Annotated in this window: 405 protein-coding genes, 9 tRNA genes, 1 other RNA gene, 5 pseudogenes and 3 riboswitches (2 of these 423 cut by a window edge); of the genes and pseudogenes, 236 read left to right on the forward strand and 184 right to left on the reverse strand. The window is 65.5% G+C overall.

The genetic code is table 11. The features are described 5' to 3' along the window. The 24 genes from F8O08_RS06385 to F8O08_RS06500 all read left to right on the forward strand — a co-directional run. Positions 1–220: the 3' portion of a DUF3040 domain-containing protein gene (locus F8O08_RS06385; RefSeq protein WP_158038117.1), read on the forward strand. 212 nt of this gene lie to the left of the window's left edge; 220 of the gene's 432 nt are visible here — the last part of the coding sequence; its start codon lies beyond the left edge, outside the window; its stop codon occupies positions 218–220. Positions 221–544: 324 nt separating this feature from the next. Next, the gene (gene mraZ / locus F8O08_RS06390; protein ID WP_158038116.1) at positions 545–976 is read left to right on the forward strand and encodes a division/cell wall cluster transcriptional repressor MraZ; all 432 of its coding nucleotides are present in this window, start codon (positions 545–547) and stop codon (positions 974–976) included. Then, positions 966–1955 (forward strand): 16S rRNA (cytosine(1402)-N(4))-methyltransferase RsmH, encoded by a 990-nt coding sequence (rsmH, locus tag F8O08_RS06395; RefSeq protein WP_225733592.1) that lies wholly within the window; start codon positions 966–968, stop codon positions 1953–1955. Before mraZ ends, rsmH begins: the two co-directional genes overlap by 11 nt. Then, positions 1952–2551, forward strand: a complete 600-nt coding sequence (locus F8O08_RS06400) for a hypothetical protein (RefSeq protein WP_158042876.1) — start codon at positions 1952–1954, stop codon at positions 2549–2551. Before rsmH ends, F8O08_RS06400 begins: the two co-directional genes overlap by 4 nt. Before the next feature lie 48 nt (positions 2552–2599). Next, positions 2600–4360 carry a peptidoglycan D,D-transpeptidase FtsI family protein gene (locus F8O08_RS06405; RefSeq protein ID WP_158042877.1) on the forward strand — a complete coding sequence of 587 codons (1761 nt, stop codon included), beginning with the start codon at positions 2600–2602 and terminating at the stop codon, positions 4358–4360. A gap of 18 nt (positions 4361–4378) precedes the next feature. Continuing rightward, on the forward strand, positions 4379–6058 hold the full coding sequence (locus F8O08_RS06410) for a Mur ligase family protein (RefSeq protein WP_158042878.1): 1680 nt from the start codon (positions 4379–4381) through the stop codon (positions 6056–6058). Then, positions 6055–7464, forward strand: coding sequence for a UDP-N-acetylmuramoyl-tripeptide--D-alanyl-D-alanine ligase (locus F8O08_RS06415; protein WP_158038112.1), 1410 nt, complete (start codon positions 6055–6057; stop codon positions 7462–7464). Before F8O08_RS06410 ends, F8O08_RS06415 begins: the two co-directional genes overlap by 4 nt. Continuing rightward, positions 7461–8555 (forward strand): phospho-N-acetylmuramoyl-pentapeptide-transferase, encoded by a 1095-nt coding sequence (mraY, locus tag F8O08_RS06420; protein ID WP_158038111.1) that lies wholly within the window; start codon positions 7461–7463, stop codon positions 8553–8555. The genes F8O08_RS06415 and mraY overlap by 4 nt, the downstream gene beginning before the upstream one ends. Then, positions 8552–10048: a UDP-N-acetylmuramoyl-L-alanine--D-glutamate ligase gene (murD, locus tag F8O08_RS06425; RefSeq protein ID WP_158042879.1), complete on the forward strand. Its 1497-nt coding sequence runs from the start codon at positions 8552–8554 to the stop codon at positions 10046–10048. Before mraY ends, murD begins: the two co-directional genes overlap by 4 nt. Next, the gene (gene ftsW / locus F8O08_RS06430; RefSeq protein WP_158042880.1) at positions 10048–11199 is read left to right on the forward strand and encodes a putative lipid II flippase FtsW; all 1152 of its coding nucleotides are present in this window, start codon (positions 10048–10050) and stop codon (positions 11197–11199) included. The genes murD and ftsW overlap by 1 nt, the downstream gene beginning before the upstream one ends. Continuing rightward, positions 11196–12293 (forward strand): UDP-N-acetylglucosamine--N-acetylmuramyl-(pentapeptide) pyrophosphoryl-undecaprenol N-acetylglucosamine transferase, encoded by a 1098-nt coding sequence (locus F8O08_RS06435; RefSeq protein WP_158042881.1) that lies wholly within the window; start codon positions 11196–11198, stop codon positions 12291–12293. Before ftsW ends, F8O08_RS06435 begins: the two co-directional genes overlap by 4 nt. A 10-nt stretch (positions 12294–12303) precedes the next feature. Then, entirely contained in the window at positions 12304–13716 is a 1413-nt protein-coding gene (murC, locus tag F8O08_RS06440; RefSeq protein ID WP_158042882.1) for a UDP-N-acetylmuramate--L-alanine ligase, read from the forward strand. Then, positions 13706–14764, forward strand: coding sequence for an FtsQ-type POTRA domain-containing protein (locus F8O08_RS06445; RefSeq protein WP_158042883.1), 1059 nt, complete (start codon positions 13706–13708; stop codon positions 14762–14764). Before murC ends, F8O08_RS06445 begins: the two co-directional genes overlap by 11 nt. 166 nt (positions 14765–14930) lie before the next feature. Beyond that, positions 14931–16145 carry a cell division protein FtsZ gene (gene ftsZ, locus F8O08_RS06450; RefSeq protein ID WP_158042884.1) on the forward strand — a complete coding sequence of 405 codons (1215 nt, stop codon included), beginning with the start codon at positions 14931–14933 and terminating at the stop codon, positions 16143–16145. Beyond that, positions 16142–16912 carry a YggS family pyridoxal phosphate-dependent enzyme gene (locus F8O08_RS06455; protein ID WP_225733593.1) on the forward strand — a complete coding sequence of 257 codons (771 nt, stop codon included), beginning with the start codon at positions 16142–16144 and terminating at the stop codon, positions 16910–16912. Before ftsZ ends, F8O08_RS06455 begins: the two co-directional genes overlap by 4 nt. Before the next feature lie 29 nt (positions 16913–16941). Next, a complete protein-coding gene (locus F8O08_RS06460) occupies positions 16942–17424 on the forward strand; it encodes a cell division protein SepF (RefSeq protein ID WP_158031611.1) in 483 nt (160 codons plus the stop codon). A 19-nt stretch (positions 17425–17443) separates the two neighbouring features. Next, complete coding sequence (locus F8O08_RS06465) at positions 17444–17731, forward strand: YggT family protein (RefSeq protein ID WP_158038104.1); 288 nt, start codon at positions 17444–17446, stop codon at positions 17729–17731. Positions 17732–17795: 64 nt separating this feature from the next. Then, on the forward strand, positions 17796–18464 hold the full coding sequence (locus F8O08_RS11050; RefSeq protein WP_158038103.1) for a DivIVA domain-containing protein: 669 nt from the start codon (positions 17796–17798) through the stop codon (positions 18462–18464). Positions 18465–18472: 8 nt separating this feature from the next. Then, entirely contained in the window at positions 18473–19048 is a 576-nt protein-coding gene (gene lspA / locus F8O08_RS06475) for a signal peptidase II (RefSeq protein ID WP_158042885.1), read from the forward strand. Next, positions 19038–19964, forward strand: coding sequence for an RluA family pseudouridine synthase (locus F8O08_RS06480; RefSeq protein ID WP_158042886.1), 927 nt, complete (start codon positions 19038–19040; stop codon positions 19962–19964). The genes lspA and F8O08_RS06480 overlap by 11 nt, the downstream gene beginning before the upstream one ends. Before the next feature lie 46 nt (positions 19965–20010). Continuing rightward, positions 20011–23538: a DNA polymerase III subunit alpha gene (gene dnaE, locus F8O08_RS06485; protein WP_225733429.1), complete on the forward strand. Its 3528-nt coding sequence runs from the start codon at positions 20011–20013 to the stop codon at positions 23536–23538. A 157-nt stretch (positions 23539–23695) separates the two neighbouring features. Continuing rightward, on the forward strand, positions 23696–25006 hold the full coding sequence (gene hisD, locus F8O08_RS06490; RefSeq protein ID WP_158043019.1) for a histidinol dehydrogenase: 1311 nt from the start codon (positions 23696–23698) through the stop codon (positions 25004–25006). Positions 25007–25013: 7 nt separating this feature from the next. Beyond that, positions 25014–25526, forward strand: coding sequence for a transcriptional regulator NrdR (gene nrdR, locus F8O08_RS06495; RefSeq protein WP_158038100.1), 513 nt, complete (start codon positions 25014–25016; stop codon positions 25524–25526). Continuing rightward, complete coding sequence (locus F8O08_RS06500; protein WP_158038234.1) at positions 25526–26599, forward strand: quinone-dependent dihydroorotate dehydrogenase; 1074 nt, start codon at positions 25526–25528, stop codon at positions 26597–26599. Before nrdR ends, F8O08_RS06500 begins: the two co-directional genes overlap by 1 nt. A gap of 1 nt (position 26600) precedes the next feature. Here F8O08_RS06500 and F8O08_RS06505 read toward each other — a convergent pair whose 3' ends face one another. After that, entirely contained in the window at positions 26601–27185 is a 585-nt protein-coding gene (locus F8O08_RS06505; protein ID WP_158038099.1) for a DUF3043 domain-containing protein, read from the reverse strand. 262 nt (positions 27186–27447) lie between these two features. Between F8O08_RS06505 and F8O08_RS06510 the strand changes: the two genes are divergently transcribed. The 4 genes from F8O08_RS06510 (at position 27448) to F8O08_RS06525 (ending at position 31150) form a co-directional block, all read left to right on the forward strand. Next, entirely contained in the window at positions 27448–27798 is a 351-nt protein-coding gene (locus tag F8O08_RS06510; protein ID WP_318655640.1) for an iron-sulfur cluster assembly accessory protein, read from the forward strand. 241 nt (positions 27799–28039) lie between these two features. Further along, positions 28040–28957 carry a cytochrome c oxidase subunit II gene (coxB, locus tag F8O08_RS06515; RefSeq protein WP_158031604.1) on the forward strand — a complete coding sequence of 306 codons (918 nt, stop codon included), beginning with the start codon at positions 28040–28042 and terminating at the stop codon, positions 28955–28957. 13 nt (positions 28958–28970) lie between these two features. Then, a complete protein-coding gene (ctaD, locus tag F8O08_RS06520; RefSeq protein ID WP_158031603.1) occupies positions 28971–30701 on the forward strand; it encodes a cytochrome c oxidase subunit I in 1731 nt (576 codons plus the stop codon). A gap of 2 nt (positions 30702–30703) precedes the next feature. Beyond that, positions 30704–31150 (forward strand): cytochrome c oxidase subunit 4, encoded by a 447-nt coding sequence (locus tag F8O08_RS06525; protein WP_158031602.1) that lies wholly within the window; start codon positions 30704–30706, stop codon positions 31148–31150. A gap of 79 nt (positions 31151–31229) precedes the next feature. Here the strand turns inward: F8O08_RS06525 and F8O08_RS06530 are convergent, their stop codons facing one another. Both F8O08_RS06530 and F8O08_RS06535 read right to left on the reverse strand, forming a co-directional pair. Continuing rightward, positions 31230–31631 (reverse strand): hypothetical protein, encoded by a 402-nt coding sequence (locus F8O08_RS06530; RefSeq protein ID WP_158038098.1) that lies wholly within the window; start codon positions 31629–31631, stop codon positions 31230–31232. Positions 31632–31922: 291 nt separating this feature from the next. Continuing rightward, positions 31923–31996 (reverse strand) — tRNA-Val (locus F8O08_RS06535). A 150-nt stretch (positions 31997–32146) separates the two neighbouring features. Here F8O08_RS06535 and thrS point away from each other — a divergent pair. From thrS to F8O08_RS06580, 9 genes are all read left to right on the forward strand, one after another. Next, positions 32147–34249: a threonine--tRNA ligase gene (gene thrS, locus F8O08_RS06540; protein WP_158038097.1), complete on the forward strand. Its 2103-nt coding sequence runs from the start codon at positions 32147–32149 to the stop codon at positions 34247–34249. Positions 34250–34393: 144 nt separating this feature from the next. Beyond that, positions 34394–35155: a YebC/PmpR family DNA-binding transcriptional regulator gene (locus tag F8O08_RS06545; protein WP_158031599.1), complete on the forward strand. Its 762-nt coding sequence runs from the start codon at positions 34394–34396 to the stop codon at positions 35153–35155. 1 nt (position 35156) lies between these two features. Then, positions 35157–35777: a crossover junction endodeoxyribonuclease RuvC gene (gene ruvC / locus F8O08_RS06550; protein WP_158038096.1), complete on the forward strand. Its 621-nt coding sequence runs from the start codon at positions 35157–35159 to the stop codon at positions 35775–35777. Further along, the gene (gene ruvA / locus F8O08_RS06555; RefSeq protein WP_158031597.1) at positions 35774–36361 is read left to right on the forward strand and encodes a Holliday junction branch migration protein RuvA; all 588 of its coding nucleotides are present in this window, start codon (positions 35774–35776) and stop codon (positions 36359–36361) included. The genes ruvC and ruvA overlap by 4 nt, the downstream gene beginning before the upstream one ends. Next, on the forward strand, positions 36358–37470 hold the full coding sequence (gene ruvB / locus F8O08_RS06560) for a Holliday junction branch migration DNA helicase RuvB (RefSeq protein WP_158038095.1): 1113 nt from the start codon (positions 36358–36360) through the stop codon (positions 37468–37470). Before ruvA ends, ruvB begins: the two co-directional genes overlap by 4 nt. 78 nt (positions 37471–37548) lie before the next feature. After that, the gene (gene yajC, locus F8O08_RS06565; RefSeq protein ID WP_192496880.1) at positions 37549–37995 is read left to right on the forward strand and encodes a preprotein translocase subunit YajC; all 447 of its coding nucleotides are present in this window, start codon (positions 37549–37551) and stop codon (positions 37993–37995) included. 161 nt (positions 37996–38156) lie between these two features. Then, positions 38157–40079 (forward strand): protein translocase subunit SecD, encoded by a 1923-nt coding sequence (gene secD, locus F8O08_RS06570; RefSeq protein WP_158042887.1) that lies wholly within the window; start codon positions 38157–38159, stop codon positions 40077–40079. After that, positions 40079–41146, forward strand: coding sequence for a protein translocase subunit SecF (secF, locus tag F8O08_RS06575; RefSeq protein ID WP_158038092.1), 1068 nt, complete (start codon positions 40079–40081; stop codon positions 41144–41146). Before secD ends, secF begins: the two co-directional genes overlap by 1 nt. A gap of 44 nt (positions 41147–41190) precedes the next feature. After that, on the forward strand, positions 41191–43461 hold the full coding sequence (locus F8O08_RS06580) for a RelA/SpoT family protein (protein WP_158031592.1): 2271 nt from the start codon (positions 41191–41193) through the stop codon (positions 43459–43461). Here the strand turns inward: F8O08_RS06580 and F8O08_RS06585 are convergent. Then, positions 43451–44065, reverse strand: a complete 615-nt coding sequence (locus F8O08_RS06585; RefSeq protein WP_158038091.1) for a hypothetical protein — start codon at positions 44063–44065, stop codon at positions 43451–43453. The genes F8O08_RS06580 and F8O08_RS06585 overlap by 11 nt on opposite strands. Before the next feature lie 123 nt (positions 44066–44188). Next, entirely contained in the window at positions 44189–45424 is a 1236-nt protein-coding gene (locus tag F8O08_RS06590) for a DUF349 domain-containing protein (protein WP_158038090.1), read from the reverse strand. A 126-nt stretch (positions 45425–45550) separates the two neighbouring features. Here F8O08_RS06590 and F8O08_RS06595 point away from each other — a divergent pair, with 126 nt between their 5' ends. The 50 genes and pseudogenes from F8O08_RS06595 (at position 45551) to pyk (ending at position 99924) form a co-directional block, all read left to right on the forward strand. Then, a complete protein-coding gene (locus F8O08_RS06595; RefSeq protein ID WP_158038089.1) occupies positions 45551–47080 on the forward strand; it encodes a replication-associated recombination protein A in 1530 nt (509 codons plus the stop codon). 160 nt (positions 47081–47240) lie between these two features. Further along, positions 47241–47870 (forward strand): 30S ribosomal protein S4, encoded by a 630-nt coding sequence (gene rpsD / locus F8O08_RS06600; protein ID WP_158031588.1) that lies wholly within the window; start codon positions 47241–47243, stop codon positions 47868–47870. A 45-nt stretch (positions 47871–47915) separates the two neighbouring features. Beyond that, on the forward strand, positions 47916–48293 hold the full coding sequence (locus tag F8O08_RS06605; protein ID WP_158031587.1) for a DUF948 domain-containing protein: 378 nt from the start codon (positions 47916–47918) through the stop codon (positions 48291–48293). 6 nt (positions 48294–48299) lie between these two features. Next, positions 48300–48509, forward strand: a complete 210-nt coding sequence (locus F8O08_RS06610; protein ID WP_158031586.1) for a hypothetical protein — start codon at positions 48300–48302, stop codon at positions 48507–48509. A gap of 114 nt (positions 48510–48623) precedes the next feature. Continuing rightward, positions 48624–51287 carry an alanine--tRNA ligase gene (gene alaS, locus F8O08_RS06615; RefSeq protein ID WP_158038088.1) on the forward strand — a complete coding sequence of 888 codons (2664 nt, stop codon included), beginning with the start codon at positions 48624–48626 and terminating at the stop codon, positions 51285–51287. After that, positions 51284–51763, forward strand: coding sequence for a Holliday junction resolvase RuvX (gene ruvX, locus F8O08_RS06620; RefSeq protein ID WP_158038087.1), 480 nt, complete (start codon positions 51284–51286; stop codon positions 51761–51763). Before alaS ends, ruvX begins: the two co-directional genes overlap by 4 nt. Beyond that, a complete protein-coding gene (mltG, locus tag F8O08_RS06625) occupies positions 51760–52845 on the forward strand; it encodes an endolytic transglycosylase MltG (protein WP_158038086.1) in 1086 nt (361 codons plus the stop codon). The genes ruvX and mltG overlap by 4 nt, the downstream gene beginning before the upstream one ends. After that, positions 52845–53753, forward strand: coding sequence for a shikimate dehydrogenase (locus tag F8O08_RS06630; RefSeq protein ID WP_192496879.1), 909 nt, complete (start codon positions 52845–52847; stop codon positions 53751–53753). Before mltG ends, F8O08_RS06630 begins: the two co-directional genes overlap by 1 nt. 59 nt (positions 53754–53812) lie before the next feature. After that, positions 53813–55033 carry a chorismate synthase gene (gene aroC / locus F8O08_RS06635; protein WP_158038084.1) on the forward strand — a complete coding sequence of 407 codons (1221 nt, stop codon included), beginning with the start codon at positions 53813–53815 and terminating at the stop codon, positions 55031–55033. Beyond that, a pseudogene (locus tag F8O08_RS10990) lies at positions 55027–55545 on the forward strand (shikimate kinase); the annotation flags it as partial. The gene aroC and the pseudogene F8O08_RS10990, both read left to right, overlap by 7 nt. Positions 55546–55575: 30 nt before the next feature. Beyond that, positions 55576–56688 (forward strand): 3-dehydroquinate synthase, encoded by a 1113-nt coding sequence (gene aroB, locus F8O08_RS06640; protein WP_225733444.1) that lies wholly within the window; start codon positions 55576–55578, stop codon positions 56686–56688. Beyond that, positions 56685–57161 (forward strand): type II 3-dehydroquinate dehydratase, encoded by a 477-nt coding sequence (locus tag F8O08_RS06645; protein WP_158042888.1) that lies wholly within the window; start codon positions 56685–56687, stop codon positions 57159–57161. The genes aroB and F8O08_RS06645 overlap by 4 nt, the downstream gene beginning before the upstream one ends. 159 nt (positions 57162–57320) lie before the next feature. Beyond that, positions 57321–57884, forward strand: a complete 564-nt coding sequence (gene efp, locus F8O08_RS06650; RefSeq protein WP_158031577.1) for an elongation factor P — start codon at positions 57321–57323, stop codon at positions 57882–57884. 5 nt (positions 57885–57889) lie between these two features. Continuing rightward, positions 57890–58399, forward strand: coding sequence for a transcription antitermination factor NusB (gene nusB / locus F8O08_RS06655; RefSeq protein ID WP_225733428.1), 510 nt, complete (start codon positions 57890–57892; stop codon positions 58397–58399). Then, on the forward strand, positions 58396–59595 hold the full coding sequence (gene rlmN / locus F8O08_RS06660) for a 23S rRNA (adenine(2503)-C(2))-methyltransferase RlmN (RefSeq protein WP_158038080.1): 1200 nt from the start codon (positions 58396–58398) through the stop codon (positions 59593–59595). The genes nusB and rlmN overlap by 4 nt, the downstream gene beginning before the upstream one ends. Positions 59596–59690: 95 nt before the next feature. Then, entirely contained in the window at positions 59691–60137 is a 447-nt protein-coding gene (locus F8O08_RS06665) for a hypothetical protein (protein ID WP_158042889.1), read from the forward strand. Positions 60138–60263: 126 nt separating this feature from the next. Beyond that, positions 60264–61157, forward strand: a complete 894-nt coding sequence (locus tag F8O08_RS06670) for a PhzF family phenazine biosynthesis protein (RefSeq protein WP_192497726.1) — start codon at positions 60264–60266, stop codon at positions 61155–61157. A 60-nt stretch (positions 61158–61217) separates the two neighbouring features. Beyond that, on the forward strand, positions 61218–61736 hold the full coding sequence (gene pyrR, locus F8O08_RS06675) for a bifunctional pyr operon transcriptional regulator/uracil phosphoribosyltransferase PyrR (protein ID WP_158038232.1): 519 nt from the start codon (positions 61218–61220) through the stop codon (positions 61734–61736). Next, complete coding sequence (locus F8O08_RS06680) at positions 61733–62710, forward strand: aspartate carbamoyltransferase catalytic subunit (RefSeq protein WP_158038078.1); 978 nt, start codon at positions 61733–61735, stop codon at positions 62708–62710. The genes pyrR and F8O08_RS06680 overlap by 4 nt, the downstream gene beginning before the upstream one ends. Next, on the forward strand, positions 62707–64056 hold the full coding sequence (locus tag F8O08_RS06685) for a dihydroorotase (RefSeq protein ID WP_158042890.1): 1350 nt from the start codon (positions 62707–62709) through the stop codon (positions 64054–64056). The genes F8O08_RS06680 and F8O08_RS06685 overlap by 4 nt, the downstream gene beginning before the upstream one ends. Further along, positions 64047–64589, forward strand: a complete 543-nt coding sequence (locus F8O08_RS06690) for a transporter (protein WP_158031572.1) — start codon at positions 64047–64049, stop codon at positions 64587–64589. The genes F8O08_RS06685 and F8O08_RS06690 overlap by 10 nt, the downstream gene beginning before the upstream one ends. Positions 64590–64708: 119 nt before the next feature. Continuing rightward, on the forward strand, positions 64709–65881 hold the full coding sequence (gene carA / locus F8O08_RS06695) for a glutamine-hydrolyzing carbamoyl-phosphate synthase small subunit (protein WP_158042891.1): 1173 nt from the start codon (positions 64709–64711) through the stop codon (positions 65879–65881). Then, the gene (gene carB, locus F8O08_RS06700) at positions 65881–69183 is read left to right on the forward strand and encodes a carbamoyl-phosphate synthase large subunit (RefSeq protein ID WP_158042892.1); all 3303 of its coding nucleotides are present in this window, start codon (positions 65881–65883) and stop codon (positions 69181–69183) included. The genes carA and carB overlap by 1 nt, the downstream gene beginning before the upstream one ends. Further along, positions 69180–70052, forward strand: a complete 873-nt coding sequence (pyrF, locus tag F8O08_RS06705) for an orotidine-5'-phosphate decarboxylase (RefSeq protein ID WP_225733595.1) — start codon at positions 69180–69182, stop codon at positions 70050–70052. The genes carB and pyrF overlap by 4 nt, the downstream gene beginning before the upstream one ends. A 32-nt stretch (positions 70053–70084) precedes the next feature. Continuing rightward, a pseudogene (gmk, locus tag F8O08_RS06710) lies at positions 70085–70648 on the forward strand (guanylate kinase); the annotation flags it as partial. Positions 70649–70650: 2 nt separating this feature from the next. Further along, positions 70651–70902 (forward strand): annotated as a pseudogene (gene rpoZ, locus F8O08_RS06715) (DNA-directed RNA polymerase subunit omega); the annotation flags it as partial. Positions 70903–71036: 134 nt separating this feature from the next. Beyond that, complete coding sequence (gene coaBC, locus F8O08_RS06720) at positions 71037–72221, forward strand: bifunctional phosphopantothenoylcysteine decarboxylase/phosphopantothenate--cysteine ligase CoaBC (RefSeq protein ID WP_158038073.1); 1185 nt, start codon at positions 71037–71039, stop codon at positions 72219–72221. Between the two features lie 55 nt (positions 72222–72276). Further along, positions 72277–72399 carry a hypothetical protein gene (locus tag F8O08_RS11055; RefSeq protein WP_263970017.1) on the forward strand — a complete coding sequence of 41 codons (123 nt, stop codon included), beginning with the start codon at positions 72277–72279 and terminating at the stop codon, positions 72397–72399. A gap of 29 nt (positions 72400–72428) precedes the next feature. Next, positions 72429–73631: a methionine adenosyltransferase gene (metK, locus tag F8O08_RS06725; protein ID WP_158031566.1), complete on the forward strand. Its 1203-nt coding sequence runs from the start codon at positions 72429–72431 to the stop codon at positions 73629–73631. Between the two features lie 86 nt (positions 73632–73717). After that, entirely contained in the window at positions 73718–75628 is a 1911-nt protein-coding gene (locus F8O08_RS06730; RefSeq protein WP_158042893.1) for a hypothetical protein, read from the forward strand. Between the two features lie 136 nt (positions 75629–75764). Then, positions 75765–76910 (forward strand): hypothetical protein, encoded by a 1146-nt coding sequence (locus tag F8O08_RS06735; protein ID WP_158038071.1) that lies wholly within the window; start codon positions 75765–75767, stop codon positions 76908–76910. Positions 76911–77012: 102 nt separating this feature from the next. After that, positions 77013–77969, forward strand: coding sequence for a methionyl-tRNA formyltransferase (gene fmt, locus F8O08_RS06740; protein WP_158042894.1), 957 nt, complete (start codon positions 77013–77015; stop codon positions 77967–77969). Further along, positions 77966–79480: a transcription antitermination factor NusB gene (locus F8O08_RS06745; protein WP_158042895.1), complete on the forward strand. Its 1515-nt coding sequence runs from the start codon at positions 77966–77968 to the stop codon at positions 79478–79480. The genes fmt and F8O08_RS06745 overlap by 4 nt, the downstream gene beginning before the upstream one ends. Continuing rightward, positions 79480–80475 carry an EamA family transporter RarD gene (gene rarD / locus F8O08_RS06750; RefSeq protein WP_318655642.1) on the forward strand — a complete coding sequence of 332 codons (996 nt, stop codon included), beginning with the start codon at positions 79480–79482 and terminating at the stop codon, positions 80473–80475. Before F8O08_RS06745 ends, rarD begins: the two co-directional genes overlap by 1 nt. Positions 80476–80683: 208 nt before the next feature. Beyond that, the gene (locus tag F8O08_RS06755) at positions 80684–82066 is read left to right on the forward strand and encodes a sugar porter family MFS transporter (protein ID WP_412973618.1); all 1383 of its coding nucleotides are present in this window, start codon (positions 80684–80686) and stop codon (positions 82064–82066) included. 144 nt (positions 82067–82210) lie between these two features. Next, positions 82211–82897: a ribulose-phosphate 3-epimerase gene (gene rpe, locus F8O08_RS06760; RefSeq protein WP_158042896.1), complete on the forward strand. Its 687-nt coding sequence runs from the start codon at positions 82211–82213 to the stop codon at positions 82895–82897. A gap of 98 nt (positions 82898–82995) precedes the next feature. Then, complete coding sequence (locus tag F8O08_RS06765; RefSeq protein ID WP_158031560.1) at positions 82996–83259, forward strand: phosphoribosyl-ATP diphosphatase; 264 nt, start codon at positions 82996–82998, stop codon at positions 83257–83259. 152 nt (positions 83260–83411) lie between these two features. Beyond that, positions 83412–84269 carry an ATP phosphoribosyltransferase gene (gene hisG / locus F8O08_RS06770; RefSeq protein WP_158038067.1) on the forward strand — a complete coding sequence of 286 codons (858 nt, stop codon included), beginning with the start codon at positions 83412–83414 and terminating at the stop codon, positions 84267–84269. Next, complete coding sequence (gene hisF / locus F8O08_RS06775; protein ID WP_158038066.1) at positions 84270–85121, forward strand: imidazole glycerol phosphate synthase subunit HisF; 852 nt, start codon at positions 84270–84272, stop codon at positions 85119–85121. It abuts the gene before it with no gap. Then, complete coding sequence (gene hisI, locus F8O08_RS06780; RefSeq protein WP_158038065.1) at positions 85118–85465, forward strand: phosphoribosyl-AMP cyclohydrolase; 348 nt, start codon at positions 85118–85120, stop codon at positions 85463–85465. Before hisF ends, hisI begins: the two co-directional genes overlap by 4 nt. Further along, entirely contained in the window at positions 85465–87030 is a 1566-nt protein-coding gene (locus F8O08_RS06785; RefSeq protein ID WP_318655643.1) for a chorismate-binding protein, read from the forward strand. The genes hisI and F8O08_RS06785 overlap by 1 nt, the downstream gene beginning before the upstream one ends. After that, on the forward strand, positions 87027–87770 hold the full coding sequence (locus F8O08_RS06790; protein ID WP_158042897.1) for a Trp biosynthesis-associated membrane protein: 744 nt from the start codon (positions 87027–87029) through the stop codon (positions 87768–87770). Before F8O08_RS06785 ends, F8O08_RS06790 begins: the two co-directional genes overlap by 4 nt. Before the next feature lie 5 nt (positions 87771–87775). Further along, positions 87776–88006: a DUF6704 family protein gene (locus F8O08_RS06795; protein WP_412973462.1), complete on the forward strand. Its 231-nt coding sequence runs from the start codon at positions 87776–87778 to the stop codon at positions 88004–88006. Positions 88007–88015: 9 nt separating this feature from the next. Then, on the forward strand, positions 88016–88786 hold the full coding sequence (gene trpC / locus F8O08_RS06800) for an indole-3-glycerol phosphate synthase TrpC (protein WP_412973619.1): 771 nt from the start codon (positions 88016–88018) through the stop codon (positions 88784–88786). Between the two features lie 170 nt (positions 88787–88956). Beyond that, the gene (gene trpB, locus F8O08_RS06805) at positions 88957–90231 is read left to right on the forward strand and encodes a tryptophan synthase subunit beta (protein ID WP_158031552.1); all 1275 of its coding nucleotides are present in this window, start codon (positions 88957–88959) and stop codon (positions 90229–90231) included. Then, a complete protein-coding gene (gene trpA, locus F8O08_RS06810) occupies positions 90228–91031 on the forward strand; it encodes a tryptophan synthase subunit alpha (protein WP_158042899.1) in 804 nt (267 codons plus the stop codon). Before trpB ends, trpA begins: the two co-directional genes overlap by 4 nt. Positions 91032–91067: 36 nt before the next feature. Continuing rightward, positions 91068–92018 (forward strand): prolipoprotein diacylglyceryl transferase, encoded by a 951-nt coding sequence (gene lgt / locus F8O08_RS06815; RefSeq protein WP_158042900.1) that lies wholly within the window; start codon positions 91068–91070, stop codon positions 92016–92018. 199 nt (positions 92019–92217) lie between these two features. Next, positions 92218–96834, forward strand: coding sequence for a glutamate synthase large subunit (gene gltB / locus F8O08_RS06820; RefSeq protein WP_158042901.1), 4617 nt, complete (start codon positions 92218–92220; stop codon positions 96832–96834). After that, complete coding sequence (locus F8O08_RS06825) at positions 96827–98302, forward strand: glutamate synthase subunit beta (RefSeq protein ID WP_158042902.1); 1476 nt, start codon at positions 96827–96829, stop codon at positions 98300–98302. Before gltB ends, F8O08_RS06825 begins: the two co-directional genes overlap by 8 nt. Positions 98303–98421: 119 nt before the next feature. Then, positions 98422–99924 carry a pyruvate kinase gene (pyk, locus tag F8O08_RS06830; protein ID WP_158042903.1) on the forward strand — a complete coding sequence of 501 codons (1503 nt, stop codon included), beginning with the start codon at positions 98422–98424 and terminating at the stop codon, positions 99922–99924. 20 nt (positions 99925–99944) lie between these two features. On the opposite strand, the gene mnhG is transcribed toward pyk, so the two are convergent. The 6 genes from mnhG to F8O08_RS06860 are packed head-to-tail and all read right to left on the reverse strand — an operon-like array spanning position 99945 to position 106393. After that, the gene (mnhG, locus tag F8O08_RS06835) at positions 99945–100325 is read right to left on the reverse strand and encodes a monovalent cation/H(+) antiporter subunit G (protein ID WP_158042904.1); all 381 of its coding nucleotides are present in this window, start codon (positions 100323–100325) and stop codon (positions 99945–99947) included. Then, positions 100315–100620 carry a monovalent cation/H+ antiporter complex subunit F gene (locus tag F8O08_RS06840; protein WP_158031545.1) on the reverse strand — a complete coding sequence of 102 codons (306 nt, stop codon included), beginning with the start codon at positions 100618–100620 and terminating at the stop codon, positions 100315–100317. The genes mnhG and F8O08_RS06840 overlap by 11 nt, the downstream gene beginning before the upstream one ends. Before the next feature lie 4 nt (positions 100621–100624). After that, a complete protein-coding gene (locus F8O08_RS06845) occupies positions 100625–101278 on the reverse strand; it encodes a Na+/H+ antiporter subunit E (RefSeq protein WP_158042905.1) in 654 nt (217 codons plus the stop codon). Then, positions 101275–102852 (reverse strand): Na+/H+ antiporter subunit D, encoded by a 1578-nt coding sequence (locus tag F8O08_RS06850; protein WP_158042906.1) that lies wholly within the window; start codon positions 102850–102852, stop codon positions 101275–101277. The genes F8O08_RS06845 and F8O08_RS06850 overlap by 4 nt, the downstream gene beginning before the upstream one ends. Continuing rightward, positions 102849–103376 carry an NADH-quinone oxidoreductase subunit K gene (locus tag F8O08_RS06855; RefSeq protein ID WP_158042907.1) on the reverse strand — a complete coding sequence of 176 codons (528 nt, stop codon included), beginning with the start codon at positions 103374–103376 and terminating at the stop codon, positions 102849–102851. Before F8O08_RS06855 ends, F8O08_RS06850 begins: the two co-directional genes overlap by 4 nt. Continuing rightward, positions 103373–106393, reverse strand: coding sequence for a Na+/H+ antiporter subunit A (locus F8O08_RS06860; RefSeq protein ID WP_225733597.1), 3021 nt, complete (start codon positions 106391–106393; stop codon positions 103373–103375). The genes F8O08_RS06855 and F8O08_RS06860 overlap by 4 nt, the downstream gene beginning before the upstream one ends. A 190-nt stretch (positions 106394–106583) precedes the next feature. Here F8O08_RS06860 and F8O08_RS06865 point away from each other — a divergent pair, with 190 nt between their 5' ends. From F8O08_RS06865 to F8O08_RS06875, 3 genes are all read left to right on the forward strand, one after another. Beyond that, on the forward strand, positions 106584–108026 hold the full coding sequence (locus tag F8O08_RS06865; RefSeq protein WP_158031541.1) for an FAD-binding oxidoreductase: 1443 nt from the start codon (positions 106584–106586) through the stop codon (positions 108024–108026). A gap of 49 nt (positions 108027–108075) precedes the next feature. Continuing rightward, positions 108076–108915 carry a cation transporting ATPase C-terminal domain-containing protein gene (locus tag F8O08_RS11085; RefSeq protein WP_158042908.1) on the forward strand — a complete coding sequence of 280 codons (840 nt, stop codon included), beginning with the start codon at positions 108076–108078 and terminating at the stop codon, positions 108913–108915. Between the two features lie 157 nt (positions 108916–109072). Then, on the forward strand, positions 109073–110356 hold the full coding sequence (locus F8O08_RS06875) for an SLC13 family permease (RefSeq protein ID WP_158038050.1): 1284 nt from the start codon (positions 109073–109075) through the stop codon (positions 110354–110356). A 12-nt stretch (positions 110357–110368) separates the two neighbouring features. On the opposite strand, the gene F8O08_RS10835 is transcribed toward F8O08_RS06875, so the two are convergent. Beyond that, positions 110369–112060 (reverse strand): alpha/beta-hydrolase family protein, encoded by a 1692-nt coding sequence (locus tag F8O08_RS10835; protein ID WP_192497727.1) that lies wholly within the window; start codon positions 112058–112060, stop codon positions 110369–110371. A gap of 59 nt (positions 112061–112119) precedes the next feature. Continuing rightward, a tRNA-Leu gene (locus tag F8O08_RS06885) sits at positions 112120–112202 on the reverse strand. Positions 112203–112305: 103 nt separating this feature from the next. Here F8O08_RS06885 and F8O08_RS06890 point away from each other — a divergent pair. Continuing rightward, positions 112306–112974: an ANTAR domain-containing response regulator gene (locus tag F8O08_RS06890; RefSeq protein WP_158038226.1), complete on the forward strand. Its 669-nt coding sequence runs from the start codon at positions 112306–112308 to the stop codon at positions 112972–112974. 165 nt (positions 112975–113139) lie between these two features. Here F8O08_RS06890 and F8O08_RS06895 read toward each other — a convergent pair whose 3' ends face one another. Beyond that, positions 113140–113571, reverse strand: coding sequence for a PaaI family thioesterase (locus tag F8O08_RS06895; RefSeq protein ID WP_158038048.1), 432 nt, complete (start codon positions 113569–113571; stop codon positions 113140–113142). 145 nt (positions 113572–113716) lie between these two features. On the opposite strand from F8O08_RS06895, the gene polA reads away from it, so the two are divergent. The 16 genes from polA (at position 113717) to F8O08_RS06975 (ending at position 135448) form a co-directional block, all read left to right on the forward strand. Continuing rightward, complete coding sequence (polA, locus tag F8O08_RS06900) at positions 113717–116566, forward strand: DNA polymerase I (RefSeq protein WP_192497741.1); 2850 nt, start codon at positions 113717–113719, stop codon at positions 116564–116566. Continuing rightward, positions 116566–117573, forward strand: coding sequence for a thiamine-phosphate kinase (locus tag F8O08_RS06905; protein ID WP_158042910.1), 1008 nt, complete (start codon positions 116566–116568; stop codon positions 117571–117573). The genes polA and F8O08_RS06905 overlap by 1 nt, the downstream gene beginning before the upstream one ends. A 194-nt stretch (positions 117574–117767) precedes the next feature. Beyond that, positions 117768–119225, forward strand: a complete 1458-nt coding sequence (gene rpsA, locus F8O08_RS06910; protein ID WP_158031534.1) for a 30S ribosomal protein S1 — start codon at positions 117768–117770, stop codon at positions 119223–119225. Positions 119226–119508: 283 nt separating this feature from the next. Beyond that, on the forward strand, positions 119509–120108 hold the full coding sequence (gene coaE, locus F8O08_RS06915) for a dephospho-CoA kinase (RefSeq protein WP_158042911.1): 600 nt from the start codon (positions 119509–119511) through the stop codon (positions 120106–120108). A gap of 55 nt (positions 120109–120163) precedes the next feature. Continuing rightward, a complete protein-coding gene (locus F8O08_RS06920) occupies positions 120164–120454 on the forward strand; it encodes a GNAT family N-acetyltransferase (RefSeq protein ID WP_158031532.1) in 291 nt (96 codons plus the stop codon). 57 nt (positions 120455–120511) lie between these two features. Further along, a complete protein-coding gene (uvrB, locus tag F8O08_RS06925; protein WP_158042912.1) occupies positions 120512–122650 on the forward strand; it encodes an excinuclease ABC subunit UvrB in 2139 nt (712 codons plus the stop codon). A 117-nt stretch (positions 122651–122767) separates the two neighbouring features. Next, positions 122768–125833, forward strand: coding sequence for an excinuclease ABC subunit UvrA (gene uvrA, locus F8O08_RS06930; protein ID WP_158042913.1), 3066 nt, complete (start codon positions 122768–122770; stop codon positions 125831–125833). Between the two features lie 2 nt (positions 125834–125835). Next, positions 125836–127776, forward strand: a complete 1941-nt coding sequence (gene uvrC / locus F8O08_RS06935) for an excinuclease ABC subunit UvrC (RefSeq protein WP_158031530.1) — start codon at positions 125836–125838, stop codon at positions 127774–127776. Beyond that, positions 127754–128689: an RNase adapter RapZ gene (gene rapZ, locus F8O08_RS06940; protein WP_225733598.1), complete on the forward strand. Its 936-nt coding sequence runs from the start codon at positions 127754–127756 to the stop codon at positions 128687–128689. The genes uvrC and rapZ overlap by 23 nt, the downstream gene beginning before the upstream one ends. A gap of 6 nt (positions 128690–128695) precedes the next feature. Beyond that, positions 128696–129658, forward strand: a complete 963-nt coding sequence (gene whiA, locus F8O08_RS06945) for a DNA-binding protein WhiA (RefSeq protein WP_158042915.1) — start codon at positions 128696–128698, stop codon at positions 129656–129658. A gap of 179 nt (positions 129659–129837) precedes the next feature. Further along, a complete protein-coding gene (locus tag F8O08_RS06950; protein WP_158038040.1) occupies positions 129838–130458 on the forward strand; it encodes a superoxide dismutase in 621 nt (206 codons plus the stop codon). Positions 130459–130706: 248 nt separating this feature from the next. Next, positions 130707–131717, forward strand: coding sequence for a type I glyceraldehyde-3-phosphate dehydrogenase (gene gap, locus F8O08_RS06955; RefSeq protein WP_158038039.1), 1011 nt, complete (start codon positions 130707–130709; stop codon positions 131715–131717). An 8-nt stretch (positions 131718–131725) separates the two neighbouring features. Then, positions 131726–132946 (forward strand): phosphoglycerate kinase, encoded by a 1221-nt coding sequence (locus tag F8O08_RS06960; protein ID WP_158042916.1) that lies wholly within the window; start codon positions 131726–131728, stop codon positions 132944–132946. Continuing rightward, positions 132943–133839 (forward strand): triose-phosphate isomerase, encoded by an 897-nt coding sequence (gene tpiA / locus F8O08_RS06965; protein ID WP_158042917.1) that lies wholly within the window; start codon positions 132943–132945, stop codon positions 133837–133839. Before F8O08_RS06960 ends, tpiA begins: the two co-directional genes overlap by 4 nt. A 108-nt stretch (positions 133840–133947) precedes the next feature. Beyond that, on the forward strand, positions 133948–134196 hold the full coding sequence (secG, locus tag F8O08_RS06970; protein WP_158031523.1) for a preprotein translocase subunit SecG: 249 nt from the start codon (positions 133948–133950) through the stop codon (positions 134194–134196). A gap of 19 nt (positions 134197–134215) precedes the next feature. Then, entirely contained in the window at positions 134216–135448 is a 1233-nt protein-coding gene (locus F8O08_RS06975; protein WP_158038036.1) for a multidrug effflux MFS transporter, read from the forward strand. Between the two features lie 35 nt (positions 135449–135483). Here F8O08_RS06975 and pgl read toward each other — a convergent pair whose 3' ends face one another. The 6 genes from pgl to tkt are packed head-to-tail and all read right to left on the reverse strand — an operon-like array spanning position 135484 to position 143894. Beyond that, the gene (gene pgl, locus F8O08_RS06980; RefSeq protein ID WP_192497728.1) at positions 135484–136311 is read right to left on the reverse strand and encodes a 6-phosphogluconolactonase; all 828 of its coding nucleotides are present in this window, start codon (positions 136309–136311) and stop codon (positions 135484–135486) included. Continuing rightward, on the reverse strand, positions 136301–137242 hold the full coding sequence (locus F8O08_RS06985) for a glucose-6-phosphate dehydrogenase assembly protein OpcA (RefSeq protein ID WP_192496875.1): 942 nt from the start codon (positions 137240–137242) through the stop codon (positions 136301–136303). The genes pgl and F8O08_RS06985 overlap by 11 nt, the downstream gene beginning before the upstream one ends. Next, the gene (gene zwf / locus F8O08_RS06990) at positions 137239–138774 is read right to left on the reverse strand and encodes a glucose-6-phosphate dehydrogenase (protein ID WP_158038033.1); all 1536 of its coding nucleotides are present in this window, start codon (positions 138772–138774) and stop codon (positions 137239–137241) included. Before zwf ends, F8O08_RS06985 begins: the two co-directional genes overlap by 4 nt. Before the next feature lie 35 nt (positions 138775–138809). Then, on the reverse strand, positions 138810–140609 hold the full coding sequence (locus F8O08_RS06995) for a glucose-6-phosphate isomerase (protein ID WP_158042919.1): 1800 nt from the start codon (positions 140607–140609) through the stop codon (positions 138810–138812). Continuing rightward, the gene (gene tal / locus F8O08_RS07000) at positions 140606–141748 is read right to left on the reverse strand and encodes a transaldolase (RefSeq protein WP_158042920.1); all 1143 of its coding nucleotides are present in this window, start codon (positions 141746–141748) and stop codon (positions 140606–140608) included. Before tal ends, F8O08_RS06995 begins: the two co-directional genes overlap by 4 nt. Position 141749: 1 nt before the next feature. Next, positions 141750–143894 carry a transketolase gene (tkt, locus tag F8O08_RS07005; RefSeq protein ID WP_158042921.1) on the reverse strand — a complete coding sequence of 715 codons (2145 nt, stop codon included), beginning with the start codon at positions 143892–143894 and terminating at the stop codon, positions 141750–141752. Between the two features lie 268 nt (positions 143895–144162). Here tkt and F8O08_RS07010 point away from each other — a divergent pair, with 268 nt between their 5' ends. Beyond that, the gene (locus F8O08_RS07010) at positions 144163–145200 is read left to right on the forward strand and encodes a heme o synthase (protein ID WP_158038029.1); all 1038 of its coding nucleotides are present in this window, start codon (positions 144163–144165) and stop codon (positions 145198–145200) included. Positions 145201–145217: 17 nt separating this feature from the next. Further along, positions 145218–145568, forward strand: coding sequence for an MGMT family protein (locus tag F8O08_RS07015; RefSeq protein WP_158042922.1), 351 nt, complete (start codon positions 145218–145220; stop codon positions 145566–145568). A gap of 67 nt (positions 145569–145635) precedes the next feature. Here F8O08_RS07015 and F8O08_RS07020 read toward each other — a convergent pair whose 3' ends face one another. Beyond that, positions 145636–146661, reverse strand: coding sequence for a COX15/CtaA family protein (locus tag F8O08_RS07020; RefSeq protein ID WP_192497729.1), 1026 nt, complete (start codon positions 146659–146661; stop codon positions 145636–145638). A gap of 162 nt (positions 146662–146823) precedes the next feature. Here F8O08_RS07020 and sufB point away from each other — a divergent pair, with 162 nt between their 5' ends. The 6 genes from sufB (at position 146824) to F8O08_RS07050 (ending at position 152796) form a co-directional block, all read left to right on the forward strand. After that, entirely contained in the window at positions 146824–148242 is a 1419-nt protein-coding gene (gene sufB, locus F8O08_RS07025) for a Fe-S cluster assembly protein SufB (RefSeq protein ID WP_158042924.1), read from the forward strand. A 15-nt stretch (positions 148243–148257) separates the two neighbouring features. Then, the gene (gene sufD, locus F8O08_RS07030; RefSeq protein ID WP_225733599.1) at positions 148258–149415 is read left to right on the forward strand and encodes a Fe-S cluster assembly protein SufD; all 1158 of its coding nucleotides are present in this window, start codon (positions 148258–148260) and stop codon (positions 149413–149415) included. Positions 149416–149417: 2 nt separating this feature from the next. Further along, positions 149418–149765: a non-heme iron oxygenase ferredoxin subunit gene (locus F8O08_RS07035; RefSeq protein ID WP_158042926.1), complete on the forward strand. Its 348-nt coding sequence runs from the start codon at positions 149418–149420 to the stop codon at positions 149763–149765. Between the two features lie 41 nt (positions 149766–149806). After that, positions 149807–150574 (forward strand): Fe-S cluster assembly ATPase SufC, encoded by a 768-nt coding sequence (sufC, locus tag F8O08_RS07040; RefSeq protein WP_158031509.1) that lies wholly within the window; start codon positions 149807–149809, stop codon positions 150572–150574. After that, entirely contained in the window at positions 150574–150897 is a 324-nt protein-coding gene (locus tag F8O08_RS07045) for a metal-sulfur cluster assembly factor (RefSeq protein WP_158038025.1), read from the forward strand. Before sufC ends, F8O08_RS07045 begins: the two co-directional genes overlap by 1 nt. Before the next feature lie 303 nt (positions 150898–151200). Continuing rightward, on the forward strand, positions 151201–152796 hold the full coding sequence (locus F8O08_RS07050) for an ABC-F family ATP-binding cassette domain-containing protein (RefSeq protein WP_158042927.1): 1596 nt from the start codon (positions 151201–151203) through the stop codon (positions 152794–152796). Positions 152797–152860: 64 nt separating this feature from the next. Here the strand turns inward: F8O08_RS07050 and F8O08_RS07055 are convergent, their stop codons facing one another. Both F8O08_RS07055 and F8O08_RS07060 read right to left on the reverse strand, forming a co-directional pair. Continuing rightward, a complete protein-coding gene (locus F8O08_RS07055; RefSeq protein WP_158038023.1) occupies positions 152861–153790 on the reverse strand; it encodes an SURF1 family protein in 930 nt (309 codons plus the stop codon). After that, positions 153787–154269, reverse strand: a complete 483-nt coding sequence (locus F8O08_RS07060) for a DUF3099 domain-containing protein (RefSeq protein ID WP_158038022.1) — start codon at positions 154267–154269, stop codon at positions 153787–153789. The genes F8O08_RS07055 and F8O08_RS07060 overlap by 4 nt, the downstream gene beginning before the upstream one ends. Before the next feature lie 198 nt (positions 154270–154467). On the opposite strand from F8O08_RS07060, the gene fabG reads away from it, so the two are divergent. Next, positions 154468–155184 carry a 3-oxoacyl-ACP reductase FabG gene (gene fabG, locus F8O08_RS07065; RefSeq protein ID WP_158031504.1) on the forward strand — a complete coding sequence of 239 codons (717 nt, stop codon included), beginning with the start codon at positions 154468–154470 and terminating at the stop codon, positions 155182–155184. Between the two features lie 37 nt (positions 155185–155221). Here the strand turns inward: fabG and serB are convergent, their stop codons facing one another. Beyond that, entirely contained in the window at positions 155222–155866 is a 645-nt protein-coding gene (gene serB, locus F8O08_RS07070; RefSeq protein WP_225733600.1) for a phosphoserine phosphatase SerB, read from the reverse strand. 102 nt (positions 155867–155968) lie between these two features. On the opposite strand from serB, the gene F8O08_RS07075 reads away from it, so the two are divergent. Next, a complete protein-coding gene (locus F8O08_RS07075) occupies positions 155969–156757 on the forward strand; it encodes an ABC transporter ATP-binding protein (protein WP_158031503.1) in 789 nt (262 codons plus the stop codon). A 63-nt stretch (positions 156758–156820) separates the two neighbouring features. Next, the gene (locus F8O08_RS07080) at positions 156821–157078 is read left to right on the forward strand and encodes a type B 50S ribosomal protein L31 (protein WP_158031502.1); all 258 of its coding nucleotides are present in this window, start codon (positions 156821–156823) and stop codon (positions 157076–157078) included. Positions 157079–157201: 123 nt separating this feature from the next. Here F8O08_RS07080 and F8O08_RS07085 read toward each other — a convergent pair whose 3' ends face one another. Next, on the reverse strand, positions 157202–157909 hold the full coding sequence (locus F8O08_RS07085) for an exonuclease domain-containing protein (RefSeq protein ID WP_158042928.1): 708 nt from the start codon (positions 157907–157909) through the stop codon (positions 157202–157204). Between the two features lie 67 nt (positions 157910–157976). Here F8O08_RS07085 and F8O08_RS07090 point away from each other — a divergent pair, with 67 nt between their 5' ends. Next, positions 157977–158864, forward strand: coding sequence for an alpha/beta fold hydrolase (locus F8O08_RS07090; RefSeq protein WP_158042929.1), 888 nt, complete (start codon positions 157977–157979; stop codon positions 158862–158864). Between the two features lie 10 nt (positions 158865–158874). On the opposite strand, the gene F8O08_RS07095 is transcribed toward F8O08_RS07090, so the two are convergent. Then, positions 158875–160527, reverse strand: a complete 1653-nt coding sequence (locus F8O08_RS07095) for a helix-turn-helix domain-containing protein (RefSeq protein WP_158042930.1) — start codon at positions 160525–160527, stop codon at positions 158875–158877. Positions 160528–160693: 166 nt separating this feature from the next. Here F8O08_RS07095 and F8O08_RS07100 point away from each other — a divergent pair, with 166 nt between their 5' ends. Next, entirely contained in the window at positions 160694–161824 is a 1131-nt protein-coding gene (locus tag F8O08_RS07100; protein ID WP_158042931.1) for an alcohol dehydrogenase catalytic domain-containing protein, read from the forward strand. 84 nt (positions 161825–161908) lie between these two features. Here F8O08_RS07100 and F8O08_RS07105 read toward each other — a convergent pair whose 3' ends face one another. Further along, the gene (locus tag F8O08_RS07105) at positions 161909–162508 is read right to left on the reverse strand and encodes a histidine phosphatase family protein (RefSeq protein WP_158042932.1); all 600 of its coding nucleotides are present in this window, start codon (positions 162506–162508) and stop codon (positions 161909–161911) included. A gap of 154 nt (positions 162509–162662) precedes the next feature. Between F8O08_RS07105 and F8O08_RS07110 the strand changes: the two genes are divergently transcribed. The 7 genes from F8O08_RS07110 to F8O08_RS07140 all read left to right on the forward strand — a co-directional run bounded on the left by F8O08_RS07110 (position 162663) and on the right by F8O08_RS07140 (position 169926). After that, positions 162663–164198 carry an acetyl-CoA hydrolase/transferase family protein gene (locus F8O08_RS07110; RefSeq protein ID WP_225733601.1) on the forward strand — a complete coding sequence of 512 codons (1536 nt, stop codon included), beginning with the start codon at positions 162663–162665 and terminating at the stop codon, positions 164196–164198. A 111-nt stretch (positions 164199–164309) separates the two neighbouring features. Then, complete coding sequence (locus F8O08_RS07115) at positions 164310–164966, forward strand: hypothetical protein (protein ID WP_158042934.1); 657 nt, start codon at positions 164310–164312, stop codon at positions 164964–164966. 108 nt (positions 164967–165074) lie between these two features. Beyond that, positions 165075–165698, forward strand: coding sequence for a copper resistance CopC family protein (locus F8O08_RS07120; RefSeq protein WP_192497730.1), 624 nt, complete (start codon positions 165075–165077; stop codon positions 165696–165698). Positions 165699–165802: 104 nt separating this feature from the next. Further along, positions 165803–166537 carry a copper chaperone PCu(A)C gene (locus F8O08_RS07125; protein ID WP_158038013.1) on the forward strand — a complete coding sequence of 245 codons (735 nt, stop codon included), beginning with the start codon at positions 165803–165805 and terminating at the stop codon, positions 166535–166537. After that, complete coding sequence (locus F8O08_RS07130) at positions 166530–167825, forward strand: Dyp-type peroxidase (protein ID WP_158038012.1); 1296 nt, start codon at positions 166530–166532, stop codon at positions 167823–167825. Before F8O08_RS07125 ends, F8O08_RS07130 begins: the two co-directional genes overlap by 8 nt. A gap of 54 nt (positions 167826–167879) precedes the next feature. Beyond that, positions 167880–168647, forward strand: a complete 768-nt coding sequence (locus F8O08_RS07135; protein ID WP_158042936.1) for a sulfite exporter TauE/SafE family protein — start codon at positions 167880–167882, stop codon at positions 168645–168647. Beyond that, complete coding sequence (locus F8O08_RS07140) at positions 168640–169926, forward strand: CynX/NimT family MFS transporter (protein WP_158042937.1); 1287 nt, start codon at positions 168640–168642, stop codon at positions 169924–169926. The genes F8O08_RS07135 and F8O08_RS07140 overlap by 8 nt, the downstream gene beginning before the upstream one ends. A gap of 135 nt (positions 169927–170061) precedes the next feature. Here the strand turns inward: F8O08_RS07140 and F8O08_RS07145 are convergent. Continuing rightward, positions 170062–170149, reverse strand: a tRNA-Leu gene (locus F8O08_RS07145). A gap of 209 nt (positions 170150–170358) precedes the next feature. Between F8O08_RS07145 and F8O08_RS07150 the strand changes: the two genes are divergently transcribed. The 13 genes from F8O08_RS07150 to lnt all read left to right on the forward strand — a co-directional run bounded on the left by F8O08_RS07150 (position 170359) and on the right by lnt (position 184594). After that, the gene (locus F8O08_RS07150) at positions 170359–171738 is read left to right on the forward strand and encodes a M20/M25/M40 family metallo-hydrolase (protein ID WP_158042938.1); all 1380 of its coding nucleotides are present in this window, start codon (positions 170359–170361) and stop codon (positions 171736–171738) included. A gap of 150 nt (positions 171739–171888) precedes the next feature. Then, positions 171889–172719, forward strand: a complete 831-nt coding sequence (locus F8O08_RS07155; RefSeq protein ID WP_158038008.1) for an undecaprenyl-diphosphate phosphatase — start codon at positions 171889–171891, stop codon at positions 172717–172719. 18 nt (positions 172720–172737) lie between these two features. Then, positions 172738–174021: a cysteine--1-D-myo-inosityl 2-amino-2-deoxy-alpha-D-glucopyranoside ligase gene (mshC, locus tag F8O08_RS07160; protein WP_158042939.1), complete on the forward strand. Its 1284-nt coding sequence runs from the start codon at positions 172738–172740 to the stop codon at positions 174019–174021. After that, complete coding sequence (locus F8O08_RS07165) at positions 174018–174692, forward strand: HAD family hydrolase (protein WP_158038006.1); 675 nt, start codon at positions 174018–174020, stop codon at positions 174690–174692. Before mshC ends, F8O08_RS07165 begins: the two co-directional genes overlap by 4 nt. Before the next feature lie 86 nt (positions 174693–174778). Continuing rightward, on the forward strand, positions 174779–175744 hold the full coding sequence (locus F8O08_RS07170; RefSeq protein ID WP_225732912.1) for a tRNA (adenine-N1)-methyltransferase: 966 nt from the start codon (positions 174779–174781) through the stop codon (positions 175742–175744). 42 nt (positions 175745–175786) lie between these two features. Beyond that, entirely contained in the window at positions 175787–176728 is a 942-nt protein-coding gene (locus tag F8O08_RS07175) for a hypothetical protein (RefSeq protein WP_158042941.1), read from the forward strand. Between the two features lie 4 nt (positions 176729–176732). Next, on the forward strand, positions 176733–177860 hold the full coding sequence (locus tag F8O08_RS07180) for a helix-turn-helix transcriptional regulator (RefSeq protein ID WP_158042942.1): 1128 nt from the start codon (positions 176733–176735) through the stop codon (positions 177858–177860). Beyond that, positions 177857–178867 (forward strand): helix-turn-helix transcriptional regulator, encoded by a 1011-nt coding sequence (locus F8O08_RS07185; protein WP_158042943.1) that lies wholly within the window; start codon positions 177857–177859, stop codon positions 178865–178867. Before F8O08_RS07180 ends, F8O08_RS07185 begins: the two co-directional genes overlap by 4 nt. A 10-nt stretch (positions 178868–178877) precedes the next feature. Beyond that, positions 178878–179198, forward strand: a complete 321-nt coding sequence (locus F8O08_RS07190; protein WP_158038001.1) for a hypothetical protein — start codon at positions 178878–178880, stop codon at positions 179196–179198. Between the two features lie 87 nt (positions 179199–179285). After that, entirely contained in the window at positions 179286–179600 is a 315-nt protein-coding gene (gene tatA / locus F8O08_RS07195; protein ID WP_158038000.1) for a Sec-independent protein translocase subunit TatA, read from the forward strand. A gap of 13 nt (positions 179601–179613) precedes the next feature. Beyond that, positions 179614–180474 carry a twin-arginine translocase subunit TatC gene (gene tatC / locus F8O08_RS07200; protein ID WP_225733420.1) on the forward strand — a complete coding sequence of 287 codons (861 nt, stop codon included), beginning with the start codon at positions 179614–179616 and terminating at the stop codon, positions 180472–180474. 44 nt (positions 180475–180518) lie between these two features. After that, positions 180519–182951, forward strand: coding sequence for a DEAD/DEAH box helicase (locus tag F8O08_RS07205; protein ID WP_225733602.1), 2433 nt, complete (start codon positions 180519–180521; stop codon positions 182949–182951). After that, entirely contained in the window at positions 182951–184594 is a 1644-nt protein-coding gene (gene lnt, locus F8O08_RS07210) for an apolipoprotein N-acyltransferase (RefSeq protein ID WP_158042944.1), read from the forward strand. The genes F8O08_RS07205 and lnt overlap by 1 nt, the downstream gene beginning before the upstream one ends. On the opposite strand, the gene F8O08_RS07215 is transcribed toward lnt, so the two are convergent. Continuing rightward, complete coding sequence (locus F8O08_RS07215; RefSeq protein WP_225732802.1) at positions 184569–184841, reverse strand: RNA polymerase-binding protein RbpA; 273 nt, start codon at positions 184839–184841, stop codon at positions 184569–184571. The two genes, lnt and F8O08_RS07215, sit on opposite strands and share 26 nt — an antisense overlap. A 189-nt stretch (positions 184842–185030) precedes the next feature. Between F8O08_RS07215 and F8O08_RS07220 the strand changes: the two genes are divergently transcribed. Both F8O08_RS07220 and F8O08_RS07225 read left to right on the forward strand, forming a co-directional pair. Next, positions 185031–185816, forward strand: coding sequence for an SDR family oxidoreductase (locus tag F8O08_RS07220; protein ID WP_158037998.1), 786 nt, complete (start codon positions 185031–185033; stop codon positions 185814–185816). Positions 185817–186050: 234 nt separating this feature from the next. Beyond that, complete coding sequence (locus F8O08_RS07225) at positions 186051–186335, forward strand: hypothetical protein (protein WP_158037997.1); 285 nt, start codon at positions 186051–186053, stop codon at positions 186333–186335. Here the strand turns inward: F8O08_RS07225 and trpD are convergent. Then, on the reverse strand, positions 186320–187396 hold the full coding sequence (trpD, locus tag F8O08_RS07230) for an anthranilate phosphoribosyltransferase (protein ID WP_158037996.1): 1077 nt from the start codon (positions 187394–187396) through the stop codon (positions 186320–186322). The two genes, F8O08_RS07225 and trpD, sit on opposite strands and share 16 nt — an antisense overlap. A 157-nt stretch (positions 187397–187553) precedes the next feature. Between trpD and F8O08_RS07235 the strand changes: the two genes are divergently transcribed. The 5 genes from F8O08_RS07235 to F8O08_RS07255 all read left to right on the forward strand — a co-directional run bounded on the left by F8O08_RS07235 (position 187554) and on the right by F8O08_RS07255 (position 193359). After that, positions 187554–188192 carry a heme-copper oxidase subunit III gene (locus tag F8O08_RS07235; protein ID WP_158031474.1) on the forward strand — a complete coding sequence of 213 codons (639 nt, stop codon included), beginning with the start codon at positions 187554–187556 and terminating at the stop codon, positions 188190–188192. Between the two features lie 17 nt (positions 188193–188209). After that, complete coding sequence (locus F8O08_RS07240) at positions 188210–189043, forward strand: cytochrome c (protein WP_158031473.1); 834 nt, start codon at positions 188210–188212, stop codon at positions 189041–189043. A gap of 14 nt (positions 189044–189057) precedes the next feature. Beyond that, complete coding sequence (locus tag F8O08_RS07245; RefSeq protein WP_158031472.1) at positions 189058–190119, forward strand: ubiquinol-cytochrome c reductase iron-sulfur subunit; 1062 nt, start codon at positions 189058–189060, stop codon at positions 190117–190119. Continuing rightward, complete coding sequence (locus tag F8O08_RS07250; protein ID WP_225732803.1) at positions 190116–191714, forward strand: cytochrome b; 1599 nt, start codon at positions 190116–190118, stop codon at positions 191712–191714. Before F8O08_RS07245 ends, F8O08_RS07250 begins: the two co-directional genes overlap by 4 nt. A 235-nt stretch (positions 191715–191949) precedes the next feature. After that, the gene (locus F8O08_RS07255) at positions 191950–193359 is read left to right on the forward strand and encodes an MFS transporter (RefSeq protein ID WP_158042945.1); all 1410 of its coding nucleotides are present in this window, start codon (positions 191950–191952) and stop codon (positions 193357–193359) included. Between the two features lie 378 nt (positions 193360–193737). Here the strand turns inward: F8O08_RS07255 and F8O08_RS07260 are convergent, their stop codons facing one another. From F8O08_RS07260 to zapE, 6 genes are all read right to left on the reverse strand, one after another. Then, positions 193738–194124 (reverse strand): nuclear transport factor 2 family protein, encoded by a 387-nt coding sequence (locus tag F8O08_RS07260; protein ID WP_158042946.1) that lies wholly within the window; start codon positions 194122–194124, stop codon positions 193738–193740. 301 nt (positions 194125–194425) lie between these two features. Next, positions 194426–194502, reverse strand: a tRNA-Val gene (locus F8O08_RS07265). A 56-nt stretch (positions 194503–194558) separates the two neighbouring features. Next, a tRNA-Cys gene (locus F8O08_RS07270) sits at positions 194559–194632 on the reverse strand. 99 nt (positions 194633–194731) lie between these two features. After that, positions 194732–194804, reverse strand: a tRNA-Gly gene (locus F8O08_RS07275). Positions 194805–195193: 389 nt separating this feature from the next. Next, the gene (locus tag F8O08_RS07280; protein ID WP_158031468.1) at positions 195194–196411 is read right to left on the reverse strand and encodes an ammonium transporter; all 1218 of its coding nucleotides are present in this window, start codon (positions 196409–196411) and stop codon (positions 195194–195196) included. Positions 196412–196579: 168 nt separating this feature from the next. Beyond that, the gene (gene zapE / locus F8O08_RS07285; protein ID WP_158037993.1) at positions 196580–197620 is read right to left on the reverse strand and encodes a cell division protein ZapE; all 1041 of its coding nucleotides are present in this window, start codon (positions 197618–197620) and stop codon (positions 196580–196582) included. 294 nt (positions 197621–197914) lie between these two features. Between zapE and F8O08_RS07290 the strand changes: the two genes are divergently transcribed. Both F8O08_RS07290 and F8O08_RS07295 read left to right on the forward strand, forming a co-directional pair. Continuing rightward, positions 197915–198826 (forward strand): sulfurtransferase, encoded by a 912-nt coding sequence (locus tag F8O08_RS07290; protein WP_158037992.1) that lies wholly within the window; start codon positions 197915–197917, stop codon positions 198824–198826. A gap of 89 nt (positions 198827–198915) precedes the next feature. Beyond that, entirely contained in the window at positions 198916–199413 is a 498-nt protein-coding gene (locus F8O08_RS07295) for a SufE family protein (RefSeq protein ID WP_158042947.1), read from the forward strand. 6 nt (positions 199414–199419) lie between these two features. Here F8O08_RS07295 and F8O08_RS07300 read toward each other — a convergent pair whose 3' ends face one another. Continuing rightward, positions 199420–200790 carry an alpha/beta hydrolase family protein gene (locus F8O08_RS07300; RefSeq protein ID WP_158037990.1) on the reverse strand — a complete coding sequence of 457 codons (1371 nt, stop codon included), beginning with the start codon at positions 200788–200790 and terminating at the stop codon, positions 199420–199422. Between the two features lie 63 nt (positions 200791–200853). On the opposite strand from F8O08_RS07300, the gene F8O08_RS07305 reads away from it, so the two are divergent. Together F8O08_RS07305 and F8O08_RS07310 are read left to right on the forward strand one after the other, a co-directional pair. Continuing rightward, on the forward strand, positions 200854–201453 hold the full coding sequence (locus F8O08_RS07305) for a DUF3000 family protein (protein ID WP_158037989.1): 600 nt from the start codon (positions 200854–200856) through the stop codon (positions 201451–201453). A gap of 20 nt (positions 201454–201473) precedes the next feature. Continuing rightward, positions 201474–202694 carry an HRDC domain-containing protein gene (locus F8O08_RS07310; protein ID WP_225733603.1) on the forward strand — a complete coding sequence of 407 codons (1221 nt, stop codon included), beginning with the start codon at positions 201474–201476 and terminating at the stop codon, positions 202692–202694. A gap of 23 nt (positions 202695–202717) precedes the next feature. On the opposite strand, the gene dxs is transcribed toward F8O08_RS07310, so the two are convergent. From dxs to dut (F8O08_RS07335), 5 genes are all read right to left on the reverse strand, one after another. Then, a complete protein-coding gene (gene dxs, locus F8O08_RS07315) occupies positions 202718–204760 on the reverse strand; it encodes a 1-deoxy-D-xylulose-5-phosphate synthase (RefSeq protein WP_158037988.1) in 2043 nt (680 codons plus the stop codon). A gap of 162 nt (positions 204761–204922) precedes the next feature. Beyond that, complete coding sequence (gene acnA, locus F8O08_RS07320) at positions 204923–207607, reverse strand: aconitate hydratase AcnA (RefSeq protein WP_158042948.1); 2685 nt, start codon at positions 207605–207607, stop codon at positions 204923–204925. 77 nt (positions 207608–207684) lie between these two features. After that, the gene (locus F8O08_RS07325; RefSeq protein WP_158042949.1) at positions 207685–208386 is read right to left on the reverse strand and encodes a DUF3159 domain-containing protein; all 702 of its coding nucleotides are present in this window, start codon (positions 208384–208386) and stop codon (positions 207685–207687) included. Next, positions 208379–209104, reverse strand: a complete 726-nt coding sequence (locus F8O08_RS07330) for a DUF3710 domain-containing protein (protein WP_158037985.1) — start codon at positions 209102–209104, stop codon at positions 208379–208381. The genes F8O08_RS07325 and F8O08_RS07330 overlap by 8 nt, the downstream gene beginning before the upstream one ends. 46 nt (positions 209105–209150) lie before the next feature. Further along, a complete protein-coding gene (gene dut / locus F8O08_RS07335; RefSeq protein WP_158037984.1) occupies positions 209151–209579 on the reverse strand; it encodes a dUTP diphosphatase in 429 nt (142 codons plus the stop codon). A gap of 58 nt (positions 209580–209637) precedes the next feature. On the opposite strand from dut (F8O08_RS07335), the gene F8O08_RS07340 reads away from it, so the two are divergent. Then, on the forward strand, positions 209638–210111 hold the full coding sequence (locus tag F8O08_RS07340) for a DUF3093 domain-containing protein (protein ID WP_158037983.1): 474 nt from the start codon (positions 209638–209640) through the stop codon (positions 210109–210111). Here the strand turns inward: F8O08_RS07340 and F8O08_RS07345 are convergent. Next, positions 210066–210356, reverse strand: coding sequence for a DUF4193 family protein (locus F8O08_RS07345; protein ID WP_158031456.1), 291 nt, complete (start codon positions 210354–210356; stop codon positions 210066–210068). The genes F8O08_RS07340 and F8O08_RS07345 overlap by 46 nt on opposite strands. A gap of 145 nt (positions 210357–210501) precedes the next feature. Here F8O08_RS07345 and sepH point away from each other — a divergent pair, with 145 nt between their 5' ends. After that, complete coding sequence (gene sepH, locus F8O08_RS07350; RefSeq protein WP_158037982.1) at positions 210502–211743, forward strand: septation protein SepH; 1242 nt, start codon at positions 210502–210504, stop codon at positions 211741–211743. Positions 211744–211772: 29 nt separating this feature from the next. Here the strand turns inward: sepH and F8O08_RS07355 are convergent, their stop codons facing one another. Then, entirely contained in the window at positions 211773–212921 is a 1149-nt protein-coding gene (locus tag F8O08_RS07355; protein ID WP_192497731.1) for an alkaline phosphatase family protein, read from the reverse strand. Between the two features lie 68 nt (positions 212922–212989). On the opposite strand from F8O08_RS07355, the gene F8O08_RS07360 reads away from it, so the two are divergent. After that, a complete protein-coding gene (locus tag F8O08_RS07360) occupies positions 212990–215497 on the forward strand; it encodes a DNA topoisomerase (ATP-hydrolyzing) subunit A (RefSeq protein ID WP_158042951.1) in 2508 nt (835 codons plus the stop codon). Between the two features lie 11 nt (positions 215498–215508). Here the strand turns inward: F8O08_RS07360 and F8O08_RS07365 are convergent, their stop codons facing one another. Next, positions 215509–217599 carry a DNA gyrase/topoisomerase IV subunit B gene (locus F8O08_RS07365; RefSeq protein WP_158037979.1) on the reverse strand — a complete coding sequence of 697 codons (2091 nt, stop codon included), beginning with the start codon at positions 217597–217599 and terminating at the stop codon, positions 215509–215511. A gap of 4 nt (positions 217600–217603) precedes the next feature. Then, positions 217604–219106: an RNA polymerase sigma factor gene (locus tag F8O08_RS07370; protein ID WP_158037978.1), complete on the reverse strand. Its 1503-nt coding sequence runs from the start codon at positions 219104–219106 to the stop codon at positions 217604–217606. A 220-nt stretch (positions 219107–219326) separates the two neighbouring features. On the opposite strand from F8O08_RS07370, the gene F8O08_RS07375 reads away from it, so the two are divergent. Next, entirely contained in the window at positions 219327–220196 is an 870-nt protein-coding gene (locus F8O08_RS07375; protein WP_192496871.1) for an SDR family NAD(P)-dependent oxidoreductase, read from the forward strand. Between the two features lie 51 nt (positions 220197–220247). Here F8O08_RS07375 and F8O08_RS07380 read toward each other — a convergent pair whose 3' ends face one another. Next, positions 220248–221195, reverse strand: coding sequence for a proteasome assembly chaperone family protein (locus F8O08_RS07380; protein ID WP_158037976.1), 948 nt, complete (start codon positions 221193–221195; stop codon positions 220248–220250). 227 nt (positions 221196–221422) lie between these two features. Here F8O08_RS07380 and lpdA point away from each other — a divergent pair, with 227 nt between their 5' ends. Then, complete coding sequence (gene lpdA / locus F8O08_RS07385) at positions 221423–222796, forward strand: dihydrolipoyl dehydrogenase (RefSeq protein ID WP_158031448.1); 1374 nt, start codon at positions 221423–221425, stop codon at positions 222794–222796. A 35-nt stretch (positions 222797–222831) separates the two neighbouring features. Continuing rightward, positions 222832–224622 (forward strand): 2-oxoglutarate dehydrogenase, E2 component, dihydrolipoamide succinyltransferase, encoded by a 1791-nt coding sequence (gene sucB / locus F8O08_RS07390; RefSeq protein WP_158042952.1) that lies wholly within the window; start codon positions 222832–222834, stop codon positions 224620–224622. 41 nt (positions 224623–224663) lie between these two features. Here the strand turns inward: sucB and F8O08_RS07395 are convergent, their stop codons facing one another. Then, complete coding sequence (locus tag F8O08_RS07395; protein WP_158042953.1) at positions 224664–225659, reverse strand: hypothetical protein; 996 nt, start codon at positions 225657–225659, stop codon at positions 224664–224666. A gap of 251 nt (positions 225660–225910) precedes the next feature. Between F8O08_RS07395 and F8O08_RS07400 the strand changes: the two genes are divergently transcribed. Further along, positions 225911–226618 (forward strand): DUF4191 domain-containing protein, encoded by a 708-nt coding sequence (locus tag F8O08_RS07400; protein ID WP_158037972.1) that lies wholly within the window; start codon positions 225911–225913, stop codon positions 226616–226618. On the opposite strand, the gene F8O08_RS07405 is transcribed toward F8O08_RS07400, so the two are convergent. Beyond that, entirely contained in the window at positions 226609–227028 is a 420-nt protein-coding gene (locus F8O08_RS07405) for an RDD family protein (protein ID WP_158042954.1), read from the reverse strand. The two genes, F8O08_RS07400 and F8O08_RS07405, sit on opposite strands and share 10 nt — an antisense overlap. A 142-nt stretch (positions 227029–227170) precedes the next feature. On the opposite strand from F8O08_RS07405, the gene glnA (F8O08_RS07410) reads away from it, so the two are divergent. Beyond that, on the forward strand, positions 227171–228595 hold the full coding sequence (gene glnA, locus F8O08_RS07410; protein WP_158031443.1) for a type I glutamate--ammonia ligase: 1425 nt from the start codon (positions 227171–227173) through the stop codon (positions 228593–228595). Between the two features lie 118 nt (positions 228596–228713). Here glnA (F8O08_RS07410) and F8O08_RS07415 read toward each other — a convergent pair whose 3' ends face one another. The 3 genes from F8O08_RS07415 to F8O08_RS07425 form a co-directional block, all read right to left on the reverse strand. After that, positions 228714–231683: a bifunctional [glutamine synthetase] adenylyltransferase/[glutamine synthetase]-adenylyl-L-tyrosine phosphorylase gene (locus F8O08_RS07415; protein WP_158042955.1), complete on the reverse strand. Its 2970-nt coding sequence runs from the start codon at positions 231681–231683 to the stop codon at positions 228714–228716. Positions 231684–231699: 16 nt separating this feature from the next. Continuing rightward, positions 231700–233037, reverse strand: a complete 1338-nt coding sequence (glnA, locus tag F8O08_RS07420; protein ID WP_158037969.1) for a type I glutamate--ammonia ligase — start codon at positions 233035–233037, stop codon at positions 231700–231702. A gap of 137 nt (positions 233038–233174) precedes the next feature. Next, the gene (locus F8O08_RS07425) at positions 233175–233360 is read right to left on the reverse strand and encodes an SPOR domain-containing protein (RefSeq protein ID WP_158037968.1); all 186 of its coding nucleotides are present in this window, start codon (positions 233358–233360) and stop codon (positions 233175–233177) included. Positions 233361–233413: 53 nt separating this feature from the next. On the opposite strand from F8O08_RS07425, the gene map reads away from it, so the two are divergent. Together map and F8O08_RS07435 are read left to right on the forward strand one after the other, a co-directional pair. Further along, complete coding sequence (gene map, locus F8O08_RS07430; protein WP_158042956.1) at positions 233414–234295, forward strand: type I methionyl aminopeptidase; 882 nt, start codon at positions 233414–233416, stop codon at positions 234293–234295. Between the two features lie 2 nt (positions 234296–234297). Continuing rightward, positions 234298–235119 (forward strand): ROK family protein, encoded by an 822-nt coding sequence (locus F8O08_RS07435; RefSeq protein WP_158042957.1) that lies wholly within the window; start codon positions 234298–234300, stop codon positions 235117–235119. Positions 235120–235175: 56 nt separating this feature from the next. Here F8O08_RS07435 and rnpB read toward each other — a convergent pair. From rnpB to F8O08_RS07460, 5 genes are all read right to left on the reverse strand, one after another. Continuing rightward, an RNA gene (gene rnpB, locus F8O08_RS07440) (RNase P RNA component class A) lies at positions 235176–235559 on the reverse strand. A 59-nt stretch (positions 235560–235618) separates the two neighbouring features. Continuing rightward, positions 235619–236431 (reverse strand): Nif3-like dinuclear metal center hexameric protein, encoded by an 813-nt coding sequence (locus F8O08_RS07445; protein ID WP_158042958.1) that lies wholly within the window; start codon positions 236429–236431, stop codon positions 235619–235621. Between the two features lie 46 nt (positions 236432–236477). Beyond that, positions 236478–237422, reverse strand: a complete 945-nt coding sequence (locus F8O08_RS07450) for a hypothetical protein (protein ID WP_158042959.1) — start codon at positions 237420–237422, stop codon at positions 236478–236480. A 53-nt stretch (positions 237423–237475) separates the two neighbouring features. Continuing rightward, positions 237476–238387, reverse strand: a complete 912-nt coding sequence (locus F8O08_RS07455) for an FKBP-type peptidyl-prolyl cis-trans isomerase (protein ID WP_158037963.1) — start codon at positions 238385–238387, stop codon at positions 237476–237478. A gap of 123 nt (positions 238388–238510) precedes the next feature. After that, on the reverse strand, positions 238511–239047 hold the full coding sequence (locus tag F8O08_RS07460; protein ID WP_158037962.1) for an ECF transporter S component: 537 nt from the start codon (positions 239045–239047) through the stop codon (positions 238511–238513). Positions 239048–239254: 207 nt separating this feature from the next. Here F8O08_RS07460 and F8O08_RS07465 point away from each other — a divergent pair, with 207 nt between their 5' ends. The 7 genes from F8O08_RS07465 to F8O08_RS07495 all read left to right on the forward strand — a co-directional run bounded on the left by F8O08_RS07465 (position 239255) and on the right by F8O08_RS07495 (position 247901). Continuing rightward, complete coding sequence (locus F8O08_RS07465; RefSeq protein ID WP_192497732.1) at positions 239255–240937, forward strand: glycosyltransferase; 1683 nt, start codon at positions 239255–239257, stop codon at positions 240935–240937. Between the two features lie 40 nt (positions 240938–240977). Continuing rightward, positions 240978–241721, forward strand: coding sequence for a ParA family protein (locus tag F8O08_RS07470; protein ID WP_158042960.1), 744 nt, complete (start codon positions 240978–240980; stop codon positions 241719–241721). A gap of 155 nt (positions 241722–241876) precedes the next feature. Further along, positions 241877–242656, forward strand: a complete 780-nt coding sequence (locus F8O08_RS07475) for an ABC transporter substrate-binding protein (protein ID WP_192496869.1) — start codon at positions 241877–241879, stop codon at positions 242654–242656. Positions 242657–242760: 104 nt separating this feature from the next. Then, the gene (locus tag F8O08_RS07480) at positions 242761–243564 is read left to right on the forward strand and encodes an amino acid ABC transporter permease (protein ID WP_158037959.1); all 804 of its coding nucleotides are present in this window, start codon (positions 242761–242763) and stop codon (positions 243562–243564) included. Continuing rightward, positions 243561–244319, forward strand: coding sequence for an amino acid ABC transporter ATP-binding protein (locus F8O08_RS07485; protein ID WP_158037958.1), 759 nt, complete (start codon positions 243561–243563; stop codon positions 244317–244319). The genes F8O08_RS07480 and F8O08_RS07485 overlap by 4 nt, the downstream gene beginning before the upstream one ends. Then, positions 244316–244771 (forward strand): acyl-CoA thioesterase, encoded by a 456-nt coding sequence (locus tag F8O08_RS07490; RefSeq protein WP_158037957.1) that lies wholly within the window; start codon positions 244316–244318, stop codon positions 244769–244771. The genes F8O08_RS07485 and F8O08_RS07490 overlap by 4 nt, the downstream gene beginning before the upstream one ends. 334 nt (positions 244772–245105) lie before the next feature. Next, positions 245106–247901: a helix-turn-helix transcriptional regulator gene (locus F8O08_RS07495; RefSeq protein ID WP_158037956.1), complete on the forward strand. Its 2796-nt coding sequence runs from the start codon at positions 245106–245108 to the stop codon at positions 247899–247901. On the opposite strand, the gene F8O08_RS07500 is transcribed toward F8O08_RS07495, so the two are convergent. Continuing rightward, positions 247852–249180, reverse strand: coding sequence for a glycosyltransferase (locus tag F8O08_RS07500; protein WP_158042961.1), 1329 nt, complete (start codon positions 249178–249180; stop codon positions 247852–247854). The genes F8O08_RS07495 and F8O08_RS07500 overlap by 50 nt on opposite strands. Positions 249181–249625: 445 nt before the next feature. Between F8O08_RS07500 and F8O08_RS07505 the strand changes: the two genes are divergently transcribed. From F8O08_RS07505 to F8O08_RS07525, 5 genes are all read left to right on the forward strand, one after another. Next, complete coding sequence (locus F8O08_RS07505) at positions 249626–251002, forward strand: nucleotide sugar dehydrogenase (protein ID WP_225733416.1); 1377 nt, start codon at positions 249626–249628, stop codon at positions 251000–251002. A 102-nt stretch (positions 251003–251104) separates the two neighbouring features. Further along, positions 251105–252166, forward strand: coding sequence for an SDR family NAD(P)-dependent oxidoreductase (locus tag F8O08_RS07510; protein WP_158037954.1), 1062 nt, complete (start codon positions 251105–251107; stop codon positions 252164–252166). Next, positions 252163–253695 (forward strand): polysaccharide deacetylase family protein, encoded by a 1533-nt coding sequence (locus tag F8O08_RS07515; protein WP_158037953.1) that lies wholly within the window; start codon positions 252163–252165, stop codon positions 253693–253695. The genes F8O08_RS07510 and F8O08_RS07515 overlap by 4 nt, the downstream gene beginning before the upstream one ends. A gap of 43 nt (positions 253696–253738) precedes the next feature. Beyond that, positions 253739–254344, forward strand: a complete 606-nt coding sequence (locus F8O08_RS07520; RefSeq protein WP_225733604.1) for a PH domain-containing protein — start codon at positions 253739–253741, stop codon at positions 254342–254344. Continuing rightward, positions 254341–256080 carry a PH domain-containing protein gene (locus tag F8O08_RS07525; RefSeq protein ID WP_158042962.1) on the forward strand — a complete coding sequence of 580 codons (1740 nt, stop codon included), beginning with the start codon at positions 254341–254343 and terminating at the stop codon, positions 256078–256080. The genes F8O08_RS07520 and F8O08_RS07525 overlap by 4 nt, the downstream gene beginning before the upstream one ends. A 103-nt stretch (positions 256081–256183) precedes the next feature. Here the strand turns inward: F8O08_RS07525 and F8O08_RS07530 are convergent, their stop codons facing one another. Beyond that, the gene (locus tag F8O08_RS07530; protein WP_192496868.1) at positions 256184–256552 is read right to left on the reverse strand and encodes a nuclear transport factor 2 family protein; all 369 of its coding nucleotides are present in this window, start codon (positions 256550–256552) and stop codon (positions 256184–256186) included. 248 nt (positions 256553–256800) lie between these two features. Further along, positions 256801–257139: a winged helix-turn-helix transcriptional regulator gene (locus tag F8O08_RS07535; RefSeq protein ID WP_158037950.1), complete on the reverse strand. Its 339-nt coding sequence runs from the start codon at positions 257137–257139 to the stop codon at positions 256801–256803. 70 nt (positions 257140–257209) lie between these two features. On the opposite strand from F8O08_RS07535, the gene F8O08_RS07540 reads away from it, so the two are divergent. Then, a complete protein-coding gene (locus F8O08_RS07540; RefSeq protein WP_158042963.1) occupies positions 257210–258232 on the forward strand; it encodes a zinc-binding alcohol dehydrogenase family protein in 1023 nt (340 codons plus the stop codon). Positions 258233–258267: 35 nt separating this feature from the next. Here the strand turns inward: F8O08_RS07540 and F8O08_RS07545 are convergent, their stop codons facing one another. Next, positions 258268–258771, reverse strand: a complete 504-nt coding sequence (locus F8O08_RS07545) for a ClbS/DfsB family four-helix bundle protein (protein ID WP_158042964.1) — start codon at positions 258769–258771, stop codon at positions 258268–258270. Positions 258772–259208: 437 nt separating this feature from the next. On the opposite strand from F8O08_RS07545, the gene F8O08_RS07550 reads away from it, so the two are divergent. Together F8O08_RS07550 and F8O08_RS07555 are read left to right on the forward strand one after the other, a co-directional pair. Next, the gene (locus tag F8O08_RS07550) at positions 259209–259559 is read left to right on the forward strand and encodes a type II toxin-antitoxin system RelE/ParE family toxin (protein WP_158037947.1); all 351 of its coding nucleotides are present in this window, start codon (positions 259209–259211) and stop codon (positions 259557–259559) included. A gap of 1 nt (position 259560) precedes the next feature. Next, the gene (locus F8O08_RS07555; RefSeq protein WP_158037946.1) at positions 259561–259890 is read left to right on the forward strand and encodes a helix-turn-helix domain-containing protein; all 330 of its coding nucleotides are present in this window, start codon (positions 259561–259563) and stop codon (positions 259888–259890) included. Positions 259891–259897: 7 nt separating this feature from the next. Here the strand turns inward: F8O08_RS07555 and F8O08_RS07560 are convergent, their stop codons facing one another. After that, the gene (locus F8O08_RS07560) at positions 259898–261013 is read right to left on the reverse strand and encodes a hypothetical protein (RefSeq protein WP_158037945.1); all 1116 of its coding nucleotides are present in this window, start codon (positions 261011–261013) and stop codon (positions 259898–259900) included. A gap of 734 nt (positions 261014–261747) precedes the next feature. Here F8O08_RS07560 and F8O08_RS07565 point away from each other — a divergent pair. After that, positions 261748–262023, forward strand: coding sequence for a recombinase family protein (locus F8O08_RS07565; protein WP_192497733.1), 276 nt, complete (start codon positions 261748–261750; stop codon positions 262021–262023). Next, positions 262024–262518, forward strand: a complete 495-nt coding sequence (locus F8O08_RS07570; protein ID WP_158042965.1) for a recombinase zinc beta ribbon domain-containing protein — start codon at positions 262024–262026, stop codon at positions 262516–262518. A gap of 301 nt (positions 262519–262819) precedes the next feature. On the opposite strand, the gene F8O08_RS07575 is transcribed toward F8O08_RS07570, so the two are convergent. The 4 genes from F8O08_RS07575 to F8O08_RS07590 form a co-directional block, all read right to left on the reverse strand. Then, positions 262820–262893 (reverse strand) — tRNA-Val (locus F8O08_RS07575). Between the two features lie 175 nt (positions 262894–263068). Beyond that, positions 263069–263542: a redoxin domain-containing protein gene (locus F8O08_RS07580; protein ID WP_225733414.1), complete on the reverse strand. Its 474-nt coding sequence runs from the start codon at positions 263540–263542 to the stop codon at positions 263069–263071. Positions 263543–263552: 10 nt separating this feature from the next. Continuing rightward, the gene (locus F8O08_RS07585; protein ID WP_158042966.1) at positions 263553–264092 is read right to left on the reverse strand and encodes an ECF transporter S component; all 540 of its coding nucleotides are present in this window, start codon (positions 264090–264092) and stop codon (positions 263553–263555) included. Beyond that, positions 264092–264940: a siderophore-interacting protein gene (locus tag F8O08_RS07590; protein ID WP_225733605.1), complete on the reverse strand. Its 849-nt coding sequence runs from the start codon at positions 264938–264940 to the stop codon at positions 264092–264094. The genes F8O08_RS07585 and F8O08_RS07590 overlap by 1 nt, the downstream gene beginning before the upstream one ends. Before the next feature lie 142 nt (positions 264941–265082). Between F8O08_RS07590 and F8O08_RS07595 the strand changes: the two genes are divergently transcribed. The 9 genes from F8O08_RS07595 to F8O08_RS07635 all read left to right on the forward strand — a co-directional run bounded on the left by F8O08_RS07595 (position 265083) and on the right by F8O08_RS07635 (position 276303). Beyond that, positions 265083–266690, forward strand: coding sequence for an APC family permease (locus F8O08_RS07595; RefSeq protein ID WP_225733412.1), 1608 nt, complete (start codon positions 265083–265085; stop codon positions 266688–266690). A gap of 345 nt (positions 266691–267035) precedes the next feature. After that, a complete protein-coding gene (aceE, locus tag F8O08_RS07600) occupies positions 267036–269762 on the forward strand; it encodes a pyruvate dehydrogenase (acetyl-transferring), homodimeric type (RefSeq protein WP_158037940.1) in 2727 nt (908 codons plus the stop codon). After that, positions 269755–271017, forward strand: a complete 1263-nt coding sequence (locus F8O08_RS07605) for a PucR family transcriptional regulator (RefSeq protein ID WP_158037939.1) — start codon at positions 269755–269757, stop codon at positions 271015–271017. Before aceE ends, F8O08_RS07605 begins: the two co-directional genes overlap by 8 nt. A 96-nt stretch (positions 271018–271113) precedes the next feature. Then, positions 271114–272052: an ACP S-malonyltransferase gene (locus F8O08_RS07610; RefSeq protein ID WP_158038215.1), complete on the forward strand. Its 939-nt coding sequence runs from the start codon at positions 271114–271116 to the stop codon at positions 272050–272052. Between the two features lie 50 nt (positions 272053–272102). Beyond that, entirely contained in the window at positions 272103–273140 is a 1038-nt protein-coding gene (locus tag F8O08_RS07615) for a beta-ketoacyl-ACP synthase III (RefSeq protein WP_158037938.1), read from the forward strand. 68 nt (positions 273141–273208) lie between these two features. Further along, entirely contained in the window at positions 273209–273457 is a 249-nt protein-coding gene (locus F8O08_RS07620; protein ID WP_158031408.1) for an acyl carrier protein, read from the forward strand. A gap of 189 nt (positions 273458–273646) precedes the next feature. Next, positions 273647–274888, forward strand: a complete 1242-nt coding sequence (locus tag F8O08_RS07625; protein ID WP_158042968.1) for a beta-ketoacyl-[acyl-carrier-protein] synthase family protein — start codon at positions 273647–273649, stop codon at positions 274886–274888. 121 nt (positions 274889–275009) lie between these two features. After that, positions 275010–275558, forward strand: a complete 549-nt coding sequence (locus tag F8O08_RS07630; protein ID WP_158037936.1) for a PadR family transcriptional regulator — start codon at positions 275010–275012, stop codon at positions 275556–275558. Between the two features lie 37 nt (positions 275559–275595). Beyond that, positions 275596–276303: a glutamine amidotransferase gene (locus F8O08_RS07635; RefSeq protein WP_225733411.1), complete on the forward strand. Its 708-nt coding sequence runs from the start codon at positions 275596–275598 to the stop codon at positions 276301–276303. Positions 276304–276381: 78 nt separating this feature from the next. Here the strand turns inward: F8O08_RS07635 and F8O08_RS10840 are convergent, their stop codons facing one another. Beyond that, positions 276382–277116, reverse strand: coding sequence for a hypothetical protein (locus tag F8O08_RS10840; protein ID WP_192497734.1), 735 nt, complete (start codon positions 277114–277116; stop codon positions 276382–276384). Positions 277117–278047: 931 nt separating this feature from the next. On the opposite strand from F8O08_RS10840, the gene F8O08_RS07645 reads away from it, so the two are divergent. Next, positions 278048–280291, forward strand: coding sequence for a collagen binding domain-containing protein (locus F8O08_RS07645; RefSeq protein ID WP_192497735.1), 2244 nt, complete (start codon positions 278048–278050; stop codon positions 280289–280291). A 1262-nt stretch (positions 280292–281553) separates the two neighbouring features. Here the strand turns inward: F8O08_RS07645 and F8O08_RS07650 are convergent. Continuing rightward, on the reverse strand, positions 281554–281883 hold the full coding sequence (locus F8O08_RS07650) for an aldo/keto reductase (RefSeq protein ID WP_158037933.1): 330 nt from the start codon (positions 281881–281883) through the stop codon (positions 281554–281556). Between the two features lie 118 nt (positions 281884–282001). Between F8O08_RS07650 and F8O08_RS07655 the strand changes: the two genes are divergently transcribed. Next, entirely contained in the window at positions 282002–282691 is a 690-nt protein-coding gene (locus tag F8O08_RS07655; RefSeq protein ID WP_158037932.1) for a hypothetical protein, read from the forward strand. Positions 282692–283091: 400 nt separating this feature from the next. Here the strand turns inward: F8O08_RS07655 and F8O08_RS07660 are convergent. The 3 genes and pseudogenes from F8O08_RS07660 to F8O08_RS07670 all read right to left on the reverse strand — a co-directional run. Next, positions 283092–284048: pseudogene (locus tag F8O08_RS07660) on the reverse strand (transposase); the annotation flags it as partial. 397 nt (positions 284049–284445) lie between these two features. Next, entirely contained in the window at positions 284446–285297 is an 852-nt protein-coding gene (locus F8O08_RS07665; protein ID WP_158042971.1) for an alpha/beta fold hydrolase, read from the reverse strand. Between the two features lie 428 nt (positions 285298–285725). Then, a complete protein-coding gene (locus F8O08_RS07670) occupies positions 285726–285905 on the reverse strand; it encodes a hypothetical protein (RefSeq protein ID WP_158042972.1) in 180 nt (59 codons plus the stop codon). A gap of 819 nt (positions 285906–286724) precedes the next feature. Here F8O08_RS07670 and F8O08_RS07675 point away from each other — a divergent pair. Next, positions 286725–287303, forward strand: a complete 579-nt coding sequence (locus F8O08_RS07675) for a sugar O-acetyltransferase (RefSeq protein WP_158037929.1) — start codon at positions 286725–286727, stop codon at positions 287301–287303. Beyond that, the gene (locus F8O08_RS07680; RefSeq protein ID WP_158037928.1) at positions 287300–287875 is read left to right on the forward strand and encodes a TetR/AcrR family transcriptional regulator; all 576 of its coding nucleotides are present in this window, start codon (positions 287300–287302) and stop codon (positions 287873–287875) included. The genes F8O08_RS07675 and F8O08_RS07680 overlap by 4 nt, the downstream gene beginning before the upstream one ends. A gap of 370 nt (positions 287876–288245) precedes the next feature. On the opposite strand, the gene F8O08_RS07685 is transcribed toward F8O08_RS07680, so the two are convergent. Then, a complete protein-coding gene (locus tag F8O08_RS07685; protein WP_225733606.1) occupies positions 288246–290477 on the reverse strand; it encodes an ATP-binding cassette domain-containing protein in 2232 nt (743 codons plus the stop codon). 198 nt (positions 290478–290675) lie between these two features. On the opposite strand from F8O08_RS07685, the gene F8O08_RS07690 reads away from it, so the two are divergent. Next, positions 290676–291611, forward strand: coding sequence for a helix-turn-helix transcriptional regulator (locus tag F8O08_RS07690; protein WP_158042973.1), 936 nt, complete (start codon positions 290676–290678; stop codon positions 291609–291611). 53 nt (positions 291612–291664) lie between these two features. Here F8O08_RS07690 and F8O08_RS07695 read toward each other — a convergent pair whose 3' ends face one another. Together F8O08_RS07695 and dut (F8O08_RS07700) are read right to left on the reverse strand one after the other, a co-directional pair. After that, on the reverse strand, positions 291665–292093 hold the full coding sequence (locus F8O08_RS07695) for a hypothetical protein (protein ID WP_158042974.1): 429 nt from the start codon (positions 292091–292093) through the stop codon (positions 291665–291667). Positions 292094–292144: 51 nt separating this feature from the next. After that, positions 292145–292567, reverse strand: coding sequence for a dUTP diphosphatase (dut, locus tag F8O08_RS07700; protein WP_158042975.1), 423 nt, complete (start codon positions 292565–292567; stop codon positions 292145–292147). A 108-nt stretch (positions 292568–292675) separates the two neighbouring features. Here dut (F8O08_RS07700) and F8O08_RS10845 point away from each other — a divergent pair, with 108 nt between their 5' ends. Further along, positions 292676–292849, forward strand: a complete 174-nt coding sequence (locus tag F8O08_RS10845; protein WP_192497736.1) for a hypothetical protein — start codon at positions 292676–292678, stop codon at positions 292847–292849. Between the two features lie 9 nt (positions 292850–292858). Here F8O08_RS10845 and F8O08_RS07705 read toward each other — a convergent pair whose 3' ends face one another. The 11 genes from F8O08_RS07705 to F8O08_RS07755 form a co-directional block, all read right to left on the reverse strand. Then, positions 292859–293122 carry a hypothetical protein gene (locus F8O08_RS07705; RefSeq protein WP_158042976.1) on the reverse strand — a complete coding sequence of 88 codons (264 nt, stop codon included), beginning with the start codon at positions 293120–293122 and terminating at the stop codon, positions 292859–292861. A gap of 180 nt (positions 293123–293302) precedes the next feature. Continuing rightward, entirely contained in the window at positions 293303–294226 is a 924-nt protein-coding gene (locus tag F8O08_RS07710; protein ID WP_158042977.1) for an NAD-dependent epimerase/dehydratase family protein, read from the reverse strand. A 44-nt stretch (positions 294227–294270) separates the two neighbouring features. Next, positions 294271–294957: a type 1 glutamine amidotransferase domain-containing protein gene (locus F8O08_RS07715; RefSeq protein WP_158042978.1), complete on the reverse strand. Its 687-nt coding sequence runs from the start codon at positions 294955–294957 to the stop codon at positions 294271–294273. After that, a complete protein-coding gene (locus tag F8O08_RS07720; protein ID WP_225733607.1) occupies positions 294954–295556 on the reverse strand; it encodes a TetR/AcrR family transcriptional regulator in 603 nt (200 codons plus the stop codon). The genes F8O08_RS07715 and F8O08_RS07720 overlap by 4 nt, the downstream gene beginning before the upstream one ends. 258 nt (positions 295557–295814) lie before the next feature. Next, positions 295815–296048: a hypothetical protein gene (locus F8O08_RS07725; protein ID WP_158042980.1), complete on the reverse strand. Its 234-nt coding sequence runs from the start codon at positions 296046–296048 to the stop codon at positions 295815–295817. A gap of 42 nt (positions 296049–296090) precedes the next feature. After that, positions 296091–296483: a hypothetical protein gene (locus F8O08_RS07730; protein ID WP_192497737.1), complete on the reverse strand. Its 393-nt coding sequence runs from the start codon at positions 296481–296483 to the stop codon at positions 296091–296093. 114 nt (positions 296484–296597) lie between these two features. After that, positions 296598–297140 (reverse strand): hypothetical protein, encoded by a 543-nt coding sequence (locus tag F8O08_RS07735; RefSeq protein ID WP_158042982.1) that lies wholly within the window; start codon positions 297138–297140, stop codon positions 296598–296600. A gap of 4 nt (positions 297141–297144) precedes the next feature. Then, positions 297145–297357 carry a helix-turn-helix transcriptional regulator gene (locus F8O08_RS10850; RefSeq protein ID WP_192497738.1) on the reverse strand — a complete coding sequence of 71 codons (213 nt, stop codon included), beginning with the start codon at positions 297355–297357 and terminating at the stop codon, positions 297145–297147. 167 nt (positions 297358–297524) lie between these two features. Further along, positions 297525–297598 (reverse strand) — tRNA-Ile (locus F8O08_RS07745). A 110-nt stretch (positions 297599–297708) separates the two neighbouring features. Continuing rightward, positions 297709–299034: a Y-family DNA polymerase gene (locus F8O08_RS07750; protein ID WP_158042983.1), complete on the reverse strand. Its 1326-nt coding sequence runs from the start codon at positions 299032–299034 to the stop codon at positions 297709–297711. Then, entirely contained in the window at positions 299016–299387 is a 372-nt protein-coding gene (locus F8O08_RS07755) for a LexA family protein (RefSeq protein ID WP_158037917.1), read from the reverse strand. Before F8O08_RS07755 ends, F8O08_RS07750 begins: the two co-directional genes overlap by 19 nt. Before the next feature lie 147 nt (positions 299388–299534). Here F8O08_RS07755 and F8O08_RS07760 point away from each other — a divergent pair, with 147 nt between their 5' ends. After that, positions 299535–300191 carry a hypothetical protein gene (locus F8O08_RS07760; RefSeq protein ID WP_158042984.1) on the forward strand — a complete coding sequence of 219 codons (657 nt, stop codon included), beginning with the start codon at positions 299535–299537 and terminating at the stop codon, positions 300189–300191. On the opposite strand, the gene F8O08_RS07765 is transcribed toward F8O08_RS07760, so the two are convergent. Both F8O08_RS07765 and F8O08_RS07770 read right to left on the reverse strand, forming a co-directional pair. After that, positions 300181–300906, reverse strand: a complete 726-nt coding sequence (locus F8O08_RS07765; protein WP_158042985.1) for an SGNH/GDSL hydrolase family protein — start codon at positions 300904–300906, stop codon at positions 300181–300183. The two genes, F8O08_RS07760 and F8O08_RS07765, sit on opposite strands and share 11 nt — an antisense overlap. A gap of 171 nt (positions 300907–301077) precedes the next feature. Then, on the reverse strand, positions 301078–302001 hold the full coding sequence (locus F8O08_RS07770) for a DMT family transporter (RefSeq protein WP_158042986.1): 924 nt from the start codon (positions 301999–302001) through the stop codon (positions 301078–301080). Between the two features lie 111 nt (positions 302002–302112). On the opposite strand from F8O08_RS07770, the gene def reads away from it, so the two are divergent. Next, positions 302113–302679 carry a peptide deformylase gene (gene def / locus F8O08_RS07775; RefSeq protein WP_158037913.1) on the forward strand — a complete coding sequence of 189 codons (567 nt, stop codon included), beginning with the start codon at positions 302113–302115 and terminating at the stop codon, positions 302677–302679. Positions 302680–302821: 142 nt separating this feature from the next. Here the strand turns inward: def and F8O08_RS07780 are convergent. Next, positions 302822–302905, reverse strand: a pseudogene (locus F8O08_RS07780). Positions 302906–303062: 157 nt separating this feature from the next. Between F8O08_RS07780 and F8O08_RS07785 the strand changes: the two are divergent. Next, positions 303063–303308, forward strand: a complete 246-nt coding sequence (locus F8O08_RS07785; RefSeq protein WP_158037912.1) for a hypothetical protein — start codon at positions 303063–303065, stop codon at positions 303306–303308. A 158-nt stretch (positions 303309–303466) separates the two neighbouring features. Next, positions 303467–303539, forward strand: a tRNA-Asn gene (locus F8O08_RS07790). Positions 303540–303823: 284 nt separating this feature from the next. On the opposite strand, the gene F8O08_RS07795 is transcribed toward F8O08_RS07790, so the two are convergent. From F8O08_RS07795 to F8O08_RS07815, 5 genes are all read right to left on the reverse strand, one after another. After that, a complete protein-coding gene (locus F8O08_RS07795; protein ID WP_158037766.1) occupies positions 303824–304705 on the reverse strand; it encodes a PoNe immunity protein domain-containing protein in 882 nt (293 codons plus the stop codon). A gap of 60 nt (positions 304706–304765) precedes the next feature. After that, complete coding sequence (locus F8O08_RS07800) at positions 304766–304999, reverse strand: hypothetical protein (protein ID WP_158037765.1); 234 nt, start codon at positions 304997–304999, stop codon at positions 304766–304768. A gap of 163 nt (positions 305000–305162) precedes the next feature. Then, positions 305163–305660, reverse strand: coding sequence for a hypothetical protein (locus F8O08_RS07805; protein WP_158042987.1), 498 nt, complete (start codon positions 305658–305660; stop codon positions 305163–305165). 326 nt (positions 305661–305986) lie between these two features. Next, the gene (locus F8O08_RS07810; RefSeq protein WP_192497739.1) at positions 305987–306571 is read right to left on the reverse strand and encodes a T6SS immunity protein Tdi1 domain-containing protein; all 585 of its coding nucleotides are present in this window, start codon (positions 306569–306571) and stop codon (positions 305987–305989) included. Between the two features lie 61 nt (positions 306572–306632). Next, a complete protein-coding gene (locus F8O08_RS07815; protein ID WP_158042989.1) occupies positions 306633–307184 on the reverse strand; it encodes an RNA 2'-phosphotransferase in 552 nt (183 codons plus the stop codon). Positions 307185–308058: 874 nt separating this feature from the next. Between F8O08_RS07815 and F8O08_RS07820 the strand changes: the two genes are divergently transcribed. Further along, positions 308059–308613, forward strand: a complete 555-nt coding sequence (locus tag F8O08_RS07820) for a hypothetical protein (RefSeq protein WP_158042990.1) — start codon at positions 308059–308061, stop codon at positions 308611–308613. A 74-nt stretch (positions 308614–308687) separates the two neighbouring features. Here the strand turns inward: F8O08_RS07820 and F8O08_RS07825 are convergent, their stop codons facing one another. The 10 genes from F8O08_RS07825 to nrdI form a co-directional block, all read right to left on the reverse strand. Beyond that, positions 308688–309590, reverse strand: coding sequence for a hypothetical protein (locus F8O08_RS07825; protein WP_158037760.1), 903 nt, complete (start codon positions 309588–309590; stop codon positions 308688–308690). A gap of 5 nt (positions 309591–309595) precedes the next feature. Then, complete coding sequence (locus F8O08_RS07830; protein WP_158037759.1) at positions 309596–310540, reverse strand: PoNe immunity protein domain-containing protein; 945 nt, start codon at positions 310538–310540, stop codon at positions 309596–309598. Positions 310541–311126: 586 nt separating this feature from the next. Then, positions 311127–311723, reverse strand: coding sequence for a suppressor of fused domain protein (locus F8O08_RS07835; RefSeq protein ID WP_158037758.1), 597 nt, complete (start codon positions 311721–311723; stop codon positions 311127–311129). A gap of 508 nt (positions 311724–312231) precedes the next feature. Next, complete coding sequence (locus F8O08_RS07840; protein WP_158037757.1) at positions 312232–312558, reverse strand: hypothetical protein; 327 nt, start codon at positions 312556–312558, stop codon at positions 312232–312234. Positions 312559–312580: 22 nt separating this feature from the next. Beyond that, positions 312581–312850 carry a hypothetical protein gene (locus F8O08_RS07845; protein ID WP_158042991.1) on the reverse strand — a complete coding sequence of 90 codons (270 nt, stop codon included), beginning with the start codon at positions 312848–312850 and terminating at the stop codon, positions 312581–312583. 251 nt (positions 312851–313101) lie between these two features. Continuing rightward, entirely contained in the window at positions 313102–313356 is a 255-nt protein-coding gene (locus F8O08_RS07850; protein ID WP_158037755.1) for a hypothetical protein, read from the reverse strand. A 227-nt stretch (positions 313357–313583) separates the two neighbouring features. Further along, positions 313584–313913, reverse strand: a complete 330-nt coding sequence (locus F8O08_RS07855) for a hypothetical protein (RefSeq protein ID WP_158037754.1) — start codon at positions 313911–313913, stop codon at positions 313584–313586. Between the two features lie 191 nt (positions 313914–314104). Beyond that, positions 314105–314365: a hypothetical protein gene (locus F8O08_RS07860; protein ID WP_158037753.1), complete on the reverse strand. Its 261-nt coding sequence runs from the start codon at positions 314363–314365 to the stop codon at positions 314105–314107. A gap of 227 nt (positions 314366–314592) precedes the next feature. Continuing rightward, positions 314593–315768, reverse strand: a complete 1176-nt coding sequence (locus F8O08_RS07865; protein WP_158042649.1) for a hypothetical protein — start codon at positions 315766–315768, stop codon at positions 314593–314595. Between the two features lie 321 nt (positions 315769–316089). Then, a complete protein-coding gene (gene nrdI, locus F8O08_RS07870; RefSeq protein WP_158037751.1) occupies positions 316090–316533 on the reverse strand; it encodes a class Ib ribonucleoside-diphosphate reductase assembly flavoprotein NrdI in 444 nt (147 codons plus the stop codon). Positions 316534–316613: 80 nt separating this feature from the next. Here nrdI and F8O08_RS07875 point away from each other — a divergent pair, with 80 nt between their 5' ends. Beyond that, the gene (locus F8O08_RS07875) at positions 316614–317216 is read left to right on the forward strand and encodes a GNAT family N-acetyltransferase (protein WP_158042648.1); all 603 of its coding nucleotides are present in this window, start codon (positions 316614–316616) and stop codon (positions 317214–317216) included. 28 nt (positions 317217–317244) lie between these two features. Here F8O08_RS07875 and F8O08_RS07880 read toward each other — a convergent pair whose 3' ends face one another. The 34 genes from F8O08_RS07880 to F8O08_RS08045 all read right to left on the reverse strand — a co-directional run bounded on the left by F8O08_RS07880 (position 317245) and on the right by F8O08_RS08045 (position 360663). Beyond that, the gene (locus F8O08_RS07880) at positions 317245–317865 is read right to left on the reverse strand and encodes a TetR/AcrR family transcriptional regulator (RefSeq protein WP_158037749.1); all 621 of its coding nucleotides are present in this window, start codon (positions 317863–317865) and stop codon (positions 317245–317247) included. 152 nt (positions 317866–318017) lie between these two features. Beyond that, entirely contained in the window at positions 318018–318476 is a 459-nt protein-coding gene (locus tag F8O08_RS07885; RefSeq protein ID WP_158042647.1) for a GNAT family N-acetyltransferase, read from the reverse strand. 66 nt (positions 318477–318542) lie between these two features. Next, positions 318543–319838 (reverse strand): alpha-hydroxy acid oxidase, encoded by a 1296-nt coding sequence (locus F8O08_RS07890; RefSeq protein WP_158042646.1) that lies wholly within the window; start codon positions 319836–319838, stop codon positions 318543–318545. Between the two features lie 28 nt (positions 319839–319866). Continuing rightward, positions 319867–320796, reverse strand: a complete 930-nt coding sequence (locus F8O08_RS07895; protein WP_158042645.1) for an NAD(P)-dependent oxidoreductase — start codon at positions 320794–320796, stop codon at positions 319867–319869. Between the two features lie 43 nt (positions 320797–320839). Continuing rightward, positions 320840–322786 carry a DNA primase gene (dnaG, locus tag F8O08_RS07900; protein ID WP_158037745.1) on the reverse strand — a complete coding sequence of 649 codons (1947 nt, stop codon included), beginning with the start codon at positions 322784–322786 and terminating at the stop codon, positions 320840–320842. 83 nt (positions 322787–322869) lie between these two features. Beyond that, positions 322870–324195: a deoxyguanosinetriphosphate triphosphohydrolase gene (locus F8O08_RS07905; RefSeq protein ID WP_158042644.1), complete on the reverse strand. Its 1326-nt coding sequence runs from the start codon at positions 324193–324195 to the stop codon at positions 322870–322872. A 4-nt stretch (positions 324196–324199) separates the two neighbouring features. After that, positions 324200–325468 (reverse strand): tRNA dihydrouridine synthase DusB, encoded by a 1269-nt coding sequence (gene dusB, locus F8O08_RS07910; protein WP_158042643.1) that lies wholly within the window; start codon positions 325466–325468, stop codon positions 324200–324202. 3 nt (positions 325469–325471) lie between these two features. Further along, positions 325472–326656 (reverse strand): CPBP family intramembrane glutamic endopeptidase, encoded by a 1185-nt coding sequence (locus F8O08_RS07915; protein WP_158042642.1) that lies wholly within the window; start codon positions 326654–326656, stop codon positions 325472–325474. After that, entirely contained in the window at positions 326653–328038 is a 1386-nt protein-coding gene (locus F8O08_RS07920; RefSeq protein WP_158031238.1) for a glycine--tRNA ligase, read from the reverse strand. Before F8O08_RS07920 ends, F8O08_RS07915 begins: the two co-directional genes overlap by 4 nt. 105 nt (positions 328039–328143) lie before the next feature. Beyond that, positions 328144–328989, reverse strand: coding sequence for an isoprenyl transferase (locus F8O08_RS07925; RefSeq protein WP_158042641.1), 846 nt, complete (start codon positions 328987–328989; stop codon positions 328144–328146). Between the two features lie 12 nt (positions 328990–329001). After that, positions 329002–329742 (reverse strand): DNA repair protein RecO, encoded by a 741-nt coding sequence (recO, locus tag F8O08_RS07930; RefSeq protein WP_158042640.1) that lies wholly within the window; start codon positions 329740–329742, stop codon positions 329002–329004. A 6-nt stretch (positions 329743–329748) separates the two neighbouring features. Continuing rightward, positions 329749–331527 (reverse strand): 2-isopropylmalate synthase, encoded by a 1779-nt coding sequence (gene leuA, locus F8O08_RS07935; protein WP_158042639.1) that lies wholly within the window; start codon positions 331525–331527, stop codon positions 329749–329751. A gap of 146 nt (positions 331528–331673) precedes the next feature. Continuing rightward, a complete protein-coding gene (gene era / locus F8O08_RS07940; RefSeq protein WP_158042638.1) occupies positions 331674–332660 on the reverse strand; it encodes a GTPase Era in 987 nt (328 codons plus the stop codon). After that, positions 332657–334006 (reverse strand): hemolysin family protein, encoded by a 1350-nt coding sequence (locus F8O08_RS07945; protein WP_158042637.1) that lies wholly within the window; start codon positions 334004–334006, stop codon positions 332657–332659. Before F8O08_RS07945 ends, era begins: the two co-directional genes overlap by 4 nt. Then, the gene (ybeY, locus tag F8O08_RS07950; RefSeq protein WP_158037736.1) at positions 334003–334470 is read right to left on the reverse strand and encodes an rRNA maturation RNase YbeY; all 468 of its coding nucleotides are present in this window, start codon (positions 334468–334470) and stop codon (positions 334003–334005) included. The genes F8O08_RS07945 and ybeY overlap by 4 nt, the downstream gene beginning before the upstream one ends. Then, a complete protein-coding gene (locus tag F8O08_RS07955; RefSeq protein WP_158042636.1) occupies positions 334467–335603 on the reverse strand; it encodes a PhoH family protein in 1137 nt (378 codons plus the stop codon). Before F8O08_RS07955 ends, ybeY begins: the two co-directional genes overlap by 4 nt. After that, positions 335548–335898 (reverse strand): HIT domain-containing protein, encoded by a 351-nt coding sequence (locus F8O08_RS07960; protein ID WP_158042635.1) that lies wholly within the window; start codon positions 335896–335898, stop codon positions 335548–335550. The genes F8O08_RS07955 and F8O08_RS07960 overlap by 56 nt, the downstream gene beginning before the upstream one ends. A 28-nt stretch (positions 335899–335926) precedes the next feature. Beyond that, positions 335927–337147 (reverse strand): McrC family protein, encoded by a 1221-nt coding sequence (locus tag F8O08_RS07965; RefSeq protein ID WP_192497710.1) that lies wholly within the window; start codon positions 337145–337147, stop codon positions 335927–335929. Positions 337148–337149: 2 nt separating this feature from the next. After that, positions 337150–338877 carry an McrB family protein gene (locus tag F8O08_RS07970; RefSeq protein ID WP_158042633.1) on the reverse strand — a complete coding sequence of 576 codons (1728 nt, stop codon included), beginning with the start codon at positions 338875–338877 and terminating at the stop codon, positions 337150–337152. A 61-nt stretch (positions 338878–338938) separates the two neighbouring features. Further along, positions 338939–339808, reverse strand: a complete 870-nt coding sequence (locus F8O08_RS07975) for a 16S rRNA (uracil(1498)-N(3))-methyltransferase (protein WP_158042632.1) — start codon at positions 339806–339808, stop codon at positions 338939–338941. After that, complete coding sequence (gene dnaJ / locus F8O08_RS07980) at positions 339808–340908, reverse strand: molecular chaperone DnaJ (protein ID WP_158031228.1); 1101 nt, start codon at positions 340906–340908, stop codon at positions 339808–339810. The genes F8O08_RS07975 and dnaJ overlap by 1 nt, the downstream gene beginning before the upstream one ends. Before the next feature lie 64 nt (positions 340909–340972). Further along, a complete protein-coding gene (hrcA, locus tag F8O08_RS07985) occupies positions 340973–342007 on the reverse strand; it encodes a heat-inducible transcriptional repressor HrcA (RefSeq protein WP_158042631.1) in 1035 nt (344 codons plus the stop codon). A 92-nt stretch (positions 342008–342099) separates the two neighbouring features. After that, positions 342100–343254, reverse strand: a complete 1155-nt coding sequence (hemW, locus tag F8O08_RS07990) for a radical SAM family heme chaperone HemW (protein ID WP_158042630.1) — start codon at positions 343252–343254, stop codon at positions 342100–342102. After that, positions 343251–345119, reverse strand: coding sequence for a translation elongation factor 4 (gene lepA / locus F8O08_RS07995; protein ID WP_158042629.1), 1869 nt, complete (start codon positions 345117–345119; stop codon positions 343251–343253). The genes hemW and lepA overlap by 4 nt, the downstream gene beginning before the upstream one ends. A 78-nt stretch (positions 345120–345197) precedes the next feature. Next, positions 345198–345458 carry a 30S ribosomal protein S20 gene (rpsT, locus tag F8O08_RS08000; protein WP_158031224.1) on the reverse strand — a complete coding sequence of 87 codons (261 nt, stop codon included), beginning with the start codon at positions 345456–345458 and terminating at the stop codon, positions 345198–345200. Between the two features lie 110 nt (positions 345459–345568). Next, positions 345569–346579: a DNA polymerase III subunit delta gene (gene holA / locus F8O08_RS08005; protein ID WP_225732811.1), complete on the reverse strand. Its 1011-nt coding sequence runs from the start codon at positions 346577–346579 to the stop codon at positions 345569–345571. A 57-nt stretch (positions 346580–346636) separates the two neighbouring features. Beyond that, positions 346637–348886 (reverse strand): ComEC/Rec2 family competence protein, encoded by a 2250-nt coding sequence (locus F8O08_RS08010; RefSeq protein WP_192497709.1) that lies wholly within the window; start codon positions 348884–348886, stop codon positions 346637–346639. Between the two features lie 5 nt (positions 348887–348891). Beyond that, complete coding sequence (locus tag F8O08_RS08015; protein ID WP_158042627.1) at positions 348892–349578, reverse strand: helix-hairpin-helix domain-containing protein; 687 nt, start codon at positions 349576–349578, stop codon at positions 348892–348894. A gap of 164 nt (positions 349579–349742) precedes the next feature. After that, positions 349743–352274: a leucine--tRNA ligase gene (gene leuS / locus F8O08_RS08020; protein ID WP_158042626.1), complete on the reverse strand. Its 2532-nt coding sequence runs from the start codon at positions 352272–352274 to the stop codon at positions 349743–349745. A gap of 51 nt (positions 352275–352325) precedes the next feature. Continuing rightward, complete coding sequence (cydC, locus tag F8O08_RS08025) at positions 352326–354110, reverse strand: thiol reductant ABC exporter subunit CydC (RefSeq protein WP_158042625.1); 1785 nt, start codon at positions 354108–354110, stop codon at positions 352326–352328. After that, a complete protein-coding gene (gene cydD, locus F8O08_RS08030; protein WP_158042624.1) occupies positions 354107–355870 on the reverse strand; it encodes a thiol reductant ABC exporter subunit CydD in 1764 nt (587 codons plus the stop codon). Before cydD ends, cydC begins: the two co-directional genes overlap by 4 nt. 143 nt (positions 355871–356013) lie before the next feature. Further along, the gene (gene cydB, locus F8O08_RS08035) at positions 356014–357048 is read right to left on the reverse strand and encodes a cytochrome d ubiquinol oxidase subunit II (RefSeq protein ID WP_158031217.1); all 1035 of its coding nucleotides are present in this window, start codon (positions 357046–357048) and stop codon (positions 356014–356016) included. 18 nt (positions 357049–357066) lie between these two features. Then, positions 357067–358551 (reverse strand): cytochrome ubiquinol oxidase subunit I, encoded by a 1485-nt coding sequence (locus F8O08_RS08040; protein WP_192496664.1) that lies wholly within the window; start codon positions 358549–358551, stop codon positions 357067–357069. Positions 358552–358767: 216 nt separating this feature from the next. Beyond that, a complete protein-coding gene (locus F8O08_RS08045; protein WP_158042623.1) occupies positions 358768–360663 on the reverse strand; it encodes a DEAD/DEAH box helicase in 1896 nt (631 codons plus the stop codon). Positions 360664–360740: 77 nt separating this feature from the next. Here F8O08_RS08045 and F8O08_RS08050 point away from each other — a divergent pair, with 77 nt between their 5' ends. Beyond that, entirely contained in the window at positions 360741–361466 is a 726-nt protein-coding gene (locus tag F8O08_RS08050) for a GntR family transcriptional regulator (protein ID WP_158037721.1), read from the forward strand. Here the strand turns inward: F8O08_RS08050 and F8O08_RS08055 are convergent. The 5 genes from F8O08_RS08055 to F8O08_RS08075 all read right to left on the reverse strand — a co-directional run bounded on the left by F8O08_RS08055 (position 361399) and on the right by F8O08_RS08075 (position 367908). After that, positions 361399–362511 (reverse strand): acetate/propionate family kinase, encoded by a 1113-nt coding sequence (locus tag F8O08_RS08055; protein ID WP_158031214.1) that lies wholly within the window; start codon positions 362509–362511, stop codon positions 361399–361401. The genes F8O08_RS08050 and F8O08_RS08055 overlap by 68 nt on opposite strands. Continuing rightward, the gene (pta, locus tag F8O08_RS08060) at positions 362508–364598 is read right to left on the reverse strand and encodes a phosphate acetyltransferase (RefSeq protein WP_158042622.1); all 2091 of its coding nucleotides are present in this window, start codon (positions 364596–364598) and stop codon (positions 362508–362510) included. The genes F8O08_RS08055 and pta overlap by 4 nt, the downstream gene beginning before the upstream one ends. A gap of 238 nt (positions 364599–364836) precedes the next feature. Further along, a complete protein-coding gene (locus tag F8O08_RS08065) occupies positions 364837–365388 on the reverse strand; it encodes a YceI family protein (protein ID WP_192496663.1) in 552 nt (183 codons plus the stop codon). Between the two features lie 106 nt (positions 365389–365494). Next, positions 365495–366226, reverse strand: coding sequence for a polyprenol monophosphomannose synthase (locus F8O08_RS08070; RefSeq protein ID WP_158042621.1), 732 nt, complete (start codon positions 366224–366226; stop codon positions 365495–365497). Then, the gene (locus F8O08_RS08075) at positions 366223–367908 is read right to left on the reverse strand and encodes an AMP-binding protein (RefSeq protein WP_225733560.1); all 1686 of its coding nucleotides are present in this window, start codon (positions 367906–367908) and stop codon (positions 366223–366225) included. Before F8O08_RS08075 ends, F8O08_RS08070 begins: the two co-directional genes overlap by 4 nt. A gap of 79 nt (positions 367909–367987) precedes the next feature. Here F8O08_RS08075 and F8O08_RS08080 point away from each other — a divergent pair, with 79 nt between their 5' ends. Beyond that, positions 367988–368659 carry a metal-dependent transcriptional regulator gene (locus tag F8O08_RS08080; RefSeq protein ID WP_158031211.1) on the forward strand — a complete coding sequence of 224 codons (672 nt, stop codon included), beginning with the start codon at positions 367988–367990 and terminating at the stop codon, positions 368657–368659. 18 nt (positions 368660–368677) lie between these two features. Here F8O08_RS08080 and F8O08_RS08085 read toward each other — a convergent pair whose 3' ends face one another. The 5 genes from F8O08_RS08085 to F8O08_RS08105 form a co-directional block, all read right to left on the reverse strand. Continuing rightward, positions 368678–370420 (reverse strand): amino acid ABC transporter ATP-binding/permease protein, encoded by a 1743-nt coding sequence (locus tag F8O08_RS08085; protein WP_158042620.1) that lies wholly within the window; start codon positions 370418–370420, stop codon positions 368678–368680. Next, entirely contained in the window at positions 370417–372141 is a 1725-nt protein-coding gene (locus F8O08_RS08090; RefSeq protein ID WP_158042619.1) for an ATP-binding cassette domain-containing protein, read from the reverse strand. Before F8O08_RS08090 ends, F8O08_RS08085 begins: the two co-directional genes overlap by 4 nt. Then, positions 372141–372890 carry a TIGR00645 family protein gene (locus F8O08_RS08095; RefSeq protein WP_158042618.1) on the reverse strand — a complete coding sequence of 250 codons (750 nt, stop codon included), beginning with the start codon at positions 372888–372890 and terminating at the stop codon, positions 372141–372143. The genes F8O08_RS08090 and F8O08_RS08095 overlap by 1 nt, the downstream gene beginning before the upstream one ends. 83 nt (positions 372891–372973) lie before the next feature. Next, entirely contained in the window at positions 372974–374095 is a 1122-nt protein-coding gene (locus F8O08_RS08100; protein ID WP_158042617.1) for an alpha/beta hydrolase, read from the reverse strand. Beyond that, positions 374095–374868 carry a LiaF transmembrane domain-containing protein gene (locus F8O08_RS08105; protein WP_158042616.1) on the reverse strand — a complete coding sequence of 258 codons (774 nt, stop codon included), beginning with the start codon at positions 374866–374868 and terminating at the stop codon, positions 374095–374097. The genes F8O08_RS08100 and F8O08_RS08105 overlap by 1 nt, the downstream gene beginning before the upstream one ends. 130 nt (positions 374869–374998) lie before the next feature. On the opposite strand from F8O08_RS08105, the gene ilvD reads away from it, so the two are divergent. Together ilvD and gdhA are read left to right on the forward strand one after the other, a co-directional pair. Further along, positions 374999–376855: a dihydroxy-acid dehydratase gene (gene ilvD, locus F8O08_RS08110; RefSeq protein WP_158037712.1), complete on the forward strand. Its 1857-nt coding sequence runs from the start codon at positions 374999–375001 to the stop codon at positions 376853–376855. A gap of 163 nt (positions 376856–377018) precedes the next feature. Continuing rightward, positions 377019–378380, forward strand: coding sequence for an NADP-specific glutamate dehydrogenase (gene gdhA, locus F8O08_RS08115; RefSeq protein ID WP_158031204.1), 1362 nt, complete (start codon positions 377019–377021; stop codon positions 378378–378380). A 108-nt stretch (positions 378381–378488) separates the two neighbouring features. Here the strand turns inward: gdhA and F8O08_RS08120 are convergent, their stop codons facing one another. From F8O08_RS08120 to F8O08_RS08145, 6 genes are all read right to left on the reverse strand, one after another. Further along, positions 378489–379547: an ABC transporter substrate-binding protein gene (locus F8O08_RS08120; RefSeq protein WP_158042615.1), complete on the reverse strand. Its 1059-nt coding sequence runs from the start codon at positions 379545–379547 to the stop codon at positions 378489–378491. Positions 379548–379748: 201 nt separating this feature from the next. Then, complete coding sequence (locus tag F8O08_RS08125; RefSeq protein WP_158042614.1) at positions 379749–380525, reverse strand: ABC transporter permease; 777 nt, start codon at positions 380523–380525, stop codon at positions 379749–379751. Next, positions 380522–381316: an ABC transporter ATP-binding protein gene (locus F8O08_RS08130; RefSeq protein WP_158042613.1), complete on the reverse strand. Its 795-nt coding sequence runs from the start codon at positions 381314–381316 to the stop codon at positions 380522–380524. The genes F8O08_RS08125 and F8O08_RS08130 overlap by 4 nt, the downstream gene beginning before the upstream one ends. Next, positions 381309–381405, reverse strand: a riboswitch (TPP riboswitch). (Overlaps the previous gene by 8 nt.) 66 nt (positions 381406–381471) lie before the next feature. Next, positions 381472–382104 carry a LutC/YkgG family protein gene (locus F8O08_RS08135; RefSeq protein ID WP_158042612.1) on the reverse strand — a complete coding sequence of 211 codons (633 nt, stop codon included), beginning with the start codon at positions 382102–382104 and terminating at the stop codon, positions 381472–381474. After that, positions 382101–383765 carry a LutB/LldF family L-lactate oxidation iron-sulfur protein gene (locus tag F8O08_RS08140; RefSeq protein ID WP_158042611.1) on the reverse strand — a complete coding sequence of 555 codons (1665 nt, stop codon included), beginning with the start codon at positions 383763–383765 and terminating at the stop codon, positions 382101–382103. The genes F8O08_RS08135 and F8O08_RS08140 overlap by 4 nt, the downstream gene beginning before the upstream one ends. Beyond that, positions 383762–384544 carry a (Fe-S)-binding protein gene (locus tag F8O08_RS08145; protein ID WP_158031198.1) on the reverse strand — a complete coding sequence of 261 codons (783 nt, stop codon included), beginning with the start codon at positions 384542–384544 and terminating at the stop codon, positions 383762–383764. Before F8O08_RS08145 ends, F8O08_RS08140 begins: the two co-directional genes overlap by 4 nt. A 184-nt stretch (positions 384545–384728) precedes the next feature. Between F8O08_RS08145 and F8O08_RS08150 the strand changes: the two genes are divergently transcribed. Together F8O08_RS08150 and F8O08_RS08155 are read left to right on the forward strand one after the other, a co-directional pair. Next, entirely contained in the window at positions 384729–385403 is a 675-nt protein-coding gene (locus tag F8O08_RS08150; protein ID WP_225733608.1) for a FadR/GntR family transcriptional regulator, read from the forward strand. Between the two features lie 122 nt (positions 385404–385525). After that, positions 385526–387232: an L-lactate permease gene (locus tag F8O08_RS08155; protein WP_158037706.1), complete on the forward strand. Its 1707-nt coding sequence runs from the start codon at positions 385526–385528 to the stop codon at positions 387230–387232. Between the two features lie 241 nt (positions 387233–387473). Here F8O08_RS08155 and F8O08_RS08160 read toward each other — a convergent pair whose 3' ends face one another. Further along, on the reverse strand, positions 387474–387884 hold the full coding sequence (locus F8O08_RS08160; protein WP_158042610.1) for a hypothetical protein: 411 nt from the start codon (positions 387882–387884) through the stop codon (positions 387474–387476). Positions 387885–388018: 134 nt separating this feature from the next. On the opposite strand from F8O08_RS08160, the gene F8O08_RS08165 reads away from it, so the two are divergent. After that, on the forward strand, positions 388019–389578 hold the full coding sequence (locus F8O08_RS08165) for a helix-turn-helix domain-containing protein (RefSeq protein WP_158037704.1): 1560 nt from the start codon (positions 388019–388021) through the stop codon (positions 389576–389578). A 46-nt stretch (positions 389579–389624) separates the two neighbouring features. Here F8O08_RS08165 and F8O08_RS08170 read toward each other — a convergent pair whose 3' ends face one another. Then, on the reverse strand, positions 389625–390413 hold the full coding sequence (locus F8O08_RS08170) for a sulfite exporter TauE/SafE family protein (protein WP_158042609.1): 789 nt from the start codon (positions 390411–390413) through the stop codon (positions 389625–389627). A gap of 154 nt (positions 390414–390567) precedes the next feature. Here F8O08_RS08170 and F8O08_RS08175 point away from each other — a divergent pair, with 154 nt between their 5' ends. Together F8O08_RS08175 and F8O08_RS08180 are read left to right on the forward strand one after the other, a co-directional pair. Continuing rightward, complete coding sequence (locus tag F8O08_RS08175; RefSeq protein WP_225733559.1) at positions 390568–391287, forward strand: DedA family protein; 720 nt, start codon at positions 390568–390570, stop codon at positions 391285–391287. Continuing rightward, on the forward strand, positions 391280–392077 hold the full coding sequence (locus F8O08_RS08180) for an SGNH/GDSL hydrolase family protein (RefSeq protein WP_158042608.1): 798 nt from the start codon (positions 391280–391282) through the stop codon (positions 392075–392077). Before F8O08_RS08175 ends, F8O08_RS08180 begins: the two co-directional genes overlap by 8 nt. 35 nt (positions 392078–392112) lie before the next feature. Here F8O08_RS08180 and F8O08_RS08185 read toward each other — a convergent pair whose 3' ends face one another. Beyond that, on the reverse strand, positions 392113–392772 hold the full coding sequence (locus F8O08_RS08185) for a M48 family metallopeptidase (protein ID WP_158042607.1): 660 nt from the start codon (positions 392770–392772) through the stop codon (positions 392113–392115). Positions 392773–392934: 162 nt separating this feature from the next. On the opposite strand from F8O08_RS08185, the gene F8O08_RS08190 reads away from it, so the two are divergent. From F8O08_RS08190 to thiD, 3 genes are all read left to right on the forward strand, one after another. Then, a complete protein-coding gene (locus tag F8O08_RS08190) occupies positions 392935–394194 on the forward strand; it encodes an MFS transporter (protein WP_158042606.1) in 1260 nt (419 codons plus the stop codon). A gap of 107 nt (positions 394195–394301) precedes the next feature. After that, positions 394302–395015 carry a DsbA family protein gene (locus tag F8O08_RS08195; protein ID WP_192497708.1) on the forward strand — a complete coding sequence of 238 codons (714 nt, stop codon included), beginning with the start codon at positions 394302–394304 and terminating at the stop codon, positions 395013–395015. Between the two features lie 35 nt (positions 395016–395050). Continuing rightward, a riboswitch (TPP riboswitch) is annotated at positions 395051–395146 on the forward strand. Next, positions 395137–396000, forward strand: coding sequence for a bifunctional hydroxymethylpyrimidine kinase/phosphomethylpyrimidine kinase (gene thiD / locus F8O08_RS08200; protein ID WP_225733558.1), 864 nt, complete (start codon positions 395137–395139; stop codon positions 395998–396000). (Overlaps the previous riboswitch by 10 nt.) A gap of 33 nt (positions 396001–396033) precedes the next feature. On the opposite strand, the gene moeB is transcribed toward thiD, so the two are convergent. The 4 genes from moeB to F8O08_RS08220 all read right to left on the reverse strand — a co-directional run bounded on the left by moeB (position 396034) and on the right by F8O08_RS08220 (position 399518). After that, entirely contained in the window at positions 396034–397224 is a 1191-nt protein-coding gene (gene moeB, locus F8O08_RS08205; RefSeq protein ID WP_158037699.1) for a molybdopterin-synthase adenylyltransferase MoeB, read from the reverse strand. Beyond that, positions 397221–398006, reverse strand: coding sequence for a thiazole synthase (locus F8O08_RS08210; RefSeq protein ID WP_158031187.1), 786 nt, complete (start codon positions 398004–398006; stop codon positions 397221–397223). Before F8O08_RS08210 ends, moeB begins: the two co-directional genes overlap by 4 nt. Before the next feature lies 1 nt (position 398007). Continuing rightward, a complete protein-coding gene (thiS, locus tag F8O08_RS08215) occupies positions 398008–398244 on the reverse strand; it encodes a sulfur carrier protein ThiS (protein ID WP_158037698.1) in 237 nt (78 codons plus the stop codon). Next, a complete protein-coding gene (locus F8O08_RS08220; protein WP_158042604.1) occupies positions 398241–399518 on the reverse strand; it encodes an FAD-dependent oxidoreductase in 1278 nt (425 codons plus the stop codon). Before F8O08_RS08220 ends, thiS begins: the two co-directional genes overlap by 4 nt. Then, a riboswitch (TPP riboswitch) is annotated at positions 399511–399644 on the reverse strand. It overlaps the preceding gene by 8 nt. Positions 399645–399756: 112 nt before the next feature. Between F8O08_RS08220 and thiE the strand changes: the two genes are divergently transcribed. From thiE to F8O08_RS08245, 5 genes are all read left to right on the forward strand, one after another. Then, positions 399757–400395: a thiamine phosphate synthase gene (thiE, locus tag F8O08_RS08225; RefSeq protein ID WP_158038201.1), complete on the forward strand. Its 639-nt coding sequence runs from the start codon at positions 399757–399759 to the stop codon at positions 400393–400395. Positions 400396–400455: 60 nt separating this feature from the next. Continuing rightward, a complete protein-coding gene (locus F8O08_RS08230) occupies positions 400456–401355 on the forward strand; it encodes a fructose bisphosphate aldolase (RefSeq protein WP_158031827.1) in 900 nt (299 codons plus the stop codon). A gap of 24 nt (positions 401356–401379) precedes the next feature. Then, positions 401380–401895 carry a Cys-tRNA(Pro) deacylase gene (gene ybaK / locus F8O08_RS08235; RefSeq protein WP_158042603.1) on the forward strand — a complete coding sequence of 172 codons (516 nt, stop codon included), beginning with the start codon at positions 401380–401382 and terminating at the stop codon, positions 401893–401895. Between the two features lie 376 nt (positions 401896–402271). After that, positions 402272–403075 carry an alpha/beta fold hydrolase gene (locus F8O08_RS08240; protein ID WP_192496837.1) on the forward strand — a complete coding sequence of 268 codons (804 nt, stop codon included), beginning with the start codon at positions 402272–402274 and terminating at the stop codon, positions 403073–403075. Positions 403076–403100: 25 nt separating this feature from the next. Beyond that, complete coding sequence (locus tag F8O08_RS08245) at positions 403101–404942, forward strand: sigma-54-dependent Fis family transcriptional regulator (protein WP_158037694.1); 1842 nt, start codon at positions 403101–403103, stop codon at positions 404940–404942. Here F8O08_RS08245 and F8O08_RS08250 read toward each other — a convergent pair whose 3' ends face one another. The 6 genes from F8O08_RS08250 to F8O08_RS08275 form a co-directional block, all read right to left on the reverse strand. Continuing rightward, complete coding sequence (locus F8O08_RS08250) at positions 404943–405488, reverse strand: DUF779 domain-containing protein (protein ID WP_158042602.1); 546 nt, start codon at positions 405486–405488, stop codon at positions 404943–404945. A 239-nt stretch (positions 405489–405727) separates the two neighbouring features. Continuing rightward, positions 405728–407251, reverse strand: coding sequence for an aldehyde dehydrogenase family protein (locus tag F8O08_RS08255; RefSeq protein WP_158042601.1), 1524 nt, complete (start codon positions 407249–407251; stop codon positions 405728–405730). Positions 407252–407593: 342 nt separating this feature from the next. Next, positions 407594–409819: an NADP-dependent isocitrate dehydrogenase gene (locus tag F8O08_RS08260; protein WP_158042600.1), complete on the reverse strand. Its 2226-nt coding sequence runs from the start codon at positions 409817–409819 to the stop codon at positions 407594–407596. Positions 409820–409939: 120 nt separating this feature from the next. After that, the gene (upp, locus tag F8O08_RS08265; protein WP_158037691.1) at positions 409940–410575 is read right to left on the reverse strand and encodes a uracil phosphoribosyltransferase; all 636 of its coding nucleotides are present in this window, start codon (positions 410573–410575) and stop codon (positions 409940–409942) included. 69 nt (positions 410576–410644) lie between these two features. Then, on the reverse strand, positions 410645–411964 hold the full coding sequence (locus F8O08_RS08270) for a uracil-xanthine permease family protein (protein WP_158042599.1): 1320 nt from the start codon (positions 411962–411964) through the stop codon (positions 410645–410647). Positions 411965–412102: 138 nt separating this feature from the next. Then, the gene (locus tag F8O08_RS08275) at positions 412103–413179 is read right to left on the reverse strand and encodes an AI-2E family transporter (protein ID WP_158042598.1); all 1077 of its coding nucleotides are present in this window, start codon (positions 413177–413179) and stop codon (positions 412103–412105) included. A gap of 240 nt (positions 413180–413419) precedes the next feature. Between F8O08_RS08275 and F8O08_RS08280 the strand changes: the two genes are divergently transcribed. Next, the gene (locus F8O08_RS08280) at positions 413420–414187 is read left to right on the forward strand and encodes a TetR/AcrR family transcriptional regulator (RefSeq protein WP_158037688.1); all 768 of its coding nucleotides are present in this window, start codon (positions 413420–413422) and stop codon (positions 414185–414187) included. 113 nt (positions 414188–414300) lie between these two features. On the opposite strand, the gene F8O08_RS10855 is transcribed toward F8O08_RS08280, so the two are convergent. From F8O08_RS10855 to F8O08_RS08310, 6 genes are all read right to left on the reverse strand, one after another. After that, positions 414301–416169 carry a DUF2207 domain-containing protein gene (locus F8O08_RS10855; protein ID WP_192497707.1) on the reverse strand — a complete coding sequence of 623 codons (1869 nt, stop codon included), beginning with the start codon at positions 416167–416169 and terminating at the stop codon, positions 414301–414303. Positions 416170–416317: 148 nt separating this feature from the next. Further along, the gene (locus tag F8O08_RS08290) at positions 416318–417004 is read right to left on the reverse strand and encodes a LysE family transporter (protein ID WP_158042597.1); all 687 of its coding nucleotides are present in this window, start codon (positions 417002–417004) and stop codon (positions 416318–416320) included. Continuing rightward, complete coding sequence (locus tag F8O08_RS08295; RefSeq protein WP_158042596.1) at positions 417001–418026, reverse strand: magnesium transporter CorA family protein; 1026 nt, start codon at positions 418024–418026, stop codon at positions 417001–417003. Before F8O08_RS08295 ends, F8O08_RS08290 begins: the two co-directional genes overlap by 4 nt. A 26-nt stretch (positions 418027–418052) precedes the next feature. Continuing rightward, positions 418053–419417, reverse strand: a complete 1365-nt coding sequence (locus tag F8O08_RS08300; RefSeq protein ID WP_263970011.1) for a sugar porter family MFS transporter — start codon at positions 419415–419417, stop codon at positions 418053–418055. A 95-nt stretch (positions 419418–419512) separates the two neighbouring features. Beyond that, a complete protein-coding gene (locus F8O08_RS08305; protein ID WP_158042594.1) occupies positions 419513–420469 on the reverse strand; it encodes an exopolyphosphatase in 957 nt (318 codons plus the stop codon). Beyond that, on the reverse strand, positions 420466–421674 hold the full coding sequence (locus tag F8O08_RS08310) for a glycosyltransferase (RefSeq protein WP_158042593.1): 1209 nt from the start codon (positions 421672–421674) through the stop codon (positions 420466–420468). Before F8O08_RS08310 ends, F8O08_RS08305 begins: the two co-directional genes overlap by 4 nt. A 172-nt stretch (positions 421675–421846) precedes the next feature. On the opposite strand from F8O08_RS08310, the gene F8O08_RS08315 reads away from it, so the two are divergent. The 6 genes from F8O08_RS08315 to F8O08_RS08340 all read left to right on the forward strand — a co-directional run bounded on the left by F8O08_RS08315 (position 421847) and on the right by F8O08_RS08340 (position 430937). Further along, positions 421847–424654, forward strand: coding sequence for an ATP-dependent Clp protease ATP-binding subunit (locus tag F8O08_RS08315; protein ID WP_225733557.1), 2808 nt, complete (start codon positions 421847–421849; stop codon positions 424652–424654). Between the two features lie 10 nt (positions 424655–424664). After that, positions 424665–425519: an aldo/keto reductase gene (locus F8O08_RS08320; RefSeq protein WP_158037682.1), complete on the forward strand. Its 855-nt coding sequence runs from the start codon at positions 424665–424667 to the stop codon at positions 425517–425519. An 89-nt stretch (positions 425520–425608) separates the two neighbouring features. Beyond that, positions 425609–426328 (forward strand): DUF6226 family protein, encoded by a 720-nt coding sequence (locus F8O08_RS08325; protein ID WP_158042592.1) that lies wholly within the window; start codon positions 425609–425611, stop codon positions 426326–426328. A gap of 43 nt (positions 426329–426371) precedes the next feature. Then, positions 426372–426713, forward strand: a complete 342-nt coding sequence (locus tag F8O08_RS08330; RefSeq protein ID WP_158037680.1) for a DUF6504 family protein — start codon at positions 426372–426374, stop codon at positions 426711–426713. A 5-nt stretch (positions 426714–426718) separates the two neighbouring features. Next, positions 426719–430081 carry a DNA polymerase III subunit alpha gene (dnaE, locus tag F8O08_RS08335; protein ID WP_158042591.1) on the forward strand — a complete coding sequence of 1121 codons (3363 nt, stop codon included), beginning with the start codon at positions 426719–426721 and terminating at the stop codon, positions 430079–430081. Positions 430082–430091: 10 nt separating this feature from the next. Then, positions 430092–430937, forward strand: coding sequence for a GTP pyrophosphokinase family protein (locus F8O08_RS08340; protein WP_158042590.1), 846 nt, complete (start codon positions 430092–430094; stop codon positions 430935–430937). Between the two features lie 81 nt (positions 430938–431018). Here F8O08_RS08340 and F8O08_RS08345 read toward each other — a convergent pair whose 3' ends face one another. The 7 genes from F8O08_RS08345 to F8O08_RS08375 all read right to left on the reverse strand — a co-directional run bounded on the left by F8O08_RS08345 (position 431019) and on the right by F8O08_RS08375 (position 441472). After that, a complete protein-coding gene (locus tag F8O08_RS08345) occupies positions 431019–431807 on the reverse strand; it encodes an isocitrate lyase/PEP mutase family protein (protein WP_158037677.1) in 789 nt (262 codons plus the stop codon). A gap of 176 nt (positions 431808–431983) precedes the next feature. After that, complete coding sequence (locus tag F8O08_RS08350; protein WP_225733556.1) at positions 431984–432766, reverse strand: CE1759 family FMN reductase; 783 nt, start codon at positions 432764–432766, stop codon at positions 431984–431986. Positions 432767–432790: 24 nt separating this feature from the next. Then, positions 432791–433333, reverse strand: coding sequence for a MarR family winged helix-turn-helix transcriptional regulator (locus F8O08_RS08355; protein ID WP_225733392.1), 543 nt, complete (start codon positions 433331–433333; stop codon positions 432791–432793). After that, positions 433320–434489: an LLM class flavin-dependent oxidoreductase gene (locus tag F8O08_RS08360; RefSeq protein WP_158037676.1), complete on the reverse strand. Its 1170-nt coding sequence runs from the start codon at positions 434487–434489 to the stop codon at positions 433320–433322. The genes F8O08_RS08355 and F8O08_RS08360 overlap by 14 nt, the downstream gene beginning before the upstream one ends. A gap of 217 nt (positions 434490–434706) precedes the next feature. Next, entirely contained in the window at positions 434707–435864 is a 1158-nt protein-coding gene (locus F8O08_RS08365; RefSeq protein ID WP_158042589.1) for a polysaccharide deacetylase family protein, read from the reverse strand. A 104-nt stretch (positions 435865–435968) separates the two neighbouring features. After that, entirely contained in the window at positions 435969–436760 is a 792-nt protein-coding gene (locus F8O08_RS08370) for a DNA-formamidopyrimidine glycosylase family protein (RefSeq protein WP_158037675.1), read from the reverse strand. Further along, the gene (locus F8O08_RS08375) at positions 436760–441472 is read right to left on the reverse strand and encodes an ATP-dependent helicase (RefSeq protein WP_158042588.1); all 4713 of its coding nucleotides are present in this window, start codon (positions 441470–441472) and stop codon (positions 436760–436762) included. The genes F8O08_RS08370 and F8O08_RS08375 overlap by 1 nt, the downstream gene beginning before the upstream one ends. A gap of 131 nt (positions 441473–441603) precedes the next feature. On the opposite strand from F8O08_RS08375, the gene F8O08_RS08380 reads away from it, so the two are divergent. From F8O08_RS08380 to F8O08_RS08425, 10 genes are all read left to right on the forward strand, one after another. Next, positions 441604–443079, forward strand: a complete 1476-nt coding sequence (locus tag F8O08_RS08380; RefSeq protein ID WP_158042587.1) for a basic amino acid/polyamine antiporter — start codon at positions 441604–441606, stop codon at positions 443077–443079. A 67-nt stretch (positions 443080–443146) separates the two neighbouring features. After that, positions 443147–444436, forward strand: a complete 1290-nt coding sequence (locus tag F8O08_RS08385; RefSeq protein WP_158042586.1) for an arginine deiminase — start codon at positions 443147–443149, stop codon at positions 444434–444436. 114 nt (positions 444437–444550) lie between these two features. After that, positions 444551–445144: a TetR/AcrR family transcriptional regulator gene (locus F8O08_RS08390; protein ID WP_192497706.1), complete on the forward strand. Its 594-nt coding sequence runs from the start codon at positions 444551–444553 to the stop codon at positions 445142–445144. Beyond that, positions 445141–446049: a HEAT repeat domain-containing protein gene (locus F8O08_RS08395; protein WP_158037670.1), complete on the forward strand. Its 909-nt coding sequence runs from the start codon at positions 445141–445143 to the stop codon at positions 446047–446049. The genes F8O08_RS08390 and F8O08_RS08395 overlap by 4 nt, the downstream gene beginning before the upstream one ends. 54 nt (positions 446050–446103) lie before the next feature. After that, positions 446104–446979 (forward strand): hypothetical protein, encoded by an 876-nt coding sequence (locus F8O08_RS08400; RefSeq protein WP_158042584.1) that lies wholly within the window; start codon positions 446104–446106, stop codon positions 446977–446979. A 143-nt stretch (positions 446980–447122) separates the two neighbouring features. Then, complete coding sequence (locus F8O08_RS08405) at positions 447123–447890, forward strand: endonuclease/exonuclease/phosphatase family protein (RefSeq protein ID WP_158031145.1); 768 nt, start codon at positions 447123–447125, stop codon at positions 447888–447890. Positions 447891–448132: 242 nt separating this feature from the next. After that, a complete protein-coding gene (locus tag F8O08_RS08410; protein ID WP_158037668.1) occupies positions 448133–449752 on the forward strand; it encodes an L-lactate permease in 1620 nt (539 codons plus the stop codon). 134 nt (positions 449753–449886) lie between these two features. Beyond that, on the forward strand, positions 449887–451353 hold the full coding sequence (gene cls, locus F8O08_RS08415) for a cardiolipin synthase (RefSeq protein ID WP_158042583.1): 1467 nt from the start codon (positions 449887–449889) through the stop codon (positions 451351–451353). Positions 451354–451517: 164 nt separating this feature from the next. Then, positions 451518–452219, forward strand: a complete 702-nt coding sequence (locus F8O08_RS08420) for a PadR family transcriptional regulator (RefSeq protein WP_158042582.1) — start codon at positions 451518–451520, stop codon at positions 452217–452219. Between the two features lie 11 nt (positions 452220–452230). Beyond that, positions 452231–452863, forward strand: coding sequence for a YitT family protein (locus F8O08_RS08425; protein WP_158037665.1), 633 nt, complete (start codon positions 452231–452233; stop codon positions 452861–452863). Between the two features lie 51 nt (positions 452864–452914). Here F8O08_RS08425 and F8O08_RS08430 read toward each other — a convergent pair whose 3' ends face one another. Next, positions 452915–453745 (reverse strand): TetR/AcrR family transcriptional regulator, encoded by an 831-nt coding sequence (locus F8O08_RS08430; RefSeq protein WP_158042581.1) that lies wholly within the window; start codon positions 453743–453745, stop codon positions 452915–452917. A 136-nt stretch (positions 453746–453881) separates the two neighbouring features. Here F8O08_RS08430 and F8O08_RS08435 point away from each other — a divergent pair, with 136 nt between their 5' ends. Then, positions 453882–454865, forward strand: a complete 984-nt coding sequence (locus F8O08_RS08435; protein ID WP_158037663.1) for an NAD-dependent epimerase/dehydratase family protein — start codon at positions 453882–453884, stop codon at positions 454863–454865. A 122-nt stretch (positions 454866–454987) separates the two neighbouring features. On the opposite strand, the gene F8O08_RS08440 is transcribed toward F8O08_RS08435, so the two are convergent. Further along, entirely contained in the window at positions 454988–456643 is a 1656-nt protein-coding gene (locus F8O08_RS08440) for a TIGR04028 family ABC transporter substrate-binding protein (RefSeq protein WP_158042580.1), read from the reverse strand. A 249-nt stretch (positions 456644–456892) separates the two neighbouring features. On the opposite strand from F8O08_RS08440, the gene F8O08_RS08445 reads away from it, so the two are divergent. Both F8O08_RS08445 and F8O08_RS08450 read left to right on the forward strand, forming a co-directional pair. Next, complete coding sequence (locus tag F8O08_RS08445; protein WP_158031139.1) at positions 456893–457186, forward strand: PLDc N-terminal domain-containing protein; 294 nt, start codon at positions 456893–456895, stop codon at positions 457184–457186. After that, entirely contained in the window at positions 457183–458295 is a 1113-nt protein-coding gene (locus F8O08_RS08450; protein ID WP_158042579.1) for a YcjF family protein, read from the forward strand. Before F8O08_RS08445 ends, F8O08_RS08450 begins: the two co-directional genes overlap by 4 nt. 72 nt (positions 458296–458367) lie before the next feature. Here F8O08_RS08450 and F8O08_RS08455 read toward each other — a convergent pair whose 3' ends face one another. The 3 genes in view from F8O08_RS08455 to F8O08_RS08465 are tightly spaced (at most 35 nt apart) and all read right to left on the reverse strand, a layout consistent with a single transcriptional unit that may run on beyond the window. Then, positions 458368–460101 carry a TCP-1/cpn60 chaperonin family protein gene (locus tag F8O08_RS08455; RefSeq protein ID WP_158042578.1) on the reverse strand — a complete coding sequence of 578 codons (1734 nt, stop codon included), beginning with the start codon at positions 460099–460101 and terminating at the stop codon, positions 458368–458370. Between the two features lie 35 nt (positions 460102–460136). After that, complete coding sequence (locus F8O08_RS08460; RefSeq protein ID WP_158042577.1) at positions 460137–460565, reverse strand: zinc ribbon domain-containing protein; 429 nt, start codon at positions 460563–460565, stop codon at positions 460137–460139. Continuing rightward, a protein-coding gene (locus F8O08_RS08465; RefSeq protein ID WP_158037657.1) for an N-acyl homoserine lactonase family protein crosses the window boundary here: on the reverse strand, positions 460565–461373 show its 3' portion. The gene runs 10 nt beyond the window's last position; 809 of the gene's 819 nt are visible here — the last part of the coding sequence; its start codon lies beyond the right edge, outside the window — the gene reads right to left on this strand; the stop codon is at positions 460565–460567. Before F8O08_RS08465 ends, F8O08_RS08460 begins: the two co-directional genes overlap by 1 nt.

Consider the following 461373-nt stretch of genomic DNA (forward strand, 5'->3'; position numbering starts at 1 on the left):
GGCGGTGTCGGCCAAGCTCATCGTCGTGGGTGTGGTCGGCTTCGTGCTCATCGTCGCCAGCATTATCTGGGCGATGCGCCCCACCCCGGTTGCGGCTGGAGCCGCATCTGCCGGCTCCGACCGTCACGATGGCCCCAACGGCTCTGGCCAGACGAAGTCTGCGAAGGGCGCCTCGATGGGGCAGCGCATGGAAGATCGCTGGAACCGCCGATTCCAGTGATCGACCACATGACCTTCTGACCGCAGCTCCGGTCATTCACAAAGCCCGTCCCGCAAGGGGCGGGCTTTTCGCATTCCTGGGTGGCTGAACGCACCCACTCTCCTCCACATCTGAGACCGCACGCACCGCGCGACGGCTCACTGCCGCGGCATTCCAAGCGTCGGCAGGTGCCGCTCGTCAGGGAGATGACCGGATACAGCGGCTCCAAACGTGTCGAAACGTTGAGAATGCGGTGTGTTCTGTGGGCTAGGTGGACTGTGGTGGAGGGAAGTGGGGTAAAGTGGTGAGCATTGCAGACCAACCAGCCCGAGGAAGGAGTGCGGCATGTTTCTCGGCACGCATTCTCCCCGGCTGGATGACAAAGGACGGCTCGTCCTGCCTGCGAAGTTTCGTGACGAGCTGGCCGACGGCGTCGTTCTGACGCGTGGGCAGGAGCACTGCGTGTACGTGTTCAGTGCAGGGGAGTTCGAGAACATCCACCAGTCGATTCGCCAAGCGCCGATGACGTCGAAGCAGGCCCGAGACTTTCTGCGACTCTTCCTCTCTGGTGCGAGCGATCAGGTGCCCGACAAGCAGGGCCGCATCAGCGTGCCGACCGACCTGCGGCGCTACGCCGGTCTCACCAGAGACCTCACTGTGATCGGCACCGGCAACCGAGCCGAGATCTGGGATTCATCCGCGTGGCAGCAGTACCTGAACGCCAACGAAGAGCCGTTCTCCGAGACCGCAGAAGAGGTGATCCCCGGTGTCTTCTGACGAGCCCTACCCCCATCTGCGCGCCGATGCCGATCCCAGCGCGCTGCACGTCTCAGTCATGAGAGACCGCTGTGTCGACCTGCTGGCCCCTGCGCTCAGCGCACCCGGCAGCATCTACGTCGATGCCACCACGGGCATGGGCGGGCACACCGAGGCCGTGCTCGACCGGTGCGAGAATGCGCAGGCGATCTGCATCGACCGTGACGAGAACGCCATCGCCCTGGCCTGCAGACGTCTGCAGCGCTTCGGCGACCGTGTGCGCTTCGTGCACACCTCCTACGACCACATCGACCAGGCGCTGGATCAGTGCGGCGTCGAAGGAGCACAGGCGGTGCTCTTCGACCTCGGCGTCTCGTCGCTGCAGCTCGACGATCTCGAACGCGGCTTCTCGTACCGTGCCGATGCGCCGCTCGACATGCGCATGGACCTGTCGCAGACGCTGACCGCCGCAGACGTCGTGAACACCTATGACGTGAGCCGTCTCTGGACGATCATGCGGCGCTACGGCGAAGAGAAGCACGCCCGGCGCATCGCCGAGCGCATCGGCGAGATGCGGGCACAGCATCCGCTCAGCACGACCGCAGACCTGGTCGAAGCAGTGCGCACCGCGACCCAGGCGACCGACCACCGCGGGCACCCGGCGAAGCGGGTGTTCCAGGCGATCCGCATCGAGGTCAACCAAGAGCTGCGCGGGCTGGAAGACGCCCTGCCGAAGGCACTCGATCGAATCTCGGTCGACGGACGCGTCGTCGTGATGAGTTTTCAGTCGCTCGAGGATCGCATCGTCAAGCGCATCATGCGCGACGCGACCACCTCGAGCACGCCGAGCGGGCTGCCTGTCGAACTCGAGGAGCACGCCCCGCGGTTCGTCTCGCTCACCCGAGGAGCCGAACAGGCGGCAGACCAAGAGCAGCAGCAGAATCCCAGAGCGCGTTCGGTACGTCTCCGAGCGGTGCAGAGAGTTCGGAGGGGCCGATGACCATGACGCAGATGTCGTCTCGCGTGCGCACGCGGATCGTCCACGGTGGCATCCTGGTGGCCGTCATCGCGGTGGCGCTCGTGGCCCAGCTGATGCTCAGCATCGCCCTGGCCGACGGCGGATATCAGATCAACCAGCTGCAGCAGGATCAGAACCAGGTCAAGCGCGAAAGTCAAAGCCTCAGCGAGCAGATCTCGGCGCTGCAGTCACCGCAGCACCTGGCCGACCGAGCCAAAGAGCTGGGCATGGAGCCTTCGGCGCAGGTGACCTTCCTCCGTCTTGCCGACGGGCAGACCATCGGGTCGGCCGACAGCAAGGGTGCGCAGATCGCGGCGCAGAAGGGGCTCGTGAACAACCGTATGCTCGCGACGCTCGACGCGGCCGATGCCACGGCGAAGCCGGCGGCGGGCGACGAGGCCAAGACTCCGCAGCGAGTCGATCAGCAGGAGCTCCAGGCCGGGGCGACTGCGGATGCGAACAGCTCGGATTCCTCGTCGGGCTCTGCCGACGGCACTGCGGCCCCGAGCGACGACAGCCAGCCGGGCGATGCCGGTCAAGGAGCAGGCTCCAAACTGCCCCAGGTGACGCTGCGATGAGGGCTCTGCGTTCGCAGTCCGTCCCCGCCGTCGACAGGGGATGCTGAAATGGCTCCGGTTCTGGGCAATCGTCGGCGTCGTCTGATTGCGGTTCTGACCGCGGTCGTCGCAGTCGCGCTCGTCTTCGTCGTTCGACTGGTGTTCATCCAGATCGTCGACGCCCCCGGCCTCAACGCGCAGGCGGAGGGCAACCGGTCGGTGCCTCTCACCCTGCAGGCGGTGCGCGGAACGATCACCGACCGCTCTGGCAACGTGCTCGCGCAGAGCGTGCAGCGATATCGTGTGGCGGCCGATCAGACGCTGGCCGGAGACTCGATCGTCCAGGTCGACGGCAAGGGTCAGAAGTGGACCCTCCAGCAGATCATCGATCGGCTGGCGCAGATCACGAAGAAGGATCCAGCCCGGATCAAGTCGGCGTTGGAGGGAAACAGCCAGTACTCGGTCGTGGCGCAGGACTTGAACGCCGATCAGTACCAGGAGCTTCGCGCCCTCGACATCAAATGGCTCGCAATCGAAGCAGTGCCACACCGGACGTATCCCTCGGGAGCAGTGGCCGGCAACCTGCTGGGCTTCATTAGCGCCGAGCAGCAGCCGCAGGCAGGCGTCGAAGTGCTGGCTGACAGCTGCCTCGCCGGCACCGACGGAAAAGAGAGCTACGAACGCGGCGCCGACGGCATCCGCATCCCGGGCACGACGGTCACCGAGCAGCAGGTGACCGACGGAGGCACGGTCGAACTGACCATCGATCGCGATCTGCAGTGGTACGTGCAGCAGAAGATCACCGAGCGCCAGAGCGAACTCGGCGCACAGTGGATCTCGGCGACGGTGCTCGACGCGAAGACGGGAGACATCCTCGTCGCCGCAGAGACTCCCAGCATCGACCCCAATGACGTCGGAGCGTCGAAAGAGCAGGATCGCGGTTCGCGCATCTTCCAGAGCACCTACGAACCTGGGTCGCCGATCAAGACGATCACGATGGCCGCCGCCATGGAGCACAGCGACGTGGGTCCCGAGAGCCAGTTCCAGGCACCCGGGTCGATCGCGGTTCCCGGCACTCCGCACACCATTAAAGATGCGTGGGATCACGACACCCTCAATCTGACTAGCACGGGCATCCTGATGAAGTCGTCGAACACCGGCATCATGCAGGTCGGTGACAAGATCGATGACGCCACACGCTATGACTACCTCAAGCGATTCGGCATCGGCGAGAAGTCTGCTGTGAACTTTCCCGCAGAGTCGAGCGGGACGCTGGCGCCGGTCGACAAATGGGACAAAATCTCGCATTACACGACCATGTTCGGTCAGGGCATCGCGGCGACGCCGATTCAGGTCGCCAGTGCATATCAGGCGGTGGCGAACAACGGCGTGCGCATCTCGCCTCGGCTGATCAAGAGCTGCACCAGTGCGGACGGCACGACGACGGAGAACCCGTCGGCTCAGCCCGAGCAGGTCATCCAGCCCGAGACCGCCCGCAAACTGCGAGGAATGCTCGAACCGCTCTTCACCCAATACGTGGGCAAGTCTGCGCAGATCGCAGGCTACAGCCTGGCTGGTAAGACTGGTACGTCACAGATCGCCGGAACGAACGGCGGATATCTGCCCAACCAGTATGTGAACTCGCTGGCCGCCATGGCGCCAGCCGGAGATCCCCGCTTCGTCGTCGGCATCACGATCTACAACCCGGCCACCGACAAGACCTCGGACAACACCATGTCGCTGTTTCACGATGTCATGGCGCAGACGCTGATCACGAACAACGTGCCGCCAGCCACCGGAGAGCTGCCCGACTACGCACCGACGTGGTGAGAGTGGGAGAATGTACTGATGTCTTCGCGAACCGCACCTCATATTCGTCCCCAACACTCGGCTGATCTGACGCTGGCCGCCGTCGCCGACCTGCTCGGCGCGTCGGTCGTCACGTCGGCGGGCGAGCCCGCGGCCGACGCCGCAGCCGCACGTGTGATCAGCGGCGTGACGCTCACCAGCAGCGACGTGCGGCCTGGCGATCTGTACGTCGGCATGCCCGGACAGCACACCCATGGCGCCAAGTACGCAGAGGAGGCCCGGCGTCTCGGAGCGGTGGCCGTGCTGACCGACGAAGCCGGGCGGGCCTACGTCGCCGCCAGCACGGCGGAGGATCTGCCGCTGCTGATCGTGCCGGACCCGCGCCTGGTGCTCGGCAAGGTCGCCGAGCACATCTACGCGAACGACACGCATCGTCTGCCCACACTGGGCGTCACCGGCACGAACGGAAAGACGTCGACCACGTACTTCATGGAGGCCCTGCTCGGACACGCGGGGGTACGCACCGGACTGAGCACGACCGTCGAGCGGCATGTTGGCGAACACGTGCTGGGCAGCGCCCTGACCACGCCGGAGGCCAGCGAGCTGCACGGCCTGCTCGCCAGCATGCGTGAGCTCGGCGCCAAAGCCCTGCTGGTCGAGGTGTCGGCTCAGGCAGTCACCAGACACCGCATCGACGGGGTGCACTTCGCGGTGGTCGGCTTCACCAACCTGAGTCCAGAGCACCTGGACGAGTACGGCGACATGGAGCACTACTACGCCGCGAAACGCGCACTGTTCACCGCAGATCGGGCAGATCGTGCCGTGATCTCGCTAGAGAGCGAGTGGGGCAGGCGTCTGGCACGAGAGACCGAACTTCCGGTGACCACTGTCGGCACCGGCGACGAGTGCGACTGGCAGCTCGTCGAGCAGAGCGATCGAGCGGACGGATCGACCGGCACGCTGGTCGGACCGAACGGTCAGCGCTGGCCGATCGTGCTGTCAGTGCCCGGCGTGCACATGGACGTCAACGCGGTGCTCGCGGTCGTGATGCTCGTGGAGTCGGGCATCATCGATGCGCAGCAGATCGAGTCCGGGCTCGATGCCCACGTGCTGGCAGACGTGTATCTGCCCGGGCGTCTGGAGCGGGTATCCGGTGAGAGCGGGCCGACGTTCTTCGTCGACTACGCCCACACCGAGGATGCGCTGGAGCGGACGCTGGTGGCCGTGCGCAAGCAGACCAAGGGTCGCATCGTGCTCATTCTGGGCGCGGACGGCGGCCGCGATCCGTACAAGCGTCCAGCGATGGGGCGGGTCGCCAGCGAACTCAGCGACGTGCTCGTGGTCAACGACATCAACCCCAGATTCGAAGATCCCGATGCGATCAGGTCGGTGCTCGTCGAGGCCGCCCGTGCCGCCGATCATCCGGCTGAGGTCTATGACGTCGGCGACCCGTCGGCGGCCATCCGCACGGCGATCCGCATCGCTCATGACGACGACACGATCATCGTGTGCGGTCCGGGCGACGAAGACTACCACGAGGTACGCGGCGTCAAGCTTCCGTATTCCTCACGTGGAGCGGCCCGCGAGGCACTGCGGGAGGCCGGTTTCGAGCCCAACCACTCCCGGCGCGGAGGGCAGGATCCCGCCGACGGCGTGCACGCCGACGACCTGGCGGCCGCGGAGCGACACGACGCCGAGAGCGCGAAGGAGCAGGCATGATCACGACAGACGTTGACTGGATCGCCGAGGCCGTCGGCGGCACGCTGACCGGTTCTGCTGGGGCCGGTCTGGTGACCGGTGCCGTGCGCACTGACTCCCGCGAGGTGTCGACAGGAGACCTCTTCGTGGCTCGTCGGGGCGAGAGCGGCGACGGACACGACTATGTCGTCACGGCTCAGCGTCAAGGGGCGGCAGCCGCGATCGTGGAGCATCCAGTGCCCGACGCCACGCTGGCCCAGATCGTGGTCGCCGACGCCACGCGGGCGCTCGGACTGCTCGCAGAGGCCGTTCTGCTTCAGGCTCGCTCCGTCGGCCGTCTCGAGCACGTCATCGGCATCACGGGCTCGGCCGGAAAGACCACGACAAAGCGCATCCTCGCTCATCTGCTCTCGCAGGCGGGCGAGACGGTGTTTCCGCAGGGGTCGTTCAATAACGAGGTCGGTGCGCCGCTGACCATGCTGCAGACGACGCTGCAGACGCGTTTCGTGGTCGTCGAGATGGGTGCGAGCCATATCGGCGATCTGCGCTATCTCTCAGGCATCGCGCATCCAGACCTCGGCATCGAGCTGCAGGTCGGTCTGGCTCATGTGGGCGAATTCGGCTCGGTCGACAACATCCGCATCGCGAAGCAGGAGCTTGTCGAATCACTGCCCGAGACCGGCGTCGCGGTGCTCAACGCCGATGACGCGAACGTCTGTCGCATGGCCGAGCACACCAGTGCTCAGGTCGTCTGGTTCGGAGCGCGCAGCGACGCCGCTGTGCGCATCGGTGCCGTCGAACCAGAGGGGGAGCGTCTTCGCGTCGAGCTGACGTTCGACGGTGAGACGGTCGACCCCAGCGTCGCACTGCTCGGCGAGCACAACGCTTGGAACATCGCTGCGGCGACTGCGGCGGCGTTGCATATGGGGCTCAGCCGCGAGCAGATCGTCACCGGTCTCGAAAGCCTTTCTTCAGGCGAACGCTGGCGCATGCAGGCGCTGCACCGCGCCGACGGCGTCACCGTGATCAACGACGGCTACAACGCCAGCCCCGGCTCAATGGCAGCCGCCCTGCGCACGCTCGCAGGCATCCGGCGCACCGGGCATCGAACCATTGCCGTTCTCGGTGCCATGGGCGAGTTGGGCGAGGCCAGCGGCACCGAGCACGATAAGATCGGCCAAGACGTCGTCCGGCTGAACATAGATCAGCTCGTCGTCGTCGGTAATGATGCCCGCCGTATCTTCCTCGCCGCCGAGCAGGAGGGATCCTGGGGCGGCGAAGCGGTCTACTGCGAGAACGCGGATGAAGCGCACGACTGGCTGGCGCCACGACTGCGAGAAGGAGATGTCGTCCTGGTGAAGTCGTCGAACGCCGCGGGGCTCAGATTCCTGGGCGACCGCCTGTATGAGGATGCCGCCAGAGCATGATCAGCGTACTCATCGCGTCCGCCGTGTCGCTGATCATCTCGATCTTCGGCATGCCGCTGTTCATCAGGCTGGCTCACCGCCTGGAATGGGGGCAGTTCATCCGCGAGGACGGCCCGCGCACCCACCTCACCAAACGGGGCACGCCCACGATGGGCGGAATCGTCATCCTCATCGCAGTGCTCGGCGGGTACTTCGTCTCGGCACTGGTCACCGGCTCCGGAGTGACGGCCACCGGGATGCTCGTACTCGGGCTCACCGTCGGCATGGGGCTCGTCGGCTTCGCCGACGACTACATCAAGGTGCGCAATCACCGTTCGCTGGGGCTGACCCCAGCGGCCAAACTGATCGCCCAATTGGTGATCACCGGCCTGTTCGCCTGGGGAGTGCTGCAGTTTCCCGATCAGAGCGGGCTGACCCCGGCATCGACGTACGTGTCTGTGCTGCGTGACACCCCGATCAACCTGTTCGCCTGGGGAGTGATTCCGGGCGCCGTCATCTTCTTCATCTGGGTCTACGGCATCGTGGCCGGCTTCTCGAACGCGGTCAATCTGACCGACGGGCTCGACGGGCTCGCCGCAGGCATCGGCATCCTCGCGTTCGGGGCCTACGGGGCGCTGGCCTTCTGGCAGTTCAACCAGGACTGCGAACGTGCCTCGGGCGTCTCGTTCGGGCAGTGCTATGAGGTGCGCGACCCGCTCGACGTGCTGATCATCGTCACGTCGATCGTGGCGGCGCTGATCGGCTTTCTGTGGTGGAACACGTCGCCGGCGCAGATTTTCATGGGCGACACCGGGTCACTCGCACTCGGCGGTGCCTTCGCCGCGGTGGCGATGGTCACCCGCACCGAGGTGCTCTCTGTGCTGATCGGCGGGATGTTCGTCGTGGCACTGCTCTCGTCGCTCATCCAAATGGGCTTCTTCAAGATCAGCGGCGGCAAGCGGGTGTTCCTGATGGCTCCGCTGCACCATCACTTCGAGCTCAAAGGCTGGGCGCAGGTGACCGTCGTCGTGCGCTTCTGGGTGCTCGCCGGCCTCTGCGCGGTCGCCGGGCTCGCGATCTTCTATGTGCAGTGGGTGAGTACGACACGATGACTGACAAAACCGACTTCTTCGACAGCACGCACGACGACCAGACCTTCGCAGGTCGGCGCGTCGCCGTGCTCGGCATGAGCGTCACCGGGTTCTCGGTGGCAGACACCTTGGTCGAACTCGGCGCGAACGTGCTCGCCATGGGGCGCAGCGCCTCTGCCGAGCACATTGACCTGCTCGGCGTGCTGGGGGCCCAATGGCAGCCCATCGCCCATGACGGCGATGAGGTGCCGGTGCTGCAGGAGTTCGCTGCAGAGGCGATCGTGGTCTCTCCCGGGTTCTCGCCGCATCATCCTGCCGTTCGGTGGGCGTGTGAGCAGCAGATCCCGCTGCTGACCGACATCGACCTGGCCTGGCACCTGCAGCGTCAGCGCGGCCATGACACGAAGTGGCTCTGCGTCACGGGCACCAACGGCAAGACGACGACCGTCGAGATGGCCACCGACATGCTCGTCGCAGGAGGCCTGCGCGCTGCCGCATGCGGCAACATCGGTGTGCCCATTCTCGATCTCGTGCGCGAACCGGTGGCCTATGACGCGATCGTGGTCGAGCTCTCAAGCTTTCAGCTGCACTACATCAACCACATCAGCCCATGGGCGAGCGTCTGCCTGAACATCGACTCCGACCACATCGACTGGCACGGCAGCGTCGAAGCGTATGCGGCGGCCAAGGCCCGCATCTACGAGAACGTGCAGACGGCGTGTGTGTATCCGATCGGCGACGAGCAGGTCACTGGCATCGTCGAGCAGGCGGATGTCGTGGCCGGCGCACGAGCGATCGGTGTGGGCCCGGTGGCACCTTCGATCGGCCAGATCGGCATCGTCGACGACGTGATCGCAGACCGCGCGTTCATTGCGAACCGTGAGACGCATGCGCAGGAGATCACCACGGTGTCACGCCTGCAGGCGCATGGTCTCGGGCTGCGCCATCTCGTGCTCGACGCGCTGGCCGCAATCGCGCTGGTTCGTTCGGTGGGGGTCGATGCGGCCGCGATCGGACGGGCGCTCGACGAGTTTCACACCGACGGACACCGCATCACGCCGGTCGCCGAGATCGACGGTGTGGTCTGGATCGACGACTCGAAGGCGACGAATCCGCATGCCGCACGTGTGGCGATCGAATCGTTCGACTCGGTCGTCTGGATCGTCGGCGGCATGCTCAAGGGCATCGACCTTGCGCCGCTCATCGAGCGAGAGCATGGTCGGCTGCGGGGCGCCGTCATCGTCGGCGCCGATCGGTCGACGGTGCGTGACCTGTTCGCCCGCCTCGCACCTGAGGTCGAGACGCACGAGATCGACGTCGTGGCCCACCCCGGTGATGTCGAAGCCGGCGCCGAGCTGATGCGCCAGGCCGTGGCTGCCGCGGCGCAGATGGCGCACCCTGACGACGTCGTGCTGCTGGCGCCGGCATCCGCATCGTGGGATCAGTTCGTCAGCTACGCCCAGCGCGGTGATCTCTTCGCCGCCGCAGTGCAGGGGCTTCGGGAAAGCGCGTGATGAGCGCGAACAACACGCGCATTCGACTGCTCGGCGGCCAACGCCACATCACGAAGTCGTTCGGCCAGCTGCTCGGCGTGATCACACTGCTGCTGCTGCTCGGTCTGACCATGGTGCTTTCCGCCTCATCGATCGACTCGTACTCGGCTTCGAACTCCTTCTTCAGCCTGTTCATGAAGCAGGGGCTGATCGCCCTGCTCGCCTTTCCTGCGATGCTGCTCGTCTCACGCATCCCGATGGAGGTGCTGAGACGCTGGTCGAAGGCGTTTCTCATCGCGACCATGCTGGTGCAGCTGCTCGTGGTGAGCACCTCGCTCGGATCGGCCGGCGGCGGCAACCGAAACTGGCTGAACGTCGGCGGATTCTCCGTGCAGCCCAGCGAGTTCATGAAGCTGGCGCTGGTGATCTGGCTCGGACGAGTGCTCAGCGAGCGGCGCGACGAGCTGACGAGTCTCAAAGTCTTCGTCAAACATGTGCTGGTGTGGGTCGTCGCGGCGATCGGACTCGTCATGGCCGGTCGCGATCTCGGTACGGCCATGGTGATGCTGATCATCGTGTTCGGCTGCTTCTTCGTGGGCCGAGTGCCGCTGCGATTCCTGGGGGCCCTCGCCGTGGCCGGCGGTGTCATCGCCGGGATTTTCGCGATCGGCAGCGCCAACCGTCTGAGTCGCATCGCCAGCTGGGCCGGGTCGTCGGGCTGCACGGACTACAGCGGCACCTGCTGGCAGACCACGCACGGCACCTGGGCGCTGGCGGCGGGCGGAATCTTCGGGGTGGGGCTGGGCAACTCCAAGTCGAAGTGGGCGTGGCTGCCCGAGGCTGAGAACGACTTCATCTTCGCGATCATCGGCGAAGAACTCGGACTGGTCGGGCTGATCGCGCTGATCGGCCTCTATGTGCTGCTGGCGGTCTTGATGGTGCGACTGATCGTGCGCCTCGCCGATCGGCCGTTCGAGCAGATCGTGGTCGCCGGAGCCCTCACCTGGACTGTCGGTCAGGCCTTCATCAACATCGCGGTCGTGCTCGGCCTGCTGCCCGTGCTCGGTGTGCCGTTGCCTCTGGTGTCCTATGGTGGATCATCGCTGGTGGCCAATCTGCTCATGCTCGGGGTGGTGCTCGGCATCGCCAATACCGAAAGGACTCCTTCATGACGACCTATCTGCTTGCTGGCGGCGGCACCGCCGGACACGTCAACCCGCTGCTCGCGACAGCCGATGCCCTGCGTGAGAGCGATCCCAATGCTCGCATTCTGGTGCTCGGCACCGCCGAGGGGCTCGAAGCAGAACTGGTGCCGGCCCGCGGATACGAGCTGATCCCCATCGCCAAGCTGCCCTTTCCGCGTCGGCCGAACGCGCAGGCTCTGGCGTTTCCCAAGCGTCTCGGCTCGCTGGTGCGGCAGGTGCGCTCGATCATCGTGAGTCGGGGCGTCGACGCCGTGATCGGTTTTGGCGGCTATGCCTCTGCGCCGGCCTATCTTGCTGCCAGACGCGAAGGCGTCTCCTATCTCGTGCACGAGGCGAACGCCCGGCCCGGCCTGGCCAATCGTCTGGGTGCGAAGCGAGCGGCGCACGTCGCCGTCGCCTTTCCCGACACTCCTCTGGCCGGCGCAGAGGTGATCGGCATGCCGCTGCGCCCTGAGATCGCCGAGATCGCTCATGCACGTGCTGCCGGCAGCGATGCACAGCTCGTCGCCGCCGCGCGAACCAGCCTCGGCCTCGACGAACGTCCCGTGCTCCTGGTGACCGGCGGCTCGCTCGGAGCGAAGCACATCAACGAGGTGCTCGCCTCTGCGGCGCAGCAGATCGCCGATGCCGGCTGGCAGGTGGTGCACGTGGCCGGAGCACGCAACGACGTGGCCGCTCCCGATGTCGACGGCTATCACTTCATGGAGTACTGCCACCACATGCAGGACGCCCTCGCGGTTGCGTCGCTGGCGGTCTCCAGATCGGGAGCCTCGACGGTCTGCGAGCTCACAGCCCTCGCGATTCCCGCAGTGTACGTGCCGTATCCGCATGGCAACGGCGAGCAGGAGCTGAACGCACGCCCGGCCATCGCCGCCGGCGCCGCGATGCTGGCGCGCGACGAAGAACTCGACGCGACGTGGGTGACGCAGGTGCTGCTGCCGCTGCTGGCCGATCGCGACCGACTCGACGCCATGCACGACGCTGCGGTCGGCATCGGCATCGTGGACGCCGCGCAGCGACTCGCCGACATGGCACGACAAGTGGCCGAGCAGAAGCACTGAGGAGGACGAAATGAACGACACGAACACATCAGTCGACTCGTCGAACACACTGCCTGACGAACTGGGGCACATCCATTTCATCGGCATCGGCGGTGCCGGTATGAGCGGCATCGCGCACATGATGGCTGCGAAGGGTCTGCAGGTCACCGGCTCTGATCAGGCGGACAGCGCCAATGTGCAGGCCCTGCGCGAACTGGGCGTCACCGTCGCCATCGGACACTCCGCCGACCATGTGCACGACGTCGACACCGTCGTGATCTCGTCGGCGGTGCACGAGAGCAACCCTGAGCTGGCGGCGGCCAGAGCAGCAGGCCTGCGCGTCATCCACCGGTCACAGGCATTGGAGTGGCTGACTCGCGGCCACCGGGTCATCGCGGTCGCCGGAGCGCACGGCAAGAGCACGAGCACCGGAATGCTGATCACCGCCCTGCGCGAACTTGGCGCCGACCCGAGCTTCGTCAACGGCGCGATCATCAAAGAGCTCGGCACCAATGCGGGCTGGGGCGAATCAGACCTGTTCGTGCTGGAGGCCGACGAGTCGGACGGCTCGTTCCTGCGATACGAGACGGCCGGCGTGCTGGTGACGAACATCGACACCGAGCATCTTGACCACTACGGCACCGCGCAGGGCATCGAAGACGCCTTCGTGCGCTTCATCACCAGCGCCGCGGAGTTCTCGGTGGTCAACGGCAGCGACCGTCTCACCAAAGCGATTCTGCCTCGACTCGACAGCGCCGAACATCTGATCACATTCGGCGAGGCCGGCGACGGCAACGACTTGGAGCTGACCGAGGTGACGCCACAGGGGTGGGAGACCGACGTTGCTGTGACTGCGCAGCCGGAGGGAAGCATCCGCTTTCGCAGCGACCTGCTCGGCCACCACAATGCACTGAACGCGCTCGGCGTCGCTGCGGTGCTGCGTGAGCTCGGGTATCCGCTGGCCGATGCGCTGCGCGCGGCAGGCCATTACCAGGGAACCGCTCGCCGGTTCGATCGTCAGGCCGTGGTCGGCGGGGTGACCGTCGTCGACGACTACGCGCATCATCCCACCGAGGTCGCCGCGGTGCTCACGGCCGCACATGAGCTGGCCGGTGACGGGCACGTGTTGGTGATCTTCGAACCGCACCTCTACAGCCGCACGCGCGATCACGCCGACGAGTTCGCGCAGGTCTTCGCGCGCTGGGCCGATTTCGTCGACGTGCTGACGCTGCGCGGAGCTCGGGAGGATCCGATCCCGGGCATCGACTCGGCCTGGCTGGTCAGCAGGTTCCCGCGCCCCGATCTCGGACATTACAGCCCGACGTGGGATGACGCCGTCGAACAGATCGTGCGTCGTGCGCGGCCGGGCGATATCGTGCTGACTCTCGGCGTGGGGCTCTACCCGATTCTGCCGCGACTGCTGGAGCGTCTGCGTGAGCGGTGACGATCGCATTCGGCGACCGTACCTGCGAACCCAGGGCGATGACGAACCCGGTGAACGGGGACGCACCGGGCGCGCAGGCGGTCGAAAGAGCAGCGGGCGAGGAACATCCCGGCCTCGCGAGGTCGGAACACCACGCGTCGATGCGGAGTCGACCGACTGGCGGTCGGGGCTGAGCGCTCGCTGGCAGGAGGCCAGAACGGCTCGCGCCGCCAGAGCTCAGCTGCGAGCGACGGTTCGTCGACGGCGCGCTCGTGAGCGCGAGGATCTGCGCGCTGCCGGTCGTCTCGATCGTTCCGGCGATCTCGCCGGCGGTCAGCAGCGTGCGGGGCAGGGGAGAGCAGCGACTGCGGCGACTCGGGCGAGCATCGGCTCGCTCTTCCACGACCTGCACCTCGGGCGGTTCCTCATCATCGGACTGGCCGTGGTCATCGCCGTCACCATCGGCCTCGTGTTCTCGCCGTGGCTGTCGGTGCAGCATATCGAGGTGCGTGGAACGCAGCGTGCATCGGCAGCCGAGCTGAGCGACGCGCTGAGCGACCAAGTGGGGCGACCGATCATCGGACTCTCCGGGGCGCAGATCGAGCGCGAGCTGCAGCAGTTCAGTGCTGTCGAGTCGTACAGTATCCGTGCCGAGCTGCCGGGCACCCTGATTGTGACTGTGACCGAACGGGCCCCCATCGGCGTCTTCAAGAAGGGCGATTCCTACCTGTTGGTGGATGCGGCAGGTGTGGTGGTGCAGAGCGCAGATCAGCCTGAGGAGGGGTACCCCACACTGCAGGTCGCCTCGACGGATCCGCAGTCGCCGGCGTTCTCGTCAGTCGCAGCTGTGCTGCGCAGCCTGGACGGTGACCTGCTGGCTCAGGTGGCCACTGCGCAGGCGAGCACACAGGATGACGTGCAGCTCACACTGCGCAGCGGGACGACCGTCGTCTGGGGAGACGGCAGCGAGACGGAGCTCAAGGCGCGCGTGCTTCGTGCGCTCGTGGGGGACCGGCCGGATGCCAAGCACATCGACGTCTCCTCGCCCTCGCTCCCGGTGGCCTCATGACGAGCGCGTCCGCCATGCTCGGATTTCGCATCCAAGTCGCGACACACCGCATGAGCCGTCGTGTTTCGGCGTTCAGACGTGGATACTTTCTCAGAGATCAAACGTATACGCAGTATAACTTTAACGCTCCAGTTGAAGTTGAAGGTTGACGGAAGGCCGGTCCAATATGTCGAACCAGAACTACCTCGCCGTGATCAAAGTGGTCGGCATCGGCGGCGGCGGCGTCAATGCAGTGAACCGCATGATCGAGCGCGGGCTCAAAGGCGTCGAGTTCATCGCCATCAACACGGATGCGCAGGCACTGCTGCTGAGTGACGCAGACGTCAAGCTCGACGTCGGTCGCGAGTCGACCCGTGGGCTCGGCGCTGGCGCTGACCCTGAGGTCGGGCGACGTGCGGCCGAAGAGCACGCCGACGAGATTGAAGAGACGCTGCGCGGCGCCGACATGGTCTTCGTGACTGCCGGCGAGGGCGGTGGCACGGGCACCGGAGGCGCTCCCGTCGTCGCCAAGATCGCGAAGTCGATCGGGGCTCTGACGATCGGTGTGGTCACCAAGCCGTTCTCGTTCGAGGGCAAGCGGCGTATGTCTCAGGCAGAGTCGGGTGTTCAGGCGCTGCGTGCCGAGGTCGACACGCTGATCACCGTGCCGAACGACCGGCTGCTCGAGATCAGTGATCGCGGCATCACCATGCTCGAGGCGTTCTCGATCGCCGATCAGGTGCTGCTCGCCGGTGTTCAGGGCATCAGCGATCTGATCACGACACCGGGGCTGATCAACCTCGACTTCGCCGACGTGCAGTCAGTGATGCAGGGAGCCGGCACGGCTCTGATGGGCATCGGTTCCGCGCGCGGAGCCGACCGGGCGATCAAAGCGGCGGAACTCGCCATCTCGTCGCCGCTGCTGGAGTCGACGATCGATGGCGCGCACGGTGTGCTCATCTCGGTGCAGGGCGGGTCGGACCTCGGCATCTTCGAGATCAACGACGCCGTGCAGCTGGTGCAGGAGGTCGTGCACGCCGAGGCGAACATCATCTTCGGCACCGTGCTTGACGACGCACTGGGCGACGAGGTGCGCGTCACCGTGATCGCAGCCGGCTTCGACGAAGAGGACGAACTGCGAAATCTGCGTCGTGGTCGCGACGAGCGCGGACATGCGGCACCCGCGGCAGCCGAGAGGTCGACGGCCGCGCCGACGACCGACGAGCCGGACGAGGCCGCCGTGTCGAACGCCGCAGACGCCGACACGACAGCAGCCGGCAGTGATGCCGGCGGCGCTGAGCAGTCGGTCGACACCAGTGTCGCCGACCCCTATGCGGCGCGTTCGTATCCGTTCGAGCGGCTCGACGATCAGGAGCTCGATGTTCCTGACTTCCTGAAGTGAGTTCGGAGTTCGAGTCGGTGCCCGCCCCAAGCGAGCCGATCGACCTTGGGTCGTCGCCGCAGCCGGAGCCTCGGCTTGCCGGGGGCGAGGCAGGTGTCACGGAGCGTCTGCGCGCGTTCGAGAGTGATCTGCAAGCAGAGCTGAGCCTGTGCGGCCGTCGCCGTGACGAGGTGCAGGTGATCGTCGTCACGAAGTACCACACACCGGAGCTCGCCGCTGTGCTGAGCGCCGCCGGGCAGAGAGACTTCGGTGAGAACACTCTGCAGGGGCTGCACGCCAAACTCGAGGCAGATCCTGCGCTGGCGTCGGCTCGATGGCACTTCATCGGGCAGCTGCAGCGCAAGAAAGCCGGTCAGGTCGCTCGACTGGCGTCGGCGATCCATTCCATCGATCGTCCAGAGCTCGTCGATCGCATCGACCGGATCGAGCTGGATCATGCTGTCGACGCGTTCGTCCAAGTCTCGCTCGACGGTCAGCCCGATCGAGGGGGAGTGTCGTCTGACGAGCTCGATCATCTGGTCGAACGTGTGCTTTCTTCGCCGCACCTGCGTCTTGAGGGCCTGATGGCTGTGGCGCCGCTCGGGGAGGATGCCGATCAGGCGTTCGAACGACTGCAGGAGCTCTCGACGCGCATTCAGCGCATCGCTCCCGAGGCGCAGAGTATCTCGGCAGGGATGAGCGGGGACTGGCAGGCGGCCATCCGCCATGGTGCGACACACCTGCGAATCGGCACGGCAATCACTGGAAAACCGGTCTCCGGCCGCTAACCTGTGACAGAGACATTGGAGGATGCCCCATGGGAAACCCACTGCGCAAGACACTTGAGTACCTCGGACTCGTCGACGACGACCAGTACGTCGATGAGACTCCGGCAGCGCCCGCAACTGAGCGTCCGGCGGCAGCTGCCGCTCAGACGACGACAACGCATGCCCAGCAGCGCAGCAACGTCACGCCGCTGCGACGCACGCCAGCACAGACCCAGGCAGGTGAATTGAACGAGATTCTGACCGTCCATCCGAAGAAGTACGCTGACGTGCAGATGATCGCCGAGGGCTTCCGCGGTGGCGTCCCCGTGATCATCAACCTCAGCCAGATGACCGAGCCGGACGCCCGTCGTCTGATCGATTTCGCGTCAGGTCTCGCGCAGGGGCTCTTGGGCAAGATCGAACGGGTGACGCCGAAGGTGTTCCTTCTCTCGCCGCAGAACGTACTCGTGAGCGGCGGGCAGCAGCGCGACGACGAAGATCCCAGCCAGGTCGGGTTCTTCACCGAGCAGTAGTCTCTGACGGCGACTCGGCGTGAGCATCCTCTTCGGCATTCTCGGCTGGCTCTGCCAGACCTACTCATCGATTCTCTTCCTGAGGTTTCTGGTCGAGCTGGTTCTGGGGCTTCGCCGATCTGCGCGACTGCCGCATCTCGTCACGGTTCTCGCCGAGCTGCTCTTCACGATCACCGACCCGCCGGTGCGGCTGGCACGACGACTCCTTCCTCCGCTGCGAGTCGGTCAGGTCAGCCTCGACTTTGGCATCTTCCTCTCCATTTTTGTCTTCAGCACCCTAGGTGCGGTTTTCAATGGTCTAAGATGAATCTGATGGGGTTTGGCTCAAGCTCAAGTCGAGAGCGAAACTACACACGAATTAGGAGTAAGTAATGGCCTTAACGCCCGATGACGTTCTGAACAAGCGGTTCCAGACGACGAAGTTCCGCGATGGCTATGAGCAGGACGAAGTCGATGACTTCCTTGATGAGGTCGTCGTCGAGTTCCGTCGCCTGAGCGAAGAGAACGAGTCGCTCAAGGCCAAGGCTCAGGAGGCCGACGAGCTGAAATCGAAGCTGGCTCGCGCCGAGGCAGAGATCAAGATGCTGCGTCAGAGCCGTGGCACCGAGGCCGCGCCGGCAGCAGTCGCCGCAACCGCGCCCGCTGCTGCTGCACCCACGACGAACAACGCGTCAAACGATGCCGAGCCGCGTAACGAGTCGGACGAGGCCACCTCGCTCCTGCAGCTTGCCCGCACTCTGCACGATCAGCACGTTCGCGAAGGCGAAGAGACCAAAGAGAAGACCATCTCCGAGGCTCGCGTCGAGGCTCGCCGCATCCTCACCGAGGTGCAGGATCGCAAGACCAAAGAACTCAACGACCTCACTCAGCGCAAGACGACTCTTGAAGCCGACATCAAAGATCTCGAGACGTTCGAGCGTCAGTACCGTTCGTCGCTCAAGTCGTTCATCAGCGGCCAGCTCAAAGACCTCGAGTCGTCAGGTTCGCTCGCTGAGAGCACCACGAAGTCGGTGCACGGCAGCAGCAACGGCCGAAAGTAGCGTGACGCGTGGCTGATTCCTCAGCCTCGCACGAGATCGAGCGGCGGGCCTCGGCCCGCCGCTCGATTCTGTCTGTGCTGGGCATCGCGTCTGTGGCGGTGGTCATCGACCAGCTCGTCAAGATCTGGGCGATCGCGTCTCTGACATTGGGGCAGCCGGTCTCGCTGGTCGGCGACCTCGTTCAGCTTCGTCTGGTGTTCAATCCGGGTGCGGCATTCTCGATGGGCGAAGAGATGACGTGGGTCTTCACCGTGCTCGCCGTCGTCGTGTCCGGTGTGCTCGTCTGGTTTTCGCGGTCACTGCGCTCGACCCCCTTGATCGTGCTTTTCGGCGTCTTCCTGGGCGGTGTCGTCGGCAACCTGATCGACCGTCTGTTCCGTCCGCCCGCATTCGCGCGGGGGCACGTGGTCGACTTTCTGCAGCTCAAGGGCTTCGCGATCGTGAATCTCGCCGACATCATGCTCACCTGTGCGGTGATCGGGCTGGTGCTGATCATGCTCTTCCGCCCTCGCCAGTTCGAAGAGGTATCGGCAGCGGCCAAGGGCGAGTCGTCAGCGGCACGAGCAGACGAACATGCCCAGTAAACTCGTCTCCATTCCACCTGAGCTGATCGGTCAGCGCGCCGACACCGGCCTGGCAGAGCTGACCGGACTGTCCCGAGCTCGTATTCAGTCGCTGATGACTTCAGGCGATGTCACCCAGGGCGGCGAGCCGCTGCACAAGGCCGATCGACTCGAAGATCATGGTCTCGTCACGGTCTACTGGGAGGAGGAAGACCGTCTCGCGGTGCGTCCACTCGACGTTCCGGAGCTCGAGATCGTCTACCTCGACGATGACATCGTCATCGTGAACAAGCCAGTGGGCGTTGTCGCGCACCCGGCGACCAGCTGGACCGGCCCGACGGTGCTCGGTGTTCTCGCCGCACGTGGGATCTCGGTGGCACAGGGCGGCCCTCCCGAACGGCATGGCATCGTGCAGCGACTGGACGTCGGCACGAGCGGCCTCATGATGGTGGCGCGAAGTGAGCCGGCCTACAGTGCGCTGAAGCAGGCCTTTCGCGAGCACACGGTGCACAAGACGTATCAGGCGGTCGTGCACGGGCATCCAGACCCCAGCAGCGGAACCATCGACGCGCCGATCGGCCGTCTGCCGCGCGCCGACTGGAAGTTCGGCGTGGTCGCCGGAGGGCGCCCTTCGGTGACCCACTACCGAACGCTCGAGGCCTTCGCTCGCGGCTCGCTGCTCGAGATCCACCTCGAGACCGGACGCACCCACCAGATTCGTGTCCACATGTCTGCACGGCATCATCCGCTGATGGGTGACCCGCTCTATGGTGGCGATCCTGTGCTGGCCGAGCAGCTCGGTCTCACTCGACAGTGGCTGCACGCGGTGCGTCTTGAGTTCGCTCACCCAGTGACCGCAGCGTCGATGGTCGTCGACAGCGAACCGCCGACAGATCTGCGGCACGCACTCTCGCTGCTGCGCGACCCACAGGCGTAGACTAAGTCGAGTTCCCCTGAGTCACGTCTGCGAAAGGCGATCGTTCTTGGCTGCATCATCGAGCACCGCTTCCGACAGCTTCGTGCACCTGCATGTGCACAGCGAATACTCCATGCTGGACGGTGCCGCGAAGATCAAACCGCTCATCGCCGAGGCGGCTCGGCTTGAGATGCCGGCGTTGGCCATCACTGACCATGGCAACATGTTCGGCACCTATGAGTTCTACTATGCGTGTCAGGACGCCGGGATCAAACCGATCATCGGCCTCGAGGCCTACCTGACGCCGGGCACCAAACGCCAGGACCGCTCACGCGTGCGGTGGGGCAGCGGCGGCGAAGACGACGTCTCGGGTGGCGGGTCGTACACGCACGCGACCATGCTCGCTGAGACGACCGAGGGCATGCACAACCTCTTCCGGCTGGCATCGCTGTCGTCGATCGAGGGGTTCTACTTCAAACCTCGTATGGATCTCGAACTGCTGCAGCAGTATGCCAAAGGCATCATCGCGACGACGGGCTGCGCCAGCGGCGAGATCCAGACTCGCCTGCGCCTGGGCCAGTACAAAGAGGCTCGCGAGGCTGCGGCACGGTACCGCGACATCTTCGGGCCCGACAACTACTACTGCGAGATCATGGATCACGGCATCGACATCGAGCGCCGTGTGATGAGCGATCTGATCGATCTCGCCAAGGATCTGCAGATTCCGCTGGTGGCCAGCAACGACCTCCACTACACGCATGCAGAGGATGCCCATGCGCACGCCGCGCTGCTGTGCGTGCAGTCCGCCTCAACTCTTGACGATCCCAAGAGGTTCCGCTTCGGCAGCGACGAGTTCTACCTGAAGACTCCGAAGCAGATGCGGGAGCTGTTCCGGGACTATCCAGGCGCCTGCGACAACACGCTGCGCATCGCCGAACGCTGCGAGGTGGAGTTCGTCAAACGCGACCTCACTCCGAAGTTCGACGTGCCGGAGGGCGAGACGGAGCTCACCTGGTTCAAGTCCGAGGTCGAGACGGGGCTGCACTCCAGATACGGTGAGACCGTTCCCGATCCGGTTCGCGAGCGGGCGAACTACGAGATGGGCATCATCGAGCAGATGGGCTTCCCAGGCTACTTCCTCGTGGTCGCCGACTTCATCCAGTGGGCCAAGGGCAACGGCGTGCGCGTCGGCCCCGGGCGAGGGTCAGCAGCAGGATCGATGGTCGCCTATGCCATGCACATCACCGAGGTCGATCCGCTCGAACACGGCCTCATGTTCGAGCGATTCCTGAATCCCGAGCGTGTGTCGATGCCCGACGTCGACGTCGACTTCGACGACCGTCGCCGCACCGACGTGATCAAATACGTCACCGAGAAGTACGGCTATGACCGGGTCTGTCAGATTGTCACCTACGGGTCGATCAAGGCGAAGCAGGCGCTGAAAGACTCATCTCGCATCCTCGGGCTGCCGTTCTCGGCCGGCGAGAAGCTCACGAAGGCGTTTCCGCCCGCCGTCATGGGCAAAGAGATGACTCTCGAAGAGATGTACGACCCGGATGCCAAGCGCTATCAGGAGGGCGCCGAGTTCCGCGAGGTCGTCGAGGGCGACGAAGTCTCGCAGAAGATCCTGGAGACGGCGCGGGGCATCGAAGGTCTGAAGCGCCAGTGGGGCGTGCACGCAGCGGGCGTGATCATGAGCCAGGAGGCTCTGATCGACAACATCCCGATCATGAAGCGCGAAGAAGACGGCGCGATCATCACGCAGTATCCGTACCCGGCGTGCGAGAACCTGGGTCTGCTCAAGATGGACTTTCTCGGTCTGCGCAACCTGACCGTGATGGGCGATGCCGTCGATTCGATCAAACAGAACCGTGGCGAGACGCTCAACCTGCAAGAGGTCTCTCTCGACGACAAACCGACGTACGACCTGCTCTCCCGGGGCGATACCCTCGGTGTGTTCCAGCTCGACGGCGGGCCGATGCGCACCCTGCTCAAGCAGATGAAGCCAGACAGCTTCGCCGACATCTCGGCTGTGATCGCGCTCTACCGCCCAGGCCCCATGGGCATGAACTCGCACACGAACTACGCGCTGCGCAAGAACGGCCTGCAGCCGATCCAGCCGATTCACCCAGAGCTCGAAGAGCCGCTGAGAGACATCTTGGGCGAGACCTACGGCCTGATCGTCTACCAGGAGCAGGTCATGGGCGTCGCCCAGAAGGTGGCCGGCTTCACCCTCGGTCAGGCCGACATGCTCCGTCGCGCCATGGGCAAGAAGAAGAAGTCCGAGCTCGACAAGCAGTACGCCAACTTTCATCAGGGCATGGTCGATCGCGGCTACTCAGAAGAGGCCGTCAAAGCGCTCTGGGATACGCTGCTTCCCTTCGCCGGCTATGCGTTCAACAAGGCGCACTCGGTCGGCTACGGGGTCGTCTCCTACTGGACAGCCTTCCTGAAGGCCAACTACCCGGCCGAGTACATGTCGGCTCTGCTCACCAGCGTCGGTGACTCCAAAGACAAACTCGCGATGTACCTGAACGAGTGCCGCCATATGGGCATCTCGGTGCTGCCGCCCGACGTCAACTCTTCGTTCCTCGGGTTCTCGGCCGTCGGAACAGACATTCGATTCGGTCTGGGGGCGGTGCGCAACGTCGGCGCCAACGTCGTCGACGCGATCGTGAAGACCCGTGAGACAGAAGACCCGTTCACGAGCTTTCACGACTTTCTGCGCAAAGTGCCGCTCACCGTCTGCAACAAGCGCACCATCGAATCGCTGATCAAAGCAGGTGCCTTCGACTCGCTCGGCAGCACCCGCCGCGCGCTCATCGAGATTCACGAGCAGGCAGTCGACGAAGCGGCCAAACTCAAACGCAACGAAGCGCACGGCCAAGTCGACCTGTTCGCCGGGATGTTCGACCTCGACGAACAGCCGGGGGCCGAGGTGCCTGACCGCCCCGAGTGGGACAAACACATCAAGCTCTCGTTCGAGCGCGAGATGCTCGGACTCTACGTGTCTGACCATCCCCTGCACGGGCTGGAGCGCGAGCTCTCTCGGCACGCAGATGCGAACATCGTCGACATCACCGGTGGCGAACGGTTCCACGACGGAGACAAAGTCGCCATCGCCGGGCTCATCACGAGCGTGCAGAAGCGCATTGCGCGCAACAGCGGCAATGAGTACGCCATCATCGAGGTCGAAGACTTCACCGGCGAGATGTCAGCGCTGTTCATGGGCAAGACCTTCCAGGAGTTCTCTCCGGCGCTGGTAGCCGACTCCATCGTGGTCGTGCGCGGTCGCATCAACGAGCGGGATGACGGCGCGACGCTGCATGCCTATTCTGTTTTCACCCCCGAGATCAAGGGCGCCGGGGGAGCCGGACTACCGTTAATGCTGAGCATTCCAGAGCTGACGGCGACACCAGAGATCGTCGAAGATCTGTCGTCTATTCTGGTGCGCCACAGCGGAGACACCGAGGTGCTGCTGAAGCTGATGACTGCGGGTGCCGAGCGCGTCTTCGAGATTCCCTATCGAGTCAGCGTCACTGCGGCACTGTACAGCGAGCTCAAAGCACTGCTCGGCGCCAGCTGCATCGATTGAGGCCAAGTCCACGGCGCATCCGTCGAGGCAGCGTCCATACTGAGGGCAGCGCCGATACTGGGGACAGCGTCGACACTAGGGCCGCGTCGACACTGGGGTGCAGAGCCGACACGGAAGACAGTGTCGACACGGGGCGCAGAGTAGACTGTGGTGCGTGATGCACACTATCGATTTTCGCGAGCAGAACGTCCACTCCCTCTCTCTCAGAGACCGGCTTCCCCGCCCGCACCATGACGTGGCCGCCGCCGAGCAGGCTGCGCAGCAGCTCATCGCCGACGTGCGAGAGAACGGTCGCGCGGCGCTGATCGATCAGGCTCAGCGGTTCGATCACGTGCAGATCGACGAGTTCCGGGTCAGCCAGGCCGAGATCGACGCCGCGGTTCGCGAACTCGATCCGAGCATCCGCCACTCGCTCGAGATCGCCATCGAACGCGTGCGCAAGGCGACAGCTGCTCAGCTGCGCGAGCCGGTCGTCACAACCTTTCCCGGCGGGTCGCGAATCACCCAGCGCTGGGCACCGGTGCAGGCCGCGGGGCTCTACGTGCCCGGTGGCAAGGCGGTGTACCCGTCGAGCGTGATCATGAACGTCGTGCCGGCACAGGTCGCAGGCGTACCGCGGCTGGCGCTCGTCTCTCCGGCGCAGCAGGCCTTCGGCGGCGCCGTGCACCCCCTGACCCTTGCGACGGCCGGTCTGCTCGGGCTCGACGAGATCTATGCCCTCGGCGGAGCCGGAGCGATCGCTGCGCTGGCCTACGGGGTGCCTGAGATCGGGCTCGACGCCGTCGATGTGATCAGCGGGCCCGGCAACGCCTTCGTCGCCGCCGCGAAGCTGGCCGTCTCTCGCGACGTGGCCATCGACTCCGTGGCCGGTCCGACTGAGATTCTCGTCATCGCCGACGAACACGCTGACGCCGATCTGGTCGCGGCAGACCTGCTGAGTCAGGCCGAGCACGACGAGGATGCCTCCTCGGTCTTGGTGACCGACTCCGAGACGTTCGCCGATCAGGTTCGTGCGCGACTGAGCGTTCGTCTGGATCACACACCCAACCGGGAACGTGCCTCAGTCGCACTGAACGGGGAGCAGTCGGCCGTGGTCCTGGTCGACGACCTCGATGCCGCGCTCGCGGTGAGCGACGCCTACGCTCCCGAGCACCTTGAGATCATCACTGAGAGCGCCGAAGAGCTGGCCGATCGGGTGCGCAACGCCGGCGCGATCTTCGTCGGTCCCTACTCTCCGGTTCCGCTGGGAGATTACATGGCAGGGTCAAACCACGTGCTGCCGACGAGTGGGCGCGCGCGATTCAGCCCGGCGCTGGGCGCCTACACCTTCCTGCGTCCGCAGCAGATCATCGAGTACACGCGCGAGGGGCTCGCAGAGATCGCCGAGCCCATCGAACGGTTCGCAGAGGCCGAGAAGCTGAACGCACACGCCGAAAGCATCGCCGCACGATTCGAGAGCAAGGCCTGAGTCACCGATGCACTGTCCTTTCTGCCGCCACCCAGACTCCCGGGTCGTCGACTCTCGTACGTCCGACGACGGAACGTCCATTCGCCGCCGTCGCCAGTGCCCGGCCTGTGGTCGTCGGTTCAGCACGATCGAGACGGCATCGCTGTCGGTGGTCAAGAGCGGGGGAGTGCTCGAGCCTTTTCGACGTGACAAGATCATCGCCGGTGTGCGCAAGGCCTGCCAGGGCCGGCCGGTCAGTGACAGCGACCTCGCACTGCTCGCCCAGCGTGTCGAAGAGACCATTCGGCAGAGCGGCGCCAGCGAGGTCAAGTCGCATGACGTCGGACTCGCCATTCTCGAGCCGCTGCTCGAACTCGACGAGGTGGCGTATCTGCGCTTTGCGAGCGTCTACCGCAGTTTTTCGTCGATTGACGACTTCGAAGAGGCCGTGAAACGACTCCGCGGCCGAGCAGCCGCACACGACGCTGCGAATGACCAGGCTGCTGCCACCGCGAAGAGTGCCGAGAAGGGCGACGCATGATCTACCGGCTGCTGTTCGACAACGTGCTCACCCGCATGAACCCCGAGAAGGCGCACGTGCTCACCGTCGCGCTGCTGCGCGTGGCCCATGCCACTGGCGTCGGTGCCGTCGCGAGAGCCTGCACGCGTCCGGATCAACTGCTCGAAGTCGAAGCATTCGGCCAGCGTTTTGCCACACCGTTCGGCATCGCTGCGGGCCTGGACAAGAACGCGGTCATGTTCGAGGCGCTCGGCGACCTCGGCTTCGGCCACGTCGAGGTCGGTACCATCACGGCAGATCCGCAGCCGGGCAACCCTCGGCCCCGACTGTTTCGGCTGCCCGCCGACCGTGCGCTCATCAATCGCATGGGCTTCAACAACAAAGGCGCGGCCGCTGCCGCGGAACGCCTTCGTGCCCGCGATCGGCGATCAGCGCTGCGGGTGGGCGTCAACATCGGCAAGAACAAAGTCGTCCCGCTCGACGAGGCCCCCGAGAGCTACCAGCGGGCAGCCAGAGCGCTGGCGCCGCTCGCCGACTACCTGGCCGTCAACGTGAGCAGCCCGAACACGCCGGGGCTTCGCTCGCTGCAGCATGTGGAGACGCTGCAGCCACTGCTCAGCGGCATTCGCGAGGTCGCAGGCAGAACGCCGGTGCTGGTGAAGATCGCTCCGGACATGAGCGATGACGAACTCGTCGCGATCTTGGCGATGACGACCGAGCTCGGACTCGCTGGGATCATCGTGACCAACACCACAGTGTCGCGGGAAGGGCTTACCACCGACCCCGCGACCGTGGAGCGCATGGGCGCCGGAGGTCTCTCGGGACGGCCACTGCACGATCGCTCCCGTGAAGTGCTGCGTCTGCTCGCCGCACACAACGAAGCCCGCCTGCCCATCGTCTCTGTGGGCGGCATCCGCGACGCCGCTGATGTGTGGGAGCGCCTCGAACTCGGGGCGACACTCGTGCAGGGCTATTCAGAGTTCATCTATGCCGGCCCGGGGTGGGCCCGACAGATCAACCGGCAGCTGAAGAAGCGGCTGCAGCGCAGCCGCTTCTCATCGTTCGCCGAGCTGACCGCAGCCGCGTACCGCTGAGTCAGAGGCGGCGGTTCGGGTCGAACTCGCCGCGCTTGACCGCGGGCTTCGGCAGACGCATGCCGCGCATCTGGATCGCGCGCATCGCAGCGTAGACGCCGAGACCCTTCTCGACCTCGTCTTTGCCGAAACGGTCGGCGGCGATCTTCCGTGCTTTGCGTCCGATCACAAACGAGTCGATGAGCAGCGCGGCGACGAAGACCCACAGACCGACGGTGTAGATCGTGACGATCATCGGCTCGCGGATGAAGGTCAGCACGATGACGATGATCATCACGGGAAGCATGAACTCTCCCAGTGACCAGCGGGCGTCCACGTAGTCGCGAATCAGACGCTTCTGCGGCCCTTTCTCTTTGGCCGGCAGAAACCGGTCGTCGCCCGCGGCCATACCGAGCCGTGCCTTCTCTCTTTCGGAACGGGCACGAGCCTTCGCCTCTTTGCGATCATTTGGAATGAGCGGCCGCTGGTTTCGGGCCTCAGCCTCACGGCGTTTCGGGGTGGGGCGCCCTTTGCCCTGATGCAACGTCTCGTCAGTCGACTCATTCTGATCGTTGTCCTGTGCGGAATCGTGGTGCCTGCTGCTCACGCGTGCTGCTCCTGGAAGTCGAGGTGTGCCAGATCGACGCGGAGCGCCGACCTTCGGGCGCCGTCTCCGACGCACTGCTCCATTCTATGCGGTGCCACAGCGACGCCAACCGGCATGGCGATGGCCCGAGCCGACCCTGCCTGGCGAAACTCCGCAGTGCCGGGAACACACCAGTGCGCGACGACGTTGGAAACGACGTAGGATGCTTGCAGAGATCGCCGGGCGTCGATGACGCGCGGTGCAGCTGAAGAAGGAGACCATCGTGGCAACCGACACCATTGAGAAGCACAACGTCGCGCTCACCGATTCCGCGGCGGAGAAAGTGCACGCTCTGCTCACACAGGAGGGCCGCGAAGACCTTCGCCTGCGTGTTGCCGTTCAGCCCGGGGGCTGCTCAGGCCTGATCTACCAGCTCTACTTCGATGAGCGGCTGCTCGACGACGATCTGCTCGCCGAGTTCGCTGAAGGAGTCGAAGTCGTCGTCGACAAGATGAGCGCACCGTATCTCGACGGTGCGACCATCGACTTCGAAGACTCCATTCAGAAGCAGGGCTTCACGATCGACAACCCCAATGCGCAGGGGTCATGCGCGTGCGGCGACTCGTTCCACTGATTCTTCGGCTTCGTCAGACGGCGGTCACCACCCGAGTGTGAGTCTCGGGCGGTGACCGCCGTCTGCGTGTCGCGGCGTCCAGGCCCACGGGCTCAGGGCTCATGCTGTGAATTTCACAGCCGATGCACGGAGAATTCAGTCTTTCGGTGTGCATATGGTCAGTGAGACGGTTCGGAGTGGGTAATATGGATAGTGCGTCGATGTATGTCGATGCTGCGTTCAGAAGCTACCGATAGGAACAATGGTGCGTTCGAGAGTGAAGAGAGCCGTCGCTGCGAGCGGCGTCTTGGGCATCGCGGCCCTGGCGTTGAGCGGGTGTTCAGATGATGCGAAGCGAGGGTTTCTCCCCGCGTCAGACACCACTGACCACACTCAGCAGATCACTGATCTGTGGGTTCATTCATGGGTCGTGCTCTTGGGCGTGGGCTTGGTCGTCTGGGGCCTGGTCGTGTGGTGCGTCGTCGTCTACCGGCGTCGTAAGGGTGACACCGGCGTTCCCTCGCAGACTCGCTACAACCTGCCGATCGAGGTTCTGTACACCGCCGTGCCGTTCGTGCTGATCATCGGGTTCTTCATTGCGACCGTCCATGTGCAGTCGGCAACCGAGGCCAAGGCGACGCCTGCCTACGACGGAGCCGACGTTCAGGTGCAGGTCGTCGGCAAACAGTGGAGCTGGGACATCAACTACCTCACCACTGCTGGCGACCCTGACGTTCACGAAGACGCCGGCATTCAGGCCGACTACGTCAGCGGCCCGACGTTCGACGAGTCGAAGCTGCCGACGCTGTACCTCCCGGTGAACAAAGAGGTCAAGATCAAGCTCGACGCTCGCGACGTCGCCCACTCGTTCTGGGTGCCGCAGTTCCTGTACAAGAAAGATCTGCTTCCGGGCGTGCACAACAACTACTGGACGTTCACTCCTGAAAAAGAAGGAACGTTCCCGGTCAAGTGCGCCGAGCTCTGCGGCGAGTACCACTCGATGATGCTCATGAACGTGAAGGTCGTCTCTGACAGCGAGTACCAGACGCACATCGCGGAGCTCCGCGAGCGTGGCAACACCGGCGCACTCGGGCATGAGCTCGACCGCCGCCAAGATCTGAAATACAACTCCGATGATGCCGAGCACACGCACAGCGCTGCTGCCGTGACAGAGAATTGAGGGGAAGAGAACTATGACTTCCGCAACAGCAGTCGCGGGCTACTCGCCCAAGCTGGGTAAGAAAGGCCATTCGATCGTCAGATTCCTGACGACGACCGACCACAAGACGCTCGGCTACCTGTACATCGTCCAGTCGTTCGTCTGGTTCCTGTTCGCCGGCGTGCTGGCCCTGCTCATCCGAGCGCAGCTCTTCGAGCCGGGCCTTCAGGTGATCCCGACGAAAGAGCAGTACAACCAGCTCTTCACCATGCACGGCATCATCATGCTGCTGATGTTCGCGACACCGCTCTTCGCCGGTTTCGCAAACGTTCTGGTGCCACTGCAGATCGGTGCACCGGATGTCGCGTTCCCGCGTCTGAACGCGCTGGGCTACTGGACGTACACCGTGGGTTCGCTCATCGCGGTCGCCGGGTTCCTCACGCCTCAGGGTGCAGCCTCGTTCGGATGGACCGCCTACGTTCCACTGTCGACGTCGACGTACTCACCCGGTATGGGCGGCGATCTCTGGGTCATCGGCCTCGCCATGTCCGGCTTCGGAACGATCATGGGTGCGGTGAACTTCATCGCGACGATCGTCTCGCTGCGTGCGCCGGGTATGACGATGTGGCGTATGCCGATCTTCACCTGGAACACGCTGGTCACCAGCATCTTGGTGATCATGGCGTTCCCGCCCTTCGCAGCTGCGCTCTTCGCTCTGTTCGCCGACCGCAAGTTCGGCACGCACATCTTCGATCCAGAGACCGGTGGAGCCATGCTCTTCCAGCATGTGTTCTGGTTCTTCGGTCACCCTGAGGTCTACGTCATCGCGCTGCCGTTCTTCGGCATCGTCTCAGAGATCATTCCGGTCTTCAGCCGCAAGCCGATCTTCGGCTACCGCACACTGGTTCTCGCGACGATCTCGATCGCGGCCCTTTCCGCGACCGTCTGGGCGCATCACATGTACGTCACCGGCCAGGTGCTGCTGCCGTTCTTCTCACTGATGACGATGGCCATCGCCATTCCGACCGGCGTGAAGTTCTTCGACTGGATAGGCACGATGTGGCGAGGGTCTCTTACCTTCGAGACCCCGATGCTCTGGTCGATCGGCTTTCTGATCACCTTCTGCTTCGGTGGACTCACCGGTGTGATCCTGGCCAGCCCTGCTCTCGACTTCCAGGTGTCTGACACCTACTTCGTCGTGGCGCACTTCCACTACACGCTGTTCGGAACCGTCGTGTTCGCCATGTTCGCAGGTCTGTACTTCTGGTGGCCGAAGTTCACGGGCAAGATGCTCAACGAGACCTTGGGCAAGGTGCACTTCTGGCTGCTGTTCATCGGCTTCCATACGACGTTCCTCGTGCAGCACTGGCTCGGCGCGATGGGCATGCCTCGTCGCTACTACACCTACCTGCCGCAGGACGGCTTCACAGTGCTGAACCAGGTGTCGACCATCGGTGCCGCCATTCTGGCGATCTCGTTCCTGCCGTTCTTCTGGAACGTCTACATGACCACTCGCTACGGCAAGCGCGTCAACGTCGACGATCCTTGGGGCTTCGGCGGCTCGCTCGAATGGGCCACCAGCTGCCCGCCGCCGCGGCACAACTTCACGGCGATCCCGCGCATCCGCTCGGAGCGTCCGGCGTTCGACCTGCACCATCCCGAACTCGCACTCGCCACGGCCAAGCAGACCGAGCAGGCAGACCGACATGAGGCTCTCGCCGACGTGCCGGCCGTCCGTGCGGCGAGCGACAAGAAAGAGAACTGAGAATGAAGACTGCAGCACATATCTTCTTCGGCATCGGCCTGTTCTTCCTGGTCGGTCTGGTCGCATACTTCGTGTGCAGCCTCGCGTTCGTCAACGACGGCGTCGGACTGTTCAATCCTGCCGTTCCGATCGAGCCCGCGGGTGCGACCGTACTGGCCCTGGGCATCGGCATGGCCTGGTTTCCCGCCTTCTACTTCTACAAGGCGTCGAAGAACGCAGGCGGAACCCTTCCTGAGGATGATCTCGAGGCGAAGATCGAAGACGCCGACCCCGACTACGGCTGGTACAGCCCGTGGAGCTGGTGGCCTTTCGCGCTCTCGCTGGCAGCCGGAGTGATCTTCCTGGGCCTGGCCGTCGGAACGTGGATGACGATCATCGGCGGTGCGCTGCTGGTCGTGACCGTCATCGGCTTCTCATTTGAGAACCACCGCAATCGGCTGGCACACTGATCGTCGACTGACCTGCTGAACAGAACAGCGGCCCCGCATCTTACTGATGCGGGGCCGCTGTTTTCGTCTCTCTCAGCGATCAGACTGATGCTGACTCGAAGAACTTCAGAAAGTCGTCCCAAGAGACGCGCTGCAGCGGGATTCGCCAATCGGGGAGACCAACGTTGGTGGCTGCAGCCGCGGAATAGATGAAGCGGGGACGTGGACGGTTTGTCTCGTGAGCCTCCGGAGCCTTCACCGTGACCCCGCTCTTCGCCTCCGCGTCGCCCTCAGGGTCATCCACGAGCACACCGGTCGAGCCCGGGCGATCAGTGCGGTGCACAACCCAGGTGTTGTCGGCGACTCGGGTGAATCGCACCGGCACCTTGTTGCGTATGAACAGCTCGATGCTGCCGAACTCACGAGGCAGCTGCTCTGGGCGCTCAAGTGGAAAATACCGCTGGCCGTCGATGACGACTGGGCTGACGCGTTTGGTGATCATGCTGATGCCTCCTTGCATCTCGGCCGGTCGACGCCCCGTTGCGTCTGACAGCCCCTGGCGCATCACCAGGTGATTCGCATTCTAGGAGGCTTCCGCTGCGAACTGAGCATCCAGCTGGGAGCGAATACGATTGGCCACCGAGCCAGGGGAGCGGACGCATGCTGTGACCCTCGTGTCTGGCCGTGCGCCTCAGCGGCTCTTCGACACCGCCACTCACCTGCGCGCTGAGCAATGAGACGAGAAAAGCCCCGGACACCACGCGATCCGCGTGGCTCCGGGGCTTTCTGCCTGTGGGCGATACTGGACTCGAACCAGCGACCTCTTCCGTGTGAAGGAAGCGCGCTAACCAACTGCGCCAATCGCCCAAACGACTGCTGCCTTTCAGGCAACTCGACAAGTATAGCGTACTTTTCCAAGGCTGCGCACACCCTGCGGTAGGATAGTCAGGTCAACAGCAATCACCCACGCGCGGACCGCTTCGTATCGGTCGGCGCGGCCATGCTCAAGGAGCTCCGGTGTCGTCACCCATCACCATCACTGTCAACGGCGAGCACAGAGAGGTGGCAGCTGGAACGACCGGCACCGACCTCTTCGCCGACCACCGCGACGTCGTCGCCCAGCGAGTCGACGGAGAGCTTCGCGATCTTGCCGGTACCGTCGCCGAAGGCGAGACCGTCGAGCCGGTGACGATCGACAGCGAGGACGGGCTCAACATCCTGCGTCACTCGACGACGCACGTGCTGGCGCAGGCTGTTCAGCAGGTTCGCCCCGATGCGAAGCTGGGAATCGGCCCGTTCATCACCGATGGCTTCTACTATGACTTCGACGTCGAGGAGCCCTTCACTCCCGAAGATCTCAAACAGATCAAGAAGGTGATGCAGCGCATCGTCAAGCAGGGGCAGCGCTTCGTGCGTCGTCCCATCTCAGAGGCCGACGCCCGCGTCGAAGAGGCGAACGAGCCGTACAAACTCGAGCTGATCGGTCTCAAGGGCAACGCCGGTGACGACGAAGAGTCGGTCGAGGTCGGCGGCAGCGGCCTGACGATGTACGACAACGTCGACCCGAAGAGCGGTGAGACGATCTGGTGCGACCTGTGCCGCGGACCGCACCTGCCGAACACCCGTCTGATCGGCAACGGCTTCGACCTGCTGCGCACCGCAGCGGCCTACTGGCGCGGCGATCAGGCGAACGCGCAGCTGCAGCGCATCTACGGCACGGCCTGGCCGACCAAAGAGGAGCTCAAGGCCTACGAGCACCGCCTCGCTGAGGCGGCGAAGCGCGACCACCGCAAGCTCGGCGTCGAGCTCGATCTGTTCAGCTTTCCCGACGAGATCGGCTCCGGCCTTCCGGTCTTCCACCCGAAGGGCGGCATCATCCGCAAGGTGATGGAAGACTACTCGCGTCAGCGTCACGAAGAGGCCGGGTATCAGTTCGTCTACACCCCGCACATCACGAAATCACACCTGTACGAGGTGAGCGGTCACCTCGACTGGTACAGCGACGGCATGTTCCCACCCCTGCACGTCGACGAAGAGCTCGATGCAGAGGGAAACGTCAGGCGTCAGGGGCAGGACTACTACCTGAAGCCCATGAACTGCCCGATGCACAACCTCATCTACTCGAGCAAGGCGCACAGCTACCGTGACCTGCCACTGCGACTCTTCGAGTTCGGCACCGTCTACCGGTACGAGAAGAGCGGCGTCATCCACGGTCTGACTCGTGCCCGCGGGTTCACCCAGGACGACGCGCACATCTACACCACGCGCGAGCAGATGAAAGACGAGCTCACCAGCGTGCTGCAGTTCGTGCTCGACCTGCTGAAAGACTACGGTCTCGACGACTTCTACCTGGAGCTCTCGACGAAGGATCCGAAGAAGTACGTCGGAGACGATGCGGTCTGGGAAGAGGCGACCCGCACACTCCGAGAGGTCGCCGAGGCGAGCGGTCTCGAACTTGTGCCCGATCCAGAGGGCGCCGCATTCTACGGTCCCAAGATCTCGGTGCAGGCGCGCGACGCCATCGGCCGAACCTGGCAGATGAGCACGCTGCAGCTCGACTTCAACCTGCCTGAGCGGTTCGGCCTCGAGTACACCGCACCCGATGGCACGCTGCAGCGCCCAGTGATGATTCACCGCGCGCTCTTCGGATCGATCGAGCGCTTCTTCGGCGTGCTCACCGAGCACTACGCCGGCGCGTTCCCGCTGTGGCTCGCCCCCGAGCAGGTCGTCGGCATTCCGGTGGCCGACGAGTACGCACCGTATCTCGAGGATGTCGCCGCGCAGCTGCGTGCCGTCGGGCTGCGTGCCAGCGTCGACACGTCGGATGACCGCATGCCCAAGAAGATCCGTACGCACTCGAAGCAGAAGGTTCCGGTCATGCTCATCGCAGGCGAGGACGACCGTTCTTCGGGCACGGTGAGCTTCCGCTTCCGTGACGGCTCGCAGTGCAACGGTGTGCCCGTCGCCGAGGCGATCACCTGGCTGCGCGGGCTCGCCGACGCCAGGGTGCAGGTCAGCAGCGCGGTGGATGCCACGTCCGCTTCCGGCGTCGAGGCGCCGGCCGTCGCACTGGCCGAAGTGGCAGCACAGCAGGCGAAGGCCGCTGCTGCGGCCGAGTAGCGATTCGCGTCGGGCCGACACCGCACGCTGCTGCGGCGCACGGCATCCGTCAACGGTCACCGGTCGAGTCGGCTCAGCGGGCCACCGGAGACCGAACCGTCATCACGAGTAAGATTCATCGAGAGACTACGAACAAGGAGTCACATGTCAGGCCACTCCAAATGGGCGACCACGAAGCACAAGAAGGCCGCGATCGACGCGAAGCGCGCCAAGGCCTTCGCGAAGTACATCAAGGGCATCGAGGTGGCCGCACGCCTGGGCGGCGGCGACCCTGAGGGCAACCCGACCCTCTTCGACGCCATTCAGAAGGCGAAGAAGAACTCGGTTCCGGCCGACAACATCACCCGCGCCGTCAAGCGTGGTTCGGGCGAGGTCGACGGCGGTGCGAAGTACGAGACCATCATGTACGAGGCGTATGCTCCGGGCGGCGTCGCGCTGCTGGTCGAGTGCCTCACCGACAACAAGAACCGCGCAGCGGCCGACGTGCGCACCGCGCTGACCCGCAACGGCGGCACGCTGGCCGATCCGGGATCGGTTGCGTACAACTTCAGCCGCAAGGGTGTCGTCACCGTAGCCAAGGCTGACGGGGTCACCGAGGACTCCATCCTCGAGGCGGTGCTCGACGCAGGAGCCGAAGAGGTGATCGACAACGGCGACAGCTTCCGCGTGATCAGCGAGCCCAACGACCTGGTGGCCGTTCGACAGGCCCTGGTCGGTGCGAACATCGACTACGACTCTGCAGAGAACGAGTTCGTCGCCGGTCTGCAGATCGATGTCGACATCGACACGGCGCGCAAGCTGTTCCGCATCATCGATTCGCTCGAAGACAGCGACGACGTGCAGAACGTGTTCGGCAACTTCGACGTGAGCGACGAGATCGTCGAGACGCTGGCCGAAGAAGACTGACATGTCGGTCATCCTGGGCATCGACCCCGGCCTGACCCGCTGTGGGTTCGGAGTCGTGGAGTCGCACCCGGGACGCCGCGTCGCTCTGGTCGACGTGGGTGTGATCCGTTCCGACCCAGCCGCCGACATCGCGGTTCGCGTGCATCGGATCTCACATGAGGTCGAACGGCTGATGCGGCGGCATCGGCCTCGAGCCGTGTCGGTCGAACGCGTCTTCGCTCAGCAGAACCTGCCGTCGGTGATGGGCGTCGCGCACATCATCGGCGCAGTGATGCATCTCGCAGGCGAAGCCGACATACCGCTGGTGCTGCACACTCCCAGTGAGGTGAAAGCTGCGGTCACCGGCAGCGGACGAGCTGACAAGTCGCAGGTGCAGCACATGGTCGCGAGGCTGCTGGGCATCGACCACGTCGACGGACCGCCCGATGCCGCCGATGCCCTGGCCGTGGCGATCTGTGAATCGTTCAAGCCGACTGCGAGCGACACGAAGGCCGTCGCGCCGGCAGGCGAGACTGCGGCGCAGCGGCAGTGGCGGCTGGGTCGCGAACGCGGCCAGCTGAATTCCAAACGCACAGCAGGCGATGCGGCGAAGACGGGGCAGTGGAAGATGAGGCGAGGATGATCGGATCTCTGAGGGGCACCGTCGTCAGCGCCGGCGCCGACCAGCTGCTGATCGACGTCAACGGCGTGGGATACCTGGTGTCGGTGACGGCAGAACAGGCTCGGAGCCTGCGCGAGGGCAGTGAGGTGAGCGTGCTCACCGTCATGATCGTGCGCGAGGACGCCGTGACGCTGTTCGGTTTTCGCACTCCCGAGGAGAAAGGCCTCTTCGACGTTCTGCGCACCGTGAGCGGTGTGGGGCCGAAGCTGGCTCTCGCCGTGCTGAGCGGTCTCTCTCCGCAGCGAATCGCTCAGGCGGTGGCCGACGAAGATGCGAAGACGTTCCAGACCATTTCAGGCATCGGCGCGAAGACCGCGAAGCTGATCACTGTGCAGCTTGCCGGCCGCATCGCACCACCGGCGCCTGCGCAGCAGACGTCCACGGCATCCGCCGCCGTCTCGGTCAACGTGGTCGCCGCTCTGGTCGGACTCGGCTGGGCCGAGCGTGACGCGCAGGAGGCCGTCGCGCGAGCCGTCGAAGTGGGGGCCAAAGGCGATGACGCACTGCTGCGAGCTGCGCTCGCCCTGCTCGGGGGTGCCCGATGAGTTCGAGGCGCCGTCCAGGATCGTCGGCGGGCGACGAGACCCCGCACGGCGAAGCGCCTGCGCCTCTTGAGAGCGTCGTCTCGCCGACGCCGCTCGACGACCGGGACTCGGCCAATGACGTCGCCTTCCGGCCGCAGCATCTCGATGAGTTCGTCGGTCAGCGCCGAGTGCGCGAGCAGCTCGATCTGGTGCTGCAGGCCGCCAGAGTGCGAGAGCGGGCAGCCGACCACATTCTGCTGGCGGGACCTCCCGGCCTCGGCAAGACGACTCTGGCGATGATCGTCGCGCATGACCTCGGGCGGCCGCTGCGCCTGACGAGTGGTCCGACGATCACCCATGCCGGCGATCTCGCCGCCATCCTCAGCTCGCTCACCGAGGGCGAAGTTCTCTTCATCGACGAGATCCATCGCATCGCGAAGCCGGCGGCAGAGATGCTCTACCTCGCGATGGAGGACTTCCGCGTCGACGTCATGGTGGGCAAAGGGCCGGGTGCGACGTCTATTCCGCTCGAATTGGCGCCGTTCACGCTGGTCGGTGCGACGACGCGCGCGGGTGCTCTGCCCGCGCCGCTGCGCGACCGGTTCGGGTTCACTGCGAACATGGAGTTCTATCCGCCTCATGAACTCGCACAGCTGCTGCATCGAACCGCGGGTCTGCTCGAGATCGAACTGAGCGAAGACGCCATCATCGAGATCGCCTCTCGGTCACGGGGGACGCCTCGCATCGCGAACCGGCTGCTGCGCCGTGTTCGCGACTACCTCATCGTGCACCCCGACGAGGATCCTCTGCAGGCGGTCTCGTCGACGCTGTCGCTCTACGAAGTGGACGAGCTCGGCCTCGATCGGCTCGACCGAGACGTGCTCGGCGTGCTGATTCGACAGTTCGCCGGGGGACCGGTCGGGCTCGGCCCGTTGGCTATGAGTGTCGGCGAGGAGACCGACACCTTGGAGTCAGTCGTCGAACCGTATCTGGTGCGCAGCGGTCTCGTCCTGCGCACCCCACGGGGCCGTGTCGCATCGCGAGACGCCTGGCTGCATCTGGGCCTCATTCCGCCGAAGGCGAAACTCTCTTCCGCAGAGAACGCACAGCCCACGCTCTTGGACGATTAGGGTAGCCTAGTTTCTTGGATCGGGACGTCTGTGCGTGCCCGATGACCGCAACCGACGATGAGAGTGGAGTTATATTCCATGGATCCAATGCTTCTGATTCTGCTGGCGGTGTTCGTCGTGCTGATCTTCGTGACGTTCCGCAACAACAAGAAACGACAGCGGGAGGCGCAGCAGACCCAGGACAAAGCCGTCGTCGGCGCCCAGGTCATGACCAGCTTCGGGCTGTTCGGAACGATCCGCGACATCGACGAGGCGAACAACACCGTGACCCTCGAGTCGACGCCGGGAACCTTCGTGCGCGTGCACCGTCAGACGATCACCAAGATCGAGACGTCTCCCGTCGACGATTCCCCGGCCGCCGCCGTGACGAGCGACTCGACCCCGGCTGCTGAGCCGCTCACCGACGAGGACGGTTCGCCGAAGTACGGCCTGCGCAGCGATGAGGACTCAAATCCCGAGTGGACAAATCCGAATCCGAGCGCCGATGCGTCGTCGCAGAATGACGACAAGCCCAAGAACAACTAGATGACATGTGAATGAGCCGATGTCCGCGTGCATCGGCTCATTCGCATGAGTGGTCCGATCTCGTCGAGACGAGACGGCCACGCAGCCGGGGGGAACGACCGCTCGGTTCGGTGCGCTGACCGGCAGGTCATGTGCTCTTGACGACGAGGAAGAACGACACAGTGGCAGCAAGCGGTCCGGTGCGACAGGCACGCAAGTCTCTGATCTGGCTCGGGGTGGTGATCGTCGCACTCGCGGCGACCCTGGGCGGCGGCATCCTTTGGGGCGGAGCCTCGGCGACGCCGAAGCTGGCGCTCGATCTGCAGGGCGGCACGGAGATCGTGCTCGCCGCAGAGACCGAGGACGGCAGCGACCCAAGCGCCGACCAGATGAAACAGGCGCAGAGCATCATGCGCCAGCGTGTCGACGCGGGTGGTGTCTCCGAAGCCGAGATCACGACGCAGGGCGGCCGCAACATCGTCATCAGTCTTCCCGGAGACCCCACCGACGAGCAGCTGCAGCGCATCCGCTCGTCTGCGAAGCTGGAGTTTCGTCGAGTCTGGCGCTCCGCTGCCGCCACCTCGACGACGCCGACGACGCCGGGTGTCACTGAGAAGCTGCCCACGCTCGACGGCGAGGACCCCACCGAGAACGCCGCTCGCACGAAGGCGTCGAACGACATCATCTCGCAGTTCGACGCCTACAGCTGCGTGGTTCCTGCAGACGGGTCGACTCCAGACGCCGGAGACGACGCCGCATCGCAGCAGCAGTACAAGATGGCCGACCCCGTGCCGAACCGTGCCTCGGTCGAAGCCGACGGCACCAGCGTCAACAGCGCCGACCTGCCGAAGATCGCCTGCAGCGCGAACGGCGAGAAGCTGCTGCTGGCTCCCGTCGACCGTCAGGATGACAAGGCCGACGGAGCACTGCTCGACGGCGAACAGCTGAGCGACGCCAAGGCGGGCCAGCAGGCCGGTCAGAACGGCACCGTCACCAACAACTGGGTCGTGAACATCGAATTCAACGATGTCGGCACCGAGATGTTCCACAAGGTCACGAGCGACCTCACCAGCCAGACCGAGCCGGCCAACCGCTTCGCTGTCGTGCTCGACGGACAGGTCATCGTGGCACCCACCTCGAATGCGATCATCACCGACGGCCGCGCGCAGATCAGCGGGCAGTTCACCCAGGAGAGCTCGCAGACGCTTGCGGATCAGCTCAAGTACGGTGCACTGCCGATCAGCTTCGATGTGCAGAGCCAGAACAAGATCACTCCGACACTCGGATCTCAGCAGCTGGTCTACGGCCTCATCGCCGGTGCGATCGGTCTGCTGGCCGTCGTCGTGTACTCGCTCTTCCAGTATCGTGCCCTCGGCCTGGTCACCATCGTGTCACTGGTGCTCGCTTCGGGCATCACCTATCTGCTCGTCACGCTGATGTCGTGGACAGAAGGGTACCGGCTGTCGCTGGCCGGCATCGCCGGCCTGATCGTGGCGATCGGCATCACGGCTGACTCGTTCATCGTGTACTTCGAACGAATACGCGACGAGCTCAGAGACGGGTCGACGCTCATCCCCGCCGTCGAGGTGGGCTGGAAGCGTGCGCTGCGCACGATTCTGGCCTCGGACATGGTGAACTTCCTCGCGGCCGTCGTGCTCTATGTGCTCGCCGTGGGCGGTGTGCAGGGCTTCGCCTTCACCTTGGGGCTCACCACCATCGTCGACCTCGTGGTGGTCATGCTCTTCACCCACCCGATGATGCAGCTGCTTGCGACCACACGGTTCTTCGGCGAAGGTCATCACTTCTCGGGACTGAACCCGCAGATGCTCGGCAACGCCTATCGCGGACGCCTGAACCTGGACTTCGCCGCTCGGGCGGCAGAATCCGCCGAACCAGGCAGTCGCAAAGCGAAGAAGTCGCGCCGGGCTGCCGGCGAGGCCGAACGCCGCCTGACCATCGCCGAGCGCAAGGCGCGCGCTGCAGGCTTCGAACCGCATCCGCATGACGCCGTCGACGCAGCCGAGGCCGCCTCGACGAACGACGCACAGAAAGACGCTGCCCAGACAGACTCGGCAGCCGATGAGAAGAAGGGGGAGCAGCGCTGATGGCCGCCTTCTCGCAGTTGGGCTTCGACCTGCACTCAGGCAAGCGTTCAGTCAATTTCATCGGTCGCTGGAAGGTGTGGTACCTGATCGCAGCCGTGCTCATCCTGCTCTCGGTGATCCTTCCGATCGCCCGGGGCGGGTTCAACCTCGGCATCGAGTTCCGCGGAGGCAGTGAGTTCCGCGTGACGCACGTTGTTGATCCGCAGGAGCAGCCGGCGCGTGACGCCGTCGAATCGGTGCTGCAGAACAGCGAGGTCGAGCCGCGCATCGCCGTGATCGGCGATGACACCATTCGTGTGCAGACGTACCAGGTCAGCGAAGACGAGTCGAAGCAGATCTCGTCGGCTCTGGCCCAGACCTATCAGGTGCCCGGGGACGACGTGGCCGTGTCCTACATCAATCCGAGCTGGGGTGCGGATGTCGGAGCGCAGGCGCTGCGCGGTCTGATCATCTTCCTCGTTCTGGCCTCGGTGCTGATGGCGATCTACTTCCGAACCTGGAAGATGTCGCTCGCGGCGATGCTGAGCCTCTTCCATGACCTCGTGGTCACCGCTGGCATCTACGGTGCGGTCGGCATCGAGGTCACCCCCTCGGCGATGATCGGCTTTCTGACGATTCTCGGCTACTCGCTGTACGACACCGTCGTGGTCTTCGACAAGATTCGTGAGAACACGCGCGGCTTCGAAGAGCAGAAGACGCGAACATTCGGAGAACTGGTCAACCTCGCCGTCAACCAGACGCTGATTCGTTCGATCAACACCACGGTCGTGGCGCTGCTGCCGGTGGCATCCATCCTGTTCATCGGCGGGCTGCTCGGCGCGGGCACCCTGCGTGACATCTCGACGGCGCTCTTCATCGGCATCCTGGTCGGGGCGTACTCGACGATCTTCCTGGCTGCGCCCACGTATGCACTGCTGCGCAGCAGAGAGTCGAAGATCGTCACGCATGACGGAGTGGTCGCCGAGCATCGTGCCGAACTCGAGGCTGCGGGATCGACACAGGGCGAGGCCACAGAGTCGATGGCGGGCGATGCGACGTCTGCGGGCGAACCGAGTAATCTGAAGTAGTCATCAGGAGCACTACCGCGCACGACCGAGCAGGGGGCGACACCATGCCTGAGCCACAGCAGCAGTCAACACCGTCAGCCCCACGGCGTCTCGGTCTGCCGCGTCTCTTCCAGCGCCCGGCGACAGGTCTTGACGCACAGGTCTCGCAACTGGTGCAGACGGTTCGGCACCATCACCCGAAAGAAGACCTCGCACTGATCAGGCGGGCGTATCTGACGGCCTATGCCGCCCATGACGGGCAGCTGCGTCAGAGCGGCGAACCGTACATCACCCACCCGATCGCGGTGGCACAGATTCTGGCCGATCTGGGCGTATCAGCCCAAGTCGTGGCGGCTGCGCTGCTGCATGACACCGTCGAAGACACCGACTATACGCTCGACCAGCTCACCGCCGACTACGGGGCCGAGATCGCCATGCTGGTCGACGGTGTCACGAAGCTCGACAAAGTGAAGTACGGGGTGAACGCCCAGGCTGAGACCGTTCGCAAGATGGTCGTCGCGATGGCTCGCGACGTGCGAGTGATCGTGATCAAGCTGGCCGACCGGCTGCACAACGCACGGACGTGGGGCTTCGTGCCGCCGGAGAAAGCGGCGCGCAAGGCCAAAGAGACGCTTGAGATCTATGCGCCGCTCGCTCATCGTTTGGGCCTGAGCGCCCTGCAGCACGAGCTCGAAGACCGTTCGTTCAAAGCGCTGTACCCGAAGGTCTACGACGAGATCGTGCGTCTGGTCAAAGAGCGCACGCCGGCGCGCGAGTCGTACGTCAAGCGCGTGATCTCGATGGTGGACGACGATCTTCGTCGGCAGCGGATCAAGGCCGAGGTCGTCGGACGGTCGAAAGACTACTATTCCGTCTACCAGAAGATGGTGGTTCGCGGCCGTGAGTTCGACGAGATCTACGACCTCGTGGGCATTCGCATCCTGGTGAACTCGATCCGAGACTGCTACGCCGCTCTCGGTGCCATTCACGCCCGATGGAGCCCGATTCCCGGGCGCTTCAAAGACTACATCGCGATCCCGAAGTTCAACCTGTACCAGTCGCTGCACACGTCGGTGATCGGTCCGGACGGACGCCCCGTCGAGATTCAGATTCGCACCTACGAGATGCATCAGCGCGCCGAGTACGGTGTCGCTGCGCACTGGCTCTATAAGGCCAGCGGGGCGAAGCCGGTGATGAACCAGACCGCCGAGCAGGGCATCAACCAGGAGCTGGTCTGGCTGCAGCATCTTTCCGACTGGCAGTCCGAGACCAAAGACCCGGGGGAGTTCCTGGACTCGCTGCGGTTCGAGATCGGCGCCAAAGAGGTCTACGTCTTCACCCCGCAGGGGAAGGTCGTCGGTCTGCCCGGCGGTGCCACGCCGATCGACTTCGCGTACGCGGTGCACACCGAGGTCGGTCACCGCGCGATGGGAGCGAAGGTGAACGGGCGTCTGGTGCCGCTTGACACCAGACTGGCCAGCGGCGAAGTCGTCGAGATCCTGACTTCTCGTTCTGCGGACGCCGGGCCGAGCAAAGACTGGCTCTCGTTCGTGACGAGCCCGAGAGCCCGTGCGAAGATTCGCCAGTGGTTCAGCAAGGAGCGCCGCGACGAGTCGATCGAGGCCGGCAAAGAGGCCCTGCAGCGGGCGCTGCGCAAGAATCGGGTGCCGCTGCGCGTCATCGGCGATCAGCAGGCGTTCACACGGGTGGCGTCAGGTCTGGGGTACCCCAACATCGGGGCGCTGTACGCGGCGCTCGGCGAGGGACACGTCTCGACTCAATCGGTCATCGAGCGCATCGAACTCGACGAATTCGATGAGACGACCAGCGAACTGCCGATCATGGCGCATCCGCATCCGACGACGCATCAGCGCGCGGCCACCAGCGACTCCGGGGTCTTGGTGCGCGGCCAGTCGGGCGTCATGGTCAAGCTGGCGAAATGCTGCACTCCGGTGCCCGGCGACGACATCGTGGGCTTCATCACCCGCGGCGCAGGCGTCTCAGTGCACCGAGCCGACTGCCGCAACGTGGCCGATCTGAACGAGAACCAGCATGATCGAATGGTCGAGGTCTCTTGGGCGCCGACGCATAAGAGCGTGTTCCTGGTGAACATCCAAGTCGAGGCCCTCGACCGCTCCGGCCTGCTCTCCGATGTCACTCGGGTGCTCTCAGAACATCACGTGAACATCCTCTCAGCCTCCGTCAAGACCTCTGACGACCGTCTGGCGCTCTCTCGGTTCGTCTTCGAGATGGGCGACACCGTGCATCTCGATCGCATCCTGAACGCCGTGCGACGCATCGACGCCGTCTACGACGTCTACCGCGTCAACGGCTGAGCGCGAGCGCCTGCTGCAGCGCGCGTCGCGCCTGCGCGGAGTGCTGCGTCTGATCGCCGGCGGGCAGCAAGGGCAGCGCCCGTTCGACCGCGCGGCGGTGCTGCGCTGCGAGGTCGGCCAGCAGCACACAGTCATCAGGATGCTCGAGCGTCATGGCGAGGTCTCTCGCGGTGCGCGTCGGGCCGGTGACACGAGCGCGGTCGAGAGCGTCGACGTGCGAGTGCTGCAGCCGCATATGGCGAATTCTGCAGATCACTCCGGCGCCGAGGGCGTCGCGACGGATGTCCCAGCGTCGACCGGGAGCCGTCATCGCCTCATAGAACGGGCGGCGACGTGACCCTGTCCAGACCCAGGCAGCGGTTCGTCCGGCCCAGACGAGTGGCTCGGGCAGCTTCGGCAGGGAGGCGGCCCGTGCTCGGGGAGTGCTGGCTGCAAACCACGGGAGGTGAACGCCGCCGAGATCATTCAGCAGGCCGTCAAGAGTGAGCCGGCGGCGCTCTTCTGGTGAGAAGAACGCCGCCAGAGCGGAGCATTCGGGGCTCAGTGCGTGAGCGGATGATCGGGTGCCCTGAGCTCGCAGGCCGTTCGCCTCTGTCTGGTCCATGAGGCCAGTCGATCACGAGTGTTGGCGAAGCACACGGGTCAACGCAACGCTGTGTACAGAAAGACCCGGCGGATGCTCCTGTGCACAAGGAGCATCCGCCGGGCCTGTGAGACCAATGGCAGATCAGGCGATGCCGGTGGCCTTCAGCCAGCTGCGCTGCGTCTCAAGCGCCTTGGTGATCTCGGCTGTCTTCTCTGCGTCACCTGCCGCCTCAGCAGCAGCGAGATCTGCCTCAAGATCGGTGATGCTCTGCTGCAGCTGCGCGGCGAGACCGGTGGCACGATCGCTCTTCTCACTGTTGCGTTTGGACCAGTGTGCGTCTTCGGCCTCTTTGACCGCCGTCTCGACAGCGTGCAGCCGAGCCTCGACGGAGCGCATGCTGGCACGGGGAACCCGACCGATCTCATCCCATTCGTCTTGCAGACGACGCAGCGCGGAGCGAGCAGCCTTCCAGTCAGTGACCGGGAGCAGCGCCTCAGCCCGCGTCAGCACTTCCTCTTTCTTCTGCAGGTTCTCTGCGTACTCGGCGTCGGTGACGGCGTCGTGCTCCTGCTTCTTCGCGAAGATGACGTCTCCGGCTGCTTTGAACTGCTCCCAGAGGCGGTCGTCGACCTTGGCGCCGGCGCGCCCGGCGGCCTTCCAACGATCGAGCAGGGCGCGGTAGTCATTGACACGGGGCTCGGCCTGCTCGGCCAGCTTCTGGGCCTCTTCGACCAACTGCTGCTTCGTCTGCTTGGCCGTGCGATGCTGCTCGTCGAGGCTGGCGAAGAACGCACGTCGACCGTCTTCGAGCTTGCGGCGAGACTGCTTGAACCGCGCCCACAGGGCGTCGGCCTGCTGTTTGGGCAGGCGGGCCGTGGTGCGCTGGTGCTCTTTCCACTCGCCGAAGATCTGCTCGACCTGCGCGTGAACGTCCTTCCAACGAATGTTGGCGACTGGGGTGGCGGCCAGCTGCTCGATCTTCTCGACGATGGCCTCTCGCTGTGCCGCGGCTTCGGCGAGAGCCTGCGCCGACTGCTCCTGCTGCTTGCTCTCCAGCGCGTCGACCTGCGTGCGCAGCGCGTCGACCCTGGTGCGCAGTGCGTCGAGGTCGCCGACGACCGTCGGCTCTTTCAGCGCTTCGTCGAGTGCCGTGACGCTCTTGCGCACGTCTCGGGCCTTCGCCCCGGTGCGTGCCCGCTGCTCGGCCAGAGTGACCTGGCCGACGAGGTCTTGGAACTTGCGGCTGTAGAAGGCCAGCGCCTCCTCGGCGGTGGCTCCGGTGACCTGCCCGACCCAGCGTTCGCCGTCACCTGTGATCAGGTAGACGTTTCCCTCGCCGTCGGCGCGGCCGAACTGCTGCTGGTGTGTCTCGCTCACGACTCTCCTCAAATCCCGCTTCGATGCTGCACCAGTCTAGCCGGTGACAAACGGCTGCTGTGCACGTGACGCGCTGGCGAAGCCGGTCTGAGAGGCCGTGTCGGCGGCTGGCGCTACGCTGTCGGCATGACGTCTCTGCAAGGTGCCCGAGCCAGCCGACCATTGGCGGCGCGCATGCGACCGCGAACGCTTGACGACGTTGTCGGCCAGAGCGAGCTGCGTCGACCGGGCACACCGCTGTGGCGTCTGTGCCACCCGACCGAGGGCGAGCGCACCCCGGCATCGGTCATTCTCTTCGGCCCTCCGGGAACGGGCAAGACGACGCTGGCGCATGTGATCGCCACCGAGGGACAGCGCCGCTTCATCGAACTCTCGGCCATCAGCGCCGGAGTCAAAGACGTGCGACGCGTGATGGAGCAGGCGCAGGCAGACCGTGACCTCTATGGCACGCAGACGGTGCTGTTCCTCGATGAGATCCATCGATTCACCAAGGCGCAGCAGGACAGCCTGCTGCCCGGCGTCGAAGACGGCATCGTCACGCTGGTGGCGGCGACCACTGAGAACCCCTCGTTCTCTGTGATCTCGCCGCTGCTCAGCCGATCGCTGCTGCTGCGTCTGACGTCGCTCTCCGACGACGACCTGCTCTCTCTCATCGATCGCGCCATCGTCGACGAACGCGGTCTGCACGGGGCGGTCGCGATCGACGACGAGGCCCGAACGGCCATCGTGGAACTCGCCTCGGGCGACGCCCGGCGTGCGCTGACCCTGCTCGAGGCGGCCGCCGGCCAGGCAGACGCCGACATGGCGTCCGCTGAGAAGGCCGACGACGCAGACTCATCCGAACAGGCTCGGCTGCCCCGCATCACCGCGGCTGTGGTCGCGATCGTGGCAGACCGAGCCCTGGTGCGATACGACCAGAACGGCGATCAGCACTACGACGTGGTCAGCGCGTTCATCAAATCGATCCGCGGGTCAGACGTCGACGCGGCGGTGCACTATCTGGCTCGCATGATCGAGGGCGGCGAAGACTCCCGGTTCATCGCACGACGTCTCATGATCTCGGCTGCCGAAGACATCGGCACGGCCGATCCGCAGGCGCTGAGCATCGCTGTGGCTGCCGCGCAGACGGTCGCGATGGTTGGCATGCCTGAGGGTCGCATTCCTTTGGCCGAAGCCACCGTCTATCTGGCCTCGGCCCCCAAATCGAACGCGGCGTACCTGGCCATCGATCGCGCGATCGCCGACATCCGAGCCGGCGATGCAGGCGATGTGCCGTCGCATCTGCGCGATGCGCACTATAAAGGGGCGCGTGCACTGGGTCACGGCGTCGGTTATCAGTACCCCCACGACGAGCCCACGGGGGTGAGTGCCCAGCAGTATCTGCCCGACACGTTACAGGGACGCCGCTACTATGTGCCGACCGGCCACGGGTTCGACGCCACGATCGGCCGCCGGCTCGATCAGGTGCGTCGGCTGCTCGCCGGGCTGCCGATGCAGCGAGCTGCGCAGACGCCCAAGGCAAAGACCGCTGGGGCCGCCACTGCGAAGACCGCTGAGGCCTCCTCTGGCAAGCCCCCTGAAGTGCCCTCCGGGAAGGCGACCGAGTCGTCGCCTGAGGTGACGGCGGATGCCGACGATGGCCTCGAGAAGAAGTGACGGTGCGGCGGGCTCCGTAGACAGACGAGCGTGGTAGTGTTATTCGGCCTGAACTCTGCACGGCGAGCGGCTGCGCCAGTGGAGTGAATGGTGGCGCTCTGTAGCCGAGCGTTGCCCCGGCTCACTGATTGATTGTATTTAGCGTCATCGAGAGGAAACAATGGCGACGAAGTCGCGTACACATAGCAAAACCCGTCTGTCCCGCGCGCTGGGCGTGGCACTGACCCCCAAGGCTGCCCGACTGATGGAGAACCGTCCGTTCCCCCCGGGTCAGCACGGCCGCACGAAGCGCCGCACCGATTCCGACTACGCGGTGCGTCTGCGCGAGAAGCAGCGTCTGCGCGCCCAGTACGGCATCCGCGAGGCTCAGCTGCGCCGCGTGTTCAGCGAAGCCCGCAAGCAGGAGGGTCTGACCGGTGAGAACCTGGTCGAGCTGCTCGAGCAGCGTCTCGACGCGCTCGTTCTGCGCGCCGGCTTCGCGCGCAGCATCCAGCAGGCTCGCCAGCTGGTCGTGCACCGTCACATCATGGTCGACGGCGAACGCGTCGACCGCCCGTCGTTCCGCGTGAAGCCGGGTCAGCTCATTCACGTGCACGAGAAGAGCGAGAAGCTCGACGTCTTCCAGGTCGCCGCAGAAGGCGCCCACGCAGAGGTGCTGCCGGCCGTGCCGGAGTATCTCGACGTCACGCTCGACAAGCTCGAGGCCACGCTGACGCGTCGCCCGAAGCGTGCCGAAGTGCCCGTCACCTGTGAAGTCCAGCTGGTCGTCGAGTACTACGCTGCGCGCTGATCACTGACCCAACCGACGTTGTCGGTGGGAGAGAGGAGAACGGTCATGACTGGAGGAGACATTGCAGCGCTGATCGCTGCGATCGCCTTCGTCGTTCTGGTGGCGGTGCTGATCGTGCCGCTCTGGAAGCTCGGCCATCTGCTCGATGAGGCACGCGAGAGCGTGCGCGATCTCACCGACAACGTCGCCCCCCTGATCGAAGAGAGCACGGCGACCGTGGCCGAGGCCAATCGGCAGCTGGTCAAGGTCGACGGCATCACGACTAACCTGACGAAGGTCGCCGACAACGTCAGCGGCGTGGTCGCGACGGTCACTTCGGTCGTCAACTCGCCGTTAGGGCGCGTCGCTGGCATTGCGGCGTCGTTCGGCAAAAGCCGTCGCACGACGGCGAAGCAGGCCAAGACCACCGCGAAGCGAAAGTAGGCGAATATGGGCAAGGCATTCTGGTTCATCGTCGGTATCGGCACGGGATTCCTCGTGGCACACAAGGTGTCTCAGACCGAGAAGGGTCAGGCATTCTTCGCCGAGGTCAACGACTTCACCGACACCGTGGCACGCAGTTTTCAGGAGCGCACCGCCGAGGTTCGAGAGGCGATCGACGATCTGCAGGACGAACTGCGCGACGCCGCGCAGCACTGATCTGCGCTGAGCCCAACACATCTCACGGTGAACGATTCACCGGACGGGTGCCATCGTGCGGAGAGATCCGCACCTGGCACCCGTTTCCCCACTACGAAACGTCTGTGAAGGCATATGTACACTGCGGATATCCGACAGCGCTGGCTCGACTACTTCGCCAGCAAAGATCACACCATCGTTCCCTCGGCATCGTTGATCTCGGATGATCCGTCCCTGCTCTTCACCGTTGCCGGGATGGTGCCGTTCATCCCGTATCTGACGGGCGCTGTTCCCGCCCCGTACCCACGGGCGGCCGACTGCCAGAAGTGCATCCGCACCAATGACATCGAAGAGGTGGGCAAGACGGCCCGCCACGGCACGTTCTTTCAGATGCTCGGCAACTGGTCGTTCGGCGACTACTTCAAAGAGGGCGCGATCACCTATGCCTGGGATCTGCTGACCTCGTCCGAATCGGACGGCGGCTACGGGTTCGACGAGAAAGACCTCTGGGTCACCGTCTACGAAGACGACGACGAGGCCCACGAGCTGTGGCGCCGCATCGCCGGCCTGCCCGAGCATCGCATCCAGCGTCTCGGCCGCGAGGACAACTACTGGTCGACCGGTCAGCCGGGCCCCGCCGGTCCCTGCTCTGAGATCTACTACGATCGCGGCCCGAAATACGGCCGTGACGGCGGGCCTGCCGTGGACGACTCGAGATTCCTCGAGATCTGGAACCTCGTGTTCATGCAGTACGAGATCAACAACGTGCGCTCGAAGACCGAGTTCGACATCGTCGGCGAGCTGCCGCACAAGAACATTGACACCGGCATGGGGCTCGAGCGCGTCGCCTTCGTCAAACAGGGCGTCGAGAACATGTACGAGATCGACCAGGTGCGCCCCGTGCTCGACCGGGCCTCCGAGCTCGCAGGTATCAGCTACGGCGGCACCGAGAGCCACGACGACGACGTACGGCTGCGCATCGTCGCCGACCACGTGCGCAGTGCGATGATGCTGATCAACGACGGCGTCAGCCCCTCGAACGACGGCCGCGGCTACGTGCTGCGCCGTCTGATCCGTCGTGCCGTGCGTGCCATGCGCCTGATGGGCGTCGACCGCCCGGTCATGCCCGACCTGCTGCCGGTGTCAAAAGACGCCATGAAGGCTTCGTACCCCGAGCTCGAAACCGGGTTCGAGCGCATCTCGAACATCACCTACAACGAAGAGGACTCCTTCCTGCGCACGCTGGGCGCCGGTACGACGATCCTCGATCTCGCGATCGAGCACACCAAAGAGGCGAAGAGCTCGTCGCTGTCGGGTGACACGGCGTTCGCTCTGCATGACACGTACGGGTTTCCGATCGACCTCACCGTCGAGATCGCACAGGAGGCCGGACTCGACGTCGACCGTGAGGAGTTCGCCAAGCTCATGACCGAGCAGCGCGAACGCGCTAAGGCCGACGCCAAGTCGAAGAAGACCGGCAACGTCGATCTCGCGGTCTACCGGGATCTGCGCGCGCTGGGCGCGACCAAATTCCTCGGCTACGACGCGCTGTCGACCGAGGCACGTGTGCTGGGCCTCATTCGCGACGGGCAGTCGGTTCCGACTGCCGCCGAGGGCGAGTCGGTCGACGTCATCCTGGACGAGACGCCGATCTATGCCGAGGGCGGCGGCCAGACCGCAGACCACGGCACGCTCGTCGGCGCCAACTTCACCGGACGCATCGTCGACGCACAGGCTCCGGTCAAGGGGCTCACCGTGCACTCGGTGCAGGTCTCGAAGGGCACGTTGGCGGTCGACGACCGCGTGCAGGTGCACGCCGATGCGCTGCACCGCCTTGAGGCCAGTCAGGCACACTCGGCCACGCACCTCGTGCACGCCGCTCTGCGTCAGACGCTTGGCCGCACAGCGGTGCAGTCGGGCTCGCTCAACCGCCCCGGCTACATGCGTCTCGACTTCGCCTGGAACAATCGGCTGAGCCCTGAGACGGTCAGCGAGATTAACGAGATCTGCAACCAGGCCGTGCGCAACGATCTGCCGGTCAGCGCTACGATCATGGATCTCGAATCGGCAAAGGCGACCGGCGCGATGGCCCTGTTCGGCGAGAAGTACGGCCGCGAGGTTCGCGTCGTCGAGATCGGCGGGCCGTGGTCACGCGAGCTCTGCGCAGGCACGCACGTCGCGCACAGCTCGCAGATCGGCGTCGTCAACCTGATCAGCGAGACGTCGGTGGGCTCGGGTGCGCGTCGCCTCGAGGCACTGGTGGGCATGGACGCCGTGCAGCACGGCATCACCCAGCAGCAGCTCATCGCCTCGCTCGCCGCTCAGCTCAAGACGAAGCCCGACCAGCTCGAACAGCGAGTCTCGGCTCTGGTCGAAGAGCTGCACGCCGCACAGAAGCAGGTCAAAGATCTCACGAAGGCCAAGCTCGGCGCACAGGTTCCCGATCTCGTGGGACGTGCCGAAGACCTCGCCGGCGTGCGAGCGGTCGTCGCCCGCGTCGAGGTGTCAGATGCGGATGCCCTGAGAGAGCTGGGCATGCAGGTGCGGTCGGCTCTGGGCGCGGACGCAGCCGTGGTCGCGCTCGTTGCAGTCGTCGGTCAGCGACCGACGGTCGTCGTCGCCACGAATCAGGCGGCTCGTGACCTCGGCGTCAAGGCCGGTGCTCTGGTCAAGGCTGCGGCGACGCGTCTGGGCGGCGGAGGCGGCGGCAAACCTGACTTCGCCCAGGGAGGCGGCACCGACACCAGCGGAGTCGAGGCCGCGCTCCAAGCGGTGCGTGTGCAGGTGCGCGACCGGTGACAGCAGCGGGTGAGCGTCGCGGCGTGCTGCTCGGCATCGATGTCGGCAAGGCCCGCATCGGAGTGGCCGCCTGCGACGCCGAGCACCTCTTGGCCTACCCGGTCGAGACGGTGCAGCGCACTGCCGACGGCTCATGGGCGCAACGCATCGCTGAGATCGCCGTGGAGTACGGCGCCGTAGGCCTGGTCTGCGGCCTGCCGATCAATCTGCGCGGCGGCGACACACAGTCGACGGACGACGCCCGTGACGTCTGTCAGCAGCTGGTTCAGAGAACCGGCATCGCCGCCCATCTGGTCGATGAACGGCTGACCACCAACGTCGCGGCCCGCCAGCTGCGGCCGAGTGGTCGCAAACGCGGGAAGCAGCGATCGGTGATCGATCAGGCAGCCGCAGTTGCCATCCTGCAGCAGGCTCTGGAGATTGAGCAGCACACCGGGCGACTGCCCGGCGACGCTGTCGAAAGGAACGATGCATGAGCAGACACGCAGGCAGACGCCGCACACGACGCAAACGCACGATCACCTGGATCGTCGTAACGGTGCTGATCGCCGTCTTCATCGCCGCGCTGCTCTTCGCCGGCCGGTCGCTCATGCGTGAGATGGGCATCGGCGAGGTCGTCGACTACCCGGGGCCGGGCACAGACGACGTGACCTTCGTGATCCGTGACGGCGAGTCGGGCACCGACATCGCCGAGAACCTGGTCGACGTCGGCGTGATCAAGACGTACAAGGGCTTCTTGGACGAGTACCACAAACGGTCGCCCGAACCGGTCTTCCAGCCCGGAGCGTACAAGCTGCAGAAAGAGTCGGCCTCTGCCACAGTCATCGACGTGCTGAGCGATCCGTCGAACCGCGTCGACCTCAAGGTCGTCATTCCCGAAGGCTACCGGCAGTCGCAGATTCTGGCCCGCATCTCAGAGGTGGTCGATCTGCCGCTCGAGAAGCTGCAGGCCGCCGCGCGCGACGTGAACGCCTATGACGTTCCGCAGCAGGCGAAGGATCACAAGTCTCTGGAGGGCTTCCTGTTCCCCGCGACATACACGATCGACCCAGAGGCCGAGCCGAAAGACATCATCAAGCAGATGGTCGATCGCGCCAACAAGGCGCTCGACAACGCCGGGGTGCAGGGCGACGCGGCACGCTATGACGTGATGACGAAGGCGTCGGTCGTGCAGGCCGAATCGGGCAGCGTCGCCGACATGGGCAAAGTCGCGCGTGTGATCGACAACCGCCTCGCCCAGGACATGCCGCTGCAGATGGACTCGACTGTGACCTACGGATCGGGGCGCACCGACATCGTCGAGCCTGACAAGCAGGAACGCGACGATGCGAGCAACAAGTACAACACCTACGCCAACAAAGGCCTGCCGGTCGGACCGATCGGCAACCCGGGCGACGACGCCATTCAGGCGTCGATCAACCCGACCCCCGGCGACTGGCTGTACTTCGTGACGGTGAACCTCGACACCGGCGAGACGGTCTTCTCGACGACGCTGCAGGAGCATCAGGCGTCGGTCGACCGGTACAACGCCTGGAAGCAGCAGAAAGGCATTCAGTAGTGGCTGCCGATGCCTCCGCTGCGACCGTGCGGTCGCAGCGGCGCCTGGCCGTGCTGGGCAGCCCGATTGAGCACTCGTTGTCTCCGCTGCTGCACAATGCCGCCTACACCACCCTCGGGCTGCCCTGGCAGTACGACCGCGCAGAGGTCGGCAGCGGCGAGCTGCTGCCCTTTCTGCAGGGGCTGGGCGACGACTGGCTCGGGCTCAGCCTGACGATGCCGCTGAAGCGCGAGGTCATCGCCTATCTCGACGAGGTGACTCCGCTGGTCAACGAGCTGCAGGTGGCCAACACGCTGCGCTTCGCCTCAGGCAGGAGCTCCGGCACCCGTGTGCTGCAAGGGGCGAACACCGACGTGTGGGGCATCGAGCAGGCCCTGCGCGAAGCCGGAATCGAACGACTCGAGAGCGCCGAGGTGATCGGCTCGGGTGCGACCGCACTGAGCTCGCTGCGGGCGCTCGCAGATCTCGGCGCCCGCAGCGTCCGCCTGCACGCACGCACGCCGGAGCACGCCGGCGAGCTGGTCGATCGCGCGGCCGATTGGGGCGTCACGGTGGATGTCGTGACGCTGACCGGTGGTGAGCTCGCGCTGACGGCACCGGCGGTCGTGTCGACGCTGCCCGCCCATGCCGCAGATGCGATTGAACCTCGACTCGGATCGACGGGCGACGTGCTGCTGGACGTCGCCTACGACCCATGGCCCTCGACGCTGGCGACCCGCTGGCAGGCCATCGGCGGCACCGCTGTCTCGGGCATCGAGATGCTGCTCTGGCAGGCGGTCGCACAGGTGCGCTTCTTCGTCTTCGGCGACGACACGCGCGAGCTGCCCGACGAACCGACGATCGTGCGTGCGATGCGAGCGGTGCTGCCGCCGAACGGGATGCCGCCAGGAGATCTGCCGCGGCCCTGACGCCGCGGCTTCGGCACCGAAACGAGTTTGACCCTCGACCCTATGGAAAGATGGAGCACATGTTGCGTTGGCTGACTGCAGGCGAGTCCCATGGCCCAGAACTGATCGCGCTCATCGAGGGCCTTCCGTCGGGCGTTCCGATCACGAGAGAGCAGATCTCTGCCGATCTGGCCCGCCGAAGACTGGGCTACGGCCGCGGTGCCCGGATGAAGTTCGAACAGGACGCCATCACGCTCTCGGCCGGCATTCTGCATGGGAGCACCATCGGCTCGCCGATCGCGCTGCGCATCGGCAACACCGAGTGGCCGAAGTGGCAGGAGGTCATGACCCCCGACCCGGTCGACCCCCAGACGCTCACCGGCGGTCGAGCCGCGCCGCTCACCCGACCTCGGCCCGGCCACGCAGACCTGGTCGGCATGCAGAAATACGGCTTCGACGAGGCCCGACCGATCCTCGAACGCGCCAGTGCACGTGAGACTGCGGCACGCGTGGCGCTCGGCGCCGTCGCCCGAGCATTCCTCGGCGAGCTCGGCATCCGGCTGGTCAGCCACACCACGGCCATCGGCGGCGTCGCAGCACCCGACGACGAGCCGCACCCGACGCCGGACGACGTCGAGCGCCTCGACGCCGATCCCGTACGCTGCTTCGATCCCGAGACCTCGAAGCGCATTGTCGAGCGCATCGACCAGGCCCATAAAGACGGCGACACACTCGGCGGCGTGGTCGAGGTCGTCGCCTACGGTCTGCCGGTCGGCCTCGGCTCGCACATTCAATGGGACCGCCGACTCGACGGCCGTCTCGCCCAGGCGCTGATGGGCATTCAGGCCATCAAGGGGGTCGAATGCGGTCAGGGGTTCGGTCTCGCAGCGGTGCCCGGTTCGCAGGCGCACGACGAGATCGGGGCCGTCGAGACACCCGCCGGGCAGCGCATCACTCGCGCATCGAATCGCGCCGGCGGTCTCGAGGGCGGCATGTCGACCGGGCTGCCACTCTGGGTGCGCGCCGCCATGAAGCCGATCGCGACCGTGCCGCACGCGCTGCGCACCGTCGACGTCAGCACCGGCGAAGCAGCTCGCGCCCACCACCAGCGCTCAGACGTCTGTGCGGTGCCGGCGGCCGGCGTCGTCGCCGAGGCGATGGTCGCCCTCGTGCTCGCCGAGGCCGTGCTCGAGAAGTTCGGCGGAGATTCGATCGCCGAGACGCGACGCAATCTGCAGAGCTTCCAGGCCGGCGTTCCAGACGCGCTGCGCACCAGCCATGAGGTGAACTCCGCATGGTGACGGTGCTGATCGGCCCGCCCGGAGTCGGCAAGTCGAGCATCGGTCGAGCCGTGGCGGCGCGCCTCGGAGCTCCCTTCGTCGACAGCGATGTGCTCATCTCGCAGCAGTACGGGCCGATCCCCGAGATCTTCCTGCACGACGGCGAGGCCGAGTTCCGCCGCAAAGAGGAGCGTATGGTCGCACAGGCGCTCGCCGACGACGACCCGGACGCCATCGTCGCCCTCGGCGGCGGGGCTCCGCTCTCAGCGAGCACCCAGTGGCTGCTCGCCGAGCACTTCGTCGTCTTTCTCGACGTCGACGCCGCACACGTCGGTGATCGCATCGACGGCAGCCTGCCCTCGCAGGCCGACGCCGGAGCCGGTGCAGGCGACCAGCAGACGGCCCGACCGCTGTTGGCCGGCGGTATCGACGCATGGCAGCGGCTCTACGATCAGAGACTCGACACCTACGCACGTCTGGCGGACCACACCGTCGACACGCGCGATCTCGATCGAGAGTCGGTAGCCGACGAAGTCGAACGGGCGATCGCACAGAGGAGACAAATGCAGCAGGCAGACGAGACCGTGACGCAGGGAAGCGGGCTCGAACCCCGCACCGTGCACGTGGGCGGGCAGCACCCGTATGACGTCTTCATCGGCGAGAACGTGCTCGACCGGCTTGCCGAAACCATCGACGACCGGGTCACGCGAGTGCTGATCGTGCACCAGCCGACCGGGCAGGCGCTCGCTGAACGGCTGCGCGGCCAGCTCGAGGGTCGGGTGCAGGCGATGACCGCCGAGGTGCCCGACGCCGAAGAGGGCAAGCGCATCGAAGTGATCGGTTTTCTCTGGCAGGTGCTCGGCAAGGCCGACTTCACCCGAACCGATCTGATCATCGGTGTGGGCGGGGGAGCGGTCACCGACATCGCCGGATTCGCTGCGGCGACGTGGCTGCGCGGAATCAAAGTCATTCAGGTGCCCACCTCGGTGCTCGGCATGGCCGACGCCGCCGTCGGCGGCAAGACCGGGATCAACACCAACGAGGGCAAGAACCTTGCCGGTGCGTTCCACACGCCGGCGGCGGTGTTCGCCGACACGACGACGCTCGAGACGCTGCCGCGCAACGAGCTGCTCACCGGCTACGCCGAGGTCGCGAAGTGCGGGTTCATCGGTCAGAACTCGATTCTCGACCTGATCGAGCAGCATGGCGACCAGGCGGTCGACCCCGCGTCGCCGGTGTTCCTCGACGCACTCACCCAGGCCGTTTCACTCAAGGCCGACGTCGTCGAGGGCGATCTGCGCGAGGCCGGGCGCCGCGAGATCCTCAACTACGGGCATACGCTCGGGCACGCGATCGAGTATGCCGAACGCTACCAGTGGAGGCACGGAGCAGCAGTGTCGGTGGGCATGGTCTTCGCCGCGCATCTCTCGCACCTCACCGGCCATCTCAGCGACGCAGACCTCGACCGGCACTACAGCGTGCTGCAGTCGCTGGGGCTGCCGACGACCTACCGTCATGGTGCCTGGGAACAGCTGCTCACCGTGATGCACCGTGACAAGAAGGCCCGCGGCGACGTGCTGCGCTTCATCATTCTCGACGGCATCGGCCGCCCGATCGTGCTCACCGGGCCCGAACCCGATCTGCTCTTCACTGCTTACCAGGAGATCGCCGAATGACGGCCGCGGCCGAGCAGACGACCGGGGCGCCGACCGTGCTGGTGCTCAACGGACCGAACCTGGGTCGGCTGGGAGCCCGCACGCCAGAGGTCTACGGCACAGCCTCCCTCGACGACCTGACCCGCGAGCTTGGCGCCGAGGGCGCGCGACTCGGGCTGCGGGTCGACGTTCGGCAGAGCGACGACGAGGCGGAGCTGATCGGCTGGCTCTTCGAGGCCATCGAGCAGCGCAGCCCGGTCGTGCTGAATCCGGCTGCGTTCACGCACTACTCGTACGCGCTCGCGGATGCTGCGGTGCAGGTTCCCGAGGCTGGCCTGCCGCTGGTCGAGGTGCACATTTCGAACCCAGCCGGGCGGGAACGGTTCCGGCAGCGCAGCGTGATCTCAGCGGTGGCGACGGGGACGATCGCCGGTTTCGGCTTCGACTCGTATGTGCTCGCGCTCGAGGCGATCGCACGGCTGCAGGGTCGCTGACCCTCGACGTGGATCGCATCACCGGTAGGTGAGGGAGTAGACTGGCAGAGTGTGTCTGCTCCCCGGATGAGCGACACCGGCGCGACGGATGTCGACGCAGCGCGAGTGAGTGCAGCATCCCCGTCACGTGACCGAAGACGACTGAACGAACGGAAGACTGTGGCAACCACCAACGACCTGAAGAATGGACTCGTGCTGAAGATCGACGGCCAGCTCTGGACCGTCATCGAGTTTCAGCATGTGAAGCCGGGCAAGGGCGGGGCGTTCGTGCGCACCAAGCTGAAGAACGTGCTCACCGGCAAGGTGGTCGACCGTACCTTCAACGCGGGCACCAAGGTCGAGACTGCGACCGTCGACAAGCGCGACATGCAGTTCTCGTACAAAGACGGTGAAGACTTCGTGTTCATGGACAACTCGGACTATGAGCTCATCACCCTGCCGGCCAACGTCGTCGGCGACGCCGAACACTTTCTGCTCGAGAACCAGGAGGCCACCGTGGCCTTCCACGAGGGCTCGCCGCTCTACGTCGAGCTGCCGGCATCGGTGACCCTCGAGGTCACCTACACCGAGCCCGGACTGCAGGGCGACCGTTCGAGCGCCGGCACGAAGGCCGCCACGCTCGAGACCGGCTACGAGATCCAGGTGCCGTTGTTCCTCGAGACCGGCACCAAGGTGAAGGTCGACACCCGCACCAGCGAGTACCTCGGCCGCGTGACCGACTGATGGCCGTGACCGACCAGACCGAAGACAGCACGCGTCGCCCGTTCAGCGGGCGCACGCTGGCTCGTCAGCGCGCCGTCGATGTGCTGTACGCCGCCGATCTGCGCGGGCAGTCCGTCGCAGAGGCGATCGAGGCCTGGCTGAGCAACGCGCGAGACAACCTCGCGAACAGCCGCCCGCAGAGCGAGTCTGCAGGGCTGCGACAGCTCGAGGCAGAGCGCGAACTCGACCACCTCGACACGTACACCTACGCTCGGCAGATCGCCGCCGGTGTGGGCGACCACCAGTCGAGCATCGACGAACTCATCGAGAGCTACGCCAAGGACTGGACGCTGGCCCGCCTGCCCAAGGTCGACCTGGCCATTCTGCGAGTCGGTGTGTGGGAGGTGCTCTACAACGACGAGGTTCCTGCTGCAGTCGCGATCTCGGAGGCGTCGAAGCTCGCTTCAGAGCTCAGCACCGACAGCTCGCCGCGTTTCGTCAGCGGTGTGCTGCACGCGATTGCCGAGGCGGAGTGACCGAGCAGCAGCCTGCAGCGCGCGCACACAGACAGGTGCGCCCGCGCACCGAAGGCTGGACTCAGCAGGTGGCGGCCGACGGCCGTCCAGTGCTGCAGTTCGCCGCGAAGCCACGGGTGAAGAAGCCGCCGAAGCACCTCGCCGACCTCACCCTGGCCGAGCGCAAAGAGTGGCTCAAAGAACTCGGCGTGCCGACCTTTCGAGCGAAGCAGCTCTCGAAGCACTGGTTCGTGCATCACACAGCCGACCCGGCGAAGATGAGCGATCTGCCCAAAGAGGGCCGTGACGAGCTGGTGGCCACGGTGCTGCCGCAGCTCCTCACAGAGGAGCGTCGCCTGGTCACCGACCGCGGCGACACGATCAAATTTCTTTGGAAGCTGTTCGACGGCGCGCTCGTCGAGTCGGTGCTGATGCGGTATCCCGGGCGCATCACACTCTGCGTCTCGAGCGAGGCAGGCTGCGGCATGAACTGCCCGTTCTGCGCCACGGGCCAGGCCGGACTCACTCGCAACCTCTCGACTGCCGAGATCGTGGCCCAGATCGTCGCGGCGAACGCGGTCATCGCAAGCGGTGCGCTCAAAGGCGGCACGCGTGACGACGAGCGTGTGAGCAATGTGGTGTTCATGGGCATGGGAGAGCCGCTCGCCAACTACAAGCGGGTGATGGGTGCCGTGCACCGCATGGTCGACCCCGAGCCCGAGGGCATGAACATGGCCGCGCGTCAGATCACGGTGTCGTCGGTCGGACTCGCCCCGGCCATCCGCAAGCTCGCCGACGAGGGTGTTCCGGTGACCTTCGCGCTGTCGCTGCATGCACCTGACGACGAGCTGCGTGACGAGCTGATTCCCGTCAACAGCCGGTGGAAGGTGGATGAGGCGCTCGACGCCGCGTACCACTACTACGAGGTGACCGGTCGACGAGTCTCGATCGAGTACGCACTCATCAAAGACATGAACGATCACGGCTGGCGCGCCGATCTGCTCGCAGAGAAGCTCAACGAGCGTGGGAAGGGCTGGGCACACGTGAATCCCATCCCGCTGAACCCCACGCCGGGCTCGGTCTGGACGGCATCGACGCCCGCCGCCACCCGCGAGTTCATCCGGCGTCTCGAAGCAGCCGGTGTCGCCGCCTCGCTGCGCGACACTCGTGGCAAAGAGATCGACGGCGCCTGCGGGCAGCTCGCCGCCACGGAGTGAGAGCCGTCAGAGCACGCGAGCTGGTGCCTCGTCGACATGTGAGCCATAAGATGAACCGGTCATATCCATTTTCGTCAGACCTTTTGGGGGACAGTATGAGGAAAGCATTCGCCACAATCGCACTTATCGGAGCTCTCGCGCTCGCCGGCTGCTCGGCGCAGGACGGCAGCACCGAGACCAACGATCCTGCCAGTGCGTCAGCGCAGCAGAGTTCGAACAGCCCTGCTGTTGATTCGCCGACAGACGTCGTCAAGAGGCTCATCAAGGCGATGTCCGTCGGAGACTGCAACGAAGTCAAGGCGACGATGGAGTCTGACGGCATAGATCTGGGGCAATGCGAAGACGGGAAAGGCGCAGACATCGATCTTGGCAGTGTCGTCTATACCGGTGAGCAGATTGACGGTGACACAGCGACGGTGAATGTGACGTATCAGAACCGGCCTGCTGCAGTCGTTCTGAAGAAGCAGGATGACGGCAGATGGATCGTCGATTGGAAGGCCACCACCCAGGCCGGGCAGTCGACTCCGTCAGCTGGGAACTGACAGCGCTGCGATTGCTGTCGATCGGGGCCGGTCGTCGCGCGTCGAGAGCGCGCCGCTTCAACGGCACGGTGGTGAGCAGTCGAACAGAGAAGGCCGGCGTGCTGTCTGGCATGACACAATGACCGCATGATCGAATCAGTCGATGTGCTCCGTCTCGCCGCTTTCGCCGACGCACCGGGCGGCGGCAATCCCGCCGGCGTTGTGCTGGACGCCTCGAAGCTCCACGAGGATGCGATGCTCGCGATCGCCCGTGAGGTCGGGTTCTCGGAGACCGCGTTCGTGACTCACCCGGCGACCGAGCAGGCCCCGGGCGAGATCGGCATCCGGTATTTCTCACCTGAGGCCGAGGTGCCGTTCTGCGGGCATGCCACGATCGCGACGGCTGTGGCGCTTGCCGAGCGCGAGCCGGCCGGCGGTCGTCACCGCTTCGTCTTCGAGACCGCGGTCGGTTCGCTCACGGTCGACACCGTGCGCAGTGATTCCGGCACGGTCGCCTCGTTCACGAGCGTCGAGCCCGTCGTGAGGCCGATTGAGGCCCAGGTGCTGCTGCAGCTGCTGCAGCTGCTCGGTCTGCAGCCCGACGATCTCGACCGACAGCTGCCGCCGCGGGTGGCCTATGCGGGCAACGACCATCCGATGCTGACCATCGCCGACGCCGCGGTGTTCGACGAGTTCTCCTTCGACCCTCAGGCCGTGCGGGCACTGATGGACGAACAGGGGTGGCCGGGCACCGTGACCGTGATGCATCGGCAGACGGCCAACCGGTTCGAGGCGCGCAATCTGTTTCCGGTCGGTCAGATCGTCGAAGATCCGGCGACGGGCTCGGCGGCAGCTGCGTTCGGCGGCTACCTGCGCGCGCTGGGCCAGGCCCCGGTGCCCGGCCACGTGACCGTGCTGCAGGGCAGACACGTCGGCCGTCCCAGCCGACTCGCCGTGCGCATCCCGCGGTCGGGCGGCATCACCGTTTCGGGCACCGCGCTGCCGATCGCAGAGCCTGATGCCAGTGCTACACTCGGTTGAACATCCTTTAACGACCGTCCTGTGAGGCGGGAAAGGAAGAACCCCGTGGCAACAACTGTGATGCAGGCGGGCGACATCGATCGCGCCCTGACACGCATCGCCTTCGAGATCCTCGAAGGCAACAAAGGCCCAGACGATCTGGTGCTGCTCGGCATTCCCAGCAGGGGAGTGCCCCTGGCTCAGCGTCTCGCGGCCAAGATCGCGAAGACCGAGTCGCTTCCCGATCCCGGCGCGCTCGTCGGGTCGATCGACATCACCATGTATCGCGATGATCTTCGCGCCAAGCCGCTGAAGCATCCCCAGCCCACGCAGGTGCCGCTGAGCGGCATCGACGGCAAGACCGTGGTGCTCGTCGACGACGTGCTCTACTCCGGTCGCAGCGTGCGCGCGGCGCTGGATGCGCTGGGCGAGTTGGGGCGGCCAGAGGTCGTCCGCCTCGCGGTGCTGGTCGATCGCGGGCATCGTCAGCTGCCCATTCGGGCGGACTTCGTCGGCAAGAACCTGCCGACCTCGCGCAGCGAACAGGTGCAGGTGCACCTCGAGCCGCTCGACGCCACCGACGAGGTGGTGATCTCGTGAAGCATCTGCTCAGCACACGCGACCTCGACCAGCCGACCGCCGTCGGCCTGCTCGACATCGCCGAAGACATGGATGCGGTCAACCGCCGCGAGATCAAGAAGCTGCCGACGCTGCGCGGTCGCACCGTGGTCAACCTCTTCTACGAGAACTCGACTCGCACGCGCATCTCGTTCGAGGCGGCCGCGAAACGGCTGTCGGCCGACGTGATCAACTTCACCGCGAAGGGCTCGAGCGTCACGAAGGGCGAGTCTCTCAAAGACACCGCCCAGACGCTCACGGCCATCGGCGCCGACGGCGTGGTCATCAGACACAGCGCCGACGGGGCGGCTCACCGTCTCGCGCAGACAGACTGGATCGACGCCAGCGTCGTGAACGCGGGCGACGGCACGCACGAACACCCCACTCAGGCGCTGCTCGACGCCTTCACGATCCGCAAACGCCTGCACGGCGACGCCTCACGCGGCCTCGCTCTCGACGGCGTGCGCGTGCTTATCGTGGGAGACATCGACCACTCGCGAGTCGCGCGCAGCGATCTGTGGCTGCTCACGACGCTGGGAGCGGAGGTCGCCTTCGCCGGCCCGCCCACGCTGATTCCCTTCGGCATCGACGGCTGGCCGGTGCGTGTGTACGACGACTTCGACGAGGCGATCGCCGCCGGGTTCGACGTCGTCATCATGCTGCGCATCCAGCTGGAGCGCATGCACGACGCATTCTTCCCGACCAGTGAGGAATACACCCGGCTCTGGGGTCTCGGCGAGCAGCGCCTGCGCCGTCTCGGCGAGCAGGCGCTGGTCATGCATCCCGGCCCGATGAACCGCGGTCTCGAGATCAGCTCGTTCGCCGCGGACTCGGTGCAGGCCACCGTGCGCGAGCAGGTCGCCAACGGCGTCTCGGTGCGCATGGCCGTGCTCTACTCGCTGCTCGGAACGGGCATGGGAGCCGGCCTCGGCGAAACGAACGGAGGTCTCGCATGAGCCGCGACATCGTCATCACCAACGCACGGCTGCTCGGTCGCGATGCCGTCGACATCCGCGTCTCCGGCCAGCAGATCGTGTCGGTCGAGCCGACGGGCGCGACCACGGCATCCGCCGCCGATCGCGAGAGCGGTCGTGACGCCGATCTCGTCATCGACGGCTCGGGACTCATCGCACTGCCCGGTCTTGTCGATCTCGGCGCGCACCTGCGCCAGCCCGGCCTCGAACAGGTCGAGACCGTGACCTCGGCGTCGCAGGCAGCCGCACTCGGCGGTTTCACCGCCGTGCACGCTCTGCCCGACACCGACCCTGTCGCAGATACGGCCGGCAACGTCGAACTGGTGCACCGGCTCGGGCTGGACGCCGGCTACGTCGACGTGCGTCCGATCGGCGCCGTCACCGTCGGCATGCGGGGCGATCGTCTCGCCGAGATCGGTGCGATGGCGCACTCCACCGCACAGGTACGGGTCTTCAGCGACAGCGAGACCGGCATCACCGACCCGCTGCTGCTGCGTCGCGCACTCGAATATGTGAAGCCCTTCGACGGCGTCATCGCGCAGCATGCACAGGATCCGCTGCTGACCAAAGACGCCGAGATGAACGAGGGCGAGCTCTCAAGCCGTCTCGGGCTGCACGGCTGGCCCGCCGTCGCCGAAGCCTCGGTCATCGCCCGTGACGTGCTGCTCGCCGACCACGTCGGGGCGCGACTGCACGTGCGCCACGTCTCAGCGAAGGGCAGCGTCGACGTGCTGCGCTGGGCGAAGCAGCGGGGCATCGACGTGACCGCCGACGTCACCCCGCATCACCTCGCACTGACCGAAGAGCTCATCGCCGGCTACGATCCCCGCTACAAGGTCAACCCGCCGCTGCGCGCTCAGGCCGATGTCGAGGCACTGCGCGAGGGTCTGGCCGACGGAACCATCGACGCGATCGCGACCGATCACGCTCCGCAGCCGCCCGAGGCGAAAGAGTGCGAATGGGCTCACGCCGAACCGGGGATGCTGGGGCTGCAGACCGCCCTGCACGTCGCCCAGGCGGTGCTGGTCGACACCGGCGTGCTGAGCTGGGGCGATCTCGCCCGTGTCCTGAGCAGCGCCCCTGCCGCCATCGCCGGAGACGCCGAACAGGGGCAGCAGCTCACCGCCGATGCGATCGCCAACCTCGTGCTGGTCGATCCGCTGGGCAGCACGACGCTGCAGCGCGACGACATCGCGAGCCTGTCATGGAACTCGCCCTGGCTGGGGGAGCAGCTGCCCGGCCGAATCGTGGCCACGATCAGTCGTGGCGTGCCGACTGTGCTCGACGGCGCGCTGTGCACACCCGAGGCGGTGCACACGTGGATCTAGACCCCAAAGTCCTTCCCACCGTCGTGACCGTGCTCGTCGTGATCGCGGCATTCGTCGGCATGTGGCTCGGCTGGAGACGACGCACCCGCCAGCAGGAGGCTGAGCTGCCCGGGCTCGAGCCGGCGCCGTCGACCGAGCAGCTCGGCGAGCCGATGGCCGCCGGCAGCGGGCTCTACGTCGCGACGACCGAGGCCGACGACCCGTTGAATCGCATCACCGCAGGCGACTTGGGGTTCCGCGCACGCGCAACCGTGCACGTCTATGCGCAGGGAGTCGTCGTCGAGCGCGACGGGTCTCAGCCGCTGTTCATCGCACAGCCGAGCCTCGACGGTGCCGGACTCGAAAGCTATGCGGTCGACAAGGGCGTGGAGAAGGGCGGCCTCACCGGCATCGACTGGCGGTGGGGCGACCGCGAGGTCACCTCGTTCTTCCGCATGCGACGACCCCAGGACGGCCCTGCCATCGTCACGGCCGTCCGGACCATCGCCCCACCGCAGTCTGCGGCACGGAGGGCTCGCGATCTCATGTTCTGATCAGACGCAGACCGAGACCGCAGCTCTCCGGCACATCCCCCGCAGCCTGCACCAGCATCCATCAGACCGACGACGTCACGAACGTCACAGAGACCATTCAGAGCAAGGAGCACTCACCAGTGTTTGAACCAGCAATTCTCGTGCTCGAAGACGGCACCCGCTACACCGGGCGCGCCTACGGAGCACAGGGCACCACCTTTGGAGAGGCCGTCTTCGCCACCGGCATGACCGGCTACCAAGAGACCCTCACCGACCCGTCGTACGCAGGGCAGATCGTCATTCAGACGGCGCCCCAGATCGGCAACACCGGCGTGAACGACGAAGACAACGAGTCGCGTCGCATCTGGGTCGCCGGCTATGCCGTCCGCGAGCCCAGTCGCATCGTGTCGAACTGGCGCGCCACCTCGAGCCTGGACGACGAGCTGGAGCGCCAGGGGATCATCGGCATCTCGCACATCGACACCCGTGCGCTGACCCGTCACCTGCGAGACAAAGGCGCGATGCGCGCCGGCATCTTCTCGGGAGACGCCGCCGCGCTGTCGCCGGACGAGCAGCTGAAGCAGGTTCTCGCCTCGCCGCACATGGCCGGGCAGAACCTGTCGGCCCAGGTGACCACGCCTGAGGCCTATGTCGAGCCGGCGGTCGGCCAGTCGCACGGCAACATCGCGATCATCGACCTCGGTGTCAAACGTGCGACGGTGCGCAAGCTCGCCGCACAGGGCTTCGACGTGCATGTGCTGCCCTACACGGCGACCTTCGAAGACATCCAGCGGCTCGAGCCGGTCGGCGTCTTCTTCTCGAACGGACCAGGCGACCCCGCGGCCAGTGACGACGTCATCGGGACGCTGCGAGAGGTGCTGGGCCATCGCATCCCCTTCTTCGGCATCTGCTTCGGCAACCAGCTGCTCGGCCGCGCGCTCGGTCTCGGCACGTACAAGCTGCCGTTCGGCCACCGCGGCATCAACCAGCCGGTGCTCGACAAGGCCACAGGTCGCGTCGAGATCACCGCGCAGAACCACGGCTTCGCGGTGCAGGCCGACACCGAGGGCGTCATCGACTCGCCCGAGGGCTTCGGCCGCGTCGAGGTCAGCCACATCGGCCTGAACGATCAGGTCGTCGAAGGGCTGCGCTGCCTCGACATCCCCGCGTTCTCGGTGCAGTACCACCCCGAGGCCACCGCCGGCCCGCACGATGCGAGCTACCTCTTCGATCGCTTCCGCGAGCTGGTGCTCAGCGGGCAGGGCGCAGCCACAGACGTTCAGGCTTCGGGCCTGGAAGGAGACGACAAGTAATGCCACGCAGAACAGACATCAACAGTGTGCTCGTCATCGGTTCGGGCCCGATCGTCATCGGCCAGGCCTGTGAGTTCGACTACTCCGGCACCCAGGCTTGCCGTGTGCTGCGCTCCGAGGGCATCCGCGTCATCCTGGTGAACTCGAACCCGGCCACGATCATGACCGATCCCGACTTCGCCGACGCGACCTATATCGAGCCGATCACCACCGAGGTGCTCGAGACCGTCATCGCGAAAGAGAAGCCCGACGCGATTCTGCCCACGCTGGGCGGCCAGACAGCGCTCAACGCGGCCATCCAGCTCGACAAGGCCGGCATCCTCGAGAAGTACGACGTCGAGCTGATCGGCGCCAAGGTCGATGCCATCGAACGCGGCGAGAACCGCGAGATCTTCAAAGAGCTCGTGGTCGAGTGCGGCGCCGACGTGGCTCGTTCTCACATCTGCCACACGCTCGAAGACTGCCTCGAGGCGGTCGAAGACCTGCACTACCCGGTCGTCGTGCGCCCCTCGTTCACCATGGGCGGGCTCGGCTCGGGCTTCGCCTACGACGAAGACGACCTGCGTCGCATCGCCGGGGCCGGGCTCGACTACTCGCCGACGGCCGAGGTGCTGCTCGAAGAGTCGATTCTGGGCTGGAAGGAGTACGAGCTCGAGCTGATGCGCGACAACGCCGACAACACGGTGGTCGTCTGCTCGATCGAGAACTTCGACCCCGTCGGCGTGCACACCGGAGACTCGATCACGGTCGCCCCGTCGCTGACGCTCACCGACGTCGAGTACCAGAAGATGCGCGACATCGGCATCGACATCATCCGCGCCGTGGGCGTGGACACCGGAGGCTGCAACATCCAGTTCGCGATCAACCCCGAGACCGGGCGCATCATCGTCATCGAGATGAACCCCCGCGTGTCGCGCTCGTCGGCGCTGGCCTCGAAGGCGACCGGCTTCCCGATCGCCAAGATCGCCGCAAAACTGGCCATCGGCTACCGCCTCGACGAGATTCCCAACGACATCACGCAGGTGACGCCGGCGAGCTTCGAGCCGACGCTCGACTACGTCGTCGTCAAGGTACCGCGCTTCGCGTTCGAGAAGTTCCCCGCCGCCGATGACACGCTCACCACGACGATGAAATCGGTCGGCGAGGCCATGGCCATCGGCCGCACCTTCACACAGGCGCTGCAGAAGGCGCTGCGCTCGGTCGAGAAGAAGGGATCGACCTTCCACTGGGGCGAACTGCCGACCCACGCCGAGGGCAGGCCCAGCACTGCCGAAGAGCTGCTGCGTATCGCCAAGCGCCCGACCGACGGCCGCATCGTCACTCTGCAGCAGGCGATGCGCGCCGGCGCGTCGATCGAACAGGCGCACGAGGCGACCGGCATCGACCCCTGGTACCTCGACCAGATCCAGCACATCAACGAGACCGCAGACTGGATCGCCGAGGCGGTCGAGCTCGACGCGCACGTGCTGCGCATCGCCAAGGAAGAGGGCTTCAGCGACGTGCAGATCGCGCAGCTGCGCGGTCTGACCGAGCAGCAGGTGCGCGACGCCCGGCATGGCTTCGGGCTGCGCCCCGTGTACAAGACGGTCGACACCTGCGCCGGTGAGTTCCCCGCGCGCACGCCGTACCACTACTCGACCTACGAGCAGGAGACCGAAGTCGCCAAGTCGGGCAAGAAGCGCATCGTGATTCTCGGCTCGGGCCCGAACCGCATCGGTCAGGGCGTCGAGTTCGACTTCTCATGCGTGCACGCCTCGTTCGCACTCCACGACGCGGGCTACGAGACCATCATGGTCAACTGCAACCCAGAGACCGTGTCGACCGACTATGACACCTCTGATCGTCTGTACTTCGAGCCGCTCACACTCGAAGACGTGCTCGAGGTCATCCACGCCGAAAGCGAGGCCGGCGAACTCGTCGGTGTGATCGTGCAGCTCGGCGGGCAGACCCCGCTGGGGCTGGCCAAGGGGCTGAAGGCCGCAGGCGTGCCGATTCTCGGCACCACTCCCGAGGCCATCGACCTGGCAGAGGAGCGCGGCCTGTTCGCCGAGATCCTCGAACAGGCGAACCTGCTGGCGCCGCGCAACGGCATCGCGACGAACGTCGACGAAGCTCTCTCGGTGGCCGAGCACATCGGCTTTCCCGTGCTCGTGCGCCCGTCGTTCGTGCTCGGCGGCCGCGGCATGGAGATCGTCTACGACCGAGAGTCGATCATCGACTACTTCGAGCGCATCGGAGATCAGGCGCTGGTCAGCGCCGAGAACCCGCTGCTCGTCGACCGCTTCTTGGACGACGCGGTCGAACTCGACGTCGATGCGCTGTACGACGGCGAGGAGCTCTTCATCGGCGGCATCATGGAGCACATCGAGGAGGCCGGCATCCACTCCGGCGACTCGAGCTGCTCGCTGCCCGCGGTCAGCCTCGGCGAGTCGCACCTGCGCGCCGTGCGTCAGGCGACCCTGGGCATCGCCAAGGGCATCGGCGTCGACGGGCTGCTGAACGTGCAGTATGCGATCGCGGCAGGCGTGCTCTACGTCATCGAGGCGAACCCCCGTGCCAGCCGCACGGTGCCGTTCGTGTCGAAGGCATTGGGGCTGCCCCTGGCGAAGGCCGCCAGCCTCATCATGGCCGGACAGTCGATCGCCGACCTGCGCGAGCAGGGGGTGCTGCCCGAGCAGGACAGCACCTTCGTGCCCGCCTCGTCGCCGATCTCGGTGAAAGAGGCCGTGCTGCCCTTCAACCGCTTCACCACGCCTGAGGGCAAGGTCGTCGACTCGCTGCTCGGCCCCGAGATGCGTTCGACGGGCGAGGTCATGGGCATCGACTGGAACTTCCCGGTCGCCTTCGCCAAGGCCGAGACCGCGAGCAACGGCCCGCTGCCACGCCGCGGCACCGTGTTCGTCTCGGTCGCCGATGACGACAAGCGCAACGTCGTTCTGCCGGTGCTGCGTCTGCAGACCATGGGATACGACATCGTCGCGACCGCTGGCACTCTGCAGGTGCTGCGCCGCAACGGCATCGAGGCGTCGCTCGTGCACAAGCTGAACGACGCGCAGGAGGACATCGTCGACCTGATCACCGCGGGCAGGATCGCGTTGGTGATCAACACGCCTGAGGGGCGCACAGGACGCACCGACGGGTACGAGATTCGTGCCGCGGCGACCGCACACGGCGTGCCGGTGTTCACCACGATCGCCGCGCTCAATGCGCTGGTGACCTCGCTCGAGGTCGTCGACGGGCCGTTCGAGGTGCACTCGCTGCAGGAGTTCGACCAGCTGCGCACCGAGGCCGCAGCACAGTGACCGAGTCAGACCTGCCGGTCGCCGGTCGGCGCCCGTTCGGCGCACGGCTCGCCGAGACCATCACGCGTCTCGGCGGGCTGTGCGTGGGCATCGACCCGCACCCCGCGCTCATCGAGCAGTGGGGATTCGTCGACAACGCGGCCTCGCTCGAACGCTTCGGCCTGACTGTCGTGGAGGCCGCCGCCGGCCGTGTCGGCATCGTCAAGCCGCAGGTCGCGCTCTTCGAACGCTTCGGGTCGAGCGGCATCGCTGCGCTGGAACGTGTGATCGCCGCGGCCCGGGCGGCCGGGCTGCTGGTGATCGCAGACGCCAAGCGCGGCGACATCGGCTCGACCAATGAGGGCTATGCGGCAGCGTGGCTCGCTGCCGAGGCGCCGCTGGCGAGCGATGCGCTCACCATCTCGCCGTACTTAGGTGTGGACGCTCTGACGCCGCTGGTCGATTTGGCCCGCGCCGAGGGCGCAGGGCTGTTCGTTCTCGCGGCGACGAGCAATCCCGAGGCCGAGGCGCTGCAGTCGGCGACGGTGATCGCAGAAGAGCGCACGGTCGCCGAGTCGGTGGCGGATGCCGTGGCCGGCTGGAACGCGACCGACGTCACCGCCGCTGCTGAGCTCGGCTCGTTCGGCATCGTCTTCGGCGCGACGCACGCTCCGGTGTCACGCGGGCTCGACATCCGTGAGACTCCGACGACGCTGCCGCTGCTCGTGCCCGGGTTCGGGGCGCAGGGCGCGCAGCTCGGCCAGCTCGACACGCTGTTTCCCGGCGCTCGCCATCGCGTCGTCGCAAACGTCTCGCGGTCGGTGCTGCGCGGCGGTTCCGAGGGGCTGGCCGACCGCATCGCCGAGGCTGTGGGAGAATTGCAGGCATGACCACCGCTGCAGAATCCGAGATCACGCCTGCGCGACTGACGGTGCTCGCCGGCCCCACCGCCGTCGGCAAGGGCACCGTCGCCGCCTACATTCGCGAGCACTGCCCGCAGGTGTGCCTGTCGGTGTCGGCGACCACGCGCAGGCCGCGACCGGGAGAGATCGACGGAGTGCACTACTATTTCGTCGACGACGCCGAGTTCGATCGCATGATCGCGCAGCATGAGCTGCTCGAATACGCGACGGTGCACAACTCCTACCGCTACGGCACGCCAGAGGCCCCCGTGCGCAGAGCGCTCGCCGAAGGCCGACCCGTGCTGCTTGAGATCGACCTGCAGGGTGCACGTCAGGTGCGTCGCAACGCGCCAGACGCCCGCCTCGTCTTTCTCTCGCCTCCGTCGTGGGACGAACTGGTGCGACGCCTCGTCGGGCGCGGCACCGAGACCGCCGAAGAGCAGCGGCGCAGACTTGAGACCGCAAAGGTCGAACTCGACGCACGAAGCGAGTTCGATGACGAAGTTGTGAACGACTCCGTGGCACGCGCCGCGAACGAAGTCGTACACTTGATGGGAATTCATCCCCAGAAGGAGACCCGCTGAATATGGCAAACACGTACGAAGGCATCATCAACCCGCCCATCGACGAGCTGCTGAAGCGCGTCGACTCGAAGTTCGGGCTGGTGATCTTCGCCTCGAAGCGGGCGCGCCAGATCAACGACTACTACTCAGATCTGCATGACGGCAGCCTGTTCAACAACGTCGGCCCGCTGGTCGACGCGAACGTCGAAGACGAGTCGCTGTCGATCGCTCTGCGCGAGATCGCCGAAGACAAGCTCGAGCTCACCAAGATCGACCCGGCCGAAGAGGCTGCGGCCAAGCAGGCCGCCCTCGACGCAGCGGCCGCAGACGCGGTCGCCGGCGAGGCGCTCGACAGCACCGCTGACTCCGCTGATTCGGCTGCCGCCGACACCACCGCGAACTAACCACCGTGCGCATCCTCTTCGGCGTGGCCGGCGGCATCGCCGCGTACAAGGCCGTGCAGGCTGTTCGTCTGCTGGTGAAGGCCGGCCATGACGTGCACGTCGTGCCGACTGCGAACGCGCTGCGCTTCGTGGGCCTGCCGACGTGGGAGGCGATCTCGCGCAACCCGGTCTCGACCGAGCTGTTCGACGAGGTGTCGCGGGTGCGTCACGTCTCGATCGGCGAGCAGGCCGATCTCGTCGTGGTCGCCCCGGCGACGGCCGACCTCATCGCACGCGCCGTGCAGGGCCAGGCGGACGACCTGCTCACCTCGTCGCTGCTGGTCGCCGAGGCGCCGGTCATCTTCGTTCCGGCCATGCACTCGCAGATGTGGCGGCACCCGGCGACACAGGCCAACATCCAGTCTCTGCGCGACCGGGGAGTGAGTATTCTCGGGCCAGACGTCGGTCAGCTCACGGGCGACGATCAGGGCATCGGCCGCATGGTCGAGCCCGAGATCATCGCCGAGGCCGTCGAACGCAGTCTGCGCCCCAAAGACCTGGTCGGCCGAACGATCGTGATCAGCGCCGGCGGCACCCGAGAGCGCGTCGATCCGGTGCGGTTTCTGGGCAACGACTCGTCGGGCAAGCAGGGCGTGGCCATCGCCGAAGAGGCTCTCGCCCGCGGGGCCGAGGTCATCATCGTGGCTGGGCACCTCGACGTGCACACCCCGCGTGGGGCCGAGGTCATCAAGGCGCGCTACACCGAGTCGATGCGGCAGGCGATCGAGTCGCTCGCCGATGAGGCCGACTGCATCATCATGGCCGCCGCCATCGCCGACTACCGACCTGCCGACCCGGCCAGCGCGAAGCTGAAGAAAGCGCAGGAGGGCAGCGAGCTGAACCTGCGGCTGATCGCCAACCCCGACATCCTCAGTGAGATCTCGCACCGCTCGGGGCGCAGCAACCTGATCGTCGGCTTCGCCGCCGAGACTGCGTCGGGCGAGAGGCTGCTCGAGCTGGGCCGGGCCAAGATCGAGCGCAAGGGCTGCGATCTGCTGGTGGTCAACGAGGTCGGCGAGGGCAAGACCTTCGGCTTTGACGACACTGACGTGACCATTCTCGACGCCAAGGGGCAGATCGTCGCCGAGGTGAACGGCCCCAAGCGCGAGGTCGCCGAGGTGCTGATGAATCAGGTCGCCCTGTCGATCTGACGCGCAGCGACACACACTGGCGTTCTGCGACCGGGTGTCGCACACTGGTTGCGGTGTGCTCGATCCCGGCGACGGGATCGCCTGGCGCGGCAGCCTCGACGCTGCAGCGATGATGAGCAATCTGACGGCGACGATCGGCCGCGTCTCCGCGCGCACGAGCGAGCACACGAGAACCTGAGCAAGACGAACGAATGTAGAGGACGACGCATGAGTGAGAGTGAACTGCGACTGATCAGCAGTGAGTCGGTCACAGAGGGACACCCCGACAAGGTCTGCGACCAGGTCTCAGACGCGATTCTCGACGCCCTGCTCGAAGTCGACGATCAGTCGCTGACGGCCGTCGAGACGGTGGCGACCCGCGGGCTCGTGCACGTCGTCGGCGAGATCAAGACCGAGGGGTACGTCGAGATTCCGCAGATCGTTCGCGACGTCATCACCGGCATCGGCTACACCTCGAGCGACGTCGGCTTCGACGGTCGCAGCTGCGGCGTCTCGCTGTCGATCGGACAGCAGTCACAGGAGATTCGCGACGGCGTGCTCACCTCGTACGAGGTGCGTGAGCTCGGCTCGACCGACCCGTTCGACCGCCAGGGCGCCGGCGACCAGGGCATCATGTTCGGCTATGCGACCGACGAGACCCCCGAGTTCATGCCGGCGCCGATCGCCATGGCGCACAAGCTCACCCGTCGGCTGGCCGAGCTGCGGCACAGCGGCGAGCTGCCCTGGCTGCGCCCGGACGGCAAGGCCCAGGTCACGCTCGGTTATGAAGGCGCCGTACCGCGCACGGTGGATGCCGTGGTCGTCTCGACGCAGCATGATCCCGATCGCACGACCGCTGAGATCCACGAGGCCGTGCGTCGTCACGTGATCGACCCGGTGCTCGCAGACAGCGGGCTGGACGCCGCGGGCATGACCGCGTACATCAACCCGTCCGGCAGCTTCGTCGAGGGCGGCCCGGGTTCTGACGCCGGGCTCACCGGCCGCAAGATCATCGTCGACACGTATGGGGGAGCGGCTCACCACGGCGGGGGCGCCTTCAGCGGCAAAGACCCGTCGAAGGTCGATCGCTCCGCCGCGTACGCCCTGCGCCACGCTGCGAAGAACGCGGTCGCGGCGGGGCTGGCGAAGCGCCTCGAGATTCAGGTGGCCTACGCGATCGGCAAGGCGCGTCCGGTGGGACTCTACGCCGACTCGTTCGGCACGGGCACGCTCGGCAGCGATCGGCGCATCGCCGATGCGCTGCTTGAGGTGTTCGACCTGCGCCCTGAGGCGATTCTCGAGAACCTCGAACTGCGTCAGCCCGTCTACCAGCGCACGGCCGCCTACGGGCACTTCGGTCGTGACGAGCCCGGGTTCACTTGGGAGCGTCTCGACAAGGTCGATCAGCTGCGCGAGGCCGCCGGTCTCTGAACAGAAGCACTCCTGCCTGCAGAGCACCACGTGCTCGCCTCGGATGACGGCGGGGTCGTGTCTGCAGGGTCGGGTAGTGTGACAGCATGACCTCAGACGCGACGCCCCGCATCGCGCACGTCTGCATCGACTCACCGCTTCCGCATCTCGATCGCGACTTCGAGTACGCCGTTCCCGACGATCTCGTCGATCGCATTCGCGTCGGCAGCCGGGTCAAAGTGCCGTTCGGCCATCGTCGGCAGCTTGACGGATGGGTGACGTCGCTCACTGCCAGCGCCTCCTTTGAGGGGCAGCTGCAGCCGATTCGCAAAGTGGTCGGCAGCGTTCCGCCGCTCGACCCCGCGATTTGGTCGCTCACCCGTGCGGTGGCCGACCGGCAGGCGGGCACCGCAGCCGATGTGCTGCGACTCGCACTGCCGGCACGTCATGCCAGAGCCGAACGCACGTGGATGACGAAGCATCCCGAGGCCGCCGCACGCATCACCGGTGAGCCTCTGCCGGGCTCAGACGTCGACTCCGACGACGAGACCGAGCACGGCGCAGTCGGCGAACGCGTGGTCGAAGACGCACCCGGCACCGCACCGTCGACAGCCGATCCTGTGGCCTCGTGGGAGCATCCCCGAGTGCATCAGCAGCCGCATGTGGGCTGCGACCTCATCTCGAACAACCGCGTGGTCTCTGCCTGGGTCACCGATGTGGTCGGCCTGGTTCGCGAAGCGCTCGCGCGGGGAGAGTCGACGATCGTCGCGGTTCCCGACCAGCGCGACGTCGTTCAGGCGCACGGCGCGCTCGTCGAGCGGTTCCCCGACGAGACCGTCGCGAGGCTCGACGGAGCCGTCGATGACGACACCCGGTATCGGTCGTTTCTCGACGTGCTCGGCGGGGTCGCACGCATCGTCGTCGCCACGCGCGCCGCAGCCTACGCGCCGGCCCAGCACCTCGGGCAGCTGATCGTCGTCGACGACGGCGACCCCTCGTATCTCGAGCCGCACGCCCCGTACGCGCATCTGCGCGACGTGGCCCTGATCCGACAGCAGCAGAGCGGGTGCCGTCTGGTGTTCCTCTCTTCGTCGCGGTCGGTCGCGGTGCAGCGTCTCGTCGATATCGGCTATGTCGAACCGGGCGTGCCGGTGGTGCATCCGCGGGTGATTCCCGCTGCCGCGATCTGGGGAGACGACCCCATGCTGCAGCTCGCGCGCATTCCGCAGATCGCCTATACGATCGCGCGCCGGGCCCTGGCCAGCGGGCCGGTGCTCGTGCAGGTGGCCCGTGCCGGCTACCAGCGCGAAGTCACCACAGACGAAGGCACACGGCAGCTGGCCGGCGCCGGGCGCACGGCCGACGAACTTGGCCGGGCGTTCAGCGAGGTGCCGGTGATCGTGGCCACCGCCGAGCAGCCTCGCGAGCAGGTGAGCGCGAGCCCGGCGCTCGTCGTGGCCACCGCAGGCAGCGAACCGCGGTGCCCGAACGGGTACGGAGCCGTGCTGCTGCTCGACGCGCTCTCCATCGTCTCGCGTGAGGGGCTGACGGCCAGCGAAGACGCCATGCGGCACTGGTTCGCCGCGGCTGCACTGGCACGATCCGACGCCACGGTCGTGCTCACCGGCGTGCAGGGCAGACTCGCCGATGCCCTTGTGCAGTGGGATGCTGCGCAGTTCGCCCACGACGAGCTGGCTCAGCGCGTCGCGCTGGGGTTTCCGCCGGCCGTGCGCTTCTTCTCGATCTCGACGGCCCAGGGGGGTACACAGGAGGCGCTCGACGACGCGCAGCTGCCCGAGAGCGTCGAAGTCGTTCAGACCCAGCTGCTGCCCAGCGAGCCGGGCGAGGGCGAGCCCACGCTCGAAGAGGTGACGCTGCTGCGGGTGCCGTACTCAGTCGGTGCCGCCACGGCACGGGCGCTGAAGGCGGCAGTGGTGCGCGCCACCACCGGCCCGGTGCGCAGACAGCGTCGCCTGCGCGTGCACGCCGACGACGTGCGCATGCTGCAGACGAGCTGATCAGACCGTCACGGTGGCCGGCGGACGCCAGACCGGTACCATTGGGTGTGCACACACGATGCGCGGCCAGCGCAAACCTGTGACCGGCCGTCGTCGTCCAACATCGCTGCTTCGCGCAGCGTGAAAGGTTGCGATCATGGCCATTCGGTACACCCTTCCCACCACTGAGATTCTGCAGGAGCTCGCCGGTGAGCGCCCGGCGTCAGTGACGGTCTACGTCGACGCTCAGCCGACGGTGACGGAGCGCGAACGTGCGCAGACCGCCGTGAAGAGCCTGTTCGACGAAGCCGTATCGCAGCTGAAAGTGGCCGGTGAGCCGCAGAGCGTCATCGACGCGATTCAGACGCGTCGTGACGAGGTGCTCGCTGAGAACGACGTCTGGGCAGATCTCGCACGGTCGCTCGCCATCTTCGTCTCACCCGACTTCAGCGACGTCTTCGTGCTGCCCAGCCGCATCGACGACGCGGTCTTCGTGAGCAATCGGTTCGCCGTCGGCCCGCTGCTGCGTGCGGTCAGCCAGCTGCAGGAGGCCCATGCTCTGACCCTCTCGGCCAAGGGCTGGTCACTCTGGCATGCGACTCCTGAGAGCCGAGCCGAGAAGGTCGTGCCCGAGGGCGACTGGCCGGCCGATGCCGAAGAGGCGAACGGCAGTCCAGACCTCGACGGGGGCAAAGACCGGGCGAGCCGTCCGAGCAAGATCGAGAACGATCGCTCGCTCTACTATGCGGCGTATGCACGCGAGGTTGCTCGTGCCACCGCTGCCGAGCTCCAGCGTGCAGACCCGAAAGGCCGGGTGCCGCTGGTGGTCTTCGCCGTGAGCCCGCTGGCCGAGATGTTTCCGCAGCACTTCGCGGCGAGCGACAGCACCGCTCGCGACGTCACCGTGATCGAGCAGGCGGCAGACCATCTGCAGGCCGCCGCCGTCGACGAGCGCATCCGCCATTTTCTCTCTCGCTACAACGTCGAGACCGTCGATGCGGCGCTGCGCAGCCTCGGTGAGAGCGACGGGTCACGCGTCGAGCGCGACCTCGCCGCCGTGGGTCGCGCCGCAGCACAGGGCGCGATCGATACGCTCTACTACGACATCACCAGCCACGTGCACGGCAACTACGACGGTGAGACCGGCACGCTGGCTCTGGACGAGGGCTCAGACGACGTGCTCGGCGAGATCGCGCTGACCGTGCTGCGTCTCGGCGGCAAGGTCGTGGCCGTGCGCGGAGCCGTCCTCGACCAGGACTACTGGACGGGGCCGGTCGTCGCGCTGCGTCGCTTCCCGGCCTGACCGACGAGCACCGACCGCGGCACGGGCGTCTGCGGTCAGCTCGCCGACGCGCATCCGCTGCGCGCATGACCCGATGCGCACCGCGCCACGTACACTGGTGCGGTGCGCATCATCTTTGCCGGAACCCCTGAGATCGCAGCCACCGTGCTGCGCCGAATCATCGACTCACCCCACGAGATCGCCGCCGTGGTCACCCGCCCGGACGCCCCGCTGGGGCGCCGCCGCCGTCTGACGCCGAGCCCTGTGGCCGCGCTGGCAGAGGCCGAGGGCCTGCCCGTCGTCCGTGCCACCCGCATCACCGCCGAGGCGCTCGACGAGATCCGTGAGACCGCCGGCCCAGTCGACCTCGGGGTCGTCGTCGCCTACGGCGCGATTCTGCCCGACGACCTGCTCGACCTGCCGGCGCACGGCTGGATCAACCTGCACGTCTCACTGCTGCCGCGCTGGCGCGGCGCCGCCCCCGTGCAGCGGGCGATCGCAGCGGGGGATGCCCCGCTCGGCTTCTCGGTCATCGGCGTGACGAGCGAACTCGACGCCGGCGACGTCTACGAGCAGCAGACGGTAGCGGGTCTCGACGACGCGACAGCCGGAGAGGTGCTGCGGCGCATGGGCGTCGAGGGCGCAGAGAGCGTCGTGGCAGTGGCGGATGGCCTGGCCGCCGGCACCGCACATCCTGTCGCGCAGAAAGGCGAAGTGACCGTGGCCGCCAAGCTCGATCGGCAATTCGGCCGCCTGAGCTGGATGCAGCCTGTCGCTCAGGTGTTCAACCGCTGGCGCGCAGCGACGCCCGAACCGGGGGCGTGGACGACCCTCGACGGCGACACCTGCAAGGTCCTGCGTCTAGGGCGACCTGATCCGGCGGCCCAGACGCCGTCGCTTCAGCCGGCCGGCAGCGTCGTGCTGTGGCAGCGCCGCGTGCTCGTGGCGGCAGCCGACGGCTGGCTCGAACTGCTCGAGGTGCAGCCCGCAGGCAGACGCGGCATGGCAGCCCGTGACTGGGCCAACGGTCTGCGCCAGCAGGGCGCCGCGGCCGACCAGCCTCTGGCGGTGTTCGCATGAGCCGGAACGATCGCCGATCAGACCGGTCTCAGAGCCGCCGACACGATTCCGGCCGCAATGAGCGTGGCGGCGACCGCCCGCAGCAGCGTCGAGCCGACCCGCGTCGGCTCGCGCTCGGCGTGCTCGAAGAGGTCGATGCCAACGACGCCTATGCGAACCTGCTGCTGCCGGCCCGCCTGGCAGACAGCGGCCTCGAACCGCGAGACCGCGGCTTCGTCACCGAACTCGTCTACGGCACCCTGCGCTGGCGAGCCCTCTACGACGAGCTGATCAGCCGCGCCGCACGTCGCGACGCGAGTGAACTCGACCGACGCGTGCGCGACATCCTGCGTCTCGGCGCCCATCAGGCGCTGCACATGCGGGTGCCCGGGCATGCCGCGGTCAATGAGACGGTGTCACTGGCGAAGCGCACACGCGAGGCGAAGGCTGCGGGCCTGATCAACGCCGTCATGCGTCGGCTCACCGAGCGCAGCCTCGACGAGTGGGTGAGCGTGCTGCAGGCCGAACTGCCCGCCGACCGGTACCTGAGCGTGCGCTGGTCGCATCCCGAGTGGATCGTGCGCGCCCTGCGCAAGTCGCTCGCCGCCGACGGACGCGACGGAGACCTCGAAGCGCTGCTGGCCGCCGACAACGCCGCACCGGCCGTCAACCTCGTCGCACTGCCGGGCGTCGCCGACCGCGCTGACATTCCGGGCACCACGGCGAGCCCGTTGTCGCCGTTCGGCGCGGTGCTCGAACACGGCGATCCGCTCGAGCTGTGTCGACGCGGCGTGCGAGTGCAGGACGTCGGCTCTCAGCTGGCGGCCCTCGCGCTCGCGGCCGCACCCGACGGCGGCGACCGACCCGGTGCATCCGCCGACGACGAGGGCGAGCGCTGGCTCGACCTGTGCGCCGGCCCCGGCGGCAAGACCGCGCTGCTCGCCGCGCTCGCCGCCCGGCACGAGCCGAAGGCTGCGCTGCGCGCCAACGAGCCGGTGCCGCACCGCGCCGATCTGGTGCGGCGGGCGCTGGAGGAGTCCGGGTTCGGTGCCGTCACCGTCGACCAGCACGACGGAGCCACCGAGCTCGGACGGGTGTCGGGACAGTGGCATCGGCTGCTGATCGACGCGCCGTGCACCGGGTTGGGGGCGCTGCGTCGCCGGCCGGAGTCTCGCTGGCGCAAGCAGCCGACGGATCTGCGCGACCTGACCGCCCTGCAGCAGCGGCTGCTCGACGCAGCCGTCGCCTCGGCGCGCCCCGGTGCGCTGATCGCCTATGTGACCTGCTCGCCGCACCTGGCTGAGACGCGCCGACAGATCGACGCGCTGCTGGCGCGGCAGCCGGGAACGCTGGATGTGCTCGACACGGCGGGCATACTCGTCGAGGCTGACGCCGGGCTCGGCCCCGGAGCAGCGTCCGGTCTCGGAGCGAGTGACAGACCTCTGGTCGGCTCAGGTGCTCCAGGGCTGCAGCTCTGGCCGCATGTGCACGCGAGCGACGGCATGTTCGTCTCGGTGCTGAGGAGGCGCTGATGGCTCCGCACAGTTCGCCCGAGATGGCGACCGGGCCCATTGCGCTGCCGGAGGGTGCCGCGAGACCGTCGCAGCTCTCACGACAGCCGCGTCGCAGCGGCCTGATGCTTGGTATCGGCACCTATCTGATCTGGGGAGCGCTGCCGCTCTACTTCATGCTGATGGCGCCGACCGGACCGTTCGAGCTCGTGGCCGCGCGAGTGGTCTTCTCCGCGGTGTTCTGCGTGCTGCTGGTGACTGTGACACGGCAGTGGCGGCATCTGGTCGCACTGTTCCGAGAACCGCGGGTGCTGCTGACGCTCACCGCCGCAGCACTGCTGATCTATGCGAACTGGCAGCTCTACGTGATCGCCGTAACCAGCGAACACGTGCTCGAGGCGTCGCTCGGCTACTTCATCAACCCGATCGTGACGGTTCTGCTCGCAGTGTTTGTGCAGCACGATCGGCTCAGCCGTGTGCAATGGGCGGCGGTCTGCCTGAGTACGGTCGCCGTGGTCGTGCTCGTGGTGGCCTACGGGCAGCTGCCTTGGATCGGTCTCGGCCTCGCATTCAGCTTCGGCTTCTACGGGCTGATCAAGTCGAAGGTCGGCGAGCGCGTCGATGCCATCAGCGGTCTCACCATCGAGACCACGCTGCTCTTGCCCATCGCTGTGGTGGTGCTGCTGGTGGTGGAGTTCGCCGGAGCCGGTCTGACCTTCGGGCGCACCGGCCTCGGCCACGCGCTGCTGCTGGCATCGGCGGGTGTGGTCACTGCGGTGCCGCTGATCACGTTCGCGGCAGCATCGAGAAGACTGCCGCTCAGTTGGATCGGCTTTCTGCAGTATCTGGCCCCGACGATGCAGTTCGTCATCGGCGTCGTCGTGTTGCATGAGCCGATGCCGACGAGCCGCCTGGTCGGCTTCGCACTGATCTGGACGTCGATCGTGCTGCTGATCGTCGATGGGATCGTGCAGAGCCGTCGGCATCGCATTGCTAGACTCAGTGCCCGTGCCTGACAGTCCAGTGAGCCCGCGGCCCGAGAACCAGCGCAAGAATCAGCCGACTTCCGAGCGGCGCGATGCCGCAGCATCCGCCGGCGCGATGTCGCAGCACGGTGTGGCCGGCGCTTGCTCGACTCCAGGTGCACGCACTCTTGGCTCACCCGTCCCAGACCTCGAGCCGCGCTTTCGACGACGCGCCGTCGTGCTTGCGTCGGCCGCAGCGATGGGCGGTTTTCTCTTTGGGTTCGACTCGTCGGTCATCAACGGGGCAGTCGACTCGGTCAACCATCACTTCACGCTCGGCGATGCGCTGACTGGCTTCGTGGTCGCCGTCGCGCTGCTCGGCTCAGCTGCAGGGGCGATGTTCGCGGGCGCGCTTGCCGATCGCTGGGGGCGCCTGTGGGTGATGCGCATCGGCGCGATCATGTTCTTCGTCAGCTCGATCGGCGCCGCGTTCACGGTGAGCGTGCCCGACCTGATTCTGTGGCGCGTGATGAGCGGCGTCGGTGTGGGCATCGCGTCGGTGGTGGCGCCAGCGTACATCGCCGAGATCGCGCCGCAGCGCATTCGCGGCAGTCTGGGGTCACTGCAGCAGCTCGCGGTGACGCTCGGCATCTTCGCGGCGCTGCTTTCCGATTCGCTTTTGGCACATGGTGCCGGCGGTGCGTCGCAGGCGCTCTGGTTCGGCATGCCCGCCTGGCGGTGGATGCTGTTGGTCGGCGTGATTCCGGCCGCCGTCTACGGAGTGCTTGCGGTGCTGCTGCCCGAGTCTCCGCGCTTTCTGGTGGCCGTGGGGCGTGAGCAGGCGGCGCGAGCAGTGCTGGCGAAACTCACTCCGAGCCGTGCGCTGGACGGCACGATCGGCGAGCTCGAAGCTGCCATCGCGACCGATCGCAGCCAGTCGAAGGCGTCGCTGCGCGGATCCAGGCTCGGGCTGCAGCCGATCGTGTGGATCGGCATCGTGCTCTCGGTTCTGCAGCAGTTCGTCGGCATCAACGTGATCTTCTACTACTCGACCACGCTGTGGAAGGCGGTCGGGTTCACCGAGAGCAACTCGCTCACGATCAGCGTGATCACATCGGTGACGAACGTGCTGGTCACGATCATCGCGATCGTGCTGGTGGACCGGGTGGGCAGGCGACCGATCCTGCTGAGCGGGTCGGTGCTGATGGCCGTGTCGCTGGGCGCCATGGCGGTCAGTTTCTCGTTCGCGGTCGATGTGAACGGGGCACCGAGCCTGCCAGCGCCCTGGGGCATCATCGCTCTGGTCGCAGCCAATCTCTTCGTCATTGGGTTCGGAGCCTCGTGGGGGCCGCTGGTGTGGGTGCTGCTGGGCGAGATCTTCCCGAGCCGCATTCGCGGCCGGGCACTCGGTCTTGCTGCCGCGGCGCAGTGGGTGGCGAACTTCTTGGTGACGGTGTCGTTTCCCTCGATGGGCGCGTGGTCGCTGCCCATCACCTACGGGATTTACGCGCTGGTCGCCCTGTTCTCGTTCTTCTTTGTGCTGCGGCGCATTCCTGAGACAAAGGGTGCTGCGCTCGAGCAGACGGAGGCGATCTTCGCACGAGGTGTCATAGCGCAGCCGGGCAAATCAGCACAGATGTGACAGATCTGCGTCAGAACGACCGCGGTTGTCACTTTGGTGCGATTTCGGCGGGGTGCTGTCACACCTGCGCTGCTGGGGCGCCGTCTGCCAGTGGGGTTCGTCGATGCATTCGGGCGCTTCGGGCGACGGCCTAGACTTGACCGCATGACCGCAGCCACTCGTCACGTGCAGATCAGCCCGAGCATCCTCAATGCAGACCTCGGCGATCTGAAGGGCACACTTCAGCAGATCGCCACGGCAGACACCGCGCACATCGACGTGATGGACAACCACTTCGTGCCGAACCTCACCTTCGGCGCACCGGTGGTGAAGTACATCCAGCAGTACTCGCCGATTCCGCTCGACGTGCATCTGATGATCGATGACCCCGACCGGTGGGCACCGGCCTATGCCGAACTCGGCGCGCACGCGGTGACCTTTCATCTCGAAGCCGCGACCTCGCCGCTGAGCGTGGCGCGCACTTTGCGGTCGCTCGGCGCGCAGGCCGGCATCGCGCTGAAGCCGGCCACGCCGGTCGAGACTGTCATCGACCTGCTCGAATACTTCGACCGAGTGCTCGTGATGACCGTCGAACCGGGATTCGGCGGGCAGTCGTACATCGAGGCGGGCACGACGAGAAAGCTGCAGATGCTTCGCGAACGCGCCGATCGGCAGGGACTCGACGATCTGGTGCTGCAGGTCGACGGGGGAGTCAACGCGCATACGGGCGCCATCGCGGTGTCTGCCGGTGCGGATTCGCTGGTTGCGGGTTCGAGCGTCTTCGCCGCGGCGGATGCGCGGGTCGCGATCGCCGAGCTGCGCGCCGCGGCCGAGCTGGCACGCCAAGGCTGACCGCGCGGCCGGTGCTGTTCGCAGCCGGTGAGCGCAGTCCGCGCCGCTCGTGTGCCGGGATGCGCGCCCGACGGATTCACGCGGTAGGCTTGAGCACGATGAAGACGTTTGAAGAGCTGTTCAGCGAACTGACCGAAAAGGCCGCCACCCGTCCTGAGGGGTCGAAGACCGTCGTCGAACTCGACGCGGGCGTGCATGCCATTGGCAAGAAGATCGTCGAAGAGGCCGCCGAAGTGTGGCTCGCCGCCGAGCACGAGACCGATCAGGCGCTCGCAATGGAGGCCAGCCAGCTGATCTACCATCTGCAGGTCATGCTCATCAAGAAGGGCATCAGCCTCGAAGACGTCTACCGCGAACTCTGAGTCAGACGCTCCGATACGAGTCGGGCGGCACCCGGTCGCACCTTCGTCCGGTGTGATCTGATGGCGCCCAGACCTCACTCCCCGATAACCTGATCAGAGGCCTCGGTTCGCCCCGTCTGAGCCTGAGCCTCGTCTCTCGAGAAAGACAGAAAGTGCTGCGTGTAGCGATTCCGAATAAGGGCGTGCTGAGTCAGGCAGCCCTCGACATGCTGAGACAGGCCGGGTATGCGACCCGCCGCGACACCAAAGACCTCTATGTGCTCGACGAGCACAATGGCGTCGAGTTCTTCTACCTGCGTCCCCGTGACATCGCCACCTACGTGGGTGCCGGTGCGCTCGACGTGGGCATCACAGGTCGTGACTTCCTGCTCGACTCCGAGACCGAGGCCACCGAGGTCGACAACCTGCAGTTCGGGCGCTCGAAGTTCCGTCTGGCCGGCCCCGAGGGCAAGTACAGCACCCTCGAAGACATCGATGGTCTTCGGGTCGCCACAAGCTACCCGAAGCTGCTGGCCGACTTCCTCGCCCAGCACGACATCACAGTGAAGCTTGTGCACCTCGACGGAGCCGTCGAGAACGCCATTCGTCTCGGGGTGGCTGATGTCGTCGCAGACGTGGTCGAGACGGGCACGACCCTGCGCTACGCCGGGCTGCACATCTTCGGGCCGATCATTCTGGCGTCGTCTGCGGTGCTCATCGGAGCACCTCAGTCGCTGACGGACGGCCGTCTGGTAGACGAAGCCCGTGTGCTCAGCGAGCGTCTGCAGGGTGTCCGCGTCGCGCGCGAGTACGTGCTGCTCGACTACGACGTGCCGAAGACCGAGCTCGACGCAGCCATCCGGCTCACCCCGGGGCTCGAGTCGCCGACGGTCTCGCCGCTGGCGCGCGCCGACTGGGTGGCGGTGCGGGCGATGGCTCCGCGCGAGCACATCAACGACGCCGTCGACGAGCTCTACAAGACCGGTGCCCGCGCCATTCTGGTCAGCACCCTGAACACGGCGAGAATCTAGATGACGCTCGCGATCCGGGTCATTCCCTGCCTCGACGTCGCAGACGGCAGAGTCGTCAAAGGCGTCAACTTCAGGAATCTGCGCGACGAGGGCGATCCGGTCGAACTGGCGGCGCGCTACTACCGCGAGGGCGCCGACGAAGTGACCTTCCTCGACGTCACTGCCACGGTCGAGAACCGGGCGACGATGTATGACGTGGTGCAGCGCACCGCCGAGCAGGTGTTCATTCCGCTCACCGTCGGCGGGGGCGTGCGCGGCGTCGACCAGGTCGCTCGGCTGCTGGCGTCGGGCGCCGACAAGATCGGCATCAACTCGGCGGCGATCGCCCGTCCCGAGGTGCTCACCGAGATCGCCGACCGATTCGGCGCGCAGGTGACCGTGCTCTCACTCGACATCAAGCGCAGTCCGCGCACCGCATCCGGCTTCGTGGTCACCACGCACGGCGGCCGCACCGAGACCGACGTCGACGCACTCGAGTGGGCTCAGCGGGCCGTCGACTTGGGGGCCGGTGAGCTGCTGGTCAATTCCATCGACGCTGATGGCACTCAGAACGGCTTCGACCTCGACCTGATCGCTCGGCTGCGGGGCCTGGTCGCTGCACCGATCATCGCCTCCGGGGGTGCCGGTACCGTCGCGCACTTCGTGGAGGCCGCCCGAGCCGGTGCCGATGCCGTTCTCGCCGCGAGCGTCTTCCACCGGCAGCAGGTCGCCATCCCCGACGTCAAACAGGCTCTGGCCGACGCAGGCTTCGAAGTGCGGGCCGTGCCCGACGCTCATGACGGGCTGGGCACCACCGATTTCTCCGTCACCGAGGCGACGCAGGCCGCAGCAGCGTCTCAGAATCAGGAATGACCATGACCACGCTCGACGACATCCGCTACAACGACCAAGGACTCGTGCCCGTCGTCGTGCAGCAGTATGACTCCGGCGAGGTGCTCATGATGGCGTGGATGAACGCCGAGACCGTGCGACTCACCATGGTCGAGGGTCGCACCGTCTTCTGGTCGCGGTCGCGACAGCAGATCTGGCGCAAGGGCGAGACCAGCGGCCACACCCAGCGTCTCGTCTCCCTCGACGCCGACTGCGACGGCGACACCCTGCTCGCACGCGTCGATCAGATCGGCGCGGCCTGCCACACCGGCACGCGAACCTGCTTCACGGGGCGCCGCCTGTGGAGCGAGATCGAGGAGTCATGATGACCACCGCATTCGGATCGGCCGCGACCACCCGTGAGCGGTTCCGCGAACTCGCCCAGAGCCATGCGATCGTCCCCGTGGTGCGTCGCGTCCTGGGCGACTCCGAGACCCCGATGGGCGTCTACCGCAAGATCGCCGACTCGCGCCCGGGCACGTTCCTGCTGGAGTCGGCCGACAGCGCCGGCGAGTGGGGCCGGTTCTCGTTCGTCGGCGCGTCCTCCTACGGCACGCTGACGACGGATGCCGCCGGACGCCCGCGTTGGAATGACGAGTCACTGAGCGCCGAGCGTGCATTCGGCGGCGACACGCCGGAGCGTGCGTTCGACGCGATTCAGACCATCGTGCGCCGCTGGCGCACCGCACCGGTACCCGGAGTCCCGCCGCTGACCAGTGGCCTGGTCGGATTCGTCGCCTGGGATGCCATCCGCGAACTCGAGCACATCGAGCGACGCAACCCGCCCGAGACGAACGCCCCGGTGGTGAGCCTGTCGTTCGTGCGCGATCTGGTCGCGATCGACCATCGATACGGCACGATCTGGCTGGTGCACAACGCGCTGGTAGACGCTGACAGCGATCTTGACGCGCTGTGGCAGGAGTCGCAGGATGCCCTGGGGTCGCTGGTCGCAGAGCTCGCCGAGCCCACGCCGGCCACAATCGACGACGTGGACTTCGACGTCGAGCCGCAGGCCGCCCACCGCACCGAGAGAGGCGACTTCCTCGCCGCTGTGGAACAGTCCAAGCAGCACATCGTCGCAGGCGACATCTTTCAGGTGGTCATCAGCCAGCGCTTCGACCTCGAGACGCAGGCCGACCCGCTCGACGTCTATCGGGTGCTGCGCACGCTGAACCCCAGTCCGTACATGTATCTGCAGACGCACCGCGGCACTGACGGAGAGCTGCTGCATGTGGTCGGCTCGTCGCCCGAGGCGCTCGTGAAGGTGACCGACGGGGCCGTCGTCTCGCATCCGATCGCCGGCTCGCGGCCACGCGGCACGACCCCGGAGCGCGACGCTCACCTGGCCGACGAACTGCTGGCCGATGAGAAAGAGCGCTCGGAACATCTCATGCTCGTCGACCTTGCCCGTAACGATCTGCTCAAAGTCTGCGAGCCGCACAGCGTGCGGGTCAGCGAGTTCATGATCATCGAGCGGTTCAGCCACATCATGCACATCAGCTCGTCGGTCGAGGGCGTCACCCGCGCAGGCGTCGACGCCGTTGACGTGCTGGCGGCCACCTTTCCGGCCGGCACGCTCAGTGGTGCTCCCAAACCGAGGGCGCTTGAGATCATCGAAGACCTCGAGCCCGTCGGGCGTGGCGTCTACGGGGGAGTGGTCGGATACTTCGACTTCGCCGGCAACGCCGATCTGGCCATCGCCATCCGCACCGCTGTGCTGAGCGGCGGCCGAGCCACGGTGCAGGCCGGCGCCGGCATCGTCGCTGACTCGGTGCCGGAGAGCGAGTATCAGGAGTCGCGCAACAAGGCGGCCGCTCCGCTTCGGGCCGTGGCCATCGCATCCACCGTGCGACCCGCCGCCGATCGACGCGAGCGAACGGGTCGGGCATGAGCGAGCATCCCACAGCGGGCACGGCGAAGCAGCCGACCCGATCACGGGGAAGCGGTCGGGGTGGAGTCGTCGTCATCGGGCTGGCTCTGGCCGGGGTGCTGACCCTGTCCGCATCACAGCCATGGCTGGACTGGTCAGTGGGGTCGGCCCACGGAGCCGTGCACGTCACCGGGCAGCAGGCCGTCGGAGCGGTGCAGGCCTACGGCCTCACAGCCCTGGCCGTGACGGCTGTGATGGGGCTCAGCGGCGTCGTGCTCACGCGGGTGCTCGCGGTGATCGAGGGCGTGCTCGGAGCGGTCACGATCTGGTCGGTGCAGACCGTGTGGAGGGATCCGCTGGCCGTCAGCCTGAACCAGCTGGCCGAGGCGACCGGCGTCTCCGGCCCTCGCACACTGGCGACTTTGGTGGGCGAGCCGACGCCGACCGGCTGGGTCTGGGTGGCGCTGGCCGCAGCAGCGCTGATCGTGGTGCATGCGGTGTGGGTCTTCGTCGTCGCCGGACGCTGGAAGCGCACCGTGCGTCGTTTTCAGAAGCCGACCGCAGCGTCGGTCTCAGGCCCGAGCCCGGTGGATGCGGCCGAGTCGGCCCAGACCTGGGACGCCTTCTCCGTGGGAATCGACCCGACCGAGAACGACGTCGATCTCGACGACGGGGCCGACGACCGAGCGCGCAGGCGCAACGGCAGCCCGGACGATCCGGGTACACTTGAACAGAATCCGAGACCTCGAGGAGAGCAATGAGCGAGATCAGCGAAGAAATCATCAATCCCGGCCATGGCAACTCGCCGGCCGCATGGACGGCGGTGATCATCGTGCTGGCGGCTTTCATCATCGGCACCATCGCGTTCGTGGCCGGTCATCCGGTGGGCGTGCTCGTTGCTGCGATCGTCGCTGCCGTGGGTGTGATCGTCGGCGTCGTGCTCTCGAAGGCAGGGTTCGGTGCGCACAGCCCGAGGTATGCGCACAAGTCGCACTGACCGATGACCATTCTCGACAGCCTGTATGAGGCTGCGCTGGGCGATGCCGCAGTGCGCGAGGCGCAGACGCCGCTCGCAGAGGTGCAGTCGCTGGCTGCGGCGCAGCCGCCCGCACGAGACGGCTATGCAGCGCTGACCAGAAGCGATCACATCCACGTGATCGCCGAGGTGAAGCGTGCCAGCCCCTCGCGCGGCGATCTCGCCGACATCCCCGATCCGGCGCTGCTCGCCGAGACCTACGCCGCCAACGGGGCCTCGGTCATCTCTGTGCTCACCGAGCGCACACGCTTCAAAGGGTCGCTCGATGACCTGCGCGCGGTGCGTCAGCGCGTTCGCGTGCCGGTGCTGCGCAAAGACTTCATCGCCACCGAGTATCAGATCGTCGAGGCGCGTGCCGCCGGAGCAGACCTGGTGCTGCTCATCGTGGCCGGTCTCTCAGAGAGCCAGCTGCGCACTCTGCGCGAGCTGGCCGAGTCATTGGGCATGCACGCACTGGTCGAGACGCACAATGACGACGAGGTGCGGGCAGCCGTGGCCAGCGGTGCACGCATCATCGGAGTCAACGCACGTGACCTCAAAGACTTCGCCGAGGATCCGTCGCGGTTCTCCGCCCTCGCCGCACAGATTCCCGACGACGTCGTGAAGGTCGCCGAATCTGCGGTGCGCACCGCAGAAGACGTGCGCGACTATCGCGCCGCCGGCGCAGACGCCGTGCTGGTGGGCCAGGCCTTGGTCACGGGAGACCCGGCAGAGCTGCTGCCGCAGTTCACCGCGGTCTGAAGCCGATTCGACCGATTCGGCCGCACATCCCGACCAGGTCGCAGGCAGGCGATCGATCAGCCTCCGCCGGCACCTCGCTCGTGCGGCCGGCCCAGCCGAACAAATTCTTGTGGCACTCCTGCACACAGAGGACAATCTGTGTGGGTGAACGAACAGTGTGGAAGGAACGCATGACGAAGCTCAGCGAGACGACAGGGCCGTACTTCGGCGCCTTTGGCGGCAGGTTCGTGCCCGAGCCGCTCATCACCGCACTCGACGAGCTCGATCGCACCTGGCATGAGGCCCAGGCCGACCCCGAGTTCCAGGCCGAGATCGAACGGCTCGCCCGTGACTACACCGGTCGGCCGTCGCTGCTCACCTTCGCTCCGCGGCTCAGCGAGCTCGCCGGGGGCGCGAAGATCTGGCTCAAACGCGAAGACCTCAACCACACCGGCGCGCACAAGATCAACAACGTGCTCGGGCAGGCGCTGCTCGCCAAGCGCATGGGCAAGACACGGCTGATCGCCGAGACCGGGGCCGGCCAGCATGGTGTCGCCACGGCGACCGCTGCGGCGGTGTTCGGCTTCGAATGCCAGATCTACATGGGCGAGGTCGACATCGAGCGCCAGGCGCTCAACGTCGCTCGCATGGAGCTGCTGGGAGCCGAGGTGGTGCCTGCACGCACCGGTTCGCGCACGCTGAAAGACGCCATCAACGAGGGGCTGCGCGACTGGGTCGCCAACCTCGACACGACGCACTATCTGATGGGAACCGTCGCCGGCCCCCATCCCTTTCCCGAGATCGTGCGCGATCTGCAGAAGGTCATCGGCGACGAGGCACGCGAGCAGCTGTCAGAGAAGATCGGTCGGCTGCCCGACGAAGTCATCGCCTGCGTCGGCGGCGGCTCGAATGCCATGGGCATCTTCAACGCGTTCCTCGACGACCCCGAGGTGGCACTGCTCGGCATCGAAGCCGGCGGCGAAGGCATCGACACACCTCACCATGCGGCGACGATCGAGCGCGGCCGCTCCGGCACCCTGCACGGTGCCAAGAGCTATCTGCTGCAGGACGACGACGGCCAGACCATCGAGAGCCATTCGATCTCTGCCGGCCTCGACTACCCGGGCGTCGGCCCGGAGCACTCATGGCTCTCTGACATCGGACGTGCCCGCTACGAGGCCGTCACCGACGACGAGGCCATGAGCGCCTTCCGCGACCTGTCGCGCACCGAGGGCATCATTCCGGCGATCGAATCCGCACACGCCGTCGCCGGTGCGATCCGTGAGGGCCGCCGGCTCGGACCCGACGCCGTGCTCTTGGTCTCGCTCTCCGGCCGCGGTGACAAAGACATGGAGACCGCGGCACGCTATTTCGGGTACATCACCGACCCCGAGCAGATGGCCGGACCCGGCGAGCAGAGGCCCGCCGACACGAATCAGTCCGCGACCAAGGAGGAACGCCGATGAGCGTCGAACCGCTGCTGCGCACCCGTGCCGAATCCGGTGACGACGGTGCTCATGGCTCCCTGATCGGATACCTGCCGGTCGGCTTTCCCGATTTCGACGCGAGTGTGGACGCCGTGGTCGCGATGGCCGAGCACGGCGTCGACGTGATCGAGCTGGGCGTGCCGTACTCGGATCCCGTCATGGACGGCCCGGTCATCCAGGCGGCGACCGGTGCGGCGCTTGAGCGCGGCTTCCGCGTCTCGGACGTCTTTCGTGCGATCGAGGCGATCCGCCGTCGTGTCGACGTGCCCGTGCTGGTCATGTCGTACTGGAATCTCGTTCTGCAGCACGGCGTCGAAGAGTACGCCCGCGACCTGCAGCAGGCGGGCGGCGCCGGGCTCATCACTCCCGACCTGGTGCCCGACGAGGGCGCCGACTGGATCACCGCGGCTGAAGCGCACGATCTCGACCACGTCTTTCTCGCTGCTCCGACGTCGTCGGACGAACGACTGCGGCTGATCTCCGACACCTCGCGCGGCTTCGTCTACGTGGTGTCGACCATGGGCGTCACCGGCACCCGCACCGAGGTCGACGAGCGCGCCGGCAAGCTCACCGCCCGACTGCGTGCGTTCACCGATCGCCCCCTTGCGGTCGGCCTCGGCATCTCGCGCCCCGATCAGGTGGCCGACGTGCTCGGCTACGCCGACGGCGCCATCGTGGGGTCGGCGTTCGTGCGGGCTCTGCGAGACGGGGGAGCCTCCGCCGTCGCGACGCTCGCCGAGCAGCTCGCTGCCGGCAAGACATCCCGAGCGACCGCTTAGACCGCCGCTCGAGCAGAAGAGACTAGGATACGAGTCGTGAATCTCGCCAGCTTTCCCACCCCCGGCACCGGAGCGTTCTCCATCGGGTCGCTCACCATCCACTACTACGGTGTGATCATCGCCATCGGCATCGTGCTCGCCTGCTGGGTCACGGGTGTGCGCCTGAAACACCGTGGGGCCGACGGCTGGGCCGTGCTCGACGTGGCGCTGTGGGCGGTGCCGTTCGGCATCATCGGCGGGCGCCTCTACCACGTCTTCACGCATCCGGCCGACTACTTCACCGGCACCGGCGACCCGCTGCGTTTTCTCTACATCTGGGAGGGCGGTCTGGCGATCTTCGGCGCTCTGCTGCTCGGCGTGGTGGGAGCCGTCATCGGCACGCATCTCGCCGGCCTGCGGCTGACCACGCTGCTCGATGCGGCGGCCCCCGGCATCCTGCTCGCGCAGGCACTCGGCCGGTGGGGCAACTACTTCAACAACGAGCTCTTCGGAACCCCGACGAACCTGCCGTGGGGCATTCAGATCCCGGCGAGCAACAGCGCCTTCCCGGTGGGTCTGCCCGAAGGCACGCTTTTCCACCCGGCCTTTCTCTACGAATCGCTGTGGAACCTCATCGGCGTGCTCGTGCTGCTCTGGGCCGGGCGCCGCTTCGCGCTGCAGTGGGGCCGGCTCTTCGGCCTCTACCTGGTCTGGTACGGCATCGGCCGATTCTTCGTCGAGGGCATGCGACTCGACCCGATCGCCGTCTTCCTCGGCGCACGTCTGAACCAGTGGGGCGCCGTCGTGGTCGTCGTCATCGGCCTGGTCATCATGTTCGTGCAGGCGCGCCGGCACCCCGGTGCCGAGCCGAGCCCGTACCGGCCGGAGCATCTGGCCCGGCTCGAGGCGCTCGAACAGGTCGCCGTCTCGTCTGCTGCCGTCGATGCCGATTCGGCGGATGCCGAGGTCGCCTCCGCAGCAGAGTCGAAAGCCAGCGAGCGCAGCTGACATCGGCGCAGGTTCTGTAACGTGCCTGTAACACAATGTGAGATCCCGGTAACAATAGCCGGATAAAGTTGGACTTCCTCGCTGGATCAGCATGCGATGTCATGGCGCCGTAACACGGCCGTCATGAACACGAGCTCTCGTGACCATGAGCGCATACGAGCAGACGCTTCTGAGCCGGCGCGCATGAAGGAGTCCTACAATGCAGAGTCACTCCGCATCCACTGCAGAGCATCGCCATTCGGGCACAGCGCCCGACTCCGAGTTCACCCGGTTCAGTCACATCCCCGGCGATGCCGGTCTCTACCGACGTGAAGCAGAGAAAGACGCCTGCGGGCTGGCCATGGTGGCCACCCTGCGTGGAACACCCGGCCATGACATCGTCGATCACGCGCTCAACGCACTGCGCAACCTCGAACACCGCGGTGCCGTCGGATCTGACGCCGGCACGGGTGACGGCGCCGGCATCCTGCTGCAGATTCCGCATCGCTTCTTCAGCGAGGTCGTCGATTTCGCCCTGCCAGACAAAGGCGAGTACGCAGCCGGCATGATCTATCTGCCGCTTGATCAGGTGCAGCGCGAGCGCGCGAAGCGCACCATCGATCTCATCGCCCGCGAAGAGGGGCTGACCGTGCTCGGATGGCGCGAAGTGCCCACCGACGACAGCGCCGTTGGCACCCAGGCGCGGGAGACGATGCCGGCTTTCGAGCAGATCTTCGTGGCTCGGCTGGGAGTCGACGGGCCGACCGCTCGCGGCATCGAACTCGACCGCATCGTCTACCGACTTCGGCGCCGTGCCAGCAAGACCACAGACGTCTTCATCCCGTCGCTGTCGAGCCGCACCATCGTCTATAAAGGCATGGTCACGACGCTGCAGCTCGAGCCCTTCTTTCCCGATCTCTCTGACGAACGCTTCGAGACCGAACTGGCCCTCGTGCACTCCCGGTACTCGACCAATACCTTCCCGTCGTGGCCCCTCGCGCAGCCGTTCCGCATGATCGCGCACAACGGCGAGATCAACACGGTGAAGGGCAACCGCAACTCCATGAGGGCCCGTCAGGCGGACATCTCCAGCCCGCTGCTCGGCGACCTCAGCGGTCTCACTCCGCTGGTCTCCGACGGCGGCAGCGACTCCGCGTCGTTCGACGAGACGCTCGAGCTGCTGCACCTCGGCGGTCGTTCGCTGCCGCACGCGGTGCTGATGATGGTGCCCGAGGCGTGGGAGCACAACGAGCACATGGACCCGGAGCTCAAGGCGTTCTATGCCTACCATGCCACCCTGATCGAGCCCTGGGACGGGCCGGCCGCCATCTCGTTCACCGACGGCACGCTCGTCGGCGCGACGCTTGACCGCAACGGCCTGCGCCCGGGACGCTACGTGATCACCCGCGACGGGCTCGTCGTGGTCGGCAGCGAGACCGGCGTCATCGACGTCGCACCAGAGAACGTGATGCGCCGCGGGCGGCTGCAGCCCGGTCGTATGTTCCTGGTCGACACCAAGGCCGGTCGCATCGTTCCCGACAGAGAGGTCAAGCAGACGCTCGCCGAGCAGAAGCCGTGGAAGAAATGGCTCGACGATGTGCAGGTCTCTCTGAAGGATCTGCCGGAGCGCGAGCACATCCTGCACACCCGTGCCTCGGTGTCCCGTCGTCAGCGAACCTTCGGCTACACCGAAGAAGACCTGACCATGCTGATCGGCCCCATGGCCAAGGCCGGCGCCGAACCGCTCGGCGCGATGGGCACCGACACGCCGATCGCCGCACTCAGCGAGAAGCCGCGCCTGCTCTTCGACTACTTCACCCAGACCTTCGCCCAGGTCACAAACCCGCCGCTTGACTCGATTCGTGAGCAGCTGGTGACAGCGCTCTCGGCGGGCATCGGCCCAGAGCAGAACCTGCTCAGCCTCGAACCGGCGTCGGCTCGTCAGGTGCGGATCGACTTTCCGGTCATCACCAATGACCAGCTCGCGAAGATCCAGCACGTCGGTCGCCGCAGCGGCTTCACCGGCACCGTCACGCTGCGCTCGACCTACCCGGTGCACGACGGCGTCACCGGTCTGCGCCGTCGCCTCGACGAGATGTGCGACGAAGCGCTTGCCGCCGTGCAGCGCGGCGTGGAGTTCATCGTGATCAGCGACCGCGACTCGACAGCCGAACAGGCTCCGATTCCCTCGCTGCTGGCCATCGGCGCCATCAACCACCACCTGGTGCGACAGGAGTGTCGACGCCGAGTCGGTCTGATCGCCGAAGCCGGCGATGTGCGCGAGGTTCACCACGTCGCGACTCTGCTCGGCTACGGCGCGAGTGCGGTCAACCCGTATCTGGCCATGGAGAGTGCAGAGGATCTTGTGCGCTCCGGGCTGGTGCAGGGCGTCTCGGCCGACACCGCGGTGCGCAACCTGATCAAGGCGCTCGGCAAGGGCGTGCTCAAGATCATGTCGAAGATGGGCATCTCGACGGTGGCCTCCTACGTCGGCGCACAGACATTCGAAGCGGTCGGCATCTCGCAAGAGGTCATCGACGAGTTCTTCACCGGCACCGTCTCGAAGCTCGGCGGCATCGGCCTGCTCGAGATCGAGCACGACAACGCCCGACGCCATGCACTGGCGTACCCGCTCGAACCTGCGGCCACCGTGCATCAGCAGCTGCCGGTCGGCGGAGAGTACAAGTGGCGCCGGGACGGCTCCGCTCACCTCTTCAACCCCGACACGATCTTCCGTCTGCAGCACTGCACGAAGACGCGCCGCTACGACATCTTCAAGGAGTACACCGATCTCGTCGACGACCAGTCGCGCGAGCTCAAGACCATTCGCGGGCTCTTCCGTCTGCGCACCGAGCCCGGACAGAGCATCCCCATCGACGAGGTCGAACCGGCCAGCGAGCTGTTCAAGCGGTTCTCGACCGGCGCGATGAGCTACGGCTCGATCTCGCAGGAGGCCCACCAGACCCTCGCGATCGCGATGAATCGCATCGGCGGCAAGTCCAACACCGGTGAGGGCGGCGAAGACCTCGAAAGGCTGCTCGATCCCGAACGGCGCAGCTCCATCAAGCAGGTGGCCTCGGGGCGCTTCGGGGTGACCAGCATGTACCTGGCGCACGCCGACGACCTGCAGATCAAGCTCGCCCAAGGAGCCAAGCCCGGTGAGGGCGGCCAGCTGCCGGGGGCGAAGATGTACCCGTGGATCGCGCGCACGCGGCACTCGACGGCAGGCGTCGGACTGATCTCGCCGCCCCCGCATCACGACATCTATTCGATCGAAGATCTCAAACAGCTCATCTTCGATCTGAAGCGGGCCAACCCGAAGGCGCGCATCCATGTGAAGCTGGTGAGCGAGAACGGCATCGGCGCAGTGGCCGCAGGCGTCGCTAAGGCCAAGGCCGACGTGGTGCTGGTCTCAGGCCATGACGGCGGCACCGGCGCCAGCCCGCTGAACTCGCTGAAGCATGCGGGCACTCCGTGGGAGATCGGCCTGGCCGAGACACAGCAGACGCTGCAGCTCAACGGGCTGCGCGACCGCGTCGTCGTGCAGGCCGACGGCCAGCTCAAGACCGGACGCGACGTGATCATCGCCGCACTGCTCGGGGCCGAGGAGTTCGGGTTCGCCACGACGGCACTGGTCGTCGAGGGCTGCATCATGATGCGCGTCTGCCACAAAGACACCTGCCCGGTCGGCGTCGCGACGCAGAACCCTGAGCTGCGTTCGCGGTTCACCGGCAAGGCCGAGCACGTGGTGACCTTCTTCGAGTTCATCGCCCAGCAGGTGCGCGAGTACATGGCCGAGCTCGGTGTGCGCACCATGGAAGAGCTGATCGGTCGCACAGATCTGCTCGACGTGGCCCCGGCCGCTACAGAGCTCAAGGCACAGGGGCTCGATCTCGACCCGATTCTGCACGGACCGGAACTGCCCGCCGACGCACCGAGACGACATCTCGTCAACCAGGATCACGAGCTCGAGCAGCACTTCGACAATCAGCTCATCGCACTCTCTCAGGCCGCGATCGAGACCGGCGAACCAGTGCACATCGACCTGGGCATCCGCAACACGGAGCGTGCGGTCGGCACCATGCTCGGCTACCACGTGACGATGGCACACGGGGCCGAGGGGCTGCCCGACGGCACGATCGACGTGACCCTGCACGGCTCGGCCGGGCAGTCACTGGGCGCCTTTCTGCCGCACGGCGTCACGCTGCGTCTCGAAGGCGACAGTAACGACTATGTCGGCAAGGGGCTCAGCGGCGGACAGCTCGTGCTGTACCCGCCTGCCGGCACCCGCTTCGTCGCCGAGCACAACGTCATCGCTGGCAACGTGATCGGCTACGGGGCGACCAGCGGCACGATGCTGCTGCGGGGGCTCGTCGGCGAACGCTTTCTGGTGCGCAACTCGGGAGCGACCGCCGTGGTCGAGGGCGTGGGCGATCACGCGCTCGAGTACATGACGGGCGGCGTGGCCGTCATTCTCGGCCGCACAGGCCGGAACATCGGCGCCGGCATGTCGGGCGGCATCGCCCTGGTGCATGATCTCGAGCGTGATCGCATCAACGTCGAGGCGCTGGCGGGCAACGAGCTGCAGCTGCTCGAGCTGGACGCCGACGACATCGCACTGCTGCACGACCTGCTCGAACGTCACCGCATCGAGACCGGGTCGACGGTCGCCGAGCGCATGCTCGCTGACTTCGACGAGACGGTCACGCACTTCACCAAACTGCTGCCGACCAACTACGCTCGTGTGCTGCGAGCCCGGTCGGACGCCGAGGCGCAGGGGCTTGACCCCGACGGCGCCGAGGTCTGGAACACGATCTTGGAGGTCACACGTGGCTGACCCACATGGTTTTCTCACCGTTCGCAATCGCGCCCTGCCCAAGCGGCGTCCGGTCGACGTGCGCATCATGGACTGGAAAGAGGTCTACGAGCGCCAGGATCCGCTGCAGCTGCAGGAGCAGTCGTCGCGCTGCATGGACTGCGGCGTGCCCTTCTGTCACAGCGGCTGCCCCCTCGGCAACCTGATCCCGGAATGGAACGATCTCGTCTGGCGCCAGCATCCGCAGGATGCCATCGAACGGCTGCACGCGACTAACAACTTTCCCGAGTTCACCGGACGCCTCTGCCCGGCGCCCTGCGAGTCGGCCTGCGTGCTCGGCATCAACCAGCCGGCGGTCACGATCAAGCAGATCGAGGTCTCGATCATCGACCAGGCCTACGATCGCGGCTGGGTCGAGCCGCATCAGCCGGAGCGTCTGAGCGGCAAGAGCGTGGCCGTCGTCGGCTCAGGCCCGGCAGGACTCGCCGCGGCGCAGCAGCTCACTCGTGCCGGGCACACTGTGGTCGTCTATGAACGCGACGACCGCATCGGGGGGCTCCTGCGTTATGGCATTCCCGACTTCAAGCTCGAGAAGAAGGTGCTCGACGCCCGACTGAACCAGATGATGGCTGAGGGCACCCGCTTCCGCAGCGGCGTGAACGTCGGCACCGACATCTCGTGGCAGCAGCTGCGCGAGCGCTTTGACGCGGTCGTCGTGACCACGGGCGCGACCACGCCGCGAGACCTGCCGATGCCGGGGCGGGAGCTCCACGGCATCCACTTCGCGATGGACTATCTCACCCAGGCGAACCGAGTCGTGGCCGGCGACGAGGTCGCCGACCAGATCAACGCGCGTGGCAAGCACGTCATCGTCATCGGCGGCGGCGACACCGGTTCAGACTGCATCGGCACCGCGATCCGGCAGGGGGCGGCATCGGTGACCAACCTCGCCATCGGCCGCCAGCCGGGCATCACCAGGTCGAATCACGAGCCCTGGCCCACCATGCCGAAGCTCTTCGAGGTCTCGACCTCGCACGAAGAGGCCGACGGACACGGCGGCGAGCGGAGGTTCCTGGCCTGCACCGAGGCGTTCGTCGGCGACGATGACGGACACGTACGTGCGCTGCGCATCGCCGAGACGGAGTACCGCGCCGACGGTTCGCGAGGCCCGAAAGACGGCACCGAGAGCGATCTGCCGGCTGACTTGGTCTTCATCGCGATGGGCTTCACCGGTCCCGAGGTCAACGGCGCAGACGAGCAGATCGGCCTGTCGACGACGGGCAGGGGCGCGCTGGAGCGCGAGAACGACTACTCGACCGACGTCGACGGCGTGTTCGTCGCGGGCGACGCCGGACGCGGACAGTCGCTCATCGTCTGGGCGATCGCAGAGGGCCGGGCCGCCGCCGCGCAGGTCGACCAGTACCTCGAGGGCGAGACGGTGCTTCCGCGGCCGGTCGCGGCCAACGACCGAGCGATGAGCGTGCGGTGAGTGTGCGGTGAACGTCCGGTGACCCGACATCGGCGGTGACCCGCGACGTTCGTCTCACGTTCAACGCAGCGGCCTAGAATTGACTCGGCAGAACGAACTGTCGAACCGATTGGAGTGGCATGCGACGCAGAGCGAAGATCATCGCGACACTGGGGCCGTCGACGGACGACGCCGAGGTCATCGAGAGCATGATCCGTGCGGGCATGGACGTCGCCCGCATCAACATGAGCCACGGCGACCACGAGCAGCACCGGCGCTACATCGCGACGGTGCGCGAAGTCGCCGCTCGACTGCACAAACCGGTCGGCGTGCTGGTCGATCTGCAGGGGCCGAAGATCAGGCTGGCGCAGTTCGCTGCGGGGCCGCAGATCCTCGCCGTCGGCGACACGTTCACGATCACCACGCGCGATGTGCCGGGTGACGCCGACATCGTGGGCACCACCTTCGCCGATCTGCCCAAAAACGTGAGCGTCGGCGACCAGCTGCTGATCGACGACGGGAACATCTCGCTGCGCGCCACTGCTGTGGACGCCACAGACGTCACCTGCGAGGTGGTCGTGGGCGGCCGTGTCTCAGACCACAAGGGCATCAATCTGCCCGGTGTGGCGGTGGATGTTCCCGCACTGAGCGATCGCGACGAAGAGAACCTGCACTGGGCACTGGACCTCGGCGTCGACCTGATCGCACTCTCGTTCGTGCGCAGCCCCGACGATGTCACCGCGGTGCGCGAGGTGATGGCCGCCCATGGCGTGCGGCTGCCGGTGATCGCCAAGATCGAGAAGCCCCAGGCCGTCGAGGTGCTCGACGCGATCACCGAGGCCTTCGACATGGTGATGGTGGCTCGCGGCGATTTGGGGGTCGAACTGCCCCTCGAACAGGTGCCGGTCGTGCAGAAGCGTGCCATCGAGCTCGCGCGCCAGTGTGCCCGCCCCGTGATCGTCGCCACACAGATGCTCGAATCGATGATCACCAGCGCACGCCCGACCCGCGCCGAGGCGTCAGACTGCGCGAACGCGGTGCTGGACGGTGCCGACGCACTCATGCTCAGCGGCGAGACCTCAGTGGGCGCCCACCCGGTCGAGACGGTGCAGACGATGTCGAACATCATCGAGTCGATCGAGCAGCACGGCCTGCATCGCATTCCGCCGCTCGGCACTCAGCCGCACACGCTGGCCGGCGCCATCACCCGCGCGGCCGTCGAGGTGGCGCACCATGTCGATGCGAAGTATCTGTGCGTCTTCACCGCCAGCGGCAACACGGCACGTCGGGTCTCGCGCCTGCGCGACGAGCTGCCGCTGCTGGTCTTCACCTATGACGATTCGACTCGGCGTGCGATGACGCCGATCTGGGGCGTGGAGTCGGTGCTCGTGCCGTTTCTGCAGACCACGGACGAGATCGTGCTGAGCGTCGACACCTACCTGATCGACTCGGGGCGGGCGAAACCGGGCGAGCGCGTCATCGTCGCCGCCGGGAGCCCGCCCGGCATCCCCGGGTCGACCAACGACCTGCGGGTGCTCACCGTCGGCGAGGCGGTCGGACAGGCCGCGCCGGGGTACCGGCAGACCACGGCACAGATGATGCAGAGCGCAGTCGCCGAGAGTCGCGAGACGATCATCCGCTGATCATCGCCCTGCGGCACCGTTCAGCGCACGTTCGGGGAGCCGCTGTGCTCCTCGTCGGCCTCGGCGATGTGCTCGGCGAGCTCGTCGACCACGAGCAGATCGTCTCGCAGATCGTCGCTGCGATAGTGAGCGCGCCCGACCATATGGGCTGCGATGGGGGCGGTGAGCATCTGCAGAGTGATGAGCACGATCGCGGTGCCGATCACCAGGGGAGTGGGGTTCAGCACGGCGATCGCCGCGGTGACGCAGATGAGCCCGAGAATCTGCGGCTTGGTGGCCGCATGCATGCGCGAGAGCAGATCGGGAAAGCGCAGCAGGCCGACTGCGGCCGAGAGCGAGAGCAGCGCGCCCAGGCCGAGCAGAACCCCGGCGATCGTGAAGCGAATCGTGTCACCGTCCATCTGCGGCCTCCTCCGGTGCTTCGTCGCGCAGCGGATCTTTCGCCGTGACCAGAAAGCGTGACACGGCGAATGACCCGATCACCCCGAACATCGCGAGCACGATCAGAATCGGCATGGTGTGCGTGTGTCCGGTCACGGCCATCTCGGTGCCCAGAGCGCACATCAGCGTCACCAGCAGCACGTCTGAGGCGACGATGCGGTCGAGAACGCTCGGTCCGCGCACGATGCGCAGAATGCACAGTGCAGCAGTCGCCCCGTAGACGACCACCAGCAGGATCGTGAGCCAGGTGGGCATGATGTCAGCGCTCCTCTCGTGACGTCGGCGTCGACAGATCGACGGGTGATGTGTGAGCCGGCGTCGAGTCGGAGCCGCTCTCGTGATGCGGGCCCCTTCGCGCATCCGCACGCCGACGGGCGGCCAGACCCCGCACCGCCTGTCGCTCGGCGGAACTGCCCAACGCCATGATGATGCGAGCCTCCTGATCGAGCGCCTGACAGCGGGCGCGTTCGATGTCGGCCGCAGTCCGCACGCCGAAGGCATGCACGTACAGCACTCCGTTGTTGCGGTCGATCTCGACGACCAGTGAGCCCGGCACCAGCGAGATCGCCTCGGCCGTCAGGGTGATGATGAGGTCGTCGGTGGTGTGCAGATCGAATTTGACCACGGCACCGGTGGGCCGCCACCAGGGCCAAAGCGCCTGCGCGGCGACGATCATCGAGGCGCGGATGATGTCGAGGGTCAGTCGCACGAAGGCGTAGGCCGCCGAGATCGGATGCAGACGCCCGGTGATCTCGAGCGGCGGCAGATAGAACATCGCGACCAGCATCCAACTGATCACCAGCCCGCCGATCACGGTGAACGCGTCGAGCTTGCCCCAAAGCAGGCACCAGACCACCGTGAGCACGATGACGGTGAGCAGCTCCTGCCAGCCGGCCCTGAGCCTCTGTCTCATGCTGCACCTCCGCTCAGCGGGCCGAGCAGGGCGGCGATCATCCAGAGCGGGTCTGCCACGGTGGTCGCGGCCCGGTCGGCGAAGCCCAGCAGAGGCCCGGCGAAGACCGTGAGCGCGAGGGTGAGCACGACCATGCCTGCGGTTGCTGAGATCATCAGCTTTGACACGTCACGCTGCGCGACTCTGCGGGGCGGGGCCAACGGGTTCTCCTGCAGCGATCGGAGCATGCGGCTATGCCGGCGGTCGGGGTCGATCGCGGGTCGCCAGAAACCGAGGTTCCAGACCCGGGCCAGAGGGTACAGCGTCAGCAGCGAAGTGAGGATCATCGCTCCGATGACCACCCACGTCAGCCAGTTGGCCGTCTGAACGCCGGCCAGGATCAGGGCGAGCTTGCCGATGAACCCGCTGAACGGCGGGATGCCGCCGAGGTTGAGCGCGGGCACCAGGAACAGCGCCGAGATCAGCGGCGAGGCGTTGAGCACTCCGCTGAGCCGCGTCAGCGACGTGGTGCCGCCGACTCGTTCGACCAGGCCGACCGCCAGGAAGAGGGTGGTCTGCACGGTGATGTGATGCACCATGTAGTAGATCGTGGCTGCGATGCCCGCCTGCGTGCCCAGGGCGATGCCGAAGAGCATGTAGCCGATGTGGCTGACCAGGGTGAACGAGAGCAGTCGCCTGATGTCGGCCTGAGCGATCGCGCCCATGATGCCGATCAGCAGCGTGAAGAAGGCGAGGGTCATCAGCGGAGCGCTCACGTCGTGATGGGCGAAGAGCAGCGTCTCGGTACGGATGATCGCGTAGACGCCGACTTTCGTGAGCAGGCCGGCGAACACTGCCGTCACAGGCGCCGGTGCGGTCGGGTATGAGTCGGGCAGCCAGAACGACAGCGGGAAGACCGCCGCTTTGATGCAGAAGCCGAGCAGGAGCGACAGATGCACGATGGTCTGCGTCTCGGCAGGCAGCTCGGGAATGCGCTGGGCGAGCTGCGCCATGTTCACGGTGCCGGTCGCGCCATAGAGCAGCGCGATCGCGACGAGAAAGAACACCGACGAGACCAGCGAGACGACGATGTAGATGACTCCCGAACGGATGCGCGGGCCGGTTCCGCCGAGGGTGATCAGCACATAGCTGGCCGCGAGCATGATCTCGAAGCCGACGAACATGTTGAACAGGTCGCCGGCCAGAAAGGCGTTGAAGAGACCGGCTGCGAGCACCAAGTAGGTCGGCTGGAAGATCGTCACGGGCGTCTCGGCGTCTCCGTCGGTGATGCCCTGACCGATGGCGTAGACCAAGACGCCGAGCAGCATGGTCGTGGCGACGACGACGAGCAGAGCGCTGAGCCGGTCGGCCACCAGCGAGATGCCCCACGGCGCCTGCCAGCCGCCCAACACGATGCTCACGACGTTGTCATGGTCGGCGGCCACCAGAGTGGCGACGCCGATGCCGAGCACGACGAGCAGGGTGCCGAGGGTGACCACGATCTGCGTCTTGGGGCGCCGCCCGAGCAGCAGCGAGGTCGCCGCAGCCGCGAGCGGCAGCGCGACGATGATCGGCAGCAGCTGTGCGATGTTCATCGATGGCCTCTCTGTCGATCGTGGCGGTTTGGTGCGGATGCGGTGCTCGAGTCGTCTGCGTCGGAGACATCGTCGCCGCTGTCGTTCGCGTCGCTGGCGTCGATGGCCTGGTGCAGAGCGGCGTCATCGCCCGCGGCCTGTCGCACGAGCATGGCGGTCTCGTCATCGGCATGCAGGTCTGAGCCGGGCACTGCCGTGTGCTCCTCGGTGTGCTCCTGGCGAGACAGCCGCCAGTTTCGGTAGATCAGGGCCAGCAGCAGCGCGGTGATGCCGAAGGTGATCACGATGGCGGTGAGCGTGAGGGCCTGCGGCAGGGGATCGGCCATCTGATCGCTGGTGACGCCGTCTTCGACGATCGGTGCCTCTCCGGGCGGGCCTGCGACGATGATGAGAAGCAGGTTCGTCGCGTTGCCGATGAGCAGAAAGCCGATCAGGATTCGACTGAGGCTGCGCTCGAGCATCGCATAGACGCCGCAGGCGTACATGACGGCCATCAAGACGATCAGAGTGAGGGAGACGCTCATCGCACGCCCTCCGCCCAGTCGTCGACGATCGATTCGTCTGAGACGGACTGCTCGTCGATGCCAGCGCCGAGTGAGCGCAGTACGTCGAACACCAGCCCGAGCACGACGAGATAGACGCCGATGTCGAAGAGTGTGGGGGTGCCGAGCTTCACCTCACCGATGATCGGCAGCGTCGCCTGCCACCACAGCGAGGTGAGGAACGGCTCGCCGAAGAGCATGGAGAGGGCTCCCGTGCCGACCGCTGTGGCGAGCCCGGTGCCGAGCAGGACTCCTGGTGGCACCGGAAGGGCCTCCCCGAGCTCGTAGCGGCCGGCGGCCAGATAGCGCAGCACCAGGGCGAGACCGGCGACGAGTCCGCCGGCGAAGCCGCCGCCGGGCTGGTTGTGCCCGGCGATCAGCAGCATCACCGAGATCAGCATGAGCGGCAGGAAGAGCAGCCGGACGACGACCTCGACCATCAGCGACCGATGATCGGGGGCCAAGGTTCGGCCGGCCATCAGCCAGCTTCGGCGGGTGCTGTCGTCGTCGACCTCGTCGTGCGCGTCAATGGTGCGCTGCAGCGCCGTCTGACTGACGGGACGGCCGGTGTTCGGGTCGACCACGGGCAGGGCCCCGGTGACCGGTTCGACGACGGGTGCCAGACGCTGCAGGCGACGGCGTCGCTGGCCCTGGGCGCTGATCGAAGGGACTCTGCCGGTGCGGTGGGTGACGAAGACCAGACTGGCCACACCCGTGGCGACGGCGACCAGCACCGAGATCTCGCCCATGGTGTCCCAGCCACGCAGATCGACGAGAAGCACGTTGACCACGTTGCGACCGTACCCTTCGAGATATGCCAGATCGGGCATCTGCGCTGAGATCGGCGTCTGGCTGCGCGCACCCACGACGGCGAGTGCGACGCCGCCCATGACCGCCCCGACGGCGACGGCGATGACGGCCTTGGGCCAGACCCGCTTGATTCCCTCGGCTCGTTCGAAATGCCGCGGAAGGCGACGCGCGACCAGCACGAAGATCACGAGGGTCACGGTCTCGACCAGCAGCTGCGTGAGCGCGAGGTCGGGGGCGCCCTGCAGCGTGAAGAGCGCGACCATGCCGTAGCCGGTGGCTCCGACCAAGAGCATGGCCAGCAGACGGCGCCGGGCACGGACGGCGGCGAGGGCCGCGACGGCCATCAGGGCGGCTATGCCGAGCTGTGCGACGGAGTGGAACGGCACCATCTCGCCGGGCCAGAGCTGCACGCGCAGCAGGGCCAGTCCGAGCGCCGCGACGAAGGCGACGAAGACGGTGCCCAGATAGCCGGGCAGACCGCCGCGCTGTGCGAACAGCGTCACCCGAGCCGAGATCCAGTCGGTTGCGGCGAGTGTCGCCGAATACCACCGGGAGAGTTCGATCCAGTCCGGCACCCTGGCCTGGAGCTTCGCCACGGGTCGTCTCAGCACGAAGAGCAGCGCTCCGAGTGCGATGACGATCGCACTGATGCCCAGGGCCGGGGTGAAGCCGTGCCAGAGCGCGAGATGCAGCGGATGCTCACCGGCGGGCAGCGCCGCGGCGGTCGCCGTCGCGAGATGGTCGAGGCCGGTCGGCCAGACCGCCAGCAGCAGCGAGAGCCCCAAGAGGATGACCGGGCCGATGAGCCCCACATTGCCGTGCGCCTGTGGCTGGCTGCAGTCGACGAGCACGTGCACGGTGCTGGTGTCGACGTTGGACGATCCGGTCTTGCGCGGGCGGCTGCTGAGGGCTCCGAAGGCGAACCGAGCGGAGTACGCGACGGTGAGCACGGAACCGAGTGCGGCGACTGCCGTCACCCAGACCGACCAGCCGTGCTGCCAGTCGAGCATGGCCGTCAGAGCGCTCTCTTTGGCCAGGAACCCCAGCATCGGCGGCAGCCCTGCCATCGATGCCGCGCTCAGCGCGGTGACGACCGCGAGCAGCGGATGGCCGCGCCCGAGACCTCGCAGCGCGCGCAGATCCCGGGTGCCGAAGTTGTGATCGATCACTCCGACGATCATGAACAGGCTGGCCTTGAACAGCGAGTGGGCGACGAGCAGAGCCAGAGCCGCGACCGCAGCGTCGTGGGTGCCGATCGCGGCGACGGTGATGAGCAGGCCGAGCTGGCTGACGGTGCCGTAGGCGAGCAGCAGCTTCAAGTCATACTGACGCAAGGCTCGCCAGCCGCCGATCAGCAGTGTGACGAGGCCGAGCGGAACCAGCACTTCGTGCCACCCCGGCACTTGGGCGTAGCCGGGCGCGAAGCGCAGCACCAGATAGATGCCCGCCTTGACCATCGCCGCCGAGTGCAGGTAGGCGCTCACCGGCGTGGGGCCGGCCATGGCTGAGGGCAGCCAGAAATGGAAGGGGACGATCGCCGACTTGCTCAGTGCGCCGATCACGATCATGAGCACCGCCCAGGGCGTGCCGGCGCTCATCACGGGGTCTGCGATGATCTGAGTCAGAGAGGTCGTGCCGTTGTCGACCACCAGAATGGCCACGCCCACCAACATGATCAGCCCGCCGAAGGTCGTCACCAGCAGCGCCTGGAGCGCAGCGCCTCGCGACTCACGTCGGTCAGAGGTGTGCCCGATCAACAGATAGGAGAGCACGCTCGTGACCTCCCAGAACACGAACATCACGACGATGTCGTCGCTGGTAACCAGACCGAGCATGACTGCGGCGAAGCTGGTCAGCAGCGTGGCGAACCGGCTGAGAGAGGGCTCGGAGTCGGTGAAGTAGGCGCTGCAGTAGAACAGCACCAGCGCGCCGACGCCGGTGACGACCAGCGACATCGCCCAGCTCAGGGCGTCCAGCTGGAACGAGAGGCTCACCCCGAGCTGGGGAATCCACGGCAGATCGAACGCCGGAACCGCTCCGGAGAGCACCTTCGGCGCTTCGGCGAGCAGTGCGACGAAGGCGACGGCGACGACAGCGCCGATCGGCACGAACCCGCGTGATCCCCAACGTCGCACAGATGGCCAGGCTATGAGCATGGCGACCAGTACTGCGACGAAGGCTACGGGCACGGACTCACCTCACGAGATCGGGGGCATTCAGGGTCTCAAACGTATGCGTCGGGAAGAATATTCCCAATACTACCCGTTCGTTTGAGGCCCAGCAGCGTGGCCGCCGGGCTCGGGCGCCTCTGACGCTCGATCGGCCCCCAGCGGTTCGTGGGCAGGTCGTGGAGCCGACGAGGGTAAGCTTGACTCCATCATGAACACTGCAGCCGATGCACCCACAGACCCACTCGCAACATCCTCCAGCGTCCTGCTCAGCGACGCGCAGCGCAGCGCAGTCGCTCGCCTGACCGAGGCTCTCGGCGCCGATCACGTCGTCACCGGCCGCGCCGAGCTGCTCGACCACGGCCACGACACCGGCGTCGACGACTCCCCGGCGCTGGCCCTCGCGCTGGTGCTGCCGACCAGCACCGAAGAGGTCGCCGCTGTCATGGCGATTGCCAACGATCTGGTGATTCCCGTGGTGCCGCAGGGCACCCGTACCGGGGTCGTCGGCGGTGCCGATGCGGTTCCCGGTGCGATTCTGCTGGACCTCACCCTGATGAACCGCATTCTGCGCATCGACGTCGACGACCAGCTGGTCACCGTGCAGCCAGGCGTGATCACCGGCGATCTGGCGGCTGCCGTGCGTGAGCAGGGGCTCTTCTACCCGGTCGATCCGGGATCGGTGCACATCAGCTCGATCGGCGGCAACATCGTGACCAACGCAGGCGGCATGCGCTGCGTGAAGTACGGCGTCACCGGCGACTCAGTGCGCAGCCTGACGGTGGTGCTGGCCGACGGCACCGTCGTGCGCACCGGGCACGACTCGGTGAAGGGCGTCGCCGGGCTCGATCTCACGAGTCTGATCGTCGGCTCCGAGGGCACCCTCGGCATTGTCACGCAGGCCACCCTGGCGCTGCGTCCGCTGCCCGGTGAGGCCGCCGGCGCTGCAGCGCTCTTTCCCACGCTGGAGGACGCGCTCGCCGCAGCCGCCGAGACGGCGTCCAACGCCCGCCGGCCAAGCGCACTCGAGATGCTCGACCAGCGCACCATTCAGGCGATCAACCATTTCAACCCGAACGCGAAGCTGCCCGACGACGTCGCCGCCATGCTGATCGTCGAATCCGACGAGATCGGGCGCGCCACCGAAGACGTCGCCGAATATCAGCGCATCTTCGAGAGCCATCATGCGGTGCGCATCGACCTGGCTCGGAACGCGGCCGAAGTCGATGCGCTACTTGAGATCCGCCGTCAGCTGCATCCTGCTCTCTACGCGGAGTTCGGCACGCTGCTCACCGAAGACATCGCGGTGCCGCGAGGTCGGCTGCTGAAGCTGCTGCGCGTGATCGAGCAGGCCGCAGCCGAGACCGGTGCGCCGGTGGCGACCGGCGGGCACGTGGGCGACGGCAACCTGCACCCGATCGTCGGCTATGTCGCAGGCGACGCCGACAGCCTGGCACGAGCACACCGCGCCTATGAGCAGATCCTCACTCGCACCATCGAGCTCGGCGGCACCATCACCGGCGAGCACGGGGTTGGCACGCTCAAGCGCAGCGCGCTCGGCACCGAGTTCTCGTCCGAGCTCCTGGCTCTGCAGATTCGTGTGAAGGCGGCGTTCGACCCGCGCGGAATACTGAACCCCGGCAAGAAGCTCTGAGCCGCCCAGCGAGCACTCAGCCTGCAGTCGCGAGGTACTGGAGGCACTGATGTTCGCGGTCGCGCTCGCGATCGGGTTGACTCCGCAGATGCTGCCGGCCATCACCTCGGTCAGCCTGGCGACGGGGGCACGCAAGATGGCCCGCCGCAAGGTGATCGTGAAGCGGCTCGACGCCATCGAAGATCTCGGCTCGGTCTCGGTTCTCTGCACAGACAAGACGGGCACCGTGACGATCGGGTCGGCCGGCCTCGACCTCGCGGCCGATCCGTCGGGGCGCTCTGACGAGGCGGTCGGCCGGTTGGCCGTGCTCAACGCCGGGCTGCAGACCGGCTTCGCGAATCCGCTCGATCAGGCGGTGCTCGCCCAGGCCACCGTGCCCCCGAGCGCGCGAGCCGTGGGGGAGCTTCCGTATGACTTCTCACGCAAGCGGCTGAGCGTGCTGGTCGACGGCCTCGACGACGAGCTGGTCAGGCGCCCCGGTCAGTGGAACATCGCGGCGATCCGCAACTTCATGCTGGTCTTCGGGCTGCTGTCGGCTGCCTTTGACATCATCACCTTCGTCGTGCTGATGCAGGTGTTCCACACCGACGACGTGACGTTCCGCAGCGCCTGGTTCCTCGAATCGACGATCACCGAACTCATCGTGCTCTTCTCCATGCGTTCGGCCCGGCCGCTCTTCCGCACTCGTCCGGGCCGTGGGCTGGTCGTGCTGAGCGTGATCGTGGGCGTGTTCACACTGTGGGTGCCCTATTCGCCACTGGCCGGCGTGCTCGGGCTGGATGCGGTCTCGGGGATGCTGATGGCCGCCGTGATCGTGATCTCGCTGGCGTACCTCGCCTGCAACGAACTGATGAAGCGGCGGTTCATCGAGGCTCTGCATCGCGGATGACCGACATCGGCCGTCAGCACGGTATCATCGTCTCGGCCCGATGACCGATACCACCGGTCGCCGGGCCCTGGCCACGAGCCGCCGCAGACCGACCTCCGCACAGTGACGCTGGCGATACCGCCTGTCACTCGTGCGACACCCCGAAAGCCACTCGTCCATGAGCCCTGAAGTCGTCTCAATCCTGCTGCTCGCCGTCATGTTCGTGCTCGCCACGTGGCGAGGCGTCAACATGGGCGTGCTCGGATTCGTCGCCGCGTTCGCCCTCGGATCGACCATGCTCGGCATGGACGTCAAAGAGATCTGGGCAGGGTTCCCCGTCGATCTGTTCGTGTCGCTGTTGGGACTGACCTTCCTGTTCGGCTTCGCGCAGAACAACGGAGCGATCGAAGTGCTCGTCGGCGGCTGTATGAGGCTGATCGGCAGACGTCACCACCTGGCCCCGTGGATCTTCTTCGCGCTCACGGCCGTGCTGATCGCATGCGGCGCGCTGTTCGCCGTCGCGATCATCACTCCGCTGGCGCTGAGCTTCGCCCGGCGAAACCGCATGAATCAGCTGATGATGGGCCTGTTGGTCGTCCACGGCGCCTTGGCCGGAGCCTTCTCTCCGATCAGCGTCTACGGGGTGTTCATCAACGGCTACCTCGAGAAGCAGGGTCTGCCGACCGCTCCGCTCTCGCTCTTCGCCATTCCGTTCGTGCTCAACGTGCTCTTCGCACTGGTCACCTGGTTCGTGCTGCGCGGACGAGACGACCCCGAGATGGCGGAGCATGCGACTCGCGCATCCGCTGCGGGCAGCACTGCTGCCGCAGGTGGGGCAGTCACCCGCTCCGGGAGCCTCAACCGGTCTCAGCTGCTCACTCTGACAGGTCTGGCGATCATGGTCGTCCTGGTTCTGATCTTCAACCTGAACATCGGCGTGGTCTGCCTCGGCGTCGGGATCGTGCTGGCCTGCATCAGCCCGTCCGAGGGCACGCAGGCGCTGAAACGCGTCTCATGGTCGGTGCTCGTGCTGATCACCGGGGTGCTGACCTACATCGCCGTGCTCGAGTCGGCCGGCACCGTGGAGTGGGTGTCTGGAGGGATCCAGGCGATCGCGATACCGCTGATCGCGGCGCTGCTGCTCTTCTACCTCGCAGGGTTCGTCTCGGCCCTGGCCTCGTCGCTCGGCATCATCGGCGTCGTGATCGCGCTGGCCGTTCCGTTCCTGCAGCAGAGCGAGGTGAGCATCGCCGGATTCGTCGCGGCGCTGGCCTTCTCGGCCACCATCGTCGACATCAGCCCGTTCTCCACCAACGGAGCGATGCTGCTGGCCAACGTGGATGAGAGAATCCGTGACTGGTACTACCGACGCATGCTGATCTACGCAGGCCTGATGTGTCTCATCGGACCGGCGGTCGGGTGGCTCGTCGCCGCGGTGCCGACGTGGGCGGGCATGCGCTGAGACCCGGACGACTCACCTGATGGTGTCCATGAGTCGGTCGGTGCGCGCGTCGTCCCACTGCACGCCGGAGAGACGCTGCCAGGCCGGAACGGCGCTCGATCCGTAGTTGTGGCCGTAGAGCGCCGGAGCCCAACCCGAGATGAGCATGTCGAGCGTCATCTGCAGATAGGTGACCCCGGGCATCCACGTGAAATACGGGGTGAGCTGCCCCTTCGCCTTCTCGGCGGCCACCCAGTCGGGCTCACGCCAGATCAGACTGCTCTGCCATTTCACCACCGGGTCTGAGACGTTCTGCATGTACATCAGGCGCGGCCGCCCCGCACAGCTCGCGTCGATGTCTTCGCGACGCTCGACGAACAGCACCGGCTGGCCCTCGGTCTCGACGCAGGGCGATCCGTTGCGCATGGCGGTCATACGCTGGTGCGTCTCGCTGATGCCGGGCGTGCCGGCGAAGACGATGCCGTCAGTGCCCGACACGAGATCGCTCAGGTCGGGAAAGGCGTTCTGCGTACCGTACGCACCGAGGCTCTGCGCGTAGACGAAGAGCTTGGGGCGATGACCGGTCTGCGCCTCGTGCCGGTCGACCGCCTCTCGAACGCCGGTGATCAGCGAGCGTGCGGTCTGCTCCACGCGGTCGCGGTCGAAGACGAACGACAGCGCGCTGGGCAGAAAGGAGTACTGCATCGATACGGTCGCCACGTCGCCGTTGTAGAGATATTCGAGCGGTCTGGTCGACTGAGTGTCGACCCAGCCGGTGCCGGTGGTGACCACGATCTGCAGGGCCTGACGGTCGAAGGCGTCGGTGCGTTCGAGCTCTTTGACCGCGATGCGAGCCTGTTCCGAGATGTTGTTCGAGAACTCTTTGCCGACGTAGACGCGAATGGGGTCGACCGTCGGCTGTCCCGGGTTGAACGACTGGATCTCGTCGGTGCTCGGGCCGCTCTGCACGAAGGTCTTGCCCGGCCAGCCCAGAGAGTTCCACGAGACGAGGGATGCGTCGCTGCCGGATCGCAGCGGATCGGTCGGCTGTTCGAGCCCGGCGTCACGGTCGTTCTTCGTGGTGTAGAAGCTGTCCATGACGCCGAGGAGTGTGGGGCGCACGCTGGTGTCGAACACTAAGGCCAGCGCCACGACGACCACGACGAAGGCCACCGTGCGGCCGAAGAACGGAGGCATGCGACGTATGCCGCTGCGGTGCATCAGGAAGCGCCAGAACGTGCTGATCGCGCGTCGTCCGATTCGGACGATCAGCAGGATGCCCCAGGCGACGGCGATGGTCATGAGTATGATCAGCACGGTCTGACCGATGATCTGCACGAGGCTGAGCTGGGGGCGCGTGAAGCCGCTGAGCGGATACACGCTGTCCTGCCACCAGACATAGATCGACAGCCAGTAGACGTTCACGACCACCACGATCGTGAGGCATGCCAGCGAGACGCGCTGCCCGAGGGCCTTGGACGGGCGCCAGCTGATCAGTGCGCGCACAATATGGCCCAGGAGTGTGCCGAGACCGTAGCCGATCACGACGAGGATGCCGCTGATCAGCCCCTGCCAGTACCAGCTGCGGGGCATGAGCGATGGTGTGAGCGACGCCCAGAAGAGGTTCAGCCCGATGACCAGACCGACGAGGTCGAAGTTGCTGCTGAGCACTCGAAAGATCCGCTGCGCGACTCGAGTGAGCGTCTGGCGCGGGGTGGTGGTCACCTCACGAGTGTAGACGTGGCGCGTCATCGCCGAAAACCGGTGCCGGGCAGACGAAACAGTGCCCAAGGTGGGAGTCGAACCCACACGCCCTCTCGGGCAGAGCATTTTGAGTGCCCCGCGTCTGCCATTCCGCCACTTGGGCCAGCATCATCGAAGACCGACCGGTGGTCGGCCGACGACACACGGCCGACGTCATCATACCGTAAGCTAGGCGTGTGAGTGATGAAACCGCAGCCCCCAAACCGATGCGACGCGTGGTCGTCGCCGAAGACGAGTCGCTCATCCGCATGGATATCGTCGACACCCTGCAAGACGCCGGGTTCGACGTCGTCGGCGAGGCCGGCGACGGCGCGAAGGGCCTTGAGCTCGCTCGTGAGCTGAAGCCCGATCTCGTCGTCTTCGACGTCAAGATGCCCGAGATGGACGGCATCACCGCCGCTCAGCACATCACCGACGAGGGCATCGCCCCTGTCGTGCTGCTGACCGCGTTCAGCCAGAAAGAACTCGTCGAGCGGGCCTCCGAGGCGGGGGCGATGGCCTATGTGGTCAAGCCCTTCACCCCGGCAGAGCTGATTCCGGCGATCGAGATCGCTCTCTCGCGCCACGCGCAGTTCAAGGCCCTCGAAGACGAAGTCGCCGACATCGTCGAGCGTTTTGAGACCCGCAAACTGCTCGACCGCGCAAAGGGCCTGCTCAACCAGCGCATGGGCATGACCGAGCCCGAGGCCTTTCGCTGGATTCAGAAGGCCAGCATGGATCGTCGCGCCACGATGCGCGAGGTCGCGCAAGCCGTCATCCAGCAGCTCGACCCAGACCATGGCAAAGAGCATGGCAAAGGCGACCACCATGGCAAGGGCGATCACCACGCTTCGAAAAGCGAGCATCCCAAGCCGCACCACGACGACGCCGAATAGCCGCTGACGGTCGCAGACCGACACGCAGACGCCGTCTCAGACAGAGATCAGACAAGAGAGATCAGACAGAGACTCGATCAGACGCCACACCGACATACACCGGTGTGGCGTCTGTCATCTGCGTCTGTCATCTGCGCCGGGCAGCCGCGCCGTCCGGGTCCCCGGTCACGCGTTGCGCAGAAAGTTCGTGATGCGCACCGTCGAGATCAGACGATCCTGCTCGTCGGTGATCGTGATCTCGTGTGTGGTCAGCGTTCCGCCGAGGTGCAGCGCCCGGCAGGTGCCGGTCACCGTGCCGGTGCGCACCGAGCGGGTGTGCGTCGCGTTGATCTCGATGCCCACCGCCACCTTGTCGCGATCGATCGCGTGCACGTTCGCAGCGAACGACCCCAGGGTCTCGCCGAGGGTCACGTACGCTCCGCCGTTGACGACGCCATAGGGCTGGCGGTTGCCCTCGGCGGGCATCGTGGCCACCGCCTCGTCGGCTGAGAGGCTCACCAACGCGATGCCCAGTTTCTCGGCGAGCTCGCCGAGCGTGCCCCGCTGCTCCAGCAGGCGCCGGGCCGCATCCGTTCGGGCCGCATCTATGATCGACATGTGCACTCCTTCGGGTCTGTGACGTGCGGAATCGCTCGTGCAGCAGACGATACCCGACGCGGCAGCCCGCATGAGACGAGCAGGGCCGCTCCACGATTCGCCGGGTAAGGTGGTGGGCGTGACTGACACCTCCCGAGACACCCTGATGGTCATCGACGGGCACTCGCTCGCCTTCCGCGCCTTCTACGCTCTGCCGCCCGAGAGCTTCCAGCTTGAGTCGGGCCTGCACACCAACGCCATCCACGGCTTTCTTGGGATGCTGCTGAACCTCCTCGACAAAGAACGTCCGACTCGCATCGCGGTCGCCTTCGACCTCTCGCGTCACTCGTTCCGCACCGAGGAGTACCCCGAGTACAAGGGCACGCGCGGCGAGACGCCAGAGGAGTTCAAAGGTCAGGTCGAGCACCTGCAGCAGGTGCTCGAAGCGATGAACATCACGGTCATCACCAAAGAGAACTTCGAGGCCGATGACATCCTCGCCACACTGAGCCTCGTCGCCGAGCAGGCCGGCGAGCACGTGCTGGTCGTCAGCGGCGACCGCGACACCTTTCAGCTCGTCGACGAGAACGTGACGCTGCTCTACCCGGTCAAAGGCGTCAGCCAGCTGTCCCGCTTCACCCCTGATGCCGTGCACGAGAAGTACGGCGTGCCGCCCGAGCACTACCCAGACATCGCCGCCCTGGTCGGCGAGACCAGCGACAACCTGCCGGGCGTGCCCGGCGTGGGGCCAAAGACCGCGGCCAAATGGATCAACAAGTACGGCGACGTCTACGACATCATCGCCAGCGCAGACGCCATCAAGGGCAAGGTGGGCGAGAGCCTGCGGGCACACATCGACGACGTCGAGCGCAACCGTCGGCTGAACCGGCTGCGCCGCGATCTCGAGCTGCCCGTCACCCTCGATGACCTCAAAGTGCGTGGCGTCGATCACGAGCGCGTCGAACAGGTCTTCACCGAACTCGAGCTGCGCACCATGAAGGCGCGTGTGCAGGGGCTCGACGGGCAGCTGCACAAGGTCAAGCAGCGTGCGGTGCCGGTCAGCGGCATCGACGCCGGACCGAACGGAGCCGGTGCGAACGCGAGTGCGCCAGCTCAGGCGACCACGGCATCCTCGTTCGGGCAGACGCACAACGGCGGTCTGCCGGTGCCGGTCATCACGGCCGAACCCCCAGTAGCGACCAAGGCCGCCTCGGTGACGGCGCTGCTCGCCTGGGCTGCGTCACTCGGGGCGGATGCCACGGTCGGTCTGGCATTCGAGATCGCCGACGGCGGCCCCATCGCCATGGCGCTCGCCACGGCAGACGAGTCGCGCGTCGCCGCGCTTCCCGGCGGCTCTGACACGACGACCCGCGAATCTCTGCATCAGTGGCTGGCAGGCGAGCACCCCAAAGCGGTGCACGGCCTCAAGCAGATGCTGCACGAGCTCGACCGTGCAGGCATCACCGCGCCGCGTGACGCGGCGGAGCGCAGTGTGGGGGAGGCCGTAGGTGGGATCGTGCTCGACTCCGAGCTGGCCTGGTACCTCTTCGATTCGACGCGCAGCGACTACTCGCTGCGCGCGAGCGAAGACCTCTTCTTCACTTCGCAGTTCGAGCATGAGGTCGCCGATGACGCGCTCTTCGACGTTGCGGGCGAGGCAGGCGAGGAGGCTTCGTCGACCGCGGACGGCTCAGCAGCGCCGTCGGGGGCAGACCGCGACACCGCGCTCGCCGCATGGCAGACCCTCGTGCTCGGGCGCGAGCTCGTGCGCTCGCTCGACACCACCCGCGGCGGTCAGGTGCTGCGCGACATCGAGCTGCCGCTCTCACCCGTGTTGGCGAAGATGGAGGCGACCGGCATCGCAGTCGACGTCGACGGGCTCGAACAGCTCGGCGACAGCTTCGCCGACAAGGCCCGCGACATCGCCTCAGAGGCCTACAAAGTCATCGGGCACGAGACGAACCTGGCCAGCCCGAAGCAGCTGCAGCAGGTGCTCTTCGACGAGCTGGGCATGCCCAAGACACGAAAGACGAAGACCGGCTACTCGACCAACCAGGCGGCGCTCACCGCGCTCTACGAGCAGACGCAGCACCCGTTCCTCGAGCTGCTCGCCGCACACCGCGACGCGACCAAGCTCGCCCAGATGGTGGTCAGTCTGCGTCGCACCGTCGCAGATGACGGTCGCATCCACACGACGTATCAGCAGACCGGCACCGCGACCGGCCGCCTGAGCTCGACCGACCCCAATCTGCAGAACATCCCGGTGCGCACCGAAGAGGGGCGGCGCATTCGCGATCAGTTCGTCTCGGCTCCCGAGTACGAGACGCTGATCAGCGCCGACTACTCGCAGATCGAGATGCGCATCATGGCGCACGTCTCGCGCGACGAAGGCCTGATCGAGGCGTTCAACTCGGGTGAGGATCTGCACCGCTACGTGGGTTCGAAGGTCTTCGGCGTGACTCCCGACGAAGTGACTCCCGAGATGCGTTCGAAGGTCAAGGCGATGAGCTATGGGCTCGTCTACGGGCTCAGCGCCTTCGGGCTGGCCAACCAGCTGCGCATCACGCGCGATGAGGCCAAAGATCTGATGTCAGGCTACTTCCGGCGGTTCGGCGGCGTGCGCGACTATCTGCGCAACGTGGTCGAGCAGGCTCGCGTCGATGGCTACACCGAGACGATCTACGGGCGACGTCGCCCCTTCGGCGACCTGCACTCGCGTGACCGCCGGGTGCGCGACAACGCCGAGCGCGCCGCTCTCAACGCGCCGATTCAGGGCAGCGCCGCCGACATCATCAAGCTCGCCATGCTGGCCGTCGACCGGCGTCTCGCGACGCAGGGGCTGCGCTCGCGGCTGCTGCTGCAGGTGCATGACGAACTCATCCTCGAAGTGGCTGACGGCGAGCTGGAGGCCGTTCGCAATCTCGTCACCGACGCGATGGGAAACGCGGCCAGTCTCGATGTGCCGCTCGACGTGCACATCGGCACCGGCACCAGCTGGAACAAGGCCGCGCACTGATGAAGGTCTCACTCGCCACTCGTGTCGGCGATCTCGCCGAAGAGCAGATCGTCGCGATTCTGCGTCAGGCGTACCCGGCGGGGGAGCACCCGACCGAGGTCGAGAACGACGACGCCGCGGTCATCACGGTGACCCCCGGGCTGCGCCTGGTCACTTCGAGCGACATGCTGATCGAGCACGAAGACTTCGTCTTGCCCGAGTTCAGCGCGTACGACGTCGGCTGGAAGACCGCAGCGGTCAATCTCTCGGACATCGGGGCGATGGGCGCACAGCCGACCGGGCTGGTGATGGCTCTGGGTCTCGGACACGATGCGACCGTGGCCGACCTCATCGGGTATGCGCGAGGTGTGCGCGACGCCGTGAACGAACTCGCTCCACAGGTGTCGATCTGGGGCGGCGATCTCTCACACGCCCGCCTGTTCACCTCGCAGGCGACCAGCTACGGCGAGGTGGCTGAGCCCGTGACCCGCGGCGGCGCGCTGCTCGGCGACGTCGTCGCCTATGCCGGTCTGCTCGGGTTCGCGGCCGCCGGTCTGCGCATCCTGATGGGCGAGCGCACAGACGATCCTGACCTGCGCGGCCTCGAGCGCACCGGCGCGATTCAGCATGCGGTGGATGCCCAGCTGCGTCCGCACCCTCCGGTCTCGCTGGGTGCACGTGCGGCTGCGTACGGCGCGCACTCTCTCATCGACGTGTCAGACGGGCTCGCGCGCGACGCCGCCAGAATCGCCGCTGCGTCAGACGTCACCCTCGACTTCGTCTCGGGCGCGCTGGCCGGGCGCTGCGCCGATCTCGGCTGGACGCGGCACACTCTCGGCGTCGACCCGTGGGAGCTCGTCATGGCAGGAGGGGAGGACTTCGGCCTGCTCGGCACGTTCGCGGCGGACGCCGCGCTGCCCGAAGGCTTCGAGGCGGTGGGCACCGTGATCGAACGCGGCGAACACGGCGTGCTGCTCAGTGGTCGACCCACGGAGTACTTGGGCTTCGACCACTTTCGGCACAGCTGAGGTCAGCCTGGAGAACTGCGGCGTGTCGCGGGTGATGTGTTTGCCAGGTGCTTATCAGACCCGGTAGTGTTGCACAATGGATCATGCTCAAGCCGAGTGCGGTCCACACCAACATCCATCGTCGGGAGCAGTAGAGTGCGGCCAATGCCGAGCTCGCCCGACCTGAGCAGCACACGCACTGGAGTACCCACTCAATGTCAACTGAAATCGACCAGAAGGCCCCCGAGCAGATCGCCGTCAACGACATCGGCTCATCAGAGGACTTCCTGGCAGCGGTCGAAAAGACGCTGAAATTCTTCAATGACGGCGACCTCATCACAGGTACCGTCGTCAAGATCGACCGCGACGAGGTACTCCTCGATGTCGGCTACAAGACCGAGGGTGTCATTCCCTCACGCGAGCTCTCGATCAAGCATGACGTCGATCCCGACGAGGTCGTCAAGGTCGGCGACGAGGTCGAGGCCCTGGTTCTTCAGAAAGAAGACAAAGAAGGCCGCCTCATCCTGTCGAAGAAGCGTGCGCAGTACGAGCGCGCCTGGGGCGACGTCGAGAAGATCAAGGAAGCCGACGGTGTCGTCAAGGGCACGGTCATCGAGGTCGTCAAGGGCGGCCTGATCGTCGACATCGGCCTGCGTGGCTTCCTGCCCGCATCGCTGATCGAGCTGCGCCGAGTGCGCGACCTGACGCCGTACCTGGGCCAGGAGCTCGAGGCCAAGATCCTCGAGCTCGACAAGAACCGCAACAATGTGGTGCTGTCGCGTCGTGCTCTGCTCGAAGAGACCCAGTCGGCCACCCGCACCTCGTTCCTCAACGAGCTGCGCCCGGGCCAGATTCGCAAGGGCGTCGTCTCGTCGATCGTCAACTTCGGCGCATTCGTCGACCTCGGCGGCGTCGACGGCCTCGTGCACGTCTCGGAGCTCAGCTGGAAGCACATCGAGCACGCGTCAGACGTGGTCAAGGTCGGCCAGGAGGTCACCGTCGAGGTGCTCTCCGTCGAGCGCGACCGCGAGCGCGTCTCGCTGTCTCTCAAGGCGACGCAGGAAGATCCGTGGCAGGTCTTCGCCCGCACCCATGCCATCGGCCAGCTGGCCCCCGGCAAGGTCACCAAGCTCGTTCCGTTCGGCGCGTTTGTGCGTGTCGCCGACGGCATCGAGGGCCTGGTGCACATCTCGGAGCTCTCGAACCGCCACATCGACCTCGCCGAGCAGGTCGTGCAGGTCGGCCAGGAGGTCTTCGTGCGCATCATCGACATCGACCTCGACCGTCGTCGCATCTCGCTGTCGCTCAAGCAGGCCAACGAGGGCATCGATCCCGAGTCGACCGACTTCGATCCCGCGCTGTACGGCATGGTGACCGAGTACGACGAGCAGGGCAACTACAAGTACCCCGAAGGCTTCGACCCCGAGACCAACGAGTGGAAGCCCGGCTTCGAAGAGGCCCGCGAGAAGTGGGAGCAGGAGTACGCCAAGGCTCAGGCTCTGTGGGAGGCCCACAAGAAGCAGGTCGCCGAGCAGAACGCCAAGGAGTCCGAGGCTGGCTTCGGTGCAAGCGAGTCGACTTCGGCGACTTCGTACAGCTCGAACGAGCACGAGGGCACGCTGGCTGACGACGCGTCGCTCGCCGCGCTCAAGGAGCAGCTCGAGCAGCACTGAGTTCGTCGGAGCGTCTGAGACGCGGCGGCTTGTGCCGTTGCGCTGAGATGTTCCGAGAGTTCTGACAGACCGCCCCGCATACCGTTCTTCGGTGTGCGGGGCGGTCTTCTGCGTGCTGGCGTCCCTCTGCGGCGACCGTCGCTCCGGTGTGCGAGTGCGGGCGCGTGAACTGGGGCGAGGGGCGTCCTGCGACGGTGTGCATGCGGCGGCAGGGATGGGATGCGCACCTGGTCGAGCCCGCGGTCGAGCCCGCGGCTGGGGTCGCGGGCGATACAGTGGACACATGCCAACTGTCATCGCACTCACTGGTGGAATCGCTGCAGGCAAGTCGACTGTGGCAGGCATCTTCGCCCGACAAGGCGCCCGTGTGATCGACGCCGACAAGGTGTCGCGCGAGGTCGTCGAACCCGGACAGCCCGCTCTGCACGAGATTCACGAGACGTTCGGCGACGAGGTGATGAACTCCGACGGCACCCTGAACCGCAGGGCATTGGCCGAACAGGTCTTCAATGACCCCGCGAAGCTCGCGCAGCTGAACGCCATCGTGCACCCACGGGTGCGCGACCGCGTAGCCGAGCGAATCGCCGGAGCTCCGGACGAGTCGATCGTGATCTACGACGTGCCTCTGCTCGTCGAAGCCGACCTGCCCCAGCCATTCGACGCCGTGGTGACCGTCAGCGCTCCGGAACAGACTCGGATCGATCGTCTGATCGCCGAACGTGCGTACACCGTCGTCGAGGCGTCTCAGCGGGTCGCCGCACAGGTCAGCGAAGAAGAGCGTGAGGCGATCGCCGACTTCGTGGTCGACGCCTCCGGAACGATCGCCGATACCGAGCGCAACGCTCTGCAGATCTGGCACCAGATGGCAGCGGCATACCTCTGATCGGTCGGCGGCATCGTCGCTGACAAAGCCGAAGGGCTCCGCTACCATTGAGGCCATGAGCACCACATTCACACAAGACATCGAGGCCGAGCGTTTCGTTCTGCGCGATGAAGACGGTGCACTGCTCAGCGCAGTCGACTATTCCATCAACCGACAGTCCGTCATCGCGCTGACCCATGTCTTCACGCCGCCGGCGCTGCGCGGTCATGGCTACGCGGGCCAGGCAGTCGAACAGGCCGTCACTCTGATCAGCCAGCAGGGCGGGCTGCGCATCCGACCCACCTGCTGGTATGCGGCGCGGTGGTTCGAGCGACATCCCGAGTGGAATTCGATTCTCGCCGACTGAGGTCGTCCATTCGAACATAGGTTCGATATCAGGCGACTCTGCGACTAGACTGTAACCGTGCAGCCGACCCGTGAAGTACGACCGTTCGAGGTCGTCAGCCCCTATCAGCCCTCCGGCGATCAGCCTCAGGCGATCGATCAGCTCGAGCATCGTCTTCGCGATGGCGAGCGCGATGTCGTGCTGCTCGGTGCGACCGGTACGGGCAAGTCGGCGACGACTGCATGGCTCATCGAACGAGTGCAGCGTCCCACACTCGTGCTCGCGCACAATAAGACGCTGGCCGCTCAGCTCGCCAACGAATTTCGCGAGCTGCTGCCGAACAACGCAGTGGAGTACTTCGTGTCGTACTACGACTACTACCAGCCTGAGGCCTACGTTCCTCAGACCGATACCTTCATCGAGAAAGACTCGTCGGTCAACGCCGAGGTCGAACGTCTGCGTCACTCGGCCACGCGCTCACTGCTGAGCAGGCGTGACGTGGTCGTGGTCTCGACGGTGTCGTGCATCTACGGTCTGGCCACCCCTGACGAATACCTGCAGGCGATGCTGTCGCTGCACGTGGGCGACCGCATCGACCGCGACGAGCTGATTCATCGATTTCTCGATATGCAGTACAAGCGCAATGACGTCGAGTTCGTGCGCGGCAACTTCCGCGTGCGCGGTGACACCATCGAGATCATCCCGGTCTATGACGAGCAGGCGATGCGCATCGAGCTCTTCGGCGACGAGATCGAGTCGCTCTCGTCGCTGCATCCGCTGACCGGTGAGATCCTGAAGAGCGAAGACACAGTCGCGATCTTCCCCGCATCGCACTATGTCGCCAGCGACCAGACGATGCGTCGCGCCATCGGCGAGATTCAGGACGATCTCGATGTGCGGCTGCACGAATTCGAGAAGCAGAACAAGCTGCTCGAGGCCCAGCGTCTGAAGATGCGCACCAGCTACGACCTCGAGATGCTCGAGCAGATCGGGTTCTGCAGCGGCATCGAGAACTACTCCCGCTATATCGACGGTCGTGCCCCTGGAGAGCCTCCGCACTGCCTGCTCGACTACTTTCCCGACGACTTTCTGACCGTCATCGACGAGTCTCACGTCACCGTGCCGCAGATCGGGGGCATGTACGAAGGCGATGCCTCGCGCAAGCGCACGCTCGTCGAGCACGGCTTCCGCCTGCCCAGCGCCATGGACAACCGACCGCTGCGGTGGAGCGAGTTCGAAGACCGCGTCGGGCAGACCGTCTACCTCTCGGCCACCCCAGGGCAGTACGAGCTGTCGCACGCCGACGGCGTCGTCGAGCAGATCATCCGCCCCACCGGCCTGCTCGATCCGCTCGTCGTGGTCAAACCCTCCAAGGGACAGATCGACGACCTGCTCGAACAGATCAGGCAGCGCGTCGACCGCAGCGAACGCGTGCTCGTCACCACGCTGACCAAGAAGATGTCCGAAGACCTCACCGAGTTCCTCGCAGACAACGGCGTGCGCGTCGAGTACCTGCACTCCGACGTCGACACGCTGCGCCGCGTCGAGCTGCTCACCGAACTGCGCCGAGGCACCTTCGACGTGCTCGTCGGCATCAACCTGCTGCGCGAGGGACTCGACCTTCCCGAGGTCAGCCTCGTAGCGATCCTCGATGCCGACAAAGAGGGGTTCTTGCGTTCGACCACCTCACTGGTGCAGACGATCGGTCGAGCCGCACGAAACGTCAGCGGCGAGGTGCACATGTATGCCGACACCGTCACCGACTCGATGCGTCGAGCCATCGATGAGACGAATCGGCGGCGCGAGATCCAGAAGCAGTACAACGACGACCACGGCATCGACCCGCAGCCGCTGCGAAAGAAGATCGCCGACATCACCGACCAGATCATCCGCGAAGACCAAGACACCCAAGAACTCATGTCGGGTCACGGTCGCAAAGGCCGAGGCGCGGCGGCAAAACACGGCCGCGGCCATCAGAAGACCGCCGACGCCGTCGGGGTCGAGACCACGATCGGCTCCACCGGAGACGCAGGCCCGGCCCCCCGATTCGAAGACGCCCACGGCGTCGAAGAGCTCTCGAAGCTGGCGGCCGAGCTCAACGAGCAGATGCTTCAGGCAGCCAAAGAGCTGCAGTTCGAACTGGCGGCACGCCTGCGCGATGAGCTCAAAGACGTGAAGAGCGAACTGCGCAGTGTGCAGAAAGCCGATCTCCGATGAGCGTGACACGCTCCGGCATCCGCACCCAGCGCAGCACGGCATGAGTGCGCGCACGACGCCAGAACCATACGACTCCGACATCCCCCCAGCACCGACGACCTCACGAAGAAGATCATCATGACGCACCAGGCCAGCAGCACCGCGCAGAACGGCGCAGCCCCCACAACGAGCGAGACGACGGCGCAGGCTCGCCTCTCGAAGCAGGCAGAGGCAGACCAGTCGGAATCGGCTGAGACTCGCAGCGCACATCCCGGTCGCATACAGAAACGAGCCAACGACCGTATCGAGGTGCGCGGCGCGCGGGTGCACAACCTGCGCAACATCGATGTGAACTTTCCCCGCGACTCACTGGTGCTCTTCACCGGGCTCAGCGGCTCGGGCAAGTCGTCACTCGCCTTCGACACCATCTTCGCCGAGGGGCAGCGTCGCTACGTTGAGAGCCTCTCTGCCTATGCGCGGCAGTTTCTCGGGCAGGTCGACCGCCCCGACGTCGACTTCATTGAGGGCCTGAGTCCTGCGGTCTCGATCGACCAGAAGTCGACGAACCGCAACCCGCGGTCGACCGTCGGCACCATCACCGAGATCTACGACTATCTGAGACTGTTGTTCAGCCGTGCGGGCACTCCGCATTGCCCGGTGTGCGACGCGGTGATCCAGCGTCAGACGGTGCAGCAGATCGTCGACGAACTGCTCAAACTGCCAGAGGGCACGCGCTTCCAAGTGCTCGCCCCGGTGGTGCGTCAGCGCAAGGGCGAGTTCGTCGACCTGCTGGCCAACCTGCAGGCCCAGGGCTTCGCACGTGCCGTCGTCGACGGAGACACTGTGCAGCTCTCAGAGGCGCCCAAGCTGAAGAAGACCTTCAAACACGACATCTCGGTGGTCGTCGACCGTCTCGTGGCGCGGCCGGGAATCGACACGCGACTCACCGATTCGGTCGAGACGGCGCTGAAAGCGGCGGATGGGCTGGTGATCGCCGACTTCGTCGATCGCTCCGATGACGACGAGACAGGGGAGCGTCAGCGGGTCTTCAGCGAAGACCTCTCGTGCCCCAACGGCCACACCATCACGGTCACCGACTTCGAACCGCGGACCTTCTCGTTCAACGCACCCTTCGGCGCCTGCCCCGAGTGCTCCGGCCTCGGCACCGCGATGAGCGTCGACGAAGAACTGGTCATCGGCGACCCCGAGGCGTCGATTCACGACGGAGCCATTCTGCCGTGGAGCACGCAGAGCAAAGGGCTCTCGCACTTCTTCGAGCACGTGCTCGAAGGCCTGGCCGATGAGAACGGCTTCTCGCTCGACACGCCGTGGCACAAGCTCAGCGCGAAGGCCCGGGCGCTGGTGCTCAACGGCAAAGACTTCAACGTGAAGGTGCGCTACCGCAACCGCTTCGGACGCGAGATCAAGTACACCAGCGGGTTCGAAGGAGTGCTGCCCTACGTGCACCGTCACTGGCTCGAAGCTGAGAGCGACGCGCAGCGTGATCGCTACGAGCCGTACCTGCGCGAGGTGCCCTGCTCAGTGTGCCACGGAGCCCGCCTGAAGCCAGAGGTGCTCTCGGTCAAAGTCGACGGCCTCAGCATTTGGGACGTCGTCAAGATGCCGCTCGACCAGACCGCCGAGTTCTTCAGTCACCTGCGTCTCGGCCAGCGTGAGACGGCAATCGCCGAGCCGGTGCTGCGCGAGGTGCGCGCCCGACTCGACTTTCTGCTCGAAGTCGGCCTCGACTACCTCTCGCTCTCGCGCACTGCTGGAACGCTCTCCGGCGGTGAGGCCCAGCGCATCCGCCTGGCGACGCAGATCGGATCAGGTCTGACCGGAGTGCTGTACGTGCTCGACGAGCCCTCGATCGGTCTGCACCAGCGTGACAACCGCCGTCTGATCGCGACCCTGCGCAAGCTTCGAGATCTCGGCAACACGCTGCTCGTGGTCGAGCACGACGAAGAGACCATTCAGGCAGCCGACTGGATCGTCGACATCGGCCCGGGTGCGGGCGTCAACGGCGGCCGAGTGATTCACTCGGGCAGTTACGAGGCCCTGCTGCAGAATCGCGACTCGATCACTGGCGACTATCTGGCGGGGCGGCGCAGCATCCCGCTGCCCGAGAAACGGCACCGCACCTCGAAGCAGCGACAGATCTCGGTGGTGGGTGCTCGTGAGAACAATCTGCGCGACGTCGACGTGAGCTTCCCGATCGGAGTGATGACCGTGGTGACCGGGGTCAGCGGTTCAGGCAAGTCCACGCTGGTCAATGACATCCTCTATCGCGTGCTCGCTCAGAAGCTCAACCATGCGCGCAACGTGGCCGGGAAACACACTCGCATCACCGGTATCTCACAGCTCGACAAAGTGGTGCACGTCGATCAGAGCCCGATCGGCCGCACGCCGAGGTCGAACCCGGCGACCTACACGGGAGTGTTCGATCAGATTCGCAAGCTCTTCGCGCAGACGCCCGAGGCTCAGGCACGCGGGTACCTTCCAGGTCGCTTCTCGTTCAACGTCAAGGGAGGCCGCTGCGAGGCCTGCAACGGCGACGGCACGCTCAAGATCGAGATGAACTTTCTGCCAGACGTCTATGTCGACTGCGAGGTCTGCCACGGCGCTCGGTACAACCGCGACACGCTCGCCGTGCGCTACAAGGGCAAGAACATCGCCGAGGTGCTCGATATGTCCATCGCTCAGGCCGCTGAGTTCTTCGAGCCGATCAACAGCATCCACCGTTACATGAAGACGCTGGTCGACGTCGGGCTCGGCTACGTGACCTTGGGGCAGAGCGCCACGACGCTCTCGGGCGGAGAGGCCCAGCGTGTGAAGCTCGCCACCGAACTGCAGCGTCGTTCGAACGGGCGAAGCGTCTATGTGCTCGACGAGCCCACGACGGGTCTGCACTTCGAAGATGTGCGCAAGCTGCTCATCGTGCTGCGCGAACTCGTCGACAAGGGCAATACGGTGATCGTCATCGAGCACAACCTCGACGTGATCAAGAGCGCCGACTGGATCATCGACATGGGGCCTGAGGGCGGCTCTGGCGGTGGCACGGTCGTGGCCGAGGGCACCCCGGAAGAGGTCGCCCGGGTGCCTGAGAGCCACACTGGAGCATTCCTGGCCGAGATCTTCGACCGAAGTGCCTCGAAGTCCCAGGCTGAGGGTGCAGCGACGCGCTCGGCGGGGAAGGCCCGCTGACCGTGGCCGAAGATCTCTCGTGGCGACCGCGCACGGGTGACATCCCGTCGAAGCCGGGAGTGTACCGGTGGCTCGACGCCAACGGCCGCGTGATCTACGTCGGCAAGGCAAAGAACCTGCGTGCACGGCTCAGCAGCTACTTCGCTCCGCTGCACACGCTGCACGAGCGCACTCGACGCATGGTCACGACCGCCCGTGAGCTGCGGTGGACGATCGTGGGCAGCGAGTTCGAGGCGCTGCAGCTCGAGTACACCTGGATCAAAGAGTTCGATCCGCCGTTCAACGTGCAGTTCAAAGACGACAAGTCGTACCCGTACCTCGCGCTCACGATGTCCGAAGAGATCCCTCGCGTCACGATCACACGGGGCCGGCACAAAAAGGGCGATCGATACTTCGGGCCGTATGTCAAGGTCTACGACCTGCGCTCGACCATCGACTCGCTGCTCAAAGTGTTCCCGATGCGCAGCTGCAAGGCCTCCACGCTGAAGCGCGCACAGCGCACCGGCAAGCCCTGTCTGCTCGGCGACATCGGCAAATGCTCGGCCCCCTGCGTCGGTCGGGTCTCGATCGACGAGCACAGAGAGACCGCTCGGCACGTGATCCGCTTCATGGCAGGTCAGGATCAGGCCTATATTCGTGACCTGCGGCAGCGCATGCAGCGCGCCAGCGACGACCTCGAGTTCGAGCAGGCGGCGCGGCTGCGTGATCAGCTGCAGGCTCTGGACTCCGTGCTCGCCTCGACGGCGGTCGTGCTCTCCGACCACGAGAACGCCGACGTGCTCGGCATCAGCGACGACGATCTGCACGCAGCAGTGCACGTGTTCATGGTTCGCGGCGGACGCATTCGCGGGGTGCGCACCTGGCTCATCGACAAAGAGCTCGAGATGCCTGACTCCGAGTTCCTGGCTCAGGCGCTGCAGCACGTCTATCTCGATGATGCGGATCGTCCCCTGACCGTGCCCGTGCAGATTCTGCTGCCTGCGATGCCGGCGGATGCCGAGGCCGTCACCGAGCTGCTCGAGCGTCGTCGGGGCGGTCCGGTCCATCTTCGCGTGCCGCAGCGCGGTGAGAAGCTCTCGCTGCAGCAGACGGTTACCACGAACGCCGCTGAGGCGCTGAGGCAGTACAAGATGAAGCGTGCCAGCGACTATGTGGCGCGCAGCAGCGCTCTGACCGAGATCGCGCGGGCGCTGGGCATGAGCGAAGCGCCGCTGCGCATGGAGTGCTACGACATCTCACATCTCGGCGGCACCGATGTCGTGGCCTCGATGGTGGTCTTCGAGGACGGCCTGCCGAAGAAGCGGGACTACCGCAAGTTCTCGATCGTGGGCACCAACGACGACACCGCCTCGATCCATCAGGTCATCTCGCGTCGTCTCGCACATCTGCGCGAGCAGCAGAGTCCGGCGGGATCACCCTCGGATGCTCCCCGAGACCCTCGGCAGAACTCGTTCCAGTACTTTCCGAGTCTCATCATCGTCGACGGCGGTGCACCTCAGGTGGCGGCCGCGAAGCGTGCACTCGAAGAGCACGGGTTCGCCGACCGCATCGCGTTGGCCGGCATCGCCAAACGCCTCGAGGAGCTCTGGGTGCCGGACGACGACTACCCGGTGATCCTCCCGCGCAACAGCGAGGCGATGTTCATGGTGCAGCGCATCCGTGACGAGGCCCATCGATTCGCGATCACCTACCAGCGCAACTCCCGCACCAAGGCCTATGAGACCGACCTCGCCGCAGTGCCGGGCATCGGCGACCGTCGCGCACGCGACCTGCTGCGTCACTTCGGCTCTCCGGCCCGTGTCGCCGAGGCCGGCGTCGAAGAGCTCTGCGCCGTGCCCGGCATCGGCGCGACGACGGCCCAGAGACTCGCTGAATGGCAGCACCGCAATCGGGCTAAGGTTGATGATCATGAAGGCGAGCGTGAGCGAGACAGTGCAGAGTGACCCCGCGCAGACGGACTCTGCGACGTCCGCAGGCGCGCGGCCGAACGCAGAGCGCAGCGAGTTTCTGATCCTGACCGGGCTCTCGGGCGCCGGACGCTCGACCGTTGCGAACGCGCTCGAAGACATGGGCTGGTACGTGATCGACAACCTGCCGCCCAAGATGCTGGTTCCGCTCGCGCACTTCGTCGAAGACGGCGAGCACGACATCCGTCGCCTGGCTGTCGTCATCGACGTGCGCGGGGGCACGGTGTTCAGCGATCTCGACGCGCAGCTCGATGCGCTCAACGGCCTCGCCGTGCCCATGCGGGTGGTCTATCTCGAGGCGAGCGACGCCGAACTCGTTCGGCGATTCGAGAAGGTGCGGCGTCCGCACCCGCTGCAGAGCGGTGGCACGCTGGTCGAGCGCATCCGGGCTGAGCGCCAGCTGCTTGCCGGACTGCGCGGTCGTGCCGACACCATCATCGACACCACCGGTCTCAACGTGCATCAGCTGACCAACCGTGCCTTTGACCTCTTCGGCGGCGACCAGGCCGACACCGTCACTGTGACGATCACCAGTTTCGGCTTCAAGTACGGCATTCCGCTCGACGCCGACATGGTGGCAGACATGCGCTTTCTGCCGAATCCGTTCTGGGTCGAAGAGCTTCGAGCGCACACCGGTGCTGACGACGATGTGAGAGAATATGTGCTCGGCCAGCCAGGAGCACAGGAGTTCCTGAGTGACTACGAGCGTGTGCTGGGCACAGTGATAGACGGATACCTGCGTGAGAACAAGCGTCACGCGATGTTCGCCTTCGGGTGCACGGGGGGCAAACATCGCTCGGTGGCCACGGCGAACGAGATGGCGCGCAGACTGCGCAAGCATCCAGATCTCATCGTCGAAGTCACACACAGAGACCTTGGAAAGGAATGACCTGCGGTGCCACTGACAGCCCAAGTCAAACAGGAGCTCATGAGGCACCGATACCCGACCGGTCGACTGCGCGCAGCTGAGCTCGCCAGTCTGCTGCGTTTCGCGGGCGGTCTGCATCACATCTCCGGTCATATCGTCATCGAGGTCGTGCTCGACTCTCCCGAACTCACTGAACGGGTGCGGCGCGGCCTGGCCGAACTGTACGGTGCCCCGGCACAGCTCGTCGAGAGCGTGGGAGCACCTGGCGAGTACGTGCTGCGCATCCCGCGCGGGGGAGAGATTCTGGCCCGCCAGACCGGCATGACCGACACCCGCAATCGTCCCGTGCGCGGCCTGCCGAGCGCGTTGGTCAACGGTTCGCCCGAGATCTCCTGCGCCGTCTGGCGGGGAGCGTTTCTGGCGGCCGGCTCGCTGAGCGATCCCGGGCGCAGCTCGGCGCTCGAAGTGGTGTGCCCGGTCGCTGAGGCGGCAATGGCCCTCGTGGGCACGGCCCGTCGCGTCGGCGTCGTCACGAAGGCACGCGAGATCCGCGGGTCGCACCGAGTGGTGGTGCGTGAGCCCGAGGCGATCGCGACGATGCTGCGGCTGCTCGGTGCGACGCACACCCTCGAAGAGTGGGAAGAGGTGCGGCACCGTCGTGAAGTGCGAGCCAACGTCAACCGACTGGTGAACTTCGACGACGCGAACCTGCGGCGCTCGGCTCAGGCAGCCGTCGCAGCCAGCGCGCGCGTCGAGCGGGCGCTCGAGATCCTCGGCGATGAGATCCCCGATCATCTGCGTCAGGCGGGCGATCTTCGCCTGCAGCACCGACAGGCGAGTCTCGACGAACTGGGTCGCCTCGCCGATCCCGTGCTGACGAAGGATGCCGTCGCCGGTCGCATCCGTCGTCTGCTGGCCATGGCCGATCGCCGTGCGAAGGAGCTGGGACTGCCGGGCACCGAGGCCAACGTGCCCGACAGCGTGCGCTGATCGACCGTCGGGCAGGTACGCACGGCGTCTTCGGTCAATTGACCGAACAAGCATTTCGCGGTCAGTGAACGTCGTATGACATTGCGCATCTCTTGCGTCGTTCGCCGCCACAGCTGAGTACACTCGCACACAGGGCGGTCGGTTTCGACCGTCACATCTGTGAACTGTGAGGAGTTGTCATGTCTGTCTACACCCTTCCCGATCTTCCCTACGATTACTCGGCGCTGGAGCCGTCGATCAGCGGAAAGATCATGGAGCTGCATCACGACAAGCACCATGCGAACTACGTCAAGGGCGCCAACACCGCACTCGAGAAGCTCGAGGCCGCTCGCGAGGGTGGCGGCTACGGCGACATCAACCAGCTTGAGAAGGATCTCGCCTTCAACCTGGCCGGCCACGTCAACCACACCATCTTCTGGACCAACCTCGGCCCCGACACGCAGCGTCCCGAGGGTGAGCTCGACGCCGCGATCACCGAATTCTTCGGCTCGTTCGAGAACTTCCAGGCGCAGTTCGCTGCCGCAGCACTGGGCATCCAGGGTTCGGGCTGGGCTGCCCTGTCATGGGACAGCCTCGGCCAGCGCCTCATCATCGAGCAGCTGCACGATCACCAGTCGAACCACGCTGCGGCGACCGTGCCGGTGTTCCTGGTCGACATGTGGGAGCACGCCTTCTACCTCGACTACCTGAACGTGAAGGCCGACTACGTCAAGGCGATCTGGAACATCGCGAACTGGCAGAACGTCGCCGAGCGCTTCACAGCCGCCAAGAACGGCACTCAGGGCATCATCACCCTCTGACCGTCCCGGGCCGAAGAGGCGGACGATCGCCTCAGCGCACAGACCGAGAGACACTCCCGGTCGACCGAGCACCCCACGCATCCGACGGATGCCGTGGGGTGCTTTGCGTTTGGGGGATGGATCTCGCTGCGGCGGTCGGCCTCTTCGAGCGCCCGAGCGGCGGAGTCTGACGGAGTTCAGTAGAATGGCTGTGGCGGGACATCTCCCGTCGAATACGTGACGCATCGAAGCATCGAAGGAGAACGCTCGTGACAGTTCGGGTTGGGATCAACGGATTCGGTCGCATCGGCAGGACTGTCCTGCGTGCGGCTCTCGACCAGCAGGACACCAATTTCGAGATCGTCGCCGCGAACGACCTTCGCGACCTGGAGACCCAGGCTCACCTGCTCAAGTACGACTCCGTGCACGGCATCTGGGACCACGACGTCGAGACGGCACCGGGCAAGCTCATCGTCGACGGCCGCGAGATCACAGCACTCAGCTCACGCGATCCTCGCGAGCTCGGCTGGGGTGATCAGGGCGTCGACATCGTGATCGAGGGCACCGGCAAGTTCAACGACGCCGACAACGCCCGTGCTCATATCGAGGCGGGGGCCAAGAAGGTCATCATCACGGCTCCGGCCAAGCACGAAGACGCCACGTTCGTGATGGGCGTCAACGACGATCTCTACGACCCCGAGCGTCACGACGTCATCTCGAACGCCTCCTGCACCACCAACTGCCTGGCTCCGCTGGTCAAGCCGTTCCTCGACAACTTCGGCATCGAACGCGGTTTCATGACCACGGTGCACGCCTACACCGGCGACCAGCGCCTCGTCGACTCCAAGCACAAAGACCTGCGTCGCGCACGTGCCGCCGCAGTCAACGTCGTGCCGACCACGTCGGGTGCGGCCAAGGCCATCGGCCTCGTCATTCCCGAGCTCAAGGGAAGGCTCGACGGGTACGCGGTGCGCGTGCCCGTGCCCGACGGGTCGCTGACCGACGTCACCATCGAGGCGTCGCGCCAGGCGTCGGTCGACGACATCCTCGCGGTGTACCGTGAGGCAGCCGAGCAGCAGCTCAAGGGCTATCTGCAGTACAGCGAGGCCCCCATCGTCTCGAGCGACATCGTCGGCAACCAGTACTCGACCGTCTTCGACGCCCCGCTGGTGCGCGTCATCGGCACCACGGTCAAGCTCGTCGGCTGGTACGACAACGAGTTCGGCTACTCCAGCCGCGTGGTCGACCTGACCAAGCTCGTCGCCTCGAAGCTGGGCTGAGCCTGCACATGTCTCTCAAGACGATTGAATCGCTCGGCTCCCTCGCCGGACGCCGCGTCATCGTGCGCAGCGACCTCAATGTTCCGCTGAAAGACGGTGTCATCACCGATGACGGCCGCATCCGTGCATCGCTGCCGACGTATCGTCGGCTGCTCGAAGCCGGTGCCAGCTTGATCATCGTGGCCCACTTGGGCCGCCCCAAAGGACAGGTCGTTCCCGAGCTCTCACTCGAGCCGGTGGCCGTGCGCCTGGGTGAACTGCTGGGCACGGAGGTAGCGTTCGCGACCGACACCGTGGGCGACTCCGCCCGTCAGCAGGTCGGCGAGCTCGGAGAGGGCGGCGTCGTACTGCTCGAGAATCTGCGCTTCAACGCCGCTGAGACGTCGAAGGACGCAGAGGAGCGCCGTGCGTTCGCCGCACAGCTCGCCGCATTCGGCGACGCCTTCGTGTCAGACGGTTTCGGCGTCGTGCATCGCAAACAGGCCAGCGTGTACGAGCTGGCCACCCTGCTGCCGCACGCCGCGGGGCTGCTGATCGAGACCGAGCTGCAGGCCCTCGGCCGTCTGCTCGGCTCGCCGGAGCATCCCTACACTGTCGTGCTCGGCGGAGCGAAGGTCTCAGACAAGCTCGCCGTCATCGACAATCTGCTGCCCAAAGTCGATCACCTGCTCATCGGCGGAGGAATGGTGTACACCTTCTTGGCCGCACGCGGCGAGAAGATCGGCAAGAGCCTGGTCGAGGCAGATCAGATCGACACCGTGCGCGGCTATCTCGACGAGGCCGAGCGCCTCGGCGTGCACCTGCAGCTTCCGGTCGACATCATCGTGGCCGACCGCTTCGCAGAAGACGCCGCCCACCGCGTGACCGCAGTCGATGCGATCGAAGCGAGCGATCTCGGTGCCGATGTCATGGGCCTCGATGTGGGCCCCCAGACCGCAGAACAGTTCGCCGAGGTCATCCGGCAGTCGAAGACCGTGTTCTGGAACGGCCCGATGGGCGTGTTCGAGTTCGCGGCGTTCGCCGGCGGCACCCGTGCCGTCGCACGTGCGCTGACTGAGACCGCGGGGTACAGCGTCGTCGGAGGCGGTGACTCGGCTGCGGCCGCGCGGTCCTTCGGCTACACCGAGAGTGACTTCGGCCACATCTCGACCGGCGGCGGCGCCGGCCTCGAACTGCTCGAAGGCAAGGCTCTGCCCGGCCTCGACGTGCTGGGGTGGTCGGCCGAATGAGTCTGCGCAACAGCAAACGAACCGAGGACCGTTCCGCAGGAGCGCACCCGGTCGGGGAGCGCACTCCGCTGATCGCGGGCAACTGGAAGATGAACATCGACCATCTGCACGCCATCGCGCTGGTGCAGAAGGTCGCCTGGACGCTGCGTGACGCCGATCACGACTTCGACGACGTCGAAGTGGCCGTCTTCCCGCCGTTCACCGACCTGCGGTCGGTGCAGTCGCTGGTCGCGGCTGACAAACTGCCGATCACCTTCGGCGCGCAGGATGTCTCCGAACACGACCACGGGGCATTCACCGGAGACATCTCGGGTGCCTTCCTGAACCGCCTCGACGCCAAGTACGCGATCGTCGGGCACTCTGAGCGACGGTTGTACCACCACGAAGACGACGCTCAGGTCGGACGCAAGGCTCTGGCGGCAATCCGCCACGGGCTGGTTCCGCTGATCTGCGTCGGCGAGACGGCAGCCGACCTTGAGGCGAAGGGACCGGCGGCGGTTCCCGTCCAGCAGCTTCAGGGGGCAGTGGCCGAGTTCGCAGCTGAACTGGCCAAGCGTGCGGATGCCGGGGAGACGGCCGAGATCGTCATCGCCTACGAGCCGGTGTGGGCCATCGGCAGCGGGAAGGCCGCGACTGCGCAGCAGGCCCAAGAAGTCATCGGGCGTCTGCGCGGAGCCCTCGGAGAGGCGCTGTGCGCGCCGCTGGGGGCCGAGCGTGCCGACGCCGTCGCAGCAGCCACGCGCATCCTCTACGGCGGCTCGGTCGCTGTCGACAACGTCGCAGGCTTCCTCGCTCAGCCCGACATCGACGGTGCTCTGGTGGGCGGCGCGAGCCTTGATGCCGCCAGCTTTGCGGGCATTGCTCAGTTTCGTCGTCACGTGCGCACCGCCTGACGTCTGACGACCCGCCGCCGTGCGGAAGATGCCGTCGGGTGACATCCCCGGTATACTGGCGGATGTTGCCCGGCTCCGCGCTCGGCATCCTGACGACGAAAGGCCATCGTGACTGCTCTCATCATCGTGCTCAATGTGCTGCTGACAGTGACCAGCATCCTGCTGACACTGCTCATCCTGCTGCACAAGGGGCGTGGCGGCGGCCTGAGCGACATGTTCGGCGGCGGCACCACCAGCAGCCTCAGTGCGTCGGGCGTGGCCCAGCGCAACCTGAATCGCATCACCGTCGTGGTCTCAGTGCTCTGGTTCGTCTCGATCGTCGGCATCGGCCTGATGATCCGTTTCGGCCAGATCTGACCGCACACTCAGCTCAACAGTGACGCACACCACGGCCCCGAAGTACGGGCCGGCGCTGATCGGCGCCCTTGGTCTGCTCAGCATGGTCGCACCTCTGGCGACCGATATGTACCTGCCGGGGTTCCCCCTGGTCTCAGGCGACCTGCAGACCTCACAGGCGTCGGTGCAGCTCACTCTCTCGCTCTTCATGCTCGGCATGGGCGGCGGGCAGCTGTTTTGGGGGCCGGCCAGTGACATGCTCGGTCGGCGTCGGCCGCTGCTCGTGGCCGGAGCGCTCTTCGTCGTCTCCAGCCTGTTCGCCACGATGTCACCGAGCATCGTGTGGCTCTGCATCTGGCGCTTCATTCAGGGGTTCAGCGGGTGTGCCGGCGTCGTCATCGGTCGCGCCATCGCTCGTGACGTCAGTCACGGCGTGCAGCTGGCGAGGCTCTTCGGCTTCATCGGCATCGTCAACGGTCTCGCGCCTGTGCTCGCCCCGGTCGCCGGTGGCCTGCTCATTCCTCACATCGGCTGGCGAGGCGTGCTCTGGGTGCTCACCTGCGTGGCCGTGCTGATGCTGCTCGCGAGTGTCTTCGTGCTGGGGGAGTCTCTGCCGCCCACCGGACGGGTGCGTGGAGGGCTGCGAGAGGTCGGCAGCATGCTCGGCTCTGTCATGCGCGACCGGTCGTTCATCGGGTTCACCCTCATGCAGGTCTTCGGCTTCGGCGTGCTCTTCACCTGGATCTCGAGCTCGTCCGTCGTGCTTCAGCTCGTCTACGGCCTCGACGAACGCCAGTTCTCTCTCTGCATGGCGATCTTCGCGGTCGGCACGTTGGCCGCCGGCGTGCTCAATACGCGTCTCGTGCGCCGTCTGGGTATGTGGCGTCTGCTGGTGACCGCCGTCGTCTTCCAGGCGTGCTGCGCCGTGGTCCTGTTCGTCGTCGTGTCGGCGACGGATGCCGGCACAGGATCGAGCGCACCGGCTCTCTGGGCGCTGCTCGTGCTGGTCAGCCTCGCAGGGGCGCCGTTCCCCGTCATCATCGCCAACAGCACGGCGCTGGGACTGGGCCGCCAGCGGCGTGGCGCAGGCATCGCATCCGCGCTCATGGGTGCATCGCAGTATGCACTGGCAGCTGCGGTCACCCCGATGGTCACGATCACTGGGAGCATTTCGCTTCACACTGTCGTGGCGGTCATGCTCGCCTGCGCGCTGGTGGCTGCCTTCGCAGCGTTGCTCTGCACGAAGGAGTCCCGCACCCTGCACTTCGGCTGACCGAGCCACGTCGCGTCAGCCGGAGTGCGGCCGCATCAGCTCTGCGGAGTGCTGATGAGCAGAGTCGAACGACGCCCCCGGGCCAATTCTGCAGGCACAGGCTCGCCTGCGAGGATCTCTCGAACGGCCGCACGCTTCTCGTCGCCGCAGGCGATGAGCACGACATGGCTGGCAGCGCGGATCGTGCTGAGCGTCAGCGACACCCGAGTCGGGGGAGGCTTCGGACTGCTGCGCACGGCGATGGTGCTGGCGGGGCTGTCGCTCGAACCCGCGACAGCGCTCTGATGGTGGGGAAAGATCGAGGCAACGTGCCCGTCGGGGCCGACGCCCAGCAGCACGAGGTCGAGCGCCGGCAGTGCTGACTCCGGATCGCGCTGCGACACATTGGTGGCGAGATCGACGGCATAGGCCGAGGCGGCGGCCTCGACGGAGATCCCATCGTCTGCAGCGGCGATGCGGTGCAGCTCGGCTTCGGCGAAGGCTGCTCGGCGGTGCTGCGCGTCGAGCGCCACCACGTCGTTGCGATCGGCCGAGCCCCGGTCGACCCACCGTTCGTCTCCGTACCAGAGGTGCACCATCGACCAGTCGATCTCGGCGTGCTCGGCGAGTGCCTGAGTCACCGCCGAGCCCGATCCGCCGCCGGTCAGCGCCAGGTTGAACGCACGAGCCGACACCGCTTGTTCACCGGACAGCCTCGGTGAGTCGGCGAAGGGGTTCTCGGTGCGGCGGCTCGCGGCGAACGCGCTCAGACGCTGCAGCACCGTTTCGACGGCCGCGGAAACGCCCGCCTGGACGTTCGGCACCTGCAGGTGGGTGAGCGGCGGTCGCGTGACGCCGGCTGCTGACTCGGGCTCAGGCATCATCATCGTCGCCCTGTGCCTCGAGAATCAGCGGTAGTCCTGAGCGCAGCACTTCGCCGAAGACGCGGTCCTGGTCGAGTCGGCGCAGCTCCTCAGAGAGACACTCCGCTTCGGTGCGCTGGGTGAGGGGCAGCTGCTGCTCGGGGAGCCCCGGGAGCGTGAGCCGGCTCATGCCTGCGGCCGGATCGCCGCAGAGAACGATGTCTCCGTCGGGGCGGGTGAGTCGCACCTCGGACACCGGCAGTGACGACGTCGAGTCGTGCATGGCGACGGGAACGCCGAGACGCAGCGCCAGCCAGGCGGAGAGCAGCAGGAACTCCGGCGAGTTCGGGCTGCCGGTGAGCGCAGCGGCTGTCACGGTCAGATGCGGCGGCTGGTCGAGGGTCGCCGCGAGCTGGGCGCGCAGCACGCTGATCTGCGACCAGGCCAAGTCGGTGTCGCCCGGTCGATAGGCGCGGGCGGCGTCGAGCAGTGAACCGACCGGATCTCCGCAGCGGCCGACGTCTGAGACTCGCCGAGCCGCGAGTTCTGCGAGCGACCCGAGCGGGGCATCCACATCGCCGTTGGCCAGCCAGAGCACGACCGGGGCGTCGGGCAGCAGCAGACCGATCACGATCGTGTCAAGGGCCGAGGCGACCGCACCGAGGGCGCGCATCACGATCACCTCGCTGGCGCCAGTGTCGTTGCCGAGGCGCAGCTGTGCGTCGAGCCGGTCGGCGTCGGCCTCGGGCTGCGGGATCAGCACGAGCACCCGCATCGGATGCTCCTGAGACGCCGCGACCGCAGTGGCGATCGCGCGTGCCTCGTCGTCGGCTCGTGCGATCACGACCAGTGTGAGCACGCGGCCCAGGGCGCTGAAGCCGGTGGCCTCGCGCTCTCGACTCAGCCGCTTCGAGATCGACGGCGTGTCTGTGTCAGTGAGATCGATGATCATGGGCGACGCCACTCTCTGTTGTCGAGGGCCAGCATGCGATCGGCACTGGAGGGCCCCCATGTGCCGGCTCGGTAGCCCTCTGGGCGGCCGTTTGCGGCCCAGAACTGCTCGATCGGGTCGAGCACCTGCCAGCCGAGTTCGACCTCGCGGTGTCGCGGGAACAGGGGCGGGTCGCCGAGCAGCACGTCGAGGATCAGCCGTTCGTAGGCTTCGGGGCTGGCCTCGGCGAACGAGTGGCCGTAGGTGAAGTCCATGCTCACGTCGCGCACCGTCATATTGGTGTCGGGCACCTTCGAGCCGAAGCGCAGGGTGATGCCCTCATCGGGCTGCACGCGGATGACCAGGGCGTTCGGGCCGAGCGCGGCGGTCTGATGCGTGCCGAAGAGCTGCTGCGGAATCTGCTTGAAGACGAGGGCGATCTCGGTCACACGGCGGCCGAGTCGTTTGCCTGCTCGCAGGTAGAAGGGCACACCGGCCCAGCGGCGTGTGTGCACGTCGACGCGGAAGGCGGCGTAGGTCTCGGTGACGGAGTCGGGCGCGATGCCCTCCTCATCCAGATAACCGCGCACCTGTCGGCCGCCCTGCCACCCGCCCAAGTACTGCCCGCGTGCGGTGTGCACCGCAAGATCGTCGGGCAGACCGAGCGCGCCCAGCACCTTGATCTTCTCTCTTCTCAGGGCAGACGGGGTGAGCGACGTGGGCTCTTCCATCGCCGTCAGAGCCAGCAGCTGCAGCAGGTGGTTCTGGATGACGTCGCGCGCTGCGCCGATGCCGTCGTAATAGCCCGCACGGCCGCCGATGCCGATGTCCTCGGCCATGGTGATCTGCACGTGATCGACGTAGTTGGCGTTCCAGAGCGGCTCGAAGATCGAGTTGGCGAATCGGAACGCCAGAATGTTCTGCACGGTCTCTTTGCCGAGGTAATGGTCGATGCGAAAGATGTCGTCTGGTGCGAACACCCGCTCGACGACTGCGTTCAGCGCCTGAGCACTGCGCAGGTCGTGCCCGAAGGGCTTCTCGATGACGACACGACGCCAGGTCTGGTCGTCGTGGTTGGCCAGCCCCTGACCAGCCAGGTGGTCGCAGACGGCCGAGAAGTGGCGCGGCGGGATCGACAGATAGAACGCCGCGTTGCCCCGAGTGCCGCGCGTGCGCGCCAGCTCCGAGAGCGTGTCGTCGAGGGCGATGTAGGCGTCCGGGTCGTCGAAGGCACCGGTCACGAACCGCAGGCCGGCAGCCAGCTGATCCCACACCTTCTGACGAAACGGCGTGCGAGCACCGTTCCTGACCGCTGTCAACACGAATTCGGCGAACTGCTGATCGCTCCACTCGCGACGCCCGAAGCCGACCAGACTGAACGCCGGCGAGAGCAGGCCGCGGTTGGCGAGGTCGTAGATCGCCGGCAGCAGTTTGCGCTGGGCGAGGTCGCCGGTGACGCCGAAGATCACCAGTGCAGCCGGCCCCGCGATGCGCAGCAGCCGCCGATCGTTGCTGCTGCGCAACGGGTTCAGCTGCAGATCAGCGGGCTGCATCGCCAGCTGCTCGAACGGTCCCCGAGAACCGGCGGTCATCGTGACTGCGAGTTCGTGTCGCGCCCCGAGAGACCGGCGCCGGAGGAGTCACGGGCGTCCGTCACCTGCGATGCGACCCGCACTGCGACGTCCAGCGCACGGGCCAGCCCGGCGTCGTCGGACGCCTCGATGCGCAGCACCGGCAGACCGTGTGCTGCGAGCACCTGGGCGTCGCCGGTCGCCTGTGCCCGGATGAGCTGGGCGAAGCCGAACGGTCGCTCGGGAATGGGGAGCGGATCGTCGCTCACACGGGTGAGCTGCAGGAAGACGCCCTGAGCGGGGCCGCCCTTGTGGTACTGCCCGGTCGAGTGCAGAAAGCGCGGCCCCCAGCCGAAGGTCACGGGGCGGCGCAGCGCGGAGGCCAGACGCCCGCGACGCTCGCCGAGGTCGTCCAGCCCCTCACGGTCGGCATAGACCTGCACGGCCACGTAACCGAGCGCCGGGTCGACCTGGCCGAGCAGTCGTCGCAGCGCCCCTTCGAGCGTGCTGGCGGATGCGATGGCCGAGGCCGCCTCGTCGGTGCCCGGAACGAAGAGGGCGAGCGTGTCGTCGACCAGCAGCGGAGCGCCACCTTCGACCGGGTGCTCGAGGAGGTCGCGAGCTGCGGCCTTCGCACTCTCGACGTCGGGCTGGTCGAAGGGATTGATGCCGAGCAGCAGGCCGAGCGCAGCCGTGGCGATCTCCCAGGTCATGAACTGTGCGCCCAGCGAGCCGGCCACCCAGACTGCATGGTCGGCAGGGGCATCCGGCAGGGCGTCCACCACGGCGACAGGCACGACGTCGGCCGGGCGGTTCGGCCCGGGGGTTCCGGTGAGCTCGGCCAGTCGCGCAGCGGCCGTCGAGTCACGCCGGTCATCGGCGGCGACCTCGAATTCTCCGGTATCCACGGCGATCGGCAGCACCCCGCGACCGAGCTTGCCCGTCGACTCGGCGACCAACTGCTCGATCCATGCCGGCAGGTCGGTGAGTCGGCCGGCATCCTCGCAGGCCACCGCGAACTTGTCGACATGCTCAGGATCGGCGGCGAGAGCGGCCGCGAGCTGCAGAGCCGGATTCGACTCGGCATCGGCGAGCAGCGCGGGGAGCTCCGCATGCGCGTCGGCGAGCAGACCTGCGATGTCGGCTCCGGCGAGGCCCGACGGCACGAGGCCGAACGCGGTCAGCGCCGAATATCGACCGCCGACGTTCGGGTCAGCGTTGAAGACGTGGTGCCCGGCCTCGCGGGCCAGCGCGTCGAGCGGCGAACCGGGGTCGGTCACGATGACGATGCGCTCGGCCGGGTCGATGCCGGCAGCTGTGAACGCCGCGGCGAAGGCGCGACGCTGCGAGTCGGTCTCGAGCGTCGACCCCGACTTTGACGAGACGACCAGTGCGGTGCGTTCGATGTCGTGATCGAGCACGCGACGCAGCTGCTGTGGATCGGTCGTGTCGAGAATGTTCAGGGCGACGTCAGCGGCGATGGTGATCACCTCGGGAGCCAGCGACGAACCGCCCATGCCAGCGAGAACGATTCGGTCGACGCCCTGCGCGTGCAGATGGTCACGCAGCGCGACGATCTCGTCGACCAGGGGCGCGCTGACGGCGTCAGCGTGCACCCAGCCAAGCCGCTTGGCGGCCTCCGGCTGAGCGTCGGCACCCCAGATCGTGGCGTCGCCTGCGGCGAGACGAGAGGCGAAGCGCTCGTCGATGAGGCGTCGCAGGGCGGGCTGTGCCCGGTCGGCGAGTGCCTCGGGTATGACGACGCGCAGCGGATGCTGGGTCGGCGTTGCGGCTGGTGTGCTGGGTTCGGTGGTCATCGGCGCTCCTTGACAGCGGTATCGACGGTTTCGAGCAGATGCGTCCAGGCATCGGTGAACTTTGTGACCCCTTCGGCTTCGAGCACCGTGGTCACGTCGTGCAGATCGATGCCGACGGCGGCGAGGCGATCGAGCTGCTCGACCGCGGCTTCGACTTGGTCGGGAATGCGCTCGGGGCCGATGACTCCATGATCGAAGGTGGCTTCGAGGGTCTTCTCGGGCATCGTGTTCACGGTGTGCTCTGCGACCAGCCCGGTCACGTACGTGGTGTCAGGCAGCTCGGGGTCTTTCACGCCGGTGGAGGCCCAGAGCGGACGCTGCGGCTTGCCGCCGCGCTGAGCGAGTGTGCGCCAGCGTTCGGTGTCGAGCGTGTCGGTGAACGCCTGATAGGCGGCCCGCGCGTTGGCGAGAGCGGCGGTGTTGTGCAGGCCTTCGTCGTGGCTGACGCCCAACGCGTCGAGGCGCTTGTTCACCTCGACGTCGACGCGAGAGACGAAGAACGAGGCGACCGAGTGGATGCTCGAGATGTCGATGCCGTCGGCGTGTGCGCGCTCCAGGCCGGTCAGGTAGGCATTGATGACCTCGCGGTACCGGTCGACCCCGAAGATCAGCGTGACGTTGACGCTGATGCCCGCTGCCGTCGCATCGGCGATTGCGGGCAGACCCTCTTCGGTGCCGGGAATCTTGACCATCAGGTTCGGGCGGGCGATCTCCCGCCAGAGGTCTCGTGCCTGCGTCAGCGTCGCTTCGGTGTCGTGCGCGAGAAACGGGTCGACCTCGATCGAGACCCGGCCGTCGACTCCGTTCGACTGCTCGTAGATCGGGCGCAGCAGCTCGGCCGCTTCGGCGACGTCCACCGTGGTCAGCTGCCGTACCGCCTCGGCTGCGGATGCTCCGTCGGCAGCCAGCTGATCGAGCTGATGGGCGTAGGCGGCCCCGTCGGCCAGTGCGGCGTCGAAGATGCTGGGGTTGGTCGTGACGCCGACGACGTCACGGGTGTCGATCAGCCGCTGCAGATCGCCGGTGCGGATGCGCGATCGGCTGAGGTCGTCGAGCCAGACGCTCACGCCAGCTGCAGAGAGGTCGCCGAGCGCCGAGAGCGGTGCGTCGGCTGATGATGCGTCGGAGGATGCGGTCATGTCAGTTCTCCTGATTCTGCTCGTCGCCGACAGCGACTGAGATCTGCAGGCCGGCGTGTGCGGCGTTGAGCGAGCTGTGGGCGGCCTCGACGACCGCCGAGGCAGTGATGCCGAACTGTGTGAACAGCGTCTTGGCGTCGGCCGAGGCGCCGTAGTGCTCGAGGCTCACGCTGCGACCGAAGTCACCGACGATGCCGCGCCATGTGAGTGCCGTGCCGGCCTCCACCGACACGCGTGCACGCACGCTGCCGGGCAGCACGCTCTCGCGGTAGTCGTCGTCCTGGTTCTCGAACCATTCGAGGCTGGGGGCCGACACCACTCGCGTCGAGATGCCCTCGTCTTCGAGCGTCAGTCGAGCCTCAAGAGCCAGCTGCACCTCGCTGCCGGTGGCGATGAGGATCACCTCGGGGCTGCCGCTGCGCGCCTCGGCGAGCACATAGGCGCCGCGCAGCGTGCCGCGAGCAGGGGCCAGCCGATCGCCGACGGGGCTCTCGGCGCGTTCGAGCGTGGGCACGCCCTGGCGGGTGAGCACGATGCCTGCCGGGCCGCTGCGCTGGCCGAGCATGCCGAGCCAGGCATAGGCGGTCTCGTTGGCGTCGGCGGGACGCACGACGGTGAACCCCGGGATGGCACGCAGCGACGCGAGCTGTTCGACCGGCTGATGGGTCGGGCCGTCTTCGCCGAGGCCGATGGAGTCATGCGTCCAGACGAAGATCGAGGGCACGCCCATCAGCGCGGCCAGCCGGAGTGCGGGGCGCTGATAGTCGCTGAAAATGAGGAAGGTGCCGCCGAACGGCCGAGTCGGGCCGTGCAGCACGATGCCGTTGAGAATGGAGGCCATGGCGTGCTCGCGGATGCCGAAGTGCAGCACTCGTCCACCGGGAGACGTGTGCCAGGCGTCGGTGCCTCGGTCGACGGGGCCGAAGGAGTCTGCGCCGGTGATCGTGGTGTTGTTCGAGCCCGCGAGGTCGGCCGAACCGCCCCACAGCTCGGGGAGCAGGGGAGCCAATGCGTTGATGACCTTGCCGCTGGCGGCGCGGGTGGCCAGCGACGTGCCTGCCTCGAACTCCGGCAGCGCCTGCTGCAGCTCGCTGGGCAGACGCCCCTGCTGCAGCCGCTGCAGCAGAGCGGCGCGTTCGGGCTCGCGCTGCTGCCAGGCCTGGAAGTCGGCGTTCCAACGGTGATGCAGCTCGGCGCCGCGCTCGCGAACCTCTCGAACGTGAGCGAGCACGTCGTCGTCGACGACGAAATGCTGCTCGGGATCGAAGCCCAAGTGCTCTTTCAGCGCACGCAGTTCGTCGGTGCCGAGCTTCGAACCGTGGATGCCGCCCGTGTTCTGCTTGTTGGGGCTGGGCCAGCCGATGATGGTGCGCAGCGCGATGATCGACGGACGCTTCGTCTCGGCTCTGGCGCTGGTCAGCGCGTCGAAGAGCGCAGGCATGTCCTCGCGGTACTCGCCCGTAGCGGTCCAGTCCACACGCTGGGTGTGCCAGCCGTACGAGGCGTAGCGAGCGAGGACGTCTTCGCTGAAGGCGATGTTCGTGTCGTCTTCGATCGAGATGTGATTGTCGTCATAGATGACCACGAGGTTGCCGAGCTCCTGGCTGCCGGCGAGCGAGCTGGCCTCGCTGGTCACGCCCTCCTGCAGATCGCCGTCCGAGGCGATCACCCAGATCGTATGGTCGAAGGGACTCTGACCAGCCGGAGCCTCAGGGTCGAACAGCGTACGTTCGTAGCGCTGCGCGTAGGCGAAGCCGACGGCGCTGGCGAGCCCCTGGCCCAAGGGGCCGGTGGTGATCTCGACGCCCGGCGTGTGACCGTACTCGGGGTGACCGGGAGTCAGCGACCCCGGTGCGCGCAGCTGTTCGAGATCTTTCAGCTCGAGGCCGTAGCCGGAGTAGAAGAGCTGCGTGTAGAGCGTGAGGGAGGTGTGCCCGGGCGACAGAACGAACCGGTCACGGCCGATCCAGTTCGGATCTGACGGATCGTGCCGCAGAAACTGCTGATAGAGCAGGTAGGCGACCGGGGCGAGGCTCATCGCCGTGCCCGGATGCCCTGATCCGATTTTCTCGACGGCGTCGGCGGCGAGCACGCGCGCGGTGTCGACTGCCTTTCGGTCCGTGTCATTCCACTGCAAAGTCGCCACTCGGGGTCTCCTCGGTATCTCGGGATACAGATGTGCTGACACCGGCGCGGGCACAGGCCCGGCCGTGCACGCACGACAGCAACAAGTATAGAGAAGCCCTCGCCGACGAGCCGAGAGGCCTGCACGCCCCGCGCGGCGAGCCCCGCAACGCGCGCGGAGTGAGCATGGCGCTTGTCAGGCGCCTGCTTTAGACTGTAGAGAACCTGTGCGTCTGCGCCTGCCCAGCGGGTCCTGAGTGCACGTTCCCACGAGTGCCGAATGAGGGTGTATGTCCGAGGTAGAGTCCAAGCCCGCAGCCGTGGTCGAAGACGAGACCGGTGCAGACGTCGTGGCGAGAGCGTCTGACGCGCCCCAGACAGGGCATCCTGCCGCCGACCACAGCCTGAAGGCCGCGCTCGCCGCCGGAGGCACGCGGCGTGACTGGTTCGCAGGTCGATTCCGTGCCTATCTCGCACTGAGCAAGCCGCGCATCATCGAGCTGCTGCTGGTCACGACCGTGCCCACGATGATTCTCGCTGCCCACGGCATCCCGAACATCTGGCTTGTGCTGAACACCCTGATCGGCGGCACGCTGAGCGCTGCGAGTGCGAACGCCTTCAACTGCTACCTCGATCGTGACATCGATCGGCTGATGAAGCGCACGCAGCATCGTCCGCTCGTCACCGGAGAACTCACCGACCGCCAGGCGCTCGCTTTCTCATGGATCGCCGGTCTGGTCTCGATCGGCTGGCTCTGGGCCACCACGAACTGGTTCGCCGCATTTCTGTCGGCCTTCGCCATCTTCTTCTACGTGGTCGTCTATACGATGCTGCTGAAGCGCCGCACCTCGCAGAACATCGTCTGGGGCGGGATCGCTGGCTGCATGCCGGTCTTCATCGGCTGGGCCGCGGTCACTGAGTCGCTCAGCTGGGAATCGCTGATTCTGTTCGGGCTGATCTTTCTGTGGACGCCGCCGCACTACTGGCCGTTGGCGGTCAAGTACCGAGACGACTATTCGACCGCAGACGTGCCCATGCTGCCCGTCGTCCGCGGTCGCAGCGTCGTCGGCCTGCAGATCGTCCTCTACACGTGGGCTCTGGTGGCCTGCTCGCTGCTGCTCGTCCCGATCGGCGGCATGGGCTGGATCTACACGGTGACCGCGGTGCTGAGCGGCGGCTGGTTCATGTGGCAGACGCACGCGCTGTACTCCGAGAGCCTGCGCGGCGACGGCAGCCGGTCGATGACCGTGTTCCACGGTTCGATCGCCTATCTGAGTCTGCTCTTTCTCGCCGTCGCGGTCGATCCGCTGCTGTACCTGCCGCTCTGAGGCGGGTGAGTTCACCGATGTCGGGCCTGACTCGTGCCCCCGAGACGCTGCCGTTCTCTGAACAGGTCGTCGCCTTGGTGTCGACGATCCCGACAGGTCGGGCCCTCTCATACGGTGACGTCGCTGCGCTGCTCGGATCTCGCGCCTCCCGGGCCGTCGGCCGGGTCATGCGCGACAGCGGAGCCGACCTGCCGTGGTGGCGTGTCGTCTCGTCGACGGGCTCCCTTCCTGCGGAACTCGAAGAACGGGCTCGGCTGCACTACAAGCGGGAGCGGACGCCGATGCGTGCGAACGGCACGGTCGACCTTGTCGCAGCCCGGTGGCGCCCTGAGACGGCAGCCGTGGCGGCTCCAGTGGCAGAAAGGTGAGACTGAGCTGCACCGACCCCGGCCTCGATCTGACATGGGTCTGGCGGGACGTCAGCTCGAGGATGCGCTAGGCGATGGCTCCCGCGGGCCTGCCTGCGGCATCCCCGTCGAGCTCCGCGGTCGGTCGTTTCAGCGCCAGTACGGTCGCGACGGCGGCGGCCGTGAGCACGGCGGCCAGCACCATGTGCACGAGAACCAGACTGCCCGGCAGGTGCAGTCTGGCCTGCGTGACGCCGACCACGATCTGGACGATCTGCACGCAGACCAGAGCGACCACCCATTTGCGGAATCCGACGTACTCGCGCAGCGAGAGCACGACGACCACGAGCGTCAGGGCGAAGAGCACGTAGCCTGACCAGGCATGCACGTGGTAGACGAACTCGGCGTCGAACCCGGTGCGCACGACCTCAGACGGATCGCCCGAGTGCGGCCCTGAGCCCGTGGCGAAGACGCCGACGACCACCGTCATCGCGAGCACCAGGGTCATGACGTGCGTGAGAATCAGGGTCGGCAGGCGCACTGCCCGAGCGCGGGGGCCGCCCGGAGCATGCGCGCGAACAGCGAAGACCGCCATGAACGCGACGAGCACGATCGACAGAAGGTAGTGGAAGCCGACGAGGTTCCAGGTGAGATGGAACAGCACCACCATGCCGCCGACCACTGCCTGCACGATGATGCCGGACGCCTGCACCCAGGCCAAGGTGATCAGATCGCGACGGCGTCTCGCGCCGCGGTAGACCGCGATGAGTCCCCACAGAGCGATGATCAGCATCACACCTGACAGCGTGCGGTTGCCGAATTCGATGAGGCCGTGGATGCCCTGCTCGGGCGTGGTGGTGAACGCGTCAGGGGTGCACTTCGGCCAGGTGTCGCAGCCGAGACCTGAGCCGGTCAGGCGCACGAGGCCGCCGGTCGCGATGATCACGACGTTCGCGATCAGCGCGGCTATGGCTGCGGCGCGAACACCCACGCCGGGAACTCGGAGAAGAGGGTCGACGGAAGAGCGTGATTCGGGGGAGTGGCGCTTCTCAGCGGAGGAATCGGCTGTCTGACCAGCGTCTGCGACTCCGTCTGTGCGGTCGTGGGCATGCATGTTTTCCATTATCTCGCACCTCGTCGGTGCGGAGGAATGCGACACCCGAGATATCCGTTGCAGTAAGAGAACCACAGACTAGAGTGGAGACTGCTCGCTGTGAGGAGTGAGCGTGCCCGGCGGCAACAACCGCTGAACGAGGGCGAGAGAGGAAACACTACCGTGAGCGAGATTCTCGAGAAGAACCCCGAGCTCGAAGGCCTGGGTCAGTACGAATTCGGCTGGGCCGACCCCGATGCCGCCGGCGAACATGCCCAGCGCGGCCTGAGCGAGAAAGTCGTTCGCCACATCTCCAAGCTCAAGAACGAGCCTGAGTGGATGCTGAAGCGCAGGCTCAAGGGTCTGCAGATGTTCGATCGCAAACCCATGCCGATGTGGGGTGCAGATCTGAGCGGCGTCGACTTCGACAACATCAAGTACTTCGTGCGCTCGACCGAGAAGCAGGCCGAGTCATGGGAAGAGCTGCCCGAAGACATCCGCAAGACGTACGAGAAGCTCGGCATCCCCGAGGCCGAGCGGCAGCGGCTGGTCGCCGGTGTGGCCGCACAGTACGAGTCCGAGGTCGTGTACCACCAGATTCGCCAGGATCTCGAAGAGCAGGGCGTGATCTTCTTGGACACCGACACTGCGCTGCGTGAGCACCCCGAGCTGTTCGAAGAGTACTTCGGCACGGTCATCCCGGCTGGCGACAACAAGTTCGCTGCGCTCAACACCGCCGTCTGGTCAGGTGGCTCGTTCGTGTACGTGCCGAAGGGTGTGCATGTGGAGATTCCGCTGCAGGCATACTTCCGCATCAACACCGAGAACATGGGGCAGTTCGAACGCACCCTGATCATTGCCGACGAAGGCAGCTACGTGCACTACATCGAAGGCTGCACCGCGCCGATCTACAAGACGGACTCGCTGCACTCCGCAGTGGTCGAGATCATCGTGAAGAAGAACGCACGCGTGCGTTACACGACGATTCAGAACTGGTCGAACAACGTGTACAACCTCGTCACCAAGCGTGCCATCGCCGAAGAGGGTGCGACGATGGAGTGGATCGACGGCAACATCGGCTCGAAGGTCACGATGAAGTACCCCAGCATCTATCTGGTCGGCGAGCACGCTCGCGGTGAGACGCTCTCCGTCGCCTTCGCCGGCGAGGGACAGCACCAGGACCCGGGCGCCAAGATGATTCATCTCGCGCCGTACACTCAGTCGTCGATCGTCTCGAAGTCGATCGCCCGTGGCGGCGGTCGTGCGGGCTACCGTGGCGAGGTGCGCTTCGGTGAGAACGCTCACCACTCGGCGAACACGGTGCGCTGCGACGCGCTGTTGGTCGACAACATCTCTCGGTCCGACACCTACCCGGCTGTCGACATCCGCGTGGACGACGTCACCATGGGGCACGAGGCGACGGTCTCCAAAGTGAGCGAAGAGCAGCTCTTCTACCTGATGAGTCGAGGCATGCCAGAAGACGAAGCGATGGCCATGATCATCCGCGGATTCATCGAACCGATCGCGCGCGAGCTGCCGATGGAGTACGCCCTCGAGCTCAACAAGCTCATCGAAGTGCAAATGGAAGGATCAGTGGGCTAGGAAGTGACTGACACAGTGACACAGCAAGGACTGAAAGAGCACAGCCACGGGTACGACGTGCCGGTGCAGACTCGCTCCCAGCGCTTCGCCTCGACCGATGTCTCGAAGTTCAGCAAGCCGAGCAATCGAGAGCTGGTGTGGAAGAACACGCCGCTCGATCGCATTGCCGCGCTGTTCGGCGAACTCGACGGCAGCACGTACGATTACACGTTCACGGCGCCTGAGGGCGTCACCGCTGCGTGGGTGGCTCGCACAGACAAAGTCGTCGGATCGTCGCAGACGCTGCCCGAAGACTACGTCTCGGCAGCGGCCTGGAGCGGCTTCGCCCAGGCGCTGAGCATCACGATTCCGGCCGACGCAGAGCTCGCCGACCCGGTGTTCGTCACGCGAGGTCAGCTGGGCGACGTTCCTCGCGCGGCTCACACGGTGATCACCGCCAAGCCGCACAGCAAGGCGATCGTCGTGCTTGAGAACCAGGGCGATGCGAACCTGGCCGAGAACGTCGAAATCGTGGTCGAGGCTGAGGCCGATCTCACGGTCATCACGCTGCAGGAGTGGAACGACACGGCAGTGCACGATGCCGAGCACTTCATCACGATCGGCCGCTCGGCTCATCTGCGACACGTCGTGGTCAACCTCGGCGGAGGCGTCGTGCGGGTGAACCCGTCGGCTCGCTTCGACGGGCCGGGCGCCAACGTCGAGCTCGACGGCATCTACTTCGCCGACGCGCATCAGCACTTGGAGCAGCAGGTCTACGTCGACCACAATGAGTCGAACTGCGTGTCACGGGTGACGTACAAGGGTGCTCTGCAGGGCGACGGGGCACGCACCGTCTGGATCGGCGACGTGCTGATCCGGGCTGACGCCGAAGACACCGACACCTATGAGCTCAACCGCAACCTGCTGCTGACCGATGGGGCGCGCGCCGATTCGGTGCCGAACCTCGAGATCGAGACCGGTGAGATCATCGGCGCCGGTCACGCCTCGGCCACTGGCCGATTCGACGAAGAGCAGCTGTTCTACTTCGAGTCGCGCGGCATCACCGAGGACGAGGCGAAGCGGATGGTCGTGCGCGGGTTCCTGATCGAGGTCATCCAGCGCATCGGCTACGCCCCGTTGGAGGAACGTCTGGAGCGGGCGGTCGAGGCAGAGCTGCTGCATACGGAGGTGTGAGCATGTCTGACACCGAGACCAACCATCTCGTCAGAGTCTGCTCGCTTGACGAGCTCGACCCTGAGGCTCCGCTGCGCGTCACCATCGGTGACGAGCCGATCGCTCTGGTCAAGACCACTGAGGGCGAAGTGCATGCGATCGGCGACCGCTGCTCGCACGGAGACATCTCGCTCTCAGAGGGCTTCGTCGAAGGCTGCACACTGGAATGCTGGGCTCACGGGTCGAAGTTCGATCTGACGACCGGCAAGCCGCTCACACTGCCGGCCTACGAGCCGGTTCCCGTCTACGCGGTCGAAATCAGAGACGGCGACATCTACATAGATCCGAAGGGCACGCTCGCCCAAGGCTGAGCTCGCGTTCGGAACAACTGAACCTCACAGAAAGAAACACCATGTCATCACTGGAAATCCGAGATCTCCACGTCAGCGTCGAGACCGACCAAGGCGAGAAGCCGATTCTCAACGGCATCAGCCTCACCATTAACACGGGCGAGGTGCACGCCATCATGGGCCCCAACGGCTCGGGCAAGTCGACGCTGGCCTACTCGCTCGCCGGTCACCCCGGCTACATCGTCAAGAGCGGTTCGGTGAAGCTCGATGGCGAAGAGATGCTCGACAAGAGCGCTGACGAGCGCGCCCGCGCCGGGCTCTTCCTCGCCATGCAGTATCCGGTCGAGATCCCCGGTGTCACGGTGAGCAACTTCCTGCGCACCGCCAAGACCGCCATCGACGGCGAGGCACCGAAACTGCGCGACTGGGTCAAGCAGGTCAAGGGCTCGATGAAAGAGCTGCGCATGAGCGACGACTTCCTCGAGCGCAACGTGAACGAGAACTTCTCAGGCGGCGAGAAGAAGCGTCATGAGATTCTGCAGATGGAGCTGCTCAAGCCCAAGTTCGCCGTGCTCGACGAGACGGACTCCGGCCTCGACGTCGACGCCCTGCGCATCGTCTCGGAGGGCGTCAACCGCGTGCACGAGAACAACGACACCGGTCTGATCCTGATCACGCACTACACCCGCATCCTGCGCTACATCAAGCCGCAGTTCGTGCACGTGATCGTCAAGGGCAGGGTGGCCGAAGAAGGCGGCCCCGAGCTCGCCACCCGTCTCGAGGACGAAGGCTACGATCGCTTCCTCGATCCCAACGAGGCCCTGGTCTGATGGCTGAGCCCTCGCCAGAGAAGTACGACGAGATAGAAGACGCGCTGCGCGAAGTCGTCGACCCCGAACTCGACGTCAACATCGTCGACCTCGGTCTCGTCTACGACCTCTCTTTCGACGAGGACGGCGAACTGGTGATCAGCATGACGCTCACCTCGGCCGGCTGCCCGCTGACCGACGTGCTCGAGGAGCAGATCACCGCCTCGCTGAAAGACGTCGTGCCGTCCTTCCGCATCAACTGGGTGTGGATGCCGCCGTGGGGCCCAGAACGCATCACACCAGAGGGACGCGACATGATGCGGGCGCTCGGTTTCACGATCTGACGACCGCAGCATCCCCTCGAACGAGCGCGACCGGCGTGGAGCATTTCACGTCGGCCGCGCTCTTCGCATCTCTTGGGGCCGCAGAGCGCCCACACCCGCTCTGCGGCACAGCTGAGACAGACAGCCCCTCATGCGCTTCTGACGCGGAGCCAGGCAGGTACCGTATACTGGCTGATCGGGTCGGCGCAGACACGCCGTGCGCCCAAGCCGTGCAGACGTCACCTGCCGGCCGCCGCACAGAACCGCGAACGAATCACTGCGCATCAGACGCCGCGCAGAATCACAGCAGAAGAAGGACCGCGAGTGCTCGCCGTTAAAGATCTCGAGATCAGAGTGGGTGCCCGCACCCTGATGAGCGGAGTGAACTTCCGCGTCGACAAGGGCGACAAAGTAGGGCTGGTCGGGCGCAACGGCGCTGGCAAGACCACGCTCACCAAAGTGCTGGCCGGGGAGCTGCTGCCGGCTCACGGCGAAGTCGAGCGCAGAGGTGTCTTCGGCTACTTGGCGCAGGATCCCAAAGCCGGGCACCCCGATCAGAAGGCGCTCGATCACATTCTCGACGCCCGTGAGCTCGGGCATCTCTCTGCCCAGCTCAAACAGGCGCAGGACGACATGGGGTCGCCCGACCCGGAGGTCGCCGAGAAGGCGATGACCCGATTCGGCCGACTGACCGACCGCTTCGAGGCGCTCGACGGCTACTCGGCCGAGGCCGACGCCTCCGTGATCGCGAACAATCTGGGCCTCGACGATCGTCTGCTCGCCCAGCCTTTGGGCACGCTCTCGGGCGGCCAGCGACGCCGCGTCGATCTCGCACGCATTCTCTTCGCCAACGCCGACACCATGGTGCTCGACGAACCGACCAACCATCTCGACCACGACTCGGTGATGTGGCTGCGCGGATTCCTGCAGAAGTATCAGGGGGCGCTCATCGTGATCAGTCACGATGTGCGACTGATCGAAGAGACGGTCAACCGGGTCTTCTATCTCGATGCGATCCGCCTGACGATCGACATCTACAACATGGGCTGGAAGCTCTACCAGAGGCAGCGCATCGCCGACGAAGAGCGACGCAAGCGCGAACGGGCCAATGCCGAGAAGAAGGCCACCCAGCTGCAGCAGCAGGCGGCACGCTTCGGGGCGAAGGCCACCAAAGCAGCGGCGGCGCATCAGATGCAGCGACGCGCCGAGAAACTGGTCGAAGGGCTCGAAGGCCCGCGCCAGGCCGATCGGGTGGCGAACATCCGCTTTCCGAAGCCCGCCGCCTGCGGCAAGACTCCGCTCATGGCCAAGGGCATCTCGAAGAGCTACGGGTCGCTTGAGATCTTCACCTCGGTCGACCTTGCGATCGACCGAGGATCGCGCGTGGTCATTCTGGGCTTCAACGGTGCGGGCAAGACGACGCTGCTGCGCATCCTCGCCGGGGTCGACAAGCCGGACTCCGGTGTGGTCGAGCTCGGCCACGGAGCCAAGCTCGGCTACTATGCGCAGGAGCATGAGACGCTGAACGGTGACAGAACGCTGCTGCAGAACATGCTCGACGGCGCCGATCTCAGTGAACGCGAGGCGCGCAGCGTGCTCGGCTCGTTCCTATTCACCGGTGACGACGTGCTGAAACCTGCCGGTGTGCTCTCCGGCGGCGAGAAGACGCGACTCGCACTGGCCCGACTGGTGGTCTCGAGCGCCAACGTGCTGCTGCTCGACGAGCCGACCAACAACCTCGATCCGGCCAGTCGAGAGCAGATCCTCGATGCGCTCTCGCACTACGAGGGCGCCGTCATCATGGTCAGCCACGACGAAGGCGCGGTGCTCGCGCTCGACCCAGAGCGCGTGGTCATCATGCCTGAGGCGACTGAAGACATCTGGACCGCCGAGTACGCCGATCTGATCTCGCTGGCCTGAAACCGCGGTTCGCGGCGGCATCCGGTCCCTGCTGTCGCGTTGGGCGGCCCGACAGCGACAGGGATCACTCGCCCGGAGTGCCCCTGTGTCGTGCTGCGGCATCGATCAGCGCGTCTTCGTAGTCGGTGTCGTCGTCGTGTCGACGGCTGCCCTGACGGCGGCGCTGCTGCGCGACGACCTCGTCGTTGCCGGTCTCTTCGATTCGGCGCAGCGTCTGCCTGATCGAGTAGCCGAATCCGACGAAGGCGAGTACGGCGAAGGCGATCCACTGCAGGGCATACGAGAGGTGGCTGCCCTCGCTGAGACTGGGCTGCGGAATGATCTGCGGTCGATCGGCCGTGGCAGGCGACTCAGACTCCATCTGTCCGTAGGCCGCCGTGTAGGCGGGGGAGAGGTCGAATCGGTCGACGACCTGCTGAAGCGCGAAGCTGGCGATCTGCCCGTCGGGAGCCGAGCGGTCGACCTCAGGCTGTGCCGGACGCAGCCGGGCGACCACCTCGACCTCACCCGACGGCGGCGCGGGCACGTCGGCGGGGGCGTCACCGTCAGACCCCGTGGGGAGCCATCCTCGATTCACAAAGAAGACGCGGCCGGCTGTGGTCGTCGTCGAGTCAGCAGACGCCGGGTCATCGTCGAGTCGCAACGGAACAAGCACCTCGAACCCGGGCTGCCCGTTCAGGGGCCGATTGCGCACCAGCAGCTGCTCGTCGGTCAGATACGTGCCGTGCAGCAGCACCTTTCGGTATTCGTCGGCATCGTCGAAGCCGTCGAGACCGGGAACCAGATCGGGCAGCTCTGCAGCCGGCGCCGACCAGTTGTTGGTGACTTTGGCGATCTCGGCAACAGCCTGATCTCGGCGATCGAACTGCCAGCGGGACAGCATCACGCAGATGACGGCGAAGACGATGACGCCGGCGAGATAGCCGATCCATTCCCACGGGCGCAGCTTGCCCAGCGCCGCCAGCAGAGGTGGCCGCGTCTTCGCCGCTCTCATGCGTGATGCAGGGTCAGCTGATCATGCTGACTCGCTGATGAGATGACGCCTGACGGCACCGAACGGAGTGCCCGTGAGTCTGAGCGAACGGAATCGGAGTGCGACCGTGAGCCGTCCTGGCTGGTGTCGAACGCCGTGTCGCCGCCGGCGAACGTGGGCTCGTCGACGGTGATCGTCTCGGCGCGATCGGCGGCTGCACTGTGCGCGTGCGCATCCTGACTGATGGCCTGCTGCACGATCGACTGAAAGCCGTCGTCATTGACGCGCTTGGGCAGATTCGCGATGACCACCGCGTAGTAGGGCAGAAACGCTGCACCGAACGCAGGGATGAGCTTCCACCAGCCCGGTACGACGAAGAGTGCGAGCAGGCAGACGATGCGGATGCCCATGGCGATCGAGTAGTGCACCATGCGTCGCACGCGGTCGTCTCTGGGAGAGTTCGGGGCGTGGGTGACGACGGCGACCTGGCGGTTCGGCATGTCGATCACCTCCTGCGGGCTTGACGAACGCATCGGGTCAGAGATGCTCCCGTTGCGCTGCACCGACCTGAGAAGCCGGTGACGCGAGCGTACACACGCCCGTGACTATAGTCTAAGACGGATGCAGCGGGCATGGGCCGATCAGTCTCGGCCATGTCGCATCCCTCTCGCCGAATCGATCATCACAAGGAGCCCCTCATGTCTGCAGCCGAAGCACGCGTCGTTCTGATCACCGGAGGCAATCGCGGCATCGGCCGAGCGGTCGCCGAGGAGTTCGTGCGCCGCGGGTATCCCGTCGCCGTCACCGCTCGGCACGGTTCCGGGCCAGAGGGCACACTGACAGTGCATGCGGACGTCACCGATCAGGCGTCGTTGAACACGGCGGTGTCCGAGGTCGAGCAGCAGCTTGGTCCGGTGGCGATTCTGGTCGCCAACGCGGGCATCACGCACGACACGCTGCTGCTGCGGATGAGCGAGGACGACTTCTCATCGGTGATCGACACCAACCTCACCGGGGTGTTCCGCTCGATCAAGAGCGTGGTCAAGGGGCAGATCAAGGCGCGCTGGGGGCGCATCATCCTGCTGTCGAGCGTCGTCGGCCTCTACGGCTCAGCCGGCCAGGTGAACTACGCCGCGGCCAAGAGCGGCCTCATCGGCATCGCACGCTCGGTGACGCGCGAGCTGGGGGCACGCGGCATCACGGCGAACGTGGTCGCCCCGGGCTTCATCGAGACCGACATGACGGCAGAGCTCAATGAGAAGCAGCGGGCCGAGTACCTGAAAGCGATTCCTGCGGGGCGTTTCGGTTCGGTCGACGACGTGGCGCGCACGATTGCCTGGCTGGCCTCAGACGACGCCGGCTACATCAGCGGGGCGGTCATCCCGGTCGACGGCGGCCTCGGGATGGGGCACTGACGCCCCGAGGCTCCGGCCTTCTGCGGCAGCGGCGGGGTCAGTCGCCGATCGGCAGGTACGGCACGGCTGAGTCCAGCCCGGCGGGCGGCAGGATGACATGGTCGGCCTGCGCCGCCACCACCGGCTTCGGGCGATAGCCGATCGAGGTGCCGGCCGTGCTCATCATGACCAGATCGTTGGCTCCGTCGCCGATCGCCACAGTACGTGCCAGCGGAACCTGGAGCTCCGCGGCCCACTGTGTCAGCAGATCGGCCTTGCGCTGACCGTCGACGATCTCACCGCTGACCCGCCCGGTCAGTCGCCCGTCGACGATCTCGAGCACATTGGCCGCCCAGAGGTCGAGGCCGAGACGGTCGGCCAGCGGCTCGAGAATCTGGCTGAAGCCTCCGGAGACCGCCCCGATGCGGCCGTCGTGCGCATGCACTGCCGAAATGAGCTGCTCGGCGCCGGGGCTGACCCGCACGCGGCCGACCACATCCATGACCACAGACTCGGGCAGACCGCCCAGAGTGGCGACACGCTCGGTCAGGCTCTCACGAAAGTCGATCTCACCGCGCATGGCCCGTTCGGTCACGGCCGCGACGTCGGCACGGACGCCGGCGGCATCGGCGAGCAGCTCGATCACCTCGTCCTGGATGAGCGTGGAGTCGACATCGGTCACGACGAGCATTGAGACGGTCACCGGCCCAGTCTACCGGCAGGACGTCACCCCAGGCTCGTCGGGTGACGTCAACACACGGTGCGGCGTTCCAAGAAGTCGAAGGCATGTTCTAGGCTGGAGCCCATGACTACAGTGCTCGATCTTCAGCATGTCAGCGTGCGGCGCTCTGGCCGCGCCCTGCTCGACGACGTCTCGTGGCGCGTCGAAGGCGACGAGCGCTGGGTGGTGCTCGGCCCGAACGGCGCAGGCAAGACCACGCTGCTGAACGTGGCGAGCGCTCAGCTGCACCCCAGCAAGGGGGAGGTGCGCGTGCTGGGCGAGCAGCTCGGGCGTGTCGACGTCTTCGACCTCAGACCCCGCATCGGCGTCGCATCGTCGACGACTGGAGCGCGCATTCCGGCGAATGAATCGGTGCTCGACGCCGTGCTCACGGCCGTCTATGGCGTGACCGGGCGCTGGAACGAGAAGTACGACGAACTCGATCTCGACCGTGCGCATTCAATGCTGCGCGACTGGCAGCTCGAGCCGCTCAGCCACCGTCGCTTCGGCTCGCTGAGCGACGGCGAGCGCAAGCGTGTGCAGATCGCTCGAGCGGTGATGAGCGACCCTGAGGTGCTGCTGCTCGACGAGCCCACGGCCAATCTCGATCTCGGCGCACGCGAAGAGCTGCTGCAGCTGCTCGGGGAGTACGCCGTTGCCCCCGGCGCACCCGCCCTGGTGTCGGTGACACATCACGTGGAGGAGATTCCGCGCAACTTCACGCACGCTCTGCTGCTGAAAGACGGCAAGGTCATGCGGCAGGGGCCCATCAACCAGGTCGTCATCAGCGAGAGGCTCAGCGAGCTGTACGGGCTGCCGCTGACTGTGACCGAGAACGAGGGACGCTACGCAGCGCGCGCGAATCTGGTATAGTGTCAGCTTGGCTTATGCGCATCGCGTGCAGAATCGTCTGAGTACGAACAAAAGGATCACTCAATGAAAAAAGGCATTCACCCCGACTACGCTCCGGTCGTGTTCCGCGACCTGGCGAGCGGCGACACCTTCCTCACCCGCTCGACGGTGAAGTCGGACAAGACCATCGAGTGGACCGACGGCAAGACCTACCCGGTCTATGACGTCGAGATCTCGTCGGTGTCGCACCCGTTCTACACGGGCAAGCAGCGCATCATGGACTCGGCCGGTCGCGTCGAGAAGTTCAACTCGCGGTACAAGGGCTTCGGCAAGCTTTCCTGAGCCACTCGCACGCGATAGCAGAAAGAGGGACGCCAGAGATGGCGTCCCTCTTTCTGTGTCTTCTGGGCTGTGGGGTGTGTTCCCACACCGCCCGCCCGGTGTGCCCACAGGCATCAGCCTCCGTCAGCGGACGGGCCAGCTGCCACTCGTCCAGAAGTCGGTCATTCCGCGTGTGTTGCGCATGTAGTCGATGAAGCTGTCGGCCTGCTCTTGAGCCCAGCCGATCTGGGCGGTGTGCAGCTGCTGGGCGCTCACATCGAGCCGCTGCGGGTATGCCTGGGCGATGGCCTGCGCAAGACGGCCGGCGGCGAGCGCATCGGCGGAGGCATGATGCGCATCATCGAGCCGCACTCCGTAGTGCTCGGTCGTGACGGTGAGTGTGCGCTTGCCACGGCGATACGTGTCGACGGCTTTGTCGATGACCAGCGGATCGATGATGGGGCTCGGATTGACGAGCGGGGCGACGCCATAGCGCAGCGCCTCGCTCTGCACGATCGAGAAGTCGTACGGGGCGTTGTACGCCACCACAGGCACCCCTCGCTCGAGTGCCGTACGGAGAGCGGCCACGATCTCGGCCACGGCTTCGGGAGCCTGCTGGCCCTCGGCCCGAGCCTGTTCGGTGCTGATGCCGTGCACCTTCTGCGCCTGCCAGGGGATCTCCACTCCTGGATCAATCAGCCATGAGCGTTCTGCGGTGACGGCTCCAGATGCGTCGAGCCTGCCGATATAGGCGCTCACGATGCGCGCGGTGTCGGTGTTCACCCCTGTCGTTTCGGTGTCGAAGACAAAGAGGTCGCGTGCCCACTCAGGCAGTTTCGGGGTGTTTTCCATGTGCTGAAGTCTAGCGGCGACCTGTGACACGAGCGGAACGCCCACAGGTGCGACGTAGACTGAGCGGATGGCTGAGCGCAAGCAAACGGTGATCGACGGCACGACCACGACATACTGGGTCTACGGCGAGACGCCATCCGACCAGTCGGGTGACGAATCGTGCGCGAACAGCGCGGGCACGCCCACAATCGTGCTTGTGCACGGATTCCGCGGCACCCATGAGGGCCTCGATCTGATCGCCAAGGGCCTTGCGCCCGATCTGCGGGTCATCTCGCCGGATCTGCCCGGCTTCGGGCAGTCAGAGAGCCTCGCCGCAGGCAACACCATCGATGCGTATGCGACCTGGCTGAGACGTTTCACCGCTGCGATCGGGCTGTCCGAAGCGCCGGTGCTGGGTCACTCGTTCGGGTCGATCGTGGTGTGCGCGGCCGTCGCCGCCGGTCTGCGGCCGAGCCGAGTCGTGCTGATCAACCCCATCAGCCAGCCGGCCCTGCAGGGGCCGCAGCGTCTCGGCAGCCTCGCCGCGCTCGGCTACTACCGGCTCACCGCGCTGCTTCCTGAGGGCGCCGCGCGTCGGGTGCTCTCGATGCGACTCGTCGTGCGGGTCATGAGCGAGATCATGGCGAAGACGCATGACCCTCGGCTGCGAGCATGGATCCATGCTCAGCACCAGGCCTACTTCTCGGTGTTCGACTCTCCATCGGGTCTGCTCGAGGCCTTCCACACCTCGATCACGCATGACACGGGGGAGTATGCCGACGCGCTCACCATGCCCGTGCTCGTCATCGCCGGTGACCGCGACGACATCGTGCCGCTCACGTCGCAGCGCGCGTTCGTCGAAGCTCTCCCGAACGCTCGTCTTGAGGTCGTCGAGGGAGTCGGTCATCTTGTGCACTATGAGGCTTGGCGCCAGGCTGACAGCTGGGTGCGACCGTTCGTGTGCGCACCGGCGTGAGTCTGATCGGTCAGTGATCGAGCGTCACCTGGGCATCGCGGATGCGCAGGGCCAGATGCACGCCGAGCCTGCGAGGCGAGGCGTCCCAGCCTGCACCGAGGATCGTGCCGATGCGCTCGAGCCGCTGGCGAACGGTGTTGCGGTGCACGGTGAGAAGTTCACCGGTGAGCGCTGTGTTGCCCTCGGACTCCAGATAGACGTACGCCGTGTTCGTGAGATCGGTGTGGTGTGCGTGGTCGTAGGCGATCAAGCCGTCGATCGGCGCCGTCAGCGACTGCGGCGTCTGCCCGCGTCGAGCCAGACCGAGAACGACGCCCAGCAGCCCCAGCTGCTCGCCGTGCACGACGCCGTCGCGCTGCAGAGTGTCCAGTGAATGCAGCGCCAGCTCGGCTCGTTCATGCCCGCTGCCGATGAGCCTCGGGTCGTCGAAGGGGCCCTCCACGCCGGCTCTCAGCGTCCACCCGCGTGCTGCGAAGAGGGCGCGGATGCGCTGCTCCCACTGCGTGTCGACCGTCACCATGCAGACATGGCCCGAGTGCGACGACATCAGCACGCATCGCATTCGCAGGCCGCTCAGCAGCTGCAGCAGACGGCGACGGTCTTGGTCGGGCACTTCGATCGCGACGCACAGCAGCGGTTCCCCAGAACGGATGCCCCAGTGCTTCAGACGGCGTTCGATGCGCTCACGGGAGTGCTCGCGACCGTCGATGATGTCTTCGACGACCTCGGACTGACGACGGAGGTCGGCATCCTCTTCGGCCCGTTCGAAGAGCACCGCGAGGGCCAGGTGCACGGCGACCCGTTCGAGCAGAGTGCGTTCTGTCTCACTGAGCAGTCGATCTGCGACGACTCGTCCCAGCGTCTCACCTGCGGCGACGACAGAGACGTACGACTGCGCGTCAGCCTCGGGCGCACGGCCAGAAGTGGCGGCGACCATCGAGCCGTCAGCGTCGTAGAAGGCGAGATCGACGGCCAGAGCCGACCGGCCGATCATCAGCAGGTGCTCGGCGTCCGGCGTGCCCATGACCGTTTCCATGAGCCGCCGATCCAGATCGAGCACGTGAGTGGTCAGGGCGAGCTCGTCGGCGTCGCGGCGCTGTCGGCTGGAGAGCTGCTCGACCAGCCTGGTCAGCGATTCGAAACGCATGGAGTTGTCGATCGCGATCGCGGCGTAGCGTCCGAGTGAGTCCACCGCCGCGATCTCAGCGGCTGAGAAGAGACGACTGTGCCGTTCGGCCACGAGCAGAGCGCCGATGACGCGTCCGGTGACGGTGAGGGGTACGCCCATGACGGCCTGGACGCCCTCGCCCTGCACGATCTCGTCAATCTCGGCGAGATGCTCGATGTCTGGGTCTTCGGCGTAGTTCGAGGACTGGACCGGGGCGAGACCCGTGGCGACCTGCCCGAGCACGCCGGTGCCCAACGGCTGTCGGATCGTTCGATAGGCCTGCGTGATCACCCCCTCGGCATGACGGATGTACGTCTCACCGTGTTCGAAATCGGTGAGACTGATATAGGCCATATCGGTCGAGAGAAGCACCCGTGTGCGATGCACGATCGCCTGCAGGACCGCCTCCAGATCGCGCAGCTCGGTGAGATCTGCCGCGGTGTCGAGCAGCACCTGCTGCAACTGTTCTCTGCCCTGCGCGAGGTTGTGCGTCACGCATATGATTGTCCCTCAAATATGGTCTGCGTGCCATCGCTGCAGTTCTGCGATCTTCGTATTGTCAGTAGTGATCTGCTTCCACAGCGGGGCAGACCGACGCCAAGACAACGGAGTCCCGTGAACTGCCAGCGCGCAGTGTCACGGCGAGCAGAGGAGCACCATCATGCAGATCACCGGAGCCGTGCTGGAAGAGATCGGACGCAGCCGTCCGTACGCCGAATCGAAGCCCATCACGGTCAGCACACTCGAACTCACCGACCCGGGGCCCACCGAGGTGCTCGTGCGCATCGAGGCCGCAGGCATCTGCCACTCAGACCTTTCCGTCGTCGACGGCAATCGCCCCCGCCCGGTGCCGATGCTGCTCGGACACGAGGCGGCCGGAATCGTCGAGGCCTTCGGCAACGAGGTGACCGACCTGCGCATCGGCGACCGAGTGACGCTCACCTTTCTGCCTCGTTGCGGCGAGTGCGAGGGATGCGCCACTGACGGGCGTCTGCCCTGCGTGCCTGGCACTGCGGCGAACGAAGCCGGCGTGCTGCTGCACGGCACACATCATCTGACCCGAGACGGCGAAGAGGTCAAGCACCACCTCGGAGTCTCCGGGTTTGCCACGCGAGCCGTCGTCGACCGCGCTTCGGTCGTGCCGGTCGGCAACGACGTGCCTCCCGAGATCGCCGCAGTGCTGGGCTGCGCCGTGCTGACCGGCGGAGGAGCCATGCTCAACGCCGTGCAGCCTGATGACGGTGACAGCGTCATGGTCGTCGGACTCGGCGGCGTCGGCATGTCGGCGCTCATCTCGGCGCTCGCGGTCGGCAAGGGCGACGTGCTCGCCGTCGACGCACTGCCCGACAAGCTCGAGCGCGCTCTGGAGCTCGGCGCGACGGCGGTCTACACGCCGGCCGAGGTCGCCGAGCAGGGGATTAAGGCCGACCACGTCATCGAGTGCGCCGGACACCCCAAGGCATTCGAGACGGCGTTCTGGGCGACCAAGCCGGGCGGACGCACCGTGACGGTCGGCCTGCCGCATCCTGACGCGCGCTCAGAGGTCTCGCCGACGGTGATAACCGGTCAGGCCCGTACGATCATCGGCAGCTACTTGGGCTCCGCAGTGCCCTCACGCGACATCCCGAAGTTCGCGGACTGGTGGCGCAGCGGCAAGCTGCCCGTCGAGAAGCTGATCTCTCGAATCATCACGCTCGACCAGATCAACGAAGCGATGGACGAACTCGCCGACGGCCGCGCCGTACGTCAAGTCATCCTCTTCGACGGTGCGGGCGAGGCTGCTGCTGCATGAGCAGCTGAGCAGTCGTGATGAGAACGGCCTCTGCGGATTCATACGATCTGCAGGGGCCGTTCGCCTCTTCTCGGGTGTGGAGGTTCAGGGAACCGGTCGGTACTCCGTGCGTCCAGGGCGGGCGTCATAGCGGCTCAGCGACCAGTGACCGGTCGGTGAGACGCTGAACTCGTTCGCACTTCCGTTGTGGATGTACTCCTGTGGGCGGGGGCGCCGAGAATCCGTCACGAAGCGCATCAGCGACCCGATCACACCGCCATGCGAGACGATCAGCAGCTGCTCGCCGGGGTGCTGGTGAGCGAGCGTCGTGAGCGCTGGCTGTGCGCGAGCGACGACGTCCGCACGGCTCTCGAGCCCGGGCACCTCGCTCTCGTCGCCGAATCGGGCGATGCGCTCCTCAAGGGTGAGCCCCTCGATCTCGCCGAACCTGCGCTCATGCACCGCTGGGATGCGCAGCGGTGCGGGCAGACGAAGCTCGGCCGCGATGATCTCGGCGGTCTCGAAGGCTCGGCACAGCGGACTGGAGTAGACCCCGGACCAATAATGGCGCCGGAGTTCCTGTGCCGCGGCGAGCGCCTGAGCACGGCCGGTGTCGTTGAGTGGAATGTCGGTGCCTCCCTGGATGCGGTGCTCCGCGTTCCAGTCGGTCTCTCCGTGCCTGACCAGACACAGGGTCGTATCCATGAGCACCTTCCTCGCCTCCCGCCGCACACGCGTCCGTCGCTCGACTCTGGACGAACGATCCTGAATGAGCCGAAATCAGTGTATCCGCAGACTCTGTATACGATTCATCGGCGGCGGTCGGGGACCCTCATGCCAGTGGGCTAGCATGAGAAGCGTGGCTACCAATGACGTTAAGAACACAGACCGTATCCGTAGCGAGATCTTCCGCAGCAAGATCGTTACGGCCGACGACGCTGCGGCCCTGATTCACGACGGCGCTGCCGTCGGATTCAGCGGCTTCGTGGGTGCCGGGTATCCGAAGGCGGTTCCCGAGGCTCTCGCAAAGCGGGCGCATGCACTGCATGCGAACGAGCAGAATTTCAGCATCAAGGTGTACACGGGGGCATCGACCGACCATGCGCTCGACGGCATCCTCGCCGAAGAGGAGGCCATCTCGTTTCGCACTCCCTTCTCGACCGACGGCGCTCTGCGCAAGCAGATCAACTCGGGCGAGGTCGGCTACATCGACACGCATCTCTCACATCTGGCACAGCAGGTCGAAGAGGGGTTCTTCGACCACTTGGACTTCGCGGTCATCGAGATCTCGGGCATCGACGAGAACGGCGACCTGATTCCCTCGACTTCGCTCGGCAACAACAAGACCTACATCGAGCAGGCCGACAAGGTGATCCTCGAGGTCAACGAGTGGCAGCCTGAGCAGCTCGACGGCGTGCACGACGTCTACTACTCGATCGGCACCCCGCCGAATCGTCAGCCGATTCCGCTCAACACGGCGCACGACCGCATCGGCATCGGTCGTCTTCGGGTCGACCCTGACAAAGTCGTCGCGGTCATCGAGACCGAGGGCGGCGACCGCAACACCAAGTTCACTCCGCTGGACGAATGCTCGAAGGCCATCGGCGACAACGTGGTCGAGTTCTTCAAACAGGAGGAGGCCGCCGGACGTCTGCCCGAGGGGCGGCTGCTGCCGCTGCAGTCGGGCATCGGCAACGTCGCCAACGCTGTGCTCGCGGGGCTGGAGCGTGCTGGGTACCAGGGGCTGGAGTGCTACTCCGAGGTGATCCAGGACGGCATGCTCGACCTCATCAAGTCAGGCACCGTCGAGCTCGCCTCTGCGACGGCGCTCTCACTGAGCCCCGATGCGGTGGACGAGTTCCGTGACAACATCGACTTCTACAACAAGCACATTCTGCTGCGGCCTCAAGAGATCTCGAACAACCCCGAGCTCATTCGTCGCATCGGCGTCGTCGCGATGAACGGCATGCTCGAAGCCGACATCTACGGCAACGTCAATTCGACTCACATCATGGGCACCAAGATGATGAACGGCATCGGCGGCTCGGGAGACTTCGCTCGCAACGGCTACATCTCGATCTTCCTGAGCCCCTCGACGGCGAAGAACGGCAATATCTCGGCGATCGTTCCGTTCGCGTCGCACATCGACCACACCGAGCACGACACCATGGTGGTCGTCACGGAGTTCGGCTTCGCCGATCTGCGCGGTAAGACGCCTCGTCAGCGCGCGGAGGCCATGATCGCGATCGCGCACCCCGACTACCGCGACCAGCTGCGCGACTACTTCGACCGTGCCAACGCACAGCCGAACGCGGGCCAGACGCCGCACATCCTGCCCGAGGCGCTCAGCTGGCACCAGCGCTTCCTCGACACCGGATCGATGAAGCAGGACTGATCCGCACAGCAGCACCTTGGACGACAGGGGCGTGCGCCGGGTACGGCTCACGCCCCTGTCTCCGTCTGCGCCGCTCACATCATCCGTGAGAACCGATAGACTGAGCCCATCATGCACAGGCAGAGGCAGTCGAGCGCGCACAGAGTGCCGCGCGCCTACCTCAGTGCCGTGTTCTCGGTCTCTGTGGGGTGGCTTGCCCACACAGCGGTCGAACATCATGCCCCGTCTGCGTTCGCCCTGGTCATTGCCGTCGTGCTCACTGCGCCCGTGCTGATGCTCGCTCTGCGGTGCGTGGGCCAATGGGGTTCCGCAGTGCTGGCAGTCGCTCTCGGACAGGGCATCCTTCACGTGTTGCTCAGCCTCGATCAGAGCGCCTCGAGTCTCTCAGGGGGAGGGCTGCCGCCGGCTGTCGCCGTGGCTGGCGCCCACCATCACGGTGCCGGTTCGGCGGTGATGACGTCGATGTCGGACACGCCACTCTCGCATTCGATCGCATCCTTGCCAGCTCATGCGATGGGTCCCACCATGCTGGTCGCCCACGGTCTTGCCATTGTTCTCTGTCTGCTCTGGCTCGGCATGCTGCCCAGCACGGAACGCCTCGTGACTCGGCTGCTCAGCGGCGTCGTCGCCTGGCTGACGCTCGCCCTGCAGCCTGCGGGTGCGACAGCGCGCCTGCTGCAGGCGTCGTTCGCCGACGCTGCGCACACCCTGCGCCGTCGCTGCTTCGGCAGTGTCCGCACGCTGCGCGGACCACCCGTCTTTCTCTGAATCCAGCACATCATCGTGCCGCACGCTGACGCCGTCTCGCGCGTCAGCCCGCTCCTTCCTGGTGAGATGCGGCATCGGTTCTCAGAACTCAGACGAAAGACCCACTCAATGCACAATCAATTCATCGCGCCTGCGCGCACGCGAACCACGCTCACCGCGGCGATCGCGCTGCTCGTCGGTCTGCTGCTCACACTGCAGCCGTGGGCGACAGGCCGCGCACACGCCCATGACGTTCTCGTGTCGTCTGACCCGGCAGCCGGAGCGGCGCTGACGACCGCACCGACTCAGGTCGCACTGACTTTCAACAACGATGTGCTCACCGGCGTCGCGAACCAGATTCAGGTGCACGGACCGGACGGCGCCTCGGTCGCCGGCGACGGCTTGGCGGCAGTCGAGGGAAGGGTCGTGACCGTGCCGGTGACGATCACGGCCAACGGCACCTACTCCGTGGCCTGGCATGTGGTCTCGAGTGACGGGCATCCCGTCGAAGGAACGTTCACATTCGACCTCGCGTCGCCAGACGCCCCAGCGGCCGACGAGACACCCGACGCGAGCGCGAGCAGCACATCCGCCGCACCGAGCGCATCAGCCGACGCGCAGACCGACGACCAGAGCGACAACGTCGATCACAGCGGCGCGATCGTCGCCTGGGTGATCACCGGCGTCGTCGTCGTGATCGGCGTGGCAGCGATCGTGCTGGGCGTTCGGCGCAGCCGCCGCACCAAGAGGTGACGGTGTGGGGTCGAGCGACTCTCGACTCCACCTCCCTCAGAAACAGACACAGCGGAACGGGCGAACTGCGGTTCGCGCATTCCGCGAACCCGAAAGAACTCATCATGAACAACAACGACAACCTACAGTCGTCGGCACAGACCCGACGCATCACAGCAGATCAGCGTGCGATCGAGACGGCCGAGACCCTGCATCGCGGCGGCCCCGCCAGGCGGTGGGGCGTGGCCGCGAGCGGCCTCGCGCTGGCCGTCGGCATGCTCTCCGGCTGCGCGGCCTCGTCGAGCTCGGACAGCTCGAACGCCTCCGACAGCGCCTCCGACAGCGCCTCGAACTCGGCGGCCGCACAGCAGTGCGAGACCGCGGGCGAGGTGCAGATCTGCGATCCCTGGGTGAAAGCGGTCGACGCTGACGGCGACGCGCATCCGATGACGGCCGCATTCGCCTCTCTGCACTCGACGACGGGGCAGAGCCTGCATCTGGTCTCTGCCGAGTCAGATGCCTCTGGCATGACCCAGCTGCACGAGACCGTCGCTGACGGAGGCTCGACCACGATGCGCGAGAAACAGGGCGGCTTCATGATTCCGACCGACGGTGCGCTCGATCTGCAGCCCGGCGGCAACCACATCATGCTCATGTCGCTGCAGAAGTCTCTGCAGCCTGGTGACAGCGTCTCGATCACTCTGCACTTCGAAGACGGGACTTCAGCACAGTTCGCGGCACCGGTGCGTCAGTACACCGGCGCCAAGGAGAGCTACACCGATGACCCGAACATGAAGATGGACGACGACGGGCCGACTGCCACGAACGGCGACGGCATGTCGGAGCACCACCATGGCTGACCACGACCCCGTGGAGAGCGAGCCGTCGAGGTCTGACGGCTCGTCGGCTTCGGCGACTCACTCCTCCGGCGGCGCCGGTCGATTCACCCGGCGCGGTCTGCTGACCGGCGCCGGAGCGACTGCGGCAGGCCTGGTCGTGGGCGCCGGGGGCGGCTGGGCGGTTCGCGAGCGTATCGCGCCGGCCGGGCCGCCCTCGGCGGATGCCGTGGTCACCGGGGACGAGACGGTGGCCTTCTACGGTCGCCGACAGGCGGCCGTAGAGGCCCCGGCCCCGGCGCACATCGGCTACCTCGGTTTCACACTGCGCCCGGAGACCGGCGTCGAGCAGCTGCGGCGTGCACTGCGCATCATCAGCGACGACGCCTCTCGTCTGACTCGGGGCGTGCCGTCGCTGGCGATGAGCGACCCCGATCTGGCGACGCCTGCCGCGCGGCTCACGGTGACGATCGGCTTCGGAGCGCGCGTGTTCGAACTGGCAGGCCGTACCCCGCCACCCGGGGTGGGCGGCCTGCCCGCCTTCTCGATCGACCGTCTGCGGCCGGAGTTCAGCGGCGGAGACCTTCTGCTGATGATCGGCAGCGACGATCCGATCACCCTCTCGCACACCGAACGGGTCATGATCAAGAACATGCGCTTCTTCGCCACGGTGGCCTGGCGCCAGCAGGGCTTTCAACGAGCCCGGCACAGCGAGCCGCAGACGGCCACGCCGCGCAACCTCTTCGGGCAGAAAGACGGCACGGTGAACCCCCGTCCCGACACCGACGCGTTCGAGCAGCAGGTGTGGGGCGCATCGGGAGGATTCGCCCCGTGGACAGAGAACGGCACCACGCTCGTTCTTCGTCGGATTCGGATGAATCTGGAGACTTGGGACGAGGTCGACCCCGTCGGCCGAGAGAACAGCGTCGGACGCCGTCTCGGCTCGGGCGCCCCGCTGACCGGCACCGATGAGTTCGACGAGCCGGACTTCGACGCCAAGAACTCCGTCGGCTTTCCGGTCATCGACCTTGCCGCACACATGCGTCGCGCCCGTCAGGCCGACGGCCGGGTGCGCATCCTGCGTCGCGGCTACAGCTACGACGACGGTGTGGATGCCGAGGGCGTCGCCGACGTCGGGCTGCTGTTCGGTGCCTGGCAGGCCGACATCATGCAGCAGTTCGTTCCGGTGCAGCAGTCGCTCGCCGACATGGATCTGCTCAACCAGTGGACCGTGCCGATCGGCTCCGCCACGTTCGCGATTCCTCCGGGCTGCGACGTGGGCGGCTACGTCGGCGAGACAGTGCTCGACTGAGCGCGACCCATGCGTCGTGATCCGAGATGCCTCCGGCTGGTCTAGGCTGGTTCGGTGAAGATTACGCGATCACTGATGGTCAAGGGCGCTGTGCTCGGAGCGTTCGCCGGGGTGCTCTCCGGGCTCTTCGGCGTCGGCGGCGGCATCATCATGGTGCCGGTGCTGGTCATGCTCGGGCTGAGCCAACGTCTGGCCAGTGGCACATCGCTGGCTGCGACCGTTCCCATCGCCATCGTCGGGGTGATCACCTATGCCTCGCATGGCACGATCGATCTCGTTCCCGGTCTCGCCATCGGCTTCGGGTCGTTCTTCGGGGCGTTTCTCGGCACCTGGCTGCTGCAGCGCGTCAAACCGAAGGTGCTGCAGCTCTTCTTCGCGTTGGCGATGATCGCGACGGCGGTTCGGCTCTTCGTCGATCTGCCGGTCGAGGGCACCGGGTTCGCGCCGCAGCCGCTGACGGTGGCTCTGCTGGTCTGCTTCGGCCTGCTCGTGGGTGCGTTGGCGGGGCTGCTCGGAATCGGGGGCGGCCTGATCATCGTTCCCGTTCTCGTGCTGACGCTCGGCCTCGACCCGAATCTGGCGAAGAGCTCCTCACTCATCGCGATGCTCCCCAGCGGGGTGAGCGGCACGTACGGCAACCTGCGCAACCACAACGTCAGTCTGCGACTGGCCGCCGCTGTCGGACTTCCGGGGTCGCTGACCACCATCTTCGGCGGATGGCTCGTACACGTGATCGACACGCGCCTGGCTATGGCGCTCTTCGCCGTGTTGCTGGTGCTGAGCGCTCTGCAGATGGTGAGAAAGGCCCTGAAGCGTGGTTGACGCTCCACCTGCGCAGCAGCAGCGACGCCTGCTTGCAGCCTGCGCGATCGTGCTCACTGCGCTCAATCTGCGGGGCGCGGCGACGATTCTGTCGCCGATCGTCGACTTGGTGAACCAAGACGTCGAACTCGACACGGTCATGCAGGGAGTGATCGGTGCACTTCCGCAGCTGCTCTTCGCCGGCGCCGGTCTGATCACTCCGCTGCTCGTCCGACGTATGTCGCTTCCGGCGCTCGCCGGCGCCGCCATGGTCGTGACGGCCGGGGGCCAGGTGCTGCGCGCGTCGACGAACAGCGACCTCGCCTTCTGCCTGAGCACCGGACTCATCTTCTTGGCGATCGGGGTCGGCAACATCGTGGCACCGCCGACCATCAAACTGTTCTTTCCACGTCATGTGGGCACGATGACTTCGGCCTACAGCATCACGCTCGGGCTCAGCACCGCTGTGCCGCCCATCTACATCGTCGTACTGTCCCATGCGGTCGGCTGGCGGATCGGACTCGCCTCATGGGCCGTGCCCGCCTTCCTCGCCGCTCTGCTGTGGGGCGTCGTGATCCTGACCAGCCGTCGCAGCCGGCGCGCGTCCGAGCCAGGCGAGGCTCCCGCCCCCGCTGCGATGCGAGAGACCGCCGCCGGCGGCACGAACGTCGACAACCGCAGCGCGGTCAGCGCCGCAGACGCGCCTGATGAGAGTCTGGCGGTGTGGCGAACCTGGCAGGGCTGGGGCATCGCGGTCATGATGGCAGCCCAGTCGACGGTCGTCTATGCCATGTTCGCGTGGCTGCCTGCGCTGCTGCGCGACGCCGGCGTCGACGCGGCCTCGGCAGCATTCGGACTGTCGCTGTTCACCGCTCTCGGCATTCTGCTCGGGGTGGTCATACCTCCGATGACCTCCCGCCAGGCGACGCTTCGCCCGTTGCTGGCGGTGTCGACGGTCTGCTTCGCCGTCGGTCTGATCGGGCTCATGGTGTCACCGGGCCACTTGTCAATGCTCTGGGTGGCGGCGCTCGGTCTCGGCCCACTGACGTTCTGCATGATCCTGGTGCTGATCCCGCTGCGGGCGCGTACGCAGATGCATGCCTCGCAGCTGTCCGCGTTCGTCCAGGGCGTCGGGTATCTCATCGCCGCCGCAGGGCCGTTCCTGTTCGGTCTGCTGCATGATCTCTCGGGAGGATGGACGCTGCCGTTGGCCTATCTGCTGGCCTGCGTCGCGATCTCACTGCCGTTCGCAGTCATCGGCACTCGACCCGGCTACGTCGGCGATTCAGCACGTCGCTGACATCGGGCCGGCCGCCGTGCCCAGACCGTCGGGCCGGCCCGGCGAGTCACGCCCAGACTCAAGGAATAATGCCCAGACCCCAGGCAGAATGCGAAAAGCCCCTCGGAACCGATGATTCCGAGGGGCTTCGTTCTGTGCCCGAGAGGGGACTTGAACCCCTACCCACGATAATTTGTGGACTAGCACCTCAAGCTAGCGCGTCTACCTATTCCGCCACCCGGGCTGGTGCTGTGCCCCGCAGGGCACCAGATGACAGTAGCACGTTTGCCCCGAAGTGAGAAAACCGACGGGGTGCGTCGCGGCGCATCGGCCTGAGACCGGGCATCCGAGGTGACCGCGACCCGTGCATCCCGGGCATGTCTCAAGCCGGTCAGATGACGCTCGTGGTCGACCAGGAGCAGTCACCGGCGTGCGACAGGATACGATTTCGTCATGGTCACTCATGACGACGCTGCAGGCGTTCCCTCAGATTCACACGTCGGCGCTGCGCGTCATGGCGACAATCACGCCGATCTGCCGGATGTGGTGCGCATCGTCCGTGACCTGGTGCGCTTCGACACGACGAACTACGGCGGCGGCAATGCCAGAGGAGAGGGACCGGCGGCGGCCTACATCGCAGAATTCCTTCGCTCGCAGGGGCTCGAACCCGTGATCGTCGGTCCCGAGGCGACGCCGGATGCTCCGGCGCGTCCCAGCGTCGTCGCCCGCTGGCCAGGGCAGGACAGCACGCTGCCTCCGCTGGTGCTGCACGGACACACCGATGTGGTGCCGGCCGACGCGAGCGACTGGAGCGTGGATCCGTTCGCCGGAGTCATTCGCGACGGCTGCCTGTGGGGGCGGGGCAGCGTCGACATGAAGAACATGCTCGGTCTGATCCTGGCGAACGTGCAGCACTTCACCGAGCAGGGCAGACGACCGCGACGCGACGTCATCCTGGCGTTCTTCGCCGACGAGGAAGCCGGTGGTTCGGCCGGTGCCGCCTGGCTGGTGCTCCAGCATCCAGAGCTTTTCGCCGAGGCCCGAGTGGCTCTGAGCGAGGTCGGCGGTTATACGATCACCGTCGGTGGCCGACGGGCGTATCTTCTGCAGACAGGAGAGAAGGGGCATACCTGGCTGAGGCTGCGAGCACGCGGCACGGCGGGTCACGCCTCGGCGGTGAACAACGACAATCCGGTCACCGCGATCGCGCGAGCGGTCTCTGCGATCGGGGCGATCGAATGGCCGATCGAGCTCACCGAGACGACGCGAGCGCTGGTCGAGGGCATCCGCGATCTGGCCGGACTGCCCGCCTCGACACCGCCCGAAGACGTGGTCGCCGCCGCAGGCTTCGCGAAGCCGTTTTTGAGCGCCACGCTGCGCAACACCACGACCCCCACTGTCATCAACGCCGGGTACATGCAGAACGTCATTCCGGCGTCGGCCGAGGCACTCGTGGATGTGCGCCCACTGCCCGGACAGGAGGAACCGGTGCTCGCGCGGGTTCGTGAGGCTGTCGGCCCCGACGTCGCCATCGAGATCATCGAACAGGGCATCGGATACGAATCGCCGTTCGACGGCGACTTCGTTCAGGCGATCCAGCAGTCGATCGCCCAGCACGATCCCGAGGCGGTCGTGCTTCCATATCTGCTGAACGCCGGCACCGACAACGTGAGTCTCACTCGGTTGGGCATCACCGGATACGGGTTCGTGCCGACCCGAGTGCCAGACGACTTCGACTTTCCGGGTTCGTATCACGCGGTCGACGAGCGCATTCCGCTCTCGGCGCTGCTGTTCGGCGAGCAGGTGCTCGGCGATCTGCTCGAACGGTACTGACCGAACCCGTGACGCCCGGTTCGGCGGATGCCGCCGTCGGTGGTCTAGTCTGGTGTGCGGCACCCGTGCGAAGTCGACGGGCCTGCCGTGGCGCGCTCTTCGCGTCCGTGCCTGACATCACCAAGTGCTGATCACCGGAAAGGTGTGCTGTTGTCCATCCTCGACGCCCTCATCCTCGGACTGGTGCAGGGGCTCACTGAGTTCCTGCCCATCTCATCGAGCGCGCATCTGCGCATCGTCGGCGAGTTCCTGCCGGGAGCAGAAGACCCTGGGGCGGCGTTCACAGCCATCATCCAGCTGGGCACCGAAGCAGCCGTGATCGTCTACTTCTGGAAGGACTTCGTCCGAATCGTCAGAGCCTGGTTTGCAGCGCTGTTCGGCCGCATTCCTCGCAACGATCCTGATGCGCGCATGGGGTGGGTCATCATCATCGGCACCATTCCGATCGGAGTCTTGGGGCTGCTCTTCAAAGACCAGATCGAGACCACGCTGCGCAGTCTCTGGATCGTGGCCATCATGCTCATCGTCTTCGGCATCGTTCTCGGTGTGGTCGACCGCTGGGCGCCGAAGCGTAAGAACCTCGGCGACTTGACCCTGCGAGACGGTCTGTTCATGGGGCTGGGTCAGGCGCTCGCGCTGATCCCCGGCGTCTCTCGGTCAGGTGGTACGACCACCGTCGGCCGCGGGCTCTCCTACGATCGCCCGACAGCGGCGAAGTACTCCTTCTATCTCGCCGTACCAGCCGTGGTGATCTCTGGATTCTTCCAGCTGATCGAGTCGGTTCGCGGAGAGACCCATGATGTTCCTGAGTTCCTCCCGACCCTGGTGGCGACCATCGTGTCGTTCGTCGTGGGCTGGTTCGTCATCGACCGTCTGATGAAATACCTGCAGCGCGGTTCGTTCGCGCCGTTCGTGATCTACCGAGTGGTGCTCGGCATCACGCTGATCATTCTGCTGAGCACCGGCGTCATCGCCGCCTGAGAACGTTAGGCTCGTACTGTGAAGAGTTGGTCGACACCTGCACCGCCCCATCTGCCCCCTGCGGCCGCCCCACGCCCGGTGCGCATCTACGACCACGCGAGCGACGCGCTGCAGCCGGCGTCCGAAGACGGCCGCACCGCACGTCTGTACGTCTGCGGCATCACCCCGTACGATGCCACGCACATCGGCCATGCCACCACCTATCTCGCCTACGATCTGCTGAACCGGGCCCTGGTCGACAGCGGAGTCGCAGTGCAGTATGCGCAGAACGTCACCGACGTCGACGACCCGCTGCTGGAGCGCGCGGAGCAGACCGGCGCCGACTGGGAGGCCCTGGCTGCCCAACAGATCGAGCTCTACCGCACCGACATGGCCTGGCTGTCGGCGCTCTCGCCTGCGCATCTCGTGGGCGTCACCGAAGTCATCGATGAGATCGGTCAGGCGGTTCTCGAACTGATCGAACGCGGCTTCGCCTATCGCGTCGAGAGCCCAGACGCCGAAGAGGACATCTACTTCGACGTGCGCGCCGCAGACGCGGCGCTGGCCGCGTGGACGCTCGGCGAAGAGTCGCGCTACTCGCTCGAACAGATGGTGCGCTTCTTCGCGGAGCGCGGGGGAGACCCCAAGCGCCCCGGCAAACGTGATCGTCTCGACCCACTGCTGTGGAGAGCCGAACGACAGGGCGAGCCCTCCTGGCAGGTGATCGGGCTGCCGGTCGGTCGTCCCGGCTGGCACATCGAGTGCTCGGTCATCGCCGAACGCTGTCTCGGGCCGAACTTCGACGTGCAGGGCGGCGGGTCAGACCTGATCTTCCCACACCATGAGATGTCGTCAGGCCACGCCACGGCGATCAACGAGCTGCCCTTGGCCCGCATCTACAGCCATGTGGGCATGGTCGCATACCGAGGCCGCAAGATGAGCAAGTCGCTGGGCAATCTCGTGTTCGTACACCGTCTGCGCGACGCCGGCATCGAACCGGATGCCGTCCGGGCTGCCGTCTTCGCACATCACTACCGTTCCGACTGGGAGTGGCACGACGCCGACGTGGCCAAGGCACAGGAGCGTCTGGCTGAGTGGCGCAGCGCCTATCAGGTGGCCATGCAGGGCAGCGACCACCGTCGTGAGGCCGACAACCCGGTGCTGGCGAATCTTCGCCAGGCCCTGGCCAACGACCTCGACGCGCCGCGCGCACTCAGCGTGCTCGACGCCTGGGCCGACAGCCCTGAGGCGCCGGAGCTCATCGCGGACGCCGCGCAGGCGCTGCTTGGCATCGATCTGACCAGAAAGGCCGCTGTCGCATGAGTGCCGGTGAACTCGAAGCCGTCTGCTGGGATATGGACGGCACGCTGATCGACTCCGAGCGTTACTGGATAGAGTCTGAGGTCGACCTGGTCGGCGAACACGGCGGCGTCTGGACCGAGCAGGATGCCAAGGCCAGCGTGGGAGCGGCGCTCGACGTCATGGCCCGACTCGTGATCGCTGCGGGGGTCGATCTGCCGGTCGAAGAGGTCATCCGCACAGTGAGCGCTGGCGTGGCTGACCGCTATGCCTCGCTGGGCATTCCCTGGCGGCCGGGCGTGCTCGACCTGCTGCAGGAGCTGCGTGACGCAGGCGTCCCGCAGTCGATCGTCACGATGTCGCATGCAGACACAGCGACCACGATTGCCGAGGCGGCCCCCGCAGGCGTGTTCCAGCACGTGATCACCGGCGATCAGGTCGCACGCGGCAAGCCTCACCCCGATCCGTACCTCACCGCGCTCGAGCACTTGGGCACGAGTGCCGCCGGGACGATCGCCTTCGAAGACTCCCAGACGGGCGTGAGCAGCGCATCCGCTGCAGGTCTGCTGACCATCGCGGTGCCCTGCGTGCTTCCGCTGCCCGAATCGAGCGACTATCTGCTGTGGGAGACACTGCAGGGAGTCGACGTCGCACTGCTGCGTCAGACGGTCGCAGAGCAGATGCACAACGCATGAACGAGACAGACGAGATGACTGACCACACCCCAGCCGCACCGCAGCACGAGGCCACCGCCCATGACTCGTCGAGCGCAGGAGGCGAGATGCAGCACGGCGCCCTTCGCGTCGGCGACAAAGTGCAGCTGACCGGCCCAAAGGCCCGGATGCACACGCTGATTCTGCAGCGCGGCGCCGAGTTTCACACCAACAAGGGCGCGATTCGTCATGACGACCTCATCGGTGCTCCCGACGGCAGCGTGATCGAGTCGACACAGGGCGTGCGCTACCTGGCGCTGCGCCCGCTGCTGCGTGACGAGGTGCTGTCGATGCCACGCGGCGCCGCGATCATCTATCCGAAAGACGCCGTGCAGATTCTGGCGCTGGCCGACGTGCACCCCGGGGCGCGGGTGGTCGAGGCGGGTGTCGGGTCAGGTGCGCTGAGCATGTGGCTGCTGCGCAGCCTGGGCGATTCCGGCAGACTGTTCTCGTTCGAGCGACGTGAGGAGTTCGCCGAGATCGCGGATGCGAACGTCAGCGGACACTTCGGCCGTCACCCCGAGAACTGGACGGTGACGGTCGGCGATCTGCAGCAGGAGCTGCCTGCGGTGGTCGCCGACGGCTCGGCCGATGCCGTCATCCTCGACATGCTCGCGCCGTGGGAGACGATCGACGCGGCGGCGGCGGCTCTGCGACCCGGCGGTGTGCTCGTGGTCTACGTCGCGACTGTCACGCAGCTGTCGCGCGTGTCCGAGACGATTCGCGATCGCGGCTGCTTCACAGTGCCGCAGGCTACTGAGACGATGGAACGCGAGTGGCACGTCGAGGGACTCGCCGTGCGCCCCGAGCACCGGATGATCGGTCACACCGGCTTTCTCACGTCGGCTCGCAGGCTGGCCGATGGGGTCGACCTCCCTGAGATCTCTCGCCGACCGGCCAAAGACGCCTTCGACCCGGACGACCTGGCCGTCTGGACGCCAGGCTCGGTCGGTGCGCGGAACACGTCTGAGAAGAAGCTGCGCAAGTCGGTGCGCACGGCGCAGCGTCAGCGCGAGCAGCGGGCAGCCGAGTAGGCTGTCACACGGATTGGAGAACACATGCGTTCACAGAAGGCCATGAGATCGACCATCGGCGCCGGTGTGGGTGTGCTCGCACTGGTCGGTGCGCTGCTTGCGGGGTGCTCGTCGCAGCCCGATCGTGCAGTCGCATCCGGCGACGCGTCGGATGCGGTGGTCGCCTCGGACTTCGACCTCTCGCGGTCGAGCATCGATCCGAAGCCGGATCTGCAGGTCGACGGAACACAGCTGAGCATCGGCAGCGCCGGCGACGGCCGCTTCGTCGACGTCGATCAGGACGCAGTGCTGCTGGGCGTGAGCATGTTCAATCTGAAGACCGGCAAGGCGCTCGGCCAGGCCGCGGATCTCCCCGCTGTGTCGGTGTCATTCCTGCGCGGTCTGAACTCTCCTGTCTACGGGGCGATCGCAGATGCGCTCAAAGGTCAGCGCGTGGGTGACGTCTTCACCCTGGTGGTGCCCAACGTCGACGGAGCAGATCCCAGTTCGACGGACGGCAGCGGTGCCGGCGACGTCGTCGTGATCGGCACCGTGCGAGACAGCTTCCAGGCTCGGGCCCACGGCGCGGAACAGGCGCCAGTCAACGGATTCCCGCAGGTGGTGCGCGACACGACAGGCCGACCCGGGCTGGTGCTGGGCGACGAATACTCTTCCGCCGGAGCCCCCGAGTCGGCTGTGCTGGTCAAAGGCGATTCGAACGAGACCGCTCAGGCAGGCGACACCGTGCAGCTGCAGATGACGATGTTCGACACCTCGGCGAAGACCCGCAGCGCCAAGGTGCTGCAGTCGACGTGGGATGACGGACAGCTCACTCAGCTGAAGCTGGACGATTCGGACGACGCGTTCTTAGGGCTGATGGAGCGTACCCTCACGTCGGTGCCGATCGGTTCGCAGGTGATCGTGCACGTGCCGACCAGCTATCAGTCGCAGGTCGGCGATCTGCTGGTGATCGACGTGCTGGCACGCACTCCGGCTGCTGAGTGAGACCATGGCCGATCGGGTGACCGCACAGGAGCGGATGCTCAATCTCGTGCTGGCCCTCCAGCACACGCGCTTCGGCCTGACGAAGCGACAGATCCTGAGCGAGGTGTCGGGCTACAGCGACGACTTGGCGGCCGGAGTCTCGATGTCGGCGCTCGAACGACGGTTCGAACGAGACAAAGCCGCGCTGCGTGCCCTCGGCATCGACGTCGTCGCCGCCGACGATGTCTGGACGCCCGGTGACAACCAGCTCACTCGGTATCACATCGACGAGCAGGCGTATGCGCTGCCAGATGACCTCGAGCTCAGCGGCGCCGATCTCGGTCTGCTCACCGCTGCGGCTCTGCTGCTCTCGCGGCTTGACGCACCGGAAGGCCGAAGGGTCGCAGAACGAGCCAGGGCCCTTGGCGCGCCGCACGACGACGCAGTTGACCGAGATGGTGCGCCCGACGCTGCGCAGGAGCGTTCGCCTGAGCTGGTGGTCGGCGGACTGCTCGATCTCATGGTCTACGAACCGAACCTGCGGCCGCTCCAGTCTGCTGTGCTCGAAGGCCGCATCGTGCGCTTCGACTACCACACGCAGGATCATCAGTGCACCACCCGCCGCACGCTGCTGCCATTGGCGGTCGTGCTGGTCGACGGCCGCTGGCATGTGCACGGCGTCGACCTCGACCGTCTGCCGACGCGTGCGGAGCGACTTGACGACCCCCAGCTGCGGCGCACCTTTCTGCTGCAGCGCATCCGCGGAGTCGTCCGATCCGTCGAGGAGCGCGAGCTGCAGAGCGGCCGGGTGCGCGACGCGCAGACGATCGCCGCCGAGCGCAGCCGCGAGGAGTGGGCAGGGTCGGTCGTCGCCGATCTCGAGCGACTGCGCCAGGAACAGAGCGCCCGGCTGCAGGTGCGACCAGGCAGCGAGGCTGCGGTGCGCCTCGGCGATCGACTGCATGCCGTCAGCGGTGCGGCGACGTCGGAGACGACGTTCGACGTGCTGACGACGGACTACGACCTGCTCGCCGACGAGATCACCGGGTACGGCGACGAAGTGACAGTGATCTCACCTGAGAGTCTGCGCACCCGTGTCGAGGCCAAGCTGCGCCGTCTGCTGGCCGACCACACCGGAGAGGGCGAGCGATGAGCGACCAGTCGAACGCAGCCATGCAGCGCCTCGGATTCGCCTTGGTGCTGGTGCCGTGGGTGGTGGCCAACCCCGGAGCGACCGTCGAATCGATCGCCGAATGGTTCGGCGTACCCGCCGAGCAGGTACGAGACACCGTGCGCATGCTGCCCCTTGTGGGTGTGCCCGGTGACTCAGCCGCCTATGACCCCGGCAACCTCTTCGACATCGACTATGACGACTTCGAGCTCAACGACCGGGTGACGATCACGAACTCCGTGGGTCTGAACCATGTGCAGCGCTTCTCGACAGCCGAGCTCGCAGGGCTCTCTGCGGCGCTGAACTATCTGGCCGCACTGCTGCCCGACGAGCGACGCGCTGCGGCCACCCGACTCGCCGCTCGACTGGGCGGCGGTACGGTCACGGCTCGCAGCGAGGGACGCTTCGCCGAGACGATTGCGCTGCTGCGGGCCTGCGGCGCCGACCGGGGCGCGGTGGAGTTCGACTACACCTCGGCCTCCGGGCACCGATCGCACCGCACGGTCACTGTCGAACGCGTGCGCATGACCCAGGGCATCTGGTACCTCTCGGGAGTCGACGGCGTCGACGGCGCGGGCCTGCCGCGCCGACGCACCTTCCGGCTCGATCGCATGGCGGCGGTCGCCCGCAGCGAACGATCGCCGATCGCAGCCGAACACGACCAGGCGACCCCGGCATCCGTCGCCACCGTGAGCGGAGACGACGAGGCCGAGCCCATCACCGTCACCCTCGAGGTGCAGGCCGAGGCCGCCGGCGTGCTCATGGCGTTCGGAGAGCGTCTGACCGACGATGTGAGCTGGCCGGTGCGCCGCCTGGTGCGAGTCGCCTCGGTGCCTGCACTCGTCAGACACGTGAGTTCGCTGCCCGGGCGCGTTCGCATCCTCGCTCCGGCATCGGTGCGCGAGGCTGTGGCCGACCACGCTCGTCGCGCGCTGGCGGTCTCTGCGGATGCCGAGAATGCATCCTCTGACGAGTCACCTGCCGAGTAGGATCGTGATCATGTTCTTCTGGATCTCTCTGGGCGTGGTCGTGCTGGCGCTTTTGGCGCTGGCCGTCGTGGTCTGCGTCTGCGTACCGCGGTATCGTCGGTCGGCACGTCAGCTGATGGCCTCCGTCGACGAGATTCCGAAGTCGCTGGGCCCGCTGACCGCTCAGATCGGCCTCCTTCAGCAGCGGCTGCGCCCTGGCACCAGCATCAGCCTTGACGACGAGAGCCTCGCTCTGACGTCGAGTGAGATCGAAGAGGCACAGCGACGTCGAGTCATGGCTGCGCGTGCGGCTCGGGCGAAGTACCGTCGTGTGCGACGTACTCGATCCTGACACTCGCACAGCCAACGGCATGCGCTCGTTGACACCATACGCACCGCTATACTGATCACGATTCCCCACACTCTTGGAGCGACCGCAATGAAACCTTGGCAGATCATCATCATCGTCCTCGTCATCCTGCTGCTCTTCGGCGCGCCGAAGCTGCCCGCTCTGGCGAAGAGCCTGGGGCAGTCAATGCGCATCTTCCGCAAAGAGGTGAAGGGGCTCGAAGCAGACAAGGCCGCCGATCAGGAATGGACTCGGCCGAACCAACAGGGTGAGCAGTCGTCGCCAATGACGTCAGGTCAGGCACCGGCGCAGACCCCCGTGCAGCAGCCAGCCCCCGTGCAGCAGCAGCCGGTTCAGCCGGCGCCCACACAGCCTGCTGAGGGCGACGCGCAGAAGAACTCCTAAAACCGGCACGGCGGTGTCTCAGACGAAGAAGAGCCGCGACGGCACGATGTCGATCGCGCAGCACTTGGTGGAGCTGCAGAAGCGCATCATCATCTGCGCGATCGCGATCGTGGCCGCCGCGATCGGTGCGTGGTTCATCGCGCCATTCGTGCTCGATGCACTGCGAGAGCCTCTGCTGACGGTCATGCAGAAGACCGGTCGACAGACCCAGATCAACTACTCGGATGTATCGAGTCCGCTCAATGTGCGCATGCACATCACGATGGTGCTCGGCATCATCATCGCGGCTCCGATCTGGCTGTATGAGCTCTGGCGGTTTCTCGCACCGGGCATGCTGCGCAAAGAGAAGCTCACCGCCGTCGGGTTCGTCGGCACAGCCATCCCGCTGTTTCTCGGCGGCTGCCTGTTCGGCTGGTGGGCTTTTCCGAATTTGGTGTCGTTCATGTCGAGCTTCGCGTCGGCAGACGACGTGCAGCTGATCAGCGCAGACACCTACCTGCGATTCGTGATGAACCTGATGCTCTTCATGGGGCTCGGATTCGTGCTGCCGCTGCTGCTCGTGCTGCTGAACTTCGTCGGCGTGATGAGCGCGAAGACCATCATCAAGGGCTGGCGCGTGGCCATCGTGGTGGCACTGATCTTCGCGGCGTTCATCACCCCGCCGACCGACATCCTCAGCATGTTCCTGCTCTCCAGTCCCATGCTCGGGCTCTACCTGATCGCCTGCCTCATCTCCTGGCTGCACGACCGACGCGCGGCGAAACGGGCACAGGAGCTGTTCGAAGACGACGCACTGCCCGACCCGGACATCCTCGGCACCGCAGACCTGTCCGAGACCTCCGGTGCATCCGATGCGGGCGGGACGACGAAGTGACCCGGAGCGCACGCTCCGGACGCAATGACGACGATTGAGAAGCGATGACGACTGAGAACGCGATGCCGAGCGACGACTCTGCTGAGACCGTGAAGACGGAGCAGACGGAGCACACCCCACTGCCCGACGAAGTGGTGGCCTTTCAGCGCACGGTCGGATTCGCGCTCGACGACTTTCAGGTGCAGGCCGCGCGCAGCATCGTGTATGGTCGGGGAGTGCTCGTCGCCGCACCGACCGGCGCAGGCAAGACGATCGTCGCCGACTTCGCCGTCTACCTGACGATGGAGTCGGCGGCCGATGAGAAGATCTTCTACACGACCCCGATCAAGGCGCTGAGCAATCAGAAGTTCCACGAGCTGCAGGAGCGCTACGGCGAGTCGAACGTCGGTCTGCTGACCGGTGACAACAACATCAACGCGACCGCGCCGATCGTGGTCATGACCACCGAGGTGCTGCGCAACATGATCTACGAGCGCAGCGATCTGCTGGGCTCGCTCTCTTTCGTGGTGATGGACGAAGTGCACTATCTCGCCGACCGCATGCGCGGGCCGGTCTGGGAAGAGGTCATCATCCAGCTGCCCGAGCACGTTCGACTCATCTCGCTGAGTGCGACGGTCTCGAACGCCGAGGAGTTCGGAGCGTGGCTGCAGGAGGTGCGCGGACACACCGACGTCATCGTCTCGGAGTTTCGTCCAGTGCCGCTCAGCCAGCATGTGCTGGTGCGCGGTGATCTCGACGACCTCTTCGAACCCGGCCGTCCCGGCCAGCTCAACCGGCACCTGCACCGGCTCTCTGGTCTTGACGGGCCGCGATCGAACCGGGAACGACGGCGCGGAGGTCATCACCGACAGCAGCGCGTCGACCGGGCAGCGCTGGTGAAGACGCTCGAGCGTGCCGACCTGCTGCCGATGATCGGCTTCATCTTCAGCCGCGTCGGCTGCGATGCCGCGGTGCGCCAGTGCATGCTGGCCGGCATCTCGCTGACGACCAAGCAGGAGCGCGACCAGATCAAACGGATCATCGACCGCCACTGCCGTGACATCCCGTACCAGGATCGCGAAGTGCTCGGTTTCAAACACTGGAAGGGCGCCCTGCTGCGCGGTGTCGGCGCGCACCACGCCGGGCTGCTGCCCGCATTCAAAGAGACCGTCGAAGAGCTCTATCAGCGTCGACTCGTTCGGGCGGTCTTCGCGACCGAGACGCTGGCGCTCGGCATCAACATGCCGGCGCGTACGGTGGTCATCGAGAGCCTTGAGAAGTACAACGGCGTCGCTCGTGTGCCGATCACAGCGGGGGAGTACACCCAGCTGACCGGGCGTGCGGGCCGTCGTGGCATCGACGACCAGGGGCATTCGGTCGTGGTGTGGCAGCCCGGTGTCGACCTCGAACGGGTCGCTTCGCTGGCCAGCCGCCGCACCTACCCGCTGAAGTCGGCGTTCCGCCCCACCTACAACATGGCGGTGAACCTGATCGGGCAGTTCGGCCTCAGCGCGACGAGAGAGATCCTGGAGTCGTCGTTCGCCCAGTTCCAGGCCGACCGGTCGGTCGTCGGCCTGGCTCGAAAGCTCAAAGAGCAGCGCACCTCGCTCGACGGCTACGCCGAGGCGGCCGGGCTGGACGATCCGCTGCTGCGCGACTTCTTCGACCTGCGTCACGAACTCTCAGAGACCGACCGCAGCATCCAGCACATCTCGAAGAAAGAGCGCCGCAGCGGCAGTCGACGCGAAGACCTCATCGCTCACGCTCGTGACCTGAAGGCCCAGCTGCGGCAGCATCCTGCCGCTCGCATCGACGATGTCGAGGATCGGGCCCGGTGGGCCGAGCGCTGGTGGCGTCTGCAGCGTCAGACAGAAGACCTCCAACGCGAGATCGAGCACAGAGTGAGCAATATCGCGCTGACCTTCGAACGCGTCGTGCGGGTGCTGGTGCACTTCGGCTATCTCTCTGCCGATGCAGATCTGGCCGAGGTCGCGGTCACCGATCAGGCCGGGCTCCTCGACAAGATCTATGGAGAACGCGATCTGGTCGTCGCCGAGTGTCTGCGCCGAGAGGTGTGGAAGGGGCTCGAACCGGATCAGCTCGCCGCGATCGTCACGGCTTTGGTCTACGAGCCGCGGCGTGACCGCGGCGACGAAGAGGTGTGGCTGCCTCGAGGCGCCCTGCAGAAGGCCTATGCCGACACGCTGTCAGTCTGGCATGAGATCGACGACCAAGAGCAGCGCCGCGATCTGCCGCGGTTCCCCGAGCCGAACGCTCTGGTGTGCACGGCGGTGCTGCGATGGAGCCGGGGCGCCACGCTCGATCACGTGCTCGAAGAGGCAGAGCTGCCCGCAGGCGACTTCGTCCGTCTCATGAAGATGGTCATCGACCTGCTCGACCAGATCGGCGCCGCGCAGCCAGACGGTGTCGGGGCTGTGGCTCGCAGCGCCAAGGATCTGCTGCTGCGCGGCATCGTCGAGTACTCGAGCGTCGGGTGATGCGGCACCAGCACCGCGCAGATGCGATCGTTCGGGCAGTCGTCGCCCTTGCTGCGGGTCTGCTTTACCAGTACGCGTTCGCCCCGTATCTGATCTGGCCGCTGACGCTGCCTGCGATGGCGCTGGTCGCCTGGGCTGTGCTCGGTCGCGGATTCTGGTTCGGGGCACTGTGCGGGGCATTGTTCGGCGCAGGGTTCTGGTCGGGCCACATCATGTGGCTGACCGAATACCTGGGGGCGGTGCCCTGGATCGCTCTGAGCGGCGCTATGACGTTCTTCTGCGCATTCGGCTGTGCGGTCGGAGCATACCTGACCCGGCGTCGACTGGTGCGGCAGACGCATCCGGCGCTGATCGCTCTGATCTGGGCGGTCGTCTGGACGGCGCGCGAAGCGGTGTTCTCGCGGATGCCGTATGGCGGGTTCGCATGGGGAGAGGCGGCGCACAGCCAGTCGAACGCGCCGACGATCGGACTCTCGTCGTGGATCGGTCTGGCCGGCCTGAGCCTCGCGCTGGTCTTCGTCTCGACGCTGCCCGTGACGTGGATGCTCTCGCGTCGGCCGGTGCGTCGGCCGCTGGTCGTCGGCATGGCTCTGCTGGTGCTGGGGATGCTGGTGCCGGCTTGGGGAGCGATCGTGCCGTCGCAGGGATCAGTGCGCATAGCAGCCGTTCAGGGCAACGCGAATGCCGGTCTCTTCTCGAACGCGCAGCCTGGTGAGATACTGGCGAACCATCTCGCAGCCGCCAGAGAGATCATGCACGACGACTTTGATGTGATGGTCTGGCCTGAGAACGCGGTCGACCTCGACGTGCTGCGCAGTCGCCAGGCCCACGCCGAGATCGAGGCCTTCGTCAATGAGATGGGCCGCCCGCTCGTGTTTGGCAGCGTGACGAAGCGCGGCGACGACTTCTTCAACAGTGTCGTGCTCTGGCTGCCGAAGGGCATGTCGGCGCCGACGGGCCTGACGGATGGGGGAGTCGACACGGCTGCCGACTCGGTGGTGCCCGGTGTCGACCCGACCACGACGTCAGGCGGGCCGGTGCAGATCTACGACAAGAAGCATCCGGTGCCGTTCGCGGAGTACATGCCCGATCGCTGGCTGTTCCATCCGATCGCCCCAGATCTCGTTGACCTGGTGCCACGCGGATACACGTTCGGGCAGCGCACCGGCAACTTCCAGATCCCGACGGGTGACGACGCGATCAACGCTGGGGTGCTGATCTGCTTCGAGACAGGCGACACCGACCTGATTCACGCGGCCGTCGCTGGGGGAGCGCAGCTGCTTCTGGCACCGACGAACAACGCGGATTTCGGCCGCACCCCGGAGTCGGCGCAGCAGATGGCGATCGCGAGAGCCAACGCCGTCGCATCCGCGCGCTCGCTGGTGAACATCTCGACCGTCTCGTCGAGTGCGGTGATCGCGCCGGACGGACGATTCCTGGATCGGCTGCCCGACTTCGAAGCGGGCGCCATGGTGCAGAACGTTCCGCTGCAGCGCTCACTGGCGCCGAGCTTCTTCGCCGGGCCGGTGATCACATGGGGGAGTGTCGCCGCCACCGTGCTGCTGTTGGCCGGCGAGATGGTGACGCGCCGCCGAGACCGGCGGCTGCGTCAGGAGGTCACTGCTCGTTCGGGTCTGATTTGATGCGAGAGAGCTCAAGCGCTCGCTTGCGGCGATCGTGCAGGTAGTCGAGACGCTCGTCGAGAATCTCTTTGAGCTCCGTCTCGCTGCGGCGCTCCAGGAGCATGTCCCATGGGGTGCGCTGTGAGGCGGGCTCGCCCTTCTTCTTGCCCGTGGTCTTGGTCTTGGCCTTCGACTTGGACGCGGTCTTCGTCGTCGACTTCGAAGCGGTCTTCGCCGTGGTCTTCGAAGAAGTTGCTTTGGTTGCCATTCGATGCCTTCGTCTCGTCTGCCGGCAGAAGATACGCCGACCGTTCATTGTAGCCGCTCAGCACAACGGCTGTGGGCCGAGATTTGTTCCCGACGGCGGGGCAGCGGTCGTCGCAGCGTTCTGGACTGATACAGTTTTGCCTGCTGTGAGCACGTCGCGCGACGTGCCATTCGATCGAAAGGTGAGCACGTGAGCGATCAGACGACGGAACAGACGACGGGCGATCAGCAGAAGCCACTTGCAGGCAAAGTTGCGCTGATCACCGGTTCGTCGCGCGGCATCGGTGCGGCGACGGCCGAACTTCTCGGAGCGCTGGGTGCGACCGTGGTGATCAACTACCGATCGAAGGTTCGTCGAGCCGAGCAGGTGGCCGACAAGGTGCGTGCCGCCGGCGGAGACGCTCTGGTCGTCCAGGGCGATCTCACGGACGAGGCATCGGTGACGGCGCTGTTCGACCGCGTCGGCGAGGCCTTCGGCCGCATCGACGTGCTGATTCTCAATGCCTCGGGAGGCATGGAGAAGAACATGGCCGACGACTACGCGCTGCAGCTCAACCGTGACGCGCAGGTGCGTGCGCTGACGCTGGCCGAGCCGCTGCTGAAAGAGGGCTCGCGCGTCGTCTTCATCACCAGCCATCAGGCGCACTTCATCCGCACCACGCCGACGCTGCCGGAGTACCGTCCGGTCGCCGAGTCGAAGCGCGCCGGTGAGGATGCACTGCGTGAGCGCATCCCGGAGCTCGCGAAACGCGGTGTCGGCTTCGTGGTGGTCTCAGGCGACATGATCGTCGGCACGATCACCGCAACGCTGCTGAACCGCATCAACCCGGGTGTGCTTGACGAGCGCACCGAGCAGGTCGGCAAGCTGTACACCGTCGAGGAGTTCGCCGAGCAGATTCGCGACGCCGTGCTCGAGCCGATCCCGGTGGACAATACGAAGTACGTCGGAGACATCTCGTTCTTCACCGGCAAGTGAGTGTGAGCCTCGACGCTCGTCTCGGGCGTCGAGAGACGTGATGGTGACCCCTCTCCGGTAATCCGATAATGTATGTTATGTCATATATCGTGGATTCTCGGAGAGGGGTTCTCCTCTTCCGAGCCGGCGAATGACACTGTCGTGCTTTCTGCACAGCGCAGCCAACACATTGATGTCATGCACTGGCTTCATGTCGGCGGTGAAGATTCTTCGGTCGCATGCCAGTCTGGCCAGATGAGACAGACCAGAGTGACGACTCCGAACCGCCGAGCGATTCCGCCCCCGCGCATCAAAACGAATGACGACCGGCCGCTTGAGCCAGATCAGGCGCGCATCGCTCCTGAGCTCAGCTCAGCTGCACGCCGCCAGATGCGCGACGGGCCGCCGCCGCGCATCCGTGTCGGGATCGGGCCGACTGCCGCCGGGCGCGTCGAACCGCAGCTGCCAGACGATCTGACGACGATCGGCGATCCGCCGACGGTAGATGACTACTTCGCGCCCGATCAGTTCTTCGACTGAGCTTCGTGTGCTGGCAGTGCCTCGATCCAGTGATCCAGAACCCGTGCTGCCGCACCCGATTCGATCGACTCGGTCGCGACTTCGAGCTTTGCCGAGAAGCGTTCGAGCATCGACGTCTTCGCCGTCGCAGGGTGAAAGAGCAGATCTGCGGCGACCAGACCGGCTGCTGCGTTGAGCAGCACGATGTCGCGCACCGAACCGGTCTCGCCGGCGAGCAGAGCCCGGCCGATCTCGGCATTCTCTTCGGCGTCTCCCCCGACCAAGTCTTCGAGCACGGCTGGCCTGATGCCGAGCTGTGCCGGGTCGAGCGCGAATTCTGTGATTCCGCCTTGTTCGTCGACCTGGCAGATGCGACTCGGGCCCGTCGTGGTCAGCTCGTCAAGGCCGTCCTCGCCGCGAAACACGAGACCGACGTCACCACGAGAGCTCAGCAGTGCGGCGACGAGATCGACCCGACCGCGATCGGCGACGCCAAGAGCATTGATTCGCGGGCGCGCCGGGTTGCACAGTGGGCCGAGAAAGTTGAACACCGTGGGTACGCCGAGGGCTTTGCGAACAGGACCGGCGTGCCGGAAGCCCTGATGGTATCTCTGCGCGAAGGCGAAGCCGATGCCCGCCTGCGCGAAGGCCGATGCGGTCTCCTCTGGGGTCGCGCTGATGTTTACCCCCAAGGCCTCGAAGAAGTCGGAGGATCCGGAGCGAGAGCTGACCGCACGGTTGCCGTGTTTGATCACCGGAACGCCGGCTCCGGCGATCACGAGGGCGGCCATCGACGAGATGTTGACTGTTCCCGAGCGGTCTCCCCCGGTGCCGACGATGTCGAGCGCGTCTCGCGAGATGTCCAGCGGAACCGCGTGCGTCAGGATCGAGGAGACGAAGGCAGAGACCTCTTCGAGAGACTCCCCCTTCTGCTTCAGCGCGATGAGGAAGCCTCCGATCGCAGCGGGGTCTGCCGTCCCGGTCATGATCTGGTCCATGGCCCACCTGGCCTGCACCGTTTCGAGGTCGAGGTCGTCGATGAGTCTGGTGAGCAGGATCGGCCATGAGATTTGGGATGACATGACTCAAGATTGTACTCCGCAAGACCATTGGCCCGACCGACACTGTGCTGGATTCCGGTGGGAACACACCGGACGCACTGCGACTCTAGATGAGGGAATTCTCTCGAACCGCTCCGTTTGGTCAAGACATGGGTGATTCATAGGTCATAATAGAAACGTGTCCAGTACAGCATTAACGAATAAGTCTGCGCAGGCGAGTGTCAACAGGCCGAGCGCCACAGCCGTAGGTACCATCGTCTGGCTTGCCAGCGAGGTCATGTTCTTTGCGGCCATCTTCGCCGTCTACTTCACCTTGTGGACGACCTCGACGGGTCAATGGCAAGACGGCATCGCCGTTCTGAACATTCCCTTCGCTGCGGTCAACACCGTGATCCTGGTGCTTTCGTCAGTCACGTGTCAGTTCGGCGTCTTCGCGGCAGAGCGTCTGCAGCCGCGCAAGACCGGCAAGGGCATCAAGAACTGGGGCGTCGCCGAGTGGTTCTTCCTGAGCTTCGCTCTGGGTGCCATCTTCGTGACCGGTCAGGTGTTCGAGTACGCGACGCTGTACCACGAGGGTGTGGCCATGTCGACCGACACCTTCTGGTCTGCGTTCTTCGTCGGCACCGGGTTCCACGCGCTGCACGTCATCGGTGGCCTGATCGCGTTCCTCGTGATCATCGGCCGCACGTACGCGTCGCGCAAGTTCGGCCACCGTGAGGCGCAGAGCGCCATCGTGGTGTCGTACTACTGGCACTTTGTCGATGTCGTCTGGCTGATTCTGTTCACGGCCGTCTACATCCTTCCGCTCATCGGTTGAGACTGGAGTTAGCAGGAATGAAGATTCGCAAGAACCATAAGTCCAAGGTGAGCCGCCGCTCCAAGCGTCGCGGACCGCTCGCCACCATCGGTCTGCTCGCCATCGGTCTCGCTGTGACCGGTGGAGGCTACGCTGCTGTGGCACAGGCCAGCTCGTCGTCGACCGACATCGAGAAGGTGGCCAACACCCAGGAGCAGGTCGACGAGGGCCAGAAGCTCTTCCAGGCAAACTGCGCCACGTGCCACGGACTCAATCTTCAGGGTTCGGACGCCGGCCCGTCGCTGGTCGGCGTCGGGGCCGCATCGGTCGACTTCCAGGTCGGCACCGGCCGTATGCCGATGCAGATGCAGGGCCCGCAGGCGCAGGTCAAAGCTCCGCAGTTCACCGACGAACAGATCAAGGCTCTCGCGGCCTACGTGGCATCGGTCGGCTCCGGCCCGGCCATCCCGAGTGACATCGCGAAGCAGGTCGACACGACTGACTCCGAGAAGGTCGCATCGGGTGCCGAGCTCTTCCGCATTAACTGCGCGATGTGCCATAACGTCGCCGGCGCCGGCGGTGCGCTGACCGAGGGCAAGTACGCACCCTCGCTGATGGGGGTCTCTGAGACGCACATCTACGAAGCCATGATCACCGGCCCGCAGAACATGCCGGTGTTCAACGACACCAACCTCTCGCCTGAAGAGAAGGCCGGGATCATCTCGTACCTGAAGTACGTCGAGAAGAATCAGTCTCCCGGTGGCGTCGATCTCGGATCGCTCGGTCCGGTGTCTGAGGGGCTGTTCATCTGGATCTTCGGCATCGGTGCGATTGTCGCATTCACCATCTGGCTTGGTGCACGGGCTGACTGAGCGGAGAGAACACTATGGCAAAGAACAAGGAAGAGACTCCTGTGTCAGAACACGAGCCACAGAGCACGACGGTAGTGCTCGAACATGGGTTCGAGAACCCGGGCATCGAGCCCCACTCACCAGAGCGCGTCACTGACCGCGACCCGAAGGCCGCCAAGCGCGCCGAGCGTCAGGTCACCGCGTGGTTCATCGCCTCGGCGGTGGCGAGCGTCATCGCGATCATCGTCTACATCGCCGTGCCGATCAAGGCCGACGACATGTCGACGGTCCATCCGAACAACCTGTGGCTCGGTCTGTCGATCGGCTTCGCGTTCCTGGCGATCGGCATCGGTGCCGTGCACTTCGCGAAGCAGCTCATGCCGGCGCACGAGATGGAAGAGGAGCGGCACACGCTTCGCTCCTCGGACGAGACTCGTGCTGAAGCCATCGAGATTCTGCAGACGGCAGACAAAGAGAGCGGAATCAGCCGTCGTACGGTGCTTCGTCGCTCACTGATCGGTGCGGCGGTCGTCGCTCCCCTGCCGGGCATCGTCATGCTGCGTGACCTCGCTCCGGTCAGCCAGGGGTTGGTCAATCCGGCTGAGAAACTGCGCCACACCATCTGGGGCGATCAGGACAGCCTGAAGCTCGTTCGGGATCCGAACGGTCGCCCGATCAAGGCCTCAGATGTTCAGCTCGGCTCGGCCTTCCACGTGATCCCCGAGAACCTGCTCGAAATCGAGAATCATTCGCAGCGCATCATCGAAAAGGCCAAGGCGGCCGTGCTGCTCGTCCGTCTGCCCGAGAACGAGATCAAGTCGGGCGCCGAAGACGGATATCACGGCATCCTCGCATACTCAAAGATCTGCACGCACGTGGGATGCCCTGTCGCTCTGGTTGAGCAGCACACGCATCATCTGCTCTGCCCGTGCCACCAGTCGACGTTCGACATCGCAGACGGCGCCAAGGTCGTCTTCGGCCCGGCGAACCGTCCGCTGCCCCAGCTGCCTATCACGGTTGACAGCGAAGGCTATCTGGTGTCGAAGGGTGACTTCCGCGCACCAGTCGGACCGAGCTTCTGGGAGATTGAAAAGTGACCACGACAGTGACGACAAAACCCACGACCAAGGCGGGTCGTGCCGCTGACTATCTCGACGAACGCCTCGGCGTCGCAGGGGTCGTCAAAGAGTTCGGGCGCAAGATCTTTCCCGACCACTGGTCGTTCATGCTCGGCGAGGTGGCGCTGTACAGCTTCGTCGCACTGCTGATCTCCGGAACCTTTCTGACTCTGTTCTTCCAGGCGTCAATGGTCGAGACCACGTACGACGGCTCCTACATCCCGCTCAAGGGCATCCACATGTCGGCGGCTTATGCCTCGACTCTGGATCTCTCGTTCGACATCCGCGGCGGGCTGCTCATGCGTCAGCTGCACCACTGGTCGGCACTGATGTTCGTCGCGGCAGCGACACTGCACATGGCTCGCATCTTCTTCACGGGTGCGTTCCGCAAGCCGCGTGAACTGAACTGGATCGTCGGTGTGCTGCTCTGGGTGCTCGGCATGGGAGCCGGGTTCACGGGCTACTCACTTCCTGACGATCTGCTTTCGGGCAACGGTCTGCGCATCATCGACGGTCTGATGAAGGGGCTCCCCCTCATCGGCACCTGGCTCTCGTTCCTGTTCTTCGGCAACGAGTTCCCCGGCACCGACCTGATCAACCGTCTGTACATGCTGCACATCATGTTGATCCCTGCACTGATCATCCTGTTGATCGCCGTGCATCTGCTGATGGTGGTTCTGCACAAGCACACGCACTACCCGAACCCCGGTGCCCGTGAGACGAACGTCGTCGGCTACCCGGTGCTCCCCGTGTACGCAGCCAAGGCCGGCGGCTTCTTCTTCATCGTCTACGGTCTGCTCACGGTGATTGCTGCTACGTTCACGATCAACCCGATCTGGAACTACGGGCCGTACGACCCGTCGCCGGTCTCGGCAGGTACGCAGCCCGACTGGTACATCGGCTGGGCAGACGGCGCGCTGCGACTGATCCCGCCGCACTGGGAATCGGTGATCTTCGGCTTCACGTTCTCGTGGAACATCATGGCTCCTGTGGTGCTGCTCGGCGGCTTCATCGCCGTGCTGGTGGCCTACCCCTTCGTCGAGAAGTGGATCACCGGAGACGACCGCAACCACAACGTTCTGGATCGCCCGCGCAACGCGCCGACCCGCACGGCGATCGGCGCTGCAGGCATCGCCTTCTACGCCACCATGTGGGCGGCGGCTTCGTCTGACGTGATGAGCGTGTTCTTCCACTGGAATGTGTTCCTGGTCACTCACGTGCTGCAGGCATCGCTGATCCTTGGGCCGATCATCGCCTTCATCATCACTCGCCGCGTTGCCTTCGCACTGCAGCGAAAGGACCGCGATCTGGTTCTGCACGGTGTCGAGACCGGTCATGTCATCCGGTATCCTCACGGGGAGTTCCAGGAGCTGCACCGTCCGCTCGACGAGTACGAGCGCTGGCGTCTCGTCTCGTTCGAAGAGAACGTTCCGGTGCCGGTTCGCCCTCGCTCCGACGGCAAGATCTACAACAAGGATCGTCGTCGTTCATGGTTCAGCCGCTTCTTCTTCGAGAGCCGGGTCAAGCCGGTCACTCCAGAAGAGCTTGCTGCGGCACAGCACGAGCACCACTGATGCTCTGCACTCGTGTTCGGCGCACCTTCCCGGTCTGCTGAACAGTCGAAAAGGGCCTCGCCATTGTGGCGAGGCCCTTTTCGCGTCTCCATGGGCGTAGGTGGTACGGGCGGGCAGTATCCGTCCCTCTGCGCCGTCAGCCGCCGACTCCCCCGCCAGAGGTCTGCAGACGAGCACACCGAGTCTCTTCCCACAACTGACCATACCTGTTCAGACCTGTGCAATACTGTCTTCTATGACAGACACAACCAACCGTGACGTGCCGCCGTCGGCGGCCTCCGCAGCAGCTTCGACGCTGACCCAGCGTCTGGACAGACTCGCCTTCACTCGGGCTCATGCCCACTTGGTCACCTCTTCGGGGATCGGCTGGGCGCTCGATGCACTCGACGTGGCGCTCATCTCGTACGTGATCGTGGTGTTGAAGAGCGAATGGAGCCTCTCTTCGACCGAGCAGAGCTGGATCGTCTCGCTCGGGTTCATCGGCATGGCACTGGGAGCGATGCTGGGTGGCAGGCTCGCCGATCGTTTCGGGCGGCGCACGGTGTTCGCGCTGACTCTGCTGATCTTCGGCCTTGGCGCAGCGCTGAGCGCGTTCGCACCGGTGCTCGCGTTCTTCCTCGTCATGCGCTTCATAGTGGGGCTGGGGCTCGGCGCTGAGCTGCCTGTCGCCAGCACATACGTGAGCGAGTTCGCACCCCCGAGCATCCGCGGTCGCATCATCGTCGTGCTTGAGGCCTTCTGGGCCATCGGCTGGCTGCTTGCAGCGCTGCTCGGCTACCTGCTGGTGCCACACGGCGATTGGGGCTGGCGCATCGCCATGCTGATCGGGGCGGTGCCGGCGCTCTACGCGGCGTTCGTCCGGTTCGGGCTGCCGGAGTCGATCCGCTTTCTCGAGGCGCGCGGCCGCCATGATGAGGCCGAGCAGATCGTGCGCCGCTTCGAGAAGTCGCCAGTGATCTTCCGGGTGCAGGCCGCGGGTGCGGCGGCCACACGCCCCTCGACCTTCGCTGAAGGCGCAGACTCAGCCGAGAGCAGAACTGCGACCAGTGGCTTCGGCGGGCTCTGGCGGCCTGGGCAGGTTCGCAACACCGTCGCGCTGAGTCTGGTCTGGTTCCTGGTGAACTTCTCCTACTACGGGGCCTTCATCTGGATTCCCTCGATTCTCGCAGCACAGGGACACGATCTGGTGAAGAGCTTCGGGTACACCTTGATCATCACGTTGGCGCAGCTGCCCGGTTATGCGGTCGCCGCATGGCTGATCGAGCATTGGGGGCGTCGCTGGACGCTGGCGTCGTTCCTGATCGGCTCAGCCGTCTCGGCAGTGTTCTTCGGCACAGCCGGGTCGGTGACGGCGATTCTGGTCAGCGGATGTCTGCTGAGCTTCTTCAATCTGGGCGCATGGGGCGCGCTCTACGCCATCTCCCCCGAAGTCTTCCCGACCGCGCTGCGTGGCACCGGCACGGGGTGGTCGGCGGGATTCGGTCGTGTGGCGTCCATCATCGCTCCGCTGTTAGTGCCCGTCGTGCTCGCTGCGGCCTGGGGCGGCACTGGAGTGCTCTTCAGCATCTTCGGTGTGGCCTTCGTGCTGGCGGCGCTGTCGGCCCTGCTGCTCGACGAGCATATGGGCCAGGTGCTCACCGACTGACGCTTCGCAGGGAGCTCATACGCCGGCCGGAACGTGCTGGGCCCAATGCACCGATGGCGTCCTGAGCTATCACCGTTGAGGCATGTCAGCGGGGTCATCTAATCTATAGACGTGGTCGACAGCAGCGATGCAAGTGCTCACACGAGGGGTTCCTGCCGTGGAGGGGGCGGCGGGAGCCCCTCATCTGCGCCTGTGACGCCTTGTGGGCAAGCACTCAGCGTCAGAGTCATTCGTGCGGTTGATCGAGCCGAACCAGCACTGCCGGTGGTTACACGTGCGGGGTGATCGCATATGCCATGAGGCGTACGCTTCAGGCGCAGGCTGAGCACAATGGATCCTCAGGTCACAAGCCGGCTCTGCGTCCAGCACACGATCTCGTCAACGTGCACTGCCGATATTTCGATCCTGTTCAGCTCCTTCCACCATGAGAGTCACTTCCTCGAGCGAGAGGAACTTCCCGTCAGAGTCCAGCTGTGCGAACACGTATACCTCTTGTTCGACTGTGGTCCGGTCTCGTTTTGTCACCACGACGCGGTGTCTCTCTGCATAGTGGCTACCATCGGTGAGTTCATCCAGCACTTTGACCTCGGCGGCACTGGTGATGGCGCGAAGGTGTGCGATGTGCTCAGCGAACTGTTCACGCGTGCTCCAGTCGCCGTTGGTGCGCTGGCGGTAGTCGGCATTGAAGTGACGGTCCAACAGCTCCTCGAGAGCTGTTTGGTGGTCGTTGAGGAGGTCGGACAGCGCGAGCGCAAGTGTGGTCATTCGGGTTCTCGATTCACAATAGGCAATGGGGGTTACAGCCTCAGTGATAGCACACACTGCGATCCTGACCACGCGCACCCCTTGAAGACGTGTCTCGTGTCTCAGAGCTGCTTCGTGCGGTCGTTCGGCCGCACTGCCTCCCCCGCCGAGAGTCCTCACCAGCCGACAGTCCTCCCCCGCCAGACAGCCCTGTACCACCAGACAGCCCTGTACCACCAGACAGCCCGACCGGCGCAATGCCAGGTCAAATGAAAAAAGGCCCGGAACCCCGCGTCCTCCGCGTGATTCCGGGCCTATCCCGTGGTGGGCGATAGCAGACTTGAACTGCTGACCTCTTCCGTGTCAGGGAAGCGCGCTACCAGACTGCGCCAATCGCCCGTACTCGAACCGTCGAGTGCGTATGCCGACTTGCGTCGACTCCGGCCGAAGCCGGTTGGAGGTGGAGACGGGAGTCGAACCCGCGTATACGGCTTTGCAGGCCGCTGCCTCGCCACTCGGCCACTCCACCATGCCAGACCGCACAGGTTCTCAATGAAGCAGTACCTGTGAAGCGGCCCCTGTGAAGCGGAGCCTGTGGCAGGTCTTTCACAAGTGAAAGAACCCTCCGAGCGGATGACGAGATTCGAACTCGCGACCCCCACCATGGCAAGGTGGTGCTCTACCAACTGAGCCACATCCGCATATTGATCAGCTTGAAGCTTCTCAACGTTGTCCCCGTGTTCCGGCGACTTGAATAATGTACCGTAACTCTGCCCGAATGCAAAATCGAGGTGAATCGAACCTGGCAACGCGGGCGTGTCGCACGTCTGCTGCCTGACTCTCAGCCTCCACCCAGGTCGCACCAGGGCCAAGAACGGCGCTTCAGGCATCAGGCAGGCGACTGCGGACCAGGTGCCCTCAAGTCAGATTCCTGTCGATCACTGCAGCCCGTGCCACGGCACACAGGGTCGTTGCTGGGGCGCATACGTGAAGAGGGTACGGAGCCTGTGACGGCTGCCGCACCCTCTTCACGTATGAAGCGCTGCTTCGGTCATTCGGGCCGCTCAGGTGCGGCCTTCAGTACGGAACCTCAGTTCTGCAGAGCGTATCCCGACTCGCCATGCACGCGCAGGTCGATGCCGGCCACTTCGTCTTCGTTCTTGACGCGGAAGCCGATGGTCTTGTCGATGACCTTGCCGATGATGAAGGCGACGATGAACGAGTAGATCGCCACTGGCACCGAACCGACGATCTGAGCGCCGAGCTGTCCCCAGCCGTAGCCGTAGAAGAGTCCCGAGTCGTTGGCGAAGAAGCCCAGGTACACACAGCCGATGAGTCCGCCGACGAGGTGCACGCCGACCACGTCGAGCGAGTCGTCGTAGCCGAGCACCCATTTCGCGTTGACGGCGAGTGCGCAGACGCCGCCGACGATGAGGCCCAACAGGATGGCCGCACCAGGAGTGAGCTGATCGCACGCCGGGGTGATGCCGACCAGACCCGCCACGGCACCCGTGCCGGCACCGACCGCGGTCGCCTTGCCCGTCTTCAGCTTCTCGACGACGAGCCAGGCCAGAATCGCAGCTGCAGGCGTCACCATGGTGTTCAGGTAGATGAGACCGGCGGTCGCGTCATCTGTCGCTGCGCCTCCGTTGAAGCCGAACCAGCCGAACCACAGCACTGATGCACCGATCAGAACCAGCGGCACGTTGTGCGGCTTCGCGATGCCCTTGTCGAAGCCGATGCGGCGGCCGAGAACGATGGCGAGGGCCAGAGCCGCGGCACCGGAGTTGATGTGCACGACCGTGCCGCCGGCGAAGTCGAGCACGCCGTCGACGCCGAACCACTCAGGCACCACGGTGCCGATCCAGCCGCCGCCCCAGACCCAGGCCGCGACCGGAAAGTACGAGAGAGTCGCCCAGAGTGCGGCGAAGATCATCCACGAGCCGAATTTCGCGCGATCGGCGATGGCTCCTGAGATCAGTGCCACGGTGATGATGGCGAAGGTCGATCCGTAGACGGTCGAGACGAGATCCTCGCCGCTGACTCCGCTGAGCCCGAAGGCCGAGAACGGGTTGCCGGCGAACGACCACGGGCTGGCGTCTTCGGCGATGCTTGTCATGTTCGCCCCGTAGAGCACCCAGAGCAGCCCGATGAGTCCCATGGACCCGAAGCTGAGCATGAGCATGCTGACGACGGACTTCGCCCGTACAAGGCCGCCATAGAAGAAGGCGACGCCGGGCGTCATGAACAACACCAGCGCGGTCGACACCAGCAACCATATGGTGCCGGTCGTGACTGTCTCTGTCATGGTGAAACCTCTCTCGAACTGATCATGGGATCGCGACCGCGCATCATAATGCGACGACTTTCACGAACTGAGTTCAGTCTCGGGTGCAGAGATTTCGCATGATATGCGCAAGGGTTACGGCGCTGTTACGCGTCGGAGGCCGCTGTTACGGCAGTGTTTCGAGAAGAGTCAGGCCTTGGCCACGTCGTAGGTCTCGTGAGCGAGTGTGGTGAGCGCGTCGAGTCGCGAGACGCAGCGCAGGTACTTCTTGCGGTATCCGCCGTCGATCATCTCCTGGCTGAAGACCTCGGTCAGCGGCAGGCCTGCTGCCACGATCGGCTTCTGTGCGTCGTACAGACGGTCGATCAGCGCCACGAGACGCAGCGCGTCGTCCTGTCTCGTGAGGCGTCCGACTCCCGACCAGACGAATGCGTCGGCAGAGCGCGCAAGGGCGAAGTACTGCACTGGATGCAGCGTCGAGATGTGATCGATGACGTCGGCGAAGGCATCCTGCGACACGCGCAGGTCGTCGGACTGATGCTGGGCGACGAGCTGATCGATCTGTGCGGGTTCCCACGGGATGGCCTCGCTGTTCACGTCGCGCCGTCGGTAGTCCTGACCGTCGATGCGCAGCGCCTGGAAGATCGAGGCGAGCGACTGTATCTCGCGCATGAAGTCTGAGGCGGCGAATCTGCCCTCGCCGAGGGCGTTCGGCGGCGTGTTCGATGTGGCCACGATCGAGGTGCCGGTCGCCGCGAGCTCTTTCAGCAGCCGGGTCATGATCATCGTGTCGCCGGGGTCGTCGAGTTCGAACTCGTCGATGCACAGCAGAGAGTAGCCGCGTAGCTTGGCGACGGCGTTCTCGAATCCGAGTGCGCCGACCAGCGACGTGTACTCCAAGAAGGTGCCATAGGCCTTGGGCTGGGGAGCGGTGTTCCACAGTGCTGCCAGCAGGTGGGACTTGCCGACGCCGAAGCCGCCGTCGAGATAGATGCCGCTGGCCTGCTTCGCCGCCTTCTTGCTCCTGCCGAAGAGGCTGCGGCGCTTCACCGCACCCCAACGATCGGAGAACGCGCGAAGGGCCTCGACGGCCTCCAGCTGCGACGGATAGTCGGCACTGGGCTGGTAGCTCTCGAACGACGCGGTCTGGAAGAGCGGTGGCGGCACGAGGTTCGCGACGAGCTCGTCGGGATCGAGATTCGGGTGCACATCGACGATATGCGAGATCATGCGTTCCTCTCTGGCGGCGGCAGTGCACGCGTGTGTGGCGGTGGCCGAATCGCGGCGACCCGGGTCAATTCCGAGTGAGCGTCGTGATGCGGATGCGCGTGCATGAGATCCAGCGCGGCACCCTGTTCACTGTAGCGGGTTCGTGGGGCGGCTCGTGCAGACATGAGCGACGACGGTGTGCACTTGCCGCCACATGACCTGCTGTTGCGGAACGCTGCCGCAGGCGAGTCGGGTGCAGTATCGTGATCGACATCACCGAGACTCGAACGAGTCGAGGCAACGAAGGAGAACATCATGACTGTCGCCGTCGACTCGTCAGATCCGAAGACCGCAGGCTACGCGCATCCTGAGCGCCTGGTCACCACCGAGTGGCTCGCCGAACATCTGGGCGAACCGGGACTCGTCGTCGTCGAGAGCGACGAAGACGTGCTGCTCTACGAGACCGGGCACATCCCCGGTGCGGTCAAGATCGACTGGCACACCGATCTCAACGACCCGGTCGTGCGCGACTACGTCGACGGCGAGGGCTTCGCGAAGCTGCTCAGCGAGAAGGGCATCGACCGCGATGACACGGTCGTGATCTACGGTGACAAGAACAACTGGTGGGCGGCCTATGCACTCTGGGTGTTCACGCTCTTCGGCCACGAAGATGTGCGTCTGCTCAACGGCAGCCGCTCGAAATGGATCGCCGAGGGACGCGATCTGACTCGCGAGGTTCGCCCGCGCACCCCGACCGCCTATCCGGTGGTCCCACGGGAAGATGCGCCAATCCGTGCGTATCGTGACGACGTGCTTGCCGCGATCGGCGTCGAGCACCTGATCGACGTGCGCTCGACACCCGAATACCTCGGTGAGCGCACCACAGCTCCGGACTACCCCGAAGAAGGGGCGCTTCGGGCCGGCCACATTCCCACCGCGCAGAGCGTGCCCTGGGCGAAGGCCGTCGACGATGACGGCACCTTCAAGACTGCCGACGAGCTGCGTGCAATCTACGAGACGGGTGGCGCCGGTCTGCACGAGGGCGATGACGTGATCGTGTACTGCCGCATCGGCGAACGGTCGAGCCACACCTGGTTCGTGCTGAAGTATCTGCTCGGCTTCGAGAACGTGCGCAACTACGACGGCTCGTGGACTGAATGGGGCTCAGCGGTGCGCGTGCCGGTGGTGACCGGAGCAGAACCCGGCACCGCTCCCGTCAGCCGCTGAACCGTCTGCAGAGCAGAGAGTCGGTCATGGGCTGCGGCAGATCCTCCGGCCCGGGGCACGACGCCCGCCGCAGCGTAGACTCGTCGTCCATGAGCACCTCCGACTCCCCCTCGTCACACCTGTTTGACGCACCCCATGAGCGCGATGCGCAGCATCTGCCGCCCCGGCTCATCGAGACGGCCGAGGATTTCAACGCCCTCGGTGAGCGAGACCGGCTGCAGCTGCTGCTGGAGTTTGCCGACGAGCTGCCCGAGCTGCCCGAACGCTACCGCGACGATCCTGATCTGCTTGAGCCCGTGCCCGAGTGCCAGTCTCCCGTCTTTCTGAAGGTCGACGTCGACGGAGACACGGTGCACCCACACGTCACGGCTCCACGCGAGGCACCGACCACCCGCGGATTCGCCTCGATTCTGGTCCAGGGCCTCGACGGTGAGAGCGTGCAGCAGGTACTCGACGTACCCAGCGACTACCCGTTCGAACTCGGTCTCGCTCGAGCGGTGTCACCGCTGCGTCTGCGCGGCATGACCGGAATCCTTGAGCGCATCAAGGCCCAGGTTCGGCGCCGGATCGCTGAGCGAGACGCCTGACGACGCTCAGCGGCGCCGGGCACGCGGCGTGCCAGCCGCGGTCGGGGCCAGACGCTCGGTCAGCCAGTCCGTCACGCTGGTCTCCCACAGTTCGCGATCGTGGTTCCACAGTTTGCAGTGTCGAGCCGTCTTGAACGGCACGAAGGTCACCAGATCTGGGCGTGCTGCGGCCAGCTCCCGTGACGGGCCGCTCGGCACGAACCCGTCGTCGTCGCTGTGCATGAGCAGCACCGGTTTGCGCAGCTCTCCCGCCCGTGCGACCCAGTTCAGCGCGTCGAGGTCGATGGGGCTCTGCAGCCCTGTCGCAGGCGTGGCCCAGCGTCGGCCCAAAAGGGTCAGTGCGAACTCGCGCACCGGGGCCGGCACGCTGGACGCATCCGCCTGATATGCCAGGGCGTCGCCCCAGTCGACGACCGGTGAGTCGAGGAGCACTCCCCCGATGCGTCGGGCGTGCCGCGTTCTGGCCAGAGTCTGGAGCACGATGGCTCCTCCCATCGACCAGCCGAAGAGAAAGACCTTCTTCGCACCGTGCGAGAGCGCATAGTCGATCGCCGCCTCGACGTCCTCCCACTCAGTCTCGCCGAGGGCATAGCGGTTGTCTGCGCTGGGCGTCGCCTCGCCGTCGTTGCGATAGCTCACGACCAGCGACGTCAGGCCGAGCTGCTGCACCGCGCCGAGACCGCGGACGACCTCTGGTCGAGCCGAGGCACGCCCGTGCACGTGGATGACCCATGTCTGTGATCGGTCGGCACCGGATTCGGCGGTCTCCGTCGGCGGTTCGCTCGCTTCGGCCGGATGTGCCGATGCAGCCTCGTCGACGTCGTCAGGCCGGTCGACGGCGTAGACCGGGCGGCCGCTGGGCTCATGCGAGACCAGCCAGGCGGGGTTCGGGCCGAGTGGGCCGTCGATGAGCACGTTCTGGGCATCGAAACCGGCCGACTCCGGCGTCAGCCAGACCCACCCGTTGACACGTCCGCGACGCACGCGACCGTCGAGCACACCGAAGTCGACGCGCAGCACGCGCCGCGTGATGCTGTCCCACGTCTGATCGACGATCTCGCCGATGACGGCATGCCCGCGACCTTCGTCGAACCAGAAGCTGTACTCGCCCGGCACGCCGGCCAGCCTGGAGTCCCGAGTCGACTTGAGGGTGATCAAGAGACCGTCCGCATCCGACCAGACCGCTTGGACGCTGACGTCTTCGGTGCGACGCCTCGGCGGCATCACCACTTCGCGGGCGACATGCGCGCTCGCGGCGGCTCCGGCAGCCATCACGGCTGCCGCCGCACCGGTCACACCGGCCACCACACCCAGCAGCGAGAGCCCCCTGCCGGAGCGCTGCGGGGCCTCTGAACGGTTGTCTCTGTGCTCGGGCATGTGATCCTCTCCAGCGCGGCGAGTCTGACGCCAGTCTGCCTTCGGTCATTTTAGTCTGCTTGCGTGACCGAAGTGCGCAGAGACGATGAGATGAGCCCGGAGTTCGCAAACCTCCTGCGCGAGCTCTCGGCTGTGCGCCACCGCTCTGACATCGTGCTCGAACGCATCGACGCTCCGTCGCACATCGCACCCGAGGCCGTCGCCTTCGCCGTCGAGGTCGACGCCAAGTCGACCTTCGTGCACTCGCGCGCCAGCGCACGCTTCGTGCTGCTGCACAACCCAGAGCCGCCAGAGGGCTGGGGGTCGACACTGCGCGTGATCTCCTATCTCAAGGCGCCGCTCGAGGCCGATCTCGGCCTCGATCCGTTCGTTGCGGGCGTGGTCTGGTCCTGGCTCGAAGACGGACTCCATCAGCAGCAGGCGCGCTATCACAGCATCTCGGGCACGGTTACCAAGACGATCAACTCCGGTTTCGGCGCGCTGAGCACCGAGACCGACGGAACAGAGATCGAACTGCGGGCCTCATGGTCGGCTGAGGTCGATCAGCCGGTGACTCCCCACCTGCTCGCCTGGATCGATCTGATCAGCGAAGCGGCGAGCCTGCCTCCGGTGCCGGGCGAGATCTCGGTGCTTCTTCCCACTCTCACTGACACGCACTCGTAGGCGAAAGGCTTTTCCACACTGTGAACGTCGAAGACCATCCCTCACATCTCGTCGTGCAGCCGGCAGACGGCATTCCACCGGTTGTGGCGACGCCCAGAGGGCTTGAGCAGGCGATGCGCCGACTCGAGGGAGCTGACGGTCCGCTTGCACTCGACACCGAACGCGCGAGCGGCTTCCGCTATCACGACAACGCCTATCTGGTGCAGATGCGTCGCGGCGACGAGCCCGCGGTGCTGCTCGACCCGGTCGCCTTCGACGGCGAGGCCATGGCCGAGCTGCAGAGCGTCATCGGGCGACAGGAGTGGGTGCTGCACGCGGCGACCCAAGACCTGCCTTCGCTGCATGAGCTCGGGCTCTCTCCCGCCGCGCTCTTCGACACCGAGCTGGGTGCGAGACTGCTGAATCTGCCGCATGTCGGACTCGGCGGTCTGCTCGACGACCTCTTCGGCATCCATCTGAAGAAGGAGCACTCGGCAGCCGACTGGTCACGACGCCCACTGCCTGAGGAATGGCTCGCCTACGCCGCTCTCGACGTCGAGTATCTCGTCGAGCTGAGAGACGAGGTCGAACGTCTTCTGACCGATCAGGGCAAGCTCGAGATCGCTCAGCAGGAATTCGCCGCCGAGATGGACTTCGAACCGCGGCAGAAGCCGGGCGAGCCCTGGCGTCGCACCAGCGGGATCACAGCTGCGCGCACGCCGCGGCAGCTGCGCATCGTGCGCGAGCTCTGGAACGAACGCGATGCGCTGGCTCGGCAGCGCGATCTCTCGCCGCACCGGCTCATCCCCGATCGCGCCATCATGGCCGCGGCGACCAACGCAGTGCGCAACGAGCATGAGCTGCTGGCTCTGCGCGAGTTCAACGGGCGCGGCGCCCATTCCGAGCTGAGACACTGGTGGGCGGCCGTGCAGCGCGCGCGAGCCAGCCAAGAGCCCATCAGCGTGCGCGTGCCGCATGAGGGCGTGCCCCATCATCGCTCCTGGGGTCGGCAGCACCCGGAGGCCGATCAGCGTCTGCGCACAGCCAGGTCGGCCCTGATCGAGATCGCCCAGGCTCACGATCTGCCGGTCGAGAACCTGCTGCAGCCCCGAGTGCTTCGTGAACTCGCTTGGGAGACCTCGGAGCCGATCGACGCTGCCGAAGTCGCCGCACGGCTTGCAGAACTCGGTGCCCGGCCCTGGCAGACCGAGCTCACCGCGGCACCGATCGCAGAGGCTTTCCGCGAGGCCGCCTCAGCGTAGCCGCGACATCGCCTCAGTCGGGCTCAGAGCCCGTCGGAGGCCGCACGGTGATCGGTGACGTCGAAGTCGGTGGCATCTGGAAAGCCGTCATGGCGGGCTCCGCGAGCGTTGGGCACACGCGTGCCGAGCACCATCTGGATGACCTGCTCGGTGATAGCCGCCGCGTCGAGCCCCGAGTCGTGCAGCAGCTGGTCGCGGGTCGCGTGCGGGAAGAACTCATCAGGCAGGCCGAACTCAGTGAGTCCCGTGTCGATGCCGGCATCACGCATGTCCTGACGGATGCGGGTGCCGATGCCTCCGGTGCGCAGGCCGTCTTCGATGGTGACGACCAGTCGGTGTCTGGCCGCCCGCGTGAGCACCGTGTGCGGCACCGGCACGACCCACCGAGGATCGATCACGGTCGTGCCGATGCCCTGTTCGTGCAGCCGACGCGCGACGTCGAGGGCGACGGGTGCCATCGCGCCGATCGAGACGATGAGCACATCGCGGCTCGTCGATCGAAAGAGCACGTCGACGCCGTCTGTCGAGCGGCTGAGAGCGGGCAGCGGTTCGTTCACAGTGCCCTTCGGGTATCGCAGCACAGTCGGAGCGTCTGAGACGTCGAGGGCCTCTCCGAGCTCTTCGCGCAGCGTCGCGGCGTCGCGAGGCGCGGCGATGCGGATGCCGGGCACCAGCTGCAGCGTCGAGAGATCCCACTGCCCGTTGTGGCTGGCGCCGTCGGGGCCGGTCACGCCTGCCCGGTCGAGGACGAAGGTGACGCCGGCGCGGTGCAGTGCGACGTCCATGAGCACCTGATCGAAGGCGCGATTGAGGAAGGTCGCGTAGAGCGCGACGACCGGGTGCGCGCCGCCGAACGCCAGGCCGGCGGCTGAGGCCACCGCGTGCTCTTCGGCGATGCCCACGTCGATGACCCGATCGGGGAAGGCCTGCGACATCGCGTCGAGACCGACCGGCAGCCGCATCGCTGCGGTGATGCCCACGACCTCGGGACGTCGGCGCGCCTGCTCGAGCATCTCGTCCGAGAAGACGGCCGTCCAGGTGATCGACTTCACCGTCGAGATCGGCTGACCGGTGTCGGGGTCGATGCGACCGACCGCATGGAACTGGTCGGCCTTGTCAGCGCGTGCAGGCTCGTAGCCGTGCCCCTTCTGTGTGACCGCATGCACGATCACCGGGTGGCCGAAGCGCTTCGCCTGACGCAGGGCGACCTCCATCGCCTCGATGTCGTGACCGTCGACCGGGCCGATGTACTTGATGTCCAGGTTCGAGAAGAGGGCGTAGTCCTCGCCGCTCTGCGCCCGCAACAGGCCGTAGAGACCGCCGCGCACGCTGTTGAAGAGAAAACGGCCGGGGCGTCCGAGGCGATAGAAGAACCGACGGCTGGCCTTGTAGGCGCGGTCGTAGCCGCCATGTGTGCGCAGCTCGTTCATGTAGCGAGCCATGCCGCCGATCGTCGGAGCATACGAACGTCCGTTGTCGTTGACCACGATCACCAGATGGCGGTCGTTCTGATCTGAGATGTTGTTGATGGCCTCCCAGACCATGCCGCCGGTCAGAGCGCCGTCGCCGATCACTGCCACCACGGTGCGATCCGTCTCGCCGCGCAGCGTGAGCGCGCGTGAGATGCCGTCTGCCCATGACAGCGATGACGAAGCGTGCGAGCTCTCCACGATGTCGTGCGGGCTCTCGGAACGCTGCGGGTAGCCCGCGAGACCGCCCCGTTGGCGAAGATGGGCGAAGTCGTGGCGACCGGTGAGGAGTTTGTGCACATACGACTGATGCCCGGTGTCGAAGACGATGGGATCATGCGGCGAGTCGAAGACCCGGTGCAGCGCGATGGTGATCTCGACGACGCCGAGGTTCGGCCCGAGATGGCCTCCGGTGCGTGCGACGGAAGTGATCAGAAACGCACGGATCTCGTCGGCGAGATCGCGCAGCTGTGCGGCCGACAGCCGGTCGAGGTCGCTCGGCCCGTGGATGCCGGCGAGCAGACCGGCGGAGGCGTCCGGCCCCGCCTCGTGAGCCGGGGTCGAGGATGATCGTTCGATGTCGCTGTGCTCTGCCATGCCGATGGTGACCTCTCAGTGCTTTGACTCATGCTACGTGCTGCGACTGTGCGAAAGGGCTCGCGCCACTCGGTTGGAGTGGCGCGAGCCCTTTCGTCGGAATCTCCGCAGCCCTCTGTGTCACCTCGACGGTGACGTTCAGGGCCTCAGTGGCAGTTCAGGCTACGCAGCGAGCTGACGCAGCACGTACTGCAGGATGCCTCCGTTGCGGTAGTAGTTCGCCTCACCGGGGGTGTCGATGCGAACGACGGCCTCGAATGTCACCGGTTCTTTGCCCGCAGCAGAGAACTCGCTGGGAGCCGCTGTCACCGTGACCGTCGCCGGCGTCTCACCGTCGTTGAGGCGTTCGATGCCCGAGAAAGAGAAGATCTCAGTGCCGTCGATGCCGAGTGACTCGTACGACTCCCCTGCCGGGAACTGCAGCGGGATGACGCCCATGCCGATCAGGTTCGAACGGTGGATGCGTTCGAAACTCTCAGCGATGACCGCCTTGACACCCAGCAGGCGCGTGCCCTTCGCAGCCCAGTCACGGCTGGAGCCCGTGCCGTACTCCTTGCCTGCAAGCACGACCAGCGGGGTCTGGGCCTTCTGATAGTTCTCTGCGGCATCGTAGATGAACGACTGCGGGCCGCCCTCCTGTGTGAAGTCGCGAGTGTACCCACCCTCGACTCCGTCGAGCAGCAGGTTCTTGAGACGGATGTTCGCGAACGTGCCGCGGATCATCACCTCGTGGTTGCCTCGACGCGAGCCCAGCGAGTTGAAGCTGCGGCGGTCGACGCCCTTGCTCAGCAGGTACTTGCCGGCCGGGGTGTCTGCCTTGATCGAACCTGCGGGCGAGATGTGGTCGGTGGTGACCGAGTCACCGAGCTTCGCGAGCACACGAGCACCCGTGATGTCCGCCACCGGCTCCGGGTCTTTCGACATGCCGTCGAAGTACGGAGGGTTGCGCACATAGGTCGAGTCGTCGTCCCACTCGAAGAGCTTTCCTTCGGGAGTGGGCAGACCGCGCCACTTCTCGTCGCCCTCGAAGACCGAAGCGTACTTCGATGTGAACATGTCGCGGTCGATCGACGAATCGATCGTCTGCTGCACCTCTTCGGCCGTCGGCCAGATGTCTTTGAGGTACACATCGTTGCCGTCGGTGTCCTGGCCGAGCGGCTGTGTCTCGAAGTCGAAGTCCATCGTGCCGGCCAGTGCGTAGGCGATCACCAGCGGCGGGCTGGCGAGGTAGTTCATCTTGACGTCGGGGCTGATGCGGCCCTCGAAGTTGCGGTTGCCTGAGAGCACGGCGGTCACAGCCAGATCGTTCTCGTTGATCGCCTCGCTGATCGGTTCGGGCAGCGGGCCGGTGTTGCCGATGCAGACCGTGCAGCCATATCCGGTGGTGTAGAAGCCGACGCCCTCGAGGTACGGGGTGAGACCCGACTTGTCATAGTAGTCGGTGACGACCTTCGAGCCGGGGGCCAGAGAGGTCTTGACCCAGGGCTTCTGCTTGAGGCCCTTCTCCACCGCCTTCTTGGCGACCAGGCCTGCGGCGATCATGACCGAGGGGTTCGACGTGTTCGTGCACGAAGTGATGGCGGCGACCGCGACGGCGCCGTTCTTCAGATCGAAGTTCTGACCCGCGTACTCGACCGGAGCCTCGCTCGTCTCGCCAGCGTAGGTCGGCAGCGTCTTCTCGAACGACTGCTTCGACTCGCTCAGCTTGATGCGGTCCTGAGGGCGCTTCGGGCCGGCGATCGAGGGCACGACGGTCGACAGGTCGAGCTCCATGTACTCCGAGAAGTGCGGCTCGTGCTTCGGATCATGCCAGAGGCCCTGCTCTTTGGCGTAGGCCTCGACGAGGGCGACGCGCTCATCGCTGCGACCGGTCAGGCGCAGATAGTCGAGCGTCACGTCGTCGATCGGGAAGATCGCCGCAGTCGAGCCGAACTCGGGGCTCATGTTGCCGATGGTGGCGCGGTTCGCGAGCGGCACACTGGCCACTCCCTCGCCGTAGAATTCGACGAACTTGCCGACCACACCGTGTTCGCGGAGCATCTCAGTGATGGTGAGCACGACGTCGGTCGCCGTCACGCCGGCGGGGATCTCGCCGCTCAGCTTGAAGCCGACCACGCGCGGAATGAGCATGGAGACCGGCTGCCCCAGCATGGCTGCCTCGGCTTCGATGCCGCCGACGCCCCAGCCCAGCACGCCGATGCCGTTCACCATGGTGGTGTGCGAGTCGGTGCCGACGCAGGTGTCAGGGTAGGCCTGAACAGTGCCGTCTTCGAGATGCTTGTCGAAGACCACGCGGGCGAGGTACTCGATGTTCACCTGGTGGATGATGCCGGTGCCCGGCGGAACCACCTTGAAGTTGTCGAATGCCTGCTGCCCCCAGCGCAGGAACTGATAGCGTTCGCCGTTGCGCTCGTACTCGATCTCGACGTTGCGCTGTACGGCGTCTGACTGACCGAAGACGTCGACGATGACGGAGTGGTCGATCACGAGCTCTGCGGGAGCAAGCGGGTTGATCTTGGTCGGATCGCCGCCCAGGTTCTTCATGGCCTCACGCATCGTCGTCAGATCGACGATGCAGGGAACACCGGTGAAGTCCTGCATGACCACGCGAGCCGGGGTGAACTGGATCTCGGTGTCAGGCTGAGCATTGGGATCCCAGCTGCCGAGCGCCTTGATGTGTTCGGCAGTGATGTTGGCACCGTCTTCGGTGCGCAGCAGGTTTTCGAGCAACACCTTCAGGCTGTACGGCAGCACCTCATGGCCGGGGACTTTGTCCAACCGGTAAATCTCGTAGTCCTGGCCGCCGACGGTCAGTGTGTCGCGAGCACCGAAACTGTTTACGGACATGCTGCCCCTCTCATCATTGAAATTCTTCTTTAGAATGATCCGATTCACAGTGCGAATTCCAGTAAGGATGCCCTCACTTATTGTCGATGATCACTGTTGTGCGTCGGAATTCGTGTTGACAGGCGCCCATCGCCATCCGCGATCTCGTCGAGGGCGACGATGACCGGCCGCAGCAGCAGCCAGGTCAGCAGTGCTCCGACCGCGAGCAGTGGCAGCCCCATGGCGAGCTTCACGACGCCCAGCGCAACGATGTCGTCGTCGGCGCGCGACTGCAGATAGAGCGGCAGCTGAACGGCAAGACGCAGCACGGCGATGGCGGCCCAGACGCCGGTCGCCAGCGCGCCCGCTCGCAGCAGGAGCCGATTCTCGTGCGCCAGCGAAACATCCCCGCGCAGCGCACCGACGGCGAGACCGACCAGCGGCCGGCGCACCAACAGCGAGACGAGCAGGGCCAACGCGCTGACCGCATTGATGATCAGCCCGGGAAGATAGTTCTCTGAGGCGCGGCCGGTGACCAGAGCGAACACCGCCCCCAGCGCCACGCCGAAGAGACCGGAGAGCGCCGACTGCAGCGACTCGTGGCGGGCCAGGCGCCAGATCACGAAGACCGCCACCAGCACGAGGCTGGCGCCGACCGCCCAGGCCAGCTGTCGGGTGATCGTCTGAATCAGGATGAAGACGACGCCGGGCAGCACCGACTCGGCCAGGCCACGCACGCCGCCGAGCGACGCCCAAACGGTCTTCGCGTCGAGTGTGTCCTGATCGAGCAGCTCACGCATTCGCAGGCACGGAGTCTGCGGCGTTCTGCTGCGGCAGACTCAGCGGCAGCAGCTCGCGCGGTGCACGAGGTTCGGAGCCGCGGCGCACCACGATGGAGCGGAAGAGCGCGTTCACGCGTTCGGCGGTCTCTTCGTTGTCGAGACCTGTGCCGGAGACGACGCCGCGCAGGAACCAGCGCGGACCGTCGACGCCGAGAAAACGCACGACCTGAGTGCCCTCCGGCGTCTGCACCGCGGCGTGCACCTCGAGGCCGAGCTCTCCCTGGAACTCACGGTGGGCGGCCTTCTGCGCACCGAGCTGCTGGGTGATCTGCTCGCGCACTTCGTGCCACAGACCTTCGCTGCGCGGCGCGGCGAACGCCTGCACCTGCAGCTGGGTGCCCTCGTCTTCGAATGTGACGGCCACCGGTCGCTTGGAGGGCTCTTCCACCTCGACGCGGATGGTGAGTCCTGGTCTGGGCGGCAGCAGAATCGATCCGAAGTCGATCAGCGGCTGAGACGCGGTGAACTCGCCGAAGTCGAACGGACCCTGCTCGTCACGACCTTCGAGCAGCTCTTTCGGTTCGGCGAGCTCGTCAGCGTCTGACACGTCTGACGACTCGTCGGCCACATCCGCGCTCTGGTCTTCATCAGACTCACGCACGGCATCCTCTGTGTCGACTGCGTCTGCGTTCTGCTGGTCGTCGTGCCGATCGGCACGTGACTTTCTTCCGAACACGTTCGGATCCTTTCAGTTCAAATGGCCTACGAGGTGAAACGGGTGCTCAGACCCCGGTCGAGCCGAAACCCTGTGAGGCTCTCGCGCTGCCGGGCAGACGCTCGACCTCGACGAACTCCACACGCTCGAAACGCTGCACGACGAGCTGAGCGATGCGATCACCCGGTCTGACGTCGAAGTCCTGGTCTGACGTGTTGAGCAGAATGACTTTGATCTCGCCACGATAGCCCGCATCGATGGTGCCTGGTGCGTTGAGCACTGTGATTCCGCTGTGCAGGGCGAGGCCGCTGCGGGGATGCACCAGCCCGACGCAGCCCTCGGGCAGGGCGATCGACAGGCCGGTGCCGATGACTGCCCTCTGTCTGGCCGGCACGGTCGCCGATTCGTTGGCGCAGAGGTCTGCTCCTGCGTCTCCGGGACGTGCGTAAACGGGCGCGGCTGCTCCGGCGAAGAGCACCTGGACGTTAGAATTCACGGTGTCCAGCCTACATGCCCGTGTGCGTGTGGGTCAGCGTATGAAGAACCGGTGACTGATGATTTATCGAGAACGTCTGCGACCTCATGGTGGGGCCTATATCGCGCTGCTGCTGATAATCCCCGCCTTCGCGACGGTCTTCTACAAGGTGAGCCCCGTGACCGGGTTCATCGTCGGCCCGGTGCTCTTCGTGCTCTTCGCCGCCATCAGCTGGCTGGCCTCTCCCCTGATCACGCTGGCCTCCGACCGCCTGACGGTCGGTCGCGCGAGCATCCCGGTCGCGGCTCTGGGCGATCCCGTGGTCTACCGCAGAGGCGACGCAGCCCTCGAACAGATTCGCGGGCAGCTCGACATGCGCGCGTTCGTAGCCTTCAGAGGCGGGGTGGACCTCATCCGGATTCCAGTGATCGACCCCGAGGATCCGACACCGTACTGGCTGATCGGATCACGGCATGCGGATGAGCTGGCCGCCGAGATCCGACTGGCTCAGGCCGCGCAGTCCTTGCAGACCGGCCCGAGCGAGCTCTCGTGATCGAACTGCGTGCGGTGCTTCACCAGAAAGCACTCCACACACGTGAACTCGTTCTCCTGAGGAGGCAGCACGACGACGTCGAGCTCGGCGTCTGACAGATCGGGTCCGTCGGCCAGCGCGTACTCGCTGGTGTCGTTCTCGTCATCGGCAGTCGTCTTCGGCTTCGACGGGATGCTCTGCTTCAGCGCGTCGAGCGAGTCGGATTCGTCCTCTTGGCGCCGAGGCGCGTCGTAGTCTGTGGCCATGTCTGTGTCCGTTCTGCTTGCTGTGGCGCAGATAGCATGCATCATTGTCTGACGTTTCGCAAACCGTGCGATTCGATTTGGCTCCGGCACGACGCCGCAGAAAACACGGCAAGCCTGCAGACCTCCGGCCTGCGCAGGTGGCAAGATGTCAGGGACAGTGATGAGAGACCGCGAGGAGGCCATGGTGCGCGAGCTGAAATTCGTCGGAACCGAGGACGATCGGCTGCTGCTGGTCGATCCCCAGGGCGAGCAGTTCGCCGTGCCGGTGACGCCCGAGCTGAGACAGGCGATTCGGGTGCGACGCGCCCTTCCCTCTGCGGCGCCACGCAGCGCGCTGCCGGCGCCTCGAGATGTGCAGCAGCTGCTGCGCTCCGGGCTCACCAGTGAGCAGGTCGCCGATCACTTCGGCGTCGAGGCGGAGTACATCGCCAAGTTCGAGGCTCCTGTGATCGCCGAGCTGGAACACATGGTCGACATGGCTCAAGAGGTTCCGCTGCACTTCAACGAAGAGGGCGCAGAGACGTCGACCTTCGGCCACATCATCGCCCACCGACTGGTCAACCGCGGTGCAGAGCACACCATGTGGTCGAGCTGGCGCGAAGACGACGGCCGATGGACCGTTCAGGTCGCGTACACCGCTGACGACGCCGATCGAGCCGCACGCTGGTTCTTCGATCCTCGCCGTCGCCAGCTGACCCCGGCGAACGAAGAGGCCGACCAGCTCTCAAGCGCACAGGATCTCGAGCCGGTGAAACCGGTGCGGCTGCGCCTGGTCGATGCGGCGACGACTGTCGACACCTTTCCGCTCGAGAGCGCCGATGAGGAGGACGCCGCCGCTGCGGCGCCTGCATCGGCTCAGATCCCTGACCCGACCACGGCACGAGCTGACGGAGCTCGACTGTGGGAGAACGCCATACGCAACCGCCACGGTCAGCATGAAGATCGCTCCGAGGCAGACGACTCAGCGTCTGCGCATGACTCCACGAGCGACGCGCAGGCTCGACTCGGCCGAGAGGGACGCAGTGATCGACTTGGTCGGTCGGAGCGTGTGGCACCGACGGATCACGTCGGGCGTAATGCTGCTGACGGACTTCGCGGCGAACGCCCGAAAGTGCACAGTGAGACCGAAGACCTGCTGCAGGCGCTGCGGCGTCGCCACGACGCCGACAAGAAGCCCGAGGCCGAAGAGACGGCTGGGCTGCGTCCGTCGTCGCAGACGCGTCTGCACGTCGTTCCAGAGCAGTTGCCCGAGCCCTCCGCGTCGTCCGACGATCAGGCTGATCACACCGCTGCCGCTCCCGACGCAGGCGCCCCGCGCAAGGGCCGGCCGAGTCTGCCGAGCTGGGACGAGATCGTGTTCGGCACCAAGCCGCACGACGAGAAGTAGTCTCGGGCGCCGCAGACGCGTCGCTTCGCTCACCAGCGGATCAGAGGCACCTCGCGCTCCCACCTGCTGAAGCCGCCGTGCTGGCCGACCATGCGCCGTGACGCCTCATCGGCCGGCAGCCCACGATAGATCGCCGCGTGGTCTCCCAGCGCGATCGCTGCGACGTCTCCGAGTCGGTGCCGAGCCGTCGCATCCACCGACGGGCCGAGCAGCCCGCTGTCGCACAGTTCGGCACGCGTGCACGTGACGAACTCTCCGGTGCCGGCCACGTCGTCCAGATGGCGCTGCAGGTCGAGCGCTGCGGCGGGATGGTCCGCTTCGTCCGTCAGCACCAGCTGCACGCAGCGCGGCTCCCCTGCCGTCGCCAGAATGGATTCGGATCCCGACCATTCGGTGAGCAGCACGTGGTCGGCCCCGTCGATGTCGAGCATTCCGTGGTCGCCGGTGAGCACGGTGCTCCAGCCGCGGCGCTCGAGACGGGCGTCTGCCATCACCGCGTCGATCTGCTCGAGCATCTCTGACCAACGAGGTGACCCCCAGCCCCTGCGGTGGCCGATCTTGTCGAACTCTGGTACGTAGACCTGGACGAGCGACCGCTTCGCATGTCGGCGAATGTCGGCGAGGGCAGCGAACCGGTCTTCGAGATCGTCGGCCGCGACGTAACGCGCGCCACGCAGGGTCGCTGCGCTGAAGCCGCTGTGCTCATAGTCGGCTGGGCCGATGGCGAAGGCCTCGACGTCGACGCCGCTTGCCTGCTCGAACAGAGTCGAGTGCGGCTGCCAGCTCTCGGGAGGCATCTCAGGGCCCCAGCCGTTCAGCTGATTGCGCACGGTCCTGGCGTCGCGATCGTAGACGCTGTAGCCGACGATGCCGTGCTGCGCCGGGGCGAGGCCGGTCGCCAACGAGGTGAGCGACGCAGCTGTCGTGGTGGGCAGCCGGGCGCTGAGCGGGCGATGGGGATGCTGACGGTCGGCCTGCAGCAGGTGGCGCGCGTACCCGGAGCGGGCGTGAAGGTTGTGGCTGCCCAACCCGTCGACGAGCACGACGGCGAAGTGATCACAGGCGGGCAGGTCGAGCGTCGAGCGGGTGTGCCGACCCGAGACGGCCTCGAGGCCTTCTCGCGCCACGTCTTCGATGAACGCGGTGTTGTCGGTGGGTGCGGGTAGAATCCGATTCACCGGTACAGTCTCGCACAGCAGGCGCACGACCCCAGGCCGGTGCAGACCGAGCAGGCAGACTGGAGACCATGAGCAGCACCGCGACCGATCAGCCGAAGCAGCGCATCGAAGACATCGACGTCACGACCGAGATGCAGCGCAGCTACGTCGAGTACGCGATGTCGGTGATTCACTCGCGTGCACTGCCAGATGCTCGCGACGGGTTGAAGCCCGTGCAACGACGCATCCTCTACATGATGCGCGAGATGGGGCTCTCCCCCGACAAAGGCCATGTGAAGTCGGCTCGTGTGGTCGGTGAGGTGATGGGCAAGCTGCATCCTCACGGCGACTCTGCGATCTACGACGCGCTCGTGCGACTCTCGCGTGACTTCGCGATGGAGGTGCCGCTGGTCGACGGCCACGGCAACTTCGGCTCGTTGGACGACGGCCCTGCGGCGTCACGCTACACCGAGGCGCGCCTGACGGCCGCCGCGATGCTGATGACCGACAGTCTCGACGAGAACGTCGTCGACTTCGTACCCAACTACGACAACCAGCTGCAGCAGCCGAGTGTGCTCCCTGCGCCCTTCCCGAACCTGCTGATCAACGGCACGAGCGGCATCGCAGTCGGCATGGCGACGAATATGGCACCGCACAACCCCCGTGAGGCGATCGCGGCGGCTGTGCACCTGCTTCGGCATCCGCATGCCACCGTCGACGACCTCATGCGTCTGCTGCCCGGCCCCGATCTGCCCAGCGGCGGCAGCATCGTCGGCCTCGACGGCGTGCACGACGCATACGAACGCGGCCGCGGCATCTTCACCATGCGCGCCAAGGCGTCGATCGAGCGGGTGAGTGCGCGTCGGCAGGGCATCGTCATCACCGAGCTGCCGTACATGGTCGGCCCCGAGTCGGTCATTCAGAAGATCAAAGACGGTGTGACGGCGAAGAAGCTGCAGGGCATCTCGAACGTGCACGATCTCACCGATCGCAACAACGGCCTGCGTCTGATCATCGACGTCAAGACCGGGTTCTCTCCCGAGGCCGTGCTCTCGTCGCTCTACCGGCACACGCCGCTTGAGACGAACTTCGGCATCAACAACGTCGTGCTGATCGACGGTCGACCACGCACCGTCGGGCTCGTCGAGCTGCTCGGCGTCTACAACGCGCACCGCATCGAGGTCGTGCGACGGCGCAGCCAGCATCGTCTCGACCGGGCGCAGGAACGTCTGCATCTCGTCGAAGGCCTGCTGATCGCGATCGTCGACATCGACGAGGTCATCGCGCTGATCCGCTCCAGTGACGACACTGAGACGGCCCGATCCCGACTGATGAGCGTCTTCGACCTCAGCCAGCCTCAGGCCGATTACATTCTCGAACTGCGGCTGCGCCGCCTGACGAAGTTCAGCCAGATCGAGCTCGAGGCCGAGCGAGACGACCTGCTGCGACGCATCGAGAAGCTCAGCGAGCTGCTGGGCAGCGAACGTCGTCTGCGCGACCAAGTGGCTCGGGAACTCGACGAGGTCGCCAAGGTGCTCACCCAGCCGCGCCGCACCGTGCTGCTGACCGAAGACGCCCGCACAGTGGCTGCCGACGTGCCTCTTGAGATTCCTGACGAGCCCTGTGCGGTGCTGCTGGGCGCGAATGGCAAGCTGGTGCGCCAAGCGCTCGCAGACGAGCAAGGCGACGACGCTGCTGCCGAGACTCAGACGACGGCTGAGCCCGAGATCGTGGCCGAGCCCGCACTCCAGGTCGGAGACCAGCTCGACGGCGGCAGCCGGCGCAGATCAGACGGCCTGGCGGCACGACTTGAGACCACCACACGATCCGAGCTCGGCGTCGTCACCGACCGAGGCCGCATGCTTCGAGCGTCGGTGCTGGGCATCCCCGCCGGTGCTCCTGGCCTCGTGCAGTTCTCCGGCGGTGTGCGCCCAGAGACGCTCGTGACCCTCGAGAAGGGCGAACGCGTCGTGACGGTGGTGTCTCTCGACGATCCGCGCCCGCTGGCCGTCGGCACCGCCTCCGGTGTGGTCAAGCGTGTGCAACGAGACGTGCCTGACAAACCCGACTGGGAGGTCATCGCACTCAAGAAGGGCGACCGCATCGTCGGTGCGGCACCGGCCGCTGACGATGACGAACTCGTCTTCGTCTCGCGTCAGGCTCAGGTGCTGCACTTCGTCGCGAGCAGCGTGCGCCCTCAGGGGCGCAGTGCACAGGGAATGGCCGGCATGCGACTGGGCGCCGACGATGAGATTCTGTGGTTCGGCGTCGTTCCGAAGGCGGTGATCACTGCCGGGCAGGCCACTGTGCTGACCATCGCCAACGATTCGACCGCATTCGCCGACATCGTGCCCGGGTCGGCCAAGATCTCGCCGTTCAGCGAGTTCCCGGCCAAAGGGCGTGGTACCGGCGGGGTGCGGGCACAGCGGATGCTCAAAGGCGAAGACCAGCTCGCACGTGCCTGGGTGGGGGCCGGCGTTCCTCTGGCCTCAGGTGCGAAAGGTGCCGCCGTCGAGCTGCCCCTCACTCTCGTTCGCAGAGATGCGTCGGGCGAAGTGCTGACCGCTCCGGTGCTCACCGTCGGCGGGCACTGCTGACCGGTGCCGACTCAGGCGTCGATGCTCGCGCGATCGATCTCGCCGCTGGCATCCATGATGAATTCGCGGCGAGGATTCACCTCTGAGCCCATCAGCACGTTGAAGACGCCCTCGGCGGCATGCAGGTCGCTCAGCTTGACGCGCCGCAGCAGGCGATGCTGTGGGTCCATCGTCGTCTCGGCGAGCTGATCGGCGTCCATCTCGCCCAGGCCTTTGTACCGCTGAATGGGCTCTTTGTAGGTGCGACCCTGCTTGCGCAGCATCGCGATCTTCTCGTGCAGCTCGTCTTCGGAATATGTGTAGATCGTCTCGGCCGGTCGCTTACCCCTGCGCGGCACCACGAGGCGATGCAGAGGCGGCACCGCGGCGAAGACGCGTCCCGCTTCGACCATCGGGCGCATGTAGCGGAAGAAGAGCGTGAGCAGCAGGGTGCGGATGTGTGCGCCGTCCACGTCGGCGTCGCTCATCATGATGATGCGTTCGTAGCGAGCCTGCTGCGGGTCGAAGGTGCGTCCGGAACCTGCGCCGACCACCTGGATGATGTTGGCGCACTCGGCGTTGTTCAGCATCTCGGCGACGCTGGCCTTCTGCACGTTCAGGATCTTGCCTCTGATCGGCAGCAGTGCCTGGAACTCGCTGTTGCGTGCCATCTTCGCAGTGCCCAGCGCCGAGTCGCCCTCGACGATGAAGAGCTCGGTCTGATTCGACTCGTTCGATCGGCAGTCGACCAGCTTGGCCGGCAGACTCGACGACTCCAACGCGTTCTTGCGGCGCAGCGTCTCTTTGTGGGTGCGCGCCGAGACGCGCGACTTCATCTCTGCGACGACCTTTTCGAGCAGCAGGTAGGACTGCGCCTTGTCATCACGCTTCTTCGAGGTGAACCGCTCGGTCAGCCCCTTCGAGACGATGCGGCTGACGATCTGGCGTACGGCAGGAGTGCCCAGCACCTCTTTGGTCTGACCCTCGAACTGAGGCTCCGGAACCCGCACGGTCACCACTGCGGTCAGCCCCGCGAGTACGTCGTCTTTCTCGACCTTGTCAGTGCCCGCTTTGAGACGGCGCGAGTTCGTGGCGACCTGTGCGCGCAGCGTCTTCAGCAGCGCCTGCTCGAAGCCGGTCTGGTGGGTGCCCCCCTTGGGCGTCGCGATGATGTTCACGAACGACTTGACCGTCGTGTCGTAGCCGGTTCCCCACCGCAGAGCCACATCGACGTGACAGGTGCGCTCGACTTCGGTGTCGATCATCTCTCCGCCGTCGCCGAGCACAGGAACCGTTTCGGTGAAGTCGCCGTCGCCCTCGATGCGCCAGGTGTCGGTCACCGCCGTGTCGGCACCGAGGTAGTCGACGAACTCGCTGATGCCGCCGTCGAAGCGGAAGCGCTCCTCGGCGACCTCCTCACTGCGTTCGTCGTTCAGCGCCAGTTCGAGTCCGGGCACCAGAAACGCCGTCTGCCGGGCCCGATCCTCGAGGTCTGCGAGACTGAATCGCGACCCCTTCGTGAAGATCTGCGGGTCTGCCCAATACCGAATTCGCGTGCCGGTGACGGCCTTGCGCACCTTGCCGACGACACGCAGCCGATCAGCCGATGCGGCATCCGCCAACGGCGTGAACGGCGACTTCGGGCCGATGCCCTGAGCATCGTCGAAGAAGCCGGGCGTGCCCCGATGAAACGAGAGCTGCCAGGTCTTGCCGTCGCGATCGACCTGCACATCGAGACGTTCGCTCAGCGCGTTGACCACCGAGGCTCCCACGCCATGCAGCCCCCCGGAGCTGGCGTATGACCCACCGCCGAACTTGCCGCCGGCATGCAGCTTCGTGAGCACGACCTCGACGCCGCTGAGCCCGGTCTTGGGCTCGATGTCGACTGGGATGCCGCGACCGTGGTCGCGAACCTCGATGCTCTCGTCGTCGTGGACGACGATCTCGATCGACTCGCCGAACCCGCCGAGCGCCTCGTCGACCGAATTGTCGATGATCTCCCAGAGGCAGTGCATGAGCCCGCGTGAATCGGTCGAGCCGATGTACATGCCGGGCCGCTTGCGCACGGCCTCGAGACCTTCGAGAACTGAGAGCTGACTGGCCGAGTAGTCTGCCGCCGCCACCGCTTTACTCCAAGTAGTCGCGCAGGGCCTGCGAACGCGACGGGTGGCGCAGCTTGGCCATGGTCTTCGACTCGATCTGGCGAATGCGCTCGCGGGTGACGCCGAAGGTGTCGCCGATCTGGTCGAGAGTCTTGGGCATCCCGTCGCCCAGGCCGAAGCGCATGCGGATGACGCCCGCCTCGCGCTCGCTCAGCGAGTCGAGCAGGCTCTCGAGCTGCTGTTGCAGCATTGTGAAGCCCACGGCGTCAGCCGGCACGACGGCGTCGGTGTCTTCGATCAGGTCGCCAAACTCAGAGTCGCCGTCTTCGCCCAGGGGGGTGTGCAGCGAGATGGGCTCACGGCCGTACTTCTGTACCTCGACCACCTTCTCAGGCGTCATGTCGAGCTCTTCGGCGAGCTCTTCGGGCGTGGGCTCGCGGCCGAGATCCTGCAGCATCTGGCGCTGCACGCGGGCGAGCTTGTTGATGACCTCGACCATGTGCACGGGAATGCGGATCGTTCGTGCCTGGTCGGCCATGGCGCGAGTGATGGCCTGACGAATCCACCAAGTGGCGTAGGTCGAGAACTTGAAGCCCTTGGTGAAGTCGAACTTCTCGACGGCGCGGATCAGGCCGAGGTTGCCCTCCTGGATGAGATCGAGGAACTGCATGCCGCGCCCGGTGTAGCGTTTTGCGAGGCTGACGACCAGGCGCAGGTTGGCGCCCAACAGGTGGTTCTTCGCCTTGGTGCCATCGCGTGACACCCATTTGAGCTCGCGGCGTTCTGCCGGGGTGTAGTGCTTCTTGAGCTCGCCGGCCTCGTCGCGGCGCAGAAGCTCCTGTGCGTAGAGGCCAGCCTCAATGCGCTTGGCCAGTTGAACCTCTTGCACGGCGTTGAGCAGCGCGACTTTGCCGATCTGCTTGAGGTAGTCCTTGACCGGGTCGACGGTCGCGCCGGTGATCGCGGTCGAGATCGAGGGGACTTCTTCCTCTTCTTTCATCGAGAGCACGTAGCCCCCGCTCGGCAGGTTCGAGGGCTTCGACTTGGCTGGGGCTGCCTCGTGATCGGCTGCGACGCCGCCGGCCGCAGGCTTCGCGTCGACGCTCGTCTGCCCGGCCGTCGTCACAGCGTCGGCGGATGCTGCGGTCGCCTTGGCCGCATCGGCCTTGGCCCTGCTTGGGGCCTTCTTCTTGGCCGCCGTCTGTCGTGCGGAGGTCTTTGCTGCGGGCTCTGTCGCGGCAGCCTTTGCGGTGGTCTTCTTCGCCGTCGTCTTCGCGGTGCCGGTCTTGGCGGCCGACGCTCGGCTGGCCTCGGCCTTCGTGCTGCGGGACTTGCTGCTGCCGGTCTTGGCTGTCGCAGCCTTCGTCGTGGAGGCCTTCGCCCGTGTCGTCTTCTTCGCTGTGGAGCGTTTCGCTCCGGTGGCCGCAGACGCTGAAGCAGTGCTCGTCTTTCTGGCAGCGGCCTTCTTGGCCGTCGTCTGTTTCTCGTCGGCCGCTGGGGCCGTGGACGCACTCTTCTTCTCAGCCACTGGCTTCGAACCTTCCTGATCAACGCGCACTCGAACAACCCATTATCACACGGGTTGGCCAGCAGGCATGTATCCCCGCCGATTGTGTACAACATTGCGCCCAGTGCCGCTATTCCCGACTGAAGGTCGGGCCGCTCGAAGAGAATCGTGATGCTTTCGTGATTCGAAACCGGGGTGCGATCGGGGCGTCGCGTCGCAGGTCGTGGGTACAATCGACGACGTGACCTCGAAGACCGCCCAGCCTGCCACAGCACTCATCACCGGTGCTGACGCAGGCGTGGGGCGCAGCGCTGCAGCGGCACTCGCCGAAGCAGGCCTCGCGGTGACCCTCGCGGGCCGGTCGAAGACACGACTAGACCGCGTCGCCGACGAGATCCGCGAGCAGAAGCCCAACGCCCAAATCGATGTGCTCGAGTTCGATCTGGCCTCGATCAGCGAGATCAAAGAGGCGGCCGCAGAGTATCTGGTCAGCCACGACCCCTGGAGCGCACTGCTGAATCTCGCCGAGGTCTCCGGAATTGGCCGGCGCGTGCTGACCGAAGACGGCTTCGAATGGAACTTCGGCGTGAACTTCCTCGGCCATTTCGCTCTGACCGGTCTGCTGCTGCCCGGAGCGGCTCAGCAGGCCAAGGTCGTCTCACTCACGTCGGCACGCTACCGTTCGACCAGCATCCGCTTCCATGATCTGCGCTTCGACAACGGCTACAAGGGTTCGCGAGCCTTCGCGCAGAGCAAGCGAGCACAACTGCTCTTCGCCCGTGAGCTTGATCGTCGATGCCGCAGCACTCGCGCGCGACAGTATCCGCATGGGGTTCGGTCGGTGGCGCTGCAGCGTGAGCCGTTGCTCGCGAACCGACTGACGCATCCGCTGCGCCGCTTCGGTCCATCGCTCGACCAGATCGCCGGCGAGGCGGCTGCCCAGCTGGTCATCGACGATCATGGCAATGGCGGCGAGCTGTTCGCACCTGCAGTCGCTGCCGATCACTCAGGCTATCCAGTCCGGGTGACGGGGCTGCAGCTGCCCGAAGAGCAGACCGAGGCCAAGCGTCTGTGGCGAATCTCTGACCAGCTCACCCGCGTGACGTGGTAGTCGTGGGTCGCACTGCGACTCGATCAGCGTTGATAGGTGCGACCGGTGATATCAGACGATCGGCGGCAGGCCGTTGTCAGAGCCATCGCCGTCGCTCGAGCGTTTGCCGCTGTCCTGGTGCCTGGCGAGAAAGCTCTCGAACTCGGCGCCGATCTCGTCGGCGCTGGGCACATCGGTCTGATCGAGGGTCGGCGCCCGTGAGGCGAGATACTCGTCGTGACGCTCTTCGAGGTTCTGCACCATGGTCTGCAATTCGTCGCTCTCGCTCACCTGCTCGTCGAGCTTCGTGAGAAACTCCTTCGCCTGGTCGCGCAGCTCGTCCGTGGGCAGTGCGAGCCCCGTGGCCACGGCGACGCGCTCGGTTGCCGCCACCGCTGCAGGCGGGCACTCGGTCTCGGCGAGGTAGTGCGGTGTGAGCATGACGAAGCCGGTCACCTCGTAGCCGGCTTCGCTCAGACGGCTTTCGAGCATGTGCAGCACGCTGGCGGGCATCGTCGTGGTGGGCTGCCAGACGCCGAACTGATCGATCATGTCTCGCCGAGTGCCCGAAACAGCGGTGCCGATCGGCCTCGTGTGCGGAACAGGCATGGGAATCGAATGCACCCAGGTGACCTCTGAGACCTCGAGGTCGTCGAGCAGTGCGACCAAGTCGTCGAGGAAGGCCAGCCAGCGGAAGTCGGGTTCGAAGCCTCGCAGCAGATAGAAAGGCGCACCCGTCTGGTCGTGCACGAGCTCCAGCGTGAGCGACGGCACGGTGATCTCGGTGATGTGGTCGACCACCAGCTGGGCGACCGGTCGTCGCGACCGGTAGTCGAGCAGATCGTCGGGATCGAATTCCACGATCGTCTCAGGCTGCAGACGAGACATCAGGTTCTCGGTGAACACTTCGACGACCGAGCCGGCATCGGCATACCCCTTCAACGCGGCGACGAGCGGGATGCCGCGGGGCAGATCCTGCAACTGGGCGCGCAGCGTATAGAGGGGATGACGGAAAGACATGTGGCGATTCTACCGGTTGACGGGTGCCGATCGGCCGGTCAGGTGTTCGCCCGCAGCGCACGAAAATCATACGGCCGGATGCGGCGGGAGTCAGTTCTCGACTCGGTATCGAATACGACCGGCCGTGCGGCTGCGTCATGCACTGACAGTCACGGCGCTCGTAGTAGGCTCGATGCAGGAAGCGGAGTGCCTCCCCCCTCAACACTGCGGAACGCAAGGAGCGAAACTTGTCTGAGCATGAATTTGACCTCGTGGTTCTCGGCGGCGGCAGTGGCGGTTACGCCGCTGCGCTGCGGGCACGCGAACTGGGCAGCACCGTTGCTCTCATCGAGAAAGACAAGCTCGGCGGCACCTGTCTGCATCGTGGCTGCGTGCCGACGAAGGCACTGCTGCACACGGCCGAGATCGCCGACGAAGTGCGCACCGCTGGCAAGTACGGCATCGAGGCCGCACTGCAGGGCGTCGACATCCAAGGCGTCAACTCGTTTCGCGCGGGCATCATCTCGTCCAAGTTCAAGGGTCTGCAGGGGCTGGTCAAGGCTCGAGGCGTCGAAGTCGTCGCCGGCGAGGGTCGGCTGACCGATGCGCACACGGTCACAGTCGGCTCTGAGACCTATCGAGGCAAGAATGTCGTGCTGGCCACGGGGTCGTACTCGAAGTCGCTTCCAGGTCTCGAGATCGGCGGGCGAATCATCACGTCGGAACAGGCTCTGGAGCTCACCGAGATCCCCAAGCGCGTCATCGTGCTCGGTGGCGGTGTGATCGGCGTGGAGTTCGCAAGCGTGTGGAACTCTTGGGGCGCCGACGTCACGATCGTCGAAGGCTTCGACCACCTGGTGCCCAACGAAGAGCTGTCGATCAGCAAGTACCTGGAGCGCGTCTACAAGCAGCGTGGCATCAAGCAGCACCTCGGCGTGCGCTTCAAACAGGCCGCCCAGACGACCACTGGCGTCACAGTCACCCTCGAAGACGGCACCTCACTCGACGCTGACTATCTGCTCGTCGCCGTCGGACGCGGCCCCGTCACGCAGAACATGGGCTTCGAAGAGGTAGGGGTCACTCTCGATCGTGGCTTCGTGCCCGTCGACGAGACGCTGCAGACCAGCGTTCCCGGCGTCTACGCCGTCGGGGATATCGTTCCGGGCCTGCAGCTTGCCCACCGCGCATACCAGCAGGGCATCTTCGTCGCCGAGCAGATCGCGGGCCTCGACCCAGTTCCGGTCGCAGACGTCAACGTGCCGAAGGTCACCTACTGCGAGCCTCAGGTCTTCTCTGTCGGTCTGACTGAGGCGAAGGCCAAGGCGGAGTTCGGCGACGACCAGGTCAGCGCCTACGAATACAACCTCGCAGGCAATGCGAAGAGCTCGATTCTCGGCACAGGCGGCTTCGTGAAGCTCGTGCGCCGCGTCGACGGGCCGATCGTGGGCGTGCACGGCATCGGCGGCCGGCTCGGCGAACTGGTCGGCGAGGCGCAGCTCATCGTCAACTGGGAGGCCTACCCTGAAGACGTCGCCCAGCTCATCCATGCGCACCCCACGCAGACTGAGACCATCGGCGAAGCCGCCCTGTACCTGGCCGGCAAACCACTCCACGCCATCTAGACTGATCGACCAGAACCAACAAGGAGACACCACATATGAGTGAGCAGATCGTACTTCCGGCTCTGGGCGAGTCGGTCACCGAGGGCACCGTCACGCGCTGGCTGAAGCAGGTCGGCGACCACGTCGAGGTGGACGAACCGCTATTGGAGGTCTCGACAGACAAGGTCGACACCGAAGTACCCTCCCCCATCTCAGGCACCCTGCAGCAGATTCTCGTGCAAGAGGACGAGACCGTCGAGGTCGGCGCCGTGCTTGCAGTCGTCGGTGACGGGGCAGCGGCTGAGGCTCCTGCGCAGACAGAAGCCGCACCTGCCCAGTCGCAGCCTGAGTCCGCTCCCGAAGAAGCGCCCGCTCCTGCCGAAACAGAGGCCGCTGCCGCACCCGCAAAAACAGAGGCCGCTGCCGCGCCAGCTGCAGGTGCTTCTGCCACAGGCGAGCAGATCGTGCTTCCGGCTCTGGGCGAGTCGGTCACCGAGGGTACCGTCACCCGCTGGCTGAAGCAGGTCGGCGACCACGTCGACGAGGACGAACCGCTACTGGAGGTCTCGACAGACAAGGTCGACACCGAAGTACCCTCCCCCATCTCAGGCACCCTGCAGCAGATTCTCGTGCAAGAGGACGAGACCGTCGAGGTCGGCGCCGTGCTTGCAGTCGTCGGTGACGGAGCCGCTCCGGCCGCCGAGCCTGCTGCGGCCGAAGCAGCACAGGCTCCGGAAGAAGCACCGGCGCCCGAGGCGGCACCTGCGCCGCAGCCCGAGCCAGCCACCCCGTCCGCCGCGCCTCAGCCGAAATCGGAGCCTGCAGCCACGACCGAGCCCGAGCCTGCCTCGCCGGCTCCGGCCGCAGAGCAGAGTTCGGCAGAGCGTCGCAGCGGTCAGGTCGCCGCGCTCAGCGGGCACGCCTACGTGACCCCTATCGTGCGCAAGCTCGCATCGCGTCTCGGCATCGATCTCGACCAGGTCACCGGAACCGGCGTCGGCGGGCGCATCCGCAAGGAGGACGTGCTCAACGCGCAGGCGGCCCAGGCCACTCAGCCCTCACCCGGCTCGACGGCTGCGGCCTCGTCTGCTCCTGAGCCGAAGCGCGGCTATGAGCTTCCGAAGCCTTCAGACCTTCGCGGTCAGCGCGTCCCGCTGTCACGTCTGCGTCAGGTGCTCGCCCGCAACCTGGTGCATTCGATGCAGACCGCAGCACAGCTCACCTCGGTGGTCGAGGTCGACCTGACTGCTGTCGCCTCGTTCCGGCAGCAGCACAAGGCTGAGTTCCAGCAGAAGACCGGACAGAAGCTGTCGTACCTCCCGTTCTTCGCATACGCCGTGGCTCAGGCGCTGCCAGCGCATCCCGCTGTCAACGCGTCGATCGACGGTGACGAAGTGGTCTACCACGATCGCGAGAACATCGCGTTCGCCGTCGACACCGAGAAGGGGCTCTACGCGCCAGTCGTGCACGAGGCAGGCAAACAGAGCCTCGCTGACTTGGCGAAGAGCATCGCAGAGGTCGCCGAGCGCTCACGCGTCGGCTCGCTGAAGCCGGATGACGTGGTCGGCGGAACGTTCACCATCACGAACACCGGCTCACGCGGTTCGCTTCTCGACACCCCGATCTTCTCGCTGCCGCAGTCGGCGATCCTCGGGACCGGCGCCGTCACCAAGCAGCCGCGCGTGCTGACCGTCGACGGTCAAGACGTCATCGCGATTCGTTCAGTGGCGTACCTGAGCCTCTCATACGATCACCGCATCATCGACGGGGCAGACGCCGCTCGGTTCCTCGGTGAGGTCAAAGCAATCGTCGAACAGGCTGACTTCTCGTCAGCGCTCGGCATCTGACTCTGACCGGAAACCAGACCCCGATCGAAGCGCCCTGACTGTCAGGGGGCGAAGAGCGCAAAGAGCATGGCCACGGCTACCACAGTCGTGGCCATTGCTTTTGGCGTCAGGAGTCGCAGGAGGAGCGGCTGGGCGGAGAGATCCTCGCTGACCGCCCGCGCGCGCCGTTCGCACCAGTCCACGCCCAGCTGCAGCTGCGCATCACAACGGCCGAGCAGCGTCTGGACCCGGCCCAGCAGCGTGGCGAGACCGACCAGCCGACCGGCCGCCCCGCGACGACGCGCACGGTCTTTCTGCGTCTGTTTCGCTGACTTCGGCACTGGCCCGGTCGCCCTCTTCGCAGTCCGCACCGTCTTCGCACGCTGGAGCCTGCGCCTTCTTCCGGGCTTCGAGCGATGAGACTGTCGAACGCGAAGCTCGGCAGTCTCCACGGTGCGACCCACCGGCAGCAGTCGAGCCTGAGAGAGGCATCGGCTGCGCAGAAAAGCCTCGCGCAGCGGGACGCCGAGTTCGATCATGTCGAAGAGTTGCTGCAGCTCGCCATCCGCCTCATGAGTGTCGGGCCGCTCGGAACAGCTCGCGGCAAGATGCGTCAGGAGCGATCTGACCAGGGCGAGATCAGACGAATCGAACTGCCGGAAGCCTGCAGGTCTCAGCGCGTCGCGAGCGTCCAGCCGAATGCGCCCGACCGAGTCGATTGCGAGATCGTCGGCGTCGAGTGATGCGCACCTCCAGCCGTTCTGAGCCAGATAGTGCAGGGCGCTGAGCACTGCGAGAGCGATGTGGAACAGATGTGCGGACTGCAGCGGCCGTCTCGTCAGGACTTCGCTCAGCGTCCCAACGCTCGACGAGAGCAGAAGCAGGACTCCTTCGGTGCGATCGGGGCTCATCCCTGCGTGCCGGTCTCTCGCCGCAGGTGCACCATGTGTGCTCACCGCCTCAGCGCCGCGCAGATGAGGATGTCGCAGAAACCCATAGACCTGATGCTGCGCCGAACCGGGGGCGACCATGATCTCCGGGGAGTGCGCCCCGTTCATCCTGACCTGCCCACGACAGAGAAGACAGACGTGAAGTGACTCCAGACAGACGACGAGCGGTGGGCAGAGACTGTGACGAATGGCATGCCCCCACTTCACACCGATCGCAGTTCCCACGGCACCTTCCGCGTGGGCATGTGCATCCAGATGACGACGTTGTCGGGCTGTGCAGAGACCGGATTCGCGGTATTGCGTGATGGCAATCTGCGGAGTGCCCACGGCATCCCCCGATTCTCGGTATTCTAGAAAGCATGTCCAAGACCAAGTCCTCCACGAAATCACCAGGGCGCCTGAAGCAGCTCTGGCAGGTGCTCACCATGACGGTGAAAGCCGACAAAAGCACGATCGGCTGGCTGCTGCTGGCGTTCCTCGGCCCACTGGCCGTGGGCATCGTCATCGCCGTGCTGATCAGCCGGGACAACGTCTTCGGACTGATCGCCTGGATTCTGCTGGGCCTGCTCACCGGCATCCTGGTCGCGCTGATTGTGCTCGGGCGTCGGGCTGAAGCAGTCGCTTACACTCAGATCGAGGGCAAGCCCGGTGCGGTCGGCGCCGTGCTGCGCTCCACTCTGAAGCGCTCCTGGCAGGGCTCCGAGCTGCCTGTCGCGGTGAACCCGCGCACGCAGGACGCCGTCTACCGTGCGATCGGTCGCCCGGGCATCGTGCTCATCGGCGAGGGAGACGCCACTCGCGTGCAGCGTCTGCTGAACGACGAGCAGGTCAAGATTCGTCGAGTCGTCCCGAACATCGAAGTCAACCGCATCGTCGTCGGAGACGGCTCGGACGGCACTGTTCGACTGCGCCAGATCAATCGTCGACTCGCGAAGTTCAAGCCCCGGCTCACCCGTGCCGAGGTGGCAGCCGTCGCGAACCGACTCACCTCGCTCGAACACGGATACGGTGTTCCGAAGGGCATGGATCCGAACAAGGTGCGCCCGAGCCACAAAGGTCAGCGCTGAGCAGTTCTGCCAGCTAAGACGACGGCCGTTCCGGCTGCACGATCGTGCGCCGGGCGGCCGTCTTTGCCCCATACCAGCCCTGGCACGAAGAGGGCGAGCAGCACGGTGCGAATGAGCACCTGGAGGACTCCAGGGCGACCGGCGTTGGCGACGTTGACCACGCGCATGCCGAAGACGAGATGCCCGAACCCCATGCCCAAGGTCGACACGAGGGTCAGCTGCATGACGACCCAGACTGCCATTGTGACCATTCCGTTGCCATGAGCGAAGGCCCAAGAGATCAGGGTGGCGATTCCCCAGTCGAGCCCGAGGCCGAGCAGTCGTCTTGGCAGACCGGCCAACGCGTCGATGGGCACCGCCGATGAGGGATCGATCGATTCTGACGACGAATTCGGGGAGTTGTTCTGCATCCCACGATTCTAGCCAACCGAGCGCGCCTCGTAACATGCGCGAAATATTCGGGATACCGTTGAGTAATCAGCGTTTCATACGCTGAAGCTCATCACTCCGGAGAACACCCGGGGTTTCCTTAAAGCACATGGAGTCGCAGGTATGTTCAAAGATTCTTCAGAAGCTCTCAAGTACATCAGAGACGAAGGCGTCAAGTTCATCGACGTACGTTTCACTGATCTGCCCGGAGTGCAGCAGCATTTCAATCTGCCTGCCGAGTTCGTCGACGAAGACTACTTCGTCGACGGCCAGCTCTTCGACGGCAGCTCGATCCGTGGCTTCGCGAGCATCGACGAATCCGACATGCAGCTGATCCCCGATGTCACCACGGCGTACCTGGATCCCTTCCGCAAAGAGAAGACGCTGATCTTCAACCATGACATCTTCAACCCGCGCAACGGCGAGATCTATTCGAAGGATCCCCGCCAGACGGCGAAGAAGGCCGAGGAATACCTCGCTTCGACCGGCATCGCCGACACCGCGATCTTCGCCAGCGAGGCCGAGTTCTTCATCTTCGACTCAGTGCGCTACGAGATCTCGTCGGGGCGCAGCTTCTACGAAGTCGACTCCAACGAGGCTGCGTGGAACAGCGGCCGCGAAGAAGAGGGCGGCAACCTCGGCAACAAGACCCCGTACAAGGGCGGCTACTTCCCCGTCACTCCCGTCGACAAACTGGTCGATGTTCGCGACGAGATCGTGACCGAACTGATCGCCGCCGGCCTGCAGGTCGAGCGCAGCCATCACGAGGTGGGCACCGCCGGCCAGTGTGAGATCAACTACCGCTTCAGCACGCTCACCAACGCAGCCGACGACCTGCTCAAGTTCAAGTACATCGTCAAGAACGTGGCTCACCGCAACGGCAAGACGGCGACCTTCATGCCAAAGCCGCTCTTCAACGACAACGGCTCGGGCATGCACACCCACCAGTCGCTGTGGAACGCCGGCAAACCGCTGTTCTACGACGAGACCGGGTACGCCGGACTCTCCGATGTCGCACGCTGGTACATCGGCGGCATCCTGAAGCACGCTCCGGCGCTGCTGGCATTCACGAACCCCACGGTGAACTCGTACCACCGCCTGGTTCCGGGCTTCGAGGCTCCGGTCAACCTGGTGTACAGTGCAGGCAACCGTTCGGCGGCCGTGCGCATCCCGATCACCGGCACCAACCCGAAGGCCAAGCGCCTCGAGTTCCGTGCGCCTGATGCCTCGGGCAACCCGTACTTCGCCTTCGCCGCTCAGCTCATGGCCGGCCTCGACGGCATCAAGAACAAGATCGAGCCGCACGAGCCGGTCGACAAAGATCTCTACGAGCTGCCTCCCGAGGAGGCCAAGGGCATCCCGCAGGTGCCCGGATCGCTCGACCGGGTGCTCGACGCACTCGAAGCCGACAGCGACTTCCTGCGTGCTGGCGACGTGTTCACCGATGAGGTGCTGAGCTCCTGGATCGAGATGAAGCGCGAGACCGAGCTCAAGCCGCTCGCTCAGCGCCCGCACCCCTACGAGTTCGAGCTGTACTACGGCTGCTGATCGCTGAACTCGCAGACGGCAACGCCGCTGCCTGATCGTGTCGCCCGACCGGGCGCCGATCAGGCAGCGGCGTTCCGCATTTCTCGGCGGCGTCTTCGTGCCTCGCGACCTGCAGTGGTCACTCGCCGTAGAACAGCCGTTCGAACACGCGTCGGGAGCGCCGGGTCGCACGCAGATAGTCGTTGTCGAGGCGAGCGCTCTGCCCACTCGCGTAGCCGAGCACGCGTGCGGTGGGCTCCAGGGCGCTGCCCGGTTCGGCGAGCACATCGCTGGCCGTGCCCGTCGCGAGGATGTTGGCGTCACGTACCCGGGAGGCGAGCAGCCACGCGTGGCGGAGGGTCTCGGCATCGCTTTGAGAGATCGCCTCGGCGGTCTCGAGCGCCGAGAGCGCGGCGAGTGTGTGTGTCGTGCGCACGGTCGTGTCGTGTGCGGCAAGGCGCAGCTGATACAGCTGCACGATCCACTCCACGTCGGTGAGAGAACCTCGGCCCAGCTTCACATGACGTGACGAGTCGACGCCTCGCGGCAGCCGTTCTGATTCCATGCGCGCCTTGAGTCGTTTGATCTGGCGCTCGTCATCGCGAGTGAGCGGTCTCTCCCACCGTACGGCGTTGATCGAGGCGAAGCTTCGGTCGAGCAGTTCGGGGTCGCCGGCGACCGGGGCCGCCCGCAGCAGCGCGTGACGCTCCCACGGCTCTGCCCAGCGCTCATAGTAGGCTGTGAGCCCTTCTGGTGTGCGGGCGATGGCGCCCTTGCGGCCCTCTGGCCGAAGATCCAGGTCGAGTTCGACCGGCATGCGAAAATCCTGCACGGCCTTGCCGAGCGCCTGCGCCGCAGCACGGATGTTCGGGCGCTCCTGCACGGCCTCATACACATACATGACGTCGAGATCGGAAGAGAACCCGATCTCGGCCCCGCCGAAGCGTCCGAGACCGATGACCGCCAGACGCACGCCGAACCGCTCTTCGGCATCGAGCCACTCAAGCAGTGCCGTCAGCAGTGCCCGGTAGATGTCGGAGAGCGCCGGTGAGATGGTCTCGGCCGGCACCTCGTGAACGACGCTCCAGATAGCCAGCCGCAGCACTTCGCGGCGACGCACCTGCTGCAGCAGCGCGACCACTCGGTCGTCGGCCTTCGGATGCCGAGCCACGATCGCGAGCATCTCGTGTCGCATCACTTCGAAGGTGCGCGGCTGCACTCCGTCGTCGTCGTCGAACCACTTGGCAGCCTCGGGCTGACTGGCGAGCGCGTCGCCGATGAAGCGCGAACGAGACAGAGCCACGGCGAACCGGCGGGCGGCCACCGGAGAGTCCCGCAGCATCCGCAGATACCAATAGGCCTCTCCGATCGACTCGCTGACACGGGTGAAGGCCAACAGCCCGAAATCCGGATCAGTGCCCTCGGCGAACAGCTCGAGCATGAGCGGCAGCAGATGGCGCTGGATCTCGGCGCGCCGACTCACGCCTGTCGTGAGCGCGGTGATGCGATCGAGAGCGCCTGCGGGATCGCGGTAGCCGATCGCGCTGAGACGCTCGCGAGCATGCTGCTCGGTGAGCTGGAAGTCGGCACCGGGGATGCGGGCGACCGCCGCGAGAAGCGGGCTGTAGAAGATTCGGGTGTGCAGATCGCGCACCGAGCGCTTCACCTCGGTCCACACGGTCAGCAGTTCGTCGGCATCTGCGGCGAGCCTGCTGGAGCGGGCCAGAATGCGGAGCTCTTCGGGATCGGTCGGCATGAGATGCGTACGCCGCATGCGTCGCACCTGCAGGCGATGCTCGAACACCCGAAGGGTGCGGTAGTCCTGTGCGAAGTCCTCGGCCTCGCGTCGTCCGATGTAGCCATTGTCGGCGAGCTGGCGCAGCGCCTCCAGGGTGCCGCGAGCCCGCACCCGCTCGTCGTGCTGTCCGTGCACCAGCTGCAGCAGCTGTACGGTGAACTCGACGTCGCGCAGCCCGCCTGGGCCGAGCTTGATCTGTCGGGCCACCTGCTCGGACGGGATGTGGTCGCTCACCCGTTCGCGCATCGCCTGCACCGACTCGACGAAATTCTCCTGCCGTGCCGATCGCCACACCATCGGGCGAATCGAGTCGATGTACTCGCGACCGAGCTCGACGTCGCCCGCCATGGCGCGTGCCTTGAGCAGCGCCTGGAACTCCCAGCCCTTCGCCCACCGTTCGTAGTAGGCCAGATGCGACGCCACGGTGCGCACGAGCGCGCCGTCTTTGCCCTCGGGACGAAGATTCGCATCGACCTCCCACAAGCCGGGTTCGACGCCGCCCGCCGAGATGATTCGCATCATCGACTGCACGATGCGCGTGGCGGTCACCAAGGCTCGGGTCGGGTCGGCGTCGTCGACCGGCTCGGCGACGTAGATGACGTCGACGTCGCTGAGATAGTTCAGCTCGCGTGCGCCGGTCTTGCCCATCGCGATCACCGCGATGCGCACGTGGTCGACGCGGTCTCCCAGCTGCGAACGGCACTCCTCACGGGCGAGCTGCAGGGCGGCATCCATCGCAGCGTCGGCGAGATCGGCCAACGCGACGCTCACTCGTGCGACGACGTCGCGGGGGTCGGGTGTGGCGAAATCCCAGTGCGCCAGCTGCGCGATGTGTCGTCGGTACCGGGTGCGCAGGGCGAGTGCGGCAGCCGAGACGCTGTGTGCAGCGGATGCCCCTGTCGCACATGCCGCTGTCGCCGTCTCGCATCGAGCGGCGGCGACGGCTTCGGCAAGGCTCTCCCGGTACTCGTCACGGGTCAGCGGCGACTCGTCATGGGTGAGGAACCAGCGCAGCTCGGCCGGGTCACGCAGCAGAAACTCGCTGAGCCCGAGAGACCCACCGATCAGACGCAGCAGTCGGGTGAACGCCGCTTCGTCGACGTCGAGCACCGCCGGGTGACGCTCGGCGATGCCGATGAACTCGGTGAGGGCCGTATCTGGGTCTGCGGCCGTCGAGAACGCCGTCAGGCGTCGGCGGACGACGTCTGACAGCGCCGTCTGCTGTTCACGCAGCAGGTCGAACGCCCTGCTCGGCTCGGCGAACCCGACGCGGGCGAGTTCGAGTCGTGTCAGCGTCGGGGCGTGACTCATCAGCGACCGCCCGAGATCAGAGCCGGTTCAGATTGTGCGACAGCTCGTAGTCGGTGACCTGTGCACGGTAGTCGCGCCACTCCTTGCGCTTGTTGAGCAGCACGTAGTTGAACACCTGCTCCCCCAGCGTCTCGGCGACGAGCTCGCTCTCTTCCATGAGTTGCAGCGCCTGCTCGAGGCTGCCGGGCAGATCCTTGATGCCCAGGGCACGTCGTTCGGTGCCGGTGAGCTCCCACACGTTGTCTTCGGCCTCGGCGGGCAGCTCATAGTCTTCTTCGATGCCTTTGAGACCGGCGGCGAGCAGCAGTGAGTACGCCAGGTACGGGTTGGCCGCCGAATCGATCGCACGGTACTCGATGCGGGTGCTCTGACCTTTGCCGGGCTTGTACAGCGGAACGCGCAGCAGTGCCGACCGGTTGTTGTGGCCCCAGGCGATGGAGCTCGGCGCTTCGTCTTCGCCCCAGAGCCGCTTGTACGAGTTGACGAACTGGTTCGTGACCGCGGTGATCTCGGCCGCGTGCCTGAGAATGCCGGCCATGAACTGGTGGGCGGTGTGCGAGAGCTCGTACTGCCCGCTGGGGTCGTAGAAGGCGTTGTTGTCGCTCTCGAAGAGCGAGAAGTGCGTGTGCATGCCAGATCCGGGCTGATTCGGGAAGGGCTTGGGCATGAACGTGGCATGCACTCCCTGCTCGATGCCGACCTCTTTGACCACGGTGCGGAAGGTCTGGATGTTATCGGCCATGGTGAGCGCATCGGCGTAGCGCAGGTCGATCTCGTTCTGGCCCGGACCGACCTCGTGATGCGAGTACTCGACCGAGATGCCGAGTTCTTCCAGCACGCTGACTGCCTGGCGTCGGAAGTCGTTCGCGGTGCCGCCGGGCTCGTTGTCGAAGTATCCGGCGTGGTCGGCAGGTCGCAGCGGCCAGTTGTCGACCGAATCGCGTTCGAGCAGGTAGAACTCGATCTCAGGGTGCACGTAGAACGAGAACCCCTTCTCTGCCGCATGTGCGAGGGTGCGACGCAGCACATTGCGAGAGTCGGAGGCGGCGGGCTGCCCGTCTGGCGTCGTGATGTCGCAGAACATACGCGCCGTGGGATCGATCTGGCCGCGCCACGGCAGCAGCTGGAACGTGGTCGGATCTGGGAACGCCAGCATGTCGGACTCCGAGACGCGCGAGAAGCCCTGAATGGCCGACCCGTCGAATCCGATGCCCTCTTCGAAAGCTCCCTCGATCTCGGCAGGCGAGACCGCGACCGATTTGAGCGAGCCCACGACATCGGTGAACCAGAGGCGGACGAAACGGACTCCGCGATCTTCGATGGTGCGGAGCACGAAGTCGATCTGCTTGTTCATGGGGACCCTTTCACACGATGACACCGGGTGCGCGCAGCGGCGGCAGTGACACGACAACTCTAGGCCATCGAGCCGCATGAGATCGGCCGCGACGCGACAAGCGAACAGGGCGGCGGCATCCGCCGTCGGATGCCGGGTCAGTCCTGGTCGTCGGCTGCGTCCTCGTCGTTCCACTGCTTGGCGCGTGCCGCCACGATCTCAAGGGCGCGTGCGGCTTCGTCCCGCGTGGCGAACGGTCCGATGCGGTCGGTGCCCAGCGACTGCGGGCCCTCTTCGACCTCGCCGGTGCGCGTGTTGTACCAGAAATTCTTCTCTTCGCTCATGCGTTCCTCCGTGATTTCTGCGGTGCTGTCACTGCTCAGCGTACAATCGCCTCATGCCTAAAGATGCACAAGGCCATATGATCCCTGGTCTCCATACTCCTCGTCTCACCGTACCGGCCGACATCGAACGCCCGTTCTACGTCGACGTCAAAGACTTCGACGAGACCGGCTTCGGCGACACGTACGACGACGAAGAGATCGAGCGCATCCGCGAGTCGAGCCGAATCGCCGCTGGCGCCCTGGACGCGATCGCCGCAGAGATTCGTCCGGGAATCACCACCGATCACATCGACCGGGTCGGTCACGAGTACATGGTGTCGCACGGGGCCTACCCCTCGACGCTCGGCTACAGCGGGTTTCAGAAGAGCCTGTGCACCTCGGTCAACGAGGTGATCTGCCATGGCATCCCCGACGACACCGTGCTCGAAGAGGGCGACATCGTGAACGTCGATGTGACCGCTTTCAAAAACGGCATGCACGGCGACACGAACCGCACATTCCTCGTCGGCGAGGTGAGCCAGGAGGCCCGCGACCTGGTCGACCGCACGCTGGAGGCCACGCTCCGCGGCATCCGGGCGGCGAAGCCCGGTAGGCAGGTCTCTGTGATCGGCCGCACCATCGAGAAGTACGCCAAGCGCTTCGGCTACAGCAGCGTCCGCGAGTACACCGGCCACGGTGTGGGGCGCCAGTTTCACTCGGGACTGATCATCCCCCACTACGACGATCCAGAGCGCTTCACCGATGTGATCGAAGAGAACATGGTCTTCACCGTCGAGCCCATGCTCACCATCGGCAGCCCACGCTGGACGACGTGGAAGGACGGCTGGACGGTCGTCACCGCCGACAAGTCGCTCACTGCGCAGTTCGAGCACACCATCGTCATCCATGCCGATGGCGCCGAGATTCTGACCGGCTCGCTGGTCGAGAACAGCTGATCGTGGCGCAGGCGATCGGAATCGACGTCGGCGGCACCGGCATCAAGGCTGCCATCGTCGACACGACCACAGGAGAACTGCTCAGCGACCGGCTGACCGTCGAGACGCCGGAGCAGGCCACGCCGGAGCAGGTGGTGAGCGCTGCCCAGCAGCTGGTCGCCGCTCTGCTGGAGCAGCCGGCGGTGCTCGGCACATTCGGTCTCGAGGGAATCGCCGCTCGTGATGCGGCGGCTGGCGGATGGAACATCGAGATGCCCATCGGCGTCGCGCTGCCCTCGGTCGTCGTCGACGGCATCACGCTGTCAGCGGCCAACGTCTCGACGCAGTGGATCGGTCACGCCGCAGCGGCCCACTTCAGCCGCGCCTTCGGCGTGCCGGTCGCGATCGTCAACGACGCTGACGCCGCCGGATGGGCTGAGGCCCACAGCGGCGCCGCCCGCGGCCAGCGTGGTCTCACGATCGTGACCACGCTCGGCACGGGCATCGGGTCGGCACTGATCCAAGACGGTCTGCTGATTCCGAACACCGAGCTGGGGCACCTCGAGATCGACGGAGAACCCGACTACGAACGGGTGGCGTCGCCGGTGGCCCGCGAGCGTGACGGAATCAGCTTCGCCGAATGGGGCGCACGACTCAGTCGGTACTACCAGGCGTTGGAACGGCTGTTCTCGCCGAGGCTGTTCGTCATCGGTGGCGGCATCTCGAGTGCGCCGGAGCTCTTTCTGCCACATCTCGACGTGCAGACCCCGGTGCGCATCGCCCGTCACAACCAGAACGCAGGCATCATCGGAGCCGCGGAGTTCGCCGTGGTCGCCATCGGCTGACCGCACAGCTGTCGCTGACACGGCCGCCGCGGCCTGTGCCGCTCAGAATCGAGGTGTGGACGGGATGCTCGATACGCCGGGTTCTGTCGCCGGTCGCAACACGCAAGGTGCTGTGACCGGGTGCGATCATCTCTCTCGGCGTGCCATTGCTGACACGCTCCAGCAACCTACCCGGAGGTACAGGCGGGCAGCCCACCTCCATGCTTGGTCTTGCTCCCGATGAGGTTTACCCAGCTGGGCATGTCACCATGCCCACTGGTGGTCTCTTACACCACCGTTTCACCCTTACCAGCCGCGACCGAGGTCGCCGCTGGCGGTCTGCTCTCTGCTGCACTTGCTCTCGGGTTGCCCCGGGTGGGCGTTACCCACCATCGTGCCCTGTGGAGCCCGGACGTTCCTCGGACCAGATCTCTCTGGCACGCGATCGCATGAGCATCCCGTCCAGCGCAAGAGTCTACTCCCCTGACGCCCCGAACCGTGCATCCTCATCGAAACCGGGTCACTGCGCGATCGCGAAGTCCCAGGGGTCGGTGCGCAGGTCGCTGACGGTGAAGCGCACCTGCGGCAGGTGCTCCGCAAGCTGTCTGGCTGCGACCGGCAGCCAGACCCATTCGCTGGCCCAGTGTGAGAGATTCACGACAGCAGGCAGCCCCTCGGCACGCGCGTCGAGGGTCACGTGGTGACGCAGATCGGCAGTCACATAGACATCGGTGGCCTGCACCTGCGGCAGCTGCAGCAGCGAGTCGCCTGCCCCGCTGCACAGCGACACGGTGCTGACCTCGCGTTCGAAGTCACCCGAGACTCGCACCTGCGAGGCCGTCGACGGCAGCACACGCGCGATGTCAGAGGCGAACTCTCCCAACGTGGTGCCCGCCGGCAGCCGTCCCAGACGGCCCAGCCCGGCATCCGCATTCGCGTCGTCGGCTGGCACGAGCGGACGCTGATCACGCAGGCCGATGAGATCGGCGAGCACCGCGTTCACGCCGCCAGGCGCGCTGTCGGCGTTCGTGTGTGCGCTGAAGAGGGCGACGCCGTCGCGAGCGGCCGCGAAGAGCAGGCCGCCTGTGGCGGATGCGGCATCAAGTGTGCGCACCGGGCGAAAGAGCGCGGGGTGATGTGTGAGGAGCATCTGCGCGCCAGACCGTCGGGCCTCGGCCAGCGTCTCAGCGGTGGCGTCGAGCGCGAGGTGCACGTGCGTCACCGTCGCTGCTCGATCGCCCACTGCGAGTCCGGGGTTGTCCCATTCCTCGGCCAGCGAGGGCGGCCAGAGCCTCTCGGCGACATCGACGATCTGCTGCAGCGATGTGGTCATTGGTGTCTCCTGACGGCGCGAGTCGGGTGTTCGAAGGATGGACGGGCTAACTGGTGGCGAGGGAGGTGCCGTCGATCGTGACGACGAAGACCAGCGTCTCATGTCTGAGCGCCTCGGGCAGCTGATCGGGGATGCCCTCAGTCGGCGGCACGACCGCCAGAAGGGTCGTGCCGACCGGTTGGTCTGTCAGCGCCTCATGAAGCCCTTTCGGCAGAGCCGAGAGCGCACGTGAGGAGGCACCGGAGGCGAAGTCGTCACCGACGACGTCTCCGAGACCCCAAGTGGTGGTGTATGCGCGAAAGACCAGCTGGTCGTTGTCGGCGACCGGCGCCCCGGTGCCCGGTGTGAGCACCTTGACCTGCGTCGTCTGGGGCGGACGGCCGCTGCCTGGGGACACCTCCACGGGGCGGCCCGACCGAAACCTCGCCTGAGGAAAATCGTCGTCGGCGAGACTCTGCTGCGTCGGGCGATCCTCGGTCGGCGGAGCGTCGACATCGAGCACGGCGACAAGCCCGCGGTCGGCGTCGAGGCCGGTGGCGGCGAGGCGCTCGTCGCCGTAGAAGCTGCGGGCCTTTCCCGTCACCACGATGCGACTGCCGCTGTGCAGCCCGACGACTGACTCAGCCACTCCCGGTTCGGCATCTCTGACGGTCGTCGTGAATGCACGGGGCCAGGAGCCGACGGCGCTGATGGCTGTGCCGTCACCGGCGTCGGTGATCTTCGCCTTCACCGAGATGGTGGTGTCATCAGTGATCTTGGGCCCGTCACCGGCGCTCACCACGGAGCGCTGCAGGGCGTCGACGGCCAGCGGAGCGTCGAAGTGCACCTCGGGCTCCGAGCCGAAGTCTGCGGCGACCTGCACCGACTGGGATGCCGAGCCTTCGGAGACGGCGCTCGAGCAGCCTGAGACGATCAGCGCCGTGCAGAGCATGAGGCACAGAGCCGCGATGAAACGGATGTCGATGCCACGATTCGGCGTGGTCGTCGTCATCGGCTGCGCCGCTGCTCCCGTGGCGATCGGCTGCGAAGACCTCTGTGTGCGAGTCACTGTGCAGTGGCGGGAGCCGTCGACTCGATCTTGACGACGAAGATCAGCGTCTCGTGCTGCAGAGCGTTACCCGCGGCATTTCCGTATGCTTCTGCAGGAGGCACCACGGCCAGAACGGTTGATCCGACCTGCTGCCCGACGAGTGCCTTCTGAAAGCCCTTGACCACGCCGCTCACGTTGAACTGCGCCGGGTCTGAGCCGAAGTTGCCGTCGAAGTGCTCGCCGTCGCGCCACTTCACGCCCTCGTAATGGACCGTCACCGCATCGTTCGCTGAGACCGTTGCGCCTGACCCCGGGGTCAGCACCTTGATCTTCGTCTCTGACGGCGGGTCGCCCTGTGCGGCGGCCACGGTGGGAACGCCCTTGTCGTCGAACGTCACCGCCGGAAAGTCGGCGTCACCGAAGTCGTCACGAGTCGGCTGGTCATCGGTGACGGTCTTCTGGACCAGGTCGAAGACGGCAACCAACGGCTGAGCCGGATCCATGCTGCTGCCGTTGAGCGCGTCGCTGCCGAAGAGCTTCGCCGCACTGGCAGTGATCACCACGCGGGAGTTCAGCGGGACGTCATCGAGCGCGGCACCGAGTGCGGGATCGTACTGTGAGAAATCAAGCGACATGGTCTGCTGCCAGCTGGAATCGTCCGTGTACTGTTTGCCGTCAGTGCCGTTGTAGAGCGCAAAGCGCACGGACACGAAGTCATCTTTGGAGATCTTGTCTCCGTCACCGGTGATCACGACGTTCTTCTGCACGTCGTCGGCCTTCAACGGAGTATCGAACGTGACCTCAGGCACTGAGCCGAAGTCGCCGCTGACCGTGACGGCATGTGCCACGCTGTCGTTCTGGACGGAGCAGCCCGCGAGCCCGATCATGAGAGCGACCGCAGCGGCGGTGGCGAACAGCTTCTTCACAGAGTGATCCTTTCCCGCAGCCGGATTCGGCCGCACTCCAACAGTATGACAGGGCTCTGCTGTGCAGAGTCGGGGTGGGCGTCGACGACTCGCGCGGCGGCACGCGCCTGTACACCGTCGGTCTCAGGCCCGACCGACGCCTGCTCGATGCAGGGCCTTCGCGACCACCCATCCCAACAGGGTGAACAGCAGCACCGAGACGATTGTCAGGGACGCCTGTGCGACATCGAGCCAGAACGACCCGGTCTTGCCCTGGAACACCAGTGCGAAGAGCAGTCCCAGCAGCGCTCCGGAGACAAGCGATCCGATGACGGCTCCGGTGCGCGTGCGTCGTCTGTACCCGGTCACCGCCCACGGCAGCTCCTGCAGTACCCCGATCATGACGAGGTAGGCGAAGACGGCCCACCCCAGAGACTGAATTGGCGAGATTGCGGTGAGCAGGCCGGCCAGCACGATCGTGATGAGCCCGACCAGCGGCAGCCGGTATGTGCCCTGCGCGATCGCTCCGGGCAGAAAGTACATGCCGATCAGAGCGCCGTATGCCCACGGGGCAATCGTGATGATGATGATGTGGAGCCCGCCTGTCACCATGAACAGCAGCCCGGTGACGACGCCGATGGCCGCGCAGCTGAGCAGGATTCTGGTGTTGAGGCGTGGCATAGGGGTGATTCTAGTCTGTGCAGCGCCGATTTGACCGGGGGAATCCTGTCTGGGGCGCGGAGCCGATCATGTGCAGCTCGACAATGTGGCCAGAGTCGCGGACGCGATCGATGCGGTTTCGTTACCAAACCGCGTTGAGTGGCGTCAAGAGTCACACCAGTATGGTTAGTGCCTCACTATCGAGGCGCGTCGAGAGGATGACACGTCATGGACAACGAGCTTCCAGCCGGAGAGCGCACCCGCGGGTACCGCTTTCTCGAGATGCTTCCTGCACTGTTGAGCTATGGCACCCTGCTCGGTTTGGTAGTCATCTCATTCTTCAATCCTGTCGTCGCGGCGTGCGGCCTGCTCGTCATCGTGCTCATGATGCTGTTCAAAGCCGTGCGTTCGGGCACCGAGATGATGATCGGCAACGCCCGCATGGAATCGGCCGAAGACGTCGACTGGGCGCAGCGCCTCGCGCTGCTCGAGCAGCCTGAGGCTGCAGTCGTCGACGAGCCACGCGGTGCCTTCCAGCTGCGTCGTCACCAGCGCAACCTCGCTGCGGTGGCTGCCAATCCCGGGCACTTCCCCAAACCCTCGCAGCTTCGCAACGCCGTCATCGTGGCGGCCTACAACGAACCGTATGAGGTCATCGCACCGACATTCCAGGCACTGGCCGACACCACATATGACAAAGACCGTCTCATCGTGCTCTTCGCCTACGAAGAGCGTGGCGGCCAGGGAATGGAGCTCACCGCGAAGCGCGTGCAGCGCGAATTCGGTAATCGATTCGGTCACTTTGAACTGGTTCGCCACCCCGCCGAGCTGCTGCCGGGTGAGATGGCGGGCAAAGGCGCGAACATCACGTTCGCGGGTCGCCGCCTGCAGCAGATCGTCGATGAGAGCGAGTTCGAGTACTCCGACGTCGTCGTGACCACTCTGGACTGCGACAACGTGCCGTTCCCGTCGTACTTCGACTACGTGAGCTACGAGTACATCGTGCACCCCGAACGCAAGCGCATGTCGTTCCAGCCGATCTCACTGTTCTTGGGCAACATCTGGGATGCACCGGCGCCGAGCCGCGTCATCGCCAACGGCAACACGTTCTGGAACCTGATCAGCTCGATGCGTCCGCTCTCTCTGCGCAACTTCGCCTCCCACTCACAGCCCCTCGACGCCCTCGTTGAGATGGACTTCTGGAGCACGCGCACGATTGTCGAAGACGGCCACCAGTACTGGCGCAGCTATTTTCACTTCAACGGCAACTACAAGGTCATCAGCATCCACGTGCCGATCTACCAGGATGCCGTGCTGACTGAGACGTATGGCCGCACCATCAAGGCGCAGTTCAAGCAGCTGAAGCGTTGGTCCTACGGTGCCTCCGACGTTCCCTACGTCGGCGTGCGCGTCTTCGGGCGCACCGCCGGCACTCCGCTGCTCAAAGACATGGTGCGGTTTCTCCAGCTGCTCGACAGCCATGTCAGCCTCGCCTGCATCGCTCCCCTGATCGCGTTCGGTGCGTGGATTCCCTTCGTCATGAGCATGCGCGCCGAATTCATGGACACCTTGGTGCTCAAACTCCCGTTCATCGTCGGAACCGTGCAGCAGGTCGCCCTGCTGGGCATCCTGCTGATGATGTGGCTGGGGTTCAACATGCTGCCGAAGCGGCCCGCACGGTACGGCCGCATGCGTTCGTTCGGGATGATTCTGCAGTGGGTGCTCATGCCGGTGACCGGCATCGTCTTCAACTCGCTGTCGGCGCTGACGTCGCAGACTCAGCTGCTCCTGGGGCACTACCGCGAGTCGTTCGATGTGACTGAGAAGGCGACCCACGCATCCATGGCGACGCATGCCGCGCCGCAGACGCAGTCGATCGACATCTCGAAGATCACTGCTCGCGCCGCCTGACAGAGCTCCCCGTTCACTTCACGACACTAAGATGTGCCGCATGAAGACGATTGCGGTGTACAGCACCAAAGGCGGCGTGGGCAAGACGACCACTGCGGTCAACCTCGCATGGCTCGCCAGCCAGCAGGGACGCGTGCTGCTCTGGGATCTCGACCCCCAGGGCGCCACGACGTATCTGCTCTCGGTCAGACCGAAGGTGAAAGGCGGCGTCGACCGGCTCATCCGCGGAGACGGAGACGTCGCCAAGAGCATCCGGCAGACCGACTATCCACAGTTGGACGTACTGCCCGCAGACGAATCGTATCGCGACCTCGACCTGCATCTGGAAGACGTGAAGAAGTCGACCAGCAGGGTGCATCGAGTGCTCAAACGCCTGAGCGAGAGCTACGACACCGTCATTCTCGATTCTCCGCCAGGGGCCTCGCTGGTCGCCCGTAACGTGATCGATGCGGCGGATGCGATCGTTGTTCCCCTGGTTCCTGCGGCGCTGTCGTTGCGTGCGTTCGATCAGGTCGCCGACCTGGTGCAGATGCAGGACGCACGGACGCCGATCCTCGGATTCTTCTCGATGGCCGATCGCCGGCGCAAAGCACAGGCCACCGCCATCGAAGAGCTCCCCGGTCTCGACTCTCGCATCGTGCCGGTGGTGGTGCCGTCGACGTCGATCGTCGAACAGATGGGGGTGCGCCGTGCACCGGTCGCGACGTTCGCGCCGCACTCCCCCGCAGCAACGGCCTACAGCGACCTCTGGGCGGCGGTCGAAGGCATCGTTTCTCAGCACTGAACCCGTGGCACTCCGCGGATGATACGTGATCGAAACATCCTGTTGGTTACGATAAGGAGTCAGTTTTGCGGAGTCTGCGCGTACTCGTGCACGACTCTGCCCGTCACTCTGCGCGCACGAAGGTGTGCGCAGCCGAAGAGATGAGGCACAAGCCCATGAGAACACGTTCGAAGTTCGTCGCCGCAGTCGCACTGGCCGCAGTCGGCGGTCTTGCCCTGAGCGGATGCACCAGCACTGCAGGCGACTCCAAACTCATCGACAGCGCGTCGCTCACTGCCTGCTCCGAGGCGCAGTACCCGCCTTTCGAGCGCCCGGAGGGCGACAAGATCGTCGGCATCGACGCCGACATCTCGTCGGAGATCGCGAAAGACCTCGGCGTCGACCTCAAACAGGTGAACACCGCCTTCGAAGGTCTGCAGTCCGGACAGGATCTCGACAACAAGAAGTGCGACATCGCGATCAGCGCCATCACGATCAACGACGAGCGCAAGACCAAGATGGACTTCTCTGAGCCCTACTTCCACGACGACCTCGCCGTCGTCGTGCCGAAGGGGAGCTCGGTGACCTCGGCAGATCAGGCGCTCGACGGCACGCACACCATTGCCGTGCAGGATGCCACAACGGGTCAGGAGTATGTGACCGGCAAGGGTCTGCAGCCGCAGGGGTTCGAAGACGCCACGCTGGCGGCGACACAGGTCAGCAACGGGTCGATCGATGTGCTCATCGATCAGGTGGCGCCGGCCAGCGAGCACTTGAAGAACTTCGACAACCTGCAGATGGTCGCCACCATTCCGACCGGTGAGTCGTACGGCATCGCCGTGCGCAAAGACAACAGCCAGCTGCTCGACTCGGTGAACAAGACGCTCAAGCGCATTCAGGATGACGGAACGCTGCAGTCGATCTTCGACAAGTATGGCGTGAAGGCGACGGCCTGATCTGTGCCCGACGGGTGTGTGACACGATGGTGTGTCGCACACCCCTCTCGGCCACGTAACGATATCAGCGTGATCAGACGCTGAAAGAGAGCGACAGGCAAGGTATGTCTCCAGCAAAACGAGCGCGCATCTCGCGCGGCATTCAGTACGCTGTGCTGGTGGTGGTCGTCGTCGTGCTGGCGGTCGTCACCGACTGGCCGAAGTTTCTCAGCACCTTCTTCAACCCCGCGGTGGCTGCCGCGCAGTTTCCCCAAGTCATCAGCGTCGCGCTGCTGAACACCCTGGTCTACACGCTCATCTCGTTCTGGTTCGGCGTGCTGGGCGGCGCGGTGCTCGCCCTCATGAGGATGTCATCGGTCGCGCCGTATCGCTGGTTCGCATCGGTCTACATCGAACTGTTCCGCGGTCTGCCGGCTCTGCTCGTCTTCATCGCCTTCGGCTACGGTATTCCGAGTGCATTCTCGATCAATCTGAACATCTATGTGACCGTCATGCTCTCTCTGGGCATGGTTTCGGCGGCGTATATCGCCGAGACGTTCCGAGCCGGCCTGCAGGCCGTTCCTCCCGGCCAGCTCGAGGCGGCCAGGTCGCTGGGCATGTCGCAGTCTCGTGCGATGATCTCGATCGTGTTTCCGCAGGCCTTCCGCATGGTGCTGCCCCCGCTGACAAATGAGCTGATCCTGCTCACGAAAGACACTTCGCTCGTCTATCTGCTCGGCCTCTCACTGGGCCAGTACGAGCTCAGCAAGTTCGGCCGACAGGCGCTGACGGCCCCGGACGCCGGACTGACTCCGCTGGTCATCGCCGGTGCGTGCTATCTCATCATCACGCTCCCGCTCAGCTGGCTGGCCCGCAGATTCGAGCTGCAGACGACGAGAAAGAGCTTCAAGACGAAGGCGGCGAAATGAGCGCGATCAGCATTCACGGCATCACGAAGTCGTTCGGCGACAACCAGGTGCTCAAAGGCATTGATCTGACGGTCGAGCCGGGACAGGTCGTCTGTCTGATCGGCCCCTCGGGGTCGGGCAAGTCGACCGTGCTGCGCTGCGTCAACATGCTCGAGACACCAGACGAGGGCGTGATCGAGGTCGACGGAGACACGATCACCGACCCTGACGTCGACATCGATCGAGTGCGTCAGGGAATCGGTCTGGTGTTTCAGCAGTTCAATCTGTTTCCTCACCTCACGGTATTGAGGAACTGCATGATCTCTCAGATGAAGGTGCTCGGTCGGTCGAAGGCCGAGGCGGAGCGTATCGCTCTCGAAAACCTCGAGAAAGTCGGCCTGGCCGATCGAGGCGACGCCCTGCCTGCACAGCTCTCCGGTGGTCAGCAGCAGCGCGTGGCCATCGCCCGCGCACTGAGCATGAACCCGAAGCTGATGCTCTTCGACGAGCCGACCAGCGCGCTCGACCCGGAACTCGTCGGCGACGTGCTCGCCGTCATGAGAGAGCTCGCAGGCGCCGGTATGACCATGCTCGTCGTGACCCATGAGATGGCCTTCGCGCGTGACGTCGCAGACGTCGTCGCGTTCATGGACGACGGTGTGATCGTGGAGCACGGACCTGCCGAGCAGGTCATCACCGCACCACAGCACCCTCGCACACGCCAGTTCCTCGAACGCGTGCTGCATCCGACTGAGGTGAGTCTCGACCAGTCATGAGTCGTCGCCTGCGCCTGAGCGTGCCGCTGCGTTGGAGCGATGCCGATGCCTATGGTCACATCAACAACGTCGCCGTGCTCGCTCTGGTCGAGCAGGCGCGCGTGCTGTTCTTCGCTCAGGCGGAGTGCGACGACGAGACGCTGCCCCGTCTCGACGGTGAGAATCTCGGCCGCAGCCCCATCTTTCTGACCGGTCAGCGCATCGAGTACCGGCTGCCGCTTCGCCTTGAGCTCGAGCCAGTGCACATCGATATGTGGGTGAGCCACATCGGCGCAGCCGACTGCGAGCTGAGCTATCAGGTCAGGCAGCGACCAGGCTCCCCTGTCGCGGCCGTCGGGCTGAACGGGCTGGTGTTCATGAACCCGGAGACCGGTCGCCCTCGGCGTCTCACCGGGGGCGAGCGACAGGTGCTCGCGAGTCTGCTCGGAGAGCAGGTTCGGCTGCGCCGCTGACATACCGCGCAGGCGGTGCGTGCGGGTCGGGTCCGCACGGACAGTGGTGAGTTCGCCTTTCGCACCAGGGAGGTCGTTCGGCCATCGTATGCGCGAATGGACATACCAGCGGTCATCACGCAAGATAGTCATCAAGGGGCTGTATCCAGACGTACCGTGACTCCTGCACAGACGCAGAGCCGCGGTGTACGTCCCGACAGCGACTGGGGGCAGCGTGAGAACGCCGAACACAAGCTTCACGCCATGCGACGTTGATGCCGTCCTGGCATCGCTGCAGGCGACGTCGATACCGCGCTCTGCATCTGGCGCGAACGCCGTCGGCGCGCATGGGGTTGTGCTCGACGCAGACGGAGACACTGCACGAGGGCAGCTCATTCTCTCGCTGGTGCTTGACGCCCTGCCTGACGATCAGCGTCTGGTACACGTTCGTTCGATCGATGCTGCGGAGTCTGCAGCACGCGTCGCTGCGCGCATCGTGGCGGCGTCCGATAGCCCCGAGTCCGCGGCCGGGGCCGGCCTGACCACTGCCGAGCTCGGCCGGAGCATGGCCGACGCGCTGCGGCTGGCAGCCGACGGGCGCACCACCATTCTGGCCGTCGACGATCTCAGGCCGCTGAATGCCGATGTGCTGAATCTGCTCGCTGAGGCGGCTCGCGCCTGCGACGGCTCGGTTCGTCTGCTGGCCGTCTCGACGAACGGGGACGTTCCGCCTGCGTTGGCAGGGGTGCAGCGGCTGCGACTGGAACCGCTGACGTCACGGGAGCAGATGCTCCTCGCACGCAGACACGGCGTACGAGCGGATCCGGCTGTCGTGCAGATCGTCGGGCATCTCAGCGACGGCAATGCCGACTCCATGCTTCGACTCTTCGAGCACGTCAACGGTGCACAGCTGCAGGGCACCAGGTCGCTGGCGAAGATCGAGCGCTTCTTCGCTGAGAGCCCCGAAGGGCCGCCGCCCTGTGAGAGCTCATCGGACAGCGCGCTCTCCTCGGCCGATTCCGCGACCGGCATAGCGCCTTGCGACGTCGTTCGCCTGCTGAGCTGCTCGCGCTATCTGCCGATCGCCCTGATCAGCGACCTGCAGCCCGGAGGATGGCCTGCGGTGCAGGAGCTGATCTCGAAGCGGGTGGTCTCGACCACCGGCGACGTCGCCTCACTCGTGAGTCAGCGGCTTCGCGCTGCGACGTACTGGGGCATGAACGCCGATGCGCGGCAGCAGATGCTGCAGCGTCTGGTAGCGGCGACGTCTGACGGACCGGAGCTGCTGCATCTCTGGTTTCTGCTGTGCGGCTCGGAAGAGGCCGCTGACTCAATCTCTGTGTCACACCGCCTGATCGCCAGCCTCCCCGGCGCCCTGGCCGCGGTCGTCGACGGGCCTGCCGCCGAGGTGCAGCTCGTCCAGGTGCTCGAGGTCATGGAGCACGTCGCCGATCTCGTGCACACTGACGAGTCGCTGGTAGACGACTGGCTCAAGGCACTGCGGCTGCTGGGCACACGAGGCTTCGGCGCCCTCGCGCGGCGATATCTGCGCATGGCGCCGACGACGCTGGCCGATCCGCAGACTTCGGTCGCGAGAGCCCATCTCGATCTCAAGCTCGAACTGCTGGAAGACGGGCGCATCGACCTCTCGAACGTCTATGCGACGGTGCATCTCTACGGCGAACTCGCGCCAGCGGCGACACTGAGCATGCTCGCCGAGCTGGCTGCGCGGTCACTGCTGCTCTGCCACGTTCGCGACGCGCGGCAGCTGCTGCAGCTTTCCGATCAGCTCCCGCAGACCGACACAGTCGCAGCGCGTATTCTGCAGCGCGCTCGGTCGCTCATTGCGCAGCTGACGCTGCAGGATGCGACGGCACCGGGCGAGCAGCCAGCGACGTCTGCACCCCAGACGAACCGGGTCGAGAGGCAGAAGCCCACACAGCCTCCTGCGGATCATGCCAGGCCACGCCTCAGTCGACGGCGCACGCTCAGCGTCCTGGAGCTGCTGCTGCAGGCTCAGGGGCATCGCCTGGCGGAACGCTGGCAGCAGGCGCGCGACACCTGCGCTCTGGCTCTCGAGACCGCCGACGGCCTGCGCCTGCACGTCGAATCGACGCTCTACCTGCTGGTCGAGATCGAAGTCGCGGCCGGGTGTCTCTCGGCCATGCGCTCGACCTTCCAGCGACTCGAGAGACACGCGACCTCCCGACTGCGCAGTCTGCAGCACACATGGGCCGCAGCGTGGGCAGCGTTGTCCCTGGGAGACTCGGCTCGTGCCAGACGTCTGCTGAACGAGACGATCGAACCGGCCCCAGAGCCCGGCAGCTCGGTGCAGCTCGCGCGAATTCAGGCGCTGCTGGGCAAGCTGCTGCTCGCCCACGATCCTCGCAGGGCCCTGCGGCTGCTGCAGAGCGCACGTGCTTCGACGGCTGAGATCGCGCTGCCGAGCGTGATGCGCCTGCATGGCGACGTGATCGAAGCAGCCCTGCAATGCGGCAGAACCGCGGCCGCACAGGATGCCCTGTCAGAACTCGTCATCGCAGAGGCACACTCGCCTCAGCGATGGACCTCGCTGACGATCGACCACGCCGTCGCAGATCTCGAGACGCTGGGCATCGACGTCAGCGGCATCTGCCTGGTCGCCCCCACCGTGGCAGAGCAGTGGCAGATCGCCTTAGCCCCGCGGCACAAGGCCGCCGGACAGCTCGAGTACGCGACGACAGCCGTGGGCTATGCACGTTGGCTCTTCATGATCGGTGACGTGAATACCGGTCGCCAGGCGATCGAATACGCAGTCACCGCGTTCGAACAGGCTGGGCTCGTCACCGGCGAGAAATCGGTGGAACGGGACATACTCGCCAGCACCCGGCTGATCCGCGAGGCCGAACCCGAAACCGAGGGGTTCCTGATCAGACAGCGCGAGACGTCGTCTGTCGGACTCTCGAGGCTGGATGACGAACAACGCCGGGTCGTGGAGTACGTGCGAGCCGGGCTGCGCACGAAGGACATCGCCCAGCGCCTGTTTCTGTCGGTGCGCAGCGTCGAGCTTCGGCTCACGGCCGTCTACCGCACGCTGGGCGTGCGTTCGCGTCGCGAGCTGCTCACGCTTCTGGGCGAACTGCCGTCGGGACACGACGGCTCTCCTGTGTGATGGCAGCGGCAGCGATCTCGGGCCGACGATCCGGACTGACCCAGCTGCCGCTTGAGCGCCGGCGCCCGAGCGCGCGGAGCAGCGACCGCAGACAGCGGCTCGCGTCGTAGATGCGCATGAACGGATAGAACGGTGCGAACAGCAGCATGCCCCAGCGTCGCCCGAGCACACTGCTCACCAGCGTGATCAGAAGGTCGGGAAGCCAGAGCCCGGCAAGCAGCAGCAGCGGCGGCAACTGACCGATGACCGCGGCACCCCAGCCGTTTGCGTCGAGGCCGAGCCAGACCGCTGCTGCGCACGTGACCGAGACCACGAACACGGGCAGCCAGAGCAGCATGATCAGCGAGCTGAGCACCAGCTCGAGTGCGTGCAGCAGCACGGTCGCCCAGAACAGACTGGGCCGAGGCCGGTGCCGCAGCAGCGTCTGCCAGAACCCGAGAGTCCACCGGCTGAGCTGTCTCGTGTAGTCGACCAGCGTGTCAGGATCCTGTGTGTAGGCGATCGCGGCATGCGGATGGAAGGCCACCCGGCCGAGACTGCGAGCGTGCACCTCGAAAGTCATGTTGTAGTCTTCGATCACCAGCCCCGGCGCATCGATGTCGATCTGACGAAGAGCCCGGGAGCGATAGAGACTGGCGAATCCCGGCACGATGTAGACCGCGTTGATCCACGGGGCGGCCTGGCCGTATTTGTGCAGATACTGCACGACGGTGTATACCCGTTCGCGGTACCAGACCAGTAGGCGTCCAAAGAGCGATCCGGCGGCTTCTGGATGCAGGGTGCGTGCCCGTCCGGCTACTGCGGCCACATCGTCATCATCGGCGAGGCGAAGCGCAGTGATCGCGTAGTCGTCGGCCAGATGCGTGTCGGCATCGAGCAGCAGGACGAACTCGTACCGGTCGGTGAGGTGAAAGTGTGCGATGCCTGCGGTCAGCGCACCAGCCTTGCCACGATTCGGGGTCAGCTCAAGCACCCGCACACCGAGCCGACGTGCGATGTCTGCAGTTCCGTCGATCGACCCGTCTGAGATGACATGGATCTGCTCCGGTGAGAACTGAGCCAGCGCGCGCCGCAGTGACGCCTCGAGCACGGCCTCTTCGTTATGTGCGGCCATCAGAACGGCGATGTCGCCGTTCGACCACCGAGGAACGGCCGACCTCAGACGCTGCCGTCGTCGTTCGCCGCGCTCCGTCACCCAGCGAATGACGCCGATGACGCCCCAAATCATCGTGGTGACCCCCACGATCGCCAGCATGAACACGATCAGACCCCAAGCCATGATCACACTCCCCTCCTGTGTCTTGTGCCCTGTGTCCTCTGCACTGGGCCCCGGGCCCTCTGAACTGGGCCCTCTGAACTGGACCCTGTGCACTGGGCACAGACTTCGTCGTCTTCGGCGCGATGCCTCTTACGCTACGGACAGGGCCTCGTCGACGGGGCCCTCGTCTCCGCACTCTCCCCGCAGCCGTTAAACGGTTCCGCTTCCCACACAGGCGAAATCGCGCAGTGCATCCGCAGACCCCGTGGCGCTCTCCGCAGGCGCTGCACCGGTTCTCCGCAGGAGGAGGCAGACGGCTCCGCAGAGCGACCGACGAGGGCGGCCGCACCGCTTGCCCGACTGCAACGCCGAAGTGCACGCTCAGAGAGCAACAGTGACGCAATGGTGCGTGAAGGGCGGGGAACATTTCTCCGGCGGAGCGCCCCCAACCGGAGAGTGGACCACCGTGGAACTCACATCGACCAGACAACAACTCAGCGCTCAGCGCGCACGGCTGGCGCTCAGCGCGCTCGGAACCGTCACCGAAGACCGCTCAGGCGCGACCACAGCAACGACCTTCACCGATTTCGACTACGACGTCGCGATTCTGGGTCTCGGCTACGTCGGTCTGCCGACGGCTCTCGCCTACCGCGCGGCCGGTCATCGCATCGCAGGCATCGACGTATCGGAGCAGCGCGTTGCGGCGATTCGGCGTGGCGACGTCGATCTGATTCCGAGTGATCGAGTGCTGCTGGAATCACACCGCGACAGCGACGGACTGCTGCTGACCACCGACCTGTCGGCGCTGCGGCGTGCGGCTGCGGTGATCATCTGCGTGCCGACCCCGGTCAGCGATGATCTGAGCCCGCAGCTCGGCATTCTGCACAGCGCGTGTCTGACGGTCGTGGCCAACGCAGTCACAGGGCAGCTCATCGTGCTGACCTCGACGACCTACGTCGGGTGCACCGAAGAGCTCGTCGTGCAGCCGCTGCGAGATCGCGGCATGAAACCGGGCGAAGACGTCCACGTGGTGTTCAGCCCGGAGCGCATCGACCCAGGCAACGTGCAGTTTGGCCACGAGGCCGTTCCTCGCGTCATCGGCGGCGTCAGCCCCGCCTGCGCAGCCCGCGCGGTCGACCTGCTCGGCTCGGCGGTCGAGCAGACGCACGTCGTGTCGTCGCCAGGCCATGCCGAGATGACGAAGCTGCTCGAGAACACCTTTCGCGCGGTGAACATCGCGCTGGCCAATGAGTTCGCCGACATCTGCCGCGAGCTCGACCTCGACGTCAGCGCGGTGATCGATGCGGCGGCCACCAAGCCCTACGGCTTCATGAAGTTCACGCCCGGCCCCGGGGTCGGTGGGCACTGCATCCCCTGCGACCCGCACTACCTGCTCTGGCAGCTGCGGCGTCAGCGCGTCGCCGCGCCCATGATCACCCAGGCGATGCACGAGATCAGCCACCGCCCGGGTCGCGTCGTCGATCGAGCGAAAGACCTGCTCGCCGAGAACGGCATTCCGCTGAGCGGAGCGCGCGTGTTGGTCGTCGGGGTCGCCTACAAGCCCAATGTCGCGGATGCTCGGGAATCGCCCGCCATCGAGATCCTGCAGCGGTTCTGGAGCGCGGGCGCACTCTCGCGCTACTACGATCCGCTCTTCCCCGCAGTGACGCTGCCAGACGGCCACACCCTCACCTCTGTGCCGAACCCCGGTGCCAACGACCCAGACATCGTCGTGCTGCACACGCTGCATCGCGACATCGACCTCTCGTGGATCACTCCGAAGACCCTGGTGCTTGACACGACCTACGGTGCGACCGACATCGCGCACCGCAGCGTGCTCTGAACGCGGGCCGCACTCATACAGCCTGACCCGGCATCCCCCGATGACCACGGCAACCCGCCATCAGCGGCAGCGACGCCGCCGCACGAACACGAAGGAACACACATGCACACTCTCATCACCGGCGGCGCCGGCTTCATCGGCAGCCACTTGGCCGAATATCTGATCGGTCAGGGCGACGACGTCACCGTGCTGGACAACCTCAGTACGGGACGACTCGCCAACCTCCGTCAGCTCAGCCGTGACTCCAGGTTCGGCTTCGTCGAAGGCGACGTTCGCGACCCCGAACTCGTCGAGAGTCTCGTCGCACAGGCCGACCGTGTCTTTCATCTGGCGGCCGCCGTCGGCGTGCACGTGATTCTGGACGACCCTCTGGGCAGCCTGCGCACCAACCTGCACGGCACAGAGAACGTGCTCGCAGCGGCAAGCAGGCACCAGACCCGTGTGCTGCTGGCCTCGACCAGCGAGATCTATGGCAAGAACACCGCAGACAGGCTGCATGAGAACTCGGATCGCATTCTGGGGTCGCCTCTGTTGAGCCGCTGGACGTACGCCGCAGCAAAGGGAATCGACGAGGCCTTCGCACACGCGTACTGGCGCAAGCACGACCTGCAGGTGTCGATTGTGCGGCTGTTCAACACGGTGGGGCCGCGACAGACCGGCCGCTATGGAATGGTCGTGCCCAGACTCGTGCGTCAGGCCCTGAATGACGAGCCGCTCACCGTCTACGGCGACGGCGAGCAGACACGGTGCTTCTCATTCGTCGGCGACGTGGTGCCTGCGCTCGTGGCGGTCGAGGAGCATCCTGACTCAGCGGGCAGAGTCTTCAACCTCGGCGGTGCCCAGGAGATCTCGATCAAGGCGCTCGCCGAAGAGATCATCGATGTCACCGGCAGCCGAAGCAGCATCGAGCACATCCCCTACGACCAGGCCTACGGCGAGGGTTATGAAGACATGCGGCGCCGGGTGCCCGACAACACCGCTGCCAACGAACTGGTCGGCTTCGTTCCGAAGACCTCGGTGCGTCGCATCATCGAGCTCGTCGCCCAGGCGATGCTGCGTGATCAGGCCGACCGGGCCGGCGCTCTGGGCAGCAGGCCCGACGGTGCCGGGGCGACCGCCGAAGTCACGCACCGCACCCTGGCAGCCGAGGGTTCGGCGTTGTGAACCGCGCAGGGGTGCGAGCCGCGCGCCGTCGGCTGGCGGTGACGGCCGTCGCCACGTTCTTCGGCAGCGTGGCCTTGGGCGTGGGCGTCGTGGCGATGCCTCCCACCGACGGCGTCAGCGCATCGAGCGATGCGGTCGCGGCGATCGCCGAAGACGGGCTCAGCCCGCACTCGACCGACGTCCCTCTGCTCACACCTCAGGAGGCAGGCGTGCAGCGGCTGACGAACACTGCACCTGCGATCGTGAGTCTGACCTTCGACGACGGCACACAGGATCAGGTGCTGGCGGCGAACATCCTGGCCAGGCGCGGGCTGGTCGCGACGTACTTCGTCACAACGGGCCAGACCGGTGCACCTGGCTTTCTCACCCGCGACCAGCTGCACGGTCTCGCCGATCTCGGCAACGAGATCGGCGGGCACACCGTGCACCACCTCAATCTGCCGAGCGTGACGCAGAACGAGGCACGCCGTCAGATCTGCCAGGATCGCGAGAATCTGCGTCAGTGGGGGCTGCCCGCGCAGAGCTTCGCCTACCCGTACGCGGCGCACAACGATGAGGTTCAGCGCGCAGTGCGCGACTGCGGCTATGCCTCGGGGCGGGGTCTCGGCGGAGCGGTCGGTTCGGGCGAGTCGATGCGCCTGGCCGGAGAGGCGATTTCGCCGGAGGCCAAGATCGTCGAGTCGCTGCGACCTGAGAACCCGATGGTGACGCTCGCACCCAACATGTTCGATAGACGATCAGGCATCGAGGCCTATCAGAAGGATGTCGAAACCGCTGTCGGGGTGGGGGCCGGTTGGACACAGCTCACGTTCCACGGCATCTGCGAGCGAGAGGCGACCACCTGCGCGGAGATCATGGTCACCGAGCAGGAGCTGGAACGGCTGGCCGACTGGCTCGTCGAACAGGTGGTCGCAGGGCGCGTCGCGATCCGCACGGTTGGTGAGGTGATCGACGCCGACCCAACGGCTCCTGTGCCGAGCGCCTACCTCTCAACCGGCTCGGCAGGCGATCCGAACGCCGAGCATGCGGCGTTCACTCCGAGACGAAGCTCCGAACCCGGGCGCAGAGTCAGCGATTTCACACATCAGAATGCCCAGGGAACGCCCATCTGCTGGAACGGCTTCGCCTACGGCGACAACACCGCGAACTTCACCATCACCTCGAAGACAGGCCACGAAGGGCAAGAGGCGCTGCACCTCGAACTGACGGCGAACGGGCCCGGCGAGGCGAAGTGGCTGCCCATTATGGACCTCGGCGAATGCTCGCTCGCAGCCGAAGGCGGGCAGAGCAAGGAGATCACCTACACTGCGCGAGGTGGTGGGTCGCAGAGCCAGCCGGTGGCGTTCGTCCGAGACCAGACCGGCAGATGGACGTACTTCAGCGCTGGCCGATTCACCCCGCTGGGCGAGGAATGGTCCGAACTCACCTGGAAGACCCCCGACCTGCCCGCAGACACGACAGCGCTCGCGGTGGGCATCGCCCTGCAGCAGACCGGCTGGAACGAGGTGCGCCAGATCACCGTGCAATGACGGTGATTTGCCAGAAGGCCGGTTCAGCTGAGACTGTTGTCGCATGACCTCCCCCGAAGCGCCCCGGTCCGATCCTCCGTCAGACGGAGGCGACCAGCACGCTTCGGGGTCTCGCGGCGCAGGTGCCCAGTTGACCGCCTCTGACTCGGCGTCACCGGTGCTCGGGCTGCACCCTCGCGCGCTGAGTCATCCGGTGTGCCCGCGAGCCAAGTCGATGTGGCGGCTCAACGCACTCATCACGAACGTCGGCATCCTCGCTGTGCTCGTCGTGGCGGCGCTGCTCTGGGAGCCCGTGCGCATCTGGTCGCTGATCCTGGCCGCGGTCACGGTCGTCTCAGCACTCGTCGAGATCTTTCTCGCGCCGAGCATCCGCTATCGGGTGCACCGCTGGGATCTGACCGACCAAGCGGTCTATGCCCGATCCGGCTGGATCACACAGCACTGGCAGGTCGCTCCGTTCTCCCGTATTCAGACGGTCGAGGCCAAACGCGGACCGGTGCAGCGCATGTTCCGTCTGGCATCGGTCAAGGTGACGACGGCCAGTGCGAGTGCCGACGTGACGATCGTCGGGCTCGATGAGCAGGATGCCGACAGCCTGGTGCAGTCGCTGACCGAAGCGACCCAGTCGACGCTCGGTGACGCGACATGAGCGGCGAGAGCGAGCATCCGACGACAGGACGCTCCGAACCGGAGTGGCATCGGCTGAACCCCCGAACAGCTCTGGTCGGGGTCGTCAATCTGCTGCTGCGCGGCGTACCGGTCGCGATCGCGGCGATCGTTCTGAAGAACGCAGGTGATGGCTTTCCCTTCGCACTCGTGGCGCTGATGGTCGGCCTGCTGCTGCAGCCGGTGAGCTATCTCGTTCGGTATGCGACGTTTCGCTATCGCTTCACCGAGCGTGAATTCGAGGTCACGTCGGGGCTGCTCTCGCGAACGCGACATCGGGTGCCGCTCGAGCGCATCCGCACGGTCGAGATCGAGTCGCGGCTGCTGCACCGGCTGCTGCGGGTCTCGGTGGTGAACATCGCGACGGGTGAGGCCAAGGCCGATCAGCGGATCAAGCTCGACGCCGTCGACCAGCATCATGCCGAGACGCTCCGAAGCCTGCTGCTGCGCCAGCGTGCTCCGAAAGATGCGCAGATCGTGCCCGCCGGCGGGTGGCCGGATGCCACCGGCAGGCCGGAGACGTCTCACTCAGAGCCGGGGCATCCTTCGACACTGCAGCGGAGCGTGGACGAGCGCGGTGTCTCGAACACGGCGCGCGACGACGTCGAGACCCCGATCATCGCGCTGCGCGGGCGCTGGGCGTTCTACGAGATCTTCACGGTGCGCACGCTGACGATCCCGCTGATTCTGTTCGGTGCCTTCTGGCAGCTCGTCGAGAACTTCAACCTGCTGAGCGGTGAGCAGATCGAGGGACTGTACACGTCTGCGCAGCGCGCGTTCGTCGGGCTCGCGCTCGCGGCGCCGCTCGTGGTCGCCGTCCTCGTACTGATGAGTCTCGGCGCGATCACGCTCTTCTTCGTGAACTGGTGGGGCTTCACACTGGTGCGCAGCGGTCACCGGTTCGTCTCGCGTCGCGGTCTGCTGACGACGAAGACCTCGGCCGTCGACGCACGACGGATCCGCGGCATCACAATGAGCGATTCGATCGTGATGCGGCTGGTACGGGGCGTACAGCTGGTGCCCATCACGACCGGTCTCGGCGGGCTCGGCACGTCGAGCGGCACAGGCGGCGGGCCAGCCTCGAACGACGCGCGGCTGCTGCCGACGGTCGGTCGTACCGAGGCACACACCCTCGCCGAGATTCTGCTGGGTGACTGCGACGGCGGATGCGATGATGGCCGTATCGCGGAGCTGCCGGGTGGCAGCATGCCGACCGATGCCCAGCTGTTTCGCAGAGGATGGCTGAATCAGCACCCCCTCGTCGCGCTGCGGCGGCGGCTGATCCGGCTCTGGCTCTGGGACCTCGTTCTCGCGGCGGTCTGTGCGGCGTTCGTCTTCGGTCTGGGGTGGTCGGCAAGTCTGCTCTGGGCGCCTGCGGCTCTTGCGGTGCTGCACATCGGCGTTGCGTTCGGAGACTACCGCCAGCTCGGACACCGGCTGATCGGCGTTGACGATCGCGGAGCATCTGTGGGAACCGTCATGAGACCGACGATCTGTGTGCGCCAGGGATTCGTGCTGCGCAAGGTGCATCTGCTGCAGCTGCGAGGTGTCTGCGGCGTCGCCGTCGATCAGTCCTGGCTGCAGCGACGTGCCGGAGTTGCGACGGTGATTCTGAGCACCGCGGCTGGAGAACACGCGTACCGTGTGCGTGACTGCAGCGAACGCCAGGCTGCCGAGATCCTGCGTGCAGCAGCCGGCGACGAAGCGCTGAGTCGCTGACAGTCGCGCTTCCTGCACCTCTTCGCAGGGAGCCGTGACCGCACAGGAGATCGCCCGACAGGGCGACTTCCCCACTGTGTGGACACCTCAGCCGCCACGGCGGCTACTTGGCAGCCACCTGCAACGAGGTGATCCTGCCGTTCGCGTCGACGGTCGCGGTATCCGTGCCGGTGATGGCGAACACGTGGCCGTCGGCGTGACGTCCAGCGACAGCCCACTCGACGACCACTCTCGTCGCATCCGTCGACCGCGAGTTCCAGACGTGGTGAAGCTCTGTGTTGCGAGCGAAGAACGTGTGAAAGAAACTGCGGATCGCCTCAGCACCCGTTGCCGACTCCCCGCGCCCTGAGACCAGCGTTGCGTCAGGTGCGAAGAGACCGACGAGCTCCTCGAAGTCCTGCGGGTGCTGGCCAGCGGTGTTCGACAGAGAGAAGTACCGATCCAAGACATCCGTCGGCGAGTTGCCGCTCATAATAGGCCTCTTTCTGGCACATGCGGGCGCCCTGCAATTCCGGGCACCGCAACTACCGGCGCTCATCGTAGTTTCGTGCTCAGACGCGGTCAAGGGTCTGTTCGTGGCTGCCTTTTGGTGCCTCGGGACGCAGAGAGATCTGAATTCTGTTCGCCTCCAACCCGAAGCGCGGGGCCAGTCTGCTCATCTCCGCCGACAAGGCTGGCCGGACGAAAAGGGCTGCGACGAGCCCGGCGACGATGGGCCGATCAGGCGTTGCTTTCAACCCAGTCGCGCAGGTGTCTCAACGGCGCCGACGCACTCTGCCCGAGCTCGGTCAGCGCATACTCGACGCGGGCGGGAACCTCGGCATAGACCGTGCGCGTGACGAGACCGTGCGCTTCGAGCCGCTTGAGCGTCTGCGAGAGCACCTTCGGGCTGATGCCCTCGAGGCGACGTCTGAGCTCGCCGTTGCGCAGCGCGCCTTCTTCGAGTGCGCCGATCGCCAACGCGCTCCACTTGTTCGCGAGCAGATCGAGCATGTCTCGACAGGGGCACATCGCCGCGTAGACGTCGTTGCGTTCGCACTGGGATTCGAGGGTGGTCATGAACCTATGGTATCCAAAGGGTACCGGCTGCCCTTGACGGTAACCAGTATGCCGTCGGCACAATGGGTTCATGACCACGACAACAGCCATCGGCTACGAAACGAACCTGCCCGCCACCGCTCCGGAGGCACTGATCGAACGTGAGGTCGGCGTGCCCGAGCCCGGCCCGCATGACCTGCTCGTCGCGGTGGATGCCGTGTCGGTGAACCCGGTCGACGTGAAGCTGCGAGCGGGTGCACCTGCCGAGGGGTTCAGAGTGCTCGGATTCGACGCCGTCGGCACGGTTCGTGCGGTGGGACCGGAGGTGACCCTCTTCGCCCCGGGAGACCATGTCTTCTACGCCGGAAGCATCGATCGCCCCGGCAGCAATCAGCGTCTGCAGCTGGTCGACGAGCGCATCGTCGGGCACGCACCGAAGAGCCTCACCGCTGAAGACGCCGCAGCCCTCCCGCTCACGGCACTCACAGCATGGGAGACGCTCTTCGACCACTTCGGACTGACCGCGGATTCAGAGGGGTCGCTGCTGATCGTGGGTGCTACAGGGGGTGTCGGCTCGATCATGGTGCAGCTGGCCGAGGCGCTGCTGCCCCATGTCGAAGTGATCGCGACGGCTTCGGACGCCGAGCGTGCGAAGTGGGTGCGCGAACTCGGTGCCGAGCACGTCGTGAACCATCATCAGAACCTGATCGAGCAGGTCACCGCAATGGTGCCCGAGGGCGCCGACTGGCTCTTCACTGCGCATTCACACGGCCAGATCGATACCTATGCGCAGATCGTGCGGCCGTTCGGCCAGGTCGTGGCGGTCGACGATGGGCCTCGTGACGTTTCCCCGCTCAAGAGCAGGAGCATCGCCTGGCATTGGGAGTTCATGTTCACCCGCGCCATGCACCGCACACCAGACATGATTCAGCAGCATCGCATCCTCGAGCAGGTCGCCGATCTGGTCGATCGCGGCCTCATCACGACGACAGCAGCGGTCAGGCTCTCCCCCATTTCGGCATCCACGCTGCGCGAGGCGCACGAGATCGTCGAGACAGGCCATGTCGTGGGCAAGGTAGTCGTCAGCGGGTGGGGCGACGAGGTCAATGGCTGAGGGACACTCACCGGGCGCGCCGATGGCCGGAAAACTCAGAGCGTGCGGAGCCAGGCACGGATGCGGCCGCGCGCGTTAGCATACGGTGATGACGTGTTGAATGAGATCATTCGCCCCATGGTCCACTTGCCATACCATGGTCGACCGTAGAGATCAGCGTCAGAGTAGCCGTCGATCAGCTCGATAATGGCACTTTTCGCGTCGCGTAGTTGCGTGCGCAGCTGTTCCCATGAGTCATCTGCGTGAGCTGCGTAGTAGCGCTGCGCCAGCGATCCCAGCTCGTTCCACTTGATGCCAGGTGCTGGGAATTCGTCCGGAAGGCCCGCGGCTCTGCGCCGGTGCCATGTGAGCACCTGCTGATTCCATCCGATGAGATAGGCGACCAGATCGGCCGGGCTCATGCATGTGTTCTTGACGTGTCCGTCGAGTACAGGTTCTCGCACTGAGGCGAGTGGCACCCGATCGAGATCTCGCTCGAGCTGAGCGAACGTCTTGTCGATCGCGGCAAGGAGCTCGGCTTTGGTCGCTGGAACAGACATTCCACTCCTATCGCTTCGACGCTGGCTCTCAGGCTGACGCTGGTGCTGTTTGCCCCGCTGCATCTGTGGACCCAGAAGGACTCGAATCCCATGCGCTGAAACAGGTCGAGTCCTGCGGAAACCTCATGGTAACAAACGAGATTGTGTGCTGGTGAGGCCGAGAATGTGGGCACTTCGGCGCTTCTCAATGAAGCCACAGAACCAACGCGACGGAGGTGAACTCCCCCCCCCCCTACGCTTCACCAGATAGACGCCATTCACACGGCTCGCGATAGCGGCGAGAGCGTCTTGTCGATCGTGAGGCGGTTCGAGGTGAGCCAGATGACAGTGTGGGAGAAGACGCGGACGGCGACCGTCGAGGATGGCTCATGAACCGCCGCAACTGAGCTCACCAACATTTGCTTGAGTCGATATCGAGTCCGATCTATACTGGGGGCATGTCTTGGGATGTGCGGCTCTGGAACGACGTGGAGTCGTGGGTCCTGGGGCTGGATGACGAGACCTACAACCTGGTCGCCGCCGCGATCACCCGACTGGAGTCCGAAGGACCGACGCTCGGGAGGCCCACGGCAGATCGGATCAAGGGTTCCCGGCATCACAACATGAAAGAACTGCGACCTGGATCGGCAGGGCGCAGTGAGATCAGGATTCTGTTCGCCTTCGATCCGAAACGCAGGGCCATCCTGCTCATCGCCGGAGACAAAGCGGGCAGGTGGAAGCAGTGGTACGACCAGAACATCCCGATAGCCGACGACAGATTCGATGAGTGGCTGACAGAGGAGGAGTGAGATGAGCACCAAGACGAAGACCGCAGCGTGGAGTGATGTGCGTGCCAAGCGTCCCGTCGACGAGCAGGCCGTTGCCGACCACGTCGCACGCATGGAGGCCGAGGAGCGCGCCTACCGGCTGCGTGAGATCCGCGAAGAGCAGGGCATGACGCAGAAGGAACTCGCCGAACGCATGGAACTGACCCAGCCCACGATCTCGGCCCTGGAGTCCGGCGATCTCGATCGTTCCGGGCTTGCGACCCTCAAGTCATACGTCGAAGCCCTCGGCGGCACCATCGAAGTCACGGCTACATTCGGCAGCCGGAAGCTCCTTCTGTCGCCTCGCACATAACTCCTGCTCAGCCTGGCGGCCGATGTAGGCAATCAAATAGCCGCAAGCCTTTGTCTCCAGGCTCTGCGAGCCATGCCCCGATCCCCGTCGCGATCTGATCCAGACCTCGATCGACCAGTTCAGTGAAAGGGAGTAGATCCATCTGCGTGTATGCCTGCACGGGCGTCAGAATGTTGACCTCCGTTGGTAGGGTCGCGGCGATGTCACCGAGCCCAAGGTGAAGCCAACCGTTTCGCAGCCGGCGGAATGGCGCGTCAACGATGGTCCGCAAGTCCGCAGAGTCCGTGAGCGCATGAACATGCTTTGCAGCAAGAGGTTGGAGAATCTCGGGGCGAGCAGCCAGCTGCTGGAGTGACCGGGCCGCATGGTGAAGTACGACAAAACGATGTTTCAGCGAGGCCGCATCACACGACCCACAACACTCTGCGTGCGCCCAGCGACGAGAGGCCTGAACAGTCGACAGGATGCTGACGACGGCCATCGCAAGATCCGGCTCCAGTTGTCCTCCGAAGATGGCAGGGACAACCTTCGCGATCTTCCCGTCCCACCAGGTCAGCGATTCAGAATCCTTGTTTCCGTGAGTCCGAAGCTCGTAGCGACCCTCACCGACAAGCGCGGTTGTCAGTTGGCCGATACCCATCGCGAGATCGTGAACATGAGGGCCCCAAGAATCCACCTTTACGACACGGTCCGGCGGCAGCCCGACCATGAAGTGTCCAGTGACGTTCGTAAGAACCAATTCGGGCCCATCGGCCAGCACCGCAAAGTCGTCACGAAGAAAGTCGAACAGCCGACCTCGCCTGTCATCGGGATAGAACGCAGTATGTGTAGCAATACCCAGCGCGTGGAAGTCACCGACCACGTCATCTAGTTGACTTGCACGCCGCACGTCGAAGAACTTGCCCCCATGTCGTGCTGCAGTCGCAATCTCGAGCTCCCAGCCCAGTTCCAGTCGACACGCATGCACATCGCTGAGAGTCTTTGCCGTCTCATACGCGACCATCGCGCCCCATTGGGCGAATGGCCAGGTACGAGGATGGTTCTCTGCACCGAGTATGCTCCCCGCCACATAGCGGAGGTCGCTCGCAGCAATCGCTAGTGACAGTTTCTCGTGAAGTTCCATATCCTCGAACCTACCGAGAACACCACACATCTTTCAGACGACGGCCACGCCCCTGCCTCTGTCGCTCCCTAGCCGCTCTTGTGTGAGGTACTCCCGGCCGCTTGAGCACCGCCACGCACACCTATTGTTGAGCGGTCACGCCTCTTGCCGATCGGCGAGAGCTACCGCACAGGGCGGCGTCTGGCTTTGTCACCGCGACGCCACGTCCGCGGGAAGAACCTGACATGAAGAGCCTCGTCGCGCTCGTCTTGCATCTGGCCGATGAGCTTCATGCGGACGAACTAGCCCAGCAGCGCACGAGAACCGCGCGAGACGATCACAGCCAGCCGACCCGCACTCGCAGCGTTCAGGTCGAAGAAAGGAATGACGATGATTCTTCTACTGCCAGCACCCGAGGCTGAGATACCATCCGCATTGACGGTCATGACATACCAACGAGTCTCGACCAAAGAGCAAGGGTCGAAGGGCGGTCGGGATGAAGGCTTCTCGATCCCGGCGCAGCGGGAGGTAAATCAGTGCAAAGCCGACATGCTCGGCGGAAGCATCGTGGCGGAGTTTGTTGACGCTAGGGAATCCGCCCGCTAGGCCGACCGACCCGACTTGAAACGGATGCTCGACTACGCAAAGCCCATCGGGTGAACTACTGCAACGTCCACAAGGTCGACCGGCTCGCCCGCAACTGCTTCAATAATGTCGAGATCTAACGAGCCCTCATCGAAGCAGGCGTCACGTTGGTGTCCGCGACGAAGAGCATAGCCGAGACCCCGTCGGGCATGTTGTTGCACAGGATCATGTCGTCGATCGCCGAGTTCTACTCGAAAAACCTCACCACCGAAGTCAGCAAGGGGCTCCGGCAGAAGGTCGCCACCGGCGGCACCCCGATGCGCACCCATCGGGGACTTCAACGTTCGCAAACGCGATGCCCAAGGGCGCGAGCACCGCACCGTGGAACTCGACCCGCTCCGCGCGCCGCTGATCAGGTGGGTGTTCGAGGAGTACGCGAACGGTGATTGTGTCGTCCTCGACCTGCACTCGGAGATCACCGCGAGAGGGCTCACGACCGCGCCGACGAGGAACCGGCCCCGCACCAGGTCGGACGTTCGACGTTCTTCAAGATCCTCCGCAACCCGTACTACATCGGCACGGTTCGTTGCCGGGGCGCAGAACACCCCGGCAACCACGAGCCCCTCATCGACATCGAGACCTGGCAACGAGTCCACACCCTGCTGGGCTCCAGCAAGACGGCGCGGGAGCGCAAGCGCGCCCACGACCACTACCTGAAAGGCAGCCCCTTCTGCGGCGTATGCGGTTCACACCTCCAACTCGACTTCCTCACCAACAAGCAAGGCCACCACTACGCCTACTCCGTCTGCTCCGGGCGCGCCTCGAAACGCACCACCTGCACCCGCCGCGCAATACCCGTCGGGCTTGCGGAGCACCTCATTACCGACTGCTACCGGAGCATCACGATCACCGAAGCGCAGTACGCAGGGCTCGCGGCATGAGTCGAGGCCGCGGTCGACGAACGCCTCGCTGCGCGAAACACGGAACTGGCGAAACTGGTCGCGACGCGGAAGCGATTACAGGACGAGAGCGACAAGTTCCTGGCGGCGCCCTTCGCTGACGCCATCGACCTCGACACGCTCACACGCACCGACGACCAGTGTCGACGCCACTCCAACTAAGCGTTCACGAACGGCATCGAGATCAGCCAAGACGAAGAAACCAGAATTCGCCTAGCCGAACCGTTCACCATAGCGGAACTCACACCTACGCATGTCGCGAGTTCTCGCACGCCTGAAACTGTGGGCCCAGAGGGACTCGAACCCCCGACCCCCTCGGTGTAAACGAGGTGCTCTAACCAACTGAGCTATAGGCCCGCGACACCCAACTGTAGCCGAAGTCGAAGTGCATCAGGTTCGGACTCGCTCAAGACACCGTCGCCGATCGCTCCATGTGGTCGCGGATCGCTCCAAATCGGCGAATTTCGAGCGATCCGCGCAGGTGACGAGCGATCTGCGCAGGTGCCGAGCAAAACCCGCCCTCAATCTCAGCTCACAACCGCCGCGCCCACTCCTCATACCAGCCGATCGGCCGCGCCTGCCCCGAGGCGGTCTCGATGCGCGCGCGAACAGCGCCTGCAGCATCCACCGCCAGCGACACGCGCCGAGCCGCACCCGTCACGTCGTCGAAGGCATCGCACGCCTGCGCGAAGCCCCCATGCGGCCAGTAGTCGGCCACGAGATCGAACGGCCGCGGCTGCTGCACATGCCACGCCGCGAGGGTCGGCTGCGGGTCGGTGCTGACGGCCAGAATGCGGATGCCCAAGGCAGGCGCCGCATCGGCGAGCTGATCGAGCTCTCCCGCACACACCGGCGTGAACGCATGCGGATAGAACACCACGAACGCAGGCGCACCGAGCAGATCAGACCGCCGCACCGACTCCCCGTGCTGATTCAGCAGGTCGAAATCCGGCAGCGCCGCGAGGTGCGGGGCGTCGAGTGTCTCAGAGGCGCAGTCGTCAGTCACGCGCCCAAGCCTAGCGCCGCACCGCTCGTGCGACACCGGCTCGGGCCAGCCGGTCTGCGACGCTGATGCCGAGCCAGGTGCCGACCACGCAGCTCGCCAGACAGAGCGCGAAGAACGCGATCTGCAGACTCAGTGGCAGAGCCCACAGCTGATAGACCTCGGCCGCGAGCACCGGATAGAGCACGCCGACGAGAGCCGCGCCGAGATAGTGCTGCCAGGTGTGCCAACGTCGGTAGGCCAGGATGAGAAAGCCGATCTCGGCGAAGAAGGCCCACCAGACGTTGGTCGCGACACTGGCGAACCCGTAGCCAGAGGCGGGGATGAGTGCGATGCCCGAGACGAGTCCCGTGAGCACTCCGGCACCGGGCCGTCGCACCAGGCGCAGCGCGATGACCGCAGGCAGCAGCCAGATGCCGGCCAGCGCCATACCGGCTACCGGGGCCGCGGCGAACAGCACCGTCGAGACCCAGTTCGCCGGCAGCAGGATCAACGCCCCTGCCACGCCGATCGCCGCACAGATGAGCAGGTATGTCGTCGAGACGCGTTTCATCACTTCTGCTTCGCAGGCATGCGCCAGTAGCCGACGAAGCTGATGTGCTCTTTGGGAACTCCCGCTTCGACGAGGTGGCGGCGTGCCGAGGTGGGCAGCGCCTGCTCCCCCACGATGAACGCGTGCACGGGCGGCGCTGGCACCTCGATCTCGCGCAGAGCGGCGAGTGCCAGCGTGCCCGGTTTGACGTGTGGGCGGTCGGATGTCTCACGCACGACCCAGCGCACGTCGACGCCGGCCGGGTGCGCGAAGTCGAGAGCATCACCTGCTGCGGGAACTTCGGCGATGACGGTGCCGACTGCATCGGCCGGCAGCGACTCGCAGATGCTTGAGACCGCTGGCAGCCCAGTCTCGTCACTGACGAGCAGCACACGGTCGGTGCCCTGCTCGGGGGTGAAGACGATGCCCTCGTCGATCAGTGCGACGGGGTCGCCGGGCTGGCAGTTCTGCGCCCACGTGCTGGCGGGGCCTGCGGTGCCGTCTTCGGCTGAGCCGTGCAGCACGAAGTCGACGTCGATCTCGGCGGTGCGGCCGGCCGTCAAATCTGCGGGGCGAAACGCCCGCACCGAGTAATTGCGCATGATGGGGCGAACACTCTGCGGAATCGTCGCAAGGAACTTGAAGTACCCCATGGTCTTGTTGGCGTTGGCCGGCACTCGGTCGAGCGCCTCACGCGCATCGTCGGTCGCAGCGGCCGGTATGAACAGACGGAACCATTGGTCGAAGCCCATCGGCTCGAAGAGCGCGCTCTGCCCGCCGCCGAGCGTCACACGCATCCAGTGCGCCGAGATCTGCTCGGTGCGAACGACTTCGAGACGCAGCAGCTGCTGCCGAGTGGGTTTTCTCATCGTGCTGTATCTGGCCATGGCAGCAATCATCTGACATTGCTGAGCAAAGCGGAACCCCGGAGGTCGCCCGCGCCCGGCGATACAATGTAGCGGCTCGGCATCGTCGCAGGGCAATCCCCACTCTCCTGTCGAAAGGCCCTGCGTGACTTCGTCGCCTCAACTCGATACCGACCGGCGCACGACTGTCGATTCGAAACTCGGTGCCGGCCCGTCACACGGGCTGCGTCGTCACCTGGGGCGCCTCGACATGGTGCTCCTCACGATCGCCGCAACCCTCGGCATCGACACCATTGCCGAGATCGCCACAGGTGGTGGGCTTGAATCACTCACATGGGTGGTCATTCTCGCGGTCACATTCCTGTTTCCCTATGGCCTCCTCATCAGTGAGGCTGGCAGCACATTCCGTCAGGAGGGCGGCCCCTATGTCTGGGTGCGCCTGGCCTTCGGGCGCTATGCCGGCGGGCTCGCCTCACTGCTCTACTGGGTCACCAACCCGATCTGGCTCGGCGGCTCGCTCGCATTCATCGCGGCTGCCACGTGGAACGCACACATCGCGCCGCTGCCCGCCGGCAGCCTCTCCGACATCCTGTTCAAACTCACGTTCGTCTGGCTGGCGATCGGCATCGCGATCATCAGCATTCGATTCGGCAAGATCCTGATCAACATCGGGGCCATTGTGAAGGTCGGTCTGCTGGCTGTGCTGGTTCTCACTGCTGCGCTCTATGCGCTGCAGCACGGTGTGCAGCCGATGGATGCGTCGCTTCTGCGACCGACAGCTGGCGGTTTCTTGACCATCGCCCCGGTGCTGTTGTTCGCTCTGCTGGGCTTCGAGGCCGCCAACGGCGCGGCCGAAGAGATGCGCAACCCGAAACGCGATGTGCCGAGGGCCATCGGTGCGGCTGGGCTGACCTCGGCCGTGTGCCACCTGCTGCCGATTCTGGCCCTTCTGGCAGTGCTGCCGGCTGATACGCTCAGCGGCGATTCGGGCATTCTCGACGCACTGGGCGAGGCATTCAGCGTGTACGGCCCCGCCCAGCCGGTGCTGCTCTGGCTCTCGGCCGTCGCACTGCTGTACATCGTGCTCACGCAGGGCAGCGCGTGGATGATCGCCTCAGACCGTGTGCAGGCCGTCTCTGGTGCAGATGGTGCCTTTCCGCAGTATTTCGGGCGTTTCAACACGGCGCTGGGCACACCGCTGAGAGTGAACATGCTCTCAGGCATCATCTCGACGGCTTTCACCCTGGTGGCGACGTGGGTGGCGACCAGCTCGTCGAGCTCTGCGTTCTCAGTCGTGCTCTCAGTCGCGACCACCACACTGCTGCTGAGCTACCTGCTCATCCTGCCATCGGTGTTGAGGCTGCGTCGTCGTTTCCCAGACGTCGAACGCCCCTACGTCGTACCCGGCGGACGCTGGGGTGCTGTGGTGGCAACCGTCATCACGCTCTTCTGGATCGTCATCGGCTCGTTCGTGGCGTTGGCTCCCGGGGTGCTCGAACAAATGTTGGGGCTGCCGTACGACTTCGGCGAGCAGTGGGGCGTCTCACGTCTCGCTGTGGAATCACTCACGCTCGGAACTCTGGGCGTCCTGCTGGCTGCCCACACCATTGGGTACCTCTTCGCACGACACCACCGGCGTGTGAACCATGACGGTCTCACTGCAGAGCAGCTGTTGGAGAACGGATTCTCTGAGGTCACACGAACGGTGCGCCTTGCCGGTGCGTCTGCTCCGGAAGGCGCACCGCGTCGCTGAACCGATTGCGTCAATGCTGGTGTCCGCTGACGCGACGGCGAGCACTGGCACGGCACGTCCACAGCGAGCAGGCACCTGCACACAGCGAGCAGGTGAATTCACACGGCGTCGGGCACCGTGTCAGGGAGGCCACGTTCACCCCGTACACTGAGAGGGTCTTTCCACAGTGGAGTGGTGACGCGCTGTTCGACGCGTTCCGGCACCTGCTGTGGCGTTCCCGCCGGCGCGAGCCGCGCATCCCCGAAGCGATCAGATCGTATTCGGTTGCTCGGCGAAGCCACTGGGATGCTTGTCGCTTCCCTTACACTGATCTGTGGTCAACAACCAAACGAAGGTGAGGAACTGATGGCGGTAAACAGCCAGGATCCGTACGAGCCCGACTACGTCGACAGTGATGTGGACGAGACGCGCGAATGGCAGCAGTCGCTCGACGAGCTCGTATCGGCCCACGGTCGCGGACGCGCGCGTGAGATCATGATGAGTCTCATCAAGCGGTCCAAAGATCTGCAGCTGAACGTGCCGATGATCCCCACGACCGACTACATCAACACGATCGCGACCGAGAACGAGCCGGCCTTCCCCGGCGATGAAGAGCTCGAACGCAAGTACCGTCGCTGGATCCGCTGGAACGCCGCCGTGCTGGTGCATCGCGCACAGCGCCCGGGCATCGAAGTCGGTGGGCACATCTCGACGTACGCGTCGTCTGCAGCGCTCTACGAGGTCGGTTTCAACCACTTCTTCCGCGGGCCGAATCATCCGGGCGGTGGTGACCAGATCTTCATGCAGGGTCACGCCTCTCCTGGCATCTACGCTCGTTCGTTCCTTGAGGGGCGTCTCAGCAGCGAAGAGCTTGATGGCTTCCGTCAGGAGCACTCAGTGCCGGGCGGACTTCCCTCGTATCCGCACCCGCGGCACATGGACAACTACTGGCAGTTCCCGACCGTCTCAATGGGCATCGGCCCGATGAACGCGATCTACCAGGCGCAGGCCAATCGATACCTGCACAACCACGGCATCAAAGACACCTCGCAGCAGCACGTCTGGGCGTTCCTGGGCGATGGTGAGATGGACGAGCCTCAGTCACGCGGTCTGCTGCAGGTCGCAGCGAACGACCAGCTCGACAACCTGACCTTCGTGATCAACTGCAACCTGCAGCGACTCGACGGGCCGGTGCGCGGCAACACGAAGATCATCCAGGAGCTCGAGTCGTTCTTCCGCGGTGCGGGCTGGAACGTCATCAAGGTCGTCTGGAGTCGTGAGTGGGACGAACTGCTTGCGCGCGACACCGATGGCGCACTCGTCAAGCTGATGAACGACACCCCAGACGGCGACTTCCAGACCTACAAGACCGAAGACGGCGCATATGTGCGCGAGAACTTCTTCGGGCGCGACCCGCGCACCCTCGAACTCGTCAAGGACTACTCCGACGATCAGGTCTGGGCGCTGCAGCGCGGCGGTCACGACTACCGCAAGGTGTATGCGGCCTACAAGTCAGCCATGGAGCACACCGGGTCGCCCACAGTGATCCTCGCTCACACCATCAAGGGCTACGGCCTCGGCCCCTCGTTCGAAGGCCGCAACGCCACGCACCAGATGAAGAAGCTGACGGTGGACGACCTGAAGACCTTCCGCGATCACATGCGCATTCCGATCAGCGATGCACAGATCGAGGCCGAAGACCACTGGGCGCCCCCGTACTATCACCCCGGCAACGACGCTCCCGAGATTCAGTACATGCGCGAGCGGCGTGCAGAGCTCGGCGGCTACATCCCCGATCGTCAGAACCACCCGACCCACATCGACCTGCCGCCCAAGAAGGCCTACGGCTCGGTCAAGAAGGGCTCGGGCAAGCAGAAGGTCGCCACCACGATGGCCTTCGTGCGTCTGCTCAAAGATCTGCTCGCACAGAAGGGCTGGGAGAAGCGATTCGTGCCGATCGTGCCCGACGAGGCCCGCACCTTCGGCCTCGACTCGTTCTTCCCCTCGAAGAAGATCTACAACCCGCACGGCCAGCACTACACCTCGGTCGACCGCGAGCTGCTGCTGGCGTACAAAGAGAGCCCGCAGGGTCTGATCTACCACGTCGGGATCAACGAGGACGGCGCGGCCTCTGCGTTCACGGCGCTCGGCACGTCGTACTCGACGCAGGGCGAGATCATGGTGCCGGTCTACCTCTTCTACTCGATGTTCGGCTTCCAGCGCACCGGCGACGTGCTCTGGGCGGCGACCGACGCACGAGCCCGCGGATTCCTGCTGGGTGCGACAGCCGGTCGTACGACGCTGACCGGCGAGGGCCTGCAGCATGCTGACGGTCACTCCCCGATTCTGGCGTCGACCAACCCCGCAGTCATCACGTACGATCCCGCCTACTCATACGAGATCGCGCACATCGTCGAGAGCGGCCTCGACCGCATGTACGGCGGCACGCATCCGAACCCCGACGTGATCTACTACCTGACCGTCTACAACGAGCCGATTCAGCAGCCTGCCGAACCGGAAGACGTCGACGTCGAGGGCATCGTCAAAGGCATCCACCGCGTGGCGCTGGCTCCTCGCGGCGAGGCGCAGGGACAGATTCTCGCCTCGGGCGTCGCCGTGCCGTGGGCGCTGCAGGCGCAGCAGATCCTGGCCGATGACTGGAACGTGAACGTCGACGTCTGGTCGGTGACCAGCTGGAACGAGCTGCGTCGCGACGGCGTCGCCGCCGAGGAGCATAACTTCCTGCATCCCGAAGAGACGCCGAAGACCGCCTTCGTCAGTGAGAAGCTGCGCGGCGCGAAGGGCCCGATCGTCGCGGTCACCGACTTCACGAAGGCCGTGCCCGATCAGATCCGCCAGTTCGTCGACCAGCCCTTCGCCACGCTGGGCGCCGACGACTTCGGCTTCAGCGACACCCGCGCCGCAGCCCGCCGCTACTTCAAGATCGACGCTGAGTCGATCGTGGTGCGCATGCTGCAGCAGCTCGCCGAACAGGGCGTCGTCAGCCGACAGGCCGCGACCGAGGCCATCACTCGCTACGACCTGCTGAACATCCCGTCACCCGAGATCGAGGCTGAATCAGCGCATGAGTGATCACACCGCCGCGGGCGGTGGCAGTCGGGCCAGCGATCGTTCACAGACGCTGACCCGACTGCGCTCAGTGAGCGGAGAGATGGCGACGGCCACGCTGCAGCGTCTCGACGAGACCCTGCCCTGGTACGCTGCGCTGCCGCCCGCCCGGCGCTCGGCGATCGGTCTGGTCGCCCAGTCGGGCATCCAGTCGTTCATTAACTGGTTCGCCAGTCGCGGCCTCCCGAGCGACTCCGGCACCGCCGAGAGCGAGCCGACGTCGGCCGAGGCATCGCATCCTCATGCGGATGCGTGGGTCGCGGCCGACATCTTCGGCAACGCCCCGAGAGAGCTGATTCGGTCGGTCTCGCTGCAGCAGACGCTGCAACTGGTGCAGGTCGTGATCTCGGTCGTGCAGGAGCAGTTCACCTCGGACGACCCCGAGCTGCGACTCGCCTTTCTCACCTACTCGCGCGATGTGGCCTTCGCCGCCGCAGATGTGTATGCGAAGGCGGCCGAGGCGCGTGGGCAGTGGGACGACCGCCTGGAGGCACTGGTGGTCGACTCGGTGCTGAACGGTGAGTCGGCCGATGAGCTGCCCAGTCGCGTGGCCGCTCTCGGCTGGCAGGCCGTCGGCGAGGTCAACGCCGTGATCGCCTCGGTGCACGGCGTTCCCGATCTCGACCAGCTGCGCCGTCAGGCCCGTCAGCTCGGCGCAGAGCTGCTCGTGGGCGTGCAGGCAGATCGGCTCGTTCTGGTGCTCGCTGAATCAGAGCACGAAGAGGGCGTGGAACGTTCGGCGGCCTTCTCAGTGCAGCGGGTCGTCAGCGGCCTGATGTCGCACTTCAGCGACGGTCCGATCGTTATCGGCCCGCCCGTTCCAACGGTGCTCGAGGCGAGCACCTCGGCCCAGGCAGCCCAGGCCGGCTTCACCGCGGTCGCTGGCTGGCAGTCGGCACCGCGGCCCACACTCGCCGACGACGTACTGCCCGAGCGTGCGCTTGCCGGCGACCCCTTGGCACGCGTCACGCTGATTCAGCGCGCCTATCTGCCGCTGGTGCAGCAGACCACCGACCTGCTCGGCACGCTGCGCGCCTATCTCGAGAGCGGTCGTTCGCTCGAGGGCACGGCTCGGGCTCTCTATGTGCACCCCAACACGGTGCGCTATCGGCTGCGTCGCATCGCAGAGGTGGTCGGTTGGGATCCGACCGAGCCACGCGACGCGCTCATTCTGCAGACGGCGCTGATTCTCGGTGCCATCAATGACACCCATGAGTGATTGCGGCTGTTTATCGGTTCCTGCTAAAGGGCTCCAGGCGATTTCGTGCGGATTCTCCACACAATACTGGGGTCTATGTCGACAAAGATGGAGACGATGATTCTTCTCGCCTGCCCTGGACAGGGCTCACAGAAGCCCGGCTTTCTGACGCCGTGGCTTGAACGTCCCGAACTCCGCGAACTGGCCGAGCAGCTCTCGACGGCCACCGGCATCGATCTGGTCGAGGCCGGCACCGTCTCTGACGCCGACACGATTCGTGACACCGCGATCGCACAGCCGCTCATCGTGGCCGCCGGTCTGATCAGTGCTCAGGCACTCACAGCCGAGCTTTCCGCTCGCGGTGTCGACTCGGCACCGTTCGGCTACGCGGGGCACTCCGTCGGCGAGATCACCGCCGCAGCTCTGGCTGGTGTGTTCACCGCTGAGACCGCTGCTCGTTTCGTGCGCGAACGCAGCCAGGCGATGGCACAGGCCGCGGCGGCGACGCCGACCACCATGGCAGCCGTGATCGGCGGCGACCGCACCGAGGTGCTCGCCCGTCTCGACGCGCTCGGCCTGACCGCCGCGAACTTCAACAGCGCAGCCCAGCTGGTCGCCGCCGGTGCGGTGGACGCTGTGGCCAAGCTGGTCGAGGAGCCACCGGCTCGTGCCCGAGTGATTCCGCTCTCGGTGGCGGGCGCCTTCCACACCGCCTACATGCAGCCGGCCCGCGAGCACCTGCTCGGCCTGCGCGACACCTTCGGCACCAGCGACCCCACCGGGCCACTGTGGACCAACGCCGATGGCACGGTCGTGCCTGACGGTCAGCGCTACCTCGATCTGCTCATCAGCCAGGTCGCTTCGCCCGTGCACTGGGACGCCGACCAGGCCTCGTTCGTCGAGCACGGCGTCACCGCCATGGTCGAGCTGCTGCCCGGCGGCACCCTCGTCGGACTGGCCAAACGCGAACTGCGGGGGCTGCCGAGCAAGGCGATCGTGACCCCTGACGACCTGGCACCAGCAGCCGACCTGATCGCCGACCACCTCGACGACTGATCATCGCAACCGCAGAACACGAAGTGAGGAACACGGCATTGAGCACAGTCATGCGCACCGCTGAAGGAGCCAAGTACGCTCGCATCCGCGGCATCGGAGCAGCTCGAGGCGACCAGGTCGTCACGAACGACGATCTCGTCGAGGCCATCGAGTCGTCGGACGAGTGGATCCGTCAGCGCACCGGCATCATCGACCGTCGCCGCGCCTCGGCCCAGGTCACCCTGAGCGATCTCACGCTTGCCGCTTCGAAGCAGGCCATCGAACACGCAGGCATCGATCCGACCGAGATTGACGCCGTCATCGTCGCCACGGTGACACACCCCTATCAGACCCCGTCGCTGGCAGCCTGGCTCGCCGATCAGATCGGCTCGACGCCGGCCGCCGCCTACGACATCTCGGCCGCGTGCGCCGGCTACTGCTACGGCATCGGCCAGGCTGACGCGCTGGTGCGCAGCGGCCTCGCGCACAACGTGCTCGTCGTCGGCGCAGAGAAGCTCAGCGACGTCATCGATCCGACCGACCGTTCCATCTCGTTCCTGCTCGGCGACGGCGCAGGCGCTGCCGTCGTCGGCCCCAGCGAGACTCCAGGCATCTCGCCGACGATCTGGGGCTCGGACGGTTCGCATTGGAAGACCATCCACATGACGAACTCGCTGCTCGAGTACCGCGACGGCGTCGCTTACGGCGAGGCCACCGGCTTCGGCGAGCATGACGGCGAACAGATCAACCGCTGGCCGACGCTGCGCCAAGAGGGGCGAACGGTGTTCCGCTGGGCGGTCTGGGACATGGCGAAGATCGCCCGGCAGGCCATTGAGGCGGCAGGTCTCACCCCTGATGACATCGACGTCTTCATTCCCCACCAGGCGAACATGCGTATCATCGATGAGTTCGCCAAACAGCTGAAGCTGCCCGAGAGCGTGGTGATCGCGCGCGACATCGCACACAGCGGCAACACCTCCGCGGCCTCGATTCCGATCGCGACTCGTGCGCTGATCGATGCCGGCGAGGTCAAGAGCGGCGACCTTGCGCTCGAGATCGGCTTCGGCGCTGGGCTCGTCTATGGCGCACAGGTCGTGGCGCTCCCCTAGTCTCAAACGGCGACATTCGCATCGCGGCAGCCCGACCGGGCTTTCGTCACACACAGAAGGAGAAGAAAATGGCACACACTCAGGATGAGGTTCTCAAGGGCCTGGCCGAGCTGATCAACGAGGAGACCGGTGTTCCGGCCGAGAACGTCGAGATGGGCAAGTCGTTCACCGACGACCTCGACATCGACTCGATCTCGCTGACCACCATCGTCGTGAACGCCGAGGACAAGTTCGGCGTGAAGATTCCCGACGAAGAGATCGAGAACCTGAAGACCGTCGGCGACGCCGTCACCTTCATCGTCAACGCCAGCAAGTAGGCTCGGCTGACGCCGGCCGTCGCCACAGGTGCACGGCCACCCACTCGCGGCGCCGGCGACGCGCATCCACATCTGGACGCGTCGCCGCGCCCGCCGCCCGACGGCAGCGTCACAAACGCCCGTCAGAGATATTGGCGCCGACACGATCGGCGCCGTTCCCCCAAGAGACATCTGAGACACGGAGAGACCATGAAGAAGAAGATCGTCGTCACAGGCATGGGCACGACCAATCCGCTCGGCGGAGACGTCGCCTCGACCTGGCAGGCGCTGCTCAACGGTGAATCCGGAGTCTCGACCATCGACCAGCCCTGGGTCGAGAAGTATGACCTGCCGGTGCGCTTCGCCGGTCAGGCCAAAGTGCGCCCCGCAGAGGTGCTCACCCCTGTCGAGGTCAAACGCAACGACCCGTCGACGCAGCTTGCGATCGTCGCGGCGCGCGAGGCCTGGCAGGATGCAGGCGCGCCCGAGGTCGATCCGACCCGTTTGGGCGTCGACTTCGCCACCGGCATCGGCGGCGTGTGGACGCTGTTCGACTCCTATGACGCGCTGCGGGAGCGCGGCCCTCGCCGCGTCATGCCGCTGACCGTGCCGATGCTGATGGCGAACGCCTCAGCCGCGGCCATCTCACTGGAGTTCCAGGCGCAGGCCTTCGCTCGCACCGTGCTCTCCGCATGCGCATCGTCGGTCGAGTCGATCGTCAACGCCTACGACCATCTTCAGCAGGGCTACGCCGATGTGGTCATCGCCGGCGGCACCGAGTCGACCATCCACCCGCTGCCGCTCGCCGCGTTCGCATCGATGCGCGCGCTGAGCAAGAGCAATGACGACCCGCAGCACGCGTCACGCCCGCTCGACGTGAACCGCAACGGCTTCGTCATGGGCGAGGGCGCCGCGGTGCTCGTGCTCGAGAGCGAAGAGCACGCCCTGGCTCGTGGCGCGCACATCTATGCCGAGATCACCGGCGGTGCAGTCACCGCTGACTCGTACCACATCACTTCACCCGACCCTGAGGGCCTCGGCGCCGCTCGTGCAGTGCGGGCGACTCTGGAGAACTCGGGCGAGACGCCTGAGAGCGTCAGCCACATCAACCTGCACGCGACCTCGACGCCGGTCGGCGACCCCGCCGAGTACAAAGCCCTACACGCTGTGCTGGGCGATGCGCTCGACAGCATCCCGGTCGCCGCGACCAAGGGCAACACCGGGCACCTGCTCGGCGGCACCGGTGCGCTTGAGACGGTCTTCACCGTCAAGGCGGTGCAGGATCGGGTCACTCCCCCGCTGATCAACCTCGACCAGCAGGATCCTGAGACGCCGTTCTTCGCACCGACCGGAGCACCCCATCAGCTGCCTGACGAGGGCCAGCTCTTCGCGATCTCGAACTCATTCGGCTTCGGTGGGCACAACGCCGTCGTCGGCGTACGCAGCGTCTGATCGCGCGTGCGAGAAGCACCGGGCGGCCCTGCGCCGTCACCGGTCTGTGTACTGACACCCTGCGCCTGAGCAGGAACGCCACACTCACCCGGTATCATTGACTGCTGGATGAGGAGGAGACATGGTCGTACGCTTCGGCATCCTCGGCATCCTTGCTGAGTCGCCCTGCTATGGCACGCAGCTGCGCAGTGAACTGCTGCGCCGCACGGCAGGTCTCATGGACGTCAATGCCGGCCAGATCTACTCGACCCTTGAACGGCTCGGCCGCGACAAACTCGTGCAGCAGTTCGGCGCACCCCAGAACGGCCGGGTGCTCTACGAACCCACCGACGCCGGGCGTGAGGTCTTCGACCGATGGCTTGAGTCGGTGGACGACGGGGCGTCGGCGCTCGACACTATTCGCAAAGTGTCACTTGCGCTCTCTCTGCCCTCAGTCGATGGCAAAGCCGTCGCCGAACGGCATCTCGAGGCCTGTCTGCAGCGCTCGACCGCCCCGCTTGAAGGTCTGCCAGAACCGATCACCAGCATGGTCTGGCTTGGGTATCACAGCATGCTCAACGCCGAGACGAACTGGCTGCGTCAGGTCATTCAGCAGGCGGCCCGCACGCCGACCGCGTTTCCGATCGATCAGGAGCGTCCGCGGCGAGGTCGTCCGCCCAAACGCAGCTGAATCGCGATCGTAATCTGACCGTTCTATGCTCGCAGGCATGATGCGACATGCGGTGGCCATTCGACATGTGGCCTTTGAGAACCTGGGCGTCATCGAGCCGGTTCTCCGTGAACGTGGTTGGAACGTCGAATACGTTGACGCGGGCATCGACGAGATCACGTCTCTCGACCTGCTGGCACCGGATTTGGTCGTCGTGCTGGGCGGGCCGATCGGGGTCGCTGACACCGATGCCTACCCGTTTCTCGGTGATGAGCAGGCTGCGATTTCGGCGCGGCTGCGTGCGGGAAGGCCCCTGATCGGCATCTGTCTCGGGGCTCAGCTGATCGCTCACGCTCTTGGGGCGTCGGTGACGCCAATGCCGCACAAAGAGATCGGATACGCGCCGATCGAACTCACAGCGCTGGGTCGCGACTCTGCGCTGCGGCCGCTGGACGGCATCCCCGTGCTGCACTGGCACGGCGACGAGTTCGCCATTCCGGCAGGGGCCGAGCATCTGGCTGTCTCGGAGGCGTGCTCGAATCAGGCTTTCAGCGTCGGCCGAAACGTACTCGCTCTGCAGTTTCATCTCGAAGCCGATGCCGCGCAGATAGAGCGCTGGCTGATCGGGCATGCGCATGAGCTCGTTGCCGAGGGGCTCGATCCGCGGTCGATTCGAGCGGATGCCGTGGCAGTCGGGCCTGCATTGGCTGCGGCCGCGAGGGTGGTCGTGGAGACGTGGCTCGACCGGACTGAAGCGAGCGTATGACGTCAATCGGGCACAGACATGCGCGAGTCCAGCGACCGCGACCAGGGCATTCGGACGAACCGTTCGGGTGAGGGCCGTCTAGCGCGTCTCGAAGCACATTGTCTCAGACGACCAGGAGCAGGTCTGCAGCGGGCCGTCGCCCGTGCTTGACGGGGTAGGTTCGGCGCTGCCGCTGCCGGGGTCTGACGGGATCGAATCTTCCGGCGGCTGCGTGCCGGTGTGAGTCTCGGCCGTCGGAGCAGGACTGGCTGAACGCGCCGGATTCTGCTCGGGCTGCGCCTCGCCGTCGGCCGAGGCGGAAGGCGACGGCACGATGTCGGACGAGGACGGAACGGCCGGGCCTGATGCGTCGGGCTGGGTCAGCAGTGCATGCATCGACAGGCCGATCACGACGACCAGCCCCGCAGCGGCCACGAGAAGCGCCACGACTCGGAACGAGTGCCATGCCCCGTGAGACGCAGTCGTCTGCGCAGACCCACCGAGCGTGGTCTCGAGTTGGGCCTGATGGGTTCCTCCATCGATGGCAGACGACATGTCATCGGTGCCCGAGTCTGTGTCGTGCTGCGGATCGGCAGCCGCTGGAGAGGTAGACATCTGCTGCGCTGAGAAGGCGGCGATCGGGATTCCGACGAAGAGAAGATAGGGAAACTTCGTCGACTCTCTGCTCTCGCGTACGGCGGCGCTGCAGTTCGGGCAGCTGTCGACGTGGCTCCAGAACTTCTCAGCGACAGACGGCGCCGCGAGCCCTGACAGCACTCTGCCGGTCTGTCTGAGTGTCTTGCTGCAGATCTCGGGCCGATCGGGAACCGTCACGTGTGACTGTATCCAACGCGAGCGGAAATCCAGCTTCACCTTGTACAGTCGCCGTGATGTCTGTGGTTCAGTCAGCCCGGTGGCAGCTGCGATAGACGAAATGGAAGCCTCGTGACCGAAACGTTCGACCAGCAGGAATCGATCACGTGGGGAATACTCACCCAAGAGACTCTCGACGAGAGCCTGGCCCTCAGGCGAAGCGGTCGGCTGCTCTGACTCCGCCAGCAGGCGCTCCAGAGCACCGTCGTCCAGAGAGCTGAGATGAGAGCTGAGACTGCGCTCACGTGCGATTCTGCGCCGCACTGCTGTGAACAGATAGGCGCGAGGGGTGCGGAGTGAGGCGTGGCCCCTGCGACGTGCTGCGAGGGCAGACTCCAGCACGGCGGAGGCTACGTCGTCGGCATCGAGGTCGGGCGCATGACGGTGGACGTAAGCACTGAGACGACGGTGATATGTGCTCCAAAGCGCTGCCAGCCGGTCAGCGTCGACGTCTTCGTCCTGGATAGTGTGGGGTGTGTCCGTCGGTTCATTCCGAGGGTCTTCCCGATCAAACTGCATAGAACCTTCCAAATCCTTGAGGCGTGAGGGAGATTCACGACCACAGTGACTCTCTCTTCAGAGAGGTTCCATTTGCATGGGACAGCTAGCACGTTCGGTTGTCGCCGCACCAGACCGACATGCCGAACGACTAGACTACATCGGAAAGTGAGAACGGATGAAAACGCATCAATTAGATACTGCCCGAGCGCGGCCACTGCGCTCCGGGTTCGCGGCGAAGACCGCAGCTGTTGCGGCATTGGCGGCCCTTTCGTTTGGGACGCTTACGGCGACCCAGGCCAGCATTGCGACGGCTGACGACGCATCCAATGCTCAGACCGGCTGCAGCTACGGAACAGACGGACCAAACGCTGACACCCTGTGCTGGATCGACATGTCAGGTCTGAACACTGATGAGGCGAAGAGCGCCGCAGGCCAGCCCATGTCGATCTCCCTGCCGGGCGGATACGAGATGTCGTTCGTGGCCCATCTCACGGCCGGCAGCGACCAGGGGCCGCGAGACGTGGTCGCCACCTCACTGCCCACCTACGGGGGCGCTGTTCTGGGCAACGCCTTCTACAAGAACACGGCGGGAAAGCCAGCGCTTTGGATTCCCCAGGCCCAGCCTGGCGAAGACTGGAACGGGTGGGTCAGCACGATCACCCTCGACAACGTCAAGGTGGCCAATCAGGCTGGTGCTACGAACAGCACCTATTCCTTGGTCGTAGCCGATGCTGAGTCCACGGACGGGTCAGGGGGCGGCGGGAACGCCGAAGGTCTTCGATTCTTCTCGGACTCATCGCTGAACCAGCTCGCCACCGCGCAGCCCGCCGGCTACTCGCAGACGTGTGCCGGAGGCCTCTCAGGGGTCGGAACGAACGAGGTGACGTGTCTCGGTCTGCCCGGAGACAAGTCGACAAGTGCCGGCGCACAGGTTCTCAAGGCCAAGGCTCCGAGCAAAATCGGCGCTTCGATGAAAGTGAACGCCAACTCTCGCGAGGCCATCGCCTTCGCTGTGCAGTTCTCCACCGTTCAGGTGACCAAGGACCTGCCCAAACGGTACGATGCCAACGACAACTTCACCGTGTCGACCTCCACCGCTGACACCGAGCTGGGAGAGGCAACCACCGCCGGCAGCGCAACGAACGCTACGACGGGTCGCAGCACCCTGGTCAGCGATGCAGACGGTGATCGTGTGACGTTCACAGAGAAGGCGGCATCACCTTCAGTCGACTGGAGCCATTACCAGAACAGCTGGTCGTGCACTCGCAACGGGAAGGTCATCCCCTCGTCAGATCTGACATATGCAGACGACGGTCGGTCAGTCGCCGCACACGTCGGCGTCGGTGACTTCGTCGATTGCACAGTGACGAACACGGCTCTGTTGGGCGGTGCCTCGTGGCAGAAGACCGATGCAGACGGGGCTGCTCTGAACGGCTCTCAGTGGTCGCTGACCGCTTCGGACGGGTCGGTCATCAACGTCGCTGACAACGGTCAGAACGACGGGAATCCCGCGGCCGGAGCACTCTCCGTTTCAGATCTGCCTTGGGGAGAGTACACCCTCAAAGAGACCCAGGCACCGGTCGGCTATGACATGACCGATGAGTCGAAGACGGTCACCATCGATGCGCAGCATCTGAATGAGACCTTCGGGTCGATCACCAACAGCCGAAAGGCCGGACTTCTCTCGTGGTCGAAAGTCGACGGAGACACCAGTGCCGCTCTCGGCGGATCGGAATGGACCCTGAAAGGCCCTGACGGTACTACGGCACCGATCGTGGACAATGGCCAGAACGACCGGAACCCGGCCGACGGAGAACTGCAGATCGGCGGGCTGGCATGGGGAGACTACTCCCTCGTGGAGACCAAGGCACCTGCCGGGTACCTCTTGGCGTCTGACCCCATCCCTGTGAAAGTCGATGCGGAGCACACCAACATCGACCTCAAGGGCATCGCGAACACGCAGGCCCTGCCCGGTCTGCACATCGAGAAGTCGTCTGACCCGGCGTCAGGGGCGAAGGTCGACCCAGGCCAAGTCATCAGCTATGCAGTGGATGTGACGAATACCGGCAACACACCTTTGACCCCTGCCACAATCAGCGATGACCTGTCAGACGTACTGGATAACACCTCGTACGTCGAGGGCTCAGCACAGGCCACGATCGCTGGGACTGCCGCCGACGCTCCGACTGTTGACACCGAGAATCGGGTGCTCAGCTGGCAGGGCACGCTGCAGCCGGGCGAGTCTGCGAAGCTCACCTATCAGGTCAAGGTGAACGCCGACGCCAACGACGCTGATCGCATTGTCAACGTGGTTACAGGTGACGGCGTCGTTCCGCCGGGAACTCCGTCAGTGGTTCCCAACTGCGTGCCGGCTACTGCCAGCGAGACTGCGGAGTGCACGACGAATCATGTGCCGTCGGTGCCTGCACCACCGGCACCGACCCCGGATGAGCCCGTCGTTCCTGTCCAGCCCGACAGCCCGGACAACTCATCCGCCACTCCCCCGAGCAACAACAAGCTCGCTCGCACCGGCTTTGCCGACGGGCCTGTGGAGCTGGCTCTCATCGCAGGTCTGCTGGCCGTGACCGCGGGAGCCGGACTCACTCTGGTCAAGCGTCGCCGTAAGCAGAGCTGATTTGATCAGCACGCAGTCGTCGTCGTCTGGGGGTGAGCCTCGACGACTGCGTGCTTCGGCTTGATGAACGCCTGAGGGGCTTCGCCAGCACAGTTCTGTGTCTGGCGGAGCCCCTCAGGCAATTCCGGATCGCTCTTGAGTGAGGTCGGCGCGGGCTGGTGTTCTCGGACGGCCTGAGCGATTCGCTTTGGTGCAGTTCTGACGCGCTTGGAGACGCCACCATGAGTCCCGTGGTCGTCCGCGCGTGAATCGCCACGCGCGTGGCTCGCGCAGTGAGTTCTGCTGAGTACTTACGACGGCTGCCATGTCGATCATCCTTCCGTGGCGACCCTACCCTGCATCACACACGGCACGATTCGACTTGTGCACGGCCTGCCGGTGGCTGAGCCACAGTCCGGCATTCGCAGCTCCGGGTAGTCGTTCTACTGGGCATCCACCAGCAAGTGCATGGTTGGGATCAACAGCCAAGAAGCACACTGACGCGGATGCCACGAAGCTGGCACCAATTTTTCGATGGTGGTTTCCCACGTGGGCGCGGTGGCAGCAAGATGAGAGTCGCAGATGTCGCCGTCGGAGACAAAGCGAGCGTGGCGGATCAGCGCCGCACAGGTCCCCGTGACGGCACACCGTGGAATGGACGTCATCCCGTCAAAAACTGTGCGGTCTCGTGAGTCCGTCTTGCACTTTGAACGCGGTCGCCCAGATAGACGAGGAACTCGAACTGAAGGTTCGCTGCGAGCCCTCTGAAACACCAATGCCGATGGGCTGAGAGCGACGCTCTCCCGGCCTCGAACTCTCCAGGGAAGATTCTGGTTGAACGCCACTGCTCCGGCTCAGCCCAGCGCGCTCAATGAGTCCATTCCCGAGGATCGCCGCGGCCGTAGTTCACATAGGTGCTTGCATCGGTCGCATCTCGGCGTGGCATGTGAGTTACGGGTATGAGCGGTCTCAGGTTGCACTGTTGAACGACCGCGGCAGGCACGGCGCGGAATCCCACGACGGAGGTGCCAGACTCAGTGAGCAGCGACACTGCGCTGGTCAGCGTACTTCATGCAGAGCGCTCGTGACTAGTCGGCGTCCCACACCCTTCATACACAGGGTTGACGGTCATCGACCAGCAAGATTGTCAGTGGAATCGCAGGCGGTCCGACCACAGCCATCCTGCGTTGCGCCGCAGGTGAGAGGCCGCGCGCGCCCTGTGCCGACGATGATGACCACTCTCGTGCCCACGCGCTTCTCCTGTCTCTGTCTGCGGCACTGGATCAGGCGTGGTCGTAGCTGTCAAAGCGGTCGGGGTCGCGCCCCACACGCACGTCGTCCTGCAGCGTGGCGATGCGCTCGAAGTCATCGCCGTCGAGGGAGAAGTCGAGCGCGTCGATGTTCTGGCTGATGTGCTCCTCGTGGAACGACTTCGGAATTACCACGTGGCCACTCTGCAGCTGCCAGCGGATGAGCACCTGGGCCGGGCTGCGCCCGTGCTTTGCCGCGATCCCAGTGATCACGGGGTCGCCAAGCAGGCGGTTTCGACGCGGCTTGCCGTCGAGGCCAGGAATGGAGCTACCGCCCAGCGGGCTCCACGACTCAGTGACCACTCCGCTGGAGCGATTGAAGACTCGCGAGACCTATTGAGGCAGGTTGGGGTGCAGCTCAATCTGGTTGATCGCCGGCGGGATCTCGGCGTGGTTGAGCAAGTGCTGCAAATGGTGGGGCTTGTGGTTGGCGACGGCCTTTTTCTTCCAACCCTCCGCGGCCTTCTCCCTGTGCTCAAGAGCTACTGATGAGCGCATCGCCGAGCTCGGGCAGGTGCTTGTGCAGTATCCCGAGTCCCTCGTCATCGAGGAGGACCCACTCGGACCATGGTCACTCTCTGTCAACCCGACGCTCGGTGAGCGGCTGCCCGGTCGGGTACTGCGGTTGCGCTCTTTCTATCGAGCGTGCGGGGTAGATCTGCGCACCACCGTGGTCGGCGGCCCAGCGCAGGCACTGCACGCGATTGAGCGTGTCAGGAGCTTCGGCGCTGGCCTCAACAGCCGCATTCTGCAGGACACCCTGGCGTTTGCGCTACAATCGGCAGCGGTCACCCGACTGGTAGCTGAGCATCGCGCCGAGTTGACTCGGCGCACGCGGGCGGTGGCCGACGCGCTGCGATCCCGGGGGCTTGAGGTTCTCCTGCCCGCTGACGACCTGCTGGCATGGGTGCCTGTCGCAGATGAGTCGCACGCGCTGCTGGGTCTTGCCGTGCAGAGAATCGTACTCGCGCCGAGCGCGCAGACCTTTGTATCCCCCACCGAGGGTGTCTCGGGATATCTACGCATCGCTACACCTCAGCTGGCAGACGACCCGCTGCTGCTTGCCTCCTTTGCAAACGTCATCGCCGCAGCGGTGGCGGGAACGCTCTGAAAGATCACCGGTCGTCATTCTGTGCAGGAGCCGGTGATGTCTCGCCGGCGTTCTGACATCGGGCCAGTGGAGAGAGAAGTTGGGGGGAGCCTGCAGCGGTGGTATCCGGTCGGGGTGCACCGGTACATGGGCAAAGATGCGCTGTAACGGGGACGGGGTTGTGTTGAACTGCCCCGCATCTACCGATGCGGATAGCCTGGCTCTGGACAAGCGATCGCAGTGACGGATGGTCTGCGTGACCTCAGCAAACCCGTCAGACCGTAGCCGAGCCCTGTGACAGCAGACGGTCAGGAAACGATGGAGTGAACCTGCGTGGAGATGTGTTCCATGACCACTGTGTATGCGTTCGCCCGTCACCTGCCTACTCCTGATCAGTCGGCGTAGCCGAAGGCGCTCTGGTTCATGTCCAGTTGGGTTGTGACCCTTCTGTGCTGTTGTTGGTTAGGCGCTGAGTTCGTGGGTGGTGTTGTCTCACCCCTGGGTGCCTGGTGCTGGGTGTGAGTATGTGTCTGATCTTGGCGAGGATGTCGAGGCCGAGGTAGCGGCGGCCTTCGACCCATTCGTCGATCAGTTCAGCGAGAAGGACACCGACGAGACGGGTGATCGTGTCGCAGCTCGGGAAGATTCCGGCGGAGTCAGTACGGCGGCAAGTCTCACGGTTCAACCGTTCGTTCGGGTTGTTCGACCAGGTCGATTGGCAGAGGCCTTCGGGAACCCGGTGAATGCGGGGATGTCCGCTCTCGCTGTGTCGAGGTACTTGTGGGTGTCGGGGAGCTTCTCGTCGACGTATTCGAGGAGCCGATCGAACTGCGCGTGGACAGCGTCGGCGTCGGGTTGGTCGTAGCCGGAGTGCAGCATCGCTTTGACCGCTGGCCACATGCTCTTCGGCGTCACGCTCATCAGGTTCGTGGCGACGAGGTCTGCAAAGAAGCAGTTCCATGCAGCTGTGATCTCAGACGCCACGACCGGCAGTCCGAGGATCTCGCGTCGCCCGTCGGCGTTGACGCCGGTCGTCACCAGCACGACCGCGCCTATCACCCGCCCGCCCTCACGGACCTTCATAGTCAGTGCATCAGCAGCGACTAAGGTGAATGGGCCGGCGTCGCCGAGCGTGCGGTGGCGGAACTGGTCGACATGCTCGTCGAAGTCTGCAACCATCTGGGAGACCTGCGACTTCGACAGGGAGTGGATGCCAAGGGTTTGACAACTTTGTCCCTCTGGCGAGTCGATACACCGTTGAGGGAACAGTCCGCGACCAGTGTGATCATAGTTGTCTCGGCTCGGTTGCGACGTTCCAACAGCCACTCGGGGAATAGGCTCCCTGCCGCAGCTTCGGGATCACGTCATCGATCGTGCCGACGCGGGTGTCGAGGTCGCGATGCCAGTAGCCGTTGCGCCGTGTGAGGCGGTCGGGTGTGGGCCTCCCCCATCGGCGCCAGCCACGGCGTCCGAGGCAGCAGACTGCAACGCGCGTTGATCATGGTTTGCAGCGGGCTCCGCCTCAGATCCGGCGACGCGTCAGACAGAGCTTGGGTCAACAGGCGGGCAGGGCCGACAATTTGCGGAGCGCTCATCGTGATGACGCCTTTCGAGCGGAGGTAGGAGCCTTCTCGAAGGATCACTCGGTGACCGCACGGGAGTCTACGACGACGCTCAGCCACCCGTGCCGTTACACCACGCTACGGGGCACTACTCGTGATGCTTTAGAACGGCTCTGCGCTGTTTAGAGCCGAGCCTCAAATGAAGTCAAACCTTCAAGCGGCTACTGATTCCAAGATCTCACGTGCATGGGTCCACAGCAACGCTCCGCCCGCATCGGGGAAGACCCTTCGTGTGGCTCCCGGAATCCGCCCTGTGAGCGTCTCGCCATGATCCGGTGAATGGGTGATGTCACCGGCGCCAAAGAGCACCTGCACGGTGCAGTCAATTGCGTCGAGATCGAGATCCCAAGTACGCATGGCGATGAGTGTGTCTCGTACATACCCGGCTCCACCATTGTTGAAGCCTTCTTCGAGGCTGCGGCGGTAAAGGGATACGAACGGCTCTCTCCGGTAGAAGCCAGCATCTTCCGGCCCGGAACCGCTCATCACCATTTCCTCCATCGCGTGTGCAGAGAAGCCTGCGAGGATCGCTGCTGCCTCCTCGGGCTTCGTCTGCGCGAGGTCGCTGAGCATCGTTGCTTCTCGGGGTAGCATCGCGTGGATGCGAGGATGGGCGATCTCATCCGCGGGCGACACGAGGGTGAGGCCGTCTGCGCCACCTGCGCAGGCGAGGGCGAGTCCGAAAACAGACCCCTGAGAGTTCGCTACAACTGCCACCTTTCCTGTTTGCTCGCCGAGAACTGCCGAAACGAAAACCAGATAGTCCGCTGCCGTTGACGCGAGCGTTCTGGTCGGATCAGGGGTTGACCCACCGATTCCAGGCCTGTCCATCGTGAGTAGCTGCAGGTTCAAAGTGGAGAGCAGATCGCTTCCAAAAGTCATCAGCTTGCTCGTAGCAGCTCCGGCGACAAACAGGACCGGCCGTCCTCCGGCCGGTCCATAACTCGTTCCCGAAAGTACTCGACCATCAGCTGTTACAGCTTGCTGTTGACGCTCATTCTGCATGGGCCAAGCCTATATGGGGTAACTCATCCGCTCTGTGCGGAACCGGTGCCGCAGCCTCGTTTCGACGAACTCCGGCTACGGATAACAAGAGTTCGGAGTTATCGCCCCAGCGGCGCATGGCCGAAGCACTGGGGGTGGGAGTCTGGACACTACGTGTTCAGAATTTGCGCGTGCGAAGACGTGAGGGGTTCCATGGTCGAAACCTCCGGGACGATCCGCGGTATCCCGGGCCAGAAGTGGGGCGTGTGGGACTTGAACCCACGACCAAGGGTTATCTCGCATTGTAGATTCCCCTAGCACACTGGACGCCTGGAAGCCTTGTGTTTACTGGGCAGCGCTCGTTTCAGCGTAGGTCGATTATCTCGGTTTATCCCAGTAGGTGCAATGAACGGAACCGTTTTTGGCACCCAATTTGGCACCTGCCTGGGTCAGAGCTCTGCGTATAGCTCTGCCATGTTCCGGCTGCCGTCGTTCACCTCATCGCCGTACTTGAGTGCCTCGGCGAATGTCGTCGGTTGGAACGCATTGACGCGGCCGCCGTTGCGGGAGAGCTCGGACAGGCGGATGGAGCCGTGCTCGTTGGTGAGACCTGACTCGGGCGGGAACACGAATGCTCCGTTGACTATCGGGTCGTCTCCGTCTTCGGTGATGTCGGTGGCGTACAGTATGGAACCTGGCCGCTGTGGTCACCGTTGGTACTGGGTGGGTTGTAGATCAAGACTGCGGTGATTTGTTCTGGTCGGTCCCATCACTTGAGATGCAGCCGGAGTGGCCTGCACCGTGTCTCTCCTACCGTGCTGATACAGCACAAAGGCTCCCGGCGGCACTTCGTCCGTGGCTCCGAAGCGATGACATGTTCGACCTCGCCACTCGTGATCTTTCTGCCCAGAGAATTAGTGCAAGGTATAGCTGTGCACGTCGTTCATTCGCCCGCGCGTATAGGGATCGAGCTGAGGCAAACCCAGTACGCAAGCGCACCTGCCCCGACTGCAGGTTGCCGCACTCGATGGTGCCGGTACAGAAGTCACCACGAAGCGCTGGGCAAGCTAGAACTGGGAGGTTGGCGGACACGGACCTACTGCGAACAATTGGGCGTGAGATGGGAAGGCTCAGGGGCGCAAGGCTCATTGTGAGTAGGACAACACTGGCCTCGGGGTTGAATCCCTACCATCCGTCCAGACCATCGCCGCAGTAATGCTGCGCCTGCGAGTCTTGTCAGAATCGTGTTCACCGGCGATGCAACGGCAGTCAAGCAGTAATCCGCTTTGTCTAATTCGAGAACCGCGGTCCTCTCGGTGCAGTTCGGCGCTAGCTCCCGGTTCGTCAGAAGCGGAGCGGACAGAGCAGGTCGAGCTTGGCGAGCGAGGGGCCGATGGTACATGTAATATGCAACTTATATGTACGATTGTACGCAATGGAGAAAGCCTATGATGAATTACTTCGATGGAGATCCCAGAAGCAACCGCGAGAGGATGCTTTCCGGTGACCTGTATATCGCCGACGACCCCGATAACGCACGGCTCGCTCGCCGCGCGGCCGAGCTAACTGATGCCTACCATCGAGCCACTGTCACTGGCTCTGAGAACGCGTTGCCGATCCTCCGTGACTTACTTGGAGCCCTTGGGGAGCACGCGCACGTCAAGCCTCCGTTGTATGTCGACTATGGCGAGAACATCAGTATCGGAGCCCGCACATTTGTGAATTACCACCTCACCGCGCTCGACGTCGCCACAATCACCATCGGTGAAGACTGTCAGATTGGACCGAACGTTCAGCTCCTCACCCCCACTCACCCTCTTGACCCTCAGCCACGCAGAGACAAGCTAGAGGCGGCGAAACCGATCACTATCGGAAACAATGTGTGGCTGGGCGGAGGCGTGATCGTGTGCCCGGGGGTCACCATTGGTGACAATAGTGTCATCGGTGCGGGCGCTGTTGTGACCCGTGACATCCCGGGCGACGTCGTTGCCGTTGGCAACCCCGCTCGCGTCGTTCGTGCACTATGACCTTCCCGTTACCGAAAGGTAGGTCTCGTCGATCGGACCCCGACCGACGGGATAGGCTCATCGATGCGTGCCTCGAGGTCATCACGAGTGTCGGCGTGGCCGGCACCTCCGCTCGCCGCGTAGCTGCCGCCGCCGACGTCCCACTGGGATCGGTGACATACCACTTCACCAGCATGGACGAACTGATGCATGAAGCGTTCACACGCTTCAGTATCTGCATAAGTGAAATCTTCGAGACATACCTCAGACAATCCGGCAGCCGTGATCAAGCTGCCCAAGCTGTGGTCGCGTTGATCGAGTGCGATGTGCTCAGAAGCACACGCGTGGTCAGACTCACCCATGAGTTGTACGCTCTTGCCGCACGCAACACCGCTTATCAGCCGTTGACTACCGCTTGGATGGTTCGCAGCCGTGATGCGTTGCAGAAGCACTTTGACTCCACGACGGCACGTATCCTTGATGCACTAATTGAGGGGCTTATCCTGCACCGTGCACTCGACGAGGCCACACCCCCGGAAAACCTCGCAGCTGATGCCATTGCAAGAATCATCAGCGCCCAGCCCGATCGCTGACTCCGGGCCCGCCTGGCGAACACGGCAGCGTCGGCGGTCTAGTCATCGTGACTTCCTTGACGTTCATCAGCTTGCTCACCGATTCCACGGGCCATAGAGGTACCCGGTGGTGTGGGTGTGGAACAGTGCCTTTGACATCCCAACAAGCCTGCACACTCCTCCCCGCTCTTAGTTAGACGGCTCCTCCCAAACAACTGGCACGCCCATGCGCGTGCGCACTTTGAGAGGTCTTCGAACGGCAGAACTGTCACAAGTGCTTCTTGGCAGCTTGGTCGACGAAGGCCGTGTCGTGCAAGAGGAGCAGAAAGAGAACACAGTCGGTGCAGACCAGACGTCCGTGTTTGGCTTCACCTGCAGCAGACCCGTCCGACTAGCGTGGAGTCACCCGTTCGGTACTAACACCCCATGAGGCCCCGTCTGGGTATGCGACGGAACGTGTCTGTTGTAGGTACCTGCCGGTCATCGAGCCAGGTGCGGTGAGCAGTCCGCTTGGCGGTCCTTGGTAGACAATGGTGCCTCCTTCGTGGCCTGCGCCGGGACCGATGTCGATGACATGATCGGCGTGGCCGATGACGCGCTGGTTGTGTTCGATAACGACGATTGTGGCTCCCAGATTCACCAGCCGGTCGAAGAGCTCGAGGAGCTTGTCTGTGTCGGAGCCGTGGAGTCCTGCGGTCGGCTCGTCCATCACGATGTGCAGGGTTGACGGACTGGGTGTGACGGTGAGACATTTGGCGAGCAGAAGGCGCTGGCGTTCACCGCCTGAGAGGGTGTCGGTGGCCTGCCCGATGCTGAGGTAGCCCAGCCCTACGTCTTGGAGCCATTCGAGCGATGCCGTGATGTCACGGATTCTGCCGAACACGTCGCATGCCTGTGACGCGTTCATCGCCAGGACATCTGCGATGGATCGCCCACGATACTGAGCAGCCAGTGCGGTGGGATTGAACCTGGTCCCCTTGCATGCTTCGCATGGTGTGTTGACATCGTCGAGGAAGGCCAGATCCGTGACGATCACGCCCTTGCCCTTGCAGACAGGACATGCGCCTTTCGCGTTTGCACTGAACCATGAGGGCGACATGTGGTTGGCACGAGCGAAGGCACGGCGGATGTGATCGCTGATTCCCAAGACGGTGGTGGAAGTTGACCGACTACCGCCGTGCAGTGGTTCCTGACCAATGACAGTGAACTGCGGATGCTGAGCGGGCAGTTCATGAGCGGCGAGTGTGCTCTTGCCTGAACCGGCCACCCCGCTCACCACGCTCAGGGCGCGGAGTGGGATGTCTATGGTGATGTCGCGCAGGTTGTGGGCGGTGGCATGCTCGATGGTCACACTCTGAGAGTGGGCCCGCGGATTGCTATTGATGTGCACCCGCTCGCGAAGCATCAGCCCGGTGGCGGTATTGGTAGCGGCAAGTTGAGCGGGGGTTCCCTCGAATTGGACGCTTCCACCGTTGGTTCCGGCGCCGGGGCCGAGGTCGATGACGTGGTCGGCGGCAGCGATCACAGCGGGGTGGTGTTCTACGACGAGAACGGTGTTGTGCGCATCTCGCAGGCCGGCCAGCAGACGGAGGAGTCGGTGGACGTCGTGTGGGTGCAGGCCGACACTCGGCTCGTCGAAGATGTAGCAGACATCGCTCAGGGCACTGCCGAGGTGACGCACGATCTTCACTCTTTGCGCCTCGCCGCCTGAGAGCGTTGTCGAGTGCCGATCCAAGCTCAAATACCCCAGTCCAGCGCCATCCATTGCCTCTAGCCGGTCACTGATCGCGGCGAGTAGAGGGCTCACCCGGTGCTCATGCGTCATTTCGACTACGCTGCGGAGCTCGCTGATCGGCAGCGCAGACCAGTCCGCTATCGACAGGCCGTCGATAAGGCTGGAACGTGCGGCCTCGCTGAGGCGAGACCCACGACAGCACGAACATGTCTTGTGAGTGACGACCCGCAATAGCGCCTCCTTCTCGTCTTTGGTCAGATGCGAGGGAGATTTACGAAGGTAGCTGTTTCGGAGTCGAGGGATGACGCCGTCGAACTTGCTCGTCTTGGGATACTCCGGGTCAGGTTTCGCGAGCACTACATCCTCCCCGTAGAGCAGCGTGTTGAGCGCACTCTCAGGGAGGTCTGACAGAGGCGTGGCGGGATCGACAAGGCCTGAATGCACCATTCGCGACCAACGGTAGCTTCCCGGTGCGAAGGTGGGAAATCTGATCGCGCCTTGGTTCAGGCTCATCGACATGTCGATGAGACAGTCAAGGTTGATGTCGTCGACCGCGCCCAGACCTTCGCATCTGAGGCACATGCCCGACGGGTCGTTGAACGAATAGGCCGGCGAGTATCCGGCAGAGGGGCTACCGATACGAGAGAACACCATGCGCAGCAATGGGGCGATGTCGCTTGCCGTCCCCACGGTCGACCGGGCGTTGCCGGTGAACGGCCGCTGATCCACGACGGTCGTGAAGGTCAATCCGTCGATACCGTCCACGTCAGCTCGACCGGTAGACGGGAGGCGATTGCGCACGAACAGTGGGTACGACTCCGCCACCAGACGCCCGGCTTCCGCGGCGATCGTACCGAATGCCAGCGAAGACTTGCCTGATCCTGACACTCCCGTGAATGCAGTGATCTGGTGTTTCGGAACGCGAACAGAGACTCCTGCGAGGTTGTTCGTTCGTGCGTTCTCCACGCGAATCCAGTTTGCCCGTTCTTGGCTCGTCATGCTCTAACGCTACAATCCAATCCGGACATATTCTGGCCACAACTCATGGGGTGAGGAGCCGAGTCGATGGGGTCTCCCCGTGAGCGGATGCTGCGCCTGCTCTCGCTGCTGCAGAACGGAAGCCGGTGGACTGCGCCGCAACTGGCCGAAGCGACCGAAAGCGCACCTCGCACGCTGCGTCGCGACATCGAGTTCCTGAGAGACCTCGGCTATCCGGTTCACAGCAGCAGAGGGCCCGGCGGCTACTACCAACTCGTGGCAGGTCGGGCGCTGCCGCCGCTCATGCTTGAAGACGACGAAGCGATCGCGACCGTACTTAGTCTCAAGCTCGCCGCAAACGGCGCGACCGGCGGCCAGGATGCGACCGATGCCGCACAGAGGGCCGAGTCGAAGATCCACCGCATCCTGCCGCCCAGACTCCGACGCACCGCCGAAGCACTCAGCGCGACAACGGATGTTGCCAGTAGCGTGGACTCACTGCCACAGGCTGGGCTTGTGTCGGTGTTCGCTGAGGCTATCGCTGCTCGCAGAGTGCTCACCTTCGACTACACCAAGCCTGCGGATGTCTCGCCGCGCCACGTGGAGCCGGCGCGATTACTGCGCCTGCAACAGCGTTGGTACCTCTTCGGCTGGGACCGAAAGCGTGGCGACTGGCGCACTTTCCGTCTAGATCGCATCAGCGACCTGTCTGCCGAAGCCGGGAGCTTCCCTTCGAGGAACTTGCCTGCCGCCGATCTCCCAACATATCTTCGCGAGCAGTTCCGGGGTATTCCAGAACGAACCGTCACCCTCGTACTCCATGCGAACGTACAAGCAGCGGCCGATCGCCTGTACCGCCTGGATGGCGCCCTCGAACCAGTCGATTCGAATCAGTGCCGATACACCGCGCACGTCGACTCATACGAGTGGCTCGCCATGGTTCTTCTTCTCACCGACATCGAGTTCACCGTCGAATCGCCGAAGGCCTTCAGGTCCTACCTCGCCGAGCACGCCGCCAGGCTCCTCCGCGGAAGCAGGCTGTAGAACCCAAGCGATTGGAATGGTCGATACACATGTCACAGCAGGTGGTGGTCCCCTCACCAGCTCGTTATCGAACAAGAGTCCGTACGAATGCTGGGTGGCCTTGACTGGAGCTGCCGTACACCTGCGACCTGTGCGCACGGTGCCCGGCATGCCCATGCGGGTAGTCCGGGCACCATGCGCAGCACACATGACGGGTATGACTGGATTCGACGCACACGGGAACTTGCACGGCGGAAACGGGCGGTTCGGATGCGGTCGTACTGGTCGTCGAAGTCGGTCGTCGTGATGAGCAGCACACCGTCGTTGTCTGCGCTGGTGAGGCTTTCGTCTGTGATCTTCACGAGTCCGACCGTCTCTGAGCGGTAGAGGCTGTCGTAGTCGATGTCTGCATCTCGCTCACCGATCACCACGGCGACGACGTGCATCTGCTCGACATGATCGAGGGCCTGGCGGATGCGTGCGGTGATTCTCTGCGTGGTCATGACGTTCGCCTTTCATCGAATCTGTGTGGCATTGCCTCTGTGCGCGGAAGGTCAGTTCCCTGTTGAGCCGAACCCGCCGTTGCCGCGACCGTCTTCGCTTTCCGGCAGCTCGACCACCTGTTCCAGACGCAGGGTCTCGAAACGGAGAGGAATGAGCTGGGCGACCCGCTGGCCGGCCGTGACCGAGATTGGGCGATCTCCTTGCGCGATCAGCAGTAGTCGGATGTCGCCGCGGTAGCCCGGGTCGATGATTCCCGGTGCGTTCGCCAGCTGGAGGCCTTCTGCAGCGCACCCAGACCTGATCGCGATCATTCCCATCACGCCGAGAGGAAGAGCGACACGCACACCGGTGGAGACGACTGTCGGGCGCATCCCGGGCGTGACGATCGCAGGTTGTGCGGCGTACAGGTCGATTCCTGCTGATGCCGAGTGACCTCGGCTCAGGTGGGGGCCGGTGTAGCGGAGTGTGTCCATGACAGCCCCTATGCGGGTCGACGCGCGGGGCGAATCTGGTCGGGGTGCTCTTCTGCTGGGTTCGGAGTGTCTGCGCGCTCTGGCCTGGCCGTGTCGGAGAATCAGGTCATGGCTCGGGTCGAGATTGCCTTCACTGTTCCGCTCTATGTCTGCGGGTTCGACGAGCAGCAAGTGCAGCGGGTCGCGGGCGAGAGCCCCAGTGTGAGCGCGGCGCAGAGCAGTGCAGAGGCCAGGCTTCCGGACGGTGTAGACGTGGTCGACTACTGCGTCTGCGAGGGCTGAGCACTCCCGTTACCCCCACTGCTCGAGAATGATCGAGCCTTTCGGGGTACTGATCTCCCAGCCTCCATGGTTCAGCTTGGCGTCCACAGCACAGCGCAGATCCTGCTGATCGTCTGTGGGGTCGAAGCCGAGCTCATCCAGGAACCGCTGAGCAGCATCATCGTCATCGAAGCGACGCTCGGCCACAGCTGTCTCGAAGCCCGACACTCGAAGCTCGTCATCTTCGTCGGTTTTGACCTGGATGCTGCGAATGCCGGGGTTGGTGTCAAGCATCTTGGACGCCGCCTCCTCGGCGAGCGCGTCGCCTCACCGACCTGTTCGGGCTGAGCATCGAAGGTACCAATCGCTACGTCGACGCCCTCGAACACCCCGACCTCACCAAGCCACTGTGAGCGGAGGGCAGAGGTTCCCGGCATGACCGGGAGACCAGCGGTGAACCTGAATCATGTCCTGCTATTCGCCTGCGAGGATGCGGCTGATGCCCTCCCGATAGGTCGTGATCGCGAAATCAGGGAATCGCGATGCGAACTTTGAGGAGTCGAAGATGTTGTCCTGCCGGTAGCGCGGCAGCAGCTCTTCGCTTTCCTTGACGGCAGGATTGAGCAGCCCGCCGACACGGAACACCCACCGGGGCACCATCGTGTAGCCGATCCGTCGGCCGGTCACCTCGGAAGCAATATCGATCATCTGCCGATAGTCGAGGCGGTGCTGATCGATCGGAAGATGCCAAGTCTGCCCGAAGGCGTCCGGGGTGTTGCCGATCAGTGCCATCGCCTGGCTGGCATCCGGGGTCCAGATCAGGCTGCGCTTGGCGTGAGCGTTCAACGGCACTAGCGGGCGCTTGCCCGCTGTGACGCGGTTGAAGATCGCTGAGTTGGTCAGGCTCTGGGTCTTCCCGGGTCCGTAGAACTCTGGGGCCCGGCAGATCACCGCCTCGATCCTGCCGGCCTGCATCTCGGTCAGCAGGGTCGTGGCGATTTGTGCCCGCACCGTCGCTTTACGCCCGACTGGTTCGAACGCGGTCTCCTCGGTCTGCGGTGCAGCGGTGCGAGGGTACATGTAGGTGTTGTCGAAAAAGACCAGCTTGCTGTCGTGCTTCTGACAGGCGGCAATCGTGTTTGCCATCATGGTCGGAAACTTCTGCTCCCATAGCCCAGAGTCCATCGGCAGGCCCACCGTGAGGTAGACGGTCTCGCTTCCCGCCACCGCCGCTTTGGTGGCCTTGGCGTCCATGAGATCGGCGGAGACGAGCTGATCGCTGTCATTCACCTTGCGCGGGTTCCGGCTGACCAGACGGATGTCGTGGGTGTGGTTGCGATGGAGTTCGCGGGTGAGTTCTTCGGCGATCTGGCCGCCTGCGCCCAGTACGGTCTGCAAGATGTCCTTCCGGTTCGATTCTGGTGAGCGGTCCCGCGGGTAGCTCAGAGGAGTGCGGCGACCTTGGTGGCGGTCTCCTTGGCGGAGCCGGGGTTCTGCCCGGTGACGAGCCTGCCGTCAACGACGGCGTTGGAGACGAACGGCAGTAGCGCCTTCGAATAGTTCGCCCCGCGCTCCTTCATGCGCTCTTCGACGTTGTAGGGCACGAGCTTGTCGACACGGGCAAGGACCTCTTCGCGCCAGGAGAACCCGGTGATGTTGCGGCCTGCAACGAGGTAACTGCCATCGGAGAGTGTGGTGTCGAGCAGTCCGCAGTAGCCGTGGCAGACCGCCCCGACGACTCCACCACGTTCGAAGATCTCGCGGGTGATCCGTTGCAGGCCCTCGCTGCCGGGAAAATCGAACATCACTGCGTGTCCGCCGGTGAAGTAGATCGCGTCGTAATCGGCCGAGTCGATCTGCTCGGGGCTGGCCGTGTTCTCCAGCAGCGCCATCCGTGCCGGGTCGTCATGCCAGGCCTTGGCGGACTTATCGTGATTGGGGAACTTCAGCGACCGCGGTTCCAACGGCGACTTCCCGCCTGCGGGACTCACAATCGTCTGTTCAAAGCCACGCTCAGCGAAGATGTCGTAGGCGTGGGTCAACTCCGACAGCCACAGCCCGGTCTGGTGCGAGGGGTCGGCGTCGTAGTGGTCGACGTTGGTGACCACGAGCAGGATGCGTGTACTCATGAAAGGTTCTCAATTCTGGGTGAGGTGATGGGTGGGAACACAGTGGTGAAAATCGAGCGCACACGCTCATCGACCACGCCTTGGTCGGCGGCATTGAGCTTGCCGTCAAGGTGCAGGAACGCGAGCCCGTGGGCCAGCGACCACCCGGCAGCAGCGAGAGTGACCGGGTCTGACTGTGGGAAGACCGTAGCCATCACTGCTTCGAGGTAGTCGTGCAGTGTACCCGCAGCTTGCACCCGCTCGTCGTCCTGGTCATCGCAGGGTTGCCCGAACATGAGCCGGAACAAGGCCGGTCTACGCAGCGCGAAACGGACATAACCGACCGCGAGTTCAGCCACCTCGGCGGTCGATTGTGGAAGCGGTGTATCCTCGGCGAGGTCGCGCATCAGCTCGTGTAGCCCGTGCACGGCCATCGCGGACTCTAGCGCTTCCCGATCCGGGAAGTGGCGATACGGGGCGGCTGTCGATACCCCTGCGCGGCGGGCGACTGCGCGCAACGAGAACGCCTCACCACTTTCAAGTATCTCCAGGGCGGAGAGCACGAGTGTTGCCCGCAGGTCACCGTGGTGGTAGCCCGGCTTGACCGACTCCGATTCCACCGACACCCTCCCTAAGTAAGCACTGCTTACATTAGCACGGGGTCGCCAGCCGCACACCACGCGACGCATCCACTGTCGGCCGGTTACGGCAGTGATACCAGGTGAAAGCGTGCCAAGCGGTGAGGCGCGTCAGGGCGACCTCGGCCGCAGACGACCAAGTTCCACGAACATTGAAATCGAGATAGTCTGAGGACGTTTCGAGCACTCAAATTCCGGCGAAGACCTTCAATATTTCGACAAACTCTTAAACTTTGACGCCTATGCGCCGGGCCGGTACATTGGCGGGTCAACGCCGAGGAACGCGAACCAGCCGTGCAGGTAGCCGAACACGAGCACGGCCAGCAGCAGCACGAACACCGCCACCCTCGCGATCTTCTTTGCCCACGCGATCCCCGCGGTCGCGGCGAGCATATAGATGGTTCCAGCGCCGAGACCGGTGACGGCCGAGAGCCAGGAGACGACGGACTGAACCTGAGCGGAGATGTGTTCCATGACCACTGTGTATGCGTTCGCCCGCCACCGCCCTGCCTCCGGTCAGTCGGCGTAGCCGAACGCGCTCTGCAGCAGGTCGGCCGTGCGCTTGTCCACCCACGGCAGCTCCTTGATGTAGAACCGGCGGGTCGTCTCACTGGAAGCATGCCCGAGCAACCGCGCAGCAAGCTCGAGATCCCCAAGGGAGGCGATCTCCGTGTCCAGGGTCTTGCGCATCGTCGAGAAGAGCACGTTCTCGACCGGCGCCTCCAGATCCTCGAACAACCGCTGCTCCACTGCCCAGTCCCGGCACTTCCGGAATGCACGGTCCAGATTGTTCAGCTGGTACGGCGTGCACCTGCGAGTGCGGAACAGATAGTCCTCGGCGTCGGCACAGACCCGCATCTCCGCCATAATGATGTCGGCGGCAAACCGCGGCAGACAGATGATGCGCATCTGACGAGCGCGCTTCGGCGTAGGCTTCCGATGACCGTTTCGCACGCACTCCGCGATGCTTCGTCGACTCCCACCGAACCAGCACCCGACGCACCACATCAACGTCATGAGCACTCAGCGCCTCCCGCTCCGTCTTCGCCGCCTGATCGGGGTCGTCGCAGCCGCAAAGTCACGGTCGATGAGGCCCATCCGCACCAAGTGCTGACAAACCATCCCTAAGACGATTCTGGCCATCTTCGCATTCCACGCCCCACGCTCATCCAGGATGCTGGCGATCATCCCCTCGAGCAGAGGCACGCTCAGATCGCTGACCAGTACCCGCTTCAGACGGTTCTGCAGTGTCCGGTTCAAACACCGCTGATACTGTTCGAGCGTCCCAGCTGCCGCATTCGGATGAGCCCGTTTGTACGCCTCCAACCACTGACGGCCGGCTGCTTCGAGCGTCGACCCCGTACCGAGTGCCTGTGTGGAGTCGGACATCTTCGAGAGAGCCTCATGCATCGAGTCCAAGGCGGACGCCTCGTCTGGTCCGCTGCGTTCGATCTGACGTGCGGCACCATTCATCGAGTAGACCCGGCACCGGGCGACCCACCGCTCTGCTACCTGGCTCACCGAGATCGGCGAGTGGGTTCCCGGTGATTTTGATGGTCTGCTCATTGGCTCAGGCCGCTTCTTGCAGGTCCGATGCTTCCATGTCTCGCAGATATTGGTCGATTGTCTCCTGTCGCCACCGGATCGAGCCGCCGATCTTCACCGCACGCGGGCCGATGCCCTTTGATCTCAGGTTGCGGATCGTCTTCTCTGAAACGTTCAGGAGTGCGGCGAGGTCTTTGATGGTCAGCAGTGGGCGCGGTGCCGTTTCGCTCTGTGTCATGTGACCCTCTATGCGCGTCGTTGGTGCGGAGGTGCGGAAACGGGACATAACGGGATATTGGGATCGCACACCCCATCTGAGAGGGGTTTTTGCTGAGTTTTTGCTGGATTGAAGCATCCGCGGCCCTTCGTATTCAAGGGCGATCCGCACGATACCGGGGCAAAACGTGGGGCGTGTGGGACTTGAACCCACGACCAAGGGATTATGAGTCCCGTGCTCTAACCAGCTGAGCTAACGCCCCCGACCACGATCGCGCGCTGATGCGCCGCAGCCAGCAGTCAATGTTACCGGGTGCGGTGCTCTGGGCTGCAGTCCGCCGGCCAGCGTTTTGCAGAATGGGTGTTCGAGCGATCACTTGGCGACGACGGTCGCGAGCTCGTCCCATCTGGTCGTCGCTCGCGGTGAGAGCATCTCACGCTTCATCTGCCACGTCGGCCCGGACTTGAGCCCTGCCGCGCCGAGCCCGACGGCGTGGCTGCCCAGTCGGTCGTTCACCCGGTCGAGCATCGACCCCAGATGATGCACCTTCCCAGGCTGCTCGTCAAAGAGGTCGAACTCCTGCTGCTCCCCCGGTTGGCGCAGATCGCTCAGCGTGATGCCGGCGCGCACATAGCGGCGGTCTTCGAGCATGCGCGGCAGAATCAGCGCGCACGCTCGATTGGCAACGGTGACCGGGTCGTCTGTTCGAGGAACTACCTCGATCGCCCCACTCGCCGTGTGCATCGGAGGGCTCGCCCACGCAGTCGAAGCGAACGCGTGCACGGCCCCGGCGACTGAGCCCTGTGCTCGCAGCCGCCGGGTCACATACTGCGCATAGACCGTCAGCACTTCGTGCATCTCGTCGACCGTCGTGACCGGTGTCGAGAACGACCGCGAGTACATCACCTGCTGCCGCGCGCCTGGCTGCACGTCGTAGTCGATGCACGGCTTGCCGCGCAGCTCGAGCATGGTGTGGGCCATGCGCACGCTGAAACGACGGCGCATCTGCTCGACGTCGGCATCGCGCAGCGCAGCTGCGGTCTCGATTCCCAAGACGGCGAGTTGTTTGTTCGTGCGTCGGCCCACGCCCCAAATGTCGCTGACCGGCGTCGCCCGCAGAATGCGATCGAGCTGATCAGCCGAATACCGGTCGATGCTGGCGACTCCGTTCAGCGCCGCATTCTGCTTGGCGCCGTGACTCGCCAGCTTCGCGAGGGTGCGGGTGGGCGCGATGCCCACCGACACCGGCACCCCGATGTCATGGCGGATGCGATGGCGCATCTCGCGAGCGGTGGCCGTCATCTGCTCTGTGGTGCCGTGCAGGCGCACGAACGCCTCGTCGATGGAATAGACCTCGACACAGTCGCTGAACCTCCTCAGCATCGACATGATGCGCCCGGATATCTCGCCGTAGAGTTCATAGTTCGACGATCGTGCCACCACGCCGTTCTTGTCTGCCCAGACTTGCATGCGGAACCAGGGCTCACCCATCGGAATGCCCATCGCTTTCGCCTCGGCGCTGCGCGCAACCACGCACCCGTCGTTGTTCGAAAGCACGACCACGGGTCTTCTCTCGAGCTCGGGATGAAAGATACGCTCACATGCCGCGAAGCACGAGTTCACGTCGACGAGGGCAAAGCGTTCGCTGTCTGTCGTCGATCGGCTGCCCGCCGGCCCGTTCACAGTCGATGCAGGCATCGTGTTGCGACTCCCCAGATGGAAAGCTCCTGGCCTTCGCGCATGCGGATCACTGGATGCCCAGGGTGCTCTGCATGCAGCTCGGGGCCGGACGCCGTCAGTCGAAAGCGTCTGATCGTGAGCTCCCCGTCGACCACGGCGATGACCACGCTGCCGTCTGACGGGGTGCGCGAACGATCGACGATGATCTCGTCGCCGTCGAAGACGCCTGCTCTGGCCATCGAGTCGCCGACGACTTTGACGACGAACGTCGTCAGCGGATCGTCGATCAGATGCTCGTTCAGATCGAGAGTGCCGTCGAAATAGTCTTGCGCGGGAGAGGGAAAGCCTGCCATCACCACACCTCCGATCATTCGAATGTATGTTCGATTGTACCCGGTGCCTGCGACATCAGCACACAGGGCGTGCCTACCATGTGGTTGATGAGCATTGCTGAGAACCCCCTGACCAAATCCCCGAATGCGTGCGCAGCGCCCGTGCCAGCACCGAGCACTGCCACCATGTCCCATGTGACGGGCGCACCGCATCCTCACGACGAGGTCGACCCACTCGCCCTCGTCATCGTCGTCAATGGTGCCAAGACCCCCGAAGGCCACCTGCAGGCCTCAGCCGAAGATCTCTACGATTCGGTCGCTCGCGCGATCACCGCGATGCTGCACGACGCCCGCCCCGAGTGCGTCGCACGCGTGCGCGCCTGGACCGACGATCGCATCCGCAAAATCGTCAAACGCGCCCGCAACCGGGCCTGGCAGCAGATCGACGCCCTCGCTCTGCCGCACGTCACCGTGACAGTGGGCAGTGCGACAGTGGCAGTGTTCGCTCCCCTGTGCCCGTCTGAGTATCCGCCGGTGCTGCGCAGTGCGCAGGTTGCCGGCCTGCAGGCGGATGCCACGGGCCGCCCGCCTCACCCCGACGCGATCACGGTGCACGTCAACGACGCGCTGCACATGTCGACCGGTAAGACCATCGCCCAGCTCGGGCATGCGGTGCAGATCTTCGGCGACGAGTGCCCGGTCGAGGCGGCGGCCTGGATTGCTGCCGGCTGCGCGGTGAACGTGGTGCCCGGTATTCCGGCCGGTCCGCTGGTGGTGCGCGTCGAAGATGCCGGCTTCACCGAGGTGCCGCCCGGCTCGCTCACCGCAGCGATCAGTCTCTGAGCGCCTGCGACGTCGAATCGCCGGTGTCGTGACGCCCGACTCTCGCAGAGTCGATCAGCTCGATCAGGCGGTCGGCGATCACCTCGTTGCCGATCTCGTTCGGGTGGTCGCCGTCGGCGAGAATCCACTCGGGATGCCCCTGCATGATCTGCCCGACATCGAGATAGGTCGCATGGATCTCACCGGAGGCCCGTCGCACGTCGTCACGAATCTGCGGTAGTGAGTCTGGCTCGTCGGCCGCGTTCCAGAACGGCGAGACCACATAGATCGTGGCCTGCGGGTAACGGTCGCGCAGATCGGTGAAGAAGCTGAGCACGGCGTCGTACTGGTCACCGAAGTCGTCCCATGCCCCGATGTCGTTGCCGCCACCGGTGACCATGACGACATCGGCAGCGGGGTCGGGCAGGCTGTCGAGCACGTCTTGGTAGTCCGGTCGCGGGTCGTCTGGAGTTCCCCAAGCAGTCACGTATCCGGTGCCGCCCAAGGCCACATTGTTCTCTGTCCAGCCCATGTGCTCGGCGACGAGAGAGGTGAACCGCTCGGTCGGGTCGTCGAGCATCTCGCCCGAGGTATACGAGTCACCGATCACCAGCATGTCGGCGCCAGCACGCTGAGTCGGGTCGTCGTGGTCGCCGACGGCGCTGATCTGGCCTGGGGCCGCCTGCGTTCCTGATGAGGATACCGTGGTGCCGTTCGACGCGTCACTGCGGCCCACTGCATGGTCGCCATGGGAGTCATCGGCTGTGACTGCACTAGGTGCGAGTCGGGCACCTGCATCGGGCGAAGTCGACAAGAGGAGCCCCCCGGCGACGGTCGCCGCAGTGGCAGCGGCCCCGATTGTTCTGCGAACCCATTTGCCTTGCACAGCGACGATGATACTCCCGTCTCAGGAGTGCGGCGGAGGACTGATCTTGAGGCGATCCTCAGCCCGTTTGAGGCCACGCACCTGTGGATGATGGCGCGCGATGACGAACACGCCGCCGACCCCGATCGCACCGGTGATCACGAAAGCGGCCAGCATCCACAGGGGAGCCTTCGTCGCCTCTTCGAGCACGATCATGCCGATCAGCACGGCCACCAACGGGTCGATCACGGTGAGCCCGGCCATGACCAGATCAGGCGGCCCCGAGGCATGGGCGTTCTGCACGAACCACGACCCGAGTGCCGCGGTGACGGCCAGGGCGAGGGCCGTGACGAGCGTGAGCCATTCGAAGTTGCCGTCTCGCACGCGCGCGACCAACAGCTTGGCCAGCGTCGAGACAAAGGCGAAGAGCACGCCCGCGCCGATGATGTAGACGACGGCACGCATTCTGCGTCCGAACAGCGCGAAGCCGATGGCGAAGACGACCAGTACGCAGGCGAGCAGCAGGAGCACCTCGATGAGCCGACGATCGGTGACGGGGTGATCGACCGCGATGGTCGCGGCCATGATCACGAAGAGACCGATGCCGACCATGCACATGGCGACGCCGGTCAGCACGGAGCGACCGATGTGCAGATTGGCCAGATGCGCGTTGAGATACGTGGTCAGCACGAGCGCGACGATGCCGATCGGCTGAACGACCATGATCGGCGCCATGCTCAGCGCCGTGACCTGGACGACCACAGAGAGACCGAGCAGCAGTGTGCCGATCACCCAGCGCTTCGAACGAAAGAGATTCAGCAGCTCGCGGAGACTAAACCCGCCCGTGCCTGCCTGCTCGTCAATGCTTTTGTCGGTCTTGGCGACGCCGGAGCTCTGCATTTGGGTGCCGATGGACATGATCACGGCGCCGAGCGCTGCGATCAGGATGGCGATGGCGTTGCCCACGGATTCACGTCCTGTTCGATCGGTGTCTCTATCGTATCGGTCGATGCCGAGGCGACAGCTCTGAGGCACGGTGCGTCGGCCGATCCTGCAACGGCGACGGATAATGGAGGCATGACCATTCTTCCCATCGTGGTGACGGGCGAACCCGTGCTGCACCACGTCGCCCAGCCCGTGACCGCCTTCGACGCCCACCTGCACACGTTGGTCGACGACATGTTCGAGACCATGTACGAAGCGCCGGGCGTGGGGCTCGCCGCACCGCAGATCGGCCTGGACGCGCGGCTCTTCGTCTACGGGTGGACCGATGATGAGGGTATCGAGCACAAAGGCGTCGCGGCCAATCCAGAGCTCTGGATCGCTCCACTCCCACTGAATGAGCTGGATGACGACGATGACGCAGAAGGGTGCCTCTCGGTGCCTGGGTTGAGATTTCCGACGCGACGCGCGACTCGGGCGATTCTGAAGGCCCAAGATGAGAACGGAGAGCCCTATGAGGTACACGCTGAAGGGTGGCTGGCTCGCATCTTCCAGCATGAGTACGACCATCTCGACGGCATTCTCTACGTCGACCGTTTAGAGGATCCTCACGCATACGCCGCGCGCAAGATCATTCGCAAACAGAAGTGGGGCCGACCGGGGCTGTCGTGGACGCCGGGCGTCGACGACGTCGAGGCATAAAAAAGTCTGCTGACCTCACAGGGGGGAAGGCGAGATCAGCAGACACGAAATAGTACGTAGATCATCGGCTCAGATGCAAACCGTTGGTAAGATATCTGCTCAAATCGCGACCCAGTCGCATAGAGCACGACACTCGGTAGAGACGCGATGGCAGGATTCGAACCTGCGACGGCTGGCGTGCGGCGGGCTATGAGACCGCCTCCTTCGTCCACTTGGATACACCGCGTTGACTTGCCCATGCTACGGCGGATCAATTTCACGGTGGCCAAGATGACGGTGTGTGACTGGGCGCTGCGCGTATTGCGTGAGATGATGGCTGCTGACGACGACGTGTCGCATTCCGCGCCACGCGCCGACCACGCAACGCACCGAGGAGCAAGACTATGAACGCGCCAAGCGCCAAGACCGAACAGGGCCACAAGGTTCAGGCCGCGAGCCACGGCCTGACATTCACTTCGCTGATTCTCGTCATCGTATCGCTGGGCCTGTTCATCGGCGGAGGCTTCGTTCTCGGCAACGCACCGATGAAGGGCGACGCCGGGCTCTGGGAACACCTGCTGGGTCTGCTCATGATGACCGCCGGGTTCTTCACCGCCCTGCAGGTGTCGACCTGGTTCTCGAACGACTGATTCTCTCGACAGCCCGACCAAGAACGCCCCTGCCCCGTCCGGTGGGGGCGTTCTGCGTCTCACGACACGCCCGAGCTTGCGCGCAGGCGCGGGCAGAACCGCCTTGGTTTTGCACCACGTCGGCCAGTTGCTATTATGGAGAAGTTGCAACGCGGTATTCCCCTGTAGCTCAATTGGCAGAGCATTCGGCTGTTAACCGAAGGGTTGTTGGTTCGAGTCCAACCGGGGGAGCTAAAGCCCCAGCCGGTCGAATCATCCTGGCGGGGGCTTTTTTCATGCCCTCCCCCGCATATTTCCGACTCGACCTGATTACCCCATCTTGCCGATAAAAGACGTCAGCTGTGACCGAGCCGTGCTCATCCGAGCAGTAGATGAAAACCTCGTCGACATCGGGTGCGTATTCCAATGCACCAGCAACCATCAGGCTGAGCTCGTCAAAGACTCTTTCGAATGGGCACTGTACTGGTTCCATATCCTGACCTTCTTGAAGGCGTCGACGCTCGTGCCGTGCACTGCTAGCCGTGTTTGATGACTGAGTCCAGGTCCACTTCGTCTGGGCTGGGGCTGGTACCGATCAGGTCGGGGTGTTGGCTGCGCCATGCGGCGAGGTCTTTGGGCAGATACTCCGAGTCGAACCGGTCAGCATCGAGGCCCAGCACCGAGATCACCGCCGCCGCTTCAAAACACCAATACCCAGAATACCGTCCGGAGCCTTGCTTGTTTATCAGCGTATGAGCATTCCACCACCCGAACCCACGGCACTGCTTGTACCAACCACCCAGATACTTCGTGATGATCGCGACCTGCTCGTCGGGGTCGTCGGTATCGAACGCTGACGCCAACAGGCCGTAGGCGGGCCGCTTGGCCGCATCCACGGTGCCGATCTGCCGGTCAGGCACCGCCGAGGCGACCAGTCGGTCCAACAGACGATCATGCCCACCAGGCGACCCCGGCCACGCCCCCACCACAGCCTCGACCCACACTGGGCCAACGCCCAGGCACACACCCAACGACACCAAACGCAACACGCGATAATGATCAGGCAAAGCCGACTCGGGATACGGAAACCAGCCGGAAGCATTCACAGATTCTTCAGGCAGGAGCGATACCCGTCTCCGTGCATCAATAAACGTCGCGAGCATAGGAAAAAACTGCGACCGAAGCTCGTCAAGTGAAATCCCGAACGAGTACCTTTTTAACCACGCAGCAGTAGCACTATTCGACCAGCTCATCACATAAGAGCTAAGAATTCGTGAAGACAGCGTGCGCGAATCTGAGGGCAACAGCACCTGGTCAGCACGTTTGCGGTATATGACTTCAGCGCCATCATCGAACTCGATGGCTTTCCGGTAGAACTCTTCGTCGCGTCGCCAGTCGCGCATTGTCTGGCCTTCCATGACTTCTCCTGTTGTCTCTTGCTGAGTGACTGCAAATCAGCTCCTGACAGATTCAGCGGCTCACAGCAGCACGGTACCGTGTTTGACCTCACAGGCCACAGACCCTGCACCCTCGATACGATTCAAGTGCACCACACCATCCACATCAACACGAGACAACACTCGATCCACGCTGCCCGCCGCATACTGCTCCACGAACGTATCTAGTCCTGACAGCTCGTGGCCGAAGGCCTCGATTTTCCGTGTCTGATCGTCGCCTACCCTGACAGGGCTATTGAGCTCGTCTTCGCTCATTTGCATGCCAGAGTTCCTGGTGTCTGAGCCCCACCACTGCTGCCGGGGTAAGACTGACGATGTCAGTAGTAGGGCGGGCTCAGCCAGTGCCGCGCTCGACCGGCGTGTGTAGGCATGAGACAACGGGGATACGGGGAAGGTGCAGGCGTGGAGCTGATTACCGTCAAGGGGCAACTTGTTGGAGCCATTCCTGAAACTTGTCAGAGGGGCTCACCTGATAGTCAGTAAGCTCAGGGGTTGGAGTAAGGTCCATATCCACGGATCTCGTTGCGACCGCATATCGGATGCGTCCTGCTGTCGGGATCGGGTGTGCGGAGTCTACAGAAGCTTGGATACGTCCCACTTGCGAGACGATGAATTTCAGAAGCGCTCGTTTCATCGCAGAGGAAGTATCTGGCGCCTCAACATGATCTTTCGTTAACAGGGTGCCGTTTTGCACGTATGCAACGTCAGCAGTACGGGTGCCATTCTCATTAGAAAAATAGATGAGGACTTCGTCGACTTGTGGCGCGTATTCTAATGCAGCACTGACCATCTCGCTGACAGCTGTTCCAAGAACTTCTTCAAAAGCACTCAATGGTTCAGAATCTCTCTGCGGCGCATCCAACATCAACTCCATTCTCGATGCTGAACTGCTTCCGTCTACCAGATACTCGATCAACCGGAGGAGCCACATCTCTCTGTGTAATGCTACTGACCATCCTCAAACCGCCAGATCGAAGCTCAAGCGCGGATTGGCTCTCGATGAGTTTGTACTCAAATGGGCTGACATGCGCACCATCGGCGACCAAGTTGTTGAGATGCGTTGAGGTGTCGAAGAGTGTGCGATAGATGATGGATGACTGGTGCCAGAGTTGTGGGAGTGCCATGCCAGCGGCTGAGCCCTGACGTGTGTGACTGTGCCGGTTGAATCTACGCCGATGAACAGACGGCCGTCACCGGCGAACGCCTCACCAAATACGCGCGCAAGCACCCCAGTCGCATCGTTCACCATTTCGCAGGCCCCGCGAACTCGGCGATGATCAACAAATGCGTGCGCATATCCAAACGCTGCAGATGCGAGACGTCCTCGGGCCCACCAGCCGCCAGAATCGGCACATACCCGAAACACTCATCAAACCCAGGAACACCCAGGCGCTCCACCGCCTCAGGAAACGGCGACCACCCCAGCTCCTCAGCCTGTTGCATAGAATCTGGTTCGTCTCGAAGATCCTTCGCAAAGTAGTCCACATCCCGAGAGGCAAGGGTGCGGATCTCACCATGCCTGTAGTCGATAAGCAGCAGATGCCCCCGCCCATCATTCTCGAGTTGCCAGGCGAGGACGTCGCCCATGGCAGTTGTCGCCACCGGCACCACCTCGCCCAGCGTCTGCGCAGTCTGGGCGACCAACTCCATCCACCCATCCAACGGGTCGATCAGCCGCAGAAACCCATCAAACGCGACACCCTGCCCATACTCACCCCACCACGCCAACACACCCGGCGGCAACACCTTCCGAAACCGACGCCGAGCCCTCTTCGACACCACACCACCAGACGACACAAACCCCGGCAACACATACCGATCATCCACAACCAACCCTCACTTCCCCACCACAACCTCAAAACGCACATCCAGAAACGAACGCTATCGTTCAGAACTCAGCGGATATGCACTCCGTGGGCACCGCATCGGCCAGGATAACGCTGTCGGATCCGTTCATGAACTGCACACCACGCGCTGCCGCGCAGGCCGTGTCGACGCGCAACAGCACCGGATGGTCAGCATGGCGCAACCCCACGATCATCGCTTGTTCCGCACTTGTGGCCAAGTGCACGAACTGCCGTCCCATCGGTTTCAGCCCCTCCTCACGGATGCGCTGCCACGCCTGCGGGGATGTCGCATGGAACAGGACCGAGGGCGGCGTAGAGATGACATTGTGGTCAACGACCGTCGAGAAAGAATGACCGTACGCAGCACGAATCCGGCCACCACTGATCTCCAGCCTCTTCTTCGACTGATGAGCGACCAAGTCACGCACAGTCGACTCTCCGACGCCCTCCAGACCAGCCCGGCCGACAGCAGCAATCACATCCGACAGCTGCGCCCACCCCTGCGCATCGAGCACCAGCCCAAACTCACCAGGCACATGCCGCAACGCCTGCGTCAACAGCTGAGACAACCGCAACTGGTTCACCCCGCTCATGACCGCCTCCACCACCGCCGACGACGAGGCGATACCTTCCACTCCTCGTTGAACAACGGCACCTGCCACTCCAGATACCGGTCATCACCCGCGACGAACAACGCATGCAACTGCTCCGCACGCTCCAACCACGCAGCAAACCCCGACCAATGCCCCCGATACTCCCACCCAGGATCACAAAACGTATGAATCACCAACACCGCCGGATCACCAGTCACATCCGACCCATCAAAACAGAACACATCATCAGTACCATCCATGACAGCGAACGGCACCAACACACGATACGGAAACTGCTCACGTACTATACGTGAGAAGAACTGCTGGTTACCTTCTAGAGCCGAGGTAAAAAACCAAGGCTCTATATCTGGTAGAGGGTCCTCTTCGATGAAGCGTAGAAACGAGGTTGGGAAGTGGAATTCTGACGATGCCGAACACAACATTTCCCTGCATCGTTCATCAGAGGTAAGAACACGTCTTTCTTTACCCAATTGGTACTCCAGTAACCCTCGGTAGCACATCAGACCCCAGTGGGTTCTCCCCAGACCACCCTGCGCCCTGTTTACGAATCCGGTTTGCTACACCTTCACCCCAAGTTGAGGTGTCCTGATGAGTCTTGTGGTTTTGCAGTCGCTGCGCCAGCTCCGAATCACAGATGCGGTCACCGGGATTGTGTATTCGGGCTTCGACCGTAGTGTCGGTTTCTCTTGCGGCCCGGATTCTGGTGTTGTCCACACTCGTCACCCGACCGTCCGGCTGCCGTACGACATCGACTCTGTCGCCACGCCATCCACGGCTTCGCATCCCACCCATGATCTCATCGTACGTCCAGCCAGACGGCTTTCGATACGCAACAGTTAGGTATTCTGTGGTCATGGTCTATCAACAGCAGCAGGTCTGGCAGCAGCTTCTCACCGCGGTCGAAGCGGACGCGCATGTGCGTGATCTGGTGGGTCAGATGGCCAGTGATCCGCAGGCAGCGTATGCGGGCATGACGGATGATGCGGTGCTCGGTGACGTGTTCTGGTCTGCTGAATCGGTGGATGCGTGGGTGGGGTTGGCAGCACTGCTCGAGGCTGATAATCGGGCGGTGACGATCGATTGGGATGAGCTGCCGACGAATCTGGTCGAGTTGATCGAAGACCTCACGGTTGTCGCGCAGGCCGGCCTGGACGGCTCGAAGCTCGATGCGCTGGTCGAGCTGCTCGACGATCTGGATGCGCCCGGGCTCGACCGCATGATGGTTGCTGTTGCGTTCGTCAACGCGTGGCTGTCACCTGCTGGAATCGTCTTTGTGCATTGGGATACCGATTCTGACTCGTACACCTTTGTGGCTGCAGGCACCGATCATGTCGATGACATCGTTTCGGCTGCCACCGCCTTGGGCAAGGAGGCAGCGCTGCCGACACTTGCCACCGTGCTCGCCTGACCCCAGCGGCCAGGACACCAGCGGCCAGTGGGCGGGGTGTCAGTGGTCGGGGCTGCAGCGTGGTGTCTGGTCGGTCAGCCGGTGATCGTGTTCGCTGGTGCGATCCGCAGAGCAGGGTGCACGCCGGTATCGGTCAAGGCAGCTCCGTACGTGTCGATCATCTGCTGCCAGGGGTGGGGATGCACGGTGCCGTCATCGCTGACGGTGTGCACGAAGTCGACTCTGGGCAGCAGTGCCTCGACTCCTGCGGGCAGTGAGCAGTACGTCACGTACGACCCATCACGGCCCTGGGCGAGCTCGACGGCGGGCACGAAACGCCCCGCCGCCGTGGTCTCGCCCAACACCTCGCGCTGTGCACCGTACCAGCGGGCGTCCCACGAACGAGTCAGCTGTGAGAACCCGACATTCAGGTCAGCGGCCCACGCGTAGCCCTGCCACCGGCTGCCATCAGCCGCGACGGTCAGCGGCCAGCCAGACACCGGAACCCGCACCGCCTGCGAAGCATCCAGGGCCGCGCGCACTGCTTTGCCCAACCCGTCATGGTCGTCGCTGCCGACCAGCACCAACAGGTCTTGGGCGACAGGAATGACCACAGGCCGCCCCGTCACCTGAAACCCGTCAATCGTGGCCGAATCAAGTATGGCAACGGCGATCTGTTCTGGATCGGAGAGAATCCAGGTGCCCGGCTGCACCTGAGACGTCTCGACCGCACGCCCGGAAAACGCCCGCGCACCGGCAGCGACCACCTCACCGAACCCGACACCCCACGCATCCACCATGTCGACACTGACCTGCACCAGACGGTCACCATCATCGATCACCGCACCCACACCCACCCCGGGTGCAAGGGCGAGCACCGCCTGTCTGCTGCCCGGATGACCAGCCGCATCCAAACGCAACCCGGCCACACCCGACACGTCCAGCCCCACCAGACGCAACCGCACCCGGCCAGCTACCGCCTCGAAACTCTCAAACACACCCATCACGCATCTCCCTGACCAACACCAGAACTACCCGCACCAGAAGCGCCCGCGCCCGCCGCACTCGGCAGGGGGCCAATGACTGAGTCCAGGTCCACTTCGTCTGGGCTGGGGCTGGTACCGATCAGGTCCGGGTGCTGGCTGCGCCATGCGGCGAGGTCTTTGGGCAGATACTCCGAGTCGAACCGGTCAGCATCGAGGCACAGCACCGAGATCACCGCCGCCGCCTCGAAACACCAATACCCAAAATAGTTCCCGGAGCCGCGCAGATCTCCCAGCGAGTGGGTGTCCCACCACCACGACTTGCGGCACTGCTTGTACCAACCATCCAGATACTTGGTGATGATCGCCACCTGCTCGTCCGGGACGTCGGTCTCGAACGCTGACGCCAACAGGCCGTAGGCGGGCCGCTTGGCCGCATCCACGGTACCGATCTGCCGGTCAGGCAGCGCCGAGGCCACCAGCCGGTCCAACAGACGATCATGCCCACCAGGCCAGCCCGGCCACGCCTCGACCACCGCACCAACCCACACCGGCCCAACCCCCAAACACACACCCAACGACACCAAACGCAACACACGCTCATAATCCGGCAGGCCCGTATCAGAGTGCGCCAGCCACGACCAGCCCTTCATCTGCTCGACCGTGAACTGGCTCACACGACGACGAGCCTCCACGAACACAGCCACGGTCGGAAACAACCGCTCGCGCAGCACCCCAAGATCCACACCAAACGAATACCGATGCAACCACCCCAACTCCACATTGCCCATCCAAGCGGTGGTATCGGCGATCAGACTCAGTGGTGTCGACTTTCTTTCAGCAACAGGCCAGAGCGTCTCGTTGGAGTACTTTTTGAAGATTGCTGCTTTCCCGTCATCAGCTTTGATCCATTTACGGTAGAACTCTTCGTCGCGTCGCCAGTCGCGCATTGTCTGGCCTCCCATGACTTCTCCTGTTGTCTCTTGCTGAGTGACTGCATATGAGCCCCTGACAGATTCAGCGGCTCACAGCAGCACGGTACCGTGTTTGACCTCACAGGCCACAGACCCTGCACCCTCGATACGATTCAAGTGCACCACACCATCTAACGGGTCGATCAGCCGCAGAAACCCATCAAAGGCGACACCCTGCCTATACTCACCCCACCACGCCAACACACCCGGCGGCAACACCTTCCGAAACCGACGCCGAGCCCTCTTCGACACCACACCACCAGACGACACAAACCCCGGCAACACATACCGACCATCCACAACCAACCCTCACTTCCCCACCACAACCTCAAACCGCACATCCACAAACGAACGCTGCGCCTGCCACTGGGTCAAGTACAACACCCGTCGGCGCTTCTGTCTGATCTTGGCACGTGTTCGACCCCTACCCAGTCAAGAATTGCGCGTAGAAGAGATTGCAACGCAACCAAGGAAGTGACGTAGAGAACTGGTTCTATCGCTACGTCCACAATGTACGTCTGCGGAATAGAGTAGCGAGCCGCTTCCACCTGGTGCGCAACCGAATGAGAAACTACCACTAGTCAAAATGAACGGAATCTCGATCAAGACAATTGAGTTTAAGCTGCTGCGCCTCAAATAGCGATAGAAGTTCTTGAGCAGAATGCTCATGAGAGAGAACAAACTCACATTCCGATTGAGTTATCGGGATCGCTTGCAACCATGAAATTGAGAAGCTGGGAAACGACAAAACATGTGTATGCTCAAAGCTAAACGGAGCAGTCAACAGCAGTCCGGTTGTCGTAATACAATCGTTATACCCCGAGAGAACGCCCTCACAGACAATATCAGGCCGAAGTACTCTGTAACCGGACGCCAGCTGAAATCCACAAGCCGCAATACCGTGACCAATAATATCCCATTGAGAAGCACATACAGCTAGGATCTCAACACGTAGTGGCTGGCCTTCGATTTCAAGTTCATTGTCAAATTGACTAATTCCGATTGACCCGTAGCATGTTTCTCCCAGGGTCGGCGTATCCCGTGCACGTAGTATGTCAATATGCAGTTGCTCATCCTCCTGTGAGTATCGTTCAAACTCAGGTCGATACTCTTGCGGGAGGTGGAAAATGGTCTTACCGATATGCCGAGCCGTATCTAAACGATAATCAGACATTTAGAGCCATCTTCCTGAAATCGAACTCTCATCTCGATTATAAGACCGATCGAGTTTCGTTACTGTGATAGCTGTTCTAGAGGCCGCCAAGGCCCATAGCGAGTTGAACCATCCTGCTCGTCAAAAAGCGTCTCGATCAATCACTCGTGGTGCTTGACGAACCCATGGCAGGGTTCATGCCCCTTACCGCAAAGGCTGCGATACTCTACGGCAACCCCGGTGTTAGGACTTTCAACAAGCCTCTGAGAATCTACAGCTGTCTCGCAGACCTGAACTCGAACGCCCCTACGCAATCCACTTGGCCTCCTGTAGCTATGTGTCTGGCTTCACGGATCAAGAGCACCCCTGTCACACAAGGCACCGGCCCCAAGCACCATGCTCAGCGCCGCCACCTCCACATCAACAAGATCGCCTCCGCATGGGCATAGCAAATCAGGGAGGTCACAAGCAGAACAGGAGCAGCGAACGTCGCGCTCGCGATCACCCAACCCGTCGGACCCGACCGAAACTACCCCGCCACCAAAGCCATGGCTGCGATCACGCGGCAAATGTCTCCCCGTTCGGGTTTCCGTGGCACCTTCTTCTTCATGGTCTTCTTGCTTGGGCGGACGAACATCCAGAAGATCACCGGGAACGCGAGCAGAACCAGGAGTAGGGCTGGGCCATTGCGATGTGAGTAGTCGACCGTGGTGGTCCACGGCACCTGCATCAGCACATACACCAAGGCGGCCACCGACTCGACAAGACCAATCCAGCATAAGCACATCAGGATACCTACCAGCAGACTTCTGGTCTTTTCTAGACGCGCCAAGTCAACACCATTGAGTTCTTCCAAGTCGAGTTTCCGCGCCTCTGGTTCAGGCTTTGGCCCTAGTCAGGGTTGTGTCATTGTGCAGCCCCGTTGTTGGAGTCTGTCGTACCTTGGTTGGGTCGGGTGCTGCGGCGTTGGCTCCCGTGATGTTCTCTACGACATGCTTTGCCGTGAACTTGGCCGCGTCAACACCTAAGCCTGCGTGCTCGCCCGCGAACGCGGCACCCACATGCGCACCCCACGACGGGTTCGCCCCGGAAATAGCCGCCGCGTCAGGGAACTTCGACAACAGCACACCGTCGGCAGCGTTCGTCACGGAGTACACCCCCACATTCCCCGCGGCACCAAACGCGGCCTGGGTGACGAACCCTTTCATGCCTTGACTGGCTCCCGCACGCATCGCGGTCTCACGCACACCCAAAACAAGATCCCCAGACACGCGACTCAACATACCAGTCCGGGGCCGCAACCCCTGCCCGGCATGTTCGAACACACCCGTGGCCCCGTCAACACCACGCCTACCTGCATCAGCCGTGAGCGTTCAGGAACAGTGCAGGGTGGGCCGATTCAACCCAACGCACCACCCTCACGCAAGAACTCATACGACAGGTACAACTGACCAAAAATGAAGGCGCAGGTGCCGAACATGACCAGGACCACGAAAAGAATGAGCGTGAAAACACTCCAGTGCTTGGTCTCTGATTCTGCGGCCTCCTTTGCCTTCTGCTCGGCAGTGCGCGGGCGCACGAACCACCAGAAAGCCAATGGGAACGGGAGCAGGGCTAGGAGTGGGGCACGGCCGTTGCGACGTGAGTATTCCACCGTGGTAGTCCACGGCACCTGGGTCAACACATACACCAACGCGCCCACCGACACGACAAGACCAACCCAGGACAACCAGTTCCAGATCCGTCCGAGTACCTTCCCGGTCTTGTCCCAACGCCCCGGGTCGACACCGCCACTCGCGGCGTCGCTAGCCGCAGACTCCGAGCCTGCCCCTGGTCCAGACTTTGGTTCAGGCTCTGGCCCTGACTGGGGTTGGGGGTGGGTCATTGCGTGGCCCCGTGGCTGGAGTCTGTCGTACCCTGGTTGGGTTCGGGTGCTGCGGCGTTGGCTCCAGTGAGGTTCTCTACGACATGCTTTGCCGTGAACTTGGCCGCGTCAGGGAACTTCGACAACAGGCCACCACCAACAGCATCAAGCCCAGCGTCAAACATGTCATAGTCGTCTTCAGTACCGTTGAGCTGATCCTCGACCACGCCACCGGCCACCTCAGCACCAGGCACTGTCCAGGGCTTTCCGTCGGCAGCGTTCGTCACGGAGTACACCCCCACATTCCCCGCGGCACCGAACGCGGCCTGGGTGGCGAAGCCTTTCATGCCTTGGCTGGCTAGTGCACGGGTCGCGGTTTCACGTACTCCCATAGCAAGATCCCCAGACACGCGACTCAACATACCAGCCTCGACCCGCAACCCCTGCCCGGCATGCTCGAACAACCCCGTGGCCCCGTCAACACCACGCCTACCTGCATCAGCCGTGAGCGTTCAGGAACAGTGCAGGGCGGGCCGATTCAGCCCAACGCACCACCCTCACGCAAGAACTCATACGACAGGTACAACTGACCAAAAATGAAGGCGCAGGTGCCGAACATGACCAGGCCCACGAAGACTAGAATCTTCAAGAAGGTCCAGTCTTCAGCTTCCTCCGTGATGGGCGTCTTCGCCCTGAGCGCTCGAATCTTTTTGATTGGGCGCACGAGCCGCCAGATGATCACCGGGACCCCGAGCAGAACCAAGAGTGGGGCACGGCCGTTGCGACGTGAGTATTCCACCGTGGTAGTCCACGGCACCTGGGTCAACACATACACCACGGCGGCCACCGACACGACAAGGCCAGCCCAAAGCAACCAGTTCCAGATCTGTCCGAGTACCTTCCCGGTCTTGTCCCAACGCCCCGGGTCGACACCGCCACTCGCGGCGTCGCTAGCCGCAGACTCCGAGCCTGCCCCTGGTCCAGACTTTGGTTCAGGCTCTGGCCCTGACTGGGGTTGGGGGTGGGTCATTGCGTGGCCCCGTGGCTGGAGTCTGTCGTACCTTGGTTGGGTTCGGGTGCTGCGGCGTTGGCTCCAGTGAGGTTCTCTACGACATGCTTTGCCGTGAACTTGGCCGCGTCAACACCTAAGCCTGCGTGCTCGCCCGCGAACGCGGCACCCACATGCGCACCCCACGACGGGTTCGCCCCGGAAATAGCGGCAGCGTCAGGGAACTTCGACAACAGGCCACCATCAACAGCATCAAGCAAACCGTCAACCAGGTCATAGTCATTCTCAGGACCGTTGAGCTGGTCCTCGACCACGCCACCGATCACCTCAGCACCAGCCGACGCAACCACCCCCGCGCCCGCTTGGGCAGTATCACCATGAAAGAGCGCTCCGGCTTTTCCGGCTTGGGATCCGAGGCCGCCAGCGGCCGCGCCACCAGCCGCGGCGGCTGCGGCACCAGACACCGTCCAGGGCTTCCCGTCGGCAGCGTTCGTCACGGAGTACACCCCCACATTCCCCGCGGCACCAAACGCGGCCTGGGTGACGAACCCTTTCACACCTTGACTGGCTCCCGCACGCATCGCGGTCTCACGCACACCCAAAACAAGATCCCCAGACACGCGACTCAACATACCAGTCCGGGCCCGCAACCCCTGCCCCGCATGTTCGAACACACCCGTGGCTTGGTCAATACCACGCCTCCCCGCAGCGAGCACGCCTTGATAGATCGGATCATTCCGCACCCCCGAAATGACACCATCAACTGCCCGCCGTGACGCTCCGGCCAGGGCCTCACCCGCACGAGACGCCGCCCTACTCACGCCCGCCACCGCAGCACCCCCGGCCCTACCCACCCCATGCGCAGCACGACTCAACCCCTTGGCCAGGGCCTTCCCGCCTTTGGCGAACGCACCGCCTGGAATGAAGTTCAGCCCCATCGACACCACGAACTCGCCCAACGACATGTTGCCCTTGGCGAACTCAGCAACATCATCAGCAGTCAGCAGCGCCCCCGCACCGAACGCGATACCAGCAGCGATCCACCCCGCTGGACCCGACAGAAACAACCCCGCCACAGCGGCAACCACGACCACCACTGTCGCGACCGTGACCAGCACCTTCCACGCATCAGAGTTGGTGAGCTTCTCCCACCAAGAATCCTTCGGAATCGCACTGTCGGTCGCGGCCTGCAAACGACCCGCCGTGGTATGCGCGTCTTCTTGATACGACTGCTTCGCCTGTGCAACAAGGCGTCTGGCCGCATCCAGCCGCGACTGCGCGTCACCGACCTGGGACGACGCCGACCCCACACGAGAGGCCGCGTCCTGCTGCTGCCGGTACAGAGAACGCACCACAGACCCCGACGGCACCGACAACCCAGAGGGCACCTGATCAGCCGGCGCTGACCCCCACTGCTGAAACACACGGTTCTGCCGGGAATACTCCGACTGGGCCGATTGCTGCTGGGCCTGCGCAGACGCCAACGATGCCTCAGCAGACGCCAGATCGGCCCTCTACACCCGCTCAGTGTGGTCGATTCGGTGTCTCTCATCCAGCTTCTCGTCGAGCTCGGCGAGAATCTCCCGGCACCGTACGACGTCTTCCTGAGTGCCCGAGAGTTCGAACTCGAAGAGCATCGGTCGGCCAGAACGCTGCGCGATCTGTCGTGCGGCTGCCTGGTAGTGTTCGCCAAAATTCCGGTTTCCAGATCCGATGACCCCCACCATGTGTCGTCGGTTCTGCGGCGAGGCCAGAAACCTCAGCACGGCCTTCGGCAGGGTGTCATTGGCCCCGTTGCCCGCTTTGTACGAGGGCGTCAGCAGCACCCAGGGGCCGTCGGTGACGCTGTTGCGCACGTCGTGATCTGAGAGGTCGCGCACATCTCTGTTCAGATGCCCGGCGAAGCGTCGCACCAAGCCACTGGCTGACGAGTAGTAGTAGATCGGCGTCTCTCTCATGTTCTCCATCATGCCTCTTGCCTCAGCGTCGATTGGTTCCCTGCCGGCGAGCTGCCGAATCGCTCAGTAGACTGCTGGTCATGTCCCTCTCAGTGAAGCGCGCACGCAGCGCTGACGATCGCGCCGCCTGCCGCACTCTGCTCCAGGCAGAGCTCCGGACGACGATGCCGCTGTTTCCTGACGAACCCGACGCGCAGACGGCCGCACTGGTTCGATCCCTCGGAGGAGTCGATGAGACGGTGCTCGCCGCGCGCGACGATGACGGAACCCTCTTGGGCGCCTGTGTGCTCCGTGCAGACACCGAGGTCTACATGATCATCGCAAATGGTCTGGATCCACGTATCGCGCGTTCGTTCGTCTCACAGTGGGCGCTGCTCCCCCAGCTCGCCGTCATTCCCGAGCACCGTGGAGCCGGCGTCGGCCGGGCTCTGGTCGAGGCTGCCCTTGCGATTTCGTCTCTGCATCCCAGCATCGCGGGGGTCTACACCTTCGCCGAAGAGGTCTGTCAAGAGGCATCCGAGGGGTTCTTCGCCGCGCTCGGGTTCACCGCGCACGACACTCAGAACGTGACTCTGCCCATCCTGGCGCCCGGCACTGATCAGCTGCTGCCGGTTCCGATCTCGCACGACGGCACGCGCACCGGCCGCTATATGACGAAGAGCATCCGCCGAGACCATCGCTGAGCGGCCGTCTCAGGCCCAGGCTAGGCACTCAGCCGTCTGACGGCCCGAGCCTCGCAGCCAACGCGGCGACCTGTGCCGAACGGCGGGCGTCTCGCTCTGTGAGATCTCGTGAGCCTTCCGAGCAGAGTGCGTCAGGCACGAGCATTCCAGAGAGCACATTGCAGACCTCGCTCAGATTTGGCAACTGGCTGATCTCTCCACGATCGACTGCACGTTCGAGGGCAGACCTGACCGTGTCGCGAAAGGGGCCGATGAACTCCCGGTTCAACAGGGGCATACAAGAACCGTCTGACATGCCGCGATACGCCAGATACGGCAGCACCGCACGAAGAAATCGATCGTTCAGCCGTTCCACGGAGACGAGCTGAACGGCGTACAGATCTTCTTCGAGACTTCCGTGGTCTGAGGCGTTGAACGAGGTGGCGCGTGAATTGACGACGAACAGCAGCATCTCGTCGAGGCTCTTGAAGCGACGGTAGAATGCAGGTCTCGTGGTCTTCGCCGCGGTCACGACCGATGAGATCGTCACCTCACGCAGACCGTGAGCAAGCGTGATGTCGACGACGGAATCGATGATCGCCTGAGAGACGCCTGCGTCAAGAGGCCGACCGGAGCTCTCGCGTGCTGACGTGAGACGGGGATCAGTCAAGGGGCTCCTAGGTGAGACGGCCGATACGGTTCGTCTCGGGCCCGAAGACCCGAGACGAACGGTCCCCCCATTGGTTCCCCCGTTGCACAGTGTATCGCATAATCATCGTCTGACGTGGCACCCACCTGTGATTGCTCAGGCTGAGCGGGGTGTCACAGCGACATGCGCGCCACAGACTCGCCATAAGGGGTCTCGCCGACGGTCATGAAACCGACGTGCTCGAAGAATGGTCCGGGGCCGTCTTCCCCGGGTTCGTAGATCACATAGAGCGCCCCAAAGCCGCGTGTCCGAGCCTCGTCGGCCAGTGCCTCGACGGCGAACCGCCCGATGCCCCTTCCCTGCCCCCGGGCGTCTACGTGGATGCGCCAGAGAGCCGCGCTGAACTCGTCGCGATCAGCGTGCGGGTCGAAGCTGCCGTGGATGAAGCCGACGACCTCGTCGGTCTCGTCATCGACCACAACGCGCTGCCACGCGGTGTCGGGGTTCACCACCGAGACCGCAGCTGAGTACGAGACGGGAGCGATGTACTGCGCCTGGCCTGGCTTCAGCGAGAGCGCGTTGGCAGCGATGATGTATTTCGCGTTCAGTTCTTCAAGTCTCAGTGTGCTCATGGCAGCATCATATGGCACCCTGCCCGAGAAGACCTCAGCATATACGTCTGCATGACGACCGCTGCCTCAGCTGTGTCGTGTCTTCCGGCCTGAGTGAGCGGTCGATAGCTGCCCTGCAGCAGCATGAGGCCGTGCCAACGGGGTCAGCCGCTGCAGCAGCTCGACGTGATCAGGGGTCAGATCAGCCGTGCTGTTGACGCCGAGCAGCTGCAGTGTGCGCGTGTACTCGCCTCGCAGCAGCTCAAGCACCTTGGCGACGCCTTCTTTGCCCGCAGCCATCAGCCCGTAGAGGTAGGCGCGCCCAATCATCGCCATGTCGGCACCATTGGCAACGGCGGCGACGATGTCGGCACCGTTCATGATGCCGGTGTCGATGAGAATGGTGTAGTCATCGCCCAGCTGGGCACGCACTTCTGGCAGCAGGTGCAGCGGCACCGGAGCTCGGTCGAGCTGTCGCCCGCCGTGGTTCGACAGCCAGACGCCGTCGGCACCGTGGTCGCGCACCCGCTTGGCGTCATCCACGTTCTGAATGCCTTTGACGACCAGGTTGCCCTTCCACTGCTCGCGAAGCCAGTCGACGTCGTCGAACGAGACCGTCGGGTCGAACATCTGGTTGGCCAGCTCGCCGACCGTGCCCTGCCACGAATCCAGCGCCGCGAATCTGAGCGGCTCGGTCGTCAAGAAGTTGAACCACCACCATGGGCGAACGGCACCGTTCATGAACGTCTTGCCGGTGAGCCTCGGCGGAATGGTCATGCCATTGCGCACATCGCGAAGGCGGGCGCCGGCCACAGCGGTGTCGACCGTCACGATCAGCGTGTCAACGCCTGCCTGCTGCGCCTGCTCGATCAGCTTCAGCGACCGGTCGCGCTCTTTCCAGAGGTAGAGCTGGAACCAGTTGCGACCGCCTGGCGTGCTCTGGGCGAGTGTGTCGATCGAGGTGGTGCCCATGCACGAGAGGCTGAACGGAACGCCCGCGTCACGTGCCGCCTGCCCGGCAGCGACCTCGCCCTCGTGATTCATCATGCGCACGAAGCCGGTTGGGCAGATGCCGAGAGGCATGGCGGCACTGGCGCCGAGCACCTCGGTGCTGGTGTCGATCTCTGCGATGTCACGCAGCACCGAGGGGTGAAAGACGATGTCGCGGTAGGCCTGGCGTGCCCGCCGCAGGCTGATCTCGCTCTCGGCCGCACCGTCGGTGTAGTCGAAGGCCACTTTCGGTGTGTGACGTTTCGCGATGCGCCGGATGTCCCAGAGGTCGGCAGCCTTGTCGAGTCGGCGCTTCTTACCATTGGGCTCGAACGGCTTCAGCCGCAGAAACTGGCTGAACTCTTTGGGATCTGGGAATCGACGCTTCGTCATTGTCTTGCTGATCTCTTCTCGTCGTGGTTCAGTAGCCGGCCTGTTTGTCGACCACACCGGCGAACTCGACGGCGCTGCCGCCGTCGCTCTCGCCGAGGAATGCGCGCACGTTGTGGCTGATTCGAGCTGACAGCGGCTTCTGCGCCATCGCCCAGGTGTTCGCCGTGTGCGGTGTGATGATCACGTTGCCCGCCGTCCACAGCGGGTGACCGTCGGGCAGAGGCTCGGGGTCGGTCACGTCGACGCCTGCGCCCGCGATCTCGCCCTGGGTGATGGCCTCGGCCAGCGCATCCGTGTCGATCTGTGGGCCGCGGGCGATGTTCACGACGACCGCGTCGTTCGGCAGCGCCTTGAACTCTTCGGCCCCGAGCAGGTGCTTCGTGCCGGCCGTCAGTGCCGCAGCGAGGATGATCACATCGAACTCTGCCACCAGACTGCGGAATGTCTGGTCGTCGACGACGCGCTCAGCTCCTTCGACAGGCTGCTGACGACGTCGCACGACCGTGATCTTCGCGCGGAACGGCTGCAGCAGACGCACAATCTCACGACCGATGCCGCCGGCGCCCACGACTGCCACCCGCAGGTCGTAGAGAGAGCGGCCGGCCTGAGCGCTCCAGCTAGTGCGCCGTGAGTAGGGGCCGAAGTCACGCAGCGCAGCGAGAGTGAGAGCCAGAGCGTGCTCGGCGACCGGCTCGTCGTAGGCTCCCTTGGCAGAGGTGAACGTGATCGAGCTGTGACTCGTGAAGACGTCGGTGAACGCGTCGACGCCGGCGAAGGGCAACTGCACCCAGCGAACCTGAGGGTTGGCGTCGAGCACCTCAGCGAGCTGCGAGGCGCCCTTCGGATCGAGCCAGACCACACCCTCGGTCTCGGCGCTGAGCGGCTGCGCCTCGACGCCGCCTGCGGCGACGGCCTTGACGAACGGGGCCTGAGCCTCGGGAAGAACGGTGATCGTCATGGGAACTCCTTTGTGTGATGACTGAATCGCGTGTGTCACAGACTCAGGCGATCGACTCCTGCAGGTCTCTGCGCTCCTGCTCAAGGTCGACGAGCATACGCTGCACGTTGCGCACCTGGTCTGGCGGAGCGACGGCCGCTCCTCGCGAGAGTCTACCGAGCAGTTCGCGGATGCGCTGGTCGAGTCGGTCAAGCAGGTACCGGGTCAGCACCTCGCGTGCATAGGCGGCCGCCTCGGCACCGGTGCTCACCGGCAGCTGGGTCATCGCCAGTTCGCCGACCAGCGACTGCAGCTCGGGCGCGACGCGCTCGCCGACCGTCTCGACGCGGTTCTTCTGCTCGGCGTAGTTCGGCACCGAGAACAGCACTTCGAGCAGCTGACGCAGGCGGGGTTCGTTGACCGGCAGCTGTTCGACACGGCTGCGCAGATCGGGCGGGCACAGCTCGGGCACCTGCAGAAGAGCCTCGGCGAGCTGCACCTCGCGTCTGGCATGCTGCGAGCCCATCGGCAGATCGGCTCGGTGCACCGGCACAGCGGGAGCGGGCGCGCTCACGGCATCCGCCCGCTGCTCGGCATCACCGGCTCTGACGAAGCCCGACCCCACCTGCTGCGCGCTCACCGCAGGCGCGTCAGGCACGTCAGGCGAAGCCGTCGAACGCCGCGACCGATCGCGTTCTGCGGCTCGCACCGCGCGCAGAGCCTCGTCGGGGTCTGCCCCGACCAATCCGGCGAGCACGCGGGCATAGCCGGGCTGCAGCGCCCGGTTGCGCAGACTGGCGACAATCGGAGCGGCCTGCTGCAGCGCCTGCACCTGGCCTTCGACAGTGTTCAGATCGAAACGCTTGATCACCTGGCGCATGGCGAACTCGAAAAGCGGGGTCTTCGCCGTGATCATGCTGCGCACGGCCTGATCGCCCCGGCTCATGCGCAGATCTGAGGGGTCAAGGCCGTCGGGTGCGATGGCCACGTAGGTCTGCGCGACGAAGCGCTGCTCTTCGGCGAACGCGCGCAGAGCGGCCTTCTGCCCCGCCTCATCGGGGTCGAAGGTGAAGATCACCTCGGCCGGCTTGGAGGCATCGTCGGCAAGAACCCGTCGGATGACCTCGATGTGCCCCGGGCCGAAGGCGGTGCCGCAGGTGGCGACGGCGGTGTCGACGCCGGCCAGGTGGCAGGCCATCACGTCGGTGTATCCCTCGACCACGACCACCTGACGCTTCTTCGCGATGGCGCGTTTGGCGAGGTCGAGACCGTAGAGCACCTTTGCCTTGTGATAGACGTCGGTCTCGGGTGTGTTGAGGTATTTCGGCCCTTGATCGTCGTCATAGAGTCTGCGGGCACCGAACCCGATCGTGCGGCCGGTGAGGTCGATGATCGGCCACATCAGTCGACCGCGAAACCGATCGTAGACGCCGCGCTGGCCCTGCGAGACGAGCCCGGCGGCGATCAGCTCGTCATTGGTGAATCCGCGCTGCTGCAGGTGGTCGCGCAGGCCGTTCCAGCCTTTGGGCGCATAGCCCATGTGAAACTCGTGGGCTGCGTGGGAGTCGAAGTCACGGCGCAGCAGCTCGGCGCGGGCGACCTTCGCCTCGGGGCTGTTCAGCTGTTGGGCGAACCAGCTGCGCGCAGCCTCGTTGGCCTCGAGAATGCGGGCACGACGGCCGCGAGCCTGCAGATCGGGGCCGCCGTCTTCGTAGTGCAGCTCGTAGCCCAGCCGATCGGCGAGCTGCTCGACCGCCTCGGTGAAGGTGACGTGATCCATCTTCTGCAGAAACGTGAAGACGTCGCCGCCTTCGCCGCATCCGAAGCAGTGGTAGTAGCCGAGCTGGGGGCGCACGTGGAATGAGGGCGAACGCTCGTCGTGAAACGGGCAGAGACCCTTCAGAGAGCCGATGCCGGCCGACTTCAGCGTCACATACTGGCCGATGACCTCAGAGATGTCGATGCGCGAGCGAATCTCGTCGATGTCGCGTCGTGCAATCCGTCCGGCCATGCCCACCAGTCTAGATCCTCGGCGCTGATCCGCCCCGTGTGGCTCGACGCGACCTTCCTCGCTGGTGCGTCGACGAGGCGCGGCTATCCCTCGACGAAACGTGCGTACCAGTGCTCGGCCGAAAGATCGGTCAGCATCGCCACCTGATCGACGACGACACGCCGACGCCCGTCGTCGTCGGGTGCCGCTCGCCACAGCTCGCGGAAGGCGGGCTCGAGATGTGCGTCCCCAGTCGACCACAGCGCGTCGAGCAGCGCCGCCAGCATCGAGCGCTGCCGCTCGTAATACGGCTGCAGGCTGTCGGAGGCCATGATGAACATGCCCACGATGCCTTTCAGCAGGGTGATCTCGGCTGAGGTCGCGGCCGGGAGCTCGACGTCGGCGCGGTAGCGGATCAGGCTGCCGACTGGATGTGCGGCACGGGTGGCCTCAGTGACTGATCGGCAGAACCGGCCGATCAGCTCGCTGGTGAGATCTTTGAGCTGGGCGAGATGCTCGCGGCTCTCACTCCAATTCCAGAGCCAGAGCGGCAGCCGCTGCAGACGATGCAGCGCAGCGGCCAGCTCGTCTGGCGAGTGCCGTGTGCCCGTCCAGATCATCGCTCCGCGCAGGACTTCGTCGAGATGCTGCGGATCGTTGATGATCTCAGGGTCGACATAGCGCTCGACGATGCCGTCTTCGAAGTCATGCACCGAGTAGGCGATGTCGTCGCTGAGATCCATGACCTGCGCCTCGATGCACCGCCGCCCTGCGGGCGCCCCGGCTCGCAGCCATTCGAAGACCGGCAGATCGTCGGCGTAGACGCCGTACTTCAGCGGGCCCCCGGTCTCGTCGGCGCGGCGCACACCCTCTTCGACGCCCCAGGGATACTTCGCGGTGGCGTCAAGCGTGGCACGCGTCAGGTTGAGCCCGTAGCTGACTCCGTCGACCATGCGCTTTGTCTCAAGGCGGGTGAGCAGCCGCAGCGTCTGCGCGTTGCCCTCGAAGCCGCCGAAGCGCACTGACCACTCGGCCAGGGCCATCTCACCGTTGTGTCCGAACGGCGGGTGTCCGAAGTCGTGGGCGAGGCAGGCGCTGTCGACCAGATTGGGGTTCAGCCCGAGCGACTTGCCGAGTTCGCGACCCACCTGGGCGACCTCGAGCGAGTGCGTCAGTCGGTTGCGCACGAAGTCGAGGCCTGCGGTCGGCGAGAACACACCGGTTTTGGCCGACAGCCGGCGCAGAGCCGAGGAATGGATCATTCGACCTCGATCGCGTTCGAAGTCGCCGCGGCGGTTCGTGTGGGTCTCTGGGTACCAGCGCTCCCGGTCGGCTTTGGAGTACTTCGCCCGCTTCAAGCGCCCCGACGACGTGACCGCCACCGTGGCAGCCGCGCGACTGTCGCGCGCCCCGCTCTCAGTTTCGCTCATGCGATCAGCCGCCGCTCACGTCGAGTTCGGCCTCGAGCAGGCAGGACGACTGCTCGGCGTCGAGCAGGTTCGACTCAAGCCAGTGCTCGGGCAGGTGCGGACGCTTCGGGCGACCGGCGCGACCACGCGGCCCCTCGGCGTCTTTGCCCGGGTAGCGCACGCTTGCGTCGAGCTGCCCCACCAGGTCTTCGAGCTCGCCGAACGTCTCGACCAGCGCCATGCGCTGGCGCAGCTCGCCGCCGACCGGATACCCCTTGAAGTACCAGGCGACGTGCTTGCGGATGTCGCGGCAGGCGTGCATCTCGTCGTCGAAGAAATCGCCCAGCAGACGCGCATGCCGCAGCAGGGCCTGCCCGACCTCTCGCAGATTCGGCTGCGCGGGCTGATACTCGTAGCTCGGCCTCGTCGGGTCGGCGGCATACGCGGCGAACGCCCGCTCCAGGTCTTGGAACAGCCATGGTCGCCCCAGGCAGCCGCGACCGACGACCACGCCATCGACGCCGGTCTCACGCACCATGCGGATCGCATCCTCGGCCGACCAAATATCGCCGTTGCCCAGAACCGTCACGTCGGGAAGCATCTCGCGCAGGCGGGCTATCGCCGACCAGTCGGCATGCCCCGAGTAGTGCTCGGCCGCCGTGCGCCCGTGCAGCGCCACCGCTGCGACACCGGCGTCACGGGCTGCCTTCGCGGCCCACTCGAAAGTCATGTGATCGTTGTCGATGCCTTTGCGCATCTTGACCGTCACCGGCAGATCGCCCGCACTGCGCACCGCGGTCTGCACGATCGAGGCGAAGAGGTCGTGCTTCCAGGGCAGAGCCGCTCCCCCGCCTTTGCGGGTCACCTTTGGCACTGGGCAGCCGAAGTTGAGATCGATGTGATCGGCGAGGTCTTCGGCCACGATCATGCGCACCGCCTCGCCCACGGTCTTCGGATCGACGCCGTAGAGCTGCACCGACCGCGGCGACTCATCGTCGTCGAACGTGATCAGGCGCATCGTCTCGGCGTTGCGCTCGACGAGGGCACGCGTCGTGATCATCTCGCAGACATAGATGCCGCCGCCATAGTCGCGGGCAAGATGCCGAAACGCGCGGTTCGTGATGCCTGCCATCGGTGCGAGCTCGACCGGGGTGTCGACGTGCAGGCGGCCGATCTGCAGGCCCCGAGTGGCCGAAGGCACGTCTGCTGGTGCGGATTCGGCGTCGTTCCGCCGTTCTGCGCGCGTCTGCGTCGCAGGTCGGGCATCGGCCGAAGCGGTGAGATGTTCTGTCATGCGCTACTTCTGTGTTCTCTGCATCGGGGGATGCTGTTCGTCATCGCCGTCGGTCGACGGCTGAAGGGTTCGGATAGAGACGGTGTCATCGGTCGGCTGTGCTGCGAACGTCGACTGTACTGCGAACGTCGGCTGCGCTCCGTGCCACACGGGCACCGGGTGCGGCGCAGGATGAAACCTGTTGTCAATGCGACGACGACGCGCCGCGATGAGCACCCAGCAGAGAAACGAGCCGCAGAGGATCACTTCTTGGAACAGCACGATCGGCGTGTCAGCAGAGCCCTCAAGCGTGTCGTCACCTGTGATGCCGGTGGCCTGCACCACGAACAGCAGCACGTTGTTGACCACGTGCAGCGCGATCGAGGCTTCGAGCCCGCCAGTGCGAATCGTGAGCCAGACCGTTGTGACGGCGAACACGACGATGCTCAGCTGCCCCCAGAAACCATAGCCGTGGCCTGCCGTGAACAGCAGCACACTGGGAATGGCCGCCACCCACGGCCGACGCACCCAGCCTCCGACGGTCTGCAGAATGAGCCCTCGGAAGACGATCTCCTCGGTGGCCGCCTGCAGCGGCACGAGCACGATGATCATGCCGAGCAGCACGGCGTAGGTCGGCCACCCGCCCCACCCATGTGTGCTCGACAGCGCGCTCGCCTCATGGTCTGAGATGCCGCCCGTCGTGAGCGACGCGATGATCGTGAGCACAGAGACCAGCACCTGCGTGCCCACGAACGTGACGACGGCAGGCATGACGCACCAGAGCATCCACCGCCAGCGGATGCGTGAGGTGACCGAGAGCATATGCCGCCACGGTCGCAGACCAGTCGACAGGCAGGCCAGCAGCACGGCCGGCGCCATCAGGATCACCGAGACGAGCAGCAGCGACAGCGTCATCGGATCGGTCACGCGAGAGGTGTCGAGCTGTTCAAGACCGGCGAGGCCGCTGCGGCTGTTTGCGAACATCGCGATACCGTAGACCACGAACAGCAGCACCGAGAGCACGAGGTAGTACACCACCGCGAGCAGCACCGTCAGCAGAGGCCGCCACCAGCGGTAGTTGGGCAGACTCAGCTGCAGGCGGTGAAACTGCAGAGGCTCGGGCCGCACCCACTCCCAGTGCCAGCCCAATGGCTGGTGCTGCCAGCCGAGTGGCTGCGGCTGCTCGCGCTGAGAGCGGGGCACGGTCACGCGCCGATCAGCCGCTGTGCCAGGTACCCTTCGATCTGGTCGAGCGACACTCGCTCCTGCGTCATCGAGTCGCGTTCGCGCACGGTCACGGCATGGTCGTCGAGGGTGTCGAAGTCGACGGTCACGGCGAAGGGCGTGCCGATCTCGTCTTGGCGACGGTAGCGACGGCCGATCGCGCCGGAGTCGTCGAACTGCACGTTCCAGTGCTTGCGCAGGCGCTCGGCCAGCCCCCGTGCCTCGGGCGAGAGCTTCTCGTTGCGCGAGAGCGGCAGCACGGCCACCTTGACGGGCGCGAGACGCGGGTCGAGATGCAGCACGGTGCGCTTGTCGGTGCCGCCTTTGGCGTTCGGCACCTCTTCTTCGTCGTAGCTGTCGACCAGGAACGCCATGAGCGAGCGGGTCAGTCCGAACGACGGTTCGATGACGTACGGGATATAGCGTTCGCCGGTGGCCTGGTCGAAGTAGCTGAGGTCGTTGCCCGAAGCCTCGGTGTGGTTCTTCAGATCGAAGTCAGTGCGGTTCGCGATGCCCATGAGCTCGCCCCATTCGCCGCCCTCGAAGCCGAACTTGTACTCGACGTCGATCGTCCCGGTCGAGTAGTGTGCGCGGTCGTCTTCTGGCACGTCGAACCGGCGCAGGTTGGCCGGGTCGATGCCGAGGTCGACGAACCAGTTCCAGGCGTCTTCGACCCAGGCTTTGAACGCCTCGTCGGCGTCTTCTGGCTTGACGAAGTACTCGATCTCCATCTGTTCGAACTCGCGAGTGCGGAAGATGAAGTTGCCGGGCGTGATCTCGTTTCGGAATGCCTTGCCGATCTGGCCGATGCCGAACGGCGGCTTCTTGCGCGCGGCGGTGACGACGTGGGCGAAGTTCACGAAGATGCCCTGAGCCGTCTCGGGGCGCAGATAGTGCAGACCCTGCTCGTTGTCGACGGCGCCGAGGTACGTCTTCATCAGCCCCGAGAACTGCTGCGGCTCGGTCCATGCGCCTGGCTGACCCGTCTCAGGATCATTCACGTCGGCGAGGCCGTTGACAGGCGGGTGACCGTGCTTCGCGGTGTACGCCTCGATCAAATGGTCGGCACGATAGCGCTTGTGCGTGTGCAGCGACTCGACCAGAGGGTCGGTGAAGGTCTCGACGTGCCCAGACGCCTGCCACACCTTGGTCGGCAGAATGATCGACGAGTCGAGACCGACCATGTCGGAGCGGCCGCGCACGAAGTCGTCCCACCAGCGACGCTTGATGTTCTCTTTGAGCTCGACGCCGAGAGGGCCGTAGTCCCATGCGGAACGCGTGCCTCCGTAGATGTCTCCAGAGGGAAAGACGAACCCGCGACGCTTCGCGAGTGAGATGACCGCATCGAGACGGGATGACTTGGACACACGCACTCCTGTTTCTTTGACTGTCGCCGAGATCGAGACATGGCTGGCACGTCACACGACCGCGGTCGAAAGGGCTTGGGCGCACGCAGGCACCCGTTCTCCAGTCTAGACGCCCGGCACAGAATCCGGGCGAGCCTCGACCGTTCGCTCCCCCGACGCCTCGGTGGGATGATCGACCGCGCCCCCGAACCGGCGATCGCGATGCGCGTACTCGACCACGGCATCCCACAGATTCGCACGCCGAAAGTCGGGCCAGAGTACGTCCTGAAAGACGAACTCGGCATAGGCCGACTGCCAGAGCAGAAAGTTCGAGGTGCGCTGCTCGCCCGAGGGTCGCAGAAAGAGATCGACGTCGGGCACCGGCCAGGTCGACAGGTGATGCTCGATGGTGCGTTCGGTGATGCCGCGCGGACGCAGCCGACCGGCGGCCACCTCTTCGGCCATCGCGCGCATGGCATCCACCAATTCGGCCCGCCCGCCGTAGTTCACACACATCGTGAGATCCATCACGGTGTTGTCTCGGGTCAGCTCTTCGGCGATCTCGAGGTCTTTGATGACCGAGCGCCAGAGCTTCGGGCGCCGGCCAGCCCAGCGCACGCGCACACCCCAGGCGTGCAGCTGATCGCGCCGCCGGTGCAGCACATCGCGGTTGAAGCCCATCAGAAAGCGCACCTCGTCGGGCGAGCGCTTCCAGTTCTCGGTCGAGAAGGCATACACAGAGAGATGTCTCACCCCCATCTGGATCGCCCCGGCGACGACGTCGAGCAGCGCCTCTTCGCCGGCCCGGTGCCCCTCGGTGCGGGTGAGACCGCGCTGGTTCGCCCACCGCCCGTTGCCGTCCATGACGATCGCGACATGCGCCGGCAGAAACTTCGCGGGGATCTTCGGCGGCTGCCCGCCGGCATAGTCCAGCGGCAGCATGGCGGGCTTCGAATCAGCTGAGGATGTCATAGCGCTCTGATTCTACGTGCCCTGACCGTCGAGGTGACGCAGGGAACGCACACGACGCTCCAGGTGGTACTGGGTGTACTTCGAGGTGACCTCGTGTGCCCGTGCTCGCGCGAGTGCGTCGTCGTCGCTGTCGCCGTCGACCAGTTCCCAGACGCCCGAGAGCAGCCCTGCGAGCACCTCCAGGGTGCGCGGTTCGACGGCGAGTGAGCCGCTCGGAGCGCAGGTGTCGCAGACCATGCCGCCGGCGACGGCCGAGAAGAGTCGGTGGGGCCCCCGTGCGCCGCAGCGTGCGCAGTCGGCGAACGACGGCGCCCACCCAGAGAGCGACAGCGCACGCAGCAGAAAGGCGTCTGCGGTCGAGACGGGATCGTGTTCCCCGCGGGCCAGCGACCGCAGTGCCGAGACGGTCAGTCGGTAGAGCGCCGGGTTCGCAGTCTCGGCGCTGAGCCGTTCGGCGGCTTCGAGCATCACGGTGCCCGCAGTGTACTTCGTGTAGTCGCCGGCGACGGCCGCACCGAAGTTCGCCAAGGTCACGGCCTGGGTGACGGTGTCGAGAGTGCGCCCCTCGAAGCACTGCAGGTCGACGACGCTGAAAGGCTCGAGGCGTGCGCCGAACTTCGACGAGGTGCGGCGCACGCCTTTGGCGACCGCTCGCAGCCGCCCGTGGTGGCGTGCCAGCATCGTGATGATGCGGTCTGCCTCGCCCAAGTCATGGGTGTGCAGCACGACCGCCTCATCACGATACAGGGGCACGCGGGGTCAGGCTCCTGCGGATGCGGTGGCCGGCTCGCGCTCTGCGTCTGCCGTCTCAGCTCGGATCGCGCGGTTCACAGCCGAGACCACGGCCTTGAGAGCCGCTGTCGAGCTGTCTGCGTCGATGCCGACGCCCCACAGACGCACCCCGTTGACGCTGGCGTCGACGTAGGCGGCTGCCACGGCGTCACGGCCCGAGCTCAGCGCGTGTTCGACGTAGTCTTCGACCTGTACGTCGACTCCCGCGTCGCGCAGGCTGTTGACGAACGCGTCGATCGGGCCGTTTCCGGTGGAGCCCACCTGCCTGCGCTCGTCGCCGCGGCGGATGTTCGCCTCGATGTGCACCTGACCGGTCATCTCAGAGGTGGTGCTCAGACCGAGCAGCTCGTAGTGGCCCCACTTGTTGCCCTGGTCGTCGGCCGGCAGGTACTCATCCGAGAAGATCGACCAGATCTGCGGGCTGCTCACCTCGCCGCCCTCGGAGTCGGTCTTGTGCTGGATGACCGACGAGAACTCCATCTGCAGGCGCTTCGGCAGATCGAGGTTGTGATCGGCTTTCAGCAGATAGGCGACGCCGCCCTTGCCCGACTGCGAGTTGACGCGGATGATCGCCTCGTAGTCTCGGCCGATGTCTTTCGGATCGATCGGCAGATAGGGCACCGCCCAGGGAATCTCGTTGAAGTCTTTGCCAACGTGATCGGCGTCGGCCTGCATGCGTTCCATGCCCTTCTTGATCGCATCCTGATGCGAGCCGCTGAACGCCGTGAACACGAGATCGCCGCCATAGGGCGTGCGCTCGTGCACATCGAGCTGATTGCAGAACTCGACGATGCGCCGAACGCGCGGGATGTCACTGAAGTCGAGCTCGGGATCGACCCCCTGCGTGAACAGGTTCAGCGCCAGGGTGACCAGGTCGACGTTGCCGGTGCGCTCGCCGTTGCCGAACAGGCAGCCTTCGATGCGATCGGCGCCGGCGAGAAAGCCCAGCTCGGCTGCAGCGACACCGGTGCCTCGGTCGTTGTGCGGGTGCAGCGAGATGAGCACCGAGTCACGGCGGTCGATATGGCGTCCCATCCACTCGATCGAGTCGGCGTAGACGTTCGGCGAGGTCATCTCGACGGTTGAGGGCAGGTTCAGGATCATCGGGCGCTCAGGAGTGGGATCGATGATCTCGATGACGCGGTTGCTGATCTCGGCGGCGAAGTCGAGCTCGGTGCCGGTGTACGACTCTGGCGAGTACTCGTACGTGATCTCGGTGTCGGGGATGTCCCCTTCGAGTCGCTTGCACAGCTGCGCTGCTGAGACGGCGATGTCGATGATTCCGGCGCGGTCTTTGTGAAAGACGACATCGCGCTGCAGCACGGAGGTCGAGTTGTAGAAGTGGACGACGGCGCGCTTGGCACCCTGCAGCGCCTCATAGGTGCGGTGCACCAAGTGCTCACGTGCCTGCGTCAGCACCTGGATGGTCACATCGTCGGGAATCGCTCCGTCTTCGATCAGAGACCGCACGAAGTCGAAGTCGGTCTGGCTGGCGGAGGGGAAGCCGACCTCGATCTCTTTGAACCCGAGCTCGACCAGCAGATCGAAGAGCACGCGCTTGCGGTGGGGATCCATAGGATCGATCAGAGCCTGGTTCCCGTCGCGCAGGTCGACTGCGCACCAGCGCGGGGCCTTCGTGAAGTGCTGATCGGGCCAGGTGCGATCAGGCAGTTCGACGGAGAACTGCTGGTGATAGGGAACGTACTTGTCGGTGTGCATGCCGCTGGGCTGCTGGCGGTTTTCCATTGTGCTTCTCTTCCTCGAGACTTGCGTGTCAAGACCACGACGAAACTCCGCGGCGAGGAAGGTCTTAGAATCTAAGACTCGCCGCGGCGGCTAAGAAGAAGCTGCACCGAACGCATGCGCAACAGCATAGCAGAACCCCCGAGGGCTCAGAATCCGAGGCGATCGAGGAGCTTCGGCGAGGTCTGCCACTCTTTGGCGACCTTCACCCGCAGATCGAGATGCACCCGGCCGCCGATCAGCTGTTCGATCTGCTTGCGCGCCGCGGTGCCGAACGCTTTCAGCCGCTGCCCGCCTCTGCCGATGATGATGCCCTTCTGCGAGTCGCGTTCGACGAAGACGCTGGCGTAGATCTTGGTGACTCCGCCCTCAGCCTCTGGGGCCTCGACGTCATCGATGACCACCGCCAGCGAATGGGGCAGCTCGTCGCGCACGTCTTCGAGCATCGCCTCGCGAATGAGCTCTGCGGCGCGCACCTCGATTGAGTCCTCGGTGTGGGTTTCGGCGTCGTAGAGCTGCTGCGAGGCGGGCAGCAGACGGATCAGCTCGTCGCGCACGACATCCACTTGGTCGTCGGTCACCGCCGAGACCGGAATCAGCGTCGCCCACTCGGCCAGCGCATCGATCTCGACCAGCCGGGCGGCCACGTCATCGGGCCGCACACGGTCGGTCTTGGTCAGCAGCGCGACGCGCTTGGCACGAGGATGTCGCCCGACCTGCTCAATGATCCGCCGGTCGCCCGGGCCGATCGCCTCGTCGGCCGGCAGGCACACGCACACCACGTCGACGCCGTCGAGCTCGGCCTCGACGATGTCGTTCAGCCGCTGCCCCAGCAGCGTGCGCGGGCGGTGCAGACCAGGTGTGTCGACGACGACGATCTGTCCGGCATCGGCAGTGAGGATGCCGCGGATCGCCCGTCGTGTCGTCTGCGGCTTCGCGCTGGTGATGGCGACCTTCTCGCCGACGAGCGCGTTCATCAGGGTGCTCTTGCCCGCGTTGGGACGACCGACGAAGGCCACGAAGCCGGCATGGAAGTCAGGATGACGGTGTGCTGCTGATGCGGTCGCGGACTCTGGCGCGGCCGGCGCACTGACCTCGGAGTCAGGCTGAACGGGTGATTCGGCGGAATCGGTCATGATCGGTCTCTCTCGGTGTCGGAGGCGCCGCGCTGACTCTGGGCGCGCTCGAGTGTGGTCTCGGTCGTCTGCGGACGATTCGTGCTGGCCGGGGCGCCTGCTGCGGGCTCGGCGATGACGGTGAGCAGGCGGTGGCTTCGCGGGTCGATTCTGGCGGCTGTCAGCGACAGGTCACCCACCACGACGCGCTCGTTGAGGGCCGGAAGGTGCCCCAGCGCCTTGATGAGCAGACCGCCGACCGTATCTACCTCATCGTCTTCGAGCTCTTCGTCGAAGAGGTCGCCGAGCTCGTCTAAGGCCAGTCGCGCGCTGAGACGGTAGCGGTGCGGCGCCAGACGGATGACCTCGGAGGCGTTGCGGTCGTGCTCGTCGCTGATCTCGCCGACCAGCTCTTCAATGACGTCTTCCAGCGTGACCAGCCCCGCCACCGAGCCGTACTCGTCGATGACGATCCACATGTGCCGACGTGTGCGCTGCATCAGAGCCAGCAGATCGTCGATCGGCTTCGACTCGGGCACGAGGTTCGGCCGACGTGCCAGGAACTCGACGGTGCGCTGACCCTCGCGTGCGGCATCCTGTTCGAAGAGAGCGCGCGCCACGTCGCGCAGGTAGACGACCCCGACGACGTCTTCGGTCTCTTCGTCCTGCAGAGGAAGCCGCGAATAGCCGCTCTCGAGAAAGACGTCCATCGCGTCGTCGAGCGTGGTCGTCGTATCCAGCGTGCGCATGTCGATGCGTGGAATCATGATCGACCGCGTGAGCGTGTCGCCGAACTCGACCACTTGATGGATCAGCTCGCGCTCCCCCTGTTCGAGCACGTCGCGCTCGACGGCCTTGTCGACCAGATGCATGAGCTGCGTGTCGTCATCCTGATCGGCCTCGGCGACACGATTCGTTCGACGGCCGTATGACGAGAGCGACACCGCGATCGGCCCGATGACGATTCGCGAGATCGAGATCAGACGAGCCGTGCGAACCAGCACCTTCTCTGGCCGGTTGATGCCGAAGGTGCGCGGCGACGCGCCCACCAGCACGAACGACGCCAGCGTCATGGCGACGATCGCGACAATGAGCGCCAGTACCATGTTCGGCAGGGCGTTGACCAGGGCGATCGTCACGACCACCGCAGCGCCCATCTCGCTGAGCACACGCTCGAAGGCCGCCGTGTTGGCATGTTCGCGCGGCTGCGCGGCGATGGCCAGCAGACGATTGCGCTGCTTCGGGTGGTCTTCGGCGATCTCGCGGATCTCAGCGACCGGCAGTGTCACGATCGCGGCCTCGACAGCGGCGAACACTCCCCCGGCGCCGATCAGCACCACGGCGATCAGGATCAGCGACAGAGTCATCGTCCCGCGATGCGCTCGTTGTGCAGAAAGGTGATCAGAATTTCGTTCTGCAGGGCGAACATCTCTTTCTCTTCGTCGGGCTCGGCGTGGTCGAAGCCGAGCAGATGCAGCAGGCCGTGCGTGACCAGCAGCAGCATCTCCTGCTCAGCGGGATGTCCGGCGCGCACCGCCTGCTCGGCCGCGACGTCTGGGCACACCACGATGTCGCCGAGCACCCCGGGGTCTGTGGGGCGATCGGAGGTTCCCGGCCGCAGCTCGTCCATCGGAAAGCTCAGCACGTCGGTCGGTCCGGGCTCGTGCATCCAGCGGATGTGCAGCTGCTCCATCGCCGGCACCTCGACGAAGATCAGCGAGAGCTCCGCATCACGGTGCACGTGCAGCTCGTCGAGCGCATAGGTGATGAGTCGCTGAAAGCGGCCCTCGTCGATCGTGACGCCCGATTCGTTGAGAATCTCGACGCTCATTGCTGTGCTCCTTCTGACGCTCGCGGCGTGGTTCGTCGCCCGTCGTTCTCGCCGGGCGCGGTTGGCTGTGTGGTGTGGCGATGCGGATGCTCCCGCGCGTCGGCTGGCTCGCCCGCGCTGGGTGCCCCGCGGCTTTCGGCGGCCGACGCACGATCGTCATAGGCCTCGATGATCGCGCTGACCAGGCCGTGACGCACGACGTCGTCGCTGCTCAGACGCACCATCTCGATGTCGGCGACGTCGCCGAGCACACGCTCGGCGTCGATCAGCCCGCTGCGTCGCACCGGCAAGTCGACCTGGCTGGAGTCGCCGGTCACCACCATTCGCGAGCCGAAGCCGAGCCGTGTGAGAAACATCTTCATCTGCTCGGGCGTGGTGTTCTGGGCCTCGTCGAGAATGATGAACGAACTGTTGAGTGTGCGGCCGCGCATGTAGGCCAGCGGTGCGACCTCGATGACGCCGAGCTCGAGCAGCTTCTGCACCGACTCGGGGCTCATCATCTCGCCCAGAGCGTCGTAGAGCGGGCGCAGATATGGGTCGATCTTCTCTTGCAGCCCGCCGGGCAGAAACCCCAGTCGTTCGCCGGCTTCGACCGCCGGTCGGGTCAGCACGATCCGGCTCACCTCATTGCGCTGCAGTGCCTGCACGGCCTTGGCCATCGCCAAGTAGGTCTTGCCTGTGCCGGCGGGGCCCAGGCCGAAGACGATGACGTTCTCATCGATCGCCTCGACGTAGCGCTGCTGGCCGGCTGTCTTGGGGCGAACGCTTCGCGTGCCTTCGCCGACGATGACAGAGCCCAGCGCAGTCGACGCCTGCTGTCTCAGCACGGCGTCAACGACGGCTCCGGTGATCTGCCGATGATGCGCCTCGGCGTCCAGACCTTCGATGAGTCGTGCGGCGGCATCGCGCTGTTCGCCCGATCCGCTGATCTCGATGCCGTCGCGGTCGACCTGAAACCGCAGGCCGGGCCACTGCTCTTCCATGCGACGCAGGTGCAGGTCGCCGGCGCCGAGTACGCGCACCGCCGAGGTACTCAGCGGCACTCGTACGGTGCCGCGGGTGGATTCTGATGCAGCGTCAGGCAAGTTTTCCCTCGTCGAGTGTCGGGCCGGCGAGCACGTGGGCGTGCACATGGAACACCGACTGCCCTGCGGCAGCGCCGGTGTTGAACACGAGTCGGAACTCGCCGTCGGCGTACTGGCGGGCGAGATCGCCGGCCATCTTCACCACTTTGGCGAGCAGCTCGGGCTCGTCGGCAAGCTCGACGACATCGCGGAAGTCGGCGCTCTTGGGAATCACCAGCAGGTGCAGCTCGGCCTGTGGGTTGATGTCGCGGATCGCGATCAGGTCGTCCGTCTCGGCGACGATGTCGGCGGGAATCTCTCGATCGATGATCTTGCTGAAGATGCTGGGTGTCTCGGCGCTCATGCTGCTCATTCTAGCCCCACCACCTCATTCAGACTGAGGTCGTGGTGACTGTTACCGGGGCCTGCACTGGGGCCTCGATCCGGAGGGCGTCCTGCGTCACTACGTCGGCAATCTCCTGCATCTGCTCTAGGAAGGTGTGTGATGGCCTGGACAGGTCGAGACCGTGAGCGATGACCGAGACGCCAGTTTGGCCGATCCTGAGTTCCTGAGCAGGCTTCAGTGGAGCAGCGTAGATGACGTGTGAGCGACGAAGATGAAGATACTGCGCGTAGGTGAAGAGTTGAAACAGGTCCGAGCTGATGAACTGAGGAGCCTTGTACTTCGTATCGGCTACAGCAACGACTCGACCTTTGGACTCAACCACTAAATCAGGCCGAATGAGCGGATCAGATCGGTTCTGGATGAGCCGGAACTGTTTCTGCGCGGATACTGTCCATGCGGAGCCACTCTCTTGAAGCGCTCGTGCAACGGCTGCTTCAAAGACTTTCCAGAGCGTGATGATGAAGCCGACGGATTGTCTTGTACCGTTCACAGCGCTGAGTCCGCTGCCATCGAGCACAAGCTCGGCGAATTCGATGCCACACCAGAAGCGTTCATTCTGAGCAGATCGTTGCCAATGAGGCCGAGCGGCTCCTTCAGGCAGATCTCGGACATCCGCGAGATATCGCAAGACGCGCCGCAATCGGTGTTTCAGCTCCTCGTTGTGTGCGACTGAAGGATCACTTACCGAGCGAAGGAGTTTCAGACTCGCCGCTCTCAGAATCTGATTCTCAGCGATGTCCATACCGAATTCTGAGTATGAGACTTCAAACGGAAACAGTCTGTCGTAGTGATGAGCCAGCTGTTCCGAGACTTGGAGGCGCCCACGCAAGACTGAACTCGTCCCGGAATGCTGCCAATAGCCTCGCAGTACTCCCTGCCGGATGGGTTCTTCGACCATGAGAAGAAACACCTCGGCAAGAGCGTCCGCCAAGCGAGTCGGTGCTGCCTTGATCGTGTCTTCATCGAGTCGTACGCCAGTCGAGGCGTAAGTCACCAGCCACATCAGCTCGCCTACAGCAAGTTTGGGCGCGATCTCGACGACGATGGAGCCGGCCGATATGATGCCACAGACGTTCTTGACTTGAACTTCGAAATATCCAGGCACCGAACCGGGAGAGCAGGTCATCGCGCCAGTCTGCTGCAGATGACGCGCTTCTTGCATCGTGAGAGAAACGACGGCGTGGCCGGCTTCACGGAGCTGTATCACCCTCATGATTGGACGGAGTTGAGCGTCGACCTCAGAGATTGCAAGCTCAGGGTGGACTCAATCCATTCAGTAGAGCCGAAGAACGACTCTCTCAGTTGAGGTTCGACTTCATAGGCCCAAATCCGCTCTAGGACTCCCGGCTGATCGACATCTGGTCGCATGAAGTATGACGGCCCTAAAACGGCATCCGAGTCACGCTCGGCGATCAGTCTGTTCAGCAGGCTCCAGAGCGCGGGAACCTGCCTACTGATGCCATTCAGGTCACACCACCGTGCGAGAAGTGAATTCGTCGGCTCACAGTTCGGATGCAGCGCCACAAAGGCAAATCGTCTTCTCATCGCCGCATCAACCAGTGCGATTGAGCGATCGGCAGAGTTCATGGTTGCAATAACGAAGAGATTCGATGGAAGAGAGAAGTCCTCCTGGGAGTACATGAGCTGAACCGAATCATCCCGATACTCCAAGAGAAAGTACAGTTCACCGAAGATACGGGCTAGATTTCCCCGATTCATCTCATCGATGATGAGAAAGTAGGGTGCACCAGACTCATCTGATTCGGCCGCAGTCACGAGTCTCTTGAGCGGGCCGTCACGCAGTTCGAGCTGCCCCGACTTCGTCGGACGAAAGCCTTCGAAGAAGTCTTCATAGCTGTACGCGGGATGGAATTGGACGAGGGACACTCGTTCTTTCGCGCCGGCCAGCATCCTCGCCATACGCCGGGCTAAGAATGTCTTCCCTGTGCCTGGAGGCCCCTCAAGAACGATCTGATGCCGGGACGACAGCAGTTTCTGAACGTCATCCAGCCATTCGTCATCGACGAGGAGGCCGGCAGCAGCGTTCGGAGGAAAAGCAGGAAGCTCGTAACCGTCAGCCTCTGACGCCTCTTCTCGGTCTTCTCCCGCACCACCGTCATGATTGACTTCTCGTGGGCTGTTGTGCGGATCCCATTCGTCTCTGTCAACGTAAAAGCTCCACTCGCTGCCGCGGCTCTTTCTCACTTCCTGCAGAATCGCACCGACTTTACGCTGTGGGTTCTTCGACTCGATGAGATCCGGGTAGATGGGATCAAAGTGCTTCAGAATTTCAGCGAGATGCCGACGAGCGGTGATCCCCACAAAGCTGCCGGGACCGAGAATATGCGCCAACGCACACTGCATCGGACTATCCACCAGTTCTGGCATATCGTAGACAGCCCGTTCGATGCCGTCGGGCGATCCCATCAGCTCTCGTCGTTCAGAGGCCGAAAGCTGGGTCCACTGACAGCCGAATGCGATCAGAAACTGCATCTGATGCCAGCGCTGGGTGTTAAAACCCTGACCTCCATTGAGTACGCCACCCGCACGTATGACCTTTGCCACTTCAGCCAGCCGGCGGTGATCCCCAGGCTCAGCCAGCGAGAGCGGAGGTGTGCAGCCGCTCAGTACCGCGTCGATCTTCTTGATTTTCGTGTCAGGAAGCACATTTCCCAGCACCAAGAGATTGATCACGTAAAGCTCTGCGAACAGCTGTTTCGCAGCCGACGAAACCGTTGCCAGTTGTCTCACGATCTTTTCGTCGAATGTACCCACCGACGTGTCAGGATTCTCATTGTACGCAGCGCGAAGCTCGGCAAAGTTGCTTGCTGTCCATACCGCTGCGTCTGTCAGCAACGCCTGCTCGCTGATCAGACAGCGCTGTTTGAGGTCCTCTCCAATACTGCGGATCCCAGCATGGTTTCCATATTCCGCCATTTACTCTCCCCTTCGCACTTCGACTCGGCATCAATCGTTCTCGGGCGGTTGAACACCGCTTTCACCACCGGCCGAGCCGGGCGCTCAGCACCGAGATCGCCGCAAGACCGGCGCTCGACGTGCGCAGCACGCTCTCGCCCAGACGCACTGGGATCACCCCGGCATTCATCAGCCGGTCGCGTTCTGCGGGGTCCGTTCCGCCTTCGGGGCCGATGATCACCATGACCTCGCCGTGTGCTGCTTCGACGGCCCGATCCAGCGACACCGTGGTCAGCCGTTCCTTTGCCTCTGGGTCGAGCAGCAGGGCTAGCCGCCCTCCTGCTGCGTCTGCCTGCGCGCCGTCCAACGCCGCCGCAAGCTGCGGCGTCGTCACCGGTTCGCCGACCTCTGGCACACGTGCACGCAGCGACTGCTTCGCAGCCTCGCGCACAACTGACGCCCAACGTTCCTGCCCCGTCGTCAGTTTGCGCCCCTGCCACACCGACACGCTGCGCTTCGCCTGCCACGGCACCACCGCATCCACACCGGCCTCGGTCGCACTCTGAATCGCGAGTTCGTCGCGACCGCCCTTCGCGAGAGCCTGAACCAGGGTCAGCGAGGGTGTCGCCAGCTCATGGGCGATTCGCTGTTCGACGCACAGCGCGAGCATTGACTTGGTGGTGGCGGCGACGGCTCCGACGAGTTCGAGCCCGGTGCCGTCGGCGACGCTCAGGGTCTCGTCTCGCTTCAGCCGACGCACTGAGGTCGCGTGGTGCGCCTCTGCGCCGGCGAAGGCCACGAGGTCACCGGGCTGCGCCTGCCATGCGGATGCGCTGGCCGCATCGTGAAACGCCTGACCGGGCAGCTGGGCGAGCGTGCGGCTGACGGTCTGCTCGTCACTGTCGGCGGCGAGCTCCAGGCGCAGCAGCTGCTCGGGCAGGAACAGCGGCATCAGCCGCGACCCATGAACCGCTTGCGGAAGCGCTGGAACCCCGACTTCGCTGCGCTGGTCAGATGTGGTGCCTCGTCATTGCGCAGCTTCGCCAGCTGTTCGACCAGACGACGCTGATCGCCGCTCAGTTTGGTGGGAGTCGACACCCGCAGCGAGATTCGCAGCGCGCCACGCGAGTTGCGATGCAGGTGCGTGACGCCGTGGTCGGCGATCGTGATCACATCAGCGCTCTGTGCGCCGGGCTTGACCTCGATGTCGAGCGGGCCGTCGAAGCTCTCGATCTTCGCACTGGCGCCGAGAATCGCATCGGTCATCGAGACCTCCAGTGAGGCGAGCAGGTCGTCGCCGTCGCGGGTGAAGGTCTCGTCGTTCTCGACGTGCACCTCGAAGTAGAGATCGCCGCGGGGCCCGCCGCCGGGGCCGACCTCACCGCGACCGGCGAGGTGCAGACGTACGCCGTTGTCGATGCCGGCCGGAATCGGCACCGTGATGGTCTCGCGTGAGCGCAGGCGGCCCTGCCCGGCGCAATCGGGGCACGGCTGCGGAATGATCGTTCCGTAGCCCTTGCACATCGGGCAGACGGCCTCTGTGAGCACGTTGCCGAGCAGAGACCGCACCTGCTGCTGAACGTAGCCCTCGCCGTGGCAGTAGTCGCAGGTAACCGGCGACGAGCCGGGCGCTGCGCCCGATCCGGTGCAGGTCTCGCAGACCTTCGCCGAGTCGACCTCGACGTCTTCTGAGGCGCCGAACACGACGTCACGAAGCGAGACGTTGATACGCACCAAGGCGTCATCCCCGCGCTGCTGGCGTGGCTTGGGGCCACGGTGTCCGCGACCGCCTCCCCCGCCGCCGAAGAACGCGTCGAAGATGTCGCCGAAGCCGAACTGCCCGTCACCTGTGTCGCCGCGGTCGTACTGCGCGCGCTTGGTCTCGTCCGAGAGAATCTCATAGGCCAGCGTCACCTGTTTGAACTGCTCTGCCGCCTGCGGGTCGGGATTCACATCGGGGTGCAGCTTGCGCGCCAGGCGGCGGTAGGCCTTCTTGATCTCATCCTGGTTCGCCTCACGAGACACGCCCAGTGTTTCGTAGTGATCGGTCATTCTGCTCGTCTCCAATTGTGATGGTCGTCGTTCGCCTCAGGGGCGGGATTCGTGCGGTTCGCGGTCATCGCAGCATCTTCGACAGATAGCTGGCGACAGCCTGGACGGCCGCCATGTTCGCGCGGTAGTCCATGCGGGTCGGGCCGAGCACAGCCAGCCTGCCGTACTCGCCGCGCTGTTCGGAGCCATACCCGCTCGAGATCACGGCAGCCTCTTCGAGCCCTTCGTGTTCGTTCTCGCGACCGATGCGCACGGCGATGTCGCGCCCCTCGGCGCCCATCTCGCCGAGCAGGCGCAGCAGAGCCACCTGCTCTTCGATGGCCTCGAGCACCGGCACCAGGGTGTGGTCGAAGTCGGCCTCAGTGCGCATCAGGTTGCCGGTGCCGGCAACCACCAGACGCTCTGACCGAGAGCCCTCGACCCCGAGTTCGAGCGCACCCAGCAGCAGTTCGGCGAGCGGACGATCATCGGGTGCCGCATACTCGCGCACCTGCTCGGCGCGGTCGCCGAACTGCTCGAGGTCGACGCCGCGCAGCTGGTCGTTGATGAGGGCGCGCAGGCGCACGACCGAAGGACGCACCGACTGCGTCGACGCACCGGCCGGCAGCGTCACGTGATGCTGTGCGACCGTGCCACGACTGGTGATCAGTACCACGAGCAGACGACCGCCCTCGACGTCGACGATGTCGACTTTGCGCACGCGCGTGCTCGAGAACGTCGGGTATCGCACGACGGCCAGCTGGTTGGTGAGCTGAGCGAGCAGACGCACCGTCTTCTCGATCATCACATCGAGATCGGCTTCGCCGGGAGTCAGAAACCGCTCGATCGCTCTGCGTTGGGGCGCCGTGATGCCGCGTAGCCGCGTCAGGTTGTCGACGAAGACCCGATATCCCTTCTCAGTCGGCACGCGGCCGGCCGAGGTATGAGGCGCTGAGATGAGCTCCTCGTCTTCCAGAGCCGACATGTCATTGCGAATGGTGGCCGCAGACACGTGAAACTGGTGTCGAGAGACCAGACCCGCCGAGCCGACCGGCTCTCGGGTGGCCACATAGTCGTTCACGATCGCCTGAAGCACCGCGAGACCTCGTTCGGTCGCCATGGCAATCACCTCCGGGTTGACTCCGCTGCTGGCACTCTCATGCCTCGAGTGCTAATCATAGCGCGCCTGTGACTTCACGGCGCGAGCCAGACCTATGCGATCAGATCTGCCACCACGCGGTCGGCGAGCAGGCGACCACGCAGCGTGAGGGCTGCTCGCCCACCTGCCAGCGCATCCGCATCGAGCAGGCCGTCGCCGGCCAGCAGTGGCAGCTCGTCGCGACGCCCAGCGGCGATCTCGGCCACGCCGATGCCCTCGCGCAGCCGACTGCCCAGCATGATGCGCTCTTCGTAGCGAGCGGTGGCGTCCAGAGTCTCACGGCCCGCCTCCGGGCTCTCGCCGGCGCGCACTCGGGCGGCATAGGGCGCGGGATGCTTCACGTTCCACCAGCGTTGGTCGCCGACGTGGCTGTGCGCACCGGGGCCGATGCCCCACCAGTCGTCATTGTGCCAGTAGCGCAGGTTGTGTCGACAGCGTCGGTCGACGTCGTCATCGACGACGCGCGCCCAGTTGCTGAGCTCGTACCACTCGAACCCCTCGCGACGCATGCGGGCATCGAGCCACTCGTACTTGTCTGCGGTGAGGTCGTCGTCGGGTTCGGCGACCTCGCCGTGCCTGATCTGGCGGGCCAGCTTCGTGCCCGGCTCGACGATCAGCGCGTAGGCCGAGAGATGATCGGGATGCTGCGCCAGAGCCTCGTCGACGCTGGTCTGCCAGTCGGCCATCGACTCCCCCGGCGTGCCGTAGATCAGGTCGAGCGACACCTGCAGCCCCGCTGCTCGCGCCCACTGCACCACCAGTGGAATGCGTTCGGGGCGATGCACCCGGTCGAGAGTGCGCAGCACGTGCGGCACGGCTGACTGCATGCCGAACGACACGCGGGTGAACCCGGCCGCGGCGAGTTCTTGCAGGGCGGCGGCGTCGACCGTCTCGGGGTTCGCCTCGGTGGTGATCTCGCAGTCGGGCGCCAGGCCCCACTCGTCGCGGATGCGGTGCAGGATCATGGTGAGATCGGAGACCGGCAGCATGGTCGGGGTGCCGCCGCCGAAGAAGACCGTGTCGACCTGGTCAGGAGCATGATCGCCGTCGCGCAGCACGCTGGCGGCGTAGCCGACCTCGTCGGCCGCCACCTGCGCATACTCGCTCTGGCCGAAGCCGCGCAGCTGGGTGCCGGTGTAGGTGTTGAAGTCGCAGTATCCGCAGCGCACCCGGCAGAACGGAATGTGCACGTAGACGCTGAACGTCACTTGCGCTTCTCGCCCTTTTGGCCGCCGCCGTCGCTCGAGATCGCGGCGATGAAGGCCTCTTGCGGAACCTCGACGCGACCGATCGACTTCATGCGCTTCTTGCCCTCTTTCTGCTTCTCGAGCAGTTTGCGCTTGCGCGAGATGTCGCCGCCGTAGCACTTGGCCAGCACGTCTTTGCGCAGGGCACGAATGTTCTCGCGAGCGATGATGCGGGCGCCGATGGCCGCCTGGATCGGCACCTCGAACTGCTGGCGAGGAATCAGCTCGCGCAGCCGCTGTGTCATCTTCACGCCATAGGCGTAGGCCGCATCGCGATGCACGATCGCGCTGAACGCATCGACTTTCTCTCCCTGCAGCAGGATGTCGACCTTCACCAGGTCGGCGCTCTGGGTGCCGGTCTGCTCATAGTCAAGCGAGGCGTAGCCCTGTGTGCGACTCTTCAGCTGGTCGAAGAAGTCGAAGACGATCTCGCCGAGCGGCAGCGTGTAGTGCAGTTCGACGCGCTGCTCGCTGAGATAGTCCATGCCCTGCATGGTGCCGCGACGGGACTGGCAGAGCTCCATGATTGCTCCGACATAGTCTTTCGGCGCCAGGATCGTGGCACGCACGATCGGTTCCTGTACATCGACGATCTTGCCGTCTGGAAACTCGGAGGGATTGGTGACGTGCACCTGGGTGCCGTCTTCGGCGGTGACGTCGTAGATCACGCTGGGTGCGGTGGCGATCAGATCGAGGTTGAACTCGCGGCGCAGACGCTCTGAGATGATCTCGAGGTGAAGCAGGCCCAGAAACCCGCAGCGGAAGCCGAAGCCGAGTGCCACCGAGGTCTCTGGCTCGTAGATCAGCGCGGCGTCTTCGAGTTTGAGCTTGTCAAGCGCCTCGCGCAGATCTGGGTAGTCGCTGCCGTCAAGCGGATAGAGCCCCGAGAACACCATCGGCTTGGCTTCGTCATAGCCGGGCAGCGCTTCGGTCGCGGGCCGGGCATGTGTGGTGATCGTGTCGCCGACCTTCGACTGTCGAACGTCTTTCACCCCGGTGATCAGATAGCCGACCTCGCCTGCGGCCAAACCGTCGCTCGGTTTCGGCTCTGGCGAGCTGACGCCGATCTCCAGAATCTCATGCGTCGCCTTGGTGCTGAGCATCTGCACGCGTTCGCGAGGGTTCAGCCGGCCGTCGACGACCCTGACATAGGTGACCACGCCACGATATGCGTCGTACACAGAGTCGAAGATCATCGCACGAGCGGGCGCGTCGGGGTCGCCTTGCGGTGCTGGAATGCGGCGCACGACTTCGTCGAGCAGCGCTTCGACTCCTTCGCCGGTCTTGCCCGAGACCCGCAGCACGTCGGCGGGGTCGCCGCCGATCAGCCCGGCGAGTTCGGCGGCGAAGCGCTCGGGGTCGGCGCTGGGCAGGTCGATCTTGTTCAGTACCGGGATGATCGTCAGATCGTTCTCAAGAGCCAGATAGAGATTGGCCAGAGTCTGGGCCTCGATGCCCTGCGCCGCGTCGACCAGCAGAATGGCGCCTTCGCAGGCTGCCAGAGAACGCGACACCTCGTAGGTGAAGTCGACGTGACCGGGCGTGTCAATCATGTTCAGGGCATACCCCTGATCCCCGACACCCCACGGCATGCGCACGGCCTGGCTCTTAATCGTGATGCCGCGCTCGCGCTCGATGTCCATGCGATCGAGATACTGCGCCCGCATGTCACGGTCAGAGACGATGCCGGTGATCTGCAGCATTCGATCGGCCAGGGTCGACTTGCCGTGGTCGATGTGCGCGATGATGCAGAAGTTGCGGATGCGCTTCGAGTCGGTGGCTGCGGGCACGATCTGACGTGCCTGCTGGTCGGTGACTCTGGGCATGCGCTCCTCTTTCTCTGCGGCCTGCTATGCAGAAGGCCCGCTCAGGGGCGGGCCTTCACGAACTCCTGGGTCTCAGACTCAGAGAGAGTTGACCTGCTTGGTCAGCTTCGACTTGCGGTTCGCAGCGGTGTTCTTGTGCAGAACGCCCTTCGTGACCGCCTTGTCGAGCTTCTTCGAGACGATGAGCAGTTCGGCCTGAGCCTTCTCTTTGTCGCCTGCTGCGACGGCCTCACGGGTCTTACGTGAGAGGGTGCGCAGTTCGCTCTTCAGCGCGCGATTGCGCTCAGTGCGCTTGGCGTTGGTGAGGATGCGCTTCTTCTGGGACTTAATGTTCGCCACTGTCGTCTTTCTGTCAGTCTTCTGGTAAGCCCGGTCGGGTTCGACACGGACACATCACACCGAGGGTGTGCAGGCCAAGCATCTACACTACCAAACGCCGGGGCAGGCGCTCAACTGCCGATGCGTCGTGTCGCAAGTCTGCGCACGAGCCGCTCCAGAGCGTAGCCGCCGTCGACGGACTGCCCCTTGATCTGGGCGTCTGTGTCGGCCACCGCTCGCACGGCACGACCCAGCTCCACGGGATTCCACCGTGCCGCATCCTGCTGGGCACGCCGAATCTGCCAGGGTGCGCCCCCGACCCTCGAGGCCAGCTGCTGCGGAGAGGCGTGCACCTCGCAGACGGCGGCCATCAGGCGCACCTTCGTCGCGATCGCCGCGACGATCGGCACCGCGTTCATGCCCTGCTGCCCGGCGTGTCGAACCAAGACCAGGGCCTTCGCGGTCTGCCCCGCCAGTGCGGCGTCTGCGATGGCGAAGCCTGTCGTCTCGACCCGCCCGCCGAAGTAGCGGTCGATGTCAGCCCGAGTGATGTTCTCGGTCACGTCTGCGACGAGCTGTCTGCAGGCGGCCGCCAGCTCGGTGGTGTCTGCGCTGAACGCGTCGACGAGCGCCCGAGCCGCATCGGGGTCGATGCGCCGACCCGCCAACTGCAGCTCTTCTCGCACGAAGGTCTGCTTGTCATCGTCGCGTTTGAGCTCTGCGCACTCCACCTCGAGCGCAGAGGCCACATCGCGGATCGCCGTCAGCAGCTTCTTGCCGCGGACCCCTTTGCGATGCCTCAGCACCACGGTCACATCGGGATCGGCCTGACCGATGTAGTCGATCGCATCGCTCAGAAAGGCATCGGTCATCTGCTCAAGGTGATCGACCCAGATGAAACGCGGCTGAGCGAACAGCGAAGGCGACGCGACGCTCAGCAGTGAGCCGGAGGCGTACTCTCGCGCGTCAAGATCAGAGAACTCGACCTCCTGCTGCTGATCGCTCGCCTGCTGCTGCGCTGCGGCACGCAGCAGCTGTCGGGCGCGATCGGCCAAGAGGTCTTCTGGGCCGCTCAGCAGAACGATCGGTGCGAGACGCACCTGGCTCCATCGTGCACGCTGGATCTTGCCCTTCGCCGCCACGCGACTCCTCGTCTTCGCTCTGATTCTGTCTGTGTGCCGGGTCGACGTCGTGTCGGCTCAGCAGCCGTGCTCACACCATACCGCGAGCCGCTGACCTCCTCTGGCCGATTCGTGCGCGAGGGGTGCCTCACGCGTGCCTTCCGCGACCTCGGGAGGCTCGGCGCTCACTGCCACGCGGCCGTGCTGATCGGTGCGGCGAACGGCAGTGCCGCTGCGCTGCAGCGTGGCCAGGAGCTTGGACGTCGGATGCCCATAGGAGTTGCCCCGCCCACAGGAGATCAGGCCCAGGGTTGGCCGCAGCTCGAGGTAGAGGCCCGGCCAGTGATCGGCGGAACCGTGATGGGCGACTTTCACCACGTCGATTCTTCGCACACCGAGCGCAGACAGCTCGCGAGCGACCGATCGCTGCCCGTCTGCGTTGAGATCGGCGAGCGTCAGCAGGCGCAGATCTGGCAGATCGATCAGCATCGCGAGACTGCTCGCGTTCGGGTCATGCACGGGTCGGCCCCCTGCCGCACCTGGCGCCGCCTTTTTGGGGTGCAGGGCACGCCACGCGATGCCGGCCCCAGCCGGTGTCTGCTGTGGCGAGCTGCGTGCATCGTCGAGACCGGAGACCGCCTGTATGCTCCCGGCGTCGCCGAGGCCGGCACGCACGACCTGACGAGCCTGCAGCCGCCCGGCCGCACGATCCAGCTTCGCGTCGACGACGTCAGGGATCAGAACAGTGTCGACCTGAGCCACTTTCGCGACCGCTTCGGTGGCTCCGGCATGGTCGACGTCCGAGTGTGTCAGCACGACGACGTCGATTGCGGTGACCTGCGCCCCGCGCAGGCAGTCGGTGATCTTCTGCGCAGACTCGCCCGTGTCGATCAGCACGGTTGCGCCGGAGCCCTGCACGAGCAGGCCGTCGCCCTGCCCCACATCGCACTGCAGTATCGGCGTGCCCACCGGCAGCCGACTGGCCGACAGCACGTGGCCGATGCCGGTGACCGCCACAGTCGCAGTCGCCACCAACAGCGCGCCGCCAAAGCTGACCAGCCGCACGCGCCGCCGCCAGTTCAGGCGTGGCCGATGCCGTCGTGGCCGATGCCGTCGCGATCGGCGCCGTCGTGGTCGGTGCAGTTCGTGGTCTCGTCGTTCGTCTGAGGAGCGAATGCTCAATCGGCGTGAGCCAGTCGATGAAGACGCAGTTGACGTCGGCCCATGCCCGGAGCCGATCAGGGTGCCGACGGTCAAGAGCGCGAGCAGCAGCCCGCTCGCCATTCCGCCTGCCGGCCAGGACGGCCACGGAATCGAACCGAACGGGTTCGAGCTGAAGTGCGCCGCGACCTGACCGATCCACCACCCGCCGGGAGCCGCAAGCATCGCGAAGACGACGGCGAGCCACGGTGCCCACGCTGCCGTGAGGCAGCTGAGCACGCCGAGCACCGTCACCGCAGGCACTGCGGGCAGAGCCAGCAGATTCGCAGCCAGCTGGTGACCGGACGCGGGCTGCCCGTCGATCAGCAGGAGCAGCGGCTGACACGCCATCAGTGCGGCCGTACTGGGCGCCAGCAGATTCGCGATCGCCTCGGGCATCCATCGACACAGCCAGCGGGCGACCGGTCCGCTGAACAGCATCAGGCCAGCTGTCGCCGTCACCGACAGCCCGAACGCGACGCTGCCGGCAAGCTGGGGCTCCCAGAGCAGCAGGATCACAACGGCGACGCAGATGCCGACCACGCCGCGGCCGCCGCTCCACGGGCGCAGCAGCGTGACCAGTGTGAGCATGGCCGCCGCTCGCAGCACGGTGACCTCGCCGCCCACCAGCAGCACGAACCCCCAAATGCCGGCCAGCTCGCCCACGCCGCGCCAGAGTCTCGGTGTGTGCATGAGCCCGAGCAGCCCCTGCACCATGCCGACGAGCACCGCCACATTCGACCCGCTGACCGCAGTGATGTGGGCGAGACCGGTGGCGAGCATGTTCGCGTCCGTCGTTTCGGGCAGCCCGTCGACCACGCCGACTGAGACCCCTCCGATCAGGCCGGTGACCTCGGGGCTCAGCGGCAGCAGCCCGCCAAGGTCTGCGAGAATGCGGCCGAACGCAGCCCGCATCTGCTCTGCCCAGTCTGGACCGAAGAGTTCGAAAGTGCGCCGCAGCTCGCTGCGCGCGGCTGGCTCCCCGACTCCCTGGCTCAACGCGAGCATCCACCCGCAGAGCACTGCCAGCAGCGCCGTCCCAGCGCGCCATCTGGGGCGGTCACCCCGCACCTCGCTCAGCTGCCGCCATTCGATCAGCTGCGGTGAGGCCAGCAGCGAACGCCTCATGCCCCTCATACGGTCACCCGTGAGCGCAGCTTCTCGAGCGTCTTCTCACCGATGCCCGACACCCGGGTCAGGTCGTCCACCGACCTGAACGGGCCTTCGGCTGCCCGCGAGTCGATGATCTTCTGCGCGGTGCTGGGCCCCACACCAGGCAGCGTCTGCAGCTGATCGGCCGTCGCCGAGTTCAGATTGATCTGGCTGCCCGCACCGCCGGCGGTCGCACCGGATGCTGCGCCGGCCGATCCGGATGCGGACCCGCTCGGTGCCGATGCGGCAGGAGCCTCTTCGCCGCGACGCGGAATGACGAGCTGCTCGCCGTCGACCAGCACACGGGCGAGATTCAGCGTCTCGACGTCGGCGTCGTCGGCAAACCCGCCGGCCTTCTCGATGGCATCGGCGATGCGCAGCCCTGGATCGAGCCGATGCAGACCCGGGGCACGTACTGCGCCGGTGACATGCACGTGCACGCCGTCGTCACCGCCCGGCGTGCGATCCGCTTCGCCTGGCGCACCCGAGGCAGCGTTGAGGTCTCCCCCGTCAGACGCTGTGTTCTGACCGGCTTCGACGACCGAATGCCTCGAGCCCTGACAGGCCGAGAGCAGCACGCAGACGACCAAGGCGAGCACGGTGAGCAGAATCAGGGCTCGAGCGTGCAGAAAACGGGTCGACGTCGTGGGATGCTCTGAAGCTGGCATGCCTCGACTGTGGTCGATCGCCCATCTGCCCGCTCATCCTTGGGCACCGCTGTGCACAGGTTGGACGGCCGACACCTTCTGTGCACACAGGCGTGCCCCGGTGGGCAGCGGGTAAGATCACTCCGCCGCCCGACCGGGGCACGTCGCCGTCAGACGGCTGGGACTCAGCCGACCACGATGTTGACCAGCTTCGGCGCGCGCACGATCACACGGCGGATGCTGCGGTCGCCCACCAGCTCCTGCACGTGCTCGTTCGCCAGTGCGAGCTCCTGCAGCTCGCCCTCGGTGATCTCGGGCGAGACCTGAAGACGGGCGCGCACCTTGCCGTTGACCTGCACGACCGCCGTGACCTCCTGGCGAACCAGCAGAGACGGATCGGCCACAGGCCAGACCGACAACGCCACGGCATCCTCATGCCCGAGCATCTGCCACATCTCGGCGGCCAGATAGGGCGCGAACAGGTCGAGCACGCGTGCGAGCACCTCAGCGGCCTCGCGCACAGCGGGATCGGCGGCTCCACGCCCCTGCGGTCGATCGATCGTCTTGCGGGCGAGGTTCACCAGCTCCATCAGACGCGCCACGACCACGTTGTACTTCGTCGCCTCGATCAGGTCGGGCGCATCTGCCAGCAGATGGTGCGTGGCCTGCCGCAGGGTCAGGTCGCCGTCGCTGAGAGCCGCGGCGTCTGCGGCGGATGCGCTGCTCACGTCACGAGCGACGCGCCAGGCACGAGCGAGGAACTTCGCCGAGCCCTGCACTGAGACGTCTGCCCAGTCGATGTCGTCTTCGACCGGCCCGGCGAAGGCGAGCGTCACACGGAGCGCGTCGGCGCCGTGATCACGCAGCTCGGAGGCGAACTCGACGAGGTTGCCCTTCGACTTCGACATCTTCGAGCCGTCGAGCAGCACCATGCCCTGGTTGATCAGCGAGGTGAAGGGCTCGTCGAAGTCGACCCAGCCCATGTCGTGCAGCACCTTGGTGATGAACCGTGAGTAGAGCAGATGCAGGATCGCATGCTCGACGCCGCCCACATAGATGTCGATCGGCGCCCACTGGCGGGCCTGTTCGGGGTCGAAAGGCTGCGTCGCATCGTTCGCGCTGAGAAAGCGCAGGTAGTACCACGAGCTGTCGACAAAGGTGTCCATCGTGTCCGGGTCGCGCAGCGCAGGCTCGTCGGTGCCGGGCAGCGTCGTGTGCACCCAGTCGGTGGCGGCGCCCAGTGGCGACGTGCCCTTGGGCTTGAGGTCGAGACCCTCGGTGTCGGGCAGCTCGATGGGCAGCTCAGACTCGGGCACGGGCACCAGCGAACCGTCTTCGGCGTGCAGCACGGGAATCGGCGTGCCCCAGTAGCGCTGGCGAGAGATCAGCCAGTCGCGCAGCCGGTAGGTCTTCGTGCCGTGACCGGTGCCGTCGGCCTCGAGCTTCTCGATGACCTGTGCGATCGCCTCGTCCTTGTGCAGGCCGTCGAGCGGGCCCGAATTGGTCAGCACTCCGTCGCCGGTGACGGCCACACCGCTCTCGGCGGGGTCATCATCGTCGCTGCTCACCACGACCCGCACCGGCAGATCGTACGCGCGGGCGAAGTCGAGGTCACGCTGATCATGCGCGGGCACGGCCATCACGGCGCCATGACCGTAGTCGGCCAGCACGTAGTCGGCAGCCCAGACGGGCAGACGTTCGCCGTTGACCGGGTTCACCGCATAGCGTTCCAGGAACACGCCGGTCTTCGGCCTGTCAGATGCCTGCCGTTCGATCTCCGTGGCGTGCTGGGTGCGCTCGAGGTAGTCCTGAAAACGCATTCGTGCTTCGGGTCTGGCGGCCGAGACGAGCTCCGCTGCGAGATCGCTCTCTGGCGCGACCACCATGAAGGTGGCCCCATAGAGCGTGTCTGGCCGTGTGCTGAACACAGTGACCGGCTGTTCGCGGCCCTCGATGCGGAAGTCGATGTCTGCACCGTACGAGCGTCCGATCCAGTTGCGCTGCATCTGCAGCACCTTGGCCGGCCAATGACCCTCGAGTCGATCCAGGTCGTCGAGAAGCCGATCGGCGTAGTCAGTGATCTTCAGATACCACTGCGTGAGCTTCTTCTTCTCGACCATGGCGCCACTGCGTTCGCTGGTGCCGTCGGCGAGCACCTGCTCGTTGGCCAGCACGGTCTGGTCGACCGGATCCCAGTTGACCCAGGAGTCTTTGCGATACGCCAGCCCGCGCTCGTACATCTGCAGAAAGAGCCACTGGTTCCAGCGGTAGTACTCCGGGTCGGAGGTGTGCAGCTCACGCGACCAGTCGAAGCTCGGCGCGTAGGTCTCGAAGCTGCGCTTCTGCTGGGCGATGTTGTCGTAGGTCCAGGTGCGCGGGTTGATGCCGCGTTTGATCGCAGCGTCTTCGGCGGGCAGGCCGAACGAGTCCCAGCCGATCGGATGCAGCACGCTGTAGCCGCGGTGACGCCAGTAGCGCGCCGCGATGTCGCCGTAGCAGAACGCCTCGGCATGGCCCATGTGCAGATCGCCCGACGGGTAGGGGAACATGTCGAGCACGTACTTGCGCGGTCGATCAGGATGCTCGGTCACCGCCCGTTCGGCGTCGAACAGCCGCTGCTCGGCCCAGATGGGCTGCCACTTCTGCTGCAGTCTGCGAAAGTCGTACTCTGGCTGTTCTGCCGTCTCGTCGCTCAACTCTTCTTCACCTGTTCTCATGGATCGCGCTGGTCTGTCGGAAACGAGGCAGACCGCCTCAAGGTTACTCGATCACGCCTGTTCGACCGCGTCGACCCGCGTGAGCCGCCCGTCGGCCAGATGCAGATGTTCGTCGACCAGCGCCGAGGGAACCCGATCGTGACTCATCAGCACGACCGCGGGAGCCTGACCGTCTCTCGTGCTGCCGTGCGTTCCAGCGATGGCGAGCAGATCGACGAGCAGCTCGTCTGCGAGCTCCGGGTCGACGTTGGCCGTGGGCTCGTCGAAGACGATCACCGGGAACTCTGCGAGCAGAGCCCGTGCCAATGCGAGGCGCTGCACCTGCCCGCCCGACAGCAGCTGTCCGTTCTCTCCGACCACCGTGTCGAGACCCTCGCGTGACTCGATCAGGTCATTGAGTCCCACACGGCGCAGAACCGCGAGCAACAGGTCGTCTTCGGCTTCGGGCTGCGCCAGCAGCAGGTTGGCGCGCACCGTCGACGCGAACAGGTGCGGTCGCTGCTCGCAGAGACCGACGACGCGACGGACGCGGTCGCCGCCGAGGTCGCGCACATCTTGCGCATCGATCGCATACCCTCCGGAGCGATGGTCGAGAAAGCGCACCAGTGTGGCAGCGAGCGTGCTCTTGCCTGCACCGCTCGCACCGGTGATGAGCACACGGCGGCCAGGCCTCAGGTCGAGGTCGATGCCCTCTGCGATGATCGCGGCTCCCGGCCAGCCGATGCTGACGTCTCGCAGCTGCAGTGACGCGAATGCGGATGCTCGCTCGTCTGCCTGCGGTGCGGGCTCGGCTCCGGCATCCCCGTCTGCACCCGCGCCGGAACCGGCATCGTCGGCCCCGCCGTTGAGCCGCCTGCCGTCGTCGATGACCGCACCGATGCGGTGCGAGGCCACACGCACCTTCTCGATCGCCGTCATGGCGGTCGGCACCTGCGAGAAGACGTCGAAGATCGTCATCGGCACCAGCACCAGCACCGCCAGCCAGCTGCCGGGAAAGGCTCCGGCCTGCAGATCGGTGCCGCCCGCCCAGATCGCGCCGATCACGGCGATGCCGGTGAATCCGGTCAGGCACAGATCGACGAGCCCCTGTGTGGCGGCACGCGAGCGGTCGATCACCGACTGCCGCCGCGCCAGACTCTGAGCCTCGCGTTGAGCCCGCGGGAGCGCGTCATAGGCCGTCAGCACGTCCATCGACTCGAGCATGCGCAGCATGTGCTCGTTCTGCGCGGCACGCACCGGCGCCGCGTCTCGGGTGCGAGCCGAGGTCGCCCGCTCAGGCAGCACGCCGCCCAACACCGCGGCGCCGATCAGGCTCAGCGCGAGCACGAGACCCGCCATCGGAGAGATCAGTGCGAGCAGCGCGGTCGTGACGGCACTCACCAGCAGCGAAGTGAGCAGCGGCTGCCAGACGCGCAGGGGAAGATCCTGCAGATCGTCGATGTCCGACACGAACCGGCTCATCAGGTCGCCGCGCCCCAGATGCGAGAGGTTCGCAGGCGCCCCCGGTATGAGTCGCTCGAACACGCCGACACGCAGTCGCCCGAGCATGCGGAACGCGGCGTCGTGGCTGAGCAGACGTTCGATGTAACGGAACGATGCGCGTCCCAGCGCGAAGACTCGAACGCTCACGATGATCGCCATCAGCGTGAGGATGGGCGGGCGCAGCGCACTCGCCGAGATGAGGTAGGCGCTGGCCCAGGTCAGCCCGATGGCGGCCGCGGCGCTCAGCACGCCGAACAGCACACCTGCCCAGAAGCGCTTCGGGTCTGGGGTGGCGAGTCTGGCGAGCCGCTCGTCGACGCCGGGTGCCGGCAGCAGAGTCCTGCCACGATTCATGCGACCACTCCGTCTCTTTCGTCACGCGACGCCGAGGACGCGCTCGCCACCGCACCGCCTGCGCGGCCCGTCGGCTGCGCGGCGATCGACACCTGAGCATCCGCCGCAGCGATGACACGCGGACGATGACTGATGACGACGACCACGCGCCCGTCTTGCGCCATGGTGCGCATACCGGCGATCATCTCGCGTTCGGTCTGCTCGTCGACGGCACTCGTCGGCTCGTCGAGCAGCACGATGCGGCAGTCGTGCGAGAAGGCGCGGTAGTAGGCGCGCGCGATGCAGACGCGTTGGGCCTGCCCGCCCGAGATGCCTCCGCCGACAGGGTCGATCACCTGGTCGAGATCGAGCCGACCCGCGCCGGCCAGCCTCAGGCAGCGCCGCAGCAGATCGGCATCGACGTGGTCGCCCGAGTTGAGCCCGAGGGCGACGTTGCTCGCGATCGTTCCCGGAAAGAGATCAGTGCGCTGTCCGCTCCAGGCGATGACGGGCCGCAGCGGCGCGTCTCGTTCGAGGTCGATGCGTTCGCCCTGCCAGATCACCTGACCCGTCGCCGGCACGAAGCCGAGCAGCGCCGCGAAGATGCTGCTCTTACCGGCTCCTGACGGGCCGCTGATCACGGTGAGCCGGCCTGCCTCGGCGCGCAGCGTGACCGTCTGCAGCCTGACATCGCCTCTCGAGACGCAGATGTCTTCGAGTCGCAGGTCTGCGGGTCTGAGGCTCGACGGTGACTCTGCGGATGCCGTGGTCGCGTCGCTCCTGGCGCTGCGGATCGGGGCGGCCGGGTGCGCGCCAGGCCGAGAATCTGGCTCGTCGAGCACGCTCAGCGCGTCGTCGGCGGCCGAGATGCCCTCGGTGGCCGCGTGGTAATGCGAGCCCACGAGGCGAAGCGGAGAGAAGGCCTCTGGTGCGATCAGCAGGACGAAGAGACCGGTGTAGAGATCGATCTCGCCGCCGATGAGACGTGTGCCGATCGACACGGCGACGAGTGCGACCGCCAGGGTCGACGCGAGCTCCAGCACGAAGCCTGACATGAACGAGATGCCCAGCACGCGCATGGTGCGCTGGCGGTAGTGGTCGGTCACGGTCGAGATCACGTCACGCTGGTGCCACTGCCGCCCGAAGACTTTGAGCGTAGAGAGACCGGTGACGACGTCGACGAAGTGACCGGAGAGTGTTCGTGAGGCCTCCCATTCGGAGTTCTGCACCCGCTGGGTGTACCAGCCGATCAGGATCATGAAGATCGGGATCAGCGGGAGGGTGACGCCCACTGTGATCGCAGACGGCAGGTCTTCGCGCCAGAGCACGAACAGGAAGACCGGCACCGAGATGACCGTGAGCACCAGCTGCGGAAGGAACTTCGAGAAGTAGCCGTCGAGCGCATCCAGACCACGCCCATAGACGGTCGTGAGCTGCGGAGCAGAGCGGCTGGCGAGCCAGGCGGGGCCCAGTGCCGCGAACCGCTCAGCCATCTGCTCACGCAGCTGGGCTTTGACCTTTGCCGCGGCGAACTCTGAAGAGACGTTCCATGCGTATGCCAGCAGGGCTCGAATCGCCTGGGCGGCCGCGGCGAGTGCGACCAGGTGCAGGCTCTCGTTCCAGGTCAGATGCTGCATGAGCGCACCGGCCACGCATTGTGCCACCGCCCATGAGAAGACCAGAATGCAGGCGATCTGCAGCAGACCGATGAGCCCGCTGACGAGCAGATAGCCTCGGGCGGCCGTTGCCCGGCGCAGCAGCCGGGGGTCGATGGGTTTGATGGTTCACCTCGTGTTCGAAGATCTCTGCGCAGCCCCACGCCCCAGGTGGCTGCGTCCTGCAGACGGAAGAACCGCTCCCCTCGCCTGCCACAACAGTGTAGTCGTGCAGACGATTGGAGCGGTTCGTTCCGGCAGCTGGGGTGTCAGTGCGCCACGGCCGCCTGCTCGATGTCGACGCGGCGAACGCGCTTGCGGAACACCCAGTAGGTCCAGCCCTGGTAGAGCAGCACGACCGGCAGAGCGAATGCCGCCACCCAGGTCATGAACGACAGTGTGTTCGTCGAGCTCGAGGCGTTCGTGAGCGTCAGGCTGTTCTCGAGACCGTAGGTGCTCGGCATCACCATGTGCTCGGGGTAGCTCGTGAACAGCACCATCCACAGCGCCAGCACCGCGAAGACGACGGTCAGAGCGGTGAAGGTGAAGCCGAGGCCGTCACGCTCGATCCAGTTGCACCAGTAGCTGATGATCAGCGTCACAGCGGCGAGCAGCGACAGCACGAGCACCAGCGGCGAGAAGTGCGCGATGTTGGTCCACAGCAGGAAGAGCGCCGCGACGACGATGGTGATCAGGCCGAGTGAGCGGCCCAGCCGATGGGCGCGTGCCTTGACCTTGCCGTCGGTCTTCAGGCCGACGAACTGCACTCCGTGCGTGAAGAACAGCAGCAGCGTGGTCAGACCGCCCAGCAGTGCGTACGGGTTGAGCAGCGTCAGCAGTGTGCCCTGATAGATGAACGAGTGCTCGACCTTCAGAATCGGCAGACCGTTGACGATGTTGGCCACCGCCACACCCCACAGCAGGGCGGGAACGGCAGAGCCGATCACGATGAACCAGTCGAACCACTTGCTCCAGTTCTCGTGGTGGCCCTGGTGGCGGTACTCGAACGAGACGCCTCGGAAGATCAACGCGATCAGAATCAGCACCAGTGCCAGGTAGGCACCGCTGAAGAGGGTGGAGTACCACTCGGGGAAGGCGGCGAACAGGCAGGCGCCAGCCACGATCACCCAGGTCTCGTTGAGATCCCAGACCGGGCCGATCGTGTTGATGATCTGCCGGCGCTCGGTGTCGTTCTTGCCGAGGAAGGGCAGCGACATGCCCACGCCGAAGTCGAAGCCGTCGAGCACGAAGTAGCCGACGAACAGCACCCCGACGATGAAGAACCAGAGAATTTCGAGAGTCATTTGATCAAATCTCCATTACTAGTACGTGATCGCCAGTTTGTGGGGATCGACCTCTGCGGTCTCATCTCCGCTGTGGTCTGCGTCGAACTCTGGCGGACCGGCCTGAGCCGCCTTCTTGATGAGTTTGAACTCAACGACTGCCAGTGCTCCGTAGACCAAAGTGAACAGGGCCAGCGACAGGCCGACCGACCACGCCGGCACGTTCGGCGAGACCGCACGTTCGGTGGTCATCAGGCCGAACACGATCCAGGGCTGTCGACCCATCTCGGTGAAGACCCAGCCGACGAGGTTGGCGAGCAGAGGCACCGGAGCGGCCCAGATCGCGACACGCCAGAACCAGTCGGGCACCGTGATGCGGCTCTTCTTGCGGGTGATCCACAGCGCGACCAGAGCGATCAGCGCGCTGAACGCTCCCAGACCGATCATCCAGCGGAAGCTCCAGTAGGTGATCCAGAGCACAGGCATGAACGACCCATCAGTCGGGCACGTCAGTGCAGGGTTCAGCGCATCCGTGCAGAACTGCTGGGTGTACTTCGCCTGCAGATCGGTCAGCCCCTCGACAGTGCCGTTGAACGTGTGCGTCGAGAGGAACGACAGCAGATAGGGAATGCGCAGAGAGAAGAGCTCGCTGTGGCCGTCGGGCGTGCCGAGGGTGAAGACGGAGAATGAGGCGTCTGCGCCGGTGCTCGTCTCGAACATCGCTTCGGCAGCCGCCATCTTCATGGGCTGGGTGTGCACCATGGCCAGGCCGAGCTGGTCGCCGCTGAGGAAGACGCCCGCGAAGCCCGCGAGCACCGACCAGGCACCGATCTTGAGGCCGGTGCGCATCGTCTCGACATGCTGATTGCGCCGCAGGTGGTAGGCGCTCACGGCTACGATCACTGCACCGGCGAACACGACTGCGCCCGTGATCGCGTGCGGAAACGCCGAAACCGCAACCGGGTTCGTGAGCACCTGGCCGATGTCGGTCAGCTCTGCGCGCCCTCGGTTCGGATTCAGTTCGTAGCCGACCGGGTTCTGCATGAACGAGTTGGCGGCGATGATGAAGTAGGCCGAGAGGATGGTCGCGATGGACGTCAGCCACGCCGACGCGAGGTGCACGCCCTTCGACACCTTGTTCCAGCCGAAGATCCAGACGCCGATGAACGTGGCCTCCAGGAAGAAGGCGAAGAGCCCCTCCATGGCCAGCGGGGCGCCGAAGATGTCTCCGACGAAGCGCGAGTACTCCGACCAGTTCAGCCCGAACTGGAACTCCTGGACGATGCCCGTCACCACGCCCATGGCGAAGTTGATCAGGAAGATCTTGCCGAAGAGCTTCGTCAGCTGCAGGTACTTCACCTTGCCGGTGCGCACCCAAGCGGTCTGAATAATCGCGACGATGAGCATCAGCCCGATCGTCAGCGGCACGAACAGGTAGTGGTACAGAGTCGTCAGCCCGAACTGCCAGCGCGCCAGCGCCAGTGCCGTGGGGTCGCTCTGCAGCACGGCCAATGTATCGGTCATGTGCGTTCCTCTTCACTCCAGTGAAATTTCGGTCTCCGACACCTGTCGGCGACACCTGTTGGAGACTTTACTCCGGCTTGTATACAAGTGCAAAGTAGACGACCCTAACCTGTGTCGAATCGAGACGAATCGACGTTGTCACAGCTCGAATCGAGTGCTTCTGCGCCGTGCTGACACGACGTTCGGCGCCAGGATGGCGAAGAGCGGCGCTGCGCGTCAGCGACGTCCGCGGTGCATCCACCCGCGAACGGTCTGCAGCCTCTTCTGCAGCTGCCCGAGGTCTGCCTGCGGCACCGCAGGGCCACCGCTGATGCGCCGCAGCTTGGAGTGAATGCTGCTGTGCGACTCGCCGCTGATCTGCGCCCAGACCGAGACCGCCTGGTGCAGTTCGGCCCGCTTGGCCTTCAGCTGCTTGAAGAGCGGCTCGTTCGACGCGGCCTCGGTCTCGGGCGTCGCCGCCGCCCTGCGCTGTTTGCGTTTCGTGATCTCGTCTTGGTGAGACCGCAGCAGCGAGCGCACCTGGTCGGGTTCGAGCAGGCCGGGGAAACCGAGGAAGTCCTGTTCCTCCAAACTGTCGGCTTCGGCGCCCGACCCGAACTCGTCACCTTCGAAGAGCACGCGGTCGAAGGCGGCCTGCGCCTCGAGCGGCTCGAAGTCGACACCGTCGAGCAGATCGTCGGATGCCGCCTCGCGCTGGTTCGCCTGTTCGAGCAGCGAGTCTTCGAGACCGTCGTCGTCCCGGTCTTTCGGACCCCCCAAGACATGGTCGCGCTCGACCTCGAGCTCGTGTGCCAGACCCACCAGACCGGGCACGCTGGGCAGAAAGATGGTGGCCGTCTCGCCTCGTTTGCGAGCTCGCACGAATCGCCCGACGACCTGGGCGAAGAAGAGCGGCGTACTCGCACTCGTCGCGTAGACGCCGACCGCCAGCCGAGGCACGTCCACGCCTTCCGACACCATGCGCACGGCGACCATCCAGCGCTGCTGCCCTGCCGAGAACTCTTCGATGCGATCGCTGGCGCCGTCTTCGTCGCTCAGCACGATGGTCGCCGACTCCCCCGTGATCTGTTTGAGGATGCCTGCGTAGGCCCGAGCCTGCGTCTGGTCGGTCGCGATCACGAGCCCGCCGGCGTCGGGCACTCCCCGACGCACCTGCGTGAGCCGAGCATCCGCCGCACGCAGCACCGAGCCGATCCAGTCGCTGCGCGGGTCGAGCGCCGTGCGCCAGGCCTGGGCGATGATGTCTTTGGTCGCCGGTGCGCCCAGATCGGCGCTCATCTCGTCACCGCTGCGGGAGCGCCAGCGCATGTTGCCGGCGTAGGTCAGGAAGATCACCGGGCGCACCACGCCGTCGTGCAGGGCGCGGCCGTAGCCGTAGGTGTAGTCGGCGCGTGAGATCTTCGAGCCGTCGGGCTGCGGCTCGTACGTGACGAAGGGTATCTGCGCTTCGTCAGAGCGGAACGGCGTACCAGTCAGACAGACACGCCGTGTGGCGTGCGCGTAGGCCTCGCGAATGGCGTCGCCCCAGGTCAGTGCGTCACCGCCGTGGTGAACCTCGTCGAGAATCACCAGGGTGCGCTTCGCCTCGGCGAGTGCCTTGTGCACCTCGACGTTGGCGGCGACCTGTGCATAGGTTGCCGTCACGCCCACGTAGTGCGAGCCGAAGACGCGATCGGCGTTGCGAAAGTTCGGGTCGAGACGAATGAGCGCTCGCTCTGCGGCCTCGGCCCATTGGCGCTTCAGATGTTCGGTGGGCGCGACCACCAGCACCCGATCGACGGTTCCCTGATCGAGCAGCCCTGCGGCCAGCTGCAGTGCGAAGGTGGTCTTGCCTGCGCCAGGGGTCGCTGCGGCGAGAAAGTCTCTGGGCTGTTCGGCGAAGTACCGCTCAAGAGCCTCAGCCTGCCAGGCGCGCAGTCGACTCGCGGTGCCTCGTGCCGCACGGCGCGGGTAGGCCGGGGGCAGATCGCGGGCAGACGCGTTGCCGAAGTCGATTGGGGGGTGCACGGCAGAGATTGTACCCGCAGCCGACGACGTGCGCCTGTCAGACCGACGTGGGCCGCTCTGGTCGGGGCCGGTGATTCCGTGGGTCTGCGGCCTGCCGACGGGCATTTCCTCGGGACTGTCCTATTATGATCACGGCAGTCATCGAGGACTGCGACTGACGCGGGATCCTGAGGGAGAACACGATGACCGAGCAGCAGACGAACAGCAAGGCGTTGCAGGCGCGCGACGCCATCAAGCGATCGATCGCCGCAGGCAGACTGCAGTCAGGCCAGCGTCTCGTCATCTCGCAGCTGGCTCGTGAGCTCAAGATGTCTCCGGTTCCGGTTCGTGAGGCGATCCGGCTGCTCGAGTCAGAGGGCCTGGTCACATTCGCTCACAACGTCGGTGCGCAGGTGACCGACTTCCGGCCGCAGGAGTACCGGCACATGATGTCGACGCTCTCGGTGCTCGAAGGCGCTGCCGTCGCACAGACCGTTCCGCACATCCGGCAGCAGACCATCGACGAGGCCCGCTTCTACAACCGCCATCTGATCGAGGCGCTCAAGGCGTCACGCTTCGCCGAGGCCAACCGGTTCAGCACGCTCTTTCACCGCGTGCTCTACCGCGACTGCCCCAACCGCTACCTCATGCAGACGCTCAACGAGGGCTGGGCCAAGGCCGCCGCGGTCAAAGGCGCCGTCTTCGGCCTGCTGCCCGGGCGTGTCGACGGGTTGGTCGAAGAGCACGAGCACCTGCTGCAGATGCTCGAGAAGAAGACCTCGCCCGACGAGGTCGAGGCCTTCATCCGAGCTCATCGCGAGCGAAACACCGAGGCCTATCTGCGCTACGCGCAGCAGGCGATCAGTGATCGCGCTGCCACAGGAGGGCCTCGGCCTGCCGGATCATCGTCACGTCCTCGCGAGTCTTGACCAGGATGATCGCGGCCGACGAGCCTTCGGTCTGAATCTGGCTGTTCATCTCGTTGCGGCGGTTGAGCCGCTCGTCGAAGCGAACGCCGAGCGGGCGCAGACGTTCGAGCACGAGTGCGCGTGCAGCCGGCGAGTTCTCGCCGATGCCGCCGCTGAACACGAGCGCGTCGAGCCCACCAGCAGCGATCGTCATCTGCCCGATCATGCCTGCCGCACGATGCGCCCAGACGGCCAGCGCGAGCTGTGCCGAAGGCTCGGCGGCATGCGCACGGTTGACGATGTTGCCCATGTGCGTGTCACCGGCGAGGCCGAGCAGACCAGACTGGCGTTCAAGCCGCGAGATGACCTCGCGAACGCTCAGGCCGGTGTTCGCCACGAGCCATGCCGACACCGCTGGGTCGATCGTGCCGGAACGGGTCGACATGACCAGACCCTCCAGCGGAGTGAAGCCCATGGTGGTGTCGACGCTGTGCCCGTCGCGCACCGCCGTCAGAGAGGCACCCGAGCCCAAGTGCGCGCTGACGATGTGCAGCTCGGAGAGATCCTGATCGAGAATGCGTGCGGCTTCGCGCACGTTGTACTCGTGTGCAAGACCGTGGAAGCCGAACCGGCGCACCCCGAGACCCTCGCGCCACTCACGAGGAATCGCGTAGGTATAGGCCTCGGCGGGCATTCTGGCGTGGAACGCAGTGTCGAAACAGGCGATCTGCGTCGCTTCCGGCAGCAGCGCACGCAGCCGTTCCAGAGTCGCCACCGACGGCGGCTGGTGCAGCGGCGCCAGATCGGTGAGCTCTTCGATGCCGGCCATCACCTTGTCGTCGACGATCGCGGCCTCACCGAAGAGACGACCTCCGTGCACCACGCGATGCACGACGACCTCGATATCGCCGCTCACCGACGAGAAGTCGGCGATCAGCTCGGCCCACGCTTCGTCGGTGATCTCGGCCGGCGGCGTCGCAACCGTGCGGTTGTAGACGACTTCGTCCTGATCGGCGACGCTCAGCTTCAGGCTCGACGAACCCGCGTTCACCAGCAGCATGCTCATGCGTTGTCCTCTTTCTGCGTCTCGGCGGCTTTCGTGGCCCCCGCCTGTACGGCCGTCACCAGAATGGTGTTGACCACGTCATCGACGGTGCAGCCGCGGGACAGATCGTTGACGGGCCTGCGCAGCCCCTGCAGCACCGGCCCGATGGCGATCGCGCCGCTCGACTGCTGCACCGCTTTGTACGTGTTGTTGCCCGTGTTCAGATCGGGGAACACGTAGACCGTCGCGCGCCCGGCGACCGGCGAGTCGGGCAGTTTGCCAGCCGCGATCTTCAGGTTGCTAGCGGCGTCGTACTGGATCGGCCCTTCAATCGGCAGGTCGGGTGCGGCCGCGCGAGCCAGCTCGGTGGCCTCGCGCACAGCGTCGACCGAGGAGCCGTGTCCTGAGGTTCCGGTCGAGTACGACAGCATCGCCACCCGAGGTTCGATGCCGAAGGCGGCCGCCGTCTGGGCGCTGGCCACGGCGATGCCGGCGAGCTCTTGGGGCGTCGGGTTCGGAATCACGGCGCAGTCACCGTAGACCAGCACCCGATCGGGCAGGCACATGAGGAACACTGACGAGACCTCGCGGACGCCGGGCCGGGTCTTGATGATCTGGAAGGCGGGACGGATCGTGTCGGCGGTCGTGTGCATCGCGCCCGAGACCATTCCGTCGGCCCGCCCCGAGTGCACCAGCAGAGTGCCGAAGAAGCTGGGGTCGCGGACTTGCTGTGCCGCCTGTTCGAGCGTCACGCCTTTGTGGGCGCGCAGCTGCTGGTAGGTCTGTGCGAATTCGTCGAGCAGCGGGGACTGATCGATGTCGATGATCTCGATGCCATCGAGACTCACCCCGTGCAGACGCGCCAGCTTCGCCACCTCGTCGGGGTCGCCCAAGAGCACGAGGTCGACGAGACCCTGCTTCGCGATCTCTGCTGCTGCCGTGAGGATGCGCGGGTCGCCTCCCTCGGGAAGCACGATTCGAGCGTGAGCCGCACGGGCTCGACGGGCGAGCTCGTAGGCGAAGCGCTCGGGGGTGGTCACGTCGCGCAGGGACAACTCGAAACGCGAGAGGATCTCGGCGCCGTCGGCGTGCTCGTCCCAGGTCTTCAGCGCCTGCCGAGTGCGGGTCGGGTTGCCTGCACCGATCTCGCCGCGCACCCGGCTGGCGGCCTGTGCGACGGCGAAGGTGTCGGCGCGTTTGCAGTAGACGGGGATGCTGCCCGCGGCCACGACGCGCTGCAGGCGCTCAGAGATGTCGAAGTCGCCGCTGATGATCACGGCCTCTGGGGCGAGGGCGGCCTGGAGCACCGCTTCGATGAGCTCGACGCGGTCACCGGGCACGACGACGAGCGCTCCCGAGCCGATGACGGAGAGCGCGTGCTCGGCCTCCATCGCCGCCACGGTGATGCGACGCACCAGATGATCTGCGTCGCCATTGGTGCCGATGCGCAGCGCCTCGATGGCTTCTGCCGTCTCTTCGACGCTCGGCCACGAGAGGCTCTCGACATAGGGCAGCAGATAGACGGGACGCCCGAGCGACCCCGAGGGAATCAGCGTGCGGGCCTCGTCGATGACCTCGGGTGAGACGCGGTTGACCACGATGCACATCAGGGTGGAACGCGCCTGGCGAAGTCGCTGCCGTGTGAGCGAGACCGCGGCGGCGACACGCGCGGCGTTGCGACCGAAGCCGTCGACGACTGCAAGCAGCGGCACGTCGAGGTGCCGCGCGAGAGCGACGTTCACGTCTGGCTCACCGTGCACGGGCACGGTGATGGCGTTGGTGCCCTCGATGATGACGAAGTCGACTTCGGCGGCGAGCCTCTCGAAGGCGCCGAGGCATTCGGCGATGAGCTCGTCTGTGCGATCGTCGGCCACCAGCTCTTCGGCATGCGCGGCGGTCATGACCGAGACAGCGGTCAGGGCGCCTTCGGGAAGCAGCTGTTCGGCCAGCTGGACGATGCGCGACTCGGTCGGTTTGTCAGCCGATGTGATCGGCCGCAGAAACCCGATACGAGCGTACCGAGCAGCAGCCTGGCGCAGCAGCCCGATGGTGACCAGCGACTTTCCAGAGGTCTCCCCCACACCAGTGATGAGCAGTCCGTCGGGCATGAGATCTCCATCTGTTCGTTGTGCGTCGGTGCCCCTCCAGACTATCGCACCAGCAGAACGTGCCCCACAGCTCGCCCGGGGTTCGAACGGCCATTCCGTGAACTCTTCGTGAAGCCGCGCACCACGCTGCCGCGTCAGCCTCAGACTGCAGACACGGCGACGGCCACGGGGATCGATCTCAGGATCTCCCGTGGCCGTCGTGCTCTGTCACCGGCTCAGCGCGGCCGGCGGCAGACGATCACTGCTGGTCGAGCACGAACTCGGCCTCGATGTGAATCTTCACATCGCTGCCCAGCAGCACGCCGCCGGTCTCAAGGGCGCTGTTCCACTCCAGTCCGAACTCCTCGCGCTTGATCGTCGTGTCGGCTTCGATGCCCAGAACGGTCTGGCCGTACGGGCTCGTCGTGATGCCCCCGACCTCGACCTGGAAGTCGACGCTCTTCGTGACTCCGCGCAGCGTGAGGTCTCCGGTGACCACCAGGTCATCGCCGTCGTACCGCACTGCAGTCGAACGGAACGTGAGCTCGGGGTGGTTCTCGACGTCGAAGAAGTCAGGCGCGTGCATGTGCACGTCGCGGTCGGGGTTGCCGGTCGAAATGCTCGCGGCCTTGATCTCGGCGCTCACGGTCGAATCGAGCACGTCGTCGCCCGTGGTGAGAGTTGCGGAGAAGTCGGTGAAGCTGCCGCGGAACTTCGTGACGAGATGACGCACGCTGAAGCCGATGCTGCTGTGTGTGGGGTCGATCTGCCACGTGCCCGAGGTGAAGCCTGCGATTGCGGATTGAGTCATGATGTCTGCTCCTTCATTGAGATGTCGGGCGTTCGTCCGCACATCAGTGGTTGTATCTACAACAGTATCCACATGAATGCACCAGCGCAAGCGCACTCTGCAACTCTCAGCGGCGTGTCGGCAGCATCCGCTGCATGCCCCAAGCGGTCACCCGCAGCACCGCTTCGACGATGATCGAGAGATCCATCTTCGAGCGGCCGTTCTCACGTTCGACGAAGGTGATCGGCACCTCGGTCACATCGAGGCCCGCAGCCACGGCGCGTCGCAGCACGTCGATCTGAAAGCAGTACCCATGACTGGCCGCTTCGTCGAGCCGAAGCGCTCGCAGCGCAGTGACGGGAATGACCCGATATCCCGAGGTCACGTCACGCTGGCCGAGGCCGAGCATCAGTCGCGAGTAGATGCTGGCCGCATGCGACAGCGAGCTGCGGTACCACGGCCAGTTCACGATCGTGCCGCCGCGCACCCATCGAGATCCGAGCACCAGCCGATTCTCACCCGCTGCTGCGAGCAGATGCGGCAGCTGCTCAGGCAGGTGCGATCCGTCGGCGTCCATCTCGACCAGATAGCGAAACCCGTGGGCCTCGCCCCACTCGAAGCCCGCGATATAGGCAGGTCCGAGGCCGTGCTTCTGGTCACGGTGCAGCACTGACAGCGACGGATGCCGCTCCCGCAGCCGGTCGGCGAGCAGGCCCGTGCCGTCTGGGGATCCGTCGTCGACCACGAGGGCTGAAACCTCGGGGAGCGTCATGAACAGCCGCTCCAGCACTCCAGGCAGCGACTCTCGTTCGTTGTATGTGGGGATGACGACCAGGGTCTCCCCCGTTGCCGCGCTCACTCGCGCAGCTCGCGGCGAATGACCTTGCCGACGTTGGACAGCGGAAGCTCGTCACGGAATTCGATGTAGCGCGGGCGTTTGTATCCGGTGAGATAGCGGCGGGCGTACTGCCGCACCTCCTGTTCGGTCAGTTCTGGGTCAGCCGGCACGACGAAGGCTTTGACCACCTCGCCGGAGTGTTCGTCAGGCACGCCGATCACTCCGGCGGTCTTGATGCGTGGGTGATCGCTCAGCACCGCCTCGACTTCGTTCGGGTAGACGTTGAACCCGGACACCGAGATCATGTCCTTCCGGCGATCGACGATCGAGAAGTAGCCGTTGTCGTGCAGCACGGCCACGTCGCCCGTGGCCAGCCATCCGTCGGCGTCGAGCACCTCGGCTGTCTCGTCCTCGCGCTCCCAATACCCCTTCATCACCTGAGGGCCGCGCACATAGAGGTCTCCGGGCTCTTCGAACGCCGCGACACGACCGTGGTTGTCGAGCACTTTGATCTCGGTCGACGGCAGCGGAATGCCCACGGTGCCGATGATCGGCGGCAGCCAGGTCGGGTTCACGCTCACCACGGGTGAGGCCTCGGTGAGCCCGTACCCCTCGAGCATGGGGCGCTGGGTGACGTTCTGCCACTCGTTCGCCGTCGACTCGCGCAGAGCCATGCCGCCGGCCACCGTCAGTTTGAGAAAGTCGAAGTCGGCTTTCAGGAACCGCGGGTTCTCGAGGAGCGCCTGAGCGAGAGTCGAGACCAGGATGATCACCGAGGTTCGCTCTCTCACGATCGTCTTGGCGAGCGGAGAGATCTCGCGAGGATTGGTCACGAGCACGTTGTGCAGACCATAGGCGAAGAAGCACAGGCAGTTCACCGTCATGCAGAACACGTGGTAGAGCGGCAGCGCTGCGAGAACGTTCTCGGCACCCTCGTCCAGGATCACGCGCATCCAGTGCCGCATGGCCTGGGAGTCGGCCAGCAGGTTGCGATGCGTGAGCATGGCGCCCTTCGGCGTGCCCGTCGTTCCGCCGGTGAACTGCAACAGTGCGACATCGTCGAGTCCGACCGAGACGGGCTGCAGACGCAGGTCTGCCCCATGCGCGATGGCGTCACGAAAGTCGACGGCTCCGGGCAGGCGATACTTCGGCACCATGCCCTTGAGCCTCATGCCGACGTTCGTCAGCACACGTCTGGCCGGACTGCGCCAGAGGTCTGCCGGGCGGGTGATGATCACGTTCTGCAGGGTGGTGTCGGGCAGAATCTCGGCGATCTTGTCTGCGAACATCTCGAGCACGACGATGGCGCGCGCTCGCGACTGCAGAATGACCGCCTTGGTCTCGGGAGCGGTATAGAGGGGGTTCGCGTTGACCACGACGAGGCCCGCTTTTATGGCGCCGAAGAGTGCGACCGGGTACTGCAGCAGGTTCGGCATCTGCAGCACGATGTGGTCACCTGGCTGCAGCCCCAGAGAGACCTGAAGATAGGCGGCGAAGTCGTCTGAGAGCTGTTTGACCTCACGGAACGTGAGCGTCTGCCCCATGTTGGTGAACGCCTTGCGATCACCGAAACGGGCACATGTCTGATCGACGAGATCGACGATCGACCGGTGTTCGAGGGTGCCGACTTCGCTCGGCACGTCATCGGGATACAGGTCGAGCCACGGTCTCGGAATGTCGTCTTGCCTCTGCTGCTCAGTCACGGGTCAATTATGCCCCACCAGGTGAACCACCTGAGGGATCGCCCAAGAATCAAGATGAACGGCACGTACAATCGAAACCATGTCAGACCCGCGCACAGCCCTCTCGCAGACGAACCAGGACTATCTGAAAGAGATCTGGCAGTTCGCCGAGTGGTCGGGCGATCCCATCACCACCGGCCAGCTGGCCGAGCGCATGGGCCTCACCCGATCGACCGTCTCAGAGGGAGTGCGTCGGCTGACCGATCAGGGCTATGTCGTGCACGAACGCTACGGCAACATCACGCTCACCCCGGCCGGAGAATCGGCGGCGGTGAACCTCGTGCGCAGCCATCGCATCCTCGAGACCTTCTTGGTGTCGTATCTCGGCTATGACTGGGACGAAGTGCACGAAGAGGCCGAGGTGCTGGAGCACGCGGTGAGCCCGCGCATGATCGAGCGGCTCGACTCCCGTCTGAACTTTCCCACCCGCGACCCGCACGGCGATCCGATACCGCGAGCCGACGGCAGCATTCCGACTCTCGACGCCCACCCGCTCAGCGAGGTGCCGGAAGGGCACACCGTGCACGTACGCCGTGTCTCGGACGAGAACCCAGAGCTGCTGCGCTATCTCACCGACATCGGTCTGACCCTCGACAGCACCATCACTGTTCGGGAGCGCATCCCCGCTGCCGGCACGATTCGTCTGGTGATGAACGGCCAGCCCCTCGATCTCGGTCTGCCTGCCGCCGGCAACATCCTCGTCACCGAGTAGGGGCAGCCGCTCCGGTCATCAGCGATCGTCGGCTGCGACCAGCCGCACGACACCGGTCTCACCGACCGCGACGACCGGTCCGCTCCACGCATCGTCACGGTGCGAGACCCAGAGCACGGTGCGTCCCGAAGCAGGATCGAGCACCACGCGGCGAATGTCATCGGCCGTGCGCGCATCGAGCTGAGAAGTGACCTCGTCGGCGAGCAGCACCGGCGTCTCAGCCAGCAGCGCGCGTGCCAGACCCAGCCGCTGAGCCTGACCTCCCGAGAGCCCGACGCACCCGCGACCGCGACCGAGCCGCGTGCGGATGCCCTGGCGCTGACTGTCGACGAACGCACCGAGGCCGACGGTCGCGCACACCTCGCGCAGGTCGTCGTCGCTGGCGTCAGGCCGTGCGATGCGCAGATTCTCGGCGATGCTCGCGTCGAAGAGAAACGTCGACTGATCGACCACAGCCACGGTGCGCACGAGTTCGGCACGGCTCAGCTCCCGCAGATCGCGACCGGCGATCTGCACCGAGCCGGAATCCGGATCGTGCACACGTGCGAGCAGATCCACCAGCGTCGACTTGCCGCTGCCGCTCGAGCCCTCGACGAGCACGTGCGAGCCCGCCTCGACGCTGATCGGCTCCGGCACGCGCAGCTGCGGCCCGTGAGCGCCGCCGACAGCGTCGTGACGGTAGACCAGCGGGCCGATCACCGCGGCCGCTCCCCGATCGCCAGACTCTGCGGCTGCAGCCGACGACTCGGGAGGCTCCTCAGCGGCAAACGTCACCTCGGGTTCGCGCGTGATCGTCGCCTGCACACGAAGCGCTGCCGCCTGCACAGCACGCCACTCATTGACGAATCCGACCACTGACTCCGGCGCGGCGAACGCGGAGAACGCGAGTGCGGCACCCGCAAGCGCTGCGCCCAGCGGCTGCTGCTGCAGCCCTCCGCCATGCGAGTCGGCAGTGGAGACGAGCACCGAGGCCAGCACTGTGAGCAGCCAGACCAGAGTGACCAGCGCTCGTCTGGTGCGACCGAGCCGCTGCTCCGCACGCATGATGTCAGCGTGTCTGCGGTTCAGCTGGTGCCAGCGGCCGAGCCGACGATCGATCGCGTGCAGCCCGCGCAGATCGGGCAGCGCGTGCATCGTCTCGGCGGCGAACTGCGCACTCTGGCCGTCGAGTCGGGCACCCTCTGACGCGGTCTGTGCCTCGCCGCGCAGTCCCAGCCCGGCGCAGCCGAAGGCGAGCAGCAGACCGACGGCAACGACGACCGCCGCCGGCCACCCGGTCAGAAGCCACTGCGCGAACACCACACCGACGCTGACGATCACCGCGCTCACCGCCGGCACGATGGTGTGCGCGAAGAACACCTCGAGCCGATCGATATCACGGCCTGCACGCGAGAGCAGGTCGCCGCTGCCGCTGCGCGACGTGACAGCCGGAGCCTGCGGCAGCAGGCTGGCGAAGAAGCGCACGCGCAGGCGCGCCAGCAGAATGAACGCGACGCGATGCCCGAGATACTGCTCGCCGTAGCGAGTCAGGCCCTTCACCAGAGCGAGGCCGATCAGCACCAGCCCCACGGTCCAGATCGAGACCTGACCGCGGGCACTCGCCGCCACCAGCAGCACCCCGGCGACGACCGCTGCGATTCCCGTGGCCTGCGAGACCAGACGCAATGCGAACGAACCGGCCAGACTGCCCCGAAAGCCCTTCGTCATCGGCAGCAGCTGTCGCAGCGTGTCTGCCGTGCTCGCCTGCGTCGCGCTCGTCATCGTGACCTCTCATCGTGCAGACCGTCCGTCGTGAGGCGAGACGTGGTCATACGGCGGGCGAACGCCGCAGGATCATGTGTGACGCAGACGACGGCCATGTGTTCGGGCAGGTCGGCGAGCGTGTCGACCAGACGCTCGCCGGTCTGGCGGTCGAGGCCGCTGGTCGGCTCGTCGAGCAGCAGCACGTCCACGGGCTGCATCAGAGCGCGCGCAACCGCGAGCCGCTGGCGCTGGCCACCGGAGAGCCCCGTTCCGCGCTCCCCAAGGGCCGCATCCAGACCTCCGAGTCGTTCGCCGATCGTCGTGCTCAGGCCGGCCAGCTCAAGCGCACGCCAGCAGGCGGCATCGTCCACGGCATCCGACGAATCGTCGCCCGTCGCACTCTGGTCGGCCTCTGCCCCCAGACCGAGCGCGAGGTTCTCACGCACTGTGCCAGAGAGAATCACCGGGTTCTGCACGACCTCGACGGTGCGCAGCCCGGGAAGTCGTTCCAGCGTGCCGCCTCCGAGTTCGCGACGACCAGCGATCACGCCGAGCAGTGTCGATTTGCCGACGCCGCTGGGGCCCATGATCGCCCGTCGGTCGCCGCGACGGATGTCGACCTGCAGACCCTGCGCAAGCTCGCGCCCGTCTGGCGTCACGAGTGTGCCCTGCTCGATGCGCAGCACGCTGCCGTCTGACGGAGCCGTGGGTGCGCGTCGTGCCGTCTCGTGTCGTGAGTCACCGCCGCCCACGCCGATCACGCGCGCCAGCCGGCCTTCGGCGCGCTGACCCTGCGCACGCAGATAGAAGAACTTGCCGACCACGTCGAGAGGCGCACTCATCACGACCGCCAGCAGCACGACGACCGCGGCCTCTGTCACGTCGATGGCACCGCTGCGCAGCCGCCACACGGCCAGCAGAGCCGAACCGGCGAGCACGCCCGCATAGAACAAGCCGTCGAGCACGAGAATCAGCAGCTGGTTGACCGCCAGCAGCCGCATGACCTCGGTGCGCTGCTGCTCCGCGCTGCGAGCCAGGCGCTGCAGATACCGGTCGCCGGCGCCGAACAGCGCCAGCGTGCGCAGACCCTGGAGCCCCTGCAGAAACGTCACGGCCAGCGAGGCCTCGCGCCGCCGCCAACCGCCCATCGACTTTCGGGTGACACGCTGAAAGGCGCCCACCGCCGCCGTGACGAGCACGACCAGAGCCGCGAGGCATCCGGCCAGCACCGGGTCGACGGCCAGTGCGATGACCACGAGCACGATCACGGGCGAGAGCAGCGCGGCGAGAATGCTGCCGTGGAACTCGGCCCGGTAGGTCGCGTACTTCGCGGCGTCAGCGGTGGCGAGATCGGCGAAGTCTCCCTCGGCGGGCAGCCGATCGTCGGCGTCGGCCGGGCCGCCCAGCCGTCTGAGAAGGCTCTCGCGCACTTCGGTCTGCAGCTGCCGCTCGGCTGCGTCCTGAGCGGCCTCGCCGAGAAACTGCACGATCACGACGCCGGCGAACGCGACGGCCGTCACCAGGAACAGGTGCGCCGCGGCCGCCGTGCCGTCAGGTCCGAAGGCCGTCGCAAGCGTTCTGCCCAAGGCGACGACGCCGACGGCCAGCAGCACGGTGCGCGCCACCGAGAGAGCCAGCCCTGCGCGCGACAGCCGGTTGGGGCCGGCAGCGACGGGCAGAGCCTCGCGCACTGCTCCGGGGTGCCGTCGCACGTCAGCCGCTGACCGACTTTCGTGCATCAGTGGTCACGCGGCTTGCCGGTGTGCGTCGCTGCCGGCTCTGACGGCACGGCCGAGGCCACCTGCTCAACCGGGTGCACGGCATCGGGTGCAGACGGATGCCCCGGCAGCGCGGGTGCGCCGGATGCGGTCTCGCCGTGGTGCTCGGGGCGCTGGATGCGTTCGATCCAGGCGAGGGCGACCGCCGAGAGAATGAAGGTGAGATGGATGAACACCTGCCACATCACGCCGGTGGTCGTGTAGCTCTCGCCGGTCACGTTGTGCGCATGCTCTGCGCCGAGATCGCCGACTTCGATGAAGGTCTTCAGCAGATGGATCGACGAGATGCTGATGATCGAGATGGCCAGCTTGACCTTGAGGATGTTCGCGTTCACATGCGACAGCCAGTCGGGCTCGTCCGGGTGGCCGTCGACGTTGATCTTCGAGACGAACGTCTCATATCCGCCGATGATGACCATGATCAGCAGATTCGCGATCATGACCACGTCGATGAGTCCCAGCACGGTCAGCATGATGGTGGTCTCATCGAGCTTGCCCCAGTCGGTGAAGACGTCGGTGAGCAGGTGGAACAGATCGACCCAGAACACGATCACGTAGATCAGCTGCGCCACGATGAGACCGTTGTAGAGCGGAGCCTGCAGCCACCTGCTGGCGAAGATCAGGTAGCCGAGCATGTTCGATGTCTGCGAGTTCTGCGCCTGACGGCCGACGGCGAATTGACGTCGCTGGTGGTGATCAGAGGGGGACATCGAGCTCCTGACGTGTGTGGGTGATCCCAGTCGACGTCATTGGCGACTATGGAGTGACGAACTCATGTTACTTGCACCCGACGTCATCGCGCAGCAGCGAGCACCGGCACACGGTCGACGTCGACGTCCCCTCCCCCGTGTGCCCCGACGAAGGCTACGGCCGCGCGCGTCGCAGCGATCGCCTCGGGGTACTGCGAGAACAGCACCTGATACTCGTGCGGCAGCGGCGGTTCGTGATCGGTGTCGTAGAACTGCGTGACCACCGGCACTCCGAGCTGCTGCAGATGCGCGGCGAATGCCCGCGACTGTGACTCCAAGGGGTCGCCGTTGCCTGCGCTGACGAACGTCGGGGGAAAGTCTGCCGTCACTGCGTCTATGGGAGAGCCCTGGCGAAGCATCTCGGCACTCTGCCAGTCGCGCACGCCGCTGTAGGCCCACATCACTGTGTTCAGAAATGAGGCGAACGGACCGGTCGCCTGCACGGCGCCGACGTCATAGGCCCCGCAGAAGAGCACCGCCCCACGAACCTGTTTCGGCTGAACCTGCGGCTGCAGGCCGAGCAGCGAGGCCTCGTCGGGGCTTTCGAGAGCGGCGAGATAGGTCGCCACGACCTGCGATCCGGCAGAGTCTCCCGCATAGAAAAGACGGTCGGCCGCGATGCCGAGATCGTCGGCGTGATCGAGCAGGTAGCTGGTGGCTGCATCGAGCTGCTGTACCGCAGTCGGGAATCGTGCCTCTGGCGAGAGCGTGTAGTTGATCTGCACGACGGTCGCTCCGCTCGCCGCAAGAATGCGCGAATAGTTCTCGCCCTGCGACTTGTCGCCGCCGACCCAGCCCCCGCCGTGCACCCAGATGATGGTGCTTGCCGGTTCGGTCGCGTCCGCACGGCGGTACACGTCGAGCCGTTCGTCGGCGCGACCGCTCGAGGTGTAGGCGAGATCGGCGTCACGTCGCACATCGGCCGGTGCGTAGGCACCGAGCGCCTCGTTGCCCTGCACGCCTCCCGCGTTGAACGACGACCGGATCAGCAGCGCGCCGGGAATCGGCGTGGTGACGAAGCTCAGCACCACCACGAGCAGCAGCGAGACCAGAACGGCGACGAGCATGCCGAGCACCGTCGCACAACGGCGCAGCGGCGTCAGCCCGGCCGTCGACGCGCCTGCCGAAGTCGGGCCAGGCGCGCCCGGCTCGTGCGTGCTGCGCATCAGTTGCGAACCTCGAGGCCGCCCAGCATGATCTGCCCGCCGATGACCACGACCGGAGCCAGAGCCGCGACCGACGGATCGGCAGCCGACGCGGTGAAGACCGACCGGTCTTCGACGCCGCCGAGCAGAGCCGTCGCCTCGACCCGCACCCGGGCGCCGTCCGGAATGCGAATCTCGACGCCGCCCATCAACGCGAGCACCTCGATGCGAACCTCCGGTGCCAGCATGGCACGAGTCAGATCAAGCGTCGACGAGCCGAGCACGGCAGTCATCGACGCGCTGCGAAAGCCGTGTGCCGTGCTGCGCACCTCGGAGCTGCCCAGCACCGCAGTCACGTTCTGGTCAAGGGCGGCGTCACCGTCACGTGCGCCGAATCGGCGCTCCTCTGCGGCAGACGCCTCGGCTGGCGATCTCGGAACCGAATGGTCTGTCGAAGACGTGCTCGCCGCCGCCTTCGGACGACGTCTCGTCAGCACACTGAGGCCCAGCGCGATCACAGCGGCCGGTGCGATCAGTGCCCATGGACTGAACGGCAGCAGACCGAAGTTGTCGAGGATCAGTGCGGTGCCGACGACGACGAGCGCCAGCGCCCACCAGAGATTCGACCAGGACGACACCAGCGTCGAGACGCCCAAGGCGATCACGGCGATGCCGATGATCAGACGAAAGACGCTGCCCATCTGAAAGTCAGGGATCACCACGTTGGCGAGCAGCACCAGCCCCACGCCCACGATGACGATGCCTGCGATGATGCGGGAGCCCACTGTTCTCATGCTTCGACTCTAGCCAACCTTCCCACTGCGTGGTCGTCGGGTCGGTCAGCAGGAAAGCTCCAAACCCGGCCGGGACAAATAGAGGGCGACCTCACATGACGTGAGCAGAGAGGGCGGGTATTGTGGGCAGATGGCCAATCTACGCTCACGCACCGTCACCCACGGCAGAAACATGGCCGGCGCTCGCGCCCTTCTGCGCGCCGCCGGCGTCGACGGATCAGATTTCGGCAAGCCGATCATCGCAGTCGCGAACAGCTTCACCGAGTTCGTTCCCGGACACACCCACCTCGCTCCCGTCGGGCGAGTCGTCTCAGAGGCGATCAGCGCCGCCGGCGGCATTCCCCGCGAGTTCAATACCATCGCGGTCGACGACGGCATCGCCATGGGCCACTCGGGCATGCTCTACTCGCTGCCCAGCCGCGACCTGATCGCCGACTCCGTCGAGTACATGGTCAACGCCCACCAGGCCGACGCGCTGGTCTGCATCTCGAACTGCGACAAGATCACTCCCGGCATGCTGCTGGCCGCGCTTCGACTGAACATCCCGACCGTCTTCGTCTCAGGCGGCCCGATGGAGGGCGGCACGGCAGTTCTCGTCGACGGCACCGTGAAGAAGCGCGTCGAGCTCATCTCGGTGATGTCAGGTACGGCCGACCCCAACCTGTCAGACGAGAACCTGCTCCGGCTCGAGGCCAGCGCCTGCCCGACCTGCGGATCGTGCTCGGGCATGTTCACGGCCAACTCGATGAACTGCCTGACCGAGGCGCTCGGTCTGTCGCTGCCCGGAAACGGAACTACTCTCGCCACGCACACGGCCAGGCGCGCGCTCTTCGAGAACGCCGGTTCGCTCGTGGTCGATCTGTGCCACCGGTTCTACGACGACGAAGACGACAGTGTGCTGCCCCGTTCGATCGCCACGCGTGAGGCGTTCCAGAACGCCATGGCCATGGACATCGCCATGGGCGGTTCGACCAACACGATTCTGCACCTGCTCGCCGCCGCCCAGGAGGCAGGCGTCGACTACACGATGCACGACATCAACGACCTCTCGCACCATGTGCCCTGCCTGTGCAAGGTCGCGCCGAACGGGAGCTACCTCGTCGAAGACGTGCACCGCGCAGGCGGCATTCCCGCCATTCTCGGCGAGCTGCACCGTGGCGGCCTGCTGAACGAGAACGTGCACTCGGTGCACCATCCGACGCTCGGCTCCTACCTGGACGACTGGGATCTGCGCGGCGGCAAGGCGACCGACGAGGCCTTCGAGCTGTTCCACGCGGCTCCGGGCTGCAAACGCAGCGCCAAGGCGTTCTCGCAGTCAGAACGCTGGGAGACGCTCGATCTCGACGCCGAGGACGGCTGCATCCACGACGTCGCCCACGCCTATTCGAAAGACGGCGGCCTGGCCGTGCTCTACGGCAATCTTGCCGAGGACGGCTGCGTCGTGAAGACCGCCGGCGTCGACGAATCGATCCTGACGTTCAGCGGACCGGCCGTCGTGGTCGAGTCGCAGGAGGACGCGGTGAACGTCATCCTGAACAAGCAGGTCAAGGCCGGCGACGTCGTCGTCGTTCGCTATGAGGGGCCCAAGGGCGGCCCGGGCATGCAGGAGATGCTGTACCCGACGTCGTTCCTGAAGGGTCGTGGCCTGGGCAAGAAGTGCGCGCTGATCACCGACGGCCGCTTCTCCGGCGGCACCTCGGGGCTGTCGATCGGCCATGTCTCCCCCGAGGCGGCATCCGGCGGCCTGATCTCGCTCGTCGAGAGCGGAGACACGATCACCATCGACATCCCGAATCGCAGGATCGAGCTGAACGTCTCTGACGAGGTGCTCGCCGAGCGTCGCGCCGCCCTCGAGGAGGGCAACGGATACCACCCGAAAGATCGCAAGCGTGAGATCTCGACCGCTCTCAAGGTCTACGGCGCATTGGCGACGTCAGCTGACAAGGGAGCGGTTCGCGACAAGGCGAAGATCGACGCGATCTACTGATCGACAGAGTGGGTTCGCATCAGGATGCGGGTCGGATGATGGCGTCGCCATGGTCTGGCCTGCATCGGCTTTTGTAGACTGAGCGCGGTGCACACGCCGCCGTGTGTGCCCCCGGTGGGCGCTTCGAACGGGCCCCCGAGCAGCCCTGCAGAGAGGTTCATGAATGTCCAAAGCAGCTGAGTTCATCGATTCGGTGTACCAGACCGTGCTCACTCGGAATCCTGGCGAACGAGAGTTCCACCAGGCGGTACACGAGGTGTTCGAGTCGCTGGAGCCGGTGCTCGAACGTCACCCGGAATACGCCGAGTCGGCGATCCTCGAACGCGTGTGCGAGCCCGAGCGTCAGATCATCTTCCGTGTTCCCTGGACCGACGATCGCAATCACGTGCACATCAATCGCGGATTCCGTGTGCAGTTCAACAGCGCCCTCGGCCCGTACAAGGGCGGTCTGCGCTTTCATCCCAGCGTGCTGCTCGGCACGGTGAAGTTCCTCGGCTTCGAGCAGATCTTCAAGAACGCGCTCACCGGTCTGCCCATCGGCGGCGGCAAAGGCGGTTCCGACTTCGATCCGAAGGGCAAGAGCGACCGTGAGGTCATGCGCTTCTGCCAGTCGTTCATGACCGAGCTGCAGCGCCACATCGGCGAGTACGTCGACGTGCCAGCCGGCGACATCGGTGTCGGCGCCCGTGAGATCGGCTACCTCTTCGGGCAGTACAAACGTCTGCGCAACAAGTTCGAGTCGGGTGTCATCACCGGCAAGGGCATCGGCTGGGGCGGTTCGCGTGCCCGCACCGAGGCGACCGGTTACGGTGCCGTCATCTTCGCCCGTGAGATGCTCGAGACTCGCCAGCAGGGCTTCGACGGCGCAAAAGTCATCGTCTCGGGATCAGGCAACGTCGCGCTCTACGCCATTCAGAAGGTGCAGCAGCTCGGCGGCACGGTCATCGGCGCCTCCGATTCCCAAGGAGCAGTCCACGACCCCGACGGCATCGACTTCGAGCTGCTGCGCGAGATCAAAGAGGTCGAGCGCGGTCGCGTGCGCGACTACGTCGAACGCCGCGGCGGCCGCGCCGAGTACCGAGACAGCGGTTCGGTGTGGGACATCGCCGATGTCGACGGCATCGACGTGGCTCTGCCCTGCGCCACCCAGAACGAGCTGAACGCCGAGAATGCCGAGACCCTGGTGCGCAACGGCGTCCGGGCTGTCGCCGAGGGCGCGAACATGCCCTGCACGCCAGACGCGGTGCGCACGTTCCAGAAGACCGGTGTGCTCTTCGGCCCGGGCAAGGCGGCCAACGCCGGCGGCGTCGCCACCTCGGCACTCGAGATGCAGCAGAACGCCTCGCGCGACTCGTGGACGTTCGAATACACCGAGGAGCGTCTCGAGCAGATCATGACCCGGCTGCACCGCTCGGTGCGTCGCACCGCCGAAGAGTACGGTCACCCGGGCGACTACGTGCGCGGTGCGAACATCCACGGCTTCCAGCTCGTGGCCGATGCCATGATCGCACAGGGCGTCATCTGATCATCGACGCAGCCCGCGGCTGAGGCCGCCGCACAGACGAAGGGCTGCGGAGACGCCAGAACTCACCGTTCGGTGTCTCCGCAGCCCGTTCTCACTGCGGAGCCTCGATCACCTGCCGGGCAGGTACTCGTTGGTCAGTCCCTGACGGCCGTCGTACTCGTTCTCGAGCAGACCGTTCTCGTGCATCCAGGCGGCGTACGCGGCCCAGTCGTCTTCCGGCTGGTGACCGAAGCCTCCGTCGTTCTTCAGCAGCGGCACCGTGCGCTCGACCATCCGGCGCAGCACATCGGGTTCGTAGGCGCCGTCGGTCGGTCCGGTCAGAGCCTCGACGGCGGTGTCGGTGCTCGCCTCTGCCGCCTCCTGGCCCTTCGCCGTGCCGGCCAGGAACTTGCGCACGCGCTCGGCGTAGGCCGAGTCGCTCTGCAGACGCGAACGTTGGGCGATCACGACGAGCTCGTCGTAGTCGGGCAGCCCGAGCTCGGTGTTCGACCACGACGGAAAGCTGCCGTGTTCGGCGAGCTCGACGCCCTCGATGTTCGGGTATGCGCCGATGGTCGCATCGACCTGATGATCGATGAGCGGCTGGTTGAGCCCCTGTGACAGGTTCACGTAGGTGATCGTCGACGGGTCGACGCCGTGCTTCTTGGCGATGTAGTTCATCGTCGTCTCCTGCGAGGCGAGCCCTGACGTGCCGACCTTCTTGCCGGCGAGATCCTGCGGTCCGTTGATTCCCGATCCCTCCCAGGTCATCACCGAGTTGAGGCTGGTCGGAACGAGCGCGCCCACCGAGATGACGTCGAGCCCCTCCCCCTCGGCGATCAGTGTGTCGGGCTCGTACGAGATCGCCAGATCGGTCTGACCGAGGCTGACCATCTTCGCGGCGTCTGCGGTGCCGCTCGGCGTGGTGAAGTCCACCTTGACCCCGGCCTGCTCGTACGCGCCGGTGTGCTGCGCCGTGTAGAGCGACACGTGGTCGGGGTTCGGCGTCCAGTCGAGCAGCACGCTCACCGGGTCGAGGCTGTCTGAGGCGGCCGAATCCTGCTGCTGGCTCGTGCATCCGCTCAGCGCCAGGCTGAACACGGCGGCTCCGGCGACGAGCCCCATGCCCATCGATCGGCGGATGCGTGCATGCGCCCGCCTCTGGGACGCGGTCTGCGAGGTGATCATTGTCTCTCCTTCGTCTTCTCTGTGGTATCGGTTCGTGGAAGTGGTATCGGTTCTGGGAAGTTGTCTGTGCCGGGAAGTTATCGGTGCTGTGAAGTTATCTGTGCCGTGAGGTGGCATCGGGACCGGGATTCTGGGTGTGACGGCCGGGGGCGGTGCGCCGTTCGATCGGCGCGATCGCCGATGTCGCCCGAGGTCGGGGGCTCAGCGCAGGCTGTCACGCTGCCAGCCGCACACCAGGCGTTCGGCGAGCAGCGTCAGCAGGTACAGGGCGGCCGTCATGGCGGTGAGCAGCACGACCTCGGCGAAGACGAAGTCGGTGCGCAGTCTGGGAATCGCCTGGATCAGGTGATAGCCCAGACCATTGCTCGATCCGGCGTACTCGCCGAAGACGGCGGCCACGGGAGCGAAGGTCACCGAGATGCGCAGCCCGGCGAAGCCCTGCGGCAGTGCGAATGGCATCCGCACGCGCCAGAAAAGCGCGCTCGGGCTTGCCCACAGCGTGCGCATCGTGTCGATCAGCCGCGGGTCGACGCTCTGCAGGCCCGACAGCAGGCTGACGGTCACCGGAAAGAAGCAGAGCAGCGCGACGATCACCACCTTCGACGCGATGCCGTAGCCGAGCGCGATCGTGAGAATCGGGGCGAAGACCATGACCGGCACTGTCTGCGTGCCGATCAGCAGGGGTTCGAGGGCGCTGCGCAGCGGCTTCACCGCGAAGACCGTGACCGAGATGACGCCGGCGGCGAGAACGCCGACCAGCAGGCCGAGCACAGTCTCACTGCCGGTCACGAGAGTGGCCGACCACAGCGTGCCCCAGTAGCGGCCGAGCGCCACGATGACGTCCTGCGGGGCCGGAACGAGGTATTTCGGCACTCCGAGCCACGTGGTGGCCCCCCACCACACGGCCAGCACGATCACGACCGCAATGGCCGGCGGCAGCACCCGGTGCAGGCGGCTCTGTGCGTTGCGTGTGTTCATCGCCGCATCGCCCCCTCTGCGGACAGCGCGGTCAGCAGACCGGTGCGCGCAGCGGCCAGATCGACGTCTGCGAGCAGCTCGGTGCGCGAGCGAGGATCGCCGAACCAGCCGCGACTCTCAGCGGTCACACGCGCAGGCCGTCCGGCCAGCACCAGCACCCGATCAGCCAGCAGCAGGGCTTCGTCGACGTCGTGGGTGACCAGCACGAGCGTGGTCTGTCGATCGCGCAGCCGCTCGCGCAGCCAGGTCTGACCGTCGGCACGGGTGATCGCATCGAGGGCTCCCAGGGGCTCGTCGGCGAGCAGGACGGGTTTGTCGGCGGCGAGGGCGCGCAGCAGAGCAGCACGCTGTCGCATGCCGCCGCTCAGCTCATGCGGGCGGTGGTGCGCGACCGAGCCGAGCCCCCACTGCTCGACCAGTGGACGTACCTGCTCGCGTGCGGCTGACTTGGAGACGCCGCGGTTGCGCAGCGGCATCGCGACATTGTCGACCAGAGAGAGCCACGGCAGCAGGGAGTCGCCCTGAGGCATGAGTGCGCAGCTGCGCACTCGTTCGGCCGGATCGGAGTGATCGAGCACTCGGACCGTGCCTGCGTCTGGTGTGAGCAGCCCGGCGATCACCGACAGGGCGGTGGTCTTGCCGCAGCCGGAACGACCGATCACGGCGACGTGCTCGCCGGTCTGGATGCTCAGGCGCAGTTCTTCGAGCACCGGCGCCGCTGCGCCCTCAGGCGTGTATACCACGTCGCTGACGACGACTGCGGTGTCGGATTCGACGCGCGTCGATTCCATCGTGTGACATCCCTCCGCTCGTGTGAACGAGATCAGGTTCAGCGGGTCTCATCTCAGCTCCAGCTCTCGGAGCACCCCGTGTCTTCGTCGAAAGCGTAGCAGACCCCGGTCGGCACACGGCCGACCGGGGTCTGCTACTGCTCAGTCTGGGCGAGTCATTCGGCCGAGACGATCACCACGATCAGGGTGCGCGGGCCGTGCACGCCTTCGACGCGCTGCAGCTCGATGTCCGAGGTCGCAGAGGGCCCGGCGATCATCGTGATCGGCCGTTCCGGCACCAGCCGCCGAATCGCCGCCGGCATGTCGACGACGATCTCTGCATCCCGCACCACGCATACGTGCACATCGGGCACCAGGGTCAGCGCGCGGCGGCCCTGGGTGCCGCTGCCGTCCAGAAAGATCGTGCCACTGATCGAGCAGGCCACGGCCGCTCCGGTGACGATGGCATCGAGGCTGTCGAGCGATGCGGCAGGGATCGACGCGTCGTCGACCTGCACCTCGCCCGCGTAGTCTCCCAGCCAGCTGCGATCCAGTGCCGGGGGGATGCCGACGCGGCTCGCCTGCACGGAGGCGAGGGCCGAGGCGACCTCTGCCCCGATGGTGCTCGGCGTGGCGCGCCGCACCTCGGCTTTGTAGTCTTCGAGCCGATCGATCAGCAGATCGATGCGTTCGGCGTCGGGCAGCTCGATCTCGGCGTCATAGTCGCGCACCACGGGCTCGACCACCGGCGGCGCGATCCGCAGCGCGTCTTTGATGCGATCCAGGATGTCTTCGCGTGCGGTGCTCACTTTGTGCTCCCCTGCGTGCTGCTTCGTTCTTCGGACTGCTCAGACGACGCCGCGGGGCTCGGGAAGCCTGCGGGCATGGGCCTGCGCTCCCAATCGGCGTCGCGCTGGGCGTCCTGGTTGCCGGGGCGCTGCGTCAGATCGGCCTGCACTGCGTTGGAACGCGCCTGCTCGGCCGCCAGCTCACGTTTGGCATCCGCGGTCTTGAACCACTCGCGAGCCGAGTGTTTCGCCGGCGCCGGAAAGTCGCGGGCGTCCGTCCAGCCGCCCAAGAGCCCGGGCAGCTTGGTGATCTTCTTGTCAGGGCCAGCCACGATGCGGCCGCCGATGCTGGCCGCCTTCTGCGCCGCATGCCAGCGTTTGCCGGAGCTCATGGCCGACGCCACGGTCTTCAGCATCGGCTTCTCGAGCCCGGAGCCGACGGTGTTGACCTTCTGGTCGCGCAGTTCGACGAGGATCGACGGGATGTCGATCTTGACCGGGCAGACCTCGTAGCAGGCCCCGCACAGGCTCGACGCGTAGGGCAGCGAGCTGTTGGGGTCGTGTGAGTCTTCCATGCCCGTCAGCAGCGGCGAGAGAATGGCTCCGATCGGGCCCGGGTAGGTCGATCCATAGGCGTGTCCGCCGGCGTGTTCGTAGACCGGGCAGACGTTCAGGCATGCCGAGCAGCGAATGCACTTGAGCGCCTCGCGTCCCATGTCGTCGGCGAGAGCGTGGGTGCGCCCGTTGTCGAGCAGCACGAGGTGGAACTCCTGCGGGCCGTCACCGGGAGTGACGCCGGTCCACAGTGAGGTGTAGGGATTCATGCGCTCGCCGGTGGACGAGCGCGGCAGCAGCTGGGTGAAGACCTCGAGGTCGTTGAAGCGAGGCAGCAGCTTCTCGATGCCCATGACGGTGACCAGTGTGTCGGGCAGGGTCAGGTTCATACGCCCGTTGCCCTCCGACTCGAAGATCGAGAGCGTGCCGGTCTCGGCGATGCCGAAGTTCGCACCCGAGATCGCGATCTTCGAGGTCAGGAACTTCTCTCGCAGAAAGCGGCGGCTCGCCTCAGCCAGATGGGCGGGGTTGTCGTCGAGATCGGGGTCGACGCCCGGCATCTCTTTGAGAAAGATGTCGCGCACCTCGCTGCGGTTGCGATGGATGGCCGGCACCAGAATGTGGGAGGGCTTGTCGTGGCCGAGCTGGACGATGAGTTCGGCCAGGTCGGTCTCTTGAGCATGGATGCCGTGCTCTTCGAGGTACTCGTTCAGGCCGATCTCCTGCGTGGCCATCGACTTGATCTTGAGCACCTCCTTCGCGCCATGATCGGCGACGATGCCGCGCACGATCTCGTTCGCCTCTGCGGCGTCACGAGCCCAGTGCACCTGGCCGCCGTGTTCGGTCACTTTCTCTTCCAGCTGCTCGAGCAGATCGGGCAGGTTGGCGAGCACCTCGCGCTTGATGCGCGAACCGGCCTCACGCAGACGCTGCCAGTCAGGCATCTCGTCGACGACGTGCTGACGCTTGTCGCGAATCTTGTGCGTGGCGAAGTTCAGGTTGCGGCGCAGCTGCTCATTGGCGAGCTCGTGCACCGCTGCCTGCTGGAACTTCTCTGTGCCGCGCAGGTTGCCGACCCCTGCCGGGGCGACCGGCGGAACCGCCGGCATGCCGAGGAACGTGGTCATGCGGCCACCTCCTCGCCGAGCAACGTGATCGAGCGATCGGCGTCGGCATGCGTCGAGGCCAGGATCTGCGCGAGGTGGATCGTCTTCGTTCCCAGCTGCAGGCGCGACATGGCTCCGCCGATGTTCGTCAGGCACGAGGCATCCCCGGCGGCGCAGTACTCTGCACCGGTCTCTTCGATGTGCTTGACCTTGTCTTCGACCATTGCGGTCGAGGTCGCGGCGTTCTTGACGGCGAAGGTGCCGCCGAAGCCGCAGCACTCCTTTGCGAAGGGCAGCTCGCGCAGCTCAAGGCCCTCGACGTTCTGCAGCAGTCGGTACGGGCGCGAGCCCACCTGGATCATGCGCAGCGAGTGGCAGGTGGGATGGTAGGTCACAGTGTGCGGAAAGTAGGCTCCGACGTCGGTGAGACCGAGCACGTCGACGATGAACTCGGCGAGGTCGTACGTCTTGTCATTGACCGACGAGACCTCTCGGCTCAGCGCCTCGTCGCCGAACTTTCCGGCGATCATCGGATGCTGGTGTCGCACCGACCCTGTGCATGAGCCGCTCGGCAGCACCACGGCGTCGATCGACGAGTCGCCGAAGACGTCGACGTAGTTCTGCACCAGCGGCAGAGAGTCTTTCTGGTAGCCCGTGTTGATGTGCATCTGGCCGCAGCAGGTCTGTCCCTCGGGGAACACCGCCTCGTGGCCGAGTCTGGTGATCAGACGAGCCGTCGCCCTGATCACATCTGGATAGAGCGTGTCGACCAGACACGTTCCGAAAATTCCCACTCGCATGGAGTGCCTCCGTTCGCTGCGACTGACAGAATCAGCTGGCGGCTGTGCCCAGGAACAGGCGTCGACACTGTGGTCTGACCACACTTTCGACGAGCGGGCGCCGCTGGAGTCCATGCCACCACTTTCGCGGAAACGCGGCAATGTAGGGTATCCTCATCTCGCTATGAGAGCACATGAGACGGTGATGTCCTGGGTCAGAGACCAGCTTGCTGCGGGTACGCTCGCGGTCGGCGATCGTCTGCCCGGAGAACGCCAGCTCGCCGAGCAGCTCGGGGTCTCACGCAGCACGGTTCGAGAGGGCCTGCGCATTCTCGAGGCACTCGGCACGCTCACCTCTGCGACGGGCTCAGGCCCGAACTCCGGCACCATCGTGATCGCCGAGCCGCAGCAGGCTCTCGCACTCGCGCTCGGAATGCAGCTCAGCTCACGCAGTGTGCGATTCGAAGACGTGGTACACACCCGTCTGCTGCTCGAGTCTTGGGTCGCAGGCCACGCCGACCCCGGCTACACCGACTGGGAGGTAGCCCAGCGTCTGCTCGATCGTATGGCCGACCCCGACCTTCCCGTCGAGCAGTATCTGGCGCTGGACGCCAGCTTTCACGCCGCGCTCGCAGACGCTGCGGCCAATCCGCTCATCTCCACGCTCATGGACGGCATGCGCACGGCAATCGCCGACCACACACTCGACCGCGCAAGACAGCTGCCAGACTGGCCGACCACCGCACGCACGCTGCACGCCGAGCACACCGGCATCCTCGAGGCGTTTCGTCGCGGCGACCACGAGGCGGCGACGCGCCTGGTGACCGACCACATCACGGGCTACTACCAGCTGACCGAGGCCCACACCGCAGCGGCCTGACCCGCTCCTGAGACACTAACCGTATTTCACGACTTGACGTGGTCTGACCACGCCAGATAATCTGCCCGAACGACGCATCTGCGTCTCTAACGTCCGACTTCTCGAAGGAGAGAATCACGACCATGTCGCCCTCAGACACCGCGGTCCTGCTTAGCGATGGCTTCACTCCCAATCTGGAGTCAAGCCTCATCGGCGGCAGCCTTCCGCTTACTGCTCTCGTCTCACTTATCCCACTCGTGGTGTTCTTCGTGCTGTTGGGAGGGTTCAAGATCAGTGCTCTGCGCTCCGGTCTCGGAGCGCTGCTGACGGCGATGCTCGTCGCCATCTTCGGTATGAAGATGTCGGTCGGGCTCACCTTCGCCGCAGCGACCCAAGGAGCGGTCTTCGGCCTGTTCCCGATCATGTGGATCGTCATCACGGCGATCTGGTTCTACGAGGTCACCGTGCTCAGCGGGCGCAGCGACGACCTGCGACGCATCTTCTCGAGCGTCGGTCGCGGCGATATGCGCATCCAGGCTGTGCTGATCGCCTTCTGCTTCGGCGGCCTGCTCGAGGCGCTCGCCGGATTCGGCGCGCCCGTCGCGATCACCGGTGTGATGCTGGTGGCGCTCGGTCTGCCGCCGCTGCGCGCCGCGCTCGCGGTGCTGGTCGCGAACACCGCCCCGGTCGCCTTCGGCGCCATGGCCGTGCCGATCACCACCGCCGGCAACCTGACCGCCGGTGACGGCGACAAGCGGGCCCAGGCCGAGGCGATCGCACAGGTCGTCGGCGTGCAGACACCATTGATCGCATGGGTTGTGCCGATTCTGCTGCTGCTCATCCTCGACGGCTTCCGCGGTGTGCGCCAGCTCTGGTTCCCCGCACTGGTGACCGGCCTCACCTTCTCTGTGCTGCAGTGGTGGTGCGCGCACCACTTCGTCTACGAGCTCACGGACGTCGTCGCTGCACTGGGCGGCTTCCTGATCGCCACCATCCTGCTCAAGTTCTGGAAGCCCACGACCCCCGAAGACCAGATGTCGAAGGTCAAAGAAGAGCCGCTCACCGGCGTGCGTGTCTGGATGGCTCTGCTGCCGTACATCATCGTCATCGCACTCTTCGGCTTCACCAAGCTCTGGACGATGGGCGCCAACATTCCGAAGCTGCTGGCAGGCACCGACCTGAAGATTCCCTGGCCCGGCCTCAGTCAGAGTCTGATGACCGCCGACGGCAAGATCTCTTCGTCGGCCACGTACACACTGACATGGCTGTCGTCGCCCGGTACGACGCTGCTGATCGCCGGAATCATCGTCGCCATCGTGTTCAGCATCTTCACCGCAGGCGGCAAGTTCAGCATGACCGTCGGGCAGGCTCTCGCAGAGTTCTGGCACACCATCGTGAAGTCGCGCATCTCGCTGGCCACGGTTGCCACCGTGCTGTCGATCGCGTACGTCATGAATCTCTCCGGGCAGACCATCTGGATCGGTCAGTGGCTCGCCGCAACCGGCGTGTTCTTCGCCTTCCTGTCGCCGATCCTCGGCTGGCTCGGCACGGCGGTCACCGGGTCAGACACCTCGGCGAACGCCCTCTTCGCGAAGCTGCAGCAGACGGCTGCGCACCAGATCGGCATCAATGAGCACCTGCTCACGGCTGCCAACACGTCAGGTGGCGTCGTGGGCAAGATGATCAGCCCGCAGAACCTGACGATCGCCGCAACGTCTGTCGATCTCAAGGGTCAGGAGTCGACCATTCTGCGCAAGGCGCTCCCCTGGTCGCTCGGCCTGCTGCTGATCGTCTGCATCATCGTGTTCCTGCAGTCGACACCGGTGCTCGGCTGGATGATCCCCGCCTGATCCACCGTTGATCAGCTCGACTGCTGATCAGCACTCGGCCCGGTCTGCCTCGCACTCTCGCGAGGCAGACCGGGCCTTTTCATATGCCCTTACGGCTGCGTGGTCTGGCTGGATGCCCGTGGTTCGTCGGCACCCCAGGTGCAGACGCGACCGGCTCAGGGGCGCCAGACTCTGTGCTGCGCACGACGCATCCCCTGCTGCCGCCACCAGCGACCTGCGCGAGGCGCGTCTGTGTGAAGCGCTACTTGCCCGAGAGCTTGCGCAGGCCCAGCCCGACCAGGGTTCCGATCATGCCGACGACGAAGCACTCGCCCACGATGATCGTGGCCGACATGACGTCGAACGGCCGCATGAAGATCAGCACCACGACGGCCGAAATGACCGCGACGGCCGCCGGCAGCTGCCACAGCTCGCTCGGGTGCTCACGCCCCCGGCCCCAGATGGCCCCGAACACGACCGCGATGATCGGCGAGACATAGGCGAACCATGCGAGCGTCCAGATCTCGTGATTCGGCACGAAGAGCAGCACGATCAGAGGCACCAGCATGATGCCAGCCGCCCAGACGGTCAGCTTCCACCCCGCCCACCCGCGCTCTCGTGGTCCAGACGAGGCGCTCATGCGTGGTTTCGGGTTGCGGGAGTCGGCGTTCATCTGAATGCTCCTTCGTGGCAGAGGCTGCGGCACATCCGCACCGGGTTCAGACTACCGAGCCGAAACCGCGACCGCCTGCTCCGACCCTGCGTGTCACATTCCGAATATCTCAGATACGAGATACACTCGCGCATATGACTCAGGCGATCAAGACCACACCCAACGCCCCCTCGCCCTTCGTGAAGCAGGTCGGGCTGCTGATTCGCAGCGCCCGGCAGGGCCGCAATCTCACCCAGGCTGAGCTCGCCGAACAGGTCGGCACCAGTCAGTCGGCGATCAACCGCATCGAGCACGGCAGCCAGAACATCGGCGTCGAACTGCTCGGCCGCATCAGCGACGCGCTCGGACGAGAACTGATCAACCTCGAAGACCGCCCTCGACACACGCATCTGCGCGTGCACGGCGGAAAGAAGCTGCACGGCGAGATCGATGTCAAGACCAGCAAGAACGGCGCCGTCGCACTGCTCTGCGCATCGCTGATGAACCGCGGCACGACGCGCCTGCATCGCGTCGCCCGCATCGTCGAGGTCGATCGCATCATCGACGTGCTGCGCAGCCTGGGCGTCAGCGTCACCTGGAGCGATGACGGCAACGACGTCGAGATCCGGGTTCCCGCAGACCTCGATCTGACCCACATCGACGAGGCCGCCGGTCGGCGCACCCGCAGCATCATCATGTTCCTCGGGCCGCTGCTCGGCAGCCACTCCCGCTTCGACCTGCCCTATGCCGGCGGCTGCGATCTTGGCGAGCGATCGGTGCAGCCGCACCTGATCGCTCTGCAGGCATTCGGCCTCGGCATCAAGGCCGAAGCCGGCTGGTACCACGCCACCGTGTCGCAGGACACCCCGCAGGACGTCTCGATCGTGCTCACCGAACGCGGCGACACCGTCACCGAGAACGCGATCATGGCGGCCGCGGTGCACGACGGAGTCACCACCATACGCAACGCCAGCCCCAACTACATGGTGCAGGATCTCTGCTTCTACCTCGAGCTGTTGGGCATCGAGATCGAGGGCATCGGCACCACCACCCTGCGCATCACCGGCCGCAGCCACATCGACGCAGACGTCGACTACTGGCCCAGCGAAGATCCGATCGAGGCCATGAGCCTGCTGACGGCGGGCATCGTCACCGACTCGCAGATCACCGTGCGTCGCGTGCCGATCGAGTTCATGGAGATCGAACTCGCGACCCTGCACGAGATGGGACTGCAGTACTCACTCTCAGCGGAGTACGCCGCGCACAACGGCCGCACGCGGCTGGTCGACGTCACGGTCTTTCCCTCGACGCTGCGCGCACCGATCGACAAGATCCATTCGATGCCGTTCCCAGGTCTGAACATCGACAACCTGCCGTTCTTCACGGTGATCGCCGCCTGCGCCAACGGGCACACCCTCATTCACGACTGGGTGTACGAGGGTCGTGCCATCCATCTGACCGACCTCACCCGTCTGGGCGCCGACGTTCGGCTGCGCGACCCGCATCGCCTCGACGTGACCGGCCCGACCCATTGGTCTGGTGCCGAGATCAGCTGCCCGCCGGCACTGCGCCCCGCGGTCGTCATTCTGATCGCGATGCTCGCGGCCAAGGGCGAGAGCGTGCTGCGCGACGTCGACATCATCGCCCGCGGCTACGAGCAGCTGCAGGAGAGACTCGTCTCGCTCGGTGCCGACATCGAGACGTTCTTCGACTGATCCGCCAGCGCAACCGCACCCTGGCCTCTCGCCTGCGGCTGTTCGGTCACACGCCGAACAGCTGCAGTACGAGGCGAACGATCAGCGCGCTCACCACGATCACCAGCATCCATCGCACGAATCGTGCCCCCAGACGCATGGTGAGCCGTGCGCCGAGATAGCTGCCGACGAGATTCGCCGCGCCGAGCAGAATCGCCAGCGGCCAGTGCACCGCCTGCAACGGGATGAAATATGCCAGGGCGCCCAGGTTGGTGGCCACGTTCACGATCTTCGCCCCACCCGCGGCACGAAGCAGATCGGCCTGCAGCACCAGCGTGATGCCCAGCACCAGAAACACGCCGGTGCCCGGCCCCAGCAGGCCGTCGTAGAAGCCGAGCACCAGGCCGAGGGCCAGCCCGCGCAGCATCGCGAGCGACACGCTGCCGAGGTCGTCACGTGGACGGCTGCCGAGCTCCGGTCTCATCAGGGTGAAGATCAGCACGCCGACGAGCACCACGACGATGATCGGCGTGAAGATGCCGGCCGGCAGCCGTGCGGCGAGCACCGCCCCGCCGAACGAAGCCGCGAACGCCGCGACGACGACGGGGGCCAGCATCCGCCAGTCTGGCCGCACCCGCCTCGCAAAGGTGATCGAGCTGGTGATCGTGCCGCACGCCGAAGCGACCTTGTTCGTCGCCAGCGCCTGCACCGGTTGAAATCCTGGCACGAGCAGCAGCGCCGGCAGCTGGATGAGCCCGCCGCCGCCCACGATCGAATCGACCAGCCCCGCGATCAGCGAAGCGACGACCAGGCCGATCGGCACCCAGATCGGCATTGCGTCGAGACTCTCGAACATATTGAGTCAGCATACCGGGCGGGCCGATTCCCCGAATCGACGAGGGTCACGCGACGAAGCTGTCGATTGGTTGTGAGCTGGCCATGAGGTTCGGCGCCGCTGTCCGAGCCGTGACGGGAGTCACCGTAGACTGTCGGGGTACGAGAGGCAGTGCATGACCGAGATGTTCGACGCGTTCGACGCGACTCTGCTCACGATGTCGTCCAGCCCCTGGGTTCTCGTCTTCCTGTTTCTCTTCATCGCGATCGACGCGTTCTTTCCACCCGTGCCGAGTGAGTCTCTGGTGGTCGCCTTGGCGGCGCTGGCCGTCGCGCAGGGCGAGCCTCAACTCTGGATGCTGCTGCTCGTCTCAGCGGTTGCCGCGGCAACCGGCGACAACATCGCCTTCTGGCTCGGTTCGCGACTGCATCTGGATCAGCGCGCCTGGGCGGCCCGTCCGCGCATGCAGCGGCTCATCCAGACCGCGCGCCACACGCTGCACCGCCGTCCGGCCGTTCTCATACTCGCCGCCCGCTACATTCCCGTCGGGCGCGTCGTCGTCAATATGACCGCCGGAGCCACGGACTTTCCCTGGCGCCGGTTCGCCCCGCTCAGTCTGCTCGCCGGAGCCAGCTGGTCGGTGTACTCGGTGCTCATTGGCCTGCTCGCCGGAGCATGGGCCAAGCAGTCGCCGTTTCTCGCCGCCGTCCTCGCCATCGCCATCGCGCTCTCGCTGGGCGTGATCATCGATTGGTCGGTCAAACGCTGGCAGCGACACCGCCGGCGGGTGCTGCGCGCTCGCATTCGAGAGGATGCCATGCGCCGCCGCACCGGCGAGTGGCGGTCACCGGCACCGGCGCCTGCGGCCAACAACGAAAGGAGTCTGCATGAGTGAGCTCTCATCGCCCGCCACCGTGCCTTTTCAGCGTTTCGTCGCCATCGGCGACAGTTTCACCGAAGGCGTCGGAGACGAAGACCCGCAGGCTCCGGGCGGCGTACGAGGCTGGGCCGACCGAGCAGCCGAAGTCCTGGCCAGGCAGACTCCCACGTTCGAATACGCCAACCTCGCCGTGCGCGGCAAGCTCATTCAGCCGATCGTTCGCGAGCAGGTCGACCGGGCCATCGCGATGCGGCCGGATCTCATCACGTTCTGCGCCGGAGGCAACGACATTCTGCGCCCTGGCAGCGACCCCGACCGTGTGGCCGCCATCTTCGATCGCTCTCTGGCACGGCTGACCGCCACCGGTGCGACCGTGCTGATCTTCACCGGCCCCGATCTGCGCACCATGCCCGCCTTCGCTCTGATTCGCGGCAAGGTCGCGATCTACAACGAGAACATGCGCGCCAGCGCCGCACGCCGGGGTGCGCTGGTCGTGGACCAATGGGGGCTGCGCGCACTCCATGACCCCAGTCGTTGGGCGCCGGATCGTCTGCATCTTTCGCCCCTCGGCCACCATCTGATGGCCATTCGCGTACTCGAGACACTCGGTGTCGAACACGATCTCAGCCCCGAGCATGTGGCCGGGCCGCCTGTCGGTCGCTGGCACGTCACCTCCGCCGATGTCCAATGGGCCAGAGAGTATCTCTGGCCGTGGGCGATGCGGCGGCTGACCGGGCGCTCGTCGGCAGACGGTCGTCATGCCAAACTCGACCACCCGGTGCACCCGACAGACGACTCAGAGTAGGCCTCATCTGTCGCGCCATGCCTGCGAACGCGCGCTCAGGCGGGTTCCTGCGCCCTGCACTCGCGGCCACCGGGTGCGAGCATGTCGGCGCGCGGATGCCCGAGCGCGGCCCGCAGACGACGCCACGCCGGCAGCGCGGCACTCATCATGGCCTGGAACTCGGCACCGTGGTTGTGCACTCGCAGATGCACGAGTTCGTGCACCACGACGTACTCGACAAAGGCGTCATCGTAGCGAGCCAGTTCGAGGCTGAAGCGAATGCGTCGGGTTGCGGGCGTGCAGCTTCCCCAGCGCGTGCGCATGAGACGCGGCGTCCACGTCGGCCGCGGCAGATCGAGACGCCGGGTCCACGATGCGATCAGCGCAGGCACGAGCTCTGCCAGTCGGGCCTTCGCCCATGCGATCTGCTCTTCAGACCAGTCGAGCTGCGGAACCGCGATGTCTCGCCGCCGCTCTTCGGCCAGACAGCGATCGATCCAGCTGCGATTGGTGCGCACGAAACGCCGCAGCTCGAACTCGCGCATGCCTGCCGGAGCCGTCAGCACCACAGAGCTGAACGCGCCGAGAGCACTCTGGGGTGCGCCGCCCACGCGCCCCACTCTGAGGCTCACTCGCCGCACGGGGCGACGACGAAGCACACAGACCAGGTCGTCGACCTGCAGCAGTTCGTCGCGTGCGCCGCGCTGCGTCACCATGGTGCCTTCTGCCCTCGCTCGTCTTTTTCGGTCGCGCTGACTCTACCCTGACCGGCCGACACCGACACCGATCCCGACCCCGACCCCTGACCCCCGACCCCCGAGCAACGCGAGATTCAGCGCACCGAGAGCCGACAGCCTCCTCGGGTCTACACTGGCCGGATGAATCAGCTGCGTCGGTATGCCGTGCCGATCTTTCTTCCAGCTCTGCTCTTCGCGACCGCTGAGGCCTGCCTGGTGCCTGTGCTGCCGGCCAGAGCGGTCGAGCTCGGAGCCGACACCGCCCTCGCGGGGCTCATCGCCGGCATGCTGATGATCGGTCAGGTGATCGGCGATCTGCCCAGCAGCTGGATGGTCGCTCGTCTCGGCGAGCAGCGCACGATGATCGTTGCGGCTGCCCTCGGCGCAGCCGGAGCCGCGGTTGCCGCAGTGGGATCGTCTGTGACCGTGCTGCTGGTCGGCACACTGCTGGTCGGCATGGCCGCTGCCGCGTTCAACCTCGCCAGACACGCTCTGCTCACCGAGCTCGTGCCGGTCTCACATCGAGCCCGTGCCATGTCAGTGCTCGGCGGCACCGTCAGAGGCGGACTGTTTCTCGGCCCTATGCTCGTCGCCCCGCTGATCGCATGGTTCGGCAGCACGTCGGCTTTCGTGGCCAGCATCGCGCTCAGCGTCGTGGTCGCCGTGCTGCTGGTGCTGATGCCCGACCCTGAGGCACTGCTGCGAGCTGGCCTTCCCACCGGGGCATCCACGTCTGACGTGCCGGCCACAGACCAGCCGCACGATGCCCACGCCTCCGACCCCACGGCATCCGCCCCATCGCTGTGGCAGACCCTCGTCAGCTCGCGACGCGTGCTCGCGACCATGGGGCTGGGAATCGCCGCAGTGCAGCTGCTGCGATCCAGCCGCCAGGTCATTCTGCCGCTCTGGGGCACGCACATCGGCGCAGACACCGAGACCATCGCGCTGATCATGGGCATCGCAGGTGCCCTCGACCTCGCACTCTTCTACGTGTCGGGCCAGCTCATGGATCGCTTCGGGCGGCTCTGGGTCGTGCTGCCGACGCTGCTCGGTCTTGCGGTGACACACCTCGCGCTGCTGCCGGTGCACGGGCCGTGGGGGCTGCTCGTCACGGCGAGCCTGATGTCTCTGGCCAACGGCCTCGGATCCGGCATCATCATGACCATGGGCGCGGATCTGGCGCCGGAGCACCACCCAGCGGCGTTTCTGGGAGCCTGGCGTCTGGTCGCAGACGCCGGCAGCGCGAGTTCGCCGCTGATTCTCTCCGGCCTCGCCGCCGCCGCCGGGATCGCGGCCTCTGCCGCGGTCATGGCCGGTCTGGGCGTCGTCGGAGCCTGGCTGCTGTGGCACTTCACGCCGAAGTTCCTGCCTCCGGAGCTCTCCGGTCGCGGTCGGGTCTGACACCCGCCGGCTCGTCTGGGGTCGCACCGCCCGGCCGGTCGTCGTGAGCGCGCACGCACCTCTCGCTAGCATGGAGTCACCCTTTTCAGATGGATGAGAGACCGAACATGCCAGACTCCCCCGCGCCCGCTCAGCAGTCGTCGTCAGACGGAGCGCCTGCGCTCCGCGTCGAGACTTGGATCGACCTCGCCTGCCCGTGGAGCTACATCGGACTGAGCAATCTGCTCGCGGCGGTGCAGCGCTTCAGCGAAGAGCGGCCTGAGAACCGTGTGCTGCTCGGTCTGCGCAGCTACGAACTCAACCCCGATGCAGATGACGCAGACGCCCGCAGCGCGGCGCAGCATCTGGCCGACATCAAGGGCATCACGGTGTCTCAGGCCCAAACCGAGCTCGACCGAGTGACCGTGGCCGCCACCGACGCCGGGCTCGACTTCCACTTCGACGTGCTGCAGCAGTCGAACACCGGTCTTGCCCACGAGCTGCTGCACGCGGCCCGTCTCGACCACCGGGAACGCGAAGTCGCACTGGCGCTGTTTCACGCCCACTTCAGCGAGGGCCGCCACATCGGTCGTCTCGAGACGCTCGAGGAGATCGCCGGTGAGCAGGGCCTCGATGTCGCATCGATCAGTCGCGAGCTGAGCACGCATTCGCATACGGGCGAGGTGCAGGCCGACGAAAGACGCGCCGCCGAACTCGGCATCTCATCAGTGCCATTCTTCCTGTTCAACGATCGCTTCGGCGCCTCCGGTGCGCAGCCGGTCGAGGCCCTGCTCGAGGTGCTGCACGAGGTGCAGACGCGGGTCGGCGCCGACGCTCGCTGAGACTGACCCTCGGGGGTCGCAGGCGTATACTCTGGGCGTGTGACACGGGGTGCCCCGAACGAGGGCTGAGAAGAGACCCGTCGAACCTGCTCTCGTCAGCACGAGCGAAGGGATCGTCCAAATGACCGTCAACCATGCCGCATCACGCCCGAAGAGCATCCGCGTGCCGCGCATCCTCAGCATCGCAGGCACCGACCCCACCGGCGGCGCCGGGGTGCAGGCCGATCTGAAATCGATCTCGGCGATGGGCGGCTACGCCATGGCGGTCGTCACCGCGCTCGTGGCGCAGAACACCCGGGGCGTGCGCTCGGTGCACCTGCCGCCGGTCTCTTTTCTGCGCGAGCAGCTGGAGGCTGTGTCTGACGACGTGGAGATCGACGGCGTGAAGATCGGCATGCTGGCCGACGCCGACACCGTCACGACGGTGAAGGCCTGGCTTGACGAGGTGCGGCCGCCGATCGTGGTGCTCGACCCGGTGATGGTGGCCACCAGCGGCGACCGCCTGCTCGCCGAAGACGCCGAGGCGGCCGTGCGAGATCTCTGCCGCAGTGCCGATCTGATCACCCCCAACGTTCCTGAGCTCGCGGTGCTCGCCGACGCGTCTGAGGCACAGACGTGGGCGGATGCCGTGGCTCAGGCCCGACTCGTCAGCGCACGCTGCGATACCGTGGTGCTCGTCAAAGGCGGCCATTTGGTCGGCGATCGCGTGCACGACGCGCTTGTCGACGCCCGGTCTGCCCCTGAGGGGTCGCCCGTGCCCGACGGGCTCTTCGAAGCCGACGCTCCGCGCGTCGACACCGAGTGCACGCACGGAACCGGATGCACGCTCTCTTCGGCCATGGCGACTCGCCTCGCCGCAGGCGACGACTGGCCCACCGCGCTGATCACGGTCAAGGCCTGGCTCACCCGGGCGCTGCGCAGCGCCGACGCTCTGCACGTCGGGCAGGGTCACGGCCCGGTCGATCACTTCGTCGACCTGCGCTGACGCTCGACGCCGAGCCAGTCGCGCAGAGATGGTTCAGTAGCGCGGCAGCGAGGGATCGACCGTCTGCACCCAGCCCATCGTGCCGCCCACCACCTGTCGCACGTTGGTGCGTCCGGAGTCACGCAGCATTTCGAGCGCCTGCGTCGAGCGCGCACCCGTCTTACAGACCAGAATGACCTCGCGTCCGGCCGGGACGTCGAAGGCCCGGGCACGGATCTCGTGCTGCAGCCGGGCCAACGGCAGCAGCCGCGCGCCCGGAATGTGCACGAGGTCGAACTCGTCCGGTTCTCGCACATCGATGAGATCGAAGTCGATCTCGCCGGCGGCTCGTCGCTGCAGCAGCGACTGCAGATCGAGAGCCGTCACACTGGTTCCCTGTGCCGTGCCCGGCGTGCCGCAGAGCTCGACGTAGTCGGCCTCGAGATCGTGCACCCTGGCCCGGTCGGGGTCGGCCGTCAGTCGCAGCTCGCGCCATCGGCCCGCTGCCGCGTCCAGCACCTGCACACGGTTGACCAGAGGCTCGCCGATGCCGGTGATGAGCTTGATCGCCTCACCGGCCATCACCGTTCCGATCATGCCCGGCAGCACACCGAAGACTCCCCCTTCGGCGCAGGAGGGCACCTCGCCGGGCTCTGGCGGCTCAGGAAAGAGGTCGCGGTAGCCCGCGTCGATGCCGAAGACACTGACCTGTCCCTCATAGCGCAGAATCGATCCCCAGACCACCGGTCGTCCGGTGATCTCTGCCGCGTCTGCCACAAGGTAGCGGGTGGCGAAGTTGTCGGCACCGTCGACGACGAGGTCGTACTCGGCGAACAGGCGCAGCGCATTGTCTCGGTCAAGCCGCACGGCATGAGCCTCGAGGTTCACCAGCGGATTGATGCGCGCCACCGTCTGCGCCGCCGAGGTCACTTTGAGCTCGCCGATGCGGTCGACGCCGTGAATGACCTGCCGCTGCAGATTCGACTCGTCGACCCGGTCGTCGTCGACGACACCGATCGTGCCCACGCCGGCCGCTGCCAGATACTCCAGCACCGGCGATCCGAGACCGCCTGCGCCGATGACCAGCACACGGGCGGCCTTCAGCCGACGCTGCGCTGCCTCGCCTGCCCCGGGCAGAATGAGCTGGCGGGAGTACCTGCGTCGCTCGTCGTCGGTGAGCCCGGGCAGCTCGTCGAGAGACTGGAGCCTCTCGACGAACGATGCGATGTGATCGACGCCACTCACAGGTCGGGCCGGCCTTCGACAGGAGACGACGCCAGTGCGTCCGCCCTCTTCGGAATGCGCCCGCCGAGAGCGGCGAGCCGCCCAGCCACGACCGCGTGCCGGAATGCGCGCGCCATGACCGCCGGATGCTCCGCTCGCGTCACCGCCGTGGCGAGCAGCACCGCGTCGCACCCGAGCTCCATGGCGAGAGCCGCATCGCTGGCCGTGCCCACGCCGGCGTCGAGCACCACGGGTACTCCGGCGTTCGCGGTGATCGCCGCGATGTTGTGCGGGTTCAGAATTCCCAGCCCGGTGCCGATCGGCGCCCCGAGCGGCATGATCGCCGCGGCACCGGCCTGCTCGAGATGGCGCGCCAGAATCGGGTCGTCGTTGGTGTAGACCATGACGTCGAACCCGTCGTTGACCAGCTGCTCGGTGGCGTCGGCGAGTTCGAGCCCGTCGGGCAGCAGCGTCTGGTCGTCGGCGATGACCTCGAGCTTCACCAGGTTCGTCTCGAGCGCCTCGCGCGCAAGCTGAGCGGTGAGAACGGCCTCACGCGCGGTGAAGCAGCCGGCCGTGTTGGGCAGCACCTCGATGTCGTTGCGCCGCAGGATGTCGAACAGGCTCGGCCCAGCCGAAGGGGTGTGCCGTCGCATCGCGACCGTCGTCAGCTCGGTGCCGCTGGCCAGCAGTGCCTGTTCCAGCCCGTCGAGGCTGGGTGCGCCGCCGGTGCCCATGATCAGCCGCGAACGGTACGATCGCCCTGCGACCTCGAAGAGATCGTCATCGTCGTGGTCAGCCATCTCAGCCTCCTTGTTTCGCGGTCACGAGTTCGATGCGGGCCTGCGGTGTGAGCACCGTCTGCGCCCAGCGGCCGCGCGGCACGATCGTCTCGTCGACGGCCACCGCGACGCCGAGCCGCGAGCCGTCGGCGGGTCGGCCGTCGGCGGCGAGCGGGGTGCCGGTTCGTTCGGCCACGAGGGCGAGCACCGAGTCGGCCTCGGTCTCGACGGCCTCGCCGTTCAGAATGATCTGTGTCATGCGGATGCTCCTGTGGGGGTCTCGGATCGATCGTCTGACGAGAAGCGCCAGGGGTCGAACGCCTGCCAGTCGGATGCTGCGGCGGTGCCGTCGACGAGATCGGAGATCACGACGGCGTTCTGAGCGCTGAGCAGGATGCCATGGCGGTGGGTGCCGGTGTTGGCGAGCAGCCCGTCGGCGACTCGGCCGAGCAGAGGCGCGTTGTCCGGTGTGCCGGGGCGGGCACGAGCAGTGGCCTCGATGAGTTCGAGGTCGTCGACCGCCGGCAGCAGCTCGTGGGCGTCGCGAAGCAGCTGCAGCACGCTGCCTGCGAGCACGGCGTCTCGAGCGTCTTCGCGTTCGGTCGCCCCGATCACGACCGTTCCGTCTTCGCGCGGCACGATGTAGACGCTGCGGCCGTGGACGAGGCCGCGGATCGTGTGGGTGGTGAGCGGGCGCAGCTGCTCCGGAGTGCGCAGACGCAGCACGTCGCCGTGCACCGGGCGGATCGGCCAGACCAGACCTCGCGGCAGGCCGCCGAGCCTCGGGCTCTCCAAACCGTTGGCCACCACGACTTCGTCTGCCTCGATGACCTGTTGCGCCGACACGCTCGGGGTCGGGCTCGCCGGCGGCACGTCGGCCACGACCTCGCTCGACGGCCACGCGGGCTGTTCGTCGAAGCGATGGGTGACTGGCCCTTCTCGACGTTCGCTCGGTTCGAGGCGAACGCCGATCACCCGCTCGTCTCGCCAGAGAAGCTCCACGGCGCGTTCCGGCACCACATGCACGTCGTCGCACACTTCGAGGGCCGATATATAGGCCCCGGCGAGGCGTCGCGGGGTGATCTGGTGGTCGTCGCGGGCCAGGAACGCCCCGCTGATGCCCGGGCCGAGCAGCGGCTCAAGCGCACGGGCCTCTCGTGAGGTGAGATCCTGCACGTCGAGCCCGAGTTCGAGCTGCTGGGCGCGCAGGCTTCGCAGCAGCTCGCGATCGGCGGCGTCGGCGGTGGCGACGATGGTCGGCGTCGACCGGTAGCCGGTGCCGACCACCGTCGCCTGGTCCAGCTCGGCGACGATCTGCGGGTAGAGACGCGCGGCCGGCACGGAGAGCGCGAGCAGACTCTCTTCTTCGAAGGCGTACTCACTCACGGCGGCGAGCATCCCGGCCGCCGCATGACTCGCGCCCGAAGCGGGCGCCGGATCGACGATCGTCACCGCGTGACCGCGCTGATGCAGTCGCCACGCGGTCGCCAGGCCGACGACGCCGGCACCGATGACGATGACATGCTTGTTCATTCTGCTCGCTTCCTACGCCGGTATGATCCGGATCAGGTCGACGGTCTGCACACGATCACCGGCCTGTTTCGGCCTGGTGAATCGCGCGCACTCTCAGCCGAGTTCTCGGCTCCCGTGCTCATGTGGGGCAATTGTACCGCCCGGTTCGTACACTGGACGCATGATCGTCAAGTCTCAGCACGCTGACCGCTCCACCGACCCGCACGCCACACCTCGCACCCGAGAATGGCGACTGAGCATGCTGCAGCAGGCGCAGCTGTATCTGTGCACCGACGCCAGACTGGGCACCGGAGACTTCGACGAGTTCGTGGACGCCGCCTACCGCGGAGGCGTCGACATCATTCAGCTGCGCGACAAGCATCTCGACGCTGGTGATGAGCTGGAGTACTTCGAGCTGCTCGCGGCTGCGGCGCGCCGACATGGGCGACTCTTCGCCGCCAACGACCGAGCCGACGTCGCCACGCTGACCGGCGCCGACATCCTGCACGTCGGGCAGCGCGACCTCAGCGTCGCCGACGCTCGTTCGCTGCTGCCGGAGGGCACGCTCGTCGGCCTGTCGACGCATTCCCGAGTGCAGGCCGAGCAGGCGCGTCTGGGCGATCCTGACTATTACTGCATCGGGCCGGTCTGGCGCACTCCCACGAAACCGGGTCGGGCCCCGGTCACCCTCGACGCCGTACGACAGGTGCATACGCAGAGCCGTGGCGATGCCAAGCCATGGTTCGCCATCGGCGGCGTCAACGCCGAGACCCTGGAGCAGGTGCTCGACGCCGGGGCGAACCGCATCGTGGTCGTACGTGCGATCACCCAGGCCGACGACCCCGAGGCCGCCGCTCGCGAGCTGCGCTCAGCGCTGCCCGAGCTCGCCACAGCGTGAGATAATGTTCGTCGTGTCGCACGACGGCACCCTGCTGACCAAACAAAGAAAGCGGTGACCATGTCATCAGTGTTCGATGCACAGTACGAGCGGTTCTCGACCGGTGCCGGCTTCCTGGCCGCGCTCGATCAGTCCGGAGGCAGCACGCCCAAGGCGCTGCGTCTCTACGGAGTGGACGAATCGCAGTACCGCAATGAGACCGAGATGTTCGACCTCATTCACGAGCTGCGCACTCGCATCATCACCAGCCCTGCTTTCACCAGCGAGCGTGTGCTCGGCGCGATTCTCTTCGAGCAGACGGTCGACCGTGAGATCAACGGGGCCCCGAGCGCGAAGTATCTCTGGAACGAGCTGGGCATCGTGCCGTTCCTGAAGATCGACAAAGGGCTCGCCGAGCTCAAAGACGGCGTGCAGGTGCTCAAGCCGATCCCGACGCTGCAGCAGCAGCTCGACAAGGCGAACGCGAACGAGGTCTTCGGCACGAAAGAGCGCTCGCTGATCAAACAGGCCAACGAGTCGGGCATCATCGCCGTCGTCGACCAGCAGTTCGAGCTGGCCGATCAGGTGCTCGACGCCGGGCTCGTGCCGATCATCGAGCCCGAGGTCGACATCACTGCAGCAGACAAGGCCGATTCCGAGTCGATTCTGCGCGATCAGATTCTGCAGCACCTCGATGCGCTGCCCGAGGGGCGCAACGTGACCCTCAAGCTCTCACTGCCCACCGAGGCCGGCTTCTACTCCGCTCTCGTCGACCACGACCGCGTCGTGCGCGTCGTCGCCCTCTCAGGTGGCTACAGCCGAGACGAGGCCAACGCGCTGCTGGCCAAGAATCCGGGAGTCATCGCCAGCTTCAGCCGCGCCCTCACCGAGGGTCTCACGGCGCAGCAGAGCGACGACGAGTTCAACCAGACGCTCGACGCCGCCATCGAGAGCATCTACCAGGCGTCGATCGCCGGCTGAAACACGCGAAAGAGATCGACACAGATGGCAGCGCACAGAGGGCACGGGTCGGCCACGCCGGCGACCCGTGCCCTCGACCGTGCCGGGGTGGCCTATCAGCTGCACGGCTTCGAGCATGACCCCGATGACCGACACTTCGGTGACGAAGCCGTCGACAAGCTCGACCTGCCGGCCGACCGCATCTTCAAGACGCTGGTCGTCGAGATCGACGGTGCTGCATCGCGCAGTCAGGATCTCGCCGTGGGCGTCGTGAGCCTGGATGCGCGACTCGATCTCAAGGCCATGGCGCACGCGTTGGGAGTCAAGCGGTGCCACATGGCCGATCCTCAGCTGGCGCAGCGCCGCACCGGCTATGTGGTCGGCGGCATCAGTCCGCTCGGGCAGAAGAGTCGCCTGCCCATCTTCGTCGACGAGGGCGCCCGCTCCATCGAGACCATGCTGGTCTCCGGCGGTCAGCGTGGGCTTGACGTCGAGCTGACGCCAGACGACCTCTGCAGCGTCACCGGAGCACGCTACGCCCCCATCGCCAAACGCGACTGAGCGGGGCCGGGCGCAGAGAACCGGTGGCGGCATCCACGCTGTGAGACACCACCACCGGTGTGAGAGTTCAGGTCAGCTCTCAGAGACGGCAGCCGAATCGTTGTGCTTCGATCCAGCGCGACGACGCGTGCCGAGCTCTCCGTCGACTTGGTCGGCGAAGTCGGTGCTCTGTGCAGTCATCGGGGACTCATCCTGCCAGATCTGTTCGAGATCAGCATCGAGCCCAGCTTCCTTCCGGGCCCTTCGCCCGGGATCCTTCTCTCGGTTCGTGCTCATGTCTGCAGTCTAAGCCGAGCGCGAGCGGCTCACCTCGGAACCACGAGATGATATATCGACCCGCCGAAGGCCGATCGAGCGCATGAGGTACTCTCCACACATGCAGTCGTTCACCGTGCACTCATCGCTCGACGGCGTCGAACTGCGCTGCCGCCGTTTCAGCGCGACGGCAGCGACCGACCTGGCTCCAGTCATCATGCTGCACGGCACCGCGCTGTCGCAGTCCGTTTGGCGCGGCATGGGCTGGATCGACCCGGTTCTGCCGGCCCGCGACGTGCTCACCATGGATCTCCGCGGTCACGGCCGCAGCGGCAGACCGCACGACGCGACGGCCTACGACATGCACCACTTCGTCACAGACGTCTGCGATGTGCTCGACGCCGCTCAGATTCCCCAGGCGGCAGTCGTGGGCTATTCTCTCGGCGGTCGCATCATGTTCTCACTCGCTGCAGACCACCCCGCACGAGTCTCGACGATGGTGAGCGTGGCGGGATCGCCGCAGAACTCCCCCGGCGCATTCGACCGGGTCTTCTTTCCCGGCATCGTCGAGACGCTGCGACAGGGGTCTATGGAGCTGTTCATCGAGCGCTGGGAACAGCATCTCGGCCGCCCACTCTCGGCTTCGACCGTTCTGGCCATGCGGATGAACGACCCGCTCGCCCTCGCCGCCTACATGACCGCGGCCGACGGAGATCGCGGCGTGCCGACCCACGTGCTCTCCACGATGCGCATGCCGACGCTGCTTCTGGCCGGCTGTGCGGATGCCGAACGCGAGCAGGCTGCCCGGCTGGCGGCCGCAAACCTGCCGAACGCCCGCATCCGCCTGCTCCCGGGGGTCACGCACAGCGGAATCCTGCGTTCGCCGACAGCGTGCCAGGCGACCGCAGACTTCCTCGCTCGCTGACAGATTCATCGCATAGACTGCACCCGTGTCAGTTCCATCGCCTCTCATGCCCAAAGGCCTCTCTGGGGCCGTCCGGGCCCGCGAGCGGCTGATCACCTCCGGCGCCGTCGACGACGCGCTGCTGCGCCCTGAGATCGCCGACTCCTGGCGCCGCTGCCGCGAGGCCGATGTCTCGGCGCACGACCTGCAGCAGCTCACGCCGATCAGCAGCGTGGCTCAGACACCATTGGCCCGGCACTCGACCGAAGCGCTGCAGACCCTCGCCGGCGACCTCAGCGAGGTCAGCGCCGGCGTCGTCGTCGCCGACACCACGGGCAACATCGTGTCGGCCGCGTTCTGCGACATCTCCGGCCGCGACTCGCTCAGCGAGATCAACATGCTGCCCGGCTACTCTTTCGCCGAGGCGTCAGTCGGCACGAACGGCATCGGCACGACGCTCGCGACGGGCAGGCCCACGGCCGTCATCGGCGCCGAACACTTCAACGACGCCTTCCAGCAGTACGCCTGTGTCGGCCTGCCGCTGCGCCACCCGATCAGCGGTCAGCTCATCGGCGTCGTCGAGATGACCACCAAGGCCACCCGAGACGAACTCGCGACCAAGCTGATGCGTCACACCCTCAGCATCGCCAAGAGACGCATCGAGCATCGACTGCTGGACGAGACGACCAGCGAACGCCAGCCGCTGCTGCGCCTGTTCAGCGATCGCGACGCGCTGGCAACCGGACCGGTGCTCGCCTACGCCGACGGCTTCGAGATCTGCAACACCTGGGCGACGCTCACGCTCGACGTCGAAGACCGTGCCATGCTGCAGCGCACCGCCCTGCGCATGATCACCCAGCACAGCGCTGATCGCCGACAGGTTCGTCTGCACACCGGCGCCGAGTGCGTGATGAAGCCGACGCTGCTGATGTCGTCCGGGCTCGCTCAAGACGGTCTGGTGCTCGAGCTCGAGTTCATCGGCACCAGTCGCTCGCTCGGGGTCATCGGCCACACCGGCACGAGCAGCACCATGCGTCTGGGCGAGAACTATCGTCGCTTCGCAGACGTCCAGCTGCTCTCTGGGCGGTCTCCTCTGTGGCTGCAGACTCGCACCGATCTGGGCGCAGCACTGCGTCGACGCGAGTCGGTGCTCGCGGTCGGCGAGACCGGAACGGGCAAGACCTCGGCCGTCGACGAGATCTTCCACCAGCTCAAGCCCGACGGCCGCAGCACCATCGTCGAGCCCGAAGACCTGTATCGTCGCGTGCGTCGCGGCCGCGGCTTCGCACAGCTGCTCGCCGGCCGACCAGACCTGCTCATTCTGCGCAACATCCACTCGCTGCCGCAAGAGACCATCGAGCCGCTGGCCGAATTCCTGATCACTCGTTCCGCCGACGTGCTGGTGGCCGCGACGTACAACCCGTCGCACATGAGCGACCGGATGCCCTCGGCGCAGCTGCTTCCGTTCTTTCAGCACACCACGATGATTCCCGCTCTGCGACATCGCCCAGACGACATTCCCGGCATCGTCGCGCAGTTTCTGCAGGTGCTCGCCGGCGACAGACAGCCGCTGCGCGTCGCTGACGACGCCATGGCCGCGCTGAGCCAGTCGAGCTGGCCCGGAAACCTCAAGCAGCTGCACGACGTGCTCGCGACGCTGGTCTCGAATCTCGAGCCCGGGCAGACCGTGCAGCGCAGCGACATCCCACGCTTCGCGAGCCTCAGCGACCTCATGGTGCTCACCGCCATGGAGGCCATCGAGCGGGATGCGATCGTGCAGAACCTGTACGAGTGCAACCGAAACAAGTCGGCGACGGCTCAGGCGCTGGGCATCTCGCGGTCGTCTCTCTACCGCAAGATGCGCGCCTACGGCCTCGAAGACATCTGATCAGAAGGTCGGCAGCTGACAGACCGAGCCGAACTCGCCGTCGAGATCGACCGGCGGCAGCGGTCTCGGCGTCTCAGACCCTGCGTCGACTTCGGCCTTCGTGGGAGCCGGAGCCAGCTCGGCGGTCTCCTCGCTGCTGAAGAGGCGCCCGCGAGACAGAAAGACGTACCCTTCGGGCCCCTCCAGCGAGAATCCGCCCAGGCCCACACCCTCTGCCACGTCGATCACGACCTGGGTGTGCTCCCACGCCGAGAACTGCGTGCTGGAGATCCAGACCGGCGTGCCCGCGGCATCCGCACTGCTGCCGTCCAGGACGAAGCCCAGCAGTCGGTCGAGCGGTGAGACGATGTAGCTGCCCACTCGAAAGCATGCTGGCCCTGACCCCTCGCAGCAGCCGCCGGACTGATGGAAGATCACGTCGCCGTGCTTCTCACGGATGGTGTGCAGCACCGCCGCAGCCGCGGTCGTGATCACGACTCGCGAGTGCAGCGCCTGTTCGAGCAGTGCGGCCGGTGTGCCGTCGACTGACTCAGTGCGTGGGCTCATGATTGACTCCTTCGTCGAAGGCATCGAAGATGCCGGTGTTCCCATCGTGACGGACGCGCACGTCGAGCGCCAGCCATCGAAGACGATGACGGGGCGGCCCGCCGCTCCGAATCGGAACGATCGGGCACGCCCCGTCACGTCGATGTCCGAGTCGACACAGCTGCGACTCGGCCTGCGGTCACCCCCGTATGCTGCCCTGACCGCCGGAGCGATCAGGGTCACACGTGGTGTGCGTCGGTTTAGAAGAAGCCCTGCGGCTTCTCGCTGTACGACACCAGGAGGTTCTTGACCTGCTGGTAGGCATCGAGCACCATCTTGTGCGTCTCACGACCGATGCCCGACTCCTTGTAGCCGCCGAAGGCCGCGCCCGCCGGGTAGTTGTGATAGGTGTTCGTCCAGACGCGACCGGCCTGGATGCCGCGGCCGGCCTTGTACGCGATGTTGCCGTTCCGGCTCCACACGCCCGAGCCGAGGCCGTAGAGCGTGTCGTTTGCGATGTCGAGCGCCTCGTCGAAGTCTTTGAACGTCGTCACTGAGACGACCGGCCCGAAGATCTCTTCCTGGAAGATGCGCTGCTTGTTGTTGCCCTTGAAGATCGTCGGCTTGATGTAGTAGCCGCCCGCAAGATCGCCGTCGAGCACATTGCGCTCACCGCCGGTGAGCAGTTCTGCGCCTTCCTGCTTGCCGATCTCGAGGTAGCTGAGAATCTTCTTCAGCTGAGCCTCACTGGCCTGGGCGCCGACCTGCGTGGCCGTGTCGAGCGGGTTGCCCTGAATCGAGTTCTCGACCCGAGCCACTGCGTCGGGCAGGAACGTGTCGGCGATCGACTCCTGGATCAGCGCACGCGACGGGCAGGTGCAGATCTCGCCCTGGTTGAGCTGGAAGAGCGCGAAGCCCTCGAGCGCCTTGTCGTAGAAGTCGTCTTTCTTGTCGGCGACGTCTTCGAAGAAGATGTTCGGGCTCTTGCCGCCCAGCTCGAGCGTGGCGGGAATGATCAGGTTCGCGGCCTGCTGCGCGATGAACCGACCCGTCGTCGTCGACCCGGTGAACGCGATCTTGCGGATGCGGTTGCTCGACGTCAGCGCAGCACCGGCTTCGGCGCCGAAGCCGTTGACGATGTTCAGCACGCCGGCCGGCAGCAGGTCTTCGATGACCTTGATCAGTTCGAGCAGCGAGACCGGGGTCGACTCTGCGGGCTTCAGCACGATGGTGTTTCCCGCTGCAAGAGCGGGAGCGATCTTCCACGCAGCCATCAGAATCGGGAAGTTCCACGGGATGATCTGACCGACGACGCCCAGCGGCTCTTTGAAGTGGTAGGCCACCGTGTCGCTGTCGATCTCGTTGGTGTTGGTCTCCTGCGCGCGGATCGCGGCGGCGAAGTAACGGAAGTGATCGGCCGCCAGCGGGATGTCGGCGGCGAGCGTCTCGCGCACCGGCTTGCCGTTGTCCCACGTCTCAGCGACGGCGAGCTTCTCGAGGCTGGCGTCGATGCGGTCGCCGATCTTCCACAGGATGTCGGCTCGCTGGGTTGCCGAGAGCTTGCTCCACTTCGGGAACGCCGCCCATGCGGCGTCGAGCGCCTTCTCGACGTCGGCGCCCTTGCCGCGTGCCACCTTGGTGAAGACTTTGCCGGTGACCGGAGTGATGTTGTCGAAGTACTCCCCGTCTGCCGGCGGCACCCATGCGCCGCCGATGAAGTTGTCGTACTTCTCCTGGAACGTGATCAGGCTGCCCTCGCTGCCGGGCGCTGCATAGATCGTCATGATGCTCCTTATATTCCGCTTGTCGCCGGACCAAGCTGACCCGGCAGCCTCGCGACCGTCCTTGGCCGCACATCACTCATTCTGACAGTGCCGAGAGGGGAAACAACCGGTGTATACGATGTCGGTCGTGGTCGTGTCAGAATGGCACATTTCGGTTCGCCGACCGACATCTTTCGCCGACATCTGCCGGAGTGATCTGCCGCGCGTCGAGCTGTGGACTCGGCTGCGCGGCAGGGCCGCGGAGACGAAAGACGCCGGCATCACACGTTCTGCACGTGGATGCCGGCGTCTCGCGAGATCAGGCGCCGGTCACAGGCCGTGCGCCACCGAGAGGTGCGTCGTTCAGGCGCGACCGATCGAGTCGATGATCTCGTTCAGTGCGGCCGACGGACGCAGCGCCGCCGAGGCGAGTGCGTCGTCGGGACGATAGTAGCCGCCGATGTCGACCGGGCTGCCCTGCACTGCGAGCAGATCGCTGGTGATCTGCTGCTCGCCCTCGGACAGCGCCTTGGCAACCGGGGCGAAGAGCTCGGCGAGCTCGGCGTCGTCGGTCTGCTGCGCCAGGTTCTCAGCCCAGAAGCGAGCCACGTAGTAGTGGCTGCCACGGTCGTCGATCTCTCCGGCCTTGCGCGACGGCGAGCGATCTTCGTTGAGGTAGCGCTCGGTGGCCTGGTCGAGCGCGTCGCCCAGCACCCGCGCGCGCGGGCTGTCGCTCTTTCGAGCATGGAAGCGCAGGCTCTCGCTGATGGCGAGGTACTCGCCGAGGCTGTCCCAGCGCAGGTGGTTCTCGGCCAGGAACTGCTGCACGTGTTTGGGGGCCGAACCGCCGGAACCGGTCTCGAAGAGGCCGCCGCCGGCGAGCAGCGGAACGACTGACAGCGTCTTGGCGCTGGTGCCGACCTCCAGAATCGGGAACAGGTCGGTCAGGTAGTCACGCAGCACGTTGCCGCTGGCCGAGATGGTGTCTTCGCCCGCGCGGAAGCGCTTCAGCGTGAACTTCGTGGCCTCGATCGGCGAGAGCACACGGATGTCGAGCCCGTCGGTGTCGAGATCGGCGAGGTAGGCGTGCACCTTCTCGATGAGGTTGCGATCGTGGGCACGGCTGTCGTCGAGCCAGAACACGACGGGCGTTTCGGACAGACGCGCACGCGTGACCGCGAGCTTGACCCAGTCGCGAATCGACTCGTCTTTGCTCTGGCAGCCGCGCCAGATGTCGCCGGCCTCGACGCGCTGCTCGATGAGCGCCTCGCCTGCCTGGTCGAGCACCTGCACGACGCCGGGTCGATCGATCACGAAGGTCTTGTCGTGGCTGCCGTACTCTTCTGCCTTCTTCGCCATGAGACCGACGTTGGGAACGCTGCCCACCGTCGTCGGGTCGAATTTGCCGTTGCGCACCGCGTCTCCGATGGTGGCCTCGTAGACGCCGGCGTAGGAGCTGTCCGGAATCACCGCGAAGGTGTCGTCCTCGGCACCAGTCATGTCCCAGAGCCGACCGCCGTTGCGGATCAGCGCGGGCAACGAGGCGTCGATGATGACGTCACTCGGCACATGCAGATTGCTGATGCCCTTGTCAGAGTTGACCGCCGACAGACGCGGACCGTTCTGGTAGCCGGCCTCTATGGCCTCGCGCACACCTTCGCGAACATCCTCTGGCAGCGAGTCGATGCCGGCGATCACGCCGCCCAGACCGTTGTTCGCGCTGATGCCTGCCGCTTCGAGGGCGTCACCGTACTTCTCGAAGAGGTCGGGGAAGAACGCGCGCACGACGTGACCGAAGATGACCGGGTCTGAGACCTTCATCATGGTCGCCTTGAGGTGCACTGAGAAGATGACGCCGGCGTCTTTCGCCTGCTGAATGGACTCTTTGAGGAAGTCATCCAGCGCCTTGGCGCTGAGGAACGTCGCGTCGAAGACCTCTCCCTCGAGCACCGGGATCGACTCTTTCAGCACCGTGACACTGCCGTCGTCGGCGACGAGCTGCACGGTGAGATCGTCGGCCTTCGGCAGCACCACCGACTGCTCGTTGTGACGGAAGTCATGATCGCCGAGTGTGAGCACGCGAGTCTTCGACTCGGGCGACCACTCAGCCACCGAGTGCGGATGCTTGCGCGCGAAGTTCTTCACGGCGACCGGCACACGACGATCGGAGTTTCCCTCACGAAGCACGGGGTTGACCGCCGAGCCTTTGATCTTGTCGTAGACGGCGCGCACGCTGCGCTCGTCGTCGTCTGCCGGCTCGTCCGGGAAGTCTGGCACGTCAAAGCCCTTGCTCTGCAGCTCGGCGACGGCCGCCTTGAGCTGCGGCACCGATGCCGAGATGTTCGGCAGCTTCAGAATGTTGGCCTCAGGCGTCTTGGCCAGCGCACCGAGCTCGGCCAGCGCGTCGCCCACCTGCTGCTCTGCGGGAAGGCGATCGCTGAACGCGGCCAGGATGCGGCCGGCCAGCGAGATGTCTTTCGTCTGCACATCGATGTCGGCGGTCGCGGTGAACGCCTGCAGGATCGGCAGGAAGGAATACGTGGCGAGCAGCGGGGCCTCGTCGGTGTGCGTGTAGATGATCTTCGCCATGGATGAACTGTCTCCCTTGATCAGGTTCGGTGAGATCTTTCGCCCTGCGAAAGACTCGTGGAACTTCCGCACCCCACGATACCGGATGCGGCGCCGGGCGACGCACGGCCCCGGGAGGGATCAGTCGATGGTTCCGTAGAGCCGATCGCCGGCATCGCCGAGGCCCGGAACGATGTAGCTCTGGTCGTTCAGTCCCTCGTCGACGGCGCCGAGCACCACGGTGAGATCGCGGCCCTCGAAGTGCTTTTCGACCGCCTCGACTCCCTGCGGCGCACCCAGAATGCAGATCGCAGTCACCTTGCGAGCTCCGCGTTCGAAGAGGTAGTCGATCGCGCCGATCAGCGAACCGCCGGTCGCGAGCATCGGATCGAGCACGAAGCAGGCACGATCGCTGAGGTCGTCGGGCAGCCGCTTCGCATACGTCGTCGGCTGCAGCGTCTGCTCGTCGCGCACCATGCCGAGGAACCCCACTTCAGCGGTCGGCAGCAGTTTCGTCATGCCCTCGAGCATGCCGAGACCTGCGCGCAGGATCGGCACCACCAGAGGCAGCGGCTGCTGCAGCCGCACACCGGTGGTCTCGGCTACGGGTGTCATGACGCGGACGTCTTCGACGGCCACGTCGCGGGTTCCCTCGTAGGCCAGCAGCGTCATGAGCTCTTCGACGAGCTGACGGAACACCGGCTGCGGGGTGCTCCGGTCTCGGAGAACGGTCAGCTTGTGGTCGATGAGGGGGTGATTGGGAGTGATCAGACGCATGCTCTCAGCCTAGTCGTGTCATGGTGATGAGGATGTCACGGCCGGCCCGGCTCGGCCGACTCGCGTGGATCAGTGCGCGGCTTCGTCCACGCGATCCGTGCTCGCCGGCGAAACCGGCGTCGTGCTGCGTCCGCCGCGCAGCCGGGTCACTCCACGCATGACGTGGTAGACGGCGATGGCGGCGAAGGTTCCCAATGCGATGCCGCCGAACACCAGGTCGCCGGCCTGCCAGGTGAAGTCGGCGATCGCGATGATCAGCGCGACCCCGGCTGTGGTCAGGTTGATCGACTTCGAGAAGTCGACTTTGTTCTCGACCCAGATGCGCACGCCGAGCACACCGATCATGCCGTAGAGCACAACACCGGCACCGCCGAGCACACCGGCGGGCACCGTGGCGATCGCCGCTCCGAACTTGGGAAAGAGACTCAGCAGCACGGCGACGATGCCGGCCACCCAGTAGGCCGCCGTCGAGAACACCTTGGTCGAGGCCATCACACCGATGTTCTCTGCGTAGGTGGTCGTGCCCGAGCCGCCGCCCGAACCCGCGAGCACCGTGGCAAGACCGTCGCTGATCAGCGCACGACCGATGTTGTCGTCGAGATTTCGGCCGACCATCATGCCGACCGACCGCACATGTCCGATGTTCTCAGCGATCAGCACGAAGACGACGGGCACGAAGAGGCCCACGGTCGAGATGTGGAAGGTGGGCGTCTGGAAGTGCGGCAGTCCGAACCATGCCGCGTCGGCGATGGCCGAGAAGTCGACCTCACCGCGGACGACCGCAGTGACGTAGCCGATGACCACGCCGAACAGAATCGACAGACGACCGAGGAACCCACGGAAGAGCACGCCCCACAGGATGATCGCTCCCAGTGTCACCAGCGCGGTGATTGGGGCAACCTCGAAGTTCGCCTTGGCGCTGGGTGCGAGGTTCAGGCCGATCAGAGCGACGATCGCACCGGTGACGACAGGCGGCATCAGCCACTCAATCCATCGAACGCCCGCCCACTGCACGATCAAACCGATGACGAACAGCGTGGCACCGGCGATCACGACGCCGCCGAGCGCGCCCGCGTACCCGTGCTCGCTCTGCGCCGCGGCGATCGGGGCGATGAAGGCGAAGCTCGATCCGAGATAGCTGGGCACCCGGTTTCGGGTCAGCAGCAGGAAGATGATGGTGCCGAGGCCGGAGAACAGCAGGGTCGTCGCCGGTGGGAATCCGGTGAGCAGCGGCACCAGGAAAGTCGAGCCGAACATGGCGACCACATGCTGGGTGCCGATGCCGATCGTGCGCGGCCAGGTCAGTCGCTCGTCGGGAGCCACCGCCTCGCCCGGTCCGATGTGCACGCCGTCTCCGTGCAGCCGCCAGTCGAAAGCTCCTCGAGCCATGTCGTCTCCTCAATGTCATGAAGCGGCGAGGAACAGGAGCTCTCCTGCTCCAGGCTCGACGCAGAGTCGTGAGCCTGCCACGCCGAGGGGAGATTCTACGCCGACCTGCGTTGCGCGCAGGTTACATCGCCGGGCAGTTCAGCGCTGCTCCTGAGCGGGCACGATCACGCGTTTGACGATGATGAGGATCGAAGCGGCGACGGGAAAGGCGACGAGCGCCCCCATCAGTCCGGCGAGCGTCGCACCCACCATCGCGCCGATCAGCACGAGCGATCCGGGAATGTTGACGCTCTTGCCGACGATGCGCGGAGTCAGGACATATGCCTCGACCTGCATGTAGATGATCAGGCAGACGGCGACGAACACCGCGGTGAGCGGTGAGCTGAGCAGGGCGACCGCAGTGATCAGCACGGTGCTGATCACACTGCCGATGAGCGGGATCATCGTGATGAACAGCGCGAGCATGGCGAGCACGAGCGAGAACGGAACGCCGAAGACGGTCATCACGATCAGGCTGAAGACCGCGTTGCAGAAGGCCAGCACGACCATGCCCCCGAGGTAGCTGCCGACCGATCCGGTGATCTCTTCGGTGATGTCCATGACGTTCGCCCGCTTCGTCTTCGGCACCAGCAGAGAGAACGCCTGCTTCATGCGATCGAGGGAGACCACGAAGTACAGGGTCAGAATCAGCACGAAGATCGTGCCGGTCATGGCGTCGACCACGCCGCGGCCGATCTCGAAGGCTCCACCGCCGACGCCCCACCAGAAGTCGGGGTTCGTCACCTGCGTCTCGATCGTGTGCAGCGTCGTGGTCGCGGCTCCGTTGAACTGCTCGTCCACGTGCAGGAACCAGGGCCGCTGGCTGACTTCGTCGAAGCTCTTTGGCGCCGTGTCGACGAACTGGCCGACCTGCTTCACGATGCCGGGCACGATCATCCAGACGACCACGCCGAAGATCAGCAGGCCGACGCCGAGCACCGTGCCGAGCGCCAGCGGGCGCTTCATCCCCTTGCTCTCGAGCCAGCGAATCACCGGCTCCAGTCCGAGTGTGATGAAGAGGGCGAAGAACACCAGGGTCAGCGGCTTGATGATCGCGACGACGACAGCGGCCAGAAGCACTGCCAGCAGCACGCCGACCGTCGTCGAGAAGCCGGACATCACGCCGGGGCCGCGGGGCAGCCATTTTGCGCGTGTCGCTGGTTCCGGGGTCGACATATGATCCTCCTGCTTGCAGACATCCGCTCTCAGCGTAGGGCGTGCCTATCCGAGAACTAAACGTAACGTTTCCAGTCTTCCAGACCCACCGTCCGGCGACGACGTCGGCTTCGGCGAGGCTCCGGACGAGGTCGGCGACGGTGGATGGTTTTCCCAAGCACTGCGTGGCATACGCCTGCTGCGATGGATCATGCGAGGCGGTGTCATTTCTTGGGTGCACCTGCGTGGTAGCGTGACCGAATGAGCACCGCATCGCTGAGTCGAGTCGAAGTGGCCGATATCGCCCTCGCACTGTTCACCGCCCGGGGATATGACGAGGTGAGCGCCGCCGACATCGCTGCCGCAGCCCATGTGTCACGCAGCACGTTCTTTCGTCAGTTCGGGACCAAAGACGATGTGATCTTCGCCGACCATGATGACATCCTCGAACAGGTTGATGCCTTCTTCGCCGCACGTCTGCGTGGTGAGGTGGTCACCGTCGACGCACGCAGAGACGTGATCGACGCCGCACTGCTGGTGCTCGATCGTTTTCTGGCCCGTCTTCCCAGCATCCGCTCGCGTGATCGCATCGTGCGAGCCACGCACAAACTGCGAGATCGTGAGATCGTTACCATCACGCGATATCAGAAGGCCTTCGACAGATATCTGCGCGAGCAGCTGCCCGCATTGCGACATATCGAGGCTCTGCAGTTCGCCGACGTCGTCGCGACCACGCACAATGCCGTGCTGCGGCAGGCCATTCGAGATCAGCTCTCACCAGACCAGGCCCGTCGAGACCTGAGCGTCGAACTCGATCGTCTGCTCACCATCTTCGCGCCCGTCGTCGGCGAGCCGTCACAGGCGCAGCCACAATCGTCGGCAGCCGAGGGAAATCATGACCGCCCTCAGCTGCCGACCGTCTCAGACGCCGAATCGGTCGTCGTGGTCTTCGGCGTCGATGCGCCAATGTCTACTGTGGGCACAGTGGTGCAGCAGGCTCTGAAACGGCATCGACAGAATCGCATCTGACCCTTCTTTCGATTGCAGCAGTGCCCCGTCATCTGATGCGGTTCGAGAGCAGACGCGTCTGTGCAGTCGACGATGGCAGGAGCGATGATCGCCGCTGCAGCGACCCGGTAGCGCTAACGGCCGCCACCGCCGCCGCCACCGCCACCACCACCTGCGAAGCCCCCGCCCCCTGCCCCACCAGAAAAGCTGCCTCCTGAGGTGGGCGGCTGCACCGAAGTGGTCGCAGCGGTGTTGAACGCGGCGAGTCTGGAAGCGAGGACTCCTGCAGTGAACGGCGTCATCGAGTCATACCACCCCGGTTGGCTGCCGGTGCGCTCGTAGTCGACCTGCAGCTGCTTCGCCCAAGTGCCTTCGATGCCCCAGAGCACCGCCCACGGCAGCAGCCTTTCGTTCAGACGCACACTGGTCGAGCCGTCGGACAGATCGATGCGTTCGGCGCCCTGCACACTCTGCAGCACGGCGAAGCGATCTCGCTCGGCAAGCTCCATGTACATCTTCAGGCCTTTGACCTCGTCTCTTGCCTCGGCACCCGCTTCGGTCAGCGTCTTCGGACGAGGCAGGGCCACGAACAGCAGCATCAGCGACCCCACCGTGGCCAACCCGGCTGCGATGAGCCACCAGGTGATGCGTTCGGCCTGCACCAGCGCCCACAGCCCGTACGCGGCGGAGATCGCCATCATGCCCCACCCTGACACTCGCAGGGCAAGCGGCAGCGTGGAGGTCGGTACGGCTCGGAACCCGCCGGCGAGGAGTCGCTGCTGAACATCGGCGATCACCGCCTGCGCACGTTCGGCACGGTGCTGGTCGGGCTTCGTCTCAATGGCCACGCGCTCACCCGGCTGCAGCTGACGAGGCCCGGCCAGCACGGCGAGCACCTCTGCGTCATGAGCCTGCATTCGATTGGGGTCGACCATCTCGATCGCGAAGCTCGGTCTCTTGGCGCCGAACATGCCGACATGTTCGATGTCGACCATGCGAACGACGCCGCGAACCGCCATGTCGATGACTGCGGCCGGCATCCAGCTGTTCATCCGGTTGACCAGGTCGGCCCCGGCGACGATCGGAAGCCCAGCGGGCGGTGCGTACTCCGGAACGATCACTCCACGCCCCGGGGCGTCCCGCCACCGGCGGCTTCGCACGACGACCAGGGCGACGGCGAGCCCGAGAGCGACTGCGCTCAGCCCCAGCGGCAGCCATGTCGTCCACCATGCCCGTGAGGGAGGTTCGGGAATCACGAAGGTCTGCAGGGCGAAGCCGACCGCGATGGTCATCGTCTGCGCGGGGGCGAGCCCACCGTCAGTCTGCGCGGTGAACCGGGCGGCAGCGTCACCCGCGTCTTCGAGACGCACGATCTGACAGCGCGCGGTCGAGCCGTGTGCGCCCTGGTAGCAGGAGGCCTGGCCGTTCAGGGCGGAGACGAGCGAGGGATCGACCGTGAGCGTCGCGGAGACGACCCCGAAGGACTGCTGCCAGCTCTCGCCGTTGACATCCCAGTAGAACTCGTCGGTGTCGGTGTCGGCGAAGTGACGCACGGTGTTCTGCATGGTGTAGTTCAGCACGTAGGTCTGCCTGCCGTGCACGAACTCGTCTGAGCCGAGAGACACTTCGAGCTGGCCTCCGACGCGCTTGGTGTCGTACACCACTGCGCGGCCGGCGTCATCGGACACCGCCGTGACCGTCGGGTCGAGCGCCACCCCGTCATAGTCGAGGGGAATCTTGCGCACGAGACCGCGGTTCTGATCGAAGCTCGGAAAGTCGGCGACGAGAGTCTCGGTGACATCGATTCGGGCTCTGCCGTCGGCATCGCGGCTCAGGTGGTAGTCGACAGACATCGATTCGAAGCTGAAGTCGTCGACGGATGCCGCTGCCGGTCTGACGGACGTCGCCAGCAGCGCCAACGCGAGCAGCGTGGCCGCCAGCAGCAGAGCCGAGAGTCGTGCCAGGCTCGATCTCGGCAGACGCAGCGATCTCGACGTGCTCACCAATCTGTGCGTGTGCGACATGCCTGGTGTCGGTGCGGAGTTTTGGGTCGTTCGCATCGGCCTCATGCCGCCCATGGTACTTCGTCGCGCCGACATCGCCCGATCACCCGCACGACGAATCGCACATTACGTCGCGCTGAGGCAGGCCTCAGTGCAGAAAGATCAGCAGCACGCCGACCGCAAGATACAGCACCCCGAACACCGCATTCATCACACGCTGACCATGCGCGTTTCGCGCGAATCGCCCGACCGCGCGTGCGGCAGGAGCGAAGAAGCCCCACATCACACAGATGTCGACGACGATCATGGTGACGATGACCGCCGCATACTGCAGCACGACCGGTTTCGACGCATCGATGAACTGCGGCATGAAGGCCAGAAAGAAGATGATCGCCTTGGGGTTGCTGAGGTTCACCCAGGTTCCGCGCATCACCATCGCGCCCGGTCGCAGGTATCGGCTGACGCCGGCAGCATCCCCCGAATCGGCGGCCTGGTTCTCGGCAGCCGCGCCGGTGTCGGTGTCCTCGTCTTGGGCGACCCGACCGACGGCGCGCGCGAGCAGCAGCTGCCGAACCCCGAGGTAGCCGAGGTAGGCGGCGCCGGCGTAGCGGATCGCCGTGGTGACTCCCGGCGCGTGTGCGAGCAGCGCACCCAGCCCGCAGGCCACGATCACCAGCAGAATGAGCAGACCGATCTGCTGGCCGAGCACGCCCCAGATCGACCGGCGCCACCCGACGTTCAGCGCATTCGTCATCGTCGAGATGGCTCCGGCGCCCGGGGTGAGGCTCACCATGATCGACGCGGCAAGCAGTGCTCCCCAGACCGCCGGGCTCATAGCCAGTCCAGGCGTTTGAACCAGGCGTAGAGCCCAACCGAGGTCAGCGCGATCAGCGTCACGGCGATCACCGCACCGACATCGGTCTGAAAATAGGGAAAGTTCACGTTCATGCCGAAGAAGCCGGTGATCAGCGTCGGCACGGCGATGATGGCCGCCCACGATGTGAGCTTCTTCATCACCAGGTTCATCCGGTTGCTCTGGCTCGAGAGGTTCGTGTCGATGATGGTGCTGGCCAGGTCTCGCAGCGAGTCAGTCCAGTCGCTCACGCGCAGCACGTGATCATAGACATCGAGAAAGTATGGCCGCAGCGCATCGGGCAGCGGCGGCTCGGCACGATTGATCACGCTGCTGAGAATCTCTCTGGTCGGCAGCGCCAGCCGACGCAGGGTGACCAGACGCTTGTGCAGATGATAGGCGTTGAGCTGGATGCCGCGGGAGTCCGGCGTGTCGCCGAAGAGCTCGTCTTCGAGAGCGTCGATGCTCTCGTCAAGCTGCTGCACGGTGTCGAAATGGGTGTCGACGATCTGATCGACGATCGCCCAGAGCACCGTGATGCCGCCGATCGCCAGCAGCGTCGGATGCGCCTCCCAGGCCAGTCGTGCACCGCCGAGATCGAAGCCGTCGCCGTGTCGCACGGTCACCACGACGTTTCTGGTCAGAAAGATGTCGATCTGATGCCGTTCGAGCTCGGACTCGACGTCGTTCGGCGCAGCCATCGCATACAGCGTCAGAAACAGATGCGTCTCGTAGCGAACGAGCTTCGCACGCTCATGGCTCTCTTCGACGTCTTCGATGGCGAGCGGATGCAGATGCAGCGTCTGCGCGATCTGCACGAGCGCCTCATGATCGGCCGTCGGCAGATCGACCCACGTGGTGCGCTCGGCGTCGTGCTGCAGGTGCTCGATCTCGGTCAGAAAGGTGGTCTCCCGTTCGAGTCGGCCACCGCGGTAGACGCGGATCTCAGGTGTGCAGTCGGTCGAACTCGCACCGGTCTTCTCAGGGTCGGTCTCAGAGCGCATGAACCGAGTCTACGCAGTCGATCGCTTCAGCTGAGACGTCGGCGCAGCATCCTCTCGACCTCTTCGAGCGCCAGCCCTCGCGTCTCGGGCAGCGCACGCCAGACGAACCATGCGCTCAGCACGTTAACCGCGGCGAAGACGAAGTAGACGTCGCCGCCCAGGTGCGCGAAGGCCAGCGGAAAGAGCAGCGCGACGACGCCGTTCGACAGCCACTGCACGCAGACCGCCACACCTGCGGCCAGTCCCCGCACCTGCAGCGGGAACAGCTCGGCCGTCATCAGCCAGAACACCACTGACACCATCGCCTGCACGAAGCAGAGCAGCACCAGCATGAGGGCGAGCACGAGCCAGGGCTGGGCCGGTCCCAACGGCAGGGCGAAGGCGAGGCCCAGCAGCAGATGCGACGAGGCGACGCCGATCAGCCCGGTGATCATGATCGGGCGTCGGCCGAGACGACGCAGCACGCGGATGCCGACGAGCGTCGCGAGCACCGAGACCACTCCCGTGGCGATGGTCGCGGTGAGCGCCGCCTGCGTGCCGAGCCCGCTGGTCGCGAGGATGCTCGGTGCGAAGTACATCACGGAGTTCACGCCGGTCAGCTGGGAGACCATGCCCAGACCGGCACCGATCAGCACGAGACGGCGCACCCAGCGGGCCCGCATCGGGTGCCGATCCGTTCTCTGCGTCGCACCTGCAGACTCATTGGCTCGGGGGCGAAGCGCCGTGATCGTCTGCAGTTCGCGCTCGCTCTCGCCGGTGCTGCGAATCGATTCGAGCACACGGCGCGCAGCCTCGGGGCGACCGTGCGTCGCCAGCCAGCGCGGCGACTCCGGGACGAACCAGAGCCCGGCGAACAGCAGCAGGGCCGGGGTCGCACTGACCAGCAGCATGTGTCGCCACGCTTCACCGTCAGACGACGCCTGCGCGATCGCGGCGTTCGCCACGGCCGCGAGCAGCTGCCCGGTGACGATCATCAGCTGGTTTCGGGTGACCAGCCCCGCGCGCCGCCGCGCCGGGGCGATCTCGCCGATGAAGATGGGCACGATCGTCGAGCTGGCTCCCACGGCGAGGCCCAGCACCACCCGACACCCCACCAGCGCCTCGACGCTCGGCGCAAGCCCGGTGCCCAGTGCGCCGACGGCGAAGACGAGCGAGACGAAGAGCAGGGTTCGGCGGCGTCCGAGGCGATCTGCGAGCCGCCCGCCGACGAGGGCGCCGAGACTCGCGGCGAAGACGAGCGCCGATGTGACGACGCCTTCGGCCAGAGCGTCGAGTCCCAGGCCGCCGGCGTCTCGCGGCTGACTGAGAAACGGCAGCGCGCCCGCGAGCACGCCCGTGTCATAGCCGAAGGCGACGGCTCCCATCGTCGCGATCAGCACGATGGTCGTCACGCGTCGGTCGGGCGATCCGCTCCTGCCGCGCGATGATCGAGATGTCGGCTTCGTCGACCTGCGGTGCTCCTCACTCGTCCTTCCCCGTGAGCTGCTCATCGCCGATCTCGGCCGCCTGCCAGCAACGTCTCAGCGGCGCCGTCGAGGATGTCATGCTCGCTGTAGACGGCGTGGTCGCAGTGCGAGCGGGCGGCGATGCGCGCGCTCACCCGTGACCAGATCACCGCGGCTGCGGAGACCAGGTCAGCGCGTGTGCGGTCGACGCCCATCTCGGCAAGCGCATGCGGATCGGCGGCGATCAGACGGGTGCAGGCGGCCTGCAGCGCGTCGAGACTCCAGCATCCGCCCGACAGTTCGCCGAAGCGCTCGGCACGCACGCCGGCGGTCACCGCTGCGATCACGCCGACCGAGTCAGAGACGCCGATGACCCGCTCGACGCCGGCCAGCGACACATGGGCCTCGGCTTCGTCGAGGGCGCAGTCGACGTCGGCGACCATCGCCGCGTGCTGTGCCGCCGACATCGGCCGGTGCGCATCGAGGTGTCGCTCGGTGAGGCGCACGCCGCCCACGTTCATCGACCATGCCGCGATCGGTCGGCCGTTGCGTCCGACGACGAGCTCGGTCGAGCCGCCGCCGAGGTCGACGACCAGCGTCATGGGCTGTGCCGGCATTCCGGTGAGTGCTCCGGCGTACGAGAGGTCGGCCTCTTCGACACCGCTGATGATCTCGGGTCGTACGCCGAGAGTCGATTCGACGACGTCGCGCAGCAGTGTCGCGTCATGCACGTCGCGGCTCGCCGACGTCGCCACGAAGCGCAGCCGGTCGTCTGCGACGCCGAGACGCGTCAGATCGCGGCGGTAGTCTGCCAAGGCGACGCCAAGGCGGTCGAGCGCCGCCGGTGCGAAGGCATGCGTGCGGTCGACGCCCTCGCCGAGACGGATCGTGCGTGTGCGGCGCACGAGCTCCCGCGTCGGTGCGGGCCCCTCGATCACGAGCAGGCGCACGGTGTTCGTGCCGCAGTCGATGGCGGCGACGCGTTCGCGAGCGGTCATACCGGCTGCACCGTCGAGCGCGTCATCCGACGCTGCTGACAGTAGATCTGCACGAGCCGTCGGGCGCTCTTCGCCCAGCTGCGCTGCAGAGCGAGTGCGCGGCCTGCATGCCCCATGCGCTCGCGCAGCTCGGCGTCGTCGAGCAGCCGGGTCAGCGCGCGCGCCCAGGTCTCGGGCGAGCGATCGCGCATGAGCAGACCGGTCTCGCCGTCGTGCACCGCCTCGGGAAGGCCGCCCGTGGCCATCGCGATCACCGGCACCCCGCTTGCGGCTGCCTCGAGTGCGACCAGGCCGTAGGTCTCAGAGTGCGACGGAACCAGGAACACCGAGGCACCGCGCATCAGATCGGCCAGCTCGGCGTGCGACATCGCGCCGTCGAAGTGCACCCGGTCGCCGATGCCCGCGTCGGCGGCCTGTCGGCGCAGAGCCGTCAGACAGCCGCCGTCCTGGCTGCTCGGCCCGCCCGCGATGCGCAGATCAGGGCGCAGCGAGTCGTCAGTCGACGCAATCGTGGCGACGGCGAGGTCGAGCCCTTTGAGCGGCTCGATGCGGGCTGCGGCGGCGACGTATCTCGGAACGGCGGCCTCTCCCGGGTGGAAGCACCGAGCATCCACACCGGGAGACACCACGTGCACCCGCGATGGCTCGCCGCCCAGCCGCTCGACCACGGTGCGCTGCTCGGCATGACTGACCGTGATCACCGCATCGGCCTCGCGTGCGAGAGTGCGCTCTGCCGAGAGACGCCCGGGCGCCTCGGGAGGCTCGCCGTTGTCGAGTGCGGTGTCGGCGTCTGCCGCGATGCTGTGAAAGCTCTGCAGCAGCGCAGCGCCGCATTCCCGAGCGACGGGCAGGGCCGCCAGACCGGAGTACCAGTGATGCGCGTGGATCACGTCGTAGTCGCCGAGTGCCCGCAGCTGCCCGGCGAAGGCGTCGATGTACGCCTCATGCTCGGCTTTGGGCAGCGGATGCTCGGGCCCGGCCGTGATCGTGCGCAGCATGAGTCTGGGGGCGAGCTCGATGGCGTCGGGCTGCTCGGGAGCGCTGCGGCGTGTGATCACATCGACCTGGTGACCGAGCGCGGCCAGTTCGGCCGCAAGGTGCTGGATCACGATGTTCATGCCGCCGACGTCGCCCGTGCCGGGGTCGCCATAGGGATTCGTGTGCAGCGAGATCATGGCGATGCGCAGCGGGCTGGCGGAGGGCATGCCGTTCAGTTTAAGGCATGGCGCTCGTGATGCCGCGAACGGAAGCGACGCAGGGGAATACCTGCGACACCCGGACGTTAGGTTGAGCGTACGGCACTCAACTTTGAGGGTGGCGACGTCTGAACGACTGTCAGATCGGTATCGCCCTCGCAGACACCGACGAGGAGGTACTGTGCCAGAGAACAACCCCCAGAACGGGAGCGAACGCGAACCGAGCGGGCAGGGATCATTCGACGAGTTTCTCGCACGCTACCTGAACGCACAGCAGGCACGGCAGCAGGCTGCCGAAGGCCAGCGCACCATCGACATCAGCAGGTTTCTGACCCAGCGCACACAGCAGGCTCTGGCCGAGGCCGGATCGTACGCGGTCAGAAGAGGTCAGACCGAGGTCGACGCCCTGCACATGCTGCGCGTGCTCGCCGAGAACGCCCCAGTGCACGACGTGCTCACCCGCATGGGCGTGAGCGTTCAGCAGCTCGCTCACGAGGTCGAAGCTCGGCTGCCCGTCGCTCGTGACGGCGCGACCGTCACCGAGGCCCCCGACGTCACGCCCTCGCTGCAGCGCGCCCTCTTCCATGCCTTCCAGGTCGCCCGCGCCTCGGGTTCGACCTATGTCGATCTGGAGCATCTCTTCTTCGCACTCGTGCTCGCACAGGATGCGCCTTCCGCACAGATCCTGGCAGGGTTCGGCGTGACCGCGCAGTCGCTGATCGATTCGATGCGGCAGTCTGCCCGGCAGCCCGATGACGTGGCACCCGTCGACGACGCTGCGGCTGCGAACTCCGGCTCATCGGAGGCGGACGCAGGCGGCGATGCGGAGCAGACTGATGCATCCGCCACATCGCAGACCCCGATGCTCGATCGCTTCGGCACCGATCTGACGGCACAGGCACGCGACGGCCGACTCGATCCGGTGATCGGTCGTGCCGACGAGATCGAGCAGACCGTCGAGATCCTCTCGCGCCGCACCAAGAACAACCCCGTGCTCGTCGGCGAGGCCGGCGTCGGCAAGACCGCCGTCGTCGAGGGCCTCGCGCAGGCGATCGTCGACGACGAGGTTCCGCACGCGATCGCCGGGCGTCGCCTGGTCTCTCTCGACCTGGCGTCGATGGTGGCCGGCACGCGCTTTCGCGGCGACTTCGAAGAGCGCCTGACCAAGCTGCTCGACGAGATCACCGCGCATCGCGATGAGCTCATCGTCTTCATCGACGAGCTGCACACGGTCGTCGGTGCCGGCGGCAGCGGCATGGGCGACGGCCTCGACGCGGCCAACATGCTCAAGCCAAGGCTGGCTCGAGGCGAGCTGCATATGATCGGCGCGACCACGCTCGACGAATATCGCAGGATCGAGAAGGATCCCGCCTTGGAGCGCCGGTTCCAGCCGGTCGCCGTCGACGAGCCGTCGGAGGACGTCGCCGTGCGCATTCTGCACGGCGTCGCGCCCGCCTTCGCCGAGCATCACGACGTGCGGTACACGGATGCCGCGCTCGACGCCGCCGTGCGTCTGTCGGCCCGATACCTGCCCGACCGTCGTCTGCCCGACAAAGCGATCGACCTGATCGACCAGGCCGGGGCCAGGCTGCGTCTGCGGCTCGGCGATCGCATCGACACGCAGGCGCTGATGCGCCAGCTCATGGAGTTGGAGGCCGAGAAGAACGCCGCAGCGTCGACCGAGCAGTATGAGCAGGCCGGACAGATTCGTGACCGCATCGAACAGGTGCAGGCGGCTCTTGACGCGGCGAGCGCGCACAATGCCCGCATCGAGCATCAGCATGCCGCGACGACGAGTTCGGCGCCGGCACCCACCGAGGCCGTAGTCGACGAGCGACAGATCGCCGAGGTGGTCGCGCGCCGCACAGGTGTTCCCGTCGATCGCATCAGCGAGGGCGAGCGCACACGGCTCGCGCACCTCGAGAGCGAACTGCACGAGCGCGTGATCGGTCAGCATGACGCGGTCGCCGCGGTGGCTCGGGCCGTGCGTCGTGGCCGCACCGGTCTGGGCGACCCGAACCGGCCCGTGGGCAGCTTTCTGTTCCTCGGCCCGACCGGGGTCGGCAAGACCGAGCTGGCCAAGACGCTCGCGGCCAGTCTGTTCGGCGACGAGCACGCGCTGCTGCGCTTCGACATGTCGGAGTTCGGCGAGAAGCACACCGCAGCGCGGCTGGTGGGCGCTCCCCCGGGCTACGTCGGCTATGACGAGGCCGGCGAGCTCACCGAGGCCGTGCGGCGCAGGCCGTACTCGGTGCTGCTGCTCGACGAGATCGAGAAGGCGCACCCCGACGTGTTCAACCTGTTGCTGCAGGTGCTCGACGACGGGCGGCTGACCGACGGCCAGGGGCGCACCGTCGACTTTCGCAACACCGTGGTCATCATGACCTCGAACATCGGCTCCGAGTTTCTGGCCTCACGGTCGGGAGCGCTCGGCTTCGTCGCGAACACCGGCGACGACACGACGGGCTTCGGTTCGGAGCGGGCGCTGCGCGATCGGGTGATGGGCCGGCTGCGTGAGGCGATGCGACCGGAGTTCCTCAACCGCATCGACGAGATCGTGCTGTTCCGTCGTCTCTCGCGTGAGCAGGTGAGGCTGATCGCACGCACCATGATCGCGGCGACGGCCGAGCGGCTGGCCGACCAGGGCATCCGCCTGCAGATCAGCGACCAGGCGGTCGACTGGCTCGCCGAACACGGCTTCGAGCCCGAGTACGGGGCTCGTCCGCTGCGCCGCACGGTACAGCGCGAGGTCGACGATCGCATCGCCGACCTGCTGGTCTCGGAGGCGAGCGGCACGGTGGTGACAGTCGATCTGGCGTCTGCAGAGACGACGGCGGATGCCGACGCGGCAGGCGCTTCGGCCGACGCCCGTCTGCAAGTGCGCTTCGAAGACGCAGACGACCACACGGGTCGTGCGGGTTCGGCATCGGTCGAGACCAACGCGGCCGGCGTGCATGAGGAGGTGGCAGGAGACGAGGCCGCGGCCTAAGGTCGTTGGCATGAGCACTTCCCCCGAGAACACGCAGACCTCGCACACCCTGAACGACGGCACCACCCTGCCGGCGATCGGTTTCGGCACCTACCGCCTGAACGGGCGTGCGGGTGCCGAAACGGTCGCCCAGGCGATCGACAACGGCTACCGCCTGATCGACACCGCTTTCAACTATGAGAACGAGGGCGCGGTCGGCGCCGGGGTGCGCCTCAGCAGCGTGCCGCGTGACGAGATCGTCGTCACTTCGAAGCTGCCCGGCCGCCACCATGCGTTCGACCAGGCCGTTCCCACGATCGAAGAGTCGGTCTATCGCACCGGTCTCGATCATCTCGATCTGCTGCTGATCCACTGGCCGAACCCGCTGACCGACCGCTACGTCGAGGCATGGCAGGCGCTGATCGAGGCGCGCGAGCGCGGGCTGACGCGTCGCATCGGCGTGAGCAACTTTCTGCCCGAGCACCTCGAACGTCTCGAGCGCGAGACCGGTGTGCTGCCGAGCGTGAACCAGATCGAGCTGCACCCGAGATTTCCGCAGCACGAGGCGGTGCGCTGGAACACAGAGCACGGCATCGTCACCGAGGCGTGGAGTCCGCTCGGCCGAGCCAGCGAGATTCTGCAGAACGAGACGCTTGAGCAGATCGCTCACGCGCACGAGCGCACCGTGGCTCAGGTCGTCCTGCGGTGGCACCTGCAGAACGGCGTGGTCCCGATTCCGAAGGCGACGCACTCTGATCGGCAGATCAGCAACCTCGATGTGTTCGACTTCGACCTGAGCGACGAGGATCTCGCCGCGATCGACGGGCTGGCTCGCGAAGACGGTCGACTCAACGGTCAGGATCCCGCCACATACGAGGAGTTCTGAACTCTCGCGATTTGAGAGGAATCGAGCCCGCCTGACGGATGCGGGCGCTGAAGCTGTTGCGGCCGGCGGAAAAACGGAAGAATGGCCCTATGTTCCGGCTCTCACGCTCTGACCGCACCGCGGCGTCACCAGCCGTCGGTCTCAGCGTCTTCAGCGACCCGGATCGATTCGCTCCGCTGCACACGGTGGCGACAGAGCTCATCGAGCATTTGACGTCGGTCTACGACGTGCGTCGTGAAGACGGATTCGCGGTCACCGCCGAACTGCTGAACGCACCGACCGCAGCCGAGACCGTGCGAGCGGTGCGGCTGACACCGAATGACGACGCCTGCGCACCGATGGTGATCGTCCTCACGGACTTCCCAGGTGTTCGGGTATACGCCGGCGCGCTTTTCGACGAGTTCTATCCCTCGTGCGGGTGCGACGCCTGCGCCGAGACGTGGGAGGGCTGCGCAGACGAGCTCAGGTGGCAGACGCTCGCAATCGCAGAGGGCGGCCTCGCCGAGAACGTGAGCGAACCGCGTCGCGCCAGATGGAGCTTCAGCCTGAGTCGCGGCATCGAGAAAGGTATGGGCCAGACTGTCTCCTGGCAGCTTCGCGCTGCTGACGGGTCAGCCGAGAGCAGTCAGCAGTCTCGTGCAGAAGACGTTCCTGACGATCTGCTGGCACGAGCCCGCACCCGACTTGACGTGCTCGGTGCGGCCAGCCCGAACGGCCGGTGGATGCCATGGCCGAGGCGTGATCGGCGCGCGCAGGCGTACGACCATCAGTCGTCGTTGCCGATGTCGGAGGGCACCTCTACGCTGTGATCATTCGAACATATGTTCGAACCAGTGAGCACAGCAGGAGGCCATGATGCCACGCAAGATCGATGAGGCGATCACCGTCGAGCTCTCGCACGAGGGCGAGCCGCGCAGTTTCGTCTGGCGCCGTTTCGAGTACGAGATCGTCGGGGTGCCGCAGAGCTTCTTTCACCGAAGGCGCTGGTGGTGTGCGCCCCAGTCCTCCCCCGCTGCGAGCGCGGTGAGCGCTCATCCGACGACGAGCGCAGCGGCAACAGCCTGCGCACCCCGCCAGCGCGTCGATCAGGAGCTCTGGCGCGTCGATGCCTCGTGCACGGGCGACGACTTTCACACCTACGACCTGCTGCGCCTGCCTGACGACGGCTGGCGACTCCAGCTCGTCTGGGAGTGACCGGCATGCCTCCGTTCACACACCTGCACGTGCATTCGGGCTTCTCCACGCACTACGGCTGCACCACCCCGAGACGCCTCGCCGAGCTGGCGTCGAGCGCCGACGCCGAACGTCTCGCCCTCACCGACCGAGACGGGGTCTATGGTGCGGTGGCCCATGTGCAGGCCTGCCGAGATGCGGCGCTCGCGCCGATCCTGGGCGCAGATCTCGCCGTGCATGGCAGTCTGGCCGAACCGCTTGGCCGTGTCGTGCTGCTCGCCCATGGCGCAGTCGGCCGCAGCGACTCCACGCAGTGGGCACAGGCCGGGCATGGCCAAGGCTATGCCGCGCTGTGCCGCATGGTGACCGCTGCACACGATCCCGGCCCGAGAGCGCGCCGTTCTTCGGCCCCTTCGCTCAGCCGTGACGCGCTCAGCGAGCTGCTGCGCGAACGGCCGCACCTGAGCGTGCTGCTCGGCCCGTCCAGCGACGTCGGCCGACTGGTCGAGGCGCGCCGGCTGCCCGAGGCTCGTGCGGCGCTGCGCGCCTGGTGCCGACTGGTGCCGCGCGAGCTGCTGGCCGTCGAGGTGGTGTGCTGGCTGGCCGAGCCGGGACAGCCCGGCAGCGTCACACCGGCCACACGGATGCTCTCGCTGGCCGAGGCGCATGGGCTCACGGCCGTGCTCACCAATCAGGTTCGATACGGCGAGCCAGATGAGGCAGCCACTGCAGACATCTCAGACTCTGCGCGTACGCTGCTGCCGCTCGACGACCTCGACCGCGACCGTCGCCTCACCGCCACCGGACAGGCCTGGCTGAAGCCGGCCTCCGCCATGCGGCGCATTGCCCGCATGGTCGTCGACGTGAGCGACCACACGACCACCGCGACAGATCTGCTCGCCGCCACCGAGCGTCTCGCCGAACGGTGCACGCTCGACCCCGAAGTCGATCTCGGCTGGGGGCATCCGCGCATGCCAGAGGCCGGTGTGATCGGAATCGAAGGAGACCCGATGCGCGCGCTGACCATGCGCGCCAGAGCTGCTGTCCCCGATCGGTACGCCCAGGCAGACCCCGCCCGCCTGCAAGCGGTGCACGATCGTCTCGATCATGAGCTCGCCGACATCGAGACGTTGGGGTTCGCCCCGTACTTTCTGACCGTCGCCAAAGTCGTCGACCTGATTCGCGAGATGGGGGTGCGGGTGCAGGCCCGTGGGTCTGGGGTCGGCTCGATGCTGAATTATCTGCTGCGCATCTCAGGCGTCGAACCACTCGACAACGGGCTGCTCTGGGAACGTTTTCTCTCGCCCGAGCGCCGCACGCTGCCCGACATCGATCTCGACGTCGAGTCTGCCCGGCGCCATGACGTCTACCGGCGCATCTTCGCCGAGTTCGGCGACCAGCGGGTGACGCTGATGTCGATGACGAACACCTATCGCTCCCGTGGCGCGGTGCGCGATGCCGGGCTCGCTCTGGGTATCGAGGCCGAGCGCATCGACGCGATCGCCAAAGAACTGTGGAGGTTCAGCGCCGGCGGCTTTCGGCGGGCGCTGGCCGAGAAGCCCGAACTCGCTGACTTCGCCGAGCAGGTGCGCACCAGCCCGCAGCTTGATCTGCTCGTCGACGCCACCGAGCGTCTCGACGCACTGCCGAGACACATCTCCATGCATCCCTGCGGGGTCATTGTCTCCGATCTCTCGCTGCTCGACCGCACCCCGGTTCAGCCCTCGGGCATCGGGCTGCCCATGTCGCAGTTCGACAAGCACAGTGTCGACCCGATGGGGCTCATCAAGCTCGACGTGCTCGGCGTGCGAATGCAGTCAGCGATGGCCTATGCGGTGAGCGAGGTGAACCGGCTGCACGAGACGCCGCTCGATCTCGACGCCCTGCCGCTCGACGACCCGGCGACCTTCGAGACGATTCGCTCGACGCACACCTTGGGCATCTTCCAGATCGAGTCACCAGGGCAGATGGAGCTGGTCGGCAAGCTGCAGCCCGAGCAGTTCAACGACCTCACTGTCGACATCAGCCTGTTCCGGCCCGGCCCGATGAAGAACAACATGCCGCTGCAGTATCTGCAGGCTCGTCACGGCGAAGTGTCTCCGGCGGTCATTCACCCGCGCATCGATCCGATTCTGCGAGAGACGATGGGAGTCGTGGTCTTCCACGAGCAGGTGATGCGTCTGCTCGACGAGCTCACCGGCTGCGGTCTGGCGAAGGCCGATGTGCTCCGCCGCGCAATGGCCGACGATCAGCAGCTCGACCAGATCGAGCAGATGGTCTTTCGCAATGCGTCGCTGCGAGGCATCCCGTCGTCGGTGACCGATCGTTGCTGGCGGATGCTGCGGGGATTCGCCAGCTTCGGCTTCGCGAAGGCGCATGGTGCGGCCTTCGCCCTGCCCACCTATCAGTCCGCCTGGCTGAAGACCCATCATCCGGCCGAGTTCCTCGCCGGTCTGCTGACCCACGACCCGGGCATGTGGCCCAAAGACCTGCTGCTCTCCGAGGCACGTCGCCTGGGCGTCCCGCTGCTGCCGCTCGACGTGCAGCGTTCCGGGCTCGACTACCGGGTCGAGCGGCTGCCCGACCGCCAGGCCCCGAGTCTGGGCATCCGGGTGTCGGTGGCCGAGCTGGTCGGCAGCACTCGAGCCGAGCAGGAGCGACTGGTCGCGCATCAGCCTTTTGCGAATCTGCAGGACTTTCGCGATCGCGTGCGCCCTCGTCGCAGCACGTTCGAGGCACTGGCCAGAGTCGGCGCGCTCGACGCGTTCATCGGGCATGATCCCAGACGACGGCATGAGTTGCTCGCTCTGATCAGGTCGATCACCGCCACACCCATACGCATTCCGCCTCGGCAGCTGGCCTTCGACCTTGATCTGCCGACCATTCATCATGCAGCGGCGCCCGTGACCGACCTGCACGCGCGCACCCAGACCGATCTTGAGATCGAGCATCTCGGCATCGGCGTCGAGCACCACGTGGTCTCACGCTTCCACCCGCTGTTCCGGCGTTTGGGCGTGACCCCGGCGCGTGATCTCGTCGGCCTGCCCGGTGGCAGCGAGGTGCTGGTAGCCGGGGTGCGCCGTGCGACGAACACTCCTCCGATGCGCGGAGGCCGCCGAGTGGTGTTCGTCTCACTCGACGACGGCACCGGGGTGAGCAACATCGTCTTCTTCGCTGAGGCCCAAGAGCGCATCCGCAGCGGAGTCTTTCGCACCCAATTGATGCTCGTACGAGGAGTCACCCGCCGCAGCGGAGCAAGAGGCATCAGCGTCACGGGGTCGATGGCGTGGAATCTCGTCGACGTGCAGGCGCAGCAGCAGACCGACGACCGGGGCTCAAGAACCCTGCAGCAGCGCGATCCACAGTCTCTGCTGAGAACGGCAGGCTAACGTGTATCTCATGACCGCTGACTACGAGCTCGTACCTCGCATCGCCACCCAGGATCTGACGCTGCTGGGCGACGACGACGTCGCTCACTGGCGTCATCTCAGAAAGCAGTTCACCGGCTTTCTGCTGCAGTACAAGTTCGCCATCGACGAGGTGCTCACCAAAGTGAACATCCTTCGTGACGAGTTCGCCCACCTGCACAGCGAGAACCCGATCGAGCACGTGAAGTCCCGGCTCAAATCGCCAGAGAGTCTGCTCGACAAAATCGAGCGCAAAGGCATCGCTCCCGACTTCGACTCCATTCGCGCCGAGATCACCGACATCGCCGGCGTGCGCATCACGTGCAGCTTCGTCTCTGACATCGAACAGATCTACCGCGCTCTGCTGCGCCAAGACGACCTCACCGTGATCCAGGTCAAAGACTATGTGCATCAGCCCAAGCCCAACGGCTACCGAAGCCTGCATATGATCGTCTCGGTGCCGGTGTTCCTCTCGTCAGGCACGGTGCCGGTGACCGTCGAGATTCAGATCCGCACCATCGCAATGGACTTCTGGGCATCGCTCGAGCACAAGATCTACTACAAATACCGCCACGACGTTCCCGAACAGATCGAGCGGCAGCTGCACGAGTCAGCCCAGCAGGCCACGGCCCTCGACGAGCTCATGGCCGACCTGCACCAGCAGGTGCACGATCTCGACGATGCAGAGACGATCGACGACGACCTCGATCTGTTCCACTCGCATCCGCGAGACAGCCACACGGCGACCAACACCGAGGCCCCCGGCCTGCCGCTGCGCAGCCATCTCATCAGCCGTCTCGCAGACCTGCGCCAGAGGTACGGCCGCGACGCCACGTGAGCCTCACCCGAGACTCGCCTGCCTGACCCTGCTCGGCATCGTGGCGCCGCAGAAGCCCTGCCGCCACACGCTCAGGCGCGGTCAGTTGAGTTCGGGGGTGTCTTCTGGGATCACGCCATCGTCATAGAGGCTGTTGCCCAGATCACGCAGTGCGCGCAGCGCATGCCGCTGCGTCATCGGCCCGTACGAGATGCGTGCCACACCCAGCTGTTCGTATTCCCGGGCACTCAGCGCACCTGGCAGCCCGATGACGCTGAGGCGGCCTTCTCCGATGCCGTCCACCAGCCGCTCGGTCGTCTCACGGTCGAGCACACCGGGCACGAAGACCAACGCCGCTCCGGCGTCGAGGTAGGCCCGGCCGCGTGAGATCGCATCGTCGATCACGACATCGATCGGTCGTTCACCGCCGAGCACGAACGCGTCGGTTCGTGCGTTCAGCTGAAAGTCGACTCCCGCGCTCTCCCCCGCGGCGACCACACGACGCACCGTCTCTGCTGATTCGTCCACGGGTCGCAGCCGATCTTCGATATTGGCCCCCACCACGCCGATGTCGATGGCACGACGAACCGTCTCTGCGGCATCACCATGCCCGTCGTCGAGATCTGCGCTGACGGGCAGGTCGGTCGCGGCCACGATACGGGCCGTCGCAGCGAGCAGCAGGTCGAGCGGAATCTCACCGTCAGAGAAACCATGACTGGCCGCGATGGAGTGCCCCGCTGTGGCCAGGGCCTGAGTGCCGGGCAGGTCTGAGACCACTTTGGCCGTGATCGCATCCCACACATTGACGACCCGCAGAATGCTCGGGTCACGATGCAGCGCCCTGAGCGTCTCGGCTCGGCGTGCGGTCTCGTCTCTCGTCGTCTCGCTCATGGTCTGCACCTCTCGTCCAGGCGGCCGATCCGGTTGAGTCAGCCGGTTGTGAGCCGACGTCTCGCCGTCGACTCATGTGCCACGAGGCTAGCCCCACCGATGTGCATCCTGACAGGGTGTCCTCTCTGCGCGAACACCGTATACAGCGAGCAGTCAGTCGACCGACCTGGCCGTGGTCACTGGCCGCCGGCGGCCAGCCGCATCATGTCCGAGTCGAAGTCGAGCCCGGCAGACGCGTCACTCGCCGCACCTGCATCGGGGTCTCTTGCCTTCTCGGCCGCCGCCTGCTCGGCGACCGATCCGAACTCGTGCTGATAGTGCTGCCAGGCGCCGCCGGTGATCGCACGCGCGACGTCGCTGGCCAGCAGTGCGACCAGTTCGTTGGCCGCACGGTCGAGTCTGCCGCCGAGGCTCGCCGAGCCCCAATCCTCTGACGTGCTGAACACCGAGGTCGGAATCGTCAGCGCGCGGAAGAACGCCATCGTCGAGCGCAGCTGCTCGTCGACCACGAGTGCGTGCCGTGCGGTGCCGGCCGTGGCCAGCAGCGCGGTCGGCTTCGCCAGCAGCAGATCGTGATCGAGAATGTCGAGAAAGCTCTTGAGCAGCCCGCTCACGCCCGCTTTGTAGATCGGCGTCGCGACCACGATCGCGTCTGCTGCGGCCAGGTGATCGATCGCCTGTGCGATCTCGGCGCTCTGCAGGCCGCTGATCATCGTCTGCACGATCTGCTGAGCCATCGGTCGCAGCTCCACCTGACGCACCTCGACGGCCACTTGCGCCGCCTCGGCACGCTGCAGCACACGCCGCACGAACTGATCGGCCAGCAGGTGCGTCGACGACGGCTGCGACACCCCTGCGCTGATCACCACGATCTTCCGTGTCTGATCGGCGACCGCGTCCTCGTGCCGACCCGTCGTTCTCATCTGCCCTGCATCGCTCTGCTCGCTCGTCTCGTCCACTGCAGTCACCTCACTCGCCTCGACTCATCTCTCATCGTCTTCGTCGACCGATCGAATCAGCCGCCGCGTCAGATCGCGCAGCTGCTCCAGCTCCGCGTCGCTCAGCGCCGCACTCAGGCGTTCGGCCACCAGCCGCCCATGTCTCCGGCCGACCGCCCGCTGCACGCGGCGGCCCTCCTCGGTCAGCGTGACGCAGACCCGCCGGCTGTCGTCCGGCATCCGCTGCCGACTCACCAGACCACGACCGACCAGACGGTCGACGAGACGTGAGAGCGTCGGCTGTGTGAGCATCACGCTGGCGTTCAGCCTGCCCATGCTGAGCCCGTGCGGCTGCTTCGCGAGGGTGTAGAGCACGTCGTATTCGTTCAGCGACGCCTGCTGCCAGATGTCGTCGGCCTCGAAGACGCGCAACAGCCGGCCCTGTGCGCGGAACAGCGCCTCCCACGCCTCGTTCGCGATGCGCGCCGACCCGTGCGCTGTGCTTCGGCCGTCATCTCGACTGTCGGTGGATGCCCCGGCGTCGGCCATCACATCGGCGCCGGTCGCGAGCGGCTCAGCGGCGCGCATCTTCGGTGTCCAGGTAGGGCGAGCCGCCGGTGACGTTGTCGCCGCGGTTGGCGTTCGGGCGAGGCTGGCGCGGTTCGGCGTCGCCGTACTTCGCCCGCACCAGCGAGGCGTGCGTCGGGGCATCAGGCACGTCGGGCGCCCGACGTGCGGCCAGCTCGCGCCGCAGGACCGGCACGACCTCGCTGCCCAACAGCTCGATCTGGTCGAGCACCGTCGTCAGGGGCAGGCCGGCGTGATCCATCAGGAACATCTGCCGCTGGTAGTCGCCGAACGACTCCCGGAAGGTGAGCGTCTTGTCGATGACCTCCTGCGGGCTGCCCACGCTGAGCGGCGTCTGGCGGGTGAAGTCCTCCATCGTCGGCCCGTTGCCGTAGACCGGCGCATTGTCGAAGTACGGGCGGAATTCGCGCACGGCGTCCTGCGAGCGCTTCGCGATGTAGGCCTGCCCGCCGAGGCCGACGATCGCCTGGGCCGCCGTGCCGTGCCCGTAGTGCTCGAAGCGCTGCCGGTACATGCGGATCAGCCGCATGTAGTGCTCTTTGGGCCAGAAGATGTTGTTGGCGAAGAAGCCGTCACCGTAGTAGGCCGCCTGCTCGGCGATCTCAGGTGTGCGGATCGAGCCGTGCCAGACGAAGGGCGGCACGTCGTCGAGCGGTCGCGGCGTCGAGGTGAATCCCTGCAGCGGCGTGCGGTACCTGCCCTGCCAGTCGACGACGTCCTCTCGCCACAGCCTGTGCAGCAGGTTGTAGTTTTCGAGGGCCATCGGCAGCGACTCGCGAATGTCTTTGCCGAACCAGGGGTAGACCGGCGCGGTGTTGCCGCGTCCGAGCATCAGATCCATGCGTCCGTCTGAGAGATGCTGCAGCATGGCGTACTCTTCGGCCAGTCGCACCGGATCGTTCGTGGTGATCAGCGTGGTCGACGTGCTCAGCACGATGCGCTCGGTCTGTGCGGCGATGCTGGCGAGCAGCGTGGTCGGCGCCGACGAGAAGAACGGCGGGTTGTGGTGCTCGCCGATGGCGAAGACGTCCATGCCGACCTCTTCGGTCTTCTTCGCAATGGCGACCGCCGCTTTGATGCGCTGCGCCTCGCTGGGAGTCTCACCGCTGACCGGGTCGCGAGTGATGTCGCTGACCGAGAAGATTCCGAACTGCATGACTGCCGCCTCTCATCGTGTGGCCGAGGGATGCCGCGGTGCAGCAGCGATCTCGGTGATCGGTGCGGCATGTCTGGGTGGCATGTCTCGGGGTATCTGCTTGGTGCCATTCTACTTGTATCAGCAACCTATGCAAGTGAATAGATATTCCCGGCGAAAGCAGGTGCCGATCCTCGGTTGCAGATGCACGCGTGCGTCACTCCGACCGGCACAGGCATCACTGGGCCAGCACCGCCTTCACGGTCGCGAGCTTCATGCCGTAGTCGATGCGCACACGCGGCAGCGCGAGCTTGTCACTGCCCTGGTGCACCGTTCCCCCGGCGACGGTGACTGCGAGATCGAATCCTGCCTGCCGTACACCCTGCTCGGCGACGGCATTGTGATGGCCGAACGGATAGGCGATGACCTCCTTCGCACCGAGGATGTCGGCCGAGGTCTGCAGATCCTGTGCCACGGCTTGAGCCGACTCGTTCACCATGCGACCCTTGCCGTTCGCCCCGGCACGGTGCATATCGTGCGTGTGCGAGCGCTGCAGCACGAAGCGGTTCGGCGTCGCCTCGGTGCGCGCGCTCGTGATCACGAACGACGTCGCCAGAACCTGATACCGCTCGACGATCGGCGCGGCGAGTTCGAGCCACGATGAGTCTGCGTCGTCATCGGTGACGATCACCGACTTGCGCGGCAGCGCCAGACGCCCGTCGATGAACGCCTCGAGCTCATCCCAGGTCGGCAGGTAGTACTCGTTCTCGGCGATATAGCGGATGTGATCCTCGAAGTCTCCGATGTACGCATAGTTCAGGCGCAGCCAACCGCGCTCCCCCTCCGGCTTCGCCGTGAACTGGTGATACATCAGAATCGGCACCCGCACGTCGGCCGCACGCACCGCATCCGGCGTCTGCCACGCCGCATGCAGCGTGCGCTCGCCGTCAGCGCAGTCGACCAGATGCGCTCCGTTGATTCGGGCGCGCTGATCGGCGGATGCGGCGCTCGCGGCATCTGCATACCAGCCGGCGAACACCCAGCCGGTTCGATCCGGCACCGGCAGATCACGATAGAGCTCGCCGGCGACCTCGGTGACCACAGGCTCCTGCACATCGTCGCCGACGAATGAGATCTCGCAGCGATCGGCACCAGCAGCGCTGCTGCCCCGTGTCGCCGCCGAGTTCGGCGCATCATCTCCATCAGCTCTGGCGCCCCCAGACACGCCTCCCTGGGCCAGCGACGAAGGCTCCGAGCCGACGCTCGGAATCAGTGCGCCCACGACGAGGAGCACCGCAGTGAGCGTGACGAGAGCCGCCGTCAGCAGACGGATCTCGGCGAGACGATGCCGACCTCGGGCATGTCGGTACTGTCTGCGACGCTGCACCTCGCCCATTCTGATTCCCCTCCTCCCGAATGCCGCCGTGCAGCCGGGCCGCCCCAAGTCTGCCTGAGACCAGCGCGAAATGGTAGCAACCGGCTCGGCGGCCGACGGCCCGGTCAGCCCCGACTCGGCTGACAGCTCGGGCACCAGTACACATCGCGCAGGCGCGTCGCATCGGCACCGAGACGGTCGAAGCGGATCTCCTCGCCGCATCGGCGACAGGGCAGGCCGGCGCGAAAGCAGACATAGAGTCGTTCGCCGCGCCGGCGGTTGCCCGTCGTCGTGCGTTCGACGCGGTCGCGGTTCGCACGGATCATCCGTGCACCGAGGCGCAGCACAGCCATGGCGTCCACCTGATTCGCCGGGGTGTGCGGGTCGACGCCACGCAGAAAGCAGATCTCATTGCCGTACTCGTTGCCGAACCCGGCGACGTTGCGCTGATCGAGCAGAGCGACGTGCACCGGGCGCACATCGGCTGACAGCCTCTCGGCGGCGACCTCGAGGCCGCCGTGATCCCACTGCCGCTTCAGCGGGTCGGGCCCGAGATGGTCGATCAGCAGGTGCTCTTCGGCGCGCGGCACGACGCGAACCTCGGCGAGTTCGAAGCCGACCGTCACGATCGTCTCAGTGGCCAGCACGGCTCGTGCCTGATAGCCGGGCGAGCGCCAGCGCTGTCCGGGCCGGTATCGATCCCAACGCCCCTCCATGCGCAGATGCGAATGCAGCGTGTAGTCGCCGATGTGATGCAGGATGTGCTTGCCGTAGCAGGTCACACGGTCGACCCGGCACCCGGCCAGATCGACCGTCGCCGCCCGCGGCACCCGCACATCGAACCGGGTGAGCGTCTGCCCGTGCAGCGCCTCGTCGAGCGCACGTGCGGTGCGGTAGACAGTGTCTCCTTCTGGCATCAGCGCACCCGCCTGCGCAGTATCAGGCCCCGTGGCGTCTCTTCGAACCCGGCGTCGATCAGCGGTCGCCGCCAGGCCGAGCCGCCGACGGGCTCGCCGTCGATCTTCAGCACGGTGAACGTCGCCAGGTGTCGGCTCTGCACGGTTTCGACCAGGGAGCGTGCTGCGGACTCGCGGCGCGTCTGTCGCTGCGCCGGGTCGTCGGCCGAGGCCGCTTCTGCTGAGGCGAACGAGACGGCGGTGCGACCGCCCCGCTCAAGGTAGAGCACAGGCTCGCCGTCGACGATGGTGACCAGCGCGCCAGGGTTGCGCTTCGGGCGCCCCGAGTCTGCCGATTCCGCTTCTGGCCAGGGCAGTGCCGCCCCGAACGGGTTCGCCGGATCGGTCGCCGACAGCGTCAGCGCCTGCCCCGATGACGAGACGTGCAGATCTGCGAACTCCCGCAGTCGATCGACGGTGCCCGATGCCGCGAACTGGGCTCCGCCGAGGCCGTCGATCAGGTAGCCGCGACGGCAGTAGCCGCCGCGCTCGAACTCGGCAAGCAGCTGATACACCTGGGCGAAGCCGCCCGGAAATCCCTCGGCCATGACAGACCCGCGCGTCACCACCCCGTAGCGATCGAGCAGCAGCCCCGCCTGCGCCGAGAGACGCTCTGCCCGCTCGGCGGTGCTGTGCGGCACCAGCGCCCAGCGCCCGGCCAGTCTCGGTTCGGTCGCAGCGGCGTGTGCGGCTCCGGTGCGCATGCTCGAATCGCCCCCTCCGACGGTCTGGTCGTGGGCTCTGGCCTCGCGCACGCGCGCGAACGCGCCCCGGCGGATGCTGCGGCCGGCACTCGGGCGAGTGCGCGTCTTCTGCGCGGCATGGGTTCCGCTGACCGTCGCCCGCAGCGGACCGAGACTGTCGGTCGTGATCGCCCCGGACCATGCGAGCTCCCAGACAGCGGCGGTCAGCTGCTCGGTCGAGAATTGTGCACCCCGTGCGATCAGACGCTCACGCAGTTGGTGGGCGAAGAGCGCGCCGTCGTCGCCGAGCACGTCGGCGATCAGCTGTGACAGCGCCGATGGCTTCTCGCTGCCGTCGGAGTCATCGGAGGTCTGCCGCGTGAGATCGAGGGTGTCGGCCAGATGCAGGCTGACGCGCCCGTCATGACCCGGCAGCTCGCCCTCCCCCACCCACAGCACCTGACCGGAGGCGATCAGCTCGTCGAGCATCGCGGGTGTGTAGTCGGCGACACGCTGCGGCAGCACCATCGTCTCAAGCGTCGAGGCAGCCAACGGCAGACCGGCGAGCTGTTCGATCACCGAGAGCAGACCGTCGAGACCTCGCTGCTGGTTCGAGCAGCCCTGCCAGTCGCTCAGGAACATCGCGAAGGCGTGCTGCGGCACCGGTTCGATGCTGCCGCGCAGCTTCGCCAGGCTGCGCGACCGCAGCCGACGCAGCACGTCGCGATGCACCCACTCGACGTCGTCATCGAGGTCGGCGGCGGCCGCGTGCTGCGGGCGGAATCGGCCGCGCAGGAGCAGCCCTTCGACGACGAGACGCTCCAGAGCACCCCGCACCACCGCCGTGCCCAGCCCGAAATGCGTGGCCACCGCTGGTGCGGTGAACGGTCCGTTGGTGGCGGCCCACCGCACGACCAGTTCGCGTAGCGGATCAGAGACAGGCTTCGTATGGGCATCGGCGACGCCGACCGGCAGCGCTGTGCCCAGTGCGTCGCGCAGCAGGCCGGCGTCTTCGACAGCTGCCCAGACCTCGGCGCCGGCGATGCGCACACGGATCACCCGTCGCGCATTCTCGAGTTCGCCCAACAGCTCGGCTGCCGCAGGCGACGCCTCTGCGAGGCGGGCGTGCACCTCTGCCGTGCTCAGCGGCCCGAGCATCCGCAGCAGGTCGGCGACGCCCTCGACACCGTGCACACGGAAGGCGGGAGCTGTTCGCTGCAGCTCGGCCTCGACGTCGGTCACCGCCTCGGGGTCGAGCAGTTCGCGCAGCTCCACCTCGCCCAACAGCTCGCGCAGCAGCTGCGGGTCGACCGTCAGCGCAGCGATGCGGCGCTCGCCCAGGGGCTGATCGCCCTCGTACATGAACTCGCCGACATAGCCGAAGAGCATCGACCTCGCGAAGGGCGAAGGCAGCTCGCAGGCGACCTCGCGCAGACGCACGCGACGCGAGTCGACACGCTGCATCAGGCCGACGAGCGCGTCGATGTCATAGACGTCTTGCAGACACTCGCGCACAGTCTCGAGCACGATCGGAAACTGCGGATGCCGTGCGGCGATCTCGAGCAGTCGGGCCGAACGCTGACGCTGCTGCCACAGCGGTGATCGGCTGCCGGGTTTGGACGCCCCGAGCAGCAGCGCTCTCGCGGCGCACTCGCGAAAGCGAGCTGCGAAGAGCGCCGACCCGCTCACCTCGGCGGTGACGATCGAGCGGATCTCGTCGGGGTCGAACACGAAGAGCTCCGCCCCCGGCGGCGTGCTCTCGGTGTCAGGGATGCGAACGATGATGCCGTCGTTGCTCGCGATGGCGCTGCCTTCGATGCCGAGCTGCTCTCTCACCCGTGCGGTGACGGCCAGCGCCCACGGTGCATGCACCGCCTGGCCATAGGGAGATTCGAGCACCAGTCGCCAGTCGCCCACGTCGTCGCGGGTGCGTTCGACCGTGAGCGCCCGATCAGTCGGCACCATACCGGTCGCCTCGCGCTGTTCGGCCAGATAGGCCAGCGCGTTCTGCACCGCTCGTCGATCGAGCCCGGCTCGCTGCAGCCGTTCGGCGGCTCCATCGTCTTCGAGCCCGCGCAGCATCTCGCCGAGAGCCTCTCCGAGTTCGGCCGGCCGAGCGGCGCTGTCACCGCGCCAGAACGGCATGCGACCTGGCTGCCCGAAAGCGGGCACGACGTTGACGCGGTCATGCGTGATCTCGCGAATGCGCCACGAGGTCGTGCCCAGTGTGAAGACGTCGCCGACACGCGACTCATAGACCATCTCTTCGTCGAGCTCGCCCACTCTGGTGCCGCCGCCCTCGTCGCCGGTCACCGCCACGACCCGGAACAGTCCGCGATCGGGAATCGTTCCCCCGCTGGTGATCGCCAGCCGTTTGGCGCCTGGTCGCGCTTCGAGCGTCTGGGCGTCACGATCCCACAGCACGCGCGGGCGCAGCTCTGCGAACTCGCTGGACGGATACCGCCCGGAGAGCAGGTCAAGAGTGGCCACGTATGCGCTGCGCGGCAGCGACGCGAACGGCGCCGCACGTCGCACGGTCTCGAACCAGGCTTCGACGTCAAGCGTCTCGACCGAGGCCGCGGCCACCGTCTGCTGAGCGAGCACGTCGAGCGGGTTCGCCGGCATGTGCAGGTGTTCGATCTCGCCGGCGAGCATACGCTCGGTGACGATGGCGGTCTCAAGCAGCTGCTGGCGATGCGTCGGATAGAACACCGCACGCGAGATGCCGTCGACCTGGTGCCCCGCTCGTCCGACCCGTTGGAGTCCGCTGGCCACTGACGGCGGGGCGTCGATCTGCACGACGAGGTCGACGAGCCCCATGTCGATGCCGAGTTCGAGGCTCGACGTGGCCACCACGCAGCGCAGCCGCCCGCTCTTGAGCGCCTCTTCGACTTCGGCTCGCTGGTCTTTCGAAACCGACCCGTGATGCACCCGTGCCAGCGGTTCGACCTCGTCATCGGCGCTCTGCAGCTGGGCGTCCAGCTCGTTGAGCCGGGCGGTGACACGCTCGGCGAGCCGTCGGGAGTTGGCGAACACGATCGCCGAGCGCACGCTCCGGATGCGTTTCAGCAGTGACGCCTCGATCGCCGGCCACATCGACCCCACTCTGTGCTCGCCGTCGTCGTTCGCAACGGCGTCGGGGCCGCTCGAAGCGGCTCCCTCGCCCCGGTCGCCGGCCGGCGCCACGCTTTCGGGCATCGGCGGGTTCGACATATCGTCGACAGGCACCTCGACCGTCAGATCGAATCGCCGACGGCGGTCGGGCGCAACCACCTGCACCGGCCGCGGGCCGCCCAGGAATCTTGCGACGGCATCGATCGGACGCACCGTCGCGCTCAGGCCGATGCGCTGCGGCGACGTCTCGAGCAGCCCCTCGAGACGTTCGAGTGAGAGTGCGAGATGCGCACCACGTTTGTCGTCGGCGAGCGCATGGATCTCATCGACGATGACCGTGTGCACTGTGCGCAGCGTCTCGGCCGCCTTGCTGGTGAGCATCAGATAGAGCGACTCAGGCGTGGTGATCAGCACATCGGGCGGGTGTGTCACGAGACGGCGCCGCTCTTTGGGCGTCGTGTCGCCCGAGCGCACGCCGACCGTGATCGGCGGCAGTGTCTCACCCAGACGCTCGGCGGCCTGGCCGATGCCGATCAGAGGTGCGCGCAGGTTTCGCTCGACGTCGACGCCCAGCGCCTTCATGGGTGAGACATAGAGAATGCGCACGCCTGGCGCCGCTGCGGTTGCGAACTCAGGCGGGTCGGCATCGGCACGGGCAGATCGGCGCTCGCGCACGAGCCGGTCGATCGACCAGAGAAACGCCGCGAGCGTCTTACCCGACCCGGTCGGCGCCACGACCAGTGTGTGCCTGCCTCGTTCGATCGCCTGCCAGGCCCCCACCTGAGCATCGGTCGGCGCCGCGAAGGCCGAGTCGAACCAGGCTCGGGTGGGCTCGGAGAACGGCGCGACTGCCCCGATCTGTGCGTCCGATGTCATGCAGTCATCCTAGGTGCGACCGCTGACACGGTGTGGCGACGGCTGTCCGCCTGAATTGACCAGTTGCTCAATGTAAGGTGAAACCGACGCCGAACAGGCGGTTCAGCCGATCAGTGCGACAGGAGTGCAGCATGCACGCGACAGAGAACGGGTCACCGCAGGCCGGTGTGGCGCAGAAGCCCGCGTCAGGCACCGGCACCAAAGTCACCGTCGCCACCCTGACCATGATGGTCATCGGCTCGATGGTCGGTGCAGGCGTGTTCTCTCTGCCACGTCGGTTCGCCCAAGAGACGGGTGTGCTCGGCGCACTGATCGCCTGGGTCGTCGCCGGCTTCGGCATGCTCATGCTCGCCTTCGTGTTCCAGCGGCTGGCGAACCGCAAACCCGCACTCGACGCCGGGGTGTACGCCTACGCGAAGGCCGGGTTCGGCCAGTTCGTCGGCTTCTTCTCGGCGATCGGATACTGGGCAAGCGCATGCGTGGGCAACGTGACGTACTGGGTGCTCATCATGTCGACGCTCGGCGCGCTGTGGCCGGCGCTCGGCGCGGGCGACACCTGGGTGGCGATCCTGCTCAGCTCGATCGGGCTCTGGCTGTTCTTCCTGCTCATCAAACAGAGCGTCAAAGAGGCGACCGCCATCAACCGCATCGTCACGATCGCGAAGCTGGTTCCCATCATCGTGTTCGTGCTGATCGCGATCTTCTGCTTTCACCCCGACGTGTTCGTCGACAACCTGATGGGTGCTGACTACGCCGGCTCGCTCATGACCCAGGTGCGTGACACCATGCTGGTGACGGTGTTCGTCTTCATGGGCGTCGAAAGCGCCAGCGTCTACTCCCGCCACGCGCAGAAGCGCGAACACGTCGGGCGCGCCACGGTGCTCGGCTTCCTCAGCGTCTTCGCCATCTTCGCCTCGGTGACCGTCGTCTCGTACGGCATCCTGCCGATGGGCGAGATCGCCGCGCTGCGACAGCCGTCGATGGCCGGAGTGCTCGAAGCCGCGGTCGGTCAGTGGGGCACGGTCTTCGTCAGCATCGGACTGATCGTCTCTGTGCTCGGAGCCTACCTGGCCTGGAGCCTGATGGCCGCCGAGGTGCTCTTCGTCGCGGCCAAAGACAGAGATCTCCCCAAGTTCCTCGCCAAACAGACCGGCGACGACGTTCCCGTCAACGCCCTGCTGCTGAGCACCCTGCTCGCCCAGGTGGTGCTCGTGATCACCTACTTCTCTGAGGAGGCCTTCGACTTCGCCCTGGACCTGACTGCGGCGCTGTCGCTCATCCCGTACTTCCTGGCCGCGGCCTACGCACTGAAGCTCGTGGTCACACGAGAGACGTATCTGCACGAGCAGCCGCGCCGTCTTGCCGCCGATGCGGTGATCGCCGTGCTCGCTGTCGTCTACACGCTGTTCCTGATCTACGCGGCGGGCCTGCAGTTCCTCCTCATCTCGATGATCTTCTATGCGCCGGCCACGATCCTCTTCGCGATCACCAGACGAGAGCAGCATCGACGCGTCTTCTCGACCGGCGAGCTCGTGCTCTTCGCGGTCGTGGCCATCGGAGCGATCGTCGGCGTCGTCGGCCTGGCGCAGGGGCTGATCCAGCTCTGACGCAGCGACCTGGCAGGCCCCTTCTCGTTCCATCCGATCCACGCAACTTCTGAAAGGAACCGACATCATGACAGACTCATCAGAGGGCGCCGCACAGACTGCGGTCGGCAGCGGCCGCTCCGAAGCATACGGAGTGCACTCCGAGGTCGGACGACTGCGCAAAGTGCTCGTCGCCGCACCGGGACTCGCCCACGAGAGGCTCACACCGTCCAACTCCGACGACCTGCTCTTCGACGACGTGCTCTGGGTCGAGAAGGCCCAGCGCGATCACCTCGATTTCAGGAACAAACTCGCGAATCGCGGCGTCGAGGTGGTCGAGCTGCACGAAGTGCTCGCCGAGACGATCGACGTGCCCGGCGCCCGTGCATGGCTGCTCGACCGGCTCGTGATCGCGAACACCGTCGGCATCGGTCTGGTCGCTGCGACCCGCGAGTTCCTCGACGAGCTCGACAGCGCATCCCTCGCCCGATACCTCATCGGCGGGCTCGGCCTGCACGACCTCCCCACCGATCTGCACCCCATGCTCGGAAGCCTCGCCCAGTACACCAAGGGCGCTCGCGAGTATCTGCTGCCGCCGCTGCCGAACACGCTGTTCACCCGCGACACCACCTGCTGGATCTACGGCGGCCTGACGCTCAATCCGCTCTACTGGCCGGCACGCCACGGCGAGACCCTGCTCATGAAGGCCATCTACCTCTTTCACCCCGACTTCGTCGGCTCGAAGGTCTGGTGGGGCGACCCCGAACAGGATTGGGCACAGGCGTCGCTCGAAGGCGGCGACGTCATGCCAGTGGGCAACGGCATCGTGCTGATCGGCATGAGCGAGCGCTCGTCACGGCAGGCCATCACGCAGGTGGCGAAGGCGCTCTTCGACGAAGGCGCGGCAACACAGGTGATCGTCGCAGGCATGCCGAAGCTGCGCGCCGCGATGCACCTCGACACCGTCTTCACCTTCGCTGATCGAGATCTCGCGACCGTGCACCCGGCGATCGTCGACGGCGTGCACACGTTCAGCATCCACCCGAGCGACAAAGCGCCCGGCTTAGAGATCGTCGACGAGGGCGACGCCCGTTTCACCGACGTCGTCGCACGAGGTCTGGGGCTGCCCAAGCTGCGTCTGGTCGAGACGGCGGGCGACTTCTACGCCTCAGAGCGTCAGCAGTGGGACAGCGGCAACAACGCCGTGGCCGTCGAGCCGGGTGTGGTCTTCACCTACGACCGCAACACCCAGACGAACGCGGCCCTGCGCAAGGCCGGCGTCGAGGTCATCACCATCGCCGGTGCCGAGCTCGGGCGCGGGCGCGGTGGGGGCCACTGCATGACGTGCCCCATCATCCGCGACGCCGTCGACTGGTGATCGCAGGCGTTCGGGCAGGAACACTACTTCAGGTGCTCCTGTCCGAACGCTCCACTCGCGGTATTGATCATCCGGTCAGCACTTGTGCGGGCGACGACGGCTATGGTGGAGGCCATGGTCGGTGTCAGGTTGTCCGAGTCCGAACGCCGTTCGGCCATCGTCCGTGCTGCCCACCGCATTGCGGTGCGCGACGGGCTCGCGATGGTCAGCGGGCGTTCCGTCGCCGCCGAGGCAGAGCTGTCGAGCGGGCTCGTCTACTTCTATTTCTCGACAAAGCTCGGTCTCTTGCACGCCCTGCTCCACGACGTCATCGGACGTGCTCTCGACGGGCCCGCCACAGACTATGGCGCCGACCTCGAACCGCACGAGGCGCTCCAGAGCATGGTCGCCAGCGAGATCCGCGATCTGAAGAGGCAGCGCGATGACATCGAGCTGCTCTTTCAGTTCTTCTTCGTGCGACGTGACGAAGAGTTCCGGTCAGAGGTCAATGCCGGGCTCCACGAGTACGGTCGGCGGCTGCAGCCGGTGATCGCGCGCTTCGCCGCGCTGCACGGCCTCGACTCCCGCAGCATCACCGATGCGACGCTCGCGGCGATCCAGGGTGCGGGAGTCGAGCTCGTGCGGCATCCGCAGGGCTACGACGCCGAGCGCATCATCGCCGGGCTGCGCGACATGCCGCAGTTCTCAGCGGAGGGCTGCTGCCGATGAGCGACGTCCAGGCCCTCCTCGCGACTCTGGCCGATCACGCCGCCCCGCCCGAATCCCGTCAGCGTGCGGCCTTGGAAGTCGGCCGTCTCGCCGATCCTGAGACTGCCCGTCTGCTGGTGCGGCTGCTCTGGGACGAGCCCGAGTTCTTCGTTCGAGAGTCGATCGTCTGGGCCCTCGTGCGCATGGGACGGGGCTTTCTGCCGCAGGCAGCCGCAAAGCTCACTGACAGCCGCGCGCCGGTTCGCGCCCAGGCCGTGCATCTGCTGAGCAAAGTCGGTGCGCCCGAGTACGCCGACGCGGTGCTGGCCCTCTTGGACGACCCGGATCCTGCAGTGGCCGTGAAGGCCCGGTGGATGCTGGCGCAGCTGCACGATCTTCGGCTGCTGCCCCGCCTGATGGCCGGTCTCGGCTCGCACGATCCTCGTGAGCGCGATATGGTCGACCAGCTCATCACCGGTTACGGTGCCGAGGCCACGCCACTGCTCACGACCGTGCTGCGCACCGGCCGTCCCGAACAGCGCGAACAGGCCGTCGAGGTGCTGACCTCCATCGGATCTCCCGATGCCGATGGGGCACTCCCCGATCTGCGCCGTCTGGCCGAACGCCCAGCCGAACTCACCGCAGCGGCAGATCCGGTTTCCGACGCCGACGTCGAGCTCGCCACTGCGGCACTCGTCACAGCCGCGCACCTGCACGGCCCGGCAGCCCAGCAGCTCTTGATCGATGTCTCACAGCGTGCGAAGCCGGCAGGGGAACGATCAGACACCCGCGCCGCCGATCAGGTCAGCGCGGTCGCACGGCACCTGCTGCAGCATCCGCCGAAGCCCACCCCAGCCGATCGGCTGCGCCGGCTTCGCGCCGCCAAACAGGCCGATCGTCGCGCGACCGACTCCGGGGAGGAGTGACGCAGAAGCGCGTCAGGCACAGACCGGATGCCCGCCATCGGGCACAATGGGGCTATGTCCACTGCGCCAGCACCGTTCGGCCTGCTCCTCGATGTCGACGGCCCGATCGCCAGCCCCGTCACCCGCACCGTGCGCCTGCCCGAGATCTCCGACAGCCTCGTCACCCTCGCCGAAGCGGGCGTGCCGCTCTCGTTCAACACCGGCCGCTCGACCGCCTTCGTGAGCCGGCAGATCGTCCCGGCTCTGGTATCCGCCGGTCTTGCTGCCGACGCGACCGGCCTCGCGGTTGTCGGCGAGAAGGGCGGAGTCTGGGCGCAGCTCACGGCCGCAGGCCTCGACGACGAGCAGATCGACGTCGACATGCGAGTGCCTCAGGAGGTCGTCGACTTCGGCCGCGAGGCAGCGGCCGAGAAGTTCGCCGACACCATGTTCTTCGACGATACGAAGCGCACCATGATGACGCTCGAGATGATCGCCGGCAGCGACCATGCGGCATTCCTTTCGGCGAGGGATGCCCTGGTGCAGGATCTGATCGAGCTGCGCGCCCGCCTCGGAGCCGTGCAGCTGCGCATCGACCCCACCGTGATCAGCTGCGACGTCGAGGTCTCTCACAGCGGCAAGGCGCTGGGTGCCCGTCGCTCGCTCGAGCTGTTGGGCGAGCATTCCGTGCTGCCGAAGCGCTGGTTCACCGTCGGCGACTCACGCAGTGACTACACCATGGCCGACTGGCTGCACGCGCAGGGCTACGACGTCACCCACGTCGACGTGCAGCCGGGCTCGCCGAGCTCACCGGGCGCCGCCGCCGACGGCACGCTGCACAAACCATATGAGGTCACGACCATCGCCGACCCGCTGGCTCCGGGTCAGCTTCTCACCGACGACGACGCCGGTGCGGCCCTGCTGCGGCGCTGTGTCGCTCTGCTGGGCTGAGCGTCGTCGAATGCTGGCGAAATCACCGACCCTCTGTGACGATCTGGTGAATTCACAGCTGTTTCTGGCCGAAACATGCCCCGCTCAGGCGATCAGAACGGTAGCCTGAAAGCGGTTCTACCCTTTGGAGGCAAACTGTCGTGATGAATGTCGTCAGCTACAACCTGCGCAAGAACCGTGCTCTGTGCGAGCTCGATGATCTCACCCGTCGAACCGATCCCGACGTGCTCTGTCTGCAGGAGTGCGACATCGACTCCCTGCCGACTGAGATCGGGTCGCTGCGGCTTGCAGAGGCCACCCGAGGCAATCGTCTCGGCATCTCGGTCTTCTACCGCGCCGACCGGTTTCGCCTGATCGGATCGCAGACCTACCAGCTCAAGAAGTCTCTGCACGACCGTGTCGCCGCACCCGCTCACGAGCGTCTGGTCGCGACCCGACTGATGGATCTCACCCGAGATCGTGAGCTGATGGTCGCCTCGTTTCACGGGGCCCCGCTCACCGCGCTGAACTCGCTGCGCCGCAATCAGATTCGCACCTCGTTCGAGCGACTCGCACAGTTCGGTGCGGGTCTGCCCTCATTGATGGTCGGCGACTACAACTACCCGTTCTTCCAGCGTCACCTGCAGGAGCGCGTGCGCACGCACGGTTATGAGCTGACCGCGACGGAGCAGCGCACGTATCAGCGCTATCGCATCTTCCGTGGACGCTATGACATGGCGACGTCGACCGGCTTCACGGTCAATCGAGTCACCTCGCTGCCGCAGGGGCTCTCCGACCACCACCCGATTCTGGTGAACGCCTCGTACGACGACTCTATGAGCGCCGCTGCGACGCTCTCCAGCGTCGCGCCGAAGCACGGCCACGGCCCCAAGAGCAACACGCCGACCACCTTCGTTCCCGGTCTCGTCTGAAGCCTGAACTCACCGGTTCTGCCGCGCGTTTCGGGAGCCTCTCGTGATGCGTGCACGGTCGTTTGAGGCTGGCCTCTCGCCATCACGCCGTCACGAGCGGTATTGTGTCATGTGGTCCTGATGTGGTCTGACCACAATCGCTGCCCTCTGGCGCCCGACCGATTCTGACGACGACGTCGCTCATTTCCCGACTGAACGGCGCTCGTGTGTGCTGTTCCGGCATGCACGAAAGGCACTCTGTCATGTGGACGCAACCGCTTGATCCGACTGGCAACCTCGCTCTCTCAGCGGGGCTCGCCGCCGTTCCGGTGATCTTCTTCCTGGTCGCACTGGTCGGTTTCAAGATGAAGGGCACGACAGCTGCGGCCATCGCCGCTGTGCTCGCCGTCATCGTCGCCTTCATCGGCTTCGGCATGCCGGCGTCGGCCATCGGCGGTGCCGCGCTTGACGGTGTGCTCAACGGCCTGTGGCCGATCGGCTACATCATTCTGATGGCGGTGTGGCTGTACAAGCTCGCCGTGCGCAGCGGCAAGTTCGATGTGATTCGCAACAGCATCTCGGGCATCGCTGCCGACCAGCGCATCCAGGTGCTGCTGATCGCCTTCTGCTTCGGTGCGTTCCTCGAAGGTGCGGCCGGCTTCGGCGTGCCGATCACCATCTGTGCCGCCCTGCTGCTGACGCTGGGCTTTCCCGGGCTGAAGGCTGCGGTGCTCGCCCTCATCTCGAACGCCGCAGCAGGTGCCTTCGGCGCCATCGGCATCCCCGTGATCATCGCCGCACGCCAGGGCGACGTGCCGATCCCCGAGCTGTCGGGCATGATGGTGCTGGTCGGTCAGCTGCCGACGATCATCATCCCGTTCCTGCTGGTCGCCATCCTCGACGGCTTCCGCGGCATCCGCGAGGTGCTGCCCGCCCTCATCACCGTGGTCGTCGCGTTCAGCGGTTCTCAGGCGGTGCTGCTGCTCGTGCTCGGACAGCCCGACCTGGCCGACATCATCCCGTCGATCGTGGCTCTCGCCGCCCTCGCCGTGCTGTCGCGCTTCTGGAAGCCGAAGCGCACCTTCCGCATGCCCGGTGCTCCCGAACCGGTCAGCGAGCACTACACCCCGCGTCAGCTGGTCAGCGCCTGGTCGCCCTTCCTGTTTCTGACCGTGCTCATCCTGATCTGGAGCGCCCCCTTCTTCGCAAACCTCTTCGATCGTTCGAAGGGCGGTGCGCTCTCCGCGCTGAGCCTGCTGGTTTCGATTCCCGGTCTCGACGGCCAGGTCACGGCTGCGGGTGCGGATGCCCCGATGACAGCGGTGTGGACGTGGTCGCCGATCGGCGCCGCCGGCACCGCCATCCTGGTGTCGGTGCTGCTCACCGCGCTGACCAGCAGCGCACTCACATGGAAGCAGGTCGGCGAAGAGTTCGTCGCCTCGGTCAAGATGCTCTGGCAGCCGATCCTCTTGATCCTGCTCATCATGATCGTCGCCTACATCGCGAACTTCTCCGGCGGCTCGACGACCATCGGCCATGCGCTGGCGAGCGTCGGCGCGCTGTTCCCGCTGCTCTCACCGGTCATCGGCTGGCTGGGCGTGTTCATCACGGGCTCGGTCGTCAACAACAACACGCTCTTCGCCCACCTGCAGTCGGTGACCGCGACCGAGATCGGCACCAATCCCACCCTGCTGGTCTCGGCCAACGTGGCCGGTGGTGGCATCGGCAAAATCGTCTCGCCGCAGTCGATCGCCGTCTCGTCGGCGGCCGTCGGCCTGGCCGGCAAGGAGTCGGCGATCATGCGCGCCGCTCTCCCCTACAGCCTCGGACTGCTCGTCGTGCTGTCACTGTGGGTCTTCGCCCTCTCGGCGATGCTTGGCTGATCTCGCTCCGCTCGCGACGGCTGAGGTCTGGCTGCGCGGTCTGCCAGCGCGAGTAGTGCTGCAGATTCCGCACTGATTTAGGATGGGATCCGTGTTCGGGGCTCCGAGCACGGATCCCATGATCGAGGACTGCCATGTTCACCGCGCCGCTTGCCAGTCTGCTGGCGACGCTCGCACACATCCTCATCGTGCTCGTCTCGGCCATCGTCATCTCGCTGCGTCGGCCGCCGCAGACGGCCATCGCATGGGTGCTCGCGATCATGTTCATTCCCGTGGTCGGAGTGATCGCATTCCTCACGATCGGTATCGGGCGCCTGCCTCGCTGGCGGCAGCGTCGTCAGATCGAGATCAACTCGGCGCTCGCCGCGCGTGACGAGGTCACCGCACACCGCACCGTCCCGGAGTCGCCAGAGTGGATGCCCTCTGCGGTTCGCCTCAACGAACGGCTGACCGCGCTGCCCATGGTGGGTGACAACACGCTGCAGCTGATCGATTCGTACCAGGGGTCGCTGCAGGCCATGATCGACGACATCGATGCGGCGACCGAGTACGTGCACGTGGAGTTCTACATCTTGGTGCACGACGCATCGACAGCGCCCTTCTTCGAGGCGCTGCGACGTGCTCGACATCGCGGCGTGACCGTGCGCGCCCTCTCAGATCACCTCTCGGGTCTCGGCTATCCGGGTCGTCGCGCGACGAAGCGGATGCTCTCAGAGATGGGCGCGCAGTGGCACGCGATGCTGCCGCTGCGGCCCTGGCGCGGGCAGTGGCAGCGGCCAGACATGCGCAACCATCGCAAGATCGTCACCATTGACGGCAAGGTGGCCTACACCGGTTCGCAGAACCTGATCGACGACAGCTATCTGAAGCCGAAGAACCTGCGACGAGGGCTGCACTGGCAGGAGCTGATGGTCCGTGTCGAGGGTCCGCTCGTCGGCGAGCTCGACGCCGTCTTCATGTCCGACTGGTTCAGCGAATCAGGCGAACGGCTCACCCCGATGGCTCCTTCGCCCGCCGCCGAGCCTCGCACAGGCATACCGACGGTGTTCGGAGCCGATGCGCAGGTCGTGCCCAGCGGGCCCAGCTTCGCCAGCGACAACTCGCTCAAGCTGTTCGTGCTGCTCATTCAGAACGCCCGGCATCGCATCAGCATCACCAGCCCCTACTTCGTGCCTGACGAGGCAACCCTGCTCGCGCTGCTCACCGCTGCCGCGCGCGGGGTGGACGTCGAGCTCTTCGTCTCTGAGATCGGTGATCAGGCGTTCGTGTACTACGCACAGCGCTCGTACTACGAGGCCCTGCTCAACGTCGGCGTCTCGATCTATCTGTACCGCTCGCCGACGGTCCTGCATTCCAAGCACTTCTCCATCGACGACGAGGTCGCCGTGATCGGCTCCAGCAACATGGACATCCGCTCGTTCAGTCTGAATATGGAGATCTCAGTGCTGGTGCGAGACGCCGACTTCGTTGATCAGCTGCGCGCAGTCGAAGCCGACTATCGCGCCAACAGCATCCGTCTCAATGTCTCCGACTGGCGGCGTCGCCCCACACGCGAGAAGGCGAAAGAGGGCATCGCCCGGCTCACGGCCCAGCTCCAGTAGCCTGCGGTCGTGGTCGCGACGCCGGACGCCCCCTCGGCCTGTCGACCGTCGCCGTGCACCTCGCATCAGATCGACCGCCTCACTCTTGCACTTTTCGATATATCGGTATATATTTCTGATCATCTAGATCGCGATATATCGCGATAGTCACAAAGGAGAACATCGTGAGACACGAGCATCACAATCATCATCACCATCACGAGCCCGGCTTCGGCGGCCCCGGCTTCGACGGATGCGGCCATGACGGCGGCTTCGGCGACCGCGGCCACAGACGGTCACACGGCAGAGGCCCCGACGCTGGCGGTCCCGGCTTCGGTGGACCGGGCTTCGGTGGACCGGGCTTCGGAGGTCCAGGCTTCGACCCGCGTGGCGGCTTCGGACACGGCGGGCGCGGCCGTGCACGCCGGGGCGACACCCGACTGGCGATTCTGTCGCTGCTGAACGACGAGCCGGCGAACGGCTACGGCATCATCAAACGCATCGCCGAGCGCACTGACGACAGCTGGCGCCCCAGCCCCGGGTCGATCTACCCCACGCTGCAGCAGCTGACCGAAGAGGGGCTCATCACCGCAAGCGGAGAGAACGGCGCCCACGAACTCACCGCCGCAGGCGCCGCATACGTCCGCGAACACGCCGAGCAGATCGCACACATCTGGGACGCCCGGCCTCAGCGTGGCGAGCACGGAGGACTGCGCGAAGCGGCGCATGCGCTCATGACCGTCATCGGCGACTTCCGTCACTCGACGCAGCAGCAGCGAGACGCGGCGATCGACGAGCTCAAGCGCACTCGCAAAGCGCTCTTCCGCATCCTGGCCTCTGACGACGAGGCGCATGGGCAGGCCGAGGAGGACACCGACACGAAGTAGAATTCGGTGCTATGACCTCTGCCAGCGACTCCAGCGACCGCCGATATCCGGCACAGCACCACAGCATCCTCGATGACGTCGTCGGCATCGGCAGTGGTGTGTTCGCCGCGTCGCTCGGGCTGTACCTGCTGCACTCGGCGGGCGTGGTCACCGGCGGCACGGCGGGGCTCTCGCTGCTGCTGGCCTACGCCACGCCGGTTCCCTTCGGTGTGCTGTTCATGGTGGTCAACCTGCCGTTCTTCGTGCTGGCGGTGCGACAGCGCGGATGGAACTTCACCATCCGCACGGTCATCGCGGTCGCTGCCGTGTCGGCGCTCACTCCCCTGCACCCGGCGATGCTCGGAACGCTGGCGGAGAATCCTGTCTACGGGGCGGTCGCCGGAAACCTGCTCGCCGGCATCGGCCTGCTGATCCTCTTTCGGCATCACGCGAGTCTCGGCGGGTTCAACATCATGGCCCTGATCATTCAGGATCGATGGGGATGGCGCGCCGGCTACGTGCAGATGGCGTTGGACGTGATCATCGTGGCCGCCTCGTTCTCCGTCACCTCGCCGATGAACGTGCTGCTCTCGGCCATCGGTGCGGTGATCATGAACCTGGTCATCGCGCTCAACCATCGCCCAGGACGCTACCTCGGGTTCTGACCTTCGAGCCGGCGAAGCCTGGCATCTGCGCGGTATGTCACAAGACCGGCCTCACTCCAGATTCGGCGTCACGTCCGTCAGCCCAAGGCGCGTCGCGTGATCGAGGGCAAGAGACCGCAGGTAGACCTGCACGTCCTCGATCGAGCCGCGATAGTGACTGCCAAGACTGAAAGCAATCGTGCCGATCAAGGCCGTCCATGCGCTGATGACCGCAAACACCTCAGCGGCAGAGAGTCCGTCGGCGATGTCAGCACCGCCCCTCGCTCCACCGACGTGCTGCCGCACCCAGCCCCGAACACGCTCCAGGTCTTCCTCTGCGATCAGCGGCCCGACTGTGCCACTGTTCGCGGCGGAAGTCCACCCCAGGGGCGTCTCGCTCATCCCCGTGCTGCTGTGGCCATCGAGATAGACATTCAACAGCACGCGCACCACCTGCCCTGCTGGCTCGACCGTCGAATCCGGCGCGGCGTATCCAATGACTGGCGTGCCGTATATCAGGTAGAACCGCTGGATATGTCTCTGCGACCATGCAGAGGCTGCCTCCCAAACCGCGATCCAGCGCTGTCGTGCAGACCCGCCCGAATGCTGCACTTCGGCGTCAGCGTCGTTCATACTCTGCGCCAGATCACTGTAGGCACGCTCGATGAGCTCGGTGAGCAGATCATCGCGCCCGTCGAAGTATCGATACAGAGCCCCCACCGTGACGCGCAGCTCTCGCGCGATGCCACGCATCGACAGCTGAGACGGGCTTACCGTGGCAAGCTGATGCTCCGCAACGCGAAGGATTCTCAGCCGAACAGCGTCGTGCTCATTGCTCTGCACTCGTCGCTCCGGGGCGTCTCCGATTCTCGAGGCTTCTTCACCCCGCCGCACAGTCATCATGGGTCTCCATTCTCAGAACAGTGATTTGCCGTTGCGCTTGTGAACAGTGTTCACTATAGTCATCACTATGAGTGAACACTGTTCACGGTGCAGGTTCTCTCACCCTGGTGAGCCGTGCCCCAGACGGGAGCCACCCATGTCAACTTCTCTCATCATCGGCGCCGGAGCACTTGGCCGCTCCACCGCCGAGCACCTGCTGAACGCGGGTCACGACGTCGTCGTGGCCACACGTCGCCCACTGCCCGACACCGATCCACTCGTCATTGGCGGGGCACGGTCGATCGCCTGCGACATTACGACTCCCGAGGCGCTGGCAGCCGTACGCACCCTGCGGCTGTCGGCGATCGTGGCCTGTTGCAACTGGCCGTACCCGCAATGGTCGCGGATGTGGCCGAGGGCCACCCAGCAGCTCATCGCGATCGCGGCACAGCATGACGCATCGCTGACAGTCGCAGGCAACCTGTACCCTTATGCACTCGGCTCCTCTCCGCTCGGCGAGACCTCAAAGATCGACCCACCGTCTGCGCTGGGACGAGTGCGTGCAGAAGTCTGGGAGACGCTCTTCGACGCTCATAAGCAGGGCAGGATACGGGCGACGGAGATCCGCGGCTCCGACTACCTCGGAGCAGGAGCCGGAGCTGGGGCCCACGCCGGCGACCGGCTGGTCGTTCCGGTGCTCTCCGGGGCGGCCGCACATCCAATCGGAGATCCTGACCAGCCACACACGTGGACCGCGATCAGGGACTTCGGGCGCCTGCTGGCGCGGGCGGTGCAAGACGAACACATGTGGGGCCGCGTCTGGCATGTGCCCAGCGCTCCGGCCTGCGCAATCAGAGACGTCGCTCAGGCGCTGCTCGACGCAGATGTGCGTCTGAACGGTCAGGCAGCACAGACGCACCCGAGACTCCAGCCGATTCCAGGCTGGCTGCTGACCGCTCTCGGTCTCTTCTCACCGATGATGCGTCAGCTGGGCACAGTCGCCTATCAGTTCACCGAGCCGTTCGTCCTCGATGACTCTGCGGCACGGAACGAGCTCGGCGAGCAGGAGACCCCGTGGGCTGAGACCATCGAGGACATGGTCCGCGACTTCCACACCCGGCGGTCAGTCTCACTCCGCTGATCGCAATCCGTCCGCACGATCGGGCGCCACCGCGCGCTTGGAGACGAACATGTCTGCTACGTCGGGCTGATGACGCGCACGACTGACACGATGACGGCTGAGCGATTCAGCGATTCAGCTCCTCACCGGTTCAGCCAGAGGCTGTAGAACGACGGCCGCCCCACCGATTCCGTGTCGAACCCCTGTACCGCAGAGCTCGTCCCATAGACCAGGGGCTCTTCGTAGATGGGCAGCACATATGCCTGCTCGGTGACATAGTCCTGCACGGCTTCGCTCGCACGCTGACGCTCTTCGGCGCTCGGCCGGCTGGCCACGGCGTGCAGCAGCTCCTCGAGATGCGGGTCGCCGTACGATCCGTCGGTCTTGTCCAGGTTCAGAAAGACGTTGCGATTGTCGCCCGAGTACTGGCTCTTGATGACGTCGTAGTCGGCTCGCCCGACCATCTGGTGATAGACCTGCACCGTGTCCTGGTCGAGAGCGGCGGCGTTCTGCGCCGCCTGATCGCCTTGGAAGAGCCTCACCTCGACGCCCACCTCTTTGAGCTGCTCCTGCAGGATCGTGACCAGCTCCTTCGATCTCGGCAGCGGGATGGCGTGATTGACGGTGAGGGTCAGCCGTTCACCGTCCTTGGTGCGAATGCCGTCATCACCGACGTGCCATCCGGCTTCGTCCAGCAGATCACGTGCCCGCGGTCGGTCGTAGCGGTAGGCGGCCGATTCGTCTTTGTAGCCGAGTGCGCTCTTCGCCAGCGGCGAGGTGGCCAGCGGATAGCTCGCCGTGTAGAGCTGATCGAGTATCTGCTGCCGGTCGACACCCGCGATGAGCGCCTGCCGCACTCGGATGTCGCTGAGCCGTCGATCTCTGAACCGGAACTGCAGCGCGTTGTCGATGCCGTTCGTGCTGGCGACGTGCAGACTCTGTCCTGCGCCGGTGACCTGCGCCTCATCCGGCGGATCGATCTGGCGGGCAACGTCAGCCTGACCGGCGACGAGCGTGCCCACCCGAATGCTGCTCTCAGGTGTCACGACCACCTTCACCGCATCGACGCGAGCTCTGCCCTGATGCGCGAGCGACGGCGGCGCCCAGTCGTACCCTTCACGAGCCGTGAGCGTGTACTCCGTGTTCAGCTGCTCGTCGGTGACGACGAACGGGCCGCTGCCGACGATCTGCTTCGCCTGCCCGGGCGCGAAGCCCTCGGAGTCGCGATCGAGGGTGGCGTTCGACAGCAGGCCGGAGTTGATGGTCGACGTCGCCTGAGCGAACCCCGGGGCAGGTGCCGAGAAGTGGAAGCGAACGGTGTGTTCGTCGACGGCCTCGGCATGGTCATAGTTGTTCAATGCCTCCGAGACGGTCAGCTTGCGCTGCTTGTCCCCCTTGCCGTAGAGGTCGAAGTTCTTGACGACGTTGGCGGCGTCGAGCGGCGTGCCGTCCGAGTAGGTCACCCCTTCGCGCAGCCTGAACGTGTACTCGGTTGCGTCCGCGTTCACAGCGGGCAGTGCACTCGCGATCCAGGGCTCGAGCTCCAGCGTCTCGGGGTTCTGATAAAGCAGCCGGTCGGTGAGGTTGTTGACGATGCTGCCGTTCGGGTAGAAGCCGGCTGCGGGCGGGTAGAGCCCGCTAAAGGCCTGCGGCTCGAGGTAGGTGACCGTGCCGCCTGACTTGGGCTCGCCCACTGCCTGTGCCGATTGGTCGGCGGCAGAGCATCCTGCGAGCAGTGTGGATGCCGTGGCCGCCGAGAGAACCACGGCAAGCAGTCGATTCCTCCGTTGTGGTCGCATGATTGATCCTCCTGAGGTCGCTGACATGACTGCATCAGTAAGCCATCTCATCCCGCTCGGGCACATCTTTCGGCGTCACTGGAGGTAACGATCGCTCAGGTGCACCGGCTCGCATGGGACTCGGCCGGCCGGTATGGCGAGCCGAGGCACGAGACGCCGGCGCACCATCCGGCCCCTGTCGCACGAACGCACTAGGCTGGGCACACGACGGCATCGTCCGATGTGGTCACGGCAATCGAGGAGGCATCAATGGCAAAGCTCAAAGATCAGGCGCTCGAGACCAAAGGCGAAGTCAAAGGCAGAGTCAAGGGCGGTTCGAAGGTCTTCGGCTTCGTGGCCGGCGCCGCACAGCTCGCACTGGCCGCCTATGCCGGCTCGGATCTCGTGAAGCGTCCCGAGTCGCAGATCAACGGCCCGAAGGCGCTCTGGGCCGGTGCGCTCGCGCTCAACTGGGTCGGTCCGACCGCTTATCTGCTGCTGGGCCGCAAAGAGACCTTCGACCAGGTCAAGGGCTTCGTCGACGGGCTGCAGAAGCGGGCATGACCGAACAGCTGGGTCATGACCCTCAGGGGCGCCTGGACGAGGCGTGGGATGAGGCGCAGCTGCCGCGATACAACCTCGCGGTGATCGGGGCGACCGGTGCCGGCAAGAGCACGCTGATCAACGCCGTCTTCGGCGAGGATCTGGCGGCTACCGGCGTCGGCGCTCCGGTCACGCAGCAGGTCTCGCTGTACACGAACGACGAAGGCACTCTCGGCCTCTACGACTTCAAAGGAGTCGAGAGCTTCGATCAGCTGCGCGATGTGGTGCGTTCGTTCAAGAAGACCTATGCCGAGCGTGCGAAGGCCGGCGAGCCCATCCACGGCATCTGGTTCTGCATCAAGGCGGCCGATCGACGCTTCGATCAGACTCAGCGACGTCTCGTCGAAGATCTTGCGGCTCTCGACGTCCCCGTGTTCCTCGTGATCACGCAGACACCATGGAAGGCCAGCATCGGCTTTCCTCCCGACGTGCAGCAGTTCGTCGACTATCTCACGTCGCTGCGGCTGCCCATCGAAACGGGCAGGCCGGTGCCGATCGCCGCAGTGGACGACCCGTTCTCCGGCACACAGGCCTTCGGCCTCGAACATCTTGTGGAGGTGTCCCTCGAAGCGGCCCCAAAAGGCGTGAGCGCGGCGCTGGCCGCGGCACAAAGCGTCAGCATCGCCGTCAAGCACGGCGCCGCGCGTAAGGTCGTCGCTCTGGCGTCGACGACCGCCACGGGGATCGGTGCGATTCCCATTCCCGTCGCAGATGCGGTGCCGCTGATGGCCGTGCAGGTGGGTATGCTGCGCAGGATCGCCTCGATCTACGGCATCTCGCTGACCAAGCAGGCGACGGTCGCGCTGGTCGCTCAGCTGACCAGCGCCCTTGCCGGCAAGACACTCGCCACGAGCCTGCTGAAGCTCGTGCCGGGCGCCGGGTGGGTGATCACCGGCGCGGTCGCCGGCGGCGTCACGACTGCGCTCGGCTACGCATGGCTCAGGCTCTGCGAGAATCATCTGGCCGGCGACCTCGACATCTTCGACTATCTGCAGTCGAACCGACTTGCGGCGCTGCTGCTCGAGCTGGCCGCCCAGAACCTCCAGGGGCGCGTCCACCGACGCCGATGAGGCGCACTGACCCCGTCGCCCTCCGCTGCCGGGCATCGCGCGCAGGCACGCACTGACCGTGGAATCAGCCCGTCAGTGACGGTGGTGTCCGGTGGTGGTCTCGGTGAAAGAGACCACCTGTTGGCTCCTCGGTACGACGGCCTCTGAGGTCAGGTAGACAGCAGCAGCCGAGGCGGCCGAGGTCAGCGCCCGTTCGACCGTCACGGCCGAGTCGATGACGCCCGCCTCGAAGAGGTCGCACCAGCGTCCGGCAGAGGCCTCGTACCCGAGTCGCCACGAGTCACCCGAGTCGTCAGTCGAGCTGTGCCTTGCCTCCCGCAGCAGCTCCATCTGCCGCCGAGCGATCGAGGCTCCGTCTCGCCCGGCGTTCTCTGCGATCGTGCGCAGCGGCACGAGCAGCACATCGGCGAACTCCCGGGCGAACGCATCGACTTCGCATGCCTGCAGGGCCTCTGCGGCCGCAGCGAGCGTGGCTCCGCCACCGGCCACGCAACCGCTGCGCAGAGCTGAGAGCGCCGAGTGCAGTGCGTCGTCGACTCGGAGCCGACGCTCTGAGCGCTCCCACTGCGTCTGCCCGCCGACCCGCAGCGTGATGGTTCGTCCAGCGAGTCGAGCCAGCCGCAGGTGCAGCTGCTCGGCGTCGAACGGATCGACCGCCAGCGCAAGCGCCCTGCGCAGCCGGTCGACTCGGGCGAGCAGAAGCTGTGGATCTGCCGCTCCCCCTGAGAACGTCGTCGTGCCGGCCGAAGCGCTCGTCGCACCGAGCTGCACCTGTCGCGCCACATCGCGGACGACGACCTGTCGGGCGCTGCCCAAGTCGTCGGCACGACACCGGCGCACAGGGAGCTCAGGCCCGCCGAGCAGCGTGGCGCCCACCGACACGGCGAGGTCCTCAAGCAGGTCCGAACGTCGGATCCCGCTGCTCGGCGCGACCAGAGGCAGAGCGAACAGCCCCGCCTGCCTGCTGTTCGTCAGCAGCATGGCCCGGGCGTCCGCGCTGAACTCGTGCGCTACGACGACCAGCGCCCGACCTGACTCGTGGGCCACGCGGGCCGGGGCGATCAGCTCCTCGCCGCTCGTGATCTCGGCGTCGACCACCACGATGAGCGGTTCATCGGCGATCAGCAGACCGTGCGGTGATCGGGCCGAGCCCGCCGGCGACGAAAATCGCTCATCGACGAGACGGGCGTCCAGAGCCATCGCCGAAGACTCTTCGACATCGATGAGCGACGAGGCTCCGCCGCTTCCGCCCAATGTCCCTTCCTGCACCGTCACCACGCCGAGCTTCCCCGCGCGGTCGACCGCTGCCGCGATGGTCGCGCCGACCTCCCGGTCTCCGGCGGCCAGCGCCGCGATCTCGGCCACGGCGTCCGTCGAACGAACCGTGACCGCATGACGGGCGACGAGGCCGGCAGCGCGATCCGCCAGGCCTCGAAGACGCGCAGCCACCGTCTGACGATCATCTCCGCTCGCGATGTGGCGCAGGCCCAAGGCGATGAACGCCTCGGCGAGAACGGTCGCAGTGGTGGTGCCGTCTCCCGCCGCCGAATCGGCCGCGCTCGAGGCGGTGCAGATCAGCTGGGCGCCCATGTCTGCGATCGGGTCGTCGAGGCGGATGCTGCGGGCGATTGTCGCACCGTCGTTGGTCGTGATGACACGGCCGTCTGGCAGACCGATCACGACGTTGCGTCCGGCAGGGCCGAGCGTGACGCCGACCAGACGACTGAGCGTACGCACACCGACCAGCATGCGGTCACGAGCTGCGTCGCCATGCAGAATGCCGCCCTCATCGATCGTGACCGTCATGGTGCCCTTCTTCTGCTCGCAGTCTCGGCTCGGAATCAGCCGTTGCGGCGCTCGAACGCCTGCCGGTCGGCATGATCGAGACTGATCTCCTTCGCCTCTCGCAGCGCATGGTCGACGTCTTCGCCGGCCCGCAGCGGACGCTGCTCGAAGACGCCTTCATGAGCGACCACGGGCCGGCGGTCGCCCGCGATCTCGGGAAAGCGTTCGGTCAGACGCTCGCGGCGCAGTGCCTGTGCGCGCCACCGATCGACGGTCTCGCGGTCACCGCGGTCTGCGGCCGTCCACGTCTGCGGCAGCTCACCCTCGCCCAGGCCGGCCGAACAGCTGCCGCCGACCGTCGGCGTCGAGATCAGCCGGGCGCCGGCAGCGCCGCACGTCGGGCACAGCGGGTCGGTGGCCGTCTGTTCGTCGACGACCGCCTCGAAGCCGTGCCCGTTCGCGCAGCGAAAGTCGTACAGAATCATCAGCTGTAGAAGCCGCCCTCGGGGGCGAGCCGCAGCTGCTTGCGCTGCTCCGGGTCGTGGCCGAAGATCAGCTCAGCCTGTGTGCGATCGGCGATGCCGCGCAGCTTCTCGACCGACTCCAGCCACTTCACGCTGTCCCAGACGATACCGGCGCCGATGGCGGGCGGCCCGTAGCTCTCGCCGAGGTACACGGCGTCCGACGTGAAGATCTTCGTGCCGTCATTCGGCAGATCGACGCGCAGGGACATCGTGCCCCATGTGTGACCGGGGGTGAAGATGACCGAGACACCCGGCCAGATCTCCTGGTCTCCTGAGACGGCCTCCATCTTGACGCCGTCGTAGTCAGAGACCAGGTGCGCCCCGGCGAAGACGCCGTCGATCGCGAAGGCACCGGCGATCTCGTCGGAGTTCGCGATGATCCGCGTGCGCTCCGGGTTGAAGAGCTTCGTGTTGGATGCGTGGTCGAAGTGCAGGTGTGAGAGAACCAGCACGTCGATGTCGTCCGGGGTCAGACCGAGGTCGGCGAGCGCGCTGTCGAGGTAGCCGGGGCCCTCGGGATCTTCCTTCACCGGGAAGAACTCCTCGAAGCCGGTGGGCTTCCACCGTGTCTCCCAGTCACGAGGAACACCGGTGTCCCAGAGCAGTCGCCCCTCTGGATGCTCGACCAGCACCGCATGCGTGGGGCAGTCATCCCACCGGGGCTTCTGGTCTTTGTGATGTCGATCGACGATGGTGCTGCCTGCTTTGAGCAGCAGCCAGGTGTAGTCACATTCCATCACTCCGGTGGAGAGAATGTGCACCTTCATCT

It is taken from the genome of Pseudoclavibacter sp. CFCC 13611 (assembly GCF_008831225.1).
Classification (GTDB): Bacteria; Actinomycetota; Actinomycetes; order Actinomycetales; family Microbacteriaceae; genus Pseudoclavibacter_A.

What these genes read in the sequence shown, in the direction of transcription:
- F8O08_RS07620 (WP_158031408.1), top strand. Translation starts at nt 273,209, where the DNA reads ATGGCACACACTCAGGATGAGGTTCTCAAGGGCCTGGCCGAGCTGATC.
- F8O08_RS08375 (WP_158042588.1), bottom strand. Translation starts at nt 441,472, where the DNA reads ATGACATCGGACGCACAGATCGGGGCAGTCGCGCCGTTCTCCGAGCCC.
- ruvB (WP_158038095.1), top strand. Translation starts at nt 36,358, where the DNA reads ATGAGTTCGAGGCGCCGTCCAGGATCGTCGGCGGGCGACGAGACCCCG.
- zwf (WP_158038033.1), bottom strand. Translation starts at nt 138,774, where the DNA reads ATGCAGCCCGCTGATCTGCAGCTGAACCCGTTGCGCAGCAGCAACGAT.
- F8O08_RS07475 (WP_192496869.1), top strand. Translation starts at nt 241,877, where the DNA reads ATGAGAACACGTTCGAAGTTCGTCGCCGCAGTCGCACTGGCCGCAGTC.
- F8O08_RS06855 (WP_158042907.1), bottom strand. Translation starts at nt 103,376, where the DNA reads ATGAGCGTCTCCCTCACTCTGATCGTCTTGATGGCCGTCATGTACGCC.
- murC (WP_158042882.1), top strand. Translation starts at nt 12,304, where the DNA reads ATGAACGACACGAACACATCAGTCGACTCGTCGAACACACTGCCTGAC.
- F8O08_RS06875 (WP_158038050.1), top strand. Translation starts at nt 109,073, where the DNA reads ATGAGCCCTGAAGTCGTCTCAATCCTGCTGCTCGCCGTCATGTTCGTG.
- F8O08_RS07215 (WP_225732802.1), bottom strand. Translation starts at nt 184,841, where the DNA reads ATGGCAACCAAAGCAACTTCTTCGAAGACCACGGCGAAGACCGCTTCG.
- F8O08_RS08410 (WP_158037668.1), top strand. Translation starts at nt 448,133, where the DNA reads ATGTGGACGCAACCGCTTGATCCGACTGGCAACCTCGCTCTCTCAGCG.
- F8O08_RS08165 (WP_158037704.1), top strand. Translation starts at nt 388,019, where the DNA reads ATGACTCAGGCGATCAAGACCACACCCAACGCCCCCTCGCCCTTCGTG.
- F8O08_RS06665 (WP_158042889.1), top strand. Translation starts at nt 59,691, where the DNA reads ATGAGGAAAGCATTCGCCACAATCGCACTTATCGGAGCTCTCGCGCTC.
- sufC (WP_158031509.1), top strand. Translation starts at nt 149,807, where the DNA reads ATGTCATCACTGGAAATCCGAGATCTCCACGTCAGCGTCGAGACCGAC.
- F8O08_RS07610 (WP_158038215.1), top strand. Translation starts at nt 271,114, where the DNA reads ATGATTCTTCTCGCCTGCCCTGGACAGGGCTCACAGAAGCCCGGCTTT.
- F8O08_RS06845 (WP_158042905.1), bottom strand. Translation starts at nt 101,278, where the DNA reads ATGAGACAGAGGCTCAGGGCCGGCTGGCAGGAGCTGCTCACCGTCATC.
- dxs (WP_158037988.1), bottom strand. Translation starts at nt 204,760, where the DNA reads ATGGCAGAGCACAGCGACATCGAACGATCATCCTCGACCCCGGCTCAC.
- F8O08_RS07675 (WP_158037929.1), top strand. Translation starts at nt 286,725, where the DNA reads ATGATGAATTACTTCGATGGAGATCCCAGAAGCAACCGCGAGAGGATG.
- F8O08_RS07465 (WP_192497732.1), top strand. Translation starts at nt 239,255, where the DNA reads ATGGACAACGAGCTTCCAGCCGGAGAGCGCACCCGCGGGTACCGCTTT.
- F8O08_RS07415 (WP_158042955.1), bottom strand. Translation starts at nt 231,683, where the DNA reads ATGAGTCACGCCCCGACGCTGACACGACTCGAACTCGCCCGCGTCGGG.
- F8O08_RS08260 (WP_158042600.1), bottom strand. Translation starts at nt 409,819, where the DNA reads ATGGCGAAGATCATCTACACGCACACCGACGAGGCCCCGCTGCTCGCC.
- F8O08_RS08010 (WP_192497709.1), bottom strand. Translation starts at nt 348,886, where the DNA reads ATGAGGCGTTCGCTGCTGGCCTCACCGCAGCTGATCGAATGGCGGCAG.
- F8O08_RS06840 (WP_158031545.1), bottom strand. Translation starts at nt 100,620, where the DNA reads ATGCCCACCTGGCTCACGATCCTGCTGGTGGTCGTCTACGGGGCGACT.
- thiE (WP_158038201.1), top strand. Translation starts at nt 399,757, where the DNA reads ATGCTGCAGCAGGCGCAGCTGTATCTGTGCACCGACGCCAGACTGGGC.
- F8O08_RS07630 (WP_158037936.1), top strand. Translation starts at nt 275,010, where the DNA reads ATGGTCGTACGCTTCGGCATCCTCGGCATCCTTGCTGAGTCGCCCTGC.
- F8O08_RS07010 (WP_158038029.1), top strand. Translation starts at nt 144,163, where the DNA reads ATGTCCGAGGTAGAGTCCAAGCCCGCAGCCGTGGTCGAAGACGAGACC.
- F8O08_RS07545 (WP_158042964.1), bottom strand. Translation starts at nt 258,771, where the DNA reads ATGTCTGTTCCAGCGACCAAAGCCGAGCTCCTTGCCGCGATCGACAAG.
- F8O08_RS08210 (WP_158031187.1), bottom strand. Translation starts at nt 398,006, where the DNA reads ATGGCTGACCACGACGATGACGATCTCTTCGAGGTCGCAGGGCGATCG.
- dnaE (WP_158042591.1), top strand. Translation starts at nt 426,719, where the DNA reads ATGCCTCCGTTCACACACCTGCACGTGCATTCGGGCTTCTCCACGCAC.
- F8O08_RS08390 (WP_192497706.1), top strand. Translation starts at nt 444,551, where the DNA reads ATGGTCGGTGTCAGGTTGTCCGAGTCCGAACGCCGTTCGGCCATCGTC.
- F8O08_RS07760 (WP_158042984.1), top strand. Translation starts at nt 299,535, where the DNA reads ATGTCCCATGTGACGGGCGCACCGCATCCTCACGACGAGGTCGACCCA.
- F8O08_RS07510 (WP_158037954.1), top strand. Translation starts at nt 251,105, where the DNA reads ATGCACACTCTCATCACCGGCGGCGCCGGCTTCATCGGCAGCCACTTG.
- F8O08_RS08295 (WP_158042596.1), bottom strand. Translation starts at nt 418,026, where the DNA reads ATGCGCTCTGAGACCGACCCTGAGAAGACCGGTGCGAGTTCGACCGAC.
- F8O08_RS07680 (WP_158037928.1), top strand. Translation starts at nt 287,300, where the DNA reads ATGACCTTCCCGTTACCGAAAGGTAGGTCTCGTCGATCGGACCCCGAC.
- F8O08_RS07695 (WP_158042974.1), bottom strand. Translation starts at nt 292,093, where the DNA reads ATGACCACGCAGAGAATCACCGCACGCATCCGCCAGGCCCTCGATCAT.
- F8O08_RS06755 (WP_412973618.1), top strand. Translation starts at nt 80,684, where the DNA reads ATGGGCGGTTTTCTCTTTGGGTTCGACTCGTCGGTCATCAACGGGGCA.
- F8O08_RS07585 (WP_158042966.1), bottom strand. Translation starts at nt 264,092, where the DNA reads ATGAAACGCGTCTCGACGACATACCTGCTCATCTGTGCGGCGATCGGC.
- F8O08_RS07105 (WP_158042932.1), bottom strand. Translation starts at nt 162,508, where the DNA reads ATGGATACGACCCTGTGTCTGGTCAGGCACGGAGAGACCGACTGGAAC.
- F8O08_RS06890 (WP_158038226.1), top strand. Translation starts at nt 112,306, where the DNA reads ATGCGACGCGTGGTCGTCGCCGAAGACGAGTCGCTCATCCGCATGGAT.
- sepH (WP_158037982.1), top strand. Translation starts at nt 210,502, where the DNA reads ATGTCAGGGACAGTGATGAGAGACCGCGAGGAGGCCATGGTGCGCGAG.
- F8O08_RS07735 (WP_158042982.1), bottom strand. Translation starts at nt 297,140, where the DNA reads ATGAGCAGACCATCAAAATCACCGGGAACCCACTCGCCGATCTCGGTG.
- F8O08_RS08385 (WP_158042586.1), top strand. Translation starts at nt 443,147, where the DNA reads ATGACAGACTCATCAGAGGGCGCCGCACAGACTGCGGTCGGCAGCGGC.
- F8O08_RS07830 (WP_158037759.1), bottom strand. Translation starts at nt 310,540, where the DNA reads ATGGGAGGCCAGACAATGCGCGACTGGCGACGCGACGAAGAGTTCTAC.
- F8O08_RS07125 (WP_158038013.1), top strand. Translation starts at nt 165,803, where the DNA reads ATGAACAACAACGACAACCTACAGTCGTCGGCACAGACCCGACGCATC.
- F8O08_RS07525 (WP_158042962.1), top strand. Translation starts at nt 254,341, where the DNA reads ATGAGCGGCGAGAGCGAGCATCCGACGACAGGACGCTCCGAACCGGAG.
- ftsW (WP_158042880.1), top strand. Translation starts at nt 10,048, where the DNA reads ATGAGCGCGAACAACACGCGCATTCGACTGCTCGGCGGCCAACGCCAC.
- F8O08_RS08055 (WP_158031214.1), bottom strand. Translation starts at nt 362,511, where the DNA reads ATGAGCATGCTGCTGGTGAACGCGGGTTCGTCGAGCCTGAAGCTGAGC.
- F8O08_RS07615 (WP_158037938.1), top strand. Translation starts at nt 272,103, where the DNA reads ATGCGCACCGCTGAAGGAGCCAAGTACGCTCGCATCCGCGGCATCGGA.
- F8O08_RS08220 (WP_158042604.1), bottom strand. Translation starts at nt 399,518, where the DNA reads ATGAACAAGCATGTCATCGTCATCGGTGCCGGCGTCGTCGGCCTGGCG.
- F8O08_RS08450 (WP_158042579.1), top strand. Translation starts at nt 457,183, where the DNA reads ATGACCGAACAGCTGGGTCATGACCCTCAGGGGCGCCTGGACGAGGCG.
- F8O08_RS08435 (WP_158037663.1), top strand. Translation starts at nt 453,882, where the DNA reads ATGTCAACTTCTCTCATCATCGGCGCCGGAGCACTTGGCCGCTCCACC.
- ruvC (WP_158038096.1), top strand. Translation starts at nt 35,157, where the DNA reads ATGTCGGTCATCCTGGGCATCGACCCCGGCCTGACCCGCTGTGGGTTC.
- F8O08_RS07170 (WP_225732912.1), top strand. Translation starts at nt 174,779, where the DNA reads ATGCAGCACGGCGCCCTTCGCGTCGGCGACAAAGTGCAGCTGACCGGC.
- F8O08_RS06580 (WP_158031592.1), top strand. Translation starts at nt 41,191, where the DNA reads ATGCCTGAGCCACAGCAGCAGTCAACACCGTCAGCCCCACGGCGTCTC.
- F8O08_RS08275 (WP_158042598.1), bottom strand. Translation starts at nt 413,179, where the DNA reads ATGTCGACCCCGGAACCAGCGACACGCGCAAAATGGCTGCCCCGCGGC.
- ruvA (WP_158031597.1), top strand. Translation starts at nt 35,774, where the DNA reads ATGATCGGATCTCTGAGGGGCACCGTCGTCAGCGCCGGCGCCGACCAG.
- ctaD (WP_158031603.1), top strand. Translation starts at nt 28,971, where the DNA reads ATGACTTCCGCAACAGCAGTCGCGGGCTACTCGCCCAAGCTGGGTAAG.
- F8O08_RS06400 (WP_158042876.1), top strand. Translation starts at nt 1,952, where the DNA reads ATGACCATGACGCAGATGTCGTCTCGCGTGCGCACGCGGATCGTCCAC.
- F8O08_RS10850 (WP_192497738.1), bottom strand. Translation starts at nt 297,357, where the DNA reads ATGACACAGAGCGAAACGGCACCGCGCCCACTGCTGACCATCAAAGAC.
- F8O08_RS07260 (WP_158042946.1), bottom strand. Translation starts at nt 194,124, where the DNA reads ATGACCACACTTGCGCTCGCGCTGTCCGACCTCCTCAACGACCACCAA.
- mraZ (WP_158038116.1), top strand. Translation starts at nt 545, where the DNA reads ATGTTTCTCGGCACGCATTCTCCCCGGCTGGATGACAAAGGACGGCTC.
- F8O08_RS06545 (WP_158031599.1), top strand. Translation starts at nt 34,394, where the DNA reads ATGTCAGGCCACTCCAAATGGGCGACCACGAAGCACAAGAAGGCCGCG.
- mltG (WP_158038086.1), top strand. Translation starts at nt 51,760, where the DNA reads ATGAGCAGACACGCAGGCAGACGCCGCACACGACGCAAACGCACGATC.
- F8O08_RS07120 (WP_192497730.1), top strand. Translation starts at nt 165,075, where the DNA reads ATGCACAATCAATTCATCGCGCCTGCGCGCACGCGAACCACGCTCACC.
- F8O08_RS07405 (WP_158042954.1), bottom strand. Translation starts at nt 227,028, where the DNA reads ATGCAGAACAACTCCCCGAATTCGTCGTCAGAATCGATCGATCCCTCA.
- F8O08_RS08330 (WP_158037680.1), top strand. Translation starts at nt 426,372, where the DNA reads ATGATGCCACGCAAGATCGATGAGGCGATCACCGTCGAGCTCTCGCAC.
- leuS (WP_158042626.1), bottom strand. Translation starts at nt 352,274, where the DNA reads ATGAGAACAGGTGAAGAAGAGTTGAGCGACGAGACGGCAGAACAGCCA.
- dusB (WP_158042643.1), bottom strand. Translation starts at nt 325,468, where the DNA reads ATGACAGAACATCTCACCGCTTCGGCCGATGCCCGACCTGCGACGCAG.
- ftsZ (WP_158042884.1), top strand. Translation starts at nt 14,931, where the DNA reads ATGTCGAACCAGAACTACCTCGCCGTGATCAAAGTGGTCGGCATCGGC.
- F8O08_RS07190 (WP_158038001.1), top strand. Translation starts at nt 178,878, where the DNA reads ATGTTCTTCTGGATCTCTCTGGGCGTGGTCGTGCTGGCGCTTTTGGCG.
- hisF (WP_158038066.1), top strand. Translation starts at nt 84,270, where the DNA reads ATGACGCTCGCGATCCGGGTCATTCCCTGCCTCGACGTCGCAGACGGC.
- F8O08_RS07590 (WP_225733605.1), bottom strand. Translation starts at nt 264,940, where the DNA reads ATGAGAAAACCCACTCGGCAGCAGCTGCTGCGTCTCGAAGTCGTTCGC.
- F8O08_RS07715 (WP_158042978.1), bottom strand. Translation starts at nt 294,957, where the DNA reads ATGAGTACACGCATCCTGCTCGTGGTCACCAACGTCGACCACTACGAC.
- murD (WP_158042879.1), top strand. Translation starts at nt 8,552, where the DNA reads ATGACTGACAAAACCGACTTCTTCGACAGCACGCACGACGACCAGACC.
- alaS (WP_158038088.1), top strand. Translation starts at nt 48,624, where the DNA reads ATGTACACTGCGGATATCCGACAGCGCTGGCTCGACTACTTCGCCAGC.
- F8O08_RS07360 (WP_158042951.1), top strand. Translation starts at nt 212,990, where the DNA reads ATGAGCAGCACCGCGACCGATCAGCCGAAGCAGCGCATCGAAGACATC.
- F8O08_RS07180 (WP_158042942.1), top strand. Translation starts at nt 176,733, where the DNA reads ATGGCCGATCGGGTGACCGCACAGGAGCGGATGCTCAATCTCGTGCTG.
- F8O08_RS06865 (WP_158031541.1), top strand. Translation starts at nt 106,584, where the DNA reads ATGAACACTGCAGCCGATGCACCCACAGACCCACTCGCAACATCCTCC.
- F8O08_RS07955 (WP_158042636.1), bottom strand. Translation starts at nt 335,603, where the DNA reads ATGTGCACGCCCACGTGCTCGCCGGCCCGACACTCGACGAGGGAAAAC.
- ybaK (WP_158042603.1), top strand. Translation starts at nt 401,380, where the DNA reads ATGGCAGCGCACAGAGGGCACGGGTCGGCCACGCCGGCGACCCGTGCC.
- F8O08_RS08120 (WP_158042615.1), bottom strand. Translation starts at nt 379,547, where the DNA reads ATGATCACCTCGCAGACCGCGTCCCAGAGGCGGGCGCATGCACGCATC.
- F8O08_RS07625 (WP_158042968.1), top strand. Translation starts at nt 273,647, where the DNA reads ATGAAGAAGAAGATCGTCGTCACAGGCATGGGCACGACCAATCCGCTC.
- F8O08_RS07400 (WP_158037972.1), top strand. Translation starts at nt 225,911, where the DNA reads ATGTCCAAGACCAAGTCCTCCACGAAATCACCAGGGCGCCTGAAGCAG.
- gdhA (WP_158031204.1), top strand. Translation starts at nt 377,019, where the DNA reads ATGTCCAAAGCAGCTGAGTTCATCGATTCGGTGTACCAGACCGTGCTC.
- thiS (WP_158037698.1), bottom strand. Translation starts at nt 398,244, where the DNA reads ATGACACAGATCATTCTGAACGGCGAGGCCGTCGAGACCGAGGCCGAC.
- F8O08_RS07395 (WP_158042953.1), bottom strand. Translation starts at nt 225,659, where the DNA reads ATGAACGGGGCGCACTCCCCGGAGATCATGGTCGCCCCCGGTTCGGCG.
- F8O08_RS07490 (WP_158037957.1), top strand. Translation starts at nt 244,316, where the DNA reads ATGAGTCGTCGCCTGCGCCTGAGCGTGCCGCTGCGTTGGAGCGATGCC.
- glnA (WP_158037969.1), bottom strand. Translation starts at nt 233,037, where the DNA reads ATGAACAAGCAGATCGACTTCGTGCTCCGCACCATCGAAGATCGCGGA.
- F8O08_RS07425 (WP_158037968.1), bottom strand. Translation starts at nt 233,360, where the DNA reads ATGAGCGAAGAGAAGAATTTCTGGTACAACACGCGCACCGGCGAGGTC.
- acnA (WP_158042948.1), bottom strand. Translation starts at nt 207,607, where the DNA reads ATGTCCGTAAACAGTTTCGGTGCTCGCGACACACTGACCGTCGGCGGC.
- F8O08_RS08125 (WP_158042614.1), bottom strand. Translation starts at nt 380,525, where the DNA reads ATGAACACACGCAACGCACAGAGCCGCCTGCACCGGGTGCTGCCGCCG.
- F8O08_RS06670 (WP_192497726.1), top strand. Translation starts at nt 60,264, where the DNA reads ATGATCGAATCAGTCGATGTGCTCCGTCTCGCCGCTTTCGCCGACGCA.
- F8O08_RS07380 (WP_158037976.1), bottom strand. Translation starts at nt 221,195, where the DNA reads ATGTCTTTCCGTCATCCCCTCTATACGCTGCGCGCCCAGTTGCAGGAT.
- F8O08_RS08380 (WP_158042587.1), top strand. Translation starts at nt 441,604, where the DNA reads ATGCACGCGACAGAGAACGGGTCACCGCAGGCCGGTGTGGCGCAGAAG.
- leuA (WP_158042639.1), bottom strand. Translation starts at nt 331,527, where the DNA reads ATGGAAAACCGCCAGCAGCCCAGCGGCATGCACACCGACAAGTACGTT.
- F8O08_RS06920 (WP_158031532.1), top strand. Translation starts at nt 120,164, where the DNA reads ATGAGCACCACATTCACACAAGACATCGAGGCCGAGCGTTTCGTTCTG.
- rpsD (WP_158031588.1), top strand. Translation starts at nt 47,241, where the DNA reads ATGGCGACGAAGTCGCGTACACATAGCAAAACCCGTCTGTCCCGCGCG.
- F8O08_RS08345 (WP_158037677.1), bottom strand. Translation starts at nt 431,807, where the DNA reads ATGAGCGAGACGACGAGAGACGAGACCGCACGCCGAGCCGAGACGCTC.
- F8O08_RS07325 (WP_158042949.1), bottom strand. Translation starts at nt 208,386, where the DNA reads ATGCGTGAGCTGCTCGATCAGGACACACTCGACGCGAAGACCGTTTGG.
- F8O08_RS08155 (WP_158037706.1), top strand. Translation starts at nt 385,526, where the DNA reads ATGTCGCCCTCAGACACCGCGGTCCTGCTTAGCGATGGCTTCACTCCC.
- F8O08_RS08395 (WP_158037670.1), top strand. Translation starts at nt 445,141, where the DNA reads ATGAGCGACGTCCAGGCCCTCCTCGCGACTCTGGCCGATCACGCCGCC.
- ilvD (WP_158037712.1), top strand. Translation starts at nt 374,999, where the DNA reads ATGGCCAATCTACGCTCACGCACCGTCACCCACGGCAGAAACATGGCC.
- F8O08_RS07795 (WP_158037766.1), bottom strand. Translation starts at nt 304,705, where the DNA reads ATGGAAGGCCAGACAATGCGCGACTGGCGACGCGACGAAGAGTTCTAC.
- F8O08_RS07165 (WP_158038006.1), top strand. Translation starts at nt 174,018, where the DNA reads ATGAGTGCCGGTGAACTCGAAGCCGTCTGCTGGGATATGGACGGCACG.
- F8O08_RS06745 (WP_158042895.1), top strand. Translation starts at nt 77,966, where the DNA reads ATGAGCCGGAACGATCGCCGATCAGACCGGTCTCAGAGCCGCCGACAC.
- F8O08_RS06410 (WP_158042878.1), top strand. Translation starts at nt 4,379, where the DNA reads ATGTCTTCGCGAACCGCACCTCATATTCGTCCCCAACACTCGGCTGAT.
- F8O08_RS06435 (WP_158042881.1), top strand. Translation starts at nt 11,196, where the DNA reads ATGACGACCTATCTGCTTGCTGGCGGCGGCACCGCCGGACACGTCAAC.
- F8O08_RS07015 (WP_158042922.1), top strand. Translation starts at nt 145,218, where the DNA reads ATGTCGGGCCTGACTCGTGCCCCCGAGACGCTGCCGTTCTCTGAACAG.
- F8O08_RS07115 (WP_158042934.1), top strand. Translation starts at nt 164,310, where the DNA reads ATGCACAGGCAGAGGCAGTCGAGCGCGCACAGAGTGCCGCGCGCCTAC.
- hisI (WP_158038065.1), top strand. Translation starts at nt 85,118, where the DNA reads ATGACCATGACCACGCTCGACGACATCCGCTACAACGACCAAGGACTC.
- F8O08_RS07055 (WP_158038023.1), bottom strand. Translation starts at nt 153,790, where the DNA reads ATGAGAGCGGCGAAGACGCGGCCACCTCTGCTGGCGGCGCTGGGCAAG.
- F8O08_RS08100 (WP_158042617.1), bottom strand. Translation starts at nt 374,095, where the DNA reads ATGCGCAGCACGCACGAGCCGGGCGCGCCTGGCCCGACTTCGGCAGGC.
- F8O08_RS07645 (WP_192497735.1), top strand. Translation starts at nt 278,048, where the DNA reads ATGTCAGGTCTGAACACTGATGAGGCGAAGAGCGCCGCAGGCCAGCCC.
- F8O08_RS06605 (WP_158031587.1), top strand. Translation starts at nt 47,916, where the DNA reads ATGACTGGAGGAGACATTGCAGCGCTGATCGCTGCGATCGCCTTCGTC.
- F8O08_RS08370 (WP_158037675.1), bottom strand. Translation starts at nt 436,760, where the DNA reads ATGCCAGAAGGAGACACTGTCTACCGCACCGCACGTGCGCTCGACGAG.
- F8O08_RS08430 (WP_158042581.1), bottom strand. Translation starts at nt 453,745, where the DNA reads ATGATGACTGTGCGGCGGGGTGAAGAAGCCTCGAGAATCGGAGACGCC.
- F8O08_RS07340 (WP_158037983.1), top strand. Translation starts at nt 209,638, where the DNA reads ATGATTTATCGAGAACGTCTGCGACCTCATGGTGGGGCCTATATCGCG.
- F8O08_RS08405 (WP_158031145.1), top strand. Translation starts at nt 447,123, where the DNA reads ATGAATGTCGTCAGCTACAACCTGCGCAAGAACCGTGCTCTGTGCGAG.
- F8O08_RS07750 (WP_158042983.1), bottom strand. Translation starts at nt 299,034, where the DNA reads ATGCCTGCATCGACTGTGAACGGGCCGGCGGGCAGCCGATCGACGACA.
- F8O08_RS08290 (WP_158042597.1), bottom strand. Translation starts at nt 417,004, where the DNA reads ATGAGCCCGGCGGTCTGGGGAGCACTGCTTGCCGCGTCGATCATGGTG.
- F8O08_RS06850 (WP_158042906.1), bottom strand. Translation starts at nt 102,852, where the DNA reads ATGAACATCGCACAGCTGCTGCCGATCATCGTCGCGCTGCCGCTCGCG.
- F8O08_RS08355 (WP_225733392.1), bottom strand. Translation starts at nt 433,333, where the DNA reads ATGCGCGCCGCTGAGCCGCTCGCGACCGGCGCCGATGTGATGGCCGAC.
- glnA (WP_158031443.1), top strand. Translation starts at nt 227,171, where the DNA reads ATGTTCAAAGATTCTTCAGAAGCTCTCAAGTACATCAGAGACGAAGGC.
- F8O08_RS07535 (WP_158037950.1), bottom strand. Translation starts at nt 257,139, where the DNA reads ATGACCACCCTCGAATCCCAGTGCGAACGCAACGACGTCTACGCGGCG.
- F8O08_RS08045 (WP_158042623.1), bottom strand. Translation starts at nt 360,663, where the DNA reads ATGCCCGTCGGCAGGCCGCAGACCCACGGAATCACCGGCCCCGACCAG.
- F8O08_RS07470 (WP_158042960.1), top strand. Translation starts at nt 240,978, where the DNA reads ATGAAGACGATTGCGGTGTACAGCACCAAAGGCGGCGTGGGCAAGACG.
- F8O08_RS08195 (WP_192497708.1), top strand. Translation starts at nt 394,302, where the DNA reads ATGCCAGACTCCCCCGCGCCCGCTCAGCAGTCGTCGTCAGACGGAGCG.
- F8O08_RS08250 (WP_158042602.1), bottom strand. Translation starts at nt 405,488, where the DNA reads ATGAGCCCACGCACTGAGTCAGTCGACGGCACACCGGCCGCACTGCTC.
- F8O08_RS07885 (WP_158042647.1), bottom strand. Translation starts at nt 318,476, where the DNA reads ATGAGCACACTGAGACTTGAAGAACTGAACGCGAAATACATCATCGCT.
- F8O08_RS07635 (WP_225733411.1), top strand. Translation starts at nt 275,596, where the DNA reads ATGATGCGACATGCGGTGGCCATTCGACATGTGGCCTTTGAGAACCTG.
- F8O08_RS08240 (WP_192496837.1), top strand. Translation starts at nt 402,272, where the DNA reads ATGCAGTCGTTCACCGTGCACTCATCGCTCGACGGCGTCGAACTGCGC.
- F8O08_RS08140 (WP_158042611.1), bottom strand. Translation starts at nt 383,765, where the DNA reads ATGACCACGTTCCTCGGCATGCCGGCGGTTCCGCCGGTCGCCCCGGCA.
- F8O08_RS07185 (WP_158042943.1), top strand. Translation starts at nt 177,857, where the DNA reads ATGAGCGACCAGTCGAACGCAGCCATGCAGCGCCTCGGATTCGCCTTG.
- F8O08_RS07280 (WP_158031468.1), bottom strand. Translation starts at nt 196,411, where the DNA reads ATGACAGAGACAGTCACGACCGGCACCATATGGTTGCTGGTGTCGACC.
- secF (WP_158038092.1), top strand. Translation starts at nt 40,079, where the DNA reads ATGGCCGCCTTCTCGCAGTTGGGCTTCGACCTGCACTCAGGCAAGCGT.
- F8O08_RS07460 (WP_158037962.1), bottom strand. Translation starts at nt 239,047, where the DNA reads ATGCCACGCCTCAACACCAGAATCCTGCTCAGCTGCGCGGCCATCGGC.
- F8O08_RS07255 (WP_158042945.1), top strand. Translation starts at nt 191,950, where the DNA reads ATGACAGACACAACCAACCGTGACGTGCCGCCGTCGGCGGCCTCCGCA.
- F8O08_RS07550 (WP_158037947.1), top strand. Translation starts at nt 259,209, where the DNA reads ATGTCTTGGGATGTGCGGCTCTGGAACGACGTGGAGTCGTGGGTCCTG.
- F8O08_RS07960 (WP_158042635.1), bottom strand. Translation starts at nt 335,898, where the DNA reads ATGAGCGCCGAGACACCCAGCATCTTCAGCAAGATCATCGATCGAGAG.
- F8O08_RS07560 (WP_158037945.1), bottom strand. Translation starts at nt 261,013, where the DNA reads ATGGAACTTCACGAGAAACTGTCACTAGCGATTGCTGCGAGCGACCTC.
- lepA (WP_158042629.1), bottom strand. Translation starts at nt 345,119, where the DNA reads ATGCCCAGAGTCACCGACCAGCAGGCACGTCAGATCGTGCCCGCAGCC.
- F8O08_RS07480 (WP_158037959.1), top strand. Translation starts at nt 242,761, where the DNA reads ATGTCTCCAGCAAAACGAGCGCGCATCTCGCGCGGCATTCAGTACGCT.
- hisD (WP_158043019.1), top strand. Translation starts at nt 23,696, where the DNA reads ATGCACACTATCGATTTTCGCGAGCAGAACGTCCACTCCCTCTCTCTC.
- F8O08_RS07500 (WP_158042961.1), bottom strand. Translation starts at nt 249,180, where the DNA reads ATGGCTTGGGGTCTGATCGTGTTCATGCTGGCGATCGTGGGGGTCACC.
- F8O08_RS06645 (WP_158042888.1), top strand. Translation starts at nt 56,685, where the DNA reads ATGACGGCCGCGGCCGAGCAGACGACCGGGGCGCCGACCGTGCTGGTG.
- F8O08_RS07665 (WP_158042971.1), bottom strand. Translation starts at nt 285,297, where the DNA reads ATGCAGAATGAGCGTCAACAGCAAGCTGTAACAGCTGATGGTCGAGTA.
- F8O08_RS06790 (WP_158042897.1), top strand. Translation starts at nt 87,027, where the DNA reads ATGAGCGAGCATCCCACAGCGGGCACGGCGAAGCAGCCGACCCGATCA.
- pyrR (WP_158038232.1), top strand. Translation starts at nt 61,218, where the DNA reads ATGCAGGCGGGCGACATCGATCGCGCCCTGACACGCATCGCCTTCGAG.
- F8O08_RS07815 (WP_158042989.1), bottom strand. Translation starts at nt 307,184, where the DNA reads ATGAGCGGGGTGAACCAGTTGCGGTTGTCTCAGCTGTTGACGCAGGCG.
- F8O08_RS07705 (WP_158042976.1), bottom strand. Translation starts at nt 293,122, where the DNA reads ATGCTTGACACCAACCCCGGCATTCGCAGCATCCAGGTCAAAACCGAC.
- F8O08_RS08445 (WP_158031139.1), top strand. Translation starts at nt 456,893, where the DNA reads ATGGCAAAGCTCAAAGATCAGGCGCTCGAGACCAAAGGCGAAGTCAAA.
- F8O08_RS11050 (WP_158038103.1), top strand. Translation starts at nt 17,796, where the DNA reads ATGGCCTTAACGCCCGATGACGTTCTGAACAAGCGGTTCCAGACGACG.
- F8O08_RS06595 (WP_158038089.1), top strand. Translation starts at nt 45,551, where the DNA reads ATGACGTCTCTGCAAGGTGCCCGAGCCAGCCGACCATTGGCGGCGCGC.
- rarD (WP_318655642.1), top strand. Translation starts at nt 79,480, where the DNA reads ATGGCTCCGCACAGTTCGCCCGAGATGGCGACCGGGCCCATTGCGCTG.
- F8O08_RS07530 (WP_192496868.1), bottom strand. Translation starts at nt 256,552, where the DNA reads ATGAGCGGCAACTCGCCGACGGATGTCTTGGATCGGTACTTCTCTCTG.
- F8O08_RS07875 (WP_158042648.1), top strand. Translation starts at nt 316,614, where the DNA reads ATGTCCCTCTCAGTGAAGCGCGCACGCAGCGCTGACGATCGCGCCGCC.
- sucB (WP_158042952.1), top strand. Translation starts at nt 222,832, where the DNA reads ATGAGTGAGCAGATCGTACTTCCGGCTCTGGGCGAGTCGGTCACCGAG.
- lnt (WP_158042944.1), top strand. Translation starts at nt 182,951, where the DNA reads ATGCGGCACCAGCACCGCGCAGATGCGATCGTTCGGGCAGTCGTCGCC.
- F8O08_RS06995 (WP_158042919.1), bottom strand. Translation starts at nt 140,609, where the DNA reads ATGACCACCGAACCCAGCACACCAGCCGCAACGCCGACCCAGCATCCG.
- F8O08_RS08130 (WP_158042613.1), bottom strand. Translation starts at nt 381,316, where the DNA reads ATGGAATCGACGCGCGTCGAATCCGACACCGCAGTCGTCGTCAGCGAC.
- F8O08_RS08065 (WP_192496663.1), bottom strand. Translation starts at nt 365,388, where the DNA reads ATGACTCAATCCGCAATCGCAGGCTTCACCTCGGGCACGTGGCAGATC.
- F8O08_RS07150 (WP_158042938.1), top strand. Translation starts at nt 170,359, where the DNA reads ATGGTCACTCATGACGACGCTGCAGGCGTTCCCTCAGATTCACACGTC.
- F8O08_RS11085 (WP_158042908.1), top strand. Translation starts at nt 108,076, where the DNA reads ATGTTCGCGGTCGCGCTCGCGATCGGGTTGACTCCGCAGATGCTGCCG.
- F8O08_RS07045 (WP_158038025.1), top strand. Translation starts at nt 150,574, where the DNA reads ATGGCTGAGCCCTCGCCAGAGAAGTACGACGAGATAGAAGACGCGCTG.
- F8O08_RS07090 (WP_158042929.1), top strand. Translation starts at nt 157,977, where the DNA reads ATGGCTGAGCGCAAGCAAACGGTGATCGACGGCACGACCACGACATAC.
- F8O08_RS07205 (WP_225733602.1), top strand. Translation starts at nt 180,519, where the DNA reads ATGACGACTGAGAACGCGATGCCGAGCGACGACTCTGCTGAGACCGTG.
- F8O08_RS07520 (WP_225733604.1), top strand. Translation starts at nt 253,739, where the DNA reads ATGACCTCCCCCGAAGCGCCCCGGTCCGATCCTCCGTCAGACGGAGGC.
- F8O08_RS08425 (WP_158037665.1), top strand. Translation starts at nt 452,231, where the DNA reads ATGACCTCTGCCAGCGACTCCAGCGACCGCCGATATCCGGCACAGCAC.
- tpiA (WP_158042917.1), top strand. Translation starts at nt 132,943, where the DNA reads ATGAGTCTGCGCAACAGCAAACGAACCGAGGACCGTTCCGCAGGAGCG.
- F8O08_RS06960 (WP_158042916.1), top strand. Translation starts at nt 131,726, where the DNA reads ATGTCTCTCAAGACGATTGAATCGCTCGGCTCCCTCGCCGGACGCCGC.
- F8O08_RS07895 (WP_158042645.1), bottom strand. Translation starts at nt 320,796, where the DNA reads ATGACGATCACCGTTCTTCCCGAGGCTCAGGCCCCGTTCGTCAAGGCC.
- F8O08_RS08325 (WP_158042592.1), top strand. Translation starts at nt 425,609, where the DNA reads ATGTTCCGGCTCTCACGCTCTGACCGCACCGCGGCGTCACCAGCCGTC.
- F8O08_RS06735 (WP_158038071.1), top strand. Translation starts at nt 75,765, where the DNA reads ATGGCCATTCGGTACACCCTTCCCACCACTGAGATTCTGCAGGAGCTC.
- F8O08_RS07905 (WP_158042644.1), bottom strand. Translation starts at nt 324,195, where the DNA reads ATGAGCGAAACTGAGAGCGGGGCGCGCGACAGTCGCGCGGCTGCCACG.
- metK (WP_158031566.1), top strand. Translation starts at nt 72,429, where the DNA reads ATGAGTGAGAGTGAACTGCGACTGATCAGCAGTGAGTCGGTCACAGAG.
- F8O08_RS08280 (WP_158037688.1), top strand. Translation starts at nt 413,420, where the DNA reads ATGAGCACCGCATCGCTGAGTCGAGTCGAAGTGGCCGATATCGCCCTC.
- F8O08_RS07835 (WP_158037758.1), bottom strand. Translation starts at nt 311,723, where the DNA reads ATGTCTGATTATCGTTTAGATACGGCTCGGCATATCGGTAAGACCATT.
- polA (WP_192497741.1), top strand. Translation starts at nt 113,717, where the DNA reads ATGGTCATCGACGGGCACTCGCTCGCCTTCCGCGCCTTCTACGCTCTG.
- F8O08_RS07245 (WP_158031472.1), top strand. Translation starts at nt 189,058, where the DNA reads ATGGCAAAGAACAAGGAAGAGACTCCTGTGTCAGAACACGAGCCACAG.
- F8O08_RS08160 (WP_158042610.1), bottom strand. Translation starts at nt 387,884, where the DNA reads ATGAACGCCGACTCCCGCAACCCGAAACCACGCATGAGCGCCTCGTCT.
- F8O08_RS07450 (WP_158042959.1), bottom strand. Translation starts at nt 237,422, where the DNA reads ATGACGACGACCACGCCGAATCGTGGCATCGACATCCGTTTCATCGCG.
- F8O08_RS08230 (WP_158031827.1), top strand. Translation starts at nt 400,456, where the DNA reads ATGTCATCAGTGTTCGATGCACAGTACGAGCGGTTCTCGACCGGTGCC.
- F8O08_RS08190 (WP_158042606.1), top strand. Translation starts at nt 392,935, where the DNA reads ATGAATCAGCTGCGTCGGTATGCCGTGCCGATCTTTCTTCCAGCTCTG.
- F8O08_RS07555 (WP_158037946.1), top strand. Translation starts at nt 259,561, where the DNA reads ATGAGCACCAAGACGAAGACCGCAGCGTGGAGTGATGTGCGTGCCAAG.
- coxB (WP_158031604.1), top strand. Translation starts at nt 28,040, where the DNA reads ATGGTGCGTTCGAGAGTGAAGAGAGCCGTCGCTGCGAGCGGCGTCTTG.
- F8O08_RS08015 (WP_158042627.1), bottom strand. Translation starts at nt 349,578, where the DNA reads ATGCCAGCTTCAGAGCATCCCACGACGTCGACCCGTTTTCTGCACGCT.
- F8O08_RS08105 (WP_158042616.1), bottom strand. Translation starts at nt 374,868, where the DNA reads ATGAGAACAGTGGGCTCCCGCATCATCGCAGGCATCGTCATCGTGGGC.
- F8O08_RS08150 (WP_225733608.1), top strand. Translation starts at nt 384,729, where the DNA reads ATGTCCTGGGTCAGAGACCAGCTTGCTGCGGGTACGCTCGCGGTCGGC.
- pta (WP_158042622.1), bottom strand. Translation starts at nt 364,598, where the DNA reads ATGCCCGACGGACTGCTCATCACTGGTGTGGGGGAGACCTCTGGAAAG.
- F8O08_RS07240 (WP_158031473.1), top strand. Translation starts at nt 188,210, where the DNA reads ATGAAGATTCGCAAGAACCATAAGTCCAAGGTGAGCCGCCGCTCCAAG.
- trpD (WP_158037996.1), bottom strand. Translation starts at nt 187,396, where the DNA reads ATGTCATCCCAAATCTCATGGCCGATCCTGCTCACCAGACTCATCGAC.
- F8O08_RS07300 (WP_158037990.1), bottom strand. Translation starts at nt 200,790, where the DNA reads ATGCCCGAGCACAGAGACAACCGTTCAGAGGCCCCGCAGCGCTCCGGC.
- cydB (WP_158031217.1), bottom strand. Translation starts at nt 357,048, where the DNA reads ATGACTCTCGAAATTCTCTGGTTCTTCATCGTCGGGGTGCTGTTCGTC.
- F8O08_RS08305 (WP_158042594.1), bottom strand. Translation starts at nt 420,469, where the DNA reads ATGACCGCTCGCGAACGCGTCGCCGCCATCGACTGCGGCACGAACACC.
- cls (WP_158042583.1), top strand. Translation starts at nt 449,887, where the DNA reads ATGTTCACCGCGCCGCTTGCCAGTCTGCTGGCGACGCTCGCACACATC.
- F8O08_RS07175 (WP_158042941.1), top strand. Translation starts at nt 175,787, where the DNA reads ATGAGATCGACCATCGGCGCCGGTGTGGGTGTGCTCGCACTGGTCGGT.
- mraY (WP_158038111.1), top strand. Translation starts at nt 7,461, where the DNA reads ATGATCAGCGTACTCATCGCGTCCGCCGTGTCGCTGATCATCTCGATC.
- trpA (WP_158042899.1), top strand. Translation starts at nt 90,228, where the DNA reads ATGAGCGTCGAACCGCTGCTGCGCACCCGTGCCGAATCCGGTGACGAC.
- F8O08_RS08095 (WP_158042618.1), bottom strand. Translation starts at nt 372,890, where the DNA reads ATGTCCCCCTCTGATCACCACCAGCGACGTCAATTCGCCGTCGGCCGT.
- F8O08_RS08460 (WP_158042577.1), bottom strand. Translation starts at nt 460,565, where the DNA reads ATGATTCTGTACGACTTTCGCTGCGCGAACGGGCACGGCTTCGAGGCG.
- F8O08_RS07020 (WP_192497729.1), bottom strand. Translation starts at nt 146,661, where the DNA reads ATGCATGCCCACGACCGCACAGACGGAGTCGCAGACGCTGGTCAGACA.
- F8O08_RS06895 (WP_158038048.1), bottom strand. Translation starts at nt 113,571, where the DNA reads ATGTCGATCATAGATGCGGCCCGAACGGATGCGGCCCGGCGCCTGCTG.
- F8O08_RS07855 (WP_158037754.1), bottom strand. Translation starts at nt 313,913, where the DNA reads ATGAAAGGCTTCGCCACCCAGGCCGCGTTCGGTGCCGCGGGGAATGTG.
- F8O08_RS07820 (WP_158042990.1), top strand. Translation starts at nt 308,059, where the DNA reads ATGGTCTATCAACAGCAGCAGGTCTGGCAGCAGCTTCTCACCGCGGTC.
- F8O08_RS06405 (WP_158042877.1), top strand. Translation starts at nt 2,600, where the DNA reads ATGGCTCCGGTTCTGGGCAATCGTCGGCGTCGTCTGATTGCGGTTCTG.
- F8O08_RS06610 (WP_158031586.1), top strand. Translation starts at nt 48,300, where the DNA reads ATGGGCAAGGCATTCTGGTTCATCGTCGGTATCGGCACGGGATTCCTC.
- F8O08_RS08340 (WP_158042590.1), top strand. Translation starts at nt 430,092, where the DNA reads ATGACCGCTGACTACGAGCTCGTACCTCGCATCGCCACCCAGGATCTG.
- F8O08_RS06585 (WP_158038091.1), bottom strand. Translation starts at nt 44,065, where the DNA reads ATGGACCAGACAGAGGCGAACGGCCTGCGAGCTCAGGGCACCCGATCA.
- F8O08_RS07295 (WP_158042947.1), top strand. Translation starts at nt 198,916, where the DNA reads ATGAGCACCTCCGACTCCCCCTCGTCACACCTGTTTGACGCACCCCAT.
- F8O08_RS08400 (WP_158042584.1), top strand. Translation starts at nt 446,104, where the DNA reads ATGTCCACTGCGCCAGCACCGTTCGGCCTGCTCCTCGATGTCGACGGC.
- F8O08_RS07755 (WP_158037917.1), bottom strand. Translation starts at nt 299,387, where the DNA reads ATGATCGGAGGTGTGGTGATGGCAGGCTTTCCCTCTCCCGCGCAAGAC.
- rpsA (WP_158031534.1), top strand. Translation starts at nt 117,768, where the DNA reads ATGTCAACTGAAATCGACCAGAAGGCCCCCGAGCAGATCGCCGTCAAC.
- F8O08_RS08080 (WP_158031211.1), top strand. Translation starts at nt 367,988, where the DNA reads ATGTCAGACCCGCGCACAGCCCTCTCGCAGACGAACCAGGACTATCTG.
- gltB (WP_158042901.1), top strand. Translation starts at nt 92,218, where the DNA reads ATGCAGAGTCACTCCGCATCCACTGCAGAGCATCGCCATTCGGGCACA.
- F8O08_RS07060 (WP_158038022.1), bottom strand. Translation starts at nt 154,269, where the DNA reads ATGCCGAACCGCCAGGTCGCCGTCGTCACCCACGCCCCGAACTCTCCC.
- aroB (WP_225733444.1), top strand. Translation starts at nt 55,576, where the DNA reads ATGCAGCAGGCAGACGAGACCGTGACGCAGGGAAGCGGGCTCGAACCC.
- F8O08_RS08175 (WP_225733559.1), top strand. Translation starts at nt 390,568, where the DNA reads ATGACCGAGATGTTCGACGCGTTCGACGCGACTCTGCTCACGATGTCG.
- dnaJ (WP_158031228.1), bottom strand. Translation starts at nt 340,908, where the DNA reads ATGACCGATCACTACGAAACACTGGGCGTGTCTCGTGAGGCGAACCAG.
- F8O08_RS08255 (WP_158042601.1), bottom strand. Translation starts at nt 407,251, where the DNA reads ATGACGATCTATGCAGCGCCCGGCAGCGAGGGCAGCCTGATCACGTTC.
- trpB (WP_158031552.1), top strand. Translation starts at nt 88,957, where the DNA reads ATGACGAAGCTCAGCGAGACGACAGGGCCGTACTTCGGCGCCTTTGGC.
- F8O08_RS08270 (WP_158042599.1), bottom strand. Translation starts at nt 411,964, where the DNA reads ATGGCTCGAGGAGCTTTCGACTGGCGGCTGCACGGAGACGGCGTGCAC.
- tatA (WP_158038000.1), top strand. Translation starts at nt 179,286, where the DNA reads ATGAAACCTTGGCAGATCATCATCATCGTCCTCGTCATCCTGCTGCTC.
- F8O08_RS08085 (WP_158042620.1), bottom strand. Translation starts at nt 370,420, where the DNA reads ATGACGAGCGCGACGCAGGCGAGCACGGCAGACACGCTGCGACAGCTG.
- F8O08_RS06785 (WP_318655643.1), top strand. Translation starts at nt 85,465, where the DNA reads ATGACCACCGCATTCGGATCGGCCGCGACCACCCGTGAGCGGTTCCGC.
- F8O08_RS10845 (WP_192497736.1), top strand. Translation starts at nt 292,676, where the DNA reads ATGGCTCGGGTCGAGATTGCCTTCACTGTTCCGCTCTATGTCTGCGGG.
- F8O08_RS07890 (WP_158042646.1), bottom strand. Translation starts at nt 319,838, where the DNA reads ATGACGAAGCGTCGATTCCCAGATCCCAAAGAGTTCAGCCAGTTTCTG.
- zapE (WP_158037993.1), bottom strand. Translation starts at nt 197,620, where the DNA reads ATGATCTCGCATATCGTCGATGTGCACCCGAATCTCGATCCCGACGAG.
- F8O08_RS07690 (WP_158042973.1), top strand. Translation starts at nt 290,676, where the DNA reads ATGCTGCGCCTGCTCTCGCTGCTGCAGAACGGAAGCCGGTGGACTGCG.
- F8O08_RS07800 (WP_158037765.1), bottom strand. Translation starts at nt 304,999, where the DNA reads ATGAGCGAAGACGAGCTCAATAGCCCTGTCAGGGTAGGCGACGATCAG.
- F8O08_RS07035 (WP_158042926.1), top strand. Translation starts at nt 149,418, where the DNA reads ATGTCTGACACCGAGACCAACCATCTCGTCAGAGTCTGCTCGCTTGAC.
- F8O08_RS07080 (WP_158031502.1), top strand. Translation starts at nt 156,821, where the DNA reads ATGAAAAAAGGCATTCACCCCGACTACGCTCCGGTCGTGTTCCGCGAC.
- F8O08_RS06480 (WP_158042886.1), top strand. Translation starts at nt 19,038, where the DNA reads ATGCCCAGTAAACTCGTCTCCATTCCACCTGAGCTGATCGGTCAGCGC.
- F8O08_RS07345 (WP_158031456.1), bottom strand. Translation starts at nt 210,356, where the DNA reads ATGGCCACAGACTACGACGCGCCTCGGCGCCAAGAGGACGAATCCGAC.
- nrdI (WP_158037751.1), bottom strand. Translation starts at nt 316,533, where the DNA reads ATGAGAGAGACGCCGATCTACTACTACTCGTCAGCCAGTGGCTTGGTG.
- F8O08_RS06460 (WP_158031611.1), top strand. Translation starts at nt 16,942, where the DNA reads ATGGGAAACCCACTGCGCAAGACACTTGAGTACCTCGGACTCGTCGAC.
- aroC (WP_158038084.1), top strand. Translation starts at nt 53,813, where the DNA reads ATGTTGCGTTGGCTGACTGCAGGCGAGTCCCATGGCCCAGAACTGATC.
- F8O08_RS07945 (WP_158042637.1), bottom strand. Translation starts at nt 334,006, where the DNA reads ATGACTCTGTCGCTGATCCTGATCGCCGTGGTGCTGATCGGCGCCGGG.
- nrdR (WP_158038100.1), top strand. Translation starts at nt 25,014, where the DNA reads ATGCACTGTCCTTTCTGCCGCCACCCAGACTCCCGGGTCGTCGACTCT.
- F8O08_RS07225 (WP_158037997.1), top strand. Translation starts at nt 186,051, where the DNA reads ATGAGACAGACCAGAGTGACGACTCCGAACCGCCGAGCGATTCCGCCC.
- F8O08_RS07975 (WP_158042632.1), bottom strand. Translation starts at nt 339,808, where the DNA reads ATGCCGCTGTTCCTGCCCGAGCAGCTGCTGCGCCTGGAGCTCGCCGCC.
- mnhG (WP_158042904.1), bottom strand. Translation starts at nt 100,325, where the DNA reads ATGGACGGTGACACGATTCGCTTCACGATCGCCGGGGTTCTGCTCGGC.
- def (WP_158037913.1), top strand. Translation starts at nt 302,113, where the DNA reads ATGACCATTCTTCCCATCGTGGTGACGGGCGAACCCGTGCTGCACCAC.
- era (WP_158042638.1), bottom strand. Translation starts at nt 332,660, where the DNA reads ATGACCGATTCCGCCGAATCACCCGTTCAGCCTGACTCCGAGGTCAGT.
- F8O08_RS07540 (WP_158042963.1), top strand. Translation starts at nt 257,210, where the DNA reads ATGACCACGACAACAGCCATCGGCTACGAAACGAACCTGCCCGCCACC.
- F8O08_RS08180 (WP_158042608.1), top strand. Translation starts at nt 391,280, where the DNA reads ATGAGTGAGCTCTCATCGCCCGCCACCGTGCCTTTTCAGCGTTTCGTC.
- F8O08_RS07725 (WP_158042980.1), bottom strand. Translation starts at nt 296,048, where the DNA reads ATGGAACACATCTCCGCTCAGGTTCAGTCCGTCGTCTCCTGGCTCTCG.
- F8O08_RS07445 (WP_158042958.1), bottom strand. Translation starts at nt 236,431, where the DNA reads ATGACCACATCGCTGCAGCAGATCGTCGATGTCGCCGAGAGGCTCTGG.
- carB (WP_158042892.1), top strand. Translation starts at nt 65,881, where the DNA reads ATGCCACGCAGAACAGACATCAACAGTGTGCTCGTCATCGGTTCGGGC.
- tal (WP_158042920.1), bottom strand. Translation starts at nt 141,748, where the DNA reads ATGACCGCATCCTCCGACGCATCATCAGCCGACGCACCGCTCTCGGCG.
- F8O08_RS08040 (WP_192496664.1), bottom strand. Translation starts at nt 358,551, where the DNA reads ATGACCGATACATTGGCCGTGCTGCAGAGCGACCCCACGGCACTGGCG.
- aceE (WP_158037940.1), top strand. Translation starts at nt 267,036, where the DNA reads ATGGCGGTAAACAGCCAGGATCCGTACGAGCCCGACTACGTCGACAGT.
- F8O08_RS08320 (WP_158037682.1), top strand. Translation starts at nt 424,665, where the DNA reads ATGAGCACTTCCCCCGAGAACACGCAGACCTCGCACACCCTGAACGAC.
- F8O08_RS08360 (WP_158037676.1), bottom strand. Translation starts at nt 434,489, where the DNA reads ATGCAGTTCGGAATCTTCTCGGTCAGCGACATCACTCGCGACCCGGTC.
- F8O08_RS07100 (WP_158042931.1), top strand. Translation starts at nt 160,694, where the DNA reads ATGCAGATCACCGGAGCCGTGCTGGAAGAGATCGGACGCAGCCGTCCG.
- F8O08_RS06730 (WP_158042893.1), top strand. Translation starts at nt 73,718, where the DNA reads ATGACCTCAGACGCGACGCCCCGCATCGCGCACGTCTGCATCGACTCA.
- coaE (WP_158042911.1), top strand. Translation starts at nt 119,509, where the DNA reads ATGCCAACTGTCATCGCACTCACTGGTGGAATCGCTGCAGGCAAGTCG.
- thiD (WP_225733558.1), top strand. Translation starts at nt 395,137, where the DNA reads ATGACCGTCAACCATGCCGCATCACGCCCGAAGAGCATCCGCGTGCCG.
- F8O08_RS06685 (WP_158042890.1), top strand. Translation starts at nt 62,707, where the DNA reads ATGAGCCGCGACATCGTCATCACCAACGCACGGCTGCTCGGTCGCGAT.
- F8O08_RS08440 (WP_158042580.1), bottom strand. Translation starts at nt 456,643, where the DNA reads ATGCGACCACAACGGAGGAATCGACTGCTTGCCGTGGTTCTCTCGGCG.
- F8O08_RS06530 (WP_158038098.1), bottom strand. Translation starts at nt 31,631, where the DNA reads ATGATCACCAAACGCGTCAGCCCAGTCGTCATCGACGGCCAGCGGTAT.
- F8O08_RS07075 (WP_158031503.1), top strand. Translation starts at nt 155,969, where the DNA reads ATGACTACAGTGCTCGATCTTCAGCATGTCAGCGTGCGGCGCTCTGGC.
- F8O08_RS07730 (WP_192497737.1), bottom strand. Translation starts at nt 296,483, where the DNA reads ATGCGCATCATCTGTCTGCCGCGGTTTGCCGCCGACATCATTATGGCG.
- hrcA (WP_158042631.1), bottom strand. Translation starts at nt 342,007, where the DNA reads ATGGCGACCGAACGAGGTCTCGCGGTGCTTCAGGCGATCGTGAACGAC.
- fabG (WP_158031504.1), top strand. Translation starts at nt 154,468, where the DNA reads ATGTCTGCAGCCGAAGCACGCGTCGTTCTGATCACCGGAGGCAATCGC.
- F8O08_RS08090 (WP_158042619.1), bottom strand. Translation starts at nt 372,141, where the DNA reads ATGCACGAAAGTCGGTCAGCGGCTGACGTGCGACGGCACCCCGGAGCA.
- F8O08_RS06525 (WP_158031602.1), top strand. Translation starts at nt 30,704, where the DNA reads ATGAAGACTGCAGCACATATCTTCTTCGGCATCGGCCTGTTCTTCCTG.
- rpe (WP_158042896.1), top strand. Translation starts at nt 82,211, where the DNA reads ATGACCGCAGCCACTCGTCACGTGCAGATCAGCCCGAGCATCCTCAAT.
- F8O08_RS08310 (WP_158042593.1), bottom strand. Translation starts at nt 421,674, where the DNA reads ATGCCCTCCGCCAGCCCGCTGCGCATCGCCATGATCTCGCTGCACACG.
- F8O08_RS06765 (WP_158031560.1), top strand. Translation starts at nt 82,996, where the DNA reads ATGAAGACGTTTGAAGAGCTGTTCAGCGAACTGACCGAAAAGGCCGCC.
- F8O08_RS06950 (WP_158038040.1), top strand. Translation starts at nt 129,838, where the DNA reads ATGTCTGTCTACACCCTTCCCGATCTTCCCTACGATTACTCGGCGCTG.
- F8O08_RS06985 (WP_192496875.1), bottom strand. Translation starts at nt 137,242, where the DNA reads ATGATCATCGATCTCACTGACACAGACACGCCGTCGATCTCGAAGCGG.
- pyk (WP_158042903.1), top strand. Translation starts at nt 98,422, where the DNA reads ATGCGACGCAGAGCGAAGATCATCGCGACACTGGGGCCGTCGACGGAC.
- F8O08_RS08145 (WP_158031198.1), bottom strand. Translation starts at nt 384,544, where the DNA reads ATGCGAGTGGGAATTTTCGGAACGTGTCTGGTCGACACGCTCTATCCA.
- dut (WP_158042975.1), bottom strand. Translation starts at nt 292,567, where the DNA reads ATGGACACACTCCGCTACACCGGCCCCCACCTGAGCCGAGGTCACTCG.
- F8O08_RS07970 (WP_158042633.1), bottom strand. Translation starts at nt 338,877, where the DNA reads ATGGCGGAATATGGAAACCATGCTGGGATCCGCAGTATTGGAGAGGAC.
- upp (WP_158037691.1), bottom strand. Translation starts at nt 410,575, where the DNA reads ATGCGTCTGATCACTCCCAATCACCCCCTCATCGACCACAAGCTGACC.
- F8O08_RS06905 (WP_158042910.1), top strand. Translation starts at nt 116,566, where the DNA reads ATGAAGGTCTCACTCGCCACTCGTGTCGGCGATCTCGCCGAAGAGCAG.
- F8O08_RS08050 (WP_158037721.1), top strand. Translation starts at nt 360,741, where the DNA reads ATGACCGAGCAGCAGACGAACAGCAAGGCGTTGCAGGCGCGCGACGCC.
- dnaG (WP_158037745.1), bottom strand. Translation starts at nt 322,786, where the DNA reads ATGGCCGGACGGATTGCACGACGCGACATCGACGAGATTCGCTCGCGC.
- F8O08_RS07605 (WP_158037939.1), top strand. Translation starts at nt 269,755, where the DNA reads ATGAGTGATCACACCGCCGCGGGCGGTGGCAGTCGGGCCAGCGATCGT.
- F8O08_RS08170 (WP_158042609.1), bottom strand. Translation starts at nt 390,413, where the DNA reads ATGTTCGAGAGTCTCGACGCAATGCCGATCTGGGTGCCGATCGGCCTG.
- F8O08_RS06415 (WP_158038112.1), top strand. Translation starts at nt 6,055, where the DNA reads ATGATCACGACAGACGTTGACTGGATCGCCGAGGCCGTCGGCGGCACG.
- F8O08_RS07290 (WP_158037992.1), top strand. Translation starts at nt 197,915, where the DNA reads ATGACTGTCGCCGTCGACTCGTCAGATCCGAAGACCGCAGGCTACGCG.
- F8O08_RS08455 (WP_158042578.1), bottom strand. Translation starts at nt 460,101, where the DNA reads ATGACGGTCACGATCGATGAGGGCGGCATTCTGCATGGCGACGCAGCT.
- F8O08_RS07785 (WP_158037912.1), top strand. Translation starts at nt 303,063, where the DNA reads ATGAACGCGCCAAGCGCCAAGACCGAACAGGGCCACAAGGTTCAGGCC.
- cydC (WP_158042625.1), bottom strand. Translation starts at nt 354,110, where the DNA reads ATGAATCGTGGCAGGACTCTGCTGCCGGCACCCGGCGTCGACGAGCGG.
- F8O08_RS08185 (WP_158042607.1), bottom strand. Translation starts at nt 392,772, where the DNA reads ATGGTGACGCAGCGCGGCGCACGCGACGAACTGCTGCAGGTCGACGAC.
- yajC (WP_192496880.1), top strand. Translation starts at nt 37,549, where the DNA reads ATGGATCCAATGCTTCTGATTCTGCTGGCGGTGTTCGTCGTGCTGATC.
- F8O08_RS07130 (WP_158038012.1), top strand. Translation starts at nt 166,530, where the DNA reads ATGGCTGACCACGACCCCGTGGAGAGCGAGCCGTCGAGGTCTGACGGC.
- pgl (WP_192497728.1), bottom strand. Translation starts at nt 136,311, where the DNA reads ATGATGCCTGAGCCCGAGTCAGCAGCCGGCGTCACGCGACCGCCGCTC.
- uvrA (WP_158042913.1), top strand. Translation starts at nt 122,768, where the DNA reads ATGACGCACCAGGCCAGCAGCACCGCGCAGAACGGCGCAGCCCCCACA.
- F8O08_RS07485 (WP_158037958.1), top strand. Translation starts at nt 243,561, where the DNA reads ATGAGCGCGATCAGCATTCACGGCATCACGAAGTCGTTCGGCGACAAC.
- ybeY (WP_158037736.1), bottom strand. Translation starts at nt 334,470, where the DNA reads ATGAGCGTCGAGATTCTCAACGAATCGGGCGTCACGATCGACGAGGGC.
- map (WP_158042956.1), top strand. Translation starts at nt 233,414, where the DNA reads ATGCCTAAAGATGCACAAGGCCATATGATCCCTGGTCTCCATACTCCT.
- F8O08_RS07085 (WP_158042928.1), bottom strand. Translation starts at nt 157,909, where the DNA reads ATGGAAAACACCCCGAAACTGCCTGAGTGGGCACGCGACCTCTTTGTC.
- F8O08_RS07925 (WP_158042641.1), bottom strand. Translation starts at nt 328,989, where the DNA reads ATGACATCCTCAGCTGATTCGAAGCCCGCCATGCTGCCGCTGGACTAT.
- F8O08_RS08365 (WP_158042589.1), bottom strand. Translation starts at nt 435,864, where the DNA reads ATGGGCGAGGTGCAGCGTCGCAGACAGTACCGACATGCCCGAGGTCGG.